This is a genomic window from Staphylococcus caledonicus, from assembly GCF_016238465.1.
GTDB classification, from domain to species: domain Bacteria; phylum Bacillota; class Bacilli; order Staphylococcales; family Staphylococcaceae; genus Staphylococcus; species Staphylococcus caledonicus.
Genome location: NZ_JABTXV010000001.1, coordinates 402,973 through 864,345, shown reverse-complemented (window position 1 = coordinate 864,345; position 461,373 = coordinate 402,973). Strand labels below are relative to the sequence as shown.

Annotated in this window: 473 protein-coding genes, 3 tRNA genes, 5 pseudogenes and 2 riboswitches (2 of these 483 cut by a window edge); of the genes and pseudogenes, 91 read left to right on the top strand and 390 right to left on the bottom strand. The window is 33.3% G+C overall.

The window, feature by feature from the left end; translation table 11 throughout:
• Positions 1-896: the 5' portion of an anthranilate synthase component I gene (locus tag HS848_RS04330; RefSeq protein WP_198611691.1), read on the bottom strand. Its footprint begins 514 nt before the window's first position; the window shows 896 of its 1,410 coding nt (coding positions 1-896); it begins with the start codon at positions 894-896; the stop codon falls past the left edge of the window.
• Positions 897-1,398: 502 nt separating this feature from the next.
• Positions 1,399-2,436 (bottom strand): M42 family metallopeptidase, encoded by a 1,038-nt coding sequence (locus tag HS848_RS04325; protein WP_198611377.1) that lies wholly within the window; start codon positions 2,434-2,436, stop codon positions 1,399-1,401.
• A gap of 152 nt (positions 2,437-2,588) precedes the next feature.
• Here HS848_RS04325 and HS848_RS04320 point away from each other — a divergent pair, with 152 nt between their 5' ends.
• A complete protein-coding gene (locus HS848_RS04320; RefSeq protein WP_198611376.1) occupies positions 2,589-3,683 on the top strand; it encodes a prephenate dehydrogenase in 1,095 nt (364 codons plus the stop codon).
• An 82-nt stretch (positions 3,684-3,765) separates the two neighbouring features.
• On the opposite strand, the gene HS848_RS04315 is transcribed toward HS848_RS04320, so the two are convergent.
• A complete protein-coding gene (locus HS848_RS04315; protein WP_198611375.1) occupies positions 3,766-5,028 on the bottom strand; it encodes a Y-family DNA polymerase in 1,263 nt (420 codons plus the stop codon).
• 146 nt (positions 5,029-5,174) lie between these two features.
• Between HS848_RS04315 and HS848_RS04310 the strand changes: the two genes are divergently transcribed.
• Entirely contained in the window at positions 5,175-5,360 is a 186-nt protein-coding gene (locus HS848_RS04310; RefSeq protein ID WP_103166971.1) for a 2-hydroxymuconate tautomerase, read from the top strand.
• Between the two features lie 218 nt (positions 5,361-5,578).
• On the opposite strand, the gene HS848_RS04305 is transcribed toward HS848_RS04310, so the two are convergent.
• The gene (locus HS848_RS04305; protein WP_107508604.1) at positions 5,579-6,556 is read right to left on the bottom strand and encodes an LCP family protein; all 978 of its coding nucleotides are present in this window, start codon (positions 6,554-6,556) and stop codon (positions 5,579-5,581) included.
• 146 nt (positions 6,557-6,702) lie between these two features.
• On the opposite strand from HS848_RS04305, the gene msrA reads away from it, so the two are divergent.
• Complete coding sequence (gene msrA, locus HS848_RS04300; protein WP_198611374.1) at positions 6,703-7,215, top strand: peptide-methionine (S)-S-oxide reductase MsrA; 513 nt, start codon at positions 6,703-6,705, stop codon at positions 7,213-7,215.
• A gap of 89 nt (positions 7,216-7,304) precedes the next feature.
• On the opposite strand, the gene mprF is transcribed toward msrA, so the two are convergent.
• The 6 genes from mprF to parE form a co-directional block, all read right to left on the bottom strand.
• Positions 7,305-9,827: a bifunctional lysylphosphatidylglycerol flippase/synthetase MprF gene (mprF, locus tag HS848_RS04295; RefSeq protein WP_198611373.1), complete on the bottom strand. Its 2,523-nt coding sequence runs from the start codon at positions 9,825-9,827 to the stop codon at positions 7,305-7,307.
• 196 nt (positions 9,828-10,023) lie between these two features.
• Complete coding sequence (locus HS848_RS04290) at positions 10,024-11,253, bottom strand: AI-2E family transporter (protein ID WP_107508601.1); 1,230 nt, start codon at positions 11,251-11,253, stop codon at positions 10,024-10,026.
• A 77-nt stretch (positions 11,254-11,330) separates the two neighbouring features.
• A complete protein-coding gene (gene glcT, locus HS848_RS04285) occupies positions 11,331-12,185 on the bottom strand; it encodes a glucose PTS transporter transcription antiterminator GlcT (protein WP_198611372.1) in 855 nt (284 codons plus the stop codon).
• A 154-nt stretch (positions 12,186-12,339) separates the two neighbouring features.
• Entirely contained in the window at positions 12,340-13,806 is a 1,467-nt protein-coding gene (locus tag HS848_RS04280; RefSeq protein WP_107508599.1) for an alanine/glycine:cation symporter family protein, read from the bottom strand.
• 233 nt (positions 13,807-14,039) lie between these two features.
• Complete coding sequence (parC, locus tag HS848_RS04275) at positions 14,040-16,439, bottom strand: DNA topoisomerase IV subunit A (protein ID WP_198611371.1); 2,400 nt, start codon at positions 16,437-16,439, stop codon at positions 14,040-14,042.
• Positions 16,436-18,436 carry a DNA topoisomerase IV subunit B gene (gene parE, locus HS848_RS04270; RefSeq protein WP_198611370.1) on the bottom strand — a complete coding sequence of 667 codons (2,001 nt, stop codon included), beginning with the start codon at positions 18,434-18,436 and terminating at the stop codon, positions 16,436-16,438. Before parE ends, parC begins: the two co-directional genes overlap by 4 nt.
• A 200-nt stretch (positions 18,437-18,636) precedes the next feature.
• On the opposite strand from parE, the gene plsY reads away from it, so the two are divergent.
• Complete coding sequence (gene plsY / locus HS848_RS04265) at positions 18,637-19,245, top strand: glycerol-3-phosphate 1-O-acyltransferase PlsY (protein WP_198611369.1); 609 nt, start codon at positions 18,637-18,639, stop codon at positions 19,243-19,245.
• A gap of 206 nt (positions 19,246-19,451) precedes the next feature.
• Positions 19,452-19,751, top strand: a complete 300-nt coding sequence (locus HS848_RS04260; RefSeq protein WP_107508595.1) for a HesB/YadR/YfhF family protein — start codon at positions 19,452-19,454, stop codon at positions 19,749-19,751.
• Positions 19,752-19,869: 118 nt separating this feature from the next.
• On the opposite strand, the gene menI is transcribed toward HS848_RS04260, so the two are convergent.
• The 3 genes from menI to HS848_RS04245 all read right to left on the bottom strand — a co-directional run bounded on the left by menI (position 19,870) and on the right by HS848_RS04245 (position 25,064).
• Positions 19,870-20,340, bottom strand: a complete 471-nt coding sequence (menI, locus tag HS848_RS04255) for a 1,4-dihydroxy-2-naphthoyl-CoA hydrolase MenI (RefSeq protein ID WP_198611368.1) — start codon at positions 20,338-20,340, stop codon at positions 19,870-19,872.
• A 92-nt stretch (positions 20,341-20,432) separates the two neighbouring features.
• Positions 20,433-23,138 (bottom strand): aconitate hydratase AcnA, encoded by a 2,706-nt coding sequence (acnA, locus tag HS848_RS04250; RefSeq protein ID WP_198611367.1) that lies wholly within the window; start codon positions 23,136-23,138, stop codon positions 20,433-20,435.
• A gap of 285 nt (positions 23,139-23,423) precedes the next feature.
• The gene (locus tag HS848_RS04245) at positions 23,424-25,064 is read right to left on the bottom strand and encodes a glycine betaine uptake BCCT transporter (protein WP_198611366.1); all 1,641 of its coding nucleotides are present in this window, start codon (positions 25,062-25,064) and stop codon (positions 23,424-23,426) included.
• 213 nt (positions 25,065-25,277) lie between these two features.
• On the opposite strand from HS848_RS04245, the gene mscL reads away from it, so the two are divergent.
• Positions 25,278-25,631 (top strand): large conductance mechanosensitive channel protein MscL, encoded by a 354-nt coding sequence (mscL, locus tag HS848_RS04240; protein ID WP_107508591.1) that lies wholly within the window; start codon positions 25,278-25,280, stop codon positions 25,629-25,631.
• 75 nt (positions 25,632-25,706) lie between these two features.
• Here the strand turns inward: mscL and sbcC are convergent, their stop codons facing one another.
• The 3 genes from sbcC to HS848_RS04225 all read right to left on the bottom strand — a co-directional run bounded on the left by sbcC (position 25,707) and on the right by HS848_RS04225 (position 30,526).
• Entirely contained in the window at positions 25,707-28,742 is a 3,036-nt protein-coding gene (sbcC, locus tag HS848_RS04235) for an exonuclease subunit SbcC (protein WP_198611365.1), read from the bottom strand.
• Between the two features lie 4 nt (positions 28,743-28,746).
• Positions 28,747-29,871, bottom strand: coding sequence for an exonuclease subunit SbcD (gene sbcD / locus HS848_RS04230; protein ID WP_198611364.1), 1,125 nt, complete (start codon positions 29,869-29,871; stop codon positions 28,747-28,749).
• A gap of 187 nt (positions 29,872-30,058) precedes the next feature.
• A complete protein-coding gene (locus tag HS848_RS04225; protein WP_107508686.1) occupies positions 30,059-30,526 on the bottom strand; it encodes a CcdC family protein in 468 nt (155 codons plus the stop codon).
• 835 nt (positions 30,527-31,361) lie between these two features.
• Here HS848_RS04225 and HS848_RS04220 point away from each other — a divergent pair.
• Complete coding sequence (locus tag HS848_RS04220; protein WP_232806067.1) at positions 31,362-32,438, top strand: thermonuclease family protein; 1,077 nt, start codon at positions 31,362-31,364, stop codon at positions 32,436-32,438.
• A gap of 159 nt (positions 32,439-32,597) precedes the next feature.
• Here HS848_RS04220 and HS848_RS04215 read toward each other — a convergent pair whose 3' ends face one another.
• The 4 genes from HS848_RS04215 to sosA form a co-directional block, all read right to left on the bottom strand.
• Positions 32,598-32,834, bottom strand: coding sequence for a YneF family protein (locus tag HS848_RS04215; RefSeq protein WP_103165796.1), 237 nt, complete (start codon positions 32,832-32,834; stop codon positions 32,598-32,600).
• Between the two features lie 262 nt (positions 32,835-33,096).
• Positions 33,097-35,085, bottom strand: coding sequence for a transketolase (gene tkt, locus HS848_RS04210; protein WP_198611363.1), 1,989 nt, complete (start codon positions 35,083-35,085; stop codon positions 33,097-33,099).
• A 205-nt stretch (positions 35,086-35,290) separates the two neighbouring features.
• Entirely contained in the window at positions 35,291-35,533 is a 243-nt protein-coding gene (locus HS848_RS04205) for a DUF896 domain-containing protein (RefSeq protein ID WP_198611362.1), read from the bottom strand.
• 138 nt (positions 35,534-35,671) lie between these two features.
• Positions 35,672-35,905, bottom strand: a complete 234-nt coding sequence (gene sosA / locus HS848_RS04200; protein WP_107508585.1) for a DNA damage-induced cell division inhibitor SosA — start codon at positions 35,903-35,905, stop codon at positions 35,672-35,674.
• Between the two features lie 143 nt (positions 35,906-36,048).
• Between sosA and lexA the strand changes: the two genes are divergently transcribed.
• Positions 36,049-36,672 carry a transcriptional repressor LexA gene (lexA, locus tag HS848_RS04195; protein WP_198611361.1) on the top strand — a complete coding sequence of 208 codons (624 nt, stop codon included), beginning with the start codon at positions 36,049-36,051 and terminating at the stop codon, positions 36,670-36,672.
• 229 nt (positions 36,673-36,901) lie between these two features.
• Here lexA and HS848_RS04190 read toward each other — a convergent pair whose 3' ends face one another.
• From HS848_RS04190 to HS848_RS04170, 5 genes are all read right to left on the bottom strand, one after another.
• Entirely contained in the window at positions 36,902-37,918 is a 1,017-nt protein-coding gene (locus tag HS848_RS04190; RefSeq protein WP_198611689.1) for a CAP domain-containing protein, read from the bottom strand.
• Between the two features lie 23 nt (positions 37,919-37,941).
• A complete protein-coding gene (guaC, locus tag HS848_RS04185) occupies positions 37,942-38,919 on the bottom strand; it encodes a GMP reductase (RefSeq protein ID WP_107508582.1) in 978 nt (325 codons plus the stop codon).
• A gap of 149 nt (positions 38,920-39,068) precedes the next feature.
• Entirely contained in the window at positions 39,069-39,338 is a 270-nt protein-coding gene (rpsN, locus tag HS848_RS04180) for a 30S ribosomal protein S14 (protein ID WP_107508581.1), read from the bottom strand.
• Between the two features lie 227 nt (positions 39,339-39,565).
• Positions 39,566-39,715, bottom strand: a complete 150-nt coding sequence (gene rpmG, locus HS848_RS04175; RefSeq protein WP_103167506.1) for a 50S ribosomal protein L33 — start codon at positions 39,713-39,715, stop codon at positions 39,566-39,568.
• 90 nt (positions 39,716-39,805) lie between these two features.
• The gene (locus HS848_RS04170; protein ID WP_198611360.1) at positions 39,806-41,320 is read right to left on the bottom strand and encodes a catalase; all 1,515 of its coding nucleotides are present in this window, start codon (positions 41,318-41,320) and stop codon (positions 39,806-39,808) included.
• Between the two features lie 221 nt (positions 41,321-41,541).
• Between HS848_RS04170 and HS848_RS04165 the strand changes: the two genes are divergently transcribed.
• Positions 41,542-42,990, top strand: coding sequence for an amino acid permease (locus HS848_RS04165; RefSeq protein ID WP_198611359.1), 1,449 nt, complete (start codon positions 41,542-41,544; stop codon positions 42,988-42,990).
• Between the two features lie 162 nt (positions 42,991-43,152).
• Positions 43,153-43,467, top strand: coding sequence for a hypothetical protein (locus HS848_RS04160; RefSeq protein ID WP_103167362.1), 315 nt, complete (start codon positions 43,153-43,155; stop codon positions 43,465-43,467).
• Positions 43,468-43,523: 56 nt separating this feature from the next.
• On the opposite strand, the gene HS848_RS04155 is transcribed toward HS848_RS04160, so the two are convergent.
• The 4 genes from HS848_RS04155 to HS848_RS04140 are packed head-to-tail and all read right to left on the bottom strand — an operon-like array spanning position 43,524 to position 47,639.
• A complete protein-coding gene (locus tag HS848_RS04155; protein ID WP_198611358.1) occupies positions 43,524-44,327 on the bottom strand; it encodes a Cof-type HAD-IIB family hydrolase in 804 nt (267 codons plus the stop codon).
• A 51-nt stretch (positions 44,328-44,378) separates the two neighbouring features.
• Positions 44,379-45,296, bottom strand: coding sequence for a homoserine kinase (gene thrB / locus HS848_RS04150; protein WP_198611357.1), 918 nt, complete (start codon positions 45,294-45,296; stop codon positions 44,379-44,381).
• 1 nt (position 45,297) lies between these two features.
• Positions 45,298-46,359, bottom strand: coding sequence for a threonine synthase (gene thrC, locus HS848_RS04145; RefSeq protein ID WP_198611356.1), 1,062 nt, complete (start codon positions 46,357-46,359; stop codon positions 45,298-45,300).
• A 5-nt stretch (positions 46,360-46,364) separates the two neighbouring features.
• A complete protein-coding gene (locus HS848_RS04140) occupies positions 46,365-47,639 on the bottom strand; it encodes a homoserine dehydrogenase (RefSeq protein WP_198611355.1) in 1,275 nt (424 codons plus the stop codon).
• Positions 47,640-47,838: 199 nt separating this feature from the next.
• Between HS848_RS04140 and HS848_RS04135 the strand changes: the two genes are divergently transcribed.
• Positions 47,839-49,221 carry an aspartate kinase gene (locus HS848_RS04135; protein WP_198611354.1) on the top strand — a complete coding sequence of 461 codons (1,383 nt, stop codon included), beginning with the start codon at positions 47,839-47,841 and terminating at the stop codon, positions 49,219-49,221.
• Positions 49,222-49,294: 73 nt separating this feature from the next.
• On the opposite strand, the gene HS848_RS04130 is transcribed toward HS848_RS04135, so the two are convergent.
• Positions 49,295-49,879: a hypothetical protein gene (locus tag HS848_RS04130; protein ID WP_198611353.1), complete on the bottom strand. Its 585-nt coding sequence runs from the start codon at positions 49,877-49,879 to the stop codon at positions 49,295-49,297.
• Positions 49,880-50,287: 408 nt separating this feature from the next.
• On the opposite strand from HS848_RS04130, the gene HS848_RS04125 reads away from it, so the two are divergent.
• Positions 50,288-51,145 carry a hypothetical protein gene (locus tag HS848_RS04125; RefSeq protein ID WP_198611352.1) on the top strand — a complete coding sequence of 286 codons (858 nt, stop codon included), beginning with the start codon at positions 50,288-50,290 and terminating at the stop codon, positions 51,143-51,145.
• A gap of 80 nt (positions 51,146-51,225) precedes the next feature.
• On the opposite strand, the gene nucI is transcribed toward HS848_RS04125, so the two are convergent.
• A complete protein-coding gene (nucI, locus tag HS848_RS04120) occupies positions 51,226-51,762 on the bottom strand; it encodes a thermonuclease NucI (protein ID WP_107508571.1) in 537 nt (178 codons plus the stop codon).
• Between the two features lie 166 nt (positions 51,763-51,928).
• Between nucI and HS848_RS04115 the strand changes: the two genes are divergently transcribed.
• Both HS848_RS04115 and HS848_RS04110 read left to right on the top strand, forming a co-directional pair.
• Complete coding sequence (locus HS848_RS04115; RefSeq protein ID WP_107508570.1) at positions 51,929-52,120, top strand: hypothetical protein; 192 nt, start codon at positions 51,929-51,931, stop codon at positions 52,118-52,120.
• Between the two features lie 329 nt (positions 52,121-52,449).
• Complete coding sequence (locus HS848_RS04110) at positions 52,450-52,632, top strand: hypothetical protein (RefSeq protein WP_198611351.1); 183 nt, start codon at positions 52,450-52,452, stop codon at positions 52,630-52,632.
• On the opposite strand, the gene HS848_RS04105 is transcribed toward HS848_RS04110, so the two are convergent.
• The 6 genes and pseudogenes from HS848_RS04105 to HS848_RS04080 form a co-directional block, all read right to left on the bottom strand.
• Positions 52,629-53,231 (bottom strand): response regulator transcription factor, encoded by a 603-nt coding sequence (locus HS848_RS04105; protein ID WP_107508568.1) that lies wholly within the window; start codon positions 53,229-53,231, stop codon positions 52,629-52,631. The two genes, HS848_RS04110 and HS848_RS04105, sit on opposite strands and share 4 nt — an antisense overlap.
• Positions 53,228-54,323 (bottom strand): annotated as a pseudogene (locus HS848_RS04100) (sensor histidine kinase). Before HS848_RS04100 ends, HS848_RS04105 begins: the two are co-directional and overlap by 4 nt.
• Positions 54,324-55,061 (bottom strand): ABC transporter permease, encoded by a 738-nt coding sequence (locus HS848_RS04095; RefSeq protein WP_198611350.1) that lies wholly within the window; start codon positions 55,059-55,061, stop codon positions 54,324-54,326.
• The gene (locus HS848_RS04090; protein ID WP_198611349.1) at positions 55,054-55,923 is read right to left on the bottom strand and encodes an ABC transporter ATP-binding protein; all 870 of its coding nucleotides are present in this window, start codon (positions 55,921-55,923) and stop codon (positions 55,054-55,056) included. The genes HS848_RS04095 and HS848_RS04090 overlap by 8 nt, the downstream gene beginning before the upstream one ends.
• A gap of 149 nt (positions 55,924-56,072) precedes the next feature.
• Positions 56,073-57,556 (bottom strand): annotated as a pseudogene (gene cls / locus HS848_RS04085) (cardiolipin synthase).
• Between the two features lie 32 nt (positions 57,557-57,588).
• On the bottom strand, positions 57,589-57,786 hold the full coding sequence (locus HS848_RS04080) for a hypothetical protein (protein ID WP_198611348.1): 198 nt from the start codon (positions 57,784-57,786) through the stop codon (positions 57,589-57,591).
• Between the two features lie 232 nt (positions 57,787-58,018).
• On the opposite strand from HS848_RS04080, the gene HS848_RS04075 reads away from it, so the two are divergent.
• Complete coding sequence (locus HS848_RS04075; RefSeq protein ID WP_198611347.1) at positions 58,019-59,044, top strand: threonine aldolase family protein; 1,026 nt, start codon at positions 58,019-58,021, stop codon at positions 59,042-59,044.
• A gap of 1,059 nt (positions 59,045-60,103) precedes the next feature.
• Here the strand turns inward: HS848_RS04075 and HS848_RS04070 are convergent.
• Positions 60,104-60,355, bottom strand: coding sequence for a hypothetical protein (locus HS848_RS04070; protein WP_198611346.1), 252 nt, complete (start codon positions 60,353-60,355; stop codon positions 60,104-60,106).
• 259 nt (positions 60,356-60,614) lie between these two features.
• On the opposite strand from HS848_RS04070, the pseudogene HS848_RS04065 reads away from it, so the two are divergent.
• A pseudogene (locus tag HS848_RS04065) lies at positions 60,615-60,833 on the top strand (tyrosine-type recombinase/integrase); the annotation flags it as partial.
• A 143-nt stretch (positions 60,834-60,976) separates the two neighbouring features.
• Here the strand turns inward: HS848_RS04065 and glnA are convergent.
• The 4 genes from glnA to hflX all read right to left on the bottom strand — a co-directional run bounded on the left by glnA (position 60,977) and on the right by hflX (position 65,304).
• Positions 60,977-62,317: a type I glutamate--ammonia ligase gene (glnA, locus tag HS848_RS04060; protein WP_107508430.1), complete on the bottom strand. Its 1,341-nt coding sequence runs from the start codon at positions 62,315-62,317 to the stop codon at positions 60,977-60,979.
• A gap of 19 nt (positions 62,318-62,336) precedes the next feature.
• Positions 62,337-62,675, bottom strand: a complete 339-nt coding sequence (locus HS848_RS04055) for a MerR family transcriptional regulator (RefSeq protein ID WP_198611688.1) — start codon at positions 62,673-62,675, stop codon at positions 62,337-62,339.
• 132 nt (positions 62,676-62,807) lie between these two features.
• Positions 62,808-64,046: a methionine gamma-lyase family protein gene (locus tag HS848_RS04050; protein WP_198611345.1), complete on the bottom strand. Its 1,239-nt coding sequence runs from the start codon at positions 64,044-64,046 to the stop codon at positions 62,808-62,810.
• Positions 64,047-64,062: 16 nt separating this feature from the next.
• Positions 64,063-65,304 carry a GTPase HflX gene (hflX, locus tag HS848_RS04045; protein ID WP_198611344.1) on the bottom strand — a complete coding sequence of 414 codons (1,242 nt, stop codon included), beginning with the start codon at positions 65,302-65,304 and terminating at the stop codon, positions 64,063-64,065.
• 110 nt (positions 65,305-65,414) lie between these two features.
• Between hflX and HS848_RS04040 the strand changes: the two genes are divergently transcribed.
• On the top strand, positions 65,415-65,891 hold the full coding sequence (locus HS848_RS04040) for a glutathione peroxidase (protein WP_107508426.1): 477 nt from the start codon (positions 65,415-65,417) through the stop codon (positions 65,889-65,891).
• Positions 65,892-66,098: 207 nt separating this feature from the next.
• On the opposite strand, the gene hfq is transcribed toward HS848_RS04040, so the two are convergent.
• From hfq to HS848_RS03955, 17 genes are all read right to left on the bottom strand, one after another.
• Positions 66,099-66,341: an RNA chaperone Hfq gene (gene hfq, locus HS848_RS04035; RefSeq protein ID WP_107508425.1), complete on the bottom strand. Its 243-nt coding sequence runs from the start codon at positions 66,339-66,341 to the stop codon at positions 66,099-66,101.
• On the bottom strand, positions 66,304-67,296 hold the full coding sequence (miaA, locus tag HS848_RS04030; protein WP_408642058.1) for a tRNA (adenosine(37)-N6)-dimethylallyltransferase MiaA: 993 nt from the start codon (positions 67,294-67,296) through the stop codon (positions 66,304-66,306). The genes hfq and miaA overlap by 38 nt, the downstream gene beginning before the upstream one ends.
• Entirely contained in the window at positions 67,297-68,232 is a 936-nt protein-coding gene (locus HS848_RS04025; RefSeq protein WP_107508424.1) for an alpha/beta fold hydrolase, read from the bottom strand. It abuts the gene before it with no gap.
• Between the two features lie 257 nt (positions 68,233-68,489).
• Complete coding sequence (locus tag HS848_RS04020) at positions 68,490-70,163, bottom strand: glycerol-3-phosphate dehydrogenase/oxidase (RefSeq protein ID WP_198611343.1); 1,674 nt, start codon at positions 70,161-70,163, stop codon at positions 68,490-68,492.
• Positions 70,164-70,313: 150 nt separating this feature from the next.
• Positions 70,314-71,813, bottom strand: coding sequence for a glycerol kinase GlpK (gene glpK / locus HS848_RS04015; RefSeq protein WP_107508422.1), 1,500 nt, complete (start codon positions 71,811-71,813; stop codon positions 70,314-70,316).
• 122 nt (positions 71,814-71,935) lie between these two features.
• On the bottom strand, positions 71,936-72,754 hold the full coding sequence (locus tag HS848_RS04010; RefSeq protein WP_198611342.1) for an MIP/aquaporin family protein: 819 nt from the start codon (positions 72,752-72,754) through the stop codon (positions 71,936-71,938).
• A 273-nt stretch (positions 72,755-73,027) separates the two neighbouring features.
• Positions 73,028-73,561 carry a glycerol-3-phosphate responsive antiterminator gene (locus HS848_RS04005; RefSeq protein ID WP_198611341.1) on the bottom strand — a complete coding sequence of 178 codons (534 nt, stop codon included), beginning with the start codon at positions 73,559-73,561 and terminating at the stop codon, positions 73,028-73,030.
• Between the two features lie 15 nt (positions 73,562-73,576).
• A complete protein-coding gene (gene mutL, locus HS848_RS04000; protein ID WP_198611340.1) occupies positions 73,577-75,589 on the bottom strand; it encodes a DNA mismatch repair endonuclease MutL in 2,013 nt (670 codons plus the stop codon).
• A gap of 12 nt (positions 75,590-75,601) precedes the next feature.
• Positions 75,602-78,262: a DNA mismatch repair protein MutS gene (mutS, locus tag HS848_RS03995; protein ID WP_198611339.1), complete on the bottom strand. Its 2,661-nt coding sequence runs from the start codon at positions 78,260-78,262 to the stop codon at positions 75,602-75,604.
• 260 nt (positions 78,263-78,522) lie between these two features.
• Positions 78,523-79,014 (bottom strand): energy coupling factor transporter S component ThiW, encoded by a 492-nt coding sequence (gene thiW, locus HS848_RS03990; protein ID WP_198611338.1) that lies wholly within the window; start codon positions 79,012-79,014, stop codon positions 78,523-78,525.
• A 15-nt stretch (positions 79,015-79,029) separates the two neighbouring features.
• Positions 79,030-79,401, bottom strand: a complete 372-nt coding sequence (locus tag HS848_RS03985; protein WP_198611337.1) for a RicAFT regulatory complex protein RicA family protein — start codon at positions 79,399-79,401, stop codon at positions 79,030-79,032.
• A gap of 1 nt (position 79,402) precedes the next feature.
• Positions 79,403-80,947 carry a tRNA (N6-isopentenyl adenosine(37)-C2)-methylthiotransferase MiaB gene (gene miaB, locus HS848_RS03980; protein ID WP_198611336.1) on the bottom strand — a complete coding sequence of 515 codons (1,545 nt, stop codon included), beginning with the start codon at positions 80,945-80,947 and terminating at the stop codon, positions 79,403-79,405.
• Between the two features lie 176 nt (positions 80,948-81,123).
• Positions 81,124-81,420: a thiamine-binding protein gene (locus HS848_RS03975; protein ID WP_107508414.1), complete on the bottom strand. Its 297-nt coding sequence runs from the start codon at positions 81,418-81,420 to the stop codon at positions 81,124-81,126.
• Between the two features lie 64 nt (positions 81,421-81,484).
• Positions 81,485-82,105 (bottom strand): poly-gamma-glutamate hydrolase family protein, encoded by a 621-nt coding sequence (locus tag HS848_RS03970; RefSeq protein WP_198611335.1) that lies wholly within the window; start codon positions 82,103-82,105, stop codon positions 81,485-81,487.
• Positions 82,106-82,219: 114 nt separating this feature from the next.
• Positions 82,220-83,086, bottom strand: coding sequence for a 2-oxoacid:ferredoxin oxidoreductase subunit beta (locus tag HS848_RS03965; protein ID WP_107508412.1), 867 nt, complete (start codon positions 83,084-83,086; stop codon positions 82,220-82,222).
• Complete coding sequence (locus HS848_RS03960) at positions 83,087-84,847, bottom strand: 2-oxoacid:acceptor oxidoreductase subunit alpha (RefSeq protein ID WP_198611334.1); 1,761 nt, start codon at positions 84,845-84,847, stop codon at positions 83,087-83,089.
• 143 nt (positions 84,848-84,990) lie between these two features.
• Positions 84,991-85,785 (bottom strand): TIGR00282 family metallophosphoesterase, encoded by a 795-nt coding sequence (locus HS848_RS03955; protein WP_198611333.1) that lies wholly within the window; start codon positions 85,783-85,785, stop codon positions 84,991-84,993.
• Positions 85,786-85,944: 159 nt separating this feature from the next.
• Here HS848_RS03955 and HS848_RS03950 point away from each other — a divergent pair, with 159 nt between their 5' ends.
• On the top strand, positions 85,945-86,160 hold the full coding sequence (locus tag HS848_RS03950) for a hypothetical protein (protein WP_103166293.1): 216 nt from the start codon (positions 85,945-85,947) through the stop codon (positions 86,158-86,160).
• 173 nt (positions 86,161-86,333) lie between these two features.
• Here HS848_RS03950 and rny read toward each other — a convergent pair whose 3' ends face one another.
• The 42 genes from rny to ylqF all read right to left on the bottom strand — a co-directional run bounded on the left by rny (position 86,334) and on the right by ylqF (position 137,447).
• Complete coding sequence (gene rny / locus HS848_RS03945; protein ID WP_107508681.1) at positions 86,334-87,893, bottom strand: ribonuclease Y; 1,560 nt, start codon at positions 87,891-87,893, stop codon at positions 86,334-86,336.
• Positions 87,894-88,202: 309 nt separating this feature from the next.
• Positions 88,203-89,255: a recombinase RecA gene (recA, locus tag HS848_RS03940; RefSeq protein WP_107508680.1), complete on the bottom strand. Its 1,053-nt coding sequence runs from the start codon at positions 89,253-89,255 to the stop codon at positions 88,203-88,205.
• A 168-nt stretch (positions 89,256-89,423) separates the two neighbouring features.
• The gene (locus tag HS848_RS03935; protein WP_198611332.1) at positions 89,424-90,566 is read right to left on the bottom strand and encodes a CinA family nicotinamide mononucleotide deamidase-related protein; all 1,143 of its coding nucleotides are present in this window, start codon (positions 90,564-90,566) and stop codon (positions 89,424-89,426) included.
• 140 nt (positions 90,567-90,706) lie between these two features.
• Positions 90,707-91,282 carry a CDP-diacylglycerol--glycerol-3-phosphate 3-phosphatidyltransferase gene (gene pgsA, locus HS848_RS03930; RefSeq protein ID WP_198611331.1) on the bottom strand — a complete coding sequence of 192 codons (576 nt, stop codon included), beginning with the start codon at positions 91,280-91,282 and terminating at the stop codon, positions 90,707-90,709.
• Positions 91,283-91,316: 34 nt separating this feature from the next.
• The gene (locus tag HS848_RS03925; protein WP_198611330.1) at positions 91,317-91,709 is read right to left on the bottom strand and encodes a helix-turn-helix domain-containing protein; all 393 of its coding nucleotides are present in this window, start codon (positions 91,707-91,709) and stop codon (positions 91,317-91,319) included.
• 21 nt (positions 91,710-91,730) lie between these two features.
• Positions 91,731-92,561: a YmfK family protein gene (locus HS848_RS03920; RefSeq protein WP_107507595.1), complete on the bottom strand. Its 831-nt coding sequence runs from the start codon at positions 92,559-92,561 to the stop codon at positions 91,731-91,733.
• Positions 92,562-92,688: 127 nt separating this feature from the next.
• Complete coding sequence (gene ymfI, locus HS848_RS03915; RefSeq protein ID WP_198611329.1) at positions 92,689-93,393, bottom strand: elongation factor P 5-aminopentanone reductase; 705 nt, start codon at positions 93,391-93,393, stop codon at positions 92,689-92,691.
• Positions 93,393-94,682, bottom strand: a complete 1,290-nt coding sequence (gene yfmH / locus HS848_RS03910) for an EF-P 5-aminopentanol modification-associated protein YfmH (RefSeq protein ID WP_198611328.1) — start codon at positions 94,680-94,682, stop codon at positions 93,393-93,395. The genes ymfI and yfmH overlap by 1 nt, the downstream gene beginning before the upstream one ends.
• Positions 94,679-95,947, bottom strand: a complete 1,269-nt coding sequence (gene yfmF, locus HS848_RS03905; RefSeq protein WP_198611686.1) for an EF-P 5-aminopentanol modification-associated protein YfmF — start codon at positions 95,945-95,947, stop codon at positions 94,679-94,681. Before yfmF ends, yfmH begins: the two co-directional genes overlap by 4 nt.
• Before the next feature lie 24 nt (positions 95,948-95,971).
• On the bottom strand, positions 95,972-96,688 hold the full coding sequence (locus HS848_RS03900) for a GntR family transcriptional regulator (RefSeq protein ID WP_198611327.1): 717 nt from the start codon (positions 96,686-96,688) through the stop codon (positions 95,972-95,974).
• 2 nt (positions 96,689-96,690) lie between these two features.
• The gene (locus HS848_RS03895) at positions 96,691-99,129 is read right to left on the bottom strand and encodes a DNA translocase FtsK (RefSeq protein WP_198611326.1); all 2,439 of its coding nucleotides are present in this window, start codon (positions 99,127-99,129) and stop codon (positions 96,691-96,693) included.
• 225 nt (positions 99,130-99,354) lie between these two features.
• Positions 99,355-101,028: a ribonuclease J2 gene (gene rnjB / locus HS848_RS03890; protein ID WP_198611325.1), complete on the bottom strand. Its 1,674-nt coding sequence runs from the start codon at positions 101,026-101,028 to the stop codon at positions 99,355-99,357.
• Between the two features lie 502 nt (positions 101,029-101,530).
• A complete protein-coding gene (gene pnp / locus HS848_RS03885) occupies positions 101,531-103,627 on the bottom strand; it encodes a polyribonucleotide nucleotidyltransferase (RefSeq protein WP_198611324.1) in 2,097 nt (698 codons plus the stop codon).
• A 134-nt stretch (positions 103,628-103,761) separates the two neighbouring features.
• Positions 103,762-104,031: a 30S ribosomal protein S15 gene (gene rpsO, locus HS848_RS03880; protein ID WP_011275926.1), complete on the bottom strand. Its 270-nt coding sequence runs from the start codon at positions 104,029-104,031 to the stop codon at positions 103,762-103,764.
• Positions 104,032-104,144: 113 nt separating this feature from the next.
• Positions 104,145-105,116: a bifunctional riboflavin kinase/FAD synthetase gene (locus tag HS848_RS03875; protein ID WP_198611323.1), complete on the bottom strand. Its 972-nt coding sequence runs from the start codon at positions 105,114-105,116 to the stop codon at positions 104,145-104,147.
• A 14-nt stretch (positions 105,117-105,130) separates the two neighbouring features.
• A complete protein-coding gene (gene truB / locus HS848_RS03870) occupies positions 105,131-106,048 on the bottom strand; it encodes a tRNA pseudouridine(55) synthase TruB (protein WP_198611322.1) in 918 nt (305 codons plus the stop codon).
• A 252-nt stretch (positions 106,049-106,300) separates the two neighbouring features.
• Positions 106,301-106,651, bottom strand: a complete 351-nt coding sequence (gene rbfA, locus HS848_RS03865; RefSeq protein ID WP_103166278.1) for a 30S ribosome-binding factor RbfA — start codon at positions 106,649-106,651, stop codon at positions 106,301-106,303.
• A 284-nt stretch (positions 106,652-106,935) separates the two neighbouring features.
• Complete coding sequence (gene infB / locus HS848_RS03860; RefSeq protein WP_198611321.1) at positions 106,936-109,098, bottom strand: translation initiation factor IF-2; 2,163 nt, start codon at positions 109,096-109,098, stop codon at positions 106,936-106,938.
• Between the two features lie 4 nt (positions 109,099-109,102).
• A complete protein-coding gene (locus HS848_RS03855) occupies positions 109,103-109,420 on the bottom strand; it encodes a YlxQ family RNA-binding protein (protein WP_119525877.1) in 318 nt (105 codons plus the stop codon).
• The gene (gene rnpM / locus HS848_RS03850) at positions 109,417-109,701 is read right to left on the bottom strand and encodes an RNase P modulator RnpM (protein WP_103166275.1); all 285 of its coding nucleotides are present in this window, start codon (positions 109,699-109,701) and stop codon (positions 109,417-109,419) included. Before rnpM ends, HS848_RS03855 begins: the two co-directional genes overlap by 4 nt.
• A 23-nt stretch (positions 109,702-109,724) precedes the next feature.
• Entirely contained in the window at positions 109,725-110,963 is a 1,239-nt protein-coding gene (gene nusA, locus HS848_RS03845; RefSeq protein WP_198611320.1) for a transcription termination factor NusA, read from the bottom strand.
• Positions 110,964-110,982: 19 nt separating this feature from the next.
• Complete coding sequence (gene rimP, locus HS848_RS03840) at positions 110,983-111,450, bottom strand: ribosome maturation factor RimP (RefSeq protein WP_107507608.1); 468 nt, start codon at positions 111,448-111,450, stop codon at positions 110,983-110,985.
• Positions 111,451-111,622: 172 nt separating this feature from the next.
• Positions 111,623-115,933, bottom strand: coding sequence for a PolC-type DNA polymerase III (locus HS848_RS03835; RefSeq protein WP_198611685.1), 4,311 nt, complete (start codon positions 115,931-115,933; stop codon positions 111,623-111,625).
• A 317-nt stretch (positions 115,934-116,250) separates the two neighbouring features.
• Positions 116,251-117,951 carry a proline--tRNA ligase gene (locus HS848_RS03830; RefSeq protein WP_198611319.1) on the bottom strand — a complete coding sequence of 567 codons (1,701 nt, stop codon included), beginning with the start codon at positions 117,949-117,951 and terminating at the stop codon, positions 116,251-116,253.
• Between the two features lie 18 nt (positions 117,952-117,969).
• Complete coding sequence (rseP, locus tag HS848_RS03825) at positions 117,970-119,256, bottom strand: RIP metalloprotease RseP (protein ID WP_198611318.1); 1,287 nt, start codon at positions 119,254-119,256, stop codon at positions 117,970-117,972.
• 215 nt (positions 119,257-119,471) lie between these two features.
• Positions 119,472-120,254, bottom strand: a complete 783-nt coding sequence (locus tag HS848_RS03820) for a phosphatidate cytidylyltransferase (protein WP_107507611.1) — start codon at positions 120,252-120,254, stop codon at positions 119,472-119,474.
• A 3-nt stretch (positions 120,255-120,257) separates the two neighbouring features.
• Positions 120,258-121,028, bottom strand: a complete 771-nt coding sequence (locus tag HS848_RS03815; RefSeq protein WP_107507612.1) for an isoprenyl transferase — start codon at positions 121,026-121,028, stop codon at positions 120,258-120,260.
• Between the two features lie 358 nt (positions 121,029-121,386).
• Positions 121,387-121,941, bottom strand: coding sequence for a ribosome recycling factor (frr, locus tag HS848_RS03810; RefSeq protein WP_107507613.1), 555 nt, complete (start codon positions 121,939-121,941; stop codon positions 121,387-121,389).
• Between the two features lie 16 nt (positions 121,942-121,957).
• Positions 121,958-122,680, bottom strand: a complete 723-nt coding sequence (gene pyrH / locus HS848_RS03805; RefSeq protein ID WP_107507614.1) for a UMP kinase — start codon at positions 122,678-122,680, stop codon at positions 121,958-121,960.
• Positions 122,681-122,815: 135 nt separating this feature from the next.
• Positions 122,816-123,694, bottom strand: coding sequence for a translation elongation factor Ts (tsf, locus tag HS848_RS03800; protein ID WP_198611317.1), 879 nt, complete (start codon positions 123,692-123,694; stop codon positions 122,816-122,818).
• Between the two features lie 266 nt (positions 123,695-123,960).
• Positions 123,961-124,749: a 30S ribosomal protein S2 gene (gene rpsB, locus HS848_RS03795; protein WP_119525872.1), complete on the bottom strand. Its 789-nt coding sequence runs from the start codon at positions 124,747-124,749 to the stop codon at positions 123,961-123,963.
• 261 nt (positions 124,750-125,010) lie between these two features.
• Positions 125,011-125,784: a GTP-sensing pleiotropic transcriptional regulator CodY gene (gene codY, locus HS848_RS03790; RefSeq protein WP_107507617.1), complete on the bottom strand. Its 774-nt coding sequence runs from the start codon at positions 125,782-125,784 to the stop codon at positions 125,011-125,013.
• Positions 125,785-125,805: 21 nt separating this feature from the next.
• Positions 125,806-127,212, bottom strand: coding sequence for an ATP-dependent protease ATPase subunit HslU (hslU, locus tag HS848_RS03785; protein ID WP_198611316.1), 1,407 nt, complete (start codon positions 127,210-127,212; stop codon positions 125,806-125,808).
• 59 nt (positions 127,213-127,271) lie between these two features.
• Positions 127,272-127,817 (bottom strand): ATP-dependent protease subunit HslV, encoded by a 546-nt coding sequence (gene hslV / locus HS848_RS03780; protein WP_103166262.1) that lies wholly within the window; start codon positions 127,815-127,817, stop codon positions 127,272-127,274.
• On the bottom strand, positions 127,818-128,711 hold the full coding sequence (gene xerC, locus HS848_RS03775) for a tyrosine recombinase XerC (RefSeq protein ID WP_198611315.1): 894 nt from the start codon (positions 128,709-128,711) through the stop codon (positions 127,818-127,820).
• A gap of 142 nt (positions 128,712-128,853) precedes the next feature.
• On the bottom strand, positions 128,854-130,161 hold the full coding sequence (gene trmFO, locus HS848_RS03770) for an FADH(2)-oxidizing methylenetetrahydrofolate--tRNA-(uracil(54)-C(5))-methyltransferase TrmFO (RefSeq protein WP_198611314.1): 1,308 nt from the start codon (positions 130,159-130,161) through the stop codon (positions 128,854-128,856).
• 25 nt (positions 130,162-130,186) lie between these two features.
• Positions 130,187-132,256 carry a type I DNA topoisomerase gene (gene topA / locus HS848_RS03765; protein WP_198611313.1) on the bottom strand — a complete coding sequence of 690 codons (2,070 nt, stop codon included), beginning with the start codon at positions 132,254-132,256 and terminating at the stop codon, positions 130,187-130,189.
• A 198-nt stretch (positions 132,257-132,454) separates the two neighbouring features.
• The gene (gene dprA / locus HS848_RS03760) at positions 132,455-133,318 is read right to left on the bottom strand and encodes a DNA-processing protein DprA (RefSeq protein WP_198611312.1); all 864 of its coding nucleotides are present in this window, start codon (positions 133,316-133,318) and stop codon (positions 132,455-132,457) included.
• 288 nt (positions 133,319-133,606) lie between these two features.
• Positions 133,607-134,512 carry a succinate--CoA ligase subunit alpha gene (gene sucD, locus HS848_RS03755; protein ID WP_107507623.1) on the bottom strand — a complete coding sequence of 302 codons (906 nt, stop codon included), beginning with the start codon at positions 134,510-134,512 and terminating at the stop codon, positions 133,607-133,609.
• Between the two features lie 21 nt (positions 134,513-134,533).
• Positions 134,534-135,700: an ADP-forming succinate--CoA ligase subunit beta gene (sucC, locus tag HS848_RS03750; RefSeq protein ID WP_103166256.1), complete on the bottom strand. Its 1,167-nt coding sequence runs from the start codon at positions 135,698-135,700 to the stop codon at positions 134,534-134,536.
• A 111-nt stretch (positions 135,701-135,811) separates the two neighbouring features.
• A complete protein-coding gene (locus HS848_RS03745) occupies positions 135,812-136,579 on the bottom strand; it encodes a ribonuclease HII (protein WP_198611311.1) in 768 nt (255 codons plus the stop codon).
• Positions 136,563-137,447 carry a ribosome biogenesis GTPase YlqF gene (gene ylqF, locus HS848_RS03740; protein ID WP_198611310.1) on the bottom strand — a complete coding sequence of 295 codons (885 nt, stop codon included), beginning with the start codon at positions 137,445-137,447 and terminating at the stop codon, positions 136,563-136,565. The genes HS848_RS03745 and ylqF overlap by 17 nt, the downstream gene beginning before the upstream one ends.
• Before the next feature lie 242 nt (positions 137,448-137,689).
• On the opposite strand from ylqF, the gene HS848_RS03735 reads away from it, so the two are divergent.
• Together HS848_RS03735 and HS848_RS03730 are read left to right on the top strand one after the other, a co-directional pair.
• Positions 137,690-140,290: a YfhO family protein gene (locus HS848_RS03735; RefSeq protein WP_198611309.1), complete on the top strand. Its 2,601-nt coding sequence runs from the start codon at positions 137,690-137,692 to the stop codon at positions 140,288-140,290.
• Positions 140,283-142,892, top strand: coding sequence for a YfhO family protein (locus HS848_RS03730; RefSeq protein WP_198611308.1), 2,610 nt, complete (start codon positions 140,283-140,285; stop codon positions 142,890-142,892). Before HS848_RS03735 ends, HS848_RS03730 begins: the two co-directional genes overlap by 8 nt.
• A gap of 347 nt (positions 142,893-143,239) precedes the next feature.
• Here HS848_RS03730 and rplS read toward each other — a convergent pair whose 3' ends face one another.
• The 18 genes from rplS to HS848_RS03640 all read right to left on the bottom strand — a co-directional run bounded on the left by rplS (position 143,240) and on the right by HS848_RS03640 (position 162,422).
• Entirely contained in the window at positions 143,240-143,590 is a 351-nt protein-coding gene (gene rplS, locus HS848_RS03725; protein WP_103166699.1) for a 50S ribosomal protein L19, read from the bottom strand.
• Between the two features lie 101 nt (positions 143,591-143,691).
• The gene (gene trmD, locus HS848_RS03720) at positions 143,692-144,432 is read right to left on the bottom strand and encodes a tRNA (guanosine(37)-N1)-methyltransferase TrmD (RefSeq protein ID WP_119526843.1); all 741 of its coding nucleotides are present in this window, start codon (positions 144,430-144,432) and stop codon (positions 143,692-143,694) included.
• On the bottom strand, positions 144,432-144,935 hold the full coding sequence (rimM, locus tag HS848_RS03715) for a ribosome maturation factor RimM (RefSeq protein ID WP_107507630.1): 504 nt from the start codon (positions 144,933-144,935) through the stop codon (positions 144,432-144,434). The genes trmD and rimM overlap by 1 nt, the downstream gene beginning before the upstream one ends.
• Before the next feature lie 259 nt (positions 144,936-145,194).
• The gene (gene rpsP, locus HS848_RS03710) at positions 145,195-145,470 is read right to left on the bottom strand and encodes a 30S ribosomal protein S16 (protein ID WP_103166702.1); all 276 of its coding nucleotides are present in this window, start codon (positions 145,468-145,470) and stop codon (positions 145,195-145,197) included.
• A 232-nt stretch (positions 145,471-145,702) separates the two neighbouring features.
• Entirely contained in the window at positions 145,703-147,073 is a 1,371-nt protein-coding gene (gene ffh / locus HS848_RS03705) for a signal recognition particle protein (protein ID WP_107507632.1), read from the bottom strand.
• Positions 147,074-147,098: 25 nt separating this feature from the next.
• Positions 147,099-147,431: a putative DNA-binding protein gene (locus HS848_RS03700; RefSeq protein ID WP_198611307.1), complete on the bottom strand. Its 333-nt coding sequence runs from the start codon at positions 147,429-147,431 to the stop codon at positions 147,099-147,101.
• Complete coding sequence (gene ftsY / locus HS848_RS03695) at positions 147,418-148,638, bottom strand: signal recognition particle-docking protein FtsY (protein ID WP_198611306.1); 1,221 nt, start codon at positions 148,636-148,638, stop codon at positions 147,418-147,420. Before ftsY ends, HS848_RS03700 begins: the two co-directional genes overlap by 14 nt.
• Positions 148,635-152,204: a chromosome segregation protein SMC gene (smc, locus tag HS848_RS03690; protein ID WP_198611305.1), complete on the bottom strand. Its 3,570-nt coding sequence runs from the start codon at positions 152,202-152,204 to the stop codon at positions 148,635-148,637. Before smc ends, ftsY begins: the two co-directional genes overlap by 4 nt.
• Positions 152,205-152,395: 191 nt before the next feature.
• Complete coding sequence (rnc, locus tag HS848_RS03685) at positions 152,396-153,136, bottom strand: ribonuclease III (RefSeq protein ID WP_107507636.1); 741 nt, start codon at positions 153,134-153,136, stop codon at positions 152,396-152,398.
• A gap of 85 nt (positions 153,137-153,221) precedes the next feature.
• Entirely contained in the window at positions 153,222-153,455 is a 234-nt protein-coding gene (locus HS848_RS03680) for an acyl carrier protein (RefSeq protein WP_001830184.1), read from the bottom strand.
• A gap of 197 nt (positions 153,456-153,652) precedes the next feature.
• Positions 153,653-154,396, bottom strand: coding sequence for a 3-oxoacyl-[acyl-carrier-protein] reductase (gene fabG, locus HS848_RS03675; protein ID WP_198611304.1), 744 nt, complete (start codon positions 154,394-154,396; stop codon positions 153,653-153,655).
• On the bottom strand, positions 154,383-155,309 hold the full coding sequence (gene fabD / locus HS848_RS03670; RefSeq protein ID WP_198611303.1) for an ACP S-malonyltransferase: 927 nt from the start codon (positions 155,307-155,309) through the stop codon (positions 154,383-154,385). Before fabD ends, fabG begins: the two co-directional genes overlap by 14 nt.
• A complete protein-coding gene (plsX, locus tag HS848_RS03665; RefSeq protein WP_198611302.1) occupies positions 155,302-156,288 on the bottom strand; it encodes a phosphate acyltransferase PlsX in 987 nt (328 codons plus the stop codon). The genes fabD and plsX overlap by 8 nt, the downstream gene beginning before the upstream one ends.
• Positions 156,281-156,850, bottom strand: a complete 570-nt coding sequence (gene fapR / locus HS848_RS03660; protein ID WP_107507646.1) for a transcription factor FapR — start codon at positions 156,848-156,850, stop codon at positions 156,281-156,283. Before fapR ends, plsX begins: the two co-directional genes overlap by 8 nt.
• A 143-nt stretch (positions 156,851-156,993) precedes the next feature.
• Positions 156,994-159,045, bottom strand: coding sequence for an ATP-dependent DNA helicase RecG (recG, locus tag HS848_RS03655; protein ID WP_198611301.1), 2,052 nt, complete (start codon positions 159,043-159,045; stop codon positions 156,994-156,996).
• A gap of 231 nt (positions 159,046-159,276) precedes the next feature.
• Positions 159,277-160,095, bottom strand: coding sequence for a thermonuclease family protein (locus HS848_RS03650; RefSeq protein ID WP_198611300.1), 819 nt, complete (start codon positions 160,093-160,095; stop codon positions 159,277-159,279).
• A gap of 279 nt (positions 160,096-160,374) precedes the next feature.
• The gene (fakA, locus tag HS848_RS03645; protein WP_198611299.1) at positions 160,375-162,033 is read right to left on the bottom strand and encodes a fatty acid kinase catalytic subunit FakA; all 1,659 of its coding nucleotides are present in this window, start codon (positions 162,031-162,033) and stop codon (positions 160,375-160,377) included.
• A gap of 14 nt (positions 162,034-162,047) precedes the next feature.
• On the bottom strand, positions 162,048-162,422 hold the full coding sequence (locus HS848_RS03640; protein ID WP_198611298.1) for an Asp23/Gls24 family envelope stress response protein: 375 nt from the start codon (positions 162,420-162,422) through the stop codon (positions 162,048-162,050).
• Positions 162,423-162,697: 275 nt separating this feature from the next.
• Here HS848_RS03640 and rpmB point away from each other — a divergent pair, with 275 nt between their 5' ends.
• Positions 162,698-162,886 (top strand): 50S ribosomal protein L28, encoded by a 189-nt coding sequence (gene rpmB / locus HS848_RS03635; RefSeq protein ID WP_103167295.1) that lies wholly within the window; start codon positions 162,698-162,700, stop codon positions 162,884-162,886.
• A 63-nt stretch (positions 162,887-162,949) separates the two neighbouring features.
• Here rpmB and HS848_RS03630 read toward each other — a convergent pair whose 3' ends face one another.
• From HS848_RS03630 to HS848_RS03590, 9 genes are all read right to left on the bottom strand, one after another.
• Entirely contained in the window at positions 162,950-163,588 is a 639-nt protein-coding gene (locus tag HS848_RS03630; RefSeq protein ID WP_198611297.1) for a thiamine diphosphokinase, read from the bottom strand.
• Positions 163,585-164,238 (bottom strand): ribulose-phosphate 3-epimerase, encoded by a 654-nt coding sequence (gene rpe, locus HS848_RS03625; RefSeq protein ID WP_198611296.1) that lies wholly within the window; start codon positions 164,236-164,238, stop codon positions 163,585-163,587. Before rpe ends, HS848_RS03630 begins: the two co-directional genes overlap by 4 nt.
• Positions 164,238-165,113 (bottom strand): ribosome small subunit-dependent GTPase A, encoded by an 876-nt coding sequence (gene rsgA, locus HS848_RS03620; RefSeq protein WP_107507864.1) that lies wholly within the window; start codon positions 165,111-165,113, stop codon positions 164,238-164,240. Before rsgA ends, rpe begins: the two co-directional genes overlap by 1 nt.
• Before the next feature lie 204 nt (positions 165,114-165,317).
• Complete coding sequence (gene pknB, locus HS848_RS03615) at positions 165,318-167,369, bottom strand: Stk1 family PASTA domain-containing Ser/Thr kinase (protein ID WP_198611295.1); 2,052 nt, start codon at positions 167,367-167,369, stop codon at positions 165,318-165,320.
• Positions 167,366-168,109: a Stp1/IreP family PP2C-type Ser/Thr phosphatase gene (locus HS848_RS03610; protein ID WP_198611294.1), complete on the bottom strand. Its 744-nt coding sequence runs from the start codon at positions 168,107-168,109 to the stop codon at positions 167,366-167,368. The genes pknB and HS848_RS03610 overlap by 4 nt, the downstream gene beginning before the upstream one ends.
• A gap of 5 nt (positions 168,110-168,114) precedes the next feature.
• Positions 168,115-169,209, bottom strand: a complete 1,095-nt coding sequence (gene rlmN, locus HS848_RS03605; protein ID WP_198611293.1) for a 23S rRNA (adenine(2503)-C(2))-methyltransferase RlmN — start codon at positions 169,207-169,209, stop codon at positions 168,115-168,117.
• Position 169,210: 1 nt separating this feature from the next.
• A complete protein-coding gene (rsmB, locus tag HS848_RS03600; protein WP_198611292.1) occupies positions 169,211-170,518 on the bottom strand; it encodes a 16S rRNA (cytosine(967)-C(5))-methyltransferase RsmB in 1,308 nt (435 codons plus the stop codon).
• Positions 170,515-171,447 (bottom strand): methionyl-tRNA formyltransferase, encoded by a 933-nt coding sequence (fmt, locus tag HS848_RS03595; RefSeq protein ID WP_198611291.1) that lies wholly within the window; start codon positions 171,445-171,447, stop codon positions 170,515-170,517. Before fmt ends, rsmB begins: the two co-directional genes overlap by 4 nt.
• Positions 171,440-171,928, bottom strand: coding sequence for a peptide deformylase (locus tag HS848_RS03590; protein WP_107507870.1), 489 nt, complete (start codon positions 171,926-171,928; stop codon positions 171,440-171,442). The genes fmt and HS848_RS03590 overlap by 8 nt, the downstream gene beginning before the upstream one ends.
• Positions 171,929-172,107: 179 nt before the next feature.
• Here HS848_RS03590 and HS848_RS03585 point away from each other — a divergent pair, with 179 nt between their 5' ends.
• Positions 172,108-172,311: a TM2 domain-containing protein gene (locus tag HS848_RS03585; RefSeq protein WP_198611290.1), complete on the top strand. Its 204-nt coding sequence runs from the start codon at positions 172,108-172,110 to the stop codon at positions 172,309-172,311.
• A gap of 65 nt (positions 172,312-172,376) precedes the next feature.
• On the opposite strand, the gene HS848_RS03580 is transcribed toward HS848_RS03585, so the two are convergent.
• The 5 genes from HS848_RS03580 to gmk form a co-directional block, all read right to left on the bottom strand.
• Positions 172,377-172,868, bottom strand: a complete 492-nt coding sequence (locus HS848_RS03580; protein WP_198611289.1) for a hypothetical protein — start codon at positions 172,866-172,868, stop codon at positions 172,377-172,379.
• A 198-nt stretch (positions 172,869-173,066) separates the two neighbouring features.
• Positions 173,067-175,475 carry a primosomal protein N' gene (gene priA, locus HS848_RS03575; RefSeq protein WP_198611288.1) on the bottom strand — a complete coding sequence of 803 codons (2,409 nt, stop codon included), beginning with the start codon at positions 175,473-175,475 and terminating at the stop codon, positions 173,067-173,069.
• Complete coding sequence (gene coaBC, locus HS848_RS03570; RefSeq protein WP_198611287.1) at positions 175,475-176,674, bottom strand: bifunctional phosphopantothenoylcysteine decarboxylase/phosphopantothenate--cysteine ligase CoaBC; 1,200 nt, start codon at positions 176,672-176,674, stop codon at positions 175,475-175,477. Before coaBC ends, priA begins: the two co-directional genes overlap by 1 nt.
• A 239-nt stretch (positions 176,675-176,913) precedes the next feature.
• A complete protein-coding gene (rpoZ, locus tag HS848_RS03565; protein WP_198611286.1) occupies positions 176,914-177,132 on the bottom strand; it encodes a DNA-directed RNA polymerase subunit omega in 219 nt (72 codons plus the stop codon).
• On the bottom strand, positions 177,132-177,755 hold the full coding sequence (gmk, locus tag HS848_RS03560) for a guanylate kinase (RefSeq protein WP_103166830.1): 624 nt from the start codon (positions 177,753-177,755) through the stop codon (positions 177,132-177,134). Before gmk ends, rpoZ begins: the two co-directional genes overlap by 1 nt.
• Positions 177,756-177,913: 158 nt before the next feature.
• Between gmk and HS848_RS03555 the strand changes: the two genes are divergently transcribed.
• Positions 177,914-179,611 (top strand): Rqc2 family fibronectin-binding protein, encoded by a 1,698-nt coding sequence (locus tag HS848_RS03555; RefSeq protein ID WP_198611285.1) that lies wholly within the window; start codon positions 177,914-177,916, stop codon positions 179,609-179,611.
• A 77-nt stretch (positions 179,612-179,688) separates the two neighbouring features.
• Here HS848_RS03555 and HS848_RS03550 read toward each other — a convergent pair whose 3' ends face one another.
• From HS848_RS03550 to bshC, 32 genes are all read right to left on the bottom strand, one after another.
• Positions 179,689-180,093 carry a VOC family protein gene (locus tag HS848_RS03550; protein ID WP_198611284.1) on the bottom strand — a complete coding sequence of 135 codons (405 nt, stop codon included), beginning with the start codon at positions 180,091-180,093 and terminating at the stop codon, positions 179,689-179,691.
• A gap of 381 nt (positions 180,094-180,474) precedes the next feature.
• On the bottom strand, positions 180,475-180,702 hold the full coding sequence (locus tag HS848_RS03545; RefSeq protein WP_232806063.1) for a hypothetical protein: 228 nt from the start codon (positions 180,700-180,702) through the stop codon (positions 180,475-180,477).
• 29 nt (positions 180,703-180,731) lie between these two features.
• Complete coding sequence (pyrE, locus tag HS848_RS03540) at positions 180,732-181,340, bottom strand: orotate phosphoribosyltransferase (protein ID WP_198611282.1); 609 nt, start codon at positions 181,338-181,340, stop codon at positions 180,732-180,734.
• 1 nt (position 181,341) lies between these two features.
• Positions 181,342-182,034 (bottom strand): orotidine-5'-phosphate decarboxylase, encoded by a 693-nt coding sequence (gene pyrF / locus HS848_RS03535; RefSeq protein WP_107507878.1) that lies wholly within the window; start codon positions 182,032-182,034, stop codon positions 181,342-181,344.
• 151 nt (positions 182,035-182,185) lie between these two features.
• Positions 182,186-185,359, bottom strand: coding sequence for a carbamoyl-phosphate synthase large subunit (gene carB / locus HS848_RS03530; RefSeq protein ID WP_198611281.1), 3,174 nt, complete (start codon positions 185,357-185,359; stop codon positions 182,186-182,188).
• Positions 185,352-186,452 carry a carbamoyl phosphate synthase small subunit gene (locus HS848_RS03525; RefSeq protein WP_198611280.1) on the bottom strand — a complete coding sequence of 367 codons (1,101 nt, stop codon included), beginning with the start codon at positions 186,450-186,452 and terminating at the stop codon, positions 185,352-185,354. Before HS848_RS03525 ends, carB begins: the two co-directional genes overlap by 8 nt.
• A gap of 1 nt (position 186,453) precedes the next feature.
• The gene (locus tag HS848_RS03520; RefSeq protein ID WP_198611279.1) at positions 186,454-187,728 is read right to left on the bottom strand and encodes a dihydroorotase; all 1,275 of its coding nucleotides are present in this window, start codon (positions 187,726-187,728) and stop codon (positions 186,454-186,456) included.
• A gap of 3 nt (positions 187,729-187,731) precedes the next feature.
• Positions 187,732-188,625, bottom strand: coding sequence for an aspartate carbamoyltransferase catalytic subunit (locus tag HS848_RS03515; RefSeq protein ID WP_198611278.1), 894 nt, complete (start codon positions 188,623-188,625; stop codon positions 187,732-187,734).
• Between the two features lie 31 nt (positions 188,626-188,656).
• Positions 188,657-189,967, bottom strand: a complete 1,311-nt coding sequence (locus tag HS848_RS03510) for a uracil-xanthine permease family protein (RefSeq protein ID WP_198611277.1) — start codon at positions 189,965-189,967, stop codon at positions 188,657-188,659.
• A 234-nt stretch (positions 189,968-190,201) separates the two neighbouring features.
• The gene (gene pyrR, locus HS848_RS03505; protein ID WP_107507884.1) at positions 190,202-190,729 is read right to left on the bottom strand and encodes a bifunctional pyr operon transcriptional regulator/uracil phosphoribosyltransferase PyrR; all 528 of its coding nucleotides are present in this window, start codon (positions 190,727-190,729) and stop codon (positions 190,202-190,204) included.
• Positions 190,730-191,125: 396 nt separating this feature from the next.
• A complete protein-coding gene (locus HS848_RS03500; protein WP_198611276.1) occupies positions 191,126-192,043 on the bottom strand; it encodes an RluA family pseudouridine synthase in 918 nt (305 codons plus the stop codon).
• Between the two features lie 11 nt (positions 192,044-192,054).
• Complete coding sequence (gene lspA, locus HS848_RS03495) at positions 192,055-192,531, bottom strand: signal peptidase II (RefSeq protein ID WP_107507886.1); 477 nt, start codon at positions 192,529-192,531, stop codon at positions 192,055-192,057.
• Positions 192,532-192,645: 114 nt separating this feature from the next.
• Entirely contained in the window at positions 192,646-193,119 is a 474-nt protein-coding gene (locus HS848_RS03490) for a CHAP domain-containing protein (protein WP_198611275.1), read from the bottom strand.
• 4 nt (positions 193,120-193,123) lie between these two features.
• On the bottom strand, positions 193,124-193,918 hold the full coding sequence (locus HS848_RS03485; protein WP_198611274.1) for a VOC family protein: 795 nt from the start codon (positions 193,916-193,918) through the stop codon (positions 193,124-193,126).
• 320 nt (positions 193,919-194,238) lie between these two features.
• Positions 194,239-195,756 (bottom strand): NAD(P)H-binding protein, encoded by a 1,518-nt coding sequence (locus HS848_RS03480; protein ID WP_198611273.1) that lies wholly within the window; start codon positions 195,754-195,756, stop codon positions 194,239-194,241.
• A gap of 228 nt (positions 195,757-195,984) precedes the next feature.
• Entirely contained in the window at positions 195,985-198,735 is a 2,751-nt protein-coding gene (ileS, locus tag HS848_RS03475; RefSeq protein ID WP_198611272.1) for an isoleucine--tRNA ligase, read from the bottom strand.
• Positions 198,736-198,963: 228 nt separating this feature from the next.
• Positions 198,964-199,671 carry a DivIVA domain-containing protein gene (locus HS848_RS03470; RefSeq protein WP_198611271.1) on the bottom strand — a complete coding sequence of 236 codons (708 nt, stop codon included), beginning with the start codon at positions 199,669-199,671 and terminating at the stop codon, positions 198,964-198,966.
• A 42-nt stretch (positions 199,672-199,713) separates the two neighbouring features.
• Positions 199,714-200,595 (bottom strand): YlmH family RNA-binding protein, encoded by an 882-nt coding sequence (locus HS848_RS03465; protein ID WP_198611270.1) that lies wholly within the window; start codon positions 200,593-200,595, stop codon positions 199,714-199,716.
• Between the two features lie 12 nt (positions 200,596-200,607).
• Positions 200,608-200,904 (bottom strand): YggT family protein, encoded by a 297-nt coding sequence (locus HS848_RS03460; protein ID WP_198611269.1) that lies wholly within the window; start codon positions 200,902-200,904, stop codon positions 200,608-200,610.
• 12 nt (positions 200,905-200,916) lie between these two features.
• On the bottom strand, positions 200,917-201,513 hold the full coding sequence (locus tag HS848_RS03455) for a cell division protein SepF (RefSeq protein WP_107507907.1): 597 nt from the start codon (positions 201,511-201,513) through the stop codon (positions 200,917-200,919).
• Between the two features lie 11 nt (positions 201,514-201,524).
• Positions 201,525-202,193 carry a YggS family pyridoxal phosphate-dependent enzyme gene (locus HS848_RS03450; RefSeq protein ID WP_107507894.1) on the bottom strand — a complete coding sequence of 223 codons (669 nt, stop codon included), beginning with the start codon at positions 202,191-202,193 and terminating at the stop codon, positions 201,525-201,527.
• A 44-nt stretch (positions 202,194-202,237) separates the two neighbouring features.
• A complete protein-coding gene (gene pgeF, locus HS848_RS03445; protein ID WP_198611268.1) occupies positions 202,238-203,029 on the bottom strand; it encodes a peptidoglycan editing factor PgeF in 792 nt (263 codons plus the stop codon).
• 254 nt (positions 203,030-203,283) lie between these two features.
• A complete protein-coding gene (gene ftsZ / locus HS848_RS03440) occupies positions 203,284-204,465 on the bottom strand; it encodes a cell division protein FtsZ (protein ID WP_103166853.1) in 1,182 nt (393 codons plus the stop codon).
• Positions 204,466-204,494: 29 nt separating this feature from the next.
• Positions 204,495-205,931: a cell division protein FtsA gene (ftsA, locus tag HS848_RS03435; RefSeq protein WP_198611267.1), complete on the bottom strand. Its 1,437-nt coding sequence runs from the start codon at positions 205,929-205,931 to the stop codon at positions 204,495-204,497.
• A gap of 103 nt (positions 205,932-206,034) precedes the next feature.
• Positions 206,035-207,312 carry a cell division protein FtsQ/DivIB gene (locus HS848_RS03430; RefSeq protein ID WP_198611266.1) on the bottom strand — a complete coding sequence of 426 codons (1,278 nt, stop codon included), beginning with the start codon at positions 207,310-207,312 and terminating at the stop codon, positions 206,035-206,037.
• A gap of 15 nt (positions 207,313-207,327) precedes the next feature.
• Complete coding sequence (murD, locus tag HS848_RS03425; RefSeq protein WP_198611265.1) at positions 207,328-208,677, bottom strand: UDP-N-acetylmuramoyl-L-alanine--D-glutamate ligase; 1,350 nt, start codon at positions 208,675-208,677, stop codon at positions 207,328-207,330.
• A gap of 1 nt (position 208,678) precedes the next feature.
• Positions 208,679-209,644 carry a phospho-N-acetylmuramoyl-pentapeptide-transferase gene (mraY, locus tag HS848_RS03420; RefSeq protein ID WP_107507899.1) on the bottom strand — a complete coding sequence of 322 codons (966 nt, stop codon included), beginning with the start codon at positions 209,642-209,644 and terminating at the stop codon, positions 208,679-208,681.
• Positions 209,645-209,857: 213 nt separating this feature from the next.
• On the bottom strand, positions 209,858-212,173 hold the full coding sequence (locus HS848_RS03415) for a penicillin-binding protein (RefSeq protein WP_198611264.1): 2,316 nt from the start codon (positions 212,171-212,173) through the stop codon (positions 209,858-209,860).
• Positions 212,154-212,555: a cell division protein FtsL gene (gene ftsL / locus HS848_RS03410; protein WP_103167493.1), complete on the bottom strand. Its 402-nt coding sequence runs from the start codon at positions 212,553-212,555 to the stop codon at positions 212,154-212,156. The genes HS848_RS03415 and ftsL overlap by 20 nt, the downstream gene beginning before the upstream one ends.
• A gap of 16 nt (positions 212,556-212,571) precedes the next feature.
• Complete coding sequence (rsmH, locus tag HS848_RS03405; protein WP_198611263.1) at positions 212,572-213,507, bottom strand: 16S rRNA (cytosine(1402)-N(4))-methyltransferase RsmH; 936 nt, start codon at positions 213,505-213,507, stop codon at positions 212,572-212,574.
• Positions 213,508-213,521: 14 nt separating this feature from the next.
• Positions 213,522-213,953 (bottom strand): division/cell wall cluster transcriptional repressor MraZ, encoded by a 432-nt coding sequence (mraZ, locus tag HS848_RS03400; protein ID WP_107507902.1) that lies wholly within the window; start codon positions 213,951-213,953, stop codon positions 213,522-213,524.
• 142 nt (positions 213,954-214,095) lie between these two features.
• Complete coding sequence (bshC, locus tag HS848_RS03395; protein ID WP_198611262.1) at positions 214,096-215,709, bottom strand: bacillithiol biosynthesis cysteine-adding enzyme BshC; 1,614 nt, start codon at positions 215,707-215,709, stop codon at positions 214,096-214,098.
• Between the two features lie 193 nt (positions 215,710-215,902).
• On the opposite strand from bshC, the gene HS848_RS03390 reads away from it, so the two are divergent.
• Positions 215,903-216,352, top strand: coding sequence for an N-acetyltransferase (locus HS848_RS03390; RefSeq protein WP_107507904.1), 450 nt, complete (start codon positions 215,903-215,905; stop codon positions 216,350-216,352).
• Positions 216,353-216,464: 112 nt separating this feature from the next.
• On the opposite strand, the gene HS848_RS03385 is transcribed toward HS848_RS03390, so the two are convergent.
• From HS848_RS03385 to HS848_RS03365, 5 genes are all read right to left on the bottom strand, one after another.
• A complete protein-coding gene (locus HS848_RS03385; protein WP_198611261.1) occupies positions 216,465-217,157 on the bottom strand; it encodes a YjjG family noncanonical pyrimidine nucleotidase in 693 nt (230 codons plus the stop codon).
• A gap of 104 nt (positions 217,158-217,261) precedes the next feature.
• A complete protein-coding gene (locus HS848_RS03380) occupies positions 217,262-217,396 on the bottom strand; it encodes a beta-class phenol-soluble modulin (RefSeq protein WP_103167486.1) in 135 nt (44 codons plus the stop codon).
• Positions 217,397-217,457: 61 nt separating this feature from the next.
• Positions 217,458-217,592 (bottom strand): beta-class phenol-soluble modulin, encoded by a 135-nt coding sequence (locus tag HS848_RS03375; protein ID WP_107506785.1) that lies wholly within the window; start codon positions 217,590-217,592, stop codon positions 217,458-217,460.
• Positions 217,593-217,654: 62 nt separating this feature from the next.
• Complete coding sequence (locus HS848_RS03370; RefSeq protein WP_103167485.1) at positions 217,655-217,786, bottom strand: beta-class phenol-soluble modulin; 132 nt, start codon at positions 217,784-217,786, stop codon at positions 217,655-217,657.
• A gap of 34 nt (positions 217,787-217,820) precedes the next feature.
• On the bottom strand, positions 217,821-217,955 hold the full coding sequence (locus HS848_RS03365) for a beta-class phenol-soluble modulin (RefSeq protein WP_103167484.1): 135 nt from the start codon (positions 217,953-217,955) through the stop codon (positions 217,821-217,823).
• 868 nt (positions 217,956-218,823) lie between these two features.
• Here HS848_RS03365 and HS848_RS03360 point away from each other — a divergent pair.
• Positions 218,824-218,897 (top strand) — tRNA-Arg (locus HS848_RS03360).
• A 399-nt stretch (positions 218,898-219,296) separates the two neighbouring features.
• Here the strand turns inward: HS848_RS03360 and HS848_RS12905 are convergent.
• The 57 genes from HS848_RS12905 to HS848_RS03080 form a co-directional block, all read right to left on the bottom strand.
• A complete protein-coding gene (locus HS848_RS12905; RefSeq protein ID WP_198611260.1) occupies positions 219,297-220,706 on the bottom strand; it encodes an N-acetylmuramoyl-L-alanine amidase in 1,410 nt (469 codons plus the stop codon).
• Positions 220,707-220,717: 11 nt separating this feature from the next.
• Positions 220,718-220,969 carry a phage holin gene (locus HS848_RS03350; RefSeq protein WP_107641246.1) on the bottom strand — a complete coding sequence of 84 codons (252 nt, stop codon included), beginning with the start codon at positions 220,967-220,969 and terminating at the stop codon, positions 220,718-220,720.
• Between the two features lie 45 nt (positions 220,970-221,014).
• Entirely contained in the window at positions 221,015-223,027 is a 2,013-nt protein-coding gene (locus HS848_RS03345; RefSeq protein ID WP_198611259.1) for a BppU family phage baseplate upper protein, read from the bottom strand.
• A 53-nt stretch (positions 223,028-223,080) separates the two neighbouring features.
• Positions 223,081-225,045, bottom strand: coding sequence for a glucosaminidase domain-containing protein (locus HS848_RS03340; protein ID WP_198611258.1), 1,965 nt, complete (start codon positions 225,043-225,045; stop codon positions 223,081-223,083).
• A gap of 42 nt (positions 225,046-225,087) precedes the next feature.
• Positions 225,088-225,504 (bottom strand): hypothetical protein, encoded by a 417-nt coding sequence (locus tag HS848_RS03335; RefSeq protein ID WP_232806062.1) that lies wholly within the window; start codon positions 225,502-225,504, stop codon positions 225,088-225,090.
• A 7-nt stretch (positions 225,505-225,511) separates the two neighbouring features.
• Entirely contained in the window at positions 225,512-225,934 is a 423-nt protein-coding gene (locus HS848_RS03330; protein ID WP_198611257.1) for a hypothetical protein, read from the bottom strand.
• A 37-nt stretch (positions 225,935-225,971) separates the two neighbouring features.
• Positions 225,972-226,115: an XkdX family protein gene (locus tag HS848_RS03325; protein ID WP_198611256.1), complete on the bottom strand. Its 144-nt coding sequence runs from the start codon at positions 226,113-226,115 to the stop codon at positions 225,972-225,974.
• Positions 226,108-226,452 (bottom strand): hypothetical protein, encoded by a 345-nt coding sequence (locus tag HS848_RS03320; RefSeq protein WP_198611255.1) that lies wholly within the window; start codon positions 226,450-226,452, stop codon positions 226,108-226,110. The genes HS848_RS03325 and HS848_RS03320 overlap by 8 nt, the downstream gene beginning before the upstream one ends.
• A gap of 11 nt (positions 226,453-226,463) precedes the next feature.
• On the bottom strand, positions 226,464-227,975 hold the full coding sequence (locus HS848_RS03315; RefSeq protein WP_198611254.1) for a BppU family phage baseplate upper protein: 1,512 nt from the start codon (positions 227,973-227,975) through the stop codon (positions 226,464-226,466).
• Complete coding sequence (locus HS848_RS03310) at positions 227,975-230,632, bottom strand: peptidase G2 autoproteolytic cleavage domain-containing protein (RefSeq protein WP_198611683.1); 2,658 nt, start codon at positions 230,630-230,632, stop codon at positions 227,975-227,977. The genes HS848_RS03315 and HS848_RS03310 overlap by 1 nt, the downstream gene beginning before the upstream one ends.
• Positions 230,633-230,645: 13 nt before the next feature.
• Positions 230,646-232,502: an SGNH/GDSL hydrolase family protein gene (locus HS848_RS03305; RefSeq protein WP_198611253.1), complete on the bottom strand. Its 1,857-nt coding sequence runs from the start codon at positions 232,500-232,502 to the stop codon at positions 230,646-230,648.
• Positions 232,503-232,513: 11 nt separating this feature from the next.
• Complete coding sequence (locus HS848_RS03300) at positions 232,514-233,455, bottom strand: phage tail family protein (RefSeq protein ID WP_198611252.1); 942 nt, start codon at positions 233,453-233,455, stop codon at positions 232,514-232,516.
• Positions 233,456-233,468: 13 nt separating this feature from the next.
• Positions 233,469-236,702, bottom strand: coding sequence for a phage tail protein (locus HS848_RS03295; protein ID WP_198611251.1), 3,234 nt, complete (start codon positions 236,700-236,702; stop codon positions 233,469-233,471).
• Positions 236,703-236,704: 2 nt separating this feature from the next.
• Positions 236,705-237,007, bottom strand: coding sequence for a hypothetical protein (locus HS848_RS03290; RefSeq protein WP_198611250.1), 303 nt, complete (start codon positions 237,005-237,007; stop codon positions 236,705-236,707).
• 62 nt (positions 237,008-237,069) lie between these two features.
• Complete coding sequence (locus HS848_RS03285) at positions 237,070-237,564, bottom strand: tail assembly chaperone (RefSeq protein ID WP_198611249.1); 495 nt, start codon at positions 237,562-237,564, stop codon at positions 237,070-237,072.
• 57 nt (positions 237,565-237,621) lie between these two features.
• Positions 237,622-238,161: a phage tail protein gene (locus tag HS848_RS03280; RefSeq protein ID WP_198611248.1), complete on the bottom strand. Its 540-nt coding sequence runs from the start codon at positions 238,159-238,161 to the stop codon at positions 237,622-237,624.
• The gene (locus HS848_RS03275; RefSeq protein ID WP_198611247.1) at positions 238,148-238,585 is read right to left on the bottom strand and encodes a DUF3168 domain-containing protein; all 438 of its coding nucleotides are present in this window, start codon (positions 238,583-238,585) and stop codon (positions 238,148-238,150) included. The genes HS848_RS03280 and HS848_RS03275 overlap by 14 nt, the downstream gene beginning before the upstream one ends.
• A 15-nt stretch (positions 238,586-238,600) precedes the next feature.
• Positions 238,601-239,014 (bottom strand): HK97 gp10 family phage protein, encoded by a 414-nt coding sequence (locus HS848_RS03270; RefSeq protein ID WP_198611246.1) that lies wholly within the window; start codon positions 239,012-239,014, stop codon positions 238,601-238,603.
• Positions 239,001-239,336: a phage head closure protein gene (locus HS848_RS03265; protein ID WP_119526129.1), complete on the bottom strand. Its 336-nt coding sequence runs from the start codon at positions 239,334-239,336 to the stop codon at positions 239,001-239,003. Before HS848_RS03265 ends, HS848_RS03270 begins: the two co-directional genes overlap by 14 nt.
• Entirely contained in the window at positions 239,329-239,640 is a 312-nt protein-coding gene (locus HS848_RS03260; protein ID WP_198611245.1) for a phage head-tail connector protein, read from the bottom strand. The genes HS848_RS03265 and HS848_RS03260 overlap by 8 nt, the downstream gene beginning before the upstream one ends.
• On the bottom strand, positions 239,640-239,930 hold the full coding sequence (locus HS848_RS03255) for a Rho termination factor N-terminal domain-containing protein (protein WP_198611244.1): 291 nt from the start codon (positions 239,928-239,930) through the stop codon (positions 239,640-239,642). Before HS848_RS03255 ends, HS848_RS03260 begins: the two co-directional genes overlap by 1 nt.
• Positions 239,931-239,947: 17 nt before the next feature.
• A complete protein-coding gene (locus tag HS848_RS03250) occupies positions 239,948-240,769 on the bottom strand; it encodes a N4-gp56 family major capsid protein (RefSeq protein WP_198611243.1) in 822 nt (273 codons plus the stop codon).
• A 19-nt stretch (positions 240,770-240,788) separates the two neighbouring features.
• The gene (locus tag HS848_RS03245) at positions 240,789-241,382 is read right to left on the bottom strand and encodes a phage scaffolding protein (RefSeq protein ID WP_198611242.1); all 594 of its coding nucleotides are present in this window, start codon (positions 241,380-241,382) and stop codon (positions 240,789-240,791) included.
• Positions 241,383-241,554: 172 nt separating this feature from the next.
• Entirely contained in the window at positions 241,555-241,722 is a 168-nt protein-coding gene (locus HS848_RS03240; RefSeq protein ID WP_198611241.1) for a hypothetical protein, read from the bottom strand.
• Position 241,723: 1 nt separating this feature from the next.
• Positions 241,724-242,698 carry a phage head morphogenesis protein gene (locus HS848_RS03235; RefSeq protein WP_198611240.1) on the bottom strand — a complete coding sequence of 325 codons (975 nt, stop codon included), beginning with the start codon at positions 242,696-242,698 and terminating at the stop codon, positions 241,724-241,726.
• A complete protein-coding gene (locus HS848_RS03230; RefSeq protein ID WP_198611239.1) occupies positions 242,661-244,070 on the bottom strand; it encodes a phage portal protein in 1,410 nt (469 codons plus the stop codon). The genes HS848_RS03235 and HS848_RS03230 overlap by 38 nt, the downstream gene beginning before the upstream one ends.
• Positions 244,071-244,082: 12 nt before the next feature.
• Positions 244,083-245,291, bottom strand: a complete 1,209-nt coding sequence (locus tag HS848_RS03225; protein WP_198611238.1) for a PBSX family phage terminase large subunit — start codon at positions 245,289-245,291, stop codon at positions 244,083-244,085.
• Complete coding sequence (locus tag HS848_RS03220) at positions 245,284-245,778, bottom strand: terminase small subunit (RefSeq protein ID WP_198611237.1); 495 nt, start codon at positions 245,776-245,778, stop codon at positions 245,284-245,286. Before HS848_RS03220 ends, HS848_RS03225 begins: the two co-directional genes overlap by 8 nt.
• Before the next feature lie 347 nt (positions 245,779-246,125).
• Entirely contained in the window at positions 246,126-246,527 is a 402-nt protein-coding gene (locus HS848_RS03215) for a hypothetical protein (protein WP_198611236.1), read from the bottom strand.
• Entirely contained in the window at positions 246,528-246,968 is a 441-nt protein-coding gene (locus HS848_RS03210) for a hypothetical protein (RefSeq protein ID WP_198611235.1), read from the bottom strand.
• Positions 246,965-247,132, bottom strand: a complete 168-nt coding sequence (rinB, locus tag HS848_RS03205; RefSeq protein ID WP_198611234.1) for a transcriptional activator RinB — start codon at positions 247,130-247,132, stop codon at positions 246,965-246,967. Before rinB (HS848_RS03205) ends, HS848_RS03210 begins: the two co-directional genes overlap by 4 nt.
• Positions 247,133-247,223: 91 nt before the next feature.
• Positions 247,224-247,337, bottom strand: a complete 114-nt coding sequence (locus tag HS848_RS03200; protein ID WP_232806060.1) for a DUF1381 domain-containing protein — start codon at positions 247,335-247,337, stop codon at positions 247,224-247,226.
• Positions 247,337-247,555 (bottom strand): hypothetical protein, encoded by a 219-nt coding sequence (locus HS848_RS03195; protein ID WP_198611233.1) that lies wholly within the window; start codon positions 247,553-247,555, stop codon positions 247,337-247,339. The genes HS848_RS03200 and HS848_RS03195 overlap by 1 nt, the downstream gene beginning before the upstream one ends.
• A gap of 161 nt (positions 247,556-247,716) precedes the next feature.
• On the bottom strand, positions 247,717-247,920 hold the full coding sequence (locus HS848_RS03190) for a hypothetical protein (protein WP_198611232.1): 204 nt from the start codon (positions 247,918-247,920) through the stop codon (positions 247,717-247,719).
• Between the two features lie 69 nt (positions 247,921-247,989).
• Positions 247,990-248,493 (bottom strand): dUTP diphosphatase, encoded by a 504-nt coding sequence (locus HS848_RS03185; RefSeq protein ID WP_198611231.1) that lies wholly within the window; start codon positions 248,491-248,493, stop codon positions 247,990-247,992.
• The gene (locus HS848_RS03180) at positions 248,490-248,699 is read right to left on the bottom strand and encodes a hypothetical protein (protein WP_198611230.1); all 210 of its coding nucleotides are present in this window, start codon (positions 248,697-248,699) and stop codon (positions 248,490-248,492) included. The genes HS848_RS03185 and HS848_RS03180 overlap by 4 nt, the downstream gene beginning before the upstream one ends.
• Positions 248,700-248,855 carry a hypothetical protein gene (locus HS848_RS03175; RefSeq protein ID WP_198611229.1) on the bottom strand — a complete coding sequence of 52 codons (156 nt, stop codon included), beginning with the start codon at positions 248,853-248,855 and terminating at the stop codon, positions 248,700-248,702.
• Complete coding sequence (locus HS848_RS03170; protein ID WP_232806059.1) at positions 248,845-249,258, bottom strand: hypothetical protein; 414 nt, start codon at positions 249,256-249,258, stop codon at positions 248,845-248,847. Before HS848_RS03170 ends, HS848_RS03175 begins: the two co-directional genes overlap by 11 nt.
• Complete coding sequence (locus HS848_RS03165; protein WP_198611228.1) at positions 249,231-249,617, bottom strand: hypothetical protein; 387 nt, start codon at positions 249,615-249,617, stop codon at positions 249,231-249,233. Before HS848_RS03165 ends, HS848_RS03170 begins: the two co-directional genes overlap by 28 nt.
• Positions 249,604-249,783 (bottom strand): hypothetical protein, encoded by a 180-nt coding sequence (locus HS848_RS12675; protein WP_332871285.1) that lies wholly within the window; start codon positions 249,781-249,783, stop codon positions 249,604-249,606. The genes HS848_RS03165 and HS848_RS12675 overlap by 14 nt, the downstream gene beginning before the upstream one ends.
• A 46-nt stretch (positions 249,784-249,829) precedes the next feature.
• The gene (locus tag HS848_RS03160) at positions 249,830-250,012 is read right to left on the bottom strand and encodes a hypothetical protein (RefSeq protein WP_198611098.1); all 183 of its coding nucleotides are present in this window, start codon (positions 250,010-250,012) and stop codon (positions 249,830-249,832) included.
• A gap of 4 nt (positions 250,013-250,016) precedes the next feature.
• Positions 250,017-250,268 carry a hypothetical protein gene (locus tag HS848_RS03155; protein WP_198611227.1) on the bottom strand — a complete coding sequence of 84 codons (252 nt, stop codon included), beginning with the start codon at positions 250,266-250,268 and terminating at the stop codon, positions 250,017-250,019.
• Entirely contained in the window at positions 250,252-250,431 is a 180-nt protein-coding gene (locus HS848_RS03150; protein ID WP_198611226.1) for a helix-turn-helix domain-containing protein, read from the bottom strand. Before HS848_RS03150 ends, HS848_RS03155 begins: the two co-directional genes overlap by 17 nt.
• A 2-nt stretch (positions 250,432-250,433) precedes the next feature.
• On the bottom strand, positions 250,434-250,622 hold the full coding sequence (locus tag HS848_RS03145; protein ID WP_107635420.1) for a hypothetical protein: 189 nt from the start codon (positions 250,620-250,622) through the stop codon (positions 250,434-250,436).
• Positions 250,622-251,029, bottom strand: a complete 408-nt coding sequence (locus HS848_RS03140) for a DUF1064 domain-containing protein (RefSeq protein WP_107635419.1) — start codon at positions 251,027-251,029, stop codon at positions 250,622-250,624. Before HS848_RS03140 ends, HS848_RS03145 begins: the two co-directional genes overlap by 1 nt.
• Positions 251,030-251,038: 9 nt before the next feature.
• Positions 251,039-251,263 carry a DUF3269 family protein gene (locus HS848_RS03135; protein WP_198611225.1) on the bottom strand — a complete coding sequence of 75 codons (225 nt, stop codon included), beginning with the start codon at positions 251,261-251,263 and terminating at the stop codon, positions 251,039-251,041.
• Positions 251,251-251,460 (bottom strand): hypothetical protein, encoded by a 210-nt coding sequence (locus HS848_RS03130; RefSeq protein ID WP_107524850.1) that lies wholly within the window; start codon positions 251,458-251,460, stop codon positions 251,251-251,253. Before HS848_RS03130 ends, HS848_RS03135 begins: the two co-directional genes overlap by 13 nt.
• Positions 251,457-252,692, bottom strand: coding sequence for a DnaB helicase C-terminal domain-containing protein (locus HS848_RS03125; protein WP_198611224.1), 1,236 nt, complete (start codon positions 252,690-252,692; stop codon positions 251,457-251,459). The genes HS848_RS03130 and HS848_RS03125 overlap by 4 nt, the downstream gene beginning before the upstream one ends.
• On the bottom strand, positions 252,685-253,044 hold the full coding sequence (locus HS848_RS03120) for a hypothetical protein (protein ID WP_198611223.1): 360 nt from the start codon (positions 253,042-253,044) through the stop codon (positions 252,685-252,687). Before HS848_RS03120 ends, HS848_RS03125 begins: the two co-directional genes overlap by 8 nt.
• Positions 253,044-253,838, bottom strand: a complete 795-nt coding sequence (locus HS848_RS03115; RefSeq protein ID WP_198611222.1) for a phage replisome organizer N-terminal domain-containing protein — start codon at positions 253,836-253,838, stop codon at positions 253,044-253,046. The genes HS848_RS03120 and HS848_RS03115 overlap by 1 nt, the downstream gene beginning before the upstream one ends.
• A complete protein-coding gene (locus tag HS848_RS03110) occupies positions 253,831-254,508 on the bottom strand; it encodes a putative HNHc nuclease (protein WP_198611221.1) in 678 nt (225 codons plus the stop codon). Before HS848_RS03110 ends, HS848_RS03115 begins: the two co-directional genes overlap by 8 nt.
• A gap of 11 nt (positions 254,509-254,519) precedes the next feature.
• On the bottom strand, positions 254,520-254,951 hold the full coding sequence (locus HS848_RS03105; protein WP_198611220.1) for a single-stranded DNA-binding protein: 432 nt from the start codon (positions 254,949-254,951) through the stop codon (positions 254,520-254,522).
• Positions 254,951-255,586, bottom strand: a complete 636-nt coding sequence (locus HS848_RS03100) for an ERF family protein (RefSeq protein WP_198611219.1) — start codon at positions 255,584-255,586, stop codon at positions 254,951-254,953. Before HS848_RS03100 ends, HS848_RS03105 begins: the two co-directional genes overlap by 1 nt.
• Positions 255,587-256,072, bottom strand: coding sequence for a siphovirus Gp157 family protein (locus HS848_RS03095; protein WP_198611218.1), 486 nt, complete (start codon positions 256,070-256,072; stop codon positions 255,587-255,589).
• The gene (locus HS848_RS03090; RefSeq protein WP_198611088.1) at positions 256,065-256,316 is read right to left on the bottom strand and encodes a hypothetical protein; all 252 of its coding nucleotides are present in this window, start codon (positions 256,314-256,316) and stop codon (positions 256,065-256,067) included. The genes HS848_RS03095 and HS848_RS03090 overlap by 8 nt, the downstream gene beginning before the upstream one ends.
• Before the next feature lie 48 nt (positions 256,317-256,364).
• The gene (locus HS848_RS03085) at positions 256,365-256,556 is read right to left on the bottom strand and encodes a hypothetical protein (protein ID WP_198611217.1); all 192 of its coding nucleotides are present in this window, start codon (positions 256,554-256,556) and stop codon (positions 256,365-256,367) included.
• Entirely contained in the window at positions 256,553-256,873 is a 321-nt protein-coding gene (locus tag HS848_RS03080) for a DUF771 domain-containing protein (protein ID WP_198611216.1), read from the bottom strand. Before HS848_RS03080 ends, HS848_RS03085 begins: the two co-directional genes overlap by 4 nt.
• A 60-nt stretch (positions 256,874-256,933) precedes the next feature.
• Between HS848_RS03080 and HS848_RS03075 the strand changes: the two genes are divergently transcribed.
• Positions 256,934-257,164: a hypothetical protein gene (locus HS848_RS03075; protein ID WP_158261469.1), complete on the top strand. Its 231-nt coding sequence runs from the start codon at positions 256,934-256,936 to the stop codon at positions 257,162-257,164.
• Here the strand turns inward: HS848_RS03075 and HS848_RS12900 are convergent.
• A complete protein-coding gene (locus HS848_RS12900; RefSeq protein WP_198611215.1) occupies positions 257,091-257,285 on the bottom strand; it encodes a hypothetical protein in 195 nt (64 codons plus the stop codon). The genes HS848_RS03075 and HS848_RS12900 overlap by 74 nt on opposite strands.
• A gap of 79 nt (positions 257,286-257,364) precedes the next feature.
• Here HS848_RS12900 and HS848_RS03065 point away from each other — a divergent pair, with 79 nt between their 5' ends.
• Positions 257,365-257,541 (top strand): hypothetical protein, encoded by a 177-nt coding sequence (locus tag HS848_RS03065; RefSeq protein WP_198611214.1) that lies wholly within the window; start codon positions 257,365-257,367, stop codon positions 257,539-257,541.
• Positions 257,542-257,557: 16 nt separating this feature from the next.
• On the opposite strand, the gene HS848_RS03060 is transcribed toward HS848_RS03065, so the two are convergent.
• Positions 257,558-257,764: a hypothetical protein gene (locus tag HS848_RS03060; RefSeq protein WP_107635405.1), complete on the bottom strand. Its 207-nt coding sequence runs from the start codon at positions 257,762-257,764 to the stop codon at positions 257,558-257,560.
• 82 nt (positions 257,765-257,846) lie between these two features.
• Here HS848_RS03060 and HS848_RS03055 point away from each other — a divergent pair, with 82 nt between their 5' ends.
• A complete protein-coding gene (locus HS848_RS03055; RefSeq protein ID WP_198611213.1) occupies positions 257,847-258,062 on the top strand; it encodes a hypothetical protein in 216 nt (71 codons plus the stop codon).
• Between the two features lie 303 nt (positions 258,063-258,365).
• On the opposite strand, the gene HS848_RS12670 is transcribed toward HS848_RS03055, so the two are convergent.
• Positions 258,366-259,169, bottom strand: a complete 804-nt coding sequence (locus HS848_RS12670; protein WP_232806058.1) for a BRO-N domain-containing protein — start codon at positions 259,167-259,169, stop codon at positions 258,366-258,368.
• 64 nt (positions 259,170-259,233) lie between these two features.
• On the opposite strand from HS848_RS12670, the gene HS848_RS03045 reads away from it, so the two are divergent.
• A complete protein-coding gene (locus tag HS848_RS03045) occupies positions 259,234-259,470 on the top strand; it encodes a hypothetical protein (protein WP_107635403.1) in 237 nt (78 codons plus the stop codon).
• On the opposite strand, the gene HS848_RS03040 is transcribed toward HS848_RS03045, so the two are convergent.
• Together HS848_RS03040 and HS848_RS03035 are read right to left on the bottom strand one after the other, a co-directional pair.
• Positions 259,463-259,624: a hypothetical protein gene (locus HS848_RS03040; RefSeq protein ID WP_198611212.1), complete on the bottom strand. Its 162-nt coding sequence runs from the start codon at positions 259,622-259,624 to the stop codon at positions 259,463-259,465. The genes HS848_RS03045 and HS848_RS03040 overlap by 8 nt on opposite strands.
• 25 nt (positions 259,625-259,649) lie before the next feature.
• Positions 259,650-259,862 (bottom strand): helix-turn-helix transcriptional regulator, encoded by a 213-nt coding sequence (locus tag HS848_RS03035; protein WP_198611211.1) that lies wholly within the window; start codon positions 259,860-259,862, stop codon positions 259,650-259,652.
• 161 nt (positions 259,863-260,023) lie between these two features.
• Between HS848_RS03035 and HS848_RS03030 the strand changes: the two genes are divergently transcribed.
• The 5 genes from HS848_RS03030 (at position 260,024) to HS848_RS03010 (ending at position 263,531) form a co-directional block, all read left to right on the top strand.
• Positions 260,024-260,359: a helix-turn-helix domain-containing protein gene (locus HS848_RS03030; RefSeq protein WP_198611210.1), complete on the top strand. Its 336-nt coding sequence runs from the start codon at positions 260,024-260,026 to the stop codon at positions 260,357-260,359.
• A gap of 12 nt (positions 260,360-260,371) precedes the next feature.
• Complete coding sequence (locus tag HS848_RS03025; RefSeq protein WP_198611209.1) at positions 260,372-260,836, top strand: ImmA/IrrE family metallo-endopeptidase; 465 nt, start codon at positions 260,372-260,374, stop codon at positions 260,834-260,836.
• Positions 260,837-260,880: 44 nt separating this feature from the next.
• Positions 260,881-261,411, top strand: a complete 531-nt coding sequence (locus tag HS848_RS03020) for a Bsp6I family type II restriction endonuclease (protein ID WP_075339968.1) — start codon at positions 260,881-260,883, stop codon at positions 261,409-261,411.
• Between the two features lie 62 nt (positions 261,412-261,473).
• Positions 261,474-262,442, top strand: a complete 969-nt coding sequence (gene dcm, locus HS848_RS03015; protein WP_107635398.1) for a DNA cytosine methyltransferase — start codon at positions 261,474-261,476, stop codon at positions 262,440-262,442.
• A 63-nt stretch (positions 262,443-262,505) separates the two neighbouring features.
• Entirely contained in the window at positions 262,506-263,531 is a 1,026-nt protein-coding gene (locus tag HS848_RS03010) for a tyrosine-type recombinase/integrase (RefSeq protein WP_107635397.1), read from the top strand.
• 602 nt (positions 263,532-264,133) lie between these two features.
• On the opposite strand, the gene HS848_RS03005 is transcribed toward HS848_RS03010, so the two are convergent.
• The 12 genes from HS848_RS03005 to zapA all read right to left on the bottom strand — a co-directional run bounded on the left by HS848_RS03005 (position 264,134) and on the right by zapA (position 277,474).
• Positions 264,134-264,643: a YfcE family phosphodiesterase gene (locus HS848_RS03005; protein ID WP_198611208.1), complete on the bottom strand. Its 510-nt coding sequence runs from the start codon at positions 264,641-264,643 to the stop codon at positions 264,134-264,136.
• Positions 264,640-265,224, bottom strand: coding sequence for an XTP/dITP diphosphatase (locus tag HS848_RS03000; RefSeq protein ID WP_198611207.1), 585 nt, complete (start codon positions 265,222-265,224; stop codon positions 264,640-264,642). Before HS848_RS03000 ends, HS848_RS03005 begins: the two co-directional genes overlap by 4 nt.
• A gap of 21 nt (positions 265,225-265,245) precedes the next feature.
• Entirely contained in the window at positions 265,246-266,043 is a 798-nt protein-coding gene (gene racE, locus HS848_RS02995; protein WP_198611206.1) for a glutamate racemase, read from the bottom strand.
• 167 nt (positions 266,044-266,210) lie between these two features.
• Entirely contained in the window at positions 266,211-267,083 is an 873-nt protein-coding gene (gene sdhB, locus HS848_RS02990) for a succinate dehydrogenase iron-sulfur subunit (RefSeq protein WP_198611205.1), read from the bottom strand.
• Complete coding sequence (sdhA, locus tag HS848_RS02985; protein ID WP_107506790.1) at positions 267,083-268,849, bottom strand: succinate dehydrogenase flavoprotein subunit; 1,767 nt, start codon at positions 268,847-268,849, stop codon at positions 267,083-267,085. The genes sdhB and sdhA overlap by 1 nt, the downstream gene beginning before the upstream one ends.
• 254 nt (positions 268,850-269,103) lie before the next feature.
• Positions 269,104-269,718: a succinate dehydrogenase cytochrome b558 subunit gene (locus tag HS848_RS02980; protein ID WP_198611204.1), complete on the bottom strand. Its 615-nt coding sequence runs from the start codon at positions 269,716-269,718 to the stop codon at positions 269,104-269,106.
• A gap of 424 nt (positions 269,719-270,142) precedes the next feature.
• Positions 270,143-271,927, bottom strand: coding sequence for an excinuclease ABC subunit UvrC (uvrC, locus tag HS848_RS02975; protein ID WP_107506792.1), 1,785 nt, complete (start codon positions 271,925-271,927; stop codon positions 270,143-270,145).
• 97 nt (positions 271,928-272,024) lie between these two features.
• Positions 272,025-272,339 (bottom strand): thioredoxin, encoded by a 315-nt coding sequence (trxA, locus tag HS848_RS02970; RefSeq protein ID WP_011276093.1) that lies wholly within the window; start codon positions 272,337-272,339, stop codon positions 272,025-272,027.
• 197 nt (positions 272,340-272,536) lie between these two features.
• Positions 272,537-274,888 (bottom strand): endonuclease MutS2, encoded by a 2,352-nt coding sequence (locus HS848_RS02965; RefSeq protein ID WP_198611203.1) that lies wholly within the window; start codon positions 274,886-274,888, stop codon positions 272,537-272,539.
• Between the two features lie 9 nt (positions 274,889-274,897).
• Complete coding sequence (polX, locus tag HS848_RS02960) at positions 274,898-276,610, bottom strand: DNA polymerase/3'-5' exonuclease PolX (RefSeq protein WP_198611202.1); 1,713 nt, start codon at positions 276,608-276,610, stop codon at positions 274,898-274,900.
• 75 nt (positions 276,611-276,685) lie between these two features.
• Positions 276,686-277,207, bottom strand: coding sequence for a CvpA family protein (locus HS848_RS02955; RefSeq protein ID WP_198611201.1), 522 nt, complete (start codon positions 277,205-277,207; stop codon positions 276,686-276,688).
• Positions 277,208-277,474, bottom strand: a complete 267-nt coding sequence (gene zapA, locus HS848_RS02950; RefSeq protein ID WP_107506796.1) for a cell division protein ZapA — start codon at positions 277,472-277,474, stop codon at positions 277,208-277,210.
• A gap of 349 nt (positions 277,475-277,823) precedes the next feature.
• Here zapA and rnhC point away from each other — a divergent pair, with 349 nt between their 5' ends.
• On the top strand, positions 277,824-278,759 hold the full coding sequence (rnhC, locus tag HS848_RS02945; RefSeq protein WP_198611200.1) for a ribonuclease HIII: 936 nt from the start codon (positions 277,824-277,826) through the stop codon (positions 278,757-278,759).
• Positions 278,760-279,173: 414 nt separating this feature from the next.
• Here rnhC and pheT read toward each other — a convergent pair whose 3' ends face one another.
• The 5 genes from pheT to HS848_RS02920 form a co-directional block, all read right to left on the bottom strand.
• A complete protein-coding gene (gene pheT, locus HS848_RS02940; RefSeq protein ID WP_198611199.1) occupies positions 279,174-281,576 on the bottom strand; it encodes a phenylalanine--tRNA ligase subunit beta in 2,403 nt (800 codons plus the stop codon).
• Entirely contained in the window at positions 281,576-282,634 is a 1,059-nt protein-coding gene (pheS, locus tag HS848_RS02935; protein WP_198611198.1) for a phenylalanine--tRNA ligase subunit alpha, read from the bottom strand. Before pheS ends, pheT begins: the two co-directional genes overlap by 1 nt.
• Before the next feature lie 635 nt (positions 282,635-283,269).
• Positions 283,270-284,010, bottom strand: coding sequence for a TrmH family RNA methyltransferase (locus HS848_RS02930; RefSeq protein WP_198611197.1), 741 nt, complete (start codon positions 284,008-284,010; stop codon positions 283,270-283,272).
• Positions 284,011-284,187: 177 nt separating this feature from the next.
• Positions 284,188-284,361 carry a 50S ribosomal protein L32 gene (rpmF, locus tag HS848_RS02925; RefSeq protein WP_002435373.1) on the bottom strand — a complete coding sequence of 58 codons (174 nt, stop codon included), beginning with the start codon at positions 284,359-284,361 and terminating at the stop codon, positions 284,188-284,190.
• 81 nt (positions 284,362-284,442) lie between these two features.
• On the bottom strand, positions 284,443-285,000 hold the full coding sequence (locus HS848_RS02920) for a YceD family protein (protein WP_107506800.1): 558 nt from the start codon (positions 284,998-285,000) through the stop codon (positions 284,443-284,445).
• A gap of 126 nt (positions 285,001-285,126) precedes the next feature.
• Between HS848_RS02920 and HS848_RS02915 the strand changes: the two genes are divergently transcribed.
• Positions 285,127-286,266 (top strand): nucleotidyltransferase, encoded by a 1,140-nt coding sequence (locus HS848_RS02915; protein WP_198611196.1) that lies wholly within the window; start codon positions 285,127-285,129, stop codon positions 286,264-286,266.
• A 171-nt stretch (positions 286,267-286,437) separates the two neighbouring features.
• Here HS848_RS02915 and coaD read toward each other — a convergent pair whose 3' ends face one another.
• Both coaD and rsmD read right to left on the bottom strand, forming a co-directional pair.
• On the bottom strand, positions 286,438-286,926 hold the full coding sequence (gene coaD / locus HS848_RS02910) for a pantetheine-phosphate adenylyltransferase (RefSeq protein ID WP_198611195.1): 489 nt from the start codon (positions 286,924-286,926) through the stop codon (positions 286,438-286,440).
• On the bottom strand, positions 286,919-287,470 hold the full coding sequence (gene rsmD, locus HS848_RS02905; RefSeq protein WP_198611194.1) for a 16S rRNA (guanine(966)-N(2))-methyltransferase RsmD: 552 nt from the start codon (positions 287,468-287,470) through the stop codon (positions 286,919-286,921). The genes coaD and rsmD overlap by 8 nt, the downstream gene beginning before the upstream one ends.
• Positions 287,471-287,540: 70 nt before the next feature.
• Here rsmD and HS848_RS02900 point away from each other — a divergent pair, with 70 nt between their 5' ends.
• Positions 287,541-287,930 carry a DUF7147 family protein gene (locus tag HS848_RS02900; RefSeq protein WP_107506803.1) on the top strand — a complete coding sequence of 130 codons (390 nt, stop codon included), beginning with the start codon at positions 287,541-287,543 and terminating at the stop codon, positions 287,928-287,930.
• Between the two features lie 29 nt (positions 287,931-287,959).
• Here HS848_RS02900 and HS848_RS02895 read toward each other — a convergent pair whose 3' ends face one another.
• A complete protein-coding gene (locus HS848_RS02895) occupies positions 287,960-288,211 on the bottom strand; it encodes a DUF2129 domain-containing protein (protein ID WP_103166866.1) in 252 nt (83 codons plus the stop codon).
• 223 nt (positions 288,212-288,434) lie between these two features.
• On the opposite strand from HS848_RS02895, the gene HS848_RS02890 reads away from it, so the two are divergent.
• Complete coding sequence (locus tag HS848_RS02890; RefSeq protein ID WP_198611193.1) at positions 288,435-289,373, top strand: glycerophosphodiester phosphodiesterase; 939 nt, start codon at positions 288,435-288,437, stop codon at positions 289,371-289,373.
• Between the two features lie 114 nt (positions 289,374-289,487).
• Here HS848_RS02890 and HS848_RS02885 read toward each other — a convergent pair whose 3' ends face one another.
• The 4 genes from HS848_RS02885 to cyoE form a co-directional block, all read right to left on the bottom strand.
• The gene (locus tag HS848_RS02885; protein WP_107506805.1) at positions 289,488-289,922 is read right to left on the bottom strand and encodes a YlbF family regulator; all 435 of its coding nucleotides are present in this window, start codon (positions 289,920-289,922) and stop codon (positions 289,488-289,490) included.
• Between the two features lie 81 nt (positions 289,923-290,003).
• The gene (locus HS848_RS02880) at positions 290,004-291,065 is read right to left on the bottom strand and encodes a CAP-associated domain-containing protein (protein ID WP_198611192.1); all 1,062 of its coding nucleotides are present in this window, start codon (positions 291,063-291,065) and stop codon (positions 290,004-290,006) included.
• Between the two features lie 230 nt (positions 291,066-291,295).
• Entirely contained in the window at positions 291,296-291,757 is a 462-nt protein-coding gene (locus HS848_RS02875; RefSeq protein WP_107506807.1) for a DUF420 domain-containing protein, read from the bottom strand.
• Positions 291,758-291,787: 30 nt separating this feature from the next.
• A complete protein-coding gene (cyoE, locus tag HS848_RS02870) occupies positions 291,788-292,699 on the bottom strand; it encodes a heme o synthase (RefSeq protein ID WP_198611191.1) in 912 nt (303 codons plus the stop codon).
• Positions 292,700-292,981: 282 nt separating this feature from the next.
• Here cyoE and HS848_RS02865 point away from each other — a divergent pair, with 282 nt between their 5' ends.
• On the top strand, positions 292,982-293,893 hold the full coding sequence (locus HS848_RS02865) for a COX15/CtaA family protein (protein ID WP_107506809.1): 912 nt from the start codon (positions 292,982-292,984) through the stop codon (positions 293,891-293,893).
• A 127-nt stretch (positions 293,894-294,020) separates the two neighbouring features.
• Here the strand turns inward: HS848_RS02865 and HS848_RS02860 are convergent, their stop codons facing one another.
• The 3 genes from HS848_RS02860 to HS848_RS02850 all read right to left on the bottom strand — a co-directional run bounded on the left by HS848_RS02860 (position 294,021) and on the right by HS848_RS02850 (position 299,743).
• Positions 294,021-297,470, bottom strand: coding sequence for a pyruvate carboxylase (locus HS848_RS02860; protein WP_198611190.1), 3,450 nt, complete (start codon positions 297,468-297,470; stop codon positions 294,021-294,023).
• 325 nt (positions 297,471-297,795) lie between these two features.
• On the bottom strand, positions 297,796-299,031 hold the full coding sequence (ftsW, locus tag HS848_RS02855) for a cell division peptidoglycan polymerase FtsW (protein WP_198611189.1): 1,236 nt from the start codon (positions 299,029-299,031) through the stop codon (positions 297,796-297,798).
• 436 nt (positions 299,032-299,467) lie between these two features.
• Positions 299,468-299,743, bottom strand: a complete 276-nt coding sequence (locus tag HS848_RS02850) for a YlaN family protein (RefSeq protein ID WP_107506812.1) — start codon at positions 299,741-299,743, stop codon at positions 299,468-299,470.
• Between the two features lie 139 nt (positions 299,744-299,882).
• Here HS848_RS02850 and HS848_RS02845 point away from each other — a divergent pair, with 139 nt between their 5' ends.
• Both HS848_RS02845 and HS848_RS02840 read left to right on the top strand, forming a co-directional pair.
• Entirely contained in the window at positions 299,883-300,368 is a 486-nt protein-coding gene (locus HS848_RS02845; RefSeq protein ID WP_107506813.1) for a hypothetical protein, read from the top strand.
• 1 nt (position 300,369) lies between these two features.
• On the top strand, positions 300,370-300,558 hold the full coding sequence (locus tag HS848_RS02840; protein ID WP_107506814.1) for a DUF2197 domain-containing protein: 189 nt from the start codon (positions 300,370-300,372) through the stop codon (positions 300,556-300,558).
• Between the two features lie 98 nt (positions 300,559-300,656).
• Here HS848_RS02840 and typA read toward each other — a convergent pair whose 3' ends face one another.
• The gene (gene typA / locus HS848_RS02835) at positions 300,657-302,501 is read right to left on the bottom strand and encodes a translational GTPase TypA (RefSeq protein WP_107506815.1); all 1,845 of its coding nucleotides are present in this window, start codon (positions 302,499-302,501) and stop codon (positions 300,657-300,659) included.
• 99 nt (positions 302,502-302,600) lie between these two features.
• On the opposite strand from typA, the gene HS848_RS02830 reads away from it, so the two are divergent.
• Positions 302,601-302,792, top strand: coding sequence for a DUF5325 family protein (locus HS848_RS02830; RefSeq protein ID WP_103166719.1), 192 nt, complete (start codon positions 302,601-302,603; stop codon positions 302,790-302,792).
• 83 nt (positions 302,793-302,875) lie between these two features.
• Here the strand turns inward: HS848_RS02830 and HS848_RS02825 are convergent, their stop codons facing one another.
• Positions 302,876-303,691, bottom strand: coding sequence for an inositol monophosphatase family protein (locus HS848_RS02825; protein WP_198611188.1), 816 nt, complete (start codon positions 303,689-303,691; stop codon positions 302,876-302,878).
• Positions 303,692-303,870: 179 nt separating this feature from the next.
• Between HS848_RS02825 and HS848_RS02820 the strand changes: the two genes are divergently transcribed.
• Together HS848_RS02820 and HS848_RS02815 are read left to right on the top strand one after the other, a co-directional pair.
• Positions 303,871-304,479, top strand: coding sequence for a YktB family protein (locus tag HS848_RS02820; RefSeq protein ID WP_107506817.1), 609 nt, complete (start codon positions 303,871-303,873; stop codon positions 304,477-304,479).
• 216 nt (positions 304,480-304,695) lie between these two features.
• Complete coding sequence (locus tag HS848_RS02815; protein WP_198611187.1) at positions 304,696-306,042, top strand: Nramp family divalent metal transporter; 1,347 nt, start codon at positions 304,696-304,698, stop codon at positions 306,040-306,042.
• Positions 306,043-306,138: 96 nt separating this feature from the next.
• Here HS848_RS02815 and HS848_RS02810 read toward each other — a convergent pair whose 3' ends face one another.
• The 13 genes from HS848_RS02810 to HS848_RS02750 form a co-directional block, all read right to left on the bottom strand.
• Entirely contained in the window at positions 306,139-306,621 is a 483-nt protein-coding gene (locus tag HS848_RS02810) for a DUF4064 domain-containing protein (protein WP_198611186.1), read from the bottom strand.
• A 165-nt stretch (positions 306,622-306,786) separates the two neighbouring features.
• Positions 306,787-307,950 carry a lipoteichoic acid stability factor AuxB gene (auxB, locus tag HS848_RS02805; protein ID WP_198611185.1) on the bottom strand — a complete coding sequence of 388 codons (1,164 nt, stop codon included), beginning with the start codon at positions 307,948-307,950 and terminating at the stop codon, positions 306,787-306,789.
• Positions 307,951-308,021: 71 nt separating this feature from the next.
• The gene (locus tag HS848_RS02800) at positions 308,022-309,095 is read right to left on the bottom strand and encodes an ABC transporter substrate-binding protein (protein WP_198611184.1); all 1,074 of its coding nucleotides are present in this window, start codon (positions 309,093-309,095) and stop codon (positions 308,022-308,024) included.
• A complete protein-coding gene (locus HS848_RS02795; RefSeq protein ID WP_198611183.1) occupies positions 309,092-309,904 on the bottom strand; it encodes an ABC transporter permease in 813 nt (270 codons plus the stop codon). The genes HS848_RS02800 and HS848_RS02795 overlap by 4 nt, the downstream gene beginning before the upstream one ends.
• Before the next feature lie 5 nt (positions 309,905-309,909).
• Positions 309,910-310,713, bottom strand: coding sequence for an ABC transporter permease (locus tag HS848_RS02790; protein ID WP_198611182.1), 804 nt, complete (start codon positions 310,711-310,713; stop codon positions 309,910-309,912).
• On the bottom strand, positions 310,706-311,800 hold the full coding sequence (locus HS848_RS02785) for an ABC transporter ATP-binding protein (RefSeq protein WP_198611181.1): 1,095 nt from the start codon (positions 311,798-311,800) through the stop codon (positions 310,706-310,708). The genes HS848_RS02790 and HS848_RS02785 overlap by 8 nt, the downstream gene beginning before the upstream one ends.
• A gap of 13 nt (positions 311,801-311,813) precedes the next feature.
• The gene (locus HS848_RS02780) at positions 311,814-312,353 is read right to left on the bottom strand and encodes a helix-turn-helix domain-containing protein (RefSeq protein ID WP_198611180.1); all 540 of its coding nucleotides are present in this window, start codon (positions 312,351-312,353) and stop codon (positions 311,814-311,816) included.
• 147 nt (positions 312,354-312,500) lie between these two features.
• Positions 312,501-312,773 (bottom strand): UPF0223 family protein, encoded by a 273-nt coding sequence (locus HS848_RS02775; protein WP_107506826.1) that lies wholly within the window; start codon positions 312,771-312,773, stop codon positions 312,501-312,503.
• A gap of 188 nt (positions 312,774-312,961) precedes the next feature.
• Positions 312,962-314,368 carry a dihydrolipoyl dehydrogenase gene (gene lpdA / locus HS848_RS02770; RefSeq protein ID WP_107506827.1) on the bottom strand — a complete coding sequence of 469 codons (1,407 nt, stop codon included), beginning with the start codon at positions 314,366-314,368 and terminating at the stop codon, positions 312,962-312,964.
• A gap of 3 nt (positions 314,369-314,371) precedes the next feature.
• Entirely contained in the window at positions 314,372-315,670 is a 1,299-nt protein-coding gene (locus HS848_RS02765; protein WP_198611179.1) for a dihydrolipoamide acetyltransferase family protein, read from the bottom strand.
• Positions 315,671-315,900: 230 nt separating this feature from the next.
• Positions 315,901-316,878 (bottom strand): alpha-ketoacid dehydrogenase subunit beta, encoded by a 978-nt coding sequence (locus HS848_RS02760; protein WP_198611178.1) that lies wholly within the window; start codon positions 316,876-316,878, stop codon positions 315,901-315,903.
• A gap of 3 nt (positions 316,879-316,881) precedes the next feature.
• Entirely contained in the window at positions 316,882-317,994 is a 1,113-nt protein-coding gene (gene pdhA, locus HS848_RS02755; protein WP_198611177.1) for a pyruvate dehydrogenase (acetyl-transferring) E1 component subunit alpha, read from the bottom strand.
• A 169-nt stretch (positions 317,995-318,163) separates the two neighbouring features.
• Positions 318,164-318,790 (bottom strand): YkyA family protein, encoded by a 627-nt coding sequence (locus HS848_RS02750; RefSeq protein ID WP_198611176.1) that lies wholly within the window; start codon positions 318,788-318,790, stop codon positions 318,164-318,166.
• Between the two features lie 130 nt (positions 318,791-318,920).
• Here HS848_RS02750 and def point away from each other — a divergent pair, with 130 nt between their 5' ends.
• The 3 genes from def to rnjA all read left to right on the top strand — a co-directional run bounded on the left by def (position 318,921) and on the right by rnjA (position 321,847).
• Positions 318,921-319,472 carry a peptide deformylase gene (def, locus tag HS848_RS02745; protein WP_107506832.1) on the top strand — a complete coding sequence of 184 codons (552 nt, stop codon included), beginning with the start codon at positions 318,921-318,923 and terminating at the stop codon, positions 319,470-319,472.
• A 474-nt stretch (positions 319,473-319,946) separates the two neighbouring features.
• The gene (locus HS848_RS02740; protein WP_107506833.1) at positions 319,947-320,165 is read left to right on the top strand and encodes a DNA-dependent RNA polymerase subunit epsilon; all 219 of its coding nucleotides are present in this window, start codon (positions 319,947-319,949) and stop codon (positions 320,163-320,165) included.
• Entirely contained in the window at positions 320,165-321,847 is a 1,683-nt protein-coding gene (rnjA, locus tag HS848_RS02735) for a ribonuclease J1 (RefSeq protein WP_103166738.1), read from the top strand. The genes HS848_RS02740 and rnjA overlap by 1 nt, the downstream gene beginning before the upstream one ends.
• 75 nt (positions 321,848-321,922) lie before the next feature.
• On the opposite strand, the gene HS848_RS02730 is transcribed toward rnjA, so the two are convergent.
• The 3 genes from HS848_RS02730 to HS848_RS02720 form a co-directional block, all read right to left on the bottom strand.
• On the bottom strand, positions 321,923-322,582 hold the full coding sequence (locus tag HS848_RS02730; protein WP_107505600.1) for a potassium channel family protein: 660 nt from the start codon (positions 322,580-322,582) through the stop codon (positions 321,923-321,925).
• A 126-nt stretch (positions 322,583-322,708) separates the two neighbouring features.
• Entirely contained in the window at positions 322,709-323,725 is a 1,017-nt protein-coding gene (locus HS848_RS02725; protein ID WP_198611175.1) for a cytochrome d ubiquinol oxidase subunit II, read from the bottom strand.
• Complete coding sequence (locus HS848_RS02720; RefSeq protein ID WP_198611174.1) at positions 323,725-325,077, bottom strand: cytochrome ubiquinol oxidase subunit I; 1,353 nt, start codon at positions 325,075-325,077, stop codon at positions 323,725-323,727. Before HS848_RS02720 ends, HS848_RS02725 begins: the two co-directional genes overlap by 1 nt.
• Before the next feature lie 199 nt (positions 325,078-325,276).
• Between HS848_RS02720 and HS848_RS02715 the strand changes: the two genes are divergently transcribed.
• Complete coding sequence (locus HS848_RS02715; protein WP_198611173.1) at positions 325,277-325,507, top strand: glutaredoxin family protein; 231 nt, start codon at positions 325,277-325,279, stop codon at positions 325,505-325,507.
• A 93-nt stretch (positions 325,508-325,600) separates the two neighbouring features.
• Here the strand turns inward: HS848_RS02715 and ptsP are convergent, their stop codons facing one another.
• From ptsP to auxA, 5 genes are all read right to left on the bottom strand, one after another.
• Complete coding sequence (gene ptsP / locus HS848_RS02710; RefSeq protein WP_198611172.1) at positions 325,601-327,316, bottom strand: phosphoenolpyruvate--protein phosphotransferase; 1,716 nt, start codon at positions 327,314-327,316, stop codon at positions 325,601-325,603.
• Between the two features lie 2 nt (positions 327,317-327,318).
• Positions 327,319-327,585 carry a phosphocarrier protein HPr gene (locus HS848_RS02705; RefSeq protein WP_011276148.1) on the bottom strand — a complete coding sequence of 89 codons (267 nt, stop codon included), beginning with the start codon at positions 327,583-327,585 and terminating at the stop codon, positions 327,319-327,321.
• A gap of 324 nt (positions 327,586-327,909) precedes the next feature.
• Positions 327,910-328,452: a DUF697 domain-containing protein gene (locus HS848_RS02700; RefSeq protein ID WP_198611171.1), complete on the bottom strand. Its 543-nt coding sequence runs from the start codon at positions 328,450-328,452 to the stop codon at positions 327,910-327,912.
• A gap of 57 nt (positions 328,453-328,509) precedes the next feature.
• Entirely contained in the window at positions 328,510-329,682 is a 1,173-nt protein-coding gene (locus tag HS848_RS02695) for a class I SAM-dependent rRNA methyltransferase (RefSeq protein ID WP_198611170.1), read from the bottom strand.
• A 187-nt stretch (positions 329,683-329,869) separates the two neighbouring features.
• The gene (gene auxA, locus HS848_RS02690) at positions 329,870-331,165 is read right to left on the bottom strand and encodes a lipoteichoic acid stability factor AuxA (protein WP_198611169.1); all 1,296 of its coding nucleotides are present in this window, start codon (positions 331,163-331,165) and stop codon (positions 329,870-329,872) included.
• Between the two features lie 150 nt (positions 331,166-331,315).
• On the opposite strand from auxA, the gene graF reads away from it, so the two are divergent.
• The 4 genes from graF (at position 331,316) to HS848_RS02670 (ending at position 334,655) form a co-directional block, all read left to right on the top strand.
• Positions 331,316-331,450 (top strand): glycopeptide resistance-associated protein GraF, encoded by a 135-nt coding sequence (gene graF, locus HS848_RS02685; RefSeq protein ID WP_107506841.1) that lies wholly within the window; start codon positions 331,316-331,318, stop codon positions 331,448-331,450.
• A 227-nt stretch (positions 331,451-331,677) separates the two neighbouring features.
• Positions 331,678-331,777, top strand: a riboswitch (TPP riboswitch).
• 84 nt (positions 331,778-331,861) lie between these two features.
• Complete coding sequence (locus HS848_RS02680; RefSeq protein WP_198611168.1) at positions 331,862-332,437, top strand: ECF transporter S component; 576 nt, start codon at positions 331,862-331,864, stop codon at positions 332,435-332,437.
• A gap of 12 nt (positions 332,438-332,449) precedes the next feature.
• Complete coding sequence (locus HS848_RS02675; RefSeq protein WP_198611167.1) at positions 332,450-333,853, top strand: ABC transporter ATP-binding protein; 1,404 nt, start codon at positions 332,450-332,452, stop codon at positions 333,851-333,853.
• Positions 333,846-334,655, top strand: a complete 810-nt coding sequence (locus HS848_RS02670; protein WP_198611166.1) for an energy-coupling factor transporter transmembrane component T family protein — start codon at positions 333,846-333,848, stop codon at positions 334,653-334,655. The genes HS848_RS02675 and HS848_RS02670 overlap by 8 nt, the downstream gene beginning before the upstream one ends.
• A gap of 153 nt (positions 334,656-334,808) precedes the next feature.
• Here the strand turns inward: HS848_RS02670 and HS848_RS02665 are convergent, their stop codons facing one another.
• The 16 genes and pseudogenes from HS848_RS02665 to HS848_RS02590 form a co-directional block, all read right to left on the bottom strand.
• Positions 334,809-335,123 (bottom strand): DUF4176 domain-containing protein, encoded by a 315-nt coding sequence (locus HS848_RS02665; protein ID WP_198611165.1) that lies wholly within the window; start codon positions 335,121-335,123, stop codon positions 334,809-334,811.
• Positions 335,111-335,632: a DUF443 family protein gene (locus tag HS848_RS02660; RefSeq protein ID WP_332871284.1), complete on the bottom strand. Its 522-nt coding sequence runs from the start codon at positions 335,630-335,632 to the stop codon at positions 335,111-335,113. The genes HS848_RS02665 and HS848_RS02660 overlap by 13 nt, the downstream gene beginning before the upstream one ends.
• 148 nt (positions 335,633-335,780) lie before the next feature.
• The gene (locus HS848_RS02655) at positions 335,781-336,185 is read right to left on the bottom strand and encodes a DUF1433 domain-containing protein (RefSeq protein ID WP_198611164.1); all 405 of its coding nucleotides are present in this window, start codon (positions 336,183-336,185) and stop codon (positions 335,781-335,783) included.
• Between the two features lie 107 nt (positions 336,186-336,292).
• Positions 336,293-336,682, bottom strand: coding sequence for a DUF1433 domain-containing protein (locus tag HS848_RS02650; RefSeq protein WP_198611163.1), 390 nt, complete (start codon positions 336,680-336,682; stop codon positions 336,293-336,295).
• 223 nt (positions 336,683-336,905) lie between these two features.
• Complete coding sequence (locus tag HS848_RS02645) at positions 336,906-337,232, bottom strand: DUF1433 domain-containing protein (protein ID WP_332871281.1); 327 nt, start codon at positions 337,230-337,232, stop codon at positions 336,906-336,908.
• Between the two features lie 222 nt (positions 337,233-337,454).
• A pseudogene (locus tag HS848_RS02640) lies at positions 337,455-337,839 on the bottom strand (DUF1433 domain-containing protein).
• A 165-nt stretch (positions 337,840-338,004) separates the two neighbouring features.
• Positions 338,005-338,634, bottom strand: a complete 630-nt coding sequence (locus HS848_RS02635; RefSeq protein WP_198611162.1) for a DUF443 family protein — start codon at positions 338,632-338,634, stop codon at positions 338,005-338,007.
• A 5-nt stretch (positions 338,635-338,639) separates the two neighbouring features.
• Positions 338,640-340,148 (bottom strand): T7SS effector LXG polymorphic toxin, encoded by a 1,509-nt coding sequence (locus tag HS848_RS02630; protein ID WP_198611161.1) that lies wholly within the window; start codon positions 340,146-340,148, stop codon positions 338,640-338,642.
• 1 nt (position 340,149) lies between these two features.
• Positions 340,150-340,506, bottom strand: coding sequence for a hypothetical protein (locus HS848_RS02625; RefSeq protein ID WP_198611160.1), 357 nt, complete (start codon positions 340,504-340,506; stop codon positions 340,150-340,152).
• Positions 340,507-340,518: 12 nt separating this feature from the next.
• Positions 340,519-340,794 carry a TIGR04197 family type VII secretion effector gene (locus HS848_RS02620; protein ID WP_198611159.1) on the bottom strand — a complete coding sequence of 92 codons (276 nt, stop codon included), beginning with the start codon at positions 340,792-340,794 and terminating at the stop codon, positions 340,519-340,521.
• A gap of 199 nt (positions 340,795-340,993) precedes the next feature.
• On the bottom strand, positions 340,994-345,433 hold the full coding sequence (gene essC / locus HS848_RS02615) for a type VII secretion protein EssC (RefSeq protein WP_198611158.1): 4,440 nt from the start codon (positions 345,431-345,433) through the stop codon (positions 340,994-340,996).
• A gap of 21 nt (positions 345,434-345,454) precedes the next feature.
• A pseudogene (gene essB / locus HS848_RS02610) lies at positions 345,455-346,779 on the bottom strand (type VII secretion protein EssB).
• 12 nt (positions 346,780-346,791) lie between these two features.
• Positions 346,792-347,034: an EsaB/YukD family protein gene (locus HS848_RS02605; RefSeq protein ID WP_198611157.1), complete on the bottom strand. Its 243-nt coding sequence runs from the start codon at positions 347,032-347,034 to the stop codon at positions 346,792-346,794.
• Positions 347,031-347,462 (bottom strand): type VII secretion protein EssA, encoded by a 432-nt coding sequence (essA, locus tag HS848_RS02600; protein ID WP_198611156.1) that lies wholly within the window; start codon positions 347,460-347,462, stop codon positions 347,031-347,033. Before essA ends, HS848_RS02605 begins: the two co-directional genes overlap by 4 nt.
• Positions 347,463-350,513, bottom strand: coding sequence for a type VII secretion protein EsaA (gene esaA, locus HS848_RS02595; RefSeq protein WP_198611155.1), 3,051 nt, complete (start codon positions 350,511-350,513; stop codon positions 347,463-347,465). It abuts the gene before it with no gap.
• A gap of 132 nt (positions 350,514-350,645) precedes the next feature.
• Positions 350,646-350,939, bottom strand: a complete 294-nt coding sequence (locus HS848_RS02590) for a WXG100 family type VII secretion target (protein ID WP_198611154.1) — start codon at positions 350,937-350,939, stop codon at positions 350,646-350,648.
• A gap of 262 nt (positions 350,940-351,201) precedes the next feature.
• On the opposite strand from HS848_RS02590, the gene HS848_RS02585 reads away from it, so the two are divergent.
• Entirely contained in the window at positions 351,202-352,155 is a 954-nt protein-coding gene (locus HS848_RS02585; RefSeq protein WP_198611153.1) for a CHAP domain-containing protein, read from the top strand.
• 702 nt (positions 352,156-352,857) lie between these two features.
• On the opposite strand, the gene HS848_RS02580 is transcribed toward HS848_RS02585, so the two are convergent.
• On the bottom strand, positions 352,858-353,646 hold the full coding sequence (locus HS848_RS02580; protein ID WP_198611152.1) for a hypothetical protein: 789 nt from the start codon (positions 353,644-353,646) through the stop codon (positions 352,858-352,860).
• A 243-nt stretch (positions 353,647-353,889) separates the two neighbouring features.
• Positions 353,890-354,288, bottom strand: coding sequence for a DUF1433 domain-containing protein (locus tag HS848_RS02575; RefSeq protein WP_408642057.1), 399 nt, complete (start codon positions 354,286-354,288; stop codon positions 353,890-353,892).
• A 25-nt stretch (positions 354,289-354,313) separates the two neighbouring features.
• Here HS848_RS02575 and HS848_RS02570 point away from each other — a divergent pair, with 25 nt between their 5' ends.
• Both HS848_RS02570 and HS848_RS02565 read left to right on the top strand, forming a co-directional pair.
• The gene (locus HS848_RS02570) at positions 354,314-355,510 is read left to right on the top strand and encodes an alpha/beta hydrolase family protein (RefSeq protein ID WP_198611151.1); all 1,197 of its coding nucleotides are present in this window, start codon (positions 354,314-354,316) and stop codon (positions 355,508-355,510) included.
• A gap of 3 nt (positions 355,511-355,513) precedes the next feature.
• Positions 355,514-355,849 (top strand): hypothetical protein, encoded by a 336-nt coding sequence (locus HS848_RS02565; protein ID WP_198611150.1) that lies wholly within the window; start codon positions 355,514-355,516, stop codon positions 355,847-355,849.
• A 123-nt stretch (positions 355,850-355,972) separates the two neighbouring features.
• Here HS848_RS02565 and purD read toward each other — a convergent pair whose 3' ends face one another.
• Genes purD through purE form a run of 11 tightly spaced genes read right to left on the bottom strand, consistent with a single transcriptional unit; the run spans position 355,973 to position 367,214 of the window.
• Positions 355,973-357,214: a phosphoribosylamine--glycine ligase gene (gene purD / locus HS848_RS02560; protein ID WP_198611149.1), complete on the bottom strand. Its 1,242-nt coding sequence runs from the start codon at positions 357,212-357,214 to the stop codon at positions 355,973-355,975.
• 36 nt (positions 357,215-357,250) lie between these two features.
• Complete coding sequence (purH, locus tag HS848_RS02555) at positions 357,251-358,729, bottom strand: bifunctional phosphoribosylaminoimidazolecarboxamide formyltransferase/IMP cyclohydrolase (protein WP_198611148.1); 1,479 nt, start codon at positions 358,727-358,729, stop codon at positions 357,251-357,253.
• Positions 358,730-358,744: 15 nt separating this feature from the next.
• Entirely contained in the window at positions 358,745-359,311 is a 567-nt protein-coding gene (purN, locus tag HS848_RS02550) for a phosphoribosylglycinamide formyltransferase (RefSeq protein ID WP_198611147.1), read from the bottom strand.
• Positions 359,311-360,342 carry a phosphoribosylformylglycinamidine cyclo-ligase gene (purM, locus tag HS848_RS02545; protein WP_198611146.1) on the bottom strand — a complete coding sequence of 344 codons (1,032 nt, stop codon included), beginning with the start codon at positions 360,340-360,342 and terminating at the stop codon, positions 359,311-359,313. Before purM ends, purN begins: the two co-directional genes overlap by 1 nt.
• Positions 360,335-361,819 (bottom strand): amidophosphoribosyltransferase, encoded by a 1,485-nt coding sequence (gene purF, locus HS848_RS02540; protein ID WP_198611145.1) that lies wholly within the window; start codon positions 361,817-361,819, stop codon positions 360,335-360,337. Before purF ends, purM begins: the two co-directional genes overlap by 8 nt.
• Positions 361,798-363,987, bottom strand: a complete 2,190-nt coding sequence (gene purL, locus HS848_RS02535) for a phosphoribosylformylglycinamidine synthase subunit PurL (RefSeq protein WP_198611144.1) — start codon at positions 363,985-363,987, stop codon at positions 361,798-361,800. The genes purF and purL overlap by 22 nt, the downstream gene beginning before the upstream one ends.
• A complete protein-coding gene (gene purQ / locus HS848_RS02530; protein ID WP_103166757.1) occupies positions 363,980-364,651 on the bottom strand; it encodes a phosphoribosylformylglycinamidine synthase subunit PurQ in 672 nt (223 codons plus the stop codon). Before purQ ends, purL begins: the two co-directional genes overlap by 8 nt.
• 1 nt (position 364,652) lies before the next feature.
• The gene (purS, locus tag HS848_RS02525; protein WP_103166758.1) at positions 364,653-364,913 is read right to left on the bottom strand and encodes a phosphoribosylformylglycinamidine synthase subunit PurS; all 261 of its coding nucleotides are present in this window, start codon (positions 364,911-364,913) and stop codon (positions 364,653-364,655) included.
• Positions 364,913-365,617 (bottom strand): phosphoribosylaminoimidazolesuccinocarboxamide synthase, encoded by a 705-nt coding sequence (gene purC, locus HS848_RS02520; protein WP_107506852.1) that lies wholly within the window; start codon positions 365,615-365,617, stop codon positions 364,913-364,915. Before purC ends, purS begins: the two co-directional genes overlap by 1 nt.
• 3 nt (positions 365,618-365,620) lie before the next feature.
• Positions 365,621-366,745 (bottom strand): 5-(carboxyamino)imidazole ribonucleotide synthase, encoded by a 1,125-nt coding sequence (gene purK / locus HS848_RS02515; RefSeq protein ID WP_198611143.1) that lies wholly within the window; start codon positions 366,743-366,745, stop codon positions 365,621-365,623.
• Positions 366,732-367,214, bottom strand: coding sequence for a 5-(carboxyamino)imidazole ribonucleotide mutase (gene purE / locus HS848_RS02510; protein ID WP_107506854.1), 483 nt, complete (start codon positions 367,212-367,214; stop codon positions 366,732-366,734). Before purE ends, purK begins: the two co-directional genes overlap by 14 nt.
• Positions 367,215-367,425: 211 nt before the next feature.
• Here purE and folD point away from each other — a divergent pair, with 211 nt between their 5' ends.
• Positions 367,426-368,283: a bifunctional methylenetetrahydrofolate dehydrogenase/methenyltetrahydrofolate cyclohydrolase FolD gene (gene folD, locus HS848_RS02505; RefSeq protein ID WP_198611142.1), complete on the top strand. Its 858-nt coding sequence runs from the start codon at positions 367,426-367,428 to the stop codon at positions 368,281-368,283.
• Between the two features lie 552 nt (positions 368,284-368,835).
• Here folD and HS848_RS02500 read toward each other — a convergent pair.
• Complete coding sequence (locus tag HS848_RS02500; protein WP_198611141.1) at positions 368,836-369,981, bottom strand: globin domain-containing protein; 1,146 nt, start codon at positions 369,979-369,981, stop codon at positions 368,836-368,838.
• 258 nt (positions 369,982-370,239) lie between these two features.
• On the opposite strand from HS848_RS02500, the gene HS848_RS02495 reads away from it, so the two are divergent.
• The 6 genes from HS848_RS02495 (at position 370,240) to rihC (ending at position 376,079) form a co-directional block, all read left to right on the top strand.
• Complete coding sequence (locus tag HS848_RS02495) at positions 370,240-370,557, top strand: DUF5011 domain-containing protein (protein WP_107506857.1); 318 nt, start codon at positions 370,240-370,242, stop codon at positions 370,555-370,557.
• 491 nt (positions 370,558-371,048) lie between these two features.
• Entirely contained in the window at positions 371,049-372,173 is a 1,125-nt protein-coding gene (gene qoxA, locus HS848_RS02490; protein ID WP_198611140.1) for a cytochrome aa3 quinol oxidase subunit II, read from the top strand.
• A complete protein-coding gene (qoxB, locus tag HS848_RS02485; RefSeq protein WP_107506859.1) occupies positions 372,173-374,161 on the top strand; it encodes a cytochrome aa3 quinol oxidase subunit I in 1,989 nt (662 codons plus the stop codon). The genes qoxA and qoxB overlap by 1 nt, the downstream gene beginning before the upstream one ends.
• Positions 374,151-374,756 (top strand): cytochrome aa3 quinol oxidase subunit III, encoded by a 606-nt coding sequence (gene qoxC, locus HS848_RS02480; protein ID WP_107506860.1) that lies wholly within the window; start codon positions 374,151-374,153, stop codon positions 374,754-374,756. Before qoxB ends, qoxC begins: the two co-directional genes overlap by 11 nt.
• On the top strand, positions 374,753-375,043 hold the full coding sequence (gene qoxD, locus HS848_RS02475) for a cytochrome aa3 quinol oxidase subunit IV (protein ID WP_103166768.1): 291 nt from the start codon (positions 374,753-374,755) through the stop codon (positions 375,041-375,043). Before qoxC ends, qoxD begins: the two co-directional genes overlap by 4 nt.
• A gap of 130 nt (positions 375,044-375,173) precedes the next feature.
• On the top strand, positions 375,174-376,079 hold the full coding sequence (rihC, locus tag HS848_RS02470; protein ID WP_198611139.1) for a ribonucleoside hydrolase RihC: 906 nt from the start codon (positions 375,174-375,176) through the stop codon (positions 376,077-376,079).
• Positions 376,080-376,169: 90 nt separating this feature from the next.
• Here the strand turns inward: rihC and HS848_RS02465 are convergent, their stop codons facing one another.
• Positions 376,170-377,345: a serine hydrolase domain-containing protein gene (locus HS848_RS02465; protein ID WP_198611138.1), complete on the bottom strand. Its 1,176-nt coding sequence runs from the start codon at positions 377,343-377,345 to the stop codon at positions 376,170-376,172.
• Positions 377,346-377,834: 489 nt separating this feature from the next.
• Between HS848_RS02465 and HS848_RS02460 the strand changes: the two genes are divergently transcribed.
• The 4 genes from HS848_RS02460 to HS848_RS02445 all read left to right on the top strand — a co-directional run bounded on the left by HS848_RS02460 (position 377,835) and on the right by HS848_RS02445 (position 385,225).
• Positions 377,835-379,109: an LCP family protein gene (locus tag HS848_RS02460; RefSeq protein WP_198611137.1), complete on the top strand. Its 1,275-nt coding sequence runs from the start codon at positions 377,835-377,837 to the stop codon at positions 379,107-379,109.
• A gap of 18 nt (positions 379,110-379,127) precedes the next feature.
• Positions 379,128-379,598 carry a DUF2538 family protein gene (locus HS848_RS02455; RefSeq protein WP_198611136.1) on the top strand — a complete coding sequence of 157 codons (471 nt, stop codon included), beginning with the start codon at positions 379,128-379,130 and terminating at the stop codon, positions 379,596-379,598.
• Between the two features lie 587 nt (positions 379,599-380,185).
• Entirely contained in the window at positions 380,186-380,608 is a 423-nt protein-coding gene (locus tag HS848_RS02450; protein ID WP_198611135.1) for a GNAT family N-acetyltransferase, read from the top strand.
• Between the two features lie 261 nt (positions 380,609-380,869).
• A complete protein-coding gene (locus HS848_RS02445) occupies positions 380,870-385,225 on the top strand; it encodes a glucosaminidase domain-containing protein (RefSeq protein ID WP_198611134.1) in 4,356 nt (1,451 codons plus the stop codon).
• Positions 385,226-385,266: 41 nt separating this feature from the next.
• Here the strand turns inward: HS848_RS02445 and HS848_RS02440 are convergent, their stop codons facing one another.
• The 3 genes from HS848_RS02440 to HS848_RS02430 form a co-directional block, all read right to left on the bottom strand.
• Positions 385,267-385,419, bottom strand: coding sequence for a hypothetical protein (locus tag HS848_RS02440; protein ID WP_198611133.1), 153 nt, complete (start codon positions 385,417-385,419; stop codon positions 385,267-385,269).
• Between the two features lie 11 nt (positions 385,420-385,430).
• Positions 385,431-385,850 carry a MarR family transcriptional regulator gene (locus HS848_RS02435; RefSeq protein ID WP_107506867.1) on the bottom strand — a complete coding sequence of 140 codons (420 nt, stop codon included), beginning with the start codon at positions 385,848-385,850 and terminating at the stop codon, positions 385,431-385,433.
• Between the two features lie 157 nt (positions 385,851-386,007).
• Complete coding sequence (locus HS848_RS02430; protein WP_198611132.1) at positions 386,008-386,496, bottom strand: TspO/MBR family protein; 489 nt, start codon at positions 386,494-386,496, stop codon at positions 386,008-386,010.
• A 166-nt stretch (positions 386,497-386,662) separates the two neighbouring features.
• On the opposite strand from HS848_RS02430, the gene HS848_RS02425 reads away from it, so the two are divergent.
• Complete coding sequence (locus HS848_RS02425) at positions 386,663-387,670, top strand: acyltransferase family protein (RefSeq protein WP_198611131.1); 1,008 nt, start codon at positions 386,663-386,665, stop codon at positions 387,668-387,670.
• Between the two features lie 183 nt (positions 387,671-387,853).
• Positions 387,854-389,017 carry an aminotransferase class I/II-fold pyridoxal phosphate-dependent enzyme gene (locus HS848_RS02420; RefSeq protein ID WP_198611130.1) on the top strand — a complete coding sequence of 388 codons (1,164 nt, stop codon included), beginning with the start codon at positions 387,854-387,856 and terminating at the stop codon, positions 389,015-389,017.
• A 97-nt stretch (positions 389,018-389,114) separates the two neighbouring features.
• On the opposite strand, the gene menB is transcribed toward HS848_RS02420, so the two are convergent.
• The 4 genes from menB to HS848_RS02400 are packed head-to-tail and all read right to left on the bottom strand — an operon-like array spanning position 389,115 to position 393,743.
• A complete protein-coding gene (menB, locus tag HS848_RS02415; RefSeq protein WP_198611129.1) occupies positions 389,115-389,933 on the bottom strand; it encodes a 1,4-dihydroxy-2-naphthoyl-CoA synthase in 819 nt (272 codons plus the stop codon).
• Positions 389,926-390,729: a 2-succinyl-6-hydroxy-2,4-cyclohexadiene-1-carboxylate synthase gene (gene menH, locus HS848_RS02410; protein WP_198611128.1), complete on the bottom strand. Its 804-nt coding sequence runs from the start codon at positions 390,727-390,729 to the stop codon at positions 389,926-389,928. Before menH ends, menB begins: the two co-directional genes overlap by 8 nt.
• Entirely contained in the window at positions 390,716-392,386 is a 1,671-nt protein-coding gene (gene menD, locus HS848_RS02405) for a 2-succinyl-5-enolpyruvyl-6-hydroxy-3-cyclohexene-1-carboxylic-acid synthase (RefSeq protein WP_198611127.1), read from the bottom strand. Before menD ends, menH begins: the two co-directional genes overlap by 14 nt.
• The gene (locus tag HS848_RS02400; RefSeq protein WP_198611126.1) at positions 392,376-393,743 is read right to left on the bottom strand and encodes an isochorismate synthase; all 1,368 of its coding nucleotides are present in this window, start codon (positions 393,741-393,743) and stop codon (positions 392,376-392,378) included. The genes menD and HS848_RS02400 overlap by 11 nt, the downstream gene beginning before the upstream one ends.
• A gap of 178 nt (positions 393,744-393,921) precedes the next feature.
• Between HS848_RS02400 and HS848_RS02395 the strand changes: the two genes are divergently transcribed.
• Entirely contained in the window at positions 393,922-394,860 is a 939-nt protein-coding gene (locus tag HS848_RS02395) for a 1,4-dihydroxy-2-naphthoate polyprenyltransferase (RefSeq protein WP_107506875.1), read from the top strand.
• A gap of 76 nt (positions 394,861-394,936) precedes the next feature.
• Here the strand turns inward: HS848_RS02395 and HS848_RS02390 are convergent, their stop codons facing one another.
• Positions 394,937-395,494 carry a GNAT family N-acetyltransferase gene (locus HS848_RS02390; protein ID WP_198611125.1) on the bottom strand — a complete coding sequence of 186 codons (558 nt, stop codon included), beginning with the start codon at positions 395,492-395,494 and terminating at the stop codon, positions 394,937-394,939.
• 139 nt (positions 395,495-395,633) lie between these two features.
• Between HS848_RS02390 and HS848_RS02385 the strand changes: the two genes are divergently transcribed.
• Positions 395,634-395,855, top strand: a complete 222-nt coding sequence (locus HS848_RS02385) for a TM2 domain-containing protein (protein WP_198611124.1) — start codon at positions 395,634-395,636, stop codon at positions 395,853-395,855.
• Between the two features lie 113 nt (positions 395,856-395,968).
• The gene (locus HS848_RS12815) at positions 395,969-396,070 is read left to right on the top strand and encodes an SAR1012 family small protein (protein WP_252866595.1); all 102 of its coding nucleotides are present in this window, start codon (positions 395,969-395,971) and stop codon (positions 396,068-396,070) included.
• Positions 396,071-396,143: 73 nt separating this feature from the next.
• Here the strand turns inward: HS848_RS12815 and HS848_RS02380 are convergent, their stop codons facing one another.
• The gene (locus HS848_RS02380) at positions 396,144-396,362 is read right to left on the bottom strand and encodes an IDEAL domain-containing protein (protein WP_107506878.1); all 219 of its coding nucleotides are present in this window, start codon (positions 396,360-396,362) and stop codon (positions 396,144-396,146) included.
• Positions 396,363-396,578: 216 nt separating this feature from the next.
• Here HS848_RS02380 and HS848_RS02375 point away from each other — a divergent pair, with 216 nt between their 5' ends.
• From HS848_RS02375 to HS848_RS02365, 3 genes are all read left to right on the top strand, one after another.
• A complete protein-coding gene (locus tag HS848_RS02375; protein ID WP_232806057.1) occupies positions 396,579-397,163 on the top strand; it encodes a competence protein ComK in 585 nt (194 codons plus the stop codon).
• Positions 397,164-397,315: 152 nt separating this feature from the next.
• A tRNA-Asn gene (locus HS848_RS02370) sits at positions 397,316-397,390 on the top strand.
• A 3-nt stretch (positions 397,391-397,393) separates the two neighbouring features.
• Positions 397,394-397,482: transfer RNA gene (locus HS848_RS02365), tRNA-Ser, on the top strand.
• A 744-nt stretch (positions 397,483-398,226) separates the two neighbouring features.
• Here the strand turns inward: HS848_RS02365 and HS848_RS02360 are convergent.
• The 47 genes from HS848_RS02360 to HS848_RS02130 all read right to left on the bottom strand — a co-directional run bounded on the left by HS848_RS02360 (position 398,227) and on the right by HS848_RS02130 (position 432,343).
• Positions 398,227-399,948 (bottom strand): peptidoglycan recognition protein family protein, encoded by a 1,722-nt coding sequence (locus HS848_RS02360; RefSeq protein WP_198611123.1) that lies wholly within the window; start codon positions 399,946-399,948, stop codon positions 398,227-398,229.
• Positions 399,948-400,247: a hypothetical protein gene (locus HS848_RS02355; RefSeq protein ID WP_048681864.1), complete on the bottom strand. Its 300-nt coding sequence runs from the start codon at positions 400,245-400,247 to the stop codon at positions 399,948-399,950. Before HS848_RS02355 ends, HS848_RS02360 begins: the two co-directional genes overlap by 1 nt.
• A gap of 44 nt (positions 400,248-400,291) precedes the next feature.
• Complete coding sequence (locus tag HS848_RS02350; RefSeq protein WP_198611122.1) at positions 400,292-400,690, bottom strand: hypothetical protein; 399 nt, start codon at positions 400,688-400,690, stop codon at positions 400,292-400,294.
• On the bottom strand, positions 400,680-401,096 hold the full coding sequence (locus HS848_RS02345; RefSeq protein WP_198611121.1) for a hypothetical protein: 417 nt from the start codon (positions 401,094-401,096) through the stop codon (positions 400,680-400,682). The genes HS848_RS02350 and HS848_RS02345 overlap by 11 nt, the downstream gene beginning before the upstream one ends.
• Before the next feature lie 53 nt (positions 401,097-401,149).
• A complete protein-coding gene (locus HS848_RS02340) occupies positions 401,150-401,335 on the bottom strand; it encodes a hypothetical protein (RefSeq protein WP_198611120.1) in 186 nt (61 codons plus the stop codon).
• Positions 401,313-401,564 (bottom strand): hypothetical protein, encoded by a 252-nt coding sequence (locus tag HS848_RS02335; RefSeq protein ID WP_198611119.1) that lies wholly within the window; start codon positions 401,562-401,564, stop codon positions 401,313-401,315. Before HS848_RS02335 ends, HS848_RS02340 begins: the two co-directional genes overlap by 23 nt.
• A 9-nt stretch (positions 401,565-401,573) precedes the next feature.
• On the bottom strand, positions 401,574-403,586 hold the full coding sequence (locus tag HS848_RS02330; RefSeq protein ID WP_232806056.1) for a phage tail protein: 2,013 nt from the start codon (positions 403,584-403,586) through the stop codon (positions 401,574-401,576).
• Between the two features lie 31 nt (positions 403,587-403,617).
• The gene (locus HS848_RS02325) at positions 403,618-405,882 is read right to left on the bottom strand and encodes an SGNH/GDSL hydrolase family protein (protein ID WP_198611118.1); all 2,265 of its coding nucleotides are present in this window, start codon (positions 405,880-405,882) and stop codon (positions 403,618-403,620) included.
• Positions 405,883-405,897: 15 nt separating this feature from the next.
• Positions 405,898-406,731, bottom strand: a complete 834-nt coding sequence (locus tag HS848_RS02320) for a phage tail domain-containing protein (protein ID WP_198611117.1) — start codon at positions 406,729-406,731, stop codon at positions 405,898-405,900.
• The gene (locus HS848_RS02315; protein ID WP_198611116.1) at positions 406,731-412,529 is read right to left on the bottom strand and encodes a peptidoglycan DD-metalloendopeptidase family protein; all 5,799 of its coding nucleotides are present in this window, start codon (positions 412,527-412,529) and stop codon (positions 406,731-406,733) included. The genes HS848_RS02320 and HS848_RS02315 overlap by 1 nt, the downstream gene beginning before the upstream one ends.
• A 38-nt stretch (positions 412,530-412,567) precedes the next feature.
• Positions 412,568-412,807 (bottom strand): UPF0158 family protein, encoded by a 240-nt coding sequence (locus tag HS848_RS02310; RefSeq protein WP_274378836.1) that lies wholly within the window; start codon positions 412,805-412,807, stop codon positions 412,568-412,570.
• Positions 412,804-413,121, bottom strand: coding sequence for a phage tail assembly chaperone G (gene gpG / locus HS848_RS02305; protein WP_107635442.1), 318 nt, complete (start codon positions 413,119-413,121; stop codon positions 412,804-412,806). Before gpG ends, HS848_RS02310 begins: the two co-directional genes overlap by 4 nt.
• Before the next feature lie 93 nt (positions 413,122-413,214).
• Entirely contained in the window at positions 413,215-413,880 is a 666-nt protein-coding gene (locus HS848_RS02300; RefSeq protein WP_198611115.1) for a major tail protein, read from the bottom strand.
• Between the two features lie 62 nt (positions 413,881-413,942).
• The gene (locus HS848_RS02295; RefSeq protein ID WP_198611114.1) at positions 413,943-414,353 is read right to left on the bottom strand and encodes a hypothetical protein; all 411 of its coding nucleotides are present in this window, start codon (positions 414,351-414,353) and stop codon (positions 413,943-413,945) included.
• A 1-nt stretch (position 414,354) separates the two neighbouring features.
• Positions 414,355-414,750, bottom strand: coding sequence for a hypothetical protein (locus HS848_RS02290; RefSeq protein WP_107635439.1), 396 nt, complete (start codon positions 414,748-414,750; stop codon positions 414,355-414,357).
• Positions 414,747-415,097 carry a phage head-tail adapter protein gene (locus tag HS848_RS02285; RefSeq protein ID WP_198611113.1) on the bottom strand — a complete coding sequence of 117 codons (351 nt, stop codon included), beginning with the start codon at positions 415,095-415,097 and terminating at the stop codon, positions 414,747-414,749. Before HS848_RS02285 ends, HS848_RS02290 begins: the two co-directional genes overlap by 4 nt.
• On the bottom strand, positions 415,078-415,368 hold the full coding sequence (locus HS848_RS02280) for a hypothetical protein (protein WP_198611112.1): 291 nt from the start codon (positions 415,366-415,368) through the stop codon (positions 415,078-415,080). Before HS848_RS02280 ends, HS848_RS02285 begins: the two co-directional genes overlap by 20 nt.
• 4 nt (positions 415,369-415,372) lie before the next feature.
• Positions 415,373-415,543, bottom strand: coding sequence for a hypothetical protein (locus tag HS848_RS02275; RefSeq protein WP_198611111.1), 171 nt, complete (start codon positions 415,541-415,543; stop codon positions 415,373-415,375).
• An 11-nt stretch (positions 415,544-415,554) separates the two neighbouring features.
• Complete coding sequence (locus HS848_RS02270; protein WP_198611110.1) at positions 415,555-416,775, bottom strand: phage major capsid protein; 1,221 nt, start codon at positions 416,773-416,775, stop codon at positions 415,555-415,557.
• A 17-nt stretch (positions 416,776-416,792) separates the two neighbouring features.
• Positions 416,793-417,569: a head maturation protease, ClpP-related gene (locus tag HS848_RS02265; protein ID WP_198611109.1), complete on the bottom strand. Its 777-nt coding sequence runs from the start codon at positions 417,567-417,569 to the stop codon at positions 416,793-416,795.
• Complete coding sequence (locus HS848_RS02260; protein WP_332871280.1) at positions 417,559-418,734, bottom strand: phage portal protein; 1,176 nt, start codon at positions 418,732-418,734, stop codon at positions 417,559-417,561. Before HS848_RS02260 ends, HS848_RS02265 begins: the two co-directional genes overlap by 11 nt.
• A 7-nt stretch (positions 418,735-418,741) precedes the next feature.
• Positions 418,742-420,394, bottom strand: a complete 1,653-nt coding sequence (locus HS848_RS02255) for a terminase TerL endonuclease subunit (RefSeq protein ID WP_198611108.1) — start codon at positions 420,392-420,394, stop codon at positions 418,742-418,744.
• The gene (locus tag HS848_RS02250) at positions 420,391-420,741 is read right to left on the bottom strand and encodes a hypothetical protein (RefSeq protein WP_198611107.1); all 351 of its coding nucleotides are present in this window, start codon (positions 420,739-420,741) and stop codon (positions 420,391-420,393) included. Before HS848_RS02250 ends, HS848_RS02255 begins: the two co-directional genes overlap by 4 nt.
• A 137-nt stretch (positions 420,742-420,878) precedes the next feature.
• Positions 420,879-421,343 carry an NUMOD4 domain-containing protein gene (locus HS848_RS02245; protein ID WP_029056519.1) on the bottom strand — a complete coding sequence of 155 codons (465 nt, stop codon included), beginning with the start codon at positions 421,341-421,343 and terminating at the stop codon, positions 420,879-420,881.
• A complete protein-coding gene (locus tag HS848_RS02240; RefSeq protein WP_107635429.1) occupies positions 421,337-421,639 on the bottom strand; it encodes an HNH endonuclease in 303 nt (100 codons plus the stop codon). Before HS848_RS02240 ends, HS848_RS02245 begins: the two co-directional genes overlap by 7 nt.
• A 135-nt stretch (positions 421,640-421,774) precedes the next feature.
• On the bottom strand, positions 421,775-422,188 hold the full coding sequence (locus HS848_RS02235) for a hypothetical protein (protein ID WP_198611106.1): 414 nt from the start codon (positions 422,186-422,188) through the stop codon (positions 421,775-421,777).
• A 125-nt stretch (positions 422,189-422,313) separates the two neighbouring features.
• Complete coding sequence (locus tag HS848_RS02230; RefSeq protein WP_198611105.1) at positions 422,314-422,544, bottom strand: hypothetical protein; 231 nt, start codon at positions 422,542-422,544, stop codon at positions 422,314-422,316.
• Positions 422,544-422,711 carry a transcriptional activator RinB gene (rinB, locus tag HS848_RS02225; RefSeq protein WP_198611104.1) on the bottom strand — a complete coding sequence of 56 codons (168 nt, stop codon included), beginning with the start codon at positions 422,709-422,711 and terminating at the stop codon, positions 422,544-422,546. The genes HS848_RS02230 and rinB (HS848_RS02225) overlap by 1 nt, the downstream gene beginning before the upstream one ends.
• 6 nt (positions 422,712-422,717) lie before the next feature.
• On the bottom strand, positions 422,718-422,927 hold the full coding sequence (locus HS848_RS02220; RefSeq protein WP_198611103.1) for a hypothetical protein: 210 nt from the start codon (positions 422,925-422,927) through the stop codon (positions 422,718-422,720).
• Between the two features lie 181 nt (positions 422,928-423,108).
• Positions 423,109-423,612 (bottom strand): dUTP diphosphatase, encoded by a 504-nt coding sequence (locus HS848_RS02215; protein ID WP_198611102.1) that lies wholly within the window; start codon positions 423,610-423,612, stop codon positions 423,109-423,111.
• On the bottom strand, positions 423,613-423,792 hold the full coding sequence (locus tag HS848_RS02210) for a hypothetical protein (protein WP_198611101.1): 180 nt from the start codon (positions 423,790-423,792) through the stop codon (positions 423,613-423,615). It abuts the gene before it with no gap.
• Positions 423,776-424,195 carry a hypothetical protein gene (locus HS848_RS02205; RefSeq protein WP_232806054.1) on the bottom strand — a complete coding sequence of 140 codons (420 nt, stop codon included), beginning with the start codon at positions 424,193-424,195 and terminating at the stop codon, positions 423,776-423,778. Before HS848_RS02205 ends, HS848_RS02210 begins: the two co-directional genes overlap by 17 nt.
• Entirely contained in the window at positions 424,168-424,578 is a 411-nt protein-coding gene (locus HS848_RS02200) for a hypothetical protein (protein WP_198611100.1), read from the bottom strand. Before HS848_RS02200 ends, HS848_RS02205 begins: the two co-directional genes overlap by 28 nt.
• The gene (locus HS848_RS02195) at positions 424,565-424,777 is read right to left on the bottom strand and encodes a hypothetical protein (protein WP_198611099.1); all 213 of its coding nucleotides are present in this window, start codon (positions 424,775-424,777) and stop codon (positions 424,565-424,567) included. The genes HS848_RS02200 and HS848_RS02195 overlap by 14 nt, the downstream gene beginning before the upstream one ends.
• Positions 424,778-424,783: 6 nt before the next feature.
• Positions 424,784-424,966, bottom strand: a complete 183-nt coding sequence (locus tag HS848_RS02190; protein ID WP_198611098.1) for a hypothetical protein — start codon at positions 424,964-424,966, stop codon at positions 424,784-424,786.
• A 4-nt stretch (positions 424,967-424,970) separates the two neighbouring features.
• On the bottom strand, positions 424,971-425,222 hold the full coding sequence (locus HS848_RS02185; RefSeq protein WP_198611097.1) for a hypothetical protein: 252 nt from the start codon (positions 425,220-425,222) through the stop codon (positions 424,971-424,973).
• A complete protein-coding gene (locus tag HS848_RS02180) occupies positions 425,197-425,385 on the bottom strand; it encodes a helix-turn-helix domain-containing protein (protein ID WP_198611096.1) in 189 nt (62 codons plus the stop codon). Before HS848_RS02180 ends, HS848_RS02185 begins: the two co-directional genes overlap by 26 nt.
• 2 nt (positions 425,386-425,387) lie before the next feature.
• Positions 425,388-425,576 (bottom strand): hypothetical protein, encoded by a 189-nt coding sequence (locus tag HS848_RS02175; protein ID WP_198611095.1) that lies wholly within the window; start codon positions 425,574-425,576, stop codon positions 425,388-425,390.
• Entirely contained in the window at positions 425,577-425,891 is a 315-nt protein-coding gene (locus tag HS848_RS02170; protein WP_198611094.1) for a VRR-NUC domain-containing protein, read from the bottom strand.
• Entirely contained in the window at positions 425,884-426,099 is a 216-nt protein-coding gene (locus tag HS848_RS02165; protein WP_198611093.1) for a hypothetical protein, read from the bottom strand. The genes HS848_RS02170 and HS848_RS02165 overlap by 8 nt, the downstream gene beginning before the upstream one ends.
• Positions 426,100-426,381: 282 nt before the next feature.
• Positions 426,382-428,682 carry a phage/plasmid primase, P4 family gene (locus HS848_RS02160; protein ID WP_332871279.1) on the bottom strand — a complete coding sequence of 767 codons (2,301 nt, stop codon included), beginning with the start codon at positions 428,680-428,682 and terminating at the stop codon, positions 426,382-426,384.
• Positions 428,683-428,700: 18 nt separating this feature from the next.
• A complete protein-coding gene (locus HS848_RS02155) occupies positions 428,701-429,255 on the bottom strand; it encodes a DUF669 domain-containing protein (RefSeq protein WP_198611092.1) in 555 nt (184 codons plus the stop codon).
• Positions 429,256-429,269: 14 nt separating this feature from the next.
• A complete protein-coding gene (locus HS848_RS02150) occupies positions 429,270-430,682 on the bottom strand; it encodes a DEAD/DEAH box helicase (RefSeq protein WP_198611091.1) in 1,413 nt (470 codons plus the stop codon).
• The gene (locus HS848_RS02145) at positions 430,669-431,370 is read right to left on the bottom strand and encodes an AAA family ATPase (protein WP_198611090.1); all 702 of its coding nucleotides are present in this window, start codon (positions 431,368-431,370) and stop codon (positions 430,669-430,671) included. The genes HS848_RS02150 and HS848_RS02145 overlap by 14 nt, the downstream gene beginning before the upstream one ends.
• Positions 431,371-431,859, bottom strand: a complete 489-nt coding sequence (locus HS848_RS02140) for a siphovirus Gp157 family protein (protein ID WP_198611089.1) — start codon at positions 431,857-431,859, stop codon at positions 431,371-431,373.
• Positions 431,852-432,103: a hypothetical protein gene (locus HS848_RS02135; RefSeq protein ID WP_198611088.1), complete on the bottom strand. Its 252-nt coding sequence runs from the start codon at positions 432,101-432,103 to the stop codon at positions 431,852-431,854. The genes HS848_RS02140 and HS848_RS02135 overlap by 8 nt, the downstream gene beginning before the upstream one ends.
• A gap of 48 nt (positions 432,104-432,151) precedes the next feature.
• Positions 432,152-432,343: a hypothetical protein gene (locus HS848_RS02130; RefSeq protein ID WP_198611087.1), complete on the bottom strand. Its 192-nt coding sequence runs from the start codon at positions 432,341-432,343 to the stop codon at positions 432,152-432,154.
• Between the two features lie 108 nt (positions 432,344-432,451).
• Between HS848_RS02130 and HS848_RS02125 the strand changes: the two genes are divergently transcribed.
• Complete coding sequence (locus HS848_RS02125; protein WP_198611086.1) at positions 432,452-432,733, top strand: hypothetical protein; 282 nt, start codon at positions 432,452-432,454, stop codon at positions 432,731-432,733.
• Here HS848_RS02125 and HS848_RS02120 read toward each other — a convergent pair.
• Together HS848_RS02120 and HS848_RS02115 are read right to left on the bottom strand one after the other, a co-directional pair.
• Positions 432,730-432,876, bottom strand: a complete 147-nt coding sequence (locus HS848_RS02120) for a hypothetical protein (protein ID WP_198611085.1) — start codon at positions 432,874-432,876, stop codon at positions 432,730-432,732. The two genes, HS848_RS02125 and HS848_RS02120, sit on opposite strands and share 4 nt — an antisense overlap.
• The gene (locus HS848_RS02115; RefSeq protein ID WP_198611084.1) at positions 432,873-433,181 is read right to left on the bottom strand and encodes a DUF771 domain-containing protein; all 309 of its coding nucleotides are present in this window, start codon (positions 433,179-433,181) and stop codon (positions 432,873-432,875) included. The genes HS848_RS02120 and HS848_RS02115 overlap by 4 nt, the downstream gene beginning before the upstream one ends.
• Positions 433,182-433,238: 57 nt before the next feature.
• On the opposite strand from HS848_RS02115, the gene HS848_RS12810 reads away from it, so the two are divergent.
• Positions 433,239-433,361 (top strand): hypothetical protein, encoded by a 123-nt coding sequence (locus HS848_RS12810; protein ID WP_269814419.1) that lies wholly within the window; start codon positions 433,239-433,241, stop codon positions 433,359-433,361.
• Here HS848_RS12810 and HS848_RS02110 read toward each other — a convergent pair.
• Entirely contained in the window at positions 433,351-433,776 is a 426-nt protein-coding gene (locus HS848_RS02110) for a hypothetical protein (protein WP_198611083.1), read from the bottom strand. The two genes, HS848_RS12810 and HS848_RS02110, sit on opposite strands and share 11 nt — an antisense overlap.
• Positions 433,777-433,853: 77 nt before the next feature.
• Between HS848_RS02110 and HS848_RS02105 the strand changes: the two genes are divergently transcribed.
• Positions 433,854-434,030 (top strand): hypothetical protein, encoded by a 177-nt coding sequence (locus tag HS848_RS02105; RefSeq protein WP_158263966.1) that lies wholly within the window; start codon positions 433,854-433,856, stop codon positions 434,028-434,030.
• A 16-nt stretch (positions 434,031-434,046) separates the two neighbouring features.
• On the opposite strand, the gene HS848_RS02100 is transcribed toward HS848_RS02105, so the two are convergent.
• A complete protein-coding gene (locus tag HS848_RS02100; RefSeq protein ID WP_198611082.1) occupies positions 434,047-434,241 on the bottom strand; it encodes a hypothetical protein in 195 nt (64 codons plus the stop codon).
• Between the two features lie 272 nt (positions 434,242-434,513).
• On the opposite strand from HS848_RS02100, the gene HS848_RS02095 reads away from it, so the two are divergent.
• Together HS848_RS02095 and HS848_RS02090 are read left to right on the top strand one after the other, a co-directional pair.
• Entirely contained in the window at positions 434,514-434,807 is a 294-nt protein-coding gene (locus tag HS848_RS02095) for a hypothetical protein (RefSeq protein ID WP_154835654.1), read from the top strand.
• A gap of 142 nt (positions 434,808-434,949) precedes the next feature.
• Positions 434,950-435,240 (top strand): hypothetical protein, encoded by a 291-nt coding sequence (locus HS848_RS02090; RefSeq protein WP_053033177.1) that lies wholly within the window; start codon positions 434,950-434,952, stop codon positions 435,238-435,240.
• 10 nt (positions 435,241-435,250) lie between these two features.
• Here HS848_RS02090 and HS848_RS02085 read toward each other — a convergent pair whose 3' ends face one another.
• Genes HS848_RS02085 through HS848_RS02075 form a run of 3 tightly spaced genes read right to left on the bottom strand, consistent with a single transcriptional unit; the run spans position 435,251 to position 436,537 of the window.
• A complete protein-coding gene (locus HS848_RS02085; protein ID WP_198611081.1) occupies positions 435,251-435,478 on the bottom strand; it encodes a transcriptional regulator in 228 nt (75 codons plus the stop codon).
• A 33-nt stretch (positions 435,479-435,511) separates the two neighbouring features.
• Positions 435,512-436,291: a BRO-N domain-containing protein gene (locus tag HS848_RS02080; RefSeq protein ID WP_198611080.1), complete on the bottom strand. Its 780-nt coding sequence runs from the start codon at positions 436,289-436,291 to the stop codon at positions 435,512-435,514.
• A gap of 54 nt (positions 436,292-436,345) precedes the next feature.
• Complete coding sequence (locus HS848_RS02075; protein WP_070503145.1) at positions 436,346-436,537, bottom strand: helix-turn-helix transcriptional regulator; 192 nt, start codon at positions 436,535-436,537, stop codon at positions 436,346-436,348.
• A 160-nt stretch (positions 436,538-436,697) separates the two neighbouring features.
• On the opposite strand from HS848_RS02075, the gene HS848_RS02070 reads away from it, so the two are divergent.
• The gene (locus tag HS848_RS02070) at positions 436,698-437,027 is read left to right on the top strand and encodes a helix-turn-helix domain-containing protein (protein WP_198611079.1); all 330 of its coding nucleotides are present in this window, start codon (positions 436,698-436,700) and stop codon (positions 437,025-437,027) included.
• Between the two features lie 129 nt (positions 437,028-437,156).
• Here HS848_RS02070 and HS848_RS02065 read toward each other — a convergent pair whose 3' ends face one another.
• Complete coding sequence (locus HS848_RS02065) at positions 437,157-437,774, bottom strand: hypothetical protein (RefSeq protein WP_198611078.1); 618 nt, start codon at positions 437,772-437,774, stop codon at positions 437,157-437,159.
• A gap of 66 nt (positions 437,775-437,840) precedes the next feature.
• Here HS848_RS02065 and HS848_RS02060 point away from each other — a divergent pair, with 66 nt between their 5' ends.
• Positions 437,841-438,305 carry an ImmA/IrrE family metallo-endopeptidase gene (locus HS848_RS02060; RefSeq protein WP_198611077.1) on the top strand — a complete coding sequence of 155 codons (465 nt, stop codon included), beginning with the start codon at positions 437,841-437,843 and terminating at the stop codon, positions 438,303-438,305.
• A 13-nt stretch (positions 438,306-438,318) separates the two neighbouring features.
• Entirely contained in the window at positions 438,319-439,254 is a 936-nt protein-coding gene (locus HS848_RS02055) for a hypothetical protein (protein WP_198611076.1), read from the top strand.
• On the opposite strand, the gene HS848_RS02050 is transcribed toward HS848_RS02055, so the two are convergent.
• The gene (locus tag HS848_RS02050) at positions 439,234-439,413 is read right to left on the bottom strand and encodes an excisionase (RefSeq protein WP_198611075.1); all 180 of its coding nucleotides are present in this window, start codon (positions 439,411-439,413) and stop codon (positions 439,234-439,236) included. The genes HS848_RS02055 and HS848_RS02050 overlap by 21 nt on opposite strands.
• Positions 439,414-439,548: 135 nt before the next feature.
• Here HS848_RS02050 and HS848_RS02045 point away from each other — a divergent pair, with 135 nt between their 5' ends.
• The 4 genes from HS848_RS02045 (at position 439,549) to HS848_RS02030 (ending at position 441,435) form a co-directional block, all read left to right on the top strand.
• Entirely contained in the window at positions 439,549-439,764 is a 216-nt protein-coding gene (locus HS848_RS02045; protein WP_107506935.1) for a helix-turn-helix domain-containing protein, read from the top strand.
• A gap of 73 nt (positions 439,765-439,837) precedes the next feature.
• Positions 439,838-440,056, top strand: a complete 219-nt coding sequence (locus tag HS848_RS13020) for a helix-turn-helix transcriptional regulator (RefSeq protein ID WP_107506936.1) — start codon at positions 439,838-439,840, stop codon at positions 440,054-440,056.
• Between the two features lie 47 nt (positions 440,057-440,103).
• Positions 440,104-440,265, top strand: a complete 162-nt coding sequence (locus HS848_RS02035; protein WP_182469390.1) for a hypothetical protein — start codon at positions 440,104-440,106, stop codon at positions 440,263-440,265.
• A 108-nt stretch (positions 440,266-440,373) separates the two neighbouring features.
• A complete protein-coding gene (locus HS848_RS02030) occupies positions 440,374-441,435 on the top strand; it encodes a tyrosine-type recombinase/integrase (protein WP_198611074.1) in 1,062 nt (353 codons plus the stop codon).
• Positions 441,436-441,650: 215 nt separating this feature from the next.
• Here the strand turns inward: HS848_RS02030 and HS848_RS02025 are convergent, their stop codons facing one another.
• On the bottom strand, positions 441,651-442,640 hold the full coding sequence (locus HS848_RS02025) for a lipoate--protein ligase (RefSeq protein WP_198611073.1): 990 nt from the start codon (positions 442,638-442,640) through the stop codon (positions 441,651-441,653).
• Between the two features lie 201 nt (positions 442,641-442,841).
• Here HS848_RS02025 and HS848_RS02020 point away from each other — a divergent pair, with 201 nt between their 5' ends.
• Together HS848_RS02020 and HS848_RS02015 are read left to right on the top strand one after the other, a co-directional pair.
• On the top strand, positions 442,842-443,018 hold the full coding sequence (locus HS848_RS02020) for a YkvS family protein (RefSeq protein WP_103166787.1): 177 nt from the start codon (positions 442,842-442,844) through the stop codon (positions 443,016-443,018).
• 15 nt (positions 443,019-443,033) lie between these two features.
• A complete protein-coding gene (locus HS848_RS02015) occupies positions 443,034-443,636 on the top strand; it encodes a CPBP family glutamic-type intramembrane protease (RefSeq protein WP_198611072.1) in 603 nt (200 codons plus the stop codon).
• Between the two features lie 88 nt (positions 443,637-443,724).
• Here HS848_RS02015 and HS848_RS02010 read toward each other — a convergent pair whose 3' ends face one another.
• The 7 genes from HS848_RS02010 to HS848_RS01980 all read right to left on the bottom strand — a co-directional run bounded on the left by HS848_RS02010 (position 443,725) and on the right by HS848_RS01980 (position 453,408).
• Positions 443,725-445,236, bottom strand: coding sequence for a bifunctional metallophosphatase/5'-nucleotidase (locus HS848_RS02010; protein WP_198611071.1), 1,512 nt, complete (start codon positions 445,234-445,236; stop codon positions 443,725-443,727).
• Positions 445,237-445,365: 129 nt separating this feature from the next.
• On the bottom strand, positions 445,366-446,724 hold the full coding sequence (locus HS848_RS02005; protein WP_107506941.1) for a TrkH family potassium uptake protein: 1,359 nt from the start codon (positions 446,722-446,724) through the stop codon (positions 445,366-445,368).
• An 18-nt stretch (positions 446,725-446,742) separates the two neighbouring features.
• Entirely contained in the window at positions 446,743-448,659 is a 1,917-nt protein-coding gene (locus tag HS848_RS02000) for a S1C family serine protease (RefSeq protein ID WP_198611070.1), read from the bottom strand.
• Positions 448,660-449,019: 360 nt separating this feature from the next.
• Positions 449,020-449,814: a TerC family protein gene (locus tag HS848_RS01995; protein WP_198611069.1), complete on the bottom strand. Its 795-nt coding sequence runs from the start codon at positions 449,812-449,814 to the stop codon at positions 449,020-449,022.
• Between the two features lie 70 nt (positions 449,815-449,884).
• Positions 449,885-449,989, bottom strand: a riboswitch (yybP-ykoY riboswitch).
• A gap of 128 nt (positions 449,990-450,117) precedes the next feature.
• A complete protein-coding gene (locus HS848_RS01990; RefSeq protein WP_198611068.1) occupies positions 450,118-451,680 on the bottom strand; it encodes a peptide chain release factor 3 in 1,563 nt (520 codons plus the stop codon).
• Positions 451,677-451,931, bottom strand: coding sequence for a YueH family protein (locus HS848_RS01985; RefSeq protein WP_232806052.1), 255 nt, complete (start codon positions 451,929-451,931; stop codon positions 451,677-451,679). The genes HS848_RS01990 and HS848_RS01985 overlap by 4 nt, the downstream gene beginning before the upstream one ends.
• The gene (locus HS848_RS01980) at positions 451,924-453,408 is read right to left on the bottom strand and encodes a UDP-N-acetylmuramoyl-L-alanyl-D-glutamate--L-lysine ligase (RefSeq protein WP_198611066.1); all 1,485 of its coding nucleotides are present in this window, start codon (positions 453,406-453,408) and stop codon (positions 451,924-451,926) included. Before HS848_RS01980 ends, HS848_RS01985 begins: the two co-directional genes overlap by 8 nt.
• 392 nt (positions 453,409-453,800) lie before the next feature.
• On the opposite strand from HS848_RS01980, the gene HS848_RS01975 reads away from it, so the two are divergent.
• Both HS848_RS01975 and ltaA read left to right on the top strand, forming a co-directional pair.
• Positions 453,801-454,976 (top strand): diglucosyl diacylglycerol synthase, encoded by a 1,176-nt coding sequence (locus HS848_RS01975; protein ID WP_107506947.1) that lies wholly within the window; start codon positions 453,801-453,803, stop codon positions 454,974-454,976.
• Entirely contained in the window at positions 454,954-456,153 is a 1,200-nt protein-coding gene (ltaA, locus tag HS848_RS01970; protein WP_198611065.1) for a lipoteichoic acid biosynthesis MFS flippase LtaA, read from the top strand. The genes HS848_RS01975 and ltaA overlap by 23 nt, the downstream gene beginning before the upstream one ends.
• A 346-nt stretch (positions 456,154-456,499) precedes the next feature.
• On the opposite strand, the gene HS848_RS01965 is transcribed toward ltaA, so the two are convergent.
• Positions 456,500-457,006, bottom strand: coding sequence for a YjcG family protein (locus HS848_RS01965; RefSeq protein ID WP_198611064.1), 507 nt, complete (start codon positions 457,004-457,006; stop codon positions 456,500-456,502).
• A gap of 189 nt (positions 457,007-457,195) precedes the next feature.
• The gene (locus HS848_RS01960) at positions 457,196-457,957 is read right to left on the bottom strand and encodes an esterase family protein (RefSeq protein ID WP_198611063.1); all 762 of its coding nucleotides are present in this window, start codon (positions 457,955-457,957) and stop codon (positions 457,196-457,198) included.
• A 177-nt stretch (positions 457,958-458,134) separates the two neighbouring features.
• Here HS848_RS01960 and cozEa point away from each other — a divergent pair, with 177 nt between their 5' ends.
• A complete protein-coding gene (gene cozEa, locus HS848_RS01955) occupies positions 458,135-459,220 on the top strand; it encodes a lipoteichoic acid biosynthesis protein CozEa (RefSeq protein ID WP_107506951.1) in 1,086 nt (361 codons plus the stop codon).
• Between the two features lie 172 nt (positions 459,221-459,392).
• Here the strand turns inward: cozEa and fabI are convergent, their stop codons facing one another.
• Positions 459,393-460,163: an enoyl-ACP reductase FabI gene (fabI, locus tag HS848_RS01950; RefSeq protein ID WP_107506952.1), complete on the bottom strand. Its 771-nt coding sequence runs from the start codon at positions 460,161-460,163 to the stop codon at positions 459,393-459,395.
• Positions 460,164-460,339: 176 nt separating this feature from the next.
• Positions 460,340-461,373, bottom strand: the 3' portion of a protein-coding gene (locus HS848_RS01945) for a cation:proton antiporter domain-containing protein (RefSeq protein WP_198611062.1). The gene runs 811 nt beyond the window's last position; the window shows 1,034 of its 1,845 coding nt (coding positions 812-1,845); its start codon lies off the right edge, out of view — the gene reads right to left on this strand; the stop codon is at positions 460,340-460,342.

The window sequence follows — 461,373 nt, the reverse complement described above, 5'->3', positions numbered from 1 at the left end:
GTGGCTCCTCTTCGAATCGTCCCAGCTATTGGATTAGTGATAACTTCTCCATTATGCACAGCAACGAAACTTTCGGGAGAACTACCAATAATCATCTCGTCATCCATGTTGATATAGTACATATATGGGCTAGGATTTTGTCGTTTTAAATTTTGATACAACTGATAGCTCAATCGATATTTATCTTGCCCAAAGTGATGTTGGTAACTATAAATTCTTGAAGGCACAACTTGAAACATATCTCCTTCAGTAATTTTTTGCTTTAGGTATTTAACTATTTCTATAAATTTATCATTCGAAATATTAGGAACTATTTCAGATCGTTTAGGTGGTAAGATATAGTTTTCTTCATAAACTTTTATTTGAGACAATGCCTTAATATTCTTCTTCACTCTAGCTTTTAACTGTTTATTGTTATCTCCTGAGAATTGATTAGTTGCTATCACATACAAGTTTTCTTTGTAATGGTCAAAGACATACACATCTTCGATCATATAAAATCTCACGTCATAATTTTTGTTGTTTTCATTTATTACTTTTTTCTTCAAAACTGGAAATTCATGTCTTACTAAATCAAAACTACAACCACCGATAAATCCAGAAATAAAAGGCAATTGCTTTAATTTGTCATCTGTAATTGTATGATTGAAGCGGTTAATATAGTTTTTCAAATAATTATATGGATGATCACTTATCACAGTAGTTGTATCACGAGTTACAATTTTTAATTCTTTGTCAGTTAGTGTCAATGTCCCATAATTATCAAATGCTACTATGGAGTATCTGCCCTTTACTTGTTGTTGGCTTGCACTTTCTAGAATAATTTTCTTTTCTTTTAAATCACCCAAAACTTCTGGGGTGATTTTTGCCTTTAAAACTTCATAATAAAATTCCATATTTAATCCTTTCTCCACAAAAAACGCCAACCTCCTTGTATACAAGGACGCTGACGCGCGGTACCACCTTAATTAACTAAATATTTTAAATAATCAAAATATTTAAAGTTCACTCATATTTTATTTAATTGTTTCCATATAAACCCAATTTCATTATTAGAGGTGTTAGTTTACATCAACCACTAACTTTCTATAGCTACCTTTCTAATAATTACTACATTTATACTGATTTAATTGTATACAAAAAACACCACAACTAACACGTCTATCATAAGGACGCGTTACCGTGGTGCCACCTTACTTAACATAAAATTATGTTCACTCACCATATATAAAACATTGAAATTCTGAGCCCATTTCGAACGATATGTTGTGCTAATTTACATCACCCATTAGCTTTCTTCTTACTACAAATCATATCATCTACTTAATTAACAGAATTGTTTAATAATTCTTATATTTCAGTATAATACACACTTATAATTTATTTGTCAACATTCATTTATAAATTAATTGGAGATAAGCAATATGCATATAGTAAATCTTGAGTAGCCTTTATCGATTCAATATGTGTGCGTTCAAGTGCATGAGAAGATTCAATTCCTGCACCAAATAACCCGTGACGAATATCTGCTCCGGCTTTTAACGCCGCTGAAGCATCTGAGCTATAGTAAGGATAAATATCAATCTTATAAGGAATATCATGAAGCTTACACAAATTAACTAAATGTGCTTTTAAACCTTTATGGTATGGTCCCGAACCATCTTTAGCACAGATAGAAACAGTATATTCATCAGACGCTTGGCCATCTCCTAAGGCTCCCATATCAAAAGCGATAAATTCGACGATATTCGGTGAGATAGATGCGTTAGCTCCATAGCCAATTTCTTCATTATTTGAGATATAAAATTGAGTTGTATGAGGTAACTTTATATTCTCCATTTTAAGCTTTTCAAGTAATTCCATTATCATTGCTACACTTGCTTTATCATCTAGATGTCGAGATTTGATGAAACCTGAAGAAGTAATTTGAGTTCTAGGATCAAAACTTACGAAGTCTCCTACTTCTATCCCTAAATTTCTAGTTTCTAATGCTGTTGTCGTCTTCTCATCTATACGGATTTCCATATGTTCTATATCTCGTGGAATTTGATGATTATCTTTATAGACATGAACACTAGTTTCGTGTAAACAAATTGTTCCAGTATACACTTCGCCAGCTTCAGTTTGGATTTCACAATATTCCCCTTCAATAGCATTATAAGTAAAACCACCGATTAAGCTAATAGCTAGACGACCATCTTCCTTTATTTCTTTAACCATCGCGCCTAATGTATCGACGTGCGCCGTAATACATCTTTGCATTTCATCATCTTCGCCTTGAGCTGTAATAATCAATGCACCTTTATTTGTGAGTCGAGTTGGATAGCCTAATTGCTCTACTTTCTCTTTAACATAGTTAATAGCATTTGTAGCATTCCCTGATGGACTATTAATCTCAGTTAACTCTTGTATCGTTTGTAATATTGTTTCGCTCATTCAAATTCCCCCTCTATAAAAATGTTATTTATTGCTATTTTAGCTTATTTATAATTCTATCTCTATTATTTCCATATTCTCTTATTGTTTAAATCTTAAGTCTAATTTACAATGTATATATTCTGAAAATTTCGAAATAAGGTGATTTTTTTATGGTTAAACATATTTTATTTGTAGGTCTAGGATTAATTGGCGGGAGTTTAGCTAGTAATTTAAAGTTTTATAGATCAAATTTTAAAATTTCAGCTTTTGATAGTAATACTAGCCAACTACATAAGGCCTTATCCATTGGTATTATTGACACTATTGTTGAAGATTATGCTACTGGTGTTAAAGACGCAGATATAATTATATTTGCTACGCCAGTTCAACAGACTGAAAACTATTTAAAAGAATTGCCTAATTATCAAACTCGTCCCCACCTCATTATTACAGATACCGGTAGTACTAAATTAACTATTCAAAGATACGAAGATAATCTTTTAAAACATAACATCCATTTAGTTAGTGGTCATCCTATGGCAGGAAGTCACAAATCTGGTGTTTTAAATGCTAAAAGTCGTTTATTTGAAAATGCCTATTATATTTTAATTTATAACAATCCACGCAATGCTAAGTCAGCAGAGATTTTACAAGAATTATTATCATCAACTTCAGCTAAGTTTATAACCTCTTCAGCTGAAGAACATGATTTTGTAACTAGTATTGTGAGCCATGTCCCTCATATTTTGGCAGCAAGTTTAGTACACGTGAGTGAAAGAAATGCAGTTAACCACCCCTTAATTAAACAATTAGCAGCCGGTGGTTTTAGAGACATAACCCGTATAGCTAGCAGTAATGCTAACATGTGGAGAGATATAGCACTAAGTAATAAAGAGAATATTTTACAAGGACTAGAAATGATTCAACAACAAATTAAAGATATTTCTAGCCATATTAAAAATAATGATTCTAAAGAAATATATGACTTTTTTGACAATGCAAAAAAGTACAGAGATCAATTACCTACTAAACAACAAGGTGACTTAAATACTGAGTATGCACTATATATTGATATTCCGGATAAAGTGGGTATGATAAGTGAAATTACTACTATATTAAGTTTACATAATATTTCTATATGTAACTTAAAAATCATTGAAAATCGTGAAGATATTTTAGGTGCCTTACAAATTTATTTTAAAACTCCTGAACACCGCGACTTAGCTATTAAAGTCTTGAGTGATTTCGAAACACATATTCTATAAATAAAAGCATCCTCCTTTAATTCAATGCTGTTTCGACAACTCTCGAATTGTAGCATTAGTAATTAATTTGGAGGATGCTTCTCTACATTTTATGTCCTGCCATTAATCCTAAACGTCCATGTTTCGTTCCTGGATCAGTATATGAAATAGCCTTAGATACGATGCCTTTTCCATATTTACTTTGTAAGTAATCAATCGTTTTAGCTAGTTTTTCATCTCTTTTTTTCGCATATTCATCAATAAATAAATTTAATTGTCTATCGTTTTCACTAATTAATTGTGTCAATGATACGCTAAGTGTTCGATACAGTGCTTGCTTATCACATAATTGATTAGCATAATAATTAACGACTTTAAAAATATCTCTTTCTAAATTAGTAGCATCTGTTAAAGTATACTGTTTGTGTACACCCCCGCCTTCGGTATATCCAAATGAAAAATGGATTGTACGTGCTAATTGCTTACGTGCTCTTATACGACTTGCAACATCTTCTATAAGTTCTTGCATTACCACTTTAGTTTCTTCAAATCGGTAATCTCTCATTAAAATTTGGCTTTTACAAATTGAGGGATTAGTAATATTATATTTTTCTCTTACTTTACTTTGGTCAATGCCATTAGCGTGTAAATGCATATCAGTTCCTAAAATTCCAAAGTCTCTTTTTAAATATCTATAAGAATATTGAGCTAAGTCTCCTACCGTAATAATCCCTTTTTTATTTAACTTCATCTCAGTTTTTCTATTTATTCCCCAAAAGTCTCTTAGTGGCTTTATTTTCCATAATTTCTGTGGTACGTCATGATAACGCCATTCAGTAATACCATTTTTTGTATGCTTAGCTTCAATGTCCATGGCGACCTTACTTAATAACATATTAGAGCCAATGCCTATCGTACAATATATACCTGTTTTATCTTTAATCTCCTGTTGCAATCGCTCAGCAAATGAAATGACAGTAGAATTAAAACGATGATAGCTATTCGTCACATCCATAAAAAATTCATCGATACTATATTGATGTAAATCTTCTCCCGGAATATATTGCAATGCAATTTTAGAAATTTCAATTGATACTTCCAGATACTTTCTCATACTAGGATTAATAATATAAATGTCATTTCGATGTGGAATTTCAAATAATCTTGAGCCTGTTTTTATTCCAATTTCCTTTAACTTAGGGGTAGCCGCTAAAACTACTGACCCTTGTCGTTTAGTATCGGCTACTACAGCTAATTTGGCTTTTAACGGGTCTAAACCTTTCTCAATACACGCTACACTCGCAAAGAAACTCTTTTGATCAATACATAATACATCTCTGTCTTCAAGTAAATTATAGTCATACACATTAGCAACCTCCCTTAGACACTTTTATTATATACGAACATTTGTTCTATTTCAATATATAAAAGAACGAATGTTCTATTATTTTTATGGAGCGCTTTTCAAAAAAATGCTATAATAACTATAAATTCAGAAAAGGAGGCCTATATATGCCGATTGTAAATGTTAAATTACTTGAAGGACGTTCTGATGAACAATTAAAAGATTTAGTAACTGAAGTTACAAATGCTGTAGAAAAAACAACTGGTGCTAATCGTGAAGCTATCCACGTGGTTATTGAAGAAATGCAAAAGAACCATTATGGTGTAGGTGGAGTAAGAAAATCTGATAATTAATTCAAGGTTTACATAATTATCTTATTGTTATATTAAAACAAAGATTTTTATTAATTTTATAGCTTACTCTTTCAAAAATTCATTAAAGTAACATAAAAAAATGGCGTGAAGATATTTTCTCATAATGAGATTATCTTCACGCCATTATAGTAGCGACTAAAAAACTTATCACTTTTGCTTAAAAAGCTGTTAACTAGCTTTTATCACACTTTCTTTTATTATTCGTTAAAGAACTTTTTAATTGCTTCTTTATTTTTTTCTTTATCAATCTCTAAGGCGCTACCGTCGTTATTAGTATTTATGTTTTGATAAGAATTCTTCACTGGAACCGTTAAGGATTCAACATTCTTATCTCCTCTAATACCAAAGCTAGTTCCTGTTTGGAAGATTGCTGAGTTAGGCATGTTTGTATTGATGTAACCTCTTAATATACCAGCAACCTTCGGTAATTTAACAACCGTACTAGGTGAAACAAGTTCTTGTTTTAAAGTTTGCATCACTTGTTGTTGTCGTCTTACACGGCCAAAATCGCCTTCTTCATCATGTCTGAATCTTGCATAGCCAAGTAATTCTTTACCATTTAAACGTTGATGACCTTTCTTAAGCGATACACCTATATTTTCAGACATATTTTTTTCAACATCGATTGGTACACCATTAGGTTCTAATTCATCAATCATTTTTTCAAAACCTTTAAAGTCAATAACAGCATAATATTCTGGATTAATACCTAAGTTTTTATTTAATGTCTTTCTTAATAATTCTGGTCCTCCAAGTGAATATGCCGCATTAATTTTATAGTTCTGATAACCAGGGATTTCTGCGTAAGTATCACGCATCACTGACAACATCTTCATCTTTTTATGTATGTAATCATATTGTACAACCATAATTGAATCGCTACGTGATTGCCCACCATTTGCCTGGTCAGCGCCTAGTACAAGAACTGAAATTTTCCCGTCATTTTTCACTGGGCCGTTAAATTTGTGCACTTTAATATCTTTAGCATGTTTTTCTGCATAATCAACACCGCTACGATAACCGTGAACAATATAGATAATAGCTATTATTAATAATAATGCTAAAATCAATATTATAAAAGGTAACTTGCGAAGCTTCTTTTTCTTTTTTCGTCTGGAAGGTGTTTGTGTCTCTGCGTGTCGTCTGTATACTGTCTGATCCTTCTCTTCTGTCATATTTACCTACCTTTTATCTTTTAAATATCTTCAAAATTGTATATCTATGTATTATAATTATATATAACAAAGTTATAGAAATTACTTCAAAAAATCAAGTAATTGCTAAATAAATGGTACTAAGGTCCAATGAAAGGATGGCATAAATGAATATTAATACAGCATATTTTGCTGGTGGTTGTTTCTGGTGTATGACCAAACCTTTCGATCAGTTTGATGGTATAGAAACAGTTACATCTGGCTATATGGGCGGTTCAACTCAAAACCCAACGTATGAAGAAGTAAAAAGTGGAACTACAGGCCATTACGAGATTGTCAAAATTGAATATGATGTAGCTTTATTCTCCTACAATAAGTTACTCGAAATCTTCTTTTCTGTAATTGATCCATTAGATGACGGTGGCCAATTCCAAGATAGAGGTTCGCAATATCAAACAGCCATATTCTATACAAATGATCATCAAAAGAAACTTGCTGAAGAATATATAGAGCAATTAAAACACAGCATATATTCTGATAAAGCAATTGCTACAAAAATCTTACCCGCTTCAATTTTCTACAAAGCCGAAACTTATCATCAAGACTTTTACAAAAAGAATCCTGAACGCTATGCTCAAGAACAACAAGATCGGGCTAACTATAAATCATCTAACTATTAATTAAATAAGGCATCCGAACAAGTGAGTAACGCTATTCCTATCTTTCCCACTTAATCGGATACTTTTTATATTTCATTTTTTAAATCTTCTTATTTATGACGAATTACTCTCATAACTTTTAACATACTGTACCATAGTGAACTGTCTTTTCTATAAACTAAAAATCTAGGTTCCCAACCAGGGCCATATTTTTCCTTATATCTACGTAAGCCTTGGAAACGGTATAAGCCATTAAAGTGTTCAAATACGCGGCCAGCAATACGTTCTCTAGGATAAGAGTAATCCAATTGACCTACATTAGATAAGGTTGCCATACCCATGTTAAATGCTTTATATCCTTTTTCCTTGCCCCACAATAACATATGCAAGTATAAACCATCCATTAAAGGTAAATCTAAATCCGGTAGCCATCTAATTAAATCAACTGAAATTGCTTCATTATAGTAAGTTGGCATTAATGTACAAAACGCGATAATTTTACCTTCATCATTTTTCATAACCCCTATTGGCGCTTTTTCTAAATAATCTTCAGTAAATTGACCTACCGAGAAATGCATTTCATTTCTACCGTCTAACCATTGATCACTCACTTCTTTTAATTCTGAAATTAATTCTTGTGAAAATGGTGGTTCAATAATATCAAATTTAATATTTAAATCCTCAAATTTATTTAGTGTAGCACGGAAACCACGACGTTTCTTACCAGAAGTTGTGAACTGTGTTAAATCAATAATTGCTTCTTCACCTAATTTGAAAAATTGATTTCCAAAATTATGGTATAAAGGCATATATCTATCAGACACTTGATAGAAGATAATGTCATATCCTAATTTTTCAGCATAACTATAAAAATCAATTAATAAAGATTGAAATACTTTATCATCACCGATTGGATCACCTAGTACAACAAGCGCATTCGATTTATATCGATACATCATAAAGGCTTGTTTACTCTCATCCATGAAAATATCTTTATCATCACTGTAAATTAAATGACTTAAATAGTTACCTCCATATGTTTCAATAATAGAGATACACTGAGATAAATCTTTCACCTTATGTGGTCGATTAAAACGAACTTCCATTAACCACGCTATTGTCCCTACTAAAAGTACAATAACTAAAATAGTTAGCCAGAAATAATATCTTAATAACGACGTATCCACTTCAAGATGATAAATATCTAAGGCATAAAGTGTTTCTGAAATAAATAAATGATTGATGTATAACACAACTACACTTACCAATAACGTAAGCACTAACTTTTTCAATCTAAATGGTCGCTTAACAACCTTAGCACGTCGATAAGCAAAGATAAGTAACACAAAGATTAAAATTAACCACGATAACAATAAGAATGATGCATACGTATATACCGTAGCAACAAAGATTAAAATTAAAGAAATCATCACAAAAATAATGGCGCGTCTACTTTGTTTAAAGATTCCTCTTATATTAATAAATAGTAATAAACACGCACTCGTATGAATACATAACATAATGTAATATACAAAATGATTAGCATCATATAATCCATCATACACAATAGTAATGTTATTAATAAAAAAGATTAAACTTGTAAATAACACAAGTACCGCAAGTGCAAATGAAGGAATCTTCGCTACGATATCTTTTTGATAAGAAAATAAAAATGATGTGACATCTTTTGCTGGAGCATAATATTTAGATTCTTCAAAGTATCTACGAGCCGAAGAACCAAATTCAAACGTTGATAAAATAAGTGCAATAATCACTGGTACAAAGTAATAAGCAAATCTGTAAAGTAGTAATGCTAAGAGTACCTTTTCTTCAGGAACACCTAATGATTTAAGCCCTATTATTACGACTAAATCAAACGCCCCAAATCCTCCAGGGATAAAACTAACCAGACCAGCAAGTGCCGCAATGATAAAAATACCAATCACAGTAGTAAAAGCAATATGAATATCTACTGTAAGTGTAGATAAATATAATACTGTTGCTGCAACTAACCATTCTAAGCTTGAAACAAGTGTACATGAAACACCCATCGTTTTATGTTGTTGATCAATTGGCTTAATAATTGTATAAGCAATAAAGATAGGTAAAAAGAGTGCTACAACATATAGTATCCATCTAACCCAATTTACTTTATCAAGTATATGGGAAGCATCGAAAATATGTAGTACTACGAGGATGGATAAAAGGCTTAACCCTGTCAACATAGAGATTAAAACAATTGAAATGGCGTGAACTAACTTCTTCCGTTCTGAAGTATAGTTCTTATAAACAAATGCTCTAAGACCCGCACCAATAAAACCACCGAATCCTATAATGGCATTTAAAGCATTAATAATATAACTCACTCTGAATACTTTGTTTGTAGCTATATCTAATTTCAAAGTTTTAACTAGAATCAAATCATATAAACTTAATAAAATCATTGAAGCGCCACCACAAACAAATAATCCGAATAGATGCCAACGATTAATTCGACCAAAGGATTCAAGAGTTTGCTTAAAATTAATATCAGATAGTTCATGGTATAGCGTTATTACCACAACAATAAACAATATTGCTGCGAATAAAAATTTCAATACTGATAATATTCTATTTTTAATTTCTTCAGACATATTTTATTTCGACCCTTCGATTTATATTATTTTAAAATATATCACACCTTTTTAAGTATGAACATATATAATCAGTTGTATTGGGCTAACAGAATTGTAATGTATGACTTATTAGCATAGTGATTAAACATAAGCATACAAAAAGCCACGATAAACGTGATTGAATATCGTGACTTTATTACTTTTATTTAGTCTATTAATCAGCTTTAGTGTATTCTTTTGATTCTTCTTTGCTAATCTCATACTCACCTGAATCATTTCCGTAATATTTATTATAGCGACGTTTAAATATTAAGAATAAATGAGAGACTAATACTTTAAGAATGGCATAACCAGGAATACCTAGAATAACCCCAACAATACCTAATAAATTACCTGCACTTAATAAAATAAAGATAATTGTAAGTGGATGAATTTTCAATGTTTTACCCATAATATTTGGAGAAATAAAATGGCCTTCGATAAATTGAACAAGCGTCCATACTACAATCAATTTTAATAACATCAATGGAGATGTGATTAAAGCAATAATAATAGCTGGTGATATTGCAATAGTAGGACCTAAGTAAGGTACTACACTCGTTACAGCAGCAATAGAAGCTAAAACTAAACCATAATCTAAACCAATGATTGTATAACCAATGTATAATAAAACACCGATACAGAATGAAACAATAATTTGTCCTTGAATATATGAACCTACTTGCACGCTCATTTTTTCAATTAAATCATGATAATCTTTTCTAAATCTAGGTGGCATAATTTTTGTAGAATAATCTTTAAATTTATGGCCATCTTTTAACATAAAGAATAAGACGAATGGTGTGGTTACAATTACTACACCCACATTAACGATTGCTTCAGCAAACGTTTTAATTTTAGTGCCAAAACCATCAGAATAATTAGATACTACTGAAGGAATTTTTTTCGAAACTGAATCTAGCCAGTTCTGTATTTCACCGTAAAATGAAGATAAAAATGAGAAATGCGTTATCTTATCAATTACATTATTAAATTTAGATACGTATCTAGGGATATTATTAGCTAAACGTGTAATCTGATCTCCGATAACTGGAATTAATAGAGTAACAATTAATGTAGCTCCTCCTATAATTAATAAGAAGACAATCGTTATTCCAAGTAGCCGTGGAATATTGTATCTCTCCATTAAGTTGATAATAGGATTAATAAGATAGAATAAAATCAATGATACAATGATTGGTGCGGCTATTGTATTAAAAACAATGATAAAGGGTTGGAATACATACGAAACCTTATCAAATATAAAAATAAAAATACCTAATAATACAAGAGAAATTAACGCAAATATTAAATCTTTTCCACCTAAAAATTTCATAAACCTTGTTTCAGTGAAATTCAATTTCTGATTTGCCTTTTCTTCACCTTGCTTCTTTTCTATTGCCATGCTTTTCACCATACCTTAACTAACAATATTAAATTTAGCTATTATTCATCATAACACAAAATGATTCAATTGATTGCTTAGTTCTGTGATGAATTAATCTGAGATTCGAAATGATAAATATGTAATGCCATATAAACGATTTCTGATTCATTTACGGGAACATTAAGATATTTTTGAATCATTTTAGAAATTTTGAAGGCCGTATTATAAGAATTAGGATAAAAAGTTTTCACCATATTAATAAAAGCGTCTTGTGCATATACGGCTTCTTTATTGTTAAATCGGCGAATTAGAAATTGCATATGTCTAATAAAACGTTGATATTGTACCGTTTGATTATCAATTGGTTGACCTAAATCGTTCTCTATAATGACAATGCTCTTACTAATTAGTTTATTGATTAATGACATATCATGCAGAGATAAATCCTCAGTATTTGAAGCAATGTGAAGTGCTATAAAACCTATTTCATCAGGAGGAAATTCAACATCTAAGTGCTGATTTAATCTATCTATTACTTGACTAGCAATATCATACGCCTCACTATATAAATGTTTCGTTTCTATAGCGAAAGGATTACTAATAATTTGATTTTGCTTTAATCTATTATATGCAAAAATAATATGATCGGTTAATGCTACAACTAGATTCTTATCATCAATAGTATGTGTCGCACTTGTAATAAAGTTTACTGATTCGATAACCGCTTGTAAGACATGATCGTCCGCTAATTCTACTAATGTTTTATAGTATTCTTGTTGTTGTCGTTGTTCTAGTTTGTAAACTTTTTCTATTGAAGCATCATCGTCTAAGGTCATTCCAACTTTTTTATTAAATCCGATCCCTTTACCTATTAAAATAACCTCTTGATTATTATAAGTGCATATGATGACGTTGTTATTTAATGTTTTAGAGATATAGTACTCACTCATCATAATCACCTTTCTTAGTATTAATAAAATTATATAGCTAAATATTAAAATTTAAAAGGTATCTTTTTTTAAACAAAATACTCCTTTCAAAGTTTTAACAAATAAGTTAATCACTTTGAAAGGAGTATAATATAGATTTGCTTTGTCATCTAGACTAAGATTTATATTTTTTAGGAATCTTGTTTTCTCGTCCCCAACTTTCAATACCGAACAAGTTAATTTCTAAATTCTCGGGTTTGAAGACGGGTCTCATGCCAGCTTTACGTTGTTTTTGATAATCCTTCATTACGGCAATTGCAATGTTTGAAAGACCTATAATGGAGACTAAGTTTACAACGGCCATTAAGCCCATGAATAAATCGGCAGTACTCCATACAGTTTCAGTTTTTACAACTGCACCTACAAATACTAAGATAACTACTAAACATCTAAATATGAATAGTACAACTTTGTTAGTTGATAAGAACTCAATATTTGATTGACCGTAGTAGTAATTACCAACTACTGAAGAAAAGGCAAATAGTGTTATTGCTATTGTTAAGAATATTCCTCCAGCTGAACCTAAATGTTCATTAAGAGCTGATTGAGTTACTTGTACGCCCTGAGGTGCATTATCTCCAAATTTTAATCCTGAATATAATAAAATCATGATTGCTGTAGCTGTACAAACAAGCATTGTATCGAAAAATACACCTAATGATTGTATTAAACCTTGTTTAACTGGATGAGGTACGGCTGCAGTGGCAGCTGCGTTAGGTGCAGAACCCATACCAGCTTCATTTGAGAATAAACCACGTTTAATCCCTTGCAGTATTGCAGCACCCACGGCACCACCTGTTACTTGTTCAAAGCCAAAAGCACTTTTAATAATTGTACCAATCATTGGAACAACTTGATCAATATTTAATAATAAAATAACTAATACCATACCAATGTAAATAATTGCCATGATTGGTACAACTAATGATGAAAGTGTTGCAATACTTCGTACACCACCAAAAATAATTATACCTGTAATCACTGCTAAGACTACGCCTGTAATCACAGGGCTGATGTTGTACTGAGTATTTAATGACTCAGCAATCGTGTTAGATTGTACAGTATTAAATACAAACGCAAATGTTACAGTAATTAAAATGGCAAAAAATACACCTAGCCATTTTTGATTTAAACCTTTAGTTATGTAATATGCTGGACCTCCACGGAAGCCACCTTCTTTATCATGTACCTTATAAACTTGAGCTAATGTAGCTTCCATAAAAGCACTTGCTGCTCCGATAAAGGCGATAACCCACATCCAAAATACAGCACCTGGGCCACCTAAAACAATAGCGGTAGCTACACCAGCAATGTTACCTGTACCTACACGTGAACCAGCACTGATAGCAAATGCTTGGAAAGGCGAAATACCTTTCTCACCACTGTCTAATCTTTCAGGCTTTTCCGTTAAAGCTCTAAACATTTCAGGTAGCATACGCAACTGAACAAACTTAGAACTAATTGTAAAGAAGAAACCAACTGTTAATAATAAACCTATTAGATATTGCGACCATATTAAATCATTACCTACCTGGACGATGGATTTAAACCACCCAGGAATCAAACTATCAAAATCACTCAATTACATCCCTCTAATCATTTTTTAAATAATATCCTAAAATATGTTACAAGAGATTTATATTGTATTGAATAAAAATCCTTGAGGCTAAGGATAACCACAAAAGTTTATACCCTAGCCTCTTAATCTCTAATCAAAATCAATACAAATCTCTTGAGAATTTATGCATAGTTCAATTAACAAAGTTAAGTTTATCATTTTATGAATAAATTGAAAATAATAACTTTTAAAGTTTATTAACTTAAAGTCATATTAATGACTTCACCGAAATCTTTAATATCAACGATAAATGATCCATTTGTATATTGTTCAGACTGATGAATATTAGCAATTGCGCCTGTTTCTGCATGGCTATTAGAGAAAATAGTATATGTTTCTTCATCTTTAATAACATGGCCAGCTACAAGACGATGAGGATTTTTCTTCAATTCTTTAAGCAATGTAATTCCTCTTTGAGCACGTTTAGCTTCTTGAAGTACTTTGAAATTAATACGTTTGACTGCACCTCTTTGAGTAGCCATAATCACTGAACTGTCTTGATTAACAGCATCAGTCATAATAACGTAATCCTCATCTTTTAGATTAATAGATTTAACACCTGCTGCACGCAATCCAGTATCTGATAATTCTGCAGTAGAATAAGTTAATGACATACCTTTATATGTTAATACGCTAATTAAGCTGTCTTTAGATAAACGTATGACGTTAACAATTTCATCATTATCTTTTACTTTCATGGCAACTAGTGGTTTGTTATAGCGCGTAGTTTTAAATAGTGATAGTGTACTTTTCTTAATCATGCCATTTTTAGTAGCTAGTATATAAAAGGAATCGTCTTTAAAATCTTTCTCGTTATACACATCTACAACCATTTCGCTATCTTCTATTGGCACAATTTGAGAGACATGTTGTCCTAATTCTTTCCAACGTATATCTGCTAATTTATGAACAGGAATAAATAAATATCTGCCTTTATTAGTAAAGACAAGTACTGTGTCCTGTGTATTTACCGTTTGGTATTTAAGCAGACTATCTCCATCTTTTAGACCAATCTCTGATACGCCACTCGCATTAAAACTACGAGTAGAAGTTCGTTTAATGTAACCTAGACGAGTAATACTTAGAACAACATCTTCACTAGGTACCATAACTTCTTTATCGATTTTAATTTCCGAAATTTCCGCTTCAATAGATGATAATCTTTCTGTTTTAAAACGTTTTCGAATGTCTGTTAATTCATCTTTAATGACTTTAAGTAAAGCATCATGATTATCTAATATATGCTGATAACCTTTAATCAATTCTTCTAATTCATTGTGCTCATTTTCAAGAGCGACAATATCAGTATTGGTTAAACGATAAAGTTGAAGCGTAACAATAGCTTCTGCTTGTGCTTCTGTAAAATCAAACTCAGCTATTAAATTCTCTTTAGCATCTTTTTTATTTTTTGAGTTACGGATTAGAGCAATCACCTCATCTAATATAGATAAAGCTTTCATTAATCCTTCAACAATATGCATACGTTTCTCAGCGTGATCTAAATCGTATTTAGTTCGATTCGTTACAACTTCGATTTGGTGACTAAGATAACTATCTATAATTTTTCGAATACCCATTAATTTAGGACGACCGTCGCTAATAGCTACCATGTTAAAATTATAAGCAATTTGTAAATCAGAATTTTTAAAGAGATAGTTTTTAATCGCTTCTGCATTAACATCTTTTTTAAGTTCAATGGCAATTCTTAAACCAGTACGGTCTGTTTCATCACGCACTTCAATAATTCCATCTACTTTTTTATCAGCACGTAATTCATCGATACGTTTTACAAGTGAACTTTTATTTACTTCATAAGGAATTTCAGTCACTATTAATTGTTTACGTCCATTACGAAGTGCTTCCTCCTCCACTTTAGAACGTACGACAATTTTACCTTTTCCAGATTCATAAGCTTTTTTAATCTCATCGATACCTTGGATAATACCACCTGTTGGGAAATCTGGTCCTTTAAGATATTTCATTAATTGGCTTACTGTAATATCAGGATTATCAATATATTTTAATGTAGCCTGAATCACTTCACCTAAATTATGTGGTGGAATATCCGTAGCATAACCTGATGAAATACCCGTTGAGCCGTTTACTAATAAATTAGGAAAACGAGCTGGAAGAACCATTGGCTCAAGTGTTGTATCGTCATAGTTTGAAATAAAGGATACTGTTTCTTTATTAATATCACGTACTAATTCTTCAGATAGCTGACTTAATTTCGCCTCAGTATAACGCATAGCGGCAGGAGGGTCGTTATCAATACTACCGTTATTCCCATGCATTTCAATCAACGCATGACGTAATTTCCAATCTTGGCTTAGACGCACCATTGCCTCATAAACTGAAGAATCACCATGAGGATGGTACTGTCCAATTACGTCCCCAACTGTTTTCGCACTTTTACGGAAATTTTTATCGTAAGTATTACCACTACTGTGCATTGCGAATAAAATTCTACGTTGAACCGGTTTTAATCCGTCACGTACATCCGGTAGCGCACGCTCTTGAATAATATATTTACTATATCTTCCAAAACGATCGCCTATCACATCTTCAAGTGATAAATCTTGAATTATCTCACTCAATTTATTTCCTCCTCAGTGTATTCTTCAGTCTCTAATACTTGTACTTCATTGTTATCTAGAATATTTTGATCTTCTTGCATACCAAATTCCACGTGACTTTCAATCCATTCACGACGTGGCGCAACTTTATCACCCATTAGAGTAGTTACACGTTTAGATGAACGCATTTCATCCTCTATTTGAACACGAATTAAGGTTCTCGTTTCAGGGTTCATCGTTGTTTCCCAAAGTTGTTCAGGATTCATCTCACCTAAACCTTTGTAACGTTGTAACATAAATCCTTTGCCTAGCTTTTTCTGAAGCTTATCAAGTTCATCATCTGTCCAAGCGTATTCCACGCGTTTTGATTTGCCTTTACCTTTTTCTAATTTATATAAAGGTGGTAAAGCGATAAACACTCTACCTGCTTGAACTAAAGGTTTCATATATTTAAAGAAGAATGTTAATAGTAATACTTGAATATGCGCCCCATCTGTATCGGCATCGGTCATAATTATAATTCTATTGTAATTACTATCCTCTATCTTAAAGTCATTACCTACGCCAGCACCAATAGTATGGATAATGGTATTAATTTCTTCATTTTTGAAAATGTCTTCAAGGCGTGCTTTTTCAGTATTAATAACTTTACCTCTAAGTGGCAAAATAGCTTGAAACTTTCTATCTCTACCAAGTTTAGCAGAACCACCGGCAGAGTCACCCTCAACTAAGTAAAGTTCATTTTTTTCAGTGTTTTTACTTTGTGCTGGTGTTAATTTACCAGAGAGCAAGGTATCTTTACGTTTATTCTTTTTACCTGAACGAGCATCTTCACGCGCTTTACGAGCCGCTTCTCTAGCTTGTTGTGCTTTAATAGCTTTTTTAACAAGAGATTTAGATAGTTGCCCTTTTTCTTCTAAATAGAAAGGTAATTTATCAGAAACAACTGAATCTACCGCACTACGCGCTTCTGAAGTACCTAACTTAGATTTGGTTTGTCCTTCGAATTGTAATAATTCTTCAGGAATACGGACTGAAATAACTGCTGTTAATCCTTCTCGTATATCGTTACCATCTAAATTTTTATCTTTTTCTTTAAGTTCACTAATGCGGCGAGCATAATCGTTAAACACACGAGTCATAGCTGTTTTAAATCCAACTTCATGTGTTCCGCCATCTTTAGTACGCACGTTATTTACGAAACTTAGAATACTTTCTGAATATTGATCGTTGTATTGAAACGCGACATCAATTTCTATACCATTTGATGTTCCACTAAATGTTGTAACATCATGAAGTACTTCTTTACCTTCATTGATATAACTTACGAATTCTTTGATTCCTTCTTCATAGTGATAGACTTCTTCACGCTCTTTACCACTACGTAAATCATTTAATACGATCTTTAAGCTTTTCAATAAGAATGCAGATTCTTGCAGTCTCTCACTCAATGTATCGAAATTAAAAGATGTTGCTGTTTTGAAAATTTCAGGGTCAGGTTTAAATGTTACTTTGGTACCAGTTTTTTTAGTTTTACCTGCTTTAACTAAACCAGAAGCTGGTATACCTCCATTTTTAAAACTTTGTTTATAAATATTACCGTCTCTATGTATCTCAACTTCTAACCATTCACTTAAAGCATTTACTACAGACGCACCAACACCATGTAGTCCTCCAGATGTTTTATATCCACCTTGTCCAAATTTACCCCCTGCATGTAACACAGTGAATATAACTTCTACAGTTGGCTTTCCAGAGGCATGCATCCCCGTCGGCATTCCACGTCCATCATCTTCAATTGAAATACTATTATCTTGATTGATTGTTACATTAATTTCGCTACCGTAACCATTTAATACTTCATCAACGGAGTTATCGACAATCTCATATACTAAATGATGTAATCCTCTTTTATCAGTGGACCCTATATACATACCTGGTCGCTTTCTAACAGCTTCTAAACCTTCTAGAACCTGAATAGAATCATCTGAATAATGATTTGTTTTTTTTGTTGCCAATGCGTTCGCCTCCTACAAACGTACGTTCGTTTTAAAAACTATACAATAGTTATTCTTATATAAATCGGGTTAAATTGCAAGTGTGAGTTATACACAGTCACTGATTATACTTATGTATTAATTATTTTTTAATTTCAGTCGTGGTTAATCTAAGATTATGGTAAAATATAGCTACGTTATTAAAGGATGTGTAAAGTTATATGATGATAGTTCTCATGCTTTTATTAAGCTATCTCATCGGTGCTATTCCTAATGGATATGTAATAGGAAAGCTCTTTTTCAAAAAAGATATACGACAATTCGGAAGTGGTAATACAGGAGCGACTAATAGCTTTCGTGTACTCGGTAAACCTGCTGGCTTTATAGTTACATTCTTAGATATATTTAAAGGGTTTATAACTGTATTCTTTCCTATTTGGTTTCCAGTTCATGCAGATGGACCGCTTAGCACGTTCTTCACACATGGCTTAATCGTCGGTTTGTTTGCTATTTTAGGTCATGTCTATCCTGTCTACCTTAAATTCAAAGGTGGTAAAGCTGTAGCAACAAGTGCTGGTGTAGTATTAGGTGTGAATCCTATTCTACTATTAATCTTAGCACTAATATTTTTCGGTGTATTATATTTATTTAAATATGTTTCACTTTCAAGTATTGTGGCTGCAATATGTTGCGTTATCGGTTCACTAATTATCCAAGATTATATATTATTCGGAATGAGTTTAGTGGTGGCGATTTTATTAATCATCAGACACCGAACGAATATAGTGCGAATTTTCAAAGGTGAAGAGCCAAAAATTAAATGGATGTAAATGAATATTGATAGAGCCTGGAACGCTTATATGTTCTAGGCTTATTAATTTGTCTATCTTTATGTAGAATGGATTCAAATTATTACTTTGTTAGTTCAGGTTCTGAGTATTAAACGTTTTTAAAAGTAAGCAATATGTTATAATTCAAAGAGTTCTAATTTAAAATTATTTAACATTTATAGATATATAGTGTAGGAGGCTTTTTAATGAAAATCGAACTAACCGATCAAGCTGCAGAATGGTTCAAAGATGAACTAGATTTGCCAGAAGATAATAAAGTCTTACAATTTTATGTGAGATATGGTGGCGAATTCCAACTTAAACAAGGATTTAGTCCAGCTTTTCGTGTTGAGCCAAGAGAAGATGTAGAAATTGGTTATGAGGAAAATTATAACGGCTTAGTAATCGTTGTATCCGCAGAAGACTTATGGTACTTTGAAGATAATGAAGTGCTTGTAGAAAAAGTCGATCACGATGATGAAATAGCTTATTCTAAAATAAAATAACGATTATATAGAGGCTAGGACATTGATATTTAAAATGCCCTAGCCTTTAATATGTCATTGTTCAGGAGAGAGAACAAAATCATAAAGTTATATTAGATTTCTGTTTCGCTCTTTTTTATTAGAAATCAAGATCACTACTTTGTGTTATTTCAAAATCTTTACCCTCTTGATTTAATTGTTCTACTTTACTATAGACCGCATGCCATTCAGGGAAAAATCGATCTAATCTTACAGGTCGGAAATTTTCACCTTTTATACAAATCAATGTTGTTGATCCAGTTGTAGCAAGTTCTCCATTTTCATTATAAATTTCATAATTATAGACAGAACGTAATCTAGAATATTGACTTACCCACGTTTTTATAGTTACTTTTTCTGGGTAAAAGACAGATTTTTTATATTGAATTTGTAAATCAATAACTGGTGAGATAATGCCTTCTTTTTCCATATCTGCATAACTAAAACCTAATTTGCGGATATAATCAGTACGTGCTACTTCAAACCATGTAGCATAATTGCCATGATAGATAACACCCATTCTATCTGTTTCTTGATATCTAGATTCAATTTCAGTCATACTGTAAATCATACTTAAGTACCTCTTTTCAAATATCATTCACAAATAATAGTAACATAAAAAAGCCATGCTAACATATTGCTAGCACGGCTTAAGATTTTAGATTATTGAGCAAGTTTATTTCTTAAAACCATTTGTAAAATACCACCATGACGGTAGTAATCTAATTCTACTAATGAATCAAAACGAACAACCGCTTCAAAATCAACAACGTCTCCGTTTTCTTTTTTAGCATGAACTTTAACAACATCGTGTGGACGTACTGTTTCATCGATATCTACTGAAATCTCTTCTTTACCGTCTAAATTGAGTGATTCAGCTGAGTCACCCTCTTTAAATTGTAATGGTAATACGCCCATCATTACTAAGTTAGAACGGTGAATACGTTCATAACTTTGAGCAATTACTGTTTTAACACCTAATAAATTTGTACCTTTAGCTGCCCAGTCACGAGAAGAACCCATACCGTAATCGTTACCTGCTAAGACTGCTAAGCCGATGCCATCTTCTTTATACTTCATAGCTGCATCATAAATTGGCATCACTTCATCTGTTGGCCAGTAAGTAGTGTAACCACCTTCAGTACCAGGAGCTAATTGGTTTTTAATACGGATATTAGCGAATGTACCACGTACCATTACTTCATGGTTACCACGACGAGAACCGTATGAGTTAAAGTCACGAATTGATACATCATGATCTAATAAATATTTACCTGCTGGCGTGTCTTTACCGATAGCCCCAGCTGGAGAAATATGGTCAGTTGTTACTGAGTCGCCAAATTTACCCATGACTCTTAAATCTTTTAAAGGCTCGATTGTGCCAGGTTCTTTAGATAATCCTTGGAAGAATGTTGGATTTTGAATGTATGTTGAATTAGGGTCGAAATCATATAATGGTGCATCAGTGACATCAATTTCATTCCACATTTCATTATTATTATACACATTCTCATATTCTTCTAAGAACAACTCAGGCGTTACTACTCTATCAACTGTATCAGAAACTTCTTGGATTGATGGCCAAATATCTTTTAAGTATACATCTTCTCCATCTTTACCTTTACCAAGAGGGTCATTTTGTAAGTCAATGTCCACAGTTCCCGCTAATGCATAAGCCACAACTAATTGTGGAGATGCTAAATAGTTAGCTTTTACAAGTGGGTGGATACGACCTTCAAAGTTACGGTTACCAGATAAAACAGATGTTACAAGTAAATCTTCTTGAGCTATAGCTTTTTCAATTTCAGGTAATAAAGGACCTGAGTTACCAATACATGTTGTACAACCGTAACCAACTAGGTTAAAGCCTAAATCATTAAGATATTCTTGTAATCCAGAGTCTCGTAAGTAACCAGTTACAACTTTTGATCCAGGCGCTAATGAAGTTTTAACAAACTCAGGTACTTTTAGACCTTTTTCTACTGCTTTTTTAGCAACTAAACCTGCACCTAACATAACGTAAGGGTTAGATGTGTTTGTACATGAAGTAATGGCAGCAATAGCTATATCACCAGTCTTCATAGTTGCAGTAGAACCATCATTGAAGTTGATTTCAGCTTTTTTATCAAATTCACTTTCTTCTAAACCGTGTCCTTGGTTACCCGCTGGAGCAGTAACAGATTTTTCAAATTCTTTTTTCATATCACTTAAGAAAATTAAATCTTGAGGACGTTTAGGGCCTGAAAGTGATGCTTCAACAGTTGATAAATCTAAATCAATTACATCACTGTATTCAGGATCTTCTTTATCCACTGTGAAGAACATATTATTTTGTTCTAAATATGCTTGAACTAATTCAACGTGCTCTTCTTTACGACCAGTTAATCTCATGTATTTAAGTGATTCTTCATCAACTGGGAAAAAACCACAAGTTGCACCGTATTCTGGAGCCATGTTAGCAATTGTTGCACGGTCTGCTAGTGGTAAATCTGTTACGCCTGGTCCGAAGAATTCTACAAATTTACCAACTACGCCTTTTTTACGTAATTCTTGAGTAACACGTAAAGCTAAGTCTGTTGCCGTAGAACCTTGTGGTAATGCGTTTGTTAAACGTACCCCGATAACTTCTGGGATTGGGAAATATGATGGTTGTCCAAGCATGCCTGCTTCAGCTTCGATACCACCAACGCCCCAACCTAAGACACCAATACCGTTAATCATTGTTGTATGTGAGTCAGTACCAACTAATGTATCAGGAAATGCCGTTTGTTCACCATCTACATCACGTACATGTACCACATTTGCCAAATATTCTAAGTTAACTTGGTGCACAATACCAGTTGCAGGTGGAACTGCATTATAGTTATTAAATGCTTTAGTTGCCCAATTTAAAAATTGATAACGTTCATAGTTACGTTCAAACTCTAATTTCATATTTCGTTCTAACGCTTCCGGATTAGCATAGCTATCAACTTGAACTGAGTGGTCGATAACTAAATCTACCGGTACTTCTGGATTGATCTTATTAATATCCCCGCCAACGTCATCCATTGCTTTACGTAATGACGCTAAGTCCACAACTGCTGGAACGCCAGTGAAGTCTTGTAAAATAACACGTGATGGCTTAAATGGAACTTCCCCTGAATTGTCCGCTTTGCCGAAATTACCTAATGCCTTAATATGTTCATCAGTTATAACGAAATCATCTTCTTGTCTCAATACCGACTCTAATAACACTCGAATTGAATAAGGTAATTTACTAATGTTTGTTAAACCTTGATCTTCTAAGCTTTTCAAATCGTAATACGTGTATGATTGACCATTTACTTCAAACGACTTTTTGGCTTGTTGCTTCATGTTAGAAGTCATATGTTTATCCCCCTTGAATATTAAAATTTCATAATTATATGCCTTTATTAAATTGTATAATTATATGATTTTCAAAACAACTGTATACCCCTAGTTTTCTCTCAATTTAGCTTTCGCTTTTATAATCAGACTATATAAGTAAATGTTATCATACACATTGAGTATAATAAGCAAATGTTATTAATTGAGAATGATTTTCATTAGTAAACACTTTTAGTATTTCTATTAAAAAAAGCCCTTAAATACTTTTAACATAAAAGCATTTAAGGACTTTTCTAAAATTAATTATTCTTTTTCAGCATTTCTTCTTGATTCACGTTTTTCTAAAATATCAGATTCATAATCTTGTTGTTGATGTTTAACGTAGTCTTCAAGTCGATGCTTATTAGGTTGTAATGTTAAACCTAAGAATTTTCTTTCTTGGTTAGCATCTTTGTAGAAACTAACCATCATCATTATAACGACGAATGAGAATGGGAATGCACTAATAATTGCCGCGCTTTGAATCGCATTTAAAGCATGTGCACCATTTCCTCCACCAGCAAGTAATAAGATGAAGGCAATTAATGATTGCGCTACACCCCATGTTACTTTGATAACATTTGAAGGTTCAAGTGAACCATAAGATGTTTGCATACCTAATACGAAGGTTGCTGAATCGGCAGAAGTGATAAAGAATGATGCAATTAATACTAAAGCTACAAGTGATAAAGCCATTCCTAAAGGTACATGGTTAAATACTCCGAATAATTGAGTTTCTGGAGTCATATTGAATAGTTCAGGGTGTTTTTTACCTGTTTCGATACCTAACACACCGAAGACACTGAACCATAAGAAACTTACGATTGCAGGAACAAGTAATACACCTGAAATAAATTCACGAATTGAACGTCCTTTAGATACACGTGCAATGAATACACCTACGAATGGACTCCAGCTTAGCCACCAACCCCAATAATAAAGTGTCCAAGAAGACATCCATTCACTTTTCTGATGATTTAATGGCGCAGTATCAAAACTGTTAAATAAGAATGAATTAAATAAACTACCAGTTGAAGTAGTAAACATATTTAAGATTAATACTGTAGGTCCAATGACTAAAGCGATAATCATTAACACAGTACCTAAACCAATGTTTAAGTTACTTAAGTATTGAATACCTTTACTTAGACCAGACCAAGCACTCATAATGAATAAGATTGTTACTACTACAATAATAACAGATTGAACCCATACGTTATTTGGTACTCCAAATAAGTAGTTTAAACCACCATTGATTTGAAGTGCACCCATACCTAGTGATACAGCTACACCAACTACTGTAGCGAATACAGATAAAACATCAATGATTGTACCAATAGGGCCTTCTACTTTGTCCCCTAAAATAGGACGTAATGTTCTAGAGATTAGCCCTGGTTCATTCTTTCTAAATTGTGCATAAGCTAGTGCTAGTGCAACTACACCATACACTGCCCAAGCGTGGAATCCCCAATGGAAGAATGTTGAACGTAAAGCTTCAGTGTAAGCTTCAGTAGTTTTTGGATCAGCACTTGGTGGAGAAGCAAAGTCAGCCATAGGTTCTGCTGCACCATAGAATACTAAACCAATACCCATACCTGCACTGAATAGCATAGCAAACCATGAAATAGTATTAAATTCAGGTTTATCATTAGGTTTACCTAGCTTTAATTTACCAATTGGACTAAAAATCAAGAATATACAGAAGAACACGATAACTGTAGTCAAAATCATGTAATACCAACCAAGTTTTTCAGTAATCCAACCACTTATTTGGCTAGTCACTGAGTCAAATTGTGTTGGCAAAAATGCACCGATAAGTACTACAATTGCAACTACAATAGCACTATAAATAAAAACCGGCGAAAACTTCTTTCCTTTTTTGTTTAACTCAGAAGAAGAATTCATAATTAATATACTCCTTTCATTCCCGTTATTAAATTTTCAAAGTATGAAAATAATAAAGAATTATTTTCGTAAAGCTATATAATAGGATAACAAAGCCCCTATTTATTATCAAATTTCATTAATTTTACTATTTACTAAATAATTTATACATTGTATAATCATTTTTATTCATGTATTTCGATTTTATTCATGTCTAAAGAGAGGAATTATGTCATGTTAAAAGAGTTTAAAGAATTTGCATTAAAAGGGAATGTACTAGATTTAGCTATTGCTGTAGTTATGGGTGCAGCCTTCAATAAAATCGTAACGTCATTAGTTACATATATTATCATGCCTTTAATTGGTAAGATTTTTGGTTCTGTAGACTTTGCTAAAGATTGGGAATTCTGGGGAATTAAATACGGATTATTTATCCAATCAATAATTGATTTTATTATTGTAGCACTCGCATTATTTATATTTGTAAAGATTGCGAATACATTAATGAAAAAAGAAGAGCCTGAAGAAGAAATAGAAGAGAATACTGTTTTATTAACAGAAATTCGCGATTTATTAAGACAAAAATAATTTTTAATTAGACATCATAACGTTTATTCATGTATGAAATACAAACGTTATGATGTCTTTTAAATTATACTAATCTTAATTCCATTTAAATTGAGTGTAACTTTGGTACTGGTTAGTCTTCACTTCTAAGATTAACGGTATTCGTTGCTTCAACTCACTCACATGAGAAATGATACCCACCATTCTGCCTGTGGTTTTTAATTTTAATAAGGTATCTAAAGCTGTTTCCAATGTTTCTTGATCGAGGGTACCAAACCCTTCATCTATAAACATTGACTCTAACGTAATACCACCAGATTCTTGTTGTACGACTTCGCTTAAACCAAGTGCTAATGCTAATGATGCTTGGAAAGTCTCTCCGCCTGATAACGAACTAATGTATCTTGCTTTATTTGAATAAAAATCAAATACGTTAATTTCTAAACCGCTATACCCTTGAGAAACTGTTTGACTTCTTTGTAGTTGATAACGTTTACCACTCATATTTGCCAATCGAATATTGGCTTGTTGAATAATACGTTCTAGATAATAAATCAAGACATAATTTTCTAATGTTAGCTTTCGACTATTTTTGCCTGAAAGGACTTCTGCTAATTCGAAAATTTGTTGTTGTTCTTTAAGTTCATTGTTTAGATAAGTTATATGTTCTTCAATGCTCTCAAATTTTTCTCTATTTTTTTGAATTTTAAACTGAATTGTAGCGCTAGTTTCGACATAACTATTGTATAGTTTTTCAACTTCATTTCTTTCATTTTCTAAAGTAGAGATATCTTCTAATTCTTTGCCTTCAGTTAATTTGATTAAACGATCTATTTCAAGAGAATATTTTTGGTGTTCACGGTTATAATTATCAATTTCTTTTTCAATTTCTTTTTTCGAACTTAATCTACTCAATAAGTCATTTACTTCTTCAGAAGAGTTTAAACCGATTCTTTCCATCTCATCTTCAATATTAGTTTCAAAATTTTTTATTTCATTATCTAAATCTTCAGAGGCACTAACATAATTATTTAAATTATTAGTTTCAAGTGCCAAATTGTGTTTAGACTGTTGAATGTCACTATTTATAGTTTCTATTTTAGTTTTATATTTATCTACTTCTGAATCGTAGTTGATATAACACGTTTTAAAGTCTTTAATCTTAGAGAATGTCGTTGTATTTTCAAAATCATTAATTAATATTTCATATTGTTGTTTTTGTGAAGATAGTCTTTCAAATTGAAGTAGTAAATTATTCTTATTATCTTTAAGATTTCCTAAGTCTTTTTCTAATTTATATAATTTTTTAGATTGTTGTTGGAGGAATTCTATTTCCTCATTTTTCGTATCTAATTCTTTTTTTAATGTTTCAATATTTAAATCTTCATCCTGCTTAATCTCTAATTCATCCATTTGTTTTGATAAGAGTTGAGCAGTGGTTTCAAGTTTTCCAATTTGATTATTCTTAACGTTAATATCATTAGTCAGTTGTTTGATGGCTTGTTGGTTCTTACTAATTTTGTCCAAATCGATGTGTTCATTAAGCGATTCAATTGTGTTACCACAAATAGGGCAAGTGTCACCAATATGTAAAGCTGCTTGAATTTCTGTAACGAAAGTTTGTTTATTATTCAAATCAATACTTGTTTTATCAACTGATTCAAGTTGTTCAGATAAATGTTTAACTTCATTTTGAAGTTCTTCCATGTCTTTAATAGTGCTATTTTTTTGATTATTTAAATCGTTATACTTATCTCTGTTATTTTTTACTATAGCTTTTCTATCTAACTCACTTTTTAGTTGAGAAATATATTGGGATAATTGATTTATTTTATCATCATCTATATCGATTTCTTTAATATTATTTTGTAAATTTAAAATATCTTTATCATTTTCCTCTTGCTTTTCTTTATTAGACAATAATTGTTGTTCAATTTCTACTACTTCCTTATATGCAGAAGAATATTTACCTAAGTTATCAAAAAATTGTTTAGTTTTATTGATATATTCCTCTTTGCTTTTAATATCTTTTGAACTTTCTTCCAAATATTCATATTCTTTTTCGAGTGAAGTCAATTGTTTCTTAATGTTAGCAATGTCATTTTTAGCACTAACTACTTTCGAATTAGTTTCCTTGAACTTTTGTTCTTTAGCGTTTTTTTGCTGATACAGATTGTCTAATGTTTTTACTTCATTTAATCGTCTTAATTCTTTTTTCAAACTATCAATTTCGTCTTTTCGTTCTTCAATTTTTTCTTTTTGATTCTTGTTATATTCAAGTTCATTTTGGGCTTGTACTAATTTTTTATTATCTTCAATACGGAGATTCAAAGAAGATAGATGAGCGTGTTGTTGTGATTTTAATTTTTCAACTTTTTCGTTAACCTGTAATCCTAACTTTTCAAATTGAGGAATAGATTTGATAATTTCTTTCGTTTGCATACTGTTTAATTGCTTTAATTGTATTAATTCTTCATTTTCAAACGTCTCTATATCTTCCCAAAGCGACTGAATTTGATTATAACGAGTTTCAATTTGTTTTTTTTCATTCTTCACTTCATCTAGTAGTGTATTTTGCATTTCTTCAAATCTTATACTATTAAATAACGTTCTTAGTATACTTTGCTTATCTGAACTGTTAGAAACTAGAAACTTTTTAAACTCTCCTTGTGGTAAAATAAATAGTTGTCGAAATTGTTCTGCGTTAATACCTAATAAATTCTTAATAAAGTTATTTCCAGTACTAATTTTACTTTCTTTTAGCTCATATTGATTACTTTGTGAGTTAAATTCAAATACGTCTAATTTTCCAGCTGTTTGAGATGAATTTCCCTCTTTTATAAAGCTACCTTGCCTAACTATTTTAAAATCTCTATCGTTAAGTTTAAATTCATAAGTAACACTCATAGGTGATTTTCCATCTGCAAAATGGCTTCTTAAATCCCCTTCATTTCTTCCTTCTGTAGAGGCTTTTCCAAATAATGCAAATACAATTGCATCAAATAACATAGTTTTACCGGATCCGGTTTTACCACTTATTAAAAATAAATGTTCATCTTTAATATGTTGAAAATCAATTGTTTCATTTAAAAATGGTCCAAAATTACTAAGCGTTAATTTTAATGGTTTCAATTTATTAGGCCTCCTTATTCAGAATTTTATTTAATAAATCATCTATTTTTTTCGCTTGATAGTCCGTTAGTTCCTTATCTGTAATGCTCTTATAAAACTTTCTGACTATTGTTGCATCCTCTTCTTGTTCTAACTCAACGTGCTGAAAATCCCCTTTATATTCAAAAGTTAAATTACTAAGCGCTAATGTATTAGGATATATTTGCTTTAAATGCATGATTGGATCAGTAACATGTGACATATTTTCGAGTTTAAAATGAAAATAATTATCTTTATTTTTAACAGGTAAATCACCTTGGATAACTTCTTGATAGTCTCCTTTAACTTCTTCAAGTTCTCTCATAGGGGTTAATTGAATAAACTTAGTTGTTATACTATCTTTTGAATCAATGATTATTTGCTTATAGCCTTTAGGTTGGTTAACTTCAGAAAATGAATATTGTAGTAAAGAACCACTATAATCAATGACATCATCTTGAATACTAAATGGATGATGTAAATGACCTAATAAAACCCTATCAAATATATTAAAATTAGATTTATTAACACTTTCAACAGTACCAATGGTCAGAGGTCGTTCTGAATCAGATGTCTTTCCTCCATTAATTGTTAAGTGTCCTATTAAGATATTGATAGATTCTGGATTTAATTTTTCTCCAATATATTCTATACATTTATGTGTTGCTTGTTCATAAGTTTTAATTTCTTCATCATCAAAGAACTCTTTAATCTCACTAATTGTTGCAAACGGTAATGTATAAAAATTAACGTTATTAAAAGTAATAGGCTTATCCATACATTCTAATTGCGTACGTATGTATAATTTAGAATATTGAAACCATGTCGCCCCATAATTTAATCTCTCTCTACCATCATGATTTCCATTCGTTATAATAGTTGGTATGCCCATTTCAATATTTATTAATCCAATTACCTTTTCAAATAATTTTATTGTCTCTTTACTTGGATATGAAGTATCATAAATGTCCCCAGAAATCACAAGTAAGTCAGGCTTTTCTTCTTCTAATTTATGTATAAATTTATCTAATATGTATTCTTGATCTTCTAAAAATTGCTTTCCGTTAAGAATCTTGCCTAAGTGCCAATCACCTGTATGAATAATTTTCATAATAAACCTCCAATAAGAACGTTTGTTCGTATAAATTATACTCTGTCTTTCTACTATATGCAAATGAAAAAGAGCCCAGACATTTATATTATAAAATGTCTTAGACCCTACTTTCTATGGTTAGTCTATTTTGTTAGAACGTAACAAAATCTTTGAAGTATATTAAATTTCTGTCCTACTTCACTATCTAAAGAACTATAGTATTTTTTAACTTTTTAAATTTGTATAACATTGCTAATCTCCAAGGAACAATCATACTAAAGGCAATTAAAAAGAACATTCCACCTATTTCTCCTGGATCGATAGTACTACTAATAAATATTTTAATAACTGTACGTATAATTAACAATGAAATTAAGATTACTGGAAAAGCTTTAGATCTTTTCATGTAAATTTCACTACCGTGAACCTCAAAACGACTTGTCCATATTAATACAGATGAAAAGACTACACCTAGAATAATAGATTCTAAAATTTCTGAACCAGTTAACCTAAAATATGGTACGACGTACATAAGTGCGCCGGTAGACATAAAAAATGGTGGTAAAATGATTTTCTTTTCATTGACTGGAAATTGTTGTGCTTTCATTCGTATCACAATAACGACAATCCCCATAACTAATGCAACAACTACTGAAAAAATTAGATATGCCAAAATTACACCTTCTTATATTCATAAACTAATACTATTAATTGGTTCTTTAGTGAAGTATGAACATTTAAATTTTGTTTAACTTTAAGTAACACTAAAATTGTTTTACTACAAAAATGAATGATTGTAAACCTTTGAGACTATAATTATTATTGGTCACTTCATACATTACAAAAATAGAACCTAGTAAAAGTAAACAGACCACAAAAATATAGTCAAATGCCCAATTATCTCTGCAAATTATTTCTATATTCTTAGTTTTATACACTAATAGAAGTTGATTAAAGACGCATTCAACATTTTTAAGTAGGATATCATCAATTAAATTTACCACAAAGATTATTATTTTGCATTTTATAACTAATTTATATCTCATCATTACTGTTCTAAAAATATATTATAAAGAAAAAAGTGCTTATTTACTTTAATGATATATTTTGTGAACAATTAATTATAATTCCCCTTAAAATCTATTAACTTAAAACTTATACTGAGGCTAGGAGGTGATTAATGTGTGTAAAAGTTAGCAAAAATAGTTTATAAAGAATCACAGTTTTTCCGTTAAATATTCAAAAAGTAAGAACTATTACCGATACAAGTTTTATATACTATTAAACTATTACAAACATAAGTTCATTAATTATAAAGAATCTTAATTTTAAATAATCCATATATTGAACTATATGTATTTATAAAAGAACTAAGTAATAACTTTGTGAATATTTAATAATTAACGGTAATTAAAAATGTGAAACTTCATTAGAAAACAGATTGGCGAACTCACTAAGGACTACGCAAACGTCTAAATTTAAAAAACAAAAGGTGGAAATGATTATAAATGATTAGTACAATTTGCAGTATTTTAGCACTTATAGTTTTAATTTTAGGTTTTGTATATGGTATCAAATATTTTAAAAATAACAAGAAACTAAAAGGCGTTGGCATAATTATCCTAGGCTTTTTAGTCTCATCATTATTTGGTATGGGTATTGAAGATGCCAATGAAAATAGTAATAAAGAAACTGCTAACAAAACTGAAGAAAAGCAAGAAAAGCAAGAAAAGAAAGAAAAGAAAGACGATAACAAAGATAGCACTAATGAAGATAAAACGGAAAAAGGTAATAATAAAGAGATAAATGATAGCAAGGCCAAAGAAGAACACACACAAGAAAAAACAAACGATAAATCAAAAAATAATAATGAAGAGAAGAATAATAGCGAAGATAGTTCAAAACAAGATGTTACATTATCACGTGTAGTTGATGGTGACACTGTAAAGCTTAATTATAAAGGTAAGGAAGAAACATTTAGATTATTATTAGTTGATACACCTGAAACAAAACATCCTACCAAAGGCATTGAGCCATATGGTAAAGAGGCATCGCAATTCACTAAAAATATGGTTGAAAATTCATCAGACTTAAAAATTGAATTTGATAAAGGAGATAAAAAGGATAAATATGATAGATATTTAGTTTACTTATATGCTGACGGTAAAATGGTAAATAACCAATTAGCTAGAAAAGGATTGGCAAGAGTTAAATATATTTACCCACCTAACAACACATATGAAGATAAATTGAAAGAAAGTCAGAAGAAAGCTCAAGAAGAAAAACTTAATATTTGGAGTGATGAAGAATCCGTAACTACAGAACCTCAAACGAATGAAAATGCTACACAACAAGAGCCACAAACTGAAGAAACACCTCAGTTAGACACTAACGCTAATGTTGATGTGCCCGAAAAAAATGATATACCAGAATCAAATGACGCCCGAAGCACTTCAAACACCTATAGCACACCTAAGTCAACAGATAGTGAAGACAAGCCTAAACCCGGAGAAATTACACGTGATATGCCTGGTTATGACCCTAGTAAAGATAGAGACCACGATGGAATAATAAACGAAAAGTAATGAAAATAAAAATCCGAATTAATCTAAAATAGCAAGCATAATTAACAGAACAAAATTTTAGAAAAAATAAAAATTAGTGATGTCAAAATGATGTCATCACCAAAAAACGGGCGTTGCAACGAATTTTCAAAATCGTTGTAACGCCCTATATGATAGGCTTTATTTACCTTTCATGTTTTGATCCATATTTTTATTCATCATTGTCATCATTTGATTGATTTTCTTTTGAGATGGTTTTTGACCCATTTGCATCATCATCATACGTAACATTTCTTCATTAATAGGTGGGTTCTTTTTCAAATAATCCATCATGTATTTTCTCGCTAAGAAGAAACCACCAATTAGTCCACCAATAAGTGCTACAATGATTAAAATAATTGCTAACCAAGTTGCCATTGTTTCACCCACTTTCTATATCCTACTGAATTTTACTAAATTACTATCTCATTTTCAAGAGTTAGTTCAAGAATAAACTATTCATTTGTAATCATAACAAATTGTTGTAGAAATGTAATTCTATATTTATAAAATTTAAATGTAAAAACTTAAAATTTAGACACCCAAGTCTTCTATATTACAAAACAAAGAAGACTCCCACATTGAGAGTCCTCTTCAAATATATCATTTATTCTACACAAATTTTCACAATACATTAAAACTAGAATGTGCGAATTTGATTTAAAACATTTTCTTTTGTAAATCCATATTTTTCTACTACTAAATCACCAGGGGCACTTGCACCAAAGCCGTCAATACCGATAACTTTACCTTCAGTACCAACATATTTACGCCAACCTAATGATGAAGCCATTTCAATTGCTACACGTTTAGTAATATCTTTTGGAATTACTGATTCTTTATATTCGTCTGATTGTTGTTCAAACGCATTCCAGTTAGGCATTGAAACTACTCGAACACCTTTACCTTGTTTATCTAAATCTTTTGCTACTTCAATAGCTAAGCTAACTTCTGAACCAGTTGCTAATAATAAGTACTCAGGAGCTGTTTCAGTTTCAAATACAACATATGCACCTTTACGTACGCCTTCTTCAACAACATCTTCAGCTACATCTAAATAAGGTAAATTTTGACGAGTTAATACTAATGAAGTTGGTGTTTGCTCAGATTCTAATGCTACTTCCCAAGCAACACGAGTTTCGTTACCATCTGCAGGACGAATAACATTCATATTAGGGATTGCTCTTAAACCAGCTAATTGTTCAATAGGTTCGTGAGTTGGACCATCTTCACCTACTGCAATTGAATCATGTGTAAAGATAAATGTTGAATTTAATCCCATGATTGCAGATAGACGAAGTGCTGGTTTTAAGTAGTCACTGAATACGAAGAATGTTGCACCATATGGGTGTAATCCACCATGTGCTGCCATACCATTTACAGCTGCACCCATCGCAAATTCTCTAACACCAAACCAGATGTTTTTGCCTTCTGGAGTATTACGGTCATAATCAGTCGCTTCTTTAACGTTCGATTTGTTAGAACCAGCTAAGTCAGCTGAACCACCAAAGAATGAAGGTACTGATTTACTTAATGCTTGAATAACTTCTCCAGAATCAGCACGTGTCGCAGCGTTATGATCACTATCAAATCGAGGTAATTCATCTCTATAGTTTTTAGGTAATTTGCCACTAATTGCTAATTTGAATTCCTCAGCTAATTCAGGATATTTATTAGTGTATTCTTCTAATTTTTCTTTCCATGCTTCTTCGTTTTCATTGGCACGTTTAAGCATTGTTGTTTGGAAAATTTCATACACTTCTTCAGGAACGTTGAAACGTTTTTCAGCATCTAGACCATATGCTTCAAAAGTTAATTTTCTTTCTTCGTCACCTAGCGGAGCACCGTGGACGCCGTTTGTACCACTTACGTTTGGTGCGCCGTAACCAATAACTGTTTTAACTTCAATCATAGTTGTGCCTTTTTGAGATTTAGCTTTAGTAATGGCTTTATCAATAGCTTCTAAGTCATTACCCTCTTTTACTAAGATATGGTTCCAACCATAACTTTCAAAACGTTTTTTCACATCTTCTGAAAATGCTTTGTTTAATTCGCCATCAAGTGAAATATCATTTGAATCGTATAAAACGATTAATTTATCTAATTGATTATGACCAGCAAATGAAGCTGCTTCGTGAGAGATACCTTCCATTAAATCACCGTCTGAAGCTAATACATACGTATAATGATCAACGACGTCGATATCTTCTTTATTAAATTTACCAGCTAAATGGTCTTCAGCTAATGCCATACCAACTGACATTGCAAAACCTTGTCCTAATGGTCCTGTTGTAACTTCTACGCCATCAGTATGTCTAAATTCAGGATGACCTGGTGTATTAGAACCCCATTGTCTAAACTGTTTAAGTTCATCTAATTCTAAACTTCCAGAAACATGTAATAGACTATATAATAGTGCTGAACCATGTCCAGCTGATAAGATAAAACGGTCTCTATTAAAATAATCTTTTGATTGAGGATTGAAGTTTAAATGACGTGTCCATAATGTGTATGCCATAGGCGCTGCCCCCATAGGTAAACCTGGGTGGCCAGAATTTGCTTCTTCGATTGCATCAATACTTAAAGCACGAATCGTATCAATGGCTAATTGATCTTTCTCATTAAACATCTAAATACTTCCCTTCTACTTAATAATCTTTGTTACATTATAACTTAAATACAATGTAATTGATAAGAGATTAATCTCATAATATGAACAAACTCTTTTATACTATAGAAATCTTCTATTTATACATTATAATTACAAAACAATCTTATTATTAAACAACTAAAAGTGCCATTCTAATAAAGAGTCTTCTATAACAAAATGAATTCTAATTTTTTTGGTTTCTATTTTGTTCCTGTATTCTCTTTAACTTTTCTGGAGTAACATCGTTACCTTCCGGATCAATTACTTTTGTACTTTCAATTTGTTTCTTAAATCCTTTTCTGAATGCTTCTAGATATTGTTTGCGTAACTTTGATTGTTCTTTAGCTTCAGCTTCAGTTAAGCCCTTTTCTTTTTTCTTTCTAGCTAATTCATTAATTCTATCTATATTTAAGTCTTTTTTAGTCAATACAACCACTCTTTCTATAAGTAAATAAAACGTACTTATTAAACCATTTTTATTACTTCATAGAATATAACAAAAAAGAGATTAGGACAAAAGCTTTAGTTATAAAAGCAAAATATTCCTAATCTCTATATATTATATTTATTCTACTAAAGCGAACACTTTATAGTCATTTTGTTCTGTATTTTTCTCTTTTACGTTCTTACTATTATCATTAATGATGGCCTTTTTAGAAATAGTATGGTCAGTAATTTCGTACGTTTGTTCCGTTTGAGAGTTATGATATAAATTCAAGAAAAAAACTAGAAAAACAATGCATGACACTGCTAATACGACTATATTTGTGATGAATTTACTAGTATATTTGTTTAACATTTATTTCCACTCCTAGAACGTTTGTTTGTATTAATACCTTATCAGAACATCTGTTCTTAGTCAACACAAAAACGAACAAATGTTTGCTCAACAATAAAATAAATGCTATAATATGATTAAATAAAACTAGGGAGTGCCTATATATGAGAGAATTAACTAAAAGACAAAGTGAAATATATGATTATATAAAACATGTCGTGCAAACGAAAGGTTATCCACCAAGTGTTCGTGAAATTGGAGAAGCGGTTGGATTAGCCTCTAGTTCAACAGTACACGGTCATTTATCTAGACTTGAAGAAAAAGGTTATATTAAGAGAGATCCTACAAAACCGAGAGCCATTGAGATTGTAAGCGAACAATCTAATGATGCAGTAAATATGGAAGAAACTATATATGTCCCTGTAATTGGTAAAGTTACAGCCGGTATTCCTATTACTGCAGTTGAGAACATTGAAGAATATTTCCCATTACCAGAACACTTAACATCTACACATAATAGTGATATTTTTATTCTAAATGTTGTTGGCGAAAGTATGATTGAAGCTGGTATTTTAGATGGAGATAAAGTAATTGTGAGAAGTCAAACGATTGCTGAAAATGGAGATATTATTGTAGCCATGACTGACGAGGATGAAGCTACAGTAAAACGATTTTTCAAAGAAAAAAATCGTTACAGATTACAACCTGAAAATTCTACTATGAGTCCTATATACTTGGATAACGTTACTGTTATTGGTAAAGTAATAGGTCTTTATAGAGAATTATAGGCTATATTTGTTATCTTTCGTTAAAATCTCTCTTATATATTTAATATAAATAGTAAAGAGCTAGGAAAACATTTAAATGCTTTCCTAGCTCTTTTGTTTATCAGATTCTTTTTTATTCAAAATTTCTTTTACTTTATCTAGAATATCTTTTTTATTTTTATCTTTAGTTGTCATAATATCAACTTCCTTATCAACTAAAAGATACCCCAAATAGTTCACTTTGAAACTATTAACCTGTATAATTTTCCGTCCAGTATGGTTGGCGCTTGTCATTAAAGTCTACTCCAACACCTAAAGTACTAAAACTTGTGTTTAGAATATTTTTCCGATGTCCTAATGAATTCATCAAACCTTCATGCGCAAAAATACTACTTTGCTGTCCATATGCCAGGTTCTCGCCTGCAGAATTAAAATTAATTTTATCTTTTTTTAATCTATCGAAAGGTGAATCCCCGTCTAAATTTGTATGATCAAAATAATTATTTTCGGCCATATCCGCACTATGTTTTCTAGCAGTATTCGAGATTGATTTAGAGTAATTTAGAGTATTCAACCCATGCTGTTTTCTTTCTGAATTTACTAAATCAAAGTTTTGATGTTCGTAACTCTCTTTTAATTTAGAGGAAGGTGCCCCATATTGTTGTTGTAATCTATTTTCCATAGCATCACTAACTTGAAGTAAAGCGGTAACACCATCATTATTATGCTTGTCGTAAAAAACTGTGGAATAGACATGCGAATCATGGAAGACATCATATTCATCGTTGTCAATTTCTATTCGATATCTGCCTTTAGTCATTTCTTCGATTGGTTTACCTAAGCGTTTTTCAACTACATCTCTTGGTGTATTATACTTAACTTTTGATTTCGAAGTAATTACGTTTTGATTGCTGTATAATGCATTGACTTTATTATCAATGTAACTAATCATAGTAAAGTTTTCGTAGTCACTATCGTAGTATGTATACCACTTAGTACCATACTCATTCGAAGTTACACGTTTAGGCTTACCAACTTTAGATTCAACTTCTTTTTTCGTCATATTCATTTGAATGTTATTGACTGCAAATTCCTGTTCTTGAGGCGTTTTTAGCGCATTAGTTTTAGCGCTAGTATCCTCATTCATAACTTGCTCAACTTTGTCTCTAACATTATTTTGCAAATTAACTAATGTTTGGCTTTCTTTCAGTGGTACAAATAAGGTAATTGATAAAAACACTAAAGAAAACAAAAGAAATTTTTTGATATTTTACACCTACCGCTCAAATTTTAATCTTTATCCCCATTGAAAATTGAGTTTCTAACGATTACATAATCAACTGTAGTTAATGATTTGAGATCTTTACCACCAGCATATGAAATAGAACTTTGTAAATCTTGTTGCATTTCAATGAGTGTATCCTTTAATGAACCTTTATGTTCGACAAACATTTTCTTACCTTCAACGTTTTTGTGTTCACCTTTTTGGAATTCAGATGCACTACCAAAGTATTCTTTATATAATTTTCCTTCTAATTCAACAGTTTCACCTGGTGATTCTTCATGAGCGGCAAATAAAGAACCAATCATTACCATACTTGCACCAAATCTGATTGATTTAGCGATATCGCCATGAGTTCTTAATCCACCATCTGCGATAATTGGTTTACGGGCAGCTTTACTACAAATATTTAATGCAGCTAATTGCCAGCCACCTGTACCGAAGCCAGTTTTAATCTTTGTAATACATACTCTTCCTGGTCCAATACCAACTTTAGTAGCATCGGCGCCAGCGTTTTCTAATTCTCTAACCCCTTCAGGCGTGCCTACATTACCTGCAATAACAAATGATTGAGGAAGATGCTTTTTAATGTGTTTAATCATATTGATGACTGGATCAGAATGTCCATGTGCAATATCAATTGTAATATATTCTGGAATGATGTTTTTAGATGCTAAAGTTTCAATGAAATCAAATTCATTTGATTTAACACCTACTGAAATAGATGCAAATAAACCTGCATCTTGCATTCTTTGAACAAATGGAATTCGAGCTTCTTCGTCAAAACGGTGCATAATATAGAAATAATCGTTTTCTGCAAACCATTGTGCTAATTCTTCATTCATAACCGTTTGCATGTTAGCTGGTACTACAGGTAATTTAAAAGTCTTAGGTCCAAACTTAATAGAAGTATCACATTGAGATCTACTTTCAACAATACATTTATTTGGAATTAACTGAATATCTTCATAATCAAAAATTTTCATACTTTTTAGCCCCTATACAATTTAATTATATTTTTAAAAAACGAACGATTTTTATATAAAATATATCAATCATTCATAATTCTTACCATTGTATACTTTACAATCTTTTAAATGTATTGTAAATAGACTAAAGTACTACTTTTTACACATTACCAACTTGATTTTTTCACACCAGGAATTTGTCCTTTATGTGCATGGTCTCTAAAAGCAATTCTAGACATTTCAAATTTACGCATTACACCTCTAGGACGCCCTGATACACGGCATCTTCTAGTCAATCTAGTTGGTGATGAATCTCTAGGTAATTTTCTTAATGCTTCATAATCACCTTTAGCTTTTAATTCTTTACGTAATTCATAATATTGATTAACAAGTTTTTCTCTTTTTTGTTCTTTAGCAATTTTAGATTTTTTAGCCATATTTTGTCACTCCATTTTCTTAAATCGTAATAATTACGTTTTATATCTTAACATATGATTTTATAATTACAAGAGTAATGGTTTAATTTTCATGAAAATCGAGTGTTAACCTGATTACTATTTTTAACATCTTCCTTTATTCATGCATAAAAAAAGCCGGAACAATTAAATGTCCCGGCTTTTCATTATAAACTTTATCTTTAATGTCGTATTTAAAAGATAAGAGATTATTTAGTTTCACGGTGTAGCGTGTGTTTATTTAATCTTGGGCAATATTTTTTCATTTCAATACGCTCAGGATTATTACGTTTATTTTTAGTAGTAATATAATTACGATCGCCACATTCTGTGCAAGCTAAAGTTACATTAACGCGCATAGTTAACATCCTTTCTTATTTAACTAGGAATACTTACGATTTAAAATTTTACCATAGCCAACCGTCTTGTGCAATTAAAAAGTTTCAAACTTAATTAAAGTTCTCATATAACTCGTCATTAGTACCTTCTAAATCAACTTGGTTAATATCAATTCCTAATGCTTTAGCTACGCCTTTACCGTATTCTGGATCTGCTTTGTAACAATGGCGAATATGTCTATGTTTAACATCTTCAGTTACTCCATCCATCGCATTTGCAGTATTAGTGAAAATACGTTCTTTAGCAGCGTCTGATTGTAGTCGGAATAATTTACCTGGTTGTTCAAAGTAATTATCGTCATATTGTCTTTCATTATATTCGTAGCCATCACCATCAACTGGGAATGGTGGTTTCTTATATTCTGGTTGTGAACCGTATACGCCCTGATTATTTGGATAATAGTGAGGTCCGCCGCCTTGGTTGCCATCAAGGAATCTCATTTGACCGTCACGACTAAATGGACATAAGTTTTCAATACCAACGCCTTTAGGTTGGTTTACTGGAATTTGCCAGTGATTTACGCCTAATCTATAACGTTGTGCATCACCGTAAGAGAATAAACGACCTTGTAACATTTTATCAGGTGAGAAATCTAAACCTGGAACGATGTTAGTTGGTGCAAATGCAGCTTGTTCCACTTCCATAAAGTAGTTCTCAGGATTACGATTCAACTCGAATTCCCCAACTTCAATAAGTGGATAATCGCCTTTATACCACACTTTTGTTAAATCGAATGGATTATCAGGATGATTCTTCGCTTGTTCTTCCGTCATAACTTGAATATACATTTTCCATTTAGGATAATCGCCTTGTTCGATAGCATTAAATAAATCACGTTGAGATGAGTCTCTATCTCCACCAACTATTTCTGCTGCTTCTTCATCAGTATAGTTCTCAATACCTTGTTGAGTTCTAAAGTGATATTTAACCCATACGCGTTCGCCTTTATCATTATACATAGAATACGTATGTGAACCGAAACCATGCATGTTACGGAAGCCTTTTGGCATACCACGATCTGACATTAAGATAGTAACTTGGTGTAATGATTCTGGCACGCCAGTCCAGAAATCCCAGTTATTTTGAGGACTTCTCATGTTTGTACGTGGATCACGTTTTACGGCACGGTTTAAACTTATAAATAGTTTTGGATCTCTAAAGAAGAAAACTGGTGTGTTGTTACCTACTAAATCCCAGTTTCCATCTTCGGTATAGAATTTCAAAGCAAAACCGCGAATATCTCTTTCTAAATCAGCAGCCCCACGTTCACCGCCTACTGTTGAAAAACGTGCGAACATCTCAGTTTGTTTTCCTACTTCTGAGAACATTTTCGCATTTGTATATTGAGTAATATCATTTGTAACCGTAAAAGTACCAAATGCTCCTGAACCTTTAGCATGCATACGTCTTTCTGGAATAACCTCACGATCAAAGTGAGACATTTGCTCTAAATAATAAATATCTTGCATCATTAATGGCCCGCGTGGACCTGCTGTCATACTATTTTCTCTATCTGACACTGGATGGCCAAATAAACCTGTCAACTTTTTATCTTCTTTAGACATTTATAAATCCCCTCCCTAATTTGTAATAATTATAATCTAGAAATATTTATAATTAAAGTCATTTGTTTAATATTTGTTCAATTATCAAAATATTTTCATATTTTCTTAAATGGCAGAAAATTTAAAATTTTTAGAACAACTTATTCGAAAGCTATTGAATACTAAAGCTAAAAGCATTAAAATGATGTGTATATTTTAAATTTTAGTTTAGGAGACATCGTATGGAAGATAACAATATGAAACGTGGTCTTAGCTCAAGACACATATCCATGATTGCAATTGGTGGCGCAATCGGTACTGGTCTATTTGTAGCTACAGGTAGTGTTGTAGCTCAAGCCGGTCCTGGGGGTGCCATTTTAGCTTATCTATTAATTGGAATCATGCTTTATTTTTTAATGTCATCAATTGGAGAACTGGCTACATTCTATCCTGTATCTGGTTCTTTTAGTTCTTATGCTACTCGTTTTGTAGACCCTTCACTTGGGTTTACGATGGGTTGGTTATACTATATTTTATGGTCTTTAGTATCAAGTGTAGACGTTATGGTAGCTTCAAATGTTCTATATTATTGGGATATCTTTAAATTCTTTAGCCCTATAGTGTGGAGCTTAATATTCATTACTTTAATGTTTTTATTAAATGTGTTCACAGTTAAAGCATTTGGAGAAATGGAATTTTGGTTATCTCTAGTTAAAGTTATTACAATTATCGTCTTTATTATCATTGGTTTCTTAATGATATTTGGTATTCTAGGTGGCCATACGTATGGTTTTGAAAATTATACTAAAGGCGAAGCACCATTTGTAGGTGGATTATCAGGTTTCTTAGGGGTACTACTAGTAGCTGGATTCTCAGTAGGTGGTACCGAAGTAGTCGCAGTGACAGCTGGGGAATCGGACAATCCTGAGCAAACAATGCCTAAAGCAGTTAAACAAGTATTTTGGAGAATTTTATTATTCTATGTTTTATCTATTGCCGTGATTGCTGCAATCATACCTTATACTGATTCTTTATTATTAAATGAAAATCAATCGGTGTCTCAAAGTCCATTTACAATTGTATTTGATAGAATTGGTATTGCATTTGCCGCTTCAGTAATTAATGCCGTTATTTTAACTTCATTATTATCTGCAACTAACTCAGGCATCTATACAACTAGTAGAATGCTTTTTTCACTAAGTGATGAAAAACAAGCGCCTAAGTTCCTTAGCAAATTAAATAACAAAAGCAAATTACCATTACGCGCTTTAGTCACAACATATATTTTAATTGTAGCCATTATTATAGTTGCCAACTTTTATTCTAACGCTGTTTTTGGCTTACTAAATATTATTGGTTCTTTAGTAATTATCGTATGGGCAGCTAGTTCTTGGGCTCAAGTAAGATTACGCAAAGCAATTAAACGACAAGGTCAAGATATGGATAAATTATTACCGTACAAATCACCGTTATATCCTCTAGGGCCTATCATCGTATTTGCTACCTTAATCTTTTTATATTTTGGTAATTCATTTGAAGATTTAACAAGTGGCGATATTGGAAAATTTTTCGTTAATATCTTACCTATCATTATCTTGGCACTTATTTTCTTTGTTCATAAACTTATAAGAAAAACTAAATACGTGAAACTTGATAAAATGGATATTACGCCACATCAATATCACGACTAATTTAATAGAAATATATAATAAAAACGAATGGCATTTAGGTTTAAAAGTAATCCTATGCTATTCGTTTTTATATTGCCATTTAATTCATGTCTCCTTATTTTCCAAAACGATTATCTTTAGTATAATTAAAGTAAAGATATGAACTCAGAGGTGAGAAATACTATGGTTGGTCAAACAAACTTATTTGATGACGTCATTAAAAGCGAAGAACGTTTTGTGATAGTGGTCCAATCTCTTGAAGAGAAAAACGGCCAATTACTTAAACGTACTTTACGAGAATATCCAAGCCTTGAACATAACCAAATGGAAAATCTATTCAATCATTTAAAAGACGTATTTAGTAATGAGCCTTTTGGAGAACATCAGTCGGCATATACGATAACTGTTTATACAAATCTTGATTATGCAGCAGACCAAGTCTATGCGTATGTTAAACGTTACAAAGGTAAACATGAGTGGACACACACAGCTAAATAACATAAACATACTAAAATGAGCCTCCTTCACGTGTGGAAAGAGGCTCGTTTTTCATATTATAAAAGTTCTTTTAATGCGGCTGGTATACCGTTAGAATCATTATCTAGTGTCGTTTTATCAGCTATTGCTTTTAATTCATCGTTAGCGTTCCCCATTGCTACAGAATAACCGACGACTTCAAACATTGATTGATCATTCAAACTATCTCCAAAACAAATGACATCTGATAAAGAAATATCTAATTGTTTACATAATGCTTTAATCGCATTTCCTTTAGATACACCTTTAGCCATAAATTCTAAAAAGAATGGTTTACTTGTTGTTACATCAATTTGTGAATTGAAAGAGCCATTCATTGCATCGCGCGCGTAAGTAATATTTTCAACATAATCAACGCCCATCACTTTTGGTACATCTTCGTTAATATATTTTTTTATATCATCTACGCGTTTCATAGGTAAGCCAGTGAGTTCAGATTCTATATCTCTATACTCGTGGTCACCATCATGGATAATGTGTCCGTCTTGATAAGTTAGTACTAAAAAGTTCTTTTCTCTACAATAATCAGCAATCTTATCAAAATTTTCTTTTGATACACTTTTACTTACTTCAACTTCTTCAGTCGCTACTTTGATTGTTTTACCACCGTTGTAACTTATAATATAACTATCATGTTTATCTAATTCTAATTCTCTAGCAATAGGCAACATACCTTCAGTAGGTCTTCCAGAAGCAAGTACTAATCTATAACCTTGATTTTGTATATCTATTAAATATTCTTTAGTTTCAGGACTCACTTCATTGTTACTGTTTATTAAAGTATCATCCATGTCCATTACGATAACTTTGTAATTACTCATATCTTTGATGTACTCCTTTCAAAATTCATTCTCATTCATTCTACAACAAATTTAAGAAGGATACACCACTTCTTCTAATACACCCGTTTCATTAATAGTAGCTAATTCAGATATACATGAAGAAATTTGAGTTCTAAATGCTCTAACGAGTTCCCCACTTTTTTCTTTACGGCTTAGCGTCAATATTGTAGGACCAGCACCACTTATTACTGCTGCGTATGCATCGTATTCTTTAGCAAGTGCTTTCACTTGTTCAAATTCCGGTATTAAATGTTGGCGAAATGGTTCATGGAAACCATCTTGTGCCATCATTTTCCCTGCAAGTTCATAATTATGTTGAATAAGCGCACAAATCATCGTATTACTTATAGCGCTATTTTGAACTGCTTTTTTATGAGAAAATGTATCAGGTAATGCTCTTCTAGAATCTTCAGTTTTTAATTCATATGTAGGTATAGTTAATATAATATCGACATCAGGCACATCAATATGTGCCACATTTGTTTCTTTAGTTTCTGGATTATAGTATCCAGCTAACAGCCCACCATAAATTGTCGGAGCTACGTTGTCAGGGTGTCCTTCAATTTCAGTAGCTAATTGTAATAGTTCGTGTTTTGAAAGTTGAATATTACCGAAATAATTTGCGATATAAAGTGCACCTACTAAAGCTGAAGCAGAAGAACCTAATCCTCTAGCTAAAGGAATCTCACTTCTCATTTCAACCTTTAAATTAGGTAGATGAACATTATACTTAGAAGCAACTTGTTGAGCTACTTTATAAATATAATTGTCTTCATTTTTAGGAAGAGATTCTAATTCGGGATTTAAATATCCAAATTTCCATTCTTCATCATCAATTTCTTGAACATATAAATTTAGATATTTATCAATAGCCATCCCTATTGAATCAAATCCTACGCCCAAATTGGCAGTAGAAGCTGGAATTTTGAGATACAGATACTCGCTCATTTTATAAAGCCCCTTTAATATACTCGATAATACTTGATTTATCATTTGGAAGCGGTTGAATTGGATTATCTAAAATTGATATAGCAGTATCAGGATCTTTCAAGCCGTTACCAGTAAGGATAGCCACAACTTTTTTGCCTGCCGGTAATTTACCATTACGATGTAATTTAATTAATCCTGCGATAGAAGCATTACTTGCCGGTTCGCTAAATACTCCTTCTTTAGATGTCATTAATTGATATGCTTCTAGAATCTCTTCATCGGTAACACTATCGATTAAACCATTAGATTCTTCTAATGCTTTTGTAGCTTTACTCCAACTTGCTGGATTACCGATACGGATAGCAGTCGCAATAGTTTCTGGGTTTTTAATAACTTTATTTTGAACAATAGGAGAGGCACCTTCAGCTTGAAAACCATACAATTGAGGTAGTGCACTGCCTTTTTTCTCATGATATTCTTTAAAACCTTTCCAGTACGCCGTAATATTTCCGGCATTACCAACTGGTATAGCTAGAATATCAGGTGCTTGTTCTAATTGTTCGACAATTTCAAATGAACCTGTTTTTTGTCCTTCTATACGATATGGATTAACAGAGTTAACTAATTCAATTTCATCGTCATTTTCAGCAATTTCTTTCACGATTTCTAATGCTTCATCAAAGTTACCTTCGATTGATACAATTTCAGCGCCATACATAACTGCTTGAGAGAGTTTACCTAACGCTATTTTACCTTCTGGAATAACTACTATTGCTTTTAATCCAGCTCTAGCTGCATATGCGGCCGCTGATGCTGATGTATTACCAGTTGAAGCACAAATAACTACTTTTTTCCCTTGCTCTTTGGCCTTTGTTACAGCCATGACCATACCTCTATCTTTAAATGAACCTGTAGGATTTGCTCCTTCATACTTTACGTATAAATCAATATCCAATAACTTTGACACATTTTCACAATGTATTAATGGTGTATGTCCTTCATTTAAAGTTAGCTTTGGTGTATCTTGATTCACTGGTAAAAATTCTTTAAATTCTTCTACTAAACCTTGCCATCTTTTCATAGTTATTAAACCCCTTCAACTGGATAAATTTTTTCAATATTAAAGTTAGCTCTACTTAATACTTCTTGAGGTGAATAATCCAAACCAATAATTACTGCTCCATATGAGTGTTCATCGCGTTGTTCAATTTGGAGTGATCTATGGAACGGTAACGCCTCTTTTAACGCTTCTGAAAATCGTTCAATAGGTTCTTCATTATTAATTACAACATAAAAATTCAATTTCTCTTTTATAGCTATAGTATTATCAGTATCCATTAATTCACGAGTTTTATTTGTTTTTAATTCAAAATGTGGTGGCAATGTATGTGTATTAGATTCAAAGAATAATGCTACATTTAATAAGTCACTCACTACTGCGCTTCCTGTAGCTAAGCTTCCTGCACCTTTACCGTAAAACATTGTGTCCCCCACTGCATCTCCAACGACATATATTGCATTATATTCATCTTCTACAGCTGCAAGTTGATGCGCTTGATGTATTAAAGTCGGTTCTACTGACGCATTGACTTTGCCATTATATGTACCTTTACCGATTAATTTGATTTTATATCCCAATTTTTTAGCAACATTAATATCAGATAGCGTCACATCACTTATACCTCTAATGTTTACATCATTTAATTTGATTACCTGATTAAATGATAAATATGATGTAATAACAACTTTACGCGCCGCATCAATGCCTTCAACATCATCAGTTGGATCCGCTTCGGCAAAGCCTAATCGTTGCGCTTCATCTAGCGCTTCTTCAAATGTTGTTTGTTCGCGTGTCATTTTAGAGAGAATAAAGTTGGATGTACCATTCAAGATTCCCATAAATTTAGAAATATTGTTAGCATTTAACCCGTTGTTAATTGCGTTTACAATTGGAATACCACCTGCGACGCTCGCTTCAAATTTAAGTGCTAATCCCTGTTGTTCAGCCAAGTCTTCTAATAATTTTAAATGGACAGCTAGCAAGTCTTTATTAGCAGTAATAACATGCTTGCCACCTTTTAACGCATCTCTTAACCAATTGACTGTTGGTTCAATACCACCCATAACTTCTATAACGATATCAATAGAGTCATCGTTTAGAATTTCGTTTACGTCTTCAGTTAAGTGATACTGGCTAATATTGATAGGACGCTTTTTTGATTTATCACGTACTAATATTTGTTTAATAACTATATCTTTATTTAACGTGTCCTTAATTTGTTGTCGATTCTCTTCGATGATTTTTACAACGCCTGATCCCACTGTTCCTAGACCTAGCAAGGCAACATTCAATTCTTTCATAATAATTATCTCCCCCTTATGTATTACTCATAAATACAATTGTTTTATTGAAATAGACTTAAATTTAGTATACTATTAACACATATTAAATTGATAGGACTTTTTTAACGTAAAATGTAAATACTTAGATATATATTATCATGTGCTATCAGAAAATTAAATAGAATTTTCTGATTTTTTAGAAAGGTTGGTTTCCTATATGAAAGTAGCAAAATTTGGCGGTAGTTCAGTTTCAAACGCCTCACAAATTAAAAAAGTCCTTGATATTGTAAATGAGAATCCTGAACGTAAAATTATTATTGTGTCTGCTCCTGGTAAGAGACATAAAGATGACATTAAAACTACTGATCTTTTAATTCGTCTTTATGAAAAGGTTCTTAACAATTTAAATTACCAAGATAAGAAAAAAGAAATTATTCAACGTTATGCGGATATTTTAGAAGAACTCGATATGGAGAAGTCGTTACTAACAACAATTGATGAAACATTAGAAAATATTATTGCAACGTTAAAAGAACAACCACCACGTTTATATGATGCATTATTATCATGTGGCGAAAACTTTAATGCTCAATTAATCGCAAGTTACAATAATTCTAAAGGTTTTAAAACGACGTATTTATCTCCAAAAGATGCAGGTATTTTAGTTACTGATTTACCTCAACAAGCTCAAATATTAGAAGAAGCTTATGATGAAATTTATAAATTAAGAGATATTGAAGGCAAGATTATTATTCCTGGTTTCTTTGGAGTCTCAAAACACGATTTTGTTGTTACATTTCCACGAGGAGGTTCTGATATTACAGGGGCTATCATCGCAAGAGGTGTAAAGGCATCGCTATATGAGAACTTTACAGACGTGTCAGGTATTTTCAGAGCGAATCCTAACGTAATTAAAAATCCGGAACTTATTGAAGAAATTACGTATAGAGAAATGCGAGAACTTTCTTATGCAGGATTTGGCGTCTTTCATGATGAAGCATTACAGCCGCTATATAAACATAGAATTCCAGTGGTAATTAAAAATACTAATCGTCCTCAAGATAAAGGAACATTTATTCGTCATGAACGTGATATCAATGATAAAAATGTAATTATTGGAATAAGCTGTGACAAAGACTTTACAGTTATCAATATTAAAAAGTACTTAATGAATAGACAAGTTGGTTTCACGCGCAAAGTGTTGGGTATTTTAGAGGATTACAATATTTCATTTGATCATATGCCTTCAGGAATTGATAGTATTAGTATTATTATGCGTACAAATCAAATAAAAAATAAAGAAAAAGATGTCTTAAACGCTATTAGAAAAAAATGTGACGTAGATGAATTAAGTGTCGAGCATAACTTAGCTATCTTAATGATTGTTGGCGAAGGCATGAATAAAGTGGTTGGTACTGCTAATAAAATTACGCACGCCCTAGCAGAATCTAATATTAACTTAAAAATGCTCAACCAAGGTGCTTCAGAAATATCAATGATGTTCGGAATTTCAGTCGAGGATGCCGATAAAGCAGTATTGTCTACCTATGAATACTGCTATCACGGTGTTTGTTTAAAGAATTTATGCAAAAGCAAATAACAAAAAACATCTAATATTTAAAGTGAGTTCTTTATCTGATTTCCTTTAAATATTAGATGTTTCTTTATGTAACTTATCTATTTTGAGCAATGACTTCATTAATTTTACGTTCGCCTACGACACCTTTTAATATGACAAATTGGTAATAGCTTAATGCATCCAATACTCTCTTATAGCTAGTTAATTGTTGAGAATCCATATTCCCGAGCAAATCATACATAAGTACAATTTCTGGTTTAATGTAATCGACGCCCCATGTTAACGAATGGAAGTAGATGCTATTTTTTGGTATTCGAATATTACTATCTAATCTAAATAGCCATTCCTCATTAATCACATCATAGATGATGACATTCATTACTAATGAGTTATCTTTAGTTATTTCAATGTAAGATACTTCGGGGACTTTTAAATTATCTTTATCCATTAGCTTATTTTTCTTATCATAATAATTGAACGTATAGGTTGTGGGAATTGATTTTAAAACTTCTACTAAATTTATACGCTCAACACAAATATCAACTTTAGAAGGTAGTATAAAGTTATCATTTAAAAATAAATGCATAGCGACTTCCCCATGAAATTTAAATGCTGTGCGGCATTGTTTTTTTAATGTATTAACTAATTCTTCTACATGATGTTGATGATTATTCTCCATTTTACTACCCTCCTAAGGAAACGCTTTCATTAAGGCTAATTATACCTTTAATATTATTGATTTTCAATTTACGAATTGTGAAAAGTTGGTAAATGAGACTGAGACATTAATAATTTATGCTCTGGGAAACCGATAAACGGTGTCCCAAAAGTAGGATTCTCGGCAGATACCGTCACGATTCGACAAAATTTGAAAAACAATTTTGCTCATCGTTCGGTTCTGCTCAAATCCTAAACACTTTTGTCCCAACCTCGAATTTATAATTATAAATCGTACTTAAATCATCTATTGTTGAACTGAGTAATTATAATGTATATAATTTACATAGTGTTTTATATTACTTAAATATTTTTTGCAATAATAAAATATTATAATATGAAAACTAAATTTGGACGCAGGTGATTAATAATGACATTGACAATAATCTTATTAGTTATCATTGTGATTCTTATCTTGATATTGTTTACCAATCAACGTTATATGCAAGATAGAGTAGATACTGAAGTCTACGCAAGAAATCAAATGGTTACTAAAAACTCAATCTTGAGTAGTGAAAATCTAGAATTAAAGAATCAAATGTTAAGTTCTAACAATGATGTCAGTTCTCATGCTAAGCAAAACGCAAAACATGTTTTAACTAACATCCTTGATAATTACAAGGAACAAGGTAAATTAAAATACTACGATATTATTACTACGAGTAATTTAGCTACAAAGCATCCATTTTTCGAACATGCTAGAACATTTGACTATATAGTAGTTTCAGATATAGGACTTATTAATATAGATGTTAAAAATTGGAAACAAAAGACATTTTATCATTTCAACGCACCTATTACTGATGATATGCCTATTGGAACGGATGATGTTAATCAAATCGTTGGTCATTATATTAGTAAGCAATATCACAGCCAATTTGATTCACCTCGTAGCGAGATTTATACATTTATCGAAAAGATTCAAAACAATCGCGTTGTTTATGATTTTTATGACCACGATCCGTATGAACAAGCTGCCATAAATTCTAAATCATTGAAAGATGGCGTTGAAAATCATTTTAATCACAAAATACAAAGTATAGGCATTGTTTACTTTAGTGATGGCAGTGTCAATATTATTGAAGGTGCAGAAGAAAGAGAAAAATACGTAGATACTGTATCTACTAAAACATCTCTTGAAAATATTATTAAAGATGCCATCGAACTATCTAAATATTCACTTTCAGAAGAACAAGTAACTAAAATTATTAATAGTTTTAACAATTAATCTAAGTTGACTAATTATATAAACTATTGAATAAGCGACTGACTTCTATCCAATAAGGATATTGGGCCAGTCGCTTTTATTTAACTCCATAAATTGAGTTTCTCTTTTTTAGCTTGTGCTTCATCTTTTTCAAAGACATTTCTATATTTACCATTTGGTGAGAAGTACTTTTCACGTGCTAGACCTTTTTTAACTAATTCTTCATTAAACATGGTTTCTTTATCTAGCCATACATATGCAAGCGTACGTCCATATCGATCTTCTTTTTCTTTATCAAATTCTAAATAAACATCTTTACCTGATAAATGTTTTTTACTATAATTTGAAGCTTCTTTGCCATAAGGCTGAACTGGCGTATTCGGTTTAACGGTTTCAGGAGTATCTACTCCTATCAATCTCACTTTCATTTCTTTACCATCATTATTAGTAGCTACAAAGGTATCACCATCTACTACACGTTCTACATGTACTTTCTGCTTGTCTTTTAACTCGCCACTAGAGGATGATTGACTACCACTATTTTTAAATGGTCCAGTGTGATTAATAAATTGAAAGCCCAAAACACCTACTATTAATATTGCTACAACGATAACACTGATAGCTTTCTTTGAATTCACGGCTTTCACCTACTCTTATTATTCAATACTTAAATATAATATATAATATCATTTTAATCGTCAATCACTTCTTTTTCCTGTTGAAAATTAAGATAGTCAACCTTCATGTAAAGAATGAAGACTAAAAGGATATCGTGCTATAATAATGTCGTTAGGAGTGAAATAAATGGATGAGCGTAATGAAAACATGATTACAATTATTGCCGCAGTGATAGCTATTATCGTAGGCATTATTTTACAAATAGTTTTTAAATTACCTATTATTGTATCAGTAGTCGTAGCAATTTTATTAGGAGTATTAGTTGGTTTCATTGTTTATATAGTTCAAAATATTATGCGTAAAAGAAAAAATAAATAAAATAGAGCGAGATAGAAATCTAATGTAATTTCTAAGGTTTCGTAGTTCTGCCCTGGAAAAATTGACTAAAGAGAAAGAAAGTACGGTTTAACGCTTCTTCACTTCAGTCAACTACTGTCTAAACCAAAAGCTAAGCCCTTATTAAAAAAGGCTTAGCTTTTTTTATTGTTTACGGTTATTTCTAACAAATAGTGGTATGTATTAGCAACAAGTATAAAATTAATTTTCAAATAAATAGTTTGAATAATAAATTCTATATATTTATAACCTATATTCAACTCTAATGAATGGAAGCCTCATTAAAAATAAAAAACAAAGAGGTGGAAAACATGGAAATTTTAGATATTATTATCGATACGCATGGACTTATTTATCGAGTACAAACGCAAAATGGAAATATTTTTGAACATACACTTGCGAATGATACGCCTCCTAACAAAGTCGCCCAAGTACTACGCTTATTAGCAACTCATGTTGATAACTTAGAAGAAGCTAAAACTGAAAATAATTAAATCCAACCTTTTTTAATTGCTTTCTTCCAAGCTTCAAATCTATTATCTGCATATAATTTATCAATAATATTAGACGTATAATTGCGGACTGTCCCGTTAGATAAATATAATTTATCTGCAATTTCTTTACTGCCCAAACCTTCGCCAATCTCACGTAAAATAACTTGTTCTTTATGCGTAAGAGGATTTGACTCTTTAAATATTGAAGTCATTAATGAAGAACTATATTCTTTCTCATTTTTCATGACCTTATTAATTGTGGCAATTAAATCGTCAACTGAGCGTTCTTTTAAGACATAAGCATCAACGTCATTAGCCACGGCCTTTTCAAAATAGCCAGGGCGTTTAAACGTCGTTACTATGATGACTTTGGTGTTTATGTTCGCTTTTCTTATCTCTGACAAAACCTCTAATCCAGTTATTCCGGGAATTTCTATGTCTAATATTGCCACATCGGGATGGTTTACTTTTATATATTCTAATGTATCAACACCATTTTCAAAATTAGCTATGACTTTCATTTCCTCATTAAATTCAATAAGTTGAATCATTGCTTTTCTTAACATATATTGATCTTCTGCAATCACAATTGAAATCATTTCACACCTTCTCTCGGAATAGTAATGTTAAGTGTCATACCTTTATCGGAAGTTACTTCAAGTGTACCATTTAATAATTCAACTCTATCATTAATACTCTTTAATATAGTTGAATTGGGTTCTTTTACGCCTACGCCATTATCACTAATGAGTAATCTAATTCCTTCCGGATAATATTCAATTTTGCCTTTTACGCTACTAGCATGTGCATGCTTAATTACATTATTTACCGCTTCTCTTAAAATCTGCCAGTAAAGATTGTTTAGCTGGATTTAAAGAATTTGCCCCTTTTTTATTTTTAAAAGTAAAAGCTATATTGGCATCTTTTAGTATATTTTCAATAGACTTAACTTCTTCTTCAAAATTTTGAACTTTCAAATTTTCAATGATATTTCTTACTTTATTAAGAGTTTCTTTAGAAATCTCATTTATATTAATAATTTCTTGTTTAGCTGTGTCAGGGTTTGAATCTATCAGTTTAATAGCGAGTTCAGATTTTAAACTAATACTCGCGAAAACATGACCTAATGTGTCATGTAAATCTTGCCCAATTCGATTACGTTCTTGTTCCGCAATGAGTACATTGATATATTTATTTTTTTCTTCTAATTCTTTTTTAATCTTTCTATCCTTCTTAGTTTTAAAATTCCCTAATGTAACAGTTAAAATTACAAAATAAAAAATTAAGATTGAGAAAGCAATTGTACTTTCATATAGATAATAGCTAACTAAAAAACATATAGTCATAGTAATAATAAAAGTGATAAATTCTTTAGATTTTAGAGTTACATCAAAAGTAAAAGGTAGAGCGAAAGCACTGAAGAAAAAGAATAAACTGATCATGGGATTAACGCTATAAACAAAATATATTACGCCTAAATAATGCAATACCAATAAAGCATATAGTATATTAGTTGTTAATTTATTGTTCGCTAACACCATGAGCAAATAACTAATGGTAAAGATGATTAAAACTGTAATATATATAAACTCTGATCCTCTTTTTTCTCCAAACATCCCAATAATGGGGAAAATTAAATAAATTAATGTCGAAATTTCTCCTAGTCTGACGCTCCAACTCCTATTTTCCAATTACTTCACTTCCTTTTTCTTATTGATAAGCAATGCAATGATTAGAAAAACGATACTATAGACAATTAATAATAAGCTAGAGTTTACTGGTATTGAATGACCTTTACTTAATTCAATAGCAACTTGTTTTAATTGATACGTAGGCATCCATTTCGAAATAGTTTGTAACCAATCGGGGAATGTATTAGTCGGGAACCACAATCCTCCCAGTATAGCCATACCTATGTTAAGTAGGTTGGCTATACTACTAGCCTTTTGGATGTCATTAAATTGCGCAATAACTAAACCAAGCGTAAGAAACAAACTTGCCCCTACCCATAAAACTAAGCCAGATAGAATCCACTGTGACGCTTCGAGAGTTACATCTTTATAAAAATGTGCAACTGAAAAAATTAATACTATTGAGCAGAGAAACAGCAACATTGTTTTCAATACTTTTGCTAAAAAATAAGTGGAAGGAGCAATAGGTATTGTAGTTAATCGCTTATACCACCCATTTGTTTTTTCTTCAATCATACCAAAAGGAAATTGCATTAAACAGAAGTTGATTAAACTAAAGGTTGTCATACTATACATGTAGTCTTTATTGAATTGTTTTTTAGCTTCTTCAGGTAGATCAAGAATTGAAGTAAATAGCAAATAAAATGCTAAAGGTAAGAGAATAGCCATAAATGTCGTTAGTTTTCTTCTAAGTATTGAGTTAAGTTCTATTTTTAATAGTATCCCTGTGCTATTCATCATTATCTCCCCTTTCTTGTTCAAACATCATTTCTAATAATGATTGTTTTGAAATAATCATTTCATTAAAATTAATTTTTAAATTTAGCAATTCATTAATAACATCTTGTACTTTGTTCGTTTTTAACTTAATTGTGTTGTCGTTAACTTCAACCTTAAACTTAGATTGTAGTTCTAGTATTTGTTCTTCTGAACTTATAGGAAACTCGATAATGGAATAATTCTGATTATGTATGATTTCATTATGTAATCCACTAAATTTCACGACCCCATTTTCTAATAATGTGATTTTGTCTGCCATCCTTTCCACTTCCTCTATATAGTGTGATGTGTAAAGAATTGTTGTGCCTTCTTTTTTTAATTTCAGAATGATGTTCCAAAAGCGTTCTCTAGTTTCAATATCCATCGCCGTTGTCGGTTCATCTAAAATCAATAATTGAGGATTACCAATGAGACACAAGATAAAGTCAAGTAATCTTTTTTGGCCACCAGATAAATCATTTGCGTATTGGTTCATCATTTTGTCTGAAAACCGAGTCATATTTTGAAATTGTTCAAAACTCATTCCGTCGCGATAAACACCTTTAAATAGTGAATATAGTTCTTTAACTTTCACTGATTTTGGAAAATTAGTTTTCTGAAATAAAATCCCTATATTCTTAGGCTGAATGATAGAATGTGGATCTTCAATTATTCCTTTGTCCGGCTTTATATGACCAATTATTATATCTATTAAAGTTGATTTTCCGGCTCCGTTTTTTCCAATTAAAGCTGTACATAATCCTTCATCCAACTCCATAGATACGTTATCTAATACGTTGTTAGTTTGATAACGCTTAGATATTTGCTTAATCTTAATCATCTAATTGCCACTCCCTTAACTAATTTGTCTATGTCTTTAATTTAACGTTTAGTTACTATAAAAATTAGTAGTAAATGTCATTTAGATAATATGACAAATGTCATAAAAAAATCGCTATAGCTGCGAGAGCTCTAGCGATTTAGCTTAAACTATAATATTGGTGAAACTAATTTAGCAATGTCTTCTTTAATTTTAATATTTAAAGGTCTATTGTTATATTTTTCTTTTGTTAATAATTTAGAATTCTCGATATCATTGGCGTAGGCATCCTTGATTTCTTTAGCAACCTCTTTATCATATATAAACGCATTTACTTCAAAGTTTAATGCAAAACTGCGGTAATCCATATTTGCAGAACCTACACTACTGATTTCATCGTCAATCATTAATACTTTGGAATGAATATAAATCCTTTTTGATAAGTATATATTTTAACGCCACTTTCTAATAACTCTGCCGCATTAGAAAACGTCGCCCAATAGACAAATGGATGATCGGGTTTACAAGGAATCATAAGGTGTACTTCCACACCAGTACTTGCTGCCATTTTCAATGCGTTAATATAAGAACGGTCTGGAATAAAATAAGGACTTTGCATATAAATAGACTTCTTCGCGCTCATAATCATCTTAGTATAACCATATTCAATTTGATGAAGTTCTACTGCTGGACCACTTGAAACAATTTGAATTGCAGCATCTCCTTGATGTGGTTTCTTTTCAGGAAAATACTTATCATCATATTCAAATTGCGGACGATGAGCTTGAGAGTTCCAATCAAGTATAAAACGCATTTGTAAGGCATCAATTACGCTACCTTCAACGCGAATATGTGTATCTCGCCAATAGCCTAATTTACCTAGACCAAGGTAATCATCGCCTATATTAAAGCCACCTATGTAACCTACTTGGCCATCAATAACAATAATCTTTCTGTGGTTACGATTATTCATTCTAAAGTTAATTAATGGAAACTTCGAAGCAAAGAAAGCTTCAACTTCTCCACCTAATGCTTTAAAGTGTTTAAACTTAGACATTCCAACCTTTTTAGACCCTACGTCATCATATAAAATTTTGACCTCAAGGCCTTCTTTAAGCTTGGTTTCTAACGCATCAATGATACGGTGACCTAAACCATCAAGCTCAAACGTATAATACTCTAAATGTATATAATTTTTAGCATTATAAATATCTTCGACTACCTTATCGTATAGTTTATGTCCATCAGTAAATAAATTCACTTTATTATCTTCAGTTAAAAAAGCATCTTGTTGATTTAATAACATTCTAATAAGATCACGATGCTTAGTTACTTCATCATTATCACTTTGATATGTATGTGTATCTAACTGTTGAATTTGTTTATTTACTAGTCCCTTGAAGGCATCAAGTTCTTTACCGTTATTTTTCTCCATTTTACGTTTGGAAACTGTTCTTCCAAAAAATAAATAGAGAATAAAGCCAATAATTGGTAAAACAAATAGTACAAATAGCCATGCCCATGTTGATGTGGCGCTTCTTCTATTTCTTTCTAAAAATATAATTGTAAAAGCTAACCCGACATTAATAATAAATGCAAGTACAAGTATAATCGTTAAAATTATTCCTATATTCGTGGTGAACAAAAATTTCATTTTTAATACTCCTGTTAATTTATTAAATATATTTAATCTTTATGAGTTAGAATCAATAATGCACTTAGTACTTCTTCATTATTTGGAAACTTACGCTCTTCTACCTTATCGATTGAAATATTTAATATTTCGAAGTGACTGCCTTCATCGCTTTCTAAATAATCATTTATTTTATTTTCAAGCGCTTCAACCGTTTGTTCTTGAATCTTTTTAAATTTTACTTTACCCATTAACATAACACTCCTATTTTATTTATTTGATTAAATCATAGTATTGTTACATACAGTTTGCAACTAAATTCACGAATATTAACAACTTTAATCATATTTTAAAGCGTTTACAATTATATGCATTAAATATTTAATTCACTTTAATACTGAATTACTGTATACTTAAGATATTCTATTTATTTTTCAGAATAATTAAACAATTTATTTTTAATCGATTTGTGGAGGGATGCTTATGATTTCTTTTGAAAATGATTATCTTGAAGGCGCACATGAAAAAGTGTTGCAACGATTACTTGAAACGAACTTAATCCAGGCTGCTGGATACGGCGATGACCCATTTTCAAAACAAGCAGCGGACAAAATTAGAGAAACCATTAAATGTGAAGATGCTACGGTAAGATTCTTAGTTGGGGGAACACAAACGAATCAAGTAGTCATTAATTCAGTTTTAGAACCTTATGAAGGTGTGATTTCTGCTGATACTGGACATGTAGCTGTTCATGAAGGTTGCGCTATCGAGTTCAGCGGGCATAAAGTGTTGGCTATCCCTTCTCATGAAGGAAAAATTACGCCTAAAGAAGTAAATGAGTATTTAGATACATTCTACAATGATTTTAAACATGAACATATGGTCTTTCCTGGCATGGTTTATATTTCTCATCCTACAGAATACGGAACTTTGTATAGCAAAGATGAATTAAAAGATTTAGCTCTTGTATGTAAAGAGCACAAGATACCCCTATTTATGGACGGGGCAAGATTAGGTTATGGCTTAATGAGCGATCAAAGTGATTTAACTTTTGAAGACATTGCAAAGTATTGTGATATCTTCTATATTGGTGGGACAAAAATTGGGGCATTATGCGGAGAAGCAATCGTTTTTACTAAAAACAATGAACCTAAACATTTTACTACACGCATTAAACAACATGGTGCTTTACTGGCTAAAGGACGTCTCATCGGCGTGCAATTTTTAGAATTATTTACAAATAATTTATATTTAGACATTAGTCGCCATGCTATTAATATGGCTAATAAAATGAAAAAAGGATTCTTAGATAAAGGTTATCAAGTCTATTTTGATTCACCTACAAATCAACAATTCTTTGTACTTAGTGAAGAAAAAATAAAAGAGTTACAACAAAAAGTTAAATTCGCCGTTTGGGAAAAGTATGATGACAACCATCGTGTAGTGAGATTCGCGACAAGTTGGGCTACTACTGAAGCAAATGTCGATCAACTGTTAGAATTAATTTAATAATATTAGAAGCGGGACAGAAATCTATATTATTTTAAAGATTTTATTGCCCCGCTTTTCTAATGTTTGACTTATTTTTTAAATTACTTATCTATGACGCACGAAATAAATAAAACCTATTATTAACGCTAACCCTATTATGGATTCTAATTTTTCTTTAGTAGTCGTTTTTCTTATATTTATGGTTATTTTCACTTCCATGCTCCTAATCTATTAATTTATAGTTCCGTATCTTCTTTTAGATATTTCAATATACTAACTGATAATACTAGTATTAATGCTATATTCACTATCATTCCCGATATATCTAATAAACTTGATACTTTATTCATATTAAACCACTCCTTAATAACTATTAATTCAATTATATAATAATATTATTAAGTTTTGCATTATTTTTCTATATAATATACCATCGACGTTAATTAAAGATTAAGTGATATATAATTCAAAATAGTAATTAGTTCAAAAGGGAAGTAGCGCTGTGCTAGAAATTTTAATTGTGAAGAAGATTGATCAAGCTTCTCATTCTACTAGTATTTACAACTTCATTCTTTATTAATTCTTTGTTTTATAATAGCTTTAAAATTAATTGTTTTCGCTTTTCTTAGTCTTTTTTAGTGTGTTAATTAAAACTAATGTTATTACTAACGCTAAAACACTATGCAAGATATTATTTCCTAAAAATACGTTAAGCCAGATAAGTAAGATTAAAATTATGTAAATAGCTTTCATAACATATGAGTATTAGAATTCAGATATAAAAAACATTGGAGAGGTCATTTAATTACTCATTAATTATTGCCTCCATTTTTCCTATAGCAACTATTAAAACTTTATAAAATTATAGTTTTACTTTATTAACTATATCTTCTAATACTCTCCCTCCTATTAGATATTGTTCCTTCAATTATATCATTAATTTAGATACTGCAATAACTTTAATCAGAATTTTCAAACAATTTTAATGGCTCCTACTGCTAATTTAGCAATGACTTTTACCGTCAAGGTGTTAAATAGCACCACTTTCTCTCTGTCTATGCAGAAAGGATGCTATTTTCAATACCACGCATATAAATATTTAATAGGAAATTTACCTTCCTCAATAAAATCTAAGATTGCAAGAAACGATTTATTTCTATAAGTTAAAATATTTTTATTAATTTCTAATTTAGACAAACTATATTCTTTTACCTCTGAACTTAATTTATTAACAACTATCTCGCCTTTACCATTTTTGATGTCACCTTGTGGTACATATTCATATCTAATAATTTGTTCATCTTCATTTAATTTTCTTAATATAAGCACCTATATCACCTTACTTATTCAATATATCTTGAGTAATCATATTTTCTTCCCACAATTTTATGAGCGTATATATACTTATAATAATAATTATTCATTAAATAATGTTCAAGAGCATCATGCTCTAAGTGCATTAAATACTTCAATAGATTCAAATAAATAATTAGACAAATTAGGTTTAAAAGTAATTTCAATTTTTGTGTAGTCGTAGTTATGTACACCTGTTAAATTAAGATTATTAAATAGAATTTTATAACATCTCAAAAAATTATTAGGCAAAGAAAATAGGTTAAGTATTCATAAACTTAGACATACAGACGCTACTTTATTACTTGAAAGTAACGTACCTATGAAAGTAATTCAAGAACGTTTAGGCCACAAATCCGAAGCTATCACTAGTGAAGTATATAGTCATGTAACTAAGAAAATGAATGATGATGCTAAAGAAAACTTTGAGAAGTATATTAAGAATGTATTTTAAATTTAGTTGCCCAAAAGTTGCCCATTTTAATGAAATCAGTTTAATTTTAATAACTTAGTTGCCCAATTTTATGAAAAAAAGAAGCTAAGGCGATAAGCCTTAACTCCTTGTATCTCTAAGCTTTAACACACTTGTCTTAAAGATTAATATTGTTTCATATATTGATCGCGTTCCCATTCAGACACTTGGGTACGATAATAATCCCATTCAATTGATTTAGAGTTAATAAACTGATTGTAAATGTGATTACCTAACGCTTTTTTGACTGTAGGGTTTTCACGCATAGCTTTTAATGCAGTGTAAAGTGTAGATGGTAAATCTTGGATACCTACTGCTTCACGTTCTTCACGGTTCATTTCATAAATATTTTGGTTAACTGGTTCTGGTACTTTGTCTTTATTTTTAATTCCGTCTAAACCAGCTTGTAAGATAGTAGCTAAAGCCATGTAAGGGTTAGCTGCTGGGTCAACTGAACGAACTTCAATACGAGTTGATAATCCTCTTGATGAAGGCACACGTACTAATGGTGAACGGTTTTTACCACTCCATGCGATGTAACATGGTGCTTCGTAACCAGGTACTAAACGTTTGTATGAGTTAACAAGTGGGTTACATACTGCAGTAAATCCACGTGCGTTGTTTAAGATACCTGCTGTGAAGTGGAATGCATCTTCTGTTAATTGCATTTCACCATTTGGATCGAAGAATGCATTTTCTTTACCTTTAAATAATGATACGTTAAAGTGCATTCCGCTTCCGTTTACACCAAATAATGGTTTTGGCATAAATGTAGCATGTAAATTATGTTTACGTGCGATTGTTTTTACAACTAATTTAAATGTTTGGATATTATCACAAGCTGAAATTGCATCTGCATATTTGAAGTCAATTTCGTGTTGACCAGGTGCAACTTCATGGTGACTTGCTTCGATATCGAAGCCCATATCTTCAAGTTCTAATACGATATCACGACGACAATTTTCACCTAAATCTGTTGGTGCTAAGTCGAAGTAACCGCCATCATCATTTAATTCTAACGTTGGTTCGCCTTTTTCATCTAATTTGAATAAGAAGAATTCAGGTTCAGGCCCTAAGTTGAAGTCTGTATAGCCCATATCTTCCATTTCTTTTAATACGCGTTTTAAGTTGGCACGTGGGTCACCAGCAAATGGTTCGCCGTCAGTTGTGTAAACGTCACAGATTAAACGTGCTACTTTACCTTGACCAGCAGTCCATGGGAAGATTACCCAAGTATCTAAATCTGGGTGTAAGTACATATCTGATTCTTCAATACGTACGAATCCTTCGATTGAAGAGCCATCGAACATCATTTCGTTATCTAATACTTTTTCTAATTGGCTAACTGGCACTTCAACGTTTTTGATGATACCTAAGATATCAGTGAATTGTAATCTTAAATATCTTACGTTTTCTTCTTTTGCAAATTTACGAATGTCATCTTTACTAAATGTACGTTTAGGCATGTAGAGATCCTCCAAATATTTATTTAATAAACCGTGATAAATCGCCACGATTTATTGGCAAAGCTTCACCAGTTGGTTTTTGCGTTGCTTCTACAATCATTCTTTTTCTAACCTCTTGTTCATCTTCTGTTAAATGCCCTTGGTCACCTGTGATGATTTGTTTAATACCTTTTAAGTTAAATCCTTTTTCAATTAAAGATTTAATTTCTAAAAGTCTTTCCAAATCATTCATTGAAAATAATCGTTTATTTCCTTCAGTACGCTCGGGCTTTATAAGTTCATGTGTTTCGTAATAGCGGATTTGTCTTGCTGTCAGTTCTGTTAATTTACATACAACACTCATAGAGAATACGGCCATATTACGTCTGAGCTTATCGTTAGACACCTATAACCTCACCCCTATTTTTGAACTTGATTATAATTTAGCACAGTTTATTTAAGATTACAAAAATATGTTAGGTTTTCTGACATGTGATTCTGATACTATTTATTAGATTAAATTCTGTTCTTTTAAATTAACTACTGCACGAGTCACTGCAAGTTTTACATGTTCATATGTTAAACCGCCTTGGACGTAAGCTTCATAAGGTGGTCGTATTGGACCATCGGCTGATAATTCGATTGACGACCCTTGTACAAACGTGCCAGCAGCCATAATGACGTCATCTTCATACCCTGGCATATAACTTGGTTCAGGACTAAAATGTGCATTAATTGGAGAAGCGTGTTGAATGCTTTGGCAGAATGCAATCATTTGCTCTTTTGTCTCAAATTGCACGGTTTGAATTAAATCTGTACGTTTCGAATTATATTTAGGTACTGTTTTCATGTTCATCTTTTCAAGAAATAAACTTGTAAATAATGCACCTTTTAAACTTTGGCTAACTACATGTGGCGCAAGGAAAAATCCCTGATACATTTCTTGTAAAGCATAGAGTGACGCGCCTGCTTCTTTACCAATACCTGGAGCCGTTAATCGATAACCACAACGCTCTATTAAATCTTTCTTACCAGCAATATAGCCTCCGATTTTAGCGAGGCCTCCACCTGGATTTTTAATAAGAGAGCCTGCAATTAAGTCAGCTCCAATTTCAATAGGTTCACGTCGTTCTACAAATTCGCCATAACAATTATCTACGAAAATAATGATATCAGGGTATTGTTGTTTGATTTTAGTAATAGCCTGTTCCATTTCATCAAGGGTAATAGAAGGACGTTGATCATACCCTTTAGAACGTTGTATCGCAACGACTTTTGTTTGACTAGATATCGTTGTTAGGACTTTTTCAACATCGATTTGTCCATTCTTCAAAGCAACTTCATTATAAGTCACACCATGTTCTTTTAAGCTTTCAATGCCATTGCCATTCACACCTATTACTTCAAGTAAAGTATCATAAGGACTGCCAGTAATATAAAGCAATTCATCACCATATTTAAGCATACTTTGAAGTGCTAACGTAATTGCATGCGTACCTGAAATAATCTGAGGTCTCACTATAGCATCTTCAGCTTTAAACGTATGGGCATATATCTCTTCTAAATGGTCCCGTCCAAAGTCATCATAACCATAGCCTGTTGTCCCCGTTAAATCACTTTCAGTCGCCTTTACGTGATGAAAAGCGTCTAACACTTTTTCTTGATTAACATATGCTGTTTCTTCAATTTCTTTAAAATATGGAATTAACGTTTCTTCCACCTGAGCAATGACATTCTTAATTTCTGACATTCTATTTTACTTCCTTTTATTGTTTTTTAAATCCTTTAATCATGTAGCTTTCATTATCTTCATCAAAGTCCATACGCTCAATCAATGTATGTTGTTTTAAGAAATATAATCTATCCGCGTTAGTACTTGGCACCGCTTCTTCATAATATATTAATGCCTCTTTAATCTGATTAATCATTAAATCTTTCACTTTAGATTTATCATTATCGTCGCGACTTGATACAAAGACTGAAGGTACTTCTGACACTAGTTCATCATCGTTAGCGTCACACTGATCTTTTTTATTGAAAATGACTGCCTGAGGGATTTGATTCATATCTAAATCTTTAATTAGACGATTAACCGTATCATATTGTGAACGGTACTCAGGGTGACTAGCATCAACCACATGTAACAATAGGTCCGCACCTTTTGCTTCTTCTAATGTAGATTTAAATGCCGCGATTAATGTTGTAGGTAATTTCTGAATAAATCCAACTGTATCAGAAATAATTAAGTTAAACCCTTCATTAATTTGAATTTGACGTGTCTTCGGATCAAGCGTAGCAAAGAGTAAGTCCTTTTCAAATGTTGTTTCATCAGATAAAACGTTAAACCATGAAGATTTACCTGCATTGGTATAACCGATAAGCGCAATTTGAAAGACTTGATTCTTTTCACGTTGATTACGATAACGTTCACGATGTTCAACGACCGTTTGCAATTGATGTTTAATTTCATTCATACGTGTTCTTATATGACGACGGTCCATTTCTAATTTCGTTTCACCAGGACCACGTGTTCCTATACCACCGCCAAGACGTGATAAGCTCTTACCGTGTCCTTGTAGGCGTGGCAGTAAATAATCTAATTGTGCAAGTTCGACTTGTAATTTACCTTCTCTACTTTTGGCGCGTAAGGCAAATATTTCTAAGATTAATTGTGTTCTATCAATAATTTTTATGCCCAAGTTATCATTTAATGTTTTTGATTGCGCGGTAGTTAATTCATCATTGGTAACCGCCACGTCGATATCGTGAAACTCTATAAAAGCTTTTATTTCATCGATTTTACCTTTACCTACGTAATATTTATGATCGATTTGTTCTCTGTTTTGAGTCACTTGTCCTTTGACGTTTAGCTGACAAGTAAGAGATAAAGCTTCTAGTTCTTCCATTGTTGAATCAAAATTAAATTGATTATCATTTTGAGCATGTACACCGATTAAAACAGCAGTTTCTAATCTTTTCTTCGTATCATGTGTAGTTTGCTGAGCCACGTTATACATCTCCTCTTTTTTATGTTTCTCAAACATTTTATCATAGAGCATTTTCAAAGACTAACATAGTAATTTGTGTTAAGTTAAAATTAAATTGAAAGGGTGATAATATGGAAAATATTTATGATTTCGTAGTCCAAAAATCTAATGGTGAAGATTATAAATTAGAAGAATATAAAGGCGATGTTATGTTAATCGTCAACACTGCCAGTGAATGTGGCTTTACACCACAATTTGATGGTTTACAAAAATTATATGATAAATACAAAGATCAAGGATTTGTTGTGTTAGGTTTCCCTTGTAACCAGTTTGGTAATCAAGAACCTGGTTCTGGAGCTGAAGCAAACCAAAATTGTAAAATCAATTATGGTGTTACATTCCCTATTCATGAAAAAATAGATGTAAAAGGCGAAAACCAACATCCATTATTCCGTTATTTAACAGATGCTGCTAAAGGCATGTTAAATGAAAAAATTAAATGGAACTTCACTAAATTCTTAGTAGACCGTGAAGGTAACGTAGTAAGTCGTTTCTCACCTCAGAAAAAACCAGCTCAAATCGAAAAAGATATCGAAAAATTATTATAACTTTTCAATCACATAAAATTAAAAGCTTCATGCTAGAGATGAAAATCTATACAGATTCCTCTCTAGCATGAAGCTTCTTTATTACAAACATTTCCTTCATTTGTCTAAAAGTGCTAAAAAATTGGATGAGTGTATTGTAAGAGATATAAACTTGAAGACCGTTGTCTACGCTCTCAAGAACTTACAATAGTGCACTTTAATTACAACTTATTCTTCACTCGCTACTGTTTCTTCTGCATCCGCAGATTCAGTATCAACAGTAAACGTGCTGATCGCATGTTTGTAAATCAAATGTTGTTTGCCTTGAGATACTAAGCTAATAACGTATTTATCAAAGTCTTCAATAACACCTTTCATTTGAAAACCGTTTAAAAAGAATACTGTGATTTCTACTTTTTCAGCTTTAAAATTCTCAAGTGCTTGGTCTTGGATGTTGTGGTTTGCAATCATGTCTAGAACTCCTTTTATTTATTTGGGTTGTAATCTCATCTAACATCATTTGAAGTGTCATTCTCTCTCTATCAAACCATTGAACATTTAATTTATTCTTGAACCATGTCAATTGTCGCTTAGCATATTGCCTAGAATGTTGTTTTAAAGTTTCAACTGCTTGGTCTAAAGCTAACTCACCCTTTACAACGGGAACAAGCTCTTTATAACCTATCGCTTGCATACTCTGAGTCGATTCAAAACCTTGTTCAATCAGCAACTTCACTTCATCAAATAACCCGTGGCTCAACATAATATCTACACGTTTATTTATTCTTGAATATAATGTTTTGCGCGACATTTCAATCCCTATTAATAATGTATCATAATTTTCTGTAAATTGTTGAACTTTCTTTCGAGAACTTAAAAGTTTTTTTGTTTTTAAGAAATATTCAATAGCTCTAAGCACTCTTTTTCTATTATTTGGATGAATATCATGCGCTGATTCTTTATCAAACGTCGCTAAATAATTATGTAATGCCTCATTATCAAGAGCTTCAAGTTCCGACATTTTCTGTTGTGTAAGTTCTTCAGTTTCTTTTGAAACAGTTTCATCGTCAAAGGGATAATCATAAATTAATGATTGAATATATAATCCAGTGCCTCCAGCAATGATAGGAGTTTTCCCTCTTGATGTTATATCGTCTATTAATACTTCAGCTCTTTTTTTAAAATCATATGTTGAAAAGTTAGCATCAGGATTTAAAATATCTATCATATAATGAGGTATTCCATCCATTTCACGTTGTGTTACTTTAGCAGTACCAATATCCATTTGTTTATATACTTGCATGGAATCGCCACTTATAATTTCGGCATTTATCCGCTTCGCTAATTCGATACTTAATTCTGTTTTCCCTGAAGCGGTGGGCCCTACTATCACCACTAAAAATGGTTTTACTGCTTCATTCAACATTTATCCCTCACCTTGATTGTTTTTTAAAACTTGTTTCTGAATCCAATCGAACATATGATTCCAAATCATTTGTTCATCTTCTTCAAATAAAATTTCATGTCTTCTATGTGCATATAATTGAACAGTAATATGTTTAATACCAGCGTGTTTAAATTTTTTACCTAAGTTTTTAATCCCTTTACCATAATCTCCAAACGGATCATCTTTACCAGATATTAGGAGTATAGGTAATAATGGGTTCATTTTTTTAAGTTGTCTTAAGCTTGCCGTTTTAGTCATATATTTTACAGTCTGGTAGATTAACTGATTTGAAACTAAAAATCCTGAATATTCATCCTTAACATATTTATCTACTTCATCGCGTTTGGAAGAAAGCCAATCACTTGATGTTTCCGGTTGTTTAATTTTCTTGTTGAATGATTTATATACAAGTTGGTTAACCCATTTTAATCTACTACGTTTTCCAGCAAATAAAGTGATTAATTTTAGTCCAACCATTGCGGGTATACCTTTCCATCTATGATATTGCCCTGTGCCAGTTAGAATAAGACCTTGTGCGATATCCGGATACTTTTCAACAAATAATCGAGCAATGATTGACCCCATTGAGTGCCCTAATACAATATAAGGTACATCTTTATTAACGTCGTGTAATGTCTGTGCTATTTCATATGCATCTTGCGCAATCGTATTCATATCATCATAGTGGCCGCGCTCATTTTCATCAATGTCTCTCCCATGACCTCTATGATTATGTCTAATAACATCATACCCTTGTTGCGTTAAAGATTGAACGAGTGCTTCGTAACGATCCATATGCTCAGCCATTCCGTGAAATATGTGAACGACACCAAATGTAGCTATTTTGGCCTTATCAATTTTAACTTCTATCATCGTGCCGTCTTCAACGGTTATTTTATAAGAATTTTGACTCACGCATATGCCTCCTATCGAAAATTAGTGCTAATACTTCATTTAAAATTTATATTCACCTTAATATACCTGTACTTTTTAATGTTATCAAATTGTAAGTAATTATGTAACATCAATAAACTGTTTTCCGCTATTTATAAATAACAATGTTTTCTAACTTAAAGCATTATGTATACTAAAAAAACTACTAACAATATTAGCGTAATTGCTAACTTGCTAGTAGTTTTACTAGGCTTTTCTATAAACTTATATTGATACTATTATTTTTTCACTGCTAATTGGTCATTGCCGTGTGTAGCTTCTTGAATAGCTAAGTTAAGTTCTTTTGTGAATTCATTTTTTTGGCTTTGAGTATAGTTTAATAATTTTCCTAACTCATCAATAACTAAATCTTTATATTGTTTAACTTCATTAATATTGAAATATAATTTACCAGTTCTACGTATTAAGAAGTCAGTAGGTTTATAAACCATTTCGTGTTGAACACTGTAAACTAATTGTACATAAAGTTCTAATGGTAATTTCAAGTCTTGGTCTTTAGCAATTTGGGCAATATTAAATAATAAGTCTACGTTAGAACCGTATTTTGAAGCTAAGCGATAAGCTGCATCTTCATCAAGTCCAATTGCTTTACCTTCATCTACTTTACGTGCGACGAAATTATCAAAGTTATCGCTACCGCCAACGTCACCGCCAGAAATTGGTGTTTCTTTCGTTGCACATTCAGCGAATTTTAAACTATATTCTTGTTTTAAACGTTTTGCTAATAAATCGACAATTTCTAACGCCATATGACGATAACCTGTTAATTTACCACCTGCGATAGTTAGAAGTCCTGATTCACCTTCCCAGATTTCATCTTTACGAGAAATTTCTGAAGGATCTTTGCCATCTTCTAAAATAAGCGGACGTACGCCAGCCCATGTTGATTCAATATCTTCATCTTTAACGTTTACGTCTGGGAACATATAATTAATCGCATCGATTAAATAGTCTCTATCTTCTTGTGTAGTTAATGGTTTCGCTTTTTCATTATCATAAAATGTGTCTGTGGTACCGACATAGGCTTTACCTTCACGTGGGATAGCGAAAATCATACGGCCGTCTTTTTCAGTATCGAAATAAACAGCTTGTCTTAAAGGGAATTTAGATTGATCGATAACCACGTGTACGCCTTTAGTTAAACGTAACTGTTTGTTATTACGTGTATAGTCTTTTTTACGCACTTCATCTACCCAAGGTCCTGCAGCATTAATTACTTTTTTAGCTTTAATTTGATATGTTTCACCTGTTAAAAGGTCTTGAACTTCGATACCGTTCACCTTAGATTTTGAATCATAAATGAAGTTAGTAGATTTAGTGTGATTGATAACTTCAGCGCCTTTTTCTTCAGCACGTTTCATAACTTCGATAGTTAAGCGTGCGTCATCAGTACGGTATTCTACATAATAACCGCCACCTTTAAGGCCATCTTTTTTAACTAACGGTTCTTTATTTAATGTATCTTTTTTAGATAACATTTTTTTACGTTCATATCGTTTAACACCTGCTAAACGGTCATACATTGTTAGTCCTAAGTTAGTTGTAAACTTACCAAATGTACCGCCTTTATGCATTGGTAATAACATCCATTCTGGAGTCGTTACGTGTGGTCCATTTTCATAAACAATCGCACGTTCTTTACCAGTTTCAGCTACAACTTTAATTTGCGCTTGTTTTAAGTAACGTAAGCCACCGTGCACAAGTTTAGTAGAACGTGAGCTTGTTCCTTGCGCAAAGTCTTGCATTTCAACTAGTGCGACTTTCATACCACGTTGTGATGCATCTAATGCGATACCTGCACCTGTAATACCGCCACCAATAATAACTACATCATACTCTTCGTTACTTAAGTTCTTTTTAATTACTTCTCTATTTAAAGTAGATAAAGCCATAAATATACCCCTCCAATAATTTATTATGAAAAAAGAGAGACCTGTCCATACAGAATCATGCTGTATGTAAACAGGTCTCTCAAATCTCGACTAATATATTAACTTGACTATATAGTAACACACTTCTATAAACTAAGCCATTAATAGTGATTAATCTTCTAATTTAAAGACCTGCGTTGCTTCTACCGCTTTCTTCCAACCTTTATATAACTTAGTTCTGTCTTCTTCAGACATTTGTGGTTTAAATTCAGTTTCTAATCGCCATCTATCAGCGATTTCATCTTTGCTGCTCCAGAAACCTACAGCTAATCCAGCTAAGTAAGCAGCGCCTAATGCTGTAGTTTCTTGGATTTCAGGACGTTCTACAGGGATATTAACGATATCTGCTTGGAACTGCATGATAAAGTTATTCTTAACTGCGCCACCATCTACACGTAAATTATTTACATCAATATCAGAATCTTTAGCCATTGCTTCCATAACATCACGTGTTTGGTAACATAATGATTCTAATGTTGCACGAATGAAGTGTTCTTTCTCAGTACCACGACTTAAACCAAATACGGCACCTCTTGCTTCTGAATCCCAATAAGGTGTTCCTAATCCAACAAACGCTGGCACTACGTATACATTATCCGTAGAGTCTACACGCGTCGCATAGTTCTCTGATTGAGGTGCTGAATTAATAATTCTTAATCCGTCACGTAACCATTGAATTGCTGAACCAGATACAAAGATAGATCCTTCAAGTGCGTAATTTACCTTGCCATCTAGACCATAGGCAATCGTAGTCAATAAGCCACTGTCAGATTTAACTGGCTCTTCACCAGTATTCATTAACATAAATCCACCAGTACCATACGTATTCTTCACATCTCCACGTTCAAAACAAGCTTGTCCAAATAACGCAGCTTGTTGGTCACCTGCAATACCAGCAATTGGTATTTCTTGACCGAAGAAATGATAGTCTTTCGTATGAGCGTAAATTTCACTTGAAGCTTTAACTTCAGGTAATAGATTTTTTGGAACGTCTAATATTTCTAATAATTCATCGTCCCATTTTAAATCATAGATATTATACATTAGTGTACGGCTAGCATTGGAATAATCAGTAATGTGAGCTTGTTTACCAGATAATTTCCATACCAACCATGTATCAATCGTACCAAATAATAGGTCACCATTTTCCGCTTTCTCTCTAGCGCCGTCAACGTTATCTAATATCCACTTCACTTTAGTTCCAGCGAAATAAGGGTCTAATAGTAAACCTGTTTTATTTCTAAAAGTTTCTTCATAACCTTGTTCTTTCAATTCTTGACAAATAGATTGTGTCTGACGAGATTGCCATACAATTGCATGGTAAATAGGTCGTCCAGTATTTTTATCCCAAACAACGGTTGTTTCACGTTGGTTTGTAATCCCAATACCTTCAATTTGATCAGCATTAACTTCATTATCATTAAGCACTTCTGCCATTACTGCTAATACTGATGTCCAAATTTCATTAGCATCGTGTTCTACCCAACCTGATTTTGGAAAGTATTGTTTAAATTCTCTTTGGGCAACACTTTTAATTTCTCCGTCTTTATCAAATAAGATTGCTCTTGAGCTTGTCGTACCTTGGTCAATCGACATGATGTATTTTTCCATAAATATTTCTCCCTTTCAGAATGTAGTTCCAACGTCTATAGGAATAGTAGTATGGAAGTGTACTATTGTTATAGCACTTTTCCAAAAAAATTAATCATAAAACTACTATAAATCACTAAAATTTAATAAATAGTTTCAATATCCTTAGATTTATTTGATTTATTTAGTGCTAGTCCTAATAATAACGTAGCAATCACAACTACGATACCAACCGCACAAATTAAATCAAATTGTCCTTTATAAAATACTTTAAAAATCACTGCGCCTAGCATACCACCAGCGATAGGGCCTAATACTGGCACGATGGCATAGCCCCAATTTGAACTTCCTTTGCCAGCGATTGGTAAGATAGCATGAGCGATTCTTGGTCCTAAATCTCGAGCTGGGTTAATAGCATAGCCAGTAGGCCCACCTAGACTTAAACCGATAGCTATAATTAAACTACCAACGATGAGTGGATTTAATCCGTCGGCAATTTTATTAACGCCAATGAATAAAATTCCTAATGTTAAAATTGTCGTACCAATAATTTCACTTAAAAAGTTAGCAAAATAATTCTTAATTGCAGGTGCTGTAGAGAATACGCCTAATTTGGCACCCTGATCGTCAGTAGCTTTCCAATGTGCTAAATACATTAACCATACAAGCATACCGCCTACAATACCACCTAGCATTTGACAAATTATGTATCCTGGAACTTGAGCCCAACTAAATCCGCCATCCATCGCAAGTGCAATCGTCACTGCTGGGTTTAAATGTGCACCTGAGAATTTTCCAACTGCGTAAACACCCATAGTTACCGCTAATCCCCAACCAGCTGCAATGACTATCCAATCCGAATCATGGCCCGCACTACGTTTTAAATTTACATTAGCACATACGCCACCACCAAATAGTATTAAAATAGCAGTACCTAAGAATTCCGCTATATAAACATTCATGAATAAACCTCCTATAAGACAAAAAAATTCCTACAAAAGCGCTAATAAGGCATTGCAGAAATCTCGTCATCTCTTAATCAAATATTAACTTGATTAAATAATACATAAATTGTGTAAGCGTTGTCAATAGTTTTATGTCTAAAAACTGTCACAATTAACATGCGTAACAACGTATATTGCAATCTATTTTAATTTAGAATTTAAAAATCGAGACTTATACTTTAGTTCATTTTAAGAAATAGTATAAATCTCGATTTGATGTGATATCACGTTTTACCAAAGGGCTCGATTACTAGTAGTTACATAACTTGCACCACTGCTAATGGCTTCATCAATTTCTTTTTCCTCGTCAATTAATCCACCTGCTATGATTTTAGAAGATGTTTCTTGATCTACAGTTTTAACGATTTTATGGGCAATCCCCGGAAGCACTTCTACATAATCTGGCTCTACCTTTTTAATAAGATGAATACTTCTGTTTAATGCTTGACTATCTATAATAAAAACGCGGAAAATAGTTAATTTATTTAATGATTTAGCCTTTTGTATTACTTTAGTTTTTGTAGAAACAATACCTTTTGGATGATAAGTTTGAATAATGTATTCACATGCATACTCATCGTGTGCCATACCTTTAATAAGGTCGATATGAATAAAAGCTTCAATATTATGTTGCTTAAGTAGGTCCATAATACTTTTTAAATGTCCCACATGCATATCTAATAACACACAAATTTTATAATCTGTTTTGGTAAGTTTCTCTAAATCTTTCATGTTGCGAATTGCTGGTAATACATGGTTTTTCATCTATTAAATTCCTCTCTACATTACTCGTTTAAATAATTTTTCCAGTTCATAATTTGAAAAATTAATAATTATTGGTCTACCGTGAGGACATGTAAATGGATCTTCCGCTTCACGTAACTGATCAATCAAATCGGTCATTTCATTATTCTTTAGATAGTGATTGGCTTTAATTGATTTTTTACAACTCATCATGATTGCAGCGTCTTCTCTCATTTTCTTAACATCCACTTTTTTATGATTTAAGACGAGTTCAACCATATCTTGTATAATTTCTTGCGCTTCTGCTTTAGGGAACCATACTGGATAACTACTTACAATATAATCATGGCCACCAAAGTGTTCTAAATGCACGCCCACCTTGTCTAATTCTTCTTGATATTGGTCTATAATCATCTGTTCATCTTTTGAAAAGTGGAAGGTCAAAGGAATAAGTAAGTCCTGAACTTCATTAGTTACTTCACCAATTTTTTCTCTAAAATACTCATACTTAATACGCTCTTGCGCAGCATGTTGGTCAATCATAAACATACCATTTTCATTTTGCGCGATAATATACGTTCCATGCACTTGGCCAACTACTTCCATATATGGAACTCTGCGTGTAGGTGTAGAACTGACTTTCCCTTTTATATCGTCCTGCTGAATATTATTTGTAGCTTCATTTAAGTCATCTTTAGAAGTCTCTGTATCGTTCGTGTCTGTATTTGCGTCTTCAATTTCAGCTCTATCGATACTATTTAAAATTTCTTTTTGAATTTGGAAGTAATCGACGTCTTCATTACGTTTATTATTATGAAGGGATGATTCATCATTATTTTTATCGATTGCTAAATCATTATTGTCAGATTGATAGTCGTTATATGTGTCTTCATTTAGCTTTTCCGTAAAGCTATCCTCAGTTGGTTGATAACCTGGTTGAGTATCATTTGTCGCTTGATTACGCATTTTCTGTTTTTTCTCAAAGTCTAATTTTTGTTGTTCAAAAGTATGTAATACTTTATTCTTCTTAGGTGTTTTATCTAAATCATTTTGCGGAATTAAGATTCTATCTTTAAAAGCTTCACGTATTTTTTTAACAATTAAATCATACAAATGTTCTTCTTTAGATAATCTTACTTCAAGCTTAGTAGGATGCACGTTAACGTCTACAAGTATTGGGTCCATTTCAATATTAATGTAACAAATAGGATACCTACCGATAGTTAAGAGTGTATGATAGCCTTCAATAATAGCTTTATTTAAAACGAAATTTTTAATATAACGTCCATTAATAAAAATAGAAATATAATGTTTATTACTACGTGAATGTTCTGGTTTAGCGACATATCCATCTAAGTGATAATCACTTGTATCTCCTTCGATGTGTACTAGATCTTTAGCTACCTTAATACCATAAATCTCAGCCATCACTTCATTTGTTTTACCCGAACCATTTGTTTTAAGTAACGTTTTATTATCAGAAACTAATGAAATTCGTATGTCAGGATGACTCATTGCCATACGATTCACAATGTCTGTAATTTTACCTAATTCGGTATACAAACTCTTAATATATTTCAAACGCGCAGGAGTATTATAAAATAATGATTTTACTGTAATATCTGTTCCTTTTTTAGCTTTTGCTGGCTTTTCGCTAATTATTTCACCATTTTCAGCATATATTTCATGTCCATTTTCACTATCTGTGCACGTTTTTAAAGTTACTTTTGCGACTGATGAAATACTAGCTAAAGCTTCACCTCGAAATCCTAATGTTCTAATATGGAAAAGATCATCGTCGGCGTCTAATTTACTTGTGGCATGTCTATGAAAAACAAGTTTCAAATCATCTTGTTCAATTCCAGTTCCATTATCTACCACTCGGATTGAAGCTATACCGGATTGTTCAACCTCAATATTAATTTCAGTTGATTGGGCATCAATTGCATTTTCAAGAAGTTCTTTGACAACTGAACTTGGACGCTCTACGACTTCACCGGCAGCAATTTTATTTGCTAGGGAGGTTTGTAACTCTTTTATTTTCCCCATGAATCAACACCTCTATCTCAATTGATTTTGTAATTCACTTAATTTTAATAACGCTTCAATAGGGGTCATATTAGATATGTTTAAGTTTTTAATTTGTTCTTCTAGAGCACTCATTTTTTCTTCAGATTCAAATAAATCAAAGCTTGTTTGTTCGAATGCATTTTGTGTTTTATCACTGGTCTCTTCATTCGCTTGAATATCTATACTTGGTAACTCTTCCACGTTAGAGTTCACATCACTATGTTGTATTGCTTGAGTAGTACTATTTAAACTAGGTTTATTTATATTATTGAAATCCTCATTGTGAGTAGTTGTTTGTTCAAATGCATTTAGTATCACTTGAGCTCTGTTTATCACTTCTTCAGGTAAATCAGCTAATTTAGCCACTTGTATACCATAGCTATCGTCAACTGCGCCGTCTTTAACTTTGTGTAAGAAGATTAATTCTCCTTGATATTCGTCTGCCGCTACGTGAACGTTCTTCAAGCTTGAAAGTTCTTGGTCTAATGTTGTTAATTCATGATAGTGTGTTGAGAATAATGTTTTAGCATGTGAGGTTTGTGCAACATATTCAATCATAGCTTGTGCTAATGCTAAGCCATCATATGTTGATGTCCCTCTACCGATTTCATCAAAGATAATTAAGCTGTCCTCGGTCGCGTAGGTTAACGCTTTTTGCGCTTCTAACATCTCTACCATAAATGTACTTTTACCTGAAACTAAATCATCAGCTGCTCCTATTCTTGTGAAAATTTGATCAAAAATAGGTAATATTGCTGAATCACAAGGAACGTAAGCGCCCATTTGAGCCATAATACTAATAATAGCTATTTGGCGCATATACGTTGATTTACCAGACATATTCGGCCCAGTAATTAAATAAATAAAGTTATCCTTATCTAACGTACAATCATTTGGAACATAATCATTATAATCCATTACCCGTTCCACTACTGGATGACGAGAATTCTCAAGTTCTAACTTTTTATCATCACTAAATTGTGGCTTAACGTAATTATATTTTTGTGCAATTTCTGCAAAGCTCTGTAAACAATCTAATTCAGATATAATTTTTGCTTGTTTCTGTAGACGTTCCGTATATGTTTTAATATGTTCCCTTAGTCTAACAAACAATTGGTATTCAAGCTCAATCGCTTTATCTTCTGCACCTAAAATAATATCTTCTTTTTCTTTAAGTTCATCTGTAATAAATCTTTCAGCATTTGATAACGTTTGTTTACGATGATAACCGAAATTAGTAGGTTCAAACCCCTGAAGATTTGCGCGAGTAATTTCAATAAAATATCCAAATACTTTATTAAAACTTATTTTTAGAGACTTAATACCTGTACGTTCTCGTTCTTTAGCTTGTAATTGCGCTAACCAGTCTTTTCCATTTTTAGATGCTTCTAAGTATTCATCTAATTGTTTACTAAATCCTTGTTTGAATATGCCGCCATCTTTTACCGAAATTGGAGGTTCTTCTACTAAACTGTCTTCTAACACTTGTAATAAATCTTCTAGTGGTTCTAACGCATCAAATTGCTGAGTAGTTTTTTCGCCCATCTCATTCAGTAACGATTTAATATTAGGAATTTCAGAAATGGAATGTTTTAGTTGAATTAGATCCCTTGCATTCACGTTACCATAACTTACACGTCCGACTAATCTTTCAATATCATACACTTGATTTAAATAGCCTCGTAACGTATCTCGTTCAATAAAGTAGTTAATAAATAACTCTACCATATCTAAGCGTTTTTCAATTTTATCCTTATGAATTAATGGTCTATCAATCCATTGTTTTAATCGGCGCGCGCCCATTGGTGTCTTCGTTTCATCCATTAACCACAATAATGTGCCTTTTTTAGATTTAAGCCTAATGCTTTCGGTTAATTCTAAGTTTCTTTTGGCATAATAATCCATTTTCATAAAATCAATAGCCGCATAAGTGATTACATCTTCGATATGTGATAAATCTCTTTTTTGTGTGTGATAAATATAATCTAATAATAATTGAGTAGACAGATATGTTTCTCCATTATCTAATCCATTAACTTCATAATTTGCATCAGAAATCTCGTCTCTTATTGTAATAGTTTCCGTAGTTAAATTAATTTGTTTTTTTAGCTCTTCATCTATTTCTTCATTAACAACAATTTCATTAGGATTTATAGTAATAATTTCATTAATCAGTGTGCTTTCATCTTCAAAATGAGTTGTTTTTAGTTCGCCCGTTGATATATCACAATAGCTTAAAGCGTAACTATTTTCATTTTTAATGAAACTAAGTATGTAGTTGTTTTGGTTTTCATCCATTCCACCTTGTTCCATAACCGTACCAGGTGTAACCACTCGCACAACTTCTCTTTTAACCATACCTTTAGTCTGCTTTGGATCTTCCATTTGTTCACATATAGCTACTTTATAGCCGTTATTAATAAGTGTTTCAATATAGCTATTCGCCGAATGGTATGGAACCCCACACATTGGGATTGGATTTTCTTTTTTGGCATCTCTTTTAGTTAACGTAATCTCTAAAACTCTTGAAGCTTCTTTGGCATCTTCATTAAACATTTCATAAAAATCGCCTAATCTAAAAAATAAGAGACAATCTTTATATTGCGCTTTAATTTTTAAATATTGTTGCATCATCGGTGTCGGAGTAGACATATTTTCACAACCTTACTAAAGTATTACTTTTTATTTATGTACTTTTAACTCATATATTTTAACATAACAAACGCGTTATCGCTCGTTAGTCATATTACTAAGAATTTAAAATGAAAGTACGTTATAACTTTCTTTTCTCATTAAATAAAACAAAAGGGATTACCATTTTAAGTTGTAGATAAAAGAATCTCTATTCTTATTATTACTATCCCAAAATGATAATCCCTTAGAATCTTGTATTTAATTAGTCTATATATCTATTATTTCATAAATCTATCTAGTAACCCACGTCTCTTTAACATGATTAATAAGATGTAACTTATTACAGCTCCTACAAAACTTGAAATTATAAATGCGAGCATTAACGGTTTAACAACAAAGTTTTGCATGCCTAATACCCATGATAAAGGGATGCACATTAAACTACCTATAATGCCTGTACCTATAACTTCGCCAACTGCAGCCATAAAAATATGTTTACGGTACATGTAAAAACCGCTCGCTAATAGAACACCAATCATACTACCAGGAAAAGCGAAAAAACTTCCTGTTCCAAAAGTTATTCTAATTATTGATGAAATTAAAGCTTGCGCTAATCCATACCAAGGTCCTACAAAAACAGCACATAATACATTTACAAAGTGTTGAACTGGCGCTGCTTTAATTGGCCCTAAAGGTATAACAATAAAGCTACTAAAGATAACATTAAAAGCTATTAGTAAAGCAGTAAGTGTTAGTTTTCTAGTATTCATGGTGTTATTCCTTTCTTAATGATCCTCATCATGTTCTTGTTTATTATAATCATTTAATCTATTTTCCATAGTACTTATCATCATTTGTAATAAATCATTCGCTTCATATTGAGCAGAACGAAATTCCTCTACAATAGGTAAATTATTAATTTCATTCTCAAGTGTATGAATTTCGCCTTCAGATTGTTCATATGCATGTTTCTTACCATAATTTTGAAGATTCACAGATTGCTTTTGTTGTTTCTTTAAAAGCTTCATTTTCTCTTCAATAGTTTGGTTATCATGAATCTGTTTTTCAATATTTTGATAGGATTTAATACTTTCGAGCCCTTTAATTTTATGGGAAAGTTGGTCAGCCTGTTTTAATATTTCGTCTTTAGTATACATTCTAATTTGTCACCAATGCATCATCATGAAATCGAACAAAAGTTCCGTTCAATGAATATTGTTTGGCTTCATCAATTTTCACATCTACTAATTTGCCTATTGCTTCACGTGGGCCATTAAAATTAACTAATTTATTTTTTTCAGTATAGCCTGCTAAAACTGAAGCGTCTTTTTTACTTCCACCTTCACATAAAACTGTCACTGTTTTACCATTATACTGTTGCATTGCTTCTTCAGAATATTGCCCAACTTTTTTGTTTAAGCGTTGTAAACGTTCTTTCTTAACATCCTCTGGCACATTGTCTTTCATTTTCGCTGCTGGTGTGCCGTCTCTTTGAGAATATAAATAAGTATAGGCATGTTCGAATTGTACTTCATCATATAATGAAAGTGTTTCTTCAAACTGTTCCTCAGTTTCATTTGGATAACCGACTATAATATCAGTAGTCAATGCTACATTTGGAATTGCTTGTTTAATTCTAGCTACTAAGTCTAAGTAACTTTCTCTAGTATATTTACGTCCCATAATTTTTAATACTGCATTATTACCTGATTGAACTGGTAAATGTATATGAGGTACTATATTGCCACCTTTTGCGATAACTTCAATCATACGATCAGTAAAGTCCCAAGGATGACTTGTTGTAAATCGAACACGTGGAATATCAATATGAGAAATATCTTCAAGTAAATCTCCTAATCCATATTCCAAGTCTTTAATATCTTTACCATAGGAATTGACATTTTGGCCTAATAAAGTAATTTCCTTATAGCCATCGCGTGCCAAACCTCTAACTTCTTCAATGATATCTTCGGGTCTACGACTACGTTCTTTACCTCTAGTAAACGGTACAATACAATAAGTACAAAACTTATCGCAACCGTACATGATATTTACCCAAGCCTTAGTACTACCTTCACGGACTTTAGGTAAGTTTTCAATTACGTCACCTTCTTTAGACCAAACTTCGACTACCATTGCTTTTGATAGATATGCTTCTTCAAGTATTTCAGGTAACTTATGAATATTATGTGTACCAAAAATCATATCGACATTTTGATATGATTTAAGAATTTTATTAACAACAGATTCTTCTTGAGACATACAACCACATACACCAATTAAGGCTTCTGGTCTATTTTTCTTAAGATGTTTTAAGTTACCAATTTCACTAAATACTTTATTTTCTGCATTTTCACGGATAGCACAAGTGTTAATAAGAATAACATCCGCTTCGTTGATATCATCAGTCGCAGTATATTCTAATGCCTGTAGAATTCCTGCCATTACTTCAGTATCATGCGCATTCATTTGGCAACCATATGTTTTAATTAAGAATGTACGTCCTTTGCCCATTCCTTTAAATTTATCATCTATATGAAAATCTCTATTATAATTGATAGCTTGTTTACCACGTTTACGTGCCTCTTTAAGACTAGGCGGTTGATAAACACTTTCAAAATATTTACTATAATCTTTCTCTACGTTCTTATCACGTTCATTTAAAATATTTATCGTACCAGCTTTTCTTTGCTCTTCATTCACTTTTAAAAATCCTTTCTATATGCCCTAATACCATTATTACATTATATTAAAATTAGTCTTAAAGTGCAAAAAGAGTTTAAAGCAAATTGATTAAATACAAATAATAAAAAAAGCCTCAAACATTTTATAATTAATGTTCTTGGCTAATCAATGTAGTTGTGTTGTGTCTTATTAAATTAAGCTTCGTCGTATTTACCTGTTAAAGTTTCAATTGTAATACCTTCTGGCACATGATAAAACTTAACTTGGCTAATTATACTTGGGCATTCTAATTCAACCATGCGTTCGTTCAATTTTTGAATTAAAATTAAGCATTCACTCATTTCGCCTTGTACCGTTGTTTCAAGTGGTCCTACTCTAAAATGCAAACCAGATTCATCAATAATCTTAATAGCTTCATCGACATATGGTATAACATTCTCATTATTTGGCGTTCTTGGAACGATTTGAATACTCATTAATGTATCTTGCATTGATAATCACCTCATTAAATATTCTTTATTACTATTCTACCATTCTTATGCATAAAAATCTGAGTTAAGTTGTTTTATCAATGGCTTCTTTTATAGCGTTCGCTACCTTATCCATCGTGTAATCCCAATTCGATTGATCACGTCTACTTTTATAATTAAATTGATTGTTTTTAAATAATGAGCGTCTTAATGTGGAGGTTAATTCAAGTTGTACTCCCGCGTTTTTAGCCGTTTTATTGACGATATTTTGATGGTTGAGACCCGCCATTTGTCTCGATGCTTCTTGTACATTTACACCTATTTCTTTTAATTCATGTATGATAGCACTTTTTAAGTGTAAATCTTTGCCCCCAATATAAACGACACTTTCTTCACCTAAACATCCGTGTATCGCTATAGCTTTATCACTTGCACTTATCATATTTAGAGCAATTTCATTATCATATTTAGTAGAAGTCACATGCAACTCATTATTTCCTTTAGTTCGTACTCCATTGAATGAAAAATAATTATAGTTACCTTTCTCAGCTATAATATACGCCAATTCTGTAGTTGCTGGTTCTATGCCTCCACCGTGTATAGCTAATACTGTTATTTCACTTTCTCTATCTTGTGCAATAATCTCCCAATCTTTATTTTTAGTAGTTTTACTTTCTAATTCTTGCATAGATTTATATTTATCCATCTCCGCCCTCACTTCAATATGTATTTTATTATGTAAAAGGAGCGGGATAGCGCCCTTATAAAATTTCAAAGTTCTCGCTATCCCGCTTCCAAAATCACGTGTCATTATTTATTTTTATACAAATTGTGCAGTTAAATTGTCGAAGTCTTGTTCTGAGATATGAATGTCTCTTTTAGCTAATGCACCTTCATCTAATTCTTCGATTTGAGATTCATATGAAGGTGTTTCAGTATCTTGATAGACGATACCTTTTACTAAAGATTCATAATCTAACACAGTTTTCATAGCTAATTGTTTATCCGTAGAATCGTAACCTTCAATATCATCTAAACTTACTAAATGTTCTTTAAACCAATCATACGTATTTACTTTATTATATGTTACGCAAGGTGAGAATACATTTACAAATGAGAAACCGTCATGGTTAATAGCATCTTCAATTAGTTTTGTTAGTCCTTTGATATCACTAGAAAAACCTTGTGCAACAAATGTCGCACCTGATGATAATGCAAGTTCTAAAGGAGCCACGTTTTTTTCAATATTACCTTTTGGCGTTGATTTAGTTACAAATCCAACCGCAGAAGATGGAGAAGTTTGTCCTTTTGTTAAACCGTAAATTTGATTATCCATAACGATATAAGTCATGTTCATGTTACGACGTAATGCATGAACAGTATGACCCATACCGATAGCGTACCCATCTCCGTCACCGCCAGATGCAATCACTGTTAAATCTTTGTTGGCCATTTTCACACCTTGAGCTAATGGTAATGCACGACCGTGAATACCATGAACACCGTATGAATTAATATAGCCAGATAGTCTTCCTGAACAACCTATACCTGTAATGATTGCAACTTCTTCTGGTTCTAATCCAACATTCGCTGCTGCTTTTTGAATCGCTGCTTGAACAGAGAAATCTCCACAACCAGGACACCAGTTTGGCTTCACATTATTACGAAAGTCTTTAAATGTAGCCAATTAAACCAACTCCTTAATTTCTTTTACTACTTCTAACCCTTTTTCTTCTATTTCATGTGGTAAGAAAGGCGTACCATCATATTTAGTTTGATTAATTAATTTGTCTTGTATATTAGTATTCATTTTAAGAATATTTGATAATTGTCCTTGGTAGTTATGTTCTACTACTACTACTTTTGAAGCTTTATTTACTGCTTCTTGAATAATATCTTTTGGTAATGGGTGTAATTGACGAATTTGCATAGTGTTCACTTTTACACCTTGTGCATCTAATCTTGCAGTACCTTCTTGAATGGCACCTTTACTTGAGATAAATCCGATAAACAAGATATCCGCTTCTTCATGTTGCTCGTTAAGTTCAACAGGCTTTTCAATTAATAAGTTAGCTGTTTTACGCATACGTTTTTCCATTTGTTGACGTCTGTTTTCTGCAGCTTCACTTGTTTTACCTTCTTCGTTATGTTCTACACCAGTCACATGATGAATACCGCCTTTAACACCTGGAATTGGTCTAGGTGATACACCATTTCCAGTTAAAGCGTAACGTCTAAAGTATTGTTTATCGTCTTCTTCTCGTTCGATGTCAGATTGTAGTAATTCGCCACGACTGATATTGATTTTACTATAATCTAAACGTTTGACTGTTTGTTTACCTAATGAAAGTTGTAAATCGCTTAATACAATGACTGGACATTGATACTCTTCAGCTAAATTAAAAGCCTCCATAGTTAGATAAAATGCATCTTCTGCATCAGTAGGCGCTACCACAATTTTAGGAATATCGCCATGTGTACCATAAATCATTTGCATTAAGTCAGACTGTTCTTGTTTAGTAGGTAATCCTGTAGATGGACCTCCACGTTGCGTATTAATAATTACTAGAGGTGTTTCTGTCATACCAGAAAGTCCGATAGCTTCCATCATTAGTGATAAACCTGGACCTGCACTAGCTGTAAATGCTCTGACGCCTGCATAGTTCGCACCAATTGCCATATTAGCTGCCGCAATTTCATCTTCAGTTTGAACTACTGTACCACCGACTTTAGGAACATTAGCAATCATATACTCCATAATTTCTGAAGCTGGAGTAATTGGGTATGCTGCCATAAATCTTGAACCAGCTGAGATAGCACCTAATCCAATAGCATCGTTACCAATCATGTATAAATGTGGCTCTTCGTTATTAGCTTCTAGTTCAAAATCACCTTCTACAGTGTTCAACTGTTCTTTCATCAATTGGTAACCTTGGTTTAATGCTTCTATATTCATTTCAACAACTTTTTCGCCTTTTTTGGAGAACATATTAGTGATGAGTTCTTCAAATGTAGTTGTATTTAAATCCATAATTGCACATGTAGCTCCGACTGCTACCATGTTTTTCATTAATGCTGTACCTAGCTCTTTTGCAGTGCTAGTAAACGGTAATTCTATTAACTGAGCTCGACAATCTTCTGGTTTATTAGGTTTTGCTTTAGCATCGGCAATAATAATACTGTCTTCACGCATTTCATGATGATTAAGTTCTATTGTTTCTTGGTCAAATGCGACTAAAATATCTAAATCATCACTAATTGCATGAACTGGTGAAGTAGATACTCTAATTTTATTGTTCGTATGTCCGCCTTTTATACGGCTAGAAAAGTGTCTATAGCCGTATAAATAATAGCCTTTACGGTTCATTGCTGTCGCAAAAATTTCACCCGTTGACTCGATACCTTCACCTTGTTGGCCGCCCACTTTCCACGATATTTGTGATTTCATACCATATGCCTCCTATGGAAATAATTCATATTAAATAATAACAAAAATAACCACCGTCTTACTATGTCAACAGTGGCATTTAATTAAATTCATACTAATGGACTATGATGTACATAGCCTTTTCAATATATTTATATTAAAAGTTATTTATTAAATGGATGATCATTATTAATTAAAATTCTTTCGATATGCTTTGTCTTTCCTTCTTTATCTAAATCAATAATAACACCTGATAGCACACTTCTACCATCATTTGGTATTACATGACGTTGAGGCAAGCTTGTAATAAATCTTTCAATAACCTCATCACGATTAATACCTAGTATTCCATCATAGTATCCTGTCATACCAACATCAGTTATATACCCAGTACCATTTGGCAAGACGCGTTCATCTGACGTCTGGATATGGGTATGTGTTCCTACCATGACACTAGCTCTTCCATCTAAATACCAACCCATAGCATTTTTTTCTGATGTCGTTTCCGCATGAAAGTCTACAAAGATATAATCCGTTTCTTTTTGAGCTTCTTCAATCAATTGGTCAGCTTTTTTAAATGGATCATCAATATCTTGCATAAATGAACGACCTTGTAAATTGATAATAGCTAATTTGATATCATTAATTTGAATAAAGCGCATGCCTACCCCAGGCGCTTCACTTGGAAAATTAGCAGGACGCACCATTCTTTTAGCATCATCGATAAATTCATAGATTTCACGTTGGCCATAAGTATGATTACCCATCGTCATAAAGTCGACGCCATCTCTTAATAATTGTTTATAAATCTTTTCAGTTAATCCTTTACCATGAGCTGCATTTTCAGCATTTACTATGCTTACTGTTGGCTTATAGGCCTGTTTTATTTTAGGTAAATATTCAGCAATGGCTTCCCTGCCAATCTTGCCCACAATATCACCGATAAATAGTATTCTCATTTAATGTTCATCCTCTCATAAAATCAGTTTAATTCATAAGTCACTAGAATAAAAGAGATGATTTATACTCTTTTGAAAATTCTATTTCACTTTACTTTAGCATGTTTACAACATATGTTAAGATAAATCTATCAAATTAATAGGAGTTGTAAAAATCTAATGTCAATTAATATTGAACCAGAAAAATTTGCAGAATTAGTAGTAAAATCTAATCCTTCTAAGTCAGAAGACGCAGAAGATATTGCTAAAGAAAGCTTAGAATTATATATCAATGCTTATCGTTTAGCAGAAAGATATTCAAATATTGCTACAAGTTGTTATGATACGGCAGAAATTATTTCTGAATTAAGAAAAACTGATTTACAACTCAAATAATTTAACAACGTTTAAAGAGGTTGGAACTATTAATGTTCTAGTCTCTTTTTTTATTTCATTTTCACTTCAATATAGTCATTTATTCAATTAAATAGGACTTAGTGGTTTTCACAATTATAAGCTACTAACAAATTAAAGAGCCTGGACACTTAGTTAAATGTCCAGGCTTAAAATTATTTCGCATACTCTACTGCTCTTGTCTCTCTAACAACTGTCACTTTAATGTGACCAGGATATTGTAATTCTTCTTCGATTTGGTTCTTAATGTCTCTCGCCATTCTGTAAGATTTCAAGTCGTCAATTTCCTCTGGAGAAACAATGACTCTAATTTCTCTTCCCGCTTGAATAGCAAATGCTTTTTCAACACCCTCATAACTTTCAGAAAGTGTTTCAAGTTTTTCTAATCTGCGTATATAATTCTCAAGCGTTTCTTTACGAGCACCAGGTCTAGCTGCAGATAATGCATCTGCTGCAGCTACCAATATAGAAATAATAGATGTAGGTTCAACGTCGCCATGATGTGAATGAATAGCATTAATAACAGTGTCATTTTCAGCATATTTTTTAGCTAATTCGACACCAATTTCCACATGACTTCCTTCTACTTCATGGTCGATAGCCTTACCAACATCGTGAAGTAATCCAGCACGTTTAGCTAAACTTACATCTTCACCTAATTCAGCTGCTAACATTCCAGATAAATGTGCAACTTCAATAGAATGTTTAAGGACGTTTTGACCATAGCTAGTTCGATAATTAAGACGACCTAAGACTTTAACTAAGTCCGGATGCATGTTGTGAACATTAATTTCAAATGTCGCTTGTTCACCAGCATCTCTAATAATATCGTCAACTTCTTTTCTAGCTTTATCTACCATTTCTTCGATACGACCAGGGTGAATACGACCATCAGACACTAAATTAACCAAAGCAGTTCTTGCGATTTCACGTCTGATTGGATCAAAACCAGATAAAATAACCGCTTCTGGTGTATCATCAATGATTAAGTCGATACCTGTTAATGTTTCTAAAGTACGAATATTTCTACCTTCTCTACCAATAATTCGACCTTTCATCTCATCATTTGGTAAGTTGACTACTGATACAGTTGATTCTGTTGTATGATCAGCAGCTAATCTTTGAACTGTGGTAGCTAATAATTCTTTTGCTGTTTTATCAACTTTCTCTTTTGCCTCTTTTTCTTTCTCTTTAACAAGTACTGCAATATCTTGTGACAGTTCTTCTTCAACCCTCTGAAGTTGTTCATTGACAGCTTCTTCTTGAGTGAGACCGGAGATGCGTTCTAATTCTTGTTCATGCTTCATTATTAATGATTGAACACTACTCTCTTTTGCATCTACTTGTTGTTGTCTTTCTTCAAGTTTAGATTCTTTTTGTTCTAAAATCTCATCTTTTTTATCTAAAAGATCAGATTTTCGATCTAAGTTTTCCTCTTTTTGAAGAAGTCGGGCTTCTTGTCTTTGAAGCTCGCCACGTCTTTCGCGTAGCTCTGATTCAGCTTGTTCTCTTATTGTTTGGTTTTCTTCTTTTGCCTCTAATAATTTTTCTTTTTTGATATTTTCAGCTTCTTTTTGACCTTGCTTAATAATATCATCAGCAGTTTGTCTAGCTTGTAGTTGCTTTTGATGTAATATATTTCGGGCTACAATATACCCTACAACAACCCCTAGAATAATCCCCAGCAAAATGAGTAGGAGGTTTAATAAATTCACATAAACACCTCCTTTTTCTAGGTATTTGCTTTGTATATCAAAATCTATTTGATTTTATAAATTGTATAATAATTATACATATCAATTGTACGTTTATTATCTCGGTAGTGTCAAGATATGAAATTCCACTGCAAATTCGAATTACATACATTATGAAAGCTAGATTTCAATATAAAATAAAGTGGATGAAATAATACATACTTCATCCACTTCAATATATTAAAATAGCAAGTCCTTCATCAAAATCTACTAAAAGTGAAGGTTATAAACATAAAACTCTAATTAATAGGCTATTAAGCTCTTTAAAAGTTATTTATCATCAAATAAAGTTTCAGCTGGTTCTTCTTCTTTTTCTTTCTCTTCAATGTCACCGTCAAAGATACCGAGTTTTTCACGTAATTTACGATCAATTTCATCTTTGATTTGAGGATTTTCTTTTAGGTATGTTTTAACATTTTCTTTACCTTGACCCATTCGTTCACCATTATATGAGTACCAAGCACCAGATTTATCTACTATTTCATGTTCAACACCTAAATCAATTAATTCGCCTTCTTTAGAAATACCTTGGCCATACATAATGTCAACTTCGGCTACTCTAAATGGTGGGGCAACTTTATTTTTAACGACTTTAATTTTAGTTCTATTACCCACAATATCTTGTCCTTGTTTTAATTGTTCAGCACGACGAACTTCTAAACGAACAGAACTGTAGAATTTTAACGCTCTACCCCCTGGTGTAGTTTCAGGGTTACCGAACATAACGCCAACTTTTTCACGAATTTGGTTAATAAAGACAGCAGTTGTGTTTGATTTTGAAATAGCACCTGAAAGTTTACGTAATGCTTGTGACATTAAACGGGCTTGTAAACCAACATGTGTGTCACCCATTTCACCTTCAATTTCTGCTTTAGGAGTTAATGCAGCAACTGAGTCTACTACTACGATATCAACAGCACCACTTCTTACAAATGCTTCTGCGATTTCTAAACCTTGTTCACCATGGTCAGGTTGAGATAAGTATAGATTATTAATATCTACTCCTAATGCTTCTGCGTATTCTGGGTCTAACGCATGTTCGGCATCAATAAATGCGGCTACTCCGCCATTTTTTTGTACCTCTGCAATAGCATGTAATGCTACTGTTGTTTTACCAGAACTTTCTGGTCCATATATTTCAATGATTCTTCCTTTAGGGTAGCCACCTACTCCAAGTGCGTTATCTAAAGTAACTGAACCACTTGATACACTTGATACACGGCGTCCTTTATTATCACCGAGTTTCATTACGGCACCTTTACCGAAAGATTTTTCCATATTTTTTATAACTGTATCTAAAGCTTTTTGACGATCATTATCCAAAGCGAAACCTCCTAATGAGATAGTTATCATTATTATCTTAGTTAATACTATACATTTATTTTAACCTAATTACAAGTATTTTGCGAATATTTGTTCGCTTATATAACCTTTAAATCTCTAAAATCGAACAAACGTACTAAAATTTAAACAATATATCAAATTTAAAATTTATTTTACCCAATTAAGTAATCTAATCAATGCATAATTTTGACTTCTGTTTTGTAACATATTTCTGTTTAACGGCATTTTGAATGAATCTACTTTAAATTCATTATGATTTACCATTCCTAAATACACTTGTTCTTCATCGTGTATTAAAGCTATACCCATATCTGTTTTATATAAATCTTTTACATAGTTCGCTGCCTTTTTAACCTTTTCTTCATTATTAGGCATATCACTAATAAAAATGTCAGAATCTGGTAGCTGGCCTTTAAGTAATTCATCTTCATCATGCGTTTTCAGGCGTGTATATAGCGCTCCGTTTGTCACGCCATCATAGACGCTAAATGTCTTATTTATTTCATTCATTACTGATTGTTCAATAACTATGTCATCTGAGCCATAATAATAAGTGCCAATTCTATCTAAAACCTTCTCTTTAATAGGTTGGATTAATGATTTACATTCATCAACGGAATCAGCATTGGCTGTTAATCTAATATATACTTCGTGTGCACCAGCTAAAGGCGCGATTGTTGGATTGGTTTGATTATCAATTAAATCCATTAATTCCGTTTCAACTTTAGATTCTCCAATGCCAGCAAATCTTAACTGTTCTGAAAAGATAACTTTATCATCATCCATTAAATATGGTAGTAATTCATTTTTAGCCATTGGTTGCATTTCACGAGGAGGTCCAGGTAATAAAATTATTTTCTTATCGTCTTGTTCATACAACATACCTGGAGCCATACCATTGTTATTTTTTAAAACTTTAGCACCTTCAATTACTAGAGCTTGTTGTTTATTATTAGGTGTCATTTCTTGCCCTTGTTCTTTAAAATAATTTTCAATATATTTCAAAGCATCATCATCAGTAACAAGTTGTTTACCTAATACGTTAGCCACTGTATGTTTAGTTAAATCATCTTTAGTTGGACCTAATCCACCAGTTAAAACTAATGTATCAAAACGTTTTAAGCCTTCTTTAATAACGTATTCTAATCTTTCGGGATTATCTCCAATAACAGTATGTTCAACTACACTTTTCCCTATACTATTAAATAATTTAGATAAATATTGTCCGTTAGTATTAGCGATTTGACCCAACAATAATTCTGAGCCTACTGCAATAATTGAAATATTCATGACTGTTTCTCTCCTAAAATTTTTCTTTATATATTATAAATTAAAGCTTAAAAAAACCAAGAATTGAAGAGACTGAGTCAACAATAATTTGTACTCAAAGACATCGCCCAATCTCATTTATTCTTGGTTATTTCACTAAATTAATGTTTAAAAACATTTCTACCTTTATAGAAGTATTCAATACCAGATAAAATTGTAAAGAAAACACCTATATAAAGTAATACTTGTCCTAATGGGAAACCAATCCAATTAGCAAATAAGTCACCTAGTAAAATCCAAATAATTGCAACCATAGTTACAGCCGTTTTAATTTTACCAAGTTGGCCTGCAGCACTTACAAATCCTTGTTCAATTTGTAATAAACGTAAACCAGTAACCGCAAATTCACGCGCTATAATAATAATAACTACTACTGAGTTAGTTAGATCCAATTGAACCATAACAATTAATGCGCTTGAAACAAGCAGTTTGTCAGCTAATGGATCTAAAAATTTACCCATGTTTGTAACTAATTGCCATTTTCTAGCTAAGTATCCATCTACAAAGTCGCTTAAAGATGCAACGATAAATATAATTGCAGCGATAAGTTGTTCGATGCGTATTTCATAGCCACCTAAAATCGATACACTGCCAAATCCAAAGTTTACTAGAGCAAATAAAATAAAAACTGGAATAAGAATTACCCTAAAAACTGTAATCTGATTTGGAATATTCATGTTAAAGCCTCATTTCTAAATTTATCTTTACAAATTATAATATTAACATAGCTAAGAGCCAAAGAATAAAAGTAATTACAATTATCCCGCCAATTAACACGACTAATTGTAGAGGTTCTTTATTCTTAGTACGGTATGTAGGGGCATCATCATTTTGATAACGCGTTAAAAGCGTGTCTAATTGATTTTGACTATTTGGAATTTCTTCGCCATGCACATTGATTAATTGTTCAACGTTCATATTTACAACGCTTGCGTAACGTCTAATAAACCCCTCTGCATAATCAACCTTAGCTAATTCATTGAATCGATTTTCTTCGATTTTTTTTAGCGTTGCTCGTTTGATTTGAGTTCGTTCTTCCAACTCGGCCAACGTCATTCCAAGTCTCTCTCTTCTTCCTTTTAAAGTCTCACCAATAGTTCTCACTTTTAAAAGCCTCCACAATTACTATTCGAAAAATCCAAACCCTCCGCCAAATGTATCTTCACCGAAGTTTAAATTATTTTTACTTTTAACTGTCTGTTGTTTCATTTGATCATATTCAATTTTTTGATCTTCATTTTCACGTAATTCAATAATATAATCAAAATCATCCATGCTATAGTCACCAGACTCAACAAATAAATCAGGATGTTCTACCACCTTAATTGAAGGCAATGTCATCACTTCTCTTACCAACTCTTGATGTTTGTGATTTGCTTCTCTAGCTGTGACGGCGCCGTCAATGATATAAACATGATTTGAATCGTATTCACCCTTAATAAGTGAACTACGTACCGTTTGCTTAATCAAGGTCGAACTAATAAAGAGCCAGCGTTTATGAGCACAAACGCTTCCTGCTACTATGGATTCTGTCTTGCCTACACGTGGCATGCCTCTAATTCCAATAAGTTTATGCCCTTCTTCTTTGAAAAGTTCTGCAAGGAAGTCTACTAATAAACCTAAATCTTCACGTTCAAAACGGAATGTCTTTTTATCATCAGCATCTTGTTCTATATAACGCCCATGACGTACGGCCAGTCGATCACGTAATTCAGGCACTCTTAATTTAGTAATTTCAATCTCGTTAAGTTCTTTTATGATATTTTCAAAGCGATTTACTTTTTCAAGGCTATCAGTTTTAATCAATAAACCGCGACGTCCTTGATCTACACCATTAATCGTTACAATACTTATTCCTAACATACCAAGTAAACTTGAAATATCGCCTAATAAACCTGCACGATTAACTGTTATTTCATATTCAAGATACCATTCTTTCTTTTCAGCAACAGTCATTTACATCCGCCCCTTGTTTAAATGCCAACTGTAACAACAGTATTTTAAAATAATAATCATATTATATCATTTATTTTTGAAATACTAATCATAAATTTAACAATCTAACTATAACGCTATTAAAATTTTAAAGATACCAAGCTCCGTTGACTTTTTGGACCGTGCCCGTAATACTCTTGGCTAGTGGATGCCATAAATATGCACAAGTATGAGCAACTTCATCAGGAGTAATCATTCGCTGTTGTGGAAGCTCGTTTAAAATTGCTTGTTGTTCTTCTTCATTAAATTCATTAGCCATTTTCCCAGAAACAAATCCAGGTGCTACCGCATTGACCGTTACACTCGTCATCGCTAATTCTTGACTAAGTGCTTTAACAAAGCCAATTTGGGCGCTTTTCATCGTAGAGTAGATGGTTTCCATACTCGCTCCAGTTTCACCCCAAATCGATGAAATAACGATAATGCGACCTTCTGCACTTTGTCTTAATGTGTCAATGAAATACCGACTACATCTAATCAATTGCTTTACATGTATATTATAGCTTCTATCAATATCATTATCTGACATATCTTGTAACATACCGTATAAAGCTGTCCCACTACTATAAACAAGGCAATCAAGATTTTTAATATGACCAAATGCTTCATCCAAATCTATATTTTGTGTTAAATCTAGTTGAATAAAGTGAACCGCTTCATTTTTATACTGTTCTCTCAATTTGTTTATATCTGATTGATAATATTGAATTATAACTTCAAAATCATCTTGTAAAAGGCGTTCTACAATAGCTGAACCGATACTTCCTGATCCACCTAATACCAATGCTTTCATTATTTTTTTATCTCCAAACGACTATCTACTACATTATCTAAATTTAAATATTGCTTTGTCGTTTCATTTATACTTTCTAAAGTAATATTTTCAATAATATCTAACATCTCGAAGACGCTTACACCTTCGAAATATAATTTAGCATATTGATTCGCAATGTATTCTGGTGAATTTAAACTTGAGATAAATTCGCCGATAAATTGTTTTTTCAATAAGTTAAAAGCTTCTTCGTCTTGTAAGTTACCTCTATATTTTTGAAGTTCACTTAATAAGACCTCTTTTAATTTATCAGGCTGTTGCGTTGCACTTGTAATTATTGAAAAGCTATATGTAGGCTCGAGCACAAATTGATAGCCAAACGATTCATCAATTAAATCTTCAGTTAATAACATTTGATAAAAATCAGTTTCTTCTCCAAAGACTAATTCATAAAATAGCGTCATCTCTAAATCACGTTGCACATATCGTTGTGGTGTTTCGACATATGGCTGATTCTTAAACCCTAGCATTAATCTCGGTGACTGCAATTTCATTTCTTCTGTTACAACTGGTGTTACGACTTCAAGTGGTTCATCCACTGTACCTCTTTGAATATTTGGTTGATTTGTTTTATCACGTTGCGCTTCATGAGTTTCTACAAGACTGCAAATATGTTCAGGATCAACATCTCCTACTACGAAAAGAACCATATTTGAAGGATGATAGAATGTTTCATAACATGCGTATAAATCATCTTTAGTTATATCATAGATGCTTTCTACACTTCCCGCTATATCTACTTTAATTGGATGATTGTGATACATTGCGCGTAGTGTATTAAACATAATTTTATAGCCTGGTTGTTCTTGATACATCTTAATTTCTTCGGCTATAATGCCTTTTTCTTTATCTACAGTTTCTTTTGAAAAGTAAGGCGTCTCAACCATATTTAGCAAGCGAATAATATTACTATCGACATTATCAGTTGCACTAAATAAATAGCTTGTACGATCAAAACTTGTAAAGGCATTGACTTGAGCATTATCATTGGCAAATGCTGTAAATAAGTCTTCCTCTCCATCTTTTTCAAATAATTTATGCTCTAAAAAGTGTGCTACTCCGTCAGGTACAGTAATCAATTGGTCTTCATTATGAGGCTTGAATGTACTATCAAGTGAACCAAATTGAGTGGTATAAGTGACGAAAGTTTTTTGGAACCCTTTCTTAGGAATAATGAATAGACGTAAGCCATTTGAAAGTTCATGTTCGAATACTTTCTCATCGATTAATTCATAAACGTGCGTTTTCATTCAACTTGGCCTCCTTTCGTTAATACATAAATTGTATCGAGTCGAGCTTTATTAGCCATTGTTATTACATCTTCACTAGTTACATTTCGAATTGCGTTAATATAGTCTTCATCGGCTTGCGCTTGGTCTAAAAGTAATTGGTTTTGCATCACTTCAATTATACTTTTTGGACGATCCGCAATTTCTTGTCGTTGAGAGATAATAATTTTTTTCGCTAGTTCTAACTTACTATCCTCAAATTCTCCCTGTTTAAACTTATCAAATTCTTGTAAGATAGTATCTTTCGCGACTTCATATTTATCAGATGATACCCCGCTTAATAAAAATAGATAACCATTTTTACCATCTAATTGTGAATGAATAGAATAAGCTAAGCTTTGTTTTTCACGTACTTCATTAAATAATACTGAAGATGGATCTCCACCAAACATAGTATTGAGTACCACTAAGGCATAATAATCATCGGCACCGAAACGTGTTGGGAAACGGTATCCTAAATTTAATTTAGCTTGATCTACTTCATCTTCTTCAACAATAAACTGGGGTTCAGTTTGATCTTCATCTAGTTTAGGCATATCAGTACGTTGAAGTTCAAACGGTTGAATATCAAATTTAGATTCAATTAACTGTTTAACTTCCTCTTCATCTACATTACCTACCACGTATACTGAACAATTATCATTAGTTAACATTGATTTATATGTATCATACAAGTTTTCAGGTGTAACTTGAGGTATGTTTTCAATTTGGCCTGTTGCTAAATAACGATAAGCTTCATCTTTAAACATATATTTAAGTAAGTTTAAAAATGAATATTGCGCTTTATTATCTATCATGGCTTCGATTTTTTTTGTTAATAATGATTTTTCTTGATTCACAAATGTAGCATTGAATGCATTATTGTCTACGAGTGGATTAGTAATAACTTCATGTAGTAGATTTAAGCCTTTTTCAAATAAAGGTGAAGAATCTTTGAGATAACGTTCATTGACTATTTCAAGTGAAATCGTTATAACGTGTTGATCCTTAAATTTCGAAACAAAGCTATTGATATAAGCGCCATACAATTCAGATAGTTGTTTACTCAACGCTTTATCTGTAGGCCATTGTTTTGTTCCGCGGATTAATAATTTACTTAGTAATGAGCGTGCTGTAATAGTCTCATAATTTAAAGGTGCCATAAATTTAAATGTAATCATTGTTGTTTTGAATTTCTCAGTTGGTAGTATATCGATATGTATTTGTCTATTATTTTGTGTCACGATTCTTACTCACTCCTTATTAAGTTGTTAGATTTTAGTACGGGTTAATTTAAATTTAACCAGACTACTTTTTACATAATTTAAAGAATATAAAATAGGTTTACCCGTTTCATCAAAATGTACAACCTTTAATAACATTAATCCTTCATGTGGAGAAGCATTCAAAATATCAGAAATGTGAGGTTCATAGCTAATGGCTTCTACTTCAGTTTCTGCCGAAGCAACTTTGTGACCGGTATTAAGTTCGATAGCATTAAGCATAGATCCATCACTAGTCTGGTAATCTGTACATGTTAAATTTTCTTCAGCAATCTTATCTAAACAGTACATTACTGGTTGATGATTCGCTGTACGCAATCTTTCTATAATCGTAATAGGTTGTTTATCTTTTATACCCAATCTTTTGGCATCTAAAATAGAGGCTGGTTGTTGTTCTAAACTTAAATATTCAGTCCCGGAGTGATAACCAGCTTGTTTTATCATATCGCTAATACTAAATAATTTATTTAATGGATAGAAGAAAGGGTGTAGTGTCTTTACGCTTGGCCCTTCTTCAAAGTTATCAGTTAGCACTTGTTCAGTAATAAGCTGACCAATCGCATCATAGACATCGTCTGTTTTCACATTAACTTCCCTAGCAATCGCTAAATTGCTAGGAAGTTTGTCTCCAGGTTTTAAAGAATTGTCTTTTATCTGATTAAAAATATACTCTTTTACTTTAAAAACTGAGTTTAATTCTGTCATTTTTACACCTCTTCATCTTCTAAATCTATTAAAACTTGTCTTGGTTTACTTCCCTTTTGTGGGCCAATCACTTGGTTACGTTCTAAATCATCCATCAATCTTGATGCTCTATTATAACCGATTCTAAATTGTCTTTGTAAAAGTGATGTACTTGCTTTTTGTTGTTCCACAACAAATAAGTAGACTTCTTCATATAGTGCATCTTCACTTTTCATTTCAGACTTATCAGTAGGCGCGTCAGGTTCCATTTCTTTAATATAATTTGCTTTTTGTTGCTCAACGACGTAGTTCACGATGTCTTGAACTTCTTGATCGCTTAAGAAAGCACCTTGCACACGGATTTGGGATGAATCCCCATTTCCAACATACAACATGTCACCTTTTCCTAATAGTTTTTCCGCTCCTGCAGAACCTATAATTGTTCTAGAGTCAGTTTGTGAGCTCACTGCAAAGGCAATACGTGATGGAATATTATTTTTAATAATACCTGTAATAACGTCCACTGATGGTCTTTGTGTTGCTACGATTAAATGTATACCAGCAGCACGCGCCATTTGTGTAATACGTTGAATAGCATTCTCTACTTCTTTACCCGCTACCATCATTAAATCAGCTAATTCATCCACGATAACTACAATGTAAGGTAGTTCAGCTTGTTTTTCATCAAGTTCTTCATTCTGACGACGTAAGAATTGATTATAACCTTCAATATTTCTAGTAGATGAATGTTGGAATAAATCATAACGTCGCTCCATTTCTGCGACTACCTTCTCTAAAGCTTGGGAAGCCTTATGAGGGTTTGTGACTACAGGAATCAATAAATGAGGTACGCCATTATAAACATTAAGTTCTACCATTTTAGGGTCAATTAACATAAGTTTAACTTCATGTGGCTTAGCATTTAAAAGTATACTTGTAATAATACCGTTGATACATACTGATTTACCACTACCCGTTGAACCAGCTACTAATAAATGGGGCATTTCATTTAATTGAATCGTCATCGGTTCACCAGAAATATCGCGTCCTAATCCAACTTCTAGCTTGTTTTTAGCTGGAAATTTAGTTTCTAATACTTCTTTCAATGTTACTAATGAAATTTTATCATTAGGAACTTCAATACCTACTGCCGAACGACCTGGTATAGGCGCTTCGATACGAACATCTTTAGCCGCTAAGGCAAGGGCAATATCATTATGCAAGTTAACAATCTTACTTACTTTTACCCCTTGCGCCGGTTGAATTTCATACTGCGTTACAGCAGGACCTATTTTAATTTGCGTTACTTTGGCATTAACGCCAAAGTTTTTCATTGTTGATTCTAAAATTTGCCCTTTACGTTGAACTTCAGTACGAGAAGTCGTTTGTTGCTTACTAGGTTGTTTTAGCAATGATAATGGCGGAATATGATAAGAAACATTGGCTACTTCTCCGACTTCAGAAATTGAGCCATTAGTTTGATTATCATCTATTTCGCTTATTTCTTCATCATCATTTGCAGGTTGATTATTCTCTGTAGTTGACTCGGCTGAAGCCAGATGTTCTTCTTTATCCTCAATTCCAAAGCGACGTTTTTTACGTTTATTCGTTTTAGGTTGAGTTTGCGTCTCTTTTTCAGCTTCATCGTGGCCATATATAGGAATAGAGTCATCTTTCGTTTCGATTTCTGGAAAGTCACTTACATCTTTAACTTCATTTTCACGTGCTTCAAGACGTTCTGCCTCTTCACGTTCTTTTAGAAGTTGTCGTTCGCGTTCTTTTTCTTCTTTCTCTCGACGTCGTTCTTCTTTTTTCACTTTGTTTTGTGCTCTTTTTTCTTTAAAAGTGGTCGATGCACTTTGACTAGAATTTTTCATTTTATCTAGTGATATTTTAGCCACATCTCTATGACGTAATTTCAATAATAAAATCACACTTGAAATTAATAAAAGTAACGTGATGATAATAACACCAGCAATTGAAATAAGTGGCACAAATAATTTTAAGGCATAAAAACCGATTACACCCCCACCAAAATTTGGAAAATGGGTATGGTCATACGATTTATAAACATATGATAAAACAGGTACTCTTTCTGCTACTACACCCTTATTAAAATGATAAATAATCTGAGTAGCAATTAATAAAACTACTTGTAATAAAATTAAACCAATGGTACGTCTAGATTTAGGAAATTTTCGTTGCATGGCTATATAAATAGTTATTAAACTAACTAAAATATATGTTAGGTACCGGCTATTACCAAATAAATAATTGAAAAAGCTATCAATCATGCGGCCAACAATACCTAATTGAAACATACCTAATATAGATATCACTACAACTACTACGGCTATTATGTATCTTAGTGAACTATCATTTTTTTGAGTTCTTTTCTTTTTAGAATTTCTAGCCGTCGTCCCTTTTTTTCTAGTAGTTGTTTTTTTCTTAGTTTGTGGCAAAATTGTACACCTTCTTTTATTTCTTACGTTATGTATGTCATGCTTTAGCTTATTTTATAATACCTTAAAATCTCTTTTTTTAACTAATTTAAAAAGTAGGAAAGAGGTTGAGACAATATCATACACATTTAGACTGTAGAGTCCTTAATAAAGTGAATGAGACATTAATATTTTGTCCCAACCTCAATTGTGATGTTGTCCCGACCTCTTTTTATTGTTTATATCTTATATCTCAGAAATGACTGGTATAATCATTGGACAACGTTTAGTGCTTTCAAATAAAAGTTTACTAATTTGGTCGCGCATATTTTGCTTAATTTCTGACCATTCAATACGTTTCTCTTGAAGACCCGCTTCAACGATTTCTCGTACTTTTTCTTCAGCTTCGTTCATTAACTCTTCACTTTCACGCACATACACAAAGCCACGTGACTGGATCTCTGGTCCGGCAGCAATACGTCTATTTTTAGGATCTAGCGTAACCACTGCAATAAAGATACCGTCTTCTGCTAATAGATGACGATCTCTTAATACGATGTTACCTACATCTCCAACACCAATACCATCAATTAATACATTACCTGAATGTACTTTTTCATTTAATACCATATCTTTACCGTCATAGTGAATCACATCGCCTTTTTCGACAAGGAAGATTTTTTCAGGAGCTACTCCAGCTTCATTTGCTAATTTAGCATGTGCAATTTGCATTTTAAATTCACCTTGTACAGGGATAAAGTATTCAGGTTTCATAATATTAATCATCATTTTTAACTCTTCCATGCAACCATGACTTGATGCATGAATTTTTTTATTATTAGGAATTACATAAGCACCAGCACGTACTAATTCATTTAATGTATTGGCAATAATAACTTCCATATTTGCTGAAGCAGTGATGGCTAGATATACAGAATCGCCTTCTTCAATGTTCATGATTTTATGTTTGTTTTGTGCCATTTGCCCCAATGCTTCAATAGGCTCGCCTTCCATACCTGTAGCAATGATGACAACTTCATTTTTAGGATAATTTTCAACTTCATTAATTGGAATTAATAAGTCTTTAGGAATATCAAAATATCCCATCTTACGTGCGATATTAAATGAACTTTCTAGTGAACGTCCTAAGAATGAAACTTTACGATTTAATTTGCTCGCCGTATTTAAAACTTGTTGAATTCTGATAAAGTTTGAAGCGTAGCAAGATACAATTAAGCGTCCTTTAACTTTTGCAAATGCATCATAAATATGTGATTCAATAACATTTTCTGGTGTATTGTATCCAGGTTTCTCAGCTTCAGTAGAATCACTAATTAAAGCAAATACACCTTCTTCTCCAATTTCAGCCATGCGTTTCATATCTGGTGCATAATGACCTTGTAAACTTTGATCAAATTTAAATTCTCCAGTATACACAATTGCACCATACGATGTATGAATACAAATTCCTAAACTTCCTGGGATACTATGTGTAGTATTGAAAAATGTAATATTTACATTCTTAAATCTCATTACTGATTCGTTATTTACAGTGTAATAACGAACTTTTTTCTTCACATTACGTGCTTTCATGTTTTCTTTAACAAGCGCTAATGTCAATTTCGAACCATAAACAGGTGCATCAATTTGTTCTAAAATATAACTTACTGCACCAATAGCATGTTCGTGACCATGACTTAAAAAGATACCTTTTAATTTTTCTTTATTCTCAATGACATATTGGATATCAGGAATAACGATATCTACACCTAACATTTCGTCTTCTGGAAACATTAATCCAGCATCCAACATAAACATTTCATCGTCTACTTCAACGATATACATATTTTTAGCGATTTCGCCTACGCCACCTAGCGGGATAATGCGAATATCGTCATTTTTTTTCTTTACTAAACTCAAAATGTTACCTCCTATATAAAAATCCCCGTCCATATAAACTCATAATTTATTATAGTTTAATTTATGTTGGATGTACACTATTAAAGTATTTCCTCATATGCCTTAAATAATATTACTAGTAGCCTATATCATTAGTTTTATTAATTACTTCATATTTAAAAATCGAGTGTGCTACACTGCCATATTCAATTTGATTTAATGAATAAAATCATTCTTCAAATTTTGTCGAACCACGATAGTCTTTGCCGAGAATCTTACTTTTAGTATATCGTTTACCGATTTCCTAGAGTATGAATTATTATTATCTTAGTCTCGTTTCAGTCAATTACTGTCAAAAATAGCGAGGCTAAGCCATTTATATCTATGACTTAGCCTCGCTCTATTCTTCTACTATAGTCGACCGACACATATTTGTGTTAAACCATCTCTAGCCAACTTTTCCAAAAAGAAACATCTAAAGATTTCAAATCACATTAGATGTCCTTTCACTAGAAAACTTTAATTATTCAGCAAAGGCTTTGTGAGAAGCATTCACGCGACCTTGTTTATCTATTTCAGTAATTTTAACTTCAATAGTATCTCCAATATTTAATACGTCTTCTACTTTATTGATACGTTCTTTTGAAATTTGAGAAATGTGTAATAAAGCATCCTTGCCGGCAAATAATTCTACGAAAGCACCGTATTTTTCAATACGTTTTACTTTTGCATTATAAACTTGGCCAACTTCAGCTTCACGTGTAATTTCTTCAATAATTTCACGTGCACGATTAATCATGTCTTGATCAACTGCACCGATAAAGATAGTACCATCTTGTTCAATATCTAACTTCACGCCTGTTTCATCAATGATTTCATTGATTTTCTTACCACCAGGTCCAATAACGTCTCTGATTTTTTCTGGTTTAATAGTCATAATTTCAACTTTAGGCGCATATGCACTTAATTCTTTACGTGGTTGATCAATTGTTTGTAACATATGGTCCATAATAGCTAAACGTCCTTGACGTGCTTGTTCAAGTGCTTCCTCGATGACTTCACGAGTTAAGCCGTCAATTTTGATATCCATTTGGATGGCTGTAATACCTTCTTTAGTACCGGCAACTTTGAAGTCCATATCTCCAAGAGCATCTTCCATACCTTGAATGTCTGTTAAAATTGTGTAACTATCTTCACGAGTAACAAGACCCATTGCGATACCAGCAACTGGAGCTTTAATTGGCACACCAGCATCCATAAGCGCTAAAGTAGAACCACAAATTGAAGCTTGAGATGAAGAACCATTAGATTCTAATACTTCACTTACAATTCGGATAGTGTATGGGAATTCCGTTGTATCTGGAATAATATATCTTAATGCTCTTTCACCTAAGGCACCATGTCCAATTTCACGACGTCCTGGCGCTCTTACTGGGCCTGTTTCACCAACTGAGAAGTTCGGGAAATTATAATGATGCATAAAACGTTTTTCAACTTCAGGTCCTAAACCATCAATTAATTGATAGTCGCCTAATGCACCTAATGTTAAGACTGATAACGCTTGTGTTTGACCACGCGTAAATAATCCTGAACCGTGAGCACGAGGTAATAATCCAACCTCTGAATCAAGCGGACGGATTTCATCCGGTTTACGTCCATCTGGTCTGATTTTTTCATCAGCAATTAAACGACGTACTTCTTCTTTAACTAAATCATTTAAAATTGCATAGACTTCATCGATTAATAAGTCATTTTCAGGGTCTGCTTCATCTACAAACTCTGTCGCAATTTCTGCTTTTAGAGCGTCTAAGTTTTCATCACGCTTTTGTTTATCAAAAGTAAGTACTGTTTCTTTTAGCCCTTTTTCTTCAGTAAGTGCTTTAACTCTATTTACTAGCTCTTCATCACGTTCAACTGGTACGAATTCTTTTTTCGTTGGTTGAATATGTTCTACCACTTCTTCTTGGAAAGCTACTAAGCGTTTGATTTCTTCATGACCAAAGAAAATAGCTTCTAACATTTCTTGTTCTGTTATTTCGCTAGCTCCCGCTTCTACCATGTTTACTGCGTCTTTATGACCAGCGACTTCTAAATCTAAGCGAGATACTTCTTTCTCTTCAACCGTTGGATTGATGACATATTTACCATCAATAAAGCCTACATTCACGCCAGCAATTGGGCCTTGGAATGGGATGTCTGAAACACTTAATGCCATTGAAGAACCAATCATAGCTGCCATTTCTGGTGAACAATCTGGATCAGCACTTAATACCGTATTCATAATTTGGACATCATGACGGTAGCCTTTAGGGAATAATGGTCTAATAGGTCTATCAATTAAACGAGCTGTTAAAGTAGCTTCATCTGCTGGGCGACCTTCTCTTTTTTTGAAACCGCCTGGAATTTTACCAGCCGCATACATTTTTTCTTCATAGTTTACTGTTAATGGGAAAAAGTCACCATCTCGTGGTTCTTTTGAAGCCACAGCAGTTGATAATACTACTGTATCTCCATAACGTACTAAAACTGCACCATTAGCTTGTTTCGCTAATTGACCTGTCTCAATCGCTAACGATCTTCCAGCCCACTCAGTTTTGAAAACTTTCTTTTCTTGAGACATTATGAATCTCCTCTCTGAATTCTAATAACTACATCATATCATTTATTTTTAAAATTTTATATTAGTGAATTATCTAAAACTATAAAAAAAGGAAAGTACCAAACCAACTGGTGCTTTCCTTTAATATATTAATATTAACGACGGATACCTAATGATTTAATTAATTCACGGTAACGTTGAATATCTTTACCACGTAAGTAGTTTAATAAGTGTCTACGACGACCAACCATTTTTAATAATCCACGACGAGAATGGTGGTCTTTTTTGTGTTCACGTAAGTGTTCGTTTAATGCAGCGATTTCTGCAGTTAAAACAGCGATTTGTACTTCTGGTGAACCAGTGTCTGTTTCGTGTACACGATATTCTTTAATAATTTCATTTTTACGTTCTTGAGTAATTGCCATAATTAATTTCCTCCTAAATTTTATATACACCTAAATCTGAGCAAGGCGTCGGAGTCTCAACCCGCCAAGATAAAGGATTAATATTATGAATTCTATATTTTTAGAACTCAACTTTAAATATTATACGATACATCGTCTCCAAAATCAACAGATAGTAGATACTTTGCTTTTTCTTTATCCTCATTCATCTGTTCAACTAACGGATCAATTCCATCAAATTTAACTTCTGGTCTTAAATAATGATGCCAATAAACGTTAACACGTTCCCCATATATATTATCTTCGAAATCAAAAATATTAACTTCTATAACAACTTCAGCTTTTGATGGATCATGAAATGTAGGTTTAACCCCAACATTAGCTACGCCTCGGTAGATTTTATTTTCAGCGCCAATAGCAATACTCACGGCATAAACGCCTTTCTTAGGTAGTACGTAGTCGTCACTAGGTTGTACGTTCGCTGTTGGGAAGCCAATTGTACGACCGCGTTTTTCTCCTTGTACTACGGTACCTTTAATGCGATATAAGTAGCCTAATTGGTCGTTCGCCTTTTTCAAATCTCCTTCTTGTAGCGCATCTCTAATAGCAGTAGTTGAGATTTTTTCTGACTCCATCTCTTGTCTACCAACAATTGTCGTGTTGAACTCATCTATTTCATTTAACACTGACATATTACCTTTTCCGAATTTACCAAAAGTAAAATCAAATCCAGCAATGACTTCTTTAATATGATTCTTAATAATATAATCTTGAATAAATTCTTCAGCAGTCACACTCGCAAAACGAGAGGAAAAATTAATAACAATACAATAGTCAATATTATGTTGTTCAATCATTTCAAGTTTATCAGAAAGTGGTGTTAAATAATCAGTACGTTTACGCTCTGGATTCAACACAACAGAAGGGTGAGGGTCAAAAGTTGTAACTGCTTTTTTTAAATTCTTTTCTTTAGCACGCTCATCCAATGCTTCAAATACTTTCTTATGACCACGATGCATACCATCAAAAAAACCAAATGCCATAGCAACATCTTCTTGAATTAATTCGTCTTGTTGAATGGGATGGGTTACTTCTATCACTTTCATAACTCTAAGCTCCTTTAATTAAATACTTTTTTAGGTTTAATTTCATATGCTTTTTCAGGATGTTGAACATAGATTGCCATTGCTTTATCGGTTGTAGAATCTATAAAGACTAATTGCTCTTCTACAGAATGATCAAAATAATTTTTATTAAACTTTTGACCATTTAGAATTTTTTGTTTCGTTGTTTCATCTGAAATGTAGACTTTTGGCAAACTTTTCAATCCATATTCTATAGGAAATAAATGTGAATGTAATGTGGCTTGCTCATGTAAGTCTGAAATTTGTTCTAATGACAAGCTATCATCGATATCAAAACCACCTGATTGAGTACGAGTGAGTAATGACATATGTGCTGGGTAGCCAAGACTTTTACCGATATCTGTTGCTAATGTTCTAATATATGTCCCTTTTCCACATGTAACTTGAATCTCAAATGTACATGTACCATTGTCGAAAGATAACTCAGATGTGCGTTGAATGTGATTGATTGTAACTTTACGTGTTGGTCTTTCAACAGTTTCGCCTTTTCGAGCATATTCATATAATTTCTTGCCATTTACTTTAACAGATGAGTACATAGGTGGCGTTTGATCTATTACACCGTGAAATTTTTCCAACATCTCGTCTACAGCTTCTTCATTAACTTCGTTGTTCGAAATGACAACTTTGTCAATAACTTCTCCGGTTTGATCTTCAGTAGTTGTACTTTCTCCAAGTCTAACTGTAGCTTGATATGTTTTACCCATATCCATCACATAGTCACTCACTCTAGTAGCCGAGCCCAAGCATATTGGTAACACACCTGCAACTTCTGGATCTAATGTACCAGTGTGTCCAATCTTTTTCATTTTTAAAATCTTTCTTAATTTAAATACCACGTCATGACTTGTTAGTCCTCGTTCTTTATATACGGGTAAAATGCCGTTATACATTAATTCACACCCTTGCTATCACTATATTTATGTATTAATTCAAGGATACAACTATCGCCCTTAAATTTTAATTATTAAAAGGTCAAGATAATTAACGCTTGCGTCAATCAATACAATAGGATTTGTTAAAAGATAAATATTCAACGTACTGTTTTTAAAACATGGACCATTTATTCCAACAATATCATCAATTTATTCTTTTATTTTATCCTACTTGAATGATAAGCGTGTTATCTTGACCTCGTTATTCTACTATTTATCTTGTTTGTGTAAGTCTTGAATCATTCTTTCGATTTTATTACCGTACTCAATTGATTCATCGTATTCAAAGAACAATTCTGGCACAATACGTAATCTCATTCTTGAGCCTAATTCAGATTTAATAAATCCTTTAGCTTTATCTAACGCTTTAAACGTATCATTAACTTCTTTCTCGCTACCAAGTACTGTTAAAAATACTTTAGCTTGCGATAAGTCATTAGTAAGTTCTACATCCGTAATGGTAATAAAACCAATTCTTGGATCTTTCACTTTATTATTAACGATATCCATAATTTCTTTCTTCATTTGTTCTCCAACACGTTCTGCTCTCATGTTACTCATGGATATTTCACCTCTTAAAAATTTTTGCTTTATTATTTTACCCTAAAATACTGATTGATAAATATACTTATATAACGATAATTATCCACAGGTTTGGGTTCTAATTTTCATAACTAAATACTAATTATGATTATGAAATAAATACTATTTATAAATTTAGGCAAAGACCACAAAAAATAAGTATAATTTTAGCGTATACCTATTTTAGTTAAGCCTTGCCATATGAGAGGCTGGGACATTTTATATAAACATCCCAGCCTCTTATCTTTCATTCATGTCTATGACTATCTTGCAACTTCTACCATTTCGAATGCTTCAATGATGTCGCCTTCTTTAATATCATTGAATTTTTCGATAGTGATACCACATTCGTAACCTTGTGCTACTTCTTTAGCATCATCTTTGAAACGTTTTAATGTGTCTAATTCACCTTCGAATAATACAATTCCGTCTCTAATAATACGTACGCCAGCGTTACGAGTGATTTTACCTTCAGTTACATAACTACCCGCGATTGTACCTACTTTAGATACTTTAAATGTTTGACGAACCTCAGCTTGGCCAATAACTTGCTCCTCGAATTCAGGGTCTAATAAGCCTTTCATAGCTGATTCGATTTCTTCGATAACGTTATAGATAACTCGGTGAAGACGCATGTCCACATTTTCAGCTTCAGCAGCACGTTTAGCACCAGCATCTGGGCGAACATTAAATCCGATAATAATACCGTTAGAAGCGTTAGCTAATGTTACGTCTGATTCATTAATTGCACCTACTGCAGTATGAATAATACGTACATTTACGCCTTCAACGTCAATCTTCATTAATGATGCAGCTAATGCTTCAACTGAACCTTGAACATCACCTTTGATAATAACGTTAAGGTCTTTCATTTCACCTTGTTTCATTTGTTCAAATAAGTTATCTAAAGTAACATTTTTACTTTCTTGACGTTGTTGGATAACACTAGCTTCATGACGTGCTTCACCTACACGACGTGCTTGTTTTTCATCTTTAAAGATTACGAAACGGTCGCCTGCTAGAGGTACATCATTAATACCAGTGATTTCTACTGGAGTAGAAGGACCGGCTGATTTAATTCTTTGACCAAGGTCATTAACCATGGCACGAACACGACCATAGGTGTTACCTACTACTATAGAATCTCCAACATGTAGTGTACCATTTTGAACTAATAATGAAGCTGCTGGGCCACGTGATTTATCTAGTTCGGCTTCAATAACAGTACCTACAGCTTGTTTATCAGGATTTGCTTTTAATTCTTGAACTTCTGCTACTAATCCAATCATTTCAAGTAAATCATCAATACCGTCACCACTTAATGCTGAAAGTGGTACAAAGATAGTTTCGCCGCCCCAGTCTTCTGGGATTAATCCATATTCTGTTAATTCTTGCATTACACGATCAGGATTAGCTGTCGGTTTATCGATTTTATTAACCGCTACTATTGTAGGAACGTTAGCTTCTTTAGCATGGTTAATGGCTTCAATTGTTTGTGGCATAACACCATCATCTGCAGCAACAACTAGGATAGTAATGTCAGTGACTTGTGCTCCACGTGCACGCATTGTTGTAAAGGCTGCGTGTCCTGGTGTATCTAAGAATGTGATTTTTTTACCGGCATTTTCAATTTGGTAAGCACCTATATGTTGTGTGATACCGCCAGCTTCTCCAGCTGTAACTTTAGTATGACGAATTGAATCAAGCAATGTTGTTTTACCATGGTCTACGTGTCCCATGATTGTTACAACTGCTGGTCTTTCAATTGCATCTGGATCATTCTCTTCATCGTCAAAGTAAATTGATAAGTCTTCTTCGTTAACTACAACTTCTTTTTCGATTTCTACACCGTAATCGTCGGCAATTAATTCTAACGTTTCTTCATCTAACGCTTGGTTAATATTAGCGACAATACCTAGTAAGAATAATTTTTTAATAACGCCTGAAGATTCAATGTTTAATTTATCAGCTAATTCGCCAACAGTGATGCCTTCTTCGTAAGTAATTTTAGCTGGCATTTCTTTTGGTTCTGCAGCTGGTTTATTATTATTCTTACCTTTTTTGTTATTTTTATTGTTTTTATTATTGCTATTGTTTTTATTGTTTTTGTTGTTTTTATTACCGTTATTATTTTTAATATTAGAATTTCCTTTATTGTTTTGTTTATTATTGTTGTTGTTATTTTTATTATTGTTATTGTTGCTATTACTTTGTTGTTTTTGGTGATTATTTTGAGTATTTTGTTTAGCGTTATTGTTACCACTTTGTTGTGGTTTGAATTTCTTATCAAGCACTTTTATTTGGTCGTCCTCTAGTGCTTGCATGTGATTGGAAACTTCTACGTCCATTTTTTTTAACTCATCGATAATCTCTTTACTTTTAACATTTAATTCTTTCGCATATTCGTAAATTCTTTTTTTACTCATATAATCACTCCTTACTATATTCATCAATCATAGACACAAGCTTGGACGCAAATCCACTATCTATTACGCCAACATTTACACGCTCTGCTTTGCCTAAAGATTGTCCTAATTCTGCTCTCGTACCAAAAATTCTAAATGGAACGTTATACGTTTCACATTTATTTTTTATATTTTTTAAAGAGTTCTCAGAAGCATCAGATGCTAAAATCACAAGTTTAGCTTGTTGTTTTTTAATTTCAGTTAATAACACTGCTTCTCCTGATTTTACTTTTCTAGCTCTCATTGCTAACCCTAAAAAATTAAATATTTGTTGCTTGGTCATTTTGGAATCTCTTCTCTATAGATTAATCTTATAACCTCTTTATATACGGGGTCTAATTTTTCAGGACTTTCATTAAAGTATCTTTCAAGTACGCCTTTTTGTTGTGCTTCTTCTACGCTTTTTACATCTTTAGAAACATAAGCGCCTCTTCCTTGTTGTTTACCCGTTCCGTCGGCAAATATTTCGCCTTCTTTATTGATAACAACACGAATCATTTCCTTTTTTGGACGCATTTCATTAGTAATAATACATTTACGCATTGGAATTTTTTTCTTCTTCATTCATTACTCACCCCAATTTCAGCTTAAATGTCTTTATTTTGTTCATCATTTTCAGAAGTAGTTTCTTCACTGTCCTCAGATGGAGTGTCGATATCAGCTGCTAGTTCTGCAGTAGTTAAGTTTGATTCTTCTAAATTAACATCATCAAATTCAACATCTTCATCACCAGTCATTACAATTTCATCAGCTTGTTCTTCTGATTCAATCACTGGGTAAATGCCGGCTTCACGTGCATCTGTTTCTGATTTAATATCAATTTTCCAACCAGTAAGCTTAGCAGCCAAACGTGCATTTTGTCCTCTTTTACCAATAGCAAGTGATAATTGATAATCTGGTACAACTACAATAGTTGATTGATTTTCTTCGTCAACGATAACTTCAAGTACTTGTGATGGGCTTAAAGCATTACGTACGAATACTTTTGGATCTTCATTCCATTGAACGATATCAATTTTTTCTCCACCTAGTTCTTCTACTACCGCTTCTACACGTGCACCTTTAGCACCTACACAAGCGCCGACAGCATCTATATCTGGATTGTCAGAGTATACGCTGATTTTTGAACGATCGCCAGCTTCACGGGCTACTGATTTTACGATAACAGTACCATCGTAGATTTCTGGAACTTCTTGTTCAAATAAACGTTTAAGTAAACCTGGATGGCTTCTTGAAACATAAATTTGAGGGCCTTTAGTTGTTTGTTCCACTTTATTAACATAAACTCTGATACGTTCATTCGGAATATAACTTTCATTAGGGCTTCTTTCAGCTTCAGAAAGTACCGCTTCAATGCGACCTAAGTTTACATAAACATAACGATGATCAACACGGTCAATAACACCTGTTAAAATATCATCTTCTTTATCGATAAATTCAGTATATAGAATTTCTCTTTCAGCATCTCTTAAACGTTGCATTACAGCTTGTTTAGCTGCTTGCGCGCCTACACGACCGAAGTCTTTAGGAGTAACATCTTCTTCATAAATATCGCCTACTTCGTAAGCTGGATTTTTAACAAGAGCTGTACTTAAATCTACTTCCTCACGGTCGTCAAATACTTCTTCCACAACCTCTTTACGCGCGATAACTTTAAATGTACCTTCGTCCATATTTAATTCTACGCGTACATTTCTTGCGCTATCATAGTTCTTTTTATAAGCAGTGATTAATGCCGCTTCAATCGCATCAATTAACACTTCTCTTGGAATTTTCTTTTCTTTTTCTAAATATTCAGTTGCTAATAATAATTCATTACTTGCCACAATTATTCCTCCTCACACGTTAAATCATTACAGCGTGACGTGCTTTTGCTATTTTATTTCTTGGTATTTCAATTTGTTTAGTTTTAGCTTTTTCTTTAACTTCCATAGTTATTGTTTCGTCATCAACTGCTTTTAAAATACCTAACCATTCTTTGTCACCTTCGATTGGCGCATATAATGATACAAACACTGGTTTCTCAATCGCATTTTGATAATCTTTTTCTTTTTTTATTGGACGTTCTGCGCCCGGTGATGCTACATCTAAATAATACATTTCTGGAATTGGGTCATTTTCATCCATTACTTCGCTAATCTTTTCAGAAGCAAGCGTGCAATCATTTAAATCAATGCCGCCTTCTTTATCAATAGAAATTCTCAAAAAATGGTCTTTACCTTCTTTAGTGTATTCAACGTCAACTAATTCAAAATGTAAGTCATCTAAAATAGGAGTAATGATAGTTTCTACTTCTTCAGTTATCTTACTCATACAGGCCTCCTTTTTTGGCAAATAGAAAAGAGCGGGTATATGCCCACTCTTTCTGCCTGAGTCTAATTTTTTACGCATTATAAGTATATCACACTTTAATTTGTTAAACAAATTAAGGCCTTTCACTTATATGAACTGATGCGCTTAGATAAAAAATTATTTCGAATTTTAATTACATATCAAAAATTGAAAGTTGTGCTTTATCTGGTAAATCGGGTAAAGAACCTAAATCATCTAGATACTCGATTATTTTCTGTGATAATCCCGCTTTTTTATTTAAGTCTTCTTTTGATAAGAATGGACCATCTTCACGTGCTTCAACGATACGTTTCGCTACGTTTTCACCAAGACCTGGTACTGCAATAAATGGTGGAATAAGCGTATCATCTTCAATAATAAAGTCGAATGCTTGACTCTTTTCAAGACTGATTGGTTGCATACGAAAACCTCTATGCGCCATTTCATTCATAATTTCCAATACAGTTAACACATCTTTTTCCTTTTTACCTAATTCCATATAACGAGAATACATATCTTTAATTGTATTTTTAATGCTTTCCTTATCTTTAATCATAGTAATCAAATCGAAATCTGATGCACGAACTGTGAAATAAGACGCATAATAATATAAAGGATGATGTACTTTAAAGTAAGCTATACGTACCGCCATTAAGACATAAGCAGCCGCATGGGCTTTAGGGAACATGTATTTAATTTTAAGACATGAATCTAAATACCAATCCGGTACATTATTTTCCTTCATTGTTTCAATCATTTCATCTGTTAGCCCTTTACCTTTACGTACTGATTCCATTATTTTGAAGGCCATTGAAGGTTCTAATCCAGCATACATTAGGTAAACCATAATATCATCACGACAACCGATTACTCCGGATAGGTCACATATTCCAGAACGCACTAATTCTTGTGCGTTACCTAACCAAACGTCTGTACCGTGAGATAAACCTGAAATTTGAACAAGTTCAGAGAACGTAGTAGGTTTCGTATCTTCTAACATTTGACGAACGAATCCTGTACCAAATTCAGGCACTCCAAACGTTCCAGTTTTACATAGAATATCTTCTTCAGTGACACCTAGTGTTTCAGGACTACTAAAGATTTGCATTGTTTCTTTATCATCAACAGGTATCGTCTTTGGATCAATACCAGATAAATCTTGTAACATACGTATCATCGTAGGATCATCGTGCCCTAGTATATCAAGTTTTAATACGTTGTCATGGATGGAATGAAAATCGAAGTGCGTTGTCATCCATGAAGCACTTTGATCATCCGCTGGGTACTGAATTGGTGTGAAGTCATAAATATCCATATAATCTGGAACAACTATAATACCACCAGGGTGCTGACCTGTTGTACGTTTAACACCAGTACATCCTTTAACTAAACGATCAATTTCGGCGCCACGCTTATGAATACCTTGATCATTAAGGTATCCTTTCACATAACCGAATGCAGTCTTTTCAGCAACGGTACCAATTGTACCAGCACGGAAAACTTTATCTTCTCCGAATAATACTTTCGTATAGTTATGAGCGTTAGGTTGATATTCCCCACTAAAGTTTAAATCGATATCGGGAACTTTATCTCCTTTAAATCCTAAGAAGGTTTCGAACGGGATATCTTGTCCTTCTTTAATTAAATCAGCGCCACATGTGCTACATTGTTTATCCGGTAAATCAAATCCTGAGCCTACAGAACCGTCATCGAAGAATTCACTTGTTTTACAATTAGGACAAATATAATGTGGGGGAAGCGGATTAACTTCGGTAATTTCTGTCATCGTTGCCACAAAACTTGAACCTACAGAACCACGTGAGCCTACGAGGTAACCATCATCTAATGATTTTTTAACAAGTCGTTGTGAAATTAAATAAATAACAGAGAATCCATTTCCGATAATACTTGCTAGTTCTTTTTCTAAACGATCAATAACAATTTGTGGTAAATCTTCACCATATAATTTCTTCGCATTAGAATAGCTTAATTCACGTATTTCTTCGTTTGCTCCATCCATACGTGGCGTATATAGTTGATCTTTTATCGGTATGACTTTATCAATACGATCAGCTAACTCATTCGTATTTTTTACTACGATTTCGTACGCTTTCTCTTCACCAAGAAAATGGAATTCATCTAACATTTCATCAGTCGTTCTGAAATGTGCTTCTGGTAACGTTGAACGGTTAAGTGGATTACCAGGTTGAGAGGCAATCAAAATCTTACGAGCTATAGCATCATGTTCATATAGATAATGCGCATTTCCTGTGGCTAGAACTGGGATGCCTGTACTCTCTCCAGCTTTCAAGATACGGTCATATATTTCATATAACGTTTGGGTATCTCGAATTAACTCACGGTCGATTAAATCTTGATAAAGTTTAGGCGGTTGAACTTCAATAAAGTCATAGTATTTAGCAATTTTTTCAACTTCTGATTGGTCACGTTGCATAACAGCTGTAAAGAGTTCACCTTCATCACAAGCTGTACCGACTAAAATACCTTCACGATATTCATTTAACAATGAACGCGGAATTCTAGGTGTTCGATAATAATATTTAACTAGTGATGCACTAACAATTTTAAATAAGTTTTTTAATCCTTCTTGTGTTTGTACAATCAAAGTTACGTGTGTAGGACGCGCACGTTTATACGCATCTTCATTAGTAAGTTTTTGATTGATATCTTTATGGTTCTTCACACCAAGTTCTTTCATTTGTTGAACCATTTTTATGAAAATATAAGCAGTAGCCTCAGTATCATAAATCGCTCTGTGGTGTTGAGTAAGTTCGACACCATACTTTTTAGCTAAGAAATTCAAACCGTGCTTACCATATTCAGTATTGATTGTACGTGATAGTTCAAGTGTATCAATAACCCCGTTAGTAAAAGGACCGAAGCCAAGGCGTTCATATCCTGTGTCGATGAAGCCCATATCGAATGAAGCGTTGTGAGCTACGAATATAGCATCTCCTACCCATTCTTTAAATTCAGTAAGTACTTCATCAATTTCTGGAGCATCAGTTAACATGTCATCAGTAATGTGCGTTAGGTTAATAATTGTTTCTGATAACTTTTCGTGTGGATTGCTAAAACGTTCGAATTTATCGATAATCTCACCATCGTGCACCTTAACGGCTGCTAATTCGATAATTTGGTCGTATTGGTTTGATAATCCAGTAGTTTCGACGTCAAACACGACATAGGTTGCTTCTTTTAAATTACGGTCTGTAGGTTTATACGCGATTGGTACACCATCGTCTACTAACATACCTTCCATACCGTATATCATCTTAATACCATTCTTTTCAGCCGCACTATGAGCGTCAGGGAAGGCTTGAACTACGTTATGGTCAGTTACAGCAATTGCTTTATGCCCCCAATTAGCCGCTTGAGTAACATACGCTCCAATGTTTGGAATACCGTCCATTTGACTCATAGCAGTGTGCAAGTGGAATTCTACGCGTTTTTCTTCTGCTTTATCTTGTTTTGGACTTTTTTTAATTTCTTCAATATCAGACATCATCATAACTAAATCACGAACAAATGTGTCTTCTTCAATACGGCCTTGAGCACGTACCCATTTACCTACACTTAAGGCTTTGAAATGATCTAAATCGTCTTTGTTTTTACGTGTGAACATTTTTAAAACAAGAGAGTCCGTATAGTCAGTAACTTTTAATTCTACGATATGACGACCACTTTTTAATTCTTTTAAGTTAATATCAAAGATAACACCTTCAATAGCTACTTTAAATTCTTCTTCGATAATTGATTCGATTGGTTTAATATTCTCAACTTGAATTGGTTTACCAATCTGACATTTATCAACGTTGCTTTCGTTATTATCTTGTTGTTTCGCTTTTTCAGCTTTCATCTTTTCTATTTTTTCAGTAGCTTCTCTCGCACTTTTCTCGTCTTCTTCTTGAATATGTGCTTCTAGTGAGGCTAAGTCATCATCTGAACTTGAATCATCCGTTTCAAATACTACTTTATCTATATTGAAACCACATTTTTGAAAAGCTTTAACTAAACTGCCGTTACATACTTTATCGAAGTGATTTCGCTCAATATCATTAGACGTCATAATTTTTAATACATTACCTGACATAATTAAACGCTTTTGTTTAAGCTGACCTTTAACTTTAGGAGATAATGCCGTATGTTCGATACAATGACCAAAATATTTTAAAGCATGCTCATCTTGGTTACTTGTATTTTGAATTGTAAAATGCCAGTCTACTTTTGCAATTTCTTTAAATTCTTCAGTAATTGCATTTGTAAAGATTAAATAATCTTCATTTGAAAGAAAGTAAGGCAATGTAATTTGAAATTCCCATGTTCTATTTTTATTTGATACATTTACTCGAGTTAACTCGCCTTGTTCAATTATCTCTTTATCTAATTGGTCAGACATTTTAATTTGTTCTGCGAGGACTCTAAATTTTTCCTGACTTGTCATTGCCACAATGGATAACCACCTTATTTCTTACTAATTACTTCGCTTGTTTCTTTCTCTTTTTGTGATCTGCTGTTTGCAAACTTGCTTTATATTATACTACTCTGTTCTAACTTTTTCATAGATGACGTTTAATCTTTTTAACTTTTTAAAAAGAAAAGAGAGCGCCAAAGAAATCCAACTTAATGCTCAAGATTTCACGCTCTCTTATTATAATAACAACCATAGAAATTCACTTTCATTATACTTGGTTACTGCTAAAATTAAGCAGTCTAGAACATCTTATAATAAAACATTCCAGACTGCTCTTATATATATAGTTATAAGTTCTCATATAAAGAAGCTACATGTTTAGAAAGGTTATCAATATGCACTTCTTCACTTTCGCCAGTTTGACGCACTTTCACTTCAACAATACCTTCTGCAGCTCGTTTACCTACGACGATACGAATTGGTAAACCAATTAAATCTGCATCATTGAATTTAACGCCTGCTCGTTCTTGACGATCATCATAAAGCACATCATATTGTTGTTGCAATTGTGAATATAATTGATTACTTAATTCTAATTGTTCTTCTTTTTTAGGGTTAATCGTAATTAAATGTAAGTCAAATGGTGTAACTGATTTAGGCCATATAATACCATTTTCATCGCTGTTTTGTTCAACAATGGCACTTAATGTTCTAGATACACCTATACCATAACAACCCATGATTAATGGTTGTGCCTTACCTTGATTATCTAGGAAGGTTGCATTCATTGATTCTGAATACTTAGTACCTAATTTAAAGACTTGTCCGACTTCAATACCTTCGGCAAATTTAGCTTCGCCTGAACCATCGCTTAATTGTTCACCTTCTAGAATGAAGCGGAAGTCACCGTATTCATCAATATTGAAATCGCGCTCTATATTAGCGTTAACATAATGATAGCCATCTTCGTTTGCACCTACGACTAAATTATTTAAATCTTTTACAAAATTATCAGCATAGATTTTAATATCATTATCATGAATTGGTCCAAGTGAACCTGGATGTGCGCCTAATAAGTTCACTATTTCATCTTGAGTTGCCATTTCAATATTATCTGTACCAAAATGTGCTTTTACTTTCACTTCATTTAATTCATGGTGTCCACGAACTAAGAACATAATAAATTCGCCATCAATTTTAAAAATCATTGTTTTTACAATTTCATCAAGAGGACGATTTAAAAAGTCAGCCAATTCTTGAGCCGTTTTCACATTAGGTGTAGCAATTTTTTCAAGTTCAGCTATTTCAGTATGTTTTTCATTAGGGTGATAAACTACTTCTGCTTTTTCAATATTTGCTGCATAATCACTAGACTCACTAAACACTATCGTATCTTCACCGATTTGGCTTAAGGCCATAAATTCGTGTGTATGATTACCACCAATTGCTCCGGAATCAGCTACAACTGGACGAGCGTTGATACCTACACGTTTAAAGATAAGGCTATAAGCGTTATACATATCTTGATATGTTTGGTCTAATGATTCTTCATCAGCATGGAAAGAATATGCGTCTTTCATAATGAATTCTCGACCACGTAATAACCCAAAACGTGGACGTTGTTCATCACGGAATTTAGATTGAATTTGGAATAAAGTAAGTGGTAATCGTTTATATGATTTTAACTCATCACGCACAATTGATGTCACTACTTCTTCATGTGTAGGTCCTAAAGCAAATTCTCGTCCATTACGGTCTTTTAAACGCATTAATTCTGGGCCATAAGCTCCCCAACGTCCTGATTCTTCCCATAATTCTGCTTGTTGTAGCGCAGGCATTAAGATTTCAACCGCATCAACACGTTCCATTTCTTCACGAATAATTCTAGAAATATTATTTAATACGCGCGTTGCAAGTGGTAAATAACTATAAATCCCACTTGTACTTTGCTTAATCAAACCTGCTTTTAATAATAATTGGTGACTTAGTGCCTCTGCTTCAGCAGGCACTTCTCTCATCGTTGGTATAAATACTTTCGATTGTTTCATATCTTTATCCTCCTAAATCTATAAGAAATAGCGTTGTATGTCGTTCCAAGTTACTAATATCATAATAATGACCACAAATAATGCACCAACAGCAATGATTGCTGTTTCAGCTTTTTTATTAACTGGACGTCTGAAAATCGCTTCATAAATTACAAATAGAATTCTACCACCATCTAGTGCCGGAATAGGTAATAAATTCATAATACCTAAGTTTACACTTAACAATGCCGTATAATATGTCAACGCTATAATACCTTGTTTCACTACTGAATCCACATTATGATAAATGCCAACCGGCCCATTTAACATATCGAATGAGAAATTACCTGTGAAAATACTCGCTATCATACCGCCTACAGCTGAGAATATTAACGTGCTTGCATCAATAAATTGACTAAAACCGAGAGCAAGCGGTTTAACTATAGTATGTTCTCTTTGAGGTTGGAAACCTAACACATAGTTCGTTTCAGAGTTTAATTTCGTTTTTTTAATGACTTGTTTTTTAGGCGTAATATCAAATGATTTTGTTTGATTATCTCTTTCAACTTTAATAGTCGTTTTATTATCTTTGATGTCTTTCATTGCTGATTGAATTGCTTCAAAATCATCAACTTTATGATTGCCTACTTGGACAATTTTGTCGCCTGTTTTTAATCCTGCTTTTTGAGCTGGAAAATTATCTGCCAGTTGTCCTACTGTTGAAGTTGGCGTCCCTTGATAATAAGCTAAACCTATAAATAACACTACTGCTAGTAGGAAATTAAATAATGGACCTGCAAATAATGTTAAAAATTTAGGCAACGGTTTTTTATGTGTAAACTGACGATTTCTAGGTGCAATTTGTATTAAACTACCATTTTCAACAAAATACGCTTTTTTAGCGATTGGATAATGATGACGTTCATTGTCATATGAGGTAATACCTTCTATATATAAATCATCTTTAAAATCACATTTTTTTACTTCAATTGCTTCAATTTGTTGGAATTTATGTTGGTCATCTAAAATGATATGTGTAATCTCATCATGATCATTTAATTTAATTTTAACACTCATGCCCGGTTCAACCGGAGGCTCTTCTAATCCATCTCCAGCCATTCTTACATAACCACCTACGGGCAATAAACGGATAGTGTATAACGTTTCGTCTTTACGAAAACTAAATATTTTCGGTCCCATACCAATCGCAAACTCTGGACACATAATTCCTGCACGTTTGGCAAAAAACATATGACCATATTCATGTACTGTCACAAGTACACCAAATACGATAATAAATGAGACAATCGTGATTAAATAACTCACATGCCACACCTCATTTAACTTTATTTTCTACAACTATTCTTCTTTTTGAATGATGTAGATTATGTATTATTTAGTCGAATTATTCAAGAATTTTATTTTTAAGAAAAGGAGTTAAGAATTACATTATCTAGTAAATCTAGTCAAATGTGAACTCAATAACTCCTCAATTATATCATTATACTTTTTTCATATATAAACAGAACGTTAAATTCTTACTACATTTGTATTAATAAAATGTTGAGTAACGGCAAGACGAACATAAAACTATCGAAACGATCGAGTATGCCACCATGACCAGGTAAAATACGTCCCGAATCTTTTACACCGAAATGACGTTTGAAACCTGACTCAACTAAATCACCTAATTGTCCAAACATGCTTAGGATGATTGTTACAACTAATAATAACCAAATGTTTAGATGAAAATCTACGAAGAACAACATAACTAATGGCACGATTAAACTACAAATCAACCCGCCAATAAAACCTTCTATTGTTTTATTTGGACTAATCACTGGCCAAAGTTTGTGTTTTCCCATTAAACGGCCAAAGATATATGCTCCCGTATCCGTAAGCCATACAACTAAAAAGGCATAAAGGATATAGTGTAAACCATCAGAGCGTGTAGCATAGAAATACATAAATCCTATACCTACATATGCTACTGACATTAAACAAAATGCTGCATCCATAAAACTAAATCTGTTTTTAGAAAGTACAGTATAACTAAGCAATATAAAGCTCATTGCTACTAAACTTTTTAATTGAATATCATTTACCCAATGACCGGCATCTTGTGGCAACATAATAATGATTAATGCAACCGCACTAAATATACCGGGCACAGAAAGAAATTTAATCATATTCATATTCAAAAGTTCTTTTAAGGCAATTAATGCTAATAGGTAAGCAAATAACATTAAAATAGTTCCGCCTTTTAATAAAATAGGCAGAAAAATTATTAACGCAATAATTGCGGTTAAAGTTCTTACTTTCATACGCTACTCCTTACTTAATCCTCCAAAGCGTCTTTGGCGAGATTGATATATTTTTAAACATTTTCTGAATTCTTCACCATCAAAGTCTGGCCATAACTTCTCATTAAAGATAAATTCACTGTAAGAAGTTTGCCAAATAAGGAAATTACTAATACGTTGTTCTCCAGAAGTACGAATTAATAATTCAGGATCTGGGTATGGATGCGTCATTAAATGTTTCGTTATCATTGATTCCTCGATGTCGTCACTAGTTTGACCATTATTTTGAAGCTCATCATAAATTGATTTCATACTTTGAACAAGTTCAGCTCGTCCACCATAATTAATGGCAAATATTAATTTCAACCCTGTGTTATCTTTAGTTTTCGCTTTGGCATGTTCTATAGCTTCAATCGTTGATTGAGGTACTGCATCTAAAAATCCAATGGTTTCTATTTGAACATTTTTTTCTATTAGTTCTGGTAGAAAAGTTTTTAAAAAATTAACAGGTAAATTCATGATATAATTAACTTCATTTTCAGGTCTAGACCAATTTTCAGTTGAAAAAGCGTATAAAGTTAAATATTTAATACCTAAATCGCTAGCCTCTCGAGTTACTTTCTTGATTGTTTGCATACCTTCATAATGACCTTTAATTCTTGGCATTTTACGCTTTTTAGCCCAACGTCCATTTCCGTCCATGATAATCGCTACATGTTCAGGTAAATTATGTAAATCTAAATCATCGTTCTGACTGATTTTAGTCTTATTTCTTTTTATTAGCTTTTTAAACATGGTCTTTCCTCCGAGCCTGATCATCTCTGTTATTATATTAATTATTTAAGAAATCATCTATCATTTTATCATACTCGATAATGGCATTGAATAAGCAAATTAAAAAACTGTACCAAAGTCTGAATTGGTACAGTTTAGACTAAAATAATTTATTGAGACGTGAACACTAATAATTGATACTTCGAAAAACTAATTCAAAGCCTCTCATAAGTAGAATTCAAGCCGAATCTCACTCCCTATTCTAACAAAACTTTAAGACTGATTTTGTACTCGAATAAAGGGTTGATTCTTGTCAAATTCTAAACATATTTGTTTCACACTCTTATACATTATTAAAAAAATGCTACTGTCGATTTCATTAAACAGACATAATATCTTGTTCTTTGTCTTCAACTAGTTGATCAATTTCTTTAATTGAATTATCAGTCGCTTTTTGAACATCTTCTGTTTGACTTCTTAAGTCGTCTTCAGTAATGTCGCCATTTTTTTCGTCTTTTTTCAATTGGTCGTTGATGTCACGACGGATATTACGAATAGAAACTTTAGCATCTTCACCAATTTTTTTAACGTTTTTTACTAACTCTTTACGACGTTCTTCTGTTAATGCAGGTACTGTTATACGGATAACTTCACCATCACTAGTTGGGTTAACGCCTAAGTTAGCAGCATTGATTGCTTTTTCAATGTCTGAAACAGATGATTTATCATATGGAGAAATGACTAATAAACGTGCTTCAGGAACATTGATACTTGCTAATTGTTGAACAGGTGTTGGTGCACCATAGTAGTCAACTGTAACACCGCTCAATAAATTTGAATTAGCTCTACCCGCGCTAATATTAGCTAATTCACGAGATAAGTTATCAATAGATTTACTCATTCTAGCTTTAGTATCTTGAATAATGTCACTCATAATTTTACACCTCTAATTATTTAGTTATTAATGTACCTATTTTTTCGCCCATTACTGCACGTTTAATATTTCCTTCTTCCATAATTGAGAAGACATTTAAAGGAATATTATTATCCATACAGAATGATGAGGCTGTTGAATCCATAACTTGTAGACCTTCTTGTAACATTTGGATGTGTGTTAAATGTTCATATTTAACTGCGTTACTATCTACTTTAGGGTCTGCTGAATAAACGCCATCAACATTATTTTTACCCATCAAAATAACATCAGCTTCTACTTCTGCTGCACGTAAAGCTGCAGTTGTGTCAGTAGAGAAATATGGATTACCGATACCTGCTGCAAAGATAACTACACGTTTCTTTTCTAAGTGTCGGATAGCACGACGACGAATATATGGTTCAGCAACTTGTTTCATTTCAATTGAAGTTAATACGCGTGTATCACATTCTAATTGTTCTAAACTATCTTGTAATGCTAGAGCATTCATAACTGTAGCAAGCATGCCCATGTAGTCAGCTGTTCCACGGTCCATACCTAAATCACTACCAGTTTTACCTCTCCAAATATTACCGCCACCGACGATTACAGCAATTTCACAGTCCATTTTAGCTACTTCAGCAACTTGTTTCGCTACACTTTTAATGATAATTGGATTAATACCGAAGCCTTTATCACCAGCAAGTGCTTCACCGCTAAGTTTTAATACTACACGTTTATATTTAGAAGTTTGCGCCATTGTTTTTTCCTCTCTATTGTAAAAATATGTAATTATACAAGTAAAGAAGACACAGACGCGTCTCCTAACATAAAGTAAACTTTATAGTAGAAAACCTCAAAGGTGCCTTCTTTCTTGTTTAATAATGTTGACAGATTATTTCATTTGTCCTTTAACTTCATCAGCGAAGTTTTCTTCACGTTTTTCCATTCCTTCGCCTACTTCATAACGTACGAAGTCAACAAGTTTTCCACCTTTAGATTTTAAGAAAGCTTCAACTGTTTGATCTGGATCTTTAACAAAGTTTTGGTCAACTGCACAAATTTCTTGAAGATATTTACGTAAACGACCTTCTACCATTTTTTCAACGATATTTTCAGGTTTACCTTCATTTAATGCTTGTTGTTTTAATACTTCTCTTTCGTGGTTGATTTCGTCTTCACTTACTTGGTCTGAAGAAACATATTTAGGGCTAATTGCCGCGATGTGCATAGCAACATCTTTAGCAGCTTCTTCATCAGAAGAACCTTCAACAACAGTTAATACGCCAATACGTCCACCCATGTGTAAGTAAGCGCCGAAAGCATCGTTGTCTGATTTAGTTCTTACTTCAAAACGACGGATGCTTAATTTTTCACCGATAGTTGAGATAGCTTCTTTCATTCTTTCGTCAACTGTTTTACCGTTAGATAATTTAGTTTCTAATAAAGCTTCAACTGTTTCAGCTTTGCTTTCAAGAACTTGGTTAGCAATTTCTTTAACTAATTCTTGGAAACCTTCATTACGAGCAACGAAGTCAGTTTCAGAGTTAATTTCAACGATAGCAGCTTCATTACCTTTTACTTCTACATGTACTAAACCTTCAGCTGCGATACGGTCAGCTTTTTTAGCTGCTTTAGCGATACCTTTTTCACGTAAGTAATCAATCGCTTTATCGATGTCACCATCAGTTTCAGTTAGCGCTTTTTTACAATCCATCATACCAGCGCCAGTTCTTTCACGTAATTCTTTAACAAGTTTTGCTGAAATTGCCATTAATTATTCCTCCAATATTTCTAATTGTAATAATAGATGATACCTAAATATTACCATTAAAGGTACTATAATTTCCAATACTCTATTATTATTTTTTAAAGTTGTTTTTATCCTTAGATATGATTTTAATCTTTTAATTAAATTACCGCTTTATAAACCGCCAACATTTCAAAGTATTAAGTCATTTATCTAAGTTTAATCATTTAATTAATTATTTGAAAAAAGGGCGATAAGCATTACATCTTATCACCCATTTAAACTATATCTTAGTTTGATTCAACAGTAGTATTGTCTTCAGTTGATTCTGCTTTTTGAGTTTCTTCTTTTTCATCTAAATCGATGTTTTGTTCTGCAGCTACTTCATCGTTAGAAATACCTTGTTGACCTTCTAAGACAGCGTCAGCCATTTTACCAGTTAATAATTTAACGGCACGAATAGCATCATCGTTTGCTGGGATAACGTAATCAATTTCATCTGGATCACAGTTAGTGTCAACAATACCAACGATTGGAATATTTAATTTATGTGCTTCAGCAATTGCGTTACGCTCTTTACGAGGATCAACTACAAAGATTGCTTGAGGCATAGATTTCATATCACGGATACCACCTAAGAATTTGATTAAACGGTCATATTCTTTTTTAAGTTCAACAACTTCTTTTTTAGGTAAAACGTCGAATAAACCGTCTTCTTCCATTTTTTCGATTTCAGAAATACGTTTAATACGTTTAGAAATTGTTTTATAGTTAGTTAAAATTCCGCCTAACCATCTTTGGTTAACGTAGAATTGTCCAGCACGTTCTGCTTCAGCTTTAACTGATTCTTGTGCTTGTTTTTTAGTACCAACGAATAAGACTTTACCGCCATCTTCTGATACTTGTTTAATGAAGTTATAAGCTTCTTCAACTTTTTTCACTGTTTTTTGTAAGTCAATGATATAGATACCATTTCTTTCAGTGAAGATGTATTTTTTCATTTTTGGGTTCCAACGACGTGTTTGGTGGCCGAAGTGAACACCAGCTTCTAGTAATTGTTTCATTGAAATTACTGCCATAATAAAATTCCTCCTATTGGTTTTTTACCTCCATAACAAACTAATATAAAGACAATATTTATTGCACCCTTTATATATACATTTATTATGTGTGTATTGGCTTTATAGCCGTCAATAATATTATCATATAACTGCTTATAGTGCAATCATTTATTTTATTACAAAAATGAATTTAATCAGAATAAAAACTGCTGATGGTAACTTTCCTTCTCAGCAGTTCAATATATAATTAGAAATAGTATTATTTACTAACTTTTAATATTATTTATTACGTTCTAATTCATCTAAGAATTTTTCTTTTTTCACTTTAATGAATGTACCTTTCATGCCTAAGGATCGAGATTCAATCACACCTGCACTTTCTAATTTACGTAGTGCATTTACAATTACTGATCGTGTGATACCCACTCTATCCGCTACTTTAGATGCGATAAGTAGACCTTCATTGCCACCTAATTCTTCAAAGATATGCTCAATAGCTTCTTTTTCTGAATATGAAAGTGAGTTGATTGCCATTGTAATAGCCGCTTTATCACGTGCTTCTTTTTCAACTTCATTATGCTTTTCACGTAAAATTTCCATACCGATAACTGTTGCTGCATATTCGCCAAGGACTAAATCATTTTCATTGAAGTCATCTTTGACACGACCAAGTACTAATGTACCTAATCTTTCTCCTCCACCAAGAATTGGAAAGACTGTAGTACGGCTACTAGTGAATGCGTCTCTGTCTTCAGGTGGGAATACAGTTAATTCGTTATCAATATTAATGTTAGATTCTGTTTGTTTAACGTCCATTAATAATTCAGTGTATTCACTTGGAATGTGCTTACTTTCTAACATTTCATTAATTCGTTCACTTTTTAAAAGTTCATTTAAACTTGAACCTAAGATTTTGCCTCTACGCGAAACAATAAATACATTTGTTACTGTAACATTACTAATCGTTTGAGCAACGTCTTTAAAATCTACCGCGATGCCCTTATGTTTTTGTAATAATGTGTTAAGTTCTCTAGTTTTAGATAATAAGCTCATAAAATTTCTCCTTTATATATATTATAAGATAAATGCACTTAAATCTTTATTAGTTGAAATAGATTTCAACTTATCATCAACATACTGTGGCGTTATATCTACAACCGCATTTGGCATACTTGGTGCTTCATACGATAAATCTTCAAGCATTTTTTCTAAAATAGTGTGTAAACGACGTGCTCCAATATTATCAGTGTCCTGATTTACTTGATAAGCTATTTCAGCTAATCTTGTAATCGCTTCCTCTGAGAAGTTCACAGTTACATTTTCAGTATTAAGTAGAGCCTCATATTGCTTAATAAGTGATAACTTAGGCTCTGTCAAAATTCTATAGAAATCATTAACTGTTAAGCTTTCAAGCTCAACTCTAATTGGAAAACGTCCTTGTAATTCTGGAATTAAATCACTTGGTTTTGAAACATGGAAAGCTCCAGCACCGATAAATAGCATGTGTTCAGTATTTACAGTACCATATTTAGTTTGAATCATGCTACCTTCGAGGATTGGCAATATATCTCTTTGAACACCTTGTCTAGACACATCTTGGCCACTATTAGAATTATTTGTTGCTACTTTGTCAATTTCATCGATAAAGATGATACCCATTTGTTCAGCTAATTCTAATGCTTCTTGATTAGCTGTTTCTTGGTCTATCAATTCGTCAGCAAAGTCATCAGCTAAAACTTTACGTGCCGTTTTAACTGGCACTTCACGTTCAACTTTACGCTTAGGCATTAATTGATTCATCATGTCTTGCATTTGTTGATTTTGGTTAGTGCCAAGCATGCCTAAAGCGCCTGGATCTTGCTCAACTTTAATTTTAATTTTTTCTTCTTCAAGTTTACCATCTAAAAGTTGTTGTTTGATTTCAGAGCGTTTCGTTTTAATTTCTTCAGTAGGTGCTTCTTCTTCCTCTTCTTCATTATTATTATTGAAGTTAGGAATAGCGCCGCCTAATAAAGACTCAAGTGGATTGCTATTTTGTGATGCCTTTTTCTTCATGCTAGGAACTAATAATTTCACTAATTTTTCATTAGCTTTATTAATTGCTTCATCTTTAACTAGTGCTTTCTTTTGATCTTTCACTAATCTTACTGCAACATCAACTAAATCTCTTACTATACTTTCAACGTCACGTCCGACATAACCTACTTCAGTAAATTTAGTTGCTTCCACTTTAATAAACGGAGCTCCTACAACTTTAGCCATGCGTCGTGCTATTTCAGTCTTACCTACACCTGTTGGGCCAATCATTAAGATATTTTTAGGTGCGATTTCTTGTTTAGTTTCTTCGTCAAGAAGACTTCTTCTATATCTATTTCTTAATGCTATAGCTACTTTACGTTTAGCGTCGTCTTGACCAACAATGTATTCATTCAATTTAGATACGATATCTTTAGGTGTTAATTTTATACCGATTGCATCCATCAATGTTTACCTCCAACTAAATGTATGTCCATTTCTATTCATTTCTCATTTTTAGAAAATTATAGCGTTTCCACGATAATATTATCATTTGTGAAGACGCAAATATCTGATGCTACTTTTAAACTTTCATATGCCATTTCTTTAGCTGACATTTGAGAAGCATGACGTTTCAAGGCTCTACCAGCACTTAAAGCATAGTTGCCTCCTGACCCAATAGCAATGAGGTCATCGTCAGGCGCTATTACTTCACCAGTACCACTTACAACTAATATAGCGTCTTTATCCATAACAATTAACATTGCTTCAAGTTGACGTAATTGCTTATCTCCTCGCCATTCTTGAGCAAGCTCGACTGCTGCGCGTTCTAAGTTACCACTAAATTGTTGTAATTTGGTTTCAAACTTCTCAAATAAAGTAAACGCATCAGCTACACTTCCAGCAAATCCAGCTAAAACTTTACCTTCATATAGCCTTCTCACTTTACGGGCAGTTTGTTTCATAATGACTTGTTCACCAAGTGTAACTTGGCCATCGCCAGCCATTGCTGCTTCACCGTTGTGTCTAACAGCATAAATCGTTGTAGCATGTAATGATGTATTACTCATTTATTTACTCTCCTTTTTCGCTCGAGGATGTGCATTTAAATATACTTTACGTAATTGTTGATTAGATACATGTGTATACTTCCCTGTTGTAGAGAGGTTCACATGACCTAATAGAGATTGAACGGTTCTTAAGTCTGCACCTTGGTTTAGTAAATGTGTAGCGAACGTGTGTCTTAGCTTATGAGGATGAATCTCCGTCACGCCAGCTGTTCGTTTTACTATATCATTAAGTACATGTCTAACTCCTCTTTCAGTTATCGCTTCACCTTTCATATTTACAATCAAAAAAGAATGTCGCGCATGTTGAACAGGTTTAAACTCGTTTAAATATTGTTCAATACTTTGGCGACAAAACTCTCCGAAAGGAACAAAACGCTCTTTATTACCCTTTCCCAATACTTTCACACCAGGTAAGGACATGTCGATATCACTTAATTTTATATTTACAAGCTCTGAAACACGGATTCCCGTAGCATAAAGCAATTCTAAGATAACTCTGTCACGTAATCCTTTTTTAGAATCCTTTGCTACAGTGTTAAATAATTCTTCCATCTCTTCTTCATAGAAAAATTGAGGTAAGTATTGTTCTTTTTTAGGATGGACTAACTGAACAAAAGGATTAACCACTGATTCATCTTGTGTCATCCAAAATTCATAGAACGTTCTTAATGTCGAAATTTTTCTAGATACAGTGGTACGTTTCAAATTTTGAGAATATAAAAAGCTTAAGTAATTTCTTGCATCTTTATACTCGAATATTTTTAAATTTAATAATTCTTGATCTAAAAAATGATTAAATTGTATTAAGTCATCATGATATGACTTAAGCGTATGGGCAGAGAAATTTCTTTCAACTTTGAGCATATTTAAAAATATCTCTTGGATTTCTTTCACTTAAAAATCCCCTCCATCATATGCATTGTAGCATATAACATAAAGGGGACTAAAATAATTAGCTATAGAATTCAAAATCTTTTGAGAATTATTCAAAATATCGAAATAATTTTTACAAAATTGATTTAATTATTTTATAAAGTTATAGAGTTTTTTTATAGTTTTCTAAATATTCCAAGGCTTTATTGGCTTGTGTTTCATAGCGTTCTTTTTTATCTTTAATGCGTTTTTCAAGTGAAGGTAATAAACCAAAGTTAGCATTCATAGGTTGGAAGTTTTTTTCATTTTTAGCGTGAGAAATATAATAAGCCATACTACCTATCATTGTTTCTCTTGGGAAAATCACTTCGCCTTTACCTTGAAGTTTATGAGCTAAATTAATACCTGCAACAAGTCCACTTGCTGCACTTTCTACGTAGCCTTCAACTCCAGTCATTTGCCCTGCAAATTGAATTCTTTTCTCATTAATTAATTCGTATTTTTCATTTAATACATCTGGAGAGTTAATGAATGTATTTCTATGCATTACGCCATATCTGACGATATCTACATTTTCCAAACCTGGGATTAATTGAATAACTTCTTTTTGCGCGCCCCATTTTAAATGAGTTTGGAAACCAACGATATTATATAAAGTTCCAGTAGCGTCATCTTGTCTTAATTGAACTACTGCGAATGGGCGTTTTCCTGTTTTAGGATCTTCAAGACCTACAGGTTTCATTGGACCAAACAATAGTGTTTTACGACCACGTTCCGCCATAACTTCAAAAGGCATGCAACCTTCAAAGTATTTCTCTTTTTCAAATTCATTAACCGGCGCTACTTCAGCAGCTAATACCGCATCATAGAAACGATTGAATTCTTCTTCTGTCATAGGACAGTTTAGATAAGCTGCTTCGCCTTTGTCATAACGTGATTTTAAATACACTTTGTCCATATCAATTGAGTCTTTTTCAATAATTGGGGCAGCTGCATCATAAAAGTACAATTGATCTTTACCAGCAATATCTACAATTTCTTTAGCTAAATTTTCAGTAGTTAGTGGTCCAGTAGCAATAATTGTATAACCCTCTGGAATACTATGAATTTCTTCATTTAAAACAGTAACGTTAGGGTGATTTCTTAACGTTTCAGTAATATAGCCAGAAAAATCATGTCTATCTACTGCAAGTGCTCCGCCCGCTGGTACTCTTGCTTTATCAGCAGCGGCAATAATTAATGAATCTAAACGGCGCATTTCTTCTTTTAGTACGCCTACACCATTTGTAAGTGCATTACCACGTAATGAATTTGAACATACAAGTTCAGCAAATTTATCAGTATGGTGAGCTGGTGTTTGTTTAACAGGTCGCATTTCAATTAAATTAACTTTGATACCTCGTTGAGCTAATTGATATGCTGCTTCCGATCCAGCTAGCCCTGCACCTACTACATTAACAGGTTGATCCATAATTCCCCTCCTTAAATTAATTTATCTATTTTTGAGTTTCTTCTTTATAATCACAGTTTGAACAAATAACTTGTGAGCTACGGCCTTTTTTATGCTCCATAAGATAGTGATTACACTTAGGACAATCACGACCAACTGGTTTATCCCATGAAATAAAGTCGCATTCTGGATAGTTTGAACAGCCATAGAACAATCTATTTTTCTTAGATTTTCTTTCAACTACATCTCCATCTTTACATTTTGGACATGTCACGCCTATTGTTTTCACAATCGCTTTAGTATTTCTACAGTCTGGGAAGTTAGAACATGCCATGAATTTACCATAGCGTCCCATTTTAATAACCATAGGTGAACCGCATACTTCACAATCTTCTCCTGCAGGTTCATCTTTAATTTCTATTTTTTCCATTTCTTCCTCAGCACGTTCAACGTCTAATTTAAAACTACCATAGAAATTGTCGATTACTTTTCTCCAACCGATATCGCCTTCTGCAATCTTATCTAATAACGTTTCCATATTAACTGTGAATTCCACATCAATGATTTCTGGGAAGTAATCTTTTACTTGTTCATACACAATTTCACCTAACTCTGTAGGTACGAAACGTTTACTTTCTAATTTAACGTAGTTACGCTTTTGAATAGTATCGATAGTTGGCGCATACGTTGAAGGTCGTCCAATTTTCAACTCTTCTAATGTTTTAACTAAGCGAGCCTCAGTGTAACGTGGAGGCGGTTGTGTAAAGTGTTGTGCAGGTTCAATCTGAGTTGCAGTAACCTTATCACCTTCACTTAAATTTGGTAATTTATTCTCTTTATCGTTTTCTTTATCGTCTTTTGTTTCCACGTATAAAGTCATAAAGCCTTTAAATTTAATAGTTTGACCGTTTGCTCTAAATTTAATGTCGTTTTGTGTGACATCTAAAGCAACTGTGTCTAGAATTGCTGGAGCCATTTGACTAGCTACAAATCGTTCCCAAATTAATTTATATAAACGATGTTGATCTCTAGTTAAAAATGCTTTCATTTCGTCTGGTGTACGTAGCGTACTTGATGGACGAATCGCTTCGTGAGCGTCTTGATCCCCTTGTTTACCTTTAGCTGTTCTATGAGAAACATAATCATTACCATATTTATCTTGAATATAGTTTTTAGCTTCATCTTTGGCTGTTTGAGAGATACGTGTTGAATCAGTACGCATATAAGTAATTAAACCTACCGTACCTTGTCTTTTAAGGTCGATACCCTCATATAATTGTTGAGCAAGCATCATTGTTTTGCGGGCCTTAAAATTTAATTTACGAGCCGCTTCTTGTTGTAATGTAGAAGTAGTAAAAGGATTTGCCGGTTGTCTAGTCTTTTCTTTCTTATTAACATTAGTGATTTCAAATTCGTCACCATTAAGTTCGGCCATAATCTTTTCTACGTCTTTTTTATTTTTTAATTTATGAGGCTTATTTTTATAATGTAAAAATTTGGCACTAAATTTTGATTTCTTATATCTAAATTCGCCTTCAATTGACCAATATTCTTCTGGTTTAAAGTTGCGAATTTCGTTTTCTCTATCAATAACCAATCTTAATGCGACTGATTGAACACGCCCTGCTGATAAGCCCTTTTTAACTTTTTTCCATAGTACTGGAGAAATGTTATAACCAACTAATCTATCTAAAATACGACGCGCTTGTTGCGCATCTACTAAGTCCATTTCAATATCTCGTGGATGTTTAAAGCTTTCTTTAACTGCTTCTTTTGTTATCTCATTAAATACAACTCTGTTTTCTTTTGAATCATCAAGTTCTAATATTTTTGATAAATGCCAAGCAATCGCTTCACCCTCACGGTCGGGGTCACTTGCAAGAAATACTTTTTTAGCTTTCTTTGCATATTTTTTTAAGTCTTTTACGACTGGACCTTTACCGCGTATTGTAATATATTTTGGTTCATAATTATCTTCTACATCGACACCCATTTGACTTCTCGGTAAGTCGCGTACATGTCCCATAGAAGCTATAACTTTATATTTTTTACCTAAATACTTTTCAATGGTTTTAGCTTTTGCAGGCGACTCAACTATGACTAAATTATCTGCCAAAGTGAATTCCCCCTTGCTTTTTCAGTTACTAAAGATAAATGATAAACGGTTAATTTTGTTTTTGTCAATAATTAAATTCTATTGCCTTCCTTTTCTAATTGAAAAACAAATTAATTTCTCAAATATAAAATAACTATATACTTCATATGGAGAAATACCAATTATATTGAAATAAAGATTTTATAGAAATAACTACTATTAATAATCGCATAAAATATCTTCCGCTTCTGAAACAATCATAGCACCCTCTTGCGCTCTCAACAAATTTCCTTTTGTAAGGGGGTTAAACATCGACCCTGGTAGCACATATACATTTCTATTTTGGTCGATTGCGGAATCAATGGTAATTTGACTGCCACTCTTAATTCTTGCTTCTGTAATCAGTACACCTCGTGAAAGCCTACTAATTAAACGGTTGCGCTGTGGAAAATGGTATCTTGTTATATTTTTAAATGGAGGATATTCGCTAATCACTAATCCTTTTTCTTCAATTATATTGCGTAATTTTAGAGTTTCTTTTGGATAATGTTTTAAATGGCCATAGCCTAGAACAGCTATCGTAGGAAGATTATATTTTAATGCGTAGTAATGTGCCAGACTATCAGCCCCAATAGCAAGTCCAGAAACGATGGTAAGCGGGAGATGTGTAGTAAATTGGGAAAATAAATATCTTAGTGCATTATCGGAATAAGTTGTGGCATTACGTGAACCAACTACGCCTAAAGTAAGTGTCGTTTTAAATAATTGGGGGTTCCCTCTGTAAAATAGTATCAAAGGATAATCATAAATTTCTTTAAGTAAGGAAGGATATAAGGAATCAAACGAAGTTAGGAAATTAATATTGTGTTTCTTTAGATAAGTTAAGATTTCATTTATTTTAAGGTTACTAACATAATCTATCAATTTTTTACGACTGTATAGCTGTTCCCAAGACTTCAAAGTATCTAACTGATCTCTATATGAATATGTTAAAAGTTCTGGGTATAGTTTCAAAAGATGATGTACTTGTTGTGTTGAATAACCAGCCCATACCATCTTTAATAATAAGTGGTCATTATTCATTATGTGGTCTTCTCCTTTTAGATAATTATAGCGTTAAATATTAGGAGTGACATTTCATTTATTATACAAAATCTTTTAAAATTAAATCTAAATTTAATAAGTATTCTACTTACTATACTTATGTTAACTTTTTTATTTACTTGTCTTTAAATTTTTCCTCTCAATGCAATTGAACTTTAAATCATTAGAAGAACGCTTTAAATACATATTTAATTTCATTAATTATCGACATATTAAAGGCTGAGACACTCAAATGAGTACCTCAGCCTAATATTAACTAATTCTTTATTATTTAACTGTTAATAGTTGTTCGTAAATTCCAGCTTCTTTAGCTGCTTCAATTAATGTAGTACCAATTTCTGAAGGTGTATCTGCAGTTTTAACGCCACATTCATTTAATGTTTTAATTTTTTCAGCTGCAGTACCTTTACCACCAGAAATAATTGCACCTGCGTGACCCATACGTTTACCTGGAGGAGCAGTTTGACCTCCAACGAAACCTACTACAGGTTTAGTCATATTTGCTTTAATCCATTCAGCTGCTTCTTCTTCAGCAGTACCACCGATTTCACCAATCATTACTACTGCTTTAGTATCTTCATCTTCATTAAATTCTTTAAGAACGTCAATAAAGTTTGTACCATTTACTGGGTCTCCGCCAATACCTACTGCTGTCGTTTGGCCGATACCTTCTTCAGTTAATTGATGTACAGCTTCATAAGTTAATGTACCAGAACGAGATACAACACCGACATGACCTTTTTTATGAATATATCCTGGCATAATACCTATTTTACATTCATCTGCAGTAATTACACCTGGACAGTTTGGTCCAACTAAACGTGTTTTTCTACCTTCTAAATAGCGTTTAACTTTAACCATATCGACTACTGGGATATGTTCAGTAATACAAATAACCATATCTAATTCAGCATCAGCAGCTTCTAAAATAGAATCTGCGGCAAATGGAGCTGGTACATATACGACTGATACGTTAGCGCCAGTTTCTTCTTTAGCTTCTGCTACAGTATTATATACCGGTACACCTTCTACAACTTGTCCACCTTTACCTGGTGTTACCCCTGCGACAATTTGTGTACCATAATCAAGCATTTGTTTTGTATGGAAAAGGGCAGTAGACCCTGTGATACCTTGTACTATTACTTTAGTATTCTTATCTATAAATACACTCATCTTAGTGTTCCCATCCTTTCCTTACGCTTCTTTAACAAGTTTAACAATTTTTTGTGCGCCTTCAGCCATTGTTGCTGCTGGTTCAATTGCTAATCCTGAATCGTTTAAGATTTCTTTACCACGTTCAACGTTTGTACCTTCTAAACGTACAACTAATGGTAAAGTTAATTCTACTTCTTTAACTGCTGCTACAATACCTTCGGCAATAACGTCACATTTCATGATTCCACCAAAAATATTTACAAAGATACCTTTAACATTGTCATCGCCTAAGATGATTTTAAATGCTTCAGTAACTTTTTCTTTAGTAGCGCCGCCACCTACGTCTAGGAAGTTTGCTGGATTTCCACCAAAATGATTGATTGTATCCATAGTTGCCATTGCTAAACCGGCACCATTAACCATACAACCAATGTCGCCATCTAAAGCGATGTATGACAAGTCATATTTAGATGCTTCAATTTCTTTTGGATCTTCTTCTTCTAAATCGCGTAATTCTTGAATATCTTTATGTCTAAATAAAGCATTATCATCGAAATTAATCTTAGCATCTAATGCTAATACTTCCCCTTCACCAGTAGTTACTAGTGGATTGATTTCGACAATTGAGCAATCTTTTTCAATAAATACGTTATACAATGAAATTAAAAATTTCGCTGCTTTATTAATTGATTCTTTAGGAATATTGATGTTAAATGCAATACGACGTGCTTGGTAAGGTGATAAACCTACCACTGGATCAATTGTTTCTTTAAATATTTTCTCTGGTGTTTTAGCGGCTACTTCTTCAATTTCAGTACCGCCTTCTTCAGAAGCCATTAAAGTAATGCGATCTGTAGCACGGTCGATAACAAAACCTACATAATATTCTTTTTGAATATCGCAACCTTCTTCGATATAAAGTCGTTTAATCTCTTTACCTTCTGGACCTGTTTGATGTGTTACTAATTGTTTCCCTAATAATTCGTTCGCGTAAGTTTCAACTTCAGATAATGACTTAGCAATTTTAACTCCACCTGCTTTACCTCTACCCCCAGCGTGGATTTGTGCTTTTACCACATAAACCTCTGAATTTAATTCTTTCGCTTTGTCCACCGCTTCTTCAGCAGTAAATGCAACTCGTCCTTCTGGAACAGCTACGCCCATTGAACGAAATATTTCTTTACCTTGATACTCGTGGATATTCATCTTCCATCCTCCTGTTTCTTAGGTTAAGTTCATCTACAATTATAGAAAATGAAAGCGCTATTGTAAACTGAAAGTGTTCCACTTTTGCCAATAAATTTAAAATTCAAATAATTACAACATAGACTTTATCGGTTCAAAACTTTTGCGATGATAAGGAGTAATCCCTAGGTTTCTCAATCCTTCTAAGTGCGCTTTAGTACCATAGCCCACATTTTTCTCAAAATCGTAACCAGGATATTCCTCGGCTAAAGCTTTCATTAGCGTATCTCTGTATTCTTTTGCCATAACACTAGCAGCAGCAATCGATACACTCTTTGCATCGCCTTTGATAATTGAAGTTTGAGGAATATCATTATCTAATTTCATGGCATCAATGAGTAAATAGTTAGGTTGTTGTTTAAGTTGTCCTATAGCACGCTCCATAGCTAATTTCGTTGCATTATAAATATTTAATTCATCTATCTCTTTAGGACTGGCGATGCCATAAGCATAATCTAGTACATCTTCTTTAAGTTGTGCATTTAACATTTCACGTTTATTAGCTGATAACTTTTTTGAATCATCTAATCCTAAGAAGTTATGCCCTGTATTTAATATTACTGCGCATGCTACTACGGGACCTGCTAAAGGCCCCCGACCAACTTCATCTATACCACAAATTAAAGCTTCCGGATTTTCTCCAAGTAACATGTTTTCATATTTATTCATATAATTATAATGTTCAATCATCTCTTGCTCTTTTAGTAGCTGTTTGCGACGTCGATTTATGCTTTGTTGAATACCTTTACGTTTATCCTTATTTAACTCGTGCTGGTTCAAGTCATCAACAGACTGAATCGTTTCTAATAAGTCTTTCGCTTCCTTAATTGTTAGTGTCATGATCTATTTCACTCTTCATTTCTGAATATAAATCAAAACAATATGTTCCAATTTTAGCATTACGCATATCATTAATAATTAGTTCAATTACAGCTTCATAATCTACTTCGTTACCTTTTTGGAGAAGGCCACGACGGCGTCCTATAGCATCGAACCATTCTAGGATTTCAGTATCTTCTGCTACATCTATATTGTAATGTTGCTTAAACGCATCAAGATCGTGCTCTATTAGGAAATTCATGCCATAAATTGCTACTTCGTCTAAATGTACAATACTATCTTTAATTGCACCCGTTAAGCTTAGCTTTTTACCAACTGTTTCATCTTCAAATTTAGGCCATAAAATCCCCGGCGTATCTAAAAGTTGTAAGGATTGTCCTACTTTAATCCACTGTTGTTGTTTAGTTACACCTGGTTTGTTTCCAGTTTGTGCGATATTCTTCTTAGCTAGCTTATTTATTAAAGTAGATTTACCAACATTTGGGATGCCTACAATCATTGCTCTGATTGCACGTGGTTTAAGGCCTTTGGCTTTTTCTTTTTCAAATTTCTCTTTAGTAGCTTCAATCGCTGCTGTTTCTACACCTTTTAAATTTTTACCGTGTTTAGCATCCACCGCTACAGGATAATAACCTTTATCGATGAAGAAACCTTCCCATTTCTGCATTTCTTTCAAATTTGACATATCTTTTTTATTTAAAATAACGACACGAGGTTTTTGTTTAATTACATCGTCAATCATCGGATTTCTAGAGCTATAGGGAATGCGCGCATCAACTAATTCAAACACAACATCTACTTTTTTTAGTTGTTCTGTTACTTCTCTCTTAGCTTTCGCCATATGTCCTGGATACCATTGTATTGCCATAGTCTGTCACCTTGCTTTCATTTAATTCGAATTCAACTTATTGATTATACTTGAAAATTAGAAACCTAACCACTAATACTAAATCAATCTCTTCTATTTTATCATTCATTAATTAGGTGATTAAATAGTTATAAATAAATCATTTAAAAAGTATAATTACTTTTAATCGACCCATCTATCCCCTACAATTTAAATGTGTTGTATTATTTTAAATTAGTAATCTTTATTTTAGAGGTATAAACATGAAAAAAACATTCATTTTTATCGGCTTATTCCTAGCATTATCATTGTTAGGACATAGCTATCTTATTTACCGATTTGTTCATGACGGGATACTATTTACAGGCCCAAATGATGGCATGGAACAAATGGTTCCTATTCAAATGTATTTATTTGAGAAATGGAGTCAAGGCAATCTATTCTACGCTACTGATTTTGGTTTAGCTGGAGACTTCTTTACAGATTTAAGCTATTATTTCTCCACAAATTTACTATTTATCATTAACGTGTTTATTATAATAATTTTAAAATCATTTATTTCTTTACATACTGAAGGCTTAATGTTTTGGATGGTCAATGCCCTTATAGTATCAATCTTAAAAGCTAGTATTGCGATGTATTGTACATATTTGTATAGCAGATTTATCACTAAAAACCATTGGCTAAGTTTAATTATGTCCTTCTTATTTGTTATGTCGCCTTTATATTATCGTTTCACTGTATATTGGCCGTTCTTTAGTGATGTGTTTATTTGGATGCCATTATTACTCTTATCTATTGAAAGAGTTTTACAAAAACAGAAGTTTGGATTATTCATTTTTACCATCACGTTATCATTTATCAATAATTTTTATTTCGCATATTATTTAACACTTATAGGTGCAGGCTACATATTAATCAGACTTATCTTTAGACATCGAAAAGATACTATTTCACGTGGAAAAGCACTATTATTCCTAGTCATTAGTGCGGTACTAGGTTTAGGCAATAGTTTATTTATTTTCTTTCATGGAGCGCAAAGCTTTTTAAACAATCGACGTGCGCCCTTTAATGGCGAAGTTCAACCTTTTGAAAAGCTTAATATTAATACGAACATCTTCTTCGATAATTACTTAATTGTCTTGTTATTTATTACGCTACAAGCATTATTATGTTTTAAACTCTACAAACATTTCTATTATCGCTTGTTTGCTTTATTATCAATTGTCTTTATATTATTTAACTTTATTCCTTTTATTGACCAGCTATATAACGGTTTTTCTGCGCCTCAGAAACGTTGGCATTTTATCCTAGCATTTAATTCTGCAATGCTTATTGGTTTATTTCTTAAATATTTTAGAACGTTAAGTATTAAAGCATATGTATTTAGTAATATTGTAGCTGAAATTATTATTTTCGCGAGTGCCATTACTTACCACAAGTTTGTGGCTTGGTTAGTACTTGTACCGATTGTTTCATTGATTGGTTTATTGATCTTAATTTTAAAAGATAGAAAATATCGTCTTAAATTGAGCTATATGTATGGTGTGTCAATTATTCTATTAAGCATTATGGTTTCGATAGTATTTATTAAAAATCAAATTTACTTTAAAGACCATCAAGAGCGTGCAAATACGTTTTATGTTAATTCAAGTCTCTATAGTTCTGACTTACAACGTTCACTTGTAAATGAAATGGATCACGCTAAACGGGGAGATGAGCGTATTGATTGGCGTGTAAACGAGCAAGATAACACACCTATGTATCAACATTTCAAAGGTCTTAGCTTATATTCAAGTATCTTCCATCATAATATTCTCGATTTTTATTATGACGCTTTGAAGATAAATTTAGCTGAAGAATCATTAAGTCGTTATCAATCTATGAATGGTCGCCAAAATATCGCTAGTCTATTCTCGGTTCGCTATATGATGTTAAAGGACTATCAAGGCAATTTACCTGCCCATTTTCAAAAAATTAAAACAAGTGGGCAATACACGATATATGAAAATAAACTTAATTTACCATCTATAAAGGTCACAAATAATGTATACAATAGTCAGAACTTATCGACTGCACTTGATCGAGAACATGCGATGTTAGATGGCGTGATTATGGAGAGTAAAGGCGCTAAATATAAAAACAAAGCTGACAATTTATTACCTAAAACTACAATTAAATATAAAAATATAAAACAATTGAGTGATGGTAAATATAAAGTCGTTGGTGGCAAGGGAGGAACGATTTCATTACATCTTCCTAAGACACTAAGAGAAAAATACGAAGATTTCTATGTCACGATGAAGATTAAACGTGGCCAGCCTGACAGTAACTATACTGTAGCTATCAATAATTATGCTAATCACCGTTTATTTAATAATTCAACCTATCGTACTGGAGTTGATACTCAGCTCTATCGTACTCAACCAGATAAAAATGGTAATATTAATATTACCTTATCCCCAGATGGTGAATTTAATTTAAATTTACAACAATTAAACGGAGAGAATTATGCTACGCTTAAACAGGCTCATCGTAAAGCCGATTTCAATTCATTTTATAAGGATATTAAAAATGGTATAGAAGCTCATTTATCACACCATAAAAAAGGGATTGCTTCTATTAATATTCCATATCGACATGGCATGCGCGCTTATGTAGATGGTAAGCGTGTTCAACCAATGAAGGTTAACTATATGATGACTGGCGTGCCCGTTAATCAAGACGCTAAAAAGATTGTTATTAAATACCAACCACCTTATTGGAATACCATGATAATCATTTCATTAATAAGTATCATTATAAGTATTATATTTGTTAGATTTAGCAATTCAAAAAGAAAGATGAGGAAGCACATTGATTAAGAAAGTTTGGACGAAACCGTTATGGACCTTCGGATTTATATTTATCATTGCCAATTTACTAACCTTAACTATTTATTATCCATTTATTCGAGATTTCATCAAAGATGGCGTAGTATTTAGCGGTTCCGGTGATGGCTTTAGACAAATGATGCCATTTCAACTTTATTTATATGAACATATAACTCACTTAAGAGGTTTTTACGACCATTCATTTGGCTTAGGCGGAGACTATGTTAAAGGTTTAGCTTACTATTACTCATTATCACCAATTATGTGGCTCAATTTTTTAATTATCTGGTTAGGTGAACATTTATTAAACTGGAATCCTCACAACATAAGTTTTTGGCCCACTAACCAACTCATAGTAGCCTATGTCCGTAGTGTGATTTCATTTATTTGTGCGTTTTACTATTTTAGATATTTAAAATTAAAACCTGCTCCACTGATGATTGCGACCATCTTGTATGGCTTATCGACCGTTGTACTTTATTATAATTTTACATGGTCATTTTATGGTAATTTATTAATATTTTTACCTTTATCACTTTGGGGCATGGAACGATTTTTCCAACAACGTAAAATTGGATTATTTATTTTCTCAGTAGCAATAACACTGTTTTCTAACTTTTATTTTAGTTACTACCAAGCGATAGTCCTAGGCGTTTATTTCATATTACGTATTATCTTCCACTATCGCTACGATATAGTTACACGTTGGCAAAAGTTCTATTTACTCGTAATTGGTGTAATACTAGCCGTACTATCAAGTATTTGGGGATTTTATACAGGCGTCTCATCATTTTTAAATAATGATAGACAGCAGAATAGTGATTTTAAAATCTCATTATTTACTGATTTAACAAATAATAATTATTATATATTCTCAAATGGTTTTTATATTACGATTACGCTTGTTGCACTTGTTGCGTTATTAACTTTTAAATTATATAAATACTATTATTATCGCTTGTTTGCCATAATTACTTGGTTTTTACTCATCGGCTCACTATCACAGTATTTTGATAGCGCATTTAACGGTTTCTCATTACCACAGCGTCGTTGGGTATACTTTTTAGTTCTATCTACTAGTGCGTTATGTGCGTTATATATTCAACATTTGTCAGAACTATCTATGAAGCAATTTTCATTTGCAGCGCTACCTTTTTTAATAGTAGGTATTGTGCGTTTTATAATAGCAGATAACTTCGTCAACTGGATGATTGTAGCGTTTCTTATCATCATCGTCTTGGCATTACTTGTCTGGCAGAAAAAGTGGCTCAATAACTCTTTCGTACTATTAGCTATTGTTGTCCTATTTATCATTCAACAAGTCGTTATGACCCATGATTCAAGACAACGCACTATTAATCCATACGCGACGACTACAGATACAATTAAAGATCCAAGCTATCACAACCCTGTACTTGCGAAAACTATCGACAAGTTAAATCACGACAATCAAGATCCATTCCATCGCATCGATTATATGTCAGGATATGCGCTTAATTCGCCTTTTATCTATCACTATAATGGCATTTCATTATATTCCAGTATTTTTGATGGAGATATATTGAAATATTATGATAAATTAATGCAAATTAATATGCCTGTAGATAAAAATAGTACGTATCGTTATTTGGGCAATCGTGCTAATCTCGAGGCCTTATGGAATGTACAAGATCGCTTCCGTCATCCAAACGACTTAAACATGCCTTATGGCTTTAAAAAGGTAGACACTTTCGTAAATGGCAAAGATAAATTAGTTCATAGTAAAAATACAACGGATTATCCAGCAGTACATGTTACTGATAAGGTTTATGAGGCTGATGAACTTAAATCTCCTTTAGATCGTGAACAAGCTATGTTACAGGGCGTCGTCTTTGACCAACATTCAGAGAAATCAACTACTTCACTTCCTAAAAATGAAAATTTATTAGATGAAGCGGACATTTCTACCAGAGATGCAACTTGGAAAGATAAGAATCATTTAAAAGTAAACAAAGATAACGGTGGCTTAACATTAAATTTACCTAATTCTATTGCTAATAAGTACAAAGATTTATATGTAGAAATGGACGTCGAGTTACTCTCACCTGATAAAGCACACACAGTAGGTATCAATGAATATTCACAAAATCGAAATGAATTGACCTATAAATATCGACGTTTTGTAACACCTGTCACAATGCGAGTGAAATCATCTGATGAATTAAAAGTACGATTATCGACTGGTAACTATCGCCTATCTATTAAAGGAATTTACGGAGAAGACTATCATACTCTGCACAAAGCGACAGAGGACTTAACACCTGTTAAAGTACAAGAAGAACGAAATGGTTACTCAGTGACAAAACCTAAGCAAAGCTCCGGTTACGTCGTTCTTCCTACCGTTTATGCTAAAGGCGTGCATGCGACAGTGAATGGTAGAGATGTCGATGTAAAAGAAGCTAATGGCATTATGACTGCGATTCCTGTCAGTAAGGGAGATACGCATATCCGAGTAACTTACACTCCACCATATTTTTATCCTTTAATCATTGTAAGTGTTATAGGTATCGTGCTTAGCATTGTATTTAGTCTATGGTTAAAAAGAAAACACTAAAATTAGGTATATATAAGTTTACTTGGGAATAAATCCCAAAGTAATAGCGTAGAGAAGATTCAATCTTCTCTACGCTTCTTTTTATTAATTTTTATCAATACTACGTATTGTTTGGCTAGCATTTCCTGGGGGAGCGGGACAGAAATCTAATGTAATTTCCAAGATTTCGTAGCCCCGCCCCGGCAAGGTTGACTAGAAATGAATATGTACAAAACTAGGATTCACTCACAAATCAGTACTAAAATAAAAAGCTTCTAATATCTCCTCTACAAGAAGATATTAGAAGCTTATTTGTAAGATAACTGTTGTTTCTAACCTTTATCTCATGCTTATGTTTATAATGCTGATTAACGAATTTCTTGGATTCTAGCAGCTTTACCACGTAAACTACGTAAGTAGTATAATTTAGCACGACGTACTTTACCACGACGTTTAAGTTCGATTTTCTCGATTTTTGGAGTGTGTAATGGGAATGTACGTTCCACACCTACACCTGAAGAAATTTTACGAACTGTGAAAGTTTCAGAAATTCCTCCACCACGACGTTTAATTACAACACCTTCGAATACTTGGACACGTTCACGTGAACCCTCAACGATACGTACGTGTACACGTAAAGTGTCACCAGTACGGAAAGCTGGTAAGTCAGTGCGTAATTGTGATTTAGTTACTGCTTCGATTAACTTATGATTACTCATTTATATACTCTCCTTCAACCTATGTTCTTGCCTCGACATACATATAGCAGCGGATCATAGTGATTTTTAGTGTCTTTTCACACTTGATATATATTAGCATACTACTTCTCGTTTTTCAATCGCTTTTTATAGCTTTCTATAATTTCTTTATCTTTTTCAGTTAAAGGATAATCTTCTAACAAGTCAGGACGTTTAGTATACGTTCGAATTAATTTTTGTTCATGACGCCACTGTTCAATGTTGGCATGATTTCCAGATAATAAGACATCCGGCACAGTCATTTCTTCAAATTCTCTAGGACGGGTATATTGAGGGAATTCTAGTAACCCATCTGAAAAAGAATCATCTTGGTGAGATTGTTGATTACCTAGGACGCCTGGTATTAAGCGTACAATAGCATCTGTCATTGTCATTGCAGGCAATTCTCCACCTGTTAGAACATAATCTCCCATTGAAATTTCATCCGTCACTAAATGCTCTCTAATACGTTCATCGTATCCTTCATAGTGACCACAAATAAATACAAGATGTTCTTCTTCACTCAATTCTTGTGCAATTTTTTGAGAAAATGGACGACCTTGAGGGCACATTAAAATCACTCGTGTTTTTTCACTACGTTGTAAATCTTTCATCGCATTAAACACAGGTTCTGGCTTTAATACCATCCCTTGGCCTCCACCAAACGGATAATCATCAACTTGATTATGCTTATTAATCGCATAATCTCTAAAATTAACAGTATTAACTGTGATAATTTCTTTATCTTGAGCACGTTTTAAAATCGAATGTTGAAGGACACCCTCAAACATTTCAGGGAATAACGTTAAATAATCGATTTTCATTAATCTAACAATCCTTCCATAGGTGTGATTCGAATTGTCTTATTATCAACATCAACGTCTTTTACTACGTCTGCAATATAAGGTATAAGATATTCTTTATCCCCTTTAACTACCCACACATCATTTGCGCCGGTTTCGAAAATATTAATCACACGTCCAATAGGATTATTTTCCTCGTTAAACACTGTACAACCGATGATATCTGAATAATAAAATTCATTTTCGTCTAATTCAATATCATCATGATCGCGTTCTTGGTATAAATAATCTCCTTTATAATGTTCTACATCATTAATATTATCGATACCTTTAAATTTAAGCATATGAAAGCCTTTGTGCACACGATAGGATGTGATTGTGAGCTCAATTTCATTATTATTATGTTTTACAAACAAAGTTTCTCCAGGTTGAAAACGGGTTTCTGTAAAATCAGAATTAGATTTTACTTTAACCTCACCTTTTATACCATGTGTATTTACAATTTGGCCAACCTCAACTTGCATGTTCGCACCTCTCTCAACACTTTATAGTTATTTTAAAATAATATATTTATCATACCATGCATTTAAGTAACTTTTAACCATAAGAAAGCGGAGTGGAAATCTAATTGATTCTCAACGATTTCATCACCCCGCCCATCAATAGAATTAAGGTTGAACATAGTTTCTTACTCGTTAACTTGTTCTAAACTAACGAGCCTAGAACATTCTAATATCAATGCCCTAGGCTCGTTAAACTCTATTATAATAAAGTTTGTACTAATTATTTAGTATGTTTTTGTTCGTCAAAAGTTTTTAAAATACCTTGTTTAGATAAGATATTGTGAACTGTATCAGTTGGTTTAGCTCCGTCTTTTAACCATTTTAAAGCTAATTCTTCGTCAATTTTAACTTCTGGAGCATTAACGCTAGCTGGATTGTAAGTACCGATTTGTTCGATGATACGACCGTCACGTGGCGCACGAGCATCAGCTACAACGATACGATAGAATGGATTTCTTTTTGAACCTAAACGAGTTAAACGAATTTTAACTGCCATATATAAAACTCTCCTTTAAATCTTTTCATTTTTTATTTTCTACAAGAAATAATGATAACAGGAACATAAAACTTTGTAAAGAGTTTTTTCTTTACCAAATAAATTTATCTCATTAAATAAAATTTAGTGTCTATTTTTAGTCATTGAATAACATACTTTTAACTTTAAAGGAGCGGTGACTGAAATCTAATGAAACTATCAATGATTCCAAACCCGCTCCTCGTTTATTTTATTAAAATGGTAAGTTCATGCCTTTTAGCATATTTTCCATTTGACTACGTTTACCTTTTTTACCTTTACGACTACCGCCAGTAAATTGTTTCATCATTTTCTTCATATCGTTAAACTGTTTCATTAATCTGTTCACTTCTTGTAATGAACGACCAGAACCTTTAGCGATACGTTTTTTACGAGATACATTTAAGACAGCTGGATTTTCTCTTTCTGCCGGTGTCATTGATTGAATAATTGCTTTAATATGATCGATTTGTTTTTCGCTCATATTTAAATTATCCATGCCTTTCATCTTATTCATACCTGGAATCATTTTCATAATATCATCAAGTGGACCTAAGTTTTTAACTTGATCTAATTGTTCTAAGAAATCATCCAATGTAAATGAAGAATCACGCATTTTCTTTTCTAAGTCTTTAGCTTTGTCTTGGTCAACGTCTTGTTGAGCCTTTTCAATGAGACTTAAAACGTCACCCATACCAAGGATACGAGAAGCCATACGTTCAGGATGGAATAATTCTAGACCGTCTAGCTTTTCACTCATACCTACAAATTTAATAGGTTTTTGAGTAACCGCACGAATAGATAATGCCGCACCACCACGTGTGTCGCCATCTAATTTAGTTAGTGTTACACCTGAAACATCTAATTGATCGTCAAATGATTGTGCTACATTCACGGCATCTTGACCGGTCATAGCATCTACTACTAACATAATTTCATTTGGTTTTGAAATTTCTTTCACTTCTTGAAGTTCATTCATTAATGTTTCATCAATGTGTAAACGTCCAGCAGTATCGATAATAACAAAATCTAAATGTTCTTCTTTAGCGTGTTGTAAAGCATTTTCAACAATCTGTTGCGGTTTAACTTGATCCCCTTCACTATAGACTGGGATGTCAATTTGTTTACCTACTGTTTGTAATTGGTTAATCGCAGCTGGACGATAAATATCGGCAGCGACTAACAATGGTTTTTTATTGTATTTTTTGCGCATTAATAACGCTAATTTACCAGCAGTTGTTGTTTTACCGGCACCTTGTAAACCGACCATCATTACGACTGTTGGCGGTTTATTAGCCATTGTAATGGAAGTGTTTTCTCCTCCCATTAATTGTGTTAATTCATCTTGTACAATTTTTATGACTTGTTGACCAGGTGTTAATGATTGCATTACGTCTGATCCTAGGGCGCGATCTGATACAGTTTTTACGAAATCTTTTACTACTTTAAAGTTAACATCGGCTTCAAGTAAAGCAAGACGTACTTCACGCATCATAGTTTTAATGTCTGCTTCAGTCACTTTACCTTTACCGCGAATTTTTTGCATTGTATTCTGCAAACGATCGGATAATCCTTCAAATGCCATATTAATTGCCCTCCTTTGTCTCTAGTTATTCAAGTTCTTCTAATTGATTAATATAATGTTGTAATTTATTAGCATCTTTTAGTGATAATTTCATCTGTTCATAGATATGTTGGCGTTGTTGGAACTTTTCATATAAATTTAGCTTAGTTTCATAATTTTCAACTAAATCGCCAGTTCTTCTTATATTATCATAAACTGCTTGTCTACTCACATCAAATGTCTCTGCAATCTCACTTAATGAGTAATCTTTTAGATAAAATAATTCAAGATAATTACGTTGTTTTTCGGTCAATAATGATTGATAAAAGTCAAATAAATAATTCATTCTTAACGTTTTGACTAAATCATTTTTCCCCATGTGTGTGTTCCTCATTCTCAGAGTCTGAGTTGGCTATTTCTTCAGGGATATCTTCATTTTGTTCAATCATATCGGCGAATAAACCATAAACATAGCTTTCAGGGTTGAATGGTTGTAAATCGTCTAATTTTTCACCTAGACCTACGTATTTAACTGGAATATGGAGTTCATTTCTAATCGCAAGTACGATACCACCTTTGGCAGTACCATCTAATTTAGTTAATACGATACCTGAAACATTTGTTACTTCTTTAAATGAACGTGCTTGAGACAATGCGTTTTGTCCTGTTGTAGCATCTAAACATAATAATGCTTCGTGTGGTGCATCTGGTACGGCGCGATTAATCACACGTTTCATTTTATCTAACTCTTGCATTAAGTTAGCTTTATTTTGTAAACGACCTGCTGTATCACAGATTAAAATATCTACACCTTTATTTTTAGCTGCATTAATTGCATCGTAAACTACGGCTGCTGGATCTGAACCTTCACTTTGTTTAACTACTTCTACACCTACGCGGTCGCCCCAAACTTGTAATTGGTCTATAGCTCCAGCTCTGAAAGTGTCACCCGCGGCAAGCATTACTTTTTTGCCTTCCATTTTATAACGGTGAGCTAACTTACCGATAGTTGTAGTTTTACCTACACCATTGACACCTACCATTAAGATAACGTTTAAACGTCCATCTTCAAGATTCATTGCTTCTGAATGATCATCTTCTTGATGGTAAATTTCGACAATTTTTTCCACAATAACTTCACGTAAATCTTCAGTTTCTTGGATATTACGGCGTTGTGCTTCTACACGTAATTCTTCAGTTAGTTGCATTACGGTATTAAAACCTACATCGGCTGTAATCAACATTTCTTCTAAAGCTTCGAAGAATTCTTCATCAACAGTTCTATAACGTGCAATTAAATTATTTAATTGTTCTTGGAAGTTTTGACGTGATTTTTCTAAACCAGCTTTGAATTTCGCACCCATTTTTTGAGCTTCGATTTCTTCAAAGTCTTCAATTGAAATTAAACCATCATCGTCAAAGTCAGCTTCACTTAATTTACGTGGTTTCTTTCTAGGCGCAGGCTCTGAATCGCTATCTTCTTGTGAAGGTTCACCACTTGGGGCTTCTTCTTCAGTTAGCTCTTGCTCAATATCATCTGTAGATTTAGTTGAAAATTTATCTTTTAATCGTTTAAAGAAACTCATACTTGTTCCTCCTCCATAACCTCATCTATTGTATTTAAATTTACACTTACTAATTTAGAAACGCCTGATTCTTGCATTGTCACGCCGTATAAACGGTCGGAATATTCCATTGTTCCTTTACGGTGTGTAATAACGATAAATTGGGTTTGCATAGATAATTCTTTTAAAAATTGGGCATAGCGTATCACGTTAGCTTCATCAAGTGCCGCTTCTACTTCATCTAGTATAACAAATGGCGCGGAACGAACCTTCAATATGGCGAAAAGTAATGCAATGGCACTTAAAGCACGTTCACCGCCACTTAATAAAGATAAGTGCTGTAACTTCTTACCAGGAGGTTGTACTATAATATCTACTCCTGCTGATAAATAGTCATCATCAGTTAATTCTAATTTAGCATGCCCTCCGCCAAATAACGACTGAAATACTGTAGAAAAATGTTCTTGTACTTGTAAGAAAGTATCTTTGAAACGTCCCTTAACCTCTTGATCCATTTCACTTATAACTTGTTCAAGTGTATGTTTGGCTTCACGTAAATCGTTACGTTGATCGTTAAGGAAGGTATATCGTTCATTTAATTCTTCAAATTGTTCGATGGCATTGATATTCACTGGTCCTAATTCGTCAATCGACATCTTAGTAAGTTTCACTTTTTTTCTAAGAGAGTCAATCGTATCATCTGAATGGTACTCTTCTCGTGCACGTTCTACAGTTAATTGATACGTTTCATTCAAATGATCAATGGTATGATTGATTAGGACATCTAATTTAGATTGTTGCGCTTTAATATCTTGATAAAAACTTTCAATAGAAAGTAAATCTTGATGACATTCTTGAAGTTTGGCTTCATGAATTTCTATATCTTCATTAATATCCATGCGTTGTTGTTTTAAATCTTTTAATTTATTCGTTATTGTTTCACGCAAGGTTTCTTTTTCTTCAATATTAGCTTGAAGCTTGTCAAAAGCTTGCTTACCCATCATATCGTCGGAATTAAACAATTCGATTTTTTCTTGTACGTCATGTAATTGTTGGCTTATATTAGTAATTTGTTTGTCAATTCGCTCTAAAGATGATTTATGAGCATTCATTCGTTCTTTAACTACGGCGAGATCAGAACGTTTTTGATTTAATTGTTGTTGAACTTGTGTAGTATTTTCTTTTCCTTCTTTAGAAAGCTGCGTATAGCGTTCAATATCTTCTTCAAGTTGTTTAAGTTGTTCTTTAATCGTAGATAAGCGTTCTTGTTTTTCAGTTAAAGTAATACGACTTTGTTCACTTTGATAACCATCATTTTTCTCAAATTCAAATTCTTCATGTTCATCTTTAATATGTGTTTCTTGTGTTTTTAAACGATCTAACTGAAGCGCTTCATTATGAGATGTCTCTTTAATTTCATTATATTGTTGGCTTAAAGTGAAATATGCTTCACTCATTTGTTCAACTTTATCTTTTTGTTGTTGCAATTGCTTTTCAAATTCTTGTGTTTGCGTTTGATATTGTTGTAATTGCGTACGCATTGTAGTTAACTCATCTTTTTGTGACAAGATACTTTTAGTTTTACGCGCGCCACCGCCAGTCATCGAACCGCCTGGGTTTACTATATCCCCTTCAAGCGTAACAATTCTCGTTTTATATTGAATAGCTCTCGCAAGTTCATTGGCGTTTTTAAGGTTATCCACGATGATAGTGGTACCTAGAAGGTTTCCAACTACATCTTGATATTCGGAATTTACACGCACAGCCTCTGAGGCTACATTAATAAACCCGTTTGAATTTTGTGCTATTTGTCTAATATCCGTAGTTAATCTTCTTGGCTTAATTACATTTAAGGGTAGGAAGGTTGCTCTGCCTAGACCTTTTTGTTTTAAAAATTGGATAGCCTGACGTCCATCTTTTTCCGTATCAACTATAATATGTTGTAAGGAAGCGCCTAATGCGGTTTCTATCGCTTGTGTTAATTCAGAAGGCACATCAATTACTTCAGCTATAGCGCCACGAATCCCTTGTAGTGTGTGATGTTTGGCTTTTAATACATGTTTAACACCATTAAAGAAATAAGTATAATCTTCTTCTTGAGTTTCTAAACTTTCAACTCTTGCTTTCATTTTATCTGTATAGCGGTATGCTTGATATAACTTATCTTCATACTCTGTTTGTAGACGTTTAGCTTCGGATAAATCTTTCTCAAGTTGTTGCGTATTTTTTTCAATATCTTTGAGTTGTTTTAAAGTCTCTTGATGTTGATTATTCACTGTAGTAATTTCTGTTTGAATTTCTTTAAGTTGATTAAATGCTTCGACTAAACGTGAATCAAGACGAGATTTTTTAGCTTCATTTTCCTTAATCGTATGTTCAAGAAAACGTATATCATTATTTACATCAGACTGTTCGGACATTAATTCATAGTAATTATTTTTTATCGTTTCTAACTTTTCTTCATGTTGTTCATCTGATACATATAATTGAGATTCTAATTGATGAATTTCATTGTTCAGTTGTTTTTGTTTATCTTTTAAAGAAGCACGTTGTTGTTCAACACTTTTCTTCTCATGTTGTACAGTCTCTAATTCGTGATTAAGATTCTCTAATTCCTCTTCAAAGCGTGCGTTAGTTTCAGATTGGTTACGTTTTCTTTCTTCTAAGACATTTAATTGTCCTGTATATTTTTCATACTCTTCAGTTGCTCTAATTAAATCATAATTCAATTGTTCAACTTCATTATCAATATGTTGACGCTTTGTTTTTTGCTTTTGTAAGTATTGGGTGATTTGGGCTTGTTTTGCCTCTTTGTCTGCTTGTTGACTCTTTAAATCATTAAGACGTTGGTCTAATTCGCGATTGTCTTCTGAATATTGGTCAATGTCATGCACAGTGACAATAACATCACTTTGTTTCATTTCTTTCGATAGTTGTATATATTCTTTGGCAATCGAAGCTTCAGCTTTCAAGGGCTCAACTCGACCTTCTAAATCATACAAAATATCTTCGACGCGAGATAAGTTATCTTCCGTACTATCTAATTTTTGAAGTGATTCAGCTTTACGTTTTTTGTATTTTAAGACACCTGCAGATTCTTCGAGTATTTGACGTCTATCGATAGGTTTCGCATTAAGTATTTCATCTACTCTACCTTGCGAAATAATGCTAAATGCTTCTTTTCCTAAACCAGAATCTAAGAACAACTCAGTAATATCACGTAATCTTGCTTTATCATTATTTAAATAATATTCGCTTTCACCGCTGCGGTATAAACGACGTGTAACCACGATGTCATCAGCATCAATTTGCAGTTGTCTTGCTTTATTATCTAATTTTAATTGAACTTCTGCATAATTTTGGGCACTACGATGTTCTGCACCTGAGAAAATAATATCTTCCATTTTAGAGCCACGCAGAGATTTAGCTGATTGCTCGCCTAGCACCCATTTAATGGCGTCTGTAATATTACTTTTCCCACTACCATTAGGACCGACAATTGCAGTTACACCTTTATCGAATTGGACATCAGTACGATCTGCAAATGATTTAAACCCTATGGCATCTATTGATTTTAAATACACCATACTATTCTCCTTGTTAATCATTCATACTCATTCTTGTTGAGAAGAGGACAATATTCAATGGAGTTGGAAGAGACTGAGACATTAATAATTCACTCTAGAAAACCGATATACGGTGTCCCATTCTCATTCACCATACCATGGAAAGAATACGAAATTTATAGTTTAGATTTCTCTCCTACTCTCTATATACTTTACTTTTTGGGAGTTGATTTTTTCAATTTATTATATGCACTTTCGGCTGCTTTTTGTTCGGATTCTTTTTTAGTTTTTCCTTGGCCTTCTGCAACTGCTTTATTTTCCAAAATAACTTCAGAAGTAAATAAACGATGATGTGCGGGGCCTTCTTCTTTAATTAAACGATACTTCACGTCGCCTTTATTCTGACTATGTACATACTCTTGAAATTGTGTTTTATAATCAACAACGCCAACTAATTCATTATCTTCCACATATGGAAAGATGACTTTCTCTGCAAATTTCCAAACTGTATCTAAGCCTTGATCAAGATACAATGCACCAACAAACGCTTCAAACGCGTCAGAAACAAGCGAAGGACGTGTTCTACCACCTGTCTTCTCTTCGCCTTTACCTAATAAGATTAAACGGTTTAGGTTAATTTTATTCGCAAATATTACAAGTGAGGGCTCACATACGATTGTTGCTCGCATTTTAGTTAAATGACCTTCTGGTAAATTAGGATGTTTATCAAAAAGGTAGCGTGAAACCGTCAATTCTAATACCGCATCGCCTAAAAATTCAAGACGTTCATTATGAGCTAAGCGATCCATATTGAAGTCGTTGATAAAACTAGAATGTGAAAAAGCTTGTTGATATAAATCAATATTGGAATATTTAAATCCAAGTTCTGTCATTTTCTTTGAAAATTGCTGTTGAAAGTCATTTACCATTTCTGTTTTTTTGGGATTCGTCATGCTACAACCTCCAATAACTTATTCTATGTTAAACCCCTATGAAAAAAATCTGAGCCATCTTGTAGACGACTCAGATGTAAGTTTTTTATTTTTCAAGACTATTGATATACTTAACAGCATCACCAACAGTGTTGATTTTTTCAGCTTCTTCATCAGGAATTTCAGTACCAAATTCATCTTCTAATTCCATTACTAATTCAGCGATATCAAGTGAGTCAGCGCCTAAATCATCTTTGAATGATGCGTCTTCTGTTACTTTATCAGCGTCTACACCTAAACGATCAACGATGATATCTTTTACTTTATCGAAGTTTTCCACGTCGATTCACCTCCTTTAAAAGTGTCTATCCATAGACTATTATATTTTCCCATTTTAATGGGTAAAACACAAGTGTTTATTAAATAGTCTTATAGATAAACGTGTTTATTTATTTTGAATAATCTAGCATAAATAATAAGTTGAAAGTGTGAAAATCAAAATCCATTCAACCTGCTACTCATTGATTATTCAAATACTTACATATACATACCACCATTAACGTGAATTGTTTGACCAGTAATGTATTTAGCACGTTCTGAAGCTAAAAAGGCAACTGTGTTAGCAATATCTTTATCTTCGCCAAAACGTGATAAAGGAATTTGTTCTAACATTTGTGATTTTAAATCGTCATTTAATGCATCAGTCATATCAGAAACGATAAAACCAGGCGCTACTGCGTTAACAGTAATACCACGAGAAGCTAATTCACGTGCACTAGATTTTGTTAATCCTTCAATACCCGCTTTAGTAGCAACATAGTTAGCTTGGCCAGGGTTACCCATTGCGCCTACAATACTAGATAAATTGATGATTGAACCTCCACGTTGGCGTAACATTTGTGGTGTCGCTTTTTGAATACAGTTAAATGTACCTTTTAAGTTAGTATTGATAACATCGTCCCATTCTTGTTCTTTCATACGCATTAATAAATTATCGCGCGTAATACCCGCGTTATTAACAAGTACATCTAAAGAGCCAAATTGACTAACTACTTCTTTAATCATAGCTTTAACTTCATCACCATTGGCAACGTTAGCTTGAATTGCGAAGCTTTCTACACCTTTATCTTTAATTTCTGCAACTACCGCTTCAGCTTTCTCTTTGTTTCCTGCATAATTTACTGCAACATTAAAGCCATCTTCTGCTAATTGTAAAGCGATACTACGGCCGATTCCTCGTGAAGCGCCTGTTACTAGAGCATTTTTATTAGTCATTCTCATTCCATCCTTTCACATCGTCTAGAGTTTGAATTGATGTTAATTTGACATCGCGGTTGATTTTTTTGATTAAACCGGATAACACTTTGCCAGGACCAATTTCTATAAAGTGATCTACGCCTTGATCAATTAACCATTCTGTAGATTTGATAAATTGAACTGGTGAATAAAGTTGTTTAACCATATTTTGTTTGATCGTTGTGGCATCCGTTTCTCCTTGCGCATTCACGTTTTGGATAATTGGAAATTGTGCGTCATGCCATTCAAATTGATCAATATACGCTTCAAAGTCTTTTTCAATCACTTGCATCATTGATGAGTGGAAAGGTCCAGACACAGCCAATGGTAAAACACGTTTAGCGCCTAATGCTTTACCTTCTTCAGCTAACTTATCAATTAACGTTTTATGGCCAGAAACTACAATTTGTCCTGGACAGTTAATATTTGCAGGCTCAATTAATTCATCATCAGTAGATAAATCTTTACAAATTTTATCTACTTCTTCATAACTTAACCCTAAAACCGCTGCCATACTTCCTACACCATTTGGAAATGCTTGGGCCATTAATTGTCCACGTTTACGGACAATTTTCACTGCATTTTCAAACTTAAGCACGCCTGCAGCTACTAAACTAGAATATTCACCTAGACTGTGTCCCATAGTGTAATCGGCGTCTATATCTTTAAGCGCATTTAACAATGCCACACTATGTGTAAGCAATGCAGGTTGTGTGTTCTCTGTTTCTCCTAATTTGCCTTCACTATCAGTAAACATTGTTTCTAATAAATCAAAATCGACAGCTTCTTGTGCAGAATTTAGTATTGCAGTGGCTGCTGTTTCTTCATTATATAAATCATTCGCCATACCTACTTTTTGAGCACCTTGTCCTGGAAAAACAATTGCAGTTTTACCCATTTTCCTCACCAACCGTTTCTTTCATAATGTCGACTATTTTTTCTTCTCCTGCAACCTTAGCTTGTCGAATTGCAGAATAGAATGCACGTGCGTTCGAACTACCGTGAGCTTTAACGACCGTGCCGTTTAATCCTAATAATACTGAGCCACCGTATTCGGCATAGTCCATTTTTTTAGAGAATGTATTTAAATCTTTCTTCAACACTAAAGCAGCTATTTTATTTTTGAAACTACTTAATAACGTTTCTTTTAACATTTTACCAATTGATTTCGCTGTACCTTCGATATTTTTTAATATCATGTTACCAGTGTAACCATCTGTTACAACCACATCAGTTTGACCTTCCATTAGTGTTTTAGCTTCTATATTACCTTCGAAATTAAAACTATTATCTTCGCTTAATAGTGTATAGGCCTTTTTAGTTAATGTATTACCTTTGGCAGCTTCTGTACCAATATTGAGTAATGACACTTTCGGTTGTGCAATACCACGAATTTTTTGCGCATAAATATTACCCAATTGGGCATATTGTAACAAGTGTTCTGGTTTTGCATCTGCATTAGCGCCTACATCTAAAAAGACAAAGCCTTTACCATTAATGGTAGGGAGCGTTACCACAAGCGCCGGACGTGCCACGCCTTTAATACGGCCGACGATAAATAGGCCTGCCGACATTAAGGCACCCGTATTCCCTGCTGAAACACAACCATCTGCTTCACCATTCTTAACCGCTTCAGCCATACGTACCATTGAACTATCTTTCTTACGTTTAATTGCTCTAACCGGTTCATCTTCCATTTCGATTTTTTCAGAACAATGTCTAAATGTAATACGTTCGTGATTTAAAGTATATTGCTTTTCATCTCCGAAAAGAATAATTTCTAAATCTTTAAAATCGTTAACAGCTTTCTCGACAGCATCTAAAACAATACCTGGGGCGTCATCGCCACCCATCATATCTATAGCAATTTTAACCATTTATTCGATCCTCGCTTATATAAAACATTTTAAAAGTTCCTTTGAAAACTAATGTATCTTTTACAAATGAATTTACTTCAATAACGTAATGCTGCATGGTCTTATCTAAGACGGTTGCTTCTGCCCTTACAGTATCATGTAACTTCACTTTTTCAATAAATTCAATATTACTTTCTTGAGTTAACACAGTTGAATTATGTATTAGCGCTACGCATAATGAATTCGCTTGAGCAAACAACACATGACCACGTGCAATTTGTGTCTTCATAAAGACTGAATCTTCAGTGATATCGATGATAGATTGAGCCGATTTATTTGGTTCGACTTGAATCAAATCTCCAATCACTTCACTAGCTTCAAGTGCACGTATCTGCTCATAATTTTGTTCAGCTACTAATTTAATGCGCTTTCGCAATTCTGGGATATTAAGATTTGTACGATCTAATCTAATCGTTTGAATACTAACTTCAAACTTCTCACATAATTCACTATCTGTAATAAAGGGGTTTGAGTCGATTGCTTTTTGAATAGCTTGACGACGTTCAGTCTTCTTTAATTTAATGTTTAGCGCCCCCTTTACAAGTGAATTTAGTACCAAGTCTTAATCATTCCTCACATATCATAACACTTTCTATTTATAAAGCTCAACAAATATTATATATGCACTATAAGAAAGTTTAATTTTTCAAAAAAGAAATATGCGACTTAATCAAAGCTTACATGTAATAAATTCTCTTCTATAAAAGTACGCAAGTGTGCATAATCATCTGTAAAGAAAATACCCGATTGTATTAATTCCGCTGCTTCGTCACGCGCTACTTCTAACATTCGATAATCTTCAACGATATTTGCCACCATAAAATCAGGAAGACCACTTTGTTTTACGCCAAAGAAATCACCAGGACCACGCATCTCTAAATCACGTTCACTAAGTTCGAATCCATCTGTTGTTTGAGTCATAATTGTCATACGTTCAATCCCAGTTTCCGTTTTAGGAGAAGCAATTAACACACAATAACTTTGATGCTCACTTCGCCCAACACGACCTCGTAATTGATGTAACGTAGACAAACCGAAACGATCAGCATCATAAATCATCATAAATGTCGCATTAGGTACATTTACACCCACCTCTACTACAGTAGTAGATACTAAAATATCGATATCGTGTTGACTAAATCGGTTCATAACATCGTCTTTATCGCTAGCTTGCATTTTACCGTGTAATAGTCCCACACGTTCGTTACCATAATATTGTTGTAACGATTCATATAATGCTACAACATTCTGAACATCTTCTAAATGTTCCGAGCTTTCAATTAGCGGACAAATCACATAAGCTTGTCTGCCTTTCTTTAACTCAGAAGTCATTTGCGTTAGCACTTGTTCATATTGTTCATGCTTAGCCCAGTTCGTAATAATAGGTTTTCGTCCTTTAGGTAATTGTTTAATTGAAGAAACATCCATTTCTCCAAACACTGAAATCGCCAACGTTCTAGGTATAGGCGTTGCCGTCATAAATAAAACATTAGTCATTGCCCCTTTTTCTCTAAGCAATTGACGTTGGTTTACCCCAAAACGATGTTGTTCATCGGTAATCACTAACCCCACATTTTGAAAAGTAACATCATCTTGAATTAATGCGTGAGTCCCTATTAAACAATCGATAGTGCCATTTTCTAATTGTTCGAGTAAAACGCGTCGCTTTTTACCTTTTACCGAACCAGTTAGCAAGGCAACATTCATATAATCTCCAAACAAATTAGTCAAACTATTGGCATGTTGTTCAGCTAAGATTTCAGTTGGCACCATTAAGGCCGATTGATATCCTGCTGTCTTCAGCGCATACATACAAATTGCTGCGACAACTGTTTTACCAGAACCTACATCTCCTTGTAATAAACGATGCATTCTAACTGGTGCTTTCAAATCTCTAAAAATTTCATTAACGCTAGTCTTTTGGGCATCAGTTAATTCAAAAGGTAATGTATCACTAAAAGCTTTCACTTTTTGAATATCATAATTAATTTCGATAGCTTCGTCGGAAGTCTTCTCTAATCGGTTAAGCCATTGCATGCGAAGTTCAAACATAAATAATTCTGTGAACGCATATGTACGACGGGCACGCATTAAGTCTTGTTTATCCTTTGGTTGATGTAGCGTTTTAATTGTCGAGTCTAATGATTCAAGTTTATACTTTTCTCTTAAATCATCAGTCAACCACTCGTGAATAGTTACATCATTGAGTGTTTGATGAATCATGTCTCGCATCTGCTTTTGTTTAATACCTTCTTTAATACGATACACAGGTTCTAACTTAACTTCATCAGTATCTTGAGTTTGGTCATTAAAAAACATGCGATTTCCATTAATTTCCTGTTTAGCACGATTCCATTTACCTTTTACTGTCACCATTTCGTGAAGTTCTATTTTCTTTTTTAAGTATGGTTGGTTAAAGAATGTACATTTTACTGCAATATTATCTACCATGAGATGTACTGTTAATTTAGATTTATTTCTTCCAAAAAAGGCAACAGTAGGCACTGCATATACTTGACCTCTTACTGTGACCACAGATTGGTCTTCAGCAATATTTAAATCAACAACTGTATTATCTTCATATCGCGTTGGCAAGTATAATACTAAATCTTCAACGGTATGTATATTTAATTCTTGTAATAACGCAATTCTTTTTGGTCCGAGTCCCTTAATATTTTGAAGCGGATATGGACTTTCAACTAAATTGACCTTAGACATAGTTTCCTCACCTAATATTTATAATCTTAGTATCTATTTTATCATGTATAGCTCAATTAATTGATTAGTAAAGCTTTTCAACAATAATTAATTGAAGTAACTAGGTTTAATTCATTATTCGTATAATTTTTATTCTAATTTGAACTTCTTTTAAAGGATACATTATATATAAAAATAAACCCGAACTTTAATAAAGTCAGGTTTGTTTATCATAAAGTACAATATTTAATTTTATTTACTCAACTCACATGCCCATCCATCTTTATCACGGTCTTGAGTGGCGCGGTAAGCTGGATGATTTTTAGAAACACCATTAGGATATTTCTTTCTCATTAAATCACAATTTTTAAAGTATTCTTTTTTGGCAGGTTTAGCAGTATTAGTTTTAGGTTTTGTTACTTTTGGTTTTGGTTTAGAAACTTTAGTTGATGAAGCTTTTGCACTAGTTGTAGCTTTGGCAGTTTTATTAGCTTTTTGAGTACTCCAAATATTTAATTTTTGAGCTTGTGCTTTAGATTGGCTAGCTAATAATGTTTGTTGATATGTATTATTTGGCGGGTAAACATATGCTACTTTAGCTAATCCTTGTCTTACAACTGCTTCATTGACCATTCTTCCATCAGCATAAACATATGCTAAAAAACGACCATATTTATCTGTTCGTTGTCCACGGTCGAATTGAACTTGTACTGTACGCGCATTAGCCATCATAGATGTAGTGAATCGACTTGCTTCAGGGCCATATTTTTGAACTGGTTTACGTGGATCTTTTGTTTCCGGTGTATCGATAAGTAATAACCTAAAAGTCGATTTTTTACCTTTATATAATAACTGAACAGTATCACCATCCACGCCTCTAATAAATTTTGCTGGTTCTTTTTTCAAAGTGCCTGTTTTTGCTTCTACTATATCATTACCGTAGATTAAATTGATCCCGAGCCCAAGTAGTATCACACTGCTTAATGCAATCATAACTTTTTTGTTTTTTAATGTTACTAATAAAACACTAATTAACGCTATAATACCAATTACTAATAATACATTTTCCATTTAGTTTCTCCTTTAGCTTTAATACTTTTATTTTATACTAATTTCAATGAATATTACTATAATTTTTTGTAAATATTTGTTTTTTAGTAATTAATATTATTAATTCAATTCGTATTTTCAAAATATTTCAGTACGCGTAATTTTAAAATTATATTATCATGCTCTACAAACATATTAAAAAAGCCCTTAAATGATTATAAAAAAACCATTTAAGGGTAATACGATTGAAATCGAAGTGTTTACCGATTTCTCAAAATCAAATATTATTATCTTATTTTTTTATTCTACAGCAAATAGATATTGGTAAATCGGTTGGCCACCATTGTGTTCTTCAACCTCTAACTCAGGATATTCTGATTCTATCCACTCAATTAGTTTGTCTGAAACATCTGGATTAGCATCTTCACCTGCAAAAATTGTTAATATTTCACTATCTTCGGATAATAACTCTTTTAATAAGCCTGTGATAGTTGTAAATTCATCATTATTACTTGTGACGATTTTACTTTCTGCTAAGCCCATGAATTGACCTTTTTTAATTTCTACACCATCAATCTTAGTATCTCTAACTGCAAAAGTAACAGAACCTGATTTTACAGAATCTAAAGCAGTCGTCATATGAGATTTATTCTCCGCAAGTGACGAAGATGGATCATATTGGAATAATGCAGCAATACCTTGAGGGATTGACGTCGTTGGTATCACTTCTGTCTCTGCCTCAACTAAATCAGCTGCTTGGTCACTAGACATTCTTATGTTTTTATTATTAGGCAAGATGATTGCACGTTGACATTGTGACTGTTCAATGACTTTAACAATATCTTCAGTTGAAGGATTCATTGTTTGTCCACCGCTAATAATATGAGTTGCTCCCATAGAAGTGAACAATTCAGAAATGCCTTCTCCCATTGAAATAGCAATAATCGCAGTTTCTACCGTTTTAGATTGACTATCGTCTTCTTTATGTTGATTTCGTTGTTCTTTACGAATAACTTCACGGTGCTGTTCACGCATATTTTCAGCTTTTACTTTAATTAATTCGCCATATTGTTGGCCATAATTAAATACATCTCCAGGTGTTTCAGTATGCACGTGAACTTTTACGATTTCATCATCATTAATAACTAATAATGAGTCACCGAATTGACTCATGTCATTTCTAAATTCTTGCTCAGAAAATTCTTTTTTATCTTTACCAAAACGGACCATCATTTCAGTACAATAACCAAATTTAATATCTTCAGTGTTAATCACACCATGAAAATCATGTGATTCATGTACTAATTCTTCAGTATCAAGTTTCTCTTTTGTTGCTTCAACAGTTTCTCCGTTTAGACCTTTTAAGAAACCTTCATATACACATAACAATCCTTTACCACCACTATCAACAACGCCAACTTCTTTTAGCACTGCTAATAGGTTTGGTGTGTTCTCTAGTGATTTCTCAGCTTCAGCAATTGTATGTTCCATAATTGCAACACAGTCATCTGTTTCTTCTGCTTTTGTCATTGCCGCATTTGCCGCATCTTTAGCTACAGTTAAAATAGTTCCTTCAACTGGCTTCATTACAGCTTTATATGCAGTATCTACGCCAGCTTGGAAACTACTAGCTAATTGTTGTGCATTAATTTCATCTTGATCTTCAATATTTTTACAGAATCCTCTAAATAATTGAGATAAGATTACACCTGAATTTCCACGCGCACCCATTAATAGTCCTTTAGAGAAGGTTTTACCTAACTCGCCTATACTTTGAGATAGGTTATTTTCAACTTCTTCACGTCCAGAAGTGATTGTTAAATTCATATTTGTCCCAGTGTCACCGTCTGGCACTGGATATACATTGAGTGAATCAACTAAATCTGCATTATTTGATAAATTTTGTGCCCCTTGTATAATCATATCGGCAAATAATTTACCATTAATTTTGCTAATCATCGTGCTACGTCCTCCTATGCCTTCTTGCCCTTATTATTAAGTCTTACACCTTGTACAAAAATATTAATCGAATTAACTTTTAAATTAAGTGAAGTTTCTAATGTATATTTAACTGATGATTGTACATTGTTAGCTACTTCTGATATTTTCACACCATAGCTTACAATAATATACATATCTATATCAATAACACCATCATTTTCATTTACTACTATACCTTTAGCATAATTTTCATGTCCCAATATTTCGGCTATTCCATCTCTTACTTGTTGTCTGGATGCCATGCCTACTATGCCATAACTTTCAACAGCTTTACTGCCTACTACTGACGCAATGACTTCATTTGAAATATCAATTTTGCCATAGTCAGTTGAGATTTCTATTGTCATTTTCATATTCCTCCTGAATGATGTTTTAATGACGAAACGAGAAAGAAATTAATTGTTTTCTTGAAGATAACCAAATCTCCCATAAATATTTCATAATAATATTATTAAATATATTACAAAACTCCTCAGCTTACAATTATACCATATATTATGGGTTTCGAAACATTTTAAAATAATTTACATTTTATTTCATTGATTTAAAAATTTAGATATGGTATCTTATTAAAGTATATAAGTAGTCAAGTGTATTTATATTTATTAAAGGAGGTACTTTGATGGGTAAAGAATGTTTCGTAACAGGTCGTAAAGCTTCGACTGGTAATAATCGTTCACACGCTTTAAATGCGAACAAACGCAGATTTAATGCTAACCTTCAAAAAGTTAGAATTTTAGTTGACGGAAAACCTAAAAAAGTTTGGGTTTCTGCTCGTGCTTTAAAATCTGGTAAAGTTACTAGAGTTTAATAAATATAATGCACTAAAAAATGCCTTCATATGTGGTGAAGGCATTTTTTATGTCTAAATTTCTTAAAGATCTTTACTTTTCATTTGTAGCACTTGGCCTTCTTCAAGATTAATCGTTGCTATTTCTTCTTCAACTTCATTAGAAATTGTAAGTGTCGAACCAATTTCTAAATGTTGATGGTCAAGATTATATTTAAAGCCAGATAAAGATATAGTAGCCTCTCCATTGACTGGAATAAATGATACATAGTTATAAAAAGATGATTTAGAAATCTGATACTGCCCTGTATTTAATAATTGAATTTCATTTTGTCTATCTATCACTATGATATTCACTTTTTTTTCAACATATAGTGGCTTTTGGAGTATTTGTAACATCCCCATGAAATGATCCAGTCTTCCACCTGTTGCACCGTAAATATTTATTTCTGTATAACCTTTATTTACAGCTTCTTCCACACCTAAAGCTAAATCTGTGTCGTCCTTTTCAGCTTTAACAGGATGAATATTTAAAGCTTGCTTTAAATGTTCACGCTCTTCATCCGTTACTGAATCAAAATCTCCTACCGTATACACAGGGATAATATCGTGATGAGTCAGGATAAGCGTTCCTCTATCAATCCCTCCCCAATGGGCGTGCTTTTCTTTTTCAAAAATATGGGGAGGCAAATTACTTTCACTACACAATAAATTAATCTTCATAGCTCATCAGCCTTTAAATGTTGTGTAACCTTTTTATAGTCTTCGTGATTAAAGAAATAAGAGCCTGTTACAAACATAGTCGCTCCATTTTCCGCACATAAATCAATAGTTTTATCATTAATGCCACCATCAACTTCAATATCAAATTGTAGATTTAATGACTGCTTCAAATCACGCAATACTTTAACCTTTGAGGCACAAGCTTCGATAAATGTTTGACCACTAAAGCCAGGGTTAACTGTCATAACTAGAACATAATCCACGATTTCTAATACTGGCATAATTGCTTCGACTGACGTACCTGGGTTAATTACTACGCCAGCTTTTTTATTAGCATTTTTAATCATTTGAAGTGCTCTATGAATATGAGGTGTGGCTTCAACATGTACGGAAATCATATCTGCTCCATGTTCAGCAAAAGTTTCAATATAGCTCTCAGGATTGTCAATCATTAGATGTACATCAATCGGTAACTTGGTAGCTGAACGTACAGCATCGAGTATAGGCAAGCCAATTGAAATATTTGGTACATATTGACCATCCATAACGTCAAAATGCAATCCATCTACTCCTGCATTTTCTAATGCGACAATTTCTTCTTTTAAATTTAAAAAATCAGCTGATAGCAGTGAAGGATAAATTTTCTTCATTAATATCTTACCTTTCTATTTGAAATTTCATTATATAATTGAAGGTAGTGATCATAGCGAAATTGTGCTAGATGTCCTTCTTCTAGTTGTTGTTTTACGTTGCATTTAGGTTCTTTGATATGATTGCAATTTCTAAATTTACATTCTTCGCCGAATGAATCAATATCAATGAAATAGTGCTTTATTTCATCTTTTTCAATATGTTCAAAATCTAATGCACTAAAACCGGGTGTATCGGCGATAAAACCATCTTCTCTTTCGAACAACTCTACATGACGTGTTGTATGTTTACCACGGTTAAGTGATTTTGAAATATCATTTGTTTCAAGATTCAATTCAGGTTTTAAAGCATTGATAAATGTCGATTTACCTACTCCTGATTGTCCACTCAACACTACTAAACCTTTAGGCAAGGAATTAATAATAGTTTGTTTGTCCGTATCTTTATGAATGAAGTGTGTGGTATAACCAATTTTTTCATATATCTTTAATAACTCGTTAATATGTTGAATTTCTGATTCAGATGCCAAATCTTTTTTTGTCACTAAGATACTTGGAGCTAACTTATAAGAATGTGCAATCACTAAAAATCGATCTAATAGTTGAGTAGAAAAGTCTGGCTCTACTGCGCTCATTACGATAACTAAACCGTCAATATTACTTACAGGCGGACGTTTTAACGCGTTGCGACGTTCATGAACATGATGGATATAGCCTTCGTTTATATTTTGAATTTCAAAATCAACGATGTCTCCAACGATGGGTGAAAATTTCTTTTTACGGAAAAGTCCACGAGGTTTAGTATTATATAATGTTCCATCAACGTCGACTTGATAAACCCCACTAATTAATTTGATGATACGTCCAGTTTCCAAAGCGACACCTCTCATTTACTATTTATATCTAAATATTATAGCAAATCATTTATAAATATTATATGTTCAAGCATGATAGTATTACTTGATTAGGAAAATAGCATTTATTAAGTTTACATAATAATTTTATAGTAGTTAAATATACAAAATAAACTCCTTCATTTCTATACGTAATATGTATAGATTGAAGGAGTTTATCTCTCATTAATAGGTGATGTCTTTATCTGCTATAACATCGCCATCTACTCTAATAGTATAACCTGCGTCAGAACCTTCTTTAATTTTTAAAGGAATTGTAATTGTCTTATCTTTATTTATACTATATGTTTGTTTCGCATTAGACCCACTGTTATCTTTATCTCTAACATATACTTCGACTTTTTGACTGTCATCATCGTCTCCTGTGTATGGTATGTGATATGTTTCAGTGTAGTTTTTTACGTCCGACTTGCTGTCAGAATCATCCTTTTTCTCTTTAGCACTGTCTGAAGTTGATTTATCTTTCGCTTTATCATCTTTTTTAGCATCTGCTTTCTCTTCTTCACCTTTAGATACAGTTAATTGTATAGTGCTTCCTTCTTCAACTTCTGTATTTTTTGGACTTTGAGAAATAATCATATCCTTTTTCACGCTACTACTTGTTTCAGTGGTAACTTGAACTTTTAGATTATTTTTTTCTAGTTCTTTTTTCGCAGATTTATAATTTTTATTTTCATAATCTTTTACGTAAACTTTTTTAACGCCTAAAGATTCAACTAAGGTAATTTGATGACCATTAATTTCAACATCATTATCTGGGTTTACGCTTTGTTGCGCAATTAATCCCTTAGGAAATTCGTTATTATATTCCTGTTTAACCGTAACATTTTTAAGCTTTAATTCTTTTAATTTATCAATGGCATCTGCTTTTTTCATGCCTATAACATTTGGCATTTTAGCACGTTCCGGTCCTTTAGATAGCACAATATCTATCTTTTCATGTTGATTGACACGTTCACCAGAATTAGGTGTTGTTTTTATAATTTTATTTTCTGGATAATCATCACTGTAATCTCTAGAAATTTTGCCAATTTCTAAATTTGATTTATGCAATGTTTTCCCAGCTTCTTTTTCAGTTTTACCTTTTAAGTCGGGCATTTCAGCATATTTACTACCAAACATTCCTAATGCAATAAAACCAAATAGACTAGCTATTAATAATATCAGAATAAAACCAATTGCAAACTTTTTCTTTTTTGAACGTTTTTTCTTTGGCGTTTCATAAATCGGTCCTTCAGCGGTTTGGAATTTATGTTCATTCACAATTGGTATTTGCATTGTTTGTGAAATATCTTTTTTATCATGCTCTTTTTTGATTTTATTTTTAATTTCATTCTTGTCTATTGAAACTGTATTTGTTTCATCACGTTCTAGTGAATGTTTCTCTTCATTCGCTCTACTAGAAACAAGCACACTACTTAAATCTTCTCTCATTTCTTTAACGCTTTGATAACGATCACTAGGATCCTTTTCAGTCGATTTTAAAATCACATTACTCAATGACTGAGGGATTTCTGAGCGTATATCAGTTACATTAGGGATTGCGTCTTGTATATGTTTAATCGCTATACTAACTGCAGTTTCACCAGTAAATGGCGGCTTACCTACTAGCATTTCATATAGCACAATACCTATAGAGTAAATATCAGTCGTTTCGTTAGTCGCTTCACCTTTAGCCTGTTCAGGCGATAAATATTGAACGGTGCCAAGTACATGATTTGTTTGCGTCATAGATGTTTCACTTAACGCTTTCGCAATACCAAAATCAAAAATTTTCAAAGTTTTATTTTTATCAATCAATATATTCTGTGGTTTGATATCTCTATGAATAATTAATTTCTCATGAGCCTGTTGTACCCCTTTTAAAATTTGTTCAGTAAAAGCGATAGCAGTGTCTACATTTAATGGGCCATGACTATGTATATATTCTGAAAGCGTAGGGCCATCAATATATTCCATTATAAGAAAGAAACAATCGTCATCTTCTTGAACGTCATATACGCCTACAATATTTTCATGTGAAAGTTGCGTAGCGTTATTAACTTCACGTTCAAAACGCTTCATCGTTTCTTCTTTCTCATCTTGAGGAATTGAAATTGCTTTAATAGCTACTTTACGATTTAAAATAGTATCTTCGGCAAGATAAACAGTGCTCATACCACCGCCACCAAGTTTATCTAACACCTTATAGCGATCACTAATTAACTTTCCAATCATACACTATCACCCTCAATAGATGCTAATAGCACACTAATATTATCTTTAGACTTATGGTGTAGTGCTAACTGAATTAATTGTTCTCCATGTTCTTCTAAAGTAAGCGATTCATTTAACGCTTCTTTAATACGATTATCTCTGATGTAATCTGTAAGACCATCAGAATTTAATAAGATGTAGTTATAATAACCAATGCGCTTAGTAAAGACATCTGGACTAACCCGTTTGTCAGTTCCCATAACTTTTGTAATTATATTTCGTTGTGGGTGATTAAACGCTTCTTCTTCAGTAATTTGCCCCATCATAATCAAGTGATTTACGAACGAATGATCATGCGTTACTTGTTCTATTTCTCTAGAATTAATGACATACGCTCTAGAATCACCAATATTAGCGACCACTATTTTTTTATCGAATACGAGAGCACAGACACAGGTAGTGCCCATGCCTCGATATTCTGAATTGTCTTGAGCATATTCGAACAACTCACGGTTAATTTCTTTTAAATTAAAACGCAACCAAGTTTCGGCTTGTTCAAACTCGATAAAGTTCTCCTCTTCAAAACGTTTTTGAAGTTCGTTAGTAACAAACTGACTTGCAATTTCCCCCGCTTTATGACCGCCCATACCATCGCATAATACTAATAATTGTTGGTTAGTTTGGTTATAAAAAATACCTCCTGCATCCTCATTTTTTTCTCTATGTTGTCCAGTATCTGTGAAAAATTGTGCGTTTAGCATTATGATTACCTCGTTTCTACTTGTCGTTCCTTAGCTCTTAATTGTCCACATGCTGCATCAATATCTGATCCTTGTTCACGTCTTATTGTAGCATTGATTCCTAATTTCTTAAGTTCTTTTTCAAATTTAAAAATATCATCTTTCGGTGTTTTAACGTAATTACGTTCTGGAACATGGTTAACTGGAATAAGGTTAACATGACAATTTAAATCTTTAATGAGATGTGCTAAGTCACGTGCATGTTCTAGTTGATCGTTAACACCGCCGAATAGGCCGTATTCAAATGTCACACGTCGATTTGTCTTTTCTTGATAGTATTTAATAGCTTCCATTAATTTATCTACATGATATGCTCGGTTAATAGGCATTAATTTAGAACGAATATCATCTTTAGCGGCATGTAAACTAACCGCAAAGTTGATTTGAATATCTTCTTCAGCAAAATCATAAATACGTGGGATAATACCTGATGTTGAAACCGTAATATGACGAGCACCAATATTTAAACTATTGTCATCATTAACTATACGTAAGAAATCCATCATTTCATCGTAGTTTTCAAATGGTTCACCAATACCCATGATTACAATTTGTGATACACGTTCGTCCGTTGCGTCTAGCGCTTTTTGAACAGTAAGAACTTGAGATACAATTTCTCCCGCTTCTAAATTACGTTTTAGTCCACCTAATGTAGAGGCACAAAATGTACAACCAATTCGGCATCCTACTTGAGTAGTTACACATACTGAATTTCCGTATTCATGGCGCATAAGAACCGTTTCAATTGTATAGCCATCTTGTAATTCAAACAGGAATTTAATTGTCCCATCTTTACTTTCTTGCTTTACAACTGTAGTTAATGTTGTCATTGCGAAATTATCTTTTAAAACTTGACGTAACTCTTTTGATAAATTAGTCATTTCGTCAATACTATCTACACGTTTTTGATATAACCATTCAAAGATTTGCTTCGCTCTGAATTTCTGTTGGCCGTGTTCTACTAACCATTCTTGCATCTCATCAAATCTTAAAGAATAAATAGATTGCTTTTCAAAATTGGGCAAGAACTTGTTTTTCTTTTTCTTTTCAGCAGTTATCATCTTAACTTTCCTTTCTCTTTACTTTAGTTATGAAAAAGCCGTCCGAATTAAAATCTTGGGGTAAAATTTGTATTGTTTTAACTTTTTCACCTGTAACAGGGTGAATCATCGGTTCAAATTCAAAGTCTTTATTATTTTTTAAAAATGTATAAATAACATTATCGTTTTCAAGTTGTTCTATAGTACACGTTGAATATATTAACGTTCCACCTGGTTTTAAATTATCTTTTACATTGTCTAATATGCGCAATTGCAATTCAACTAAGTCTTGAATATCTTGTGGTGTTTGAACATATTTAATTTCAGGTTTATGACGCAATACGCCTAGACCACTACATGGCGCATCAACTAATATTTTATCGTACATGTCTTTATACGGTGTTGTAGCATCATGATCATACGCTTTAATATTATTCAGTCTTAACTTTTTAATGTTTTCTTTAATTAAACCAATTTTATGTTTATGAACATCTGTTGCATCCACGTGTCCACTCGGCGATAATAATTCAGCTATATGACAAACCTTACCACCAGGGGCACTACAAGCGTCTAGCACGATATCGTTATCTTCCACATCCATTAGATAACCTACAAACATAGAGCTTTTATCTTGGATTGAAATGAGTCCCTCGTTAAAAGCGTGTGATTCAATAATAGGTTTCCCTTTTAAATGTAAACAATAAGGAATGATATCATCAATTTCGACTTGATATTCTTCTTCAATTAAAGCATTCACTACTTTATCCACGCTACTTTGACTTGTATTAACACGTACAGTACTTGCTGTTTTAGTAAAGAATGCAGTTGCTATTTCACGTGTTGTTTCTACACCGTAGTGAGTAATCCAATGTTCAATAATCCATTTAGGTATACTATACTCTACCGACATGCGTTGCTTTTCATTTTTAATCGAGTCAATTTGTGGTAATTCACTTCTGAAAATAGTTCTTAATACACCATTAACTATATTGCCATTATGAGGTCCGCCACGATGTTTTGCAATTTCCACCGCTTCATTTATGATAGCGTGATTTGGTACCTTGTCTAAATAAATATATTGATAAAGACTCATCCATAATAATTGACGAACCCAACCTTTAATTTTGGTTTTAATAAATGGTTTGAGATAAAAATCGAGCGTTAGTTTACGCTTTACAGTTCCATATACTAATTCGGTATAAAGTGGTTTATCAATATCAGAAATCTCATTTTCATTAATTACTTCGTTAATTCTTAAATTACTATAGGCATAATCATTGAAAATATCTTGTATTGTTTGAAATGCTAATTCTCTTACTGTTTGTGTCATATTAATTTTTTCCCTACTAGCGATTCTTGAACACCGCTTAAATAATTAGCAGCAAGCATGCGCTTTTTCCCTGCTAGTTGAATATCTGTTAAGGCTACAGCATCGTTCGAACCTGTTGCTACGATGATAGCTTTTTTAGTTGTTTCAATGATTTGGCCTGCATCGCCTTGTTTATCGTTTACTATATGAGAAGCATATAATTTTAAATTCGTTTCATCCATTGTAGTATAAGCTACAGGCCATGGCGATAATCCTCGAATGTGATCGTGAATTTCTTGTGCACTTTTAGTCCAATCAATGCGTTCATCTTCTCTGCTAATATTTGAAGCAAAGGTAGCCTGAGCGTTATCTTGAGGGATACTTTCATTTGTTCCTTCTAAAATAGACGGTAATGTTTCTTTTAGTAAATCCGCGCCTAAGAAACTAAGCTTATCATGCATTGATTCAACGTTGTCATTCTCTTCAATCGCTATTGATTTTTGTGAAATAATATTGCCGGCATCTAATTTTTTTACCATGTACATAATTGTCACGCCTGTTTCTTTCTCACCATCAATAATAGCTTGATGTATTGGCGCCCCACCACGATATTTAGGTAGCAATGATGCATGAACATTAATTGCACCTAACTTAGGTAATGTTAGTAACTTCTCTGGTAATAGTTGACCGAATGCTGCAGTAATAATTAAATCAGGTTCTAAAGTTAGCAATTCATCCAACTCTGTAGAATCTTTTAAGTTTTCTGGTTGATATATAGGCAAATGATGTTCTTGAGCCACACGTTTAACTGGTGGCGGTGTGAGTACACGCTTACGTCCAACTGGTCTATCAGGTTGTGTGACCACTGCTATAACCTCATGCTCAGCTATTAACATTTCTAATATTTTAGTTGAAAAGTCTGGTGTCCCCATAAATATTACTTTACTCATTGTCAAAATACGCCTCCATCTCTTCATCTGTTAGTATACGCTTCGCGCGCTCAGTAAACACTACGCCGTTTAATTGATCAATGATATGTAACAACATACGGGCTACATCATCATAGGCAGTTAATTCGATAGTATTACCTTCTAGATCATTGCCTTCTACTACAATCATCTTACTACGTTCAACCTCACCGAATACACCCGGAAGATTTACAGACCCTTCTAAATCTAGAATCTTTTCATCTGATTCTGATTTAACTTTAGGATTAATAAGTTGTAATAGACCTTCTAATTCCATATCTATCATGGCTACTTGTTTACTAATGCCTATTTGAGGCGCGCTCAATGCAGAAGCTTCTTCAGCATACAGTGTATCTTCGATATCTAATAACAAATCTTTTAATGTTGCATCAAATTGAGTAACAGGTTGTGCTTGTTTTGTTAATACAGGATGCGTAGACTGGACTAATTTTTGTATCGCCATTTTATATGCTCCTCCTGAAAAAATTCATCATATAATTATAACTTAATTCAAATTGAATTGCGACCTTAGTCTGAAATTTGTACTACTCGACCTTTATTAATTGCTTTCTATTTTTTTACTATTAAAATAAGGGGTGAATAAAGAAAATTTAAATATTAACTAAGAGAGGAGTGTAACAAATGGAAGTAAACAAAATTATTTATATTGTTTTAGCAGTCTTTTTAGGCGGATTTGGCGTTCATAAATTCTACGCTGGAAAAACAATGCCAGGTATTTTACATTTAGTTTTCTGTTGGACAGGTATTCCTCATATCATTGCGATTATTAGTGCTATTTTAACACTATTTAGACCAGCAAATGAACATGGCAACATTGTAATGTAAGATGAATTATAAAGAGAGTTACGCTTTATAGGGGTTGTTCACACCCTATAGCGTAACTCTTTTTATTAACTCAAAATAAACATAAGAATAGAAACAACAATCGCTAATATACTAATAAGTGTTGGTATTACAAAGCGTATTTCATCTACACGCTTTTTATTGTTATCTTCTTTAATTTGTAAGGCCATATCCTTAATTTGTAATACAAGCATTTCGTGATTACTATCTATTTTTTGAACTAGTTTTTCTTCGACTTCATCTATTTTTTGATCCACCTTATCTAACTTAAGGTTCAATCTTTTCTCGACTTCGTCTATTTTATGTTCTACCTTATCTATTTTAAGATTCAGTCTTTCTTCAACTTCGTCTATTTTTTGATTTACCTTATCTAATTTAAGGTTTAACGTTTCATCAACTGAACCAATACGTTGGCCCAAACTTTTTTCTAACGTAGCATTTTGATAATCCATTTTATCTTCAAGCGCATCAAATCTTGAATCAACGTGTTCTTTATATGTGACAAATTCTTTTGTAGTGATAAATTTTTCTTCAACCATAGCGGTCATCCTCCATAATATAAATGCCAGATGCTAGTTAACGATGTGAATTCTTGGTGCTTAAGTGACATAGCAATATTAATGGAATAATTAAACATTTAGTTTTAGAGTTCGACGACTCTCTTTTGTACGCTCTTTTATTTTATCACTTTAAATAAAATTAATCTACTATAATTTTTTTATACAAATTATTTTGATTTACATCAAAATTTGAGGATTGATATCTATTTTTAAAGATAATTTATCTTTCATATACGCTTCGTGGTAAACTTCATCTAAATACTGTAATGCTTTTAGCAATTCAGGTTCTCTTTTATATTTAACTAAAATTTGAAAACGGTGTTCATTATTAATTCTTGCTATAGCCGCTGGAGAAGGGCCTAAAACAAGTGCTTTATCAGTTAAATGTTGCAACAAGACTTGATGAATATGCTTGGATGCTTCCATTACTTTCTTCATATTTTTATGAGATATCGTGAAATTCACAAGGAAATAATACGGTGGATATTTGCCTAATTTTCTAAAATCCATTTCTTTACGATAAAAAGTTAAGTAATCATTTTTTTGAACATCTTCAATCGCATAGTGCTCAGGATTATAGGTTTGAATAATAACCTTTCCGGGTTTCTCATGTCGTCCTGCACGACCAGAGACTTGGGTTAACAATTGATACGTTCTTTCACTTGCTCGAAAATCAGGCAAATTTAACATGGTATCAGCGTTTAATACGCCAACCAAAGTAATGTTTGGATAATCTAAACCTTTGGCAATCATTTGCGTGCCTAAAAGTATATCGCCTTTTCCTTGTTCAAAGTCAGTAAGTAATTTTTCATGAGCACCTTTTCTAGAAGTAGTATCTACGTCCATACGAATAATACGAGCAGTTTCAAATTCTTGTTGTAGGATTTCTTCCACCCGTTGCGTACCAGTACCTACTTGTCGAATATGCGGGCTTTCGCAATTTGGACATATATTTGGTGGCACTTCTTGATAGCCACAATAGTGACATTTTAATTGATCCGTCGTTTTGTGATAAGTTAATGAGATGTCACAATGAGGACATTGGGGCACATACCCACAGTCTCGACATAGCATAAACGAAGCGTAACCACGGCGATTTAAGAACAGTACAATTTGTTCATTTTTATCAAGTCTTTCTTGAATAGCTTCACGTAATTCATTTGAGAACATTGAACGATTTCCTGCTGTTAATTCTTCTCGCATATCAACAATATCTATTGTAGGTAGAGCTTGTTGATTTACTCTTGTAGGCAATGTTAGCAATTGATATACATCTTTTTTAGCACGTGCATAAGACTCAAGGCTCGGGGTAGCACTCCCTAAGACTAAAGGACAGTTATGGTATTCACTGCGCCACTGAGCAATTTCTCTAGCGTGATAACGCGGATAGTCTTCTTGCTTATAAGTTGATTCATGTTCTTCATCAATAATGATTATTCCTAAATTTTTAAAAGGGGCAAAAATACTAGATCGTGCCCCTACGCTTACTCGAGCACGTCCATCTCTAATTTTTTGCCATTCATCATAGCGTTCACCATTTGATAAACCTGAATGAAGCACCGCAACATCATCACCAAAGCGACGTTTAAAGCGTAATACCATCTGAGGGGTTAACGCAATTTCAGGTACAAGCATCATCGCCTCTTTACCTAAGTTGAGTACCTCTTCTATGGTTTGTAAGTAGACTTCTGTTTTTCCTGAGCCAGTTACACCGTGTAATAAGAACGTACGCTGTTCTTGACTGTCAATTTTGTTTTTTATTTTTTGAAAAGCAATTTGCTGCTCTGAAGTCAATGTTCGTTTATCTTCACGTTCAAATACACGATTCGCAAATGGATCACGTTCTACTTGGGCGTCATATTTCTCGATAAATCCTTTTTTCACTAACCCATCAATACTTGATTTAGAAAAACCCATCTCTTCTAATTCTTTTAAAAATACTGTTTTATGTTGCTCTTCAGTAAGATAAGCATACACGTCGTATTGTTTCATAGAACGTTCAAGCATGGCTAATACGTCATCTGGGTTACGATCATCTAATATACGCACCGCACGTTGAGTTTTCTTTTTAATATTTTGAGAAAGTAAAGTCACTTCTTTTACACTTTCATTTTTCAGTAACTCATTTAATAAGGGTAAATGATCATTCTCTTGAGCATCTTTATACTTATAATGGCCATTGGTATTAAAATATTTCAGTAATTCTTCATCTATATCATTATGCTTTACGACTTCAAATACTTTAGTATATTTAGCTTTAAGTGCACTTGGCAACATAGCTTCGAGTACAGAAATACTCTTAGAAACATGGGAATGACTTAACCATTCACTCAATTGAATTAATTCTGTTGTTAATTCTGGTCGAATATCTTGAACTTCTTTAATAGCTTTTAACTTGTCAAGATTGATATCCTCACTCGGATGTTCCTCAATATTCATTACATAGCCTTGTATTGTACGCGCTCCAAATGGCACGACAACTCTAACACCTACTCGAACAAAGTCTTCTAAGGCTTTAGGTATAAGATAATCAAATTTAAAGTCGACACTCTTTGAAGGTATATCTACAATTACCTTTGCAATCATTATTGCCACCTAGTTTCTAATTCATCTAAGATTTGTTGTGCAAGTTGTACTTTTTTCCCTTTCTTAATATTAATCATTTCTTTCGTTTTAAAATGCATTGTTAGTTCATTATCATCTGATTTAAACCCTATTGATTGATCTCCAACATTATTTGAAATAATGACATCTGCGTTTTTACGCTTCAATTTGTCTTGGGCATATTTTTCAATATTTTGGGTTTCTGCAGCAAAGCCTACCAAATACTGGTGGGTTTTATGTTCTCCTAAGTATTTTAAGATATCTTTTGTACGTTTAAAGTTAACAACTAAATCTCCGTCTTGCTTTTTCATTTTATGGTCAAGGACATCTGCTGGTGTATAATCTGAGACCGCCGCAGCTTTAACGACGATATCTTCTTGTTCATAACGTTGTGTCACAGCTTGAAACATTTCTTCAGCACTTTCAATATGCACCATTTCTACTCCCGCTACATCTTCTAATTGAGTCGGTCCTGTTACTAGTGTGACATGCGCGCCTCTATCTCTTAGTGCTTGAGCTATCGCAAAGCCCATTTTTCCAGAAGAACGATTCGAAACAAAGCGCACTGGATCGATGACTTCAATAGTCGGTCCGGCAGTCACTAGTGCATGTTTACCATAAAATGTACTTTGTGGTAATGATTTAGTTTCACTAAAAAAGTGATTAATTATAGTTAAAATTTGGAACGGTTCTTCCATACGTCCTTTCGCTACATACCCACATGCTAGGAAGCCATCACCAGGTTCAATAAAGTGATAACCATCTTCTTTTAACACTTCCATATTATGTTGGGTTCTTTTATTCTCATACATATGTACATTCATTGCTGGCGCTATAAACTTTGGTGTTTCAGTAGCAAGAAGTGTTGAAGTTACCATGTCATCTGCTAATCCATGACTTAACTTAGCAATGATGTTGGCTGTAGCTGGTGCAACAATAATGGCATCCGCCCAATCGCCAAGTGCCACGTGCTGAATTTCTTGAGGGCGCTCTTCTTTAAAAGTGCTAGTGTAAACTGCATTTCTACTGATTGCTTGAAAAGCTAGTGGCGTGACAAATTCTTGAGCGTGATCAGTTAACATCACTCTCACATCATAACCTGCTTGCGTTAACTTACTCGTTAAATCAATGGCTTTATAGGCTGCAATCCCGCCTGTTACCGCTAGTAGAATATGTTTCATAACCGTGTTTCTCCCTTTACTTTTCGATGATTATAGATAATTTAACATTAAATTTATTATACACAAATTATTTAACTAATTAAAAACACACACCTTATCTATGATTACAATAAGGTGTGTATTAAATCGTCTATGAGTCAACCACTACTACATTAAATATCTCAGAAATATCAAATAAGCGTGATGTCTATAGTACTTGTATTCTATATTATTTTAAGCAACATTGTGTATGACGAATATTAAGCTTTTGCTTGAAATTCTTCAGGAACTACTGGAGTGATTTTACCGCTAGCAATTTCTTCTAACGCTTCACCCACTGGTTTAGCTGAATGATAACCGCTTAATAAAGCACTTTCTGGCTTTTCATCTAATTCACGTGCACGTTTAGCTGCAGTTGTAGCAATTAGATATTTTGAATTGATTTGTGATTGTAACTGGTTTAAAGGTGGGTTTAACATTATTTTTTGGCCTCCAATAACATTTTTCTATATATAGCTTCTACACGTTCTCTTTTTAAATGCTCTGCTTCAACAATGGATTGAATACGTTCTTTAGCTAAATGAACCTCGTCATTTACAACGACATAATCGTATAGATTCATCATTTCTACTTCTTTACGTGCTTCATTCACTCTGCTTTGAATCTTTTCGTCAGATTCCGTACCTCGTCCAACTAAGCGTTCCTTTAGATGTTCTAAACTAGGTGGCGCGAGAAAGATAAATAAGGCGTCGGGGAATTTCTTTCTTACTTGTTTTGCACCCTCAACTTCTATTTCTAAAAATACATCATGTCCATTAGCCATTGTATCTTTAACATATTGAACAGGTGTACCATAGTAATTTCCCACATACTCAGCGTACTCAATAAATTGATCTTCCTGAATTAAAGCTTCAAACTCTTCTTTTGTCTTAAAAAAGTAATCTACACCATCAATTTCACCTTCACGCATATTACGTGTAGTCATTGAAATAGAGTACTTATATGATGTAGTTGGATCATCAAATATTTCTTTGCGTACAGTTCCCTTACCTACTCCAGAAGGACCTGAAAGAACAATTAGTAATCCTTTTTCATTATCCATGCCTTACGACCTCTCTAAGCTATTCTTTTATTATTTAAATATAATATCACATTGTCGTTTGAATTGTATAGAGTGAGCTAGATAAACTTAACTCATGACGCTACTATTTTGCCATGTTACAATATAATGAATGATTAAATTGAAGGTGGAAATTAATTATGGCATATGATGGCTTATTCACGAAAAAAATGGTTGAATCATTACAATTCCTAGTATCTGGAAGAATTCATAAAATCAATCAACCTGAAAATGATACAATCTTGATGGTAATTCGACAACAACGTAAAAATCATACACTTCTATTATCTATTCATCCTAGTTTTTCAAGAATGCATATCACTACAAAAAAATATGATAATCCATTCGATCCACCAATGTTTGCAAGAGTTTTCCGTAAACATTTAGAGGGTGGCATCATCAAAAACATTCGTCAAATTGGTAATGACCGTCATATCGAAATTGATGTTGAAAGTAAAGACGAAATTGGCGATATCATTCATCGTACAGTTATCCTAGAAATCATGGGCAAACATAGTAATTTATTATTAGTTGATGATAACTATAAGATTATTGAAGGTTTTAAACATTTAACGCCAAATACCAATCAATATCGTACTGTCATGCCTGGTTTCAAGTATGAAGCACCTCCGACTCAGAATAAACTTAATCCTTTCGAAGTAAACGGTGAGGAAGCGCTAAAATATATTGATTTTAATGCAGGTAAGCTTGCTAAACAATTATTAAGCACATTTGAAGGATTCAGTCCTTTAATTACAAACGAAATTGTTGCACGTTACCAATTTATGACATCTGAAACATTACCTAAAGCATATGATGAAGTAATGGCTCAAACACTTCAAACAGTGGAACCCATTTTCCATAAGAATCACGAAACGGGCAAAGAAGATTTCTACTTTATGAAGTTAGAGCAATTTCAAGATGATATGGTTGAATATGAATCATTACATGAATTATTAGACCGCTATTATGATGCACGTGGAGAACGCGAACGCGTCAAACAGCGTGCCAATGACTTAGTACGTTTCGTGCAACAGCAATCACAAAAATATCAACATAAGTTAAGTAAATTAATTGATGAATATGAAAGTGCGAAGAATAAAGAGACACAACAATTATACGGAGAATTGATTACGGCTAATATTTATCGCATCCAACAGGGAGACGATTCGGTTACGGCGCTCAACTATTATACTAATGAAGAAGTAACGATTCCTTTAAATCCAACTAAGTCTCCTTCAGTCAATGCGCAATATTATTACAAACAATATAATCGTATGAAAACGCGTGAACGTGAGCTCACTCATCAAATTAAATTAACGCGTGAAAATATTGATTACTTTGCAAATATTGAACAACAACTCGAACATATTACAGTAGATGAAATCGATGATATTCGAGACGAATTGGCCGAACAAGGCTTTATGAAACAACGTAAAAATGTGAAGAAGAAAAAGAATGATAAAATTCAACTTCAAACTTATGTATCTACAGATGGCGATACTATCTTAGTCGGTAAAAATAATAAACAAAATGACTACTTAACTAAGCATAAAGCACAAAAATCTCATCTTTGGTTCCATACTAAAGATATACCGGGCTCTCACGTCGTCATACTCAATGATGCACCGAGCGAACAAACAATAAAAGAAGCTGCGATGTTGGCAGGCTATTTCTCTAAAGCAGGAAATTCTGGCCAAATTCCAGTAGATTATACAGAGATTAAAAATGTGCATAAACCTTCAGGCGCGAAACCTGGATTTGTAACTTACGACAATCAAAAAACTTTATTTGCTACACCCGACTACGATCATATTCAACGTATGAAACAATCATAAAACGAGAAAGGCTATGAAATCTAACATAAATCTAAAAGATTTCATAGCCTTTTTTATTTATTTACATGTCGTGAGTCTTACTTTTCTGGTAAGGCAAGTTGGAAGCTAACTCCAAACTTATCTTGAACCCAGGCAAATTCACGGAATGGAGACATAGATGTTTTTGGCATCAAGATAGCCCCTTCTTTTTTCAATCCACTGAATAATCGTTCCATTTCCATAGCATTATCAACAGTGATATATAATGAAATTGAAGGATTCATAGGTAATTCTTCGCCATTGTCGGCATCGATGGCCATAAAGACTTGACCATTTAATGTAAAGATAGAATGTTGAACAGTACCTGGTGTGCCTGGACCTTCTTCATCATATTTGACCATTGTTAAGATTTCACTATTTTCAAATAGACTTGTATATAAGTTAATAGCTTCTTCAGCTTGATTATTAAACATTAAAAATGTTGTTATTTTAGGTATTTCCACGGTAATCCCCCTATATATGTTTGTTTATTTACTACCTATTCTAAACTAATAACCTTTATTTTGAAAAAATTTAAACGTCCTTTAATTGAAATTTATTAAGTTTATTTACATAGAAAGTAGCGTCTTAATTTTTTGACTTATTCGGATTTACAGTTAAAATTAAGTTAAAGTTTAATGGGAGGCTTTCGCTTATGATGCATTTTATTATACCTATCTTAGCAATGCTTATTGTCTTATTTATTGGTTGGATTCTTATTAAAATTTTTATACGTTAAGATTAGAGTATACCAAGTTTAACTATAGATATATTAAAAGTGGTACATGTTCGACCCCTTTTCCATTATTCTGGAAGATTTTGTCGTATATGTACCACTTTTGCATTTAAATTTCACCTTTTTGTCGTAAACTTTCTTTCGCTTTTTTAAAGACATCACTTGTATGTTTAAAGGCATCCATATTCACTTTTGATTCTTTTGAACTCATTTTCTCAATACTTTGATCTATTGAAATAGTTTGTTCAGGCATTTTGAAATTATCTTTTCTATATAAAAAATCATTAATATGTTTCATTTGGGTATAAAAAGTATTGCGTTCCCGTTCATTAGTCAATGGCATTGTCCCCTTTTAGACATAGCTTATTACAAGTTGTCTCTCCAATCAACTAAAGTCTGAATGTCATCTTCTGAAATTTTGCCTTCTTCACGTGCCACTTCAATTAACTCATTATAGTTACTTAATGTATAAAAAGGTACATTAATATCTTTAAACATTTGGTCTGCTTTAGCTAAGCCGTAAGTAAAGATAGCTACTACACCTAGTACTTCTGCACCCGCTTCTTGAAGTGCTTCGACTGCAGTTATAGATGAACCTCCTGTTGAAATTAAATCTTCAACAACAACGACTTTTTTACCTTTCCTTTGAGCACCTTCAATTTGATTTTGTTTACCATGACTTTTACTTTTAGAGCGTACATAGTTCATCGGTAAATTTAATTGTTCAGAAATGTAAGCAGCATGAGGAATACCAGCTGTTGCAGTACCTGAAATAATCTCTACATCGCCAAATTTTTCATTAATAAGTTGACTTAAGCCATCACGAATAGCTCTACGCACTTCAGGATAACCTAATGTCACACGATTATCACAGTATATTGGAGATTTAATACCTGAACTCCATGTATATAAATCATTAGGTGATAATGTCACTGCTTCAATATCTAATAACGATTTTGCAATTGCTTTTGCCATGTTAACCTAACCAACTTTCCTTAATATTTGTATAACTTTCTACTGGATTATCACTTTGCGTGATTGGTCGTCCTACTACGATATGTGTAGCCCCTAATTGTTTAGCATCTTCAGGTGTAGTGATACGTTTTTGATCATCTACAGCTGCCCCTTGTGGTCGAATACCTGGTGTGACTTTTAAAAAGTCTGACCCTAACTCATTCGTTAATAATTTCGCTTCTAATGGTGAACATACTACGCCATCTAAGCCTGCTTGTTGCGTTAATTTAGCATAATTTAATACCGCTTCTTCAATGGTTGTTTGAATGTTTTGCTCATTGTGTAACATTTCTTCAGTAGTAGATGTTAACTGAGTTACAGCGATAATTTTAGTATGTTTACTATATTTTCTAAGTCCTTTTGCTGCACCTTTCATCATTTCTACTCCGCCTGCAGCATGAACATTTACTAAATCGACATCTAATTTTCCTAAACCTTCCATCGCTTTTTCAACAGTATTAGGAATATCATGTAATTTAAGATCTAAAAATATATCATGACCTCGTGCTTTAATTGTTTTAATTAGCTCTGGGCCGGCTTGATAGAACAATTCCATTCCAATTTTTACAAATAAAGGCTCATTAAATTGATCGAGAAAAGCGTTAACTTTATCAGCCGATTCAAAGTCTAAAGCTATAATTGGTAAATCTCTCATTTAAGTAACTCCTTTGTAGACATGAAATCTAGCATATATCAATATGTAAGGAGGTTACGTCATTAATCATTTAAATTATGCATAAACAATTAATGAACTAACCTTACCTCACATAAATTTCAACAGTTGTCTTACCTATCTCATCTCTATATTACATATTTCTCATTGAAAATGTCATACTCTCTATAACATTTGTTAAAGCACTAGCCGTATCAAGTGAAGTTAAGCAAGGTATACCGTTTTCAACAGTTGTTCGGCGAATTTGGAAACCGTCTCTTTCAACTTCTTTACCTTTAGTCATAGTATTGATAACAATTTGTACTTCTCCATTTTGGATACGAGTTAATAAATCATTATCTCCGCCAATTTTACCTACTACTTCTACTGGTATATCGTTTTCTTTTAATTTTTCCGCTGTACCTTGTGTAGCTAAAATTTTATAGCCTACTTCATTTAAGCGATGTGCAATTTTCACAATTTCTTCTTTATCTTTATCACTTACTGTCATTAAAACCGTACCGTGATCTTTAACTTCTACACCACTACCTACTAAGCCTTTGTATAAAGCTTTTTCTAATGTAAGGTCTTTACCCATGACTTCACCGGTAGATTTCATTTCAGGTCCAAGTGTCACGTCGACATTTTTCAATTTATTAAAGCTAAAGACAGGTGCTTTAACAAATACGCCTTCTGAATATGGTTGAACACCTTGTTTATATCCTAAGTCGACAAGTTTTGTACCCATAATCGCTTGCATCGCGAGTTGTGCCATTTGGATGTCCGTAATCTTACTTAAGAATGGTACCGTACGACTTGCACGTGGGTTTACTTCTAATACGTAGACGCCATCATGTGCAATAACAAATTGAATATTGATTAAGCCTACAATGTTAAGTCCTTTAGCTAACTTAATTGTATAATCTTCAAGCGTATCAAGATCTTCTTGGCTAAGTGTTTGTGGTGGATATACTGCAATAGAGTCACCACTATGAACACCTGCACGTTCAATATGTTCCATAATACCTGGAATAATAACTGTTTCACCATCAGAAATGGCATCAACTTCAATTTCTTTACCTGTTAAGTATCTATCAACTAATACAGGATGTTCTGGACTTGCTTTTACAGCTTGTTCCATATAATTTTCAAGTTCAACATCGCTATTAACAATTTCCATAGCACGACCGCCTAGTACATATGATGGTCTTACAACTACTGGATAGCCAATTTCACGTGCATTTTCAAGAGCTTCTTTAGGAGATGTAGCCGTTTTACCTTTAGGTTGTGGTACATCAATAGTATGCAATAGTGCTTCAAATTCTTTTCTGTCTTCTGCACGGTTTAAGTCTTCTAATGTAGTACCTAAGATTTGAACACCATGTTTTGCTAATTTATCAGCTAAGTTAATGGCTGTTTGACCACCGAATTGAACAACTACGCCTTTAGGTTGTTCTAAATTAATAATATTCATTACATCTTCTTCAGTTAAAGGTTCAAAGTATAATTTATCTGAAATTGAAAAGTCTGTTGATACAGTTTCAGGGTTATTATTAACGATGATTGCTTCATATCCCGCATTTTGTATAGCCCATACCGCATGGACAGTAGCATAATCGAATTCTACCCCTTGGCCGATTCTAATTGGACCAGATCCAAGTACTAAAATCTTCTCTTTTTCAGTAACAATAGACTCGTTTTCAGTTTCATACGTACCATAATAATATGGTGTTGTAGATTCAAATTCTGCAGCACATGTATCTACCATTTTATATACTGGTTTAATGTCATGTTGTTGACGTAATTGATAAACCTCTTCTTCCGTCATACCAAAACGATGCGCAATCACTCTATCACTAAAGCCATAATCTTTAGCATATTTAAGATATTCTAAATCACCCGTATGTTCTTTTAATTCGTGTTCAATGTTTATGATATTTTGGAATTTGTTTAAGAAGAAATAATCAATTTTTGTCATATTGTGAATTTCTTCTAATGTCGTACCACGACGGATAGCTTCTCCGATAAAGAATAAACGTTCATCATCTTGGTGACTAATACGTTCTTTAATATAATCAATATCGTAACTTTCACCATTTGGTAAACCTAAATGGTGCACGCCATATTCTAATGAACGTATTGCTTTTAATAGTGATTCTTCATACGTACGTCCAATAGCCATGACTTCACCGGTAGCTTTCATTTGCGTACCCAATTCTCGTTCACCTTTTTCAAATTTATCGAATGGGAAACGAGGAATTTTAGAAATAACATAGTCTAGTGTTGGTTCGAAAGCCGCATATGATGTACCCGTGATAGGATTGAGCATTTCATCAAGTGTTAAGCCGACTGCAATCTTCGCTGCTAATTTAGCAATTGGATAACCTGTTGCTTTAGATGCTAATGCTGATGAACGTGATACACGTGGGTTAACTTCGATAATATAGTAGTTAAGTGAATGAGGATCTAATGCTAATTGCACGTTACATCCACCTTCGATACCTAACGCTCTAATTACTTTAAGTGAAACATCACGTAGCATTTGATATTCAACATCTGATAATGTTTGGCTCGGTGCAACTACAATTGAGTCACCCGTATGAATACCTACTGGGTCAATATTTTCCATGTTACATACTACAATGGCATTATCATTTTTATCACACATTACTTCATATTCAATTTCTTTAAAGCCGGCGATAGATTTTTCAATTAAACATTGAGTAGCTGGACTATAATGTAAACCATTGCTAACCACTTCTTTTAATTCTTCGTCATTATGACAGATACCGCCACCAGTACCTCCCATAGTGAACGCTGGTCTTACGATTAAAGGATAGCCCACTTGCTCTTTAAATTTAAAAGCTTGCTCAACTGTATTTACGATATCACTCTCAGGCACAGGCACATTTAAATCATTCATTAATGTTCTGAATAACTCTCTATCCTCAGCTTGTTGGATTGACTCTAGTTCTGTTCCAAGCAATTTAACGTTGTTTGCTTTTAACACACCACTATCATGTAATTGAATAGCCATGTTTAAACCTGTTTGGCCACCTAAAGTAGGTAGTAATGCATCTGGTTGTTCTTTACGAATAATGCGTGCAATAAAGTCATGAGTTAACGGTTCGATATAAACTTTATCGGCAATTTCTTTATCTGTCATGATTGTCGCAGGGTTTGAATTCACTAAGATAACACGATAGCCTTCTTCTTTAAGAGCTAAACACGCTTGTGTCCCAGCGTAGTCGAATTCTGCAGCTTGTCCAATAATGATTGGACCTGAACCAATTACTAAGATTGTTTGAATATCGTCACGTTTAGGCATTGATTGTATGCTCCTTTTCTTTAAAATCTTTCATCATAGTTAAGAACTCATCGAATAAATAGTTTGAATCACTTGGGCCTGGTCTTGCTTCAGGGTGATATTGTACTGAGAATGCTGGTAATTTTTTATGTCTTAAACCTTCTACAGTGCCATCGTTTAAAGCAATATGTGTAATTTTTAAATCTGTATCTGCTAGTGAATCTTTATCAATCGCATAGCCATGGTTTTGACTAGTGATGTCAACTTTACCAGTACGTAAATCTTTAACTGGATGATTTGCACCGCGGTGTCCGAATTTCATTTTAAATGATGTAGCACCTTGAGATAGTGCGAATAATTGGTGGCCTAAACAAATACCGAAGAAAGGAATTTTACCTAAGATACCGTTAATCATATCTAAAGCTACTTTAACTTCATCAGGATCTCCAGGGCCATTTGATAACATTACACCGTCTGGAGATAATGCTAGAATTTGTTCTGCAGTAGTATCGTAAGGCATCACTGTTACATTACATCCTCTTAGATTTAACTCACGTACGATGTTTTGTTTTTTACCGAAATCTAATAATACGACACTTAAATCTGAACCTGTAGATACGTAAGGTGTTTTAGTTGATACTGTAGTAACTTCATCACGAGGTAATTCCACAGTTTTCAATTTAGCTGCTAACTGTTCAATTTCTTCTTTATTATCTGTGAATCCAGCTTTTAAAACACCATGTTCTCTGATTTTACGTGTAATACTGCGTGTATCTACACCTGAAATACCAGGAACATTATATTGTACAAGTACTTCATGTAATGTTTTTTGCTTTCTGAAGTTACTTGGATGCGTGCTAGCTTCTTTAACGACTACACCATTTAGTGTTGGTGTAAGTGTTTCAAAGTCGTCTCTGTTAATCCCATAGTTTCCGATTAAAGGATAAGTGAATGTAATAATTTGACCAGTGTATGAAGGGTCTGAAATTGTTTCTTGATAACCTGTCATTGCAGTATTAAATACGATTTCGCCTACAGATAAATCGTCTGAACCTAATTTATATCCTTCATAATATGTTCCATCTTCTAATACAAGATAACGTCGTTCGAACATTTTACTTGTCCTCCTTATATTTAACTTCGCCTTCAACCATAGTTAAGACTGGGTTACCATATACTTTGTAACCAATAAATGGTGTGTTATCAGCTTTAGATAAGAAATCTTCTCCTCTGATTTCACGCTCTTCATCTAGGTTAATAATTGTTAAATCTGCGAAGCTTCCTTCTTCCAATCGACCGTATGGTAAATCGAATGTTTGCGCTGGTTTAATTGTTAAATAATCTACTAATTGTTGTAGTGTCCAGTCTCCATTTTTCACGAAGTGTGTATATAATAATGGGAATGCTGTTTCACTACCTACGATACCAAATGGCGCTTTAACCATTGGTTGATCTTTCTCTTCTTTAGCATGAGGTGCATGGTCTGTAGCAATGCAGTCGATAGTGTCATCGAGTAAACCTTCTAATAATGCTTCTCTATCTTCTTTACTTCTTAATGGAGGATTCATTTTGAAAATGGCGTTATCACCTGGCACATCATCTTCAGTTAATAGTAAGTGGTGTGGTGTGACTTCGGCAGTTACATGAATGCCTGCTGCTTTAGCGTCACGAATTGCTCTTACACTTTCTTTAGTTGAAACGTGACATACGTGATAGTGGCAATCTGCCGCTTCAGCAAGTAAAACGTCTCTCGCAATTTGAACTGCTTCACAAATATTAGGAATACCTGGTATGCCAAGTTCTTCACTACGTTTACCTTGATGCATTGCCCCGCCATAAATTAGACTATTATCTTCACAGTGAGCAACGACCGCTTTATTGACTTTCGCTGCTGCTTGCATAGCTTCATACATCATTGCTGATTCTTGTACACCTACGCCATCATCAGTGAAGGCAAATGCACCCTCTTTAGCTAAGGCATCAAAATCTACATGTTCTTTACCTGCTTGTCGTACTGTAATCGCCGCATATGGTAAAACACGTACTTGAGCATTATCTTTAATTAATTGTTGTAAGCGTTCCATATGTTCAACTGAATCTGGTACTGGACGAGTGTTAGGCATTGGGCATACTGTTGTAAAACCACCACGTGCCGCTGCTTTTGTTCCTGTTTCAATTGTTTCTTTATGTTCACCACCAGGTTCACGTAAATGCACGTGAACGTCTACTAATCCTGGTGCTACAAATTGGCCTTGTGCATCAATAACTTCAACATTATTGTCTACTTCTATGTTGTCATTGATTTCTTTGATATATTGTCCGTCAATTAAAATCGATGTTTGTTTAAGTTCACCGTTATCTAAAATTTGAGCGTTTTTAATTAATTTCATTATTTACTCCTCTTTTCCTGATAATAGTTTATTGATTACTGCCATTCTTAGATACATACCATTTTCCATTTGTTTAAAAATACGTGCCTTAGGTGCTTCGACTAATTCTGTATCAATTTCCACACCTCTATTAACTGGTGCAGGGTGCATGACAATCGCTTTATCTTTTAATTTGTCATATCTAGCTTTAGTTAAACCATATTGTTCATGATATTCATTCGCTTCAAAATTCGCTTCTCCAGTAATGCCGTGTCTTTCATGTTGAACACGTAGTAACATTACGATATCAACCGTTTCAATTACATCATCGATTTGAACATATGGTGCTTCTAAAGATTCATCCACCCATTCATCAGGGCTTGAGAACATTACGTTGGCTCCTAATGAAGTTAAACTAGTAAAGTTACTTCTAGCCACACGTGAATTTTTAATATCTCCACAGATTAGAATGTTTAACCCTTCAAATGAACCGTATTCTTCATAAATTGTCATGATATCTAATAAACTTTGCGTAGGATGTTGTCCACTACCATCCCCAGCATTCGCAATTGGGATATTAAGATTCTCTAACTCTTCATAATATGCGTTTTGTGAATGTCTAATGACTAGTAAGTTTACCCCAATACTTTCTAAAGTTTTACAAGTATCATAAAGTGACTCACCTTTTTGTACTGATGATGTACTTGTTTCAAAGTTAACTTCTTTCAGACCAAGTTTTTGCTCAGCTACTTCGAAACTACATTTAGTACGTGTTGAATTTTCAAAGAATAAGTTTGATACGAATTGATCATTATATTGTGGTAAAGGTTGTTTCCCTGATTTATAATCGCTCGCTGTTTGAATTAAATCGTAAATGTCCTCGTTTGATAAGTGTTCCATTGATAATAAGTTTTTCATAAAGCGCCTCCTGAGAAATAATTAAGCTAAATTAGTTTTTTGTTTCGTGTTTTTCTTTTGGCAAAATTAAATTTAAGATAATACCTGAAAGTGCAGCTAAAGCCATACCTTCAATTTGTAAATTAACGCCTAAACCTTTTAAGTTGATAAGTAAATTACCAATACCAACTACTAACACTACCGATGCAATAACCAAGTTATGATTATTAGCAAAATCAATATTGCTTTCTACTAACATTCTTAAACCACTTGCAGCGATAATTCCAAACAGCAAGATGGAAACGCCACCCATTACTGGTGTAGGAATTGAAGAAACGAGTGCAGAGAATTTACCAATGAATGATAAAATCACCGCAATGACTGCTGCCCCACCAATAACATAAATACTATAAATTCTAGTTATTGCTAGAACACCAATGTTTTCACCATACGTAGTACTTGGCGGTCCGCCTATAATACTTGCGAACATTGTTGAAACTCCATCACCTATAATAGAACGGTGTAAACCTGGATCTTCAAAGAAGTTTCGTCCTACAATTTTATTGATAACCATTTGATGACCAATATGTTCACTTACAGTCACAAATACGATAGGTAGCATGACTAGAATTAAACCTAAGTGTATAGAAGGCACATAATCTTTAAACGGTAAGTAGATATGTGGGAATTCTAGCCAGTGCGCTTTAGCAATGTTTGAGAAATTAACTAGCCCCATAAAGATTGAAACAATATAGCCTACTATAATACCGATAAGCACCGGTATAAGTGATAAGAAACCTTTGAAAAAGCCTTGAACAATAATTGTTACTAACAATGTGATAAGTGCGACAACTAAATAGCTTAAGTTGTATCCTTTCATATCCCCTGAGTTCTCGTACATTGCCATGTTCACAGCGGTAGGAGCTAAGCTTAATCCAATGACCATAATCACTGGTCCAACCACTACGGGTGGAAGTAAGTGCATTAACCAATTTGTGCCACTTATTTTTATAAAGATACCAATGATGATGTACATCACACCACTAGCAAACAGTGCCATCAACATATCGCCTAAGCTATGCGTGCTTAACCCCGTAATAATAGGCGTAATAAATGCGAAACTAGAACCTAAGTACGCCGGGATTTTAGCTTTTGTAATTAAGATATAAAGTAATGTTCCTATTCCTGAAGCTAATAATGCAGCAGATATTGGTAAACCGGTTAAAAATGGTACTAATACGGTTGAGCCAAACATTGCAAATAAGTGTTGCAAGCTCAATAATCCCCATTGCGCTGGATTCGGTTTGTCTTTTACATCTAGCACTGGTTTAACTGTACGTTCAAACATTTGGTCATTTTCCATTTTTGTCTCCCTTTCTATATAAAAAAGCCTCTTTACATGTTGATGTAAAGAGACTAAAAAAGTCGTATAACTCTACCAATAAGTAATATATTTCTGCTTATCGGTAGATACGTGATAAAGTATTTAAATTAATATGGGTAAGTTAAGATACGATTTAAATTATTCTATTATCTTACACACTCACCATTAAATACTTCACCTTTTTCAGTCTCTCGTACTGATTTAAAAGGTTCTCTATTCTATTACTACTGCATTATATGAATCTCGCTCATCTAAATAGACCGACACGGCTTCGTCTTTAGCAGTTGGAATATTCTTCCCTACAAAATCTGCTCTAATCGGAAGTTCTCGGTGGCCACGATCAACAAGTGCAGCTAATCCAATCTTATCTGGTCGAGAATGTAATAATATTGCATCTAATGAAGCTCTCACGGTACGGCCAGTATAAAGAACATCATCAATAATGATGACTACTTTATCAGTAATATCCGCATCAATTTCAATAGCTTCTTTAGTAATTTGTTTATTTGAGATTTCAATATCATCTCTGAAATGTGTAATGTCTATAGTACCTGTTGGAACTGTTTTCTGCTCAATTTGACTAATTTTATTCTGAATGCGTCGTGCCAAAAATTCGCCTCTAGTCTTAATACCGAGTAATACAAGGTTTTGCGTCCCTTTATTGTATTCTAGAATTTCATGTGCGATACGAGTTACAGTACGTTGAATTGCAGCTTCATCCATAATAATACGCTCAGACATTATCTCACCTCTTTTAATTGAAAAAACCTCGTGCCTTTTCAAAGACACGAGGTTTAATTTATATACGTTAAGTTTAAACTATGCTTAAACTTATAACATTCTAATTAATTGAAACAATTTTTCAAGATTTAGTAAAATTGTTTATTTAATATGTATATATAATTAGCACTCTGTCTTCGAAGCCTCTCTGGACTCTCTTTTAAAGACACCGTTTTCTTGTTTGAACTGTAATTAGCTTAATGCTTTTTTAGGTATAAGTCAATGCCAATTTCAAAAAAACTGCTTCATATAACAAATAAACAACTTGTGGTATTTTATAATATTTTTAAGGAACAAAGGGGAAATCTAATATAATTTCAAAGATTCCACCGTCTCGTTCCTCTGTTAAATTTGCATTTATGCATCTCTTAGTCGTATTTCTTCTAATAACTCTTCAAATTCTTTTGGTAAATCAGCTTGGCGTTCTATATATTCATGAGTAACTGGGTGTTCAAATCCAATTACACCCGCATGAAGTGCTTGTCCGCCGATATCAAGCGTTTTTCTCGGGCCATACTTAGGATCTCCAACCAATGGGAACCCAATATATTTCATATGCACACGGATTTGGTGCGTACGACCAGTTTCTAATTGACATTCGATTAACGTATAGTCATTAAAATGTTCTAACACGTTAAAATGTGTCACTGCTTCTTTACCGTTATCTACCACATCCATTGATTGTCGGTCTTTCTCATTACGACCAATAGGTGCATCGATTGTGCCATAATCATGTGGAATATTGCCATGCACGAGCGCAATGTATTTTCTTTTAACTGTTTTATCTACCAGTTGCTCTACTAATCCACGGTGGGCGATATCATTTTTTGCCACCATTAGTAATCCTGAAGTATCTTTATCAATACGATGAACAATACCTGGACGAATCTCTCCATTAATTCCTGATAAGTCTTTGATTTGATACATTAAACCGTTAACCAATGTACCTGTATAATGTCCTGGTGAAGGATGCACCACCATTCCTTTAGGCTTATACACAATAGCGACATCTTTATCTTCATAATAGATATCTAAATTTAAGTTCTCCGGCTGAATATCTGCCTCAACAACTTCTTTTTCAGTAACTACAATATGATCATTCATTTTAACTTTGTAATTTGATTTAATCAATTTATCATTAACTGTTACTAATTCTTCTTTAATCCAATCTTGAATTTGACTTCTAGACCAATCTGTATTCATATCTGACAACAATTTATCGATACGTTGGCCGACATGTTGTTCATTGTCTATCTTATATTCGTAAGTTTCCAAATCGTAGCCTCCTATCCTTTTGATGATGCATCTTTAAGTAACGCGATAATAATAAATATGACACCTATCGTTAAACTCGAATCTGCTATATTAAATATTGGAAAAGCATAACCAAAAATATTTGTATCAATAAAATCCACTACTTCGCCATTAAGTAAACGATCAATAAAGTTACCTAATGCTCCTGCGAATAATAAACTAATTGCGACTTGCATAAACATATTATATTTAGCTTCTTTAATAAAGAACAATACAAGAACGACTAAAATGATAAGCGTAATAATATAGAAAAAGCCCATCTTACCACTTAATATACCCCACGCAGCGCCATTATTTCTATGAGACGTTATATTTAAAAAGTTAGGAATAACTTCATAAGAATCTCCAATATTCATCGATGTTGCAATGATTCGTTTTGTTATTTGGTCAATCACTAAAATGACAATAGCTACTATTAATGACAAACCTACATAATATTTCTTTTTCATTCACGTGCCTCCATTCACACCTCAACGCTTTGACAACACTCTACATTATAGCTTACTCATTTATATAAAAAAAGCTACAGTTATGAATGGCATAAAAATATATTTCATTTAAAATTAAGTCTTTACGTTATTTTTCGGATGAATATAATTAAAGCTATCTACTTGATATGAAGACACCGTTCGTTTTGTTACTTCATAAGGTTTGCGATAATTCATATCTGAAACCATAAGTGAACCATCTGAATTCACTTTTTCTATATAAGCTACATGTCCATGCTCACCTTTAGGATATTGTAATATTGATCCAACAGAAGGAACATGATTTACTTTGTAACCTTCATCATCTGCCTTTTCAGCCCAATATTTCGCATCGCCCCATTTGTTATTAATCATATTGCCATCTTGACGGATATGATTAAATACATAATACGTACATTGCCCTTTAACATAAGTATTGAATTTCATAGGATTCTTTTCCCAAAAATGAATCGTCGGTTGAGTCATATCTTGGTTATCAACCCCATCAAATAGTGCGCCACCTGTAAATAGAGCACTACTTAATATCATAACTAAAATTAATTTTTTCACTTTATCACACTACTTCAATAAAATTAAATCTAAATTGTAAGCCATCAGGCCCATTTATATTTATATGCGTTGTTTCAGGATAATAATGATCGATGAGTGCTAATCCATATGAGTTTTCATTTTCCATGCGTTTAGTACTTGATAGCCATTGATTTAACGCAAGATGATGATGATAATGTGAAGAAGCTAAATAAAGTGAGAATTTATCTAAATAGGCGGAATTTTGTAACCCAAAATAGGTCAAATAATAATTTTTAATCTCTGACATACGAATCGTCTTAAGATGTAAATTACCTATCTTACTATCATGAGGAATGCCTTGCCACTTTTCATCAGATACTTCTGTTAAGAGACGTGGCACATTTAAAGCCTCAATATCCATATTTAGATTATTATTGACGTACACCCAATCATCCGAATCATGATCTACATAAAATTTAAAAGCATGCCCTTCCGGATCCTCGAAAAAGAGGGATGTACACACACTTTGTTCTCCCCCATTAACTGGTATTTCATAGTCACTCATTTGTACGAGTAAATCAGCTAAGTCTTTCATAGATGGCAATAATATTCCAATATAAAATAGACCCGCTTCAGATAATAAAGGTTCTCTCCCATTATGAATTTCATTTAAAGTAATGAAATGATTAGAGTTACCTACTTCATATTGAACTGAGAATGTTGTTTCAGTGACGACTTTAAACCCTAGCACGCTTTCATAAAACGGTCTTAAGATAGTTAAGTCTCTTATATTTAATGTTACTCCATTTACGAAATGTGCCTTTTTGGAATGAAACATTGTAGCCTCCTAATGCTAATGTCTATAATTAACAGTTATTGATTAATCATTTTGAAAATCTTACTTAGTAACGTTACTTTATTTTTAGTCCTCGCCATTAAAATATTCAATATTTTACCAGATTTTGTATGTAGTTTGCAATTTATTAGCTCGATATGTATTTTAAATGTTCCCCTTATACAAGGATTACAGCAAAATTAAAAGGCTTGTCTCCTAAACAATATAGGAAACAAGCCTGTGAAATAGTTTACTAAACCAACATATAAATTTTAAGGTTCAGTACATTATTATATTAACGTCTTACCATCTTTATATAATATTTATCTTTTTTCGATCAATGTGTGGTAAATTTTAACGCCTGCCCAAGCGCCAACCATAGCGCCGAGTGTCATAGCAGAGTTACTAAGCACTGTATTTAATTTTGAGTGTTCGATTTGTTCTTCCTCTTTGGTAGCTAACTTATCCATATGTTGTTTAAAGATATCCATCACTGCTTTATGTGCTTTTGCTTGCGTGAATTTATATACTGACCAAGGTAACGTAGGTTCATATTCTTGTAAAGCGACCAATCCTTCATTGGTATCTAAAATACGTCTAAATTCAAATCTTGCGTTACCACCGTCTTTAGCTAAGGCGAGATTGCCACCCACAATTTTGTAAACAATTTTATCTTCAGTAGAATTATGTTCTTTTTTCTTCATTTTTAAAATAAATTGATTAATGAAAGGCAATCTAATATTAAATTCATCTTCATTAATTGTTCCATTGACTAAATGTAACGTGATGTTATTAATAAAATCTGCGTATTCACGAGACACATCACGCATTGAAAAGCTTTGTGGAATTTTAAATCGAGTAATTGCACGCACGTCTTTGACTTGTTCTTTTTTATCTTTATTTTTAGAAGATGATTTTGATTTCTTGTTTTGCTTCATATCTTTTTCTTCTTCAAGTGCACGGCGCACACTTTCTTCATAAGTAATACTTCCAAATGAAAAATCAGGATGTGTGCGTTTTGGTTGTGGAATCATATCATGGACTAAGCTATTCATTAGTGGATAAACCATTTCCTTAGGTACTTGTGAAATCATTTGTACCCAATATCGACTAAGCCAAATTGGAATAATTGGCAAGTCTAAAGTTGGAAGTTTTTTATCTAATACTTTTGCTGTACGTCCAATCAATTCTTTATAATTCATAATTTCTGGACCTGTAATGTCAAATGCTTCATTTTCATCAGGAGAACGGTCTACTAAACCTGCTAATTTATCGATAACGTCTTCAATGGAAACTGGTGCAATCATATTGTAAGCCCAACTTGGAAGCACCATAGCAGGCAAACGCTCTACTAATCGTTTTAAAATTGGATATGAGCTACCTTTCGCCCCAATGATTAATCCTGCACGTAAGGTACTCACTGGAACGCCATAAGAACCTAATATTTTTTCACATTCTAAACGACTTCGTAAATGGGCTGACAGAGGATTCTCACTAGGAATAAGACCACTCATAAACACAATATGTTTAACACCTTGTGCTTTGGCAGCACGTGCGAAATTATCAGCAAGTAAAGCGTCCATATCTTCGAAACTAGCTTGAGTTAATTTAGCATTTGGCATCATTGAATGGACAAGATATACAGCGGTATCGATGCCTTCCATTACTTCAGTAATTTCATCTATATCAAATAAATCTGCTGCTTTCCATGTTACGTTATGCTCATTTTCTTTGTTATCGGCATTTCTAGATATAGCGATGATTTCATGATTATCTTTCAACTGTTCTTTTAAGTGGCCTCCAATGTAACCGGAAGCCCCAGTTAATAATACTTTACCCATGCTAACACTCCTTTTATTACCTTACTATTAAAATCAAAAAGGTTTTGAACTATTTATTATTCTCATTAGCCTTTCTACATGCTAATCAAACATTGTATAATTTTTTATTTTTACTATTTGAAATTTTAATTACCACTATATTTTATAATTAGAAAAATCCCTCAAATTATTTTATTAAATCATTTGAGGGATTCGGGATTAAAGATTAATATCTTTTATATTTAAATTTTATACTAATGTTTTGATGACTTCTTGGCAACGTGGACATAAGTGATCAAGTTCGCCAACTTGGCCTAATTCTTCGCTATAGTTCCAACATCTTTCACATTTTTCGCCATCAGCATGATCAATACGAATATCACCGTGTTGGTATGATTCAGCATTGTCAACACTATCAACAACTTCTACTTGAGATACAATGAATAATTGTTGTAAGTCTTCAAATTGTTGTAAGAACTCTGTAGCGTTAAAGTTATCGTTACTACTAATCACGACTTTAGCTTCTAATGATTTACCAATGACTTTATTGTTACGTGCAACTTCTAATGCACGGTTAACATCATCGCGAAGTGACATAAGTTGATTCCATTTATCTAATAATTCTTGATCTACTTCTACAACTTTTGGCATATCAGCTAAATGTACGCTTTCTTCTTCTACATGTGGAGTATGTGACCAAACTTCTTCAGCAGTGTGAACTAAGATTGGTGCTAATAATTTAGTCATATCTACTAAGATTTGATATAACACTGTTTGCATACTGCGACGTTTATGCGCGTCTTTTTGTTCAATGTAAAGAATGTCTTTACCGTAATCTAAATAGAAGTTACTTAATTCAACGTTAATAAAGTTTTGAACTTCTTGATAAATATTTAAATAATCGAAGTTATCATAATGTTCGATTGTACTTGCAGTGAACTCACGAAGACGATTTAATAAGTAGCGATCTACTTCTAATAATTCAGCTTCTGGTACTGCATCTGTATTTGGATTAAAGTCACTAATATTACCTAACATAAATCTTAAGGTATTTCTAATTTTACGATAAACATCAGATGTTTGTTTTAAGATTTCATCAGAAATACGTACATCTGCAAGGTAATCTGTACTACTTACCCATAAACGTGCAATATCTGCACCTTTTTGTTTTACTACTTGGTCTGGAACGATAACATTACCCAGTGATTTACTCATTTTCTTACCTTCTCCGTCCATAACGAAACCATGTGATAGTAAGAATTTATATGGTGCTTGTCCTCTTGTAGCTACAGCAGTAGTGATTGATGAGTTAAACCAACCACGATATTGGTCACTACCTTCGAAGTATAAGTCAGCTGGGAAGCTTAATTCTGGGCGTTGTTCTAACACACCTCTGTGAGATGAACCAGAGTCGAACCATACATCCATAATATCTGTTTCTTTAGTAAATTCACCATTAGGACTACCTGGATGACTAAATCCTTCAGGTAATAAATCTTTAGCTTCTCTTTCAAACCATACATTTGAACCATGTTCTGCGAATAAATCTGCCACGTGATTAACTGTTTCTTTTGTCATGATGATGTCGCCATTTTCAGCGTAAAATACTGGAAGCGGAACACCCCATACACGTTGACGAGAAATTACCCATTCGCCACGATCACGAATCATATTGTAGATACGTGTTTTACCCCAGTCTACTTTAAAATTAGTTTCTTCGATAGCATCTAAGATATCTTGTCTAACTTTATTGATTGAAGCAAACCATTGAGGTGTAGCACGGAAGATAACTGGTTTCTTAGTACGCCAGTCATGTGGGTAACTATGTGTAATAAAGTCTAATTTTAGTAACGCTTCTTTTTCAGTTAAAAGATCAGTTACGGCTTTATTAGCTTTGTCATAGAACATACCTTCAAATTGTCCACCTTCTTCAGTGAAGACACCTTTATCATCTAATGGACTAATTACTGGTAAATCATATTTTTGTCCTACGATATAGTCATCTTCCCCGTGTCCAGGAGCGGTATGAACACAACCTGTACCAGCATCTGTAGTAACATGGTCACCGTTAATCACTAATGATACGCGGTCTAAGAATGGATGTCGTGCTTCTACGTATTCTAATTCTTTACCTGTAAATTCTTTTTCTAATTTAACAGCTTCTTCATCCCATCCTAGCGCTTCTGAAACTGTTTCTGCTAAAGCTTGAGCGATAATATATTTTTTACCATTTACATTATATTGACCATATTTAAGTTCTGGATGAACAGTAATGGCAACGTTTGAAGGAATTGTCCAAGGTGTAGTTGTCCAAATGATAAATTGCGCGTCTTCATCAACTACGCCTTTAGTATCTTTTACGTCGAAAGCAACATAAATAGATGCAGAACGTTTATCATGATATTCGATTTCTGCTTCAGCAAGTGATGATTCACTTGATGGTGACCAGTAAACAGGTTTTTTACCTTTATAAATTAAACCTTTATCAGCCATTTCACCAAATAGACGAATTTGAGCTGCTTCGTATTCAGGTTTTAAAGTGATGTATGGATCACTAAAGTCACCACGCACACCTAAGCGTTTGAAATCTTGTTTTTGTAATTCAACTTGTTTTAATGCGAATTCTTTACATTTCTCTCTAAATTCGGCTACAGACATTTTCTTACGGTCTACACCTTTTTTTGTTAAAGCTTGTTCGATTGGTAAACCATGCGTATCCCAACCTGGAACGTAAGGCGCATAAAATCCTTGCATCGTTTTATAACGTACGATGAAGTCTTTGATAATTTTGTTTAAGGCATGACCCATATGAAGGTTACCATTCGCATATGGAGGGCCGTCATGTAAGATATATGTTTGGTTCCCTTTGTTTTTGTCTAATGATTTTTGATAATGATCTTCGCTATCCCATTTTTCTTGGATTTGAGGTTCTTTATTTGGTAAGCCACCTCGCATAGGAAAATCAGTTTTAGGCATTAATAAAGTATCTTTGTAGTTCATAATTGTTTTTCACTCCTTAAATATAAAAAGAACTCTAAGTTCAACTAAAAAGGGACGGAATTACCGCGGTACCACCCTTGTTAACTCAACTTAGAGTTCTCTCTTAGAAAATTTTATAATGTGATAAGGCAGTGATATAAGAAATACACTTTTGCTAGGCTTGCACCCACCCTAGCTCGCTGTGAAAAGTTTACTATTTCTTACGCGTCTGACTTTTAAATTTAGATATTATTTATTTGATGTTGATTGGCTTTGCGCATCACTTGATTCAAGTGATGTAGACTCGCTCGTACTAGCTGCATTACTAGTTGAACCTGTCACACTTTGTGAATTAGCACTATTACTTGTACTTTCGCTATTATTAGCATTATTGGCAGATTGTTGTGTTTGAGCTTGTTGTTGCTCTTCTGGAGTAATATCTTGACTGTTTAAATGTTGGAAGTTCTCTTGAGTAACTTGTTCAGCATCAATGTCATAATTAAGCAAATAATCCCAATCGTCATTTTTAAGTAAGTCTAATTGTGCTTCAACTAACATACTGAAACGTGATCTAAATATTTTAGATTGGCGTTTCATATCTTCAGTTTGGAATGATAAATGACGTGCTTTTTCAATAGCATCATTTACAATTAAATCTGCTTGAGCTTGTGCTTTGCTAATTGTCGCTTCAGCTTCTTTAGTAGCAGCTAACTTAGTTTCTTCCCCAGCTTGTTGAGCTTGTACAAGCGCATCACTAACTGATTGATGAACTTGTTGGTAAGATTTAATATTAGTATCTCTCTCTTCAACAACTTTTTCAAGTTGTTTTTTTTCTTCTTTTAAACGCTCAATTTCATTGCTTAATTGAGTTAAATAATCACTAACCTCTGCAGGTTCTAAACCATTTTTAACTTTAGTAAATTCTTTATTCTTAATTTCACTAGGTGTAAAAGGCATTCCATATCCTCCTCAAATCAGACTATGATTTATGATTCATTTTTACTTGAATAATGTTCGATAAGTGATGTGTATTTTGTCTTTTTTCGTTTTACCACCCACTTCGGTAATTTGAGCACGCCCAAAACCTTGAATGGATAGTAAATCATTGGTTTGTATTTGAAAATCAGGTGAATCAATAATTGTATGGTTAACTTTCACGCGTTTCTTTTCGATAAGTTGTTTCGCAATTGATCTTGATTTGTGAATCATTTCTTTTAAAACAACATCTAATCTTAAAGCGCTAACTGTGCTACCTTGAATTTTCCAATTCTCTACTGATTGTATCATATCTTTAAATGGAATAGAATTAAGTTTCACTGATGCACCTTTTATCTTTGTTAATTCCAACAGAATATATGATTCTAATCGCTTTGTCAAAACAAATTGAATTGTTTCGCCGACAATAATATCTCCTACTTGTTCTCTTTCTATTCCTAAGGACATTAGTGTGCCTAATACATGTTGATGTCGTAGTGTAACAAATTTCTCAGGATAGTTGATTTGAATAAGCACTTCTTCAAAGTCTTCTTCAGACGGTTCATAGTAACTTGGTGCGATGATTGCTCGTTTTCTTTCTGCATTTTCCCCACCAAAGAAACTCACATGCATATCTTCATAGCTTCCTACGATTACTTCAAGGATATATTGTCCTCTTGGATCTAGAAAATGAGTTAACACAGGCGCATATTGTTGTTCTACTTGAGCGCATTTATCAATAAATTGATCAATTAAAGTTTGTTCTTCAGTTCTAAAGTGTTGATATATGTCGATGGCTGTAACCTCCTTTTTCCAAATAAATAGAGTCTTAATATTATTTAAACCATATATCGTAAATAAAACATAAAAATAGTCTAGAACACATTTACCGTTCCAGACTATCATTAAAATATAAAATTAATGTAGCATTAAATAATTTAAAATCATGTCAAAAATACTTCTCAAACCTGCTTGGAAGAGTATAAGCACAAATAGTGCGACAAGTGATGAAATATCAATCATTCCAATAGGTGGGATAATCTTTCTAAAAGGTTCTAAATAAGGTTCATAGAGCTTTCCTAAAATTTCACCAAATTTAGATTCTCTTATGCTTGGCACCCAAGAAGTAAAAAAATAGATAATCATTCCAAAATAATAAATTTGGACTAAAATTAAAATAAATGAAAAAATACTACTTAACATGCCGAGATCCATATATTAAGCTCCTTATTCGTAGTGTTGCGATTCCATTTGTTCGATATGATCGGTAATACTACCCGCAACTTCGACATTATCAGGTGTACAAAGGAATATATCTGTACCAACACGTTGAATATCTCCACCAATTGCATAAACTGTACCACTTAAAAAGTCGATGATACGTTTAGCTGAAACTTTGTCGATACGTTGTAAGTTAACCAATGTCGCACGACGATTTTTCAATTCATCTGCAATATCTTGTGTATCTGAAAAGACACGTGGTTCAAATAAGCACATTTTTGAACTTTCATATGTACTATACCCTTGTGAAGATTGATTCATCGTTACTACGTTCTTAGTGTTCGACTTTGAAGGTGTGTGATTCATACGATTGTTCCTTTCTTCTGAGTTATACGCTCTTGTTGTTTTCTTAGATGGCACAGATTTTATATTATTTTGCTTTGTTTGATTGGTTTGTTGTTGGCGTTCTGGCTGTTGTTGTACATTATTATTTTGAGACGCTTCATTTTGAACCGCTCGTTGTTGATGTTCTTCAGGGCCTTCAACTACTTCTTCTTCATCATCCATTAGAAAAAAATTGTTAAATAAATCTTTTATAGCCACGGCATTCACTCCTATTCTCCTACAAGTTTAGTTCCTATTCTTATAAATGAAGCACCTTCTTCTACAGCAATTTGATAATCATTGCTCATTCCCATAGATAAATACTCACAAGGCGCATACTCTAAAGTAAGGTTTTTAATTTCATCACGTTTTTCTCTCAATTGTTTAAATACTTGACGAATGTAATCCGTGTCGTCAGTATATGGTGCCATAGTCATTAATCCGACAATTTTAATATTTTCATATTGCTTGATTTGTTCAATAAAATCATTAACTTCATCTAATGCAATCCCATGTTTACTTTCTTCACCAGAAACATTGACTTGTACGAAACAAGAAATAGGATGATTAGCTCTCTTATTAATTTCCTTTGCAAGACTTAAACGGTCTAAAGCATGAAGGTAATCAATCTCGTTAATAACTTCTTTTACTTTTCTCGATTGTAAAGAGCCGATGAAATGCATTGTAACATCATCAGGCAAAGCTTCTTTCTTCTCTAGAAAACCTTCTAAACGGTTCTCACCAAAGTGTCTTAAGCCTGCTTCATAAGCTTCTTTAGCTCGGTCTATTGTAACATATTTTGTAACTGCTATCACGTTTGGTGGGAACGTTGACTCACTTTTTTCAAAATGTGTATTAATTTCTTTTTCAATTGTTTCTAAGTTATCTTGTACTTTCATTTGAGTATCAACCTCTTAATGCGGATTTCTTTTTATAAATAATATTATTTTTGTCCTATAAATGCTAGCATTCTGCCAGTTTGTCCTTTTTCAATGCGATATGAGAAGAAAAGAGACAAATCCTCTGAAGTTGCATAATCGGTAATATAGATATTGTCTGAAGGAACACCGTGTTGAGTAAGCAATAATGCATTAGCACGTTTTAAATCAATGCCATGACGATTTGCGTCTCTCGTTTCAATATATTTAGATGCATCGATAGGTAATGTTTCAAATTTTGATTTTATACCATCGTTGATTTCGTAACTCATAGATGTGGACGGTCCGATAACAACCTTTAAATCTTCAAAGTTAAAATCGATATTGTCCAACATTTTAACTACAATTTGTCCGTAAGTACCTCTCCAACCTGCATGAGCTAATCCAATAAAATGGTGCTTTTCACTATAGAAATAAACAGGCACACAGTCTGCATAGCACATGGTTAATAATATATTAGAATCGTACGTATACATTCCATCAATACCATGTAATTGGTTGGTTAATTCATCAATATTTTTACCCTGATCACGTTGAGTAACGTGGGCTATTTTATTTTCATGAGTTTGTATTGGAAAGACCCATTGGTTAGGTTGAAAATCAATAGCCTCAGCTAACATATGTTGATGCTTTGTAACATTGGTCGGATCATCGTCAATGTAACGTGCCATATTGAAAGAACCTTCTGGATATAAGCTGTAGCCACCTTCACGCGTAGTAAATCCAAGTGTTACAGTTTCGATATCGTTAGATTCATATTTTAAATAATGAGGATACTTAATAAACTTCTCTGACACGTAAACAAAACCACCTTCTAAAAATTTCTCTATTTAAAAATTAAAAAATGTAATCTTTACTCTAAACATGAACATGCTTTTATTATATAACAATATTCACTTTGTTTTAAAGTAAATAAAAAAGGGGCGGAACAGAATTCATAAGCGAATCCAAAGTTCCATACCCCCACAAGGAAAGACTATTCATACATGAAATAACTATTCGAACCGCTAAGTCATGTATTATCAAATATTAGTTAAAACTTATTTATCAATTAACGTCTAGTTCTTCTAGAACGTCTTTCTTCTCTATTTCTGATAAAGCTAGGAATATCATCGTCTTTAGTAGAATGACTTCTTTCACTTACACTTTCAGAAGAACGTGAGCTTGTAGTTCCTTGGCCAAATGAATCTTCTTTAGGTGCACTTGTTTGAGTTGACGCACTTGATGTAGCGCTAGTACCAAAGCCAGTGCTAGAAGCTTTACGTCCTTGTGATGTTGGTTTATCTTCGAAACCTGTAGCAATAACTGTTACAACGATTTCATCTTGTAATTCTGGGTTAATTACTGTACCAAAGATCATGTTTACATCTTCATCTGCAGCATCTTGTACGATGTCTGCTGCTTCTTGTGCTTCGAATAATGAAAGTGATTCTCCACCAGTAATGTTCATTAATACGCCTTGCGCACCAACGATTGATGTTTCAAGTAATGGTGATGAAATGGCTTTTTTAGCAGCTTCTACAGCTCTGTTTTCGCCTGAAGAAACGCCGATACCCATTAATGCTGAACCTTGGTTAGACATAATTGTTTTAACGTCTGCAAAGTCTAAGTTTACTTCACCAGAAACTGCGATTAAGTCAGAGATACCTTGAACACCTTGACGTAACACGTTATCTGCTTCTTTAAATGCTTCCATCATTGGAGTAGATTTATCAACGATGTCTAATAAACGGTCGTTAGGAATGACGATTAATGTATCTACTGCTGCTTTCATAGCTTCTACACCAGCAGCTGCTTGAGTAGAACGTTTACGTCCTTCGAAACCGAATGGGCGAGTAACAACACCAACAGTTAATGCGCCCATTTCTTTAGCAATTTTAGCTACGACTGGTGCAGCACCTGTACCAGTACCGCCACCCATACCAGCTGTAACAAACACCATGTCTGCGCCTTGGATAGCATCTTCAATTTGTTCACGTGATTCTTCTGCAGCTTTTTTACCGATTTCAGGGTTAGCACCTGCACCAAGTCCACGAGTTAATTTTTCACCAATTTGGATTTTAGATTCAGCTTTAGATAAGTTTAAAGCTTGTCCATCTGTGTTAATTGCAATAAATTCTACGTTATTCATACCGTGGTCAATCATGCGGTTAACAGCGTTATTACCGCCGCCACCTACACCGATGACTTTTAGTGTCGCTAAATGATTAAATCCTTGTTCAAATTCTAACATTTATATTTCCTCCTAGTCTTAATGGCCAATCATTCAAATAGAGATTTCATAAGTTTTTTAAATTTACCCTCTTCTTTTTGAGGTCTTTCTTGCTCATCATCATAGTGATGTTCAGTTTCTTGATGTTCTTCTGGAGTTTCATACTTATCATGATCTTCTACTTTTTCAATTCTGTCATGTGGTTCATTGTAGTTTTCTTCATAAGTATCTTCATTTTTATTTGATTTACGTTTAAACCAATCAAATCCACCAGATTTAGAAGCGTTATCTTTTTCATCTTCTTCAATAACTTCTTCTTCAAATTCATCATTATCGTGATAATTTATTGTAACATAATCTAACAACTCATCAAAAGCGATACTACTAGATATAGTAGAAATCGCTGAAGTGAATTCAGGCTTTCTAATACCCATTTGTGATGGCGTATGAATTCTTATTTTTTCATTAACCATAGTGTTCAATAATTCTTTAACACCTAGTAAATTAGATGAGCCACCAGTGATGATGAAACCACCGTTAACTTTAGTTAAACCTAAGTCAACTAATACATCAAAGACTTCATCAATAATATCTTGCATTGTACGTTCAATAACCGCACTTAAATCTTTTTGCGTATACTCTACTAATTCATCACTATCAACTTGATCTACGCTAAATACGTCCTGATCTGAAGCTGAGTTAGTAAATGCATGTCCATATTGATGTTTAATCTTCTCAGCAGTTTCATATGTAGTATTTAATTCTTCCGCAATATCATCTGTGATGTCTCGTCCTGCAAGTTCGATTGAGTCTGCGTCTACTAATTCACCGCGTTCATAAAATGCGATTTGTGTTAAATCTTCACCAATGTCAATAACACAAGCACCTAATTCTTTTTCAGTTGCAGAAAGAATTGAGCCATAGTTATATGCATCAGAATATACATCTAATACATCAACGCCACATGATTCTACACATTTAATCATATTAATTAAAATAGATTTATGGATAGCAATGACGCCAGCTTCTACTTTTAATGAATGTCTAGCAATAAGTTCTTTCGGATCTGAAACTTCATTATCGCCATCAACAATGAATCGAAGAGGGAAGACATCAATAACGTCTGTATCTGGAACGTCATTTTTTTGACGAATGCCTTCTAACACATCTTCAATATGTGTCCCGTTTATTTCAGTATCTTCATAAAAATCAATTTCATTAACTTCATCGTATACTTCAGTACCTATGATAGGTAATTTTAAGAAAACTTCTTTAATGTCTACACCAGAAGCGATAGAAGCTTTTTTAATTGTATCTTTAATTGCTTGTTTAGCAATGTCAAAATCATCAATCAATCCGTTCTTTATACCGCTAGTGTAGGTTTGTCCTGTACCTATCACATTTATTCCATTGTGAAATTTTTCGCCTACTATTGTTTTTACGCTTGATGAACCAATATCTATGCTTACATAGTAATGTTCCTCCATAGATAGGCACCTCCTGACAAATTACTATTAAAATACACTATGTTTAGTTTACAATACGATGTTTGGCTTGTGAACTATAAACACATATTAATATCGAAATTTTTTAATTATTTGAATCTGATTGTTCGTTAATTTTATTTAAAGCGCTCTGTAATTCATCTTTTGCAACTGTTTCTTCTTGTGATTTTTGACGAACATTTTGATCTGATTTAGAATCTGAGCCGCCGTTATCACCATAAGGAATGAATGATGCGCCTACTGACAAATCAATATACCCTTGAGTTTTAAGATTTCCTGAATCATCTCTAGATAGTGATTGTGACATTTGTGGGTAGTATTGAATTTTTTTAGCAATTGTATCCATATTCCCTACCACTTGCATGTCATCTTTCATAAACATCAAAATTCTATTTTGATTATTTTGTTCTGGAGCGTATTTAATTTCAGAAATCATATCTCTTATATCAGACGACATATTAGATAATGCTTTAATGATGCTATCTTTGTCATCGCCTTTAAAGTCGTCTAAAATTGGCCCGCTTCCAGCAATGTCACCATCATAATTTTTCAATTCTTTATTACCTTCTATAATGGGAACATACTTGTTTTTCTCTTTAACAATACCTACAACGTCATTTTCAGTCACTTTTACATTGACAGTATTAGGCAATTGCTTGTCTATTTCCACATTTTTAATAAGGTCATTTTTTTCTAAATTATTGATACCCTTTTTCTTACTATAGGTATACATGCGAGAGTTATCTTTAATATCTAAAGCTTTCTCAATTTGACTATTACTTACATTTTTATTACCGGTTATATTTATATGAGAAATTCTACTTAGTGGTGTAAACATATAAATTAAAAATAATAAGATCAATAGTACTAAAATAGTTATAACTGTATATTGAATTTGTCTCTGTCGCTTTCGCCTTTCAATTCTTTGTTGCTCTCGTTTTTCTTGAAGCGACATGCCTTCGTATTTATCTTGTTTTTCTTGTTTTCTAGTCTTCCGTTGGTTGTTGAAATCTTTAAGGCTGTTAAACGAAAGCATGTTATTATTCTTTTTGCGATGTTTCTTAGAGTCTGATTCAGTATGATTTTGAGACGCCTTTATTGCTTGTGTATCTGATTCTTTATTGTTAATGGAATGTGGCGTCTTTGGATCATTTTTTTCTTTGCTATCTTCTTGGTTGTCGTTTACTTCATCCTGTTTTCGATGAATTTTATATCTCTCTTCATCATCGTATGTTAAATCGTCACTTAAGTCATTTTCATTGAATGTATGATTATCTGTTGATTCTAGGCCACGATTCCTTCTTTTCTCAGCTCTTTTAATAGCTCTTAACTTGCGATCGCTTTTCCTTTTATTATCATCCATTTGGTTTCACACCCTTTAGTAAGATGGCAAGTGTGCACGGAAGCTCTCAATAAATCGTTCTCCACGTTCCTCGAATGTACCGTATTGATCCCAACTTGCACATGCAGGAGATAATAACACTACTTCATTTGGCTCGATGACGCCTTGAACTTTTTCGACTGCATCTTCAATATCTGTTGCTTTAACAACTACTTTACCTTGACTATTACCTAGTTTAGCAAACTTTTCTTGAGTTTCACCAAAGACAACCATGACTCTAACATTTTTCATGTAAGGTATTAGTTCGTCAAAGTCATTACCACGATCTAATCCTCCACATAGCCAGATAATTGGCTGCTTGAATGAATTCAATGCAAATTGTGTCGCTAATGTATTTGTAGCCTTTGAATCGTTGTAATACTTATTCGTTCTATTAGTTCCAATATATTGCAATCTATGATCAATTCCTGAAAAAGTAGTTAAACTATCAATAATTGCTTTAATTGGTACCCCAGCTAAAATTGCTGCTAATACAGCTGCTAAAATGTTTTCTAGGTTGTGTTCTCCTGGTAAAACAAGGTCATCAATATTAATGATTCTAATTCCTTTATAAATGATGAAATTATCTTTAATGTAAATGCCTTCAACTTCTTGTTGTGTAGAGAAGTATAATGTTTTAGCTTTTAACGTTTCAGATTCAATTAAATGTCTTTGATGATAATTACAAATTAAATAATCACTTTCTAATTGGTTCTTATAAATTTGTTTCTTAGCATTTTGATAATTTTCTAATGTTTCGTGATAATCTAGGTGTGCAGAGTAAATATTAGTAATAATAGCAATATGTGGACGATATGCTTCAATCCCTAACAATTGGAATGAAGATAACTCAGTAATTAAATATTCTTCTGGTGACGTCTCTTGTGCTACTTTAGAAGCTACGAAACCAATGTTACCTGATAAACGACCATTCAATCTGCTTTTTTGGAACATGTCTCCAATTAAAGACGTCGTCGTCGTTTTACCATTTGTACCCGTTACCGCAATAATAGGTGCTTCTGATACTAAATAACTTAACTCAACTTCAGTTAAAATTTTCAATCCACGTTCTTCTGCTGCTTTAATAATTGGAACTGTATAAGGTATGCCTGGATTTTTAACAATAATCGGATTGTTATCTAATAAAGATAGTGGATGTCCTCCGTCAACAATGTTCACACCTAAAGTTTCTAAATCTTTAGCATGTGGATCTTGCGATAAGTCTTTACCATCATTAACTGTTACGTTAGCACCTAACTTAGTTAATAACTTAGCCGCTTCATATCCACTCTTTGCTAACCCTACTACAAGAACTTCTTTATTTTCTAATCCTGTATAATTCAGCATGTTAATGCACTCCTATCCATAATCCGATTAATCCTGAAATTAGACCTACTGTCCAGAATACTGTAACAACCTTCCATTCACCCCATCCACTTAACTCAAAGTGGTGATGTATTGGACTCATCTTGAAGATACGTTTTTTTGTTAACTTGTAAGATGCAACTTGTAGCATTACTGATAAAGTTTCCACTACAAACACTAAGCCAATAAGTAATAAAGATAGTTCTTGGTTCAACATTATTGAGATAGTTGCGAAAATCCCACCTAATGCCAAGCTTCCTGTATCACCCATGAAAACTTTGGCTGGGTTAAGGTTATAAGGTAAGAATCCTAGTAGCGCGAAAATCATGATAATACAAAATGCACCAATTGCTGGTGAATCTAAGACAAAGCTCATGATGGCAAACATGGTAAAACCAATAATTGATAATCCAGTTGCTAGTCCATCTAAACCATCTGTTAAATTCACAGCGTTTGAAAATCCTACTTGCCAAAAAACAATAAAGATAACATAGGCAAATGATAACGGTATGCTTACATTAGTAAAAGGTATATTTAAATCAGTTGAAAATTCAACTAAGTGAAACACGTCACTAAGAACAAAGAAAATAACTGCAATACCAATTTGAGCTAAAAACTTTTGTTTACTTGTTAAACCTTGGTTATTTTTCTTAACTACAATAATATAATCATCAATAAATCCAATTAATCCAAATCCAATAGTTACAAATAACAAGAGGATAATAGGATTAGAATTATCGATAAAGAAAATCGCTATAATCGATGTGATGATAATACTAATTAAAAACGTAAGGCCACCCATGGTAGGCGTACCTGTTTTTTTCATGTGACTTTGTGGCCCCTCTTCCCGAATACTTTGGCCAAATTTCATTCGTTTAAGTGTTGGAATTAATACAGGCACTAAAATGAAAGTGATAACTAATGCGATAAGCGCAAGTATAAAAAGCATAATATTCTCCTTTATGTATATTAAATTTTTAAATTAATAATTGTAAGTTATATTTTACTGTACTCAGTTTATCAATTTTTTAGATAACATTATATAGATTTGAGTATGTTAGCGAGGTGAGGGATAAGGCTTTACTTTTTATTATGCCTCTCCCTCATCTCGCAACTCTATACTCATTATTTTCTTAAGTAGGTTCAAATAGTAACTCAAAGGTTAATTAGAATCGCTATTTGAGTCGCTATTTGAATCACTATTTGAGTTAGATTCATCGTCATTGCTTGAAGAAGAATCACTTTCACCTTCACTACTTGAATCATCCTCTTTAGAAGAAGCATCACTTGTTGCAGATGAACTATTATTCGAATTGTCAGATGTAGCATCTGGGTCATCCGTAGATAATTCAACTTCTATCTTACTACTATCTTTTAATGTCGTACCATTAGAGATAGATTGTTTCGTGACATAACCGCTTCCTTTTGTAGTCACGTTGATGCCAGTTAACTCTTGGAATGCAAGGACATCATCTTTAGTCCAACCTTTCATATCTGGCATAGTGATATCTCCGTCTGTTAGTAATAATACTTTACTGTTCGGTAATAATTTTTTATCAGCTTTTACTGATTGAGATTTAATATTATCACCACTACCAATTACAATTGGCTGTAGGTTTTCAGATTTAAGACTATCTTGTGCTTTATCTGAAGTCTGTCCTACGACATTCGGTGCTTTAGTATACTGAGCAGTCTTAGTTTCATCTTTTTTAGAGCCTACATTGAGATATTTAAGCGTATTTTCCATAATAGGTTTAAAAGCTTTACTTACGCCATATTCATACGCTTCTTGATCATTTTTCTGAGCTAAACTCATACCGGCATAGACAATGACTTCAGGATCTTTCTTAGGTGCATCACCAATGAAGCTTACAAAATATGGATTCTCGCCTTTAACGTAGCCTCCACCGTTTTCATCAGCAACCTGAGCAGTTCCCGTTTTACCTTCAATATCATAGCCATCTACGCGGTAGTTCATCGCATGACTTTTCTTGCTGTTAACTACTTTGTCCAATTCATTTTCAACTTTATCTGCGGTAGACGCAGTGATTGGTTTACCTGCGATAGTCTTTTCACCTTTATAGAAAGTTTTATTAGAAATTGGGTTGTTAATACTTTGCACGAACCATGGTTGCAACATATTACCTTTATTAAAGAATGCAGATTGTGCTTGTATCATTTGAACTGGTGTAACTGTTGTTGATTGTCCGAATGCAGATGTTTTTTGTTGTAACTCGTTGGTCCAAGCAATGTTACCTGATGCTTCACCGTCAAATAGACCGTTAGTCGTTTTACCAAATCCAAAACGTTCGTACCAAGACTTCATCTTATCTGCACCTACTAAGTCTTGTAAATGCATCATTAATGTATTAGATGAATATGTGAAACCAAGTGACATTGGAATTTCGCCCCAACCAGATTTATTCCAGTCTGAAATACGTGAACCCATAATGTCACGATGTCCTGATTCAAACTTTTTCTTTGGATCAAATTTACCTTCTTGAATCGCTGCTGCTAATCCATACGTTTTAAATGTAGAACCAGGTTCATAGGTATTTTGATATAAATCGTTTGCCCATTTCTTACCAAAATCTTTACCCGTTTCTGGATTAAACGTTGGTCGTTGACTGAAAGCTAAAATTTCTCCAGTTTTGGCATCCATAACTACTGCAAATAAATCTTTTGGTTGATATCTCTTAACCATGTCATCTAATGCTTCTTCAACAAATACTTGAATGTTGGAATCAATTGTTAAATGAACGTCATCCCCACGCTTAGGCGCTTTTTCGTTTTTAGTGTTTGGTGCTATATATCCCCAAATATCTTGGACATAAGATAAGGCACCTTTTTTACCACTTAAATAACTATCGAAGATTTTTTCTACACCTAAAGCACCTTTTAATTCACCTGTATCAGGATTTTTTTGTGCCATCCCGATTAAATGCGAAGCAAAGTTACCATTAGGATAGAAACGTTCAGTTTCTGGGTATAACGTGATACCAGGTAATTTCATTTTTTCAAGCTTTTCTTTATCTTGATATGTTAAGTTCGATCCTTTTTGACCAAATTCAACTTGGAATGCTTTCTTTTGGTTAAGACGTTTTTCAATTTCTTCAGGTTTCATATCGATAACTTTTGCTAATTGTTTAGCAGTTTTCTTTTTATCGACCACGTGACGTGGTTTGTCACTGTTATCACTCGCACTTTTATCAATGACTGCTACCACTTTAAACCTTTCAACGTCTTCCGCTAGGACCTTTCCTTTCCTATCATATATTTTTCCTCGTTCAGCTTGTTCATTATTTTGAACTAAATATTTTTCATTAGCTCGCATAATCAAGTCTTGACCATCCGAATGACCCGTTAGCATAATATATGAATATCTTAGAACCAATATAAAAAAGAGCAGTCCGAATATACCAACAAGGAGGACTGCTCCTAATTTATTTTTTCTAATTTTAATTTTTCGCTTCGCCATTAGTACGCACTACCTTTACATTATCGTTCTTTAGGCTCATTCCTTGTTCTTTTGCCTTATCGTAAATGCGTTCGTAAGAAGAATTTTTCTTAATTTCAGATTGAATTGCGCTGTTTTCACTCGATTGTTGTTCTATTTTTGTTTCTAAATCTGCAATTTTTCCATTAGTATCATACGCATCCATTTTTAAAGATAGCATATAGATAGCGATGACAGCAATTGCAGTGACAAGCGTTATGTATAAGAACTTCTCAAATCTTGTAAGTTGAACTACAACCTTCTTAGTAACTGTACGGGTCTGTGGTTCAGTTTGCGGTTGTTGCTTCGGTATGCTGTTGTGCTGGACTTCATTATATGGTTCATATATTTTTTCTACAGCCATCTTCTTCAATTACTCCTTATTTTAGTATTTCTGCGACACGTAATTTAGCACTACGCGCTCTATTATTCTCGTCTAAATCTGAATCAGTTGCTGTGATAGGCTTGCGATTCACCCTTTTTAACTTAAGTGTATACGCTTCAGGAATAATTGGTAACCCTCTAGGCACATCAGGACCTTTTTCATATTCTTGGAAAATTTGCTTACATAATCGATCTTCCAATGAATGGAAAGTAATCACTGATATTCTGCCACCTACTTTAACTAATTCAATTGCTTGTTCAATTGAATCTTCAAATGCAGATAATTCATCATTAACCGCAATACGTATAGCTTGAAAAACTCGTTTGGCAGGATGACCACCTTTGCGGCGAGCTTTAGCCGGAATACCTTCTTTAATGATATCTACAAGTTCTAATGTTGTTTCGATTGGTTGTCGTTCACGATGTGCTTCAATTCGTCGAGCAATTTGTTTTGAAAATGATTCTTCGCCATAACGATAAAATGTCTTAACTAGTGCTTCAAACGACCAGTTATTCACTACTTCGTAAGCGCTTAACTCTTGGGTCTGATCCATTCTCATATCTAATTTTGCATCGTGATGATAACTAAATCCTCTTTCAGGGATATCTAGTTGCGGACTCGAAACCCCTAAGTCATAGTAAATACCATCCACTTTTTCAATTTCTAATTTTTTTAAAATGTCAGTTAATTCTCTAAAGTTACTGTGTACAAACGTGACTTTGTGTAGATGATCTTTTAGTACTTCTTTAGCATTTTCAATAGCAGAAGTATCTTGATCGATTGCAATTAATCTACCGTCATCGTTCAATTGATTTAATAAATAGAGTGCATGTCCCGCACCACCAAGCGTACAGTCTACGTAAATACCATCTTCTTTGATGTCAAGATAATCAATTGTTTCTTTGAGCATGACGCTTATATGATGAAACACGGTTAATTCCTCCATTAAAAATCAAAATCTATCAAATCTTCAGCAATATCTTCGAAACTTTCTTCAGATTCATCATAAAAATCATTCCATGTTTCTCTATCCCAAATCTCAATTCGATTTGAAACGCCTATTACTGTACATTCTTTAGTTAGGTTAGCGTACTTTCTCAAATTTTGAGGGATGTTGATACGCCCTTGTTTATCAAGTTCAACTTCAATGGCACCAGAGAAGAACATACGCATAAACTTACGTGCGTCTTTTTTTGTCATCGGTAAGGTTTTCATTTTATCTTCAATTTGTTGCCATTCTTCAAGTGTGTAACCAAATAAACATTTATCAAGGCCTCGCGTGATAATAAATCGTTCATTTAAGTCATATCTAAACTTAGATGGAATAATCATACGACCTTTAGCATCAAGTTGATGCTCGTATTCTCCCATGAACATTATTATCACCTCACCTTATTTATAATTTACCACATCTCACCACTATCCTCCACTAATTCTGTAAAATATATTAAAATTCTTTATATTTATATAAAAAGACCCATTTTATCTTATTGATAAAATGGGTCAAATGCTTATTAAATCAAGGCTTTATAATAATTAGTTCAAATGTATATTCAAGTGGTGGATAGGTGGAGGGACTGAACACATCTATCCCAAAATCATTCATGATTTGTAGTGGATTCCATATTCTTTCTTGCAAGCCGTGGAGTGGGCGTAACACATGTTCTAACTCTCTAAAATGTTTCATGCTAATATCATTCTCTCTTTCGATATTAAGCAAATAGCGTTTTAACAAGTAATCAAATTGCTCATTATGAATTTCATTATTCTTGTTTACTAAATTTACGTTATCTTGATTACCCTCTACTTCAGCTAACAAATGTTGATAAATTTTAGCTTGCTCCGCTTTAAGTTCTTTGACTTTTTGAATAAAGTCTTCTGAAGCTTGTTCACGAACAAACTTTGTTCTATCGTCTTCAATACCTAATTGAATCACTTTATCCGCTTTCAACTGGTATTGTTCTAATAACTTATCAGTTCTTTCAGTGATATAAGTCATTTTCATTCGTGGTAAGACAATAGGCATCTCAACGTTTAAGAGCTTAAATACGTCGTTTAATTCTGCCCAATATTTAATTTCACTCGGGCCTCCAACAAATGCCACTGTATTAAAGAGCCACTCTTCCATTACTGGTCTTGTTACTACATTATTAGAAAAACGTTCTGGTTCCGACTCAATTAAATTTAATATTTCTTCTTTTGAAAATTCAGCATCTGATTTACTTAATTTGAATGTGTCTCCCTCTTTAGTTAAGAGTTGGCGCATATTATCTTCATGTAAGAATAAATGCACATTCGTATCCGTTTGAATCATTTGCTCTAACCCTGACGCCTTTGTTTGTTGTTGAGTAGATCTAAACGCTTCATCAATTTCATGATGCTTTTCAATGATTTCTTTTAAAAATGGCTTTTCAAGTTGGCGTAATTGTTCAAATTGCGCATCAATAAATAAAACGCCATGGTCTTTGAAAACTTCATGTAATAACCCTTTAAATATATCAGTCCATGTATCAAATCGATTTATGATATTTAAACATTTATTATAAAGGGTTTTGGTATTTTCAGTTTCTTTTAATTCTTTGAAAAATTGTTTTAAAGCCTCAGTAAGCGCTTCTTTATCTGGTGAATAACGCGACACATTCGTTTCAGGTGGTGCCATAGTATGGTATTTCACTTTATGCAATTGCGCTTCTTTCGAATTGTAAACGTATGTATGGTTTACTTCGTCAAAGTCATGATCTTCACCAGCAATCCAGAATACAGGCACAACCGGTTTATTGTGTTCTTCTGTTAATTGATTGCTTAACGTTACAATAGAAAGTATTTTATGAAATGTGTATAAAGGCCCACCAAACATTCCAGCTTGTTGCCCACCTATGACTACCTTCGCGCCATTTTCTAATGCCTTTAAGTTTGATTGTTGAGGCGCAGTTATATCTAAATCAGACATATATGCTTCGATAATTTGCGCTAACTGTTGTTCTCTTCCATTATTAGAACTATTCATTCTATTAATAAAGCTTGATTGTTCAACCGGATTATATTGATAAAATTTTAATAGTTGTTCGTCATTATTTTCCAATTTAGTAATAAACGCATCTTTTTCTTTAAAATATGTTACTTGACAGTCCATACCCATACTCCTTCGACATTGCTATTACTCATATAGTATAAAGATTATAGCACTATCTGACAATTTTACGGCTTATATATGAAAGAAATATTTTTCATTTGTGACTTTAACGCTTCTTCCATTATTCAATTAAATGAAATTTACCTACTTTTTGCGTTATAATAATATAAAATAAATAAGGGGGAATTGCAATATGAGTGAAGTGAAACATCTTGAGATTAATTATAAAACTGATGAATTATTTGAGGCATTCAGAGCATTCGGCAATCAAGATTTATATATGGTAGAAGAATTTAATGGACAAATGATTGATGCGAGTTCAGACTCACCATTCTATGGCATCTTCAATGGGGAAAATTTAGCTGCCCGTATGGCACTATTAAAAAAAGGTGACGTAGAGGAAAAGTATTTTCCAAAGTATGATGACTACCTATTATTATGGAAATTAGAAGTTTTAGAACAATATAATAATCGAGGTTATGGCAAAGATTTAATTGACTATGCAAAATCTTACAATATGCCTATCAAAGCCATTGCACGTCAAGACTCTAAAGAATTTTTAATTAGTCACGGATTTGAAGACGTTCAAGCAAAGAATCCAGAAGGTCACGATGTATTAATCTGGGCACCAAACAACAAATAGCTTTTAATAAATATCACAACCTGAGATGAAGATAATAGCGTTTAGACTTCGAAGCATAATCAGTCGCACGAGGTATAAACATTGTTATCCTACGTCTCAGGTTGTTAACTATTTAACCCTTTTCAATTAAATCCACTAACTCAGTTAACGTTGTTATTTCATAATCTGGATGAATACCTGTATTATTCTCTTTCCCTCTGATGTTAAACCAACATGTAGCAATATTAGCATTCTTTCCTCCCACTATATCAGAAGTTAAAGAGTCTCCAACTATTATTGAATTTGCACGTTTCTCATTACCAATCTTTTTGAAAATAAAATCAAAAAACTCAGTCATTGGCTTTTGATAACCTGTTTCCTCAGATATAAATACATCATCAAACATATCTTTATCTTCTAGTTGAGCAATACGGCGTTGTTGCGTATCTGTCACGCCATTTGTCACGATATATAATTCACACGCTTGCGATAAACGATCAAGCGTTTCTAACGTTGTATCAAAATGTTTAAGCGGGGCTTTAGCCAATTCATCTCTGAATATTACATCCGCTTCCTTCCCATCAACCTCAATATTATAATGGTTAAAATATTCTATAAAACGATGAGATAATACTTCTTCTTTCGTTAACTCATTCTTTTGAAAAGCTTCCCAATGCGCTTGATTTACTTGTTTGAAAAACTGAAAATCCTTCGCCGTAGGATAATGATTATAACGTTTCGCCATATTATGAAACGCTTTATCCTCAGCATCATAAAAATCCACAATAGTATCATCAAAATCCAGTAAAATTGTATTGTATTTCATACCTGTACATCCTTAATTATATTTATGTATACAGTTTAACAGAAAATGTATTAGCAATAAAAAAAGACCAGAGCGTTTGCCCTGGTCAACTATTACGATAGTTATTAGAAACCGAAGATTTTTCCTAATGCACTTACACCGTTTTCTACAATTCCTACGATGCTTGTACCTAATTTAGCCCAGTCTTTGTCTTGTCCTGCTTGTACTGCGTTTGCGATTGCTTCTGCGATTTTTTGCATTATAATCTCTCCATTTCTTTATTTTTTAATTTAGTAACTTTGTATTTGTATTATTGCTTAATTAGAAGCCGAAGATTTTTCCTAGAACGCTTACTCCGTTTTCTACGATACCCACGATGCTTGTACCTAATTTAGCCCAATCTTGGTTTTGGCCTGCTTGTACTGCGTTTGCGATTGCTTCTGCGATTTTTTGCATTATAATCTCTCCATTTCTTTGTTTATTTATTTAGTAAAATTATATTTTTAATTATTGCTTTATTAGAAACCGAAAATTTTTCCTAAGAAACTAATACCATTTTCTAAAATACCTACGATACTTGTACCTAATTTAGCCCAATCTTGGTTTTGGCCTGCTTGAACTGCATCTGAAATTGCTTGTACTATTTTCATATTAAATTCTCCATTCCTTTTTTAATTTTTTATATTAGAAACCTAAATATTTGCTTAATAAACCTACACCGTTTTCTACAATACCAACAATGCTTGTACCTAATTTAGTCCAATCACCATTAATGCCAGCTGTTACTGTATCTTTAATTGAGTTGAATAAACCTTCCATTTTATACACTCCTTAAATTTAATTGGTAAAATTCTTAAAACGATTGTTAGGTTGTTGTGTTTAACTATCGTTTTGATACTTATACTATATAGCCCTTTTCTCATCTATTGGCTCTTTTTTCTCAACTTGGACATTAATCATCAAAACTGTAAAACAAAGATTGTAAATCATACACTTAGGAATTCAAATATGTTTTGCAAAATCCGACAATTCTGTAAACGTTTACAATACTTTTACATTAGCTTTACAAAGCTTGTTAACATTTACTTTTCATTAATATAAGTACATGTATTTACTACTTATACTGTTTAATCATTGGAAATTATGATAAATACGGGAGATAAGGTGTTTTTGTAGTATAGTAAGTAATATATTTTCAATTCATTTATAAAAAGAGGTATTTTATGTATTTAATTTTAGCTATATTTATTTTTATTAGCGCTATTGTAAGTATGAGTTTTTCTATACAATCTAGCTATATTAGTCGATCAACCATTTCTTACTACGCCCTTTCACGCAGCCTTTCAGCAACTGTTCTTTCTATTATTACGTTAATTTTTATTAATAGTAATTTCTTAATTATTGTTTCAATATTAATGATACTTATACAGTTTTTTTTGGCTTTATAGGGTTAATTTCGAAAAATAAATTTAAAACTTTTGGGCCTTTCTTAACAGCGTTCATTAATTGTAGTTTATTAATTATTTTTATTATGATTTAAACTCTGATATATTGAAACGTCGCCCTATAGATAGAAATGTAAGTTACAATTACACGTAATTAGTGAAAAATATAAACTTTTTTTATATGATAACTATTGCTAAATAAGTTTTCTTTAGCTATAATAATTCTTGTGTTAAAAAATCATGTCCTGGTAGCTCAGCTGGATAGAGCAATGGCCTTCTAAGCCATCGGTCGGGGGTTCGAATCCCTCCCAGGACGTTAGTAAACGAAAATTAAACACTTTCCGAAAACAAAAAGCCCGCTATGACGGGCTTTTTTCTATATCCACTATTAATAACACACCATATAAAACTATTTTTTAGGGACTTTTTAGGGACCCGAGTCCCTCACATAAAAAAACCACACTCATAAGAACGTGGTTTGTGTTTTTTTGAAAATTACGCATAAAAAATAACCGTACCTATTAAGATACGGTTACCTAACCTAGGTTATATATGGTTTTTTAGATAAAATATCTAACAATATTGCCGTAAATGTTTCAACGACTTGTATATAATCTCATCCGCCAAGATGACAGTTATATTGTAACATAAAAAAATAGGACAAGCACCATTATGCTTATCCCTGTGTAATGTCGTGTGGTTATATTACATCAGATTACTTCCAAGTTATCTTGCCGAAATACTTCTCTTTCTTAATACGTTCCTGTTTATCTGTAATTTTACATAAAGCACAGTAGAAATAACCGGCACTAGGGTTAGTCGGATATTTAAACTTAGCCCACCAGTAACCATCTTTTTTAGTAATACTAACAAAGTCTACCCACTGATTAGGTAACAACCATGAACTAGCATCTACAACCGAACCTTTCAGTCCTACACTACGTCTAACTTTGATAGTTGAGTTAGTAGTAAATCGACCTTTCCAATTCCAGGTAATCTGTTTAGCTGGTTTTTTAGCACGTACGCGTGTAGTTAAAGTATTAGTTGATTTTTCGCTAAAGTTAGGACGAATAAACCACATTTCAGTTTCGTAATCATGTTTACGACGTGTAGCAGTTTCCCAACCTGACCCGTTATTAATAGGACCACAAGTCCAACCACCACCTAACCAGTTCTGCTCGATTACAACTATATAATCTAAAGTAGCCTCAACTACCCAAGCAACATGACCCCAACCTCCACCAAGTTGAGCGCCCCAAACAACTAAGTCGCCTGGCTTAGCTAAAAACTTAGGTGTGTTTTTGTGAACGGTTGCTTCTTTTTCGAAGTATTTTAGATTAATTGTGTTAAACGGAATATCTTTAGCACCGTCGCCTTTTAATCCATGACCAAACAACTTATCCCACCCAACGTTAGCATAATCAAAGCATTGGAACGCTGCGTACATATCAAAGTCGTATTGTTTACCTTCAGTAGATTTAAGCCACTTCACAAATTCATCACGTGTAAGGGTGGTAGCACCTTTTTTTACTGGGGTAGGAGTCGCTTTGACTTTAACATCTTTTTTGTAATATTTAGCTACTTGTTTATCTAGATTGCTCGTGCTGCGACCATAGCCACATGCTTGCAAAAGATTACCCGGATCTTGCTTATCCGATTGAATATCTTGATGTCCAGGCATACGCGTTTTATAGTCAATATTCCAATACTCTGCTAAGTACGCAAGTACGCGGGCGCCGTTATCTAGTGCTTTTAAAGAACGTTCTTTGTTATCGAAATAACAAATTTCTACACCAATCGCTACATCATTTGCATCTTTACCATACCAAAGGTTATCGGTTGGCGCGTCATAAAGTACATGCCATGCTTTCTCGGTTGTAGGAATGCAAATAATAGCTTCTTTATCATCTACAAAGATATGCGCACTTGCTACTTGGTTCCACGGTATATTATGCGTATTTTCGTAATAGTTAACGTTAGTTTGTGCAGATGTATTAGGGTTGCCAGTGTCGTGAGCAACAATAAATTGTGGTTTACCTCCGTCTAATTGTTCACCATAGCGCCGTGTTCCCTTAGTCAATAAATCGTAACGTACCTTTACGCCTTTCCAATTCTCAGTAGCCATTTATAACACTCCTATTTTAAATTGTTTTCTTTCAAATATTCTTCTTGCGCTTTTGAATGCGAATGAATAACATATGTGTTTTTATAAACACCATAAATTGCGATGACAAACGGTACTGCTGAAGTAGCAAAGTTCTGCCATGCGTCTAATTTTTCAGGCATTAAAAAAGGCACTTCTATACCACTCGCTTTCAAAGCAAGGTATAAAGCACCTAACATTCCACCTATCAAACCGATATACTGTTTTAATTTATCTGATGTCATTTTTGTCCTCCTTTTATTCAAAATAAAAAGCCGACCGAAGTCGACTTATCTCCCTGAAACTTTACCGTCAAATTCTGAAGTTGGTTTACCAGTTTTGACACGTATATCATTGTTACTATCTACCCAAATATATTTTGTACCTAACTGAATTAGGTTATTATTCCATGCGTGCGATTTTAAAGATAAATTACCGTTCACAATGAAACCGTCTTGCGCACCTTGTATCCAGTTTGTTGGTGCAAATGTACCATCACCTGCTTGAATAGAACCACTTACAAAATCAAATTTCAAACGTGGATAGATGTCCGTTGCACGTTTCATATTCATGTAGTTAGGTGCTAAAGATAAGTTATAGTTTGATTCTGCTTTGTCATCAATGTTTTCAGCACTTCCGATAATTTTAAATAATGGCGAGTTATCACTAAATTTATTTTGATAGCGATAGTTACCAGTGCTGGAGTTTACAGCTGCACGGTGTGATGTTTGAGATTGCAAAACATTACGTGATGAGTAATCATCTTCAACGATTTGGACTTGAGCTGATTGGTAACCTGATAAGATTGTGTTAAATTGTGTTGGTTTATCTGCACTGTTTGAAAAGAAGTTAATTGTATAAGGTGTATTCTCATTCTTTTCAAAACGTGCATTAAAGAATGTATTGTACATACCTTGCAATCTCACACCAATTTTTGCCACTTCGCCCTCGATGCTCGGTTTAGTCCAAAGATTGTTATTAATCATGTAAGGGTTAGTATCCGGCTTAGCTACATAGATTTGATAAATTCCGTCCATGTTTTTACCCTCATTAGAATAATGTGCATAACGACCACCATTAAATTGGTTCTCGTTAATCCATGATAGATCGTTTTCTTGGCCGACATATAAATTGATTTTGTTATTAATTAATGAGCCGATATTAAATGTGTTATAGCATAAACTTTTAGTTGCAGACATTCTAATACCTACATTGAAGTTTTCGACTCTACCGAAGGTTAAATGACTTTCTAGAACATTTAACACTTTAATTCCCATTGAATTAGGGGTATCCCAACTTCTAACTTTAGAAAATACGCTAGGTAAAGTAGAAATATGATTTTTTAAATAATCATCATCATTACCGTAGATAATAGCCGGTTTACCTGCCGTATCTGCAAGGATAGAACCTAAAGGCATATCTACAATGCAATTAATGTTAACTGTGTCAGTGATTAAAGCAGTCTCGTTAAATGTAGCAATACAGTTGTTTTTTGCACAATAATCTAGCGCTTTTTGTAGATTAACGGTATCGTCAGTTTTACCATCTCCAACTACACCTAATGTAGATAAGTCTGTTATTGATTTGTTGTTATTTGCGTCGCTTTTAATTTGCGTTTCGTATAACATATCTCCTTTTTGGCCATCTACACTATCAAACACACGTAAATTAACGCCGTCTTTAGTAGGCACGTTTTCAAAAATTAAAGATGAGCCATCTTTACCTCTAGGCCCCTGAGGTCCTTGTGGTCCGATTTCACCTTTGTCCCCTTTGAACTTATCAGGGTTTTCTACTAAATATGAATGAATATCATCTTTTAGCTCTTTTGTATATTCATCGGTTAATAACCCCATAGCATTTTCAGACATCACGTTTCTAACAAGCCTTTGCAATGAATCAACGTGTATTTCTTTCCCAATCGGACCATCGATTCCACTATCTCTAATAGTAAAAAAGAAATTCGCTACATGAACACTTGTTGTTTTATATTCTAAGAATAATTTAGCGTCCACTTTGCCAGCATGCTTAATCAATGCGTCACTTAGTTTGTATAAGATAACACCATCTTTAGGTAGTGGGATATCTAATGGTTCGTTTGTGAATATAGAACCATCTTGACAGAATAAATCTAGCCTAGGTTTCATGTTTGTGTCTGTAAAATCTACATTTACATGATTATCAGTTACAGTAATACGAATGTATGCATTTCCATCATCTTCTGTATAAAAATTGGCGTTAATATTGCCGTTTTCTGCCGTTGCCACATTAATGTTTGTTTCTATATCGCTCATTTTACCTAACATATATACACCTCTTATTTATAAATTAAGGCTACCTACTGTCAGTAGATAGCCCGTTATTTGTAATTATCTCGGATAAAGTACAAGCCTTTTAACCCTATTTTTTTGTAATAACTATAAATTGTGCTTGCTTGATGTTCACACCAACGTATATCTGTTGCGTATTGATGCGTAGCTGGATTTTTAGGGTTCCAACGCATACGGTATAATGTATTTTGCCCTACGTTGATAAAATCTTGTCTAACGAATTTGGCCCCTCCGATAATCGCTTTAGCTGGTGTAGTCCAACCTTTATTTCTAGCAAACGTCATCGCATAATTAGGATTATTATCATACGCACCAATGCCAAAGTAGTTATATACTCCTGCACGTCCACTTGCAAAGTATGAGGTGCCGTTACCACTTTCTAATAATGCGTGGGCGATTAAATAAATTTCGTTAATATTGTACTTTTTACAACCCTCTGCAAAAGCTTTACCTTGTCCTGCAAGTGTGCCTTTGCCTTTAAGGATAATATTCAGTTTCTCAACTGATACACCTTGATACTTACCTAGATTTAAAAACTGGTAAATTTGCGTTTTACTATTAAAAATCGTTGTTGGATTCATGGCGTTTTTAACTTGATTATTAGTAGGGCGATACCAGCTCACACCGTTACTAATTTGTGGATATCCTTTGGATAACTGTAAGTTAAGCGCCTGTTTGAATGAATAGTTACTCTTCTCAACTGTAATTTTAGCATCCTTCTCTTTAACACCGCTAACTACACCTGTTGTATTTTTGGCAGGCGTTGTTGCTTTTTTAGTATCTTTAGCCGTTTCAGTAGGTTTAAGTTTAATCGTATTTTTAATAGTAGTTGTAGTAATTGTTTCTGTGCGTAATTGGTCGCGTTTTAAGTACATTTCAATGATTTTCTTTTCGACATCTTTATATTTACTTTCGTCAGGTACACCTTTTTTTATCATGTCGTAATCAATTAAATCTTTCATCGTACGCCAAATATTATCATCAACTTTAATACTACTTTCAGATAACTTAATCTTGCTCCAACTTAACATCCATACGCCATAAACCAACGCTTGTATTTGATTAAGCATAAACTGACGCTTACTTTCTGTTTGAGCGCCACACACTTCTAACACTAACCAACCAGGATGTTCAGGCGCCTCAATATACCTTGATCTAGGCGTCCAAATTCGCTCCCTATCAATGTAAACGTGTGGATATTCATCGTCCGACACGTAACGCTTACGTTGTAAGTAAAGTTCTTCAACGTCACGTAGATAAGGACATTCTTTTATGTAAATGCCTTTAGGTGTTTCGAGTTGTTTACCCTCATCAATAATTAAATGGTAATTATATTCTAATTGCTTATCTAAAGTAAGTAAAAAGTCAGTATATTCTACTTTTTTAACTTCTTTAAAGTGTGGTTTTTTAGCCTCTCCGGTAGTTGTTACATCTTTAGAACTGTCATGTGGTTTAACATCCGGTCTGATATTAGTAGGCGTTTTAGGCTTAGTTGTTTCTTTAGGTGTCCCTGCATGTCTAACCTCTTTTTGATATGCCGGTCTAACAAACCCTGTAACACTTGTGTAACTATGCGTTACGTATGCGCCAGGACTACCCCAGTTATAGTTAGGTGGATATTCAGAGTGTACCCAATTCTGGTCCACTGTTCTAAAAGTCTTTTTATTAGAGGGACCTACAACTATACCAGTATGACCTGCCCAACCTATACCATTACCAGGGTGCCACACAGCTATATCTCCGGGAAGGGGGACGAAGTCTGGTGTATTTTTTATAAATTTAAAACCTTTAGGGTATTTATAATAAGCCATATCAACGGCGTTGCCCCACGTTCTAAAATGCCAATAGCGTTCGAATATATAGTTAGGTAAATCCCAACACTGGGGCCCCCCTCCAGACCCAGGTAAATCAATTCTTTTACCTATAACTGATTTTGCCCATGCTGCAACTTCTGACGCCGTTGGTTTACGGCTCTTTGGATTAGGCAATCCCATTTATACACCTCCAAAATAAAAAGCCGATACCGAAGTATCGACTTAATTAAATATTGCTTTTGCTAATTCAAATAAAGGTTTAAGTAACCATGCAGCACCACCGCCACCTACTGTAATAGTGAGGAGTTTCAATATGAAGTCACGATTTTCTTTACCTTTCATTTGAGCCAACTCATGTTCTTTTTCAAGTTGTTTTTTAAAACCTAAACTATCTTCTTCTAAATCTTCAACATCACTTTCGACTTTGCTTATGCGCTTTTCTTGATTGGATAAATGACCGTTGGTTTTTACAAGTTCATTTTTGATGTCTCTGTTAGTTTCTGCAACTGATTTCATAGTGGTATTTGTTTCGGTTAGCAAAACATGTAATGTATTGTATTGTGTTGTGTGTTTCTCATCTACCTCTCTGATGCGTTTGTTAATATTATCTATATCATTATAATATTCTCTAGGTAGCACTATCTCATTATTTTCGATAGAACAACACTCCTACATATCCATAGCCACCACTACCCATTGCCATAATGAGAAACGTTGCAGGTGTTAACCAATTTAGCGATTGGTCCATTCCTGCTAATGAAATAATGAAGAAGAACATAGAGCAAATAAAACCGCCTAGAATAAGCGATAAACTATATACCTTGTTAACCTTTCTATAAGGTAACGAGATACCAGCGATTACCAAAAGGACCCCTCCAATAAAGAAAGGAACGCCCCAAAACGATAGATTTATTAATTCGTGCATACTTTCGTATAACGGGCTATCATGTGCCGTTTCTTCCGAAGCAATTATCCAAAATAAACCTCTTATAACTGCCAACATACCCATTGTTATTAAAGAAACAACATTGATATATTCCATTTCGTTCTGTTGTGTTTTTTTATTCATATAACACCTCTTTGCTCAAATTAAAAAGCCACAAGCGCTAAGCCTGTGGTTCATCTATATATTCAATTCCTGTTAACTCTTTGTACTGTTCTGGCGTTACCCAACCACAACGTACATATAATTTAAATTTTCCCGGCGTGTAACGACCCTCTTTATACCATTTAATTACCCATTTACCCATTTAAATTACCTCCTTGAATTGACGCTATTTGTTCCGTTAAATCTACAAAAGCCGTTTTTAAACTATCAACTTCCGCGTTTGTTTTTGCTAACTGCTCTGTTAAATCTTCAATAACCATGTCTTTTTCATCAGGTTCAACTTTCGTTGGAATTACTGTTTTTTCGAATTCTTCTTTTGTTTGGCCAATCCATTCTTTACCATCATAATAAATAGGAGCGTATAAGCCGTCCGTTGGCTTATCTTCCGTCCATTTATCGCTTGGATATTCGTATTCGTCATCATCGTTTTTAAAGACTACAACCGGTTTGCCGTTTTTCCATAAATAAACAATTTTCATATTTTCACACCTTAATTTATAAATTTAATTTCTGAATAAATGTAATCATCTTTCGTCCATTCGCCAGTGATGTTTGATGTGTAGAAAACAATGTCGCCACTAGGTAAAATGTTTACATAACAACCAGGTTTATTTACTGAACTTACTACTGGAAAACTTTGTGCATTTTTGACTATGTTATTCGGTAACGTTGCGATTACTTGGCCAGATATTAGATTACTTGCATTTAGTCTCACGTGGTTAGTTACTACACCGTTTTGAGCCACTACTCTAAATGATGATTTAAAGCCGTTTCTATCGCTAAATACCGTATTAGCAACTGTCCCATTAACAATTGTTAAATCTACCCAACCAGTATCTTTAAAATCATTTACTTTTTCCCAAGCTAACCAACTATCACCAACTTTGGTACGAATATAAATCTCATTAGAATTGTACGGAGTGAAAATAAACTTGATATAGTTATTACTAACAAAGGTTGCGAATAAAACTCCATTTTTAGCACTAGCAGTTGGACCATTTAATGGTGTGTATAAATAGTAGAAACCAGATGTTGTAATCATAGTTAAAGGGTCATCAAAATCTAGGTTAGTTACTGATAAAGTAGCACCATTACTATCTGTTAGCTTAGAACGTTGCCAATCGTAACCACTCATTAAACTATCAACATCACCTTTAGTTAATGCCCCGTTGTTTTTAAATTGATTTACTTTATCATCAATAATACTATTTGCCTCTGCAATCTTACTTTCGAAAACTTGAGATTGATTATCTACATCGGCTTGAATAGCATTTTGTGCAAGTTCAAAACTACTTTGCACATCATTCTTTTTAGAGTCAATTTGAGCTAAACCATTAACGATTTGATTATTAATGTTTGATAAAGCGTCTACTTTTTTACTATCTATTGCGTTTAAACTATCATCTTTAGCTTGATTAATTGATTGGATAGCATTTTCTACTGTTTGTTTAATCGTTTCTAACATGCTTGAAGTTGCTTGAATATCTTGTTTCAAATCTTCAATTTTTTGTTCAATTACTGTACGTAAATCATCAAACATACGTATATAAGACACTTTAATGTCACTGCTAATTTGATTGACTAAACTATCTTTTACATCAAATTCAAATGTACCTAATACAACCGTATCATCATTGCCTTGTAACTTAACATCGTTTAATGATAAGTAAACTTCGCCTTTTACAGTTGAATTAGTAGCACTTTTTAAAAACCATTGAGGTACTGTTACTCCGATTAACCCTTTCATTGGATCAATATACTCAACATCTAACACACCTGATGTACTAGCACGTTCGGTTTGACTTCCATTCTGTGCTTTAAAAAAGGCATATCCTTTAACGTTGTTATTAGAGATTAATAAAGGTTTTTTATTCTTTGTAACAATAAATTGGAATTGAGCAGTATTTTTGTCTAAATTATAAAAACCAATACCTTTGTTAGATATTGGTTTTAAGTATGCCTCTTCTTCTAAATTAATCTTTGCGATTTTTTCTAATTCCATTATTTAGGCACCCCCCACGTTACTAATGCGATAGCGTATCCACGTTCTTCGGTATAAGGTGTAGTAATCTCTTGTACCCAACCGTGACCGTTTGCATTGTCTTTATAGCCAATACCAGCACGTGCATTAACATAATCATTAGCTACTACATCTTTTTCTACGTTTGTATAAATTTGACCTAACAAACCTACTGTGTTCCACTCTGGTCGTTCAGAACGTGATAAGTAAGCTAAATTACTATCATAATCAGGGTTTTCGACTGGTTCGTCTCGCCATTCAAAAATCGAATTACCATTATCATCAATAAATTCTTTTTGAACACGTTTAGTAATTGTCATACCGTATTCATTTTGTAAGTATCTATCCTTGTGATGATATGTCTTATCGTTAGCCACAAGTGCAGCAGTGCCAGATATAACACCTAAGATACGGTCATTCGGTTGTGCTTTTCTAATTTTGCCGTTATCTAATGTAACGATTGTACCTAAATCTATTGCCTGGCCACTTTGACTTTCAAACAACTCTGCAATATCAGCGTTGTTTTGAGTTAGTTTGCCTGCAAGTGTTAAATCACCTTTCAATGTATTGAAATCAACTTTAATGTTTGAAGTTGAGGGACCACCTTTGTCGTTGTAACCGGCTACTGCGTGATAACTTCCAGGCGATTTAACATTACGGCTTGCAAATACCATTTGCGTATGACTATCTTTGTCCGTTTCTGAACTTAATGAATTCATAACACTACTTCTAGAACCATACGCTTTAGAACTTTGACCAGAACCAATTACATAACTACGTGCGTTATAAGCTTTAGAGCCACCGGTTGATGCAATCACTGCGCTTTGGTCTGCAATTCCTGACGAACCACTTGAGGCAATACTAGCTCCACCTTTCAAAACAGTAGGTACAGTATTGTATGTTTCACCTGCTATTTTAGCTGCGTTAGTATAACCTGTTGCTGTAACACCGCTAATAATAGTGGTATTGTTAAATAATTCTACACCAACACCTGTTCCAATACCTTTTAAGTTACAATTTGTGATTTTCAAATCATAAATTCCTGAACCACCTGAAATACCAACTTTTTGTGATGAGCCGAATATATTAATGTTATTCAAGATAAATTTATAACCTTTGTTGTCGCCACCATATATCTTAATATCGGCGCCGGCGTTTTTGAAGTTAACAATATTAATGTTATTCAAAATGATGTTCTCACACATAAATTGAACGGCGATTACCGGTTGTTCAGTATCTAATTTACCGTTATCTAATTTACCGAAATCTCCGTCGCCTACTGCTGTGAAGTTGTTAATGGTTACATTACGGTAAGCACTGATAACTAACGCTCTAGGCGTTGAACCTGTATAAACACCATTGTATTTAGGATACATAGCCGTACAGTTATTTAGTACAACGCTATCTGCCGTTTTCGTAGGTGTATCTGTCTTTTTAAGGTGGTGGCCAATGTGTCTAATGTTATATGAGCGTATATCTTCTACTGATTGATGATTGTTAACAAATATACATCTTGCAGCGCTAGTTGGTGCATGTGCTTTAATTTCTAAGCCGCCGAAGTTATGTTCAGTTTTGTTATCTGATAAGTAGATTTGTTGTGAACCGTCATCAATTTCAATACCGTTGTTATTACCACCTGTAATGGTTGGGTGGTGTGCATAACAGTTTGTGATAGTAATATTACGTGAATGGTGCGTTGTGATACCGTCGTCTCCATGTGCGTAAACTTCGCAATTGTCAATATGAATAAATTGGCTTTCAGTTGATCTAGGTACACGGTTACCGTCGCCTTGATAGTAATAATCGTCACTAGCATACGTAACATCAATACAATGTAGTAACGCGTCGTGTGATACAATGTTGTAGATGTAACCATTCGTTACGCCGGCAAATCTGATATTACTTGAACGTGAACCTCCGGCAGGTTTAAGTGTTTTATTTTGTCTAAACTTATTACCGTCAAACTCAAAGTTCTCTAAACCAATATTTCTAGCTGCGCCACTCATTTTTAGGTTAGTAATACCTATATTTTGTGCCGGTGTGCTATCCATAAATTTAATTTTAGTAATACCTTTACCTTGTCCAACTAAACGGGAATTGTTAGGCATTTTAATACCTGTTGTTAAGTATGTACCGGCGCTCATATTAACTGTTACATTACCGTTGCCTAATGCTTGTTCAAACGCTTTGGTACTATCTTGTTGCCCTGTTGGATCAGCACCAAAGTCGTCAACGCTTACATTTCGTTTTAATTTTAATTCAAATTCTTTGCGTAACTCGTCCATACTCTTTTTCTGTTTTTGAAAATCATAAAACAAACGATTAGATAAATCATCATGGTTATTCCCGTCAATACTAGTACGTGAGGCTTTCAGTTCTGAAATGCCGTCGCCGTTATGACCTAATACTAAGTTAGTAGTCTTACTATTTAGATAATCTAAATAGTTTTCTACTGTCGTATCAGAATAAGTAATTTGCGATGATTTATGCGCTTTATCATCCTTTGTTTTATGGGAATTGAGGTCACTTTCTAAATCGCCCGTCCAGCCTTTGATAGTTTCAAAGTTTTGTTGAACTTGAGACACAAGTTTTGACCCCATAGCAGAATGTAGCTTAGTTATTAAATCGTTTAGGTTTATCATTTAATCCCACCTATTCATCGTAAAATTGGTAATAATCTTTAATTAATTCATACATAACAACCTCATGGCCTTTTTCATTAAGATGTACGCCGTCTGGCATACTAGATTTACGGAAAGCCGGGCTATAAGGTTTAAATGCCTCATATCTATAAGCGTCAAATACTGGTACGTTTAAAGTGTTGCAGATGTCGATTTGAGTATTAACATAATCAACTAAAGTTAGCCCTTTGTCGTTTTTATCAGTATCTTTACGTTTGATTGTTGAACCGTCAACGTAACATTGGCGTGTAGCCGTCATCACTAATAATTTAGCTTTAGGATTGTTTGATTTAATCTTTTCAATCGCACTATAAAAGGCACCGTAAAACGTTTTTAAGTCCGTTTTATCAGTGCCTATATCTGCATTGCTAATCCAATCGTCATCAGTGCCTTGTACTATGATTAAATCGCCTTTAATTCTAGTTGCTTGGTCGTAAACGCTATTTTCTTTGTTGATTGACATCGTAGCGCCACTTACAGCTAGGTTAGTTGGCTTAGCTTTAATCTTTGTGGCTAATAATTGTGTAAAGTTAGTTTTTGCATATGATCCTTTAGCCACACTATCGCCAATCGTACCAATCGTTTTAACTTTTTTGATACTAGATTTGCTAGAGAAGTCATGCACAATCGTACCGTTAGCAGTAGTTACGCTTTTAGCGTCTGCTTTATTAAGTTTCGCTTTGAGGTCGTCAGTTTTACCTAGTAAATCTTGTGCAGTTTTAGTATTGGCATTAGTTTGTGTTTGTAATTCTTGTTGTGTTTTAGCAGGGTTATTCGATTTTAAGTTAGTTACATACTTAGCAGCTTTACTTACTGCTTTAACATATCTATCTTGTAATCTAAATTCACCCAAAACTACATCCATTTTAATAATCTTGTTGTTGATATCACGTGTTGTAGTCGTTTCGATTATCCTCAAATTCTCATTTAAGCCAATCAAATCATCAATTACATTTACAATATCGCCGACCTTTGGCAGAGCATTTGGAAAGTATTTTTTAAGTAATACAAAATCTAGCGTTACTGATGTTTTAATACTTTCATTTATCACTTGTTCCATTTTACTTTTCAACGTATCTTCTTTAGTAATTCGTCCATTTTGTACAGGTGGCGCATGTCGTTTACCGATTAAGTCGGCCAAAGGAGAGGTGTACTCAAATTGCAAACTAGCCTCATTATAAGTTTGTTGGTCGTCGAAACCACCATAACCTTTAATAAAGGTGTAGCATTTTGTAGCGTCCTCTTCTATTTTAATATTATTGGCATTTACGCCAGCTTTAATATAATAGTCCGCCTTACGCTCAATATAATCGTATAAATGGAATGTTTTAGTGTTAGGATCATAAATATATTCTAGATTATAAGCCTCTAGCCCCTTTTTAAATAAATCTAGGTTAGTATCACAATTGCCTAGATTTTCAAATTTCGAACTATACACTTTAGCGTGTAAATTATATTTATAACCAGTCCCTTTAAATACTAAATCGAAATACTTTTGACCAGTAAAACTACCATTATAAGTTTCATACACACGACTATTGTTTAAATCGTCTATTTGAACTGGTCGAGCTTTAATGGTTAGTTTAGTCTTTTTATTTTTAGTTGTTTTATCTAACATTACAATTCGATATTCATTGAAATCATCAGTACCTCCAACTTCTGCGATAGTCCACATTTTAGTAACTGCACCGATTGCGTCGAAAGTACCTTTATTTTCATCAATCTCAATATCCAAAGTGCCGTCAAAGTCATTCAACTTCTCATTAAGCTTAGTGCCTACTGGTAAGGCTTGACCGACGCCTTGTAATGTTTTTAAAGATATTGGCATTCAATCACTCCTTACATGTAGTAGCATTTGTGCTTAAATTTGATTTGTTGCATAGTTTTAGTACTGTGGAACGTGTTCCAACCAGGTAATAGGGTAGGTTGACGTTTACCTATGTTGTAATCATCAATATTTAAGCCATTCCTATATGTGTGACGACCGTCAAATTTAATAACATCGCCTGAACGTAGCTCTAAGCCTTTGATACTGATAACATCACCACTATTTGTCATGTAGAACGTAGCACCTGATTTATCATCTTTAGCCACGTTTTCTCCTAAAGTTATTTCGACAACGCTATCTTGATTGAATTGGTTAATCTCTACGGTACCCTCATAATAAATATCAACAATTTTAACATTACGAAATGTATACTTACGCTTATTACTATTCACATCAAAGTCTACATTGTCCGATACTGCCCATTTTTCCATACTTAAACTTTCACTTTCAAAGTCGGTACTGTAACCAATACTTTCAAAGTAGGGTAATTCGATTGTTTCAAATTCTAGTTCAATTTCCCCGGCAATTTGAGTAGTGTCTATTGATACTTCGGTAACTAAACCTACATAGATTTGTCGACCGTCTGTATACTCAAGTTCAAACTCTTGTTTTTGTGGCTTGAACATATCTTCAAAGCGAATAGTTAAGTCAGGTGCGGATAATTCACGTAAATAAAAATGACCACGTAACAGCGCTTGAAGATTAGACTTCAAATGTGTTACTTCGGCCATTTTCTCTACTTGATACCTTAATCTAAGGTTTACTACTTTCTTTTCTTCATACTCAAAATTGAAAAAGCGCCCTTGTAACCGGTCTGTTTTATCAAACTCCCGGCTATACCCGGCGCCTTTCACATCATATGAGATAACTTTAAGTGCAGTACCAGTAAAGCGATTATTACTGATCATATACTTGTTTTTATCTTTAATGATTTCAATATCGTGTGCTATCAATAATAATCACTCCTTAAATACCAATACTTGATACTTTACCGTTTTGTTCCTCAATATATGACTTAATATATTCAACATCGCCCTCGTTGCGCACAGTTACATTAACGATAGGACGGTTGTTCTCTTGCATACTATGTCTAACATCTTTAGTCATATGTGCATCTAATGAGCCACCTAAATTACCAGATATTCCGTCTAAAAAGTCAGGTTGCAAGTCTGCGTTGAAAGCGTCCATTACTTTTAATGCTGCTAATCTACTTTCTCTTGCAGCTTTTCCGGCAAATTGTGAGATACCCATACCTAGTCCAGTCATGCTATCGTTACCTAATTGCATGAATTTACGTGAAGGAGAATGACTATCTAAGGCACTTTTAGCAGCACTTAAAGCGCCTTTTGCAGCATTCCATGCAGCTGCAGCTAAATCTCTAGCTTTTTGAACAATACCTCTTATCATTCCGGCTATCATATCAACACCGGCTTGAACAAAATCTCCGATAAAACTACGTACTCGGCTTAATGCGTTACTCATGCCATTTCCAACGGCACCAACTACTCTAAAGAAACCACTCACAACGCTAGATACAAATCTAGCCATAGCGCCAATAATGGCAGTTACCCATTGTGCGCCAACTGAGATAACTCTGCCTAATGCAGACGCCATATGTGCGCCGACGGTTGCGACCACTCTAATAAATCCACTTATAACAGATACTAAAAATCTAGCTACCGTGCTAATAATAGATGAAACCCATTGTGCACCTACGCTCATTACGTAATTGTAGGCTTGTACCATTTTGTTCCAAACGGACTGTGCCATTTGACCGAACCATTGCGTTACACTATTCCAAATTTGAGTAACGTATTGAACGATTGTTGACCAAATTTGAGACCAACTTGTGATATTCGTACCAAGAATAGAATTTAGACTTGTAAATATAAATTGTGATATTTGCGTCCAAATTGAGACAATTGCATTCCAAATAGTCATCATTACGTTTTGTATTGTAGTTTGTAAAGTTAGCCACGCACCCGAGAAGTCACCTGTCAACAGTTGAATAAATGCTGTAAACAAACCAACAATTAATTGAATAACTGATGATATAATGGCACCAATAGCAGTAAAAACGACTGATACAGCTAACCATAACGATTGGAATGCACCAATTACTAACTGAATGGCGCCCATTACCAAACCACCTAATACTTGCATAATAAACGAACCGACTTGTTGTAGTAACGGCATGATTGGTTTTAACGTTTGTTGGATAGATGCCCACAATTGAGTAAACCAGTTGATTATACCTTGTATCGCCCCAGAAATCGCGTCTTTAATACCATTCCAAGCATCGATAATCATATTTCTGAAGTTTTCATTTGTTTTCCATAGGTAAATTATGATGCCCACTAATGCGATAATAACGCCTATTACCACCCAAACTGGCCAAGTGATACCTGCTAACGCTGCACCAACTGCCTCAAATGCGCCTGCTAATAAAGGTAATACTTTTTGTATTGCGCCTATCGGGTTCATTAAAAATCTAAACGCTAATTTAACTAATTCTAGTGCTTTAGTTAAGAATTTAGTTTTCCCTACGAACTCTAATATTTTTTTAGCTACTTGGAATAAGCTAGTACCAAACACATTTGATAATACAGTACCAACCGCTATCACTGGTGCCATTAAAGCCCAGAATATACCACTCAAAATCATAAGTACGCCCATGATTTTAGCGATTGCCGGATGTGTTTCGAACAATTTAGCAATAAAACCTGCAAAAGCAGTAACAACACGTAAGATAACGCTTGCTATTGGCGCCATTGCAACGCCAAACGCTACTAAAGCACGTACAATATTGCCGATTAATTGCATAATCACTGGTCCATTTTGTTGCACATAGCTAATAAACTTCTTAAAGCCTTCTGATTTTCCGACTTGTTCGGACCATGTTCTAAATTGACTAGTTAATTTAACTAACCAATCAAATATACCGGCACTATTTTGTGCAAATGCGCCCATTAGGTTAGCTATGCCCATAAAGACATTGCCGAATATCTGCCCTATTTTAGGTAGATTAGTTTTTGTATACTCGATAAATGCTCTAATAGCGTTTTGACCTGCTACACTATTAGCCCAGTTTTGGAACTTTTTACCTAGACTGTCTAAGCCTTTAGCAGCCCATAAAAATAATGGTCCTAACTGTGTAAATACATTAACCAAACCGTCACCAAAACGTCCAGCAGCACTTAATAAAGTATTAAATGTCTTAACGCCTGTCGTGTTCATCATGTTAAAGAATTTAGAGGCAGTTTGACTGTTTTGCGCCCATTTTAAAACACCTTGCGACGCTTTCTCCATACCAGTAGCAACGCCTGATAGGAAAGGTCTCATTTTGCCTAAAGCCACATTGACTGAGTCTAAACCGTTAGCTAAAGTATTAAATATTTGAGCTTGGTTTTGCTTGATAATACTTTGCCATGTTGATTTAACTTGTTCTAATGACGCTTGATAACGTCTTGTTTCTGCAGTAGCTTGTAGCGTACCGTCTTTTAACATTTTCAAAGCACTAATTGCCATGCCACCAAATGCAAATGCACCTGCTCCTGCAATAGCAAACGCTCCGGCTAAACCAACTACGCCACTTGCTAATACACCAACGGCATTAAGTACTGCCATGATTGCAGGTACTAAACCTGCGATAACTGGTATCAAGCCTTGAATGCTTGCTATCATTAAACCTTTAACATGTTGGCTAAAAATAGTACCAAACGTTCTAATTTTAGTAGCTAAAGCGTCCATTTTATCGCCATATTCGTCTAAAGATTGACCTAAAGCTCTTGTTAACACTTGTGCTCTAGTCATTCCTCTAGTGTCAAAATTTACGTGCACTGTTTTATCATGCAGTAACGCTAACATTGCTTTAGCGCTAATCACAGAACGCTTTAAATTATCGTTATCACCTTTAATATCTACCTGTTTATCACGAATACGTTGCAATTCTGCTTTAGCAAAAGATATCGCACGTTTAATTGGATTAGTGTCTCCGTCAATATCCACTTTATGTTCTCGCCAACGTTGAGCCAATGCTTTGGCTCTGTTTAAAGCTCGTTTAAACTTATTAATATTAGCAGTAACTTCGGTTTCAATCTCATCAGGAATACTCGTTTTAGCTAATTGTTGCGCTTTTCTGATATTCCTTTGAAATTGACTAATAATTGCAGTTACACGAGCTACAAAGTTCTTTTCCATTGCTACCCTCCCTTTTGACTTGTGTTACGCATTTTATTCATAAACTTACGTGTACCACGTTTCTGTACTTCACGATTACGTTTATTTTGCGCTAGCTTACGTTTCTTCATTCTTTCGTATTCATCTGCATCGCCACGCACTTCGTAACGAGCGCGTTCGATTTGTCGTTGCATACGTTTTAACGATTTACCAGCTTGTACTAGGCCATTAGCTTGCGCTCCAAATAACATATTTTCTTGTTGATCTAGTAAGGCTTGTTTACTACCAATAATCCAGTCTTTCCATTCATTCGGTGTCATAAGCATCAACTCGTCATAGGGTAGGTAGCCTATGTATTGACTGGTTAATTGTCGTATTTCTGAATAGTCTAGTAAGGTAGAACGCCCATGATTTCTTTGTAGTTCAATTTCATGAACTCGATACCATTCTTCGTTGTTTCTTTCTCGTCTTCTTTGACCATAGTTGGCGCTTCGTTCATTTGTACCCAGAATAGACGTGATTTTTGCTTGAAAAAACCGCTATTATTCATTACATCTAATGCACCTTGTAATAATTCAAGCGTATCGCCTTTATCTTCAATAACTTCCATTAAAGTAATTTCGATTTGCTCACGTGAAGGTGCTTTCTTGCTTAAATAAGCAGTAGCGCATTCCCAAAAGTCTGCAATAGCATTAGTGTCACGCTCTAAAATACTGTTATAGATAGCATTAAAGCCACTTACAGTAGTTTTGCCACCTTTACCGTCATCTTCTTCTTTTGAGAATTGTTTCGCTTTGTGGTCGAATGCAAATACTGCTTTTGCCTCAATTTCTTCTCCGTTAATGTTTAATGAAGTGATTGGATTAATTGTAGTTTCAGTCATATTTTTTACCTCTTTCTAATTTTTGTACAAAAAAATAGAGGGCGTTATGCCCTCGTATTATGCGCCTGTGCTAGCTTTGCGATTTTCGAAATCGCCTTTGTATTGGCCCATATCTTCCCATTCAACTGTAACTGCAGCTGCACTAGGGTTAAGCCATTCGGCAGGTAATTCATCAGTGCTACCGTCTGCACTATTAAATTTAACTTTAGTTGTTACTTCAATTTTGTCATCTTCATCGTCGAATGACCATTCATGTTCTTCAACAATGATGTACGCAAAAGTGCCGTGATATTTACCCTCACGCTTTTTAGTTTCCCAAATCCATAAGCGTAACTGCTTGAATAACTTAACTGATTGTTTTAAAGCCTCTTGCCCAGGGTCTCCCGGAACTTTATCAATCGTTAGCTTAATTTCTTCTTCAACAGAATTTCGACCATAGTCTTTTTTGCCACCTTGTATCATTTCGGCTAAGTCGTTACTAATCGTATGACCGCCCTCTGATAAGCTAGCTAATAAAATAGCGTCTTCTTCTTTCAAAGTGCTAGCTAACGCCTCATCAGCAATTTGAATTGCTGCAATATATTTATTCTGAGCCATTTAATACACTCCTTTTTCTAATATTGTGTCTATATTTATAAACAAGCCGAATGATACCGTGCTTAGTGTACTGGTCTATATCAGTTATCACTTCTTGTGTATCAATTCGGCTCTTAATAAATGTATAGTTGTTAATTTCATATTCTCTATTTAGTACAAAACCTAAAAATTGTATGATTTGCGACGCCTCATCACGATTGTATGCTTGGCTATATACGTGGAACGTAATACCAACATCTTCAACCATGCTTGTGGTCATTTCATCATTTGTAACGCTAGTTTCCCCAACTATAATATATGGGTACTCAGCGTCTTTTTGTACGCAATCAAATACCCTACCACCAAATTGATTATTGATGATAGGGTTATTGAATAACTGCATATATAGTTCGTTATATAACTCTCGTTCTACTGATACCCACATATTGTTAACCGCCCTTTATGAAAAATACTTATTGAAATATGCTCTACCTTTATCAATTGCCGGTTCCCAGAAAGGTTGGGCGTGTTGTCCTTTGGTCGTATGCCAATTACCGTTAGCGTCTTTATAGCTCCACGGTACCTTTTTCGCACGACTACCTCCGGGACCAGTAGCATAAATACCAGTCCCATAGTTCACATAGATAGCGTATTCTGCGCCTACATTGATAACTCCAGTCATGCCACCGTCTTTAAAGTCCATTGATACGCTTTCTCGTAAGAAACCAGTATCAGCAGGCATTAAAGCGATAACTTGATTGTGAATAGTCGTTGTAGTTTTAGCTATACCTTTCTTAACCCAATTTTCCATTTCTTCTCTATAATCTTCCAATTCGGCTACTAAGTCCCAATTACCGTATTTAACCTTTGCCAATAGGACACTCTCGCAATCGTGTTAGATTAATCTCGTTTTGTCCGCCTTGGTCGACTGGCTCGCCTATAACTTCGTAAGTTTTGCCCTGATACTTGAATAATGTTTTGTTAGTGATTGGCACGCTGTACGGCGTATATAGGTTTCTGTCGTATTGGTTGTCCATTTGGTAATACTTTAGTTGTTCAGAAGATGTAGGCGTATCCATAAAACCTTTGATTGTTTGTTCGCTTTTAAAGCGCTCTCTTTGTTTAGGAGGCACACCTACTACTTCACGTTTGCCCATTTGGATGACATGTGGGAATTCGTCAAATGGATTAAACATAACGCTTACCCCAACTTAACTTACGATAAGGTTTAAGGTAGTTGTATGTTGTATCGGGCAGATTAGTTACAAACGTATAGCTAACCGTTCCCATTGTGCGTGACTGTACATTGCTAGTAGCACTAAACTTAATGCTTTCTGCGATGAACTTTTGAACGCCAGTAGGTAACGGTTCTACAAAAGTACGATTGCAATAATCATCTGCTATACCTTTATACATTTCAATAAGTTTTTCGATAGTCTCATCATTATCAGTGTTATCAAGTGGCAATTGATTAATTAGTTTGACGTCTTGCGCGTCCATTATTTACCACCCTCTAATACCTCAATCAATTCAGACTTTTTCATATCAGAAAAGCCCTCAATTCCGCGCTCTTTAGCAAGTTGTTTCAGTTCTGCTACTTTCATATCAGAATAGTTAACTTGCTCCTCTACACGCTCAATTAAAGGCTTATTTTGACGGTTATTGCTAGTGGATAATTCAGTTAATCGTTCATCACTTACATTTAAATCTTTACGAGGGAATGTATCTCCTACGTTGTACTCATAATCGTTATCCTGTAAGTCTGTAAAATACTGGATTACTTTAAACATGCGTTACTACCTCCTAATTAAGCTCCTGCGTCTGCACCTTTAGTTACTTTGACTGCTTTAGAGTCATCGTATAAGTAAGCTACATAATGCTTATCTGAATATAATTCAGTTGTTTTAGTAGATGGTACACGTTCAGTTTCTAAGAAGAAGTCACGTTTTGTGATTAATTTAACCGCACCGTGTTTAGCTAAAATAGCTTCGCCTTGCTTAATTTTATTAGAACGTACAATAATAGCACCTAACGCCTCGCCGAACGCACCTTTAACAATAATGTTATCGCCTAATTGAGTAGCACGAGTAAAGTTATCTGACGCACTAGCGCGTAATTTACCTGCGTCTAATGGATTAACGAATAATACCATTGGCTCTAAATCTTCATCGTTAAACTTGTCGATAGCCGTTTGCAAGCCCTCTAATTTAGTAATATCGGCGTTTACAGTTAATGTAGCACCTTGTAAAGCCTCTAATACATCATTATCTACTTTGTTAGCAATCGCTAAGCCGTGTTGACGTACTTGTTCGCCTTTAGGGTCGCCATAACCTGATAATAAAGCCTCATCTGTAATAGATGTACCTTTACCAATCTTGCGAATTTTAGCCTCACGCTTTTTAGTTTCTAATTGGTCTACTGGAATTTTTTCCCCCTCGCCAATCACTTTAGCGTCTCCGCTGTAAATAAATGCTGGGAATGTTAATGTATCGCCTGGTTGACCAACTAATGTTGAGTCAATGTCCGCGAATTGTGCAAATCTCAATTTCTTATCTAATTCTGCTTGCATCATAGGTGCTAATACTTCTGGTACGATCATTGTACTGACTTTTGTCATGCCTTCTGCCATATTTATAACCTCACTTTAATTAGTTTTCAGCAAGCCTGTCATAAGTCGCACGGTCATTTACAAATAGCTCTGTGCGCTCATCAACAGACATACTGTCGAATTTTTCTTTCGTAATTCCTGTTGGTACTGTGTCGCCGTCTGTTGGTGTGTTGCCTGTTGGCTTAACGTCGGCAAATAAATAAGGTTTAGACTCTTTAAGCGACTCAATCGCTTTATCTAAACCTTTCACAGTACCGTCATCTTGCAATTCTAGTTCGTCTTGATTAACGAAAGCTAGAATATCGTTAGCGTCGTTAGCCTCTTTGGCAACTGCTAACTTAACAGCGTTATTCAGTTGTGATTTGTTGTACTTATCTTGCCACTCTGCATTTTTATTTTTTAATTCATCGAGTTCTTTTTGTAACTCGCTATCATCTTTTACAGAGTCTTGTAATTGAGCAATTTGTTCATCACGGTTAGAAATCTCGGCTTTCAATTCATCGATTTCAGTATTTTTATCATTCAATCTAGAACGTGGTACCATTCCTGATTTTGACTCATCAATTGCGTCGATAACTTTCTGTTTATCGATTTCTCCGTCTTTAAATTGCCCTAATAATGCGTATAAGTCCATGTCTGACTACTCCTTTTCTACGAGTTTAACGTGCAACGCCACGAAAGATTTGGATAAAAAGAAGCAGTTTAACGACATGCTAAGGTCGAGTGGTAGGTTACTAGCCATAAAAAATAGCCAACACGATTAAGTGTTAGCTTGTTTATAAAAAAACTACAACTTTATATTCTGGTTAATCTATATTTTCTATTAATTCTTGTATCTCAGGATTGTTTATTGATAAATTGACGTTTACTTCTCTTCTTTGTAATTCAATAATTTCTTTATACAAATCTCTAATACGCTCTAATTTTTCGATTGCCTCATTAGCATCTAGTTCTACTTTTGCATTTAAATTCATACTATTTACCACCTTTACGTTTCATCTTTTCTCTTTTCATACGTTCCCAATACCTGTATCTAACTTTAGGTATTACTTCGGTTTTACCGTCATCATTACGCACTCTCATTGTTGTAGGTAATTCATCTTCATCGAAATAGTAAAGTAATTTACAACGACAATTAATATTCTCTCTTGCACTGTTCACACCGACAAATAGTTTAGGCGCTTGTCCTACGCAACCACTAGACTTGAAGTTTTCTCTGATAGGGCGTTTAGCCCCGTCTAAATGTCTATGTGTATCACGCGTGCGATTATCTTTGACTGCGTCCCACATTTTATACATAGTCAAACCGTTATCTTCTGCGACTAACGCACTATCTAATCCTGCTTGTGACATCGCTCTACCTGCCTCCGTACGCGCAACACGTAAAGATTGAGCTTTAGTCATACCTATGTCATCACGTAACGCTTTAGCTATCTTAGTATAGCCCTCTCCACTCATAATACCTTGTGTGATGTGTATGCGTATCTTCTTCAACACTTCATCACGATGTTTTTGCAATGTAGGTATTAATTTTATAAATTCAATTGGTTGTTCTATTGCTGCTTGTATCGTTTTAGTATTTGGTACATCAAATTGCATTGATGCTTGACTTGCCATTTCATACAAAAATAGGCTCATCATAAACTTTTCAATATAAGCGTTCTGTTGTGTCTGTTTGATTGTTTTAGCTACTTGGCTATAATCATCAGTCAACATTTCTGCTATACGATTAAGTTCTTTGTTGAGCCTGTTGTATTTATTAAATTCAGTCCACGTAACGTATACATCGTCTGACTGGTACTTTTCGAACATGTCTGCTAACTCTTGTTTAATTGCTTTCAAACGTCTAGAGAAAAGTACTTCGATTTCCTTTTCTGCTTGCTTAATCAACTTATCAATATAGTTATCAATATCATTCTGGTTCGTTATCTTCGGATTGTCCTTGCTCATTAGCAATACCTCCGTCTATATCAGGCAATTGTTGATTAAGTTCAAGTTGTTCTTGTTCTAATCTTTCAAGTTCTGCTTGTAGATCTTCAACGTAAGGGTGGTTTTCTAAAACAGTTTCATGCGATACAACACCCATAGACGCTTGAGCCATATTAACTTGTAATTCAGTATTAGCTACTTTGTTGTAATTAAAGCTAATTTCCACATCTTTATAATTACCTTTTATATTAAAATGTTCATAAATAAACCAAAGTAAATCTTGAATAGCTACTTTAGTTTTACGAGCTAATTTATCTGCTTTAAGATTTAAATTAGTGTATAAAAATTCTAAAGCTACACCACTAGGAGCAGAACCGAATTTATCCGAACTAAAATCTACTGCTTGACCAAATAGCATTACTTTTTGATACAACTCATCAAGATATGCTTTGCTGTTTTCTACTGGAACTTCAAGTTGAATAGTATCAACCCCACCGTCCTCAGTAACATTAATAGCTCCGTAATACCTCATTAATCTTTTGAATTCTGCTAAATCTTGGTCATTGTAATTTTTAAGTACATACGTTAATTCCGTTGACTCTTTGAACATATTAGATAAGTCAGATAAACGTCTGTTATAATCATCGATTAACGTTTTGTACATGAATATATCTGAAACTTCCAAATCGTTGTTTTTAAAAGGGATAAAAGGTATTTTACCCCAACCACCTGTACTAAAATGATTATGCACATTTTCTAAATCGTTAGAGTAATCATCGATTAATGTACCATTTTCGTAAACATAGTATCTAACCAACATGTCGTCCCAATATTCTACTTTTACTTCATTATCATATTTATAAATACGAATAAAAGCTTCTAGTTCTTCATGCTCTTTATCAGTCCAAATCGGTACTGATTGCTCAGCAGGCACTCTAAATAACTTAAATTCTCCTTTTTCGTTTAAATAAGGATGTAGCCATTCGATACCTTTATTACTAGCACCAGTTAAAACAGAATGTAATTTATCATCAAATCTATCTCCTAAAACATCATTGATTGTATCGATAATAGTATCGTCGGTATGTTTGAATTCGATAGGTTTACCCACAATGTAAGATACTTTTTGGTCTACTAAATTAGCATGAAAATTAGTAATGGTCCTACTATCTGGCTTTAATGGATCAATCTTGCCTGTTGCATCTCTCGGCTTAGGTTCTTTAATAATATCCGGTCTCTGCTCGTAATATTCTTGTCCGATTTGTATTTCCGGTATTTTACTTTCGTGATTTTTAATATACCTTACAATCATTTCTTCTAATGTTTCTGGTCGATTGTTGTTCTTAACTATCTCATCAAATATTTCAGTTTGAGTTGGACTATTAGGAAACAATTTATAACCCCCTTATTTAAAACCTGTTCCACTAGGTTTATTAGCTGTGTATATTGCATATCTAACGGCATCTAATGTATCATCATTAAGTTTAACTGGCTCATCTGCGTTTTCTTTCCATACATAGTTGTAAATTTCGTCTTTAAATAATTTAACTTTATCTTTAATAACGAACAGTTTGTTCAATTTGAATGACCTAGATACTACCTCAATGCCGGATAAAACAGATTTATCTGCATTTCTAGCTTTGAATTTTTCTTTTCTAAAACGTCTAACGTGTTCAGGCCTTGCACTATCACAGTAAAAAGTGATATCTCCATGACGTTTAATTACATCTTTAGCAATAGCTACCCAATCATCTATCTCTTTATGTCTATAAGCGTGTTCTTCTATAAGATACTTGTTATCATTAATATCTTCAGCTATTACCATAATAGTTCCATAATGGTCATAACCCCAATCGACGCCTGCATATTTCTTTTTAATTTGTTTGGTATCAAATTCTTCTTGAGTTATGTAATGTACATCTTCTTTGAAGTCTTTGTATACTACACCTTCTGCAGCAACCCATTTACCGTAAATATCACGTTCAGTAAACATTCCACTAGGCGTACTAGCTATAATACTTTCAACGTATTCGCTATCTAAAAATGTGTTATCAAACAATGTAAACTGAAAGGCTTTAATATTAAGTCTGCCATTGGATAGTAATTGTCCACTATTATCAATGTAATCTTTTTTAACTGGGTGCATAGGGTTTTCTGGGTTAGTATCAATCAGTATTCTAGCGCCTTTATAACTACAACGAGAAAATACCTCTTTGATAAACATATCGTGTAACGCTGTACCCTCATTTAAAAATGCACCTGCCGACGTAAATCCACGCGCTTTTTTCCACGCATCTGCATTTTGTCCGTCAAATACATATACTTTATTACCAAATATTTTAACTGCATTAGATTTATCAAGTTTTAATTCTCTACCTAATATAGCCTCCATATCATCTAACACGTTACGTCTAATTGAGGCTTGAGTTGCTCCACCAATAATAAAGTTAAGCCCTTTGTCTTTGTAACCTGCTATGTGCATTAAAAAAAGCAATATAAACACATATGTTTTTCCTGCACGTTTTGCACCACTCGCAATGAGTATTTTAGGTCTATCGTTGATAAAACAATTCCACACTTCTTGTTGTTTAGGATTAAGTATCTCGTTAATCATCTTCAACACCTGCTAACTTAATAAGTGCTTTAGCAACTTCTGCCTCTTGTGTATTATTTTCCGAACGATCCATTTGCTCGATTTTCTTCTCAAGCATTTTAATTTCAGTTTCAATCTTCTTATTAGATAGCTCATCATTAGCTAGAGCCATTCTGTTCATTCCGTCTAAACTAGATATAAAAGCGTCGGCAGTTGCTTTCTTTACTCCTTCTACTTCTATATCGTTCTTAGCCATATTTTTTAGCCACTCATACTCGTCAAAAGCCTTTTGGCGTGTCCATTTTGATTGTTCAGCTACTTCTTGACGCAATTCTTCATACCTTTGTATAACCTTTGTATTTTTCGATAATATACTAGCTTGGTTATCTATATACTCTTCCGACTTATTTTTAGTCGAATATCCTGCATCAATATAAGCTTTGCGTTGGCTCTTGCCTTCTATAAGTCCTAAAACAAAGTTCTCTTGTTTATGTGTTAATTTAATCAATTGTTTTCACGTTATCACACGCCTTTACGTTATTCACTCTAGTTATTTTAAATACAAAAAAAGACTACTCGTGTTGTCTCACGAATAGTCGAAATTCTATTGAAAGGAGTTAGGAGGTAAATCATGTAAGTTCACAAGAATCATAGCAATTGAAGTACCTACCCAACGGATAGGCACTCGAGCAATCGGTAGCTAGTATAAAACTATTACTACACATAATCACTCTAATTGAGTAACTCATCCACGTACCTCGAAAGGTACATTGTGGATAGTACTTACAAAACTATTATATAAAATAATTTAAACTTCTCATAATACTGTCATTTCAGTCATTTTTGTCATTTTCGTCACTGTAACAAGTATATTTTCTCTGCTAAATCATCTTTGCGTTCCATAAAGTTATTTCTATTTATCTTTGAATTAGGTAACTTCTCAATTATCTTATCTCTACGATAGCCTTTTTTAAGTAACTCAAGGAAACAGAAATCAACTTGCCCTAACTTTTGTTGTGCTTGATTAATAAACTCTACTTCCTTTAACATCTGTGCGTATCGTTTATTTACCTTTTCTAGACGTATCACTACATCTTCAACTTTACTCCCATTCTCTCCCTGCGCTTTAGGTAATGTTGCCTGTATGCCATATTGTGCAATTGAATTACTATCATATTCTAGTACGACATCTTCTAACACGTTACATTTCATTTTATATGTACCTATCATGTTGATGATTGCCTCTTTACTGTACATCTATTCAACCACCTCTAAATTAGGTTTGTGTTGTAATACACGACCACCACATTGTTTTGCATATTTTCTAGCTGCTTCTAAATCAAGATAGTTGGTAGCCTTAAATGCATCTCTGGTAAAAGTTAAAAAACCAGAAGGAGGTAGAACTTTATATTTTTTAAAATATTCGTAAGCATCACACTGTTCTTTTACTAGATAAATACCATTATTCACTTCAACTATATAACTTCCCATATTGTCCACCTCTTGTGTTTTTTTGGTTTCTAAGTTAGTTATGTGTTTTTCTAATTCAACAAGTTTTTTATCCAAAGAAATTTTATCTTTTTCTAGATGATAACATCCATCTTCCAAACTTTCGTTTTTCTTTTCTGCCTTGATCCACTTATACATAACAAACAACCATACAACGAACATTACTACATTAGAAATTATTAGTGTCATTCTGATACCTCCACATTCAAATGGATATGATCAAGTTGGTTAAAGTCCTTAGGCACATCGATATCATCTTCGGACTGTAGTTTAATAATAAGTTCGTTTGTTAGGTATTTACCTAATTCATACATGGCAATGATGAATAAGTTTTTAAGAATACGTTTATTCATTGTTTCTAACCTTCTTTCTAAAGTTTTTATAAGCTACTAATAATTTCTCAAGAGCTTCTTTAGTCTTTTGACCTTTAAATATTTTCAACGCCTACTCTTTACTGCTAGCCTCCACAATAGAGAGAGTTTCATTACTACGTGGTTTCTCAACATCTGTGTGAATATGACCTGTGCTGTCTTTGAATTGGCGTATTAGGTATTGCATTATTCTACAACCTCTAAAATCTCATGTTTCATTCTGTATTCTTTGACGGTACCATAGCAGCGTTCTGCAATATCCATGGCACTATCTAAATAAGAGGTTTTAGTAGCTTTTTTTATGTTTTTAGTGAAACTATATGCATTCCCAAATGCATTTGTTGATACGTACAAGCCACTCTTTATTTCAATAATATATTTCTTGTTATTTTTATTATCTTCCATTCTCACTCACTCCTTAACAAAATATTTTTAATATCAGCCATAACCACAAACAAAGAATTAACACGAAGAAAGATAATGTCATTCTTATTTCACTCCATGCTATATCATGTACTGTTACTAGTATTGAATATAAAAAAACTTTCACTTCCCCAGCACCTCTTTCACTTTTTCTTTTTAAATTTCAATGTCACTACATCTCTAAAATGTTGATTTCTTGTATGAGTTTCTGACAGTTTATAATTAGTTATCATTTCAATAACTTCATAATCTACTAGGTTCAGACGATATATATGAATATTGGTCTCATCTTTACCGTTAAATAATCTTTTTAATATTTTTATCGTAGGTTGTTCAAAGTCTTTCACTTCTTTAACACCTCTTTTACTTTTTCTAATATGTCCTTTTTAACATGGTCGATTTCGACCACTTTAGAATTAAAAGCCTGTTGATCCAAACCCGTCTGTCCCTCTCTCTGACACATAACTAAACTCCTCTACTTCTTTTAACTCTGGTGTCCAAATAGGTACGATAACGAGTTGTGCGAGTTTGTCGCCTTTGTTGATTTGGTAAGTGCCTGCATCAAGTGTTTTATCCGTATAATGTATTTCACCTTCAATATCTTGATACACATCTGAATCAATAACAAAATCTTGTCTGTCATTCTTAATGTTAATCTTCATATTACCCTGGAAACCTGCATCTATCTTGCCTGTTTCAATTACTAAGTGTGTTTTACTGCTTACACCACTTCTTGATGTTAGTAAGCCAACATACCCCTCTGGAATGTTCACTGCTATGTCTGTTTTAATCACTGCTTTTTCTTGCGGCTCAAGTATCACTGTTTCTGCTGCGAAGATGTCGAAACCAGCGTCTAAACGGTCACGTGTTGGTTTAGTTGCGTTCTCTGATAATTTGATAAATTCTAATGTGTTAGTCATTTATTGTTCCTCCTTAAATTTTCAGAATATAGTTCAGCTTCTTTCGGCGACATATTCTCCATACCTGGAATACTTTTATAACCTTCTTCTGCAAAGTATTCTTCTCTCGCTTGTTTTTTAATTTCTGTTAATAAATCTTTAAAGCTTTTTTCTTCTTTATTTTCTTCTTCTGAAGATTTATCTTTCAATTTTAAATTGTCATTCATTTATTGTTCCTCCTCATTCGGATAAAATTTAATCTCCATTTTATTACCATGCTTATCTCTAACTACTAATTCTACGTACTGGTCATGTGTCACGTATTTTCCAATTACACAGTTTTGTATCATTTGCATCATTTGCATGTGACTTTTAGCTTTCATCACTACCACGCTCCAAATCATCTAATAAATTTTGAAACTCATGTGTCCCGTCGAGTTCGTCCATGCGTCTTAAATGCTTACCTAATTGATACAACATACCTTTTTCGCATTCACCACTGGTTATTTCAACATCGTTTACTAACACTGGATACATTTCAACCATTTCTTTCTTTAAATCTATCCACGCCTCTGCCTTCCTTTTCACTTCTGCCATATCATTGATGAGTTCGTTGCGTTGTTGTTTATATGAATCGCGTTCTTTTTTGACATCCCAGTACATTTGCAATACTACACTTGCAAACTTCCCGGGATTTTCTGCAAATTTCGTGGCAATATATTTTACATTTTTACCAAGTTGTTGAAATTCTTCTAGTTTCATTCCACCATAGCACCGTCCTTCCAAAGTAACGTCATTGTGCCGTCGTCGTTTAAGTAGTAATAATTATAATCACTTCTATCTAAAAACTGTCCGATACTACAATGGAAATTTATATTAACTTCATTTAAATTGTTTCTATTGATAGATACTAATTTAGATATCTTCGTTTCTTTCGTAATTTCTTCTTCAACTTCTACTGTGAAAGTATCTTGTGGTAAATAAGGATAATTTCCACTAAATTCTGACCAGCCATTTAAATTAAATATTACTGATTTATAACTAGCTTGATCACACACAAACTCTCTATTTCTAATGTTGTTTTTAAACCCCCACTCAATCAATTCTGGTAATGTCATTTCTACTTTTCGTTTAATCTTTGCCATCCCTTACACACTCCCTATTCGTTTTTATATTCTCTCTATCAACCAACATTGTCACTCTACTTCCTGCCACCTTAACCACAAAGCCGTTGACACCTAGCTTGCGTAATTCCTGTTGTATTTGCGTAGGCGTCTTGCCTTGTGTGTTGTATCTGTATCGTTGGTTGATGGTTGATGGTTGATGATAATTCTAATGTGCTAGTTGTCATTTTCATCTACACCTTTACTATGTCGTATCTATCATCAATCTTTACTAACTCACTACCAACACGCACCATAAGATAAGGTTCGCCATCAAAGTTATAATTCAACTCTTCCACAATTGCTGGAAATGATGTTTTGGCTTTAGGATATTTAAACCAAATGTCATCACCTTTATTTAATTCATGCAATTCCATTCCGCTACCCCCTCTGTACGTTACCGTATTGATCTATTTTGACTTTGGCTACGAGATTGTTCTGTACTAGATTTTTAAAGTACCTAGTGTTCACTCTGTGTTTAGCCACTTCACGCTCCGCACGTTTAGCCCTAGCAATACGCTCTTCTCTGCGTTTACGTTTCAATGCTCTTTCATGTCTAAGTTCTGCCTGCTGAATCTCATACAACTGCTTAGCTGTTAATTGCTTTTCATTTCTTTCATACGTTTGCACCATAGCTGTATACTCCCTTTCCATATAATAATTCCGGACCTCTTAATCCTCTGTTATATCGACCACGTAAAGTAGTATGTGGTACGCTATATTTTTTCGCTGCATTTCTGAGTGAGATACGCTCTCCGTTTAAATAAACATGAGTTGCTCTAGGATTTTTACGCATATTTACCAACTCCAGTAAGCTTCTTCTATCCAAAGTTTTTCGTTATCAAAATCTGCTTCGTTAAGAATGTCTCTATCTACATTTTTATAAGCTACATCTATCAAGCGTTGCTTCTCTTCGTCAGTTGGATTATTGTCTGTTGATATAATAGCTTGCCCTTTAATTTCAAAATCAACGATTAATGTTGGCATTACTTCTTCAGCTCCTTCTTACGCTCCCTGCGTACTTTGATTAATTCTTCATAGCTTATCCATTCTTGACCTGTATATTTAGGTGCTTTACATACCCATGTGAGATATACGTCAGGATATTTGTATCTAAATAACTTTGCTTTCAATTTCGCTACTGGTGTTGGCATTCCTTTAACGTCTATAACTTCTATTAGCTTGCCGTCTTTCCACAGTGCAAAATCTGCTATATATTCTGTTTTACGTTGGTTATCAAATTTAGGTATTAATTCGTATCTAGGTTGCACTTCAATACGATCAAACATACCTACTTTTTGTTGTTTTTCTAATAGTTGGTAGTATTCACATTCGACTTTGCTATCGAATGTGATACCTTTATACTCAACTTTTTTAGCGTTGTACTTACTCATGTGCCACCTCTATATATCAAATATTGTTGCTTGTAGTCCTAATTCTTCTTCATACAGTAGCCCGTATGTCGCTTTAAAATGTTTTAGTTCACTATCTGTCATCTCTTTGCTTTCTGCGCTAAAATGAGCGCCTGTGAGCGATTTAACGATATTCAAATTAGATTGGTGCTTTTCTACTTTTATATCTTCTGTCCCGTCTGGTCGATATAGGTAATACTTCTCTAAGATAGCCATGTTTTATGCCACTCCACTTCGTTATAAATTTGTGACTTCACTTTTTCATAATCATCAAACGGCGATATTTTACGTTGCTCCAGCAAGCGTTTAGTTGCCCAACCTAGCTCAATAAAGTTTTTAGCTATGATTGGATCATCTCGGTAATCTTCTCGGTACAACTTCCCTAGCAACTTCTGAAAGTCAATTACCGTCATGTGGTAAACCTTTGTGTACGTTTATAGTATTCAAATTCAATCACGCCTGTTTCGCCGTCTTTATTTTTAGCTATGTTACATTCAACAGTTGATTTACCGAAATCGTCTTGTGCGTCTTGGTTGTAGTAATCGTCTCGGTACAAAAGCATGGCTAAACTTGCGTCTGCTTCTATACCTCCTGCCTCTTTCATGTCAGATAACATAGGACGTTTGTCATTACGTGTCTCTACACCTCTACTCAATTGAGATAATAAGACGATAATTGCTCCCGTTTCATTAGCTATTATTTTTAAGTCACGGGAAATCTTTTCGATGCCATTTCTGCGGTCTAATTTGACGTCTGTTTGCATTAATTGAAGGTAGTCGATAAATATTACCTGTTGCTCATCTTTGCTCTTTAATGCCTGTTTACGCACTTCCTGCGTAGTCACATTACTTTGAGTGTTAATATCAACATTCAGCTTCAAAATTTGGCTCGCAACGCTGGTTAATTTAGTGATTTCATCGGGTGTTAAATCTTTCATTTCTTTAATTCTAGTTAGCTCAATTCCAGTTTTAGTAGCTAACATTCGTTTTAAAATTGAAACGCCTGTTGTCTCTAAACTAAAGAAAGATGTTTTATAGCCCTGATTTGCGATATTAAGCATCATATTAAGCGCAAATGCTGTTTTACCTACTGACGGTCTAGCAGCGATTACAACTAACTGTGTAGGCTCTAAACCGCCAATTTTGTAGTCCATTAACGGAAAGCCTGTTTTGATTTGTGCTTTAGGTTCATCGCTATACAATTCTTCAACAAAATCATCAATAATCGCTTTAGTATTGCTTTCGTCATTAGCGCTAATCATCGACACATCATTTAGTCCGTTTAACATACTTTCAAAATTTTGAATGGTAGGTTGTTGGTTGAATTCGTTAATCACTTCATATGCTTGTGATATTTGATACAGTTCCAGTAATCTTTGTTGGTATCGCTCAAAAATCCCATAGCCTATGAATTCAGAATTATAAAGTCGCTCTATTGTTTCAAAGTTCAAAAACTCTTTATCTTCGGTGGTTTTTAAATAGATATCTTGGTGGTCCACTTTACCTACTTCAAACACATAATCTATAAATGTTTTTAAATCTTCGTTATAAAACATCTCCGGTTTAATGCGTAACTTTTCAACTAGATCAGGTTTTTTAAGTAGACTAGCGATAATCGTTTGTTCAATTTCTCGGCGTTCATTCATCGCTGTTCACTCCAAACTTGCTTATCGTTCTTTTAAATTCGTCTATCCTACGTTGACGTTCTGCTCTGTATTCAGGATCGTTAGCCATTTTATACCTGTGTTCTTTGATATCGTCTGGCACTTCTTCATACTCCAACTTTTTAGGCGCTTTTCTCATAATGCTAGGAAGATTAGGAGGATAAGGATTACCACTATTCATGTATTCTTTAACTGCTTTTTGAGTTAGTTCAAAATCTCCATTTTCACTTAATACTTCAATCCACGTTTCTAGCTTTGGTTTATCAAAATCTAAATTATATAAATGCCTGATGTTTTTAATAATCTCTAGTGCTTGTTGTTTAGTCATGCTCATTAGTTATCATTCAGCTCCTTTTCCATTGCTGCGATAACATCATCAGTTTCACTTTTCTTTTTAGGTTTAATTTTATTTTTTGCGTCTTCTTTAGTTTTTACGTTTTCTTTCGCCCAATTATTCAATACTTTGATTAGATAGCCGACATGACACCCTTTTTCTTTTGTGTAATCAGTAGCAACTTCAATGACTTCATCTGCATGTTCTCCTATATCATCAACTGCATATCCTATCTGCTCCATTTGATAAGGTGTTAGATTATTATCTAAGAATGTGATTACGTAATTAATTGCATTCGAGAAGATGTCATTATTTCTATCTTCTTTATTCTTATTCTTATATTCTTCTTCTCTTTCTTCTTCTGTATCGTTACGTAACGTTACGGTAACGTTACTTTCTATTTGGTTTTGTTTTTGTCGTTCTCTATAACGTTGTTGTCGAAGTCTATTCTTTTCGTTATGCTTACTTTTACTATCTAAACTTTGGTGTTTCTCCCAATTAGTCACTTTATATACGCCTTGATAGTCATCTATCATTCCTAATGTTTTAAATGTTTGTAATGCTAATCTGATAGAGTTAATAGGTCTATTAAATTCATTTGCTAACATCTCATCGTTATACGGTAAGTTTTCAGATAGCATAATGTAACCATGCTCGTTATACTTACCAGCAAGCGTTAGTAATTTGACCCAAACCGTAATGATTGTGTCGCGTTCAGGTAATGCCTCAATATACTTAATTTTGCTATCATCAAACATTCCAACTTTAAGTTTTATCCATGATACTTCAGCCATTCAATCGTTCTCCTTTCAACATTCGGTTGAGCCTATCATCTACATCAACCCAACTCTCATGTAATTTGTATTTCTCATTGAAACTATCCATGCCTATGTTGTGCTGCTCTCTGTGATGTTTTGAACATAAAGCTAATACTTTGTTACCTGTGTGATTAATCTTGCGTCTGTTACGCCCACGCCCTACAGCTTGATAATGTGCTAACTCTGAATGTGGTTTCCCGCAAATTACACAGTTACGATTGACCGTTGACCAATATAAAAATGATTTGTCTTGCTTGAGTAAGTCACTTGTTTTATATGCAAGTGGTATATCGTTGTGAAATATCCAATCAAGCGTGACTTCGATAACTTGGCTAGCTTGTGTACGTGTGCAGTCGCTTAATGAGATGCGCTTGTCGTAGCCGTAGTAAGTCCGAACGTATTCGATGAACATATGGCGCATGTAGTCCATAGGTTGCCCTGTATGAGCCTCTATGTCCTTTACAAGTGCAAATATCTTACGACGTTGTTTGTCAGTTATTCTGAAAGGGTCTACGACTCGCACACCTACTTCTACTTCAAACCCGTTATCGAGTAAGAGTGAAGTTTTGTTATCTAGTTCTACACCCTCAATGACGACGGTAGTTGTACCGTCATCTTGAATGATGTAATTTTTAATAATTGGCATTTAAATCAGTCCTAGAAAGGTAAATCGTCATCATCTATATCTGCATTGTTATTACCAAACGGATTATTGCCTGCTGGTGCTTGTCCTCGTTGTTGCTGAGGTTGGTTATTTTGTTGATTGTTATTCTTCGGCTCAAGGAATTGAACGCTGTCTGCCACTACTTCAGTTACAAATACACGTTGACCTTCTTTATTTTCATAACTACGAGATTGTATGCGACCATCAACGCCAGCTAAGTTACCTTTAGATAAGTAGTTGTTTACGTTATCGGCTTGTTGTCTAAATACAACTACATTAATAAAGTCTGCTTGTTGCTCACCGTTTTTATTTTTAAAGTTTCTATTTACTGCTAGTGTAAAATTGGCAACACTTACACCGTTTTGTGTTGTTCTAAATTCAGGATCTTTTGTTAATCTTCCTACTAATACGATTCTGTTTAACATTAGTCATTACCTCCAGTTATTTTTTTTGCATTGTTTTGTATTTTATTGATTATTTGTACTGCTTCATTTTCTGTTAGGTCGTAGTTTTTAACTCCAAATCGTTGCTCAACAACGTTTTGTGGCGCTTCATTTTTAGTACCTTTAATTAAATTTGTGAAGTTGCTAACTTCTTTTTTTAATGTCCCTATGGTTTGGTTACTCGCTTTTTGTGGATGTGTTTGTTTGCTTTTATTATTTTTGCCACTCGCCTCATTACCGTCATCATCTTGATCACTAGTAATTCCAAACACTGCACTCAATGAGTAACGACGCATGTATGTTAATGCTGAACCTACACCTTGTGCCGTATTCTTATCTGGTTTAGTTGTTGCAGGCGGAAATTCTATATATTCACCACTTTCATGTAGTAATACCGTTGATATTCCTACTAACCCGTTTTCTGTAGTGACTGGATATTGTGAGTAAGTTAAGCCAAATTTAGGTGCCACATCATCAATCGCCTCAACCACATTCTCAAGTGGTACATATTTGCTTTTGAAAAATGGGTTATTAGCGTCTTTCATAGGTTGTTTAACTTCTTTGTGGAAATTAGCTAACGCTTTGTTAAGTTCCGTTATACTTTCAGATTTATTCATCTACTTCACCACCAAACTAACAGTGTGTTTCAACTTCGCACCCGGTATTTCTTTGCCATTTTTCAAATCATCAGTAAGCATTTTAGAGTTAAGTTTTGGTGCTTGTGATACCCAGTATTCTTTAGGTATTAATTTTTCGTCTGTGACCTCTTTACTTGGTCCATTACTACGTTTGTAAATGTAGTTAGTAGACGTGCGGTACTTATCCAATTGACGTTGATCTAACATGTCTAGTAAGTAACCTTTTAAACGGTCCGATAAGTTTGTTTTCTGTTTTTTTATTGCTTGTAGACGTTTGATTTCTTTATCTATTGTTTCAACATCAGCATCTACCGAACGCTTTAAGCCGATTGTGTTATCTACTTTTATGTTCAATTCTTCTTCGATGCTATCCAATGTATCTTTTAAATCTTCGAATGAATAACCTTCATCAATCATATTCAAAAGTTGTGCATAGTCTGTTGATAAGTCGAATAAATTAGACATTAATTAAACACTCCCCATTGATTACTTTTTTAGCTAGTTCAAATTTATTTAGCATAGTGCTTTCATCGTTAAAACTGTAAATAGTAATGCTCTCATTGTCGTATTTATAACTTTGATGAATATGTGTAAAATCAACTCCAATATCCCCGTCTTTATATTTACGAAATTCTACATACGCATTTACATCCGAATTAAGTATTAATTCATTCAATTCATTAGCTATTTTTAATAGTTTGTGTCGCATAATTTCCTCCTGTGATATAATTAAGTTGTATATTTTTCTAATTGACTGTTACTCATGGCTGTGAGTTTCAGTCTTTTTTTGTGCATAAAAACCGTATTCAAAGAATAGGTAAGTCATAATTGAAAGCAATAGTGCATAACCTGCAGCTTTTGTAATTACTAACTCAACTAGCATTAGTAAAAAGAAAATCACGTTGAACGTCATACCGGCGATTAATATTGATTTTTCTGTGTTATTCATCTAATCCCTCCTTTGTGTATCTCGTCAAAATGCTCATCGATAAATTTATTCATCTTGCGAGCGTTAAATCTCCAACGATTAAAACTTCCATCGGGATAATGTGCTATCCCTTGCTTTTTAAGTAACTTCTCAAATTTAGGATTGAAAAGTAGTTTGTCTTTAATTGTGTCGTCCGATGACATTTTCAACTTTCTTTTTAAGTCTTTTAAATCCCAAACTGGATCTAGTGTTTGTGCCATTAAGTCATCAAACATAGTTTTTTCGATTAACACATGTGTATCAGGAATTGGTACAGTTACGCTTAAAGTTTGCGTCATCTTTAACGCCCCCCTTTCGTGTATAATGTTGTTATCCCTTAATGAAGGGAGGTGTTGGTTGTGGATAAAAATGAGTTTGAACTCAAATTTCGTGCAATTGAGAATGAAGTTGATAATGAGATCGATTCTTCGGATTTTCAAGATAAGTTAAATAATCACATTGAAGAAAATTACTCGAATTATTCTGAAGAAACAAAAGACGTTTTCTATCATTTAATTAATTCTCAATATCGTTCTGAATTGCTTTTGAAAGAGAGTTTAAAAACCTTCTTGTCTGTTGATACTGATTAGCTCGCGATTTAGATAAAGAAATATCAATTGTTTTAGGTTTTAAATAGCTTTCAATCTTTACGACCTTCCAAGTCACAACTGCCATTGTGATGAGGAGGGTTGTTTTGTATAGTAACTGCATTTGATTTCCTCCTGTTAAATTGTTTGTTCGATTGTTTTGGTATAATGAGTTATCTCCTTATGAAAGGAGGTGACTCTTCATGGATAAAAACCATATTTTAGAAATTCTCAAAGATAATTCTATCGATGATGAGAATTTAGCTAATGCTCTTGCTGAAATTTTTACTCATTTAGCACATGACCGCGATTTTTCAGAAGAGATTGGCGAGGAAATAATGGATAAACTCGCCAAAGATAGTGCAACTCACTCAATGTAATTTTTAAGGGTGCTTTCTAGCGCTCTATTTTTTGTGATAAAGCGCGTCTGATTATGTGTTTTTCAATGAGCTTGTAACCTGTAGAAACACTGAATATACTTGGGTCTTTAATTAGCTTGATTCTCACTTCTTCATACGTTTCACACTCAGCTGCAACCTCGTCGATTTTCTGTTCGATAAGTTTAGTGATTTTATCTGGTAAGTCTGCAAATTTGTTTTCCATATTATCCTCCTTAATTTGGTTGTTCGATTGTAGAATTTGTTCATAAATTTTCTGCTATACTCCTTATAAGGAGGTGATTTATATGTTGAGTCAAAAACCTGGTCATTTCTTCAAGTACAAAACTTGGGAAGATTTAGACCAATTACTTCAATCAGCTTTTACTGACGATACCGTTCGCAGTCCTAAAGTTACTATCGATGTTAAAGAATACGTAATGACTGCTGAAGAAATCGAAAATGAAGCTGTAATGAATTTGTATAGAGTTACTATTGATGGTGATTACGTTACTTTTGAATAGGATATTCTAGTTTAGTAACTCTAGTTTCTAGTTGTAAGATTTTGTACTTTAGTAAGTCATATGCTCTTTTGATTACAAACCCACTTGTAATTAAAAGGGCTATTTTTATTTCGTAACTTTTGAATAATTGCATTTGAGCATCCTCCTATTAATAAATGTTTTCTATCAACACCTACATTCAACGTACAGTCGTCGCAATGACCTTACATGTATTATGGCGTGGCTCATATCGTCGCGCACTCTCGCTCTTATACGCTCAATGTAGGTGTTGATAAGCGTGGTTATATTAAGTTGTTTGTGGTTCTATATTTCAATTGCCGATGGTCTAACATCTTTGATAAATTGGATTGCTAAATCTACGTCTTTACGTTTGATGTGGTTGTTTGGTGCGTTACCTTTCATGCCTAGATGTTTTTTAGTCAATACGAGTAATCTACTTTTAGCTTTACCGATGTGGTAATTCTTTTGTTGTTCTTGACGTTTGTTTTCTCTAGCCATTTCGTAAATATCTCCGACCATTACATCTTCAAGTGATAGTTGTACGCCTAATCCATCAACAAACTTTTCTGCTTTACTTGTAATCGCATATTTAATAGCGTCAATATCTTGCGGTGTCACATATTCACCTGTTACTGCTTGTTTTAAGTAAGCTAAATCTTCACTTTGGTTTGTAGTTGAATCGTTCAATCTAGCTATTTGTTCAACTAACATTTTTACTAACTCTGGATTGTTTGCTAATTCTTGAATTGTTGGATTAGCTGAGTAAGTTCCTGTACGTCTCAGTTGTGGTAAAACGTCGTCGGTAACCCAACGTTTAAAACGTTTAGCTTTCTTTCTAATACTTTCGTTTCTACTTTGTTTTGCTGCGTCAAAGATTAAACTGTATAACCCACTTTCGTTGATGAATATCATATTTCTATTTTGACCTGCCGTCGCAACTTGCGACGTTAGCTTATCTTCACTATCTACATGCTTTGCTAATGCGTCGCGACTATTTGAGTAACCTAATATTTCTGCTACATCTTTACCTAAAAAGTATGGTTCTTCATCTACCTCCATTTTTCTTACTGGTAATTCTTCGAAATTAAAAATTTGTAAATCTTGCATATTGTTTATGCTCCTTTCGTGTATAATTTAGTTATCGCTACTGCGATGGTGGGTGGTGATAAGATTGAAAGCTAACTATAACTTTAGTATCAATGTTAGAAATGCCGGTAAGTTTGAAGAAACACCATGTGAATTTGTAGATGGCAGCAAAGGTGTTCGATTAGCTTACGAAAATGGTTTGGTCGTAACAATCCAAGTTGACGGCAATAATATTGATATACGTTCAAGTCACCGATTAATTTTGGTTGATGAAAATCCTTTAACTTTTGATGTTGATATGAATACAAAAAATCCTAAATAATTTTTTTACCATTAACAGTTAAAGACAATGTATTTTTATTTTGGAGATGTAAGAGGTCTATTGTCGTTAGCAATTCCTCTTCGCTCCATTTTTCTTTTTCTGCTAGTTCGATGATTTTTACTGCTATTTCATGAATCTTTTTTAAATCTTGCATTTGTTTTCCTCCTTTTAACTTAAAGTTAATCGACTTTCAAAAATTTTTGTCGAATATCTATATCTTCGATTTCGACATTGTAAAGCTTTGCTAACGCATAAATAACTAAACCTTTTGGCTCAACTTCTCCTTTTTCCCACTTAATAACTGTAGGCTTACTAACGCCTAAAATGTCAGCCACATCTTGTTGGTTCATATCGTTGTTAACACGTAAGGCTTTGATTGTTAGTTTTGTCATTTCATCACCTCCGATAACCAAATTCTATTTTACTTTAAGTTAATTGTCAATAACTTTCACTAAAAAAATTTACTCAAAGTTAATTTACTTGTTGTGAAACTTTTTAACTTATGGTAAATTAATATTACTTAGTAATATTAAAAAATGAAATGAGGACAAAAATGGTGCAAAAATCAGCGAGAGAAATTTTTTCAGAAAACCTATTATCGTTATTAGACAAAAAAGGGATAGACCAAAAACAACTTGCAATAGAACTAAATATATCTCCGGCTTCTGTAACTCATTGGATTAAAGGAAATAAATATCCAAGAATAGGTAAAATAGAAGAAATAGCTGAATATTTCAACGTTCCAATGTCACGACTTACACAAGACCAAGATAAAGAAATGCAACAAGATACACTTGCCGCACACTTGGACGGTGACTTTACAGAAGAAGAATTAGCAGAAATTAGAAAGTACGCCGAATTAATAAGAAAAGCGCATCGTAATAATTAAGGGGAGATTTTTGTGTCATTGTATGAAGATTTAGTTATTAAAAATAAGCATATTCCTATTGATGATGGAATTGCTTTAAAAGGGGATTTTGAAGGTTTTTATGATAACAGTGTTATACTTATTGATAAAAATCTATCTGAAACACGCAAAGCCGAAGTCTTATACGAAGAACTTGCACATCATAAACTTACATATGGCAACATATTAGACCAGTCAAAATGGATTAATCGCAAGTTTGAAAACTATGCAAGACGTCACGGATACGAGGCAGCACTACCTTTACGTATCATTGTGGAGGCACACAATTACGGTGTAAGTAACTTATATGAATTAGCACAATATGTTCAGTTAAGTGAAAAGTACATAATAGAGATATTAGGACATTATAAACAAAAATATGGACATCCTACTCGGTACGGTAAATACGTTATTCAGTTTGAGCCATTGCGAGTGTTTGAATATAAAGAAATTATTTAATATATTCTTTTTGTATAGTATTATTAATATGAGGGTACCGTATTATGGCAACATTACATGACTATGTTAAAATTGATAAATCACGTTTTAGTGATATGGTAAAGGCATACTTTTTATGGAAAGAACTGAATGGATTAATCAAAAATTCACATACAAGAGGTATAAATTTCCCGGAAATAATATCTGAATCATTATTATGCTATGCTTTAGATTACAAGTTGAATCGTGGTACTGGTGGAGATGCGTATGATGAAATTAACGATAGAGTTATAGAGTGTAAAGCTACTTCGAATTTCGACAGAGATACCTCATCTTTTTCACCAAATGAAGAATTTGATCGATTATACTTTTTGAGATTATATCAAAGAGACGATGAGCTTTATATTTATGATACTGAATATAATTCAGAAAAATTAAAATCAGTACAGGTAAGTAAGAAGCAGACATTAGGAGATCAACAAAATCAAGGTAGAAGACCACGTTTTTCTATTATTAAACAAATTATTAATGAGAACAATGTACAACCTATAGCAAAAATTGATTTAAGAAAAGAAAAAGTTATACGTCTAAAATAAAGAGGTGAGAAGGTACCCTCTTACCCCTTTATTTGCGGCGAGCTGCGAAAGGAATGTAAGTAATGAATAAATTAAAGGTATGCTCACTGTTTGCTGGAGTTGGAGGTATCGACTTAGCGTTTGAACAAACTGGAAAATTTGAAACTATTATAGCTAATGAAATTGATACAAAAGCTTCAGAAACATATAGATTGAATTTTGATAATGAGTTAATTCAATGTGACATTAGAGAGATAAATGCAAAAAACTTACCCGATTTTGACGTCTTGTTATCAGGTTTCCCCTGCACTTCTTTTTCTATTGCTGGCTATAGAAAAGGGTTTGAAGATGAAACGTCTGGAGATTTATTTTTTGAAACACTTAAAGTTATAGTAGAAAAACAACCACAAATAGTATTTCTAGAAAATGTTAAAAACTTAGTTGGTCATGATAAAGGTAATACTTTTAAAGTTATAAGAGAAGCTTTAGAAACAAATGGTTATCACATTAAGTACCAAGTGTTAAATGCAAAAGATTACGGGAATATTCCTCAAAATAGAGAAAGAATTTATATAGTTGGATTTAAAGACATCGAACAATATAAAAATTTCGATTTTCCAAAACCTATAAACTTAAAGCAAGGGATAACAGATGTGATAGATTTCTCTAAAAAAGTTGATGATAATTTTTATTACACTGAAGATAAATATAAGTTCTATAACTTGCTTAAAGAATCTATTGTGAAAAGCGATACTATATATCAATGGAGAAGGAAATATGTGAGAGAAAATAAAAGTAATGTATCTCCAACATTAACAGCAAATATGGGTACTGGAGGACATAACGTTCCCCTAATACTTTCAAAACACGGCATAAGAAAATTCACACCTAGAGAATGTTTTGTATTACAAGGTTTCCCTGAAACATTCAAATTACCGGATTTAGCTAATTCACATTTATATAAACAAGCAGGTAATTCCGTTGTTGTACCTGTAGTAAATAGAATTGCACAAAATATATATAAATCAGTAAATAATGAAGTATGTGTATAAAATATATCTGGGGTACTCCCACGTACCCTTATTATTTTTTTACCTTTTTTGAGGAGGGATAGCATGCAAACACGATGTTATGACGGTAAAAAGTGGCAATATGAATTTAAATACGAGGGGAAAAGGTATCGAAAGAAAGGTTTTAGAACTAAACGTGAGGCTAATTCTGCCGGATTAGATAAGTTAAATGAGTTGAAGCAAGGTATCGAGTACGAACCTAATCTAACTTTATATGAGTATTTTAAAACTTGGTGTGAAACTTTTAAACAATCAACAGTCACTCCTAAAACATATAAATCTTATCTTTCTGCAATTGAACATATTAATGATCATAGCATTGGTCAAAAGTCATTAAAAGATTTAACAAGATACCATTACCAAAACTTTATCAACGATTTTTCGAAAAATCATTCTAAAGAAACTATTAGAAAACTAAATGGGTATATTAGAACCTCTTTAGATGATGCGGTTTATGAGGGACTAATTGCTAAAAACCCCACTTTTAAAGTAAGTTATCGTGCTACTAACCCTCATAAAAGTGAAGATAGTAAGTTTATTAATTTAACAGATTATGAGAAGTTAAAACAACACCTCAAAACTAAAAGTAATGCTTCATCTCTAGTTTTATTTATTATGATTTGTACTGGTTGTAGAATTAGTGGCGCTTTGAATTTGAAACATGAATATATCAACCAAATTAAAAATGAGTTATATATCGATGAACATAAAACTGATTCGTCTCCTCGCTATATATCCATTAGCAGAAATGACATGCAGCATATTATTAAGTCCGTCGAACTCTTACCTAGAACGCTAGACGGTTCTATATTTGGAGAATTAACAAATAATGCAGTGAATAAAAGATTGAAAGCATATTGTAGCAGTTTAGGTATAAAACAAATAACTTCTCATGCGTTGCGACATACACATTGCTCATATTTGTTAGCTAAAGGTGTATCAATATATTATATTTCTAAACGATTAGGTCATAAAAATATATCAGTTACCACCGATGTTTATTCCCATTTGTTGGAAGAAAAGTATAAAGAAGAAGATGAGAAAGCAGTGCAAATAATTAGTGCTATGTAATTTTTAGGGACCCGTCAGGGACCCAAAAGCCCATGAAACCCGTCATTATAAGGCTTATAGTATCCCTCCCAGGACGTTAGTAAAACGTTAAAAATAACCGAAACGCCTTGATATAGTGCGTTTCGGTTATTTTATTTTGGAACTAAACAGAAGAAAGTAGAACTATTAGGACACGTGTTTGACACGTATACACAAAAATAACCGTATCGAAATCGACACGGTTTAGAGTATTAATACGTACTTAATAAAAATTTGTAGCGTGTTATGTCTCTTTTATTTAATTTAAGTATTTTATATTTACTCATGTTATCTCAACCATTCATACCATTTATATTTTTTACCTTTAATTTCTTCATACTTCCCATTACCAATATATTTTATTCCTAAATGCTTCAAGTATAATATTCTTGCTAAACGAATGAATTCAGGAAGTAATAAAATCAATATTAATAGTACTGTAAATAAATATATATTCATTTTTAACGCCTCTCTTAAAACGTATTGTTATAATAGTCGAAAAAGCAAATAAAGGGGTAAGTTGTTTATTCTTTTCTAATAAATTATGCTACGCCCGACTCTTCACCATCTAACTCTTACGCTTACTAAATATCAAACTCTACTGTATCGATAATACTATTATCTCGATTTCTAAAATTTAACGTAGCATGTTTGCTATCATCATCAATTAATAATTCAGCAAATGTTTCTTCAACTGAACTTCTTGATTGGGAAATACTACCTGGATTGATCACATGCACGTCTCCTAAATTTTCATATTTAGCTACGTGGGTGTGACCGTAAAATGCCAACTGACATCCTAAAGATTGAGCTTTTTCTGCTAATCTCATACGAGTCTGATTGACTTGATATAAGTGACCATGTGTATAAAAAGCTTTAACCCCTTTAATTTCAGTAACTTCTTCATTTGGGAATTCTGGATAAAAGTCACAATTGCCTTTCACACGCGAATAAAGACTTAGTTCTGTATCGTTATATTCAAACTCTGAATCACCTAAATGTAATAGCACATCGGCATCTTTATGTTGTTCATAAAGGTGGTATAAAATGCCCGCTTCAGTATGATTGTCACTTACAATAAGCCATTTTGTCATGACTGCTCACTCTCCAAATACGCATTTAATTTCTTAATTGCATTACCTCGATGACTAATTTCGCCTTTTTCTTCTGTTGTAAGCTCTGCCATGGTTTTACCCTTTTCAGGAAGATAGAAGATTGGATCATAACCAAAACCATGATCGCCTTGTCTTTCAGTTGTTATTACCCCTGGAACAGTGCCTTTAAATGTACGTGTTGGTTCACCAGGTGCACTCATACTAATCACACATACAAATTGTGCGTCTCTATTCATTTCTTCTCCCAGATTCTCAAGTAATTTATCAATATTATCTTCATCATTTTTATCTAAGCCTGCATAGCGTGCAGAATAAACGCCAGGTTCACCATTTAATGCGAAGACTTCTAGCCCACTATCATCGGCAATCACACGTTTATTTAATGCTTTAGCCGCTGCCTCTGATTTTAATCGTGCATTTTCCTCAAAAGTAGTACCAGTTTCTTCGACATCAAAATCTTGAATCACTTCGGAAATTCCAATTACATTATCGTTTGGAAAAATCGACTTGAAATCATTTATTTTACCTTTGTTGTTCGATGCAATAATAATATCTGCCATAGTACTCTCTCCTTGTTTCCATTAATTAACTTCTATTCGTTCAACTTCAACTTCTAATTTCAACCATTGTGCGATGATATTTTTAATATGTACCGTATCTCCTGTCGCAAAGAAACGATGATGAGGATGGCGCGTATAGCTAGCATGTTCATTACTAAATGTTAATAAAGCACTGACCTCACGTGCCGTTTCAAGTCCGGAAGAAATCACTTTCTTTTCTCCTCCGAAATAATCATTAATAGGTTTATAGAGAAGTGGATAGTGCGTACATCCTAATATAATCGTGTCAGCATCCGTATTACGCCATTGTTTCAACGTTTGATGAATCACAATACTTGTGATTGTGGGATCATCATAGCGCATTTGTTCAACTAAAGGTACAAAGCCAGGACAAGCTACTCCATAAACATTGACGTTTGGATTGATGCGTTTAATATGATGACGGTACGCTTCTGATTTAATCGTACCTTCTGTGCCTAATATTAAAACATTTTGATTTTTAGTGGTCATAATAGCAGTTCTTGCGCCAGGTTCAATGACACCTATGACTGGAATGGGTAATAATTTCTGCAAGTGTTCTAACGCAACTGCAGTCGCAGTATTACATGCGATAACTAACATTTTTATATCAAATAACATAAGTTTATTCGCTATTTGTGTAGTGAATTCTTTAACCTCTTCTCCCGATCTAGGGCCATAAGGGCATCTTGCTATATCTCCTAAATAATAAATCGTTTCATTGGGAAGTTGGCGCATAATCTCTTTAGCAACCGTCAAACCTCCTACGCCTGAATCTATAACGCCTATTGGTTTATTCATTTAAATTCATCCTTATACTATATAGTCATTTTATTTTACCATAGTCGCTAAATGAGTTTGACTAATGTGATTACACACTTTTAAAACTAAAACTAAAAGGGCTAAGACATTCTCTGAAAATGTCTCAACCCTTTAATGTTATATCAATACTTCTTTAATTGCGTATCTTAATCTACTTTATGGTCTGAACCAAAGAATGATTTAAACATATGGAATGTAGTTTCTCTATTTAAAGCTGCAATTGAAGTTGTTAAAGGAATACCTTTAGGACAAGCATTTACACAGTTTTGAGAGTTACCACACTCTTGTAAACCACCACTACCCATTAAAGCATCTAAACGTTCATCTTTCGTCATTGCACCTGTTGGGTGTAAGTCGAAAAGACGTACTTGTGAGATAGCTTGCGCACCAACGAATTTATTGTTTTGAGTAACGTTCGGACAAACTTCTAAGCATACACCGCAAGTCATACATTTAGATAATTCGTAAGCGGTTTGACGTTTTTTCTCTGGCATACGAGGTCCTGGTCCTAAGTCATACGTACCATCGATTGGAATCCAGGCTTTCATACGTTTTAAGTTATCGAACATTCTAGTACGGTCAACTTGTAAGTCACGAATAACTGGGAACGTATTCATTGGTTCTAGACGTATAGGTTGTTCTAATTGGTCGACAATTGCTGAACATGATTGTCTAGCACGGCCGTTAATAACCATTGAACAAGCACCACAAACTTCTTCTAAACAGTTCATATCCCATGTAATAGGCGTTGTTTTTTCACCTTTACTATTTACAGGGTTACGTCTAATTTCCATTAAACAAGCAATCACATTCATATTCTCTTTGTAAGGAATTTCGAATGATTCTTCATAAGGTTTAGAGTCTTGGTTGTCTTGTCGTTTAATGATTAATTTAATTGTTTTTGGTTTATCTTTTTGTTGTTCTTGGTTATTTTGATTATCTTGATTATCTTGTGTGCTTTGAGATTCATTATTACGTAGTTCTTCTGGAGTGTCTTTTACTGATTGAGTGTCAGCCATTATTTTTTACCTCCTTTAGACTTACTTGTATAGTCACGTTTACGTGGTGGTATTAAACTTACATCAACTGGTTCGTAAGTAAATTTAGGTGCTTCTTCTTTACCTTGATACTCAGCTAATGTTGTTTTTAACCATTCTTCATCGTTACGGTCTGGGAATTCTGGTTTGTAGTGGGCACCACGTGATTCGTTACGGTTGTATGCCCCAATTGTAATTACTCGTGCTAAAACTAACATGTTCCATAACTGACGAGTGAAGAATACTGCTTGGTTACTCCAAGTTTGCGTATCTTCCATATCAATGTCTTGGTAACGTTTCATTAATTCAACAATTTTCTTATCAGTTTCGAGTAATTTATCATTTTCACGTACTACTGTTACATTAGCTGTCATAATTTCACCTAATTCTCGGTGAAGTTTATAAGCATTTTCAGTACCACGCATATTTAAAAGTTTGTCGAAGCGTTCTTGTTCTTCATCTACACGTTTTTGATATAGACTTTCATCTAAGTCAGTGTATGTTGTTTCAACATTTTCAATATATTTAATCGCATTAGGTCCAGCCACTGTACCACCATAAATAGCAGATAATAATGAGTTAGCACCTAAACGGTTACCACCATGTTGAGAGAAGTCACATTCTCCAGCTGCAAATAAGCCTTTAATATTTGTCATTTGATCATAGTCAACGTATAAACCACCCATTGAATAATGCACGGCTGGGAAGATCTTCATTGGTACTTTACGTGGGTCGTCGCCTGTGAATTTTTCATAAATTTCAATGATACCACCTAATTTAACGTCTAATTCATGTGGATCTTTATGAGATAAATCAAGGTAGACCATGTTTTCACCGTTAATACCTAATTTTTGGTTAATACATACGTCGAAGATTTCACGTGTTGCAATGTCACGTGGAACTAAGTTACCGTAGTCAGGATATTTTTCTTCTAAGAAATACCAAGGTTTACCATCTTTATAAGTCCAAATACGTCCACCTTCACCACGAGCCGATTCACTCATTAATCGGAGTTTATCGTCACCTGGTATAGCTGTTGGATGGATTTGAATAAATTCACCATTTGCATATTTAGCGCCTTGTTGATAAACGATTGAGGCTGCTGAACCTGTATTAATCATAGAGTTCGTTGTTTTACCGAAGATAATACCAGGGCCACCTGTTGCCATAATTACAGCATCTGAACCAAATGATTTAATTTCAGACGTCGTCATATTTTGAGCAACAATACCTCTTGCGGCATTTTCATCATCTTTAACTATGCCTAGGAATTCCCAACCTTCATATTTAGTAACTAAGCCGTCAACTTCGAATGAACGAACTTGTTCATCAAGTGCATATAATAGTTGTTGTCCAGTTGTAGCTCCTGCGAATGCTGTTCTGTTGTACAATGTACCACCAAAACGTCTAAAGTCTAGTAAACCTTCTTTAGTTCTACTAAACATAACGCCCATACGGTCTAATAAATGGATAATTGATGGTGCAGCTTCAGTCATCGCTTTTACAGGTGGTTGGTTCGCTAAGAAGTCCCCACCATAAACTGTGTCATCAAAATGAATCCAAGGTGAATCCCCTTCACCTTTAGTATTTACCGCACCGTTAATACCACCTTGGGCACATACAGAGTGCGAACGTTTAACAGGTACGATTGAGAATAAATCTACATGCGCACCTTGTTCTGCAGCTTTAATTGTTGACATTAGACCGGCAAGTCCTCCACCGACAACAATAATTTTTTTCTCTGCCATAAAATTGTCACTCCCCTAAAATATATCTAAGACCTAACTGTAGATACTATATGCCTCATCATTATCTATCATCGCGTTAATATTAAGACGGATGGAATTTTCAGATAATTAATTAGACATATAGCTATTTTGAATAAACTTTATATTTAGAATGTCTAAATAGTCATTCAATTGTTTAACTACAGTTTTCAAGTTAATGTTTCGCTAATCCATGAGTTAAGGTTGGATTGTATTTGAATGCATCAATACAATATTTACGTAAATGCTAAGATTGCAGTAACACCGATGTATGAAAGAACTAAGAATACTGCTAATGATACCCATGTAAATACACGTTGTGATTTCTTAGATTGTAAAATACCCCATGTTACTAAGAATGACCAAAGACCATTTGAGAAATGGAACACTACTGCAATAATACAAATAATATAAATTACAACCCATATTGGGTTTTGTAATGTTTCATGCATTAATTCATAATTGATTTCTTTACCAAAGAATACTTTTTGTAAATGTGTTTGCCATAAATGTACGAATACAAAAACAAATGTGATAATACCAGTTAATCTTTGTAAAGCGAACATCCAGTTTCTAAATAATGAATAGTGTCCAATATTCTCTTTTGCTGTAAATGCTATGTGTATACCGTATAAACCATGATATAAAATTGGAATGTAAATCAAGATTAATTCAACTGCAATTAAAAATGGTAATGATTCCATGAAAGTAGATGCTTTATTAAAAGCTTCTGCCCCTTGTGTTGCTTGATGATTCACCATTAAGTGAACGATTAAGAATGCACCAATTGGAATAATACCTAGTAACGAGTGAATTCGTCTAAGATAAAATTCGTTTTTAGACTTTGCCAAAAGGAGTCCCCCCTGTAAAACTATTAATTTAAATAGCTTTTCCCTAAGAAAGTCTTTATCAATTGAAACAACAATTATCAGTCAAAATATTTACTATTTTATTTAATACTCGTTATAAACGTAGTAATAAAACAAATTTGAAGTTGAGATAGACATGTAACAGTTCATATCTTGACTTCATAATGTGTTAAATTAGCTATGTTCACGAGTACGGCTTAAAAAAGTAAATGATTCTCGGAGTTGAAATTTTAATTAAGATTTTAATTTTAAAATCAAATACCTTAAAACACCGAAATGATAATGTTTCTCAATTAGAAAACGCTTTCATACTTTCTTAAAAAAATAAGCTTTTTGTTAACTATATTGTAACATTTTTTATATATTTTTGGGGTATGAGAATAATTCTCATACCCCTTTTTTTAATTTAGCTATTATTCAATGCTTCTTGCAAGTTCTTAGCGACCTTTTCAGGAAGACCAGCACCTTGTAAATCTTTGACGCTAGCTTCTTTCATTTTTTTAATTGAACCGAATGTTCTTAATAATTTAGTCTTACGTTTACTTCCTATACCATCCACCGTATCTAATACTGATTGTAAACCAGTCTTTTGACGTGTTTGTCGATGGAAGGTAATCGCAAAACGATGGACTTCGTCTTGAATTCTGTGTAGTAAGTAAAAGGCTTGGCTATTTTTTTTCATAGGAACTACTTCTGCGTTCGCTCCATATAATAATTCGGAGGTTTGGTGTTTGTCGTTTTTTCTTAGCCCCGCCACTGGAATATCCAGGCCTAGCTCATTTTCAAGAACATCTAGAACGCCGCTCATATGACCTTTACCACCATCTACAATGATAAGATCTGGTAATGGAAGGCCTTCATTTAACACACGTGTATAACGTCTACGCACAACTTCGCGCATTGATTTGTAATCATCTGGTCCATCTACAGTTTTAATTTTATATTTACGATACCCTTTTTTATCAGGTTTACCGTCAACAAATGTTACCATTGCCGAAACTGGATCTACACCTTGAATATTAGAGTTATCGAAGGCTTCTATGCGTATAGGTGTTTGAATGCCCATTCTTTCTCCCAGTTCTTCAATAGCTTTTACCGTACGTGACTCATCTCTAGCAATAAGTTCAAATTTATTTTCAAGTGCCACTTCAGCGTTATGATTAGCTAAATCAATCATTTCTTTTTTAGTTCCACGCGCAGGTTGGACAATTTTAGTATCTACAACTGAATTAATCATCTCTTTATCTAAATTTTTAGGAATATGCACTTCTTTAGGTAAAATATGTTGATTTAAACTATAAAACTGACCTATAAATGTATAAAACTCTTCTTCTTCAGTTTGTTGTAATGGAATCATTGTCGCATCACGTTGAATCATATTACCTTGACGTATAAAGAAGACTTGAATACACATCCAGCCTTTTGACACACTATAGCCAAAGACATCTCTTATTGTATTATCAGAGGACATAATTTTTTGCTTTTTAGTTAAATTATGAATATGTTGAATCAAATCTCTATATTCTTTAGCACGTTCAAAATCTAACTTTTCACTGGCATCCATCATACGATCTTCTAAATTTTTCAAAATGGTTTTATCTTCTCCATTTAGAAAATCACTAATTTCACGTGTCATTTGCGCATATTTCTGTTGATCTACGTCATAAACACATGGGCCCATGCATTGCCCGATATGATAATAAAGGCATAATTTATCTGGCATAGTATCACATTTTCTAAACGGGTAAATACGGTCCAGTAGCTTTTTAGTTTCTTGCGCCGAATATGCATTGGGATAAGGTCCAAAATATTTGCCAGTCCCTTTTTTTACAGTACGGGTTACGATAAGTTTTGGATGTTTTTCTTTAGTGATTTTTATAAATGGATAGCTTTTATCATCTTTTAATAAGATATTGTAACGAGGTTGGTATTGCTTAATCAGATTTAATTCTAATAATAACGACTCTGTTTCACTGGAAGTTACGATATATTCAAAATTACGGATTTCACTTACGAGTCGAGTCGTTTTAGCGTCATGTGCACCAGTAAAGTAAGAACGTAATCTATTGCGTAAACGTTTAGCTTTACCAACGTAAATAATTTGATCGTTACGGTCTTTCATTAAATAACATCCTGGCTCGAAAGGAACGACGCTCAATTTGTCTTTAATCTTCTCTTTATAATCTGCCATTGTTGTCCTCCCTTCTTTATCTTTTAGTCACACATAAAAAAGACGGAGCGATTACATTTAATGTAATGCCCCAGTCTCAATTTAGTTCTTTTCATTCTTATAGATGTTTATCTAATACTTCAGCTAAGTTTTCTTTAGGTTGGAAACCTACTACTTTATCAACTGGTTCTCCATCTTTAAAGACGATTAAAGTTGGAATACTCATTACTTCAAATTTAGCAGCTGTTGATGGATTTTCATCAACATCTAATTTTAAGATATCAGCTTTACCATCATAGTCTCCAGCTAATTCTTCTAATACTGGCGCGATCATTTTACAAGGTCCACACCAAGTTGCCCAAAAGTCTACTAATTTAACGCCTGATTGAATGTTTTCATCAAAGTTTGAATCCGTTACTTTTACGATTGCCATAAATGCCAATCCTCCTTAAATTTTGAATGATGAGCAAATTATAACAGACTTTCATATCGTCTGCATTGCTCTTGCTCATTTAAAAATTTGTATCATTTTATTCATCAAGTGAGTTGTCATCTTGTTTCATTCACTTGCTTTATTGTACGTTATATACCCAAAAAATCAATATTCATGCTTAATAATTATTATTTCACTTATTTAAGTTCCGCAACAGTCACGCCAAAGCCACCTTCACTTGGCATTCCTCCGCGGTATGAACGTACACTTTTATGCTTTTTCAAGTGATTTTGTACCCCTTTTTGAAGGGCACCTGTTCCTTTACCATGAATAATATAAACTTGCTCATAATTACTCAATACTGCTTGGTCAATGTATTGATCGAGTTCGCCTATTGCTTCTTCATAGCGATAACCTCGTAAATCCAGTTCTGTTTTAATCGTTTGACGATTTTGTCGCGTAACCATTTTAGCTGGTTTTTCTTGTTTTTTCTTCGTTTTTTCTAAATCTTCAATAGGTAATTTCATTTTAATGATACCCATTTGAACGACCGCTTCATCATCGCCTACTAATTCCAGAACCTCACCTTTTTGGCCATAAGATAATACTTTAACTTCATCGCTAGCATGAATCGCATCATGCTTTTGTTTTTGAATCTTTTGTTTAATGGATTTAGCTTCATATTGATCATCTAATTGTTTTTTCTTATCGATTAGTTCATGTTCTTTAACGTCAGCGCCTTTTTGGTCACGTAGTTCTCTTAATTCTTTTAAGATTTCATCCGCCTCTTTAGTAGCAGATTTAACACGTCGATTAGCTTTTTCTTTAGCCTCATCCATTAATTTTTGTTCATAATTTTTATATTGTTCATATTGTTTTTCTAAATCATCATGTGTTGTTTTAGCTTCACGTAATAGTCTGTCTAATTCAATACGTTGTTCATCTACACGTTTAGAATTTTTTTCTAAGGATTCTATCATAGAATTGATTTCTTGTTCATCAGTGCCAATCATTGTCTTCGCTTTATTTATGATGCTAAGGCTGAGTCCTAATTTTCTAGAAATATCAAATGCATTAGAACGACCTGGTACGCCCATTAAAAGTTTATACGTTGGACTTAATGTGTTGACATCAAATTCTACACTAGCGTTCATAACGCCTTCACGATTATAACTATATGCTTTAAGTTCCGGATAATGAGTCGTTGCCATGACTAAAGAACCGATATTTCGAACGTTATCTAGAATACTCATAGCGAGTGCAGCACCTTCACTTGGATCCGTTCCTGCTCCAAGTTCATCAAATAACACTAAACTATTCTTGTCCGTCTCTTGTAAAATTTCGACAATATTCTTCATATGAGATGAAAACGTTGATAACGACTGTTCGATAGATTGTTCATCACCAATGTCGCAGTATACATTTTCAAAGACGCTTAACTGACTTCCATCTAATGTAGGGATGAGTAACCCAGATTGTGCCATGACTATAATGAGGCCTAGCGTTTTTAGTGTTACCGTTTTACCACCTGTGTTTGGTCCAGTGATGATTACCGTTTCAACATCATCAATAAATTCAATTGTGTTCGCTACCACTGTTTCTTTATTTAATAATGGATGATAGGCGTTAGGGAGATACACTGTTCTTTCTTTATGGAAAGTTGGTTTAGTCCCTTTAATTGAACGTGCATAGCGTGCTTTCGCAGTTAGGAAATCAATTTGTCCCATCACGGATTCTGCTATTAAACAACCGTCTGATTCTGCAGCTACCATTCCAGTTAATTCAGTTAGGATACGTTCACGTTCTACTGCTTCGTCATTGCGTAAACGACTAATTTGGTTATTCATTTCTACGATTGATGAAGGTTCAATATATAATGTCTGACCTGAAGCTGATTGATCGTGCACAATCCCTTTAAAGTCTTGGCGGTATTCAGCTTTAACTGGGATAACATTACGGTCATTACGCACTGTTATAATCGCATCTGAGAGTTTCTTTTGGTTGGCTTGACTTTTAACAATGCGGTCTAAATTTTGTCTGATACGTTGGTTGGTGCTCGAAATCTTACTTCGTATACCTTGTAGCTCATAACTTGCGCTATCATATAAATCATATGCGTCACATTTTTCATTTATTTCTTGAAAAAGGTCTGTTAATACCGGCAATTGGTTCATCTTATCATTCAAGATAGGATACTTAACCACGCCTTCATCTTCTTCGACTAATTGATTATAAAACGTTTTGAATTGATTCTGAACTTGAATTAAACGCTTGATTAGATTCAATTCAGACACATTCAATACGCCACCAATCGTTGCTCGATGAATCAATGGCGACACTTTAGCCAAACCACTTAAGCTTGGTAAACGATGCTTATTATAAATTTGTGAGATTTCATCAGTCTCGTTGATTTGAAATTCTACAGTTTCAAAATCTATTGCTGGAGACATCTTAGACACTTTTTCACGTCCTAAATCACTTACAGCCTCAGAAGCTACAAATGATTTGATTTTATCAAATTCTAAGACGTCTAATGTTTTTTGTCTCATACAATCCCTCTATTTCTTCAATTTAATATTATTTTCTACTAAGTCTTTAAACGCTTGTCGAGACATCGTATTAATCACTCTATCTTTAGCTACAAATCCTTTTTGAGCTGTCGCAATTCCATATTTCATAAAGTCTAGATGATCAATATGATGCGCGTCTGTATTAATTGTTAGTTTAACGTTTGGATACTTTCTTACTGTTTCAGCATTTAAATCTAAACGTTTTGGATTAGCATTAATTTCCATTATGGTATTTGTTTCTTCTGCTAAGGCCATTAATTGTTCAATATTGGGTTTATACCCATCACGTCGTCCTATAATTCGCCCTGTTGGATGAGCGATATGTCTTACATATGGGTTACGGCATGCATTTTCTAAACGTTTCATAATTTCTTCTTCACTTTGATTAAAACTTTGGTGAATTGCAGCTATAACATAATCAAGTTGCGCTAACACATCATCATCATAATCTAAAGAGCCATCGGGAAGAATATCCATTTCTGTTCCTGAATAGATATCAATTTCATCATATTCTTCGTTGAGTTGTTTTATTTCTTCATTCTGTCTTAATAAACGTTCAACTTGTAATCCATTTGCTACTTTTAAGCTTTGAGAATGATCAGTAATGACCATAAATTGGTAGCCTTTTTTAATATTTGCCTCTATCATGTCTCTAATTGAAAAAGCACCATCACTATATGTGGTATGCATATGAATATCACCATTGATATCATCTAACGTTACGATATTACTTAAGTCACGATCAAACTCACTACCATCTTCTCGCATGGTTGGAGCCATCCATTTCTTTCCAAAATGTTGATAAATTTCTTCTTCACTTTGAAATTGTAAAAGTGTTCCGTCTTGTTGTTCGATACCGTATTCACTTACTTTTTCTTGTTGTTCTTTTGCAAGTTGTCGTATACAAATATTGTGATCTTTAGAACCAGTAAAATGTTGAAGCGTATGATAAAAAGCTGCCGGCTCAATAAGTCTGAAATCGACACCGATTGTTTCGTCATCATAAGTTAATTCGAGAGATACTTTTGTTTGGCCTACTGCCACTTCTTTTACTTTATTTGGGATGTTGAGAAGTTGTTGTTGAACTTTTTCAGGGTTATTTGTACTAATAATGTAATCTAGGTCTTTACTCATTTCTTTGTAACGACGGAAACTGCCTGCTTCCGAATATTTTTCAACTTCTTCAAGTGTTTCTAGATACTGTATAATCGTTTTATTTAGGTTACGCATTAAATCAATTGGATAGCGTTCCTTTTTAGCGCCTAACGCTTTTACTGCTTCTAAAATATTTTGTTCCGTTTTTTTAGCAAATCCACTAAGCTCGCTCACTTTTCCCGCTTCGCAGGCCGCTTGCAGACTTTTTTTATCTGTAACATTGAGTTCTTTATAAAGTTTAGCTATTTTTTTACTCCCTAATCCTTGAATTTTCATGAGAGTAATTAAACCAGCAGGGACTAATTGTTGTAATTCATTTAACACTGCTGATTCACCAGTAGTTCGATATTCATTAATAACATCGCCTACACCTTTACCAATACCTTTTAATTCAGTTACATCTTCAATGTCTTCTAAAGGGCGTTCGTCAATTTCTAGACTTTGTGCTGCTTTTCTATAAGCAGAAACTTTAAATGTATTTTCTCCATTTAATTCCATATATATAGCTATCTTTTCTAATAGTTGAATTATATCTTTTTTAGTCAATATGCTCACTCCATAAAAAGAAGACCAGGACATTTAATAACGTAGCCTTGTCCTGACCTCATATCAGTTTTAGTATTATAAATTTAGAACGTAAGACGAGAAAAACGGTGTATTAAATAAAATAAAGCTTCCAAGGTATGAATGTTTCAAACTTTGTTGCACCCACTCAATAGGATACAGTGCAACAACATACATCATTAATTGAATCATAAGCATTGCCATAATAACGCTAATCACACTTCCGCATACTCTACTTATCAGACTCAGATTCTGATACGTCATTATATTATCAAAACTTACAATAATAAGATATAAAAGCAACTTGCACACTACAGTAATTAAAAGAAAAGCAATAATTGAATCAAAACGTTGTTGCAATTCATTAAAATGATAAGCATAAGTAGTATCAAATGCAATTGTCTTAGGAAATGGTATAAAAACAATCAATTGTTTAGCGATAGCACGATAAAATTGATTTGCAATCACTAATGCAGCCACATAAGATAATAAATGTAGACTGTTTAGCCATGCGCCTCTTCTAAATCCAATGATTAAATAATACGCGATGATAAGTAGTACAATTAAATCGATAATCATTTATTCATCTCGTTGTTTTAATTGCTTGATTTCTTGTAATAATTTGCGATTTTCCTCTTCTAGCTTCACTTTTTCATGCATAATGTTAACCGCTGTTAAAATAGACTTTCTAGTAGTATCTAATCCAGTTGATTTACGTCCTAATTCTTTTAACTTTTCATCAACTAAATGTGCTACATAACGAATATGCTCCGGGTTTTCTTCACCGATTATTGTATAATTTTGATCATTAATAGTTACATTAATACGATTTTTAAACTCTCCCATAGCACTAACTCCTGACATTTTTTATTATTCTTGACGGGGTCAACATGAGAATTTTATCATGAAATACGCTATGATATGCAAACTGAACATAGACTCAAATGATAATAAAATTCAAGTTTCAATCTCGCTCGTCGTTCGTTTTTGCTTAAATTCTAACCACTGTTCAACCTCTTTATATAGTAGAATATCACAATTTATTATACATTAGGATACTAATATTTGTAAGTAGCTATTCCTTATACTTTCTACAATCAAAGCACACCTTTATACTTTATCTATCGTTAAATAATATTTATGTTATGATTATCATTGTTTTAATAGTATTTGAAAAGTGAGGTCAAGTAAGTTAATGGCTAATGTCGTTCATAAATTATCAGAACAAGAAATTCAACAACTCATGCAACAACTCAAATTTGAAACATCGCAATTGCCCGCTGGTATGAAAGCGCGTGTTAAACATAACCAAGCAGTCATCAATATTTATAATTCTGGAAAAGTGATGTTTCAAGGAAAAAACGCCGAAACTGTAGCACAACAATTATTACCCAATCATAGTACTTCATCTTCAACACGTTCTACTGCTCCATCAAAGGAAAGTAAAAGTACTATATCATATAATCAGTATAATTGTATCGGTAGCGACGAAGCCGGTAGTGGCGATTACTTTGGGCCATTAACCGTTTGTGCAGCCTACGTTTCAAAAGAACATGTAGAGATTCTTAAAACATTAGGCGTCGATGATTCTAAAAAATTAACAGATACTAAAATTGTAGAACTAGCAGAACAATTAGTTACTTTTATCCCCCACTCACTTCTAACATTAGATAATGTGAAATATAACGATAGACAGTCAATCGGTTGGTCTCAAGTAAAAATGAAAGCTGTTTTACATAACGAAGCTATCAAAAATGTTACTCAGAAGATTGATACAAACGAACTTGATTATATCGTTATTGATCAATTTGCCGTACGTGGCGTATATCAACGCTATGCCTTAAGTGCACTGCCTTTTTCCGAAAAAACAAAGTTTGAGACTAAAGGCGAATCAAAATCATTAGCCATCGCAGTTGCTAGTATTATTTCTAGATATGCCTTTGTAAAACATATGGACCATATAGCACAACAAATGCGCTGTGATATTCCTAAAGGTGCGAGTAATAAAGTAGATTTAGCCGCAGCCCGAATTATTGAACAACACGGCATCGCTAAACTAGATAGTATTTCAAAAAAGCATTTTAAAAACCGCGAAAAAGCTCAACATCTAGTCCAACAAAAATATAAATAACTTTGTAGTAAATTGAGTCATGTTATAATTTCAGTGCATAAGATACCTCGTAATTTATTTTCATGATGTTTATTAAATTATAAGAAGTGTTTTTTTATTAAGTATTTTAAAATTTAATTATATATAACTAACTTAGTATTGTTGGCGGAGACTCATGAGAGAACAGGATTAGGCGACTACTACAAGGCTGAGATTGGCAGTAGTTGTCTGAAATGAAGATTCGTTCGAGCCTCACTCTCTTCATTTCTAGTCAACCTTGCCGGGGCGGGACTACGAAATCTTAGAAATTCCATTAGATTTCTGTCCCGCTCCCAAACAATACGAAGTATTAATAAAAAAGAAGCGTAGAGGTGATTCAACTATAGAATCATCTCTACGCTTATATTTTAAGGATTATTCCCTTATATCTTTATATTATCTAATGACAGCACCTTTAGCTTGTAAAGCTTCTAATACTTTATCATGCACTTTAGACACGCGTTCATCTGTTAATGTGTCTTCAGTATCTAAGTAATTTAGACGAATAGCTACTGATTTTTTACCTTCTTCTAAATGTTCACCTTCATAAACATCGAATACTAAAGTATGTTGAAGAATATCTTCGCCATTATCATGAATAGTTTGAAGTAACTCTGATGATGGTACGTCATGATTTACTTCTAATGCGATATCTCGTGTTACACCTGGGAATTTAGGAATTGGTGCATAGTTAATATATCCTACTGCCACTTCCATCATTGCGTCATAATTTAATTCAAATACATATGTGCGTTTTAAATCATTATCAGCTGCAACTTGTGGATGTAATTCCCCTATAAATCCAATCTCAGTACCGTTCAATGAAACGATAGCAGTTCGTCCAGGGTGAAGACCGCTAATTTCTCCAGCTTTGTAACTAAACTCAAGATTTAATTTTTCAGCAACACGATCAACTACACCTTTAGCAATAAAGAAATCTATTTCTTCTTTTTTACCTTGCCAAGCATTCACCATATATTCACCAGTTAAAATACCACTTAAGTATTCTACTTCGTCAGGTAATTCGCCTTCACCATTACCAAAGAACACACGACCTACTTCATATAGACGTACGTCTTTATTTTTACGTACGACATTATAAGCAGTAGCCTCAATTAAATGAGGTAATAAGCTTTGACGTAATGTAGAATGCGCCTCACTCATAGGCATCAATAAGCTGATAGTTGGACGTTCTTGTAACGCAAAGTCTTTCGCATGGTCTTTAGATACTAATGAATACGTAATGGCTTGGTTTAATCCAGCGCCTTCAAGTGTTTCTTTAACTGTACGAGTTTTATATTGACGATCAGTTAACTCACCACTTGTCACTTCTCCGAAAATCGGTAACGAAGATGGAATATCATCATAGCCATAAATTCGTGCGACTTCTTCAATTAAATCTTCTTTGATTGTAATATCTTTACGACGTGATGGCACCTCTACTGTTAAAGTATCGCTATCTTGTGTCGTTTTAAATCCTAATTGTTCAAATATAGCTTTAATCTCATCACTTGATAGTTCAAAGCCGATGGTTTGGTTTACTTTATCTACAGTAATATCAATTGGAGTTACAAAGTCGCCTAAATCGCCAGCTGAAACTCTATCTTGCAATACTTCACCAGAGGCATACGTTTGTAATAAATAACATGCTCTGTCTACCGCTTCATCGACAAATTCTGTGGCAACACCCTTTTCAAAACGACTAGAAGCTTCACTACGTAAATTTAAACGGCGTGAAGTATGACGAATTGATACTGGGTCGAATATTGCACCTTCTACTACGACGTTTGTAGTTTGTTCTGTGACTTCTGAAAAGTCTCCACCCATAACACCAGCTAGTGCGATAGGTTCTTTACCATTTGAAATAACAATATCGGTATCGACTAATGTACGTTCTGTATTATCTAACGTCGTCATTGTTTCATCTGTTTGTGCTTGGCGAACTACAATTTCTTGTGAACCAATATGGTCTTGATCAAACATGTGTAATGGTTGACCATATTCTAATAATACGTAATTTGAAATATCTACTACATTATTAATTGGTCGGATACCAGCCTTGATTAAACGTACTTGCATCCAAATTGGAGATGGCGCAATCGTCACGTCCTTCACAATACGTGCGCTATAATATGGAACTTTTTCAGTATTATTAACTGAAACAGATAATGCATTCGTCGCAGATTCTGAGCTTTCGTTGCTTTGAGTTTCAGGTTTAGTCATTTCTGTTTGATATAGCGCAGCTACTTCATAAGCTGTACCTACCATACTTAATGCATCAGCACGGTTAGGTGTTAAATCAAATTCCATCACTTGATCATTTAAATAAAGTGCAGTTAAAGCGTCTGTGCCTGGTTCAACTTCAGTTGGGAAAACGAAGATACCATTTTCATATGCTTTAGGAACGACATTACCAGAAATACCAATTTCTTGTAATGAACAAATCATGCCTTCAGAACGTTCGCCACGTAATTTTGCTCGTTTAATCTTAATGCCACCAGGTAAACGTCCTCCTACTTTAGCAAAAATGACATGTTGACCTGCATCTACGTTTGGTGCACCACATACGATTTGAACAGGTTCTTCCTCACCAATATCTACTTGGCAAATATTTAATTTATCTGCATCGGGATGTTTTTCTTTAGATTGTACATAACCAACAACTAAATTTTTAATATCTTTTGTATAGTCAATGATGTCATCTACTTCAATACCTGTACGTGTAATACGTTCGGCTAAGTCTTGTACTGTTACACCTGCATCAACGTAATCTTTTAACCATTCATTTGAAATTAACATTATAATTCACCTCTATCTTCAACTGCTTTAAATTGGTCAAGGAATCGAACATCATTTGTATAGAAATGACGAATATCTTCAATACCATATTTCAACATCGCGATACGGTCTGGTCCCATACCAAATGCGAAACCAGAATATTCATTAGAATCAAAGCCAGCCATTTCAAGTACGTTTGGATGCACCATGCCCGCACCTAGGATTTCAATCCATCCTGTATGTTTACATACATTACATCCTTGGCCTTTACATTTGAAACAAGATACGTCTACTTCAACTGATGGTTCAGTAAATGGGAAATAACTTGGACGTAAACGAATTTCACGATCAGCACCAAATAATTTCTTAGCTACTAATTCTAATGTACCTTTTAGGTCACTCATTTTAATACTTTTATCGACAACTAAACCTTCAATTTGCGTAAATTGGTGACTGTGTGTCGCATCATCTGAATCACGACGATACACTTTACCAGGACAAATAATCTTAACAGGTCCTTGGCCATTACGTTTCTCCATTGTACGTGCTTGTACTGGAGAAGTATGGGTACGCATTAAAATTTCATCGGTAATGTAGAAACTATCTTGCATATCACGTGCGGGATGTGATTTAGGTAAATTTAATGCTTCAAAATTATAATAATCTTGTTCAACTTCATAACCATCGACTATTTCATAACCAAGTCCTAAGAATAAGTCTTCAATTTCTTCAACGGTTCTAGTTAACGGATGTTTTGAACCGATGCTAATTTGACGACTAGGTAACGTAACATCAATTGTTTCTTCAGCTAATTGTTGATTTAATTTTTCTGTTTTTAACAAAGTTTGTTTTTCGTCTAATTCATTTTGAATCGTTTGTCTTAATTCATTTACCTTTTGGCCGTAAGCAGGCTTTTCCTCATTAGGTAAATCTTTCATATTTTTCATTAAGCCACTTACTGAACCTTTTTTACCTAAATATTTCACTTTTACATCTTGTAATTCTCGTTCATTTTGCGCTTCATTAATATCAACAAGTGCTTGTTGTTTTAATTCAGCCATTGAATCATTCTGAGTCATTGACTTACACCTCTCAATTGTATTCATAATTAATTAATTTTATTTTTTACGAAAAAAAGACTCTCCTCCCTAAAGCTGGGACGAAAGCCTTCCGTGGTACCACCCAAATTTATGTTAGCGCAAAGGACTTCAGACAAAATCTTGCCATAGATACACCGTTAGATAGTGTTCCAAAGGGTGCGATTAAAGCCTTAGTTCCTTTACTTTACATACACTTGTATACGTTGTTAACGAAGTCGTGCTCCGGAGAACAGGACATTGATACTTATACTGAGACGTTAATCATTTGTGCTCTGGGAAACCAATATACGGTGTCCCAAAAGTAGGATTCTCGGCAGATACCGTCACAATTCGACAAAATTTGAAAAGCAATTTTGCTCATCGTTCGGTTCTGCTCAAATCCTAAACACTTTTGTCCCAACCTCTTACATTTTAAGCGTTTTATCCAGTCTCAACCAAAAAGATGAAAGAAACTAATTAGAATTGGAGTAAGTTTCAGTCACGCTTACTCTCCCTGCACAACCCTTTTTATTAGTTAAGGTCTTTTTATAGGTTAATCATTCAATTTTTATATTGTGTTTTATTTTTTATAGAAAATGTGTACACCTAAGTATAGCCGATTTTAAATAAAGGGGTCAACCTTTCAAATGGTAAAGTAAGATACTTCCTGCAATTGCCACATTTAAACTTTCCGCCTTACCATATATCGGAATTGTAAGATTTTGAGAAGTATGTGCTAATAATTCTTTATTGACGCCTTCGCCTTCGTTACCTAAAAGTAAGGCAAATGATTCTTGCGTAGTCACTTCTTTATATGACACTGCATTTTCAAGCGCCGTACCATACACTGGCCCTTCGAATTGTGAAATAAATTCATTTAACTCAGTTGTTATAACAGGAATGTGAAATACGCTACCTTGACTAGCTCTTAATACTTTATCTTGGTATGCATCAGCTGTTCCCTTTTCCATAACAATTAAATCGAGACCAGCAGCATCTGCAGTACGGATTAACGTTCCTAAATTACCAGGGTCTTGAATACGATCGATGAGTAACACTTGTTTAGCCTGTGTAATATCGTAAGTTGGTTTCTCAATAACAGCAAAGAATCCTTGAGGCGTAATAGTTCCTGATAAAGATTCAGCTACTTTCATATTGATTTCAAATGTTTCTTCGGCATAATTCAAGAGTGCGTCTTCTGTTCTGTCTGGTTCTATAACAAATAGTTGTTTAATTGCGATACCACTTTGATAAGCCTCTTCAATTAAATGAATACCTTCTATAAGTGCTTGGCCGGTTTTATCACGGTCACGTTTCTTTTTTAATTTATTCGCATTTTTAATTTTATTATTTTGAGCTGACGTAATTTGTTCCATATATTGTCTCCATTATTGATATATTATTTAAAATAGCACCATGCTTTAGTTTCTCAATTCATCTTGATTACTATAAAGTATAACATCTTAACTGAATAAGGTAGAGACAAACGAAAAAGGGCTAAGCCATTTTATAAATGACTTAGCCTCTTAGTTATTACCTATTCGATTAGTCGATTATTTAGAAACGACTTCTTCACCATTGTAAGAACCACAGTTTTTACATACACGGTGAGATAATTTGTATTCGCCACAACTTGGGCATTCAGTCATACCAGGTACTGAAATTTTGAAGTGCGTACGACGTTTGTTTTTTCTAGTTTTAGACGTTCTTCTTTTTGGTACTGCCATGATATATCCTCCTTAATATTTAAACACGTAATCTTAAGTGTTAGGTCATTAAATCATTATACTACAATTTAAAACAACCTGCTATTGCTCTTTATCGTATAATTGTTGTAATTTTTGAAGCCTAGGATCAACTTGTTGAGTTTGGGAATCGTCATTGTCTTTTTCTTTTTCAAGTTCGATCATCTGATCTTCGTCAATAACTTCCCAACCATGACCTTCTGTAAGCATTTGATCGCTATTCTCAGAAAAAGCTCGCATTGGCTTCTCAATGATAACCAATTCTTTAGCAATGTCTCGGATATTAATCATACCGTCAGTCGCAAGATGATAATGTTCATCATCATCTATTTCCTCATCGGCATAACTATCATAACCTTCTAAATCAAATACTTCAGACGTACGAACATCTAAAGGAACATCTACAGGTACTAACGTACGTGCGCAAGGCATTGTATACGTTCCAGTTAAATGAATATCTGCAATGACTTCATTTGATTTTACAGTTAATTCACCTTCGACATTAATCTCTGATAAATCAATCAAACCTAATGGTTCTATTAAATCTTCAAAATTAGCCGTCTGATTGAACTCAAATGGCTTACCTTGATATTTTCTTAATTGCGTTATTGACCATTTCATATGGCTTCACCTCTAACAAACACAAAATTTATTTTAACTTTACAAGTATAAGTTGTCAAGATTTTTTCTTAACATACTCCGTTCTGTTACAATACTAATAATGAATACTGAAAGGACGAAATGCAAATGAAAAGTGTTGGACTCATTACAGAGTATAATCCATTCCACAATGGACATTTGTATCATGCACAGCAAGCGAAATTAAAGTCTAATGCTCACGTTTCTATCGCATTAATGAGTGGCAACTTTGTTATGCGCGGAGAGCCCGCTATATATAATAAATTTCTACGCACTAGAATGGCATTGTCAGGCGTTGATTTAGTTGTCGAACTTCCACTAATGGCTAGCCTTTCGTCTAGTGATTATTTCGCTGAATTAGCGGTTAAAGTGGCTCAATATCTTGATATAGATGTGATTGCTTTTGGCAGTGAAATTGCTAATATTTCCCGCCTTGAAAATGTGGCAAATAACATCATCAATTTAGAACATTCGCCTCATTTTCAAAAATTAATAAAAGAAGGCAAAAGTTACGCCACAATCTTGCACGAATTGATTGAAGATAAAGAGATATTACAATCACCAAATAACATTCTTAGCGTGGCCTATTTAAAAGCAATGGCGTTATACGCCCCTAATATTCAAGGTTTAACAATTGAACGTTTAGCTACACAACACCAAGATGAATCTATCAACCATCACTCATTGGCAAGTGGTTCAGCAATAAGAAAAGCACTGACAAATAATGAAAATCAGTGGAAAGCTGTTGTGCCACAAAATATTCAAAACTTGTATGAATCTCCGCATCTATCAAAGGACCAGATATTTAACTTTATTAAATTTGAAATTTTAAATCATTCTGAAGATGAATTATCAAATATTTATACTATGACTGAAGGTTTGGAAAATCGGTTGAAAGCATCTATTCAGAATGCTCATAGTTTTGAAGAATATATGTCTTTAATCAAAACGAAGCGTTTTACATATACACATTTACAACGTGTACTGATGCAAACTTTGCTACATATATCTAAAGACGACTTATCTACCGACATCGAGGGCGTGCGCATTCTAGGGATGAACAATACTGGACAACAATATTTAAAATATTTAAAAACGCAATTTCCCGAACGTCAATTTATCACCAATGTTAATAAAAAGAACGCTGAGTTATTTAAAAATGAAATTAAAGCGACAAATATTTATAATCTGTTATCGAATCAAACAGCTAATGACTTCAATACACCTGTCATCCGGTCTTCGAATTAGCGCTTCATAAATTCACATAAAAAAAGCGTTTATGATAAAAATTCTTAGTAAATAGTCTAATTTATAAGAGGTTGAAACATGAATCTTTTGCGGTCAGTGAACCACGATGAATCTGTTTCCACCTCTTTATTATTCGCTTTCTATAGACAAGAATGATTATCTAAACACGTTTTATTTTTTATTGAATTTTTCTTTTAATGCTTCTTGTACATTTAAAGGTACAAAATCTGAAATATCAGCTTTATATTGCGCAACTTCTTTCACAACGCTTGAACTGATAAAAGAATAGTTGGTACTTGTCATCATATACATTGTTTCAACGTTGTTATTTAACTTTTTATTCATTGATGTTAAACGCAATTCATATTCAAAGTCACTTACGGCTCTCAAACCACGAATAATCGTTTGGGCGCCAATTTTATCACAAAAATCGACTAGCAGACCGTTGTAATTATGCACTTCTACGTTAGGGAGATGCTTCACAGATTCACGAATTAAATCCATGCGCTCTTCAATGCTAAACGTCCCTGCTTTACTACTATTTTTTAATACACATACATGAAGTTCATCAAAACGTCCAGCACTTCGTTCAATGATATCAATGTGACCATATGTAATCGGGTCGAAACTGCCTGGAATGACCGCTTTAGTTTTAACCATCTTGTTCTCCTTTTTCTAGTAACAAAGTATCGGTTAATCCATAATGATACTGTTTAATCACTTGGAAACCTTTGGTGTCAATTTGTTCTTGGTTGCTAAACTCACACACGATGATACCATTTTCTTTTAATAAATTAAACTCAGCGATTTGCTCTAAGGCTTTATCGATTAATCCTTCATTATAGGGAGGATCTAAGAAGATAAAGTCAAATTGAATTTCACGTTTATTTAATGCTTTTAATGCACGATCAGCATTATTCTTATAAACTTCAGCATGGTCGCGTAGATCTAATTGTTTTAAATTTGCTTGAATCACTTTAACGGCTTTAAAGTTTTGGTCTACAAAGATGACCTTCTCCATGCCACGCGAAAGGGCCTCTATACCTAACGCGCCACTCCCAGCAAATAAATCTAATCCAAGGCCATGGACCTCTTGTAAACTATTAAAGATGCCTTCTTTTACTTTATCCATAGTAGGACGCGTATTTCGCCCTTCTAGACTCTCTAAAGGTTTACTTTTATGCTTTCCTGCAATAACTCTCATATTGACTTACACTTCCATTTCATCAGGTTATTTAATATAATTTGTTGTGAAAAAGGAGAATGATTATTATATGAAACAATCGTTTATCGTCTTAGGCGAAGGACTTACTGATTTATTCGAATTTACTACACTTATCGAATACAATTATCCTCGCATAGATAAGATAGTGTACTTACATTCACCACAATCTACACAACAGCTTTCTTCGGTAGTTATGATTATGCATCCTACATCCGGCAAACATTTTCAGGCAATGTATATGATGCTTAATGCGTTGAAATATCCTTATCCTGATGGAAATAAAAAATTCGAACTCATTAATCACCAGGCCGAAAAATATAACGTTCCAGTCTTCGGTCTTGATGTACAACCTTCCGAAACGTTCCATACACGCGAACAATATTTTAACTATTTAACTGGAGTATTACGACTACAGAAATGGATACCGCCAATGCAATAAACTCGGCTCGTATCTCGTCTTTTCTACAACTATAGCATTTCGTGTTTTTCTTTCTCATATGTTTTTTTGAGATATTTATATGGCGAACCATCAATATCAAGCACATATTTAAGCTTCATTAATTTTTGGATAATTGTATCTGCATCTTGTTCATTAATATATAATACAACGTATTTTCGCTGTTTATTTGTATATACAATATGACCATACTTACGAATTTGACGTTCGTGTTTTATATGTTTTAAATAAACAATCAAACTAACTCTAGGTACTAATTCCATAATATACTCACTCCATTTATTATGCATAATAACTATACCATGACTACAAATTTTATAAAATATTTAAAACTGAAGTTTAGAGCGCCAACATTTTGGCGTCAACTTTGTTATATGTATTATTTCTTTTTGAAAAACTTAAATGATTTAGGCTCTAAATACTACTTTACTTTTGAAAAGAGATAAATTTTGGTACGCTTACAATAATATTGAGGAGGTATGACCAATGATAAATAAAAAGAGATGGGCTTTTAATATAAGTATAGCAAGTGCTAGTTTACTAGGTAGCCTATTTTTCATAAATAAAAATAAAGAAACAATGAATGCTAAAACTATTCCTAAATTCTTTGATAGTCCAGCGCCTTATATTTTCGCACATAGAGGTGGAATGGCGGTACGACCAGAACAAACACAATTAGCATTTGATAACGCTGTGGCCCATGGTTTAGACGGCTTTGAAACAGACGTGCGTGTAACAAAAGATGAACAATTAGTCGTCTTTCATGATGCTACTGTTGATCGTACTACGAACGGTTCTGGAAAAGTAAGCGAGCATACTGTGTCAGAATTAAAATGTCTTGATGCAGGATACCATTTCACTGATATTAATGGCGACCGCCCGTATAGAAACCATGAAAAAGCTAAAATCTTAACATTTGAAGAACTTCTTAAACTGTACCCTAACATGTACATTAATGTAGATTTAAAAGACGAACCTAATAGTTATGAAGGTACAGTGGCACCACAAAAAATGAATGAAGTGATTATGAATAATAACGCTACACACCGTGTCCTTGTAACAAGCTTTCAGAAACAACAAAATGATTGCTTTAGAGAGCTTAGTAATGGCGATATCGCTATAGGTGCTAGTCAACAAGAAGTTGCAGAAGGATTTATTAAATTTAATACCGGCTTAGGAAATACGTACCACCCGGTAGCGGATACTTTCCAAATGCCAACTTCATTCAAAGGTGTTCCTTTAACATCTAAACGTTTTATTCAATGGCTTAACCTGTTAAACATTGTGCCAGGCTTCTACGGCGTTAATAGTATAGATTTGATGACGGATTTATATGCCAAAGGTGTTCACACATTAGTGACAGACCGCCCAGATTTAGGAAAACAATTTAAAGCAACGTTAACTGCAAACACTAACATAGATTAATGAATTTAATATGCACCTCTAAAGTTGATTTTTAGCTCAACTTTAGAGGTGCATTTTGATTAAACTATTTAACATTTACATTTTAAAGAAATCAAATGATATTACCTTTCAAAATTAAAGGCTACAATTACAAGAGCCTCCTGTGGCACATCCATCATGACTTGTTTTAAAGAAAGGATTTCCCGCTTCAATTTTAACATTTTCAGAAACAGAAAAAGCAATCTTAGTGACTACTTCGTCAATTAAATTCTGTAATGCCACTTCTTTAGATTTATAGTCCATCACTACTGGCAACATTTCGTAAGCGCGTTTACGACGTCGTGTTTCCATCATTACGTTTTGATAATCGGGATGATATTTACCAAAACGCATCACTTCATCATAACGTGTCTTAGACTTCATAAATGCTTGATACATAAGATGAGCTTCATCATCATTATCTAACTTTTCTTGCGCTTGTCGATAATCATAGTAAAGTTCAGATTGAACTATCATATCGGATAATCCCTCGATATCATCTAAAATTGCTACTGTGTCCTCAGTATACATTTAACCCACTCCTTTCTTATTTATCGAACTACACATGCTTAACTTACTATTTAAAGCATTTCTCATTACTTAACAACCATGCTATTTTTCTACAAAAATAAGTGAGTAATAATTTCTCATTACTTCTCCACCCATTTCATTATATTTATTATTAAGCATTCTTGAACGGTGCATGTCTGAATTCATCCAACTATGGATAAGCGTTGGCACATCGTCGAAATCATAACCCACATTTTGGCTAGTTGAAGTAAATGAAATCGATTCATTTCCTAATTGACTTTTTAAAGCATCCTCAGTAAATTCTACATCTTCAGTACCTGTAGCTTCATATAAATTCACAGAAGCAATGTGTGATAAATCCGAATTAACAGTAAGAGGCTTAACATTTTTCAACTTACGCATTTCGTTCGTAATTTCATATAATGTCATTAGCTGATTAGGATTTTGTTCATAAGGTAATGTGTCTTTTTTATCCTTAGTGAACACATCTTCATTGCTGTTGTCGCTATTTTCTTCATTGGCGAGTTGATATGGTTTTAAAAAGACTAACGCTTCTTTATCTAAATAACGTATACCCATAATTTGATTAGATTGTTGATCTACATATACTTGCGCATAGACGTCACCATATTTAATCAATGTTTGTGTTTTAATATCTTCATCAGATAATTCAAAATTGTAACGTTTTCCATCTAATTTAATCGATGGATCAGGATTAATACTAGTATTTTCAAAAATATGTGCCGCACTTTCATTAATCTCTAACGGTTCTATTTGGGCTTTTCGACCAGTTGCATAAACAGATTTTATCTTATCATTTCGAGTGGAAACGATATAATATTGGTCGTCTTTCTTAAATATGTAATTCATATAATGTCCTTTAAAAGGATACGTACGTGTAGCTTGTCCATATTTACTTGTTAAATAGCTTATATCTTTACCTATCCAAGTTCCTACGCCCTTTTTAGGTGTTGGATTCTCAGTATTAGTTTGTGAATGCGGCGTCTGTTCTGTTCGATTTGTCGTAGTTGATTTATTAGGATTTTCTAATACATCAAATTTCAATCTTGGTGAGTAAAATAGATATATTAGAAACATGATTAAAAATATTACACCTAATACTTTAACAATTAATTTTGCCATCTTTCACCCACCTATTAATAATTATATCTATTGTACAAAATAACTAATTTAATAATCAAGATATCCATGTTTCACTTAAATCATTTTATAGTCAAATTAACTAATACCTATTTAAGAAAAAATTAAACATACTCTAAAAAATAAAAAAGGAAGGCTAAGACAATCAAATTAATGTCTTAGCCTTCAATATTACATGATTTTAATGTTTATTTGTAGTTTTAAAGAACACATTATAAACCTAGCGTAGCTTTAATTACTGATGTTGTTTCCCCGCCTGGATAGAATACGTATAAAAGCAAGTAAACCGCTACACCAGTAATGGCTGTAAAGAACCAAATAATTGATGCAACTGGGCCTGCTTTTCTATGCCAGTTAAATTTATCTTTAAATGCAGTAATAATTTGAACTAATCCTAATATTCCACCGATTGTAGCAAGATTAATGTGGAAGATTAAAAATATTTTATAATATGTTCTAATTGAATCTGGTCCCCCAAAGTCTGTATTACCTATGAAGACTGTTCTTGATGCATAGATAATAAAGAACGTTAATGCGAACACCGCTGCCCATAACATTGTTTTTTTGTGTTTATCAATATGGCGATGCCAAATTTGCCACCAGCCAATTGCCACAAATATAGCACTGATTACAATACAACTTGTACTAATAGTTGGTAGAATTGGTAAATTCATATGTTTCATCCTTATTTAATTTAAGTATTTTTAAATCATCTTAATTAACGAAACGACAACAACTAAAACGAAAAATACTACTAAGTAATTTAATGAGTAGATAAACATTTTTGTTGCCCATTTAGTTTGATCTGTATGTTTTTTAAATGACGTTAAACCAACATAAATCCAACCTAAATTTAATAATGTCGCTAATACTACGAATGTTGTACCTAGACTTGATAGTAAGAACGGTAATGGTAGTAAGAATACTAACCAAATAAACATGCTTACACGAGTACGTTTAAAACCTTTTACTGAAGGCAACATAGGGATATTAGCTAATGAATATTCATCACTACGTTTAATCGCTAACGCGTAGAAATGAATGGGTTGCCAACAAAAGATAACTAAAAATAGTGCAATAGCCACAAGACTAATGCTACCATCGATGGCTACCCAACCGATTAATGGTGGTACTGCTCCTGGAAAACTACCTACTACAGTATTCCAAGTTGTATGTCTTTTAGACCAAATAGAGTAATAAGACACGTAACCTACGATGCCGATAAGTCCTAAAACTCCTGATGGTACATTTAATAAGAATAAGCAAGCCTCTCCTACTAACATCATACCAAAACTTAAAATCAATAAATTTTTATCTGAAATTCTATCATTAACTGTCGGTCTATTTTGTTTACTTGGCATAATACTATCGATGTCTTGATCGTAATAATTATTTAATGCACAAGCTCCACCCATAATTAATGTTGATCCAATCAACATTAATAGAATTTGAGGTATTGACGATAGGAAGGAATGATTTGTCATCACAACTGCTAACCAAGCCCCAGCGAACGCAGGGATTAAGTTACCTTGCACCAAGCCCATTTTTATAATTTGTTGCAACTCTTTAAAAGAAACACGGCCTGATGCATGTGATAAAGTTTGTTCTTTGCTCATGGTCCCCCTCCTTAATTTATCCATATAATAATATGATATAGCAATTATCAATAATTGACTAGTTTTATAGCAAATTAAATTGTGACACTTTAACGACATTCTGTATCACTATTTGTTGTTCATCACTTATGATGTATAATTGTTGTAATAATAAAATTTATAAAAATATAGACATTGATTAGGAGCAAAAAACGAGAATGAAACATTAATAGTTTACTCTTGGAAATCGATTAGTGATCTCCAATCTCTATGAACTCTTAGTTAATGATGGGGTGTTTAACATTGTTTAATAAACGAAACCTTAAATGGTTATCAGTATTAGCGACAATCATAATGGCATTTGTACAACTTGGTGGAGCGCTAGTAACTAAAACTGGTTCAGAAGACGGGTGTGGAGCTTCTTGGCCGCTCTGTAACGGCGCTCTATTACCTCAGAATCTACCAATTGCTACAATTATCGAACTAAGCCACCGAGCTGTTTCAGGGCTATCCTTAATTGTCGTATTGTGGTTAGCTATTACTGCTTGGAAAAATATCGGGTATATCAAAGAAGTTAAACCACTTTCAATTATCAGTGTTGCATTTCTATTAGTACAAGCATTAATAGGTGCGGCAGCTGTTATATGGCAACAAAATTCTTATGTTTTAGCACTTCATTTCGGCATCTCACTTATAAGTTTTTCTTCTGTATTTGTGTTAATGCTCATTATTTTTGAAGTAGATAAAAAATATGAAGCGGATGAATTATTTATTAAAAAGCCATTAAGAACACTTACGTGGATTATGACTGGTATTGTATATTTAACAATTTATACCGGTGCATTGGTACGCCATGCGAAAGCGAGTTTAGCTTACGGTGGTTGGCCACTACCATTTGATGATATTATCCCACATACTGAACAAGATTGGGTACAGTTCGCACACCGTGGTATGGCTTGTATTGCGTTCTTTTGGATAATGATAACGTTTATTCATGCCGTTAAGAATTACTCTGAAAACCGTACAATTCGATACGGTTATACTACAGCATTTATTTTAATTATCATTCAAGTTATTACAGGTGCTTTATCAGTAATCACACATGTTAATTTATTTATCGCTTTAATACATGCGCTATGTATTACCATTTTATTTGGTATGATTGCTTACTTTATCATGCTAATGCTTCGTTCAATTAGAAGTAAACGCGATTAATTCTAGAACACACTGATTGACCTTTCAAAGTCACTTCAGTGTGTTTTTTTATTATTTTAATAAAGACAAAAGCGACCGAAACGTTTTATTTAAACGTGCCGATCGCTTTTATTTATAATCTATTTAATTATTCAGCTTTTTCGATTTCAATTAATAAATCCCCTGTAGCAATAGCCTCACCATTTGTTACAGTAACCTTTTTAATCGTACCATTAAATGGTGCTTGAATAGTTGTTTCCATTTTCATAGCTTCAGTAATAAGCAACGGTTGATTTACTTTAACTTCGTCTCCTACAGCTACTTTAACCTCAGTGACAGAACCAGGCATTTGCGCCCCAATATGACTTGGGTTTGTTTTATCAGCTTTTGGTTTAATATTGGCATTTGTTTTTACATTTTCATCTTTAATAGTAATACGGCGAGCCTGACCATTCATTACATAATAGATAGTTCGATTGCCGTTCTCATCAGCTTCACTAATTGTTTCTAGTTTAATAATCAAACGTTTACCAGTATCAATTTCTATTTCTACTGTTTCTCCATTACGCATACCGAAGAAGAATGTTGGAGTATCGAATAATGATAAATCACCATATTGTTGCTTAGTTTGAATATATTGATCAAACACTTTTGGATATAGTACATAACTAATGATATCTTGTTCAGTTACTTCTCCATAGTCTTTTTCAACCAACTCTTGGCGAATTGCATCAAAATCTACTGGCTCTAGATATTCACCTGGACGTTCTGTTAAAGGACGTTGCCCTTTTAAAATAACGTCTTGTAATTGTTTATTAAATCCATTAACAGGTTGGCCTATATCTCCTTTAAAGCAAGAGACTACAGATTCAGGGAAATCGAGTTTATGGCCTTGTTCGATAACCGCTTTTTCATCTAAATCATTTTGGACCATGTAAAGTGCCATATCGCCTACAACTTTAGATGAAGGCGTTACTTTTACAATATCTCCAAATAAGAAGTTTACACGACGGTACATATCTTTGACTTCGTTAAAACGTGTGCCTAAGCCTAAACTTTTAGCCTGTTGTCCTAAATTAGAATATTGTCCACCAGGCATTTCGTGTTGATAAATCTCAGTATTAGGAGATTTAATATCACTTTCAAAGTCATTGTAATATGGACGTACATTACCCCAATAGTGACTAAGTTCTTCAAGGCCTTCTATATCCGTACGCATATTACGTTCGAAACCATTGAGAGCATAATATAGAGAATTCGCACTTGGTTGACTTGTTAAACCACTCATTGACGCTACTGCTGTATCAATAATATCTACGCCAGCATCAATTGCCTCTTTATAAATTAACAATCCATTTCCACTTGTATCGTGAGTATGAAGATGAATTGGTAAATCTACTGCCGCTTTCAATTCACCTACTAATTCATATGCCGCTTTCGGTTTTAAGAGTCCAGCCATATCTTTAATTGCTAAAATGTGGAATCCTTCTCTTTCAAGTTCTTTGGCTAGCTTCACATAATAATCTAATGTAAAGACGTTTGAACGTTCAGGATTTAAGATATCTCCTGTATAACAAATCGCCCCTTCAGAAATTTTTCCAGCATTTTGAACCGCTTCATTGGCTACTTTCATTTGATCTATCCAGTTTAATGAGTCGAAAATACGAAAAACATCTACTCCTGCGTCGGCGCTTTCTTTAACAAACTTCTCAATAACGTTATCTGCATAATTTTTATAACCAACTGCATTTGAAGCACGCAATAACATTTGGAATAATACATTTGGAATGGCTTTACGTAACTTTTCTAATCTTTCCCATGGATTTTCTTTCAAGAAGTTATAAGCTACATCAAACGTTGCGCCGCCCCACATTTCGAGTGAAAAGCTATCTTTAAACACTTCGGCAGTTTTTGAAGCAATATTCATCATATCTTTTGTACGTACACGTGTCGCCAATAATGATTGATGCGCATCTCGGAACGTTGTATCAGTGACTAAAACGTCTTGTTGTTCTCGAACCCATTTGGCAACTGCTTGTGGCCCTTGATTATCTAATAATTGCTTAGTACCACTTAAAGATTGAATTTTACTGCTAGATACTTGAGGGATAGAGGTCGTTTCATAATCCGGTTTTTCACGTTTTTCAACATTAGGGAAACCGTTAATTGTCACGTTTCCAATATATTCAAGTGTTTTAGTACCACGGTCAAGTGTTGGAGCGATATCAAATAGTTCAGGTGTTTCTTCTATGAATTTCGTTGTATAATCGCCACTACGGAACTTATCATTACGCATAACATTAACTAAAAATGGAATATTTGTTTTTACACCACGAATTCGCATTTCACGTAGTGAGCGTTCCATTTTTTCTTCTGCTTGTTTAAACGTAACCGCATGCGTAGATAATTTTACTAAAAGAGAATCGTAATAAGGTGAGATTTCCGCACCTTGGAATCCATCACCAGCATCTAAACGCACTCCAAAGCCACCACTTGAACGGTATGCAATGATAGTACCTGAATCAGGCATAAAATCATTAGTTGGATCTTCAGTTGTAATACGACATTGAATTGCATATCCTAATGATTGAACATCTTCTTGTTTTGGCATCTCAATACGTTCATCAAATAAATTAGCTCCATCTGCCACTAAAATTTGAGTTTTGACGATATCAATTCCAGTAATCATTTCAGTAATTGTATGTTCTACTTGGACACGTGGATTTACTTCAATAAAGAAAAACTCATCCCCAGATACTAAGAATTCTACAGTACCCGCGTTGACGTATTTAATGTCATGCATCAATTGTAATGCGGCATCACAAATACGTTCTCTTAAATCACTAGATAATCCAACTGAAGGTGCAACTTCTACTACTTTTTGATGACGTCGTTGTACAGAACAGTCACGTTCATATAAATGTACGATATTACCATATTCATCACCGATAATTTGAACTTCAATGTGCTTTGGATTATCAATATATCTTTCAATATAAACTTCACTATTACCAAATGATTTTTCAGCTTCTGATTTAGCTCTGTAGAAGGCATCTTCTAATTCGCTTTCTTGGCGCACAATACGCATACCTTTACCGCCGCCACCACTTGTCGCTTTAATCATTAGTGGGAATCCAGCCTCATGAGCGAATGTTTTAGCAGCTTCATAACTTTCGATAGGACCATCTGTACCAGGAATTACTGGTAAATTAGCTTTGATAGCAGTTGTTCTAGCTTTTACTTTATCTCCAAACATGTCTAAATGTTCTAAGTGAGGACCAATAAATTTAATGCCTTCTTCTTCGCATCGTTGCGCAAAATGTTCATTCTCACTTAAGAAACCATAGCCTGGATGTATCGCATCAACACCTGCACGCTTAGCTACCTCAATAATACGTTCAATATTTAAGTAACTTTCCGCAGGTCCTAAATCTTTTCCTACTAAGTACGATTCATCTGCTTTATATCGATGTAATGAATTTTTATCCTCATTAGAATAAATCGCTACTGTTTGTATATTTAATTCCGTTGCCGCTCTGAAAATTCTAATCGCAATTTCACCGCGATTGGCTACTAATAACTTTTTGATGTGTTTCAAAGAAGGACCCCCTTTTAAAGTTTGAAAATTCTAACTAATTAAATAATAAAATTTTATCTTAAATAAATTTAGAAAGCTATAATTTTTTTATATCAATTAACCATATAATAATCATAAGTCATGAATTTTAAGTGCCTTCTTGATTAAACTACTACACTATAATCATTATTAAATGTTATTGATAACAATAACTTTATATTATCATTTGTAGTAATATCACGCTACTTAAATAAAACATTTTCTACAAATTTCACAAAAATGATAAAAAACCTTTACAAGAATTAGGATGTGCTAACTAACTCTTATAAAGGTTTACGTTCTATACTTAATTAAATTGTCTAGGAATATCAACTTTTTGCTTTTTAGCTTTTTTCATTTTTCGTTCGTCCATTTTAATTTGTTTACCAACTAACAGTAATAATCCCATAGCAATGCTCAAACTTAACATTGAGGAACCACCGAAACTAATAAACGGTAACGGCACCCCTGTTAATGGAATCGTCGCTGAGATACCACCTAAATTAACAAACGTTTGGCTACCGATATAACTCGCTACACCAATACATATTAATTTGTAAAAATACGAAGGTGTTTTAGTCGCTAGCACAAATGCGCGATAGACGATGAAAAATAATAAACAAATAACGAACAAGCCACCAATAAGACCTAGTTCTTCACATATTACTGCGAAAATAAAGTCTGTATGGGCTTCTGGTAAATAACCAAGTTTCATAATTCCATTACCTAAACCACGTCCAAACAATCCACCATTACCAATTGCAATAAGGGAGTTAGATAAATGGTAACCTGTCCCTGCTTCTGAACTAAATGGATTCATAAGCGTACTAAAACGTGCTTTTAAATAATGTGGCATCATACCACTTATAATGAAGAATCCTACAACCAGTAATAAACCTAATATTACAAAAAGGACAGGCCCTTTTACTAATTTCTGGACACCGATTCCTGCATAGATAAACATTGATACTATTATTATAGTAATAAGTAACGTCTGACCAATATCACCTTGTAAGAGTACTAAGCCCAAACAAATTGCCACTAAGATTAATGGCATGGTAATTAGTTTTAAATCTGTTCTTACTTGAGGCAATTTTTTACTTAATACATAAGATATGTATAGTATAAATGCAATCTTCAATAACTCTGAAGCCTGTAAATTCATGAAACCTAAGCTAATCCAACTCTTTGATCCGTTAATATTTTTACCAACTACCAACGTCAAACATAGAACTATAAACGTAATACCCATAATCCACATTTGTACTTTTACTTGTTTGAGTATCTTTATATTCATCATAAAAGCAATAAAGAATACTACAATAAAACTCATAATCACGTACATAAGTTGTCTATTGTAGAAATGGGTACCTGCCACTTCTAATCCACCTGTTAAAGTCCCTTTCGTGGCTGCAACCATACTCGCGCTATATACCATGACTAAACCAATTAGACATAAAATCACATATGTAATTAATAATGGATAATCGATAAACTTAGACGCTCTACCTATGTATCGAAATATATTTTTTAAGTTATTCATAAAAATGATCATCCAATTCTAAAATTTTAAGAAAACTATGTTTATTGAAATTACTTTTTATATTAAAATTCTGTCTAAACTATTATATACTTTGCACTTATTGTTTCACAAATATAAATGTAACTTTATTGATTTGCAATCACTTTTTAAGATTAGTATTTTTTAAAATTATGAAATACACCGATCACACAATCAATTCTATAAACGATCGTCATACTAGTTCATTAATGTTCAATGCGATTAGATAATGTTGGAAAATGACGCATTCCCTAACCTATATGACAAACAATCACTGCCAAATTTAAAACAGTCCAGAACATTAATCACATGTTCCAGACTGACTTTAGCTTGTTATATTGTATGTAAATACACACAAGTTTTAATAATATATAAACGTAAATAGCAAATTGTTGCTAATATATTTAATTAAAATAAATTACACATTTGTAAATGCTTCATGCAATTTAGAAAGTTCTTTTTCTAAACGAAGCATTAAGTTTTTGCCATCTTCTTTATCTACTAAACCAAGTTTCACCGCAAAATCTACTTCTTTTTGTAAACCAAACATTTGTGTGTCGAGAACTTCTTCATATAATGGGCAAGATGGTAACGTTAAATTATCCATTTGAACTTTAATTAAATGTAAGATTCTATCAGCATCTTGATTTAATTGTTCGTAAGCCACATTATTAATATTCGATTGCTTCGGCATCACATACTCCCCCTATCATTAAATATCTGCATATCAAAAGTTTATCTTACTACCTTTTAAAAAGCAAGTTTATTCAGTGAATAGCATATTTTAAATATGATAAAATAATGAATAGAACGAAATTAGGGAGTGGGACACAATGATTCAAATCAAAGGAGCCGTTAAGTTTCCTATCACTTTAGATAGTACGACTTGGATTTTCGATGACAGAAAAGTAAAAATTGAAGACATTGAAAGCGGTGTATTCGACGGCACAAAACCAGTAAATTTTGAAGATAACCGTGAGTGGAATAGAGCAATTTTAGAAGGACAAACTAGCCCACCTACATTAAATTCAGAAATAAAATATCGTAAACGTTCAGTGTTAGAAGATTCATTTGCGATCAATATGACACCTTTCTTTAAAAATGCTGAACCATATGAGACTGCAACTACAATTAGATTATTTAATGATAATGACTCAATTGAAATTCCAATTGAATTATTACCATACTTATTCTTCCAATTCGCCAAAGATGGTAAACGATTATATGATGATAACTCAGTAGATAGTTTTATTTATAATCCTGAGTCTCAAAGTTATAGTCACGAGTTTAAGTACGTAACCCATATAGAGGTGATTTAGTTTGCGTGAAGTGCAATGTATTATTTGCGATACAAAGGTGTTAATTGATGAAAATACTGTTGAAGCTAAACGTCTTCGCAATAATCCTATTAAGACCTTTATGTGTGACGATTGTAAAAGTCGTTTAGATACTCCAAAACAACGCAACTATCAAGAGTTATCTTCTGAGAACTCATACGATAAAAATTAATAGTTATTATAAAATATGATTATATAGCCAAAGGGCCTTAAATGATTTATTAATGAAATCATTTAAGGCCCTTTGATTTTAATTTACGCTAAACGATATTATTCGTCTTGCATCATTTGTTTAACACGTTTTGCTTCTTTTTCACGTGCAGATTTGTTTAAGATTTTCTTTCTTAAACGAATGCTTTGAGGTGTTACCTCTACTAATTCATCATCATTTACATACTCTAGCGCTTCTTCTAAAGTAAGAATTCTAGGACGGTTCATAGTTTGTGTTTGGTCTTTAGTTGCTGAACGCACGTTTGTTTGATGTTTCGCTTTTGTGATGTTGACTGTTAAATCATTTTCACGATTATGTTCACCAACAATCATACCTTCATAAACTTCAGTACCTGGTTCCATGAAGTTAACGCCACGGTCTTCTAAGTTAATGATAGCGTATGCTGTTGCTTGGCCTTGGTCCATAGAAATTAAGGCACCGTTACGACGACCACCAATTTGTGCTTTTACGCGAGGTCTGAACTCTTCAAATGTATGGTTGATAATACCATAACCACGTGTCATAGACATGAATTCAGTAGTATAACCGATCATACCACGTGCTGGAACCATAAAGATTAAACGAGTTAAACCATTATCAGTTGTAATCATGTCTAACATTTCACCTTTACGTGCACCTAATGATTCAATGACTGCACCAGCATTTTCAGATGGTACTTCACATTGTACACGTTCAAATGGTTCACTTAAGACGCCATCAATTTCACGTAAGATAACTTGAGGTTTAGAGACTTGAAGTTCGAAACCTTCACGTCTCATATTCTCGATTAAAATAGATAAATGTAATTCACCACGGCCTGCTACGATCCATGTATCTGGAGAATCAGTTGGTGTAACTTTTAATGATACATCAGTTTCAAGTTGTTGATCTAAACGTTCTTGAATTTGACGTGCAGTTACATAGTCACCTTCACGACCAGCGAATGGTGAGTTATTGACTTTAAATGTCATTTCAAGTGTTGGTTCGTCAATACGTAATACAGGTAATGCTTCTTGATTATCTGTAGGTGTAACTGTTTCACCAACATTGATATCTTCCATTCCTGATACTGCAATTAAGTCGCCAGCTTGTGCTTCTTCAATTTCTTCTCGTTTTAAACCAAAGTAACCAAAGATTTTAGTTACACGGAAGTTTTTAACTGTGCCGTCCAATTTAATAAGTGACACGTTGTCTCCTACACGCATTTTACCTCTGAATACACGGCCGATACCAATACGTCCAACATAGTCGTTATAGTCTAATAACGCTACTTGGAATTGTAATGGTTCATCATGGTTATCAATTGGTGCTGGTACGTAATCAATAATTGTTTCATATAATGATTGCATGTTCTCATCTTGTTTATCAGCATCAAGACTTGCTGTACCGTTAACGGCTGATGCATAAACTACTGGGAAGTCTAATTGTTCATCATTTGCTTCTAATTCGATGAATAAATCTAATACTTCATCTACTACACCTTCTGGTCTAGCAGCTGGTTTATCAATTTTGTTTACAACTACAACAGGTTTTAAATTTTGTTCAAGTGCTTTTTTAAGAACAAAACGTGTTTGTGGCATCGTGCCTTCGTATGCATCTACTACAAGAACAACGCCGTCTACCATTTTCATGATACGTTCTACTTCGCCACCGAAGTCAGCATGTCCTGGTGTATCCAAGATGTTAATTCTTGTACCTTTATAGTTAACCGCAGTATTTTTTGCAAGAATTGTAATACCACGTTCTCTTTCTAAATCGTTAGAGTCCATTGCTCTCTCATCAACATGTTCATTTTCTCTGAAAATACCAGATTGTTTAAGCAATTCGTCAACTAGCGTAGTTTTACCATGGTCGACGTGAGCAATAATTGCAATATTACGTACATCTTCTCTTATATTAGTCATTTTATAAATATCCTTTCTCGAATAAACTCCCACTTTTAATTACAACTTTTTTATTATATCATATTATTAAGCAAAGATAATAAAAAGGTGGGGTTTGGGATGGAAAAACAAAAGTCTAAAGGCATATTTTGGGTGCTATCTATTATAGCAGTTATACTCTTAGTTTTATTTAGTTTCAGCGTTGGAGCTGGTAGTATTCCAATGATGATTTTAACATTTATACTTTTCATTGCAACATTTGGCGCTGGATTCACGCTTAAAAAGAAATATCGTGAAAACAACTGGCTTTAATAAATATAATTAATAAGAGTCTCAGTAGTCCTTTTCTTGGGAATATAATTTTCCAAAGAATTGTCGACTTACTGAGACTTTTTTTATTTTCTAAAGCGTTGATGTAACTCGGTTAATACATCGCTGTGAGGCTTGAGATAGTTTTGAAGTATTTCTTGATGGACTTGTTTATTACCAATAATGACTGAGTTGGCGCTCGCAATTGTTAACTTTTCACCTAACAAATTACTACTTACGCCCCCTACTTCATCTAAAATAATTAGACCACCAGCAAAATCCCACGGTTGTAAACGCGGCGTCATGTATGTGGCTAACTGCCCTTTGGCGACGCTAATAATTTCTAACGCAGCACTACCGTACGCTCTACAACTTCTAGATTGATTAACTATTTCTGAAAAAATCGGGCCAATTTTAGGTTTAGTTACCCAGTTAGGATTAATACCTATAAGACTTTGTTTTAATACTGTATTTTCAATAGGTTGTAGTGGATGCTTGTTTTCAAAGGCGCCTTCTCCTACCTTAGCGTGATACAGTACATCTTTCATAACATCATAAACGAGTCCTGCATAAGGTTGACCATCTCGATATATTCCAATTGAGATAGCAAAGTTTTCTTTTTGATGAACAAAGTTCAAAGTCCCATCGATAGGATCAACTACCCATACCACGCCGTCAATATTCTCGATGTGATGTCCATGGCCTTCTTCGCCAATCACTTGATGGTCCGGATAATTACGTAATATTGCATCATAAATATAGTTCTCAGTAGCTTTATCTACATTAGTCACTAAATCATTAGGGTTAGATTTAGTTTCAATATTTAATTCATCTTTCATCATCGTTCTAACTTTATTTCCCGCTTCTAATACTAAGCCTTTAGCAAAATCATATAATGACATATCATCATCTCCTGTTGCTTCCTATTATACAGAAATTTATTTATTACTATCCATACATTTTTGTATACCTTAATACGTTTTATTTAAACTCTTGTTGTATAAAATTCAGTTCTTCGCTTGAGCAATTTAATCTATGCTAAAATATACTTAACTTATTGTTCAGAAAAGGAGTGCCATAGATGACGCAATATACATTTAGTCCTAAGGATTTTGAAGCATTTGACGTTGAAGGATTAGACGCTCGAATGGAAGCTTTAAATAAATATGTACGACCTCAATTAAACCAATTAGGTGACTATTTTAGTGAATATTTCACTTCTCAAACTGGCGAAACATTTTATGCTCATGTTGCGAAACATGCGCGTAGAAGCGTTAATCCACCTATTGACACTTGGGTAGCATTTGCGCCAAACAAACGTGGTTACAAGATGTTGCCTCATTTTCAAATTGGATTGTTTAGAAATCAATTATTCTTAATGTACGGTGTCATGCACGAAGGTAAAGATAAAGCTGAGCGCGTTAAAACGTTTGATAAACATTTCGATGTACTTAGAAATTTACCTGAGGATTATCGCGTGAATTTAGACCATATGAAAGCTGAAAAACCATTTATTAAAGATTTCAGCGATGAAGAGTTACATCAAGCAATCGATCGTGTAAAAAATGTTAAAAAAGGAGAATTCTTTGTCGCTCGCGCCATTGAACCGACTGATGAGCGACTTAAAACCGACAAAGCTTTTCTTGCTTTTGTTAAAGAAACATTTGATGAATTCTTGAAATTCTATTAAATTCGATAAATACACTATTATCTCGAGGTTAGAATAGTAACGAGAAGCTAAGACATGAATAATTTACGCTTTGGGAAACGCATAAATCCTAGCGCGCTTTATAAAGTGTCTGGCTTCTTCTCTATCCTCGAGATTTTTTTATCTCTCATAATTTTTAGGTTGACCTAAATATTATTTTTGGTTAATATAAAAACATCAGAATTTAGGAGGTCCTTCATGAATTTAAAAGAGAATCAAACACATCTTAGTCTAGACGAAATTAACAACACTATTGATTTCAGCGGGGACAATAGCGCTAGGCAAAAATTTTTATCTTTTCTTGGCCCAGGGTTACTCGTTGCAGTGGGTTACATGGACCCAGGTAACTGGATTACCTCAATGCAAGGTGGGGCACAATTTGGCTACACGCTATTATTTGTCATTTTAGTTTCAAGTTTAGCAGCTATGTTACTTCAAAGTATGACTGTTCGATTAGGAATTGCTTCAGGTAATGACTTAGCTCAAATGACACGTCACTATTTGAATAAACCAGTTGCCATTGCATTTTGGATTATCGCCGAATTAGCAATTATCGCTACTGATATTGCAGAAGTTATAGGTAGCGCCATTGCATTAGATTTATTATTTAATATTCCACTTATTGTTGGTGCATTAATTACAGTATTTGACGTTTTCTTATTGCTGTTCATTATGAAATTTGGTTTCCGTAAGATTGAAGCCATCGTTGGTACATTAATCTTCACGGTACTTATTATTTTTATTTTTGAAGTTTTCATAGCTTCACCACACGTCGTTGATATTTTAAACGGCTTTGTGCCACATAAAGAGATTGTGACAAACCAAAGTATATTATATATTGCGTTAGGAATTATTGGTGCGACTATCATGCCTCATAATTTATACTTACATTCTTCGATTGTACAATCACGTAAATATAATCGTCAGAGTAATAAAGACAAAGCACAAGCAATTAAATATGCGACTATCGATTCAAATATTCAATTGAGTGTTGCTTTTGTTGTCAATTGCTTATTATTAGTACTTGGAGCAGCATTATTCTACGGAGCAAATGCAGATACACTAGGCGGATTCTATGATTTATACCATGCATTGAAAACTCAGCCTATACTGGGTGTGGTACTAGGTAGTATTATGAGTACATTATTTGCAGTGGCCTTATTAGCTTCAGGACAAAACTCAACTATTACCGGTACTTTGGCTGGTCAAATTGTGATGGAAGGATTTTTAAAACTATCTATTCCTAATTGGATGCGTCGCCTTATCACACGTGGTTTGGCAGTTATTCCAGTGTTAGTATGTCTTGTGATTTTCCATGGTAATGAAGCTAAAATCGAGCAATTACTCGTTTTTTCTCAAGTATTTTTAAGCATTGCATTACCATTTTCTTTAATTCCATTACAATTGGCTACAAGTAATAAACATATTATGGGTCCTTTTTATAATAAAACTTGGATTAATATTTGTTCTTGGAGTTTAATTGTAATACTAAGCTTATTAAATATTTATTTAATCGTTGAGACTTTTGAAGAATTCTTCGCATAAAATTTTTACTAAAAAAGCACATCCACATGTTAGATAACTAAGAGTGTCTAACTTTTGGATGTGCTTTAATTATTTCAAAATTCCCCTTATTTCATACTAATAAATGTAAGGGTCATCTTTCTTACGATCATTATATTCTTTCTCAGGGCGCCATTCAGTCTGGTTATCATCTCTTTTAGAACTTGGTTGCTTTCTACCAGGTCCTTTTTTCACAAAAAGCAAGATAGCTGCAACAAACCATAGTACGCCAGCTATTAAACTCATATTAAATATGCCTACTAATGCAGCTACAATTAATAAGCAACCTGCTAAAATAGGTCTACCTTTTATAACTAATGTTCCCATAATGCCTAAAATAGTTGAAAATACTAATGTCCCAATTGAAAACATCATTGCGAAATTAATCATTTCAGGCGTTACGTTTACATCCTGATTGCCAAATTGTTTCATCAATTGGTTATACTGTTCCGTATTATTTCCATTCTTAACTATCAAGAAAGATATCAATGACATCGCTAAATAGATGAGGCTTAAACCGTTAGCAACCCACGCTAATATTAACTCTACCTTCCTATTCATTTCTGTACCCTCCAATTTCTTCTTACTTAAATCATACTAAAAAAATGAATAAATTTCGACTTAGTATAAATCATAATACTCAACATACATTAGTTCATCATACAAAAAACAGGATATAGATGCCGAGTATGAACATACACACATCTATATCCTATTGCTTACTTATTATTCATTTTTGTCGTCATCATGTTCTGAGTTAACTTCTGGTTGTTCATCATCTTTATTTAAGATTTGTTTACGCTCTTCATAATTCATACGTCTTTGACTAACTGCACTAGGTTGGTTTTTACGACGTTCTTTCATTCGTTGATTATAAGCTTTACGTTTTTCTTTCTTTTTAGCTTTAATTTCAGCTTTTTCTTTTTTACGTTGTGCTTTTTCTTCTTTTTTATCAACCTTAGGCTCAGTTTCAACTACATCATCCGCAAAATCGCCTGACTCATCATATTGAGGTTTTCTGTTAGATTTTTGCTTATATTTAGCTTGTCTAGACAGTACTTCATTAGACTCTTCATCTGGAGTTTGAGATTGATACTCACCAGTTACTGCACGTTTTGGATACTGATTATATCTATCTTCCTCGGTTTCAGGCGCTCTCTCTTCTTCATTAAAATGACTGTGTTGATCTTCTTCGTGGTGAATATCACGTGTATCGTAATCTATCTCATCATTATAATAAGGTTGTTTACGACGAGTTCGACGTTCTGATTTTTTAGTTTTACGAGGCGGTTCGTCATAGTCTTCTTCATAATCATCATAGTCTTCATAACCATCACGATCATATCTATCGTCATCATAATAACGAGAATCACGGTCATACTCGTCTCTTGGATAATAAGGTGGTTGATAGCCATAAGCCGGTACCGTTTCAACCTTACTCTTTCTGACAAGCATCATGATTGCAATGATAAAGAAGAAAATCGGAATAATTAATGTCACAAATAATAATACTAGTGGCAATGTAATAACCGATGCAACTAAAAATAAAATTCCTGACAAGATTCTCATATTCATAGAAATAAGCGCTAAAAATGAAATCAATAGACATACTATAAAGTATACAATAACTGCCCATACACCATTTTGTAGCCAAATAACAAATTGTGTAGTATTCAAACTATTATTCGTTAAAATTTGTTGAATGAGTTCATTGTTATTCATTGAATTTTCAAGATTTTGAATTGAAGTATCATTACTAAATGATACAAGCGCAATAAACATTGTAATAATCGTCAATAATAATAAGAAAATCCAACTAAACCAACCTAAAAGTTTTTCAGTCAGACGGCTCACAGGCCGTTTGATTTGCGTGTACCGTTCTCCTGACATTTATTACAACTCCTTAATTAACTGTCAAATTATTATATCTAATCCATTATAAAATAACTACCATTTATAGTCTATTTTAAAGACATTTTAAAGTTTAAGAAACTTTCGTTATATTCTCCTAATGTTTCCTGTCCTAAATCTTTATATACTTCTAGTCGATTTTGTTCTTTCTTAGTTGGGTAAAAACGATGATCATTTCTGACTTCTTCAGGTAATAATTGACGTGCTACTTTATTCGGGGTAGCATAGCCCACCCATTCAGTATTTTGCTTATTATTTTTAGCATCTAGTAAGAAGTTCATAAATTTATATGCACCTTCTTTGTTTTGCGCAGTTTTAGGAATAACCATGTTATCGAACCATAAATTAGAACCTTCTTTAGGAATTACGTAATTATACTTATCACTATCTTGTACTAATGGTGCCGCAACACCACTCCATACTACTGCGATATTACCTTCATTCTGTTCAAGCATCATCGTTACTTCATCACCCACAACTCCCTTAACTTGAGGTGTAAGATGATGTAAATCTTTTTCCGCTTCTTTAATATGAGCCGGATGCTTATCATTTAAACTATACCCTAATTTATTAAGTGCTAGTCCTATGACTTCACGTGCGCCATCTACGAGTAAAATATCATTTTTAAATTTTGGTTGATATAAATCGCTCCAACTATCAAACTTTTCATTTGGATAAGCCTTTTGGTTATACAATATACCAACTGTTCCAAAAAAGTAAGGTAGAGAATATTTATTATGAGGGTCATATGCCATATTCATATAATCTTTATCTAAATTTTTTATGTTTGGAATTTTACTATGATCTAATGGTTCTAATAAATCTTCTCTTTTTAATTTTTGCACTGTATATTCACTTGGAAAAGCAACATCATAATGGGTGCCGCCATTTTTGATTTTAGCTTCCATCGCTTCATTTGAATCGAACGTTTCATATACAACTTGGATGCCCGTTTCTCGTTCAAACTGTTTGATTAAATCAGGGTCGATATATTCACCCCAGTTATAGACATAAATCTTTTCACCAGTCTGAGTATTGTCTTGAGATTTAAACCATTGACTAATCCCTAAACATAGTACGCCTACAACAATGGCGCCAATAATTAATTGTAAAAATTGCTTCATTGTTGTACACCTCTCTTAGAAATCTGGCGACGTTTAACTATGCGTTGTATGGCATAATATCCGATAATTCCTATTACGATGGCACCGAATAAAATCGTCGAAATAGCATTAATTTCCATGCTTATTCCTTTACGTGCCATAGCGTACACTTCTACTGACAACACACTAAAGCCATTGCCGGTTACAAAAAAGCTAACTGTAAAATCATCTAATGAATATGTTAATGCCATAAAGAATCCGCCAATAATTGCTGGCATTAAATTAGGAATAAGTACACGTCCCAATAATTGAGATTCTGTTGCACCTAAGTCGCGTGCAACATTTAAAATATTATGATTCATTTCATATAACTGTGGTAACACTACAATCACTACAATTGGTATACAGAAAGCGATATGTGAGGCTAAAACTGTACCAAATCCTAAGCCCATGCCTGTAATATGTCCTAGGGCAGTAAACATGATTAGGAATGATGCCCCAATAACAACATCTGAAGACACCATGAGCACATTATTTAGTGTTAACAATGTTAATTTAAATTTTTTATTTCTTAAATAATATAGAGATATAGCACCAAATGTGCCAATGATTGTTGAAATCGCTGCTGCTAATAACGCTAAAGCGATGGTATTAAAAATGACAGACATCAAACGATCATTTTGAAATAAACTTTGATAGTGTTCTAATGTAAAATGTTCAAAATGAATCATATTTCCCGCTGAATTAAATGAATAAAACATAAGGAAGAATATTGGAACATATAGAATCATTAATAGTATTCCAATATAGAGCTTTCCATACCACTTCACTTAATTCACCTTCTTTCGTCTGTTGATTTAGATTTAGTAATAATTAAAATAAACGCCATAAACACGATTAAGAAAATGGCAATCGTTGAACCCATACCATAGTTTTGAATAACTAAAAATTGTTCTTCAATGGATGTACCAATATTAATAATTTTATTTCCAGCGATTAAACGAGTAATCATAAAGAGTGAGAGTGCTGGAATGAAAGTGACCTGAATCCCTGTCATTACGCCTTCTTTCGTCAAAGGCATAATTATCTTTCTAAAAGTAGTAAATGGACTAGCTCCTAAATCACTTGAAGCTTGTAGCAAGTTATTAGGAATCGCCTTCATACTGTTAAATATTGGGAGAATCATAAATGGGATGTAAATATAGCTTGCCACCACTAAAAACGCTCCGGGAGTGAATAACATATTAGCAGAAGGCATGTGCAAGAAATTAAGAACCTTATTAATCATACCTTCATGGCTTAAAATACCTATAAAGGCATAGGTTTTTAACAATAAATTAATCCATGTCGGAATAATAAGAATAAGTAACCACAAATTTTGGTTTTTCGACGAACGAATAAAATATGCAGCTGGATAACTAATCGCCAATGTTATTATTGTAATTAACGCAGCATAAAAAATAGAATCCCACATCATCTTTAAATACTTCAGCGATAAGACTTGTTCATAATTAGTGAAACTAAAATGCCCATCTAAGTCGGTAAACGAGAAATAGATAAGTAAGATAACTGGAATAATAATAAACAAAACCATCCATAAAATATATGGGATTAATAAAATTTTATTTATATTACGCATTTTCTAACTCCTCATAACTTTCAATACGTTTATCGAATTCTTCTTCTGTTTCTCCAGGAACCATAATATGAATAGCTTCAGGATCGAAAAATAATCCGACCTCACTACCTACTTCGGCTTTTTTAGTACTTTGGATGACCCACTCATAACCTTTTCTATCTATACAACAAATTTCATAATGCACGCCTCTAAATAACATTGAATCAACAGTCGCTTTGAATAGTCCTTTTTTAGCTTCAATTAATGAAATATCTTCTGGTCTAATAACGACCTCAACATTTTTGCCTGAAGGAATGCCGGCATCAACACATTCAAAATCTTGCCCATAAATATTCACTACAAAGTCTTCGACCATTTTACCTTCAACAATATTAGATTCTCCTATAAAGTCTGCCACAAAACGGTTAACGGGCTCGTCATAAATATCTGTTGGTGTTCCAAATTGTTGAATTTTACCGTCTTTCATTACAAAGATATAGTCACTCAATGCTAAAGCTTCTTCTTGGTCATGGGTAACAAATATAAACGTAATACCCAATCTTTTTTGTAATTCACGTAATTCATACTGCATTTCAGTACGAAGTTTTAAATCTAAGGCTGATAAGGATTCATCTAACAGAAGGATTTCAGGTTCATTAACGATAGCTCGAGCGATAGCCACACGTTGTTTTTGACCACCACTCATTTCACTAATATGACGCTGCTCATATCCTGAAAGTTTTACTAATCTTAACGCCTCTTTTACCTTTCGCTCTACTTCAGCTTTAGATTGCTTTTTCAGTTTCAAACCAAAAGCTATATTGTCATACACATTTAAATGAGGAAAAAGTGCATAATCTTGAAAGACCGTGTTTACCTTACGTTTATTAGGTGGTAAATCACCGATTGCTTTATTCAAGTAAATGATTTCCCCATCATCGAGTTGTTCAAATCCAGCAATTAACTTCAAAATTGTTGTTTTACCGCAACCTGAAGGTCCAAGTAATGTATAAAAGTGTCCTGATTCTATTTCTAAGTCCATATGATCTAAAATAGTTACATCATCGTAACCTTTAGTCACACTTTTAAATGATAACAATGGTTCCATTACATTTACTCCTTTATAAATATGATGCTGTAGCAACAATTAATATTTTCACTTCATTAGATGTTTCATTATGTAGTTGATGAATTTCGTTAGCTCTAAAATATAAAACATCTTCTTCATTTGCCTGATATTGTTCTTTGCCAAGTGTTAACGTTACACAGCCTTCTAAACAATATATGAAAGTATCTGATTCCGAAGGTTCAAAATGTTTGTATGAGGCCCCTGGTTTCAACGAAAGAATAAGTGGTTCCATTTCGAATTCATTTGAATTAATCACTAACCAATTTAATATGTATCCTCTATCATACTCATCATATGTAGTTCTATCTTCTTTTGTATATAACACTTTTTCTTTAGACTTTTCCTTGAAAAAATCACTTGGTGACGTGCCTAGTACTTTTAATATATTTAAAAATGTTTCCATACTAGGTGAGGCATGTTGACTTTCAATTTGCGAAATATACCCCTTTGACAAATCTGTGCGTTCGGCTAACTCTTCTTGCGTTAAGTTCTTTTGACGTCTTAAATTACGTAATTTACTACCTATTTGCATAATTAACCACCTAAAAAAGCTGTATCTTGTTTAGTAATATTAAACATTTTGTTTAATGCTTAATAAAAATAACAAAATACAGCTGTAACTTCAATAGATATCAACAAATTATTTAAAATAAATATTTTTTAGTATTTAAAATCTTACTTACTGTGCACTAAAAGTTTCTTTTTCAGGATTTTTCTTAATTTCTTGAACGACTTTATAACTATTGTAGCCACTTATATCTTCGAATTCTTTAAATAATTGTTTCTCTTCAGCTTTGCCTGGGACAATCTCTTTAAAGCGTTTGTATTTGGTCATGACTTGAGAACCTTTTACAGACTTTTCATAATAATTTTCAATTGTATTAAAAAAAGCTATCACATCGACCATTTCTTCATTTGTCCAATCTAAATCTAGTGGATATTGGTATTCCATTTTGACCTCCATTAAGTTGAATTTATTTCTTTAATATTGCCCGATTTCACAAAATAAAACCAAAAAAGAGTGGAACTAAGTTCAAAATGAACATATAGTCCCACCCTTAATGGATGTTGAGTTGTACTTAAAGCGTAATAACTTTAAGTGCAACTAACAATATGATTAGTAGTCTAAATGACTAGTTATTACATAGTGTGAATTGGTAAGCCGATTGCTTTTTCAGCAGCTTCCATAGACATTTCACCTAAAGTTGGGTGAGCATGTACAGTTAATGCGATATCTTCAGCGTTCATACCTGATTCAATAGCTAAACCTAATTCAGAAATAATGTCAGATGCACCATTACCAGCTACTTGAGCACCGATAAGTGTGTTGTCTTCTTTTAATGTGATAAGTTTAACGAAACCAGTAGTATCGTCTAATGATAACGCACGGCCGTTAGCTGCATAAGGGAATTTAGAAGCTTTGAATTCTAAACCTTCTTCTTTCGCTTGTGCTTCAGTGTAACCAACTTGAGCTAATTCTGGTTCAGTGAAACATACAGCAGGCATACCAATGTAATCAACTTCAGAAGCTTGTCCTGCAATTGCTTCAGCAGCAACTTTAGCTTCGTAGCTTGCTTTGTGAGCAAGTGGTAAGCCAGGAACGATATCACCAATTGCATAGATGTTGTTAACAGAAGTACGGCTTTGTTTGTCTACTTCTAATAATCCACGATCAGCGAATTTAAGACCTAATTCTTCTAAGCCTAATTCGTCTGTATTTGGACGACGACCAACAGTTACTAATACGTAGTCAGCATCGATAGTTTGTTCTTCACCTTTTGCTTCGTAAGTAACTTTAACACCATTTTCAGTTTCTTCGGCATTTTTAGCCATAGCTTCAGTAATAATGTTAACGCCTTTATCTTTCATGCCTTTTTTAACTGGTTGAACCATTTGTTTTTCGAAACCGCCAAGAATTTCTTTAGCGCCTTCTAAAATTGTAACTTCTGAACCGAAGTTAGCAAATGCAGTACCAAGTTCAGACCCAATGTAACCGCCGCCTACAACGACTAATTTACCTGGAACTTCTTGTAAGTTTAACGCGCCAGTTGAATCGATAACACGTTTACCAAATTCGAAGTTAGGAATTTCAATTGGTCTAGAACCAGTTGCGATAATAGCGTTTTTGAAGTTATAAGTTTGAGCACTTTTTTCGTCCATAACACGTAAGCTGTTATTGTCTACGAAGTATGCTTCACCTTTAACGATTTCAACTTTATTACCTTTTAATAAGCCTTCAACACCACCAGTTAATTTGTTAACAACTGATTGTTTGAATTCTTGAACTTTGTCAAATTTAAGTGATACGCTTTCAGCGATAACACCTAAATTTTCAGAGTGTTGAGCTTCAACAAAGCGATGTGAAGCGTGTAATAATGCTTTTGATGGAATACAACCAACGTTTAAGCATACACCGCCTAAGTTACCTTTCTCTACGATTGTAACTTTTTGTCCTAATTGTGCTGCACGAATTGCTGCAACGTATCCGCCAGGACCTGCTCCGATAACAATAGTATCTGTTTCAATTGGGAAATCTCCAACTACCATGTTTTACCCCTCCATTAATAATAATTCTGGATTATTTAATAAGCGTTTAATGTGATTCATAGCGTTTTGACCAGTAGCTCCATCGATTTGTCTGTGGTCAAAGCTTAATGATAATGCTAATACTGGAGCTGCTACAATTTCACCGTCTTTAACGATAGGTTTTTGAGCAATACGGCCAATACCTAAGATAGCTACTTCTGGGTGGTTGATAACTGGAGTGAACCATTGTCCACCAGCTGAACCGATATTACTGATTGTGCATGTAGCACCTTTCATTTCGTCAGATGTTAATTTACCGTCACGAGCTTTAACAGCTAATTCGTTAATTTCATCTGAAATTTGGAAGATAGATTTACGATCTGCATTTTTAACTACAGGTACTAATAAACCTCTATCAGTATCAGCAGCGATACCAATGTTCCAATAGTGTTTGTGTACGATTTCGCCAGCTTCTTCATTGAATGAAGTATTAAGTGCTGGGTATTTTTTAAGTGCAGAAACAAGTGCTTTAACAACATATGGTAAGAATGTTAATTTAGTACCTTGTTCAGCTGCAACTTCTTTGAATTTTTTACGGTGATTCCATAATTGTTGAACATCAATTTCGTCCATTAATGTTACGTGTGGAGCAGTGTGTTTAGAGTTAACCATTGCTTTCGCAATTGCTCTACGCATTGCTGGGATTTTTTCAGTTGTTTCAGGGTAGTCGCCTTCAGGAACTGATTGAGTTTGTGGTGCTGCTTCTTCAGTTGTTGAAGCTGACGCACTTTCATCAGAAGTAGATGCTACTTGAGCACCGCCACCATTGATATGGTTGTCGATATCTTCTTTAGTAATACGTCCATTTTTACCTGAACCAGCAACTGCTTTAATGTTGATGCCTTTTTCACGAGCATATTTACGAACAGATGGCATAGCTTTAATTTGTCTATTTTCATCTACTTCTTCGTCTTGAGAAGTTGATGCTGCAGGAGCTTCTTCAGCTTTAGCTTCTTCTTGAGCTGGTTCTTCTTTAGAAGAAGAATCGTCGCCGTGACTACCTTTAAATTCCATTTCTTCTGCATCAGGTGCATCGATTTTAACGATTACGTCACCTACAACTGCTACAGTACCTTCGTCAACTAAGACTTCTTCTACTGTACCACTAACAGGAGATGGGATTTCTACTACAGATTTATCATTTTGAACCTCTGCTAATACATCGTCTTCTTCAATTGTATCTCCGGATTTAACAAACCACTTTACAATTTCACCTTCGTGGATACCTTCACCAATGTCGGGTAATCTAAATTCAAATGCCACGTTCTTGTCCTCCTAAGATTTTCATATTAATCTATTTAAAATAAAAATTTATAACATAGAGCAAGGACAAAATAATGTGCAATGTCGATAAAACATTCAATTATTATGTCCTATGCCCTTTGTTTACACTTACTTATTCACACGTAGAGTAAAAAGTAAACATTTAGTTTAATATCTTTTAACTCTCGCATGTCAGCTTTTATCAAGCTGAGTTCTTTCTATTTCTACTATTAGAATTCTAAAGTAGCTTTAGCTTGTTCAATGATGTCGTTTTTGTTTGGTAACCAAACGTTTTCAGCTTGAGTGAATGGATATACTGTGTCAGAAGCAGCTACACGTGCGATTGGAGCTTCTAATGAAAGAATAGCACGTTCAGCTAATTCAGAAGCTACGTTAGCACCAACACCAGCTTGACGTTGAGCTTCTTGAACTACTACAGCACGACCAGTTTTTTCAACTGAAGCTACTAAAGTATCGATGTCGATTGGTTGAACAGTACGTAAGTCGATAACTTCTACTGAATAACCATCTTTTTCTAACTCTTCTGCAGCTTTTTCAGATTCTTGAACCATTGCGCCATAAGCGATTAAAGTAATGTCATTACCTTCTTTAGTCACTTTAGCTTTACCAAGTTCAATTGTGTATTCTTCTTCTGGAACTTCTTCACGGAATGAACGATACAATTTCATATGTTCTAAGAATACAACTGGATCATTTGATCTAATTGAAGAAAGTAATAAACCTTTAGCGTCATAAGGACCAGAAGGAATAACTACTTTGATACCTGGTGATTGAGCTAAGATACCTTCTAAGTTATCTGCGTGTAGTTCAGGAGTATGAACCCCACCACCAAATGGTGTACGAATAGTTACAGGTGCTACTTTAGAACCACCTGAACGGAAACGTGTACGAGCGATTTGACCAGCAACTTCGTCAAATACTTCGAATACGAAACCAAGGAATTGGATTTCCATTACTGGACGGAAACCTTCCACTGTTAAACCAAGAGCTAAACCGCCGATTCCTGATTCAGCTAATGGAGTATCGAATACACGGTCTTCACCGAATTCTTTTTGTAAACCTTCAGTAACACGGAATACACCGCCGTTAACACCAACGTCTTCACCGAAAACTAATACGTTTTCGTCATTTTGCAATTCAGTTTTAAGCGCATTGTTAATCGCTTGAACCATTGTCATTTGTGCCATGGCTTATTTCGACTCCTTCTCTTTGTAAATTTCATATTGTTCAGCTAAGTTTTGAGGCATTTCTTCATACATAATTTCCATTAAGTCAGTAACTGTTTGTTTAGGAGTACTGTCAGCCTCTTTAATAGCTTTCTTGATGTCGTCTTTTGCACGTTCGATAACTTCGTTTTCTTTATCTTCGCTCCATAATCCTTTGTTTTCTAAGAATTTTCTGAAACGAACTAATGGGTCTTTTTTCTCCCAATCAGCATCTTCATCAGAAGTTCTGTAACGAGTTGGGTCATCTCCAGCCATTGTATGTGGACCATAACGATAAGTCATAGTTTCGATTAATGTTGGACCTTCACCGTTAACAGCACGATCACGAGCTTCTTTTGTAGCTTGATATACAGCTAATGCATCCATACCATCAACTTGGATACCAGGGATACCTACTGCGATAGCTTTTTGAGATAAAGTAGTTGCTGCTGTTTGTTTACTACGTGGAGTTGAAATAGCATAGTTATTGTTTTGAATTACAAAGATTGCTGGTGCTTTATAAGCTGAAGCAAAGTTGATACCTTCATAGAAGTCACCTTGTGAAGAACCGCCGTCACCAGTATAAGTAATAGCAACTGCTTTTTTACCACGTTTTTTAATACCGAATGCTACACCAGCAGTTTGGATGTATTGTGCACCGATAATGATTTGTGGACTGAATGCGTTAACGCCTTCAGGGAATTGGTTACCTTTGAAGTGACCTCTTGAGAATAAGAAAGCGTCAGTTAAAGGTAAACCGTGCCAAATTATTTGTGGTACATCACGGTAACCAGGTAAGATAAAGTCTTCTTTTTCTAAAGCGTATTGTGAAGCTAATTGTGAAGCTTCTTGTCCTGCTGTTGGAGCGTAGAAACCTAAACGTCCTTGTCTGTTTAATGAGATTGAACGTTGGTCAAGAATACGTGTCCATACCATTCTTTCCATTAATTCTACTAGTTGTTCATCAGTTAAATCAGGTACTAAGTCTTCATTTACGACATTACCATCTTCGTCCAAAATTTGAACCATTTCAAATTTCGACTGCGTCTCGTTTAAAACTTTTACTGCATCGAATTGGGCTTGTAACTTAGGAGCCATTCAATTCACCATACCTTTCCCATATAATAGAAATTCATTTTATCCTCCCATAGTGTACCACAATTTTTTTGTACTGTTAAACATTTTGATAAAGTTCTGTATTACTAAAAAAAGATACAGTTTTAGTAACTGTATCAGTCTATCGCACCCTACTGTGTTAATGGTTAGCTTAAGTAAGATTATCTACGTCTTGTTTTTCTTTATTAACTGCATTCATCGCCTTAGAATAATCTTTGAATTTACTTTGGAAATTCTTTTGTGCTTTATTTAATGCATCATTTTTTTCATCAACTTGTGATTGTGTTATACCATCTTGTTTGATTAATTCAAACAAATCTTTTTCTTTACTTAAGACGTTTCTATAAGCCTTAGCATACGCATCATGTGTTTTATATTTATCCTTGATAGCATCATTCAGTTGTTTTACTTCTTTTTGCTTATCATCACTTTTAATATCATCTATATGTGAGTCACCTTTTTTAAATTGCTTTTCAGAATCATTTAAGGTAGATACTTCTTTATCGAATGTTTCTTCTCGCTGTTTAATATTATCTAAAATATCGTTAGCAGCTTTTTTACGTGTATCTTCATTATCACTGTTTGCTTTTTTATATAAGTCTTGTTTCTTTTCTTCAAGTGAATTTAATTTCTTACCAATATTATTTATAGGTTGCTCTTTATCAAAAGCTTTTTGCACATTGTCATTATATGCGCTCACTTCTTTTTTATCTGTCGTACATCCAGCTAATAAGATGCTTGAAGCAGCTACGATAGCAATTGATTTACGTATTTTCATTAAAAATTATCCTCCTCGTAGTCTTTTGTTTGTAATATTATAGAAAGGTGTATTATAAATCAAATGAAATTAGATAATGTACTTAGCGATAGATTATCTGTTATATTTTATTATAAGGAAGGTGTATGACATGTTAACAATGAAAGACATTATCAGAGACGGTCATCCTACATTACGTGCGAAGGCCGAAGATGTAAACGTCCCTCTCTCTGATGAAGATAAAAACACTTTACGTGAAATGCGTGAATTTCTAATTAATAGCCAAGACGAAGAAACGGCTAACAAATATGGTTTAAGATCAGGTGTAGGATTAGCTGCACCACAAATCAACGTTTCAAAAAGAATGATTGCTGTATACCTACCAGACGATGGTGAAGGTAAATCATACGACTATATGCTAGTTAACCCTAAAGTAATGAGTCATAGTGTACAACATGCTTATTTACCTACTGGTGAAGGTTGTTTAAGTGTAGATGAAAATATCCCTGGCTTAGTTCATCGTCATTATAGAGTGACTATTAAAGCCTATGATATTGATGGAAAAGAAATAAAATTACGTTTAAAAGGTTATCCAGCTATCGTCTTCCAACATGAAATCGATCATTTAAACGGTATAATGTTTTATGATTATATTGATAAAGACAATCCATTAATGCCATTACCTGATTCAGTTGAGGTATAAAAATACAATTTAGAAGAGTAGGACAGAAATTGAAATGAAACATAAATTTTCTGTTCTACTCTATTTTATATATAAATCTTCTTATAGTTAATTCATCGAATAATTGTTTATTACACTTTAATGTTCTGTTCCACTTTTCCCCCATCAACTTTAACTTCTATTTAGTGAAATTCGCTACAGATATAAACTGCTTTATTTATTCAAATACATAATGTAAAATGAATAATAACTGAAATCTTAGTACTATACTAATTTCAAATAATGAACGACATTAATGACTACCCTAAAATCAACTTGAGAATAAGAACATGAATTGTTAGATTTTCACGTTCTGGCAACAACCTTTAAACAAGGTAAAGCTTATTAACTATTAGCTATTCAGTAAGATAAAGCTAGGTTATAGCAAGTTTTTTATTAGGGACTGAGATTAATATATTCAAATTAAATGTTTAATATTAGGAGGAACTATCCACTATGGCAGTATTTAAAGTATTTTTCCAACATAATAAAGACGAAGTTATCGTACGTGAAAATACAAGTTCTATTTATGTTGAAGGTGAAACTGAAGAACAAGTAAGACGTTATTTAAAAGATCGCAATTACAATATCGAATTTATTACTAAATTAGAGGGCGCACATTTAGAATATGAAAAAGAACATTCTAATCACTTTAACGTGGAGAATGCACAATAATGAAACAACTACATTCAAACGAAGTAGGTGTATATGCTCTAGGTGGTTTAGGCGAAGTTGGTAAAAACACTTACGCTATAGAGTATAAAAATGAAATCGTAATTATCGATGCAGGAATTAAATTCCCTGATGATAATTTACTAGGAATCGACTATGTCATTCCTGATTACACTTATCTCGAACAGAACCAAGATAAAATTGTCGGTCTGTTTATAACTCATGGACACGAAGACCATATAGGTGGTGTGCCCTACCTATTAAAGCAAATTAATGTACCTATTTATGGTGGTCCATTAGCTTTAGGTTTAATTCGTAACAAACTAGATGAACATAATTTACTACGTAACGCAACTCTAAATGAAATAACAGAAGATAGCGTTATTAAATCTAAACACTTTGAAATTTCGTTCTATTTAACAACTCATAGTATTCCAGAAGCATATGGCGTAGTAGTTGATACACCTGAAGGTAAAATTGTCCATACAGGAGATTTTAAATTCGACTTCACGCCTGTTGGTGAGCCAGCGAATATCGCTAAAATGGCTGAACTAGGAAAAGAAGGCGTACTATGTTTACTTTCTGACTCTACAAATGCGTTAGTACCTGATTTTACATTAAGTGAACGTGAAGTAGGTCAGAACGTTGATAAGATTTTCCGTAATTGTAAAGGCCGTATTATATTCGCAACATTTGCGTCAAATATTTATCGTGTTCAACAAGCAGTTGAAGCAGCAATTAAATATAACCGTAAAATTGTAACGTTCGGTCGTTCAATGGAGAATAACATTAAAATCGGAATGGAGTTAGGCTATATTAAAGCTCCACCTGAAACTTTCGTAGAACCTAACAAAATTAATAACATCCCTAAACATGAATTATTAATTTTATGTACAGGTTCTCAAGGTGAGCCAATGGCAGCTCTATCACGTATCGCTAATGGTACTCATAAACAAATCAAAATCATTCCAGATGATACTGTAGTCTTCAGCTCATCACCAATTCCAGGTAATACTAAGAGCATTAATCGTACTATTAATGCTTTATATAAAGCTGGTGCAGATGTTATTCATAGTAAGATTTCAAACATTCATACGTCTGGTCACGGTTCTCAAGGTGATCAACAATTGATGTTACGTTTAATTCAACCGAAATATTTCTTACCAATTCATGGTGAATATCGTATGTTAAAAGCACATGGACAAACTGGTGTTGATTGTGGCGTTGATGAAGATAACGTCTTTATCTTTGACATTGGTGATGTCTTAGCTTTAACTCATGATTCAGCTCGAAAAGCAGGACGTATACCATCAGGTAATGTCCTAGTTGATGGTAGCGGTATTGGTGACATAGGTAATGTAGTTATCCGTGACCGTAAGTTATTATCTGAAGAAGGTTTAGTCATAGTCGTTGTTAGCATCGACTTTAGTACAAATAAATTACTTTCTGGTCCAGATATTATCTCACGTGGATTTGTGTATATGCGCGAATCAGGTCAACTTATTTACGATGCACAACGAAGAATTAAAACGGATGTTATTTCAAAATTGAACTCTAATAAAGATATTCAATGGCATCAAATTAAATCTTCAATTATTGAGACGTTACAACCTTATCTTTTCGATAAAACTGCACGTCGTCCAATGATTTTACCAGTAATTATGAAAGTTAACGAAGATAATTAATTAAATTAAAAGCGCTATGTATGATTTCTCTCATTGAGACATACATAGCGCTTCTTTTGTTTATATTTTAAATGTTTAGCGAACGATTTTCTTTTCGAAACGATTTAAATCATTATCATGACCAATCATGATTAAGATATCACCAAATTCAATATTAATACTTGGATCTGGCGACACAATAATCTCCTTGCCACGCTTAATGGCAATAATATTGATACCAAACTGTGCACGAATATCTAAATCGATAATAGACTGTCCAGTCATCTTCTCACTTGCTTTTAACTCAACTAGGGAATGCTCATCTGCTAATTCAAGATAATCTAACACACTCGCACTAGCAACGTTATGTGCGATTCTTCGACCCATATCTCTCTCAGGATGCACTACCGTATCCGCACCAATTTTATTTAAAATCTTCGCATGATAATCATTTTGAGCTTTAGCCGTAACTTTTTTAACCCCTAATTCTTTTAAAATTAAGGTCGTTAACGTACTCGATTGGATATTTTCCCCAATCGCAACTATAACATGATCAAAGTTACGTATACCTAAGCTCTTCATAACCGCTTCATCAGTAGTATCAGCAACGACTGCATGGGTTGCTATATCACTGTATTCATTTACTCTAGCTTCATCTCTATCAATAGCCATAACATCCATGTCTAAGGCATTGAGTTCTCTTACAATACTACCGCCAAAGCGTCCTAATCCTATTACAACGTATTCTTTCTCCATTTATCAGATACCCCTATCCATATCATTAACAAATTAAAAGCCGAAATGTTCACCTCTATATTGTAAAACTGATTGCCAATTCTAACAATACAATGATGACTATCTCGGCTCCTTTCTATATGTTAATTATTTCTTTCCTTCCACGTACTCTTTATCGAAGACGAACAATCTTAATAATAATATTAACGATGGAATTAATAAAAGTAAACCTAAAACAAATACGATAACTAGAGCTAAGCCCATAGAGTCATTAACACTTGAATCAGATAATTTAATATAAGGATATAACAGATAAGGTAATTTACTTAGACCATAACCATAAAAGGCGAAGCCCATCTGTAAAATAACCATTATAAAAGCTAATCCATGATATTTTTTCATTAAATTCAATACGCCTGCAATTAGGAAGAAGACAAAACTAATGGCGAACATCCACCAATAATTAGTTACTGCATTATAGAAATGATCTGAGTTTTGAATTCTTAATGATAAGAAGACAAATAATGAAATAATAATCATCGGCGGACCCCAAAACATGAACCACTGGCGCATAAAGTGATAGGCAACTTTATCTTTAGCCTTCGAAGCATAGTAAGTTAAAAAGCCCGAAGAAATATAGAGCACACTAACAATGGCTAAGAAAACTACGGCCCATGCATAGGGACTTAATAAGAGTTGAAGCCAATCTAAATCAAGATGAGAGCCATGTTCAGTGATGTAGCCCCCTTCTGAAATAGTTAATACTGTAGCTAAAGATGCTGGGATTAATAGTCCGGTTAAACCATATAGAAATATCCATGGTAATTTTGTATCTTGACCGTAATGTTCAAAGGCGTAAAAACTACCTCTTACTGAAATCAGTATTAGCGCAATTGACCCAGGTACTAGTAATACCGTCCCTAAATAAAGCGCCGAATCTGGGAAGAACCCTACAAATCCTACGAAGAAGAATACAAAGAAAACATTAGTTACTTCCCAAACTGGGTTAAGATATCGTTCAACTAAGTGGTTAATTTTCTTTTCTTCACCTGTCAGCTTAGAATGCAATGTAAAGAAACCAGCCCCAAAATCAATTGAAGCGACGATAATATAGAGAAATAGGAATGTCCATAATACTGTAATACCAATACTAGTATAATCCATTATTCATGACCTCCCTTACCGATGACCTTATCAACATCCTCTTGCGCAGGTTTATTTTTAAACATACGTAATAATACATAAGCTGAAGTGACTAGTAACACAAAGTATAATAGTCCAAATAATATTGTAACGAGTGTGATACCTCCAGCCTTTGTGGCAGCTTGACTTACACGCATGTATCCTCTGATGATCCATGGTTGACGGCCCATTTCAGTTAAGAACCAACCAAATTCAATCGCTAACATTGAAGCTGGACCAGTGAGAAGAACCGCATAAAGTAAACCTTTGTGAGTCGTATATTTACGTAACTTCTTAATTAGCATGGTTAATACAAATGCGCCTGAAATTATGAAACACAATACTCCCATAGAAACCATTAAATCAAAGAAGTAATGGACAATCATTGGTGGAAGTGTGTCCTTAGGAAAGTCATTTAGACCTTCCACTTTGGTATTTACATTGTTATCAGCTAAGAAACTAAGCATACCTGGTATTTTAATAGCACCAGTAATTTCTTGAGTTTTCTCGTTTAACACACCGAAGAATACTAAATCTGCTTTTGAACCTGACTCAAAGTGCCATTCATACGCTGCTAATTTTTCAGGTTGAACTTGATGAAGAAACTTCGCTGATAAATCCCCTGCCAACATAGATAATAATGTTGATAGGAAACCAACGATCATTGTCATTTTCAATGCTTTTTTATGATACTCTGTGTCTTTACTATATTTATTTTTCAACAGCTTAAAGGCTGCAATTGATGCTAAAACAAATGCCATAGTCATCCCTGCTGTCGCAATAACATGGAATGCTCTGACTAAAAATGAAGGATTGAACATTGCTTCAAATGGTTGTACATTCACCATTTTTCCATTTTTCATTTCAAAACCAGCCGGTGTATTCATAAATGAGTTAACCGCTGTAATAAAGAATGCTGAGAATGAACCACCAATAATCACAGGTATACTGATGATAAAGTGAATCCATTTATTTTTAAAACGATCCCAAGTATATAAATAAATACTTAAGAAGATTGCTTCAAAGAAGAATGCAAATGTTTCCATAAATAATGGTAATGCAATAACGTGACCGCCCATTTTCATAAATGTAGGCCATATTAATGATAGTTGTAAACCGATAATCGTACCTGTTACTACACCTACTGCTACAGTAATTGTATAACCTCTCGACCAACGTTTTGCTAAAGCTATATATTTAGGATCCTTATTTTTAATTCCTAAAAATTCTGCGATGGCAAACATTAAAGGCATCCCGACACCGATCGTTGCAAAAATGATGTGCACTGCTAATGTCATACCAGTTAGGAAACGGCTAATTTCAACAGAATCCATATCTTAATCTCCTTTTCTTTATCTTTAGATTAAAAATCAATTGACTTAAATTATATTAGTTTCTACATACTAACTAAATTCTTTTGCTTATTTTTTTCGAAAAAAATTAAATAGAATTCACATATTTATCACAGTTTGCAATTCTGTCATAATTTCTTTATAGTATTTTCAGGAAAATTAAAATAAGGAGTGAAATAAGATGTCTCATATTACTATCTATACACAGAATGACTGTCCACCATGTACATTTGTGAAAAATTATTTAAGCGAGCATAACGTAGAATACGAAGAGAAAAACATTACAAATGATACTTATCGTAATGAAATGATGGAATACGATGCTTTTGCCACACCATTTATTCTTCTAAACGATGAGCCAATGTACCAAGTGGATATGGATAAAATTAATAACGCCTTTAATATTAACTAGTAACAGTTAAAATTCAAAAAAGCCCTAAGATGACTTCATATGAAATCACCTTAGGGCTATCATTTTAACTTAACATTTTAAGCATACAACATTTTATTTAGAAATATTATTAACTAAATCTTTAACTTCGTCTTGAGTAGCACAATTAACTGCACGGTGAGCTAATTCTGCCATTTCATTTTTGCTTAAACCATTAATTTGTCTTCTAGCTTTTAAGATAGATGTAGAACTCATTGAGAATTCATCTAATCCTAAACCTAATAATAATGGAATAGCTGTTTCGTCTCCAGCCATTTCGCCACACATGCCAGTCCATTTACCTTCTTTATGAGAAGCTTCAATCACTTGTTTTACTAAGCGTAAAATAGCTGGATTGTATGGTTGGTATAAATATGACACGCGTTCTGACATACGGTCGGCAGCCATAGTATATTGAATCAAATCATTTGTACCAATACTGAAGAAATCAACTTCTTTAGCGAAGATATCAGCTAAAGCTGCAGTTGATGGAATTTCAACCATGATACCTAATTCGATATCATCTGCTACATCATGACCATCATTTACAAGCTTTTCTTTTTCTTCTAAAAGAATAGCTTTCGCATCACGGAATTCATTGATTGTAGCTACCATTGGGAACATAATATTCAATTTACCGTACGCTGAAGCACGTAATAAAGCACGCAATTGAGTTCTAAAAATGTCTTGTTGATCTAAACATAAACGAATTGCTCTATATCCTAAGAAAGGATTCATTTCTTTAGGTAGATTTAGATATGGTAGCTCTTTGTCGCCACCAATATCAAGTGTACGCACTACAACGCGTTTATCTTTCATCGTTTCAAGTACTTTTTTATACGCTTCAAATTGCTCTTCTTCAGTTGGCATTTGGTCTCTGCCCATATAAAGGAATTCAGTTCTATATAAACCGATACCTTCAGCGCCATTTTCCATAACACCATATAAATCGTCTGGAGTACCAATGTTTGCTGCTAATTCAGCATGTTCTCCATCGATTGTAACTGTTTCAGCATCACGTAATTTTTGTAATTCTTTTTTATCTTCAAAGAATCTTTCACGTTTATTTTGGTAAGCAATTAATTCGTCTTCAGTAGGGTCGATAATTACGTCACCAGTTGTGCCGTCAACAATAATCATGTCACCTTGTTTAACTTCTTTAGTAATTGATTTAGTACCAACTACTGCAGCAATTTCTAATGAACGACTCATTATTGCTGAGTGACTTGTACGTCCACCAATATTAGTTACGAAACCTTGAACGAATTCTTTATTCAATTGTGCAGTATCAGAAGGTGTTAAATCATTACCTACTACAACTACACTTTCATCAATCATACTTGGATTTGGTAAATCCACACCGATAAGATGTGCTAACACACGTTTAGAAACGTCTCTAATGTCTGCTGCACGCTCTCTCATGTATTCATTATCCATTGATTCAAAGATAGTAATGAATTGAGTAGTAACTTCATTTAAAGCTTCTGGAGCACTTACTTGTTCATTTTTAATCTTCTCTTCGATAGGTTGAATTAACTCAGGATCATCAAGAACTAATAAATGTGCATCAAAGATAGCAGCTTTATCAGGACCTAATTGTTTTTCCGCATTATTTCTAATTTTAGTTAATTCGATTTTAGAAGCTTCTAACGCATTTCTAAATTTTTGAATTTCAGCATCAGTATCTGTCACTTTTTCATTAGCGAACGATAAATCTGGTTCTACTAATAAATAAGCTTTAGCAATTGCTACACCATCTGACGCAGCAATACCATTAATTAGTTTAGACATAATTATTCAGTTAAACCTTCTTTAGATAAGACATCACTGATTGCTTGAATTGCGTCTGCTTCGTCGCTTCCGTCAGCATAGATAGTGATTTCAGCATCTTTACCTACACCTAAACTCATAACACCCATGATTGATTTTAAATTAACTTTTTTACCGTTATATTCTAATTGAATATCTGAATCAAATTTTGATGCAGTTTGAACTAACATAGTTGCTGGACGTGCATGAATACCTGTTTCGTCGATAATTACATAAGATTTTTGTTCCATAATCGATTTCTCCTTCGCAAAGTTAGAATATTCAAATTTGTCATAATCTAACATAATTTTATACCATAACACTACCAAATTATAATAACTAATTCAATTCTAATACTATTGAAATACTATCCTAATCATTAATTATATTAATGGAAAAGTGTTCTAAATTACTATATTATGTTTCTATTCTTCAATATCTATACTTACTTTAATTTCTATTGAAATCGTTTAAGCAATTTAAGGTTAAATTATATCTAGAATGACAAACTTTAAAACCATCTTAATATAGCTTTAACATTAAGCTCACTTCAATTATACTACAACATTTTGCTTTTAAATAATATCATTAAGAACTTTTTCGCATTTTTCGATATGATCTCGTCCTAATTTATTCATAAAATAATAGCTAATTGAAGCTGAAACGGCTTGCCCTACTACTGGGAACCATCTAGTTTGTTTTGCAGCCGTACGTTTTGCCATATCTCTAATAATCACTTTTAGCATCGCACTTGTCACTTTTCTACCTATAAATGAACTACCTTGAATTGCTGCAGCGGCTAAAATTCGCTCTTTAGCATCATCGCCTAATGTGTTCACTTGCTTATGATCAAGTCCATAAATTTTGTTAATATCTTCAATAATATCTCTAGTCAATTTGATATCTACGCCAAAATCTAGTCCAGGAATAGGTACTACTGTCATACTTGAAGATAATAGTGATTTTTTCTTAACAATCGCTTCAGCTTTAGCTCTACGTTCTGCTATTTCTTCTTTAGTAGTTGGTAAAATGCTTTTTTCTTTAATTTCCTCAATATTTAAAACTCTGTTCCCTACTTTATTAGTAACGCCGCTTGTTAGTCTATTCATTATACTCATGCTTAGACACACCTTCCTTTAATCATTTATTAAACAGTTATACCCAATTTTATTGTTTTAATGCTTAATATTTAAGAAAACGGCTTTCAAATACTTAGATGGTTTGTAGTGAGGATGCGTTTTAAAATCTTTCGGCAAGCCCATTACTTCTTTAATTTCATATTCCACGCCAGCATTTTCTAATGTACTTTTTATAACATTTTTAAATGATTTCAATGGGAATACACTAGAATTGGTACATAATAATAATGAACCATTAGGTGCTAAAACTTCTAGAGCGCCGTTAATTAAATCATCGTAATTTTTTTGTACGGAAAATGTTTTTTTCTTGTTACGCGCAAAACTAGGTGGATCAATCACAATTGTGTCATATTCCTTGCCGTGTCGTGCTGCGTAATTATAGAAATCAAAGGTATCCATTACATAGATGTATTGACTTTTAGGATCGATAGCATTTAACCCGAAATTCTCTTCTGTTAACGCACGTGAACGATTGGCTAAGTCGACACTTGTAGTATGTTCAGCATGTTTGGCAGCCACTACTGAGAAAGCACCTGTATAACTGAATAAGTTCAGTATTTTTCTTCCTTCTGAAAATTGGTCACGTAATTTTTTACGCACTTCTTTTTGATCTAAGAATATGCCAGTCATTAACCCATCATCTAAATCTACATTATAAAACGTAAAATTCTCTTCAATCACAATTGGAAATTCAGGTGTCTCACCTAGCACATGACCGCCAGTGTACTCTGAATCTTTAAAGCGCATCTTCTCATAAATAGAGCTAAACTCAAATACTTGTTGAATTGCTTCAATAACATTGTAGCGGAATTTATACACGCCTCTTGAGTACCATTGAATCAGTAAATGACCGTTATAATTATCAATCGTTAAGCCACCAACGCCGTCACCTTCCGCATTAAATAATCTATAGGCATTAGTGCCTTCGATGTGACGATAATATTCTCGTTCTTCTAAGGCTTGTTTAAATAATTTTACGAAAAATGGCGTATTAAGGTCTTCATTTTGATCATAACTTAATACCCAACCTAAACCTTTAGGTTGACGACCTACATAAGCTGTCGCAATATACCGGTTATCCTCTGTGACTAATTGAAATAAATCGCCTTCTTTTAAATGGTCATGTTGATAAATATCATCTTCGTTTACCAATGGATATTGATTTAAATATTTTGTTTCTTTTCCTTTATTTAACGTTGCTATTTTCATTATCGAATTCTCCTATTTAAATCATATTTATACTTACTTTTACTTTTTGAAAATGTTTCTTAATTAGGCTCGTTACTATTTTAACAAATTTAAAATTTTCATTACACACATTAACGTCGAAATCAGCAAAACTAAAGGCCAAGACATTTTATATAAATGTCCCAGCCTCTTAGCGAAACGTATTCAATTATGGCCGTTCTCTTAATTGTAATGTAAATGCGACAATGACTGCAATTAACATTAAAATTAAAGTTGGCGTAATAAACACAGATAAAAGCAAACCATGGATCATAATATTAATAAATTCTGTTAACAATTTAAAGAATAGAATGCTTATCATAAAGAGTTGTAAATAATAAAACTTACCTCTTAAGAAATGTGTCAATGTGGTAGCCACATAGATAATAATGATGAACATTAGTAATAATAATGTTATCCATTCAATGACATATTGGGTTTGTGATAACTCCCATTCACCAGACACAAATAAAGCATTTCTGTTATTAAATTCTATAAAAGTAAATAAGAATAAAATGAAACCACAGAAGATTTCTACATAAGCAGGTTTAATCCATTTAGGACGTCTCATCCAACTTGGAATATCGTCCTCTTCGATGTTAAAGATATTTTTAAATTTGTTTTTAAACTTATCACGTTTAGATCTGATTTTATCTAAATCTACACTTCTTCTCGTCTTATGTGCATATTCGGATGTTTTATCTTGTAGTTGTTTAAAATGAACTTTAGATTGATTCGAAACATTTCCTTTACTTGCTCTTGATAATTCAGGTTCTTCTTCACCAAGTTCTTCCTTAGTTAATGGTAATGCGCGTCTTAGGAATAAGAAATTCCAGATAGAAGCTTGCGCTAATAACCACATGACTAAAAAGAATGTATTTACGCTTAAAATATCAATTGGTGCAATTTCATTTGCATCAATTTTACCGTATAACGAAATTTGGGTAATTAAATAACTTATTCCGTATGAAATAATTATCCATAGATAGTGACTTTTTCTATTTTCCTGATTAAGTTCGTCTTTATAAACGATATATCCAGTATGAATAATAAATGGAAAAACAAAAATCACTGCCCAAAAGCCATATACTTGAGTCATTAAGGTAATTGTAATAAGGAAGTATAAAACACCAATAATTAAAAAGAATATTGAGATGTCGTAATCATATTTAGTAGTACGGTATAATGTATAACCAATAAACATTACAATAATACCAAATAAAATAATTATGACTGCACTTATAATAGGAAAGTTGCCTATGAATCTACTCATCACTCTAATAATTTCACTGAAGAATGCATTAAGGAAGTCCCATAAATTATGAATTTTTAATTCAGCTTTATTTTTATCCTTTAATTCATTGATTAAAGGTAAATTAACTAAAATAATGAGACCCGTGAAGAGTGAAACGAGACCGATAAGATAACTATAAATTATCTCGGTTTGTTTCTTAAGAAAAGACATACTGTTCACCTCAAAATTCATTATATATGAAGTTGTTACTCTTGTCTTTATTAAAGAATAAAATACAACTTGAGACCTATAAAAGTTTATCTTTATTTCTAATGGGTAGACTATAACTGTAATAATTATTCGTATAAGGAGTGTTGCATTATGACAAACGAAGATGCTAAAAAATTATCAGCTGAAAAAGCTAAAGAAGTAGAAGAAAAATTAAAAGACCAAAACGAAGAAAAAACTAATGACACTGAACAAACTAAAAAAGATGTTCAAGACACTTTAGACTAATTTAGATAGGGATTGGGACAGAAATCTAATGTAATTTCAAAGATTTCTAGCCAACCTTGCCAAATATAATGAGACTAAGCCATTTCTATATTAATGGTTTAGTCTCTATTTTTATGTTCTAAAATAAATAAATATAAAATCTATGAATTCCTATCAGTTTTAACCAAAATCCCTGAATAACCTTGACATTAATTAGGAAAAGTCATACATTTAAACTAAATTAAATAACAACGCACTAGGGGTGTGTATGCTGAGATGAGGTGTAGCCTCAAACCCTTCGAACCTGAACTAGCTAAGACTAGCGTAGGAAAGTGTTGCTAACATAAATAATTTCAACTTTTATATAAAGTATTTTATTTGAGACGCACAACTTTCTACGGAGGGTTGTGCGTTTTTTTAGGAGGAAACTTTATGTCAAAAGGTTTAAATCTTTCAGAAATATTAGTAACTGTACTGATTGCTGTAGTATTTGCAATTATTTATAACTTATGGTGGTTTGCATACAACGTAGCACAAGTTGCAGGTCTTCATATTGAGCAACTCACATACGGCGTTTGGTTTATGGCTGCTATCGTCGCATATTTAATTATTCCTAAACCAGGTATCGCCTTAATTGCAGAATTTGCTGCTGGTGCTGGTGAAACAATTGTTATGGGTAAATTTGATATTCCAACAATTATTTATGCCATTTTACAAGGTTTAGCATGTGAAATCATTTTCGCTATTTTTAAATATAAATCAAGATCTTTAATGGTAGCGGCATTAGCTGGTTTAACTACAGCGCTTATTTCATTCCCAGTAGATTATTTCTACGGTTATTTAAATGAAGTAGCAGGTTGGAACTTACTATTATTAATCATTTTCCGTGCGATTAGCGGTATCGTAGTTGCCGGATTACTATCTTATTATATTGTCAAAGCGTTGGATCAAACTGGCGTAACCAAACTATTCCGTCCAGCTTCTCAAAAAGACTACGACAACCTATAAGGGGAAATCATTGTGTTAAAAGCAAAAAATTTACGTCTTAAATATCCAAATGGCGAAAGAAAAATTTTCGATAATTTAAATATTGAAATTAAAGATAAAGAAAAAGTGCTTTTACTAGGTGCTTCTGGATCTGGTAAAAGCACATTGCTTAATGTGCTAAGTGGTATTGTTCCTAATTTAATAGAACTACCTATGAAATATGATGAATTAGAAATTAATCCACAATCAGGGGTTATCTTTCAAGATCCAGACACGCAATTTTGTATGCCGAAAGTTTATGAAGAATTAGCTTTTGTTTTAGAAAATAAGAAAGTTCCTCGTAGTGAAATGGACGAACAAATTCAACAAGCCCTTGCTTCTGTTAATTTAAATGTAACTGACACTACATATGTTAACCACTTGAGTGGTGGGATGAAACAGAAATTAGCTATTGTGGAAACTATTTTACAAGAAGCTGACACACTCTTCCTAGACGAACCTACGGCAATGTTAGATGTAGACGCTACGGCGGACTTGTGGCAACGATTAATTCATTTATGGACGGATCAAACAGTGCTTATCGTTGAACATAAAGTTGAACATATATGGCAACACGTTGATCGCGTTATCTTAATGAACTATGAGGGAGAAATCATTGCCGATAATACACCTGATTACATCTTACATAATTGCGAAGAGTTACTAACTGAATTCGGTGTTTGGCATCCTCATGCGTGGAATCATGCACCAGAACGTTATGACCTTTCTCCTGATTACAATAAAACAATATTTTCATATAAAGATGGGCGCGTTACTCGTGGTAAGAAAGACTTATTCCAAATACCAGAACTATCTATTCATCCTGGTGAATGGATAACCATTACTGGGAAAAATGGTACTGGAAAGACCACTCTTCTTGAATCTATAATGCAGCTAATAAAATATAAAGGGCAAATGCATTACGAAGATACTTTATTGAAGAAAATTAAAGATGCAGCACAACATATGTACCTCGTATATCAAAATCCAGAGTTACAATTTATTACAAACTCTGTATATGAGGAAATACATATTCATTACAACCATCAAGAACCAGAAAAAGCCGAAGCACAAACGCAACGTCTTTTAAGTTTATTACATTTGGAAAATGTTAAAAACCAACACCCATTTGAATTATCAATGGGACAAAAACGTCGCTTGAGTGTAGCGACCGCGTTAAGTTCAAAAGCTGAAATTATTTTATTGGATGAACCAACTTTTGGTCTAGATAGTCATAATACATTTCAATTAATTGAACTTTTCCAAGAACGTGTTGCTAAAGGGCAAACGATTGTCATGGTTACGCATGATCCAGAAATCATCCACCGTTACCCTACACGTCGTTTAAACGTGGACAATGGACAACTCGTGGAAATGGAAGGTGAAGCACATGTTTGAGCGCTGGAAAAAACGATTCACATTCGTTGATGATGTAAATATCATAACTAAGTTATTGCTTGGTGTCGCTTTATTCTTCTTTATCATTTTCGTCCATAACTTTGATTACATGATTTACATTACTTTGTTAATATTTATATTCTTAATGTTATTTAATGGCACTGAACTTAAGATAACTGGGTCTTTTCTCCTAGTTACCATATTCTTTGCCCTACTATCATCACTATTTATGATTCTGTATGGTGACGGTACACACATGCTATTCACTTGGGGAATTATCCAAATTAGTATAGAAAGTATCGTACGTGGTATACACTTATCCTTACGTACAATTACAGTTTCAATGTTTGGTATCTTAATTGCGTTAACTTCACAAATCGTCATGATATTCTATAGTTTAATGCAACATCTAAAAATCAAACCTAAAATTGCCTATGCCTTTATGGCAGCAATCAGAATGGTACCTTTAATCTTTACGTCACTGATTCAACTTAGACGTTCTTTAAAAATGCGCTATCAAATGATTGATGCATCGAATTATCGAGGGTTAAAACGTTTCAAACACTTAATCATTCCGATTTTAAGTCAGAATATACGTCGTGCTCATCAATTATCAGTAGCCATGGAATCTAAAGGATTTAAAGATGGACCAAGAACGTATTATTATAAAGCTCCATTCTCATATAAAGATATACTATTCGTAATCTGTTTAATCGGTATTTTAGCTTTAGCTTTCTATCTATCACAAACCTTCCCAATTACCGGCATTACCGATGCCCGCGTTTCTGGAAAAGTAGGCTAAGTTAAAAGCGAATATAGAAAAACTAGCTCTGAAAAAGTCTAATCGTAGATTTTTTCAGAGCTAGTTTTATAGTTAGAGAGAAGTAAATAGACGTTATTACTTTAAACCGTAACACTCACTCTTTTTTGATTACTTTTATAATCAGTACTAATACTAATTTAAACCAAAACGTTCTTCTTGTGTTACTATACCTCGTTGAATATTGCCATCTACATTATCTTTCATTTCTTCAAATAATTCTTGGAATCTTATCTCATCTTGATCAGAATAACCATTAAAAATCACTTTATCAATATTTTCTTCGTTAAAATAGTATAGTTGATCCTCTACTACACCGATGGGATATTTACATGCTGAATAATCAAACATATATTGCTGATTATCTATTTCGACTATAGGCCCTCGATTAATAATCATTAATTTCTGAGAACCGTCTTTTAAATATATAATACTCCCTATTGTTTCCATTTTATACCACCTATCTTTCCATCGATTTCAGTTTGAGCGCATAAAAATATGTTTTGAAATAAAATAAATATCAAAGTCATTGTAATCCCAATAACAAAAATAATATAAAAAAAGATATTTTGAAATACGTACTTTATATCGGGTAATATATATGCATGCGCCTGTACCTCAGTTAATCTAATATTAAGTTTAACCATTTTCTTTTTATCAACTATGTATTTAAATATACATACGGGTATTATAGTTAATAATAATAAAAATATATTTATATAAATGTTCGTTATGAAATTCAAACTGTCAAATATAAAACTTGTTAGAATAGCAATCAAAAAGCTTAAACCTGCAGCAAAGTTTATTAGAGAATTTCTTTTTTCTTCTTTCTCTTTAGAAATGAAAATAGTTTTAATATAGGTAAGGTCTTCTTTATGTACTTCCATTAATGACTTTCTTGTTACATAATTTAATAATGGAAATATATAAGTTAGCTTATTTTGATTTAAATCAATAATGTAATGTGAGTTTTTATAGTGTACTAATTTATACTTACTGTTCTTTTCAATAGTCTCTATCTTTATTTTTTCGATGATTTCTCATTCCTTCATCAAAATTTAAACTAATTATCAATTCTTTCATTACCCTTAATTGCTCTAAAACCAATCATCGTCTATTTATATTTTTTATTTCTTCTTTCTTTATTTTTGATACAATTTTAGGATTTTTTATAAATAATTTATCAAGTTCTTTAGAACATGCAATATCACCTTCAAATTGAAAATTATCTAATGATCTAATACCAACACTAAAAGATAAATCCTTATCATTATTTATATAACCACTAATATCATAACCGTCCATCGGATTTTTTCTCATTTCTTTTAATTCAATACTTTTGAAATCTTTCACATTATACTTCATATATAGAGTTATTCTTTCTTTTTGTTCATCGTAATATTGTTGTTCTTTTTCCTTTTTCTCGTCATATTTCATTTTAATATAGACGCACCCTATAATTAACACCAAGCTGATTAACATAATAAATATTAAAATTACTTTTTTATCCATATAATCATTCCTATATGTTTTCTAACATACTCAAATTCATTGCATTTCAAAAAGTATTACTTTTACAACACTTCACTTAAACTACCGTTAAATTATTGATTTATTAATTACCTTTTATATTCCTTCTTTATTTGTGATACAGATTTGATTTTTTTTATATACATTTCTTCCAATTTAGCAGAACTTGTTATATCCCCATCAAATTGAAAGTTCTCTCTAAACCTTGTACCAGCAGTAAAAGCGATATCTTTATCATTATTTATATAACCCTCTATGTCATAACCATCCATTGGGTTTCTTTCTATTTTAGTAAAATGTATTGTCTTATATCCTTTGACATTATATTTCATAAAAAGCTCTATTCTTTCTTTTTGTTCATCGTAATATTGTTGTTCTTTTGCTTTTTTCTCATCATACTTCATTTTAAAATAGACGCACCCTATAATTACTACCAGGCTTAATAATATAATGAATACTAAAATTATTTTTTTATCCATATAATCATTCCTTTAAGACGAAACAATAAATTATTTTTTAGAGCTAGTAAATATTACAGACTTTTATTAATAATTGCACTTTAAGTTTTAAGATAGAAAAAATTAGAATAAGGCTAGTCTTTACTAATTTAAATATATTTTTAACATCCTCAAATTCACTGTTAATGAGAAAATTGATTAGTTTTTTAAAAATATTTAGAAGAACGTCAAAACTTGTATTAATCTACTTGTTTTCTTTTTTCGATTGTTCTTTTTTTATTTCAGATACAGATTTCAAATCTGCTTTCTCAAGTTCATTAAGACCTCGACTCCAACCAATAGTTCCCTCAAATTGAAAATCATCCACATAATATGCTGTAGCAGTAAAACTCTTAGTTTTATCATTATTAATATAACCTTTAAAAACAAAGTTCCCCATTGGATTTCTTTTTTGTTCAATAAATTTAATATTTTTAAAATCTCTCATATTATATTTCATGAAAAGTTCTATTCTTTGTTTTTGCTCATTATAATATCGTCGCTCTTTTTCTTTTTTCTCGTCATATTTCATTTTTAAAATAGATGCACCCTATAATTACTAACAAGCTCATTAATGTAATAAATATTAAAAATACTTTTTTATCCACATGATCATTCCCTAAATATTGTATTTCAAAAATAGATTAATTCGTTCTTTTTGCTCATTATAATACTATTATTCTTTAGTTTTCTTCTCATGTTTTATTTTAATACTCAATGTCATAATCATTATTATAAATTTATTTTTCTTTTTTCATTGCTCTTTTTTTATTTCTGACACAGATTTTGAATTTAGTTTAAGTATTTTATCAAGCTCATTAGAATATGCTATATCTCCATCAAATTGAAATTCTTCCGTAGATCTTATGCTTGCGTTAAACGATAATTCTTTATCATTATTAATATAACCGCTTATATCATATCCATCCATTGGGTTTCTTTCTATCTTAATAAAATGTATTATCTTATATCCTTTAACGTTATATTTCATAAAAAGCTCTATTCGTTCTTTTTGTTCGTTAAAATATTGTTATTCTTTTGCTTTTTTTCTCATCATATTTCATTTTAAAGTAGAGGGATTCTATAAGTACTACTATGCTAATTATTGTAATACATATTAATAATAATTTTTTATTCATATAAACATTTCTTAAAATATTCTTTTATGCCACAACCAAATTTAATTATTTATTAGCCTTCTTTTATTTCTAACCTAGGCATTAGAATTTTTATAAATAATTTATCGAATTTAATAGAACTTGCTATATAAGTGCCAAAATGAAAATTAACTTTTGAAAGCATTATTAATCTAATTTATTACTGCTCTTTATTTTTGCATGTACCTTTTTGTCTGAAATTGATACTATGTTTAAACATGTAAAACAAAAAAACACTACTAACCAACAAAAATAACCAAATATATTTTGACTATTATCAAAAATCATCTGCCAAGGTGCAATTGAAAAAAATAAAAATGTTACGTAACCAAATATCATAATTATTGTGTTTTTAAATGTAGGAATTATCCTTACTTTTTGTGTACTATTCTTATTAAATGATTGATGATTCAACTTCTTTCTCAAAGATACACGAAGAATAATCACACCAATAAAACCTATTAAAAACATAATTACTGTCCATATTCTACTAATATTAATATCCATCAAACCAACTACGTTTCTTAATAACACACTGATGGTTACACCTATTCCACCAGTTAACACCCCTTGACTAACTTGATTTCCATTTGAAAATATATGCAAGTCATTAAATTCTTGATAAGTAAGTTCTGTATATTTAATAGGTATAAACCAATTAAACATAGGGCATATATATGAATACCAATTTTGTTCTAGGTCTACCATCAAATATTTATTATTTTTTTGAATAATTTTGTATCTAGGATTTTTATATATTGTATATACTTGTTCCATTGTTCTCAATAGCTCCTATTCATTGGATTAGTCACTTTTTTAACATCTTTGATAGCTTCTCCGATATTATTTCTGATTTTTTTAGATTCATTACTAATAAATTTTGTGCCGGTTTTAACTCTTTTTGAAATATCTTTAGAGCTATCTTGCAACTTGTGTTTCACAAAATTAGCGCCTCTTACTTCTAAAGCATGCTGATTTATTTTAAAACCAAGATATTTGGCAATACCTTTATCGATTTGATGGCCTGTCCAATCAACTCCATCCTTAACACCTTGCCAATTATTTTGATAAGCTAAGTCTACAAGTGCTACTAAGGTAGTACTTGTAGCCATCCCGTCTAGAATAGCCCAACCTACAGGAGTAGAAGACAATGCTACTGTTGCTACAATCGTGGCACCGACACCAACACCTGTTGTTAAACCATTGTGTGCAACAGCTTCTCCAATAGTTTTATTATTATTTGTTAAATCATCATACATACCTAAACTAAAACCAATCCCCATAGTACTGTAGCCACCTACTTTACCAATTTTACTGACTATACGTCCGTGCTTTATCATTTGATTTCCTGATTGATTAGTCACTTGTATGAAGCTATTTTTACTATTGGGTCCTTGAAATCCACCATAAGTATTTAATACACCAGCAAACTTTTGTATATTAAATCCTACTTGTTCTATACCATTTGAAGTAATATCAAATCCTAAATCTCTAGTGATAGATTCTTTATTTTGTATTATATATTCTTTTAAATTTTTGGGGACATCTTCCTTAGGATGTTTTTTTGTGTATCTTCTTACTACTTGTAAATCATCCTTATTCAATTTTTTACCATCTTCAACTTTTGGATTAATCTTTTTCATTCGAATATCAAGAGCTTTTTGTTGGCTAACTTGTGCCCATTCCATTTCTTTCCCAAATGGAATATGGAAAACTTGTTTACCTGGATTCCAAGACGTTTTTGCTTGATTAATTCCTTGTTGAACAGTATTTTGAAATGACTCAACTTCTTTGAAGATATGCGATGATTCTGCATCAAACTGTCTTAATTTACGTAGTTTATCTTCTAACTCATTCTTTTGATTTTGTAGACTTTCCATCATTTGTTGATTGCTAGATAACAGGGCACTATTTTGAGAAGGTTTCAGACTTAACGACGCATTCATTGCTTCTAGTTGGCTAATTTGATGTTCCAATTCATGAATATCTTCTTCTAACTCAGATTCTTTCAAGCTTTGTGTATCTACGTCAGCTTGATATTTTTCAACAAATTCACGACACGCTTGTTCAGTTAATTCGTCTAATATTTTAATACTTTCTGTTAGTGGTAAAATGACTGTCGAAAAAAATTGTTTCCCAGAATCATAAGTTTGCCCTTGTAATTCACCTTCACCAATAAACTGCATAATCCCTTTTTGTAAGTCCTCATAGCTACTAGTTAAACTTTTTACCGATTCTCCTACATCTGAAGCTTGCTTTTTAGATCTTCCTACATACATATCGATACTCACTTTATTGTCCTCCTTCCTTTCCCTTTTGTTGTTCAAAATTTCTCTTTCTTTCAATCGTTTCTATTTCTTCATTTAACTGTTGAATATTATAATCGATATCACTTTGTTGATAATATATTGCATTCATAGCTTGTCGTTGTACTATATGAAATAATTCGCTATTTTGTTCGATATGGGTAAACATACGACTTTTGTAATAACGTTCAGTCAAATGTTGATTTAAATGTTCAGTCGTTTTTATTATATTTTGATATTCATTCAATAAATTGTTAACTTGTTTCTTTTCAGTTATAAAGTTATCTATTTGTTCTTTTTTCGTCCTAATTAACCGATTAAATTCATCAACTGTAGAAGTCATTGGCTCGCTCCTTTAACTTTTACCAATTTCATTACTAATAGATTGATCAGTGTGTTCAAATTCTTGTCCAACATTCTGTATATTCTTACTTGCCATTTCAATAACTTGAGCCACCGATTTATTCATTTCCCTTAAATTCTCTATCGCATAATGTGCATCCGTATTTCCTTTGATTGTTGTGCTTTCATCTTTCGAAGGCTCAGAAATATTTTCACATTCACTAATTGCATTGTGTAGATTTGAAAAGATGTTATTTGTTTTTGTTGAATCACTCTTTATTTGTCCCATAAATCAACTCACTCCCCCTTTATAAACATACATAATATATAGCTATATAGATATTATTCGTATACATAACGAATAAAAATTAAGAATTGTGTTAATATTTAAAGCTTTAATTATTTATCTATTTAAAATAAAATTAAGGGCAATTTTAATATCAAAACTCTCTTAAATATTTCTTCATTTTTGGTTTAAATTAGATAGTTTACTCTCCATATTCAAATAATTTAATTTTTTTATATTCATAATCATATATATAATACATTTCATTATTCTTAAGTGTTTTTTCATTAGCCTTATAACGAACTTTAATCAGTTCTTGCTCACTTATACTCATACCTATAAATGTATTATTCACAATTTCCTTTAATAATTTAACATGGGAATTAAAACCTCCAATTGTTTCTTGATACATTCCAAAGACAATTGGTATAACATTATTCTTGGGTCCATCTAAAAAAATAGTTTTTATCTCATCATTATTTGGCGCTACAATATTTATAAATTCTATATAATCCGGAATTATAACTATCCAATTTTTCTGTGGTTTTACATTTTTTATAAAGTTAACTAATTCGTTTTTAAAATCTATAATATCTTTCTTTTCAATGCAGTATAAATAATTTTCATAGTCTGTTTTTTTCAACATATTTTTTACATCTAACGTTGCAATCTCATATTTATTAGAGACTATATTCAATTGTTTCTCCAATAAATTTAAACCATTATCTATATCCATAGGTTTAACAGAAGTAAAAACATTAGTTTTAGTTAAATCTAATCCAACTGGTTCAACATTTTCATAATCCAATCCTAACGGTAATTTATTGTCTTCTAGAATAATTTTTTCAAAGTCGTATTTAGCTTTTAAATCTTCATAAAGCGTTTTGTCTGGCATCATAGGAATATTTGTAGGATAATCACCAATATAATATTCATTCATTTGAGCAATTTCATCTTTAATACAACTATTATAGGTTTGTCCTTCTTTAACTTCGTATGGTTGAGCAATTTGGAATTGTGTGAAGTTGTCATCATTTATGGCTGCACGTCCTTTAATATCTTTGACTCCTTTTTTATATGAGCCAATGATATTTGTTAATTCGTTATTTTCAAATAAATACAGTGCGATTCGAGTCTTAATATTAGTGAATATAGATGACTTAATGGCGCTTGATCTAGAACCTGTCAAGATAATGTAGACACCTAATGCTAGACCTTCTCTCGTAACTTTAGCCATCAATTCTTCATAGTCTTCGACAAAAGGTGATTCTTTCACTGTGTCATAGTTATCAATGATGATAAAGATATTGGGCACTGTTTCACCTGTTACTTTGTTGTATTGATCTATGTTAATCACACGTTGTTGACTTAATAACTTCTTACGTTCAGCAATAATTTGATGGATTCTCTTAATCGATTTTGAAATTTTATCTTCTTGGTCAACAGTGAAGTAATCTGCGACGTGTGGAACGTCACTGACAGGCATTAAACCATTTGTACCAAAATCGAACAAATATATATGTGCTTGATTTGGTCGATAGTGTCGTGCCAAATCAAAGATAACATTGTGTAAGAAGGTCGTACGTCCGTATCCAGGGCTACCAATTAATGCAATATGACCTGCTTGTTTTAACTTTAATGTCATTGGTCCCTGATATTGATTTTCTGGTACATCTTTCAATCCTAATGTTAATTCGACTTCTTTAGGTTGGTCTGACCATAATTTGTTGAAATCTGTTTCAGTTAACTCTGCTTGATATACCTTCTCAGGTAATGGTGGTAACCAAGGTCGTTTAATATCTGGTATATTTAAACGCTCTGTAATATCCTCAATATGATCAATCACTGCTTCGAGTTCTGTTTGTGTTTCAGTTGGTTTTTCATGCTCTAACCCACTTAAGTCTTTGTTGATAGGTTGTAATTGACCATAATCATTAATCATATAGATTGTTTTATCTTCATTATCTAATGATTCACCTTCGTTATCGCATGTTGCACCACTCCATGCTGATTGGAATAATTCATAAATTTCATTATTACCGACTTGTAAGTACGCACGTCCTGGTAATGTGATATCAGCTGCGTCAGGTGTTTTTAAAATTTCATTACTGTCTTGTCTATCGTGTACTTTCAAGGCAATCTTGAATTTAGAGTTAGACCATATTTGGTCATCAACAACACCAGATGGTTTTTGTGTCGCTAAGATCAAATGAATACCTAAAGAACGACCAATACGTGCTGTTGAAACGAGTTCTTTCATAAAATCAGGTTGTTCTGATTTCAATTCAGCAAATTCATCGGAAATAATAAATAAATGTGGCATGGGTTCAGTTGCTATGCCTTCTTTAAATAGCTTGTGATATTGATTGATATGGTTTACATCATGCTCTCCAAATAATCTTTGACGTTTACGCAATTCGGCTTTTATTGATGTCAAAGCTCGCATCGCTTCGTCACCATCTAAATTCGTAATCGTCCCTACTAAATGTTTGAGATCTTTGAACAAATTCGCCATACCCCCACCTTTATAGTCAATTAATAGGAATGCGACTTCATGTGGGTGGAAATTCACTGTAAGAGACAAGATATAAGACTGTATAATTTCTGATTTACCAGAACCTGTTGTACCTGCGATTAAACCATGCGGTCCATGCGCTTTTTCATGTAAGTTAAGAGATAATACATCGTCTTTTCCTCTTACACCTAAAGGTACTGCCATTGTTTTATATGTTTCATTTTGCTGCCAACGATTAACAACATCTAATTCATTAACTTCATTGACATCATACATTTGTAAAAATGTAATACTATCTGGTATGGCATTCTTCATATGTTCAATATGATTAAGATTAGCAATTCGACGTGCAATATATTCTTTATCAATTCCATCAATCTTTTCCGGCATGAATTTCAATTGCACTAATTCTTCTTCTTTCATAATAAGTTCGCCTTCAGTTCTAGATTTAATATCTATTATTGTTTCCACGTGTTCTGGCAAACTTTCAATAACGTCTTCTACAAATACTAATGAAATACCATATTCTGATAAATCTTGATTTACATATTCTAAAATAACGTGATCTATAATGAGTGACATATCAGTAATCACAAATACTAAATGTGGTGTGAATATAATTTTTTCATTACTTTTACTTTTTTCTCTTACCGTTTGAATACGCTCTTTAATCATACTGTATACAGAGATCAAAATTTGATCACGTGTACGTTGGTTATATACGAATCCCCTTATATTTAAAGCACTCAATGTCATATGAGGTAACCAACGTGACCAATTAAAGGGGTCACGTTCATCTTCTCTAATCACATATAGTATTTCTACATCATGGTAACTATGGAATGTTGCCAATTGAAGTGTCATCTTCTCTAACTCTTCAATAATCAAATGTCTGGCACCAATATACGCAATTGGACCATGTGCTAAATCATTAATTAATGGCGCTTTTTCAACTTTTTGATAAAATTCATAAAGTTCTTTCGCATCGTCAAATAATTCATCTCTTCTTTGGACAAATTCATCTTCTTGATAATCGACTTTAAAAGATTTTTCAATATTAGCGATACCTAATTTATAATGTAGAAAATCATGATGGTGTGATGTTTTTTCATAAATTCTAGGTGCCTTGTTTTCAACAATATCTTTAATTTCAGGTAATGTTGGATAATGGAAGTTCAAACTAAATCGTTGGTCTTTTATCGCTTTATTGATATCTGATGATTTATCACTAAGATACTTTTTATAATCCTTTTCCCGCTTTTCGACCTCTTCTTTATATTTCTTTTTCTCAGAGAAGTAAGTTGTAATACCAAAGATAATCGTTACGATGCTCATACCAATCATCATAATAATATAAACGCCAATGGGTCTTGCTAAAAAGATAACTACTGTCAATACAATCATCACAAGTGGTGGAATGATAGAACGCCATATCGCAGTATTGTTCTTTTGAATCGGTTGTGGTGGTTTTTCAATTTTAATTGTCTCTGTTGGTTCACGATAAATGATTCTTGGTGAACGATGGTAGTCGTTATAATCATCTGATTGTGAATCTAGTGTATCTTGATTGAGTTTGATTAAATTTGAAATCATTGTTTCGTGGCTCATCATTATCAAGCCGTCTGACTGCACCTCAAACCAAAGATTATCGATATAAATATGATCCCCGATATACGCTCTGCCCCATTTGTCGTTACTAAGTTCATAATTGATGTATAAATCTGAATCATCATTATGTACAAACTGTACATAACCCGTTTGAGCTATTTCAGCGTAATTTTTAATCATAATGACATTCGAAAGTTCAGCAATTTTAATATCATCATAATCATTTGGACCTATGGTTATCACTTTTCGTGTATTTGGGTAAGCATATGAAGCTATGTTTGAGGCATCAAATAGGTTTAATGACACATTGCCATCACTAGACTTTCTTTCTTGCACTTTAAGTATAGAAGAGTGATTGGCTTGCCATGTACCTTGTTCATTCTGTTCTAAATGAATCACACCATTAAAATTGTTTAATGTAATGTCTGATGATATATCTCCGCTAATGATATATGTTTTTTGATTTTTTAAATTCAACATTTTTAATTGATTCTGGTATTCAATAATTAATCGATGCATAGTTAGTACCCCAGTCCTATACTATTTTTTACGTTCTGCTTCTTGACGTTTCTTTTTATCTTTTGCTGCTTGTTCTTTTTGTTTCTTCTCATTCTCTTCTTGCTGTTTTACTTTTCCGTCTTTTTCTTCAGCCTTTTCTTCTTCTTCTTTAGCTTTTTCATCTTTAATTTCTTTTTCTTTATCCAAAATGTCTTGCAATTTGTCATTATATTTTTTCGTTTGTTCAGAACGTTTATCATTAGATAGATCTGAATTATTTTTAATTTCATTCAATTTATTAATTAAAGCTAATTTTGTAATATCGTTATCATCTAGGTATGTGGCAATATTTAAAGCTTCATCTAAATGCCCTTGACCCAACTGCATCCAATACAATAAATAATCTTTATTGGCCTCTGGTGTAATACTATTAAGCAAGTTCTCTTTTTTATCTTTTTCTAATCCCTGCTTGTTTGTTTCAATATAACTTTTCGCATAGATGTAAAGTGCCTCTTTATCAAGATTTTTACTATTTAAATCTTTGTAGTCATTAAGGACTTGTGTATAGTCTGCTTTGACATAAGATTGATATCCTTTTTCAACTTGTTCTTCATTCTTCATAACAAAGAAATATAGATAAGCTAAACAAGCAATTAATGCCACACCAATAATACTCATTGCTATTCCTAACCATTTAAAAATATTGTATTTTCGTTTTCGGACATATGAAAAGTTCTGTGTATAATCTGACTGTTGGTTATTATATTGTTCTGTTAAAAATTGCTTAAGTTCAGACAAATTCTTAGATTGTATAATTTTATTTTCAAAAGGTGTCCCTTTATGTAGTTCTAAATTCCCTTCAACAAGTGCATCGAAATTCACTTTTTGATTAAAAGCTATAATGATTAATGCCTTGTATCTTAAAAGAAAATCATCTTCAGATAACGGTAATGGTTCTACAATATTCTTTAATCCTCTTGTCTTTATGAGTGGGAGTCCATCTTTTGTAAAGTAAAGTTCGTCTGGAGATAAATTAAAGGTATAACGTGTTGCCCTTAGTTCTTCTAATTTCCCAATATTTAATAAATATCTCAGCTTTTCATTTTTGGAAAATTCTTTAATTTTTTCAAAAGAAATATTATGGTCTGTAATATGATAATGCACTTGATAGCTATCACGTAGTTCTGTTAACTCTGCATCAAGAAAGAATGATGCATGTTGTTCTAATAAATACATAAGATGACTTTGTTCTTTCTTAATGGATGTTTTAGGAATTTCTCTCATGTCGCTTCTTTCATGCTTTTTTTATTAGTTTGTTGATTTAGTGGTTCTAAATCATTTAACTCCTTTGTTTTTTTATTAGCCATTTATTTATCTCCCTATAGTAATTTTAATATGTCTCCATCGCCAATTTGATAATCTATCAGTCTATCATTTTCAACTAAAAGTTGATGTTTCGTCATTACTTTAATTCGGTTACTTATGTCACTCAAATGAATATCTAAACTTTCCAATACTAATGGCAATAATGTTTTCATTGGCATGTGTGTCGGTACTGCCAAATCATAGATTCCGTAGTTATAATTCGTAAAATCAAATGTCACTTTTTTATAATGCTTCATTTTTGTCTTCTCCCTCTTTTAATAGAAAATATGACAAACCCAACTGTTAAAAAAGTCCCTATACTCAATAAAATATAAGGAAATACATTTTTCTCCTGCTTATTTTGAATATAAGGACTTTTATCACTCTCCACAGCTTTTTCTGAATTCGTTGGGGAAAACAATACTTTTTTAGTTTCATCCAGGCGAGTATTTTTACTCGCTTGGTTTTGAAACATACTATCTTTTATTTTTTTATTTTTATCTTCTCGTTGCTTTTTCAACTCATCATTTATTTTTTTACTACCTTTATCAAATAAAGTTGTATTATATTTATCTATATCTTTATTTACGTTTTCTTTCTCTTCTTGTTCCACTTGAATATCAAGACTTCCTTTTGGACTATCTGCCGTCAATAAAGTGAGCATTATCAAACTTTCTGTCAACATTTAGATGAGCCTCTCTTTCTTAAAGTGCTTGATAAACATATTAATTACAAATCCAATAATTGCGATAACTGACATTATGATTAATGCCATTCCAACTGGATGCTCTGCATTCAAGAAGTTATATATCATAGTATCTACATAAGATAATGGTGAGAATTTGTTTAACATATGATTTGTATTGAAGTAATTCATCGTAACAAAATAAATACCTAATGTAGTAATCATGATAAACATACCAATCGATTTAAGTTGTCTGAATAAGTAAGTGTTGATTAATACAAATACCACCATTGTGATGATGATCATGAACATAAATTTAACTTTATAACCTGGCATGATGTGATATTGGTTCATAGCAACTAGACCAATAACAACACCCTCTATTAATCCAGTTAAAGTTATGATTGAAGAAATAATTACGTTATTCCACATTCTATTATTTTTACTAAATTCATCTTTAATTAAGTTAAGTTGTCCTTTTGCTCTTTCATAACTGTAGAATACATAAGCCGTCATCATTGCGATTAAATACATCAACAGTACCAAAATCGTAGGAGACATAGTATCTTTATCACCATTATTCGCTAAAACATTTTCCAAATTTTTCTTTTGAATTGGATTACTCATAAAGTCTTTTAATGCGGCATTTTGACGATCTCCATCTTTAGAGTTTTCAAGAACTTTTTCAAAATCTTTAACAAATAGTTGATTCTTTTTGTCATTATTAGACATTTGTTCATTTAAATCATTTGCTCTTGTACCTAGCGCTCTACCGCTCGCATGTAAATTATTAACATTATCATCTAATTGGTTTAACTCTCCACTAATTTGATCTGCATTAGATTTAGAATTTTGTACATCAGATAGTAACTTTGTACTTCGCTCTGACAATTTGCTTACTTGATCGTCTAGATTCGTAGATAATGTTGTAAATTCTTTACTTTTATCCTTATCAATTTTTGGAGACTTAGGTTCTTCACTAAGTGTTTTTTTAGCTTGACTCAGGTCACTAATAAGATTTGAAATATCTTCTTTGTTTTTCTTAATATCATCTTGATTATTCATTACATCTTCAATCATTTTATCTGAAGAATTATCTAAACCATCAATTTGTTTTAATAATTGTGACTTATCATCTTTAAAGTTTTTCATATCATCAATTACTTGATTTACCATCATATCTACAATTGCTTTATTATCAATCGTTGGTTTATCTGGATTTAAATTAGAATCTTTAAAGATATCGTACTGAGACTTGAACTTATCTAATGAACGTAACTGTTGATTTAAGTCTCCACTGATCAATTCACTCTCTAAGTTATAATTGATAGATAAATCTACAACATTCACTCTATCTCGTTCTTCATTCATGCCGTTATTAGCGTTATTTTTCTTATCTGCTTGACCAAATAACACTTGTAATTTCATTGTTTTATCTTTTAAAAATTCAGATTGATATTTTCTATCAGATTTTAATTTAGCTGTACCTTTGATTTCCACATCATATGATTTCTTCGTTGTATCTAATTTAATATCTTGATTTTTTACATCATATTTCTTGCCATTCACATATATATATCCGTCAAAGTCAAAATTAGGATCGGTCGCAATAGTTAATTGGTTGATGTCCCGACTTTTAATCTTTTCATGACGTTCAAATTTCACACCTTCGTTAAGCAACTTAGATGTATCGTCTGCCGTGATTTCACCGTTATAATCTTGTTGTTTAATAAGTTCTTGTGGATGAGCCTTATTATATTCATCTTTGAACTGGTGCACATCATCAAGTATAGATTTATATTCCTGCTTAGCATTTGAGGATAATCCAACATTATCCAAATCTTGTTCAGACATGTTTAAGATATAGTTTTGATCTTGACCGGATTTGTCATTTTCAATGTCGTTTCTTAAATGATTAATCATTGTATCTTGCATTTCTTGTTTGTCGTCTTTAATTTGTTGTAAAGCATCATTGAGTTCTTGATTATCATCTAGTTCTGTCTTCATTGATTTAGTCAATTCTTTTCTATAGTCTTCAACCATCTCGTCAGTAAATGGCGATTCTTGTCTTTTAACGTCATCCTTGACTTTGCTTAGGCGGTCTTCAAATGTTTTCTTATATTCTTCTTTAGATAAATCTTTAGACTCTGCTTGTTTATCGAGTTGACTGTCAATTTGTTTCAAGTGCTTGATATACTCTTCTATGTCAACATTGTCTCGTTGTGATTTATAATCTTCTAATGTTTGCTCCATTGCTGATAAATTTCTTTCAAACCACTCATCATGGTCTTGAACTATAGATGAAACGCTTAAATCATTACTAATATTAAATAAGTTTGAATTACTGCTTAATAGTGAATGATTATATTGTTGTATCCACGTTGTAATACCTTTATTTGCAGTTATAGAATTCACTAGTGTATCTGTGAATAATTCTGGAAAATCGTTTAATGGATTTAATAAATAATCTGCGAAGTTGTTATTAACGTCTTGTTCACGCTTCATAATATCGCCCACATTTTCTTGGGCATTATGTAAATTATCTATAATGCTTGTTAAGTAGATTTCAATTAAATGCTTATTAAAGTCATTAAGTACATCACTTACAACTTTTTCAGTTTCTTTAGCGATATCCTCTTTTTGGCCAACTGCAGTTTTATATTGAATAGACATTTTCGACGGTGTCTTTTTGTCTAATTGCATGGCTAATTTAGAAAATTTTTCTGGAATAACTATCATGACTTGATATTTACCATTCTTCAATCCTGAATCTGCAATGCTACGCGTTACTACTTCAAAATTGTAACTACTCTCTTCTGCTAATTTTTTAATAAATGGATCGCCTAAACTAATCTTCTTTCCATTATATTTAGTTGGTTGATCTTCATTTACAATTGCAATATGTATGTTTTTGCTATTTTTAACTTCTTTTTCATTATTTTCTTCAGCCTGGTTTCCATATTTAAAATGTACCATTGAAATCATTCCTACTATAGCAATGATGATGATTAATATCGCAATAGAAAGATATATCCAATTTTTCTTTTTCATGCTCTTTTCCTTTCATAAAACAATACTATAAGAATGAAGAGGCGAGTCCCTCTATATCATTTTGTAAACTGCTAAATAGTTAATAAATATTGTTTATTAAGCATTTTTAGGTTTTCTCGCCTCAAGAAAATATTATTGTAAACCAAAGTTATTAGATAATTGTTGGTCTTGTTCTTGAACAGCATCAGCTGTGCTGTTTAATTGTTGTTTAATTTCTTCTAATAACTGAGCAAACTTTTCAACTTTAGGACTAAGTTGTTGGAATTGTTCTTCAAAACGGTTAAATGCTTGTCCTTCCCAATTAGCTGAAATTTCACCTTGAGCACGAGTTAAATCAGCTAAAATTTGATGGATTTGTTCTGAACCTTGTCCATAAGCTTGTGATTTTGCTCTGATTTCTTCTGGACTCATCTTAATCATTGCCATAATTAGAAACCTCCTGAAAATTTAATTACATTTCATACAAGATACAGTTAATTGTAAATTTAAAGTATCTTAATTAAATAATATACAACTTATTTTAAAATGTATATACTTATTTTATAAATTTACGAATTTCATTTTAATTAATCTAAGTATTCAGTAGTTTGCGTTTATTTTATTTGTGTTTTAAATTTTGTTTCACTTTTTAGATATTGAAATGTATAATAATAACAAATTATTCAACGTAAAGGATTATTATTTAACTATGAAAAAATTATTATTATTTAGTTTGCCGTTTATAACATTGTTAGGTTCCCTTACTATAAGTACTAATACGTATGCTAAAACTTACAGTAGTATTGAAGAAGCTAAAAAAGAATTTCCAAATGCCGTTTTTAAAACTGATAAAAACAAAGGTACTTTTTCTTTTTCGTATGAAAAAGATAATACAAAGTCAATTTTTAATGTAAATAATCATACTTCTTATCAATCAACTGCTTATAAAATTAATAATCAAACAACTAATCAACCTAATTCTGTACAATTACCATCTCTTCGAAAATCAATATCTAACTTTACTAGTAACCAATTTTCTAAACCTTTACAATCTCAAAATTATACTAATGACCAGAGTAATTCATTAATTAACATCGATGAGTTCCAAACACTAACGCCATCAAATTTAACTAGTCAAAGAAATAATAGAGCTAATTTTATGGACGCAAAAAAGGCTTATCACAAAGATAAGCAAGGAATGATTACTAATATTGATATGGATGAATTCTATAATGAGTTACAAATTATAGAATTTAATGAGAAAGCTAAGAATAATGAGGGGAATCCACTTGCGGTAGGTAATGGGAAAATTGTTGAGCAACCTTTATTCACAAATAAAAATAATTTATATAGCTCAGGTCAGTGTACTTGGTATGTCTTTGATAAAAGATCAAAGGATGGTCACACTATAAGTACTTTTTGGGGAGATGCAAAAAATTGGGCAGGACAAGCATCTAATACTGGTTTTAAAGTCGATCATTTATCAACAAAAGGTTCTATCATGCAAACTATCAATGGACCATATGGTCATGTCGCCTATGTTGAACGTGTTAACAAAGATGGTAGTATATTTATTTCTGAAATGAACTGGATTGCGCCTTATATTGTCTCTACACGTACGATCTCATCTTCAGAGTTTGGCTCATATAATTTCATCCACTGATTAAAATAAAAGCTAACAATTAAACTACTTATTTACTAAAAAAATTGTGAAAGATTTATTTTACTTAAATAGCTCCTTATGAAAATAAATATATTTCTAGTAGCTTAACGATTTAGATATAATCTAAGATCTACCATAATTACATTTTGTCTAAATATTCTTTTGAGTATCATTGGTATATTTAATTTAGTTGTAAGCTGAAATTCCTTTGATATTCCTTAATATTTATTCCATATCATAATCTCATAATTTATAAAATAATAAGTTCTTGTGAATTAGTTAAATTCCATTAAATTTAAATATACATTAACTTATTTAAGAGAGTCTCTTTCTCCGTTTTTCAATTTTTAGACATAATTAGTTACTTTTGTTTTTCGTGCCATAAAAAACTCCCTTCAAAGTTTTCATTTTTTCAACGTCTACTTTGAAGGGAGAGCATCATTTTTTACAATCAATTTGAATTAATATAAAACCTATATATTTTAGTAACTAAATCAAATCATGTTTTTTAATTTCAATAAATATTTTCCTTTTTATATTCAATTTTATAATATTTCATAATCCATTAAAATCTTTACATATCAAACTTATAGTTATATAGGCTGAATTTACATAATTGTTCTTTGCTTAATTATTTATTTTCTTTCTTTTTTAGATGATAAGATTTAAAACAATACGTTTATTAATTTATTTCTATAATAATTATAAATTAATAGTATACCTCATATTATCATCTCCTTTGAAATTAATGTAATGTATAAGTCTATTCTCCCTAGATATACTATTTAAAATATTATTAGCGCAATTATCTAAAATAGATTCTATGAATTCAAATTCTATAAAATTAATTAGAATATCTTGTCTTACTTTATCTCTATAATTATGAACATTTTCAAATATTAATTCTCTTTCCTCACTACTTAAATTAATATAATCTTCTGACACGAACCCAGAATCATCTGTAACATCAATTTGCTTCACGTGATAATACATTCTATTGCATTCATTAAACATTTTTAATAAACTTTGATATAAAATTGGTTTTCCATTATATATTTCTCTATCTTCAAGCAATTCTATAATCGGTTTTGCATAACCATCAATTAATTCTAAAACATTCATTATTCCATTATCCATTATTTTTTCATAAGGCCTATTATCCATAGTATCTACATATAGTAAAAGTTTTGACTCTTGTACACGTTTAGAATGAGCAAATACTTTTATCATTTTAATATTAGTAATTAAATCAACTTTATTACTTGTTTCTTCTGCTATCTCATATTTTTGTTTTTCGTATAATTTCCTAGAATTTTCACCAGATATTTTTGCACCAATGTATGCACCGCCAAATGTTGCAAATAAACCAATAAATGAAATACACGTAGTTAACTTATCTTGAAATTCAATTGCCGATTGTTTAAATAAATAAATACTAAACGCTATTATTATTGTTAATGTTGTGATAACTATCAATTTTTTAGTAATCATTTTATAACCTCTTTTATTTGACTTATGAATTTCTATAAATTTATTTCTATCGCTATATAGAATATCTTTCAACGTAAAAGAACACCACTAAATTATTGTGGCGTTAAAATATATTAAATTATTTACTATTTTTTATAGGCTTTTCTTTTTTCATTTCATTTACTGATTTTTATATTTTTAATAAACTTATTCATCATAAATTTGCATCGCTTAATTATTATTGAGTATAAAACAAATACTAATCTATTTATCTTTTTCTGATTGTTCTTTTTTTATTTCTGACACAGATTTTGAATTTATATTGAGTATTTTATCAAGCTCATCAGAATATGCTATATCTCCCTCAAATTGAAATTCTTCCTTAGATCTTATGCTTGCATTAAATGATAATTTTTTATCATTATTTATATAACCACTTATATCATATCCATCCATTGGGTTTCTTTCTATTTTAGTAAAATGTATTGTCTTATATCCTTTAACGTTATATTTCATAAAAAGCTCAATTCGTTCTTTTTGTCCATTAAAATATTGTTGTTCTTTTTCTTTTTTCTCTTCATATTTCATTTTAAAATAGACTCCTCCTATAATTAATAATATGCTAAGTAGTGTACATAATATTAAAAATATTTTTTTATTCAAATTATCATTCCTTTGAGGTGGCATAATGTATAAATTATATAATAAAGATAACATATATCATGAACTATCTGCTACTTCATATAAATCTAATATTAAATATAATAAAAAATTTAAAATTAAAATTTCTAATAATAATAACCAACTTTTTAAAATTCAAGCTTCTCGTATCGACAAAGGAAATGGATTTCAAGCTATGGCAGTATCTCCTATCAATAGCAATGGTAAAGTAGATAATAGTACAGTTTACATGGTTTACGCTGGTACAAATCTTCAGGAAAATGCTGATTTAGGTACTGATTTAAAGCTTGGCTTTTCAAGCATAATTAATAATCAAATTAAAACAAATCCCAAAGATATAAAGTTATATAATGAATATAAAAACTTAGATAACAAAGTAATCGATTATAAATTCCCTGATAATACTGCTAAAAACTCGCAATTTGATGAAGCAAATATTTGGACTGAATCAGTACTTAAACATGGAAATTATAAGCACATTTATGGAGCAGGGCATAGTTTAGGTGGAACAATAGCCCAAGTAATGGCAGTCATGCATGACTTTAATCAAACCAAAACCTTTTCAGCTCCAAATGGCTATGATATATTGCCCGATAATGTAAAACAAAATTTTGATTCAAAAAAATACGAGAAGAAAATTGTTGATTATACTCACACTTCAGATGCCATCGGTATGTATGACTTAGGAAAAGAAAAAATTGGTATGAATATTTTTGTAGAAGATGTAAAGCGTAAAACGCTTATTGACCAAAATAATCCTATATTCGCACATGGTCTTAACTTTTTTAACTTTGATGGGGATAACGTTAAGATAAAAATTGATTCAAATAAATCACAACATATTGCAGAAAAATTAAACAACAGTTTAAAGGCTATCGATATTGCGATGACTAAACTAGAAGAATATGAAGAAAACACTAAAAGACGTGCTAGACAAATTGAAGAAAAATATAAGAATCAAATTGCATCAGGTAATTACAAATATATACATGTTTCTGACATAGAAAAATACATGGAAGAACTCACTAAGTCAGGTAAGTATGATTTTTATGATAAAAAAGAATTCGATACTACTTTAACTGAATTACATACGCACAAAAAACAAATAGAACAGCTTGCCGAAAAAATTGTAGAAGCAGGTCAATTGATGGAGAATCGTGATAAAGAATTAAGCGAGATGTATCAAATGTTTAAGGAGGATTAGATTTTGACTCTATTTGAAGATTCTGTAAAAGAAATGGAAGAATTAGCGCGTAAAGAAGCTGAATTAGAAAAACTTGACTATTTAAAACATGAGATGAAATCAGATGTTACATCAATGATATCTGAAGAAAATGATACTTTAAAACATTATAATGATTCTTTTGAAGACTTAATTCAAGTTATATTTGAATTAAAAGGAACACTTATTTTTGGTTTTGAAGGTAAAACAGCTGATGCTATGATTAAAACAATGAGTAATTATCATTCAAAAGTTATCGCAGACCAAAAATCAATTGAAGCTTGTATCAGTAGTTGTAGGACATATGACGGATGGTTTTAGAGACTATATTTTTATCTTTCATATATAATACACCCCAAAAATTAGATTTTCAGTCCAACTTTTGGGGTGCATATCATAATTGAATCTCCTTTACGCTTCTAACATTCGCATTATCTATCACTTTTATTTTTTCAATGCTTTATTTCCTATGTCTTTACGGTAGAATAATTGGTCGTTTTCTACGCGTTCAACGTTTTGGTATGCGGCTTTTTGTGCGGCTTCAATCGTTTGTCCTTTTCCAATAGCGAGAAGTACTCTTCCTCCTGAGGTTACAAAGTCATCATTCTCTTTACGTAACCCGCTCACAAAGTACTCATCATTCAACTTGAAGTCTGAGACTTTGGCGCCTTTATTATATGATCCAGGATAGCCTTTAGAAGCTAACATGACGCCGACGACGAAATCATTATGCCATTGGAAGCGAATAGGCTCTTTACGATCTAAAGCGACGATTTGAGCCATTAAATCACTTTCAAGACGGCTTAATAACACTTGTGCTTCCGGATCGCCAAAACGGGCATTAAATTCAATAACTTTAGGTCCTTCTGATGTTAAAATCGCACCAATATATAATAAACCAAAATAGTTATAACCCTCTGCTTTCAACGCTTTAGCAATAGGTTGCGCAATCTCTTGATTCGTGCGATTCAACACGTCTTCGCTAATATGTGGCACTGGACAATATGCACCCATTCCACCCGTATTTGGCCCTTCATCATTATCATAAGCACGCTTATGATCTTGTGCAATACAATCGAACGGCACTGCGTATTCTTCATTAACAAACGTCATTAGCGAGAATTCTTCACCTTCTAAGAATTGTTCGAAAACGACTTTCCCTTGTTCTTCAGGATACACTTCTTCGACCGCTTCGATTGCTTCTTCACGAGTATGGGCGATGATAACGCCTTTACCTGCTGCAAGGCCGTCTTTCTTTACGACGATAGGTAACTCACATGTATTAACGAAATCTAATGCTTCTGTTTTACTGTTTGTTTCTTTATAATCCGCAGTCGGAATATGATATTTAGCCATAAGCTGTTTAGCGAATAATTTAGATCCTTCTATTTGAGCAGCATCTTTATTAGGACCAAAGACTTTAACACCAGCTTCACGTAATTTATCAGGTAGTCCATCGATTAATGGTTGCTCTGGCCCTACGATAACCCACTCAATTTGCTGTTGAGCTACAAAATCCAATATCTTTTCATGTTCATTTTCAGCGATGTCTGAATGTACTTCCGCTAGCGTTACCATCGCATCATTGCCAGGAATAGCATATAATTGTTTAACTAAAGGCGATTGACTCAATTTAGAAACTAATGCATGCTCTCGACCACCAGCACCAATAACTAATACTTTCATTTGAAATACCCCTTTCCATATCTATAGTTTTAATAATTAGTGTTTAAAGTGACGCATGCCTGTCGTTACCATAGCAATGCCATATTTATTTGCCATATCTATAGATTCTTGGTCTTTAATAGAACCACCAGGTTGTATAATGGCTTTAATGCCATGTTGTGCAGCTAATTCAACCGTATCTCCCATTGGGAAAAATCCATCTGAGATTAATGCGACGTTTTCATTGATTTCAATTGCTCGTTCTAACGCAATTTTTGCAGCGCCTACACGATTCATTTGTCCTGCGCCAATACCTACTGTTTGTTTATGATTACTCAAGATGACCGCATTACTTTTTACAGATGGAATAACTTTCCAACCTAATAACATAGCTTCCCATTGATCATCGGTCGGTTCAACTTCAGTCACTACCTTCATCTCTTCTTTAGCAACTTCATAATTATCTTTATCTTGAACTAAATAACCACCTGATACCGATACAAATTCTTCTTCACGTTTATCAACAGTCATATCAATTTCTAATAAACGAATATTTTTCTTTTTCGTTAAAATATCTAATGCTTCATCAGTAAATCTTGGAGCAATAACCACTTCTAAAAAGATTGAATGCAACGTCTCAGCTAGTTCACGTGTGACTGTTCTATTTAAAGCAATAATACCTCCAAAGATCGATTGGTTATCAGCGTCATAAGCGTTTTTAAAGGCGGTTTCAATATTTTCACCTATACCTACACCACATGGATTCATATGCTTAACAGCCACAGCGGCCGCTTCATCGAACTTCTTCACTAAGGCAAGCGCAGAATCGGCATCCTTAATATTGTTATAACTTAATGCTTTACCATGTAACTGTTTTGCCCCAGCAATCGTATGTTTACTTGTAGACGTGCGGACAAAACGAGCTGATTGTTGAGGATTCTCCCCATATCTTAATTGTTCACTATCTCCTTTAAAGAAGCTCACAATCGCATGGTCATATTCATTTGTATGATCAAAGACTTTAATCATTAATTCCTTGCGATAGTCTTCATCTAAACGGTTTTCTTTAATGCGTTCAATTACTTCATTATAGTCAGCTGGATGTACTACTGTAGTGACGTGTTTAAAGTTTTTAGCTGCTGCACGTAACATGGTAGGCCCACCGATATCAATATTTTCAATGGCATCTTCTTCTGTGACATCTGGATTGGCCACTGTTTTTTGAAAAGGATATAAGTTTACGACCACCATATCGATTAAATCAATGTGATGTTCTGATAATTGCTCAAGATGTTCAGGTTTACTACGATCAGCCAAGATACCACCATGTACGGCAGGATGTAACGTTTTTACACGTCCATCCATAATTTCAGGAAATTGAGTTAAATCAGAAACAGATTTGACTGGTACAGCTGCTTCCTCTAAAGCACGTTTCGTTCCACCAGTTGAATATAATTCATAGTCTAAGTTGCTTAACGCCTTAGCAAATTCTACTATTCCACTTTTGTTTGAGACACTTAAAATTGCTTTTTTCATGATTAACTTAACTCCTTATTTAATAATCTTAGCTATCACACTAGGATAAAGTTCATATTCTAAATGTTTTACACGGTCTTCCAAATCTTCTTTGGTATCGTCCTCTTTAATATCACATTGTCGTTGTTCAATCATTTCTCCCGTATCCATCCCACTATCAACATAATGGACTGTTGAACCAGTGATAGTATCGCCACTATTAAATGCTTGTCCAATCGCATCTTTCCCTTTATATTTTGGCAATAATGATGGGTGGATATTTAAAATTTTACCTTCGTAAGCATCAAGTAAGTCAGGTCCAATTAATCTCATGTAACCAGCTAATATAATCCATTCAACCTCATCACGCTCTAACAATTGAATTAAATGGCGTTCATATTCAGCTTTAGATGCGAAACTCTTTGGCTCATTTACATGAACTGCAACCTTTAATTTTTTAGCACGCTCAATACAATATGCATCGTGATGGTCTGTGTATAATGCAGTAATCTCAATATTATTAAGTTCACCTTTATCGGCACGTTGTACAATATTTTCAAAATTACTACCCGAACCGGAAGCGAAGATAGCTACTTTAGCCACTATTCTACCCCCTCTAAGATAATAGGTGTGTCTTGGTTAGCTATAACGTCACCAATTTTATAAGCTGAGATGCCTTGTTGCTTCAAGATTTCAATTGCTTGTTTAACATCTTTCTGTTCTACGATAACTGTATAGCCAATCCCCATATTAAAGACGTTATACATTTCATCTGTTTGTATTTGTGCTTGTTGTTGTAACCAATCGAATACTTTTGGTGTAGGGAATGATTGTGTATCAATCTTCGCTGTTAACCCTTCAGGTAACCCACGTGGAATATTCTCGTAGAAGCCGCCTCCAGTAATATGGTTCATGCCTTTAATTTGGACAGCCTTTTTCAAAGCAAGAATAGGCTTAACATATAATTGGGTTGGAGCTAAAAATGTCTCTAAATAAGTACGTCCACCGAAAGTGTCATCTAAATTAATACCAGATTCTTTAATCAATTTACGCACGAGGCTGTAACCATTTGAATGGATACCGTTTGAAGCGAGTCCAATGATAGCTTGACCTTCTTCAATAGCAGAGCCATCAATATAGTCTGCTTTCTCAACGGCTCCTACCGCAAATCCAGCTAAGTCGTATTCGCCTTCATGATACATTTCTCCCATTTCAGCTGTTTCTCCACCAATAAGAGCAGTATTGGTTTCTTCACAACCATCACTAATGCCTTTAACAATCTGTTCAATAACTTCTGGAACTACTTTATTAGTAGCAATATAATCTAAGAAATATAATGGTTCAGCACCAGTAGTAAGGATATCGTTAACGCACATGGCAACGGCATCAATGCCAATGGTATCGTGTTTATCATGATCGATAGCGAGTTTTAATTTAGTACCGACGCCATCTGTTCCTGAAACAAGGACTGGTGCAGTCATGTTAAGTTGTGACAAATCAAATGTCGCACCAAAGCCACCTAACCCACCTAATACTTCTTTGCGCATTGTGCGTTGTACGTGACTAGACATTCTTTCAACTGCTTCGTAACCTGCGTGAATATCAACACCTGATTGTTCATAAGCTTTAGACATGGATATTACCCTCTCTATCAAAGTAGTGTTTGTGATTCTTAATATAATCTTTTTGACGTTGGCTTAAATTTTTATAATAATTTTCTTCATAATCAAACAGTCCTGCTGGATAGTCGCCAGTAAAGCTTTCTACGCATAAGCCACTATAAGGCGAGTCATAATCTAACCCGATTGATTCGATAAGACCCTCTACACTTAAGTAGGCTAATGAGTCTGCTCCGATGTAGTCGCAAATTTCTTCTGGTGATTTACTTGCAGAAATGAGTTCTGCAGTGGTGGACACGTCTATACCATAAAAACTTGGGAACATGAATTCTGGTGAAGCGATACGTACGTGAACTTCTCTAGCGCCAGAATCTTTTAACATTCTGACAATACGTTTACTTGTAGTTCCACGTACAATTGAATCATCCACTAAGATAATATTTTTTCCGTCCACGATATCTTTAACAGCAGACAATTTCACGCGTACCCCTTGTTCACGTAATTCTTGTGTCGGTTGTATAAATGTTCGTGCTACATACTGATTTTTTACTAATCCCATTTCATAAGGTAGTTTAATTTCTTCCGCATAGCCACTAGCAGCAGATAAGGAAGAATTAGGAACGCCAATAACCATATCGGCTTTGGCTGGGCTTTCTTGTGCTAATTTTTTACCTGAGGCTTTACGTACGGCGTGAACATTTTTCCCAGCAATAGTAGAGTCAGGTCGTGCAAAGTATATATATTCCATAGCTGAAATAGCTGTATTTGTGTGGCTTGTATACGATTTAACTTCTATTCCATCATTGTTAATAATGACGTATTCACCTGCATGGATATCTTGGACATACTCAGCACCTAAGACGTCGATAGCGCATGTTTCACTTGCTAAGATGTAAGTGCCGTTTTGCATCTTACCAACTACTAATGGACGAATAGCATTAGGATCTACCGCGCCATATAATGCGTCTTTTGTTAAAATCGCAAATGTGAAGCCACCTCTAATTTGGCGCAAGCTTTCTTTTAAGGCTTCTTCAAATGTTGGTGCTTTGCTACGGCGAATTAAGTGCATAATAACTTCAGTATCTGAAGAAGAGTGGAAGATGGCTCCATGTTTTTCTAAATATTGACGTAATGATTTAGCATTAATTAAGTTTCCATTATGACAAATGGCAACACTCATATCATAAAAATGATAAAGGAATGGTTGAATATTCTCGATGCCTTTATTACCTGAAGTCGCGTAACGCACATGTCCAATAGCGTTATGACCACTTTTAAGACGTTCCATTTGAACTTCTTTAATTGCTTCAGTCAATAATCCAAGACCACGTTCTCCTTTTAATGTTTCACCGTCTGACACGACAATACCCGCGCCTTCTTGGCCACGATGTTGTAAGCTATGAAGTCCCATATAAGTGAGTTGGGCTGCTTCAGCGTGATTCCATATTCCAAAAACGCCACATTCTTCGTTTAATCCACTGTAGTCAAACATTGCGCAATTGCTCCTTCCCAATGTTCTTTAATGTCTGAGACTTTTTCAGTAATAGTAGTTTGAGCATTGGTAACTTTAAACTCATCGACGTCTGTTAATTGACCAATTTCAATCGCGTTATCGATATCTAAAGTTCGTCCTTCTTTCACCGCGATTATATAACGTCCTTGCGTCTCACTGAATAGTTGAGCATTTGAAAGGTTTAATTGAGCTTCTATACCAAGGCTATAGTGCGCACTAATACGTGCTAATGTGATTAATAAACCGCCTTTACCTACTGTTTGTACATGTGAAGCTACGCCATTTCTGATAGCTGCTTTAACCGCTTCACCTTTAGCAACTTCATCACTTAAATCAATCGCTTCAAACTCATGGTTCACATTGTTATATAATAATTTCTCTATTTGACTTCCTCCAAAGTCATCTCTAGTTTCGCCAACTAAATATAACTTATGGCCTGCTTTAGGGTGGAAATCATTTAAATAATTAATATCTTCAATTAGTCCTACCATGCCGACAACTGGCGTTGGGAAGATTGATGTGCCACGTGTTTCGTTATAGAGTGAAACGTTACCTGAAACTACTGGTGTTTTAAGTACTTCGCATGCTTCTGACATTCCTTTAGTCGAATCAATTAACTGTTGATAAATTTCTTTTTTCTCTGGAGAACCATAGTTTAAGCAGTCAGTCATCGCAAGTGGTGTAGCACCTACTGCTATAAGATTACGATAGGCTTCAGCAACGACCATTTTTCCACCTTCGTATGGTTGGTTATAAACGTAACGTGCTTCACCATCAATAGTAGAGGCAATCGCTTTGTTTGTACCTTCAACACGTACGACTGATGATTGTAAACCTGGTTTAATTATCGTATTTGCACCCACTTGTTGATCGTATTGTTCATATAGATAGTGTTTAGAAGCAATTGTTGGGTGGGCTAATAACTTTTCAAACACATCTTGAACATTAATAGATAAGTAGTCATTCTTAGAAGTATTGTATTCTTTATCTTCGCCTTCAAGCACATAGACTGGGGCTTCATCTGCTAAAGATTGTACTGGAATATCCGCAAACACTTCGCCTTCATATTTAAGAACGAAGCGGTCAGTATTCGTAACTTCACCAATCACGGCACTATCTAATTCGTGTTTTTCAAATAAGTCTAGGAATTTTTGCTCAGTCCCTTTTTCAACAACGAGTAACATTCTTTCTTGTGTTTCAGAAAGCATCATTTCATATGGAGAGATGCCTGGCTCACGTGTTGGAACTTGATCTAAATGTAAGACAAGTCCACTACCACCTTTAGCGGCCATTTCTGATGAAGACGATGTTAAACCTGCAGCACCCATATCTTGAATACCAACTAATTCTTCAAAAGTAATTGCTTCTAAAGTAGCCTCCATTAATTTCTTACCAACAAATGGGTCACCAATTTGAACTGATGGACGTTTACTTTCACTTTCTTCCGTTAATTCTTCTGAAGCAAAGGTTGCACCATGGATACCGTCACGGCCTGTTTTTAATCCTACGTAGATAACTGAGTTACCTTCACCTTTCGCCGTACCTTTTTGAATCATATCGTAATCAATAACACCTACACACATTGCATTAACTAATGGATTACCGTCATAACAATCATCAAATTCAATCTCACCTGCAGTGGTTGGAATACCGATACAGTTGCCATAGCCACCGATACCACGGACGACGCCTCTAAGTAAACGTTGATTTTGTTTTTTTGATAATTCACCAAAGCGAAGACTATTTAATAAGTTGATAGGTCTTGCCCCGATTGAAACGATATCTCTAATAATGCCACCTACACCAGTTGCAGCACCTTGATAAGGTTCGATTGCAGAAGGATGATTATGTGATTCTACTTTAAATACAACGGCTTGTTCATCACCAATATCAACTACACCTGCACCTTCACCTGGGCCCATTAAGACGTGTTCGCCAGTTGTAGGAAATTGCTTTAAGAAAGGTTTAGAATGTTTATAAGAACAGTGCTCGCTCCACATTACTGAGAAGATACCGACTTCTGTAAAGTTAGGTTCTCTTCCTAAAATCGTACATACTTTCTTATATTCTGCATCGCTTAAACCCATATCTTGATATAATTTTTCAAGTTTAATTTCTTCAATACTAGGTTCGATAAACTTAGACATTTTGTTCCCTCCAACTATTAACCATTGCTTCGAATAATTTCACGCCGCTATCTGTACCAAGAATTGTTTCAAGTGCTCTTTCAGGATGAGGCATCATGCCACACACATTACCTTCTTTGTTTACAATACCAGCAATATGTTCATGTGAGCCGTTCGGATTATCTTCATACGTTAAAATAATTTGGTTATTTTCAACTAACTCGTTATAAATTTCGTCAGTACAGTAGTAATGACCTTCGCCATGTGCCACTGGATAGATAACTATTTCATTTTCTCCATATAAATTAGTAAAAGGAGTTTGATTATTGGCAATTTTTAGACTTTCATTTCTGCTAATAAATAAATGCGTATCGTTATGAAGTAAAGCGCCTGGTAACAATCCTATTTCTGTTAAAATTTGGAATCCATTACATACGCCCAATACTGGTTTACCTTCCTTAGCAAGACGTTTCACTTCGTTAATAATCGGAGCTACGCTTGCCATTGCACCTGAACGTAAGTAATCTCCAAATGAGAAACCACCTGGAATTAACACACCATCGAAACCTTCTAAAGACGTTTCTCGATAATCTACATACTCTGCGTCAGCACCTGATTTAATTGCTGCATTATACATATCCCTATCGCAATTGGAACCTGGAAATACGAGAACTGCAAATTTCATTTTATGCATTCTCCTTTTCATCAACGATTTTATAACTATATTCTTCAATAACTGTATTTGCGAATAATTTTTCACTTAGTGTAGTCACAATGTTGTTAACCGCTTCGTCTGTTGGTTCGTCTACCGTCATATACAGCACCTTTCCAACACGAATATCATTCACTTGTTTATAGCCTAAGTCATGTACGGCACGGTTTAACGCTTGTCCTTGAGTATCTAACACCTGTGGTTGTAAAGTGATGTGTAATTCAATCGTTTTCATTATTTAAGATCCTCCAATTTATTTAAAAATGTTTGATATGTGTCTATAAGTGAACCAGTATCATTTCTGTAGACGTCTTTATCGAAGTTAGTATCTGAATATTTATCCCAAATACGACATGTATCAGGTGAAATTTCATCTGCTAATAAGATTTTGCCATCTTGTGTTTTACCAAATTCAACTTTAAAATCAACTAATCGTAATTCCATTTCATCCATTAATTGAGTCAACACTCGATTAATATCTTTAGCCATTGATTTTAATGTTTCTATCTCTTCATCATTAGCAATATGCAAAAGTTTGATATGATCGTCAGTAATTAACGGGTCATTTAAATCGTCATTTTTATAGAAGAATTCTACTAGTGGTTCTTCAAATTGTTTGCCCTTTTCAAGACCTAAGCGTTTTGTAATTGAACCGGTAGCAATATTTCTAACTACAACCTCTAATGGAATAATCTTCACTTCTTCAACTAATTGTTCTGTTTCAGAAAGTTGTTTAACAAAATGACTATCTATGTCATTTTTAGCTAAGTAATCAAATATTATGGATGTGATTTGATTATTTAATCGCCCTTTACCTTCCATTTTATCTTTTTTAGCACCGTTGCCTGCAGTCACTTCATCTTTATATTCAACTCTTAATTGGTGTGGTGTATCAGTTGAAAAGATTCTTTTAGCTTTACCTTCATATAATAGAGACATTGATTATTCTCTCCCTTCAAATTGCTTAAGCATTTCATCTTCAGTTGCATTAACATCGTCAGTTAAAATCGTCATATGACCCATTTTGCGATCAGGCTTGCGCTCAGGTTTACCGTATATGTGGACATGCCATTCAGGGTGGTCACTAAACTGTTCTTCTAATAAATCTAAATCTCGTCCAAGCAGATTCATCATAACGGCTGGCTTTAATATTTCAATTGAGCTAGGCAATGTTTGACCAGTTACCGCAAGAATATGTGTATCGAATTGAGAATAATCACAAGCTTCTATTGAATAATGACCAGAATTATGAGGTCTTGGTGCAATTTCATTCACATATAAGTGATTAGATTTATCAATGAAGAATTCTACTGTAAATGTGCCTACAAAGTGGACCTTCTCAATGATTTTATTCACTTCTTCTCTTGCTTCTTCTTCCTTGTCACTTCTAGCAGGAACAATCGTTTTAAATAAGATTTGATTGCGATGTTCGTTTTCTTGTAGTGGGAAATAAGTAATTTGATTATGATTACCAATCGTCACTGTTAAAGAAACTTCTTTATCAATATCAAGATAGCGTTCTGCTACGCATTCTTGATGTGCGATAAGTTCTTTAGCTTCGTCAATTAAAGTTTCATCTTTAACTAAGATTTGTCCTTTACCATCATAGCCACCAAAGCGTGTTTTAATAATAAAAGGATAACCAAGTTGATGAATAGCTTGATGTAAATCGTCTTCATTTTGCACTGATAAAAATGGAACGATTTTAGAACCTGCTTGTTCTAATGTTTGTTTTTCAGTAAGACGATCTTGCAATAATTGAATCGCTTGATAACCTTGAGGAATATTATATTGTTGCGTTAAAAGTTCCAGTTGAGTTGCCGAAATGTTTTCAAATTCATACGTAATTACATCTGACTTTTCGCCAAGTTCTTGAAGTGCATGTTCATCGTCATAGTTAGCAACGATAAAGTCATGTGCTACTGGTCTACATGGACTATCAGGGTTAGGATCTAAACATATTACTTTAAACCCCATTTTCTGAGCGGATTGTGCCATCATCTTACCTAATTGACCTCCGCCAATAATACCTACTGTGTCACCGAACTTTAGCTTATTGAAGTTCATTTTGCATTTCACCTACTTTATCTGAAAGTGATTGTTCATAATATTCTAAATTTTTACGAACTGATTCATTACTTATGCTTAAAATTCTAGCCGCTAGAATGCCTGCGTTTTTAGCTCCTGCCGTACCAATCGCAGTTGTTGCAACCGGGATACCACCAGGCATTTGAACAATTGATAATAATGAATCTAGTCCTTTTAAGCTTTTAGATTCAATTGGAACACCAATCACAGGTAAAGTTGTCAATGAAGCTACCATACCAGGTAAATGTGCTGCACCACCTGCTCCAGCAATAATAACATCATACCCATTAGCATGAGCTTCGCTTGCAAAGTCGAACATTAATTTTGGCGTACGATGTGCCGACACGACTTTCTTATCGTACGGAATTTCGAATTGTTCTAACATCTTGCAACTCTCTTGCATTATCTTCCAGTCTGAGGAACTGCCCATAATGACCGCTACTTTCACTTTGTACACCCTTTCAAAAGTTTGAAATTTAGATACGATTAGTTGTATATTACAGATATAGCATAACAATCCTTAAAAGCTTTTTCAATTAAAAATCGAACTTTATCGATAATTTTTAATCTAATTTACGTCTTTTGGTAAATAATTGACGTGTTGAAAGGTTTAAAGTTAAGCTATAGTTATGAGTTAAACAAACAAGGAGGAATTTTTTGTGGTTGCAAAAATTTTAGATGGGAAACAAATTTCTAAGGACTACAGACAAGGATTACAAGATCAAGTTGAGTCTTTAAAAGAAAAAGGTTATACACCTAAATTATCTGTTATTTTAGTCGGTAACGATGGCGCTAGCCAAAGTTACGTTAACTCTAAAAAGAAAGCTGCTGAAAAAATCGGCATGATTTCTGAAATTGTACATTTAGATGAAGACACTTCAGAAGAAGATGTATTAAAAGAATTAGAACGTTTAAATAATGATGATTCAGTTAGTGGTATTCTCGTTCAAGTCCCACTTCCTAAACAAGTAAGTGAACAAAAAATCTTAGAAGCTATCAATCCTGAAAAAGATGTTGACGGTTTCCATCCTTCAAATATCGGTAAATTATATATTGATGAACAAACTTTTGTTCCATGTACACCATTAGGTATTATGGAAATCTTAAAACATGCTGATATTGATCTAGAAGGGAAAAATGCTGTAGTTATTGGACGTAGCCATATTGTTGGTCAACCAGTATCTAAATTATTATTACAAGCCAATGCTACTGTTACTATTTTACATTCACGTACAAAAGATATGCACAGTCATTTAAAAGATGCTGATGTTATTGTCAGTGCAGTAGGACAACCTGGTCTTGTTACTAAAGACGATGTTAAAGAAGGCGCAGTTATCGTAGACGTTGGTAATACTCCAGATGAAAATGGTAAATTAAAAGGCGACGTTGAATATGACGAAGTAAAAGAAGTTGCTGGCGCTATTACTCCAGTTCCAGGTGGCGTAGGCCCATTAACTATTACAATGGTCTTAAACAATACGTTATTAGCTGAAAAAATGCGTCGTGGAATCGAATAATTGATTAATTATCAATAACAATTCGAATTTTAGAATTTAAATTTAAAAAAAGTCTAGGACATAAATCTCAGAACAATAGCGTAGAGGTAATTCATGATTGAATCACCTCTACGCTTCTCTTTTTATCAATACTTCGTATTGTTTGGCTCGCATTTCCTAGGGGATGTGTCGAGCCTCGGTCTCGACACTCATCCTATTCCCTCAGGAGTCTCGCCAACAATACTACGTTATTTACATGTGATTTTACATTAAAATACTTTAATAAAATAATATATTTTCTTATAATTTAATAAATACTAATAAACTAAATTAACGTACTTTTATATACAAAGTTTTAGTATAACTTGACTAGAAGCTTTTATTTTAAACCCTATAATAGATTTATATCATGCTACGTTAATGAAATTATAGAAACAGCGCCTAAAAAACCCGAGACATAAACATCTCGGGTTCTTTTTACATAACTTACACTTTAAAACATATTATATTTATATTGTGAGTATAGGTACATCAAATGCGCCTATTTACTTTAACTGTTTATAATCAGTTGTTTTAAACTGCTACGCTTAATTTAGGTACAAATGTTTCGTAATGAATATGGCTTTGGTCAATATCCATTTCTTTAAGTACTTCAATAACTGATTGTAAGAATTTTGCTCCGCCACAAACATATATTTCAGTATCATTTTTAATGAATTCTGCTAGATACTCTTTTGTTAAGTAGCCATTAGCTTCTCTGTCATATAATTTGTAGTCAGAGTTATTATTTTTTTGGTTAATTTCTTTTAAGTGTGAAGTAAATGGTGTGTCATTCACATCTCCTGTAACTTGGATGAATTGTGCAGTACTTCCTGCTTCTGTTGCTTCATTAAACATTGATACAAGAGGAGTGACACCTATTCCAGCACCGATGAATAATTGAGGATGTTCTAGATTGGCCACGCCAAATGGACCTACTGGAGCAGATAAGTTGATATCGTCTCCTTCATTCAACTCATCATGTAAAATAGTTGATACTTCACCTTCGTGATCAGTAGTTACATCTCTTTTAACAGCGAATGTAAGATGTGTTTTATCGCCACTTACGATTGAATAGTGTCGTTTAGCACGATATGGCATTTTCTCACTACTTACGTCTACAGTAATATATTCACCTGGTGTGAATTGGCTTAAATCATATTTATCTGAAGTAACCGTAAATGCTTTGATATCTGAAGATAATTTTTCAATTTTTTCAATTTTAAAAGCTTGGAAACCGTCCCATAGCATATTGCTATAAATATCTTTTTCTACTTGAATAAATACATCAGCAATTTCTTGATAAGCTTTTTTCCAAGTTTGAATAATTGGATGATCGTCTTCTAGACCTACTACCGCTTTAATTGCTTCGATTAAGTTTTCCCCCACTATGTCATAGCCAGCTGGTGGTACTTGTAATGCACAGTGTTTATAAGCAATTTCTTTAACTACTGGTAAGATATTACCAAGATTATCAATATTTACAGCTGCTGCTAACACACTTTGTGCTAAAGCAGTTGACTGAAACCCTTTTTGTTGGTTTGTTTGGTTAAACATATTTTTTAATTCTGGATGTTGTTGAAACATTCTTCTATAAAAATAAGACGTAATTTCAGTCCCTTTTTCCTGTAATACTGGCACTGTTTCTTTAATTATGCCTTTTTCTTGTTCATTTAACACTTAAACCACTCCCGTTAGTTGTAATTTTCAAATTAACTACTATTTCATTATAATATCTCATTAAATAACTAGATACATTTTGTTAAAAAATTCACAAAAAGTTCAATTTACATAATCTTAATATATATTTTTCTTTATATCATTTAACTTTCTGAAGTTATACGATATATTAGGACTATAGTATGATGTATAAATTTTAAGAATAAAGTATAGTTTAATTAAACGATTTAACGATTTAAATTTACGGAGGTTAACGTAATGAATAAACTAATACAGTCTCTTTCAGCGCTCGGAGTCTCCGCAACTCTTGTTACCCCTAACTTAAGTGCAGAAGCTACATCTAACCACACTCCTGAACTTAAAGGTGTAAATGACATTGTGATAGAAAAAGGTCAAAACTACAATTTATTAAATGGAATTAGTGCATTCGATAAAGAAGATGGCGATTTAACACATAAAATTACTGTTGATGGACACGTGGACACATCTAAAGTTGGTAAATATGAAGTTAAATATAACGTTATTGATTCAGATGGAGCTAAAGAAACTTCTACTCGATACATAGAAGTCAAATAGAATAACTTTTTAAAGAGGCTGAGCCATTAATATAAATAATGGTTTAGCCTTTAGTTATGGCAGTAGTTGTCTGAAATGAAGATGCGTTCGAGCCTCACTTCCTTCATTTCTAGTCAACCTTGCCGGGGGGGACTACGAAATCTTAGAAATTGCATTAGATTTCTGTCCCGCTCCCTAGATTTCTATCACACTTCCTAATTTTCTGTCACACTCCTTAGATTTCTGTCCCACTCCCTTTTTTGCTTTCAAACCCCTTGAAAACAGTGAAAATGATAACGTTTCTCAACTATATGCTTATCACCTTTAATTTTGACATTTTTCACAAAATAGACACATAATCTTAACAAATCTTACACCCCCCGTCATTCCTATTGTCATTAGTTTTTTCCTATTTATTAATATAATTTTTTTCGATAAGTACTTGTAAATATCGCGTAATAAACTAAAATTAGTGATAAGCCCTACATTTGTAGTATTAGGAGGTCAAAAAAGTGTCAAAATTCAAGTCTTTGCTTCTTATGTTCGGCACACTAATTTTACTTAGTGGTTGTTCTAACGTAGAAGTATTCAATGCAAAAGGGCCAGTAGCAAGCAGTCAGAAGTTCTTGATTATCTATTCAATCATCTTCATGCTTGTTATTGTTGCTGTTGTACTTACTATGTTCGCTATTTTTATTTTCAAGTATAGCTACAATAAAAACAGTGAATCTGGTAAGATGCACCACAATTCTTTAATAGAAACTATTTGGTTTGTGGTACCAATCATCATCGTTATCGCTTTAGCTATTCCAACAGTTAAAACGTTATACGATTATGAAAAACCGCCTGAAAGTAAAGAAGATCCACTCGTTGTCTACGCAGTAAGTGCTGGGTACAAATGGTTCTTCGCTTATCCAGATAAAAAAATTGAAACAGTTAATACTTTAACTATTCCAAAAAATCGTCCAGTTGTATTTAAATTACAATCTATGGATACGATGACAAGTTTCTGGATTCCTCAATTAGGTGGTCAAAAATATGCCATGACTGGCATGACAATGAATTGGACATTACAAGCCAATGAAACTGGTACTTTCAGAGGTCGTAACTCTAACTTCAATGGTGAAGGTTTTGCTCGCCAAACATTTAAAGTTAACTCTGTAAGTGACAGTGATTTCAAATCTTGGGTTAAAGATGCTAAAAGTAAAAAAACTATTAGCCAAGACGAGTTTGATAAACAACTCTTACCAAGTACACCAAATAAAGAATTAACATTTAGTGGTACACACATGGCATTCGTTGACCCTGCAGCTGATCCAGAGTATATCTTCTACGCTTACAAACGTTACAATTATGTTCAAAAAGATCCTAACTTTGTAGCTGAAAAAGATTTATACAAAGATGTTACTGATAAACCTCAGAAACCAGCTCGTAAGGTTCACATTACTAACGCTAACTACGAGCGTCACGGTATGAAGCCAATGATTTTAGGCAACAACGATCCTTACAACAATGAATTCAAGAAAGAAGAAAAACACAATTCTGAGGAAATGCAAAAAATCAGTAAAGAAGCAAAAGACGAAAATGCGTCTAAGCTTCAAAGCAAAGCAAATAATGATCATGGAGGTGGACATTAATGAATTTTCCATGGGATCAATTGCTCGTTAAGGGTAACTGGATGATAACAGCATCTCAAATTGCTGCTCCATTCTTAGTTATCGGCCTTATCGCAGTAATTTCTTATTTCAAATTATGGAAATATCTTTATAAAGAATGGTTCACATCCGTAGACCATAAAAAAATCGGTTTAATGTACTTAATTTGTGCGGTACTAATGTTCGTCCGTGGTGGTATCGATGCATTAATGCTTCGTACTCAATTATCTATTCCAGATAATACATTCTTAGAAGCAAACCACTATAACGAAGTATTTAGTACACACGGCGTTATCATGATTATCTTTATGGCTATGCCTTTCGTTTTTGGTTTATGGAACGTAGTTATTCCATTACAAATTGGGGCTCGAGATGTGGCATTCCCAGTAATGAATAACATTAGCTTCTGGTTATTCTTTGTTGGTATGGTTTTATTCAACCTATCATTCATCATAGGTGGATCACCAGCAGCTGGTTGGACAAACTATGCACCATTAGCTGGTGAATTTAGTCCTGGACCAGGAGTTAACTATTACTTAGTCGCAATTCAGATTTCCGGTATTGGTACCTTAATGACTGGTATCAACTTCTTTGTAACAATACTTAGATGTAAAACACCGACAATGAAATTTATGCAAATGCCAATGTTTACTGTAACAACATTTATTACGACTTTAATCGTAATTCTTGCATTCCCAGTATTCACAGTTGTTCTTGCTTTAATGACAGCTGATAGAGTATTCGGAACTCATTTCTTTACAGTAGCAGACGGCGGTATGCCAATGTTATGGGCAAACTTCTTCTGGGTATGGGGGCACCCTGAAGTATATATCGTTATCTTGCCTGCATTTGGTATTTATTCAGAAATTATTCCAACATTTGCTCGTAAACGTCTATTCGGACACCAAAGTATGGTATGGGCAACTGCTGGTATCGCATTCTTAAGTTTCTTAGTTTGGGTTCACCATTTCTTCACAATGGGTAATGGTGCATTAATTAACTCATTCTTCTCTATCTCAACTATGTTAATCGGTGTTCCTACCGGAGTTAAATTATTTAACTGGTTATTAACATTGTACAAAGGGCGTATTACTTTCGAGTCACCTATGCTATTCTCATTAGCCTTTATCCCTAACTTCCTATTAGGTGGGGTTACAGGTGTCATGTTAGCGATGGCATCAGCTGACTATCAATATCACAACACTTATTTCTTAGTAGCTCACTTCCACTACACATTGGTTACTGGTGTAGTATTTGCCTGTCTAGCAGGTTTAATCTTCTGGTATCCTAAGATGATGGGTTACAAGTTAAATGAAAAATTAAACGCTTGGTGTTTCTGGTTATTCATGATCGGATTTAACGTATGTTTCTTACCACAATTCGTTCTTGGATTAGACGGTATGCCACGTCGTTTATACACTTACATGCCATCAGATGGTTGGTGGTTACTAAACGTTATCTCAACTATCGGTGCATTATTAATGGGACTTGGCTTCCTATTCTTAGTAGCAAGCATTGTTTACAGTCATATCAAAGCTCCACGTGAAGCTACTGGAGATAACTGGGATGGCTTAGGACGTACTTTAGAGTGGTCAACTGCTTCAGCAATTCCACCTAAATACAACTTCGCTATTACACCAGATTGGAATGACTACGACACATTTGTTGATATGAAAGAACATGGTCGTCACTTCTTAGACAACCACAATTACAAAGACATTCATATGCCTAACAATACACACACTGGTGTGTTCATGGGTATATTCATGTTACTTGGTGGTTTCTTCTTAATCTTTGAATCAATTATTCCATTCTTAGTTTGCCTAGCCGGCATCTTTGGATCATTAATTTATCAAAGTTTCGTTCAAGATCATGGTTATCATATCCCTGCTTCTGAAGTTGCTGAAAATGAAGCTCGTTTAAGAGAAGCTCGTATTAAAGAAAGGGAGGCTGTAAGTCATGAGTCATGATACAAATACTGTTGATTCACGTACGCATGAAGGTCAATTAAATAAACTTGGCTTTTGGATTTTCCTTACAGCCGAATTTGCGTTATTCGGTACCCTGTTCGCAACGTTATTAACGTTGCAACATGGTGGCGACTACGCTGGCAAAATGACTACAGAATTATTCGAGTTACCACTTGTTTTAATTATGACATTTGCCTTATTAATTAGTTCTTACACTTGTGGTATTGCAATTTACTACATGCGTAAAGAAAAACAAAACTTAATGATGATTTGGATGATTCTTACAGTTCTTTTAGGTTTAGTGTTCGTAGGATTCGAAATTTACGAGTTCGCACACTATGCATCTGAAGGCGTAACACCTAAAATTGGATCTTATTGGTCTAGTTTCTTCATCCTATTAGGTACTCACGGTGCCCACGTATCATTAGGTATTGTATGGATTATTTGTTTATTAATCCAAGTTGCAACACGTGGATTAAATAAATTTAATGCTCCAAAATTATTTATTGTTAGCTTATACTGGCACTTCTTAGATGTTGTTTGGATCTTCATCTTCACTGCCGTATATATGATAGGGATGGTGTATAGCGGATGAATACAATCGTAAAACATACAGTTGGCTTTATTGCCTCAATCGTCTTGACGCTATTAGCAGTTTTCGTAACTCTATATACAAACATGACATTCCAAGCTAAAACAACAATTATTTTTGGTTTTGCATTCATTCAAGCTGCAGTTCAATTATTAATGTTCATGCACTTAACTGAAGGTAAAGATGGTCGCTTACAATCATTCAAAGTTATTTTCGCGATTATCATCACTTTAATAACTGTTATCGGTACTTATTGGGTTATGCAAGGTGGACACTCTCACCACTTATAATTCAATAAAGACCTTAATCAAAAAACCTGCATTGAAACTGAGTTCAGTTTCATGTAGGTTTTTTATTTTGCTATTATAGTGATATAAACTGTAAACTAATCAAGCTTTCACTCTTAAAGGAGGATATTAAATGACTTTACCTATTATAATTGATACCGATCCTGGCATTGACGATGCAGCTGCGCTTAGCGTAGCCCTCAATCATCCCTACTTTGATGTGCGTATGATATCAACTGTTAATGGTAATGTTGATATTGATAAAACCACAGCAAACGCTTTGAAATTAAAGGCTTTCTTTAATAGCGACGTCCCTGTGCATAAAGGCGCCTCTAAGCCATTACTTTCTCCTATAAAAGGAGCTAGCCATGTGCATGGAGAAAGTGGCATGGATGGTTATGACTTCCCTTCCGTTTCTAATGACCATTTATCTTCATCTCATGCTATAGAAGCCATGCGTGACACCTTGATTAATGCTGAAAAACCTATAACCATAATTGCTTTAGGCCCTTTAACTAATCTCGCTCTACTTCTAAACACTTATCCTGAAACCAAACAGTACATTAAAGACATTATTTTAATGGGTGGCAGTACAGGCCGTGGAAATGTTACACCGCTTGCAGAATTTAACTTTTATTGTGATCCAGAAGCAGCTCATATTGTTTTTAACTCTGGACTATCTATCACGATGATTAGCTTAGATTTAGCTCGTCAATCATTATTAACCCATGATTTTCTTGCAACTTTTGAAAATATGAATGACACAAGTGCAATGTTATTTCAAATTTTCCAACATTATCGAGAAGAAGATTTTGACAAGGGCCTGAAATTATATGATGTGTTTACAATGTTATATCTTCTAGAGCCTACAAGTTACGAAGTTAAAGAAGCTAAAGTTCAAATCGAATTACAAGGTAGCTTAACACGTGGTGCTTCGGTAGTTGATTTCAAGTCTAATTCGCCAAATTGTAATGTGGTGATGGCTAGTTTAAATGATAATTATAAAAATGTATTTTTAGAGTCATTAAGAGAACGATAACTAAATTAATATACAAAAAAGTCGAGGCTAGAACATGTACGTTTACGCTCTGTAAAGGTAGTTAAATATGTTCTAATCTCGACTTTGTATTTAATAATTAATATATGCGTGTTGGCCAAGTAGATGATGATAAATATAGGAAATCACTTTTTCATTTGAACCTTTTGATCTATCGACTTTATTTGATGCCACTACTACTACGTATTGTTGGTTAAAATACACAGTAAATGTTTGTCCGAAAAACACTCCGTTAATACGATCATATTGTGGTGTAACGTAAAATCCGTAACGATAAGCTTCTGGATAAGCGGTACTTCCAAACACTTTAAGTAATGGTGTAGTGATACTTTGTTTAAATATTTTATTATGTTGCAAATGGTTTACTAATTTAGCCATATCATGCGTAGTCATGTATAAGTTCCCAGCACCATAATATTGATCTAAAATATTAGGTTTTGTTCGCTTAATTTTATTTTTAACTACTTTATAGCCTGTAGCCATATTATGTTTATAAGCTTTTTCATTAAAGAAAGCACTATGTTCTAGCTTATAAGGCTGTCCAATTCGTTCATAATAGTTTTGCGTATAAGATTTATGTGTAACCACTTCAATAACTTGTGCAAGTAAAAGATAATTCGCATCATTATAAAAATGTTTATGATAGTATTGATCATTTATACCTTTATGTTGAATATCATGAACTGCCCCATTCAGACTTTTAGTTTTAGGATTAGCTTTAAATTTGTATAACCCACTTCTATGTAACATTAAATCTTTTAGCGTGATGGGTTCTGATGTTTTAAACCAAGGCAAGTATTTAGTAACATCGTCATTAATGTTGATCTTATGTTCAATTTCAAGTTTCTTCAATATGAGTCCAGTTGCAAATTTTTGTGCCGATCCAATTAAATACATAGTGTTTGGGCTATTCTTTTTACCACTCTTTATATTTTGACAGCCCCACCCTTTATCTAACATTAACTGACCATTTTTAAGAATAGTTACTGAACCGTTAAAATGAATATTATTTAAATATGTATCAACATTTTTGATATTGAGATCATTAGCTTCAACCTCTTTTAAGTTACTAGGTTTATGATTCGTTTTATTTCGTTTTTCAAGATAGATTTTATTCACATTTGTCTTCTCATATCCGTTTATTCTATTCACATAATTAGTAACTTTAATACCTACTAAAATAATTGATAATATGATTACAATTAGCACTAGTACGAGTGCTAAAATTTCAGATTTACTTTTTTTCATGCGCTTCCTCTTAATTCATAATAGAAAGTTTATTGAGCTCCCTATTATTCTATCTACTCATAATTTTTATTCATTTAATATTGTATAATATATGATAAATGAATTCATCTTTTAAATATCATACTCTATTTTAAAAATAAAACATCATTCTTTAGTACGATAAAGGGAATAATTTTATTAATTTAAAACATTTAAATACATAGTTAGTACTATTTTATTCTCTCCCCCTTTGTATTAGAATTAAAGTTGTGTATTTCGACAAAAAGTAATACAATTTAAGGCTATGAGAGTATAGTACTTTCAAATTGTAATTAAGAGTTAACTACAACAACCATTAGATACTACACATGACGATAAAATCGATTCTGATATTTTAAAATAAGAGTATTTGAAACATTAAACGTTTATATTCAAATTCTAAACATTTTAATTCAAGCTCTATTTAAATTTCAAAGTCTAATCAATATTTTAAATATAGGAGCACAAGCTATGAACCGTTTTTTAAAGTACTTTATGATGTTATTAACGCTAGTTCTTATAGTGATTCCTGTAATTTTTATCATCAATTTATACCATACTTCTGAAAATGCAATGCAAGCATCATATGATAAATCTGATGCAAAGCGTCAATCTAATATTAGAGAAGGCAAAGTTGACCCTTCTAAAGATGCAGTTTCAATTTTATTTTTAGGTATTGATGACAATGAAGGCCGTCGTGAGAATGGTCAAACTACAGAACATTCAAGAACTGATTCAATGATTCTTTCTACCTTTAGCCCAGAGAAACGTCAAATACGATTGCTAAGTATTCCTCGAGATACAATTAGCTATATTCCAAAGGTTGGCTATTACGACAAGATTACTCATGCTCATGCCTATGGTGGCCCTACTGCAGCTATGGACTCTGTTGAAGCTACACTTAATGTGCCAGTTGATTACTATGTGCGCGTTAATATGGAAGCATTCGTTAAAGCCGTAGATGAACTTGGTGGCATTTATTACGATGTGCCTTATAACTTAAACGAACCTAATACGGATGACAGCGGAAGAATTAAGATTAAAAAAGGATATCAAAAATTAAATGGAGATGAAGCATTAGCAGTGGCAAGAACACGTCACCATGACTCTGATCTTAAACGTGGTGAACGCCAAATGGACTTAATTAAACTACTTTTCAAAAAAGCAAAAAGCTTAGATTCATATAATAAGTTAGATAATCTAGTAGAAATTGTAGGCGACAATGCCAAACATAACTTAAGTACTAATGAAATTAAATCATTAGCATCAATGTATTTATCAGATGATATTGAGTTTAAAACTTCTCAGCTTAAAGGTAAAAATGATTATTTAGATGAAATTTATTACTATAATCCAAGTGTAAGTAGTATTATGAAATATTCAAATATATTGCGTTCTGATTTAGGACTATCTAAAATAAAAGATAAGAATGAATATCTAGATCACCGAGTGATTAAACATTATGGTTCGTTAGTACCATTAACACCACTTGACCAATCACTTTTAAAACATAACCAAAATGACTCTTCAACTAGTGAAGATGAAGGTGACGAGTCTGAGGATGAAAATGCTTCAAACTCTAATAGTGCAAGTACAACTTCTGAAGATCAAACTAATCAAGATGGTACTGGAAATGCTAATAGTGAGCAGTATCAAAACGACCAAAATAACCAATATAATAATAACGAAGATTTTAACAATTCAAATATGACGAATAATCAAAATCAACCTAACCAGTTATACTAAGCGAAAGGAGCACGTTCAATGTCACGTAAAACATATGAAAAAGCTGCCAACATTAATGGAATGTTCAACGTTTTAGAGCAACAAATCATTCATAGCCAAGACATGGCGTTATTTAGAAATGAGTTCTTTTATGTTAACCATGAACATCGTGAGAATTATGAAGCATTATTAGTATATTATGGTGAAAATTCCAATAATCCAGTTGTAAGTGGCGCCTGCTATATTGTGGCACTACCAGAAATTTTTAATAAATTTGATGTCTTTGAATCAGATTTACCTTTCTCTTGGGTTTACGATGAAAATGGTATTACTGAGACAATGCAAAATATTAGCGTTCCACTACAATATTTAATTGCTGCTGCACTAGAAGTTACAGATGTTAATTTATTCAGACCATCTGGATTTACAATGGGAATGAATAATTGGAATATAGCGCAACTTAGAATCTTTTGGCAATATTGTGCAATTGTAAGACAAGAAGCCCTATAATTTTAAAAATGCAATAAACAATTAGTTTCAAATTCAAGCGATTTCACTCTATTAGAAGAAGAGGTTGGGACAAAAGTGTTTAGTATTTGAGCAGAACCGAGCGATGAGCAAAAACTATTTATTATCTCCTAATCTATATATGATTAGGCAGTAGTTGACTGAGATGAAGATGCGTCCAACCTAGACTTTCTTCATCTCTAGTCAACCTTGCTGGGGCGGGACGACGAAATCTTTGAAATTACATTAGATTTCTGTCCCGCTCCCAAATTTTGTCGAATTGTGACGGTATCTGCCGAGAATCCTACTTTTGGGACACCGTATATTGGTTTCCCAGCGCACAAATGATTAATGTCTCAGTCTCACTAAATAAAAATGGTAATTTCTATTGAAATAAAATAGAAATTACCATTTTTTATTTTTTTAAGTATTTTAATGTAAAATTTATACAACCAACGAAGTCTTAGAAATTATATTAGATTTCTGTCGCCGCTCCCTTTTTTTAGATTACACTATTAAAAACTTATAATTCCATGCTTTTATTAAAGTAATTTACTATAATTTTAAAAATTACTAAGGAGGGATATTAAATGTTTGAAATAGTTAAAAATAAAGATATGCTATCAGAATGTTTTAAGATAAGAGAAGAAGTTTTTGTGAAAGAGCAAGGTGTACCGCTTGAAAATGAGCTTGATTCTTATGAGGAAAATTCGATTCATATTATTGGCTATGATAACTATCATAACCCTTTTGCATGCGCACGATTTCGCCCTTATGAAGATGGAGCAAAGGTTGAACGTGTGGCTATATTAAAAACACATAGACAAGGTGGCTATGGTCAATCTCTTATGTTAGAAATTGAAAAATTTGCTAAAGATAAAGGATATCAAAAATTAATTTTAAACGCTCAAGTACAGGCACAAGGTTTTTATACCAAGTTAGGATATACCCCTACTGGCGAGGTTTTTTTAGAAGAAAATATAAAGCACATCAAAATGTTTAAAGCAATTTAAATCATAAATATATTCTTTTTGCATAAACTTTTTGTAATTTAACGCTCTGCCTTTGAAGAAAAATCATTAGTAATTTAAATATGTGGCCCAACTTTATTATATATATAAACACTTTATACTTTAACAACTTTAGTATATGTGGAATTTGTTTAATTCTAGTAAGAAAAAATTAAAGTTAGTTTACAATACAGTTAAATTAAGTACTCATTTCGTATTAACCTCTATAATAGAATTGTAATAATATTAGCGAGGAGTAACAATATGACTAAAAAATTCAATTTTAAATTGCCTTCGATGATTGCATTAACATTGTTTGGAGCTGCTTTCACTACTCAACAAGCACACGCAGCAGAAAATAACCAAAACTCTAGCAATTCAACGAACATTATCGACGATCAAGAAAGTATGAAAACTGCTGAACAAGCAAAAAAAGAAGTAAGTAACTCAGCTCAAAATGTTTCTGGCGTCCAAACGTATCAACACCCTTCAGAAGTTAAAGCAAATGTTGCTTCGAATACGAATTCATATGATGCTAAGTTAGATGATTTAAATAATTCAAATCACACTACCTCTTCACAAGAAACACCTGAGGTAACTGCTAATTCAAACGCTAATGATTCAAATGATAATCAAGTAGCAGTAGACAATCATCAAGCTACTGCATCTAATGAATCAACATCAAATACGAATGATAAGAGCGTCCAAGCTACTAATCAAACAGAAAATGCTTCTACTCAAGACGAAGCTACAGTAAATAAAAATGATGTAGAAACTAATTCTACACAGTACAACGCTCAATCTGATAAAAAAGATAGCACAGAAGTTAGTGATAATAATGCTCAAGATAAAGCTAACTTAGACACACAAGCGTCTGAAACTAACACTAATAAAGAGCAAGCATCTGTAGCGACTCCATCAGCGCAGAATGAACAGAAAGCTCAGTCAAATATTCAATCATTCTCAGCTGAAAATCATAATACTGCTACAGACAATCAACAACAAGCAACTCAAAATAAAAATACAACAACGAACGCAACTTCAAAATCTAATGAAAAACAAGCAACTGTAACACAAAATAATGATGAAGATCGCGCATCTAATCAAGGTAAAGAAACTACAAATACTACTACTTCAGTAGCTAAAACTAATCCTGTTGCTCCTTCATCAAAAGATAATCGCACAGAAACAGTGACTACTACTAATAACAATAACGTAAAACTTGAGTCTAAAAATAACTCAGTGACTAACGAGACAGCAAAAGTGCCAACGAATACTACAACTCATGCTAAATCTAATGTAGATTCAAAACTAATTAACCATAATGCTAAAGCTGAAAAACAAGCACCAACAACACGTGCAACATCAACTTATGCAACACGCTCAACGGCTAGCTCTGCTAAACCTACTGGTCGCACTAGCTTTAGAGCTGTAGGTGGTAAAGGTGGCGGCCCTAATACTTCAGTTCGTGCTGTAAGCCGTTACGCGAAAACAACAGCATTACCAAAATATAAACCACAGGTTAATTCATCTATTAACAATTATATTAGATCTAATAGATTCCAAGCGCCAAGAATCGAAGAAGATTATTCATCTTACTTCCCTAAATATGGTTACCGCAACGGCGTAGGTAAACCTGAAGGTATTGTAGTGCATGATACTGCTAATGATAACTCGAATATTAACGGCGAAATTAGTTATATGAAGAATAATTATAACTCTGCCTTTGTTCACGCTTTTGTAGATGGCAATCGTATAATTGAAACTGCTCCTACTGATTATCTATCTTGGGGTGCTGGTCCAAATGCAAACAATCGTTTCATTAATGTAGAAATTGTGCATACTCACGATTATGCTTCATTTGCTAAATCAATGAATAACTATGCTGACTATGCAGCAACTCAATTACAATACTATAATTTAAAACCTAATAGTGCTGAAAATGATGGTCAAGGTACAGTATGGACACACTATGCTATTAGTAAATATCTAGGCGGTACGGACCATTCGGATCCACATGCTTACTTACAATCTCATAATTATAGCTATAACGAATTATATGATTTAATTAATGAAAAATATTTAATTAAAACTGGCCAAGTAGCACCATGGGGTTATACATCTACAAGTGGTTCTTCAACTAGTGGTAAAGGTTCAGGCAGTAATAGTAGTGGTCATAGTAGTGGTAGTACAACTACTAATACTAACTCTAAATTATCGGTTAAATCTAACAGTGGTTTAGCTCAAATCAAATCAAACAATAGTGGCGTTTACACTACAGTTTACGACAGCAAAGGTCATTCAACAGACCAAGTCCACAACACGTTAGCTGTTACTAAATCAGCAACACTTGGTAAAGATAAATATTACTTAGTTTCTGATTATAATAGTGGCAAATTATATGGTTGGGTTAAACAAGGAGAAACGGTTTATAACACTGTTAAATCCCCTGTTAAATTGAATAAATCATATAATATTAAATCTGGTTCTACTTTATATACAGTGCCTTGGGGTAACTATAATCAAGTTGCTGGAACAGTTTCTAAATCTAATAAATCACCTTTCAAAGCAACTAAATCTCAACAAGTTGGTAAAGCAACATATCTATATGGTTCAGTAAATGGTACCAATGGTTGGGTAAGTAAAGCTTATTTATCAGATTTAACTAAAGCTGCGACTTCTACTCCTAAAGCAGAAAATACATTTAGTGTTGCTAATTTGAAAAATACTTTAGGACAAGTATCTGCGAAAAACAAAGGTACGTATACAACTGTTTATGACAAAACAGCTAAACCAAATGCTTCTATTGGTGGCAAAACATATTCGATTTCTAAAAAAGCGACTTTAAATAATCAAAACTACTATTTGATCTCAGACTTCAATGGTGGTACATTACGTGGTTGGGTCCCTGCCTCAGAAATCAAAGTACAGTCAACAACACCAACTAAGACTGATGTTACTTATTATAATGTTAAAGGTAATGCTCATGTTTATGACACACCTTGGGGCAGCAGTAAACAAGTAAAAGCGTCAGTTCCATCAGACGGTAAACAGTTAAAAGCTATCGATGAACTTAAAGTTGGTAATGAAACGTATCTTCATGGCGTTGTAAATAACGTATGGGGTTGGGTTAACTCAAGTGATATTCAACAAGCTCCTAAAATGAACTTAAGAATGGCAACTCGAGCTCAAGCGACTAATGCGCAACCAACAACACAAACAGTATCTAAAATTGCTCAAGTCAAACCAAATAATAGTGGTATTCGTGCAACTGTATACGATAAAATTGGTAAACATGCGACTAAATACGCTAATAGAACTTACAAAGTATCTAAAGAAAGAACTATCGGTGATAATACGTATGTCTTATTACAAAGCACATCTAAAAAAACACCTTTAGGTTGGTATAACGTCAAAGACTTAAACCTTCAAAATTCAAGTTCTGAACAAAAAACATCAGGTACTTATACTGTCAATCATAAAAACAATGGTCTTTATTCTGTAGCTTGGGGTACTCCTCAACAACGTTTAGATAATAAAGACTTAGCTAATAAACCATTCAAAGTTTCTAAATCTGTAGTTATCGGTAACACAACATACTTATTCGGTACTGTTAATGGTAAAGCTGGTTGGATTGCTAAAAATGATTTAGTGGCAAACTCTGATGCTAACAATGCTGAAGACTATCAATACGAGTTTATTATCGATAGTAACAATGGTTTTTACTATGATAGCCCTACTTCAGCTAAAGCAACTGCATTGAAAGCGTATAATGAACAAATTTTCCAAGTGACACAACGTAAAGTAATCAATGGTAAAACTTGGTATTACGGCAAACTAAGTAATGGTAAGTATGTATGGATTAAAGATTCAGATCTTAAAAAGCAATTAGTGAAACAAGCAAAAACACATAGAACATTAGATCAAGCTACTGCTATTCAACAAAATGCATATGGCGCTCCACCACAAGTTCAACGTGATGGCCATAATTGGCATAATGCTACTTATAGCGAGATAAAAAATGCAATGGACCCTCAAAAAATTGCTAAAGATGATGCGTTAAAATATCAATTTTTACGTTTAGACCGTCCGCAAAATCTGCCAGTAGCACAAATCAATACGTTACTTAAAGGTAAAGGCATACTTGAAAATCAAGGACAAGCATTTAGTGAAGCGGCTGCAACATCTGGTATAAATGAAGTGTACTTAATTGCACATGCTTTAATTGAAACAGGTAACGGTCAATCTCAATTAGCTAAAGGTGCTAATATTGTTAATAATGTCGTTAATACTAAGTCTGCTACTAAATATCACAATGTATTTGGTATCGCAGCTTTCGATAGTAACCCATTAGCAAATGGAATTGGCTATGCTAAGAAAGCTGGTTGGAATTCAATTTCAAAAGCAATTATCGGTGGTGCTAAATTTATTGGACAGGATTACATTAAAGCCGGTCAAAATACGCTTTATAAAATGCGTTGGAATCCAAATAATCCTGGTACACATCAATACGCTACAGATATTAATTGGGCTAACAGTAATGCACAATATTTAAAACAACTTTATGATCAAATTAAAACTGTTGGTAAATATTTTGAAATTCCAAGTTTTACAAAGTAATTTAATACAATGATTTTCACAAAAGACCAGTCTAAGCCCTATTAATGTGGCTCAGACTGGTCTTTACTTACGTAAAACATAAATTGTAATGCAACTACTAATAACAAAGCTATTCCTACTTTGAAACCAAATTTAGTATACGCTATCAAATGCAAAAAATGCCCTATGAAATCGTTATAATCGTTCGATTTCATAGGGCTCTCTTCTAAATATAGATATGGCGACTATTTAATTTGTCTAATAAATGATTTAGACTTTCAATTTCTTCTTGTGATAAGCATTGGCATCTAGCTTCAATTAATTCACATCTTGCAGTGTTAATTTGTTTGATTAGATGACGTGCTTTATCAGTGAGACACAGTTCTTTACAGCGCAAATCCTCATGTGATTGTTGGCTTGTGATGTAGCCCTTCTGGACTAATTTTTTAATCCAACGTGAAACAATGGATTGTTCCCTACTCATCTTCATTGTTAAATCATACTGTGATAGACGATCATAGCTATAAAGTATTCTTAACAGTTCTAATTGATCATTGGTAATGTCTGTTCGTTGACCAAAGCGTCTATTGACTAAGCTTAAGTCGTTATTTGTTAGTGTAATAAGTTTTTCTAGTTGATTGTACATAGTTGTTCTACTCCACGTTTTTAATTGATATTACTATTATACTATGAAATTTTCATATGTCATGTTTTGTCAAAAAATCGTCACAATTGTAATCAAATGAGTATTAAGTGTTATTTCACGTTGAATATTAGCCACTAGACTAGCTAGCGTCTCTCTCCTACTTTTTAAAATATTCTGGGTTATCTTTATTTAATAACCAATTTCCAGTATTTAAGTAACTAGCGTAACCTGACCAGAGAATATACGGAATTTGTAATAGACCCGCAAGTCGTTTCGCTTTAAACATTGTTATAGCGTTGATAATTACAGAAATTAATAATATGACACTGTCAACAAGCGCCACGCCTCTTAATTTTTCTTTAAAGTACAATAGTGACCATAAATAATTAAATGCCAATTGTAAATAATGAGTCACAGTGACAACTCTTTGTTTGCCACTATTTATAATACTCAATACAAATGAAACACCCATTAATAAATATAAAATAGGCCATACGATTGGAAAGATATAACCTGGTGGTGATAACGGTGGTTTCTTAAATTGACGATAATCATTTTTAGTATCATTAGAAGTCAATTGTCCAATGATGCTCCCGCCAATCATAGGTAAAAGTAAATGAATACTATTTATTATGTATTTTTTCATAATGTAAACCTCCTATACTATCTTTTATTCTTCCCTTAAAATTATTAATTTAATCTTATAAGAAAGTTTATAACTGTTAGTCAACAGATTACCCTAATTTGTTGCATTACTAAGTAAAGATGTACTAAGTTATATATTGTTAATATTTAACAAAGGAGACAATTGTATGATTATCGATAATAAGCGAGATTATTTTTTTGATAATGCACGGGCAATACTTATATTTTTAGTCGTGTTTGGTCACATGATTCAGCCCTACACGTCTGAAAGTAAGTATATGTCAGCACTTTATCTCGTTATTTATAGTTTTCATATGCCTACATTCCTATTTATCTCGGGCTACTTTGCGAAACACTTAGATAAACCTCATTATTTGGAAAATGTTGCGAAAAAATTAATCGCACCTTATGCCATTTTTTATGCCTTTTTCTCAGTATATTATTTTATGACGGGAAAAAGTGATGCAATACAAATGGACCCATTAAATCCAGTTTTTGCGCTATGGTTCTTATTAACGCTTTTCTCATTCCATGTCATATTAGTCATTATTCGTCGTTATAAACCTTACTATGTCTTACCAATCGCTATTATCATTTCAGTTTTAGCTGGTTTTTCTGAAAATATTGACGGATACTTAAGTATTTCTCGAACTATTGTATTCTTCCCTATTTTTTATCTAGGTTATTTAACGACGAAATCGCATACGCTTATTTTGCGTAATAAGAAAATGAGTATTATTTCGGTGTTAATATTCGTGGCTTTCTTTATCGGCTATTACATTCATCCAATTAACTCCGACTGGTTACTAGGTAGTAGCCCGTATACATCGCTTAATCATAACAATGAAGATGTTTATAGCCCATTGAAACGTTTATTACTCTATGTGGTGATATTAATGGGAATGTTTGCATTTCTTGCTTTAATGAGCAATCACAAGCGCTTCTATACTTATATTGGTAATCGTACAATGTATGTCTATCTATTACATGGCTTAGTTATAGGTTTCGTAAGAGGACATGGTATTTATCCATTTAAAGATACCATTTCAGTACTGACGTATATATATTTAATTATTATCTCAGCTGTAATTGTTTATCTTCTTTCAACTAATTTTGTTTGTAAATGGACTAATCCAATTATTAATCTTAAGAAACCATCTGAGTTTAGACGTTAATTTTTAAATTTTCCACCAAAAAAGATACCCATTTATCTTAAGTAAAAGTGTGTTATTATAAGAATATTCTAAAAAATAAGTCTGAACATGAGATAAGGCACAAATTATTTATATCATGAAATACCGTTTAACAACCTCCTTATCTCACTTTATTTAGGCTTGGGTATTGATTGAGGTGTAAATATGAAATTATCATTAAATTCTAATTCGAAATTTTTAAGAGCGCCGAGTATTCGGCAATTTTCAAATAAAATGAAGCATATTGAAGATTGTGTCAATTTAACTATTGGTCAGCCCGACTTTCCGATGCCTGATGTAGTTAAAAATGCTTATATTCATGCTATTCAAGAAGATAAAACAAGTTATTCTCATAATAAAGGCTTGCCTGAAACACGCCAAGCTATTAGCCAGTATTTCAAAAATAAATATGGTTTCTACTATAGCGAAGAAGAAATTATTGTGACTAATGGTGCAAGTGAAGCACTAGACACCTCTTTGCGTAGTATCATTGAGCCAGGTGATGAAATTTTAATCCCAGGGCCTATCTATGCAGGGTATATCCCTTTAATTGAAACATTAGGTGGCCAGCCTATTTATATAGATACTACAAACTCTAATTTCAAAGTGACGCCAGAGTTAATAGCTCAACACATTACAACTAAGACGAAAGCTATCTTACTTAACTACCCTACCAATCCTACGGGTGTCATTCTAGACCGCGAAGAAGTAGAGGCACTAGTTAATGAGTTAAAAGACAGAGAAATCTTTATTATTAGCGATGAAATTTATGCTGAAAACACATTTAAAGGTCAACATACATCATTTGCAGAATATCAAGAAATACGTGACCAATTATTATTAATTGGTGGCTTGAGTAAATCACATTCGGCTACAGGTATCCGCATTGGTTTCCTCATTGGCCCAGAATATTTAATTGAAAAATTAACATTCATGCACGCCTACAATTGTATTTGTGCTAATGTTCCTGCCCAAATCGCTTGTATTACTGCTTTAACTGAAGGATTAAATGCGCCACAATATATGAATGAAGCTTATATTGAACGTCGCAATTATTTAAAAGATAAATTATTAGAATTAGGTTTTGAATTAGAAGCTCAACCTGAAGGTGCTTTTTATATTTTCCCAAGTATTAAAAAGTATACGGAAGAAGATTATGCCTTTTGCGTCAAACTCCTTGAAGAAGCACATGTGGCTATCGTGCCAGGCTCTTCATTTACGGATATTGGTAAAGGATATGTACGTATTTCCTACGCCTATGACATGGATGTTTTAAAAGAAGGTATGCGTCGTTTAGAACAATTTTTAAAAGAAAATTATCGTTTATAAAATATAAGAAAAAAGACACTTGAAAGAAAGTATATGTCTCACTCTTTAGTGATTGATACCTCTAGCTCAAGTGTCTTTATTTATGTTAATTGATTACTTATGGGAATTTAGGGAATTGATCGAAGTCTGGATCGCGTTTTTCTTTAAATGCGTCGCGTCCTTCTTTAGCTTCATCTGTTGTATAGTAAAGTAATGTAGCGTCCCCAGCCATTTGTTGTAAACCAGCTAAGCCGTCAGTATCAGCATTCATCGCAGCTTTTAAGAAACGTAAAGCTGTTGGAGAATGTTTCATGATATCTTGACACCATTTAACTGTTTCATCTTCAATTTGATCTAAAGGTACTACAGTATTGACTAAGCCCATGTCTAATGCTTCTTGTGCATTGTATTGACGACATAAGTACCATATTTCACGTGCTTTTTTGTGTCCAACGATTCTTGCTAAGTAGCCTGAACCATAACCAGCATCGAATGAACCTACTTTAGGGCCTGTTTGACCAAAGATAGCATTATCAGCTGCAATTGTTAAATCACATACTACATTTAATACGTTTCCGCCACCGATAGCATAACCTCTAACCATTGCAATCACTGGTTTAGGTATAACACGGATTAAACGTTGTAAATCTAATACATTCAAACGAGGAATTTGGTCTTCGCCTACATAACCGCCATGGCCACGTTTCTTTTGGTCGCCGCCTGAACAAAATGCTTTGTCGCCTTCACCTGTTAAAATAATCACTGAAACATTTTGATCATCGCGTGCACGACCAAATGCATCAATCATTTCAGCAACTGTCTTAGGTGTAAACGCATTACGCACCTCTGGACGGTTGATTGTTACTTTTGCAATTCCTTCGAAGTATTCATATTTAATTTCATCATATTCTCTAAGTGTTTCCCACTGTCTAGTCATTTTGCTCCTCCTTTAAAAAACCTATTACTATTGTATCAAATTCCGCTTCATCTTCCACATGAATTGTATGACCAACTTCAGAGAAGATGTGCACGTGGCTATTACTTATGTCTTTAGCCATAGCCTGAGCTGTTTTAACAAATTTCTTATCTAATTCTCCCACTAAAATGAGGCAAGGTAGCTGAATGTCATGAATCTCATTCCATAAAGAAGGCATATGGCCCGTTCCATACTCACGCAATGCCTTAGCTAATTTGTGTGGCTGTTGAGACATCCGCATCTCACGTATCGCTTTCTTCTTGTCTTTATCTAAATCATATTGTGTATAAAATAATGGGAGCTTTTCCCAATCATTTACGAATATTTCAAGACCTGCGATGTCTAACACCTTACCTCTTGCAGCATCAACTTGTTGGCGCTCCATGCGGTCTTCTTCCTTCTCAATACCTGGAGATGTACTTTCTAATATAAGATGTTGTAACTTATATTTACCATGTAATGCATAGTATAATGCTACACGTCCACCCATTGAATAGCCTAATAGATTCAATTGATAGTCTTTATAAAGCGCTAACACCTCATCTATTTCTTTAGTTAAAAATGGGAAATCCCATGTAACGTCCATTGAAGTAGTATCTTGCCCATGTCCAGGTAAATCAATCGTTAAGACATTGGTTTCTTTTAACAATGCTTCAAGGTGATTATTATACGTACGACTATCACTAATAAAGCCATGTAATAATATTAAAAGTTGTGTTGTATCTTGATTAGATTGATGAAAATTATAATGTAACATTTAATATCCCACTCAATTTCTTATATAAAATTTGATGTTGTTCCAAATTATCATCACGATCAGTTATTATTTCATAAATATGTGAACTCATATGTGATAATTTTTCATGCGCAAAGTCTGTTACAGTATTAAAACGTTTAAATGTAAAATCATAAAGTAATGCTGTATATTCAAAATTTAAACCAGTTGGCGTACCAAATAATCTTTCAAAGTAAGCATCAGCTGATGATTTTTGAGGAAGATAAGAGAAGATTCCCCCACCATCATTATTTAGCAACACAATATTTAAATGGATATCATTTAATTTCGCCATCAATAAACCGTTCATATCATGATAAAACGCTAAATCACCAATCAATAAGGTAATATTTTTATGCACTGCCATGCCAATTGCCGTAGATACTACGCCATCAATTCCATTTGCGCCACGGTTAGCATACACTTCAATTTCTTTATCCAAAAGTAAGTTATCGATATCACGAATAGGCATACTATTGCTGACAAATATAGCATCTTCACTAGATAATTTATCAATTAATAAGTTTACATAAGCCGCTTCATCTGTCGCTTGTGACATGTGTTTAGAGATGATAGTGCGTGCTTGTGTTTCTAATGTTTGCCACGTTTCTAACCAATCTTTACGCTTAATTGCTGGCTCTTCAATTAAATTTCTGAAGAAGTCATTTGCTGATATTTCGTAGGAAATACTTGGTGGCGTTGGAAAGACATCAATCTTATCATTATTTTGTACAAGAATTTGAAATGCATTAGTACGTTTAAGCCATTGGTTCAACTTTTTAGAAATAACCGGTTTACCAACACGGATAATAAAATCAACATCTAACTCTAAGCCGGCACGATAATATAAATCGTAAGTTGTGATTACATTTGGATGATTATATTTGCGTAGTTGACTTAAAGGATCAGCCAAGATTGGTAAATCATGAATGGTTGCATAAGTTAGAATTTGATCCACTGCTTGATGTTGCATATCCCCTACGATAATAAGCCCTTTTTTCTGTTTTAAAATGGCGCTAATATCTTGGGTATTAATGTTTTTTTGATAGTGTGGCAACGTTTTGTGATAAGACGTAAGCCATTCTACTTTTTCAAGGTCTGGTGTCAACGGTTCTCTAAACGGTAAGTTGAAATGAATAGGCCCACGATGCGGTCCATACAAATATTGACTCGCAATTTGCATTTGATAATAAATAGCCTCTGTCATTTGGTCACTGCCATCAGCTACAGGCATATCGAATTGGAATTTAACATAGTTCTCAAACATATTCACTTGATTAATTGCTTGAGGGGCACCTACACTTCTTAACTCGTGAGGACGATCACTCGTTAATACAATCATTGGGATTCGACTAATTTGGCTTTCGGCAATCGCAGGTGTATAGTTCGCTGCCGCCGTACCTGATGTACATAATATCGCTACCGGTCTATTGCTTCCTTTTATTAAGCCTAAAGCAAAGAACGCGGCGCTACGTTCATCTGGATGAATCCAAGTTGTAATGTTAGGGTGTGCTTCAAAAGCAATGGCTAGCGGAGTCGAACGTGACCCTGGGCTGATTACTACTTCGCGCACTCCATATGCATAAAGTTCTGAAGCGAACGTATAGACTTGTTTAGTTAATGCTTCATTATGATTCATTCTTATCCACTACTCCTAATGCGTTCATCATTGGCGAGAATTTAACTGCTGTTTCAGCAACTTCGCTCTCTGGATCAGAATCTTTAACAATACCGCATCCTGCGAAAAGGGTCGTTTGATTCTGTTTGATTAGCATAGAGCGAATCGCTACAATAAATTCACAATCATCGTTCATGTCAATATATCCTACAGGTGCACCGTAAAGACCACGTGTGCCAAACTCATTTTCTTCGATAAATTTAACCGCTTCTTCTTTTGGATAGCCACCTAATGCAGGCGTTGGATGCATTTGATCTATTAATCCAATATACGAGTTACTTTTTAGTTTACCTTGAATTTTAGTATATAAATGGTACAAGTGATCATTTTTAAGAATATTAGGTGTTTGATTATAGTCTACATCTTCAATATACGGCTCAATATCATGTAATATACTGCGAACCACAAAATCATGTTCTCCTAAATTCTTTTTATCTTGTAAGAATGCTTCGATATTTTTTTGGTCTTCTTCCTCGTTGTGCGAACGTTTAATAGTTCCTGCTACAGCCTTTGTCGACAATACGCCATCTTCTACTTTTATCAATTGCTCAGGCGTTTGTGAGAAGAAGACTGACCCGTTAGACTCCAATATAAAGAGATAACTGTTTTTTTCATTTTGAAGTGCTCGATTTAATACATACGGAATGTTAATAGGCTTATCGAACTTAATCATTCGACGTCGAGCAAGTACAATTTTCTTATTTTCATCAAGTTGTTCAATCGCATTACCAACGAGTTCTTTCCATTCATCTTTATAAATATCTTCCATACGGGTAATGTTTCCCAGTGTTTCTTCATGATTAGAGCCATCTATGGCAGCATTTTCAAAATATGCAATAACATCTTTAAAATGGTCCATATCAAAACTTGCTCGTTCAACTGTATATGTTAATAATGTTTGATTGTCAATTGAAGAGATTAACACTTCCGGTACAACGAAGTGATTAATGCCAAATTCACGCCATTCATCATCTGATTTATGACTTGAGAATTGGAAGCCGCCAATCACTTTTAGATGATGTTTTTTAGTTTCAAGATGGATTAACTCAACTTCGTTTTTAAACTTTTCCCACTCACGAAAGATTGATTGTTTATTCTCAAAATTATTTTTAAATTTTTGAACAGCATGATAGCCGAAAAACGAAGACGTATTATCATTTAAACGAAAATAAAAACGATCTCCAGCTTGGTCTTCTGTTAAATGAAACAACGCATCGGGCGTCAATGTTTTATCTAATACTACTTCAACAGAGACCCAACTTTTAATACTTTCATATATAGATTCAATAATTTCGCCTTCTTTTAAATTCGCAGCCATTCATTTCACTTCTTTCATTATCTATTTTTACTCATTACAATATTGTATCATTTTTACTTATTTATAGTGGCATAATTGCTTAATCAAATTATGAAATATTTCACGTAGTTTGACCTTTATAACCTATTCCTTTAAAATACATATGTTAAAACTTTATATTATAAGAGGTAGATTAATTATGGCAGATCAATATCAACAATATTCTACTGTTAGAAAATATTGGCACTTAATGCGACCTCATACACTAACTGCTGCAGTTGTACCCGTATTAGTGGGTACAGCAACTGCTAAACTTTTTTTATTAGGAAGTCAAAATAACATTAAATTTAGCTTACTATTAGCAATGTTAATTGCATGTCTTTTAATTCAAGCTGCAACGAATATGTTCAATGAATATTATGACTTTAAAAAAGGTTTAGACGACCACACTTCCGTTGGTATCGGTGGCGCTATCGTCAGAAATGGTATGAGCCCTAAACTTGTCATGAATCTAGCAATAGCGTTTTATGTCATTGCCGCTTTACTCGGTATCTATTTAGCTGCACATAGTTCATTCTGGATTATTCCAGTAGGCCTTGTATGTATGGCTATTGGTTACTTATACACTGGTGGACCTATGCCTATTTCATGGACACCATTTGGTGAATTATTCTCAGGTCTATTTATGGGTATGGTTATTATTTTGCTTGCTTTCTTTATTCAAACTGGCAATATAAACGTGCTTGTAGTTTGGATTAGTGTTCCTATCGTTATTACAATTGGTCTTATTAATATGGCAAATAATATTCGTGACCGCGTTAAAGATAAAGCAAGTGGACGTAAAACTTTACCTATCTTATTAGGTAAACGTGCTTCAATTATGTTTATGGCAGCGATGTACATTCTCGCTTATGCCATCGTTATCTTTATAGCTTTATTCGTCCCAGGTGGCTCACTATTTTACTTATTAGTATTATTATCATTCCCTATGCCAGTAAAAGCGATTCGTCGTTTCAAAAAGAACGATACGCCTGCTAGCATGATGCCGGCTATGGCCGCTACAGGTAAAATGAATACAGTATTCGGCTTATTATACGCTTTAGGTATTTATATTAGTGCGTTACTAGGCAATGTTTAAAGCTAGAATATCGACTTATACTATCCAACATGACTGTTTTAAAACAGTTTAATGTTGGATTTTTTTATTTAACTCGTTAATCTGGCATATAAACCATATGTAAATAATTATGCCCATACAAATTGATATCTTCTGTCCATTTAAATCCTAAACGTTCATAAAGTTTTCGTGCTTTAGGATTATCATAGTCACAACTTAAACTCCATTTATAATTTGGATAACTGTGGATGAGGTATTCAAATAGTTGCGTAGCAATGCCTTGCCCCCTAAATTCGGGAAATGTAGCAACGCTTTCGATGTACCACTCATCGTCATGGGCTTCTTTTAAAGGTAACGGCGTCCCCAAGCTTTTTATATCTTCTTCAAGCGCCAATTCTTGCCAAGAACCCTCTAACATCATTTCTTGTGCCCCATCATATGCGATAATACAACCTGCAACTTGCCCTTCTTGTTCATACACCCACACATTCTGATAATTTGTACGATAATTAATGTTGACGATGCTTTCTTCTAAAGCGTGAAGTACTCGTTCTTTAGTAATATGATTAATAATATCGAGCTCCATATCTTGCCAAATTATATAACACAATTCCGCAATTTGTTTATTATCGCTTGGTCTCGCCTTACGTATCATATACCTTCATCCCCTTTTCAATTGTCATTTAATTACATTATATAAAACTTCCAAATATTATTAAATTAATTGTAAATTTAGATGATTTGCTTTTTATCCGAAAATGATTAAAATGTGGATTTAAGGAGGCATCGTGATTATGAAGGTAAACAAAACGTTATATGTGCTATGTGCTATTTTCTTAGGTGGCGTTGGTATTCACAAATTCTATGCTGATAAAGTATGGCAAGGCGTGCTCCATTTAGTGTTCTTTTGGACTGCTATTCCTAGCATCATTTCAATTATTCATGGAATTTTAATTATATTTACAACAAAAGCAGATCAATACGGCTACATTAAGTTGTCTAAAAAAGATATATAAAACGTATTTTTGTTAAAATTAAGAGTTTCTTCTTAATATTTTTTAAAATTTATCTTTAACTGTATGTGAATCGGGTAGAATTTAATAACCATTAAGTAAAGGAGCAAGAAAATATGAATATCGTTAAACGCGTCTTAAGAACGCTTATCACTGGTTATTTAGTAAAATGGATTCGTGATAAGATAGAAGGAAGATCAAAAGGCGGTAAAAAATAATAAAATTAAAAAGGTCTATTCGCTAACTTTAAGTAGTGAATAGACCTTTTATAATGAACTACAGGATCCTGATTTACTCATTTAGAAATGCCTCCAAATTTTTATATTCATTCGTATAATTGATAAAATCTGTTTCATTCTTATTAACTAATGTTTCATCAATTAATTCAATAAGTTGTTTTTTACGTGCTTGCCGAAGGGCCTCATCAATTACTAGCTCAACTCCAAGATCATTAACCGTTGTTACAAAATCTTCTAGCGTCGTGTGTTTGACGTTGGTATTGTAATGCATTACAATCACTGCCTTTCTTATTTATTTATTGATAGTATACAAGTTTTTATTTTTTTAATCAATCGAATATTCTGACTTTTTATTAGAAATAAGTGTAATATTATTTATTAAGAAACGCTTGACAATACATAATATTTTTATATAATAATTACATATTATTAGTTACAGACAATACATATTTACTAATAATAAATAATTAAACATAGGAGGAACTCTATGGAAATAAATTCTTCTCCAAAGAATACAGTTTATATTATTCGTAAGGGGGATATGGTAATTAAACCTATACTTGATGATTATGGTCAACCTAATGGAACTAAAATCATGAAATATGACACATCAATCGAAACTAGCCCCTTTAAAACCCAGAAAATCATAGAACGGTCTTGTAAATTTTATGGAAACAACTATATTAGCAAGAAATCAGAAACACAACGAATTGCAGGTATCACAAGTAAACCCCCAATCCTGCTAACTCCTTTGTTCCCTACTTATTTCTTTCCTACCCATTCGGATCGCTTAGAAGAAAACATGTGGATTAACATGCATTACGTTTTAGAAGTAAAGCCTCTTAAAAATCGAAAAAGTAAAATTATTTTCGCTAATGAACAAACTTTAACCCTCAACGTTTCATATCATAGTTTATGGCATCAATACTCAAATTGTATTTATTACTATTACATGGTGGATAAACATGCGCGTATGAAATCTAATAATCCAGAAATGCCTATCGACTATGAAAAATCTACACTAAATATTTTCGAAGCACTTTCACACTATTCCCTATTACAAGATAGATAGTTTTATGTTTAATTTTAAAATATACGGGATTTTTATATTAATATAGTGTAAATATTCCGTATATTTTTTGAAAATAATCCCTTGCAAATTTTAAGTTTATTGATATAATAATATTTGTGCTCATTAGAGAAATCATATAAAAATCATATTAATCCGCAGTAGCTCAGTGGTAGAGCTATCGGCTGTTAACCGATCGGTCGTAGGTTCGAATCCTACCTGCGGAGCCATATGGAAACGTACTCAAGTTGGCTGAAGAGGCGCCCCTGCTAAGGGTGTAGGTCGCGAGAGCGGCGCGAGGGTTCGAATCCCTCCGTTTCCGTATATCCCCATAAAATAACTTTAAATAGCTAATAAAACCCCGTTAACACGGGGTTTTTCTTTTAATAGTTTTAAATACTTTTAAATTAAAGCCGACAACGAAGTCGACAACTTGTTTAAATTTCTTAATGTTGTCGGTTTTGTTGTCGGTTTTATGTTCTTAAGCCTTGGCGCTCTAAGGATAGAGAGTTTTGTTTTTTTTGCTATTTTATGTAAAAAAAGAGTAGCCGCTTAGGCTACACTTTTAGAGATAGATAGATTATTAGTGAAAATTGAAAAGGGTTGAGTGAGTTATTTTCCACTTCTTTATTTAGCTCTACGCTATACTAATAACCTTAAAACTAAACCACCCAGTGACATGTGTAGGTGGTTATACATATAAAAGGTATGAAATGAAAAATATTATTTGAAGCAACATGTAGCAATATTATAACACAAAAAATAACCATATCAAAATAAATATGGTTATTTCTAATATTTATTCAACGCCAAATCTCTTAATAAGCATTTTATAAATATTATTCAAAGTATTCAATAGAGAGAGAACACACAACATTATTCTAAACATAGCGAAAGCGATATAAAATCGCGTTTAAAATCCTATGTTGCTTTTATAATTATAGCACAATAAATTGAAACAGTTCAATATTTAAAAATAATCGCGCTCATATGAACGCGATTGTAATATACAAACTAATCGTTATTTAGCTATGGGAGGTATATCACCCATTTTGATTATAGCATTTTAAAATATTTCTGCAATTCTTAAACGTTCATGCCAAATATAACCATTATTATTTTTAGAATAAACCCGACACCAGCCGTCTTTAACTTCAAATACATAAAATTGGCTATAACCCGCTCTATAAACATCGTTTGTTGTATACCATTCCTTACCTTTGAATTTAACTAATGTAGCGCCGTAGTGATCTGTTCTAGCTCTAAATCTAGCCTTAGATGATTTCTTCATACTTTTAGGTGGAATGCTACCAACTTTTAATCCATTAGTGCTATCTAGTTTGTTTTTTTGGTTAACTATTTGTTTATTCGGTTTATTCGCTAATTTACTTCCACCTGAAGTTTTATAAATATCTTTAACGATAAGACGTTCATACCATACAAAACCGTTATTGCTAGCACTGTATACTCTAGCCCAACCATCACGAATTTCATAAACATAAAATACATCGCCCGGTTTATATGTTTCGTTTGTAACCACCATGACATTGTTATGATTTGGTCTACAAATACTCACGCCAGCATTATCTGCAACGGCTTTGAAGTATGGTTGGTTACTCCATGTGAGTTTTTTAGGAGGTGTTGCATTAATAGTCAATGATCCATTTGATTTACGTCTCGCTGTTTTAACTTCTTTAATATCTGTTAAATCTACGCTATCATCGGCAAAGTCTGGAACAATGAAGTGGGTTAAGCCTGTATAATCATCTTCACGCAATTTAGCTGGTGTATTGGCATTTCCGTCATAGTTTTGTTCTAAGATTGTGAATGTATTTGTACCACCCGAATTGTCCCAAACTAAGCCTGTATGCCCCCATTCTCTATAAATACCCTCAGTATACACTGCAATAGCGCAAATAGGAGGAACATAATTTCTTGTATTTTTAACTACTTTCCAACCTTTTGGCATAGCATTTAAAGTATGCAATTCTTTGGCATTACCATAAAATCTAACTCCACCGGTAACGTGATATATGAAGTCTACACTTAAATCTGCGCATTGATAAGCATACATATTATCAAAGTCTACAAACTGACCTTTCAGACTGTGCATATATTCAATCGCTTCTTTATACTTAACAACACTTTGTGGAGATGATGTTACTTTTTCTTTTGTTTTTTCTGATAACTTTTCACTGGGTTTCTCGCTTGTTTCTTCTTGTACCCCATTAATATATTTTGCTATTTGCTTATCAAGGTTTTTAACATTGCGTGAATAACCACATGCTTCTAATAAATTGCCGGGGTCGATTTTGTCATTTTGAATATCTTGATGACCTGGCACTTCTGTTTTGTAGTCGATATCCCAATAATTACATAAGTAAGCTAATACACGTGCCATATTATCTAGTGACTTACGGGAACGTGATTGGCTACTAGGGAAATAACTTGCTTCCACACCAAACGCTACATCATTTGCATCAGCATTGTACCATTGATTGTCGGTTGGCGTGTTATACAATACATGCCATGCTTTCTCAGTAACTGGAATACAAACAATACATTCTTTATCATCAACAAACATATGGGCGCTTGCTACTAATGACCAATCAATCATGTATGTGTTTTTATAATAATTAACATTTGTTTGTGCAGTGGTTTCTGGATTCCCTGTGTCATGTGCTACTGCAAATAAAGGTTTCTTACTTGTTAAAGGTTGCCCACTTCTACGTGTTCCAATCGGTAAAAAATCATATTTAACTGGGACACCATTCCATTTTTCTGCCATTATGCACGACCTCCACCAATTTTATTATTTTTATCTTTAGTTGAACCTGTACGTGGTCGAACTGTTTCCCAAATGCCAGTCGCCATTAGCCCACTAATCAAACCAGCAAGCAATCGACCACCAATTGATAATTCAGTAACGATTTCTGGAATAAATGCTGTAATACCACCTAAAACGATACCAATACCAATGGCAATTAAAGGTACAATGTTTTTAGGTACGCCAGCTTGTTTAACTAATTGTGTCAATGCAATAGTAATAACTGAAATTACTGTTGCGAATGCGATAATACTTTCCATCTAAACACCTCTTCTTTAATAATAAAAAGCCGACCGAAGTCGACTTATGTGAAAAATACTTGTGCAAACCCTATTGCTGCAACTATAACTGCGAATATTCCTGAAATGATATAACCAGTTATTGCTGCATTTCCTTTTTGCTTTTCAGATATTGTTTCTTTAACGCTAGCTAACGCTTCGTCATGCGTTTTTACTTTATATTTAATATCAACGAATTCTCCACCTAAACGCTCCATTGTTCCACTCAATTTTTCTAAATGTTTTTCAGAACGTTCTTGTGACTCAAACGAACGTTCTTGAAGTGAGGTTTGTCTATCTACCGTTTTTTCTAGTTTATTAATGGCTTCAGTATGTTTTCTATCGTTATCATTTATACGTTCATAAATTTTATTTTTAGCTGATTCAAATTCGTGTTTTTTAAGGAATTTACTTTCATCTATCATGCTTCATCATTCCTCCAATGATAGCGATAGCTCCACTCTTTGCAGTTAATACTGCAAACTGCGCCCAAGTGAGCCAGTTGATAGCATTGAACATACTAGCACTAGTCATTAAAAAGTAAATAATACAAACGCCTGTCCCACCAGTAACAAGAAAAACTTTGCAATATTGTTGATGTTTTTCAAGTGGTATTAACCAAGCGCCTACAAATAAAATGACGCTAAATACCATAAGAATTAATCCCCACATCCATATAGACATAGCGTTATCTAAAACTGTATAAAATTCAGAATCTCTTAAAACGTTATCATCTTCTACAAAAAAGAATAAACCTCGTACAAATGCAAAAATAGCATAACCTGAAACCATAGCAAACGCTATTTTTTCTCCTATGTCTTGAGTGTTCATTTCCTCACCTACTTTACTCAAATTTAAAAGCCATAACCTCCACTGGCTATGGCTTATTCATCTTTTAATTGCTTTTCTAATTTCGCATTATCCTCTTTATATTTTTCAAGTTCCTCTATTAATTTTTGATTTTCTTCTTGATAATCTAGCACAAGTGTTCGTAGTTCAACAGATGATGCGATTAGATCATTGATTTGAATAAATAATGATTTCTCTTTATTCGATGTTTGTTGGTTCATTTTCAACGTCCTCCCTAGTTTCTTTTACAATTTTATAATTAAAATCTTTATTAATTGCATTGTTAACTTTTTCTAACGTATTTTTAATCTCATTAGCAGTGTCTAAGTTGCTAAATCGAAAGGATTTATCGACATCTACCATATAAATCGAACCTGTACTATCAACGTATACACCTAAAACGTAGCTATTTGTTAAATTGGTTTGAGTAACGATGTATTTTGTTTCCATATTTACCTCCTACGGTTTCCAAAGTTGCGATAGTTGCACACCTTGTGAGTTGATAACATTAATACCTTTATCTCCATTAAACTGTATGCCTGTAGCTCCAAACATCAATGTAGGTGCACCACCAAATTCTTTGATTTCAAATTTGTTTATTTTGTTAGTCATCATATTTACTGCATATAAATCTTCGACTGCTGCGTTTTGGTTACCGATTTGACGAACATATAAACTTTGAAATGGACTGTCAATTTTGCCTAAGTGATAATTATGTCTAGGCGTGTTAAAACCATAAAAATATTGTTCAGATTTATCCGGCGTATGCACACCGTCGATTGTCCAAACAGGTAAGTTTTCGGTATTCGTTAATCGGCCATTTGAAAAACCTATTTTATCGCCTGTAATCATGGTACGTCGGTCACTATTAACTGTTAAACCGGCAAATTCGTTTCTTCTCGGATTTAAAAAACCACCTTCACTTGTACCAAAGTAGGCAAGTATACCTTCTTGGTTACTATTGTTAGTAAACGTTTCAAAACTTGCACCACCTGAAAATGTACCGCCTTCGGTACTTTGTACAATTTGATTATACATAGAATAAAAACGGATTAATGAATTGCCATAGTAATATTGTGAGCCTTCGTTTAAATCCCAAAGTGACCAACCGTTTAAAGCCTCTAATGTGCCACCACGTATACGGTTTGCAACCATTTCGCCTGTTGTAATTGCACTTGCAGTAATACCTTCAGCTGTAATAGCTGTTTTACCTGTACGGCCTCCGTCTGTGGATAGATACATACCGCTACTATTCAAAGTGACAATGTTATTTGCGTTATTTTTATCTATGGCATGTATACCGTTTGTATCAAAGTTAAGTTCAGATGATGTTTGTTGAATTTTGTTTACCATTGATTGTGTTTCTATACCTAACGCTGCAAAAGGTATCTGTTTTTTACCAACCATAACATCATTGATATTTGATACGGCAGTATTAAAGGCTGAACTGTACATCTCTGCCATGTTTTTACTACCAAATGTAATTTGAATATCAGTCAAATGATATTGTTGATCATACGTTCTTTCGATTTTTATAACTCTGATTTCAATATCTAAACCTATTCGTTTATCTACTAAGAATATACGGTCGCCTAATTTAGCATGTGTGTACTTATAACCCTGATAAGCTAAGTCATTAAGGTTAGCCGTAAATGACACGTTTAAACTATCATCAACAACTTTTTTCATGTTTTTCAACATGGTTTCAGGTTTAGTAATACGTCCGTCAAATATAGGTGGTGCTTGGCGTCTATGCTTAATAACTTTTTCAATTGGTGAGATATAAGGGTTGTTTTCCATTGTGCCAGGCTTTAATTTGGCTTTTTTGGTTACGTCCTCATCACCTTCTTCGTCATCGGAATAGTTACCATAACCTTCAATATAGGTGTATAGTTCGGCTGCATCCGTTTCAACACTAATTTCTGTCGCATTCACTTTATGTTCATATTGAAAGTTTGTGTCATTCCCTATGAGTTTTTGGAAATACATCACATTACCTTCAATAGTAATCTCATATTCATAACGTTCAATAAATTTTTTAAGCATCTCTAAACGTGTTTCCCCTGCACCTAGTCCTTCAAATTGTTCAGAATAGGAATTGGTCGAAACATGATAAGTGAAAGGCGAATCATTAAATACTAAATTTAAAGCATTTGTTACAGTATAGCTACCGTCTAATTTGGTATAAATACGATTAGAGTTTAACCAATCAAGCATATAGAGTATGGCCGTAACACTTATTTTGTATTTATCACCATAGCCCTGCATTGATGAAGTTAAAATGCGGTATTCTTTTGCCTCAAAACCTATAATCCACATCTTTAAGTCATCATGCTTATTCATAAAATGAGCATTAACGTCAGTATATTCAATTTCCACATCAATACGTTCATCGCCGTTGATTTCTTGTTCGTGCTTTACTTCGCCTTCCATAATATACTCATTACCATCTAAATCACGTATATATAGCAAAGCCTCACCTCCAATATAAAAAGGCTAGCCGTTAAGCTAACCTTAATAATCTGCTATACACTAAATTACTAATTGCATAGCCACCATCTTTATTAGGATGTACACCGTCGGTATACATTAAACCATTAGCATTAGTTATTGCGTAATCGCCTAAATTTCTAAACAAACTAACGTATCCTAAATTTAAATCTTTAGCTACACTTAATTGTGCATTACTATAATCTTCAATTGTATGCAATTGTTTTCCGTCATATTTATTACCACTAGGGGCAATTAAAAAGATACTAGCTAAAGGCTTAGCCTCTCTAATGCGTGATACAATTTCTTTTAAGTCATTGATATAAGTAGAAACTGGAATATTTTGAGCCATTTCATTTGTCCCTAATAAAATACCAAATGTGTTAGCACGGCAGCGTTTTAATTGTTTTATATAATTATCACGGTCTGTTGAAGTCATGTGACCACCACGCAATCCACTATTACCTATTTTATGAACAACGACACCTTTGTTACCTTTGTAGGCATATGAACCAATAAACGTTACTTTATCACTGACGATTTCAATATTGATTGTATGCTTACCTAAGCTTAATGTCATAGGTGTCACTTCTTGTTGCGTTGCGTCTACGGTTACCCAATCACCACCGTCAATGTTGTATCGCCATGTGCCTGTATTTAATGTGTGTATTTCATAAAAGTCTAAGTCCTCATAAAATTGCACTTTAATACTATCGCCTGCAGTAGAACTTTCTAACATAGCACTATCAAGCCCTTTAGATTGAGCGATATTGCCTAGCCCCTCATCGTAGTGTTGCCATGTGCCGTTTAATGTAACTGCAACCTCGCCATTACCAACGTGACTATTTGCAAAACCAACAAAACCAATACCACCGTCTGCATAATGCTTTAACATGCGTTCTCTCATAGGACGTGTTAAGCGTTCACCTTGTTTTTGAACGCCACCAGCTACCCAACTATCGCCAATAAAAGCTATCTCTGCACGACCGTTGTAATCACTATTCATTGCTTTACTGAAGTCTGCAACATACGTTTTTAAGAATTGATTACCATAACTATCAGGCACTAGATCATCGCTATTATCTGATTGTTCAATATATTCTTTTGGAATAAATAAACGATAGGGTACGTATTCTGCAGGTAATTTTGAGCCTTCACATAACATAGCTGTATCAATATTTAGATATGAAATTGAAAATCTGAAATAAGTAGCATTACTTGGTACTGATATTGTTGCAACATTTGACGCCGTTGTATCGATGAATTTTTTGTTTTCATCATAAAACGCATATAGATTAAGCGAATTTGTTTTAGTGATTTGTGTTAAGCCACTGACATTAATAAAATCACTAGCATAATACGAAGCATTAGCACTTAATTCGCCAGTTGTAGGGTTAATATAGTACCCTTTTGTAGCCGTATCTTTGTTAAATATATTTTGAGACGCTTCAGTGAATGCTAGTTTATCTAGTGTTACTGCTTTATTAGCTAGCTTTTTATTATCAACAGAACCTTCAGATAGATTAGGGCGCAAATATTCAATGTAACGGTAGTAGTCCTCAAATGCCGTTGGCGTTGTGCCTCTCTCAATTTGATAACTTTTATAATTGTACGTTCCTGCCCCTTCGATAAGGGTAGATGTTTTCAGATAATACGCATTACTTGGCGTTTTAAAAGTTCTTGCTTGCTTAGGGTCAGTTGCTTTAGCTAAACCGCTAATATACTTTTTATTAATATCATAAAAAGCTAAAACCTCAGCATAGTTTTGAACATAATCTGTATTAGGTTCTATCGGTTCAAATGTACTTGTAACAAAATATTGAGTTGCGTTGACTTCTCCTGTTGTATTACTAACAGCATAGCCTTTTAATACTTCATTTGCTCTAAAAATGTTTTTTCCAGTTTTAATAAAGTCAGATTTTTCGGTTGTTACTGAATTACTAGCCAACTTAGGAGTGAATACTGAACCATCACTAACGACTGTATTAACATTAGTTGTTCCTGCCATAGCTTGAATAACTTCATCACTTAATTGTTCTAAACCGATTTTACCAAGATTATAATTGATGTCTTCTACTGTTAAATCGCCTTTTTTTACTAAGCCGTTTAATACAACTTGTAAATCTTGGAATTGTTTTTCTGTTAACTTACCTTCATTCGCCATACTTAGAGCCATTCCACTAATCTCATTTATATGAACGTATAACTCTTCAAAGTTCTTATTTAAATCAAGTAAGTTACTTCTGTTCCATAAAGGGTCTATAACTCTTCTTCCCATTACTACACTCCCTTTTTATTTAAAATGATATCTATAATCAAAATCAATACTGTCATACGTCCCATTGATGACTTTGAAATCGTTTTTATTAGGACCTAATTTAATAAATTGTCGGTTTGTATTTCTCAACATATTATTAGAACCTACATAAATTAATGGACCATTTAAGGTTAAATCTTGGCCATTAATGGCCTCTTTATAAATAAACGTTTCTTGTGTGGTTAAATTTTGAATTTGAAAATTACCATCTGTTTTTAAATTTTTTATAGTAATTTTTAAGTCCATATTTCGGTAATCTATCCACACATTGCCTCCATTCCAAACTGAAAAATTATTCGACTTGAATGAATAATTAGGATAATCAAGATTAACACCATCAGCTAAACCGAATTTATTTTGTAACGCCTCTATACCGTATTGTTCGATTTGTTGCGTTGTATATGTGGTCATAAAGAACGGATGTCCTATAATTGTTGCTTTGATTTCTACTTGAGCGTACATACTTCCTAAAATTCTATTTGGTGTAAAGCTTTCATCGACAGTAATTTTTAACATACGAGTAGAAAGCTCATCATTTACAACATACAAATAATCATAGCTGTCTAAAAAGCCATATAGCTCATCTCTTAAAAGTAAGTAATCATGTTCTGCGTGGAAATGTCTTAACCAAAATGATAAGGTAACTTCTCTTTCTCTATAATCAAAACCATAATCTACGCTACCCGGTTTACCTTCTCTTGTGTTTGAATATCGTTCTTTTGAAATACTAGTAACTAAAAAATCCAGTGGCTTAACGCCATCTGGATAATAAAGTTTATTCATATTCGGATTGAATAAGGTGAAGCCCATTAAGTTGCACCTCCCATCAATTTAGTCATGGCTTCTAATTTTTGTTGTCTATTAACGTTACGTTGAATAGCTTGTCCATCTAAATCAACATTAAAGTCTTTATTAGCAATTGTGTCATTACTTTGTACAAGTTTTGACATCAAGCCGATTAATGCATCTAATTTTTGTTCTAACTTGCCATTATCTTGTTGTGATGTTGAAGTTTTTACATTACTGAAGTTATTAGGTCGTTTATTGCCATTAGCTTTTTTACCTTGAATATCTTTTGCAGCAAGTGCAAGTAACTTCATAGCGTCTGTACGGCGGTTAGGGTCTGTTGGAATAACCCATTCCGGATAGCCGCCTTCTGCAATGTTATACCAACCTGCAGATTTGATTAATCCGCCTGTAGCAAAACGTCGTGAGCCACGAGGTCCCCAACCAGAACGACCGTATTGAATGTCGTTCGCCCAGTTAGAGTTGTTAAAGAATGCGAGTAACTGGTCGTAACCACTTTTTATATTGTTATGTCCTTTTACTGCATAACTTCTAAATGTGCTAGGTACATATTGAAGTAACCCTTGTGCAGGTGTGCCTCGTAAGTTGTTAATGTCTCCAATATTACCCTGTGTAATTCCAGCATCTCCACCACTTTCACGTTGAATTTGAGCGATGATACCATTAATTTGCGCATTTGACGGATTTACTTTCATTTTTTTAGCGGCTCTTTCAATAGTAGAACGCCATTTACTAGGTGCTTGTTTTCCTCCTGATTTACCGCCACCATTATGTTTTTTTAACCATGATGTTGGGTCAAATGCTACTCCATTTTTTTGCATTTCATAGTGCAAGTGAAGTCCTGTAGAGCTACCTGCGCCTGCACCATCTTCTCCAGGGTCTCCTCCTGAAATACCTAAGTAAGTCCCTGGATGAACTTTTTTAGTACCTGAAAATGCTAATTTGTGTAGATGACCATAAATAGATTTCATGTTACCGTTTGTAACTTCTACATGATTACCAAAACCACCGCTCCAACCTCTAAAAGTTCTCGCAGTACCTGACATTGTTGAATAAACTTTGTCATGCTTATAGTTAATGTCTAAACCGTGATGTGCACGTGGAAATGGATATCCTTGAGCGGCTGCTTCTGCAGCTGTTCTTGCAAATCCAAAGTTAATTCCTTTAGATAAATCAATATAGCCACCATCACCGCCACCATTTTCTTCTAACCATTCGCCAATTTTTTTAACTGCCGCACTTTTAAGTTTTTTGAACATGCCAGTCATCATGTTATATGGTAATTCAGCTGCTTTACTAATACCGAATGCGTCCATATTCACACCAAAACCTTGAAGTACCTTATCAAGTAACTTTTTAGGATTTTCGATGTAATCTAATACATCGCCAACTGATTTTTTAAGCCAATCCTTACCTTTACCTGCTGTTTCAAGTGTTTTATCTACAATTGCTTTTCCACCTTTAACAACTTGACCAGTAATCGCACTTGCTTTCCTTCCAACATTTCCTGCCGTCTTTTTAACATTACCAATTACGTCGCCTACAAGGTCGTCACCTTTTTTATGGTTTTTAGGTTTTTTTCCTCCACCAAGTAAGTTAAAACCTGTTCCATCTGCGAATCTTGGTAAAGTGCCCATATTAAATTGAGGTCGGTTTAGCATTGCGTGTGTTTGAGCACCATTTAAAATACGCGTACCTTTGGCTAATGGCATTGTTGTATCTTTGGCAGGTGTGATGAATGGTTTGCCTTTTGGTGGTATTACCGTTTCGTGTCGGAAGCCACCAGGTCCATTACCCTTACCTTTATCTCCTACAGTAGCTAAGGTAGATTGATTAATTTTACCGTTCGTAACGTAATTTTGAGTATGCGTGCTTTCAGTACCTGTGTGTAGTTTGATTTTAGGTAACTTATCCATAGATAATTTACCTGCTACCCAGTTGACGCCGTCAATTAATTTATTCAGACCTTTTTTAACAGAATTAACCATGCCGTTAATATGTCCTTTGATTTTGCCAATAATATTTTTCAAACCATCACGCATGTTGGTAAATGTACCTTTGACTTTACTCCATAAAGTTTGGACTGTGTTAACAACAGAATTTTTAATACTCTTCCAAGTGTTTTTTAAGCTACTAGACACTTTGGACATAATGTTATGTGTGCCTGATTTTAAATTATTCCAGGTGTTACGTACGCCGTTCCATAAAGATTTAGCTAAATTAACTACTTTATTACGGATTGATTGCCAAGTATTGACTAACCAATTTCTCATTTTAGAGAATAACGACTTAGTAAAATTCCATAAACTACTAAATAATCTTTTTACGCCATTATATAAACTTCTAGCTAAATTCACGACTTTATTCTTGAGTGTTGTCCAAAGACTTACGACCCAATTTTTAAGATTTGTAAATAATTTTCTAGTCGCATTTCCTAAACTATTGAAAGCATTTTTCACACCATTGTATAAACTTCTAGCTAAAGCTATGACTTTATTTTTAATAAACGTCCACGCACTAACTATCCAACTTTTTAATGTTGAAATGATTTTACGAACGCCAGAACTTAATAAACGAACCGCATTTAAAACGCTATTTTTTATTGCGTTCCATGTGGTGATAGATACTGTTTTTATAACGTTCCAAACACTTGTAATAAATATTTTTAAACCGCTGATAATTGCTTTAGAAATTGCGATTAAAGAACGAATAATAGCAAGGATACCATTTTTTATTGCATCCCAAACAACTATTGAAATAGTTTTAATATTATTCCAAATTACGGTAATTGCTATTTTTAATCCAGTTATTAGGCCTTTAACTTTAGACACCAAAGCCGTGACGATACCTACTACAACGTTTTTAATAATTGTCCAAATGGTGCGGAAAGAATTTAAGATTAATTGTCCCACCGTTTTTACAATAATAAGCATATTGCCAAGTGTACTTCTTAAGATACCTAATATGAGGGTTAAAGCACCTCTAAACACTTGTTTTATACCTTGCCACATTAGAGAAAAGTCGCCAGTAAAGAGACCTTTAAAGATTGTTATTACACCTCTAATAACATTTAGGCCACCTTGTACAATCATACGTAAACCTGTAAAAGCATTAATAACAATCTGTTTTATACCACCAAATATAATTGAGAAGAAGTTTTTAATACCCGTTAGAATTGGTTTGATAATATTGTTATACAATGTAGTCAAAATAACAGTTACGCCTACTTTTATTACTTTAAAAGCGTTAACTATGCTTGCACCGTGTTCTTTCCAAAACGCTTTAAAGAACGCGCCTACAGTGATTGAAATGGTTTTAATAAAGCTAACAAATTGATTATAAGCGCCACGTATCATTAATAAAGTAGAAGTAAATTGTTTTGCAGCTTCATCTGGTAATATTTTTTTAAATATATTTAAGCCTTTGCCAGTATCATTACTAAATACAGCTTTTATTCCTGCAACAAATTGTTTAACAACGTTCCATAAGCCTAAAAAACTGTTTTTAACAATATTAACTGTACCATTAACAATATTTCTAAACGTCTCTGACTTTTTATAAGCGACTACTAACGCTGTACCAATACCAACTATCGCGCCTATTACTAGTCCCCAAGGTCCTAACATAAAAGTAGCGGCAGCACCTAAACCTTTCATAATCGCAGTACCAATACCTAAACCTGCAAAGGCAGTTCTAGCAAGTGCGATTTGTGGTACTAACGCCATTAACGTACCACCTACGGCAGTTAAAACACCTAAAAAGCCACCTATAGCAGGATGTGCGTTGACTATTTTAGCTATAAAACCTGTAATAGCTGTAGTAATCCTTAAAACGATTGCCCCAATTGGCGCCATACCTTTAACTAAGCCAACAATAATAGTGCCGATGTTTTTAAGCAATTGCCATACAACTGGACCATTTGTTTCTAAATATTTTAAGAAGTTTTTAAACCCTTCTGTATTTTTAAGGTTGTTAGCCCATTCTTTAAAGGATTGTGTTACACCTTGCATACCTACTAATACTTTTTGAGAATGGCCACTGAATGCGGTAAATAAACTTATAATTCCACTAAACACATTCCCAAAGATTTGACCAACGATTGGTAAATTCGTTTTAGTGTATTGCATAAATTGAGCGATGCCTTTATCTGTACTTGTGCTATTTGCCCACGCATTGAATTTATTTGCTAAACTTTCTAAACCTTTACCTGTCCATGCGAATAATGGACCAAATTGAGTGAATATGTGGGTAATACCGTCGCCCACTTTCATTGCAGAATTGAGTATATTTTGGAATATCGGCGGGCCAATATTATTAATCAATTTGAATGCGTTGTTGGCATTTTCAGATGACTTAACCCAATCACGCATTTTTGCAGAAGCTTGTGCAATTTGGTTAGTGATTTTAGTAATGAAAGGAATCAATTGTGTTAGGGCATATCTTGCTATATTAATGCCGTTAGTCATTGTGTTGAAAATAGCTGCTTGGTTAGCTCTAACTAAATCTTTCCATTGGTTTTGTAAGCCACTTAAAGCATTTTGATAGTTTTTAACCTCTGACGTAATCTTCAATTGACCATCTTCTAGCATTTTCAAAGCAGTTGTCGCTTGGCTACTAAACGCCATGATGCCGGCTAATGCAGTACCATAAGCGCCACCTAATCCGATTGCGCCACCTGCTGCAGCAGTTGCGGCACCACCAATACCTGCAATGGCACTAACGGCACTTCCTGCAATTGGTATGATTGAAGTAATGTTAGCCGTAAGCCCACCAAAACCTATACCGTTAACTACGTAACCTACATTTCTGAAGCTATCGCCGATTTTATCAATCTTACGTTGCGTATCTTCCCAAGCCGTTCCCATACGTGCAAACATACCGCTAAGGCCTGCTGCTTTTCTTTGCTCACGTTCATACTCTTTTAGCTCATCCGTTGTTTCGTCGATACGATTTTGTAAAACGTTATAAGCCGTTGCTTGCTCATAAACTTCTTTTTCTGCTTTATCTAATTTAGATGGTAATTGTGCAACTTCACGATTAAGGCTTGCATAAGAACGTTCTGCATCGTTAGCTTCTTTTTTAGCTACATCCATTGCACTTTTAGCACTTGTCATTGCTTCTTTATTGGCATCGCTAAATTTTTGTAATTCATTTTTAGCATTAGACGTAGCTACTTTAGATTCGTTTAAATCACGTTTAGCGCTGTCTACTGATTTGGATAAATTCGCATATTCTGTTTTAGCTTTAGTAAGTTGATTACCTAATGCCGTTAGCTCTTGTTTACTTGCTTTACCAGATTTACTTAATTCATTGAATTCAGATTGCAAACTATTAACAGAACTTTTAGCATTTTTCATTTTAGCGCTTAAAGCAGTCACAGTATTTTGCATCTGCTTTTGCGATTCTTGTGCCAATTTAACGTTAGCTTTATGCTCTTTCAATTCATTGTTCATCTTGTCATACGTACTGGCTAAGCCTTCATAGTTCTTTTTAGCTTTTTGCGCATTACGTGCCGATTCTTCTAACTTATCTGACATGGTTTCTTGTGCACGTTTGAGTTGGTCTAACTTCTTCTGTGCTTGTTCACTTGCTCTACCTTGTTGTGTCAGTGTTTTGTTTAAACCTTCAATTTCTGTTTCGTATTTCTCAACTGATTTTTCGGCTCTATCAAAACTTGATAAGTTCTTTTTCATTTCTGCATCAGTAGTTTGTAACTTACGCTTTAAATTGGCCATACCACGATCAATATCTGATGTATCTAGGCCTAAACTAATACTAAAGCCCTTGATTTCATCTGCCATTTGCTCACTCTCCTTTCTTTCAGAAATAAAAAAAGAGCCTAACTAGAAGCTCTAGGATCTTTACCTGTGATTGCTCCAATTAGGCTCTCGTTTTTGCTAACTCTTTTCGTTTTAGATTTCTTCTTATTATTCATAATGCGAAGTAACTGATAAATATCTGTGTTATCTATCTCTGGCATTTTCCAACCATTCTCCATCAACTCTTTATATAAAGTATCAAGATATTCCGATTGTTTTTCATAAGTGAAATCTTCAGGCTTTAAACGAGAGTCGTCTATTTCGTCGTCTTTCCCTCGTCACCTAAGATTCCACCTAACTGTTCCATAGCTACAGTAAGTACTTCACGTGCGTCTGTTCCATCTTCAAATTCTTGAGCAGTAAATTGACCATCATATAAGTCATTAGCAATGAAGCCATATAATTTATCTAATAAATCATCGTCAAATTCCCCACCATTTTGTTCTAATTTTTGGAACTCTTTACCTAAGTTAAAACCTTTACGTGCAATGCTACCTTTAATAAAAGCTGGAGCGTGATATTTTTTTACTTCACCGTTCTCATCTTGTAATTCAACAAATTTTTTAACTGTCATAATTAGAAATCTCCTTTAAAAATGAATTTTAATTAAACGTTTATTTTTGTATACAAAAACAGGCGACTGTTTATAGTCGCCGTTTAAAAATTATTATGCTGTTGGTTGCGTTTCTGATGCGCCGGCATCTACTGAAGGCGCAGCTAATGGTTCGCCTGTAGTTTGTACAGTGTCGAAAGCTTGACCGAAAATAGAATTAAAGACTGTATCTCGACCTTCTACTTTACCATTGTCGTCATAAGCCATAACTACTGCTAGTTCTTCATTAAATCCATCAACTTCACGTTCCATGAATTGACCTTCGATTTCATCTGAACCGAATTCTACACCATCTTCTTTTGTTTGGCCTTCTTTGTTAGGACGAGTGAATACGCCTTTAGATAAGCCAAACCATTCTTTAGAACCGTCTTCCATCGTACGTGGAATAGCAGCTGCAACATAAGTGATGCCAGTTGATTTACCAAAACCATAAACTGATTTATTTGATTCATGCTCAATTAAACCTAATAAGTCTTTTTGAACATCGATCGGTAATTTATGGAATGTTAATGATAATTGTGTTTCACCTGCAGATTTTGCAATTTCTGCTACCTTGTTTGAACCGTATGCTTTTTCTAACTCTTCACCAAACTCAATTGACATCTCTTGTACGTAGTCAACTACCTTAATACCTGATGTTTTAACCGAACCGTCAGGTTGTTCTTGTAATGTGGCATAATAAAACTTTCCTAAGCCCGTAGCTGCATTATATCTACCCATTTATATTTCCTCCTTAATTTTAGGCATAAAAAATAGCCCTCCGTTACTCACGAAAGGCTAGCCTATTTAGTTAAATCTTTATCTATGTGTCTAAGTTCATCTATTGTGTAAGGATTTCCTCGGTAACGCCGAGCGTCCCTATATAGCTTTAAATCTTTATCATAATCATCGATACCGTCGACTTGTTTAAAACCTATGGACCATAATGTCGTTCTAATTTCTTCTTGTAGAAACTTAACCACATCATAGCTGGGTCCACGTACATCAATTTGATACAAATATTGTGTCGTTAAATTAGTATCACTTGCATATGTTTCAGGTTGTGGTGAGACGAGAGGGTCAATCAAAATATAATGACCTGACGTATCTGCCGTTTCATCAAAAGTGTACGCTCGAATTCGACCTGTACAATGTTGAGCAATTGTTGCATTATTTAATAAATATTTTTGTAAAGTTTTCAACATATCAAACATTTTACAAATCTCCTTCCAACGATTCTTTGATTATTTGCTTATAAGGTTTTTCAGTCATGAACATTGTTCGAGCAATCGCACCTTTACCTCTTGGACTAGGGTTCTTAATTGAGCCCCATTCGTTCAAGTGGATGATAGCGTAACGATTCATTGAACCATGCCAATGCACCTTAACCATACGTGTGTCGCCGTGGATATAATAAGGGTCAGTGACAGTGACTTCTGCAATACTTGCGCCAGTATCTCTAAACGCTTCAAAGTTTGCTTTTAGCACACTTACAAAATATTTAGCGCCTTTATTTAAGGCTCTATCTTGCGCTCTAAGCATTTTTGTCTCGTCATACTGCTCACCAATCTCCCTTAACATCTGATGAACGCCTTTAACCTCTACGCTCATTCTGAAAGCTCCCCAATGATTTTGATATTACGATGATTGTCAGTGTCGTCAAAGAATTGAATAATATTGTATTTTTTATTTTTATAGCGAGGCAAGTCAATTTCAAAATACATATCATCTGTAATATCTAAGCCTATGGGTAGCCAAGTGACCATAGTTAAACTCGCTTTTCTGTCTGTCATGTCCAAGTCTTTTTGTGAAGGTTGGTAGACATTAGCAAAACATTTATAGACAACTTCATCCACAGTTTCACCCGGAAAAAAATCATCACTCGGTTTAGCTTTATAAAAAATAACCGGTGTACGCATATCGCCACCAGTTACAAATTCATTCCGTTGCAGAGCCATCTTCTGATACCTCCATATTCACAATTTGAAATTGGACAATACTAGATAGAAAGTTGTTGTGAAACTCTTCTAATTTATCGTTAAATACATATCTTGTACGTTCATAAACAAGTTCTCGACCTAAGGAAGAATCGTTCATATCAAAACCTCCACACTTAGCTTGTATGTCCTCATAAGACATTTCTAAGTCGTGTTTGATACGTTCATCTTCCATATCATAAAAAATACGATTACGATTTTTAAAATGATTAACGTGTTCTGAAGTAATCATTTAATCACTTCTTTTCTTTAATACGTTCTAAAAAAGGACCGTCAAACCCTTTCTCAGATAAAGTGTTTTCCACTTCTTCAGAGCGTTTGACAGTCATTTCTACTTCTTCATTTTCTTTTAAAGTTTTATCTAATTCTAAATCATTGTATGATTTTAAGACTTTAAATTTAGCCATCATTCCACCTCCTATGCTGTTGGATCTGATGTTTCGACGTCAGACGTTGCAGGTGCGCCAAATGCACTGAAATCAACATCATATACAAATGAAGTTTTGTTATCATCTGGCTCTGCGTATAAGAATTGTTTTGCAGTATACAAGTCCATATCTTCTAACGCTAATGTTTGGTCGAACTCACGGATAATAACTTCACTGCCGGCATAGAAATTGTAACGTGTTTTATCGAACACTACTGCTTTACCTTGTGGAACGAATTCAGATTGTTCAAATGTTACGTTAAATGGTACTGGGCTTACAAATTGGCCGTTGTGTAATTGCATGAATGCAATACCAGTATAAATGTAATCTGCAGGGTTTAATGCAATAACCACATTGTTTAATACGCTAGCACCTTTAGAACGTTTAACATTTCCGTCTTTATCGTAGTATTCTTTGATTGATAAGTTTTTAATAACGTTACCAATTTCTTTAATAGACGTTTCTGCATCTTTTAAAGTTAAAGTGCCTGCAGAAGTTTTTGGTGAAACTGCACCGTTTGTACGATTAATTTCATTCATTAATCCAACAGGTTGGTTTTTAGCAGAACCTAAACCTTGAATAGCAGTTTTTTCAATTGCTACTGCGAAAGCTTCTTTGATTTGTGCACGTACATAACGGTCTACCCATTGTACACCTGCGTCTTTTAAGTCTTTAGGTACAACAACAAATGCAGTGGCTTTACCTAAAGTAACATCTTGTTCGAAGAATGAAGCCTCTAATTGACCTTTAATTTCTGAGAATACTGGTCCCCAAACAACTTGACCTTCAGGTACAGAACGAATAACACGCGCACGTAAACCCGTGCGTTGAATCGTAATGTGTTTAAGTAATGGATGTTCAGTTTCGATATCTTCAAAGATGCGGTCAACAACTGTTTCAGGTAATAATTCACCGTCTTTCCAATTAGTATCCGTATTAACATGGTCTTCAGACACTAATGCATTATAGAATTTCTTTTCTTCGTTAGTTAAACGGTTAACATTACGCGCATTTAATACTGCGTTGTCACCTTGTTCTTGTCGCATATCTTTACGAATAGCATTAGCTAATTCTTCAGAATATGCATTCATATATTCTGTGTATTTTTCTTTCACTTCTTCGTCCGTTGCTTTAGGACTCATATTTGAAAATTCTTTTAATAATTGTTGAGAGTTTTGAAACTCTTCTTTATTTTCTAAATCAATTGCCATAATTATTGGCCTCCTTATTATTTAATGTTCATATTAAATAAACGTGCAAAACTGTTTTCTGCAGGTTTACTTTCCGTTTGCTTTTCAGATTCATTTGAATCTTTGTTGTTTGCTTTTTTAACTTCCGCCAAGATTTCTTCAAGTTTATCCATTACATCTTCAACTGTGATTTCACTTGATTCTTTTGGTTGCCCAGGTTGTTGTGGGTCTTCGTTACGGTATCTAGCCATGAATTTGTCACCTCCCAAAATTGTTGATGTCGTTGCGGCTGCAACTCTTGAATTTTCAGTGATATTGTCAATTAACCCTAAATTTTTAGCTTCTTTAGCTGTTAGCCATGTTTCTTCATCCATGTAGTTTTGAAGAATCTCATGGTCAATGTCAGGATTTTTATCGACATAACTATTGAATACAACACTATTGATTCTCTCTAAATCTTCGGCTTGCTTTTTGAAACTTCTCGCATCACCTTCACCGATTGTCCAAGCATTGTGCACCATTAACATGGCGTTACCTGGCATGTTGATTGTGTCACCTGCCATTGCTATAACAGACGCAATACTTGCAGCAAGTCCGTCAACATTCACAGTAATATGAGCATCAAAACGTCTAAGCATGTTATATATCGTTACGCCACTGAAAACATCTCCACCGTTACTATTAATGTTTACAACGACTTCATCAACATCTCCCATAGCTTTTAATTGATCACGCACAGTTTGTGGACTAATCGTCATCCCTTCAATTGTTGCGCTATCAATTAATCCATAGATATCGATTTCGTTATTCGCCATTTATATCACCTCCTTCACTACCTGTAGTTTCTTCATCCACAGTTTGATAGTTTTTAGTGATAATAAATTTCTGCATTTCTTCACTTCCAATAGGCTCAAAGCCTGTAAGCACTCGAATTTCATCTCTATTGAAAGAACCACTTGCAATGAGTTTGTCTACTGCTTCACTCACTTCAAGTGGTCCTTTTTGGTCAATGCTTATTGCCTTGATACGTTTACCTTCTTTGTAACCGCGTTCGCTGAATAGCTTCGCATTCAATTCATCAACAATCTTTTCTAGTAAAGGATTGATACAAAACTGCATGTAGTTATCCGTCATCGCTTCAATATCTGCAACCGAACCGTCCAAAAGCGGATAAGGAATGCCTAATTGCGTAGCTACATACTTCAATAAAGCAAACGGTGCTTTAGTTAATTCGTCCACATTGACGGATGATGACTTATTAGCATTGCTTGAATGCTCTTTGTATTCGTAACCTTTCTGAATAGGAACGATTGCAATATCATTCGTTGCAAAAGCCGCATATGCTTTGTCGATAAATGATTGTAAGTTTTGTTGCGACTGTTCATTAAACGGTATGTTACCGTCCATGCTAATCGTTGACCTAATTTGATTGTTCATTAAATTAGATTTAATCATGCGACCAAAAATATCGCCATAATCTGTAAATAAACCATCAAGTAAATAAGCAATCGATTCATTACTGTATTCCAAGTAAATGACTTCATTCATAAAGTAGGTACGTTCAAATGTATAATCGCCTACAACAATATCTGTAAACTTATCGTCATATAACGCAAATTTTTCTCTTGCGAAATCATCAGCGACCAATAAATCTTTTGTATCTGTAATAATAATCAACACTTCATTATCTAAAATTAATTTGCGGATAACGTTGTACCAGAATGTTGCAGCAGACTCATCAGTATTCGGCCTTACGTTCAATTTGTAATTTGTTGTAGAGTTCTTTTCTTTCACACCGTCATTTTCAATTTCAAATTTTGTCTGGCTGATTGTACGTGCAATGTGGTTAATACACGTATTCAAAACCCAACGCTTGATATATGCCCTGTGCGATGTCTCACGCAGTATCTCAAAATCATAACTAAATTCAATTGCTTCATTTCTTCCAAGTATTCGATCGAAAATTGAAATTTTAATCACCTCCTAGCTAAAAATCAATAGCATCCATAATAAACGGTTGGTCGTATTCTAATATTTCATCTGCACGATAAAGCGCGTGTAACATAGCATGGAATCCGTCTGTCTTACGTCTAACTTCATCTTTCTTGATGTATTTCTTACTACCATCCGGTTGCATTTTTACTGCGACATTGTTTGTGAACCATCTCATCAAAGGGTTATTACCAAATGTGATTTGTTTTTTAGCAAACATGGTGTCAATCCTAGGCGCAAGCAAACCATGTATCGCAGTCGGATTTTTAATAACTTCTAAAGGTATACCTGCATCTTCAAAAGGTCGTCTAACAATATCAGTACGGAAGTTATCTGAAATAACTTTAACTAGATTGTATTTCTGTTGCTGTTGTTGGAACCAATTCACAATGTAAGATATGTCGATAACATCATCATCAACGATCGTTAACAAACCATTACTAGCCCATTCCTCAATAGGCGGTTCCAAATGTGTTGTTTCTAAAAATTCACGTCTGATAAACGAATGTGTTAACCAATAATACTCATCGTTATCTCTAAACAACAAGCCTACACTGGCAAAGTCACGAACTAACGCATAGTCAAGACCACCAATGCAGGCTTTATTTTCAAGATTAGGAAACTCTCTATTTGTAGCTAATATTTCTTCCCACGGAGCGACAACTCTTTCTTCATCAACTTCGGGTAAATTCATTCGTTTAGTCATGAACTCTGGTTTGTTTGAACGGTTGATGTGTAACACGTTATATTCTTCTTTTATCTTACGTTTTAAGTTACGTGCATATCCTGTAAGTGGAGGATGTAACATTGGATTTGATTTTTCCCACATCTGTTCGTCATCTACTTCTTTAGGATCATCAAGCTTACAATAAAACGGGAATATACGGTCGTTAGGATTATTGCGTTTTAAAACTTCAGTAATCCGTTCTTTCATCATATCCATAAAACCTTCACGTACAAATCCGTCTGTAGAAATATAAAACGTTCTATCGTGAATTACCTTACCTAAACCACCACGTTTTACGTTTACCATATCTGAATGTTCATAAATAGCAATCTCATCAAAGATGACACAACCTTCACGACCACCATCTTTAGTTTTAGTATTAGAAGTGTTGTATCTGATAATTGAACCAGTAGAACGATTTTTAATTTCGGTTTTACTTACTTCATAAGGTGATTTAGGTCGTTCTCCAGTTTTATTACGTTTGTTTTCTAATAGGACATCATATATTTCATTAAATGATGTCTTTGCTTGTTCTTCACTGTTCGCAACAATTGAAATATCGTATTTTTTTATACCGTGTATAGGAGTAGTGAAAAAATCACTTATCGCACTGATAAAACCATTCTTACCTGCACCTCGTCCCATGAATAAAGCAAATTCTGTGAAATATGGTGTATCTTCAACATCATCCATCAAAAATAAGAAAGCAATGATAAAGCGTTGGAATGGTTGAGTTGGAAAATACCATTTTTCAATAAACTTTATACATTTTTCTATCTTCTCTTCTTCAAAATGAATATTTGAGAGAGTGAGTACATCTTTTTCAAGATATTCAATCAAATCAATACGTTCTTGGTTAAAGACTATCTTGCCATCACGCCATTGTTGAATGTACTCATCAACACACTTGTTTCTGATCATACATAATCATCAACAGGTTCGTCTGTTTCAATTGACTTATTTTCTTTAGGCAATAAATCAGTAAGTTGCTTAATCACACGTTGGTATGATTGGTCACGAGTATTATACAAACGTGCTACTGGGCGTTCACGTTCGTATGACGGTAAGTTTTGCGATTGTTGAAACATGGTGTATTCGCCATTTTCTTGAATGTCTTTCCACATATAATCGAGCATGACACGTAATCTTGCTGCTTGTATAACTAGCCCTTCAACAACTTTTAGCTTTTCGGATGGAATATCTTTGTAAATTTCTTCTAATCGCTTACGTTCTTTAATTACGTTCTTATCATTGTCACTTACTTTCACAAAATCACTCCTTTCTTCATGTAGAGGTGGGGGTATAGGTTATATGTGTAATTTTTTCAAAAAGTTGCGAAGTCGAGCCCACCCGCCGTTCTCCCTGAAATAAAATTTTGTTCATTTGTTTTAATGGGGGGCGGTAATTATACATGTTCTAAATAATCTTTATAAGTTCTTTTAGTTCTTATTTGATATAAAGTACTTCTTGAAATATTAAATCGATTACAAACTTCTTTTATATTTTTATTACTTCGATAATAGTTGTAAATATTAATAACTTTTTCTTTTGATAAAGGTCTGAAATTAATATTTTCCTTCAAAGCATGATTATTATTTTCTTCACCTGTAACCCACTCTAAGTTTTCTACATTGTTGTTAAATTTATTTCCATCAATATGATTAACTTCTTCTTTATTTAGTGGATTATCAATAAAATAAAGAGCAACGAGTCTGTGAACTCGATGCCCTTTTCCATTGAAAGAAACTCTTTTATATCTACCATCATGTATCCATTGTGCCAATATTCTATTGGTATGTTTGTTACGAACGTTGCCTTTACTTGATACTTGGTAATTTGTTTCGCCTACATCCTTCCACACTTCTACCATCTTTCATCTCTCCATTTAATTTCTTTCGGCTTAAATTGGTTTCCACCGTATTGAAAACGAGTATGTCGTTTGTTATGGCAAGCTTTACATAAAGTTCTAAGATTATCAGGTTCCAACTTTAAGTCAGGTCTGATATGCAGTTCTTCAATATGATCTATTTCCAGACCTTCAGTCGTTACCTTACCTTCCCGTTTGCACCATACACATTCGTAATTATCTCGTTTTAACACTTCTTGTCTAACTACTTCCCATGCCTTACTGTTATAAAATTGTTTACGTGTCTTGTAGTCATTCATACTTTAACTCCATAATAAAAGACACACCACCCAGTGATGTGCCTGTGTATTCGTTTCGTATGTCTATATTATAAATCTATTTACATATTGATTGCACATATGGTTCGATGTGTTCGAATGGTTCGATGTGTTCGTTTAATCATAGTATCCTTGTTGCGCATCCATGTAGACATTGACTATCTCATTAACACATCCATAGAATGTAGACTTACTCTTTATCTCCATAAGCTCCATGATAGTCTTGTGCTTGATACCTATCTTAATCAATTGTAGTATATGATAGTTCATTTCATCTGTTACATATTCTTCATACTTATCTATAAATTGTAGCTTATTAAGTAGCTTAACATTACGTCGATACTCTCTATTTCTATCCAACACTTTAACTAATACCTTATCACCTGTACCACCTTTAGCTTTAGGCATCACTGCTTCTATACCATACTGTGCTGTTGATGTACTGTCTGCATCATACACTTGCGCTTCTATAATATTACGCATCCACTTATAATTGTCTATCATGTTTCTTACTTCGTCACGTGTGTACAAATGATTACCTCCAGTGTTTACGGTTTAATAATAGTTCAAGTAGTTTAATTTGTTTACGTTGCTCATGCTGCACACCCATTGAGACAATGAGCGCAATGGTTAATAATATTACGATTATCCACATACTAATTCACTTCCTCTAAATAAGTGTTGAGCGCTAAGACTTTGAAACCATATGAATATGCGATATCATCTGCTTCTCTAAAATCTAAAAAACTCTTAGCTTCATAAGGATTTTGTGCAACCTTTAACATTTTAGAAGTTTCTCCATAGCTACCGTATACTTCTACTTCTTCCTCGTAGAAGTCGCCATCTTTAGTTTCAATTACATATACTTGATTAAGTAATTTACTCATCACTCTGACACCTCCGCATTCAAATGGATATGATCGTCTTGTGTAAAGTCCTGTGGCACGTCCACATCATCTTCACTCTGCAACTTCACGATAAGTTCGTTAGTTAGATATTTGCTAAGTTCATACACTGCGATGATGAACCATATTTTTAGTATGCGTTTAATCATTTTCGTTCACTCCTCAACTCTAGGTCTATCTCTATGAATTCTGTTCATATCCACCCGAATAGTTTGTAATGCATAATACTCTGCTTCTAACTGTTTAATATAATTTTTACTAGCATTATAGAACTTTGCATGACTTAACTTTTCACCTATATACACTGTTGATATAGCGACACGTTCATGTAGTTTTTCAAATTCCTGTTTGTAATAATCTTCCACTCACACTCACTCCTTAACAAAATATTTTTAATATCAGCCATGACCACAAACAAAGAATTAACACGAAGAAAGATAATGTCATTCTTATTTCACTCCATGCTATATCATGTACTGTTACTAGTATTGAATATAAAAAATCTTTCACTTCCCCAGCACCTCTTTCACTTTTTCTAATATGTCCTTAGTATCCTGTTGATCCAAACCCGTCTGTCCCTCTCTCTGACACATAACTAAACTCCTCTACTTCTTTTAACTCTGGTGTCCAAATAGGTACGATAACGAGTTGTGCGAGTTTGTCGCCTTTTTTAATTTTGTAGGTACCACTATTTTGTGTTTGACTAGCGTATTCATAACCGCCATTTATATTCATATATACATTAGTATCTATAAGGAAATCTTGTATGTCATTCTTAATATTAATTCTCATATTTCCTTGAAAACCTGCGTCAATCTTGCCTGTTTCAATCACTAAATGTGTTTTACTACTTACACCACTTCTTGATGTTAGTAAGCCAACATACCCCTCTGGAATGTTCACTGCTACATCTGTTTTAATCACTGCTTTTTCTTGCGGCTCAAGTATCACTGTTTCTGCTGCGAAGATGTCGAAACCAGCGTCTAAACGGTCACGTGTTGGTTTAGTTGCGTTCTCTGATAATTTGATAAATTCTAATGTGTTAGTCATTTATTGTTCCTCCTTAAATTTAACTTGATATAATTCCACTTTTATTAATTTGTTATCGTATTCAATAATTGCATAAGGTTCTTCTCTGAATTCGCACAAAATGTCAAACTTACGATTAGAAAACACCCCATGAAATTTATCTCTACTAATTTCATAAATACGTTCAGTTTCGATTGTCATCACTACCACGCTCCAAATCATCTAATAAATTTTGAAACTCATGTGTCCCGTCGAGTTCGTCCATGCGTCTTAAATGCTTACCTAATTGATACAACATACCTTTTTCGCATTCACCACTGGTTATTTCAACATCGTTTACTAACACTGGATACATTTCAACCATTTCTTTCTTTAAATCTATCCACGCCTCTGCCTTCCTTTTCACTTCTGCCATATCATTGATGAGTTCGTTGCGTTGTTGTTTATATGAATCGCGTTCTTTTTTGACATCCCAGTACATTTGCAATACTACACTTGCAAACTTCCCGGGATTTTCTGCAAATTTCGTGGCAATATATTTTACATTTTTACCAAGTTGTTGAAATTCTTCTAGTTTCATTCCATCATAGCACCGTCCTTCCAAAGTAAAGTCATTGTCATATCATCATTTAAAATATAAATAGCAACGCTATGTTCATTTTTAACTTCTGAAATAGAGCGATTACCATATATATAAGATTTCAATATATTTGAATCCTTCCAACCACCATCTTTAAATTTAAAACTATCTCTTAATTCTAAAAGTCTATATATTTGAGTTTCTTCTGTAACTTCTTCTTCAATTTCTACTGTGAAAGTTTCATCTTTGCGAGTTTCGTGTTCTAAATACAGTGTTTGTTCTTTATCGAAAAATGCTGAACCTCCTGTGTACTTGCTATAAAAAGCCTTGTCACTAACTTCGTTCTCCCACGCACACTCAATCAATTCTGGTAATGTCATTTCTACTTTTCGTTTAATCTTTGCCATCCCTTACACACTCCCTATTCGTATTTATATTCTCTCTATCAACCAACATCGTCACTCTACTTCCAGCTACCTTAACGACAAAGCCTTTGACACCTAACTGTCGTAATTCTCGCTGTATTTGTGTAGGCGTCTTGCCTTGTGTGTTGTATCTGTATCGTTGGTTGATGGTTGATGATAATTCTAATGTGCTAGTTGTCATTTTCATCTACACCTTTACTATGTCGTATCTATCATCAATCTTTACTAACTCACTACCAACACGCACCATAAGATAAGGTTCGCCATCAAAGTTATAATTCAACTCTTCCACAATTGCTGGAAATGATGTTTTGGCTTTAGGATATTTAAACCAAATGTCATCGCCTTTATTTAATTCATGCAATTCCATTCCGCTACCCCCTCTGTACATTGCCGTACTGATCTGTTTTGACTTTAACCACAAGATTGTTTTTTTCTAGATTTTTAAAGTACCCAGTGTTCACTCTGTGCTTAGCAACCTCACGTTCTGCACGTTTAGCCCTAGCAATACGTTCTTCTCTACGTTTACGTTTCAACGCTCTTTCGTGTCGTTTTTCTGCTTGTTCAATTTCGTATAACTGCTTAGACGTTAATTGCTTTTCATTTCTTTCGTACACTTGCACCATAGTTGTACACTCCTTTTCCATATAATAATTCCGGACCTCTTAATCCTCGGTTATATCGACCACGTAAAGTAGTATGTGGTACGCTATATTTTTTCGCTGCATTTCTAAGTGAGATACGCTCCCCGTTTAAATAAACATGAGTTGCTCTAGGATTTTTACGCATATTTACCAGCTCCAGTACGCTTCTTCTATCCAAAGTTTTTCGTTGTCGAAATCTGCTTCATTCAGAATGTCTCTATCTACATTTTTATAAGCTACATCTATTAAGCGCTGCATCTCTTCGTCAGTTGGTTTATTGTCTGTTGATATAATAGCTTGCCCTTTAATTTCAAAATCAACGATTAATTTAGCCATTTATACTTCCTCCTCAACAATTGCGATAGCCTCTTCCACACTACGAGCTACCCCGTATAAAATGTTCTGACTTTCTGCAAATATTTTAAAATTAATTTGTTCTGGTCGTAATTTTCCACGCTCTGTTTTTACTTCGATTGCGATAAACTTACCGTCATCTTTTCGAAAGCCAAATGTATCCGGAAAACCTTTCGGTAATAATTTAATAATACGATTATCTTTCGTGATCACTTTGCCTGCGTTTGCTCTCCACAGTCGGTGACCCCGTTTATTGATTGCTAGAATAATATCGTTTTGTATTTTTTGTTCAGACATGGAAATTAACTCCCTTAGCTTCATGTGAAACAAAGTCAATAACCCCATCACTTGCCATATCCATAGGCTCTACATATCTATCACCCTGGTCATCTTCAACTAAAGCCAAACATACAATAGGTATTTCGAATATCGTTCCGTCTCCGTTATCATATTCTGACCACATGCTTGTGTTGGTATTTATTATTTGAATTATTTTTCCAGTCATTTTTAAACCTCCACCAATATTTTTAAAAAAGGTGTATAGTAAGGTGTAGGGTGAAAAACCCCTTCGAGCCTTACTGGCTCTAAGTTTCAAAGAAAAGGTGTAGGGTGACGCTTAAAAAGTTCTTCTATACTTTTATATATTTATATATTTTTGTATATGACTTTTATAACTACTACCCTACACCTTTATAAAAGAAGGTAATAAAACGTTGATATAATAGGGTTTATAAGGTCAAAAGTGTAATTTTTACCCTACACCTTTACCCTACACCCTACACCTTTTTTATAGTGTTTCTAATCCTGGGTACTTAACTGGAATTTCTACGCCTAAGTAATACATTCCAGTTTTTAATCTTTTTGATTTAAATTTTTCTTTCATCTTTTTACCAAAGTCTTTGTTACTCATTTTGTACGCACCGTTATCATTCGCCCACTGTTTGTATAGTTCATATAATTCATTCGCTTTTACTTTTTTGTCGTCTGCTCTCTTGCACTCATCTTCTATAAACTGCTCAACGACATCCATTTCAGTACGGTAGGTTTGACCTGCTGCTTTCAATTTATCCGGCATGTGTAAACCTTCTTGCATCCACATATACGCGCCTTCACACATCCAATTTAAAATGGCCGGTGCCTCACGCAATAATTTGTACTTGAGATCTTTATCGACTTTTTCTTCTGGTATCTGCACTTCAAAAGGTATTAATACTAAACGACGCCAAATACCATCGTCAGTGCCACGAATAATAGGCTTATGGTTTGTGGACACCCATATCTTAAATTTAGGTGTGTACTCAAATTCTTCGGCATATAAGAAACGTGCTGTGACTTTATCGCCACCTGTGATTTGTTTGATTAATCCTTCATCAAATCGGAAACCTTCATTCGGTTCAGATGATGTGACAAACCGTGCTTTACTTAGTCGTGCAATATCGGTATTCACATTGTCATTCTTTTTCACCATTAGTGATTTAACTTGCATATTATTTGAATAGTCACCGAGTATCTCTGCAATGGTTTCAACGAAAATACTTTTACCATTACGCCCTTTACCGTGTAAGATGAACATCACTTGTTCTCTTGTACTACCTGTGAGTGAATAACCTAACGCTTTTTGAATGTAGCGTATAACCTCTTTATCTCCTGCGAAGATGTCGTTTAAGAAGTCTAACCACACTGACGGTTGCATCTTTTCTGAATAGTCGGTATTAGCAATTTGTGAGAACATACGATTGATGTCGTGTTTATAAAGTTCTCTACTCGTTAAATCAATGTAGCCATTTGTGACATTTAAAAGCATGTCGTCTTTATCGAATTCATCCGGTGTGATTGTTTTACGGTGCATCAATTCATTCATAATATTCTTCTTAGCTTGCGTGCCACGTGTCTTTTTATAAAACTTATTGAAGGCGTCTCTAGCATCTTCTTCTGATACATCCTCATTGTGGATTATCTTTTCATTTTTAATACTGACGATCATCTCATCAATTAATTGACGGATAGCCCCTCTATCATCCGGTTTCCATTTCTGACCGTCGTAGATATAAAATTTATTAGTAATATAACTGTGTTTATATAAGTGGCCATATCTATCAATAAATCGGTCGGCGTTACCTGTATCATCATAGCTGCGTATTGGATACTCTTTTTCTTTTTCTTCGCCATTGAATATATGATTGAGTGCATATTTTAATGGGTTATCGTCTGTTTGATGTTTCGGTGTATAAATGTTGCCGGCCTCATTAATGGCCTTAAATAGTGTCTGTTCTCCATATGTGGAATTCTTGCGTTTCTCATCCCACTTATCGCGGTACAGATTAGATTGTCTAAATATGCTATCCATTTGTGTGTAATCTTTCGCACACCAAAACGCTAGAATGTTAGCCAGTGCCATATCGGCCTCTGAATGTGATGAGTAGTAAGGCTCGTAATTGCCTTTCATTAAGTCATCGAATAACTTCGCTTGTTTTGATTTATAAATTTCATTGATTACATCAATTTCAGATAAGTTGTGAATGTTCTCTTGATAGTTATTTGTTGTAGGGTATTGGATGGTTTTGTTAGGTAAATACTTATCGTAGATAGTTTTAAATACTTGTTGTGATACCTCTGTAACGTCTTTATATTTACCGATGCGTTTACCTGTCATAGTGAAAAATCTGCCACTATCATACATTTCAATATTGCCTTTACGACGTCTGTCGCCAGGTATCTTACCTTTTACAATAATGTGTAGGCCATTACCACTTGGACTAACTTCGGTGTAACTTTTGAATGCCTCGTTAAATTCACTGACAATATTGTCTAATTTGTCACCTTGTTTAAATCGGTGTAAGTCATCATCAATATCATCAATGTCGATGCCGAGGTAAGGGGGTTCAAAGAAGAACCCTATACCGTCGACACCTTCCGCATTGACTGCGGTGTCATAACTGGACCATGTGCTTTTATCGTTCGATTTGGCAAATTCTCCAGTTGCTGCGTTAAAAGGAATTTTTGTTTTTTTACCATTTCGATTTTCAAAACGCCACACACACCAGTTATTAAGTTGCTTTAATTCATCTGGAATGTTGTTATAATACACTATTAAAAACCTCTTTCATTAAAATGGTAAATCATCATCACTGATATCTATTGGACCGTTAGCATTGCCGAAACCGTTATCGTTTGGTTGATCATCATCTTTTTTCCATTCATGATTGACTTGTGGAAATTGAGTGTTTTTAAAGTTCCACGGTGCTACACGGTTAATGATTTGTTTCTCACCTTTATATTCATTTTCTTCTTGTTTCACATACACACGTACTGGTTTGCCTCTGAACATCTCAAGTAATTGTTCAAAGCTTTCGATTGCAGTACCCTCTGGAACACCTACACCATTTAAGTAGTGCATGAAGTTATCCATTTTATATTTATATTGACCGTCGATTGTACGTTTCCATTCATCTACGAATATCACTCGGTTTGCGTATTTCGCTTGTAACTCTGATGTTTTCTTTAAATCATTACGAACGACTAATTGTAATTGTGTTTCTTCCTTACCATTCTTCGTTGCACGTTCTGTTGCACTCTTGATGACAACTTCGTATTCTCCCTCTGGTAGTGGACTAAAATCGTTGCTTTCTAAATTTGAATAATCAGTAGTAAATAATGCCATGTTAAAAATCTCCTTTAATAGTTATATTTTTGTTTTATTGGTTTTAACTCTGCATATAGCACCGGGAATGGTGCATGTTTATAATTCGGATTATTGAATTTAATCCATGTTTCTTTATAGTTATTCGCTTTAGCGTATAAATAATAATCTTCAAGTGTTTCTAAATCTTTCTTGTCTTTTATATCTTTGCTATATCGTTTGAGCGTGTAGTCTACTTTGAACGGTTTGATGTCAGTAAGTTCTGCATCTTTATGTTCTAAGTCGTTTTGCTCCTCGACTTCACGTTCATGGCCACAATTGGGACACGCTGCTAACGTATTGTTGAATACGGTAAAGCATTCATAACATGTGGCCAATGCTTGCGCGTCATTGCTTTTACTCTTACGTTGTTTACGGCCACCTTTAAAATGACTTTGCCAATCGTGTGGCGTGTCGGGTAAACCATGCCGTGCATAATTACCAACATGATCAATGACTAATGCTTTTTTGTTAGGTTGGTAACGCATAGAGCGCATAGCCTGTTGCATGAATAGCACAAGTGAGTCGGTAGGTCGTGCTAAGATAACGCATGTACAATCTGGCACATCAAAGCCTTCTGATATTAAATCAACGTTACATAGTACCTTAATGACGCCGTTTTTAAAGTCGTTCATAATCTGTGTACGTTCTGAAACGCTTGTCTTAGCGTCGGCATGTGCTGCGTTAATACCGTTACTGTTAAACTTATCGGCCAACTCTTGACTTGCCTCAACACTGTGGGCATAAAGTATTGTTTTTTGACCGTTTGCGTACTTTTGATAGTTATCTACAATGTTACCGTAAATGGCTTTAGGAATGGCGTTGTCCATTGATTTTTTAGTGTAGTCGCCTGTACTCGATTTTTTTAATTTACTTTCATCTGCAAGCACAACACTTTTATAATCGTAATCAGCTAATCGTTGGTTTTTGATAAGCCATTCAACTGTTGGACCTTCTACCATAACTGGATAGATATCTGTAAAACCTTTACCATTCGCTCGCCAGGGCGTTGCAGTAAAACCAACACGTAAGGCGTTTGGAAAGTATTCGTAGATGTCGTTATACGTTTTAGCACGACTGTGATGTGTTTCATCGGTAACGATAATCTTAGGTGGGGTAAGTTCACTTAATTTATTCTTAGCACGCTTTTCTGAAAGAATGTCCACATGGCTTAAATCAACATTGTGTTTTAGCAATGTATTTTTAATCTGTGCGATAAGCTCTCGGCGATGCACAATAAATAAGATGTGATTACCTTTGTTGACTGCGTTTTTTACGACTTCTGCAATCATGACTGACTTACCTGAACCAGGTGGCGCTTGTATTAATACACCAGGTTGTTTAAGTAGAATGTGTCTCGCTTTATCAACTAAACTTTCTTGATAGTCGTAAAGTTTAAATGTCGGCATCCACATCACCGACTTTGAATAAATCTTCCTGCAAACAAAACTCACGATTGTCTAATTGATTTTTAGCGAATTTATTATTGCTAGGTGCTAGGATAAAACCACGATTACCAGTACTTGCACTGATTTCTAATCTAGCTACTACTTGGCATAACCCTGCAACATTGTCGCGTATTGTTTTACGAATGTCGGGTACAGCTTGTGTAATTTGTTGGCCTACCGGTGTATAGTTTTCAAAGTTCGTTTCCCATGCTAAAAAGACAAGTCGCTTTTTAAAGCTTTGTAAAAATCGAAGGCTATCGATTGTGAAGAAGTCGACACGTTGATAGTGGCTCATCTCTGGTACGCGTTCGTTTTTACCATTACGCCCTAAATTTGCGAGCATTGATCTGAACAATTCAGAAATGTTATCAATAGCGATAGTGTCGTATTGCTTAATTGTTTCCTCATTGTCTGCCATCCACTTCATCAATTCGGACCAATCTTCCCATGCGTTGTGGGTATTGAATTCTAAAATGTCGATGTTCTCATTACCTTTTAATGGTCGTTCAGATTTATCTACATTGATGTACAGTGTTTTGCCAGGTAAAAAGTTTAATGTGTGTGTTTTACCTGTACCAGGTTTGGCATAGATTAAATAAGTTGCTTTATCTGTGGTGATGTCTTTAGCGTTTGATATCGTAAATTCCATTTATTTCACCACCAAACTGACACTACTCACAAGTTCTACACCTTCAACGTCTGCACCTGCTTGAATATCTTCTTTGATAGCCTTTTTATCTAATTTCGGCGCTTGCTCTACAAAGTAAGCTTTGTCGATAAAACTTTCGTTTAATACGTTGATGCTCGGTTGGTTTTTACGTTTGTAAATATAATTGGTAGTTGTGCGGTAGTTATCTTTTTGCTGCGTATCTAATGCGTCTTGTAAGTAGTTTTTTAATCTATCAACAAAGTTGAGTTTTTGTTTTTTGAGTGCTTGAAGTCGTTTAACTTCTTTATCAATCGCATCTACATCGCCGTTGACACTACGAATTAATCCGACCGTGTTATCAACTTTTGTATCCATATCGGCTTGAATGCTATCCAATGTATCTTGCAAATCTTCGATAGAATAGCCTTCTTCATCAATCATATTCAAAAGTTGTGCATAGTCTGTTGATAAGTCGAATAAATTAGACATTAATTAAACACTCCCCATTGATTACTTTTTTAGCTAGTTCAAATTTATTTAGCATAGTGCTTTCATCGTTAAAACTGTAAATAGTAATACTCTCATTGTCATATTTATAACTTTGATGAATATGTGTAAAATCAACTCCAATATCTCCGTCTTTATATTTACGAAATTCTACATACGCATTTACATCCGAATTAAGTATTAATTCATTCAATTCATTAGCTATTTTCAATAATTTATGTCGCATATTTTCCTCCTGTGATATAATTAAGTTGTATATTTTTCTAATTGACTGTTACTCATTGCAGTGAGTTTCAGTCTTTTTTTGTGTGTAGTACACATATTCGAAGAATAAATATGTCGCTATCGCACTGAATAACGCATATCCTGCTGCTTTAGTTATTACTAGTTCAGCTAGCATGAGTAGGAAAAATACTACGTTGAACATCATGCCTGCGATTAAGAGTGTTTTGTCTGTGCTAGTCATTTAATCACCTCCTTTCTTGTATACTTGTATATCTTTAATCATTTAAGATTTGCTCCTCTTTTTAGTGATATAATCCTTTTATCTAATGTGAAAGGATGGTGAGAAAATATGTTTAAACCTTATATGTTAACGTATGATCTGAATTCTCCAGGTCAACGTTACGAAGATTTCAGGAATGTTATTAAAGATGTAGTATCAAATGGTTGGTGTAATTATTGGGATTCCACCTTTGTATTTCGATCTTCTTATACTCCATCAGAAATTATTGATAAACTTAGACCACACATTGACAATAGCGACTCAATATTTATCGCTGAAATTGTTAACAATAAAAGTGGTTGGCTAACTGAACGTCAATGGAATTTTATAAACGAAAATATATTTGATTAAGAAAATTTTTGACCTTTTCCTTTTCTTTTCCATTTGCCATTTACAGAGTCGTAATTGTATTTAGTTCCACCCATAGCATTCCTAATCTCCTCCACCAAGATGATGATTAGGAGTGCTATTTTAATAAGCTGTAGTTTGTTCATTTGAGTACCCCCTTAATTTTGCGTTTATTTCTTTCTAAAAACTCTTTCATGCCTTTAGCATCAAAACTATGGCTTGAGCTTCCACCGGCACCCTTAAACCAAATATTTTTCAACTCACTTTGAAACTCAGGTCGATCTAATATCTTCTTATTAATAAGATAATCCGACATTCGAGTTTCTTTTCTCAAATCTTCCATATTCCAATAAATTGGTAAGGTGTTTTTAAGTTGTTTATTCAACCACTCTGTTTCAACAAGCGTGTAATTTTCTGGTAGTTCTACCGTTACTTGGATAGTTTGTACCATTTCATTCTTTCCTTTCGTGTATAATTTGGTTATCCCTTTATGAAGGGAGGTGTGCCTATGGCTAAAGATCATATGACAATCGAGACATCTTGTCCTAATTGTGGTAAAAGAATGAAAATCACAACCAAAAAGAAACAGAATAAATGTTCAAGATGTAAACTCGACTTCGTTAGAAAGTAGTCTCAAACGGTATGCCTTCATCAATTAATTCATCAATTGTATTTTTAGATTTCTCTAATTCTCTAATGGCTTTGTTTATTTTTAATTGCTTAATTTCTAAATCCTTGCCATTAATGTTTAATTGATGAATGAGTTTAGGTCTTTTTCTATCAAGCACCTTTTTAGTAACTATTGCAGTAGTTGCTATTAAGAGTGCTTTTTTGATTAATTTTTTCGCTCTATATTTACTGACTTCATTAGTTGAATTACTTGTTAAGTTAGATATTTTATCTGCTTTAATACCTTCTTCATTAGTTGCGTTTTTGTCTTTATGACTAAATCCATTCTTATCAATTGTTATTTCTGGTTCACCCTTTGAATTCAAGAAATGAATTTCCCCATTTTTAAAATTGATACCGGCTTTACTATTTTTCATTTTTTATTCCTCCTTTAACTTGTTTGTTCTATATTTGGTATAATGAGTTATCTCCTTATGAAAGGAGGTGACTCTTCATGGATAAAAACCATATTTTAGAAATTCTCAAAGATAATTCTATCGATGATGAGAATTTAGCTAATGCTCTTTCTGAAATTTTTACTCATTTAGCACATGACCGCGATTTTTCAGAAGAGGTTGGAGATCAGTACATGAATAAGCTTGCATTAGATAATGCAACTCGTTTAATGTAACTATCTAGGGCGCGTTCTAGCGCTCTATTTTTTGTGATAAAGCGCGTTTGATAACATAGTTTTCGACGAGTTGACATCCTACACTTCCTGGATATATGTCAGTATCTGTAATTAGCTTTCGTCTTACTTCTTCATATGTTTCACTCTCAGCTGCAACTTCATCGATTGCTTTTTCAATAATTTCAACGACTCTTTCTTTTATATTTTTCATTTTTATTTCCTCCTTAACTTGTTTGTTCGATTGTGGGTAGGTCATTGCTAAGTTGTAATTCGTTCAACTTTTCTACCTCCTTACTCTTTCTCTTCAACGCCCACATTCAACGTACAGTCTTGGCAATGACCTAATCATGTATTATGGCGTGGCTCATATCGTCGCTCACTCTCGCTCGTATACGCTCAATGTGAGCGTTGAAATCGTTATTTAATTAGCTTTTAATTTGTTTGTTCGATTGTTTGGTATAATCACCTGTGGAGGTGATTGATATGACACCTGGTATATATTGGAAGCTTTTAGTCGCTTATGTAAAAGGTTCAGTGAATATAGAGTTTGAAGATAAAAACCTTCGTGAAATGTTAAATAAGAATTATATTGACTCTGAACCTGGCGAAACTTTCTACGTTAATGGTTTTCCTTTACGTGGAACAACAACTAAAAGATTTATAACCACCGATGGTAGAAAAGCTTTCTGGAAAACGACTTTTAAAGTCTTAATCCCTTCTATAACAGGAGTATTTGGAATGCTTCTAGCACTATTAAAATTATTAGTAAGTAATTAAAGAAATTTAGTTTCCTATTAATATCAACTATTTCCCAACCAGTAATCTCGATGTGGTCGTTGTTACATTGAGATTTTTTGTTTTGGTCGTTCATTACTGCATGCTCCTTTCTGCTATACTCCTTTTAAGGAGGTGATATTGTATGAAGAAAGTTTATACATTAGAATTTTTAGATGGTTCTACTATTGATATTTTTGATGAGACTGTAATTTCTGGTGTCGTTAATTGCGATGATGAAAAAACATTTTATTCTAAAGTGGTTTACGAAGATAATTGGAATGGTGATCATAACTCTCCTAAATCACTTAGCACTTATCATGTTCATGTTGGTGTAATGGGCTTTTACACTTCTGTTGATATGTTTTTCATCCAAGATGATAGATACGACGATAAAGCGTTTATGACTTCATCAATCAAATCAATACAATTCTAATTTTTATGCGTCACTTTTTAATTAAAGTGGCGTTTATTTTTTCTTCTAAATCTAATAACGCTTGGTCATATACAGTTGCTAAATGTTCAGTCTTGAAATGTGACTTCGCTAAAATTTTTAGTTCATTTAAATTTTCTTTAGCGTCTCCGTATGTTTGGCTTTCTGAAACAACTCGCTCTAAAACTTCCTGTGATAATTTATTAACTTTTAATAAATGGTGTTTTACTATTTCGTCCAATTAACTCACCTCCTTATTAAGTTGTTTGTGGTTCTATATTTCAATTGCCGATGGTCTAACATCTTTGATAAATTGGATTGCTAAGTCTACGTCTTTACGTTTGATGTGGTTGTTAGGTGCGTTACCTTTCATTCCTAGATGTTTTTTAGTCAATACAAGTAATCTACTTTTAGCTTTACCGATGTGGTAATTCTTTTGTTGTTCTTGACGTTTATTTTCTCTAGCCATTTCGTAAATATCTCCAACCATTACATCTTCAAGCGATAGTTGAACTCCTAAGCCTTCTACAAATTTCTCAGCTTTGTTAGTAATCGCATATTGAATTGCAACGATATCTTGCGGTGTCACATATTCACCTGTTACTGCTTGTTTTAAGTAAGCTAAATCTTCACTTTGGTTTGTAGTTGAATCGTTCAATCTAGCTATTTGTTCAACTAACATTTTTATTAACTCTGGATTGTTTGCTAATTCTTGAATTGTTGGATTAGCTGAGTAAGTTCCTGTACGTCTAAGTTGTGGTAAAACGTCTGATGTTACCCAACGCTTGAAACGTTTAGCTGATTCTAATTTGGATGAGAAGATTAAACTGTATAATCCTGATTCGTTGATTAGTGTTTGATTTCTTCTTTGACCTGCGGTACTGATTTGGTACATCAGCTTATCTTCTTCATCTACATGTGCATTTACATCACGACTTCCGTTTTTATAACCTAAAATGTCTGCTACATCTTTACCTACAAAATATGGTTCCTCGTCTACAGTTAATGTTCTTACTGGTAATTCTTCAAAATTAAATACTTGTAAATCTTGCATACTTCCACTCTCCTTTTTAAAAGTTATTAAAAGTTATATAGATAGTAAAATTTTTTATACTTTGATTTGGTCAATTTCTACATCATATAACTTTGCTAAAGCATAAACTGTAACATTGCTTAAATTAGTTTCTTCTTTTTCCCAATGTCCGACAGTTTTAGGATTTACTCCTAAAATATCCGCTACTTCTTGTTGCTTTAAATCTCTAATCAATCTCCACTTTCTAACTGTTAGTTGTTCTGGCATGTTGTTCACCTCTCTTTCACACGTATAACTTTATATTACTTCAAATCACTTGTCAACATATAAAGTTATATTTTTTCAAGAAAAGTTATAAAAAGTATTGTAAAGTAATGTTAGTTATGGTAAGTTAATATTACATTAAGTAATATTAAAGGAGACAATTATGGAAAATAACAACGTTAGAAAAAAATTATCTGAAAGCCTACAAGAACTTATGAAAGAAAGAAATATCGACCAAAAAGAACTTGCTGAAGCTATTGGAGTAACTCAACCTACGGTCTCAAATTGGATTCAACAAACTAAATATCCACGTATAAAAAGAATCCAACAACTTGCAGATTACTTTAATGTACCTAAATCAAGAATTACAGAAGGAAAAAAAGAAATTCAACAAGATACACTTGCCGCACATTTCGATAAAGACGGCCTAACAGAAGAAGAAATCGAAGAAGTAAACAAATTTATTGAATGGGTTAAAAATAGAGATAAATAAAAAACAAGCCTACATAAGTAGACTTGTAAGGAGTAAAAACAGTGAGCAAATATAATAATGGTTCAACTAGGTCGTTAGGTAAACCTAGTAAAACAAAAGGAACTAGAAAAACACCAGGAAACAAATAATTTACATATCTATAAAATATATTTGAGTTTTTTCAGTTATATTTATTAGAACTTTGGGTTCATTATCACATCGTTGCGACCATTTGACTATATCTTCAAATGTTTTAAGTATAGGCTCTTCGTCGAAAGGTTCAATAATCAATTCATTAGGTTCATTATAGTGAGTATTCAAATTTGTGACATATCCACAATTTATTAAATTTTTATCAAAATCGAAAATATACGCAACTGTATCATTTGGATTATTAAATACAATTTCTCTAACAGGTTCTGCATGCTGATAAGCTAATCCACCCTCATTTCTAGAATCATTTATAGATTTTCTAATCTTTTCTAAAATTGTTAGTGGAATAAAAAACGGATAAATTGTAGATGAAATCAAAGCTATTATAAGACTTAATAAAATTGAAATTTGAAGATTAAAGAAATTACTGAGTATTAGTATTAACGAAAAAAGAATAATAAAATTCAATATTGATAGTAATACGTTATAAAATAATTTATCTTGATTGTCATATGCTTTAATTTTCCCCATTTTATTAAGTAAAAGAAATGAGAGAAAACCAAGTCCTCCAGATGAAATAAGTACACTTAAAAACGGCATGTCTAAAGTATTCAAAGGTTCACCTACTTTTTTATTTATTATACCACAATTAATACCAGGTACTAAAGAGAGGATGATTTTTTGGGGTTATATGAAGAATTATGTATAAAAAACAACTGGATAGAAATAGAAGAAACTAATCGTTTACCTAAATTTCAGCCCGGTTTTTATATAAATGGGAAAATTTATATAAATAGTAACCTATCCGAAACACGCAAAGCTGAAGTCTTATACGAAGAACTTGCACATCATAAACTTACATACGGTAACATTTTAGACCAGTCTAAATGGATTAACCGCAAATTCGAAAACTACGCTAAACGTCATGGATACGAGGCAGCACTTCCCCTACGCATCATTGTGGAGGCACATCATTACGGTGTAAGTAACTTATATGAACTAGCTAATTATGTTCAGTTAAGTGAAGAACACGTATTAGAAATATTGGAACATTACAAACATAAACATGGTATTGGCACTCACTACGGCAATTACTCTATCACATTTGAGCCGTTGAGGGTGTATAAGTATTACAAAATGATTTAAAGGAGGTTGAGGGATGGAAGAAAGTAAAAATGTTTTAAACGTATATCTAAATAAATTTTTAAGTGGTTATCGCGATGTTGTTGAGACAAGGTATTTTTATCAGTTTCAAAGCAGCCCTGAGGCATTTCCTTTATTTGAGGATGCAAACTATAAGATTTCTATCGTACTTTTGAACGAAGAATTTTTTGAATACCCAAAAGTTGTCATCATATCAAACGACTCTATTATGGAATCTTTTTATGATTATAGAAACCAAGAATTACATGCTTTATCAGAAAAATATACTTCCTATATTTATGATCCGGAAGCGTATGTACGTGATCATTTAAATATCGTTAATACTGATGAAAATGTAATGTATATAGGTACGTATCATGGTGAATTTCCAATAAACAAACCATTAGATTATAAATTAGATGATTATTACAGAGCAGGAAAGCATTTTGCAGAAAATCATTTTAGAAAATTTAATAATGTTTCCAAAGAAAAAATGATTGATAAGTCGCACGAAGAAGTGCAACCTTTCAATCATTTAGATTTAAACAGTATGAAAGACATTGTAAACGATGAAACTTTTACTTATCAAATAAACCAAGGTCTACAAGCATATAAAAGAGAATTGTATTTACCTGCTGCAGCTACTTTCGCTGTTGCCATAGAAACCTTTTTAATTAAGTTGAAGAGAGCGAACAATATAAAGCATAAAGACTCTGACCCCACTATGTACGACAGACTTTTAGATTCTTTAAAAGAAAAGAAAAAAATCAATTATAGAACTAAACGGCGGATCGAAGTAGCATATAATATGAGAAACATTATAAATCATTCACAGGTTGGAGCAGTAGCAAAGGCTGATTGTGATTTTTTATTAAATACATTAAAAGATATTATTGACGCAAATGAAAAAGTTTTATCTGATTATACCAAACTAATTAATAACACTAAATAAATATGAATCCTCATACTGAGTGTTAATTTTACGTATAATACTTTCATAAAGGTTAAGTAAAAATTCGTTTTCATCATCATAAATATCGAATTCGTGACTATAAACTTCAACAGATTCTTTTATAAAAGCTATTTCTACATCACTAAATTCTATACGCATCAAATCACCTACTTTTTTATTTATTTTAACATGAAATACTACATTTTAATATTACGTGGGTAGCCCGCCTACCCTTATTAGTTTACTAATTGAGCAGGTATAAATATAATAACTTTCAAGAAAGGAAGTTTTAATATGAAAATGATTAAGCAATTAAGAAAAAACAAGAAATTATCAAAATTAGAATTTATAAAAGAATTCAATATACATTATAACGATAACTTAAATTTAATTAGTTATACCATGATTGAAAAAGGTTGGAAGAAACCGAAGAGACAGACAATCAGTGGTTTGAAAGATTATTACGGTGTATCTAAAGATATTATAGTTAATAATAAAAATGTAAAATAATCACTTCATTATATAATCAATGCTAGATAGCAAAATTATATAAGAGAAATTGCAAAATGAAAGAAGGTAAAGTGTGAGATATGTAAAATATATAAGATTGAATTCAGGTCTCTCAACAACCGAATTGTCAAAAAGACTAAACGCGTTATACGGTTGTAGTATAAGCAGAGAAAGAATTGTATTATTTGAATGCAATATTAAAAAACCAGATTTACCTACTGCCAAAATACTAGCTGAATTCTTCAATGTAGAGGTAGAAGAAATACTTAAAAATCGTCTATATAAGAAATGAACCTATATATAACCACTAAGAAATCTATCACTAATGGAGGGTTTAATATGAGAATCATTAATTATAAGATTAAATTAAACGAAATCATTTATGAAGTTGAAACTGTAAAAAATAATAGATTCACTCATGCTCTACCTAAAGAGACACCTTCTTATAAAGTTAGAAAAATACTTAAATTACTCGAGAAAAAAGTTGATGAAGATAAATAAATCGGATAGCATTCTATCCTTTTTATTTTTATATCGCACTAGAACATAGGTTCTTTTAAGGAGGTGAAAAAGCTAAAACTAGTTTAATGTACGGAAAGGATAGATAATATGTCAGTAAAAAAAGTGAAAGGTTCTTGGGTATACGATTTTCAATATGAAGGTAAAAGATACCGAAAAAGAGGGTTTAGAACTAAAAAAGATGCTTTGCATGCGGAAAAAGAATTATATGTTGATATTGCTAAAGGTGGTCAATTAGCAAATAACGTTACTTTTATCGATTATTTCGAAAAATGGATTAAAGTAAATAAAGAGGACCGTGTTACACAATCCACTTTAAACCGTTATTACAATGCTTTAAATATTTTTCATGAAAAATTTGGCTCCATCTTAATTAAAGATGTTAGCCAGTTGTCTTACAGAGAAATGTTAAAGGAATATGCTGAAGGTAAATATATAGGCGGACGTCCTGAAGGTAGAACAAAAGAAAGTGTTAAGAAGCTAAATAATTGCTTCTCTCAAGCTTTTAAAGATGCTCTTAATGAAAAACTCATTTATAGAGATCCAACATGGAACGCACCAATATACGAGAAAAAAGCTCCTAAGTCTGAAAAACAAAAATATCTTTCTCTTAAAAATTATCAATTGTTAAAGCAGGCGTCAACAAATAGCAACGAATTGTCTTATTTAGCTATTTATATAATGATTGCAACTGGAGCACGGTTTGGAGAAGTGCAAAAATTAAAAAGAATAGATATAGATAAAAGTAAAAATACAATACATCTTAGAGGTACAAAAACCAAGTTTTCAGATAGATATGTAACAATAACGAGTAAAGATATGAACCATATTATAAATGTGATTAATTCTAGACCACTTCATCATGATGGTTATATATTTAATACCGGTATAACCCTAATAACAAATAAAGCAGTAACAACAGTAATGAGAGGTGTCTTAGCTAAGCATGAAGTAAAAAGTGATTACGGTTTACATTCATTGAGACATACACACGCTTCAATGTTATTAGGTAAAGGGTTTAGTATTCAATATGTTAGTAAACGGTTAGGCCATTCAAATATTGAAATTACTTGGCGTGTCTACAGTCATCTGTTAGATGAAATAAAATCAGAAGAAGATAAGATGTTGGATGCAAAGTTATCCACTTTTTAGAATCATTTAAACCGACACTAAGTCGACAACCATACCCTCTAAACACTTTATTTTATGGGAATAGCGAATCCCTCCGTTTCCGTACTTTATAATAACCCTTCGTGAGAACGAGGGGTTATTTTTTATGCCACTAATTAAAGCTCTGGACAAGCCTAAAAATCTTTATCCAGAGCTTAATTAATTTTATTTAATTACTTATCTCATTGGTCGTACTATTAATAAGACATCAATTTCAAGATTTTTTCTTTGTCGATGTCTCCGAAATAGTGATAGAAATCATAATTTTCCATGGCTTCTTTAATATGTGTATAATCATGAAGTGCGCCAACTAAAGCATTTTCTAATTCAGTTATATCGCCTTCACCAAAGAAATCACCGAAAATTTTGGCATGTTCGATTTTACCTTTTTTAACGTCGAATTTAATTTGAACGAAACCTTTTTCAAATTTCTCGTCACGTTCAAAGTTGTAGTTAGGATTTCTTCCATAGTTCCAATCCCAAGTACGATATTTTTCATTACTTAACTCTTCGATGTTCTTCCAATCTTCATCTGTTAATTTGTACTCTTCTACTTCATGTTCGCCGAAGATCGTTTTCAAGATGATTTGTTTAAATTCTTCAATAGAAATTGATTCTTCTAAAAATTCATCAATATTAGCAACACGTTTACGTACAGATTTAATACCTTTAGATTGAATTTTTTTAGGGTTAACTCTTAATGCGTTTTGTACCTCGCCTAAGTCACTATTAAGCATTAATGTACCGTGGCTAAACATTCTTTCTTTAACTTTAACCATTGCATTTCCTGAAATTTTAGCTTGTCCTACTTGGATATCATTTCGTCCAGTCATTTCGGCATTAACGCCCATAGATTGTAACGCTTGAACGATAGGTTCTGTAAATTTTTTAAAATTATGGAAACTATTGCCATCATCATCAGTAATAAAACTAAAGTTTAAATTACCCTGATCGTGATAGACAGCACCGCCTCCAGAAATACGTCGAACTACATGGATACCGTGTTCATCTACATATTGTTTGTTGACCTCTTCAATTGTATTTTGGTTTTTACCAACAATAATAGATGGGCCATTCACGTAAAATAAAAAGTAACTATCATCTGCTGGTAAGTGCTTTAATACATACTCTTCCATCGCAAGATTAATAGTAGGATCGGTAATATTATTATTACTTACAAATTTCATATTTATCTCTCCTCTTATCTCTCTGATATATGCCCTTAATCTAGTTATGCCTTATAATTAAATATATTGCCAATTATTTACTCAAATTTGACATTATTTTCAAAATTAAAATATTATTTGCCATTTTTAGCATATATTTGTTTATTATTAGGCTAAATTTTAGTACAATATAGCCTAGCTATGATTTGAGGAGGACTCGAAATGACTGTTGCAGAAGTAGGAAATATCGTAGAATTTTATGACGGTTTAAGAGGCCGTGTTGAAAAAATTAATGACAATTCAGTAATTGTTGACTTAACTATTATGGATAACTTTAATGACTTAGACTTACCAGAGAAAACAGTTATTAATCACAAACGATATACGATCGTTGAATAAGAAGGTTAATATTAAATGAAAAATATATCGAAAGCTTTAATTTGGTTTATTGCAAGCTTTATTGTCTTCCATTTGATTCTATATATTATGTGGGGGGAGCATCAAGAATACTGGTATTTATACACAGGTATTATGTTGATTGCTGGCATTAGTTATGTTTTCTACCAAAGGGATATTGAGTCGAAACGTTTATTAACTTCTATTGGGGTTGGAATTTTAACAAGTATCGTCTTGATTATTGTTCAATTCATCTTCTCGTTATTAACACCACAAATAACGTATGCTGAGCTTATTAAAGAACTATCAAGAACAGGTGTATATTTCAAATGGCAAATGCTAGTAACGTTAATTTTTGTTATACCTTGTCATGAATTATATATGAGAACAGTTTTGCAAAAAGAATTAACTCGTTTTAAGTTACCTAGCTGGTTAGTAATTATTATTACTGCCTTATGCTCAAGTTCGTTATTTATATACTTAGACAAATGGTGGATTGTAGCATTTATTTTTGTTACTCAATTAGTTTTATCATTTAGTTATCAATACACACGTCGTATAGTAACTACATCATTAGGCCAAATTGTCGCCATCATCTTGTTATTAATATTTCATGGATAAAAAACTTTTCTTAGTTTAAATAGCTAAGAAAAGTTTCTTTTTTTAGAAGTAATTTGTAATGCACATACGTTTATATTATTGAAGAGCATTAAATATTTACTTTAAAGTTGTCTATGACTGATAAGTTATAGCTTGGCTCTTTTAAATTTTTAGCAATAAGCATACTCATTGGTAAATTATGAGTAGCGTGATGAATCATAGCCCCATCTAAATATTGACGATAATTTCTGTAACAATAATCTGTCATCGTAACTCTATATTCCTTATTTAATTCTATGTCTTTCAAACACACACGGTTAAATGGTTCTTTCGACATGTCCACTTCATATTCAAAACCTTGCCATATGGTACATAAAGTTTCGTCTACAATTGTCATAGTTAACTGTTCATTTTCAAATTGGATGTAAGAATATGTATATTCAATCATGTCTTTGATTTGTTGACCAGTCAGAGTTAAATCGAGTGCTTTATCTGGGTGAGGATAGGCATAATAAATATCTTCATTTGTTATTACGTCATTAAATCCCTTTTCACCATTTTTAGGCACATTAGCACATGTAATAATATTATCATAGGCCAATTTAAGACTATCATGTAGAAGTTGGGTAAATGGATGTGTCTTGGTTAGCAAATCCTCTAGTCCATTAACTTGCATATTATAATTGTCTTCGGAAATGACTTCTTTAGACCAATGCGCTACTGCTTTGCGATCATAATATGTCATATCGAGTAACTCATCATCTTCTTTGTATTCACTTAAATCAACGACTTCAGACTGAATATCTTCTTTTTCGAAGGTGCTTGTTCGTTTTTTAAATTTTATTTTAACGTGAATTAATTCTTGCGCATTTTGACCCGCTTGAACATACATTGTCTCATAATCATTACCAATTATTGTTTGATGTTGGTGGGCAGTAATCATTAAATCAATGACACCAATTTCTTTCATTAATTTTTCAGCTTCGTGTGAACTCTCTCCATGACGATGATTCGTCTGACTAATCTTATTTAAACCTCCATGATAAATAACGATTAAGAAATCTGGATGTTCAGTTTCGTGAATATATCTAATCCATCGTCTTGCTGAAAATAATGTTTTTTCAATAGAAACATCTGTTTCCATTTCAGCGTATTCATTTTTCATTAAACCATCTGCCGTCAAACCAACAATCGCTATCCTAACATTGTCATATTGTTTAATCACATAAGGTGTTGAGAAATAAGGTTCTTTCGTTAATGCGTACTCTATATTGGCCGATAACCACTGAAAGCGTGCTAATGATACAGAACGTGTTAAGAAAGATAATCCGAATTTAAAATCATCGGGACTTACCCCACTCGCATCATATTGCATATCATTCATTAGCTTAACCATTGGGTGACGTTTATATGGTGCTACAATAGCATAATAATAGGCTTCCAAAGAGCCAGCTAAACTCCCTCCGCTATCAAGTAAAATAACATTATCATTATTTTCTCTAACATTTTTAACATACGCACCGGCGCGGTAAATATTCGATCCATAATCACCATTCAAAAAATGACTATGCATATCAGATGTTGCCAAAATATCTATATTTATATTTTCGTTTTTTTCCACGTTTACACACCCCTTATTTAAGGTTAGTTTAACATTTATTAAACCCTGAGTGTTATTCATTTAGTACGTTTTAAAATAGATAAAAAGCCAGTCTAAGACATGTTCTTATGCCTCGACTGACTTCTCAAATTAACCTATTTGTACACGTTCTTTAGGATAGTGGAATTTATCTGGTTCTTTACGGCCTGCAATCATAATAATAAATGAAATAAGGCCTACACGTCCTATAAACATCAATATCATTAGTATGACTTTTGTAAGTCCACTAATATCGTCAGTAACGCCTAATGATAAACCACATGTTCCGAACGCTGACATGACTTCAAAGAATACTTGCAAGAACGTTAAATTACTTTTTTCCGTAGCTAAAATAATTATCATACTTGTAAATGTAAGCAATGATGCCATAGTAAATACCGCAAATGAACGTTGTATATCTACGACATGGATTTCTCTATTAAATACTTTGATGGCTGATTTTTCAGTATTATTATTAAAATTAATAACAAACAATATTAAAATCGCAAAAGTAGTGGTACGGATACCCCCACCGACTGAACTTGGAGAAGAACCTATAAACATTAAGAGACTCATAATGACATTGGTTGCATCACTAAAGTTAGTAACATCAATTGTTTGTAAACCAGCACTTCTCGTCGTTGCAGATTGAAATAGAGAATAGAATAACGATTGATGCCAGCTTAAACCTTTAAAAGCATGATTATGTTCAAGTGCTAAGATAACTATCACCCCGAAAGTGAATAAAAAGAAATATGTTGTTGTAGTTATTTTAGTAAACAAAGAAAATCTAAAATGGCTTACTCTATTTCTAACATAAGCTCTAATTTCTAATAATACTGGAAATCCTATAGAGCCTAATACGATTAAAAACATTACAATCGTTTGGACAAAATAATCTTTCGCATATGGCACTAAAGATTGACCTGTGATGTCTAATCCACCATTTGTAGTTGCAGATACTGAAACAAACAATCCTTGCATCAATGAATTTTTCAAATCTGGATTGTCTCTATAAAAGTAAAATGCTAATAATAAAGCACCAACAAATTCGATTGTCAGTATCGTTTTAATTATTTCTAAGATTAATTTTACTGTCCCGCTCATCGTATCTTTATTATTATCTAGCATGATTAATTGACGTTCACGAATACCAATATGTTTACCGAGCACGACCCATAAAACAGTACCGATTGCCATAACGCCAATTCCGCCGATATTTAATATAACTAGTATAATTATTTGCCCAAACACCGAATAAGTATCCACAATATTAATTGGTGATAAGCCAGTTACACTAATACCAGAGACAGCTACAAATAAAGTGTCTATAGGACTCACGGTCACACCCTGTTTATGTACAAACGGTAAGTTTAATAATAAAAATGCGACAACTATAGCTATTAGATAATATAAAACAATCCCTTGTTGAGGACTTGATTTTTTTAATAACTTACCGAAAATAGACATTAACTTGTCACCTCAACGTTATTTTAATTTGATTTTTATTTCTTGAGATTTTCCGTCTCTATATATTTTTCCTGTCAATGTTGCTAAATCCTGTCTATGATTGAAAATAATCTGTCTATAATCTAAATTATTTTTTATTGTTTTACTATCTAATTCTACAACTACATCGCCAGTTTTTAAACCAGATTTTTCACCTAACCCACCATCTTTTAACTTTTCCACTACTATACCGTTCGCAATATCATTTGGAACGTTTAAAATTTCACGTTCATAACTATTAAGGTCTTGTACATTTTCAATGGCGATACCTGTATTGGGATAATCGATTTTACCTTTCTTTTCTAGTTCATTAGCTATTTCCATAGCATCATTAATAGGAATGGCAAAACCCATGTCTTCTATATTTGGCATATTTATTTTTAACGACACTATACCAACAAGTCTTCCGCTATCGTTCACTACGGCGCCACCCGAATTTCCAGGATTAACTGAGGCATCTATTTGAAATGCTTTAATACGTTCATCGTTTTCACTATCTTGGTTAAAATCTACAGCTACCGCTCTATTCAGTCCCGAAACGATACCTTTAGACACACTGTTTCTAAAGTCTTCACCTAATGGGTTGCCTACTACAATAATAGATTCACCCAAAACTAATTTACTTGAATCTCCAATCTCAATTGGTTTAATGTTTTGGTCTTTGATATTCGCTTTAATCACTGCAATATCAGACCATTTATCTTTACCAATAACGCTTGCTTGTGTTGAGGTATGATCAACATAAGTTACTTTAATCTTATCGCTATCACTTATAATGTGAGTATTAGTTAAAATAAAAAAAGCATCGCCTACTTTTTTGTAGACGACACCTGAGCCAAGTTCACTATTTGAATTTGTATTTGTTTGTTGAACTGAAGTTTTCTTAGGTGCGTCACTTTCCACTGTTACTACTGACTTAACAGTGTTGTTAGCGTTTTTCATAGTTGATGTATACTTCGTATGATTACTTTCACTTTGGTTAACACTACTACCTTGATTAATATTAGAAATAATAGCATTTAATAATAGAATAATTAAGATAATTGCTACAACAATAACTATTTTAACCCAATGTAATTTAAAGAATGCTTTCACTTGATCCATAAAGTTAGTATTGTTTGATGCTGGTTTATCCTTATCATCGGCTTGTTTCTCTTTAGATGAAGTATGAGCTTGCGCCTTATCGTTATCATTTGATGTTTGATCATCTAATCGTTTTGAACTGTCATTAGTTTCTTTAGTTAAGGTTGTTTTATGTTCATCTTTACGAGCTTTACCAGACTTAGCATTGTCTGTTAACTTATCAACCTTAGCTGTGTCATTGCTTTTAGATGACTTATGGCCATGTTCTTGTTGATGAGTTGTGAGGTTAGCTTGTTTCTTTTTGTTTTTCTCTTTCTTAATAGTACTTTGTTCTTCTTTTTCTTTGTTTTTTCTTAATCTACTATATTCAGGCTGAGATGAGTTAGTGTCATTTTTATTACCATCAATACTAGTAGTTTGATTTTGATTACGCGCATTGTCTGAAATTTTATTATCTTTATTCTCAGACTTATTTTCTTTTTTAAGATGTTGTTCTTCAGGCAAAGTTAAATTATGGGAATCCTTTGAATTGCCTTCAACTTTAGAAGTAGACTCATTTTCTGCTCTTAGCTTTGCTAGATGCTGCTGTTGTTGAATTTCTTCTTGAGTGAGTTTTTCAATTCGCGCTTTTCTCAAATTGTCTTTCACGCGTTCTTCATTAAGCTTTGCTTGTTGTTGCTCTTTTTGAGCTAAGCGCTCTCTTTGCTCTTTTTCTCGCTTAATTCTAGCCTCACGCTCTTCATTATGAAAATATTCATGACGTTTACGGCGATATTTATCACGAGGTATTACATGTTTTTTATCATTATTCAAAGATGCTCACTCCTAACGTTTAACTCATAACGTATATTATATTATGACGAAATTTAAGCGATATACTTGTATGTAACTATGTATTTTTTAATTTTAAGTCATTTATACATTAATTAAAGTTTAATATCAATAGTATAAATTAGCAATGAATTGATGATGTATTTCTAAAATTCCCTTATAAAATATGTTGAGAATGGTATATCTATCTAATTTTCCTATAAATTCTATTATCTCCTAGCAAGATTCTGTAAAAAAGAATAAAGTATGATTTAATTCTATGTTTATGCCTCTCCTCTACTAATAAAATTAGAGCTCAAAACACTAATAAAAATGTTTCAAGCTCTAAAGATAATGCTAATATTATTTATTTTTCTTTTTATTATTACGTACTGATGTTAACCAACCAATAATAACTAATAGAATCATTACAGTCCAGAAAATAGCTTGCCATAATGTACTATGTGGGAAGTCTTCTGGTAAAATACCGATATCTTTATGAGCAAGTACGATTACTACTAATTTAATACCTACCCAACCTACAATGGCAAAAGCAGCGCCTTCTAAGCCAGGGTATTTATTAAGTAAGTTAACGAACCATGTAGCAGCAAAACGCATAAGAATAACGCCAATCATGCCACCGATAAACATTACACTAAATTGTCCTAAATCCATACCGCCAAAGTGGATACCCACTTCAGGTAATGTCACGGCAATAGCCATGGCAGCTAACATTGAATCAATAGCAAAAGCAATATCAGCAAATTCTACTTTAAATACAGTGCCCCAGAATTGCATAGGACTAACTTTTTTCTCTTTACCAGACTCATCAAAGTGATGGTCGTCTCCTTCGGGTTGTTCTTGGCCTTTTGAGTGGAAGAAATTCCAAAGATTTTTTATAGACATAAAGATTAAATATGCAGCGCCTAGTGCTTGAATAAACCAGAAATTAACGATAATACTGATTAGGAATAAAGCAAGGAAACGGAATACAAACGCACCTAATAGGCCGTAAAATAATGCTTTCTTACGTTGTTCGGGTGGTAAGTGCTTAACCATTACAGCCATTACGACAGCGTTATCAGCTGCTAATAAGCCTTCTAAAAAGACTAGCACTAAAATTACCCACAAATACGGTAAAATTAAACTCGGATCCAATGTGGACAGCTCCTTTTTATTTTAATACAAATAAAGAGACCTATGCTAAATAATAGCAAAGGTCTCACTTAGCAATTAATTGCCCACTTTACCGGAAGATAAGACTTCGTAATGACGATAAAGTGCTAAACCATGTGTTCTTATGGTTCTCAAGTTACTCCCCTCTGACATGTATGTTGTCATAGGTATTCATTTGTTATGTGTATTATAACCAATGTCGGTCCAAATACACAATTATTAATTATCAACTTATTAAAATTTTAACAGTATATTGATTATTACCCACTCTATACAAAGTTATTCTTATAATAAGCTAAATAATTTAATTTCTGGGAATTTCTCTTCAAACCAACGTGTAGCAAACTCATTTTCAAATAGGAAGACAAAGTTATCATATCTGTCTTTTACTAAGATTGAACGAGATGTATTCATTTTATCTTGAATATCATCTTCATTTTCAATCCAACGTGCTATTTTTCTACCTACCTGTTCCATAACTACATCGACATTATATTCATTCTTCATACGATGCTCAAACACTTCAAATTGTAACTGACCAACAGCACCCAAGATGATTTGGTTCGTATGCAATGTTTTATAATATTGAATTGCACCTTCTTGTACAAGTTGTTCGATACCTTTATGGAAATGTTTTTGTTTCATAACATTTTTAGCAGACACTTTCATAAAAATTTCTGGTGTGAACTGTGGTAAATCTTGGAAATTGAATTTTTGTTTTCCACCAACAAGCGTATCCCCAATTTGATAATTACCTGTATCGTATAAACCAATAATATCACCGGCTACGGCATGGTTGACGGTTTCTTTATCATCCGCCATAAAGGAAGTTGAACGCGTAATCTTTTGTTTTTTGTTTGTACGTTGTAATGTGACATCCATACCACGTTCAAATGCTCCACTTACTACACGCATAAAGGCAATTCTATCACGGTGTTTAGGATCCATATTAGCCTGAATTTTAAAGATAAATCCAGAAAATTCTTCATCAAATGGGCTTACTTCTACTTCTTCATTTGTTTGACGGGCATTTGGCATAGGCGCATGATCTACATAGGCATTTAAGAAGTTTTGAACACCAAAGTTAGCTAAAGCTGAACCAAAGAATACTGGTGTCAGTTCACCATTTAATAAGGCTTCATTATCAAATTGCTCTCCCGCTTCTTCAACTAACATAAATTCCTCGATAGCTTGTTCAAATGCACTGTCGTTACTAATTGAATGGTCTTCTTCTAATTCATACTCATCATTTAAATGTAAAACATTCTCTTCATCTCTAAATGGTTCGATTGATTTTGTATGACGGTCAATGATACCAAAGAAATTTTGGCCCATTCCAATTGGCCAATTCATTGGATATGTTTCAATATTTAATGTTTCTTCAATTTCATCTAATAATTCGAAAGGTTCTTTACCTACACGGTCTAATTTATTAATGAACGTGAAGATAGGAATACCACGCATTTTACATACTTTGAATAGTTTTAACGTTTGTGGCTCAATACCTTTGGCACAGTCTATAACCATTACAGCACTGTCCACGGCCATCAACGTACGGTACGTATCTTCTGAAAAGTCTTCGTGCCCTGGTGTATCTAAGATATTGATTTTATAATCATCATAATCAAATTGCATCACAGAACTTGTTACCGAGATACCACGTTCTTGTTCTACTTTCATCCAGTCACTTCTCGCAAATTTTCCTGTCTTTTTACCTTTTACGGTACCCGCTTCACGAATCGCACCACTAAAATATAATAGTTTTTCGGTTAATGTCGTTTTACCAGCATCTGGGTGGGAGATGATGGCAAACGTTTTTCTTGATTCAACTTCTTCTTTTAAACTCATTTATTTGTCTCCTTTAAATACTCTGCTATCCAGGTTATTAATATAGAAGCAATATGTGTTGCTTCCTCTTCATCTTTAAAATTAAATATATGCATGACTAATTCTTCTTCTATTTCATTTAAATTCATATCTAATGAAACTTCTAAAGACCAAAACATGTCTGGGATAGCTAACATAAGATGATTACATTCTTTGTTCTTATATATATAAACATTCACAACTTCATTTTGTGTTGAAAGTTGTTTAATCATCAACGTGCTCGCCACCAAATTTTTTATAAGCTGCTTCTAATCCTATTAAATCATCTCTATGTGGCACTTTAACATGGCCTGGCATGATTTGATATGGCTCTCTACCTTTAGAAGCTAATACCACTGTATCTCCAGGTTCAGCAATGTCAATCGCATGTCTAATACCTTCTGCACGATCTTCAAATTCCACATAATTATTATGTGTCGCACCTTTCGCTAGTTCAGCTGTTAGCATTTTAGGATCGTCATTTGCTGGATTATCAGGAGTGAAGATTACATAATCTGCTCTACATGCTACTGCACCCATTTCTGGCGTTTTAGTTAAATCACGTTCTCCAGCCATACCTACTAAGAAGATAAGTTTTTGTTTCACAAATGGTTTAACTGCATCTATGAGCTTATTCATACCATCTGCTGTATGCGCATAATCAATAATTAAATCAATTGGTAAGTTAGGATCTAATACTTCTAATCGTCCTTCGACAGGTTCAAGAGATTTAACTACTTCTATAATATCTTGCATTGGCGTTCCTTTACTCCATACGGCAATTATCGCAGCCATAATATTAGAAATATTGAATTTACCGACATATGGTGATTTAACGCGATATGTACCAAATGGTGTATCAAAATCAAAATCAACGCCTTGTAGAGATTCTTTAATGTTTTTAGCCATAAATTGAGCGTCATTATCTATTCCATAACTGAAAATTTCATATGGCGTCACTGATGCTAAATATTCTGAGAAATCATCGTCATTATTTAATACTACGTATTTCTCTTTAGATAAATCTTCACCTAGTTGACTAAATAATAAAGATTTCGCATGGCCATATGCTTCCATAGTACCGTGGAAATCTAAATGATCTTGTGTAAGATTTGAAAAAACGGCTACATCAAATTCAACGCCTCGTAAACGTCCTAATGATAAACCATGACTCGACACTTCCATTGTCATCGCTTCTGCATTTTCATCAACGGCTTGTTTAATTTTCTTTGTTAAAGAGACTGTTTCTGGTGTTGTATTGGCACCTTTAGTCTTTTGTTCATTAATTTGAAAGCCATTTGTGCCCAAGTATGCACTGCCTTTTCCTAAACCTCTGAAAATCAAATGAATCATGGTCGCAATTGAGGTTTTACCGTTAGTCCCTGTGATTCCAAATGTAGTTAATTGTTGGCTTGGGTAATCGAATAGCGTATGTGCTAATAAGCTGGCTACTCTTAATGTATCGGGTACGATAACTTGGGTAACGTCTTCACTTAATTCTTGTTTATGATTAACTACTACAATTTCAGCGCCTTGATCAACAACGTTTTGACAAAATTTGTGGCTATCTACGGTATAACCTTTTGATGCGACGAATATACTTCCTTCACTTGCTGTACGTGAATCTGTAGTGATATCAGTAACATTTATATCTAACGTTCCTATAACTTGTTTAACTCGTATTTTTTCGAACAACTCATTCGCATTCAAAATGTATCGCTCCTTTATTTACAATAAGTCTATTATACACATTTTAAAGTTGTTGATAAATTTATTCTTATCAAATTATTTTAATTTAAGTTCATATTTTAATGATGCTTTACTATTGATATTTCTCGTAACTTATATGTTCAATTTTTTATTTATTAATTGGGAGTTAAATTTTTTAAAATTTTATTTATATCTAACGATTTGCCGATACTTTTTTTATCTTTAATGCTAGGATAGATATATAAAGATGAAGTAATCGTTATTATTATGCTATAATGCACTATAAATGAAATGAATGGGTTTAATAGAAGTTATATATACTTTGTAAATATTAAACTTAAACGACGTTATTTTATATATATTAAATTTAAATTAATGGAGGGTGACTATTAATGGTTACTCAAAATAAAAAGATATTGATTATTACCGGCTCATTTGGTAATGGCCATTTACAGGTAACGCAAAGCGTTGTTAACCAACTTAATGAAATGAATTTAACTCATTTATCAGTTATTGAGCATGACTTATTTATGGAAGCACATCCAATCTTAACTTCTATATGTAAAAAATGGTATATCAATAGCTTTAAATACTTTAGAAATATGTATAAAAATTTTTACTATAGTCGCCCAGATGATTTAGACAAATGTTTTTATAAATATTATGGTTTGAATAAACTAATCAATTTACTATTAAAAGAAAAGCCGGACTTAATCTTACTAACCTTCCCTACGCCGGTTATGTCAGTTTTAACTGAACAATTCAATATTCGTATACCTATCGCTACAGTAATGACGGACTATCGTTTACAGAAGAACTGGATTACTCCTAATTCTCATAGATATTACGTAGCGACAGAAGATACTAAAGCTGATTTTGTGGAGGCGGGCGTGCCTGCTTCTGACATTAAAGTGACTGGCATTCCTATTGCCGATAAGTTTGAAGAGGATATTGATAATAAAGCCTGGTTAACTCAACACCATTTAGATCCTGATAAACCTACAATTTTAATGGCAGCTGGTGCATTTGGTGTATCTAAAGGTTTCGACTATATGATTAAGACGATTCTTGAGAAAAGTCCACATTCTCAAATTGTTATGATTTGTGGACGTAGTAAATCATTAAAACAAAGTTTGGAAACGCAATTTAAGTCATATGATAATGTATTAATCCTAGGTTATACACAACATATGAATGAATGGATGGCGTCATGTCAGTTAATGATTACTAAACCTGGAGGAATTACTATTTCTGAAGGTTTAACTCGTAGTATTCCAATGATTTTCTTGAATCCTGCGCCAGGACAAGAACTTGAAAATGCGCTTTATTTCCAAGATAAAGCTTATGGCAAAATTGCAGATACGCCAGAAGAAGCAATTGAAATTGTTTCTGATTTAACGAATCATGAAGATAAACTGAAAGCAATGTCTAACAAAATGTCAGAAGAAAAAGTTGATTATTCAACCTATCGATTATGTACCGATTTATTAAATATCCTGGATAGTTCTTCACAACAACAGGAAATTTACGGAAAGGTTCCATTATATGCCAAGTTCTTCGTTAAATAGTAAGGGAATTAGTAAAAACTTCAAGATAATGCTTGTTATTCTATTCTTAATGGAATTTGCGAGAGGTATGTATGTTCTAAGTTATATTAACTATTTACCTACCGTAACTTCAATAGCAGTAGCAGTCACTTCTGCAGCATTATCTATACACTTTATCTCCGATGCAGCTACAAATTTTGTCATCGGTTTCTTATTAAAAAAATTCGGTACAAAGTTAGTATTAACACTTGGATTTTTACTAGCATTTCTTAGTTTATTCCTAGTTATTTGGTTTCCTGCAAATGCTATAGTAATCATATTAAGTGCGATTATGTTAGGAATTGCGGTCAGTCCTATTTGGGTTATTATGTTATCAAGTGTCGAAGAAGACCAACGTGGTAAGCAAATGGGCTATGTTTATTTTGCATGGTTATTAGGTTTGCTCGTCGGATGGGCATTTATGAATGTGTTAGTTAAATTACACCCTACACATTTTGCTTTTATGATGTCACTAGTCGTTGTCATTGCTTGGGTATTATATTACTTCGTCGACGTTAAATTAACGAATTATAATACTAAACCTGTGAGCGAACAACTTGGACAAATCGTCGAAGTTATGAAACGTCATATAGTGTTATTCCCTGGTATTTTATTACAAGGGGCTTCTATCTCAGCGCTATTGCCGATACTACCTACATACGCTACTAAAGTTGTTGGTGTAAGTACGATTGAATATACAGTGGCTATAGCAATTGGCGGATTAGGTTGTGCAGTTTCAATGCTATTTTTATCTAAGATTATCGATAAAAATAGTACGGGCTTTATGTACGGTATCATCTTTGTCGGTTTCATCCTATTTACTGCTTTCATTTTTGCTCTATCTCTTGTAACTAATATTTTTGTTGTATGGGGCATCGCAGTATTTATCGGTCTAATGTATGGTATTTTATTACCTGCTTGGAATACGTTTATGGCTGGACAAATTAATCCTGTTGAACAAGAAGAAACTTGGGGCGTATTTAATAGCGTTCAAGGTTTTGGCTCTATGATAGGCCCACTATTTGGTGGACTCATAGCCCAACTAACAAATGGCTTGAATAATACTTTCTACTTTTCAGCATTTATCTTTTTAGTATTAGCCATTTTCTACGGCTTATATTTTATAAAAAATAATAAAAAGACAAAATATTCTTCATAAATTAAAGCGTGCAGCGACAGAAAGCTAATGAAATTTCTAAGATTTCGTCGTTCCCTCGATTAGAAATGAAGAAAGTACAGATTGGATGTATCTTCGTTTTAGACAACTACTGTAAAAATTTAAAAAAATTAAACGTATATGATGTAGTATTGTTGGCGAGACTCCCGAGGGAATAGGATGAGCGTCGAGACCGTGGCTCGACCCATCTCCCTGGGAAAGCTTCGCCAAACAATACGAAGTATTGCTAAAAAGAGAAGCGTAGAGGTGATTCAAACATGAACCACCTCTACGCTATTGTTTTGGGATTTATGTCCCAGACGCTTCTTTTATGTCATATAATTAAACTTTACGCTAAATTGAAAGTATCAATGACTTTCCATTTGTCTTCGCCTTCATCATAACGTAATAATGATAATTCTTCGATTTTTTCTTTATGATCTACCCCTGCTAATTCCACTTGACCATATATATCTTCAAATTCTTGGCTTGTTAAACCTTGAGCAATTGTGAAGTGTGGTACAAAAGGATGTTCAGCTTTACCATAGAAATCATCAGTGTTGAATTTATTGAAAAGTTGTTCTAAATCATCAGTTTTAGCCACTTTAAAATAAATAACATTGTTTATAGGTTTAAAGCTTGAAGCTTTTGTAGCATGAACTTCTACAGGTTCAACGCCTTTTAAACGTTTTTCTATTTCTTGTTTTACTGAATCTAACTCATCATTGATTTCGAAGTGAGATTTAATCGTGATATGTGGCATGATACGTGCATATTCAGTATCATAACGTTTACGATATCCATTCACTTCGTCTTGGAATGATTTTGACGGAATTAATGCTAATCCTATATTCATTGAAATTCCTCCTTTGTTTAACATACTACCATTATAGCAAAATTCTAAATTTTACGTTATTGGTTAGTTAAATTTTTTGAAAAGGTTTACAATTATTAAACGAATATTGCGAGTAGACTTATCATTAGACTACTTTTTATACTCGTGTATTACTTATCTATACCCTTTTCAACAAAAAATAGTAATACATTAAACTTCATTATTAGGAGTGGAAATTTCTTCGCTTAAAAAATATTTTAAAATATCTGCTAATAATGGTTTCCAAGATTTCCAATTATGGCCACCATCAAATTCTTGATAACTATATGTCATATCTTTTTGTTGGATTAAATCTGCAAGTGCTCTATTAGGTGTTAAGAAATCAGCAGGTTCACCAGTTGTCGGTAGTTTAAAATCTTCTTCCTCTTTACCAATGGCATGCCAAATGGTTAATTCTCTATATTGTAGGCAATGATTTACTCTTTCAAGCACAGTATCATCAGAATGTGGACTAAGCATTGCGACTTGGCTAAAGATAGTGGGATATGTAAGTGCTGTTAGAAGTGCAATACTTCCTGCTAAACTATCCCCTATTAAAATACGCGCATTGCCCACTTTATAAGTTGGGAAGGTGTTATCAATAAATCGTAGCAATTCTTTTCCTACTGCTTGAATTGTTTTATGTGAGCGACTCCCTTGAGGATGAAACTCTTCTCTTCGTTTATCAACGTCTTCATAATGGAAACCAACAATAATAGCACGTTGAATTTCATCATTTCTTCTTAAACGTTCATATTCACGTTGAATTCTACCGAAACGTAAAAAATCTAGACCATCAAAACAAATGATTACTTGATACTTAAATAGGTCAGAATAGTCTTCTGGTAAATAAATGGATAGCGTGACATCTCTTTCTAAAATATGACTATGTAAAATATGTTTATTAATTTTACCCGCTTTAAAATTCGACATTTGGATGAGGCCCCCTATTAATAATAATCTAATTGTATCAAGTTAAAGACGACTTTTAAATGTTCTAATAACATCAAATATCACTTTAGTAAGTAAACTTTTACTTTTTAACATATCTTATTTGATATATACTTATTAAATAATGAACAATTGATTATCTTAGGAGGACGTAAGCTTATGCTTAACAAAGTATGGTTTCGAACGGGCATTGCATTGATCATCCTGTTTGTACTTATAAAATTATTTATGGAAGTACAAAGTGTCTTTGCCCCTATTGCAACAATTATTGCCTCAGTGCTTCTTCCATTTTTAATTAGTGGATTTTTATTTTATATCTGCTTACCATTCCAAACTATTTTAGAAAAATGGGGCTTCCCACGTTGGGCTAGTATTACAACAATCTTTATTGGTTTAGCAGCAATTATTGCTATTGTGGTAGCATTTATTGCACCAATTATTATTTCAAACGTTAATAGCTTAATTAAAGCTACACCGTCATTACAACGTGAAGCAGAACGTATAGTAAACTTTTCATTAACACAAATGGATAAATTACCAAGTGATGTCACTAACCGCATCAATTCAACTGTCAAATCATTCGGTGATAGTTTGACTGGTATTTTAGCTAATTCATTTACTTATATTACATCATTAATTTCTACGATTTTCTTATTAATTATGGTACCGTTCTTTTTAATTTATATGTTAAAAGACCACGAAAGATTTATTCCAGCTATCGCTAAATTTTTCAAAGGTGAACGTAAAGTATTTGTAGTTGATTTATTAAAAGATTTAAACTTTACTTTAAAATCATATATTCAAGGGCAAGTAACAGTGAGTGTGATTCTAGGTATTATCTTATACATTGGATATACAATTATCGGTTTACCTTACACGCCTTTATTAGTACTATTTGCTGGGGTAGCAAACTTAATTCCTTTCTTAGGTCCTTGGTTATCCTTCGCCCCTGCTGCAATTCTTGGTATCATTGATGGCCCGTCAACATTTATTTGGGTCTGTGTGGTCACATTAATAGCGCAACAACTTGAAGGTAACGTGATTACACCAAATGTTATGGGTAAATCTTTAAGTATTCACCCACTTACTATTATTGTTGTTATCTTAGCGGCCGGAGATTTAGGTGGCTTTACGCTTATTTTAGTCGCTGTACCGTTATATGCAGTTCTTAAAACAATTGCAAGCAATGTCTTTAAATATCGTCAACGTATAATTGATAAAGCAAATAGTGATGTTAAAGATTGATAATATTTTATTAAAACTGTGATATTAATAGTTTGTATTTTGGTAAATCGATAAACGGTGTCCCAATCGAATACTTTTAATATATTTAAAAAAGGCACAAAGATGATTTCTAGTTGAAATCACCTTTGTGCCTTTAATTTTGGAGAATAGATATAATCCCTTAAGTCTTTAATTATTTAATAGCGTGGAAACCACTGTCAACGTGGATATTTTCACCAGTTACACCACTTGAGAAGTCACTTAATAAGTATGCAGCAGTTTTACCTACTTCTTCTTGGTCTACATTACGTCTTAATGGTGCACGTTCTTCAATTTCTTTAAGAATTGTATTGAAGCCGCCTACACCTTTTGCACTTAGTGTACGAATTGGACCAGCAGAAATCGCATTTACGCGAATATTGTCTGGACCTAAATCATAAGCTAAGTATTTAACGTTAGCTTCTAGACTAGCTTTAGCTACACCCATTACATTGTAGTTTTGAACGGCGAATTCGCCACCTAAGTATGTCGTAGCAACGATGCTACCACCATTAGGCATGATTTTTTTAGCTTCATGAGCCACAATTGTTAATGAATATGAGCTAATGTCTTGGGCTAATAAGAAGCCTTCACGTGAAGTTTCTGAGAAACGACCACGTAAATCTTCAATATTAGCAAAAGCGATAGAATGGTAAACGCCATCAATATTTCCTACTTCTTCACCAATTTTAGCGAAGCCATTGATAACATCCTCATCTTTTTGAACATCAATTTGATATAATTTAGGATCATTTTGATTTAATTGATCTAATAATTTCTCCAATTCTTTACGGCTACGATCTTTACGGTAAGTAAATACTAACTTCGCGCCTAATTGGTCTAATACTTTAGCAACGCCGAAACCGATACTACGTTTATTAGCAATACCCATAATAACGAAGGTTTTGTTTTCAAGATTTAACATGCGACATGTCTCCTTATAGTGATTCTTTTCTTTAATATCTTAAACTTATTGTCCCCGACAATAAAGATTAATCTAATGTATTTATTTTACCATTGTTGCGAAAGATTTATAAAGTAATATTAATATCTAGCAACATGATGTTTCTTTGTTTTCTACTACTCGACTTTTACTCATGTTTAATAATAAAATTCAAGTTCTGATTTTAATTCGTCTACATACTCTTTTGATCCAGTTACAATCAAGCGGTCTTTATATCTAAGTTGCGTGTCCCCGTGAGGTACGATTGATTCATTGTTTCTAATAATGCGCACAAAGATAACGTCTCCACCAAATGGGAAATTACGTAATTGTATGTTTTCATATTTATAGTTCAACATTTCAATTTCGTACAATGACGTTTCTACATTACTTAAGATATTTAACATGTTAGGTGTTTCAATTAATCCTTTTAAGAAGATTTTATTACTAATAAAGTCACTGAACACCTCTATGCCATCAAATTTCATTTTGTCGTCTTCATTACTATTTTCAAGTCGACAAATCACTCGATTAACTTCATGCTCTTTTGCTAACTTCGCTACTTTACTGTTCAAACTATCATCATTAGTAGAACATACTACAATATCTTGGTTAAAGAGTCCTAATCGTTCTAGCAAACTTTCCTCATAATCTGGAATTTCCACTACCGTAATGTTGTCTGACAAACTACGATTATCAGATAAATCTTTACGATAATAGAGCGTTACATTATACAAGTGAGAAGTAAGATTCTGCACAATAGGAATAGTAAGTTGGTTCTTACCAATCAAAGCAATATCTATTTTACGATTAGCTTCATCTGGAATTGGAAACATTTTTTTGAAAATGATCGGTACAAACACGCATGTAATAATCGCACTTAAAATAAAAATACCTGACATCTCAGCTGAAATCGCCTTTAATTGTTCTGCAATTTTAGCCGCAGCAATAACCAATGATAATGTCGACGTTAACAAGAATGCTGAAGCGATGGTAGTTTTAGTATCAAACCAACGTCTTATTAATAGTACTGGTACTAATTTTGAAATAATAAAAGCTAAAATCAAGATTGGAATAATAATTAATAGTGATGGTTCTTTAATTAATGAAGGAATATTTAAATCTACCCCTACCATAATAAAGAAGATTGGAATAAAGAAACCATAACCGAATGAATCAAGCGTATGTATTA

Coding starts and splice junctions, on each gene's coding strand:
- HS848_RS02725 (WP_198611175.1), bottom strand. CDS start 323,725: ATGGATTATACTAGTATTGGTATTACAGTATTATGGACATTCCTATTT.
- HS848_RS02440 (WP_198611133.1), bottom strand. CDS start 385,419: ATGAAATCGAACGATTATAACGATTTCATAGGGCATTTTTTGCATTTG.
- rlmN (WP_198611293.1), bottom strand. CDS start 169,209: ATGATAACTGCTGAAAAGAAAAAGAAAAACAAGTTCTTGCCCAATTTT.
- HS848_RS02700 (WP_198611171.1), bottom strand. CDS start 328,452: ATGAGTATAATGAATAGACTAACAAGCGGCGTTACTAATAAAGTAGGG.
- HS848_RS04130 (WP_198611353.1), bottom strand. CDS start 49,879: ATGGAGAATAATCATCAACATCATGTAGAAGAATTAGTTAATACATTA.
- HS848_RS03240 (WP_198611241.1), bottom strand. CDS start 241,722: ATGAATTTAAATGCAAAAGTAGAACTAGATGCTAATGAGGCAATCGAA.
- HS848_RS04020 (WP_198611343.1), bottom strand. CDS start 70,163: ATGGCTTTATCTACTTTAAATAGAGAAGTAATTAAAAAGAACTTAAGT.
- HS848_RS02195 (WP_198611099.1), bottom strand. CDS start 424,777: ATGACAACTAGCACATTAGAATTATCATCAACCATCAACCAACGATAC.
- HS848_RS02145 (WP_198611090.1), bottom strand. CDS start 431,370: ATGGAATTTACGATATCAAACGCTAAAGACATCACCACAGATAAAGCA.
- HS848_RS03320 (WP_198611255.1), bottom strand. CDS start 226,452: ATGAAAATTGTTTATTTATGGAAAAACGGCAAACCGGTTGTAGTCTTT.
- HS848_RS03950 (WP_103166293.1), top strand. CDS start 85,945: ATGTCAATTAATATTGAACCAGAAAAATTTGCAGAATTAGTAGTAAAA.
- rpmG (WP_103167506.1), bottom strand. CDS start 39,715: ATGCGCGTTAATGTAACTTTAGCTTGCACAGAATGTGGCGATCGTAAT.
- mprF (WP_198611373.1), bottom strand. CDS start 9,827: ATGTCTGAAGAAATTAAAAATAGAATATTATCAGTATTGAAATTTTTA.
- HS848_RS02190 (WP_198611098.1), bottom strand. CDS start 424,966: ATGGAATTGCATGAATTAAATAAAGGCGATGACATTTGGTTTAAATAT.
- msrA (WP_198611374.1), top strand. CDS start 6,703: ATGAATATTAATACAGCATATTTTGCTGGTGGTTGTTTCTGGTGTATG.
- HS848_RS03055 (WP_198611213.1), top strand. CDS start 257,847: ATGTTGAGTCAAAAACCTGGTCATTTCTTCAAGTACAAAACTTGGGAA.
- mscL (WP_107508591.1), top strand. CDS start 25,278: ATGTTAAAAGAGTTTAAAGAATTTGCATTAAAAGGGAATGTACTAGAT.
- HS848_RS03150 (WP_198611226.1), bottom strand. CDS start 250,431: ATGCGTAAAAATCCTAGAGCAACTCATGTTTATTTAAACGGAGAGCGT.
- HS848_RS03060 (WP_107635405.1), bottom strand. CDS start 257,764: ATGGAAAACAAATTTGCAGACTTACCAGATAAAATCACTAAACTTATC.
- pyrE (WP_198611282.1), bottom strand. CDS start 181,340: ATGGCAAAAGCAATTGCAAAATCGTTATTAGATATTGAAGCAGTGACA.
- ftsL (WP_103167493.1), bottom strand. CDS start 212,555: ATGGCTGTAGAAAAAATATATGAACCATATAATGAAGTCCAGCACAAC.
- sdhB (WP_198611205.1), bottom strand. CDS start 267,083: ATGGCTGACACTCAATCAGTAAAAGACACTCCAGAAGAACTACGTAAT.
- HS848_RS02650 (WP_198611163.1), bottom strand. CDS start 336,682: ATGGATAAAAAAATAATTTTAGTATTCATTATATTATTAAGCCTGGTA.
- rpsB (WP_119525872.1), bottom strand. CDS start 124,749: ATGGCAGTAATTTCAATGAAACAATTACTAGAAGCTGGTGTTCACTTC.
- HS848_RS03590 (WP_107507870.1), bottom strand. CDS start 171,928: ATGGCGATACAAAAATTAGTCCAGTCTACGCATCCTGTATTAACAAAA.
- HS848_RS02570 (WP_198611151.1), top strand. CDS start 354,314: ATGTATAAATTATATAATAAAGATAACATATATCATGAACTATCTGCT.
- HS848_RS03415 (WP_198611264.1), bottom strand. CDS start 212,173: ATGGCGAAGCGAAAAATTAAAATTAGAAAAAATAAATTAGGAGCAGTC.
- HS848_RS02300 (WP_198611115.1), bottom strand. CDS start 413,880: ATGGGTAGATATAATGCAGCTACGGGCTTAGGAAAGTTTTATTATGCC.
- HS848_RS03085 (WP_198611217.1), bottom strand. CDS start 256,556: ATGAATAACACAGAAAAATCAATATTAATCGCCGGTATGACGTTCAAC.
- rihC (WP_198611139.1), top strand. CDS start 375,174: ATGACTTTACCTATTATAATTGATACCGATCCTGGCATTGACGATGCA.
- HS848_RS02380 (WP_107506878.1), bottom strand. CDS start 396,362: ATGCATTACAATACCAACGTCAAACACACGACGCTAGAAGATTTTGTA.
- graF (WP_107506841.1), top strand. CDS start 331,316: ATGACAAACGAAGATGCTAAAAAATTATCAGCTGAAAAAGCTAAAGAA.
- HS848_RS02845 (WP_107506813.1), top strand. CDS start 299,883: ATGATTCAAATCAAAGGAGCCGTTAAGTTTCCTATCACTTTAGATAGT.
- HS848_RS02105 (WP_158263966.1), top strand. CDS start 433,854: ATGGATAAAAACCATATTTTAGAAATTCTCAAAGATAATTCTATCGAT.
- HS848_RS03155 (WP_198611227.1), bottom strand. CDS start 250,268: ATGGTGCAAACGTATGAAAGAAATGAAAAGCAATTAACAGCTAAGCAG.
- HS848_RS03210 (WP_198611235.1), bottom strand. CDS start 246,968: ATGACACTAATAATTTCTAATGTAGTAATGTTCGTTGTATGGTTGTTT.
- HS848_RS02180 (WP_198611096.1), bottom strand. CDS start 425,385: ATGCGTAAAAATCCTAGAGCAACTCATGTTTATTTAAACGGGGAGCGT.
- HS848_RS02320 (WP_198611117.1), bottom strand. CDS start 406,731: ATGGGCTTCACCTTATTCAATCCGAATATGAATAAACTTTATTATCCA.
- HS848_RS02390 (WP_198611125.1), bottom strand. CDS start 395,494: ATGATACGTAAGGCGAGACCAAGCGATAATAAACAAATTGCGGAATTG.
- HS848_RS02275 (WP_198611111.1), bottom strand. CDS start 415,543: ATGGCTAAATTTAAAGTCTTAAAATCATACAATGATTTAGAATTAGAT.
- HS848_RS03510 (WP_198611277.1), bottom strand. CDS start 189,967: ATGGAAAATGACCAAATGTTTGAACGTACAGTTAAACCAGTGCTAGAT.
- HS848_RS04005 (WP_198611341.1), bottom strand. CDS start 73,561: ATGAAAAACCATGTATTACCAGCAATTCGCAACATGAAAGATTTAGAG.
- ftsY (WP_198611306.1), bottom strand. CDS start 148,638: ATGAGTTTCTTTAAACGATTAAAAGATAAATTTTCAACTAAATCTACA.
- HS848_RS03985 (WP_198611337.1), bottom strand. CDS start 79,401: ATGTATACTAAAGACGAAATATTAAAACAGGCTGACCAACTTTCCCAT.
- hslV (WP_103166262.1), bottom strand. CDS start 127,817: ATGAGTAATACATCATTACATGCTACAACGATTTATGCTGTTAGACAC.
- trmFO (WP_198611314.1), bottom strand. CDS start 130,161: ATGGATCAACCTGTTAATGTAGTAGGTGCAGGGCTAGCTGGATCGGAA.
- HS848_RS04290 (WP_107508601.1), bottom strand. CDS start 11,253: ATGGCAATAGAAAAGAAGCAAGGTGAAGAAAAGGCAAATCAGAAATTG.
- HS848_RS02775 (WP_107506826.1), bottom strand. CDS start 312,773: ATGGAATACCAATATCCACTAGATTTAGATTGGACAAATGAAGAAATG.
- HS848_RS04325 (WP_198611377.1), bottom strand. CDS start 2,436: ATGAGCGAAACAATATTACAAACGATACAAGAGTTAACTGAGATTAAT.
- def (WP_107506832.1), top strand. CDS start 318,921: ATGTTAACAATGAAAGACATTATCAGAGACGGTCATCCTACATTACGT.
- HS848_RS03330 (WP_198611257.1), bottom strand. CDS start 225,934: ATGAATAAAAAAACACAACAGAACGAAATGGAATATATCAATGTTGTT.
- HS848_RS03020 (WP_075339968.1), top strand. CDS start 260,881: ATGGCAACATTACATGACTATGTTAAAATTGATAAATCACGTTTTAGT.
- HS848_RS02465 (WP_198611138.1), bottom strand. CDS start 377,345: ATGAAAAAAAGTAAATCTGAAATTTTAGCACTCGTACTAGTGCTAATT.
- HS848_RS02120 (WP_198611085.1), bottom strand. CDS start 432,876: ATGAACAAACTACAGCTTATTAAAATAGCACTCCTAATCATCATCTTG.
- auxB (WP_198611185.1), bottom strand. CDS start 307,950: ATGTCAGGAGAACGGTACACGCAAATCAAACGGCCTGTGAGCCGTCTG.
- HS848_RS03160 (WP_198611098.1), bottom strand. CDS start 250,012: ATGGAATTGCATGAATTAAATAAAGGTGATGACATTTGGTTTAAATAT.
- HS848_RS02170 (WP_198611094.1), bottom strand. CDS start 425,891: ATGTCTGAACAAAAAATACAAAACGATATTATTCTAGCAATCAATAAA.
- HS848_RS02635 (WP_198611162.1), bottom strand. CDS start 338,634: ATGGAACAAGTATATACAATATATAAAAATCCTAGATACAAAATTATT.
- HS848_RS02015 (WP_198611072.1), top strand. CDS start 443,034: ATGAAAAATATATCGAAAGCTTTAATTTGGTTTATTGCAAGCTTTATT.
- HS848_RS03460 (WP_198611269.1), bottom strand. CDS start 200,904: ATGGATCTCGGCATGTTAAGTAGTATTTTTTCATTTATTTTAATTTTA.
- HS848_RS01965 (WP_198611064.1), bottom strand. CDS start 457,006: ATGAATATAGGATTAGCATTAATTCCGTCAAAATCATTCCAAGACGAA.
- HS848_RS03640 (WP_198611298.1), bottom strand. CDS start 162,422: ATGACAATAGAAATCTCAACTGACTATGGCAAAATTGATATTTCAAAT.
- purM (WP_198611146.1), bottom strand. CDS start 360,342: ATGTCTAAAGCTTATGAACAATCAGGTGTTGATATTCACGCAGGTTAC.
- zapA (WP_107506796.1), bottom strand. CDS start 277,474: ATGGGAGAGTTTAAAAATCGTATTAATGTAACTATTAATGATCAAAAT.
- HS848_RS03485 (WP_198611274.1), bottom strand. CDS start 193,918: ATGTTTCATTCCAAAAAGGCACATTTCGTAAATGGAGTAACATTAAAT.
- HS848_RS03835 (WP_198611685.1), bottom strand. CDS start 115,933: ATGACAAGTCAGGAAAAATTTAGAGTCCTCGCAGAACAAATTAAAATG.
- sosA (WP_107508585.1), bottom strand. CDS start 35,905: ATGTTAAACAAATATACTAGTAAATTCATCACAAATATAGTCGTATTA.
- HS848_RS03280 (WP_198611248.1), bottom strand. CDS start 238,161: ATGGCTCAGAATAAATATATTGCAGCAATTCAAATTGCTGATGAGGCG.
- HS848_RS12900 (WP_198611215.1), bottom strand. CDS start 257,285: ATGCAGTTACTATACAAAACAACCCTCCTCATCACAATGGCAGTTGTG.
- HS848_RS03065 (WP_198611214.1), top strand. CDS start 257,365: ATGGATAAAAACCATATTTTAGAAATTCTCAAAGATAATTCTATCGAT.
- gpG (WP_107635442.1), bottom strand. CDS start 413,121: ATGACAGTTAAAAAATTTGTTGAATTACAAGATGAGAACGGTGAAGTA.
- HS848_RS02130 (WP_198611087.1), bottom strand. CDS start 432,343: ATGACTAGCACAGACAAAACACTCTTAATCGCAGGCATGATGTTCAAC.
- HS848_RS02200 (WP_198611100.1), bottom strand. CDS start 424,578: ATGGCAAAGATTAAACGAAAAGTAGAAATGACATTACCAGAATTGATT.
- HS848_RS02435 (WP_107506867.1), bottom strand. CDS start 385,850: ATGTACAATCAACTAGAAAAACTTATTACACTAACAAATAACGACTTA.
- pgsA (WP_198611331.1), bottom strand. CDS start 91,282: ATGAATATTCCAAATCAGATTACAGTTTTTAGGGTAATTCTTATTCCA.
- esaA (WP_198611155.1), bottom strand. CDS start 350,513: ATGAAAAAGAAAAATTGGATATATCTTTCTATTGCGATATTAATCATC.
- dcm (WP_107635398.1), top strand. CDS start 261,474: ATGAATAAATTAAAGGTATGCTCACTGTTTGCTGGAGTTGGAGGTATC.
- HS848_RS03035 (WP_198611211.1), bottom strand. CDS start 259,862: ATGACAAAACTAACAATCAAAGCCTTACGTGTTAACAACGATATGAAC.
- HS848_RS02460 (WP_198611137.1), top strand. CDS start 377,835: ATGAACCGTTTTTTAAAGTACTTTATGATGTTATTAACGCTAGTTCTT.
- HS848_RS04165 (WP_198611359.1), top strand. CDS start 41,542: ATGGAAGATAACAATATGAAACGTGGTCTTAGCTCAAGACACATATCC.
- HS848_RS02665 (WP_198611165.1), bottom strand. CDS start 335,123: ATGGAAACAATAGGGAGTATTATATATTTAAAAGACGGTTCTCAGAAA.
- HS848_RS03140 (WP_107635419.1), bottom strand. CDS start 251,029: ATGAGTAAGTACAACGCTAAAAAAGTTGAGTATAAAGGTATCACATTC.
- HS848_RS02070 (WP_198611079.1), top strand. CDS start 436,698: ATGGAAAATAACAACGTTAGAAAAAAATTATCTGAAAGCCTACAAGAA.
- ymfI (WP_198611329.1), bottom strand. CDS start 93,393: ATGAAAGCATTGGTATTAGGTGGATCAGGAAGTATCGGTTCAGCTATT.
- HS848_RS04260 (WP_107508595.1), top strand. CDS start 19,452: ATGAAAATCGAACTAACCGATCAAGCTGCAGAATGGTTCAAAGATGAA.
- HS848_RS02240 (WP_107635429.1), bottom strand. CDS start 421,639: ATGAATGACTACAAGACACGTAAACAATTTTATAACAGTAAGGCATGG.
- rpsN (WP_107508581.1), bottom strand. CDS start 39,338: ATGGCTAAAAAATCTAAAATTGCTAAAGAACAAAAAAGAGAAAAACTT.
- HS848_RS03100 (WP_198611219.1), bottom strand. CDS start 255,586: ATGAATAAATCTGAAAGTATAACGGAACTTAACAAAGCGTTAGCTAAT.
- qoxC (WP_107506860.1), top strand. CDS start 374,151: ATGAGTCATGATACAAATACTGTTGATTCACGTACGCATGAAGGTCAA.
- mraZ (WP_107507902.1), bottom strand. CDS start 213,953: ATGTTCATGGGAGAATACGAGCATCAACTTGATGCTAAAGGTCGTATG.
- HS848_RS01975 (WP_107506947.1), top strand. CDS start 453,801: ATGGTTACTCAAAATAAAAAGATATTGATTATTACCGGCTCATTTGGT.
- HS848_RS04310 (WP_103166971.1), top strand. CDS start 5,175: ATGCCGATTGTAAATGTTAAATTACTTGAAGGACGTTCTGATGAACAA.
- pheS (WP_198611198.1), bottom strand. CDS start 282,634: ATGACTCAGAATGATTCAATGGCTGAATTAAAACAACAAGCACTTGTT.
- HS848_RS03265 (WP_119526129.1), bottom strand. CDS start 239,336: ATGTTTAATCCATTTGACGAATTCCCACATGTCATCCAAATGGGCAAA.
- miaA (WP_408642058.1), bottom strand. CDS start 67,296: ATGTTGAATGAAGCAGTAAAACCATTTTTAGTGGTGATAGTAGGGCCC.
- HS848_RS03630 (WP_198611297.1), bottom strand. CDS start 163,588: ATGAAGATTAATTTATTGTGTAGTGAAAGTAATTTGCCTCCCCATATT.
- lexA (WP_198611361.1), top strand. CDS start 36,049: ATGAGAGAATTAACTAAAAGACAAAGTGAAATATATGATTATATAAAA.
- HS848_RS03260 (WP_198611245.1), bottom strand. CDS start 239,640: ATGGACGCGCAAGACGTCAAACTAATTAATCAATTGCCACTTGATAAC.
- HS848_RS04055 (WP_198611688.1), bottom strand. CDS start 62,675: ATGGCCGTATTCTCTATGAGTGTTGTATGTAAATTAACAGAACTGACA.
- rbfA (WP_103166278.1), bottom strand. CDS start 106,651: ATGAGTAACATGAGAGCAGAACGTGTTGGAGAACAAATGAAGAAAGAA.
- tkt (WP_198611363.1), bottom strand. CDS start 35,085: ATGTTTAATGAGAAAGATCAATTAGCCATTGATACGATTCGTGCTTTA.
- purQ (WP_103166757.1), bottom strand. CDS start 364,651: ATGAAATTTGCAGTTCTCGTATTTCCAGGTTCCAATTGCGATAGGGAT.
- trxA (WP_011276093.1), bottom strand. CDS start 272,339: ATGGCAATCGTAAAAGTAACGGATTCAAACTTTGATGAAAACATTCAA.
- HS848_RS02445 (WP_198611134.1), top strand. CDS start 380,870: ATGACTAAAAAATTCAATTTTAAATTGCCTTCGATGATTGCATTAACA.
- HS848_RS02580 (WP_198611152.1), bottom strand. CDS start 353,646: ATGATTACTAAAAAATTGATAGTTATCACAACATTAACAATAATAATA.
- HS848_RS02335 (WP_198611119.1), bottom strand. CDS start 401,564: ATGGAAACAAAATACATCGTTACTCAAACCAATTTAACAAATAGCTAC.
- HS848_RS03365 (WP_103167484.1), bottom strand. CDS start 217,955: ATGGAAGGTTTATTCAACTCAATTAAAGATACAGTAACAGCTGGCATT.
- HS848_RS03525 (WP_198611280.1), bottom strand. CDS start 186,452: ATGTTCGAACGACGTTATCTTGTATTAGAAGATGGAACATATTATGAA.
- HS848_RS02670 (WP_198611166.1), top strand. CDS start 333,846: ATGTTTGAGCGCTGGAAAAAACGATTCACATTCGTTGATGATGTAAAT.
- HS848_RS04080 (WP_198611348.1), bottom strand. CDS start 57,786: ATGGGTAAAGTAAAATTTAAAAAGATTCAAGAACAAACGGTTGAAGCG.
- yfmH (WP_198611328.1), bottom strand. CDS start 94,682: ATGAAAACGCACGTTTATGAATTAATCGATGAGAAAGTATTCGAACAT.
- rpmB (WP_103167295.1), top strand. CDS start 162,698: ATGGGTAAAGAATGTTTCGTAACAGGTCGTAAAGCTTCGACTGGTAAT.
- cozEa (WP_107506951.1), top strand. CDS start 458,135: ATGCTTAACAAAGTATGGTTTCGAACGGGCATTGCATTGATCATCCTG.
- pknB (WP_198611295.1), bottom strand. CDS start 167,369: ATGATTGGAAAGTTAATTAGTGATCGCTATAAGGTGTTAGATAAACTT.
- HS848_RS03005 (WP_198611208.1), bottom strand. CDS start 264,643: ATGACAAAATGGCTTATTGTAAGTGACAATCATACTGAAGCGGGCATT.
- HS848_RS02785 (WP_198611181.1), bottom strand. CDS start 311,800: ATGGAACCATTGTTATCATTTAAAAGTGTGACTAAAGGTTACGATGAT.
- HS848_RS02020 (WP_103166787.1), top strand. CDS start 442,842: ATGACTGTTGCAGAAGTAGGAAATATCGTAGAATTTTATGACGGTTTA.
- racE (WP_198611206.1), bottom strand. CDS start 266,043: ATGAATAAACCAATAGGCGTTATAGATTCAGGCGTAGGAGGTTTGACG.
- HS848_RS04245 (WP_198611366.1), bottom strand. CDS start 25,064: ATGAATTCTTCTTCTGAGTTAAACAAAAAAGGAAAGAAGTTTTCGCCG.
- HS848_RS02705 (WP_011276148.1), bottom strand. CDS start 327,585: ATGGAACAAAAATCTTATGTAATTATCGACGAAACAGGTATTCATGCA.
- HS848_RS03430 (WP_198611266.1), bottom strand. CDS start 207,312: ATGGATGATAATAAAAGGAAAAGCGATCGCAAGTTAAGAGCTATTAAA.
- HS848_RS02245 (WP_029056519.1), bottom strand. CDS start 421,343: ATGGTAGAAGTGTGGAAGGATGTAGGCGAAACAAATTACCAAGTATCA.
- HS848_RS02620 (WP_198611159.1), bottom strand. CDS start 340,794: ATGGGACAAATAAAGAGTGATTCAACAAAAACAAATAACATCTTTTCA.
- frr (WP_107507613.1), bottom strand. CDS start 121,941: ATGAGTGACATTATTCAAGATACTAAAGCTAGAATGAGTAAATCTATT.
- HS848_RS03610 (WP_198611294.1), bottom strand. CDS start 168,109: ATGCTAAACGCACAATTTTTCACAGATACTGGACAACATAGAGAAAAA.
- HS848_RS03935 (WP_198611332.1), bottom strand. CDS start 90,566: ATGAATATTTCAATTATTGCAGTAGGCTCAGAATTATTGTTGGGTCAA.
- mutL (WP_198611340.1), bottom strand. CDS start 75,589: ATGGGGAAAATAAAAGAGTTACAAACCTCCCTAGCAAATAAAATTGCT.
- rnc (WP_107507636.1), bottom strand. CDS start 153,136: ATGACGAATCCCAAAAAAACAGAAATGGTAAATGACTTTCAACAGCAA.
- carB (WP_198611281.1), bottom strand. CDS start 185,359: ATGCCTAAACGTGACGATATTCAAACAATCTTAGTAATTGGTTCAGGT.
- HS848_RS02155 (WP_198611092.1), bottom strand. CDS start 429,255: ATGGCATTATTTACTACTGATTATTCAAATTTAGAAAGCAACGATTTT.
- trmD (WP_119526843.1), bottom strand. CDS start 144,432: ATGAAAATCGATTATTTAACGTTATTCCCTGAAATGTTTGAGGGTGTC.
- HS848_RS03120 (WP_198611223.1), bottom strand. CDS start 253,044: ATGAGCATGACTAAACAACAAGCACTAGAGATTATTAAAAACATCAGG.
- essC (WP_198611158.1), bottom strand. CDS start 345,433: ATGCATCGATTAATTATTGAATACCAGAATCAATTAAAAATGTTGAAT.
- HS848_RS04305 (WP_107508604.1), bottom strand. CDS start 6,556: ATGACAGAAGAGAAGGATCAGACAGTATACAGACGACACGCAGAGACA.
- HS848_RS03255 (WP_198611244.1), bottom strand. CDS start 239,930: ATGTTTAAAGTAATCCAGTATTTTACAGACTTACAGGATAACGATTAT.
- truB (WP_198611322.1), bottom strand. CDS start 106,048: ATGTATAACGGCATTTTACCCGTATATAAAGAACGAGGACTAACAAGT.
- HS848_RS03370 (WP_103167485.1), bottom strand. CDS start 217,786: ATGAAAATAGTACAAGCAATTTCAGATGCAGTTCAAGCAGGCCAAAAC.
- HS848_RS02760 (WP_198611178.1), bottom strand. CDS start 316,878: ATGGCACAAATGACAATGGTTCAAGCGATTAACAATGCGCTTAAAACT.
- HS848_RS03955 (WP_198611333.1), bottom strand. CDS start 85,785: ATGAGAATACTATTTATCGGTGATATTGTGGGCAAGATTGGCAGGGAA.
- HS848_RS02030 (WP_198611074.1), top strand. CDS start 440,374: ATGTCAGTAAAAAAAGTGAAAGGTTCTTGGGTATACGATTTTCAATAT.
- HS848_RS03095 (WP_198611218.1), bottom strand. CDS start 256,072: ATGTCTAATTTATTCGACTTATCAACAGACTATGCACAACTTTTGAAT.
- HS848_RS02135 (WP_198611088.1), bottom strand. CDS start 432,103: ATGCGACATAAATTATTGAAAATAGCTAATGAATTGAATGAATTAATA.
- HS848_RS03520 (WP_198611279.1), bottom strand. CDS start 187,728: ATGAAATTAATTAAAAACGCTCAAATTTTAGATAACGGTGAACTTAAA.
- smc (WP_198611305.1), bottom strand. CDS start 152,204: ATGGTGTATTTAAAATCAATAGATGCCATAGGGTTTAAATCATTTGCA.
- sucD (WP_107507623.1), bottom strand. CDS start 134,512: ATGAGTGTATTTATAGATAAGAATACTAAAGTAATAGTACAAGGTATC.
- HS848_RS03585 (WP_198611290.1), top strand. CDS start 172,108: ATGGAAGTAAACAAAATTATTTATATTGTTTTAGCAGTCTTTTTAGGC.
- HS848_RS02285 (WP_198611113.1), bottom strand. CDS start 415,097: ATGGCTCTGCAACGGAATGAATTTGTAACTGGTGGCGATATGCGTACA.
- HS848_RS01990 (WP_198611068.1), bottom strand. CDS start 451,680: ATGAGTTTAAAAGAAGAAGTTGAATCAAGAAAAACGTTTGCCATCATC.
- HS848_RS03855 (WP_119525877.1), bottom strand. CDS start 109,420: ATGACCAAGCAACAAATATTTAATTTTTTAGGGTTAGCAATGAGAGCT.
- HS848_RS04050 (WP_198611345.1), bottom strand. CDS start 64,046: ATGTCAGAAATTAAGAATGTCATTGCTCAGGTGGAAGAAACGTTAATT.
- HS848_RS02830 (WP_103166719.1), top strand. CDS start 302,601: ATGGAAAAACAAAAGTCTAAAGGCATATTTTGGGTGCTATCTATTATA.
- gmk (WP_103166830.1), bottom strand. CDS start 177,755: ATGGATAATGAAAAAGGATTACTAATTGTTCTTTCAGGTCCTTCTGGA.
- hfq (WP_107508425.1), bottom strand. CDS start 66,341: ATGATTGCAAACCACAACATCCAAGACCAAGCACTTGAGAATTTTAAA.
- HS848_RS03350 (WP_107641246.1), bottom strand. CDS start 220,969: ATGACATCAGATAAATTAAAACAGTATATCGGTTTGATAGGTGGAATG.
- HS848_RS02100 (WP_198611082.1), bottom strand. CDS start 434,241: ATGAAAAATATAAAAGAAAGAGTCGTTGAAATTATTGAAAAAGCAATC.
- HS848_RS04105 (WP_107508568.1), bottom strand. CDS start 53,231: ATGATTTCAATTGTGATTGCAGAAGATCAATATATGTTAAGAAAAGCA.
- HS848_RS03580 (WP_198611289.1), bottom strand. CDS start 172,868: ATGGTTGAAGAAAAATTTATCACTACAAAAGAATTTGTCACATATAAA.
- HS848_RS03200 (WP_232806060.1), bottom strand. CDS start 247,337: ATGCAATACCTAATACGCCAATTCAAAGACAGCACAGGTCATATTCAC.
- HS848_RS02625 (WP_198611160.1), bottom strand. CDS start 340,506: ATGACTTCTACAGTTGATGAATTTAATCGGTTAATTAGGACGAAAAAA.
- HS848_RS03975 (WP_107508414.1), bottom strand. CDS start 81,420: ATGCAAGATACATTAATGAGTATTCAAATCGTTCCAAGAACGCCAAAT.
- HS848_RS02255 (WP_198611108.1), bottom strand. CDS start 420,394: ATGATCAGAAACAAGTGTGTTGATGAGTACATTCAACAATGGCGTGAT.
- HS848_RS04140 (WP_198611355.1), bottom strand. CDS start 47,639: ATGAAAGAATTGAATGTTGCCTTGCTAGGTCTAGGAACAGTGGGATCA.
- HS848_RS03340 (WP_198611258.1), bottom strand. CDS start 225,045: ATGGGATTGCCTAATCCAAAGAGCCGTAAACCAACGGCGTCAGAAGTT.
- HS848_RS03000 (WP_198611207.1), bottom strand. CDS start 265,224: ATGGCAGATATTATTATTGCATCGAACAACAAAGGTAAAATAAATGAT.
- purH (WP_198611148.1), bottom strand. CDS start 358,729: ATGAAAAAAGCAATTTTAAGTGTCTCAAACAAAAGTGGAATAGTAGAA.
- HS848_RS04125 (WP_198611352.1), top strand. CDS start 50,288: ATGACATTGACAATAATCTTATTAGTTATCATTGTGATTCTTATCTTG.
- HS848_RS02035 (WP_182469390.1), top strand. CDS start 440,104: ATGAGAATCATTAATTATAAGATTAAATTAAACGAAATCATTTATGAA.
- typA (WP_107506815.1), bottom strand. CDS start 302,501: ATGACTAATATAAGAGAAGATGTACGTAATATTGCAATTATTGCTCAC.
- rpe (WP_198611296.1), bottom strand. CDS start 164,238: ATGAAGAAAATTTATCCTTCACTGCTATCAGCTGATTTTTTAAATTTA.
- HS848_RS02915 (WP_198611196.1), top strand. CDS start 285,127: ATGAAAAGTGTTGGACTCATTACAGAGTATAATCCATTCCACAATGGA.
- HS848_RS03325 (WP_198611256.1), bottom strand. CDS start 226,115: ATGGGTAAATGGGTAATTAAATGGTATAAAGAGGGTCGTTACACGCCG.
- HS848_RS03960 (WP_198611334.1), bottom strand. CDS start 84,847: ATGAAATCACAAATATCGTGGAAAGTGGGCGGCCAACAAGGTGAAGGT.
- HS848_RS03110 (WP_198611221.1), bottom strand. CDS start 254,508: ATGCCAATTATTAAAAATTACATCATTCAAGATGACGGTACAACTACC.
- HS848_RS03195 (WP_198611233.1), bottom strand. CDS start 247,555: ATGGAAGATAATAAAAATAACAAGAAATATATTATTGAAATAAAGAGT.
- HS848_RS03165 (WP_198611228.1), bottom strand. CDS start 249,617: ATGGCAAAGATTAAACGAAAAGTAGAAATGACATTACCAGAATTGATT.
- sucC (WP_103166256.1), bottom strand. CDS start 135,700: ATGAATATCCACGAGTATCAAGGTAAAGAAATATTTCGTTCAATGGGC.
- fabD (WP_198611303.1), bottom strand. CDS start 155,309: ATGGGTAAAACTGCAATTGTTTTTCCAGGACAAGGTGCTCAAAAAGTA.
- HS848_RS04155 (WP_198611358.1), bottom strand. CDS start 44,327: ATGAGTAATTACAAAGTTATCGTAATGGACATGGATGATACTTTAATA.
- ffh (WP_107507632.1), bottom strand. CDS start 147,073: ATGGCATTTGAAGGATTATCCGATCGTTTGCAGAATACAATGCAAAAA.
- HS848_RS03315 (WP_198611254.1), bottom strand. CDS start 227,975: ATGGAATTAGAAAAAATCGCAAAGATTAATTTAGAAGAAGAGGCATAC.
- pnp (WP_198611324.1), bottom strand. CDS start 103,627: ATGTCTCAAGAAAAGAAAGTTTTCAAAACTGAGTGGGCTGGAAGATCG.
- HS848_RS02050 (WP_198611075.1), bottom strand. CDS start 439,413: ATGCGTATAGAATTTAGTGATGTAGAAATAGCTTTTATAAAAGAATCT.
- HS848_RS02590 (WP_198611154.1), bottom strand. CDS start 350,939: ATGGCAATGATTAAGATGAGTCCAGAAGAAATCAGAGCAAAATCACAA.
- HS848_RS02110 (WP_198611083.1), bottom strand. CDS start 433,776: ATGAAAAATAGTAAAGCCGGTATCAATTTTAAAAATGGGGAAATTCAT.
- murD (WP_198611265.1), bottom strand. CDS start 208,677: ATGCTGAATTATACAGGATTAGAAAATAAAGAAGTTCTTGTAGTAGGG.
- HS848_RS02360 (WP_198611123.1), bottom strand. CDS start 399,948: ATGGCAGAAAAATGGAATGGTGTCCCAGTTAAATATGATTTTTTACCG.
- HS848_RS02890 (WP_198611193.1), top strand. CDS start 288,435: ATGATAAATAAAAAGAGATGGGCTTTTAATATAAGTATAGCAAGTGCT.
- rnjA (WP_103166738.1), top strand. CDS start 320,165: ATGAAACAACTACATTCAAACGAAGTAGGTGTATATGCTCTAGGTGGT.
- HS848_RS04170 (WP_198611360.1), bottom strand. CDS start 41,320: ATGTCTAAAGAAGATAAAAAGTTGACAGGTTTATTTGGCCATCCAGTG.
- qoxB (WP_107506859.1), top strand. CDS start 372,173: ATGAATTTTCCATGGGATCAATTGCTCGTTAAGGGTAACTGGATGATA.
- HS848_RS02270 (WP_198611110.1), bottom strand. CDS start 416,775: ATGGCAATTGATTTAGAAAATAAAGAAGAGTTTCAAAACTCTCAACAA.
- fabI (WP_107506952.1), bottom strand. CDS start 460,163: ATGTTAAATCTTGAAAACAAAACCTTCGTTATTATGGGTATTGCTAAT.
- infB (WP_198611321.1), bottom strand. CDS start 109,098: ATGAGTAAAAAAAGAATTTACGAATATGCGAAAGAATTAAATGTTAAA.
- HS848_RS03175 (WP_198611229.1), bottom strand. CDS start 248,855: ATGAAAGCTAAAAGTCACATGCAAATGATGCAAATGATACAAAACTGT.
- HS848_RS02115 (WP_198611084.1), bottom strand. CDS start 433,181: ATGGTACAAACTATCCAAGTAACGGTAGAACTACCAGAAAATTACACG.
- HS848_RS02800 (WP_198611184.1), bottom strand. CDS start 309,095: ATGAAGCAATTTTTACAATTAATTATTGGCGCCATTGTTGTAGGCGTA.
- HS848_RS02090 (WP_053033177.1), top strand. CDS start 434,950: ATGAAGAAAGTTTATACATTAGAATTTTTAGATGGTTCTACTATTGAT.
- HS848_RS02790 (WP_198611182.1), bottom strand. CDS start 310,713: ATGCGTAATATAAATAAAATTTTATTAATCCCATATATTTTATGGATG.
- HS848_RS03385 (WP_198611261.1), bottom strand. CDS start 217,157: ATGAAATACAATACAATTTTACTGGATTTTGATGATACTATTGTGGAT.
- menD (WP_198611127.1), bottom strand. CDS start 392,386: ATGAATCATAATGAAGCATTAACTAAACAAGTCTATACGTTCGCTTCA.
- HS848_RS03900 (WP_198611327.1), bottom strand. CDS start 96,688: ATGACAGAATTAAACTCAGTTTTTAAAGTAAAAGAGTATATTTTTAAT.
- rsmB (WP_198611292.1), bottom strand. CDS start 170,518: ATGACACAAACAGTAAGAGAATTAGCATTTCAAACAATACAAGATATT.
- HS848_RS03480 (WP_198611273.1), bottom strand. CDS start 195,756: ATGGGTAAAGTATTATTAACTGGGGCTTCCGGTTACATTGGAGGCCAC.
- HS848_RS03105 (WP_198611220.1), bottom strand. CDS start 254,951: ATGTTAAACAGAATCGTATTAGTAGGAAGATTAACAAAAGATCCTGAA.
- HS848_RS02920 (WP_107506800.1), bottom strand. CDS start 285,000: ATGAAATGGTCAATAACGCAATTAAGAAAATATCAAGGTAAGCCATTT.
- HS848_RS03010 (WP_107635397.1), top strand. CDS start 262,506: ATGCAAACACGATGTTATGACGGTAAAAAGTGGCAATATGAATTTAAA.
- ylqF (WP_198611310.1), bottom strand. CDS start 137,447: ATGGCAATACAATGGTATCCAGGACATATGGCGAAAGCTAAGAGAGAA.
- HS848_RS03080 (WP_198611216.1), bottom strand. CDS start 256,873: ATGACGCAAACTTTAAGCGTAACTGTACCAATTCCTGATACACATGTG.
- ftsZ (WP_103166853.1), bottom strand. CDS start 204,465: ATGTTAGAATTTGAACAAGGATTTAATCATTTAGCGACACTAAAAGTC.
- rplS (WP_103166699.1), bottom strand. CDS start 143,590: ATGAGTAATCATAAGTTAATCGAAGCAGTAACTAAATCACAATTACGC.
- thiW (WP_198611338.1), bottom strand. CDS start 79,014: ATGAATACTAGAAAACTAACACTTACTGCTTTACTAATAGCTTTTAAT.
- HS848_RS02095 (WP_154835654.1), top strand. CDS start 434,514: ATGACACCTGGTATATATTGGAAGCTTTTAGTCGCTTATGTAAAAGGT.
- HS848_RS02720 (WP_198611174.1), bottom strand. CDS start 325,077: ATGGATTCTGTTGAAATTAGCCGTTTCCTAACTGGTATGACATTAGCA.
- HS848_RS02455 (WP_198611136.1), top strand. CDS start 379,128: ATGTCACGTAAAACATATGAAAAAGCTGCCAACATTAATGGAATGTTC.
- HS848_RS03285 (WP_198611249.1), bottom strand. CDS start 237,564: ATGACTGAAACTACAATTAATCCAATCACTTCATTAAACATTAACGGA.
- HS848_RS02780 (WP_198611180.1), bottom strand. CDS start 312,353: ATGCAAATAGGTAGTAAATTACGTAATTTAAGACGTCAAAAGAACTTA.
- HS848_RS02645 (WP_332871281.1), bottom strand. CDS start 337,232: ATGAAATATGACGAGAAAAAAGAAAAAGAGCGACGATATTATAATGAG.
- sdhA (WP_107506790.1), bottom strand. CDS start 268,849: ATGGCAGAGAAAAAAATTATTGTTGTCGGTGGAGGACTTGCCGGTCTA.
- HS848_RS02215 (WP_198611102.1), bottom strand. CDS start 423,612: ATGACTAACACATTAGAATTTATCAAATTATCAGAGAACGCAACTAAA.
- pyrH (WP_107507614.1), bottom strand. CDS start 122,680: ATGGCGCAAACTTCTAAATATAAACGTGTAGTATTAAAACTTAGCGGT.
- purS (WP_103166758.1), bottom strand. CDS start 364,913: ATGAAAACGATTGAATTACACATCACTTTACAACCACAGGTGTTAGAT.
- rpmF (WP_002435373.1), bottom strand. CDS start 284,361: ATGGCAGTACCAAAAAGAAGAACGTCTAAAACTAGAAAAAACAAACGT.
- pyrF (WP_107507878.1), bottom strand. CDS start 182,034: ATGAGAGATTTACCAATTATAGCTTTAGACTTTGAATCGGCTGATAAA.
- HS848_RS02140 (WP_198611089.1), bottom strand. CDS start 431,859: ATGTCTAATTTATTCGACTTATCAACAGACTATGCACAACTTTTGAAT.
- mutS (WP_198611339.1), bottom strand. CDS start 78,262: ATGTCTACTCCGACACCGATGATGCAACAATATTTAAAAATTAAAGCG.
- HS848_RS03450 (WP_107507894.1), bottom strand. CDS start 202,193: ATGAAAGTACAAGATAACTTAGAAACAATTGAAAAAGAAATTAATACA.
- ptsP (WP_198611172.1), bottom strand. CDS start 327,316: ATGTCTAAACTAATTAATGGTATTGCTGCGTCAGATGGTGTAGCAATT.
- HS848_RS02375 (WP_232806057.1), top strand. CDS start 396,579: ATGGAAATAAATTCTTCTCCAAAGAATACAGTTTATATTATTCGTAAG.
- HS848_RS02230 (WP_198611105.1), bottom strand. CDS start 422,544: ATGAGTAAATTACTTAATCAAGTATATGTAATTGAAACTAAAGATGGC.
- HS848_RS03090 (WP_198611088.1), bottom strand. CDS start 256,316: ATGCGACACAAACTATTAAAAATAGCTAATGAATTGAATGAATTAATA.
- rnpM (WP_103166275.1), bottom strand. CDS start 109,701: ATGAAGAAGAAAAAAATTCCAATGCGTAAATGTATTATTACTAATGAA.
- HS848_RS03830 (WP_198611319.1), bottom strand. CDS start 117,951: ATGAAACAATCGAAAGTATTTATACCAACGATGAGAGAAGTGCCTGCT.
- codY (WP_107507617.1), bottom strand. CDS start 125,784: ATGAGCTTATTATCTAAAACTAGAGAACTTAACACATTATTACAAAAA.
- rimM (WP_107507630.1), bottom strand. CDS start 144,935: ATGCAAGTTGAGGTTGGCCAAATTGTAAATACACATGGTATAAAAGGT.
- HS848_RS03125 (WP_198611224.1), bottom strand. CDS start 252,692: ATGAATGAACGCCGAGAAATTGAACAAACGATTATCGCTAGTCTACTT.
- HS848_RS03555 (WP_198611285.1), top strand. CDS start 177,914: ATGGCATATGATGGCTTATTCACGAAAAAAATGGTTGAATCATTACAA.
- cyoE (WP_198611191.1), bottom strand. CDS start 292,699: ATGAGCAAAGAACAAACTTTATCACATGCATCAGGCCGTGTTTCTTTT.
- guaC (WP_107508582.1), bottom strand. CDS start 38,919: ATGAAAATTTTTGATTATGAAGATATTCAGTTAATTCCAAATAAATGT.
- rinB (WP_198611234.1), bottom strand. CDS start 247,132: ATGAATAAACGTATTCTTAAAAACTTATTCATCATTGCCATGTATGAA.
- recG (WP_198611301.1), bottom strand. CDS start 159,045: ATGTCTAAGGTCAATTTAGTTGAAAGTCCATATCCGCTTCAAAATATT.
- HS848_RS03275 (WP_198611247.1), bottom strand. CDS start 238,585: ATGTGGGTATCAGTAGAACGAGAGTTATATAACGAACTATATATGCAG.
- HS848_RS02400 (WP_198611126.1), bottom strand. CDS start 393,743: ATGGCTGCGAATTTAAAAGAAGGCGAAATTATTGAATCTATATATGAA.
- HS848_RS02930 (WP_198611197.1), bottom strand. CDS start 284,010: ATGGAACAAATTACGTCAGCTCAAAATAATAAAATTAAAAATGCGAAT.
- HS848_RS04320 (WP_198611376.1), top strand. CDS start 2,589: ATGGTTAAACATATTTTATTTGTAGGTCTAGGATTAATTGGCGGGAGT.
- HS848_RS04115 (WP_107508570.1), top strand. CDS start 51,929: ATGGATGAGCGTAATGAAAACATGATTACAATTATTGCCGCAGTGATA.
- menB (WP_198611129.1), bottom strand. CDS start 389,933: ATGACTAGACAGTGGGAAACACTTAGAGAATATGATGAAATTAAATAT.
- HS848_RS03390 (WP_107507904.1), top strand. CDS start 215,903: ATGAGTGAAGTGAAACATCTTGAGATTAATTATAAAACTGATGAATTA.
- HS848_RS12905 (WP_198611260.1), bottom strand. CDS start 220,706: ATGGCTACTGAGAATTGGAAAGGCGTAAAGGTACGTTACGATTTATTG.
- sbcD (WP_198611364.1), bottom strand. CDS start 29,871: ATGAAAATTATTCATACAGGTGATTGGCACTTAGGCAAGATTCTTAAC.
- HS848_RS01960 (WP_198611063.1), bottom strand. CDS start 457,957: ATGTCGAATTTTAAAGCGGGTAAAATTAATAAACATATTTTACATAGT.
- HS848_RS02880 (WP_198611192.1), bottom strand. CDS start 291,065: ATGGCAAAATTAATTGTTAAAGTATTAGGTGTAATATTTTTAATCATG.
- HS848_RS02080 (WP_198611080.1), bottom strand. CDS start 436,291: ATGCAAGATTTACAAGTATTTAATTTTGAAGAATTACCAGTAAGAACA.
- HS848_RS02295 (WP_198611114.1), bottom strand. CDS start 414,353: ATGTTTGATATGTTGAAAACTTTACAAAAATATTTATTAAATAATGCA.
- pdhA (WP_198611177.1), bottom strand. CDS start 317,994: ATGGCTCCTAAGTTACAAGCCCAATTCGATGCAGTAAAAGTTTTAAAC.
- fabG (WP_198611304.1), bottom strand. CDS start 154,396: ATGAGAATGACTAATAAAAATGCTCTAGTAACAGGCGCTTCACGAGGA.
- HS848_RS02210 (WP_198611101.1), bottom strand. CDS start 423,792: ATGACAATCGAAACTGAACGTATTTATGAAATTAGTAGAGATAAATTT.
- thrC (WP_198611356.1), bottom strand. CDS start 46,359: ATGAAAAGATGGCAAGGTTTAGTAGAAGAATTTAAAGAATTTTTACCA.
- HS848_RS02965 (WP_198611203.1), bottom strand. CDS start 274,888: ATGAGACAAAAAACATTAGACGTCTTAGAATTTGATAAAATCAAATCA.
- HS848_RS03470 (WP_198611271.1), bottom strand. CDS start 199,671: ATGCCTTTTACACCTAGTGAAATTAAGAATAAAGAATTTACTAAAGTT.
- HS848_RS04215 (WP_103165796.1), bottom strand. CDS start 32,834: ATGGCAACTTGGTTAGCAATTATTTTAATCATTGTAGCACTTATTGGT.
- qoxD (WP_103166768.1), top strand. CDS start 374,753: ATGAATACAATCGTAAAACATACAGTTGGCTTTATTGCCTCAATCGTC.
- HS848_RS02850 (WP_107506812.1), bottom strand. CDS start 299,743: ATGCCGAAGCAATCGAATATTAATAATGTGGCTTACGAACAATTAAAT.
- HS848_RS02175 (WP_198611095.1), bottom strand. CDS start 425,576: ATGGCTAAATTAATCGTTGATTTTGAAATTAAAGGGCAAGCTATTATA.
- HS848_RS02585 (WP_198611153.1), top strand. CDS start 351,202: ATGAAAAAATTATTATTATTTAGTTTGCCGTTTATAACATTGTTAGGT.
- HS848_RS04110 (WP_198611351.1), top strand. CDS start 52,450: ATGGAAATTTTAGATATTATTATCGATACGCATGGACTTATTTATCGA.
- HS848_RS02895 (WP_103166866.1), bottom strand. CDS start 288,211: ATGGAATTAGTACCTAGAGTTAGTTTGATTGTTTATTTAAAACATATA.
- acnA (WP_198611367.1), bottom strand. CDS start 23,138: ATGACTTCTAACATGAAGCAACAAGCCAAAAAGTCGTTTGAAGTAAAT.
- HS848_RS02350 (WP_198611122.1), bottom strand. CDS start 400,690: ATGATAGATGAAAGTAAATTCCTTAAAAAACACGAATTTGAATCAGCT.
- HS848_RS03030 (WP_198611210.1), top strand. CDS start 260,024: ATGGTGCAAAAATCAGCGAGAGAAATTTTTTCAGAAAACCTATTATCG.
- thrB (WP_198611357.1), bottom strand. CDS start 45,296: ATGAGCGAGTATCTGTATCTCAAAATTCCAGCTTCTACTGCCAATTTG.
- HS848_RS03380 (WP_103167486.1), bottom strand. CDS start 217,396: ATGCAAAAAATCGCAGAAGCAATCGCAAACGCAGTACAAGCAGGACAA.
- HS848_RS02740 (WP_107506833.1), top strand. CDS start 319,947: ATGGCAGTATTTAAAGTATTTTTCCAACATAATAAAGACGAAGTTATC.
- purC (WP_107506852.1), bottom strand. CDS start 365,617: ATGTCTCTATTATATGAAGGTAAAGCTAAAAGAATCTTTTCAACTGAT.
- HS848_RS03115 (WP_198611222.1), bottom strand. CDS start 253,838: ATGGCTGAAGTATCATGGATAAAACTTAAAGTTGGAATGTTTGATGAT.
- HS848_RS03700 (WP_198611307.1), bottom strand. CDS start 147,431: ATGGGGAAAAATGATTTAGTCAAAACGTTAAGAATGAATTATTTATTT.
- lspA (WP_107507886.1), bottom strand. CDS start 192,531: ATGAAAAAGAAATATTATGTAGGTTTGTCATTAATAGTAGCTATTGTC.
- lpdA (WP_107506827.1), bottom strand. CDS start 314,368: ATGGTAGTTGGAGATTTCCCAATTGAAACAGATACTATTGTTATCGGA.
- HS848_RS02290 (WP_107635439.1), bottom strand. CDS start 414,750: ATGAGCGTAGAGGTTAAAGGCGTTCATCAGATGTTAAGGGAGATTGGT.
- HS848_RS04090 (WP_198611349.1), bottom strand. CDS start 55,923: ATGATTAAGATTAAGCAAATATCTAAGCGTTATCAAACTAACAACGTA.
- pyrR (WP_107507884.1), bottom strand. CDS start 190,729: ATGTCTGAGCGTATTATTATGGATGAAGCTGCAATTCAACGTACTGTA.
- purL (WP_198611144.1), bottom strand. CDS start 363,987: ATGTCTAAGTTTATCGAACCTAGTATTGAAGAAATTAAACTTGAAAAA.
- HS848_RS04040 (WP_107508426.1), top strand. CDS start 65,415: ATGGAAAATATTTATGATTTCGTAGTCCAAAAATCTAATGGTGAAGAT.
- HS848_RS02055 (WP_198611076.1), top strand. CDS start 438,319: ATGGAAGAAAGTAAAAATGTTTTAAACGTATATCTAAATAAATTTTTA.
- ltaA (WP_198611065.1), top strand. CDS start 454,954: ATGCCAAGTTCTTCGTTAAATAGTAAGGGAATTAGTAAAAACTTCAAG.
- HS848_RS02025 (WP_198611073.1), bottom strand. CDS start 442,640: ATGAAATTTGTAAGTAATAATAATATTACCGATCCTACTATTAATCTT.
- HS848_RS02680 (WP_198611168.1), top strand. CDS start 331,862: ATGTCAAAAGGTTTAAATCTTTCAGAAATATTAGTAACTGTACTGATT.
- menH (WP_198611128.1), bottom strand. CDS start 390,729: ATGTTACATTATAATTTTCATCAATCTAATCAAGATACAACACAACTT.
- tsf (WP_198611317.1), bottom strand. CDS start 123,694: ATGGCAATTTCAGCAAAACTTGTTAAAGAATTACGTGAAAGAACTGGC.
- HS848_RS02265 (WP_198611109.1), bottom strand. CDS start 417,569: ATGGCGAATAACGAAATCGATATCTATGGATTAATTGATAGCGCAACA.
- HS848_RS02430 (WP_198611132.1), bottom strand. CDS start 386,496: ATGAAAAAATACATAATAAATAGTATTCATTTACTTTTACCTATGATT.
- HS848_RS04135 (WP_198611354.1), top strand. CDS start 47,839: ATGAAAGTAGCAAAATTTGGCGGTAGTTCAGTTTCAAACGCCTCACAA.
- HS848_RS03145 (WP_107635420.1), bottom strand. CDS start 250,622: ATGCCAACATTAATCGTTGATTTTGAAATTAAAGGGCAAGCTATTATA.
- HS848_RS02730 (WP_107505600.1), bottom strand. CDS start 322,582: ATGGAGAAAGAATACGTTGTAATAGGATTAGGACGCTTTGGCGGTAGT.
- priA (WP_198611288.1), bottom strand. CDS start 175,475: ATGATTGCAAAGGTAATTGTAGATATACCTTCAAAGAGTGTCGACTTT.
- HS848_RS03735 (WP_198611309.1), top strand. CDS start 137,690: ATGAAAAAAACATTCATTTTTATCGGCTTATTCCTAGCATTATCATTG.
- HS848_RS02395 (WP_107506875.1), top strand. CDS start 393,922: ATGGCAGATCAATATCAACAATATTCTACTGTTAGAAAATATTGGCAC.
- HS848_RS02885 (WP_107506805.1), bottom strand. CDS start 289,922: ATGTATACTGAGGACACAGTAGCAATTTTAGATGATATCGAGGGATTA.
- HS848_RS03815 (WP_107507612.1), bottom strand. CDS start 121,028: ATGTTTAAAAAGCTAATAAAAAGAAATAAGACTAAAATCAGTCAGAAC.
- HS848_RS04095 (WP_198611350.1), bottom strand. CDS start 55,061: ATGAATAGCACAGGGATACTATTAAAAATAGAACTTAACTCAATACTT.
- HS848_RS02425 (WP_198611131.1), top strand. CDS start 386,663: ATGATTATCGATAATAAGCGAGATTATTTTTTTGATAATGCACGGGCA.
- HS848_RS03135 (WP_198611225.1), bottom strand. CDS start 251,263: ATGGCTATCTTAGAGAAGTATTACCTATATCGACCAGACGGGACAGAA.
- purD (WP_198611149.1), bottom strand. CDS start 357,214: ATGAAAGTATTAGTTATTGGTGCTGGTGGTCGAGAGCATGCATTAGTT.
- HS848_RS03185 (WP_198611231.1), bottom strand. CDS start 248,493: ATGACTAACACATTAGAATTTATCAAATTATCAGAGAACGCAACTAAA.
- HS848_RS02810 (WP_198611186.1), bottom strand. CDS start 306,621: ATGAATAGGAAGGTAGAGTTAATATTAGCGTGGGTTGCTAACGGTTTA.
- HS848_RS02875 (WP_107506807.1), bottom strand. CDS start 291,757: ATGAATTTACCAATTCTACCAACTATTAGTACAAGTTGTATTGTAATC.
- HS848_RS02045 (WP_107506935.1), top strand. CDS start 439,549: ATGAAAATGATTAAGCAATTAAGAAAAAACAAGAAATTATCAAAATTA.
- HS848_RS04010 (WP_198611342.1), bottom strand. CDS start 72,754: ATGAATGTTTATATAGCGGAATTCTTAGGTACTGCTATTTTAATACTA.
- HS848_RS01985 (WP_232806052.1), bottom strand. CDS start 451,931: ATGATTAAACAACTTTCAACACAAAATGAAGTTGTGAATGTTTATATA.
- HS848_RS03180 (WP_198611230.1), bottom strand. CDS start 248,699: ATGAATGACAATTTAAAATTGAAAGATAAATCTTCAGAAGAAGAAAAT.
- HS848_RS03215 (WP_198611236.1), bottom strand. CDS start 246,527: ATGTACAGTAAAGAGGCAATCATCAACATGATAGGTACATATAAAATG.
- HS848_RS03375 (WP_107506785.1), bottom strand. CDS start 217,592: ATGCAAAAAATCGCAGAAGCAATCGCAAACGCAGTACAAGCAGGCCAA.
- rimP (WP_107507608.1), bottom strand. CDS start 111,450: ATGAGTAAGATAACTGAAGAAGTAGAAACTATCATTACTCCTATTTTA.
- purF (WP_198611145.1), bottom strand. CDS start 361,819: ATGTTTGACTACAGTGGATTAAACGAAGAATGTGGCGTTTTTGGAATA.
- ileS (WP_198611272.1), bottom strand. CDS start 198,735: ATGAACTACAAAGATACTTTATTAATGCCTAAAACTGATTTTCCTATG.
- fmt (WP_198611291.1), bottom strand. CDS start 171,447: ATGAGTAAAGTAATATTTATGGGGACACCAGACTTTTCAACTAAAATA.
- HS848_RS03745 (WP_198611311.1), bottom strand. CDS start 136,579: ATGACACTAACAATTAAGGAAGCGAAAGACTTATTAGAAACGATTCAG.
- glnA (WP_107508430.1), bottom strand. CDS start 62,317: ATGCCTAAACGTACATTTAGTAAAGATGACATTCGTAAATTTGCAAAA.
- HS848_RS02150 (WP_198611091.1), bottom strand. CDS start 430,682: ATGCCGACATTTAAACTTTACGACTATCAAGAAAGTTTAGTTGATAAA.
- HS848_RS03235 (WP_198611240.1), bottom strand. CDS start 242,698: ATGAGCAAGGACAATCCGAAGATAACGAACCAGAATGATATTGATAAC.
- HS848_RS02385 (WP_198611124.1), top strand. CDS start 395,634: ATGAAGGTAAACAAAACGTTATATGTGCTATGTGCTATTTTCTTAGGT.
- HS848_RS02355 (WP_048681864.1), bottom strand. CDS start 400,247: ATGGAAAGTATTATCGCATTCGCAACAGTAATTTCAGTTATTACTATT.
- HS848_RS02005 (WP_107506941.1), bottom strand. CDS start 446,724: ATGTCTATTTTCGGTAAGTTATTAAAAAAATCAAGTCCTCAACAAGGG.
- fakA (WP_198611299.1), bottom strand. CDS start 162,033: ATGATTAGCAAAATTAATGGTAAATTATTTGCCGATATGATTATACAA.
- rpoZ (WP_198611286.1), bottom strand. CDS start 177,132: ATGTTAAACCCACCTTTAAACCAGTTACAATCACAAATCAATTCAAAA.
- HS848_RS02955 (WP_198611201.1), bottom strand. CDS start 277,207: ATGATTATCGATTTAATTGTACTACTTATCATCGCGTATTATTTAATC.
- HS848_RS02125 (WP_198611086.1), top strand. CDS start 432,452: ATGTTTAAACCTTATATGTTAACGTATGATCTGAATTCTCCAGGTCAA.
- HS848_RS02605 (WP_198611157.1), bottom strand. CDS start 347,034: ATGAAGCATTATAAAAAAGTGACATTTGATTTTACGAATTATAACTAC.
- HS848_RS03970 (WP_198611335.1), bottom strand. CDS start 82,105: ATGGATAAATATAAATCTATGCAAGAATTAGAAAGTAAAACTACTAAA.
- ftsA (WP_198611267.1), bottom strand. CDS start 205,931: ATGGAGGAACATTACTATGTAAGCATAGATATTGGTTCATCAAGCGTA.
- HS848_RS03225 (WP_198611238.1), bottom strand. CDS start 245,291: ATGATTAACGAGATACTTAATCCTAAACAACAAGAAGTGTGGAATTGT.
- auxA (WP_198611169.1), bottom strand. CDS start 331,165: ATGTCTTTTCTTAAGAAACAAACCGAGATAATTTATAGTTATCTTATC.
- HS848_RS02315 (WP_198611116.1), bottom strand. CDS start 412,529: ATGGCAGATGAAATCAAGGGCTTTAGTATTAGTTTAGGCCTAGATACA.
- HS848_RS02820 (WP_107506817.1), top strand. CDS start 303,871: ATGACGCAATATACATTTAGTCCTAAGGATTTTGAAGCATTTGACGTT.
- hslU (WP_198611316.1), bottom strand. CDS start 127,212: ATGGATGCAATCGGTATAAAATTAACACCTAAAGATATCGTATCTAAA.
- HS848_RS03515 (WP_198611278.1), bottom strand. CDS start 188,625: ATGAAAAACTTATTATCAATGGAACACTTATCAAACGAGGACATTTAC.
- bshC (WP_198611262.1), bottom strand. CDS start 215,709: ATGGACTGTCAAGTAACATATTTTAAAGAAAAAGATGCGTTTATTACT.
- coaBC (WP_198611287.1), bottom strand. CDS start 176,674: ATGAAACATATTCTACTAGCGGTAACAGGCGGGATTGCAGCCTATAAA.
- plsY (WP_198611369.1), top strand. CDS start 18,637: ATGATGATAGTTCTCATGCTTTTATTAAGCTATCTCATCGGTGCTATT.
- dprA (WP_198611312.1), bottom strand. CDS start 133,318: ATGAATAATGACCACTTATTATTAAAGATGGTATGGGCTGGTTATTCA.
- HS848_RS02495 (WP_107506857.1), top strand. CDS start 370,240: ATGAATAAACTAATACAGTCTCTTTCAGCGCTCGGAGTCTCCGCAACT.
- HS848_RS12810 (WP_269814419.1), top strand. CDS start 433,239: ATGGCTAAAGATCATATGACAATCGAGACATCTTGTCCTAATTGTGGT.
- HS848_RS02450 (WP_198611135.1), top strand. CDS start 380,186: ATGTTTGAAATAGTTAAAAATAAAGATATGCTATCAGAATGTTTTAAG.
- rpsP (WP_103166702.1), bottom strand. CDS start 145,470: ATGGCAGTTAAAATTCGTTTAACTCGTTTAGGTTCAAAAAGAAATCCA.
- HS848_RS03920 (WP_107507595.1), bottom strand. CDS start 92,561: ATGACTGTTGCTGAAAAGAAAGAATGGTATCTTGAATATGAAATAACA.
- HS848_RS02750 (WP_198611176.1), bottom strand. CDS start 318,790: ATGAAAATACGTAAATCAATTGCTATCGTAGCTGCTTCAAGCATCTTA.
- HS848_RS02815 (WP_198611187.1), top strand. CDS start 304,696: ATGAATTTAAAAGAGAATCAAACACATCTTAGTCTAGACGAAATTAAC.
- HS848_RS03290 (WP_198611250.1), bottom strand. CDS start 237,007: ATGCTTATGACACCGAATGAATGGAAAGACTGGATTATTGGTAGTAAA.
- essA (WP_198611156.1), bottom strand. CDS start 347,462: ATGTTGACAGAAAGTTTGATAATGCTCACTTTATTGACGGCAGATAGT.
- HS848_RS03875 (WP_198611323.1), bottom strand. CDS start 105,116: ATGAAAGTGATAGAAGTAACCCATCCCATTCAACAAGACGAATTAATT.
- HS848_RS02075 (WP_070503145.1), bottom strand. CDS start 436,537: ATGCCAGAACAACTAACAGTTAGAAAGTGGAGATTGATTAGAGATTTA.
- rnhC (WP_198611200.1), top strand. CDS start 277,824: ATGGCTAATGTCGTTCATAAATTATCAGAACAAGAAATTCAACAACTC.
- HS848_RS03345 (WP_198611259.1), bottom strand. CDS start 223,027: ATGTTAGGTAAAATGAGCGATATAGAAACAAACATTAATGTGGCAACG.
- HS848_RS04075 (WP_198611347.1), top strand. CDS start 58,019: ATGATTTCTTTTGAAAATGATTATCTTGAAGGCGCACATGAAAAAGTG.
- glpK (WP_107508422.1), bottom strand. CDS start 71,813: ATGGAAAAATACATCATGTCGATTGACCAAGGTACGACAAGCTCAAGA.
- rinB (WP_198611104.1), bottom strand. CDS start 422,711: ATGATTAAACGCATACTAAAAATATGGTTCATCATCGCAGTGTATGAA.
- HS848_RS02340 (WP_198611120.1), bottom strand. CDS start 401,335: ATGAACCAACAAACATCGAATAAAGAGAAATCATTATTTATTCAAATC.
- HS848_RS03305 (WP_198611253.1), bottom strand. CDS start 232,502: ATGCCAATATCTTTAAAAACATTACAAGGCGTCGGTCAAGCCTTACCA.
- HS848_RS03820 (WP_107507611.1), bottom strand. CDS start 120,254: ATGAAAGTAAGAACTTTAACCGCAATTATTGCGTTAATAATTTTTCTG.
- uvrC (WP_107506792.1), bottom strand. CDS start 271,927: ATGGCAGATTATAAAGAGAAGATTAAAGACAAATTGAGCGTCGTTCCT.
- HS848_RS12815 (WP_252866595.1), top strand. CDS start 395,969: ATGAATATCGTTAAACGCGTCTTAAGAACGCTTATCACTGGTTATTTA.
- HS848_RS03295 (WP_198611251.1), bottom strand. CDS start 236,702: ATGGAAAAGAACTTTGTAGCTCGTGTAACTGCAATTATTAGTCAATTT.
- HS848_RS04160 (WP_103167362.1), top strand. CDS start 43,153: ATGGTTGGTCAAACAAACTTATTTGATGACGTCATTAAAAGCGAAGAA.
- HS848_RS03250 (WP_198611243.1), bottom strand. CDS start 240,769: ATGGCAGAAGGCATGACAAAAGTCAGTACAATGATCGTACCAGAAGTA.
- HS848_RS02715 (WP_198611173.1), top strand. CDS start 325,277: ATGTCTCATATTACTATCTATACACAGAATGACTGTCCACCATGTACA.
- HS848_RS03465 (WP_198611270.1), bottom strand. CDS start 200,595: ATGATAGTCTGGAACGGTAAATGTGTTCTAGACTATTTTTATGTTTTA.
- HS848_RS03040 (WP_198611212.1), bottom strand. CDS start 259,624: ATGCAAGATTTAAAAAAGATTCATGAAATAGCAGTAAAAATCATCGAA.
- rpsO (WP_011275926.1), bottom strand. CDS start 104,031: ATGGCAATTACTCAAGAACGTAAAAATGAAATTATTAAAGAATATCGT.
- HS848_RS03130 (WP_107524850.1), bottom strand. CDS start 251,460: ATGACGGTAATTGACTTTCAGAAGTTGCTAGGGAAGTTGTACCGAGAA.
- menI (WP_198611368.1), bottom strand. CDS start 20,340: ATGATTTACAGTATGACTGAAATTGAATCTAGATATCAAGAAACAGAT.
- HS848_RS02695 (WP_198611170.1), bottom strand. CDS start 329,682: ATGAAAATAGCAACGTTAAATAAAGGAAAAGAAACAAAATATTTAAAT.
- HS848_RS03650 (WP_198611300.1), bottom strand. CDS start 160,095: ATGGAAAATGTATTATTAGTAATTGGTATTATAGCGTTAATTAGTGTT.
- HS848_RS02165 (WP_198611093.1), bottom strand. CDS start 426,099: ATGACTGGAAAAATAATTCAAATAATAAATACCAACACAAGCATGTGG.
- ftsW (WP_198611189.1), bottom strand. CDS start 299,031: ATGAATAACTTAAAAAATATATTTCGATACATAGGTAGAGCGTCTAAG.
- purK (WP_198611143.1), bottom strand. CDS start 366,745: ATGAACTTCAATAAGCTAAAGTTCGGTGACACAGTAGGTATTATTGGC.
- coaD (WP_198611195.1), bottom strand. CDS start 286,926: ATGGTTAAAACTAAAGCGGTCATTCCAGGCAGTTTCGACCCGATTACA.
- HS848_RS03245 (WP_198611242.1), bottom strand. CDS start 241,382: ATGGACTTATACGCATTATTAGGGCAATTTAAAGACGGAGAAATCGAT.
- rsmD (WP_198611194.1), bottom strand. CDS start 287,470: ATGAGAGTTATTGCAGGAAAGCATAAAAGTAAACCTTTAGAGAGTCTA.
- HS848_RS02420 (WP_198611130.1), top strand. CDS start 387,854: ATGAAATTATCATTAAATTCTAATTCGAAATTTTTAAGAGCGCCGAGT.
- HS848_RS02825 (WP_198611188.1), bottom strand. CDS start 303,691: ATGTCATTATATGATTTTGCTAAAGGCTTAGTATTAGAAGCGGGAAAT.
- HS848_RS02900 (WP_107506803.1), top strand. CDS start 287,541: ATGAAACAATCGTTTATCGTCTTAGGCGAAGGACTTACTGATTTATTC.
- pheT (WP_198611199.1), bottom strand. CDS start 281,576: ATGTTAATTTCAAATGAATGGTTAAAAGATTACGTTGATGCAGGTGTA.
- HS848_RS02655 (WP_198611164.1), bottom strand. CDS start 336,185: ATGGATAAAAAAGTAATTTTAATATTTATTATGTTAATCAGCTTGGTG.
- HS848_RS02185 (WP_198611097.1), bottom strand. CDS start 425,222: ATGGTGCAAGTGTACGAAAGAAATGAAAAGCAATTAACGTCTAAGCAG.
- mraY (WP_107507899.1), bottom strand. CDS start 209,644: ATGCTTTTTATACTTGCGCTTATCGCATTAGTTATCACTTTCATTTTA.
- HS848_RS12670 (WP_232806058.1), bottom strand. CDS start 259,169: ATGCAAGATTTACAAATTTTTAATTTCGAAGAATTACCAGTAAGAAAA.
- plsX (WP_198611302.1), bottom strand. CDS start 156,288: ATGGTTAAAATTGCTATAGATATGATGGGTGGCGATGACGCCCCAGGT.
- HS848_RS02325 (WP_198611118.1), bottom strand. CDS start 405,882: ATGGGAAGAAGAGTTATAGACCCTTTATGGAACAGAAGTAACTTACTT.
- HS848_RS04220 (WP_232806067.1), top strand. CDS start 31,362: ATGATTAGTACAATTTGCAGTATTTTAGCACTTATAGTTTTAATTTTA.
- HS848_RS02280 (WP_198611112.1), bottom strand. CDS start 415,368: ATGATTACTTCAGAACACGTTAATCATTTTAAAAATCGTAATCGTATT.
- HS848_RS02345 (WP_198611121.1), bottom strand. CDS start 401,096: ATGAACACTCAAGACATAGGAGAAAAAATAGCGTTTGCTATGGTTTCA.
- glcT (WP_198611372.1), bottom strand. CDS start 12,185: ATGAGTGAGTACTATATCTCTAAAACATTAAATAACAACGTCATCATA.